Source organism: Pseudooceanicola sp. (assembly GCF_041987405.1).
Taxonomy (GTDB): Bacteria; Pseudomonadota; Alphaproteobacteria; order Rhodobacterales; family Rhodobacteraceae; genus Pseudooceanicola.
This window is the reverse complement of the sequence record NZ_JBHIWR010000004.1, coordinates 110,460-487,055: the sequence shown is the minus strand read 5'-3', so window position 1 is coordinate 487,055 and position 376,596 is coordinate 110,460. Positions and strand designations below refer to the sequence as shown.

Sequence of the window (376,596 nt, the reverse complement as noted above, 5' to 3'; positions counted from 1 at the left end):
GAACCGCTCAAAGAACGCCCACTCCTCGTCCGACATCAGGTCTCGTGCCAAGCTGGTCTCCATCGCAGATATCAGCTTGAATCACGATTAGTCCGCCCTGTGAATCCTTTTTGTCAACACTACCTAATAGTTCCGTTTGTATTGAAGCCGATTACCCCGTAAGTTGCGTGTTGGACCCAGGGGACCCGCACGGGGCAGCAAAACATGTTGAGGCGACAGAGCGCTGAGCGCACGCCAATGAGCTTTCTTTCCGGAGAAGGCGAAATGGCAAGACTTTTGCGGGATTTCCCGTGGAAAGACCATCCGTTCGGCACACCAGATCAATGGCCTCAATCCCTGCGATCAGCCCTGGGAATTTGCCTGAATTCGGCCTTTCCCACGGCCATCTACTGGGGCGCCGAGCTTCGGTTGCTTTACAACGACGCCTGGTCGCATATCCCCGGCCCGCGTCATCCCGCCTGCCTGGGCGCGCCTGCCAAGGACGTCTGGGCGGATATCTGGCATGTGATCGAACCGCAGTTCGCGCAGGTGATCGAAACGGGCGAAGGCCTGTTCGTCGAAGACCAGATGTTGCCGATGCGGCGGTTCGGTTTCGAGGAGGAAACCTACTGGTCCTACAGTTTCACCCCGATCCGGGGCGAGGATGGCGGGATCGAGGGGATCTTCAATTCCGGGTTCGAAACCACCGACAAGGTCCTGCGCGAAAGGCAGATGGCCTTCCTTCTGGAAACCGCGGACAGGATTCGCGTTCTGTCCGGCACCGACGAGGTGGTGGAGGCCACCTGTCGGATGCTGGGTGAATATCTGGGGGCGTTGAGGGTCGGCGTGCGCGAATATTCGCCGCTGGAAAATGCCTATCCGGTCAAGGCGGAATGGCTGGCGGAGGACCGCCCGAAGGCCGCGAACGTCGCGCAATGGACGGATTTCGGGGCGATGGCGGACCGCCTTGCCGCGGGACATGTGGTCCGGATCGACCGGACCGCTGACCTGCAGGACACACGCCTCAGCCGGATCTTCACCGAACTCGGCGCGGGGGCTGTCGTGAACACCCCCTGGTTCGGGTCGTCAGGGCTGGACACGGTGCTGTTCGTCCATATGAGCGCGGCTCATGCCTGGACCGACGCCGAGGTGGCCACGATCGAACAGGTCTTCGCGCAGGCGATGCACAAGATCGAACAGGAACGCGCGCAAGAGCGCGAAACGACCATGTTGCGCGAAATCGACCACCGGGCGCGCAATCTTCTGGGGATCTCTCAGGCGCTGGTCCGCATGACCAAGGCCGAGGACGTCGACAGCTTGAAACGGTCGCTTGCCGATCGCATGGGCGCGCTGAGCAAGACCCTGAACATCCTGTCCGAATCGGAGTGGACCGGGGCGACGTTCCGGGAATTGCTGGATCTGGAACTTCTGCCTTTTGGCGCGGCGGATTCGGAGCAGGTGACGCTGTCCGGCCCCGATGTCATCCTGCCGCCGAACATGGTTCAGCCGATTGCGATGGCCATTCACGAACTGACCACGAATGCCGTGAAATACGGGGGGCTTTCCGACAGCGACGGCAGCCTGGAGGTTTCATGGTGCGTGGACGAGACCGGAATGCTGCGCATCGCGTGGCGGGAACAGCGGCCCGAAAGCAGTGAAGAGGTCAACGTCGATACGCCGGGCTTCGGATCCCGACTGCTGACACTCACGGTTGAATCCCAGCTTGGTGGCCGGTTCGAGCGGCAGTTCCAGGATCATTCATTCGAATGCCTGATGGATATACCGCTGCCGCAGGCGCGCGAGTTGTCCGTCGCCTCGTAAAACCTGGAAAGACCGGGACCCGGCGCGGGCCGGGTCCTGCCTCAGATCGTGACTTCGCCTCAGACCGCCTTCAGCTTCGCCTTCTTCGGCGCGGGCTTGGCCGTCTTGGCGCCGCCTGCGTTGGCGTCGATGAACTCCAGCACCAGCGGGCGGATGTTGTTCCGCCAGGAGGAGCCGGCGAAGATGCCGTAGTGGCCGGCGCCCGGCTCGACATGGCTGGCCTTCATCTCCTCCGGCAAGCCGGTGCAGAGGTCCAGCGCGGCGATGCACTGGCCGGGGGCCGAAATATCGTCGTTCTCGCCTTCTACCGTCTTGACCGCGACATTGGTAATCTTGCCGATGTCCACCTTGTGGCCGTCCACGACGAATTCGTTGGCGGCGATTTCACCCGCCTTGAAGATGCGTTCGACGGTGGAGAGGTAGAATTCCGCGGTCATGTCCATCACGGCGAGGTATTCGTCATAGAACCGGTTGTGCGGGTCATGGTCGCTGGCCACGCCCTTCATCACGCGCATGATCTGGTCCTGGAAGGCCGAGGCATGGCGGTCGAGGTTCATCGAGATGAAGGAGGTCAGCTGCAGCAGCCCCGGATAGACCCGTCGGCCGATCCCATTGTAGGACGCGCCGACACGCTGGATCATCAGCTCTTCGAGCTGGCCCATGGTAACGGAATGGCCGAAATCGGTCACTTCGGTCGGGGTGGCGTCCGGGTCCACCGGGCCGCCGATCAGGGTCAGGGTGTTGGGCTGGGCCTCGGGGTCGATCTCGGCCAGGTAGGCGGTGGCGGCGAGGACGAGGGGCGCAGGCTGGCAGACGGCGATGACGTTGATGTCGGGGCCGAGCTCCTTCATGAAGTCGACGACGTAGAGGGTGTAATCCTCGATGTCGAACTTGCCTTCGGAGACGGGAATGTCCCGGGCGTTGTGCCAGTCGGTGATGTAGATATCCGCGTCCGGCAGCAGCGAGATGACGGTGGAGCGGAGCAGCGTCGCATAGTGGCCCGACATCGGCGCGACCAGCAGGATCTTGCGCTGTTTCGGCTCCCGTCCCTTGACGTGGAAGTGGATCAGATCGCCGAAGGGGCGTTCGACCACCTTCTCGATGGAGACGATATGATCGCGCCCGTCTTCGCAGGGAACGGAGTGGATGCCCCAGTCGGGCTTGGCCACCATGCGCTTGTACGACCGTTCCGCCACTTCGCCCCAGGCGGCCATGTATTGCAGGGCCGGATTGGGGATCATCTGGAAGGCGGGATAGGAGGCCATGGAGAGCGCGGTCGCCCCCAGCCATTGCTGGGTGTTGCGGATCGACTCCATTAGGTCGTAAGTTGCCATGTAGCGCATATGTGTCTCCCGGAGGAAGGTGTCGGGTCAGATCTGGACCGGCCCGTTACCCCTTCATCTTGTGCCTGAATATGGTTTTAGTGGCACGTTTTGATGTCGGGGCGGGGGCAGGCGTCGATGCTGCATAGCAGCAAATTACGGGGGAAACGCTGCCATGGCAACTCAAGATAACGAATCCGGTAAATCGGGTGAGGCGCCGACGGCGGATGCGGCCCTTGAAAGGTTGAACGAGAACCTCGAACGGGTCGACAAGTTGACGCAGCGTCTGACTGCCGCACTTGCCAAGCGGAACCCGACGAATTCCGCCCTGAATGCCCCCGATCCGGAGCTTTTCGCCAAGGCCTCCACCGCCTGGTGGTCGGAGATGATGCAGAACCCCGCACGCATCTTTGAACATCAGGCCAGTTTCTGGACCAAATCCGTCCAGCATTTCATGGAGGCGCAGCAGGCTCTGGCCTCCGGTGCGCTGAAGGCGCCCGAGGATCACACGCCGGACGATCCGCGCTTTTCCAACCCGATGTGGAAGACCCACCCCTGGTTCAACTTCATCAAGCAGCAGTACATGCTGAACGCCGAGGCGATGCGCCATGCGGTCGAAGACGCCGAGGGGCTGGACGAGACGGAGCGCAGGAAGCTGAAGTACTTCAGCCAGCAGATCGTCGACATGATGGCGCCGACCAATTTCCTCGCCACCAATCCCGATGCGCTGCAGCGCGCGGTGGAGACCGAGGGCGAGAGCCTGGTGAAGGGGCTGGAGAACCTGGTCGCGGATATCGAGGCGGGCAATGGCGAGATGGTGGTGCGCCTCTCCGATACCTCCGCCTTCACCGTGGGGGAAAATGTCGGTGCGAGCGAAGGGCAGGTGGTCTATCGCAATCGCATGATGGAGCTGATCCAGTACAGCCCCCGGACCGAAGAGGTCCATGCGATGCCGCTGGTGATCTTTCCGCCTTGGATCAACAAGTTCTACATCCTCGATCTGAAGGCGCAGAACAGCTTCATCAAATGGGTGACGGAGCAGGGGATCACGCTGTTTGTCGTGAGCTGGGTGAACCCCGACCGCAGTTACGCCGACACCGGGATGGAGGATTACATCGAGGAGGGCTATCTGACGGCCATCCGCGAGGTGAAGGCAATCACCGGGCAGAAGAAGGTCAACGCCATCGGCTATTGCATCGGCGGCACGACCCTGGCGCTGACCCTGGCGCTGATGAAGCATCGCGGCGACAAGTCGGTGAACACGGCCACCTTCTTTACCGCGCTGACGGATTTTTCCGACCAGGGGGATTTCACGCCCTTCCTGCAGGATGATTTCATCGACGGGATCGAGGCCGAGGTGGCCCAGACCGGCATCCTGCGCAGTCACATCATGTCGCGGACCTTCTCCTTCCTGCGGTCGAACGACCTGATCTACCGCCCGGCGATCCGCAGCTACATGATGGGTGAAACCCCGCCGGCCTTCGATCTGCTGTTCTGGAACGGCGATGGCACCAATCTGCCCGGCAAGATGGCCGTGGAATACCTGCGCGGGCTCTGCCAGCGCAACGAATTCACAACTGACGGCATCGAATTTTGCGGCGAGCGTCTGCATATCTCAGACGTGACCGTGCCGGTCTATTCGATCACCTGCGAGACCGATCATATCGCGGCCTGGAAGACGAGTTATCTGGGCTTTCAGAAGATGGCCTCGAAGGAGCGGACATTTGTCGTCTCGCAGTCCGGTCACATCGCCGGGATCGTCAACCCACCCAGCAAGAAGAAATACGGGCATTACACCAACGACGACCTCTCGCTCGGCCCGGACGAATGGATGCAAAACGCCCAGTTCACCGAGGGCAGCTGGTGGCCCAGATGGGGTGAATGGATCGCGTCGAAATCCGGCAAGATGGTCCCCGCGCGGGAGCCGGGAGATTCGACTCACCCCGCGCTCTCTCCGGCGCCGGGCACTTACGTAAAGGCACCTCTGCCCGTTTAGGCGGCAGGTATCCATCGGATCAGCCTGCATTTTCTGCGACGCAGCAAAAACTTCTTGATTTTCTGCAGTGCAGCATCCATATTCCTCTCAGAGATGCAATACGGACCCGAATGGACGCGGGACCGACACCGAGAGAGGACATACCAATGGCTACCACCCAAGATTTCACCACCATGATGAAAGACGTCATGGGCGCATTCCCGGTCGACACGAAGGCATTCGAAGAATCCTTCAAGTCCACCGCAACCCTGAACGAAAAGCTGTCCGGCATTGCCCTGGACGCAGCTGGCAAGTCGAACGAACTGTCCAGCAAATGGACCAAGGACAGCCTGTCCAAGATGGCTGAACTGTCTAAGGTCAAATCCGACCCGGCCGATTACGCCAAGGCGATGAGCGACTTCGCAACCTCCTCTGCCGAAATGGCAGCCGAGAACCTGGCCGCCTTCGCCGAGATCGCCAAGAAAGCCCAGACCGAAGCGGTCGAGCTGATGATGGCAGCTGGCAAGGACTTCGCCGAGGAAACCACCGCGGCCGTTCAGAAAGCCACCAAAGACACCACCGCAGCCGCCAAGAAGGCCGCCGCGAAGTAAGTCTTTACCGACACGTTCCACTCCTCCTCCCTAATTGGAACGTGGAAGACCGGGCGGGTCCCTTGCGGGCCCGCCCTTTTTTGTTGCGCGGTCGCCCCGGGGCCTTGCCGGGGGCGGGCGGTCTGAACATAGTGCGCGCGACAGACGGAGGGCGCAGGATGCAGACCATTACGGATACGGATCGACTGGCAGAGATTTATGGCGCGCCGGTGCCGCGCTCGATCGACAAGGTGGTGCCCCGGCTGACCCCGGCCTATGACCGGTGGATCCGGGCCGCGCGCTTTGTCATCCTGTCGACGGTCGGGCCGGAGGGAACCGATGCCAGCCCGCGCGGCGATATCGGCCCGGTGGTGCGGATCGCAGATCCCTCCACGCTTTTGCTGCCGGACTGGCTGGGCAACAACCGGATCGACAGCCTGCGTAACATCGTGCGCGATCCGCGGGTCAGCCTGATGTTCATGGTGCCGGGCTCGACCAATGTGGTGCGGGTCAACGGCCGCGCCGTGGTCAGCGATGATCCGGCGCTGCTGGCGGAATTCGAGCACAAGGGCAAACGTCCCCGCACGGTGGTCGTCACCACCGTGGAGGAGGCCTATTTCCAATGCGCCAAGGCGATCATCCGCTCCGACCTCTGGGGCGAGGGGGACCGCAGCGCGGAGGTGCCGAGCGCGGGGGATTTCGTGCGCGAGGTGGATGCGGGGTTCGATGGCGCGGCCTATGACGCGGGCTACCGGGCCTATGCGGAGGGGCGGCTCTGGTAGGGGTGCTTTGAGGCGATGTTGGGGGGGCGAGGGCGACACACAGCTGATTGAGCATTGCATAAAGTACCTATTGCTCCGACTTCGCTCCAATGTCCCGCCCGGCGGCAACGCCGGGCTGCGCCGACCCGCCCCCCTGGGGCGGCGCATTTGCGCCACCCCACGGGTCGGCGCAGCCCTCGGTCAACATTGGTGGCGTCTGGGCTTGTCCTCCCTCGGCGCGATCGACCTCCTGCACAAGCGAAAAACCTAACCCTGAGAATTCCTTTGCAATTTCATTATGCAGTCCTAAGCTGTGCTGCAGTGCTGCATAGGGAGGGATGACCTGTGGCTGAGACCGAAAAACCGCTTCTGATCAAACGCTACGCGTCCCGGCGACTGTATAACACCGAGACCAGCGATTACGTGACCCTCGAGGATATTGCCGGTTTCATCCGCGATGGCCGCGAGGTGCAGATCGTCGATCTGAAATCCGGGGATGACCTGACGCGGCAGTATCTTCTTCAGATCATTGCCGAACATGAAAGCCGGGGCGACAATGTCCTGCCGCTTGGCGTGCTGACGGATCTGGTGCGCAGCTATACCACACAGGCGCAATCCGTGGTGCCGCAGTTCCTGGCGCAAAGCTTCGAGATGCTGCGCGAGAGCCAGTCGAAAATGGTCGAGAACATGAATGCCATGAACCCGATGGCCAAGATGCCCGGGTTCGAGGCGCTGCAGGCGCAGCAGGAGGCGTTCCTCAAGGCGATGTCCGGCGGCATGTCGGCCTGGCCCAAGCCGGGCGGCGGCACCGGCACGGGCACCGGCGGCGAGACCCCGCAGGAGAAGAGCGGCGACGATCTGGATGCGATCAAGAAGCAGCTCGCCGAACTGCAGAGCAAGCTGAACAAGATGAGCTGACCGATGCAATCCAGCCCGGGACGGATCACGCTCTGGGGGATCGAGGTCTTCGTCGCCACCGCTGAAGAGAAGTCGATCACCGCGGCCGCGCGGCGGCTCGGGGCGAGCGCCTCGGCGGTGTCTCAGCAATTGACCAATCTGGAAAGTGCGCTTGGCGTGTCGCTGCTGGTGCGCAATGCGCGGCCCGTGGCACTGACCCCGGCGGGGGAGGCCTTTCGCCGCCGCGCCCAGTCGATCCTGAACGAGGCCGCCCAGGCCCGGGCGGAACTGGCCGTCGCGGGCGGACAGAGCCTGACCCGGCTACGCCTGGGCGCGATCGAGGATCTGGAGGCGGATGTGACGCCGCAGCTGCTGGTGCGGATGGCCGGTCAACTGGAGGGGTGCCAGTTCCTGCTGGAAACGGGGGCGTCGCATTTTCTGTATGACCAGCTGGAGGCGGAGGCGCTGGATGTCATCGTCGCGGCGGAGATGGGCGAGGCTCCGGACTGGGCGGAGGTGCATCCGATCCTCTCCGAAGGTTTTGTCGTCGCCGCCCCGCGCGGCATGCTCGACGGTGGCGGCGATGTGCTGCGTCAACTGAAGGCGCATCCGCTGGTGCATTACACGACGCGACATCACATGGGCCGGTTGATCGACACGCATCTGGCGCAGCAGAACCTCAAGCTGGCGCATCGGTTCGAGCTGGACAGCTATCACGCGATCCTTGCCCTGGTCGCGCGCGGCATCGGCTGGACCATACTGCCGCCGCTGGCCCTGATGCGCGCGCGGCGGTTGTTGGGGGAGCTGGAGCTCTTTGACCTGCCGGTGGCCCCGCTCTCCCGCCGGATCGTCCTGATGGCGCGCCAGGGGGTGCTGCAGGAGGTGCCGGGTGTGGTGGCCGCGGAACTGCGCGATCTGCTGCAGGAGGTTGTCGTCGCCCCCGCCGTCGCCGCCTATCCGCATCTGAGCGCGCGGTTGCAGCTGGCGTAAGTGGGGGAGGCTCCGGTGGATGTCCCGGCCCCCGCGCCGGGACCCCGCCGATATCTCTCTAAGTCCGGGAGGTCCCGGCGCGAGGCCGGGACAGGTCGGACCTCGACCGTCTCTTGCGAGAGCGTTTTTCCGCGGCGGGTCGGGCCATGATGCGGAGGTCATCCTCGGGCTTGATCCGAGGATCTTCATCCGCCGGGCACTCCATGACGGAGACCCTCAGGTCGAGCCCGTGGATGACGCAGACCTGCCAATCGCGCGAGGGAGAAATCATCGCGCCGTGTCGTTGATCTTCAGCGCCCGCTCGATGTTCGCCCGCCCTTGTCCCGGCCCCCGCGCCGGGACCCCGCCGATATCTCTCTCAGTCCGGAGGTCCTGGCGCGAGGCCGGGACAGGTCGGACGAAAAGCAGCTGTGGGCTCGAGGATGTTGTTCTGCGCGTTCGACTCGTAGGGCCGGTTTCATCCCGCCGTTTCGTCAATCACATGCGCCTCGCCGGATAGCTTCCTGGCCATGTCCCGGCCCGCGAGCCGGGACCCTGCAGGGCCGCATCCCCAGACCTGCCCAGTTACCCCCTGCGTACCATCAACCGTTCCAACCCGTGGAAATGGTAGGTGTCGCCGTAGCGCGGGGGCTCGGCCAGGGTCAGACCGGGGCAGCGGTCAAAAAGAACGGGCAGGGCGCTGCGCAATTCCAACCGGGCGAGCGGGGCGCCGATGCAGAAGTGCAGCCCGCCGCCGAAGCTGGCGTTGGTGCGGATCGGGCGGGTCGGGTCGAAGCGGTCGGGGTCGGGCCAGGCGGCGGGGTCGCGGTTCGCCGCGCCAAGCAACAGGGCCACCTGATCGCCGCGTGCGAAGCGGTGGCCGAAGAGCTCTATATCCTCATAGGCATAGCGGGTGAACATATGCAGGGGCGGGTCGTGGCGCAGCACCTCCTCCACGGTCTGGTCGACCTGTTCCGGCGTCATCAGCGGCGCGATGTCGAAACCGGAGGCCAGCAGCCCCGCGACGCCGTTGCCGATGGTGTGGACCGTGGCCTCATGCCCGGCATTCAGCAGCAGGACGCATGTGGCGATCATCTCCTCGGTGGACAGGCGCTCGCCGTCTTCTTCGGCTGCGATCAGTTCGGTGATCAGGTCGTCGCGCGGGGCGCGGCGGCGGGCGGTGATATAGTCGGACAGGTAGGCGGCGAAGTCCCCGGCGGCCTTGGCGGCGGCGTCCTCCACCGCGCGGTCACGGCGGGCCTGGTACATGGCGACCATGTCGTTGGACCACCGCAATAGCTGCGGCGCCATGTCCTCGGGCACGCCGAGGAGGCGGGCGATGATGATGACGGGCAGGGGGGCGGCGAAGGTCGGCAGCAGGTCGAACTCCCCCTCCGGCAGCGCCTCGGTCAGCTCCTGTGCCAGGGTGATGATGTCCAGCTCCAGCGCCTTGACCCGGCGCGACGTGAAGGCGCGCAGGACCAGACCGCGCAACCGCGTGTGGCGAGGCGGCTCCAGTTCCAGCATGGAATGGTCGTCGATGGCGTAGAAGGGGCGCAGGTGATCGGGCACGGGGCGGGCCAGTTCCGGCGGCACCTCGCGGCCGAAGCGGCGGTCGCGCAGGATGGTGTTTACCGCCTCGTAGGTGAAGGCGGCCATCATCCCGTAGTCGTCCCAATAGTGCAGCGGCCCCTCGGCGCGGGCGGCGGCGTAGAAGGGGTAGGGGTTCTGGACAAAGTCGGGGTCGGTCGGAGACTGGCGCAGCTGCATTTGCGCATCTAGGGGCGGGACGCTTCCCATGGCAAGGGGCGGGGCGCTATAGGGGAAGGATGAACCATGGTCTGAAACGGCATGCGAGTGTCGTCCTGCTGTATCTGCTGATCTCGCTCGCCCTGGTCTGGGGCGTGCATCGGGTCAGCTATCGTCAGGCGCTGACCCCGTTGAACGAGCGGGGGCAGGCGGATCTGACGCTGACCGTCGACCGGCTGACCAGTCAGATGCAGCGCTATCAGGATCTGGCCGTGCTGATGGCCGCGCATCCTTATCTGGAGGCCCTGTCGCGGCAACCGGCGCGCCGTGGGCTGCGCGATCAGGCGGCGGCGCTGTTTCTGGGGGCGGCGGACAGGACGACGGCGCTGAACCTGCTGTATTTCTCCCCGACGGGGGAGTTGCTGGCCGCGGCCCGCCCGGAAACGGCGGCGGAGGTGGCTGGGCAGGCCTTTCGCGACGGGCCGGTGTTTCGCCGGGCCCTGACCGGGGCGCTTGGCGCGGGGATAGGCCCCTCGGGCGAGGATCAGACGCGCAGCTACATTTTCGCCGCGCCCAGTTTCGAGGAGGGCGGCGGGGTGCGTGGCGTGCTGGCGGTGGCGGTGGATGTGGATCATCTGGAGCAGGCCTGGCGCGGCGACCGGCCCGCCGTCTGGTTCACCGATCCTCGCGACCGGGTCTTTATCACCAACCGGTCGGAGCTGCTGAACTGGACGATCGGCGACGGGGTGCTGACCCCGCCGGATGGCCGGGCGCTGAGTTTCTCGCGCACCATGATCGGCGGCAATGACATCTGGCGCGCGCCGCTTGGCAATTATGTGCCTGACCCGGCGCTGGTGCTGACGCGGGAGGTGCCGCAAGCCGGCATGCAGGCGACGGCGCTGATCGCGGTCGGCTCGGCGGCGCGGATCGCGGCGCTGCAGGCGGCGGTGGCGGGGTTGGTGTTGCTGGCCTTCGGCGCGGTTCTCTTCTGGACGATGGAACGGCGGCGGGTGCTGGCGCAGGCGAATGCGCAGCTGGAAAACCGCGTGGCGGTGCGCACGGCGGAGCTGTCGGGCGCCAACATGATGCTGCGCCGCGAGGTGGCGGAACGGCAGGAGGCGGAGGCGGCGCTGAAACGCGCGCAGGCGGAACTGGTGCAGGCAGGCAAGCTGTCGGCCCTGGGGCAGATGTCGGCGGGGTTGAGCCATGAGCTGAACCAGCCGCTGATGGCGATCCGTCAGTTTGCGGAGAACGGCGCGCTGTTGGTCGAGCGGGGCAAGGTGGAGCAGGCGCAGGGCAACCTTACCCGGATCGGAGAGCTTGCGGGGCGCATGGGCCGGATCATCCGCAACCTGCGCTCCTTTGCCCGGCAGGAGAGCGAACCGCCCCGGCGCGTCGATCTGGGTCAGGTGATCGCCTCGGCGCTGGAGATGACGGAGGCGCGGCTGGCGAAGGAGGGCGTCACGCTTGCCTGGGTGCCACCGGATCAGCCGGTGCTGGCCATGGCGGGCGAGGTGCGGCTGGCGCAGGTTCTGGTCAACCTGATCACCAATGCCGTCGATGCGATGGCCGGGCAGACACGGCGCGAATTGACCCTGACCCTCAGCGACAGCCCGCGCCCGACCATCCGCGTTGCCGACACCGGCACCGGGATCGCGCAGCCGGAACGGATCTTCGACCCGTTCTATTCCACCAAGGAGGTCGGCGCGGCCAAGGGCATGGGCCTGGGCCTGTCGATCTCCTACGGCATGGTGCAGAGCTTCGGCGGGGAGATCCGCGGTGCCAACCGGGCCGAGGGCGGGGCGGAGTTCGTGATCGAACTGCCGCCGGTGCCGGGGGCGATGGTGGCGGAGTAGCGGGGCGTCTTTGTCAGGTGTCGCGCTGTCAGAGAAACCTGTTGCGAAGGGCAGGGGCCGTCCGCGGGTGGCTGCGAAGCGGCCGCCCATGGGGGCGGACGGCCGCTGTCCGGCGTGCCGCCGGGCGAGTGATCAAATCTAAGGTTTGAGCCCCGGGCCAGGATGCGCGGTTGGATCGCCCTGCCGCCATGCGCCGGTCGCCCCCCTCAACCGCCCAAACCCTCAGCACGCCACTCCCCTCCAACCTCCCAAAACCCCACCCAAACCGACAGTCACAAAAGTTTCGCCAAACCGATACAATTCCTTAGCGCGCCGCCTCTAGCACCCGGGGCAACAAGACCGGGGGATGACCGTGCTGCGCATTGAGCGACTGACCAAGAAATTTGGCGCGAATACCGCCGTGGATGCGGCGACGATAGAGGTGGACCGCCCGATGATGATCGGCATCATCGGCCGTTCGGGCGCGGGGAAATCCACGCTGCTGAGAATGCTCAACCGGCTGACGGACCATACCTCCGGCGCGGTGCATTTCCAGGGGCGCGAGGTCACCGCATTGCGCGGTGCGGACAAGCGGGCCTGGCAGGCCGAATGCGCGATGATCTTTCAGCAGTTCAACCTGGTGCCGCGCATGGATGTGGTGTCGAACGTGCTGCACGGGACGCTGAACAAACGCTCCACCCTGGCGACGCTCTTCAACCTCTACCCGACCGCGGACATCCACCGCGCCATCGACATCCTGGACCGTCTGGGCATCGCCGAACATGCACCAAAACGGGCCGAGGCACTCTCGGGCGGCCAGCAGCAGCGTGTCGCCATCGCGCGCGCCCTGATGCAGGACCCCAAGATCATTCTCGCGGATGAGCCGATCGCCTCGCTCGACCCGATGAACGCGCAGATCGTGATGGACGCCCTGCGCCGCATTCACGAGGAAGACGGGCGCACCGTCATCGCCAACCTTCACACCCTCGACACCGCGCGTCGCTATTGCGACCGGGTGATCGGGATGCTGCACGGCCGGATCGTCTTTGACGGCACGCCGGAGCAACTCACCACCGGGGCCGCACGGGATATCTACGGTGCGGACGCCTCCTTCTCCGAAGAGGCGACCTCGACCGAAATCGGATCGCTCGACCGTGTCGCGCGCGCCGTGCAACCCGCCTGAGTTTCATCTGCCCCGCCGGAGCTGCCGCGCGGGGCTTATACCATGGGAGATACCAGATGAAAAAACTGATCGCCGCCGCACTGGCAACCACCGCCCTGATCACGCCCGCAATGGCGCAGGACATCACCGAGTTCCGCATCGGGATCCTCGGCGGTGAAAACGCCCAGGACCGGCTGACCAACCACGAGTGCCTGAAGACCTACACCGAAGAAGCGCTCGGCGTCGAAGCCAAGCTGTTTGCGCCCGCCGACTACGACGGCGTGATCCAGGGCCTGCTCGGCGGCACGATCGACATGGCCTGGCTGGGCGCCTCCGGCTATGCCAAGACCTACCTCGAAGACCCCGAAGCGGTCGAGCCGGTGCTGGTCAAGGTGAACCTCGACGGCTCCATCGGCTACTACTCCATCGGCTTCGCCCGCAAGGACGCCGGCATCGCGTCGCTGGAAGACATGCAGGGCAAGAAGTTCGGCTTCGGTGACCCGAACTCCACCTCCGGTTACCTGATCCCCTCCATCGAGATCCCGCAGCAGACCGGCGCGACCATGGAGAACGGCGACTACTTCGGCGAGGTCGTCTTTACCGGCGGTCACGAGCAGACCATCGTCGCGGTCAACAACGGCGATGTCGACGGCGGCGTAACCTGGGCCGACGGCCAGGGCGCCTGGGAAGATGGTTTCAACTCCGGCGCGCTGCGCAAGGCGGTTGACGCGGGCCTCGTCGACATGAACGACCTGGTTGAGATCTGGCGCTCCAAGGAAATCCCCGAAGGCCCGATCGTCCTGCGCAAGGCGCTGCCGCAGGAGGTCAAGACCAAGATGACCGACCTGGTCGCCGGCATGTACGAGATGGACAAGGAGTGCACCTACAACATCTCCGCCGGGGACTCCCTGGGCTTCCGTCCGGTGACCCACGACGCCTACACCTCGATCGTCGCGGCCCGCAAGTCGAAGTCCAACTGATCGTGACATGATACCGGGCGGGTCCTTCATCGGGCCCGCCCGACCTCTTTCAAAGGCCTTTCCGACATGACAGACCTCACCGGCCCGACGTCCGGCCCGGGCCAACCCGGCATCCGCGACGACTATATGGCGCTGACGCGTCGCAAACGCCTTTATTCCGGCATCCTGCTGGCCGTCTTCGTGGCCCTCATGGCTTCGGGCTTCATGCTGGCGGACGACCGCAATGCGGGCGGGTTCTGGGAGGGGCTGCACCGGATCTTCGATTTTCCCGCCTCCGTGATCGGCGAGGCGTCGGAAAAGGTGACAGAGCTGCCGGGCCATGTGGTGAAATATTTCCCCGCGCTGATCGAAACGCTGAACATCGCCGCCGTGTCGACCCTCGTGGGTGCGCTTGGCGGGGCGGTGCTGTCGATGCTCTCGACCCGGGGCATGGCGCGCTGGCCCGCGCTGATCCCGGTGTTCCGCCGGATCATGGACGTGATGCGCGCCGTGCCAGAGATCGTCATCGCCCTGGTTCTGATCTTCGTCCTTGGCGGCGGCCCGGTGCCCGCGATGATCGCGATTGCCTTCCACACCACAGGCGCGCTTGGCAAGCTCTTCTCCGAGGTGAATGAAAACGCCTCGCTCAAACCGGTGGAGGGGCTGGCCTCCGTCGGGTCGACCTGGACGCAGAAGATGGTGCTGGGGGTCGTTCCGCAGGTGGCGCCGAACTACCTCAGCTATGCGCTGCTGCGGTTCGAGATCAATATCCGCGCCTCCGCCATCCTCGGTTTCGTCGGCGCGGGCGGGATCGGGTATGAGCTCAAGAACGCCATGTCCTGGGGGCAGGGCAAATACGACGAAAGCGCCGCGATCTTCCTGATGCTCTTCGCCACCATCGTCGCCGTTGACCAGATCTCATCCTACTTCCGCGACCTGCTGACCCATGGCCGCCGTTCGGAGATGCTCGCATGACCATGACCGCCAATCCGGGCGAGATGAGCCTGAAAGATCAGGCCGACGCCCTCTTTCGCCGCAAGCGGATGATGTCCTTCGGGATGCCGCTGATCGTGCTGGCCTACCTGGTCTATGCCTTCTTCGCCTTCGACGTGCCGGGCCTCATCGCCTCGGCCAATCCGGAGAACGGCAAGACGCTGGTGCGCGACGCCTACAGCTACAAGACCCACGTGATGCGCGACAACCGCTCGGCCGAGGTCTCCATCGCGGTGGAGGGCGAACGCAAGGGCGCCTATCCCGAGGGGCAGTCCCCCGACTGGGTGACGCTTGGCGAGACGACGGTGATCACCCTGCCGCGCGGCGGCGTGGTGACCTTCGGGCCGGAGGAGGTGTCGTATGACATCCCGGGCTACGGCCTCGTCACCGCACGTCCGGGCCGTCAGGGCGCGCAGGCCAGCTTTCCGCCAGGCGACCTGCCGGACTGGATCAATGCGTCGAAGAACCGGGTGGCGATCACCACGGACGAGGGGCGGATGTCCATCACCCGCAACAAGACCGAGGTCTTCCGCTACAGCACGGGGTGGGAGCTCTTCTTCTTCACCCTCGACAGCCCCTATCACGGGCTGGGCCTGACCGAGGTGATCTCGCGCGCCTTGAACGGCGAGGCGGGGGCGATCTGGCATGACTTTTGGTACAATCCGATGTGGATGCATGCCTCCGTCGCCTGGGCGCTGTTCGAAACGGTTCTGATGGCTTTCCTCGGCACCTTCGGGGCGGCCATTGTCGCCCTGCCGCTGGCCTTCCTGGCGGCCAAGAACTTCACGCCTCTCATGGTGGTGCGCCAGGCCTTCCGCCGCCTTTTCGATTTCTTCCGGGGGGTGGATGCGCTGATCTGGACCATCGTGCTGGCGCGCGCCTTCGGTCCCGGCCCGCTGACCGGCGCGCTGGCGATCCTCGTCACCGACACCGGCAGCTTCGGCAAGATGTTCTCCGAGGCGCTGGAAAACGTCGACGGCAAACAGATCGAGGGGCTGCAGTCGACCGGGGCGAAACCGGTGCAGCGTTATCGCTTCGGGGTGATCCCGCAGGTGACGCCGGTGCTGCTGTCGCAGGTGCTCTACTTTTTCGAAAGCAACACCCGTTCGGCCACGGTCATCGGGGCGATCACCGGCGGCGGCATCGGCCTGCTGCTGACCCAGGCGATGATCACCCAGAAGGACTGGGAGGAGGTGTCCTACTACATCATCCTTGTGGTGCTCATGGTCTTCGCCATGGACTGGTTCTCCGGCTGGCTGCGGCGCAAGCTGATCGCGGCGGATGACAGCGGGCACTGATCCCTTCATCCTTCCCCAAATACTCCCGCCGGAGGCGCCATCGACCGCCTCCGGCTCCTCCGTTTCAAAAGCAGATGCCATGACCAGACTGTCCGCCACCCAGCCCGTAATTCACGACGCCTGTTCCATTACCGACAGCACCTTCGGCGCCTATGTCGAGATCGGGCAGGGCAGCCGCATCGCCTATTCCGAGTTCGGCGATTACTCCTACTGCGACCGCTTCGCCGACATCGCCAATGCGAGCATCGGCAAATTCGCCAATATCGCCAGCTACACCCGGATCGGCGCGACGGATCATCCGCTGGACACGGCGGCCTGCCATCATTTCCTCTACCGCTCCGCCGATTACTGGGAGGATGCGGAGGACGACGCCGCCTTCTTCGAACATCGCCGCGCGCGCCGGGCGCGGATCGGGCATGACACCTGGCTGGGGCACAACTGCATGATCAAGCCCGAGGTGACGGTCGGGGACGGGGCGGTCGTAGCCTCCGGCGCCATCGTCACCCGGAATGTCGCGCCCTATACGATTGTCGCGGGCACGCCCGCCAAGGTGATGCGGCGACGCCAGCCCGAGGCGATTGCAGAGCGGCTGATCGCCCTGGCGTGGTGGGACTGGGATCACGCCCGCCTGCGCGCGGCGCTGGAGGATTTCCGGGCGCTGTCGGCAGAGGCGTTTCTGGAGAGATACGGAGGGTAAGGCGCGCGTGGCGGTGCGTACGAGCACGCACCCTACATGCTGTCCCGGCCCCCGCGCCGGGACCCCGATCCCGATTGCGCCTTGCAAGTCCCGGCCTCGCGCCGGGACCCCGCCCCAATTTGCGATCTAGGTCCCGGCGCAAGGCCGGGACGGGTCCGAACATTTGGTTCTGGCTAGGTCCCGGCGCAAGGCCGGGACATGTCATAACCGGGGCGCGCTACTCCGCCGCCATCATAGGCGACATGCCGGCCCAGGCGAACCGATGCGCGGCCTCGCCCGCCAGATGGGTGATCCGGCCGCCGCATATCGTCGCCTCGATGGCCCGCGTCTCCTCGTTGACGATCACCAGATCGGCGCGGCGGCCCGGGGTCAGGTGGCCGCGGTCGGGCAGGCGCAGGATGCGCGCGGGCGTTTCGGAGATCATCGCCCAGGCCTGCGGCAGCGGCATGATGCCCAGATCGGCCAGGCGGAAGGCGGCGAGGTGCAAAGCGGGGTAGTAATAGTCCGACACCAGCGCGTCGCACAGGCCCATGCGGATCAGATCCTCGGCGGCGATATTGCCGGACTGCGACCCGCCGCGCACCATGTTGGGCGCGCCCATCAGGACCGGATCGCCCACGGCGCGGGACAGGGCGGCGGCGGAGCGTGAGGTTGGGAATTCGCAGATCTTGGCGCCGATCATCGAATAGGTCTCGCGCGTCTCGCCATCGGGGTCGTCGTGCGAGCCGTAGATCACGCCTAGTTCGTCAAAGCGATCCGCCAGGCGGCAGAGGTAGCGCGGCACCTGGGTCTTCTGCTCATGCGCCTTGCGGATCACGGCCAGATGCTCGTGCACGCTGCGCCCGGCGGATTTGGCCCAGCCCAGCATCTCGTCCGGGCGATGCGCCGCCATGTAGTCGGCCTGGTCGAGGTGGTTGTTGAAGACGACATAGTCGATGCCATAGCGCGCCACGGCCTCCAGCAGCCGGTCGGCGGTGTCCACCGTATGCGTCTCGCAGCGGATTTGCAGGCGCAGGTCGGTCAGGGCCTGGGGGCGGTAGTCCTCCAGCGCGCGCATCATGGCGAGGGCGTAATCGGGGCCGCGTTTGCCGCCCTCCCAGCTCCAGCTCTGGGCGAGCCAGGCGGTGGTGATGCCGTTGGCCGCGGCCTCGCGATCCGTGGCACGCAGGCCGACCTCGGGCGGGAAGGGGGCCGAGGGGCGCGGCGCGGTGTGGCGTTCAAAGGCATCGCCGTGCAGGTCGATAATCCCGGGCAGGATCAGATAGCCGCCGAGGTCGACCTCGGGCAGGGGGCCGCGGGTGATCCGCCCGTCGGCAATCGCCAGGGAACGGGACTGCATCTCGCCGTCCCTAAGGATCGTCGCGCCGGTGAAGCGCAGGGCTGGAAGGGCGGTCGGCATGGTCTGCGTCCGGGGGTCTGGCGTGATTGTCTGCTCGTATCGGCTGCGGGGATCATAGCCTGGATTTGTATCGTTGGTGTGACGTGACAGGGCGTCGCCGACGCCGGGTGCGTCAGGCCATTTCCTCATGATCGAGGGTGAGTGTGACGCGGTCGGCCGGATACCAGGTGTTGCCGAATTCCACGGGCGCGCCGTCCGGGTCGACACTCAACGACCGTGTGTAGAGCAGCGGATCGGATTCGCGGCAGCGCAGGTGCAGCGCATGCGAGGGCGTGGCTCGGGTCGCGGTGATCCGGGTCGAGGTGCGGGTGTAGTCCGGCACGCCACAGGTCGCGAGGGCCCGGGTGACGGAGTTCGTCTGTTCCAGCGCGGCGGCGATGCCGGGCAGACGGTCCACCGGAAAGATCGAGCGGAAGTAGGCCATGGGGGTTTCGTCGGCGAAGGAGAGCCCCTCGATCACATGGATCATCGCGCCAGGCGGCAGGGCGAGGGCAGTGGTTTCCTCCGCATCGCCAGCGCGGGTTTCGCGGGTCAGGATACGGCGGGCGGGCAGGCGGCCGGCGGCCTGGATGTTCTTGTGGAACCGGACCCGGCGGCCAAGCGGATAGTCGGTCGGCGCCTGGGTCACAAAGACCCCCGCGCCGCGCCGCGACAGGACCATCCCCTGATCCGACAGATCCTTCAGCGCATGGCGCACGGTATGGCGGTTGACCGCGAAACGGGCCGCCAATTGTGCCTCGGTCGGCAGTTTGTCCCCGGGCTGATAGCGCCCGGCGGCAATGTCGTCGGAAAGGCTGGAGGAGATGTGCTGCCAGAGCGGCGTGCGTTTGCCTGTCATGAAAGTTTCACCATCCGGGGCTTGTGTGTCTGGGTCCTGACGCGGTAGTGTTTGTCTAGTTGTATAGTTATATAGACAACATCGCAAGGTGTCGCATGAAAGATCTCTCAGAAACTTCACAGGCCGACCGCAGGGGCTGGATGAGCCTGATGGCCAAGGCCCCGGCGGAGGCGCTGCTGACGGCCTTCGATGCGGTGGATCTGGCGCAGGAGTTCACCTGGCTGCGCGCGCCGGAGACCGGCGGTGTCATGCTGCGCGGACGGGCCGGGGCGACCGGCGCGGCTTTCAACCTGGGCGAGATGACGGTGACACGCTGTGCGCTGAAGCTGGCGGATGGCCGGGTTGGCCACGCGGTGGTGCAGGGGCGCGACCGGCGCAAGGCCGAGGTGGCCGCGCTTTGCGATGCGCTGATGCAGGGGGCGGAGGCCGGGGCGGTGCGCGCCCAGGTGCTCGACCCGCTGGAGGCGGCGGCAGGCGAAAAGGCCCGGGCGCGGGCGGCCAAGGCCGCGGCGACCAAGGTGGATTTCTTCACGATGGTGCGGGGAGAGGGATGATGCAGACAGAGATGCTGGAGGGCGGTTTCGCGGATGCGCCGGTCGGATCGGCCCATGCCTTCCGCGCCGCGATGCAGGCGATGGCCCGCCCCGGTCGGATCGAGGCGATCTCGGGCGGGACCGGCCCCGCGCCCCTGTCGGAGGCGGCGGCGGCCCTGCTGCTGACACTCTGCGATCCCGAAACGCCAGTGCATCTGGCGGGCGCGCATGACCGGGACGATATCCGCGGCTGGATCACCTTTCACACCGGCGCACCGCTGGTCGGGGCTGGTCAGGCGGTCTTTGCCTTGGGGACATGGGAGGCGCTTTCGCCGCTCGATGACTTCGCCATCGGCACGCCGGAATACCCCGACCGCTCCGCCACTCTGATCGTGGAGATGGCAGAGCTGACGCCCTGCGGTGCGACCCTGCGCGGCCCTGGCATCCGCGAGACCTCCGCGCTGTCGCTACCCGAGCAGATGGCCTTTGCCCGCAATGCGGCGCTCTTCCCGCTCGGGCTGGATTTCTTCTTCACTTACGGGCGGTCGCTGGCCGCGCTGCCCCGAACGACAAAGGTGTCCTGATGTATGTGGCGGTGAAAGGTGGCGAACGGGCCATCGACAATGCGCATCAATGGCTGGCCGAGGAACGGCGCGGCGATCTTTCGGTGGCGGAACTGTCGGTGCCGCAGATCCGGGAACAGCTTTCCCTGGCCGTGAACCGGGTGATGGCGGAGGGGTCGCTCTACGATCCCGACCTGGCCGCGCTGGCGATCAAGCAGGCGCGGGGCGATCTGATCGAGGCGATCTTCCTGATCCGCGCCTATCGCACGACCCTGCCGCGCTTCGGCTATTCGGAACCGGTGGACACGGGCGCCATGGCCTGCGACCGGCGGATTTCCGCGACCTTCAAGGACGCGCCGGGGGGGCAGGTGCTGGGCCCGACCTTCGACTATACGCACCGCCTTTTGGATTTCGCCCTGGCGGCCGAGGGGCTGGAACCCGCCGCGGCGGCAGAGGCCGAACCGCAGGCGGCAGAGGTGCCGCATGTGACGGAGTTTCTGAACCGCGAGGGGCTGATCCAGGAGGAACATGCGCCCGCGGAGGACACGCCACGCGACCTGACGCGCGAGCCGCTGGAACTGCCTGCGGGCCGTCCTTTGCGGCTGCAGGCGCTGACCCGTGGGGACGAGGGGTTCGTTCTGGGCATGGCCTATTCGACGCAGCGCGGTTACGGGCGCAACCATCCCTTTGTGGGCGAGCTGCGGATCGGGACCGTGGCGGTCGAGATGGAGGTGTTGGAACTGGGCTTCTCCGTCGAGATCGGCGAGGTGGTGCTGACGGAATGCGAGACTGTGAACCAGTTCGTCGGCTCGAAAAGCGAGCCGCCGCAGTTCACGCGGGGCTACGGTCTGGTCTTTGGTCAGACGGAGCGGAAGGCGATTTCCATGGCGCTGGTAGACCGCGCGCTGAGGTGGGAAGAGCTGGGCGAGGACAACGTCGGCGTGCCCGCGCAGGACGAGGAATTCGTGCTCTATCACTCGGACAACATCCAGGCGACGGGCTTTCTGGAGCATATCAAGCTGCCGCATTACGTGGACTTCCAGTCGGAGCTGGAGCTGATCCGGAAGCTGCGGCGCGAGGCGATGGAAGGTGAGCGGCGGGAGGCGGCGGAATGAGGGTGGCGGCTACCCTCACCCCCTCCCTGGCCCTCCCCCTGGTAGGGGGAGGGGAATACCGCCGTGTGGTTAGGGAGTCCTTAACCACGGTTGGGGTTAGCTGGTCTCGTGCCGCCGGGCTATTCCCTCCCCCCGGCGGGGGGAGGGTCAGGGAGGGGGGCAACACCATAGGGGGGGTCATGTCCGGCTTCAGGTCCGCCCGGCAGAAGCAGTTCGCCAAAGCCCTCCGGTCGACCATGACCGAAGAGGAAAAAATCCTCTGGTATCACCTCCGTGCGCATCGCTTCATGGGCTTGTCCGTCAGGCGTCAGGCCCCGGTCGGACCCTATATCGTCGATTTCCTGATCCCGTCCCGCCGCCTCATCCTCGAGGCCGACGGCGCCCACCACACCACCACCCGCGACGCCACCCGCGACGCACATCTCGCGGCCCTCGGCTATCGCACCCTGCGCCTTTCCAACCACGACATTCGCACCAACCTGCCGGGCGTGCTCGCCCGGGTCGCCGAGGAGGCGCAGCGATGACGCCCCTACGCCACGCCGTCAGGTCCGCGCGCGCCTACTTCTTGCGGCGATTGCGCCAGACCGCGACCACGATCAGCACGACGATCGCGATCACGAAGAAAAACAACGGGTTGTCCATATCTGCCCTCTCAGCCTCCGGGATTTGAGCCTACCATGACACAGCATTACAACTTCGCCTATCTCGACGAACAGACCAAGCGGATGATCCGCCGGGCGATCCTCAAGGGGCTGGCGATCCCCGGCTATCAGGTGCCCTTCGCCAGCCGGGAGATGCCGATGCCCTATGGCTGGGGCACGGGCGGGGTCCAGGTCAGCGCGGCGACGCTGACGCCCGAGGACACCTTCAAGGTGATCGACCAGGGGGCGGATGACACGACCAACGCGGTCTCCATCCGCAAGTTCTTTGAAAAGACCGCCGGGGTCGCGACGACGGAAAAGACCGCCGAGGCCACGGTGATCCAGACCCGCCACCGCATCCCCGAAGAGGCGCTGAGCGAGGATCAGATCCTCGTCTACCAGGTGCCGATCCCGGAGCCTCTGCGCTTCCTTGAACCCTCCGAGGTCGAGACCCGCAAGATGCATGCTCTGGAAGAATACGGGCTGATGCACGTCAAGCTCTACGAAGACATCTCGCGCCACGGCCATATCGCCACCTCCTACGCCTATCCGGTGAAGGTGGAGGGGCGCTACGTCATGGACCCGTCCCCGATCCCCAAGTTCGACAATCCCAAGATGGAGATGGCGGGGATCCAGCTGTTCGGTGCAGGGCGGGAACAGCGGATCTATGCGCTGCCGCCCTATACCAAGGTCGTCAGTCTGGATTTCGAGGATCACCCCTTCGATCCCTCCAAGGCCGATCACCCCTGCGATATGTGCGGGGCGGAGGACAGCTATCTCGACGAGGTGATCATCGATGATCAGGGCGGGCGGATGTTCGTCTGTTCCGACACCGACTATTGCGCCACCCGCCAGGCGGCCGGGCATCGTGGGCGTCTCGCGGCGGAGGCGGCGGAATGATGCATGATACAGCGACCGATACCCCCGTTTCCGGCAAGGAGAGCCCGATGACCCCGCTTCTGTCCGTCCGCGATGTGGCGAAGTTCTATGGTGGCCGGATCGGCTGCACCGATGTCAGCTTTGACCTCTGGCCCGGTGAGGTCATGGGCATCGTCGGCGAAAGCGGGTCGGGGAAGACCACGCTGCTGAACTGTCTGGCCGGGCAGTTGGCGCCGGACCGGGGCGAGGTGCTGTTCGACACCCGCGCCGAGGGGATGCGCGACACGGTCACCATGTCCGAGCCCGAGCGACGGATGCTGCGGCGGACCGACTGGGCCTTCGTGCATCAGCATGCGCATGAAGGGCTGCGGATGAATGTCTCCGCCGGGGGCAACGTGGGCGAGCGGCTGATGGCCGTGGGCGCGCGCAACTATGGCGACATCCGCGACACGGCGCTGGACTGGCTGGGCCGGGTGGAGATTTCCGGCGACCGGATCGACGACCGGCCTTCCGCCTTTTCCGGCGGGATGCGGCAGCGGCTGCAGATCGCGCGGAACCTGGTGACCGGGCCTCGGCTGGTCTTCATGGACGAGCCTACGGGCGGGCTCGATGTCTCCGTCCAGGCGCGGCTGCTGGATCTGTTGCGCGGGCTGGTGCGGGAGATGGGGCTGTCGGCGGTGATCGTGACGCATGATTTGGCTGTGGTGCGGCTATTGGCCGACCGGCTGATGGTCATGAAGGGCGGGCATGTGGTCGAGGCCGGGCTGACCGACCAGGTTCTGGACGACCCGCAGCATGGCTATACGCAGCTGCTTGTGTCGAGCGTGTTGCGGGTATGAGGGTAGTGGCTACGGATACAGCAGCGCAAGCCGTCGATGTCTCGGCTCTGCCGGATGGAAACACGGGGCTCTGCCCCGCGCCTGCGGCGCCCCTCGAAGTATTTTTGACCAGAAGAAGGACCGCGTCGTGATCCGCATCGAAAACCTGTCCAAAACTTTCACCCTGCACAATCAGGGCAGCGCAGTGATCCCGGTGATGACCGGGGCAAACCTGAGCGTCGACAAGGGCGAATGCGTCGCCCTGACCGGCGTCTCGGGCGCGGGGAAATCCACGCTGATGCGGATGATCTACGGCAATTACCTGGCCGCCTCGGGTCATATCTGGGTTGGCGAGACGGATGTCGCCGCCGCCAACCCGCGCGAAATCCTGGAGTTGCGGCGCCACACGCTTGGCTATGTCAGCCAGTTCCTCCGGGTCGTGCCGCGCGTCCCGACGCTGGAGGTGGTGGCGGAACCGCTCCTTTCTGTCGGCACCCCGAGGGCAGAGGCCATCGCGCGGGCCGAGGAGCTGCTGGCGCGGCTGAACATTCCGCAGCGGCTCTGGTCGCTCAGCCCGACGACCTTTTCGGGCGGGGAACAGCAGCGGGTGAATATCGCGCGCGGCTTTGCCCATGTCTATCCGGCGATGCTGCTGGACGAACCGACCGCCAGCCTGGATGCGGTGAACCGGGAAACCGTGCTCTGCCTGGTCGAGGAGGCAAAGGCGCGGGGCGCGGCCATCGTCGGGATTTTCCATGACGAGGCGGCGCGCGACCGGGTCTGCGACCGCGTGGTGGACGTGACGGGCTTTGCCCCGGCGCAGGCGGCATGAGCGGGCGGCTGATCGGCGTTGTCGGCCCTTCGGGCGTCGGCAAGGACACGGTCATGGGGGCTGTGGCACGGGCCTGGCCGGGGCTGCATCTGGTGCGGCGGGTCATCACCCGGCCCGAGGATGCGGGGGGCGAGGCGTTCGACGGCGTGACGGAGGACCAGTTCCGCCGCCGTGTCGACGCCGGCGACTTTGCCCTGCACTGGCAGGCGCATGGTCTGCACTATGGTATCCCCCGACAGGTCGAGGCGGTGCTGGCCGAGGGGCGGGTGGCCATGGTCAACCTCTCGCGGTCGGTGCTGGGCGAGGCGCAGGACCGGTTTCCGGGCTTTGCTGTCCTGTCGCTGACCGCCGCGCCTGCCGTGCTGGCCGCGCGACTGGAAGGCCGGGGGCGCGAGCATGGCGCGGAGATCGAGCGGCGTCTTGCCCGGGCAGAGAACGCATTGCCCCCAGGGCTGGACCGGGTGGTGACAATCGACAACAGTGGGGCGCTTGAGGAGACGGTGGCCGCGGTGCTGGCCGCCTTCCGGGCGCGCGAAGAGGTGACGGAATGAAGGATATGATGGAATCGGGCGAAACCGTCCTGACCAATGCGCGGCTGGTTCTGGCGGATGACGTGATCGAGGGGCACCTGGTTTTTCGCGACGGTCTGATCGCCGAGATCGGGCAGGGGCCTGCCAAGGGGATCGACTGCGGCGGCGACTGGATCGCCCCGGGGCTGGTGGAGCTGCATACCGACAACCTGGAACGACACATGCAGCCGCGTCCCCGGGTCAACTGGCCGCATCACGCGGCGATTGTCGCCCATGACCGGGAGTTGGCGGGCTGCGGGATCACCACGGTGTTTGACGCGATCCGGGTCGGCTCCATCGTCTCGGACACGAACAAGCGGTACGGCAAATATGCCCGCGCCATGGCGGACGAGATCCTGTCGATGCGCGCCAAGGGGGCTCTGCGGATCAGCCACCACCTGCACCTGCGGGCCGAAACCTGTTCCGAAACCCTGCTGGAGGAACTGGCGGAGTTCGGCGCGGCGGACCGGGTCGGGATCGTCTCGCTGATGGATCACACGCCGGGGCAGCGACAGTTCCGCGACATCTCCAAGTTCGAGGATTACGTCTGCGGCAAGCACGGGCTCTCGAAAGAGGGGTTCGGCGAGTACTGCAACTTCCTCACCGGGCTGCACGACCGCCTAGGCGCGGCGCATGAGGCCGGCGCGGTGGAGGCCGCCCGGCGTTATGGCGCGGTGCTGGCCAGCCATGACGACACCACCGCCGAACAGGTCGCGACCTCGGCCGGCCACGGGATCGGCGTGGCGGAGTTCCCCACGACGGTGGAGGCCGCCCGCGCCTGCCATGCCCATAACATCAAGGTCATCATGGGCGCGCCCAACCTGATCCGCGGCGGCTCGCATTCCGGCAATGTCGCGGCGGCGGAGCTGGCGGATCTGGGCCTTCTGGACATCCTGTCGTCGGATTACGTCCCCTCCGCGCTGCTTTTCGCGGCGGTGCAACTGGGCGAGATCTGGGGCGACATGGCGCGCGGGATCGCCACCGTCACCTCCGGCCCGGCACGGGCGGCGGGGCTTCGGGATCGTGGCGTACTGGAGCCTGGACACCGCGCCGATGTCATCCGCTTCGGCATGGTGGCCGAGGTGCCGACCCTGCACGGCGTCTGGGTCCAGGGCGCGCGAGTGGCGTGAGGGGGGGCGAGCGGTCATTCACTGACCGCGTCGCCATTCCGCATCACACCGTCATCCCCACCTCACATGGTCATGCCCGGGCTCGACCCGGGGATCTCTGGCCTCTCGGACTCGCTTTGCCATGAGATCCTCGGATCGAGCCTGAGGATGACGGAGCGGGGTCGCAACCGGCCCGTTGACCCTGACCGCCCTGCACCTGCCGGTCCGGCGGCATCAGATGCCGAAACCTGACCGGAAAAAAGCTTGCCATTCGGCTATCCCTCTGTAGTTTTTCACTATCAACCGACCGGACAACTGGTCGGACCACGGGAGGAAATTATGAAAAAGTACCTGCAAGGTGCGGCGGTTGCCGCGCTCTCCATCGCCATTGCCGCACCGGTCTCCGCGCTGGAATGGAATGTCTCCGTCTGGGGCAAGCGCCGGGCGTTCACCGAACATGTGGAGAAACTGGCCGAACTCGTCTCGGAAAAGACGGGCGGCGATTTCACCATGAACATCTCCTACGGCGGCCTGTCGAAGAACACCGAGAACCTCGACGGCATCTCCATCGGCGCGTTTGAGATGGCACAGTTCTGCGCAGGTTATCACGAGGACAAGAACCCCTCGATCACCGTGCTGGAACTGCCGTTCCTGGGCGTGCGCAACCTGGAGGAGGAAGTGGCGCTGAGCCACGAGCTCTACAAGCATCCTGCGGTCCAGGAAGATCTGGCGCGCTGGAATGCCAAGCTGCTGATGACCTCGCCGATGCCGCAGTACAATATCGTCGGCACCGGCGAGCCGCGCAACGATCTGGCCAGCTTCGAAGGGATGCGCGTGCGTGCCACCGGCGGTCTGGGCGAGGCCTTCAAGGCTGTTGGCGCCGTGCCGACCTCCGTGACCGCGACCGAGGCCTATAACGCCATGGAATCCAACGTGGTCGACACGGTGGCCTTCGCGCAGCACGCGCACCTCAGCTACCGCACGATCGACGAGGCCGACTGGTGGACTGCCAACCTCAACCCCGGCACGGTGAACTGCCCGGTGGTGGTGAACACCGACGCCTACAACGCGCTGAGCCCCGAGCATAAGGAGGCGCTCGACAGTTCCATCGACGAGTCGATCGAACATTACCTGGCGAACTACCAGGGCGTTCTGGACAAATGGGACCAGATCCTGGCCGAAAAAAACGTGACCAAGGTCGAATATTCCGACGAGGAACTGGCCAAGTTCCGCGCGGCGACCAAGGGTATCGCCGACAAGTGGATCGAAGAGAAAACCGCGCAGGGCCTTCCGGCGCAGGAACTCTATGACCTGGTGCAAGCCAAGCTGAACGAACTGCACGGGATGTGATGCCCTCCAGGGGATGATCCTTGGGGCCCCGATCCAAACGGGGCCCCTTTTTCTCTTTTATGACAGGGGGCTGGCATGGCAGGCTCTTCCGCGGTGCTCGAGGATGGCAGTGTCCTCAGCCGGATCGAACGCAGGCTCTATCGGGTCGAGGGCGCCTTTGCGCTGATCTCCGGCGCGGCGGTGCTGGGGCTGATGGTCCTGGCGGTCGTTTCGGTCGGCGGACGCAACATGTTCAACACACCCCTGCCGGGCTATGTCGACTGGATCCAGATGGCCATGCCGCTGATCGCCTTTATGGGGATCTCCTATGCGCAGCGGGACGGGGTGCATATCCGCATGGACATCCTGATCGGACGGCTGCGCGGACGGCCACTGTGGATCGCGGAATTCCTGACCTGCCTTGCGACGCTGGTGCTGATCGGCCTGCTCATCTGGGGCAGCTGGGCGCATTTCCAGCGCAGCTTCGACTGGGGATCGCAGAACTGGAGCCGGGACAGCACGATCGACATCGGTCTGCCGATCTGGCCGGCCAAGATATTGGTGCCCGTAGCCTTTTCCGTGATGGGGCTGCGGTTGCTGCTGCAGCTCTGGGGCTATGCCAAAGGCATCGTGCAGGGGGGTGAGCCCGCGGGCGTGCCCCTGATGAAATCAGCCGCAGAGCTTGCGGCGGAAGAAGCCGAGCATGTCTCGGCCCTCGACAGGTAGGGGCGCGCCATGACCAGTACGGATATCGGGCTCTGGGTCACGGGCGGTTTGCTCGTCATGGTCATTCTGGGGATGCGCGTGGCCTTTGCCGCGGGCACGGCCGGTCTGGTCGGGCTGATCTGGATCTTCTGGGACAAGAAGCAATATGCGATGGACCAGTTCGGATGGGCCCTGGGCGTGGCGGTGAAGACCGCAGGCCAGGTGCCCCATTCCAAGATCGCCAGCCAGGAGCTTTCGCTGATCCCGGTCTTCATCCTGATCGGCTACATGGCCTATTACGCAGGGCTGACCAACGCGCTCTTCGATGCGGCCAAGAAATGGCTGGGCTGGCTGCCGGGCGGCATGGCGATCTCCACCGTTTTTGCGACGGCGGGGTTCGCGGCGGTCTCGGGCGCCTCTGTCGCCACGTCGGCCGTCTTCGCGCGGATCGCCATCCCGGAGATGCTGAAGGTCGGCTATGACAAACGCTTTGCCGCCGGCGTGGTGGCGGCGGCGGGGACTCTGGCCTCGCTCATCCCGCCCTCGGCGATCCTGGTGATCTATGCGATCATCGTCGAACAGGACGTGGGCAAGCTGCTGCTGGCGGGCTTTGTGCCGGGGGTCTTCTCCGCCTTCGTCTATGGCTCTCTCATCGTGGGGCTGGCGGTGACCATTCCCAACTTCGGCCCGCCGGTCGGAGGCTTTTCCTGGGGCGACCGGATCAAGTCGCTGTTGCCGGCCCTGCCGATCTTTGGCGTGGTCTTCATCATCATCTCCTTCATCTACAACCCCTTCGGCGGCGATCCCCTGGGCACCCCGACCGAAGGCGGCGCGCTTGGCGCGGCGCTGATCTTTGTCATGGCGCTGCTCAAGGGCATGAAATGGCACGAGTTGAAGGATGCGCTGCTGGAGACGGCAAAGCTGGCCACGATGATCTTCACCATCATCTGGGGCGTGCTGATCTACGTCCGCTTCCTCGGCTTCGCCAACCTGCCGCGCGCCTTTTCCGACTGGATCAGTGGGCTGGATCAGTCGCCGATGATGACGCTGGTCATGATCCTTCTGGCCTATGCGATCCTTGGCATGTTCATGGATGCGATCGGGATGCTGCTGCTGACCCTGCCGGTGGTCTATCCGGCGGTCATGGCGCTGAACGGGGGCGAGTTCGTCTCGGCCGCCGACAGCACCTTCGGCATGTCCGGGCCCATGTGCGCGATCTGGTTCGGCATTCTTGTGGTCAAGATGGCGGAGTTCTGTCTGATCACGCCGCCCATAGGCCTGAACTGCTTCGTGGTTGCGGGCGTGCGGCCCGAGGTCTCCGTCCAGGATGTCTTCCGTGGCGTCGCGCCCTTCTTCATCGCCGATGCGCTGACCATCGCAGGGCTGGTGGCCTTTCCGGGCATCGTACTCTGGCTGCCATCGCTGGCCTAGCGGGACCGTCGGACCGGGGGCTCTCTGCCCCCGGAGCCCCGAAGGTATTTCCGACCAGAAGAAGCCGCGCGGGCTTTCTTTTTGCTGAAAATATCCGGCCTTATGTATCAAACGCACCAGCCGGTGCGCGCTCAGCCGGAGGGTTGAGCGATGATTAAGGCCTTACGTTACCTCACGGTCGTAGTTGTATTCATCTGCGCCCCAAGTCTTCACTCGACCAGTCCGGTTTATGGGTTCCAACCCGAACCCCATGCGCCTTTTGACGTCAAGCTGATCAACATATTCAATCCATCCAAAGACTTTGGGGAGGTTGTCGAGAAAGGTGTCTCTGTTCTCTGCGGAGAGATGGAAGCCGCCAGCATGCGCCAAGTTTGCCCGCCCGAGCGAGATGCCGCTATCACCAAAGTGGCCAATGCTGTTGTTAAGGAAAATTCTCTTGCCTGGCGTGAGGCGAACATAGGCTTCCTGTTGCGGCCAGCCACCAAAGGAAATGTCTTTCCCGCCCGTAGTCCCAATGAAAAATTTTGTGATGGTTGCGGGGTGGTCACCAATATTTTCGACCTCGACAGACACCTCAATGTGTGTCCATCGGCTATCTTCGCCTTCGAGGATTTGTTTCAAGGGATATACGGACTCGTCAACGTAGGGGCCTCCCAGATGGAATACCAATTGCGGCTTGAAGCCCAATTTGAACTGGTTCGCCGCAACTTCATTGGCCACCTGTGCAGCGGCAACAGCGTCGCGGGACGCTTTAATCTGATCGCCCCCGATGCGGGCGGTTTCTCTGGCCATTTCCCGCGTGGCCTTAAGGGTCTGCCTGCTGGCCTTGAGAGTTTCCCAAAGCAGATAAACAGCAGCCAGGGAGAGCAAAGCCATTCCCCACTGAGCGAGCGTGTCATTGGGGGTGATAAAGGTAGTGACGATCCAGTCCCATGGTTCTACCCATGGGTGGCTTTGGGGTTCTTCTGGGCTTTGGGTTACGGCCTCTCTTGCCTTATCCGCTCTGTAGGCGCTCCAGAGGACTAGATTTAGAACAATTCCGCCGCCGACTGTTAATCCAAGCGCAAATGCTCCGTTCCGATAGCCGTCAGACATTGCAATAAAAACCCCGCCGTAAATTTTCCACGGCTAACCTTATTGCGCAAATTCCGCTCGTTGTCTTCGATTCCTATTTCGGCCAGGCGCTCGGCCAATCCCGCGTAGGTCACACCTTTACGAGCCATTTCGGCCCGTAGCAGCCCCTTTGCCTTCTCTTCCCAGTCTGTTCTTTCCGGCATTCTCACCGCCTATGGTGCTAGTGTCATCATTTTTGATGCTATAGCACTTGAAACGGTTATGCAACGTCACCACATCTGATGCACAAGCACTGGATATGATGACAATGGCTCAACACTTTCTCCTCTCCGCAGCATCCCGCACCCTTTCCCTGCGTTCTATCTACAAGGCAGGCGAAGCAGCGGCATACGAAACCTTCTGCAAGATGCGCTGGCCCGAGACTGATGGCGAGGCGGTTTGCCCGCGTTGCGGCCATGACGAAACCTACTCGATCACCACCCGTCGCAAGTTCAAGTGCAAGGGCTGTGCGCACCAGTTTTCCGTGACCTCCGGCACGATCTTTGCTTCCCGCAAGATGGACTTTGTGGACCTGCTGGCAGCGATTTGCATCATCGTGAACGCGTCCAAGGGTGTTTCCATGGTGCAGCTTTCCCGCGATCTGGATTGCCAGTGCAAAACCGCCTTCGTGCTGGCGCACAAGCTGCGCGAGGCGATGGCCCTTGAGGTCCAGACCGGCGAAGTGCTGAACGGCCATGTTGAGGTTGATGGCGCATACTTCGGCGGTCACGTCCGCCCCGAGAACCGCAAGGAAGACCGGAAAGACCGTCGCCTGAAAGAGAACCAGACCGGTAAGCGCCGCGTTGTCGTGGTCCTGCGTGAGCGCGATGGCCGCACCCTGCCATTTGTCGCCAAACAGGAAGCGGAAGGCGTGGAACTGGCGAAAGAGAACGTCAGCCGCACCGCCACCCTGTCCGCCGACGAAGCATCCCATTGGGACTTGCTCCACGCTGGCTGGTCCGTGGATCGCGTGAACCACTCGCAGATGTACAGCGACCACGGCAAGCACACCAACATGGCGGAAAGCTACTTCTCCCGCCTGCGCCGCATGGTTGTCGGGCAACATCACCACGTTTCGCCGCAATACCTCTATCAGTACGCGAACCACGCTGCATGGCTGGAAGACAACCGCCGCACGGACAACGGGACGCTGGCGCACATCATGGTGTCAAACGCGATGGACGCGCCTGTCAGCCGGAACTGGAAGGGGTATTGGCAGCGGGCGGCGTGACACAAATTGTGGTATTGTCTTAGGTGACACACTAGCGCTAGCCGAATCAGCCACCACAAAGTAAGATGGGCCGCAGGTGGTGAGACCTACGACCCGGAGGCCGGATCGGCCCTTGCTTACACAATCAGAATCTCACCAATGGCGCTTGCTGTCAACGGCAATGCCAAGCCGGTCTGAGCCTCTTAAGCAAGAGGTATGCCATGGCTATGTCCCTTGGTATCAGCAGTCTTGGCTTGAACTCTCACACACCGGCACCAGCCGTTGATGAGAAGGACAAGCCCAAGAAGCCGAAGAAGGAAAAGGACAAGTAACCCTTGTCTGGCTGGCCCTACGGGGCCAGCCTCCACACCGGCCCATCCCGATCAACCCATCCCATCTCTTTCAGCTTGGCCAACGTGACGCTGGTCCGCTTGTACGCGGTCTTGGGCGTCAACTCGGGACGAACTTGCGCAACACGCACCGACAGATCACGCAGCGACATAGGGGAAGCTCTGAGCGCGTCTATGATGACCTGCCGCGCCTGACCCCGCCTTGCCACGTCAGACCGCTTAGCAGGCAGCACACGGGGCATATCCACCCCACGCAGGGCTAACAGCGCCTCCACGTGGTCTAGCCCCTCACCACCCTCTCGAATGATCTGCTTTCGGAGCGCCAGCAGCGCGTTGTTTATCGTCTTGTCCTGCATGGGACAAAGGTGATTCACACCGGAATCTCAATCAAGTAGACTGTTGGTGCGCTTGATACATAAGGCCGAAAATATCCCGGGGTAGCGACAAAGCCTGCTTTGTCGCAGGGGCAGCGCACCTCAGTCCCGGCGTTCCATGAGGCGGAAACGCTCGGTCCGGTCGACCTCCTCATAGCCCACCTCGATAAAGGTCCGGAGTTCGGGGAACAGTGCCAGAAACTCGGCAGAGCTTTCGGGGCGGCCGGTGGCCCAGGGCGTGGCGTCGTGGTCCTGCACGACGATGTGTTTCGGCGGATCGGCGGCGAGGCGGCGCATCAGGTCGTCGGTATAGCGCCCGTCGTGGAAATCGACGACGAAGGGCCAGGCGTAGGGGTAGCGGTAGCGCGGCGGCTCTTGCGCCAGCAGGTAGAGCATCGTCTCGTAGCCCCAGAGAAACAGGCTGTCGCCGGCCTGGCGATGCGTGGCGAGGCGGGCGGCAAACTCCTGCGTCGCGACGACGTCGAAATCGGGCGGCATGGGCTGGAAATCGTGGATCGCCAGCCGGGGCGCGTCGTTCAGCAACAGGTTCAGGGTGCGCGCCGTCCGCGGCCAGAGCGGGGTTGAGACGAAGCACCAGGTCAGTGCGCCCAGGATGATCAGGCGCGCCAGGGTCGGACGCCCGGTGCGGCGGGTGAGGGCGGTCAGCAGGGCGGCGATGAAGAGGCCCCAGAGGATGGCATAGACCGGGATCAGCGGCATGAAGTGATAGGCAAACCCCTTGCCCTGGACATAGCCGGAGAGGAATCCGGTCAGCCCCCAGATCAGCGTGATGGCGACAAACAGGCTCTCGCCCCGCATCAGCGCCGCCAGCCAGGGCAGCAGCCCCGCGACGGTGATCCAGGCCATGACCGGGGAGGGGGTCAGGATCACCATGATCTGGGTGAGGATATCGGCGCGCTGGGGCCCGTAGGCGATATAGCCGCGGATGTAGTTCTGGATCGACAGGAAGGGGCCGAGCGCGCCTGCGGACCAGAGCGCGATCACGATGGCCCCCAGCACCAGTGCCCCGCCCAGGACATAGGCCCCGAGGTCCGACAGGCGGAAGCGTAGCTCCGACCCGCCCGCCACCAGCGGCACGAAGACCAGCAGGCCCGCAGCGGCAACGGTATATTTGAACCCGACCCCGACGCCAAGCGCGGCGCCCGCCGCCAGCATCCAGAGAAAACGGCGTGTGCCCTCGGTGCGCCATCCCGCCATGAGGCAGAGCAGCGAAGGGATCACGGTCATGCCCGCCCAGCCATCGGTCTGGGCATGTTCCCAATGGGTCAGCGCATAGTAGATGAGGGCAAAGCCGATGCCGGTGAACCCCGCCTCGGCCGGGCTGCGGTTCAGCCGCTGCATCACCCGTACGAGGCCCAGGACCGAGGCCAGGACGACGATCAGATCGGCGAGCCGGATCGCCTGCATGTTCAGGCCAAAGGCCATCTGGGACAGGCGGTGCATCAGCGTCGTCAGGGGCGGCTTGATATTGTAGACCTCGGAATAGGTCGTCAGCCCCTCGCCCCAGGCATAGGCGATGGTGGCATGGATGCCCTGATCGCGGCCGAAGGGCTCGAAAATCGTGTGCCAGCCCAGAAGGCCCACGGCCAGCGCGGCGGCAAGATAGGCGATCGGCCAGCTGTCGCGCGGCGCGGTCTCTGTCATGGGGGTCCCGGTTCCGTCGTCTTTTGCGCAATCTGCAACAATCACCCGCGCGACGCCATAAAATTACCATTTTGAACGGAAACAATCGGGAAAAGGTCGGTGATCGCATGCCCTTGGGACGGCGGCGTCGGTCGGATAAAGAGGTAGATCGAGATGAACGTTTCCCCCCAGCTGCAACAGGCGCTGCGCGACCGTGCGATGCGGCGTGGGCCGGTGCGGACCGTGTCGATCGTCGTGCCCTTCCTGAACGAAGCCGACACGCTGGAGGAGCTGCACCGCCGGATCAGCGACGTGATGGAGGCGCTGGAGCCGACGCATGAGATCATCCTGATCGACGACGGCTCCGACGATGGTGGCGAATTGATCGCGGAGGCGCTGGCGGATATCGATCCCCATGTCCGTGTTATCCGCTTCACCCGGAACTTCGGCAAGGCGGCGGCGCTCTCGGCCGGGTTTGCGGAGGCGCGGGGCGATGTGATCGTGACGATGGACGCGGATCTGCAGGACGACCCGCAGGAGATCCCTCGCTTCCTGGCGCGGCTGGAGCAGGGGTTCGACGTGGTGTCGGGCTGGAAACAGACCCGGCACGATCCGATCGGCAAGACGCTGCCCTCCAAGGTGTTCAATCGGATGACGGCCTGGCTCTTCGATGTGGACCTGCATGACATCAACTGTGGCTTCAAGGCCTACACCAAGCGCGCTGCGCGGCATCTGAACCTCTACGGAGAGCTGCATCGCTTCACGCCCGCGCTGCTGCATGCGGCGGGCTACCGGGTGGCCGAGATCGCGGTGGAGCATCATCCGCGCCAACACGGCCGGTCGAAATATGGCGCCAACCGCATGGTCAAGGGGCTGCTGGATATCATCACGGTCAAGCTGGTGACGCGCTATCAATCCCGGCCGCTGCATTTCTTTGCCATGCTGGGGCTGCCGTTGCTTCTGCTCGGACTGGGCTTCATCTCCTATCTCTCGACGCTCTGGCTGCTGGACATGGGGCCGATCGGGAACCGTCCGCTGCTGCTGATCGGCGTGCTCTTCACCGTCACCGGAACGCAGGTTCTGGGGGTCGGGCTGGTGGCCGAACTGCTGCAGGCGGCGGGGCTTCGGGAGCGGGACAAATATGTGGTGGACCAGCGGTTCGGGGGCGATATCGCCCCGGTCGCTGCAGAGGAGGTGAGACCATGATGCATCGGGTGATCCGGTCCAGCTACATGGGATTGATCCGCAGGCTGCGTACCGTCGCGGCCGAAACGGATGTTCTGGTGCCTGTGCGATCGGGGACCGATCTGGCGACGCGCTGGCGCCAGCCGCTGTCGGGTTTTGGAGGCCTGGACGACCCCGCCGCGACAAGCCCGGGGTGACGGACCAAACCATCAGGCGAAATCTTTTACAGAATATGCGGTCTGAGCCTTATCCGGTTCAGGCCGCAGTCTTTTTGCGCGACAGGTGTAGATTGTAGAGCATCAGCAGCAGCGTCGCGGACATCACAGCGAAGATCGAGAAGGAGCCGCTGCGGATCCCTTCGAGCGCGAGGAGCGCGGAGGCGAGGGCGCGGATCACGAAGAACCGGGGCGAGACCACGGAGGTGCCCGCGCGGCGGCTTTCCCAAGCCTGAAGAACCCAGGACCCGAAGAAGAGGGCACCGCCGGTCAGGCCGATAACCTCCTGCCGCCAGTCGATCTGGAAGAGTTGGATGAGCTGCTCCATGTGCCCTCGCTGTTTTGGGCGAGGGTAGCGGGGCGCCCTCAGCGGCGCAATCTCGGTCTGGGGGTGTCCCGGCCTTGTGCCGGGACCTCGGAGGCGTGAAAGCGGTTTGCGCGGGGTCCCGGCGCGGGGGCCGGGACGTGGTTGGGTGTGTGTTGGGAGCGGTGCAGGTGTCGTCCGTCATCGCGGGGCTTGACCCGAGGATCTTGCACGACAGGCGCGACCTTTGGCTGGAGGTCCTCGGGACGAGCCCGAGGATGAAACGGTGGCATCAGGCAGGTCCGGAGGGCTCGGTCTGTCCCGGCCTTGTGCCGGGACCTCGGAGATCGGGGAGAGGTCTGCGCGGGGGCCCGGCGCGGGGGCCGGGACGGGGTTGTGCCGGGGGGCGGCGGGGGTCCACCCCCAGAACCTCATGCATCCCGCCAGGCCCCCGGGGCCAGATCGCCCAGGTGCCAGTCCCCAATGGCCACACGGATCAGGCGCAGGGTCGGGTGGCCGACGTGGGCGGTCATGCGGCGGACCTGGCGGTTGCGGCCTTCGGTGATGGTCAGTTCGATCCAGCAATCCGGCACGGATTTGCGAAACCGCACCGGGGGCGTGCGCGGCCAGAGCCATGCGGGGTCGTCAACGCGGCGGACCTTGGCGTGGCGGGTCGGGCCGTCCTTGAGCGTCACACCCTGACGCAGCGCCTCCAGCGCGGCGTCGTCCGGCAGGCCCTCGACCTGCACGAGATAGGTCTTGGGCTTCTTGAACTTGGGCGATGAAACGCGGGCCTGCAGCTTACCGTCGTCGGTCAGCAGCATCAGCCCTTCGCTGTCGCGGTCCAGCCGACCGGCAGGGTAGACCCCGGGCAGGTCGATGAAGTCCGACAGGGTCTGGCGGGGCGAGCCCTGGGTGCCGCGGTCGGTGAACTGCGACAGGACATCAAAGGGTTTGTTGAAAAGGATCGTGCGGGCCATGGCATCCGGTTAGCACCGGGTCGTGGATCAGGCAATCTGAGGCACAAAATGAACGACCCGGCAGCCATCGGGCCAGATGGTGCTGCCGGATCGTCCGGACGGGGTGAAGCGCCCCGCCATCTCGGTGTGGCGTGTCAGGCGGCGGACTTCAGCGCCGCCCTCGGTTCTTCGATGAATTCGCCATGCAGCGCCTTGATGCAGGGCTTGAGGTCATCGCGCTCCATCACGAACTGCACGTCCACGTTGCGCGGGCCCTGGGTGGCGCCGATGCATTCGTGCCCCGCATCCGCCACGGCGCAGAGGCCGCGTTGCAGCACGCGCAGGGTGGACAGATCGCGCCCGATCACGCTGGCAAGGGCGAGCGTCCGGGAGCGGATCTCGGCCGAGGGATAGATCTCGGCGATGTCCTTTTCCACCCGGCGCATCGTCTTGAGCGAGCTGTCGACGTAGTGGGTGATCGTATTGGCGTTGGACAGTTTCGACACGATGCGCACGTCATGGCGTTTCAGCACGTCGAGGATCGCGGCGTCATAGCCCTTCACGCCGACCATGTCCTGTTCGAAGACCTCCAGCGCGATGATGTCGAGGCCGGTGACAATCTCCACCGCCGGGTCCTCGGCGGGTTGGTCGTCGATCAGCGTGCCGGGATCATGCGGCTCAAAGGCGTTGGTCACGCGCAGCGGTACTTCGGCCTGACGCAGGGTCTTGGCGGCCTTGGGGTGGATCGCCTCCATCCCCATGTTCGACAGCTGGTCGGCCACGTCATAGTTGGTCCGGCCCAGCTTGCGAACCGCGTCCTGGCCAACCAGGTTCGGGTCGGCAGAGCTCAGGTGGAATTCCTTGTGGATGATCGCCTCGCTCGCGCCGGTGAGGGCGGCAAGCTTGGAAAAGGTCACCTCGGAATAACCACGGTCGAACTCACGCATCAGGCCTTCGGCGCACTGGGCATAGCCCGTGACAATCGGCATTTCGGTCTGTGGATCGACCCGCTCCATCGCCTTGGTGATGCGGTCCTCCAGGCAGATGTCGCCCTCGTCGCGCCAGCCGGAGAGGTCGACGAGACGGGCGTTCACCCCGGCCCGCTGCAGCAGCATGGTGGTGACACAGGCCGAATGGCTTTCGCCCAGGCCCGACAGCAGTTCACGGACCTGCAGCATGTGCTCGGCCAGACGGAAGTGACCGTAGTTGCACAGGCGCTGGAGGTCGGTGAGGGCGTTGCGCGCATCCTCGATCCGGCTTTGCACCCAGTCCGTGGCCTGTTCGATGTCGGCCGGATGGTCGAGAACCGCCTCGTGGGCCTTGATCATCTCTTCGGCGACGCGGTCCAGCGCCTCGTGCCAGCCGCGGTCGTTGTCGGAATTGGCGAACCGGGCGTAAACCCCCGCTTCGCCGGATTTCTTGTGCTCCAGCAGGAGGTTGGTGATCCCCCCGAAGGCGGAGACGACGAAGACGCGGCCATAGAGATCGTCGCCTTCGCGGTCGCCGATAAAGAGCGTGTCGCGCAATTCATGCACGCGGGACATCGAGGTCCCGCCGATTTTTTCGACAGTATGGGTCATGGTGGCCTCTCAGGCGCTTTCCTTGGCCGGGGCGTAAGAGCCATCTGCCTGATGCACCTCGGTCCCGGTCACGGGCGGGTTGAAGCAGCAGGCCATGACAAGCTCCTCGTCGGCGACAAGGGTGTGCTTGTCGTGCTTGTCCAGCGCATACATCACGCCCGGGGTGATTTCATGCGTCTCGCCGGTGGCAAGGTCGGTGATCCGACCCTTGCCCTGAACGCAATAGACGCTCTCAAAGTGGTTCTTGTAGTGGAACGTGTGTTCCGAACCGGCCTCGAGAAAGGTGATGTGGAAGGAAAAGCCCATGTTGTCGTCGGCCAGCAGCATCCGGACGGATGTCCAGTTGGCATCGCTGACGACGCGGTCTTTTTCTTCTTTGACGATCTTGTTGAAGTCACGAACGATCATGGCGGTTACTCCGCTGCAATTTTGGTTGTTTCGGTCACGTCGCGCGCGGCCTCGATCAGGATCGACAGGCCCTTGCGGTAGGTGGCATCGGATGTGGTCAGCGGCGCGAGGACCTTGACCACTTCATCATCTGCGCCGGAGGTTTCGATCACCAGGCCTTTTTCGAAGGCGCGGGCGCAGATCTCTCCTGCCAGCTCGCCAGAGCCGACGTCGACACCCTGCATCAGGCCGCGGCCCTTCAGCGTGGCCCCGGGGATCAGATCCGCCAGTTCCTGCAGGCCGGTGGTCAGCAGGGTCGCCTTGGCCTGAAGCTCGGTCTCGAAGTCCTTGGTCGCCCAGAACTTCTCGATCGCGACGCGGCCGGTGACGAAGGCGTGGTTGTTGCCGCGGAAGGTGCCGTTGTGTTCGGCGGGCTTCCAGACGTCCAGCTCCGGCTTGATCAGCAGCGCGGCGAAGGGCAGGCCGTAGCCCGACAGCGATTTCGCTTGGGTGACCATGTCGGGCACAATGCCTGCACGTTCAAAGGCGAAGTAGGTGCCGGTACGGCCGCAGCCCGCCTGGATGTCATCGACGATCAGCAGTGCGCCCAGCTTCTTGGCCAGCTTGGCCACACCCTGCATCCATTCGTCGGAGGCGGCGTTCAGACCACCTTCGCCCTGCACGGGTTCAAAGATGAAGGCCGCCGGGGCGTCGATCCCCGAGGAGCCGTTCTCCAGCATGGATTCGATGAAGGCCAGCGTATCAACGCCGTCGCCCATGGCGCCCTCGAACGGCAGGTGCGTGACATCGCCCAGATGCGCGCCACCTGCGCCCGCCCGCTTGCCGGAGTTGCCGGTCAGCGCGAGGGAGCCGAGGGTCATGCCGTGGAAGCCGTTGGTGAAGGCCACGACATTGCGGCGGCCGGTGACCTTGCGGGCCAGCTTGATCGCCGCCTCGACGGCATTGGTGCCGGTCGGGCCGGTGAACATCACCTTGTAGTCCAGACCGCGCGGCTTGAGGATGTGCTCCTCGTAAGCCTCGAGGAAGGCGGTCTTGGCGTTGGTGTGCATGTCCAGACCATGGGTCACGCCGTCGCTGCTGATGTAGTCGATCAGCGCGGCTTTCATGTCCGGGTCGTTGTGGCCGTAGTTCAGCGAGGAACAGCCAGCCAGGAAATCAATGTAGGTCTTGCCGTCGGCATCTGTCAGCTCGCTGCCCTGCGCCTTGACAAAGGTCGTGGGGAAGGAGCGGCAGTAGGACCGCGCGGCGCTTTCGCGGCGGTCGTAAACGGATGTATCGGCTGTCATGTCTTTCGGCATCGGTCAGTCCTTTCGGGACAAATCTCGGGGTGGCGGACCGGTGGTCCGCCATGCATGGGATCGGGATATGGGGGAATACAGATCCGCAGGGATCAGGCGGCGCGCGCCAGTTCTTCTTCCGCGGAGGGCAGGGTGATCGTCACCATGTGCTCGGTGTCGTGCGCGCCGTCGAAATGCTCTTCCTCGTGGAAGTGCGGCTCGTCGGTCAGATCACCGCCGATGCGCTTGGCAAAGCTGCGGAACAGCCCCCAGGAGGCGTCGTTGTCCTCCGTGATGGTGGTCTTGAGTTCGCTGGCGTCCGCGCATTCGTCACGGTCGATCAGGTGGGACAGCATCTTGCCGCCCAGTCCCATCCCGCGCGCCTTGGGGCTGACAGCGACCTGCCAGACGAAAAAGGCGTTGTCATTCGGTATCATATGGCCGGAAATCCAGCCCACGATGTCGCCATCCAGTTCGGCCACGACACAGGTGTCGCGGAAGTGATCCGCCTGGATGAGGTTGCAATACATCGAATTTTCATCGAGCGGCTTGCAGTCCTTGATCAGCGCCCAGATGGCGGAGCCATCCGTGCTTTCGGGTTTGCGTAGCCGCGGGGTGCTACTTCGGGTCTCTTCAAGATCCTTCGGCATATCATCTGGCCCTTTTGTTGCTTCGACTATCTAACTAATAGATCCATCAGAAAGTTTCAACGGCCTAAGCATTTTTTCTCAAATTGTAGGCCTTCGGGGCCGAGGGGGGGCGTTTTTCCGCAATATATTGTGGGTTTAGTGGGTATGTCACGCTTTGATAGCCTATGGTATTTTGCTCTGATCTGTCTGCAGACTTTGCCGATTGAACGAAATTCACCGCGGTGCGATACTTTCTGACATGAGTGAAGCCGACCCCGACCGCGTGGACGAAAGCCTGATTGCCCTGCGCCGCATCCTGCGGGCGACGGAGCAGTATGAGCGGGATCTCGCCTCCGCTGCGGGGCTGACGCCGGCGCAGCTGCGGGTTCTGCAGATCATCGCGGGGCGACCGGACATGACGGTGACCCCGAAGGCGCTGGCGCAGCAGATGGGCGTGACCCAGGCGACCGTGACCTCGGTGGTGGACAAGCTGGTGGCGCGGGGCTTCGTGCGGCGGACGCCCTCCGAAACCGACCGGCGGCAGACCAATGTGATCCTCACGGTTACCGGCCGTTCCGCGCTGGAGGAGGCGCCGGACGCGCTGCAACAGCGCTATGTGCGGGAATTCGTGCAGCTGGCGGACTGGGAACAGGCGCAGCTCGTCGCCTCGCTGGAGCGGGTGGCGGCGATGATGGACGCCCATCTGATCGACGCCTCGCCGGTGCTGACCGTGGGCGAGATCGACCAGGCGGGCAAACGGAAGTAGGGTCCCGCCCAATCGCATAGCGTCATCCCCGGACGTGATCCGGGCACCTCCCGATGCGGGGGCACTTCGCCAGGAGGCCCTCGGGTCAAGCCCGCGGACGACGGCGGTCCACTGAGAGCGGGCCCCTTTTTTCGCCCAAACATCACGCCGGTATGCGATTGTATGCAGGAAATTGTCGCACCGGCCCCCGGGACAGTGGACCTGATCCGCGCCATGCGATAAGCGTCCGGCAAACGCAACGGAGGCTCTACCCAAATGGCTGACAGCAACACCCCTGACATCGTATATACAAAGGTCGACGAAGCACCGGAGCTGGCCTCTGCCTCGCTTCTGCCGATCATCCAGAAATTCGCCGCCGCGGCGGGTGTCTCGGTCGGGACCAAGGATATTTCCCTCGCGGGGCGCATCATCTCGACCTTCCCGGAGTATCTGCGCGAAGATCAGCGCATTCCCGACGATCTGGCCCTGCTTGGCGAGCTGGTGAAGACGCCCGAGGCCAATGTGATCAAGCTGCCGAACATCTCGGCTTCGGTGCCGCAACTGGTCGCCGCGATCAAGGAGTTGCAGGGGCAGGGCTATGCGCTGCCCGATTACCCCGAAACACCCGCCACCGACGAGGAAAAGGCGGTGCGCGCGAAATACGACGCAATCAAGGGCTCGGCCGTGAACCCGGTCCTGCGCGAAGGCAACTCCGACCGGCGCGCGGCGGCGGCGGTGAAGAGCTTTGCCCAGAACAACCCGCATCGCATGGGCGAATGGACCGCGGACAGCAAGACGCGCGTCGCCTCCATGGACGGCGGCGACTTCTTCTCCAACGAGGTTTCGGCGACGCTGGAGAAGGCCGTGACCGCCAAGATCGTGCTGGAAACCACCGCTGGCGAAACCGTGCTGAAAGAGGGCGTGAAATACCCCGCAGGCACCGTTGTCGACGCGACCTTCATGTCGGCGGCCAGGCTCGATGCCTTCCTCGCCGAGGAGATCGAGAAGACCAAGGCGGAGGGGGTTCTCTTCTCCCTGCACATGAAGGCGACGATGATGAAAGTCTCCGACCCGATCATCTTCGGCCATGCGGTCAAGGCCTGGCTCAAGCCGGTCTTCGACCAGTACGGCGACAAGCTGGCCGAATTGGGCGTCGATCCGAACGGCGGCATGGGTGCGCTGCTGGAAAAGGTCAAGGACGAGCCCGAGATCATGAAGGCGATCGAGGAGGTCCGCGCGACCCGTCCGCCGATGTACATGGTGAACTCCGACAAGGGCATCACCAACCTGCATGTGCCTTCGGACGTGATCATCGACGCCTCCATGCCCGCGCTGATCCGTGACGGCGGCAAGGGCTGGGGCCCGGACAACAAGCAGCATGATGCGGTCTGTGTCATCCCCGACAACTCCTACGCGCCGGTCTATGACGAGACGATCAAGTTCTTCAAAGCTAACGGGAAACTGAACCCGGCCACCGCCGGGACCGTGCAGAACATCGGCCTGATGGCGCAGAAGGCCGAAGAATACGGTTCGCATCCGACGACCTTCGAGATCCCCGAGGCCGGTACGGTCAAGATGATCCTCGACGATGGCAGCGTGCTGCATTCCCATTCGGTCGAGGCCGGGGATATCTGGCGCTCCGCCTCCGCCCGCAAGGCGCCGATCGAGGACTGGGTGACCCTGGCCATCGACCGCCAGAAGGCCACCGGCTATCGCGCGATCTTCTGGCTGGATGCCAACCGCGCCCATGACGCGGAGCTGATCGCCTACGTCAAGCCGATCCTCGAAGCCAAGGGCGTGGCCGACAAGTTCGAGATCATGTCGCCCGCCGAGGCCACCAAGGCCTCACTGGAGACGATCACCAAGGGCGAGAACACCATCGCCATCACCGGCAACGTGCTGCGTGACTACCTGACCGACCTCTTCCCGATCCTGGAACTGGCCACCTCGGCCAAGATGCTGTCGATCGTGAAGCTGATGAACGGTGGCGGCCTTTTCGAGACCGGTGCCGGCGGTTCCGCGCCCAAGCATGTGCAGCAGTTGGTGGAGGAGAACCACCTGCGTTGGGACAGCCTGGGCGAGTTCTGCGCGCTTGGCGAGTCGTTCAAGTTCCTGGCTGACGCCAAGGGGAACGAGAAGGCCCGCGTGTTGGGCAATGCGGTCGAGGCCGCGACGCAGGGCATCCTGGACAACGATCGCTCGCCCTCGCGAAAGGTCGGCGAGCCGGACAACCGTGACAGCCACTACTGGTTCGCCCGCTACTGGGCCGAGGCGTTGGCGGCACAGACCGAGGATGCGGAGCTGGCCGCCGAGTTCGGCCCGATCGCCCAGGCGCTGGCCGGCGGAGAGGCGGCGATTGTCGCGGAGCTGGCGGACGCACAGGGCAAATCGGTGGACCTGGGCGGCTACTATCACGCGGACGAGGCAAAGGTCTCGACCGTAATGCGCTCGTCCAAGACGCTGAACTCGATCATCGGGTGAGCCGGCAGTCCATCTCAATCCCGAAAGGCCCGCTCTCCAGCGGGCCTTTTTCCGTTCCGGTCCCTGCCGTAGGCCATCGGGCACGGCTCAGGTCGCCCCTTTCTTTTTGCTGAAAATATCCCGGGGGGTCCGGGGGGCAGCGTCCCCCGGTCCGACGACGGACTTACCGCGACAGGTCCGGCATGGGCTGGCGCAACTGCTCCTCCAGCGCGGCGTCCGTCATCGCTCCGGCCTTCTGGATCTGGCGCAGGATATAGTCCCGCTGGCTTTTGGTGCGGTCGCGGTTGGCGGGCTTCAGGGCGATCTCGGGTGATCCAGCGACGGCGGCCAGCCAGGCGGCCTCGGCGGGTGTCAGGGCTTTGGGGGCCTTGTCGAAATAGCGGTCTGCCGCTTCGGTCAGGCCGGTGGCCTCCGGGCCGAGCGGGATGAGGTTGAGGTAGATCGTCAGGATCACTTCCGGTGTGGCGGCGAGGGTCAGCGCCTCCACCGCGTCCTCCTTTTCCAGTGGCGAGGCCTGAGCCCAGGTGGTCGGCGTATCCTCGACCAGCAAGCGCACGGCTGTGGCCGTCAGGGTGCTGTCCTTGCCCGCGCGGGCGCGTTCCCAGAAGAAGCGGTCCTCCTGGGCGACGAAGGCGGCGATGGTGGCGGAGGGCAGGTCCGCGAGGGCGACGGGATAGGCGGCGGCGAGGCGGGAGATCTCGGCCTTGTCCGGCAACTGGATCGGCAGGGCCGTGGCCGGGGCGGCGAGGGCGAGGATCAGGGGCAGGGCGTAGAGGCGGGCGGTCATGGGCTGCTCCGGGATGGGCTTGGGGTCAGCATAGGGGAGGGGCGGGGGCTGATCCAGTGAGGGGGTGTTCGGGGCGGATGTCATCCTCGGGCTCGATCCGAGGATCTACTGGGTCCGGGGTGACGCGGTGGCCACGGAGGCCTTGCGTCGGGTCACACAGGCGGCGCGCAAAGTGGCGGGAGGCCCCGGATCAAGTCCGGGGTGGCGGCTCGCAAAGTGGCAGGAGACCCCGGATCAAGTCCGGGGCGACGGCGCGCAAAGTGGCAGGGGGCCCCGGATCAAGTCCGGGGTGATGGCGCGCGAAGGGGCGGGAGGCCCCGGATCAGGTCCGGGGGAGGGTGTGCGGACGGTCGGGTGGCCGCGCCGACAGATCCTCACTCCGCCGGTGTCGCCCGTTCTGTCGCGGCGTGCATTTCGCGGGCGAGACGCCGCTCTTCTTCCACCTTGGGTTTGGAGAAGCGGGCCAGCAGCAGGTAGGCCACCGGCGTCAGGTAGAGGGTCGAGACGGTGGCCAGACCCAGGCCGCCGACAATGACCCAGCCAAGCGCCTCGCGCGCCTCGGCCCCGGCGCCGGAGGAGAAGATCAGCGGCACGCCACCTAGGACGGTGGAGACCATGGTCATCATCACCGGGCGCAGGCGGATCGTGCTGGCGTCGAGGATCGCGGCATGGATCGTCGCGCCCTTGTCGCGCAGCTGGTTGGCAAACTCAACAATCAGGATGCCGTTCTTGGCCATGATGCCGATCAGCATCACCAGGCCGATCTGCGAATAGACGTTCAGTGTCAGCCCGGTCAGCACCAGCGCAATCGCCGCGCAGGCCAGGCCGAGCGGCACGGTGGACATGACGACGACGGCGGAGATGAAACTTTCGAACTGGGCCGACAGCACGAGGAAGACCACCACGATGGCAAAGCCGAAGGTCAGCAGCATGCCGGCGGAGGTCTGATCCAGTGTCGCGGCCTCGGCCAAGGGGACGATGCGGTTTTCGTCGTCCAGAATCTCCGCCGCCAGGCGTTCGACTTCCACCATGGCGGAACCGAGGGACATCTCGGGTGTCAGCCCGGCGGAGATCTCGACCGAGCGGTTCTGCCCCTCGCGGTTCAACTCGGGCGATACTGCGCGTTCGCTGAGGGTCACAAAGGTGGACATGGGGATCATCTGGCCGTCGCCCGCGCGAACAAAGACGTTTTCCAGATCGCCCGGGTCATCGACCGGCACGGCGGTGGAGACCATCTGGATCTCGAAGCTCCGATCGTTGATGAAGATCTCGCCGACCGGGCGGCCATCCAGCACGGCGCGCAGCGCGTCGCCCAGGCCGGTGATGTCCACACCCAGGTCGGAGGCGCGGCGGCGGTCGATCTCGATGAAGAGCTGGGGCAGGGTGGTCTCGAATTCCAGCCGGACCTGCCCGAGGGCGGGGTTTTCCTGCATCTTCGCCACCAGCGCCTCGGCCACCTCTGTGAGCTGGGCGTAGTTGTTGCCGGTGATCGCGAAACTCAGCCCCCGGCCCGCGCCGCGGATGCCCAGGGAATTGGGCTGGATGGCAAAGGCGCGCACCCCGATCACGCTGCGGAGCGAGCCGTTGATGTCGCCGACGATCTCGTCCTGGCTGCGGTCGCGCGCCTCCCATGGGGCCAGGGACATGACCATGAACCCGCGCGAGGTATTGCCGCCGAACCCCGCAATGGCAAAGACATTGGTGATCTCGCCGCTGTCGCGCAGGGGGGCGACCTTGTCCTCGATCTCCTGCATCTTGGACATGGTGTAGGAGAGCGAGACACCCTGCGGCGCGGTGACCAGCAGCAGGGCGATGGCGCGGTCCTCGCGCGGGGTCAGCTCCTGCTTGATGCCCTGGGACATGAAGGTCGCGGTGATTGCAAAGAGCACGGCGATCAGCACGACGACAAAGGGCGTGGCAAGCGCGCCGCGCAGGGTCAGCCGGTAGAACCCCGCCAACCGGTTGCCCAGCCAGGCCACCGGCCCCTTCGCCTCTTCCTCCATCGGGCGGGTCAGCAGGCGGGAGGCGAGCACCGGGCAAAGCGTCAGCGCCACGACCGACGACAGCATGACTGCCATGGCGAGGGTAAAGCCGAACTCGCGGAAGAGCCCGCCGACCTGGCCAGGCAGGAAGGACAGCGGGACGAAGACCGCCGCGAGGGTGGCGGTGGTGGTGACCACGGCGAAGAAGACCTCCTGCGTGCCCAGAACGGCGGCCGCGCGGGGCCCTGCGCCCAGGGTGCGGCGGCGCACGATGTTTTCCAGCACGACAATGGCGTCGTCGACGACCATGCCGGTGGCCAGCACCAGCGCCAGCAGCGTCAGGATGTTGACCGAGAAGCCGACGAGGTAGATCGCGGCGATGGAGCCTATCAGCGCCACGGGCATGGTCAGCGCGGGGATCAGCGTGGCGCGAAAATCCCGCAGAAAGAGGAAGATCACCGCGATCACGATCATCACGGCGAGGCCGAGGGTGATCATGACCTCGCGGATCGACCCGTTGATGAAGACCGCGTCGTCCGACGTGACGAAAATATTCACGTCCTCGGGCAGCAACTGGTCCAGTTCCGCCACCACTGCGCGCACATCGCGGGAGATATCCAGCGTGTTAGATGTGGCCTGCCGGATCACCCCGATGCCGACCCCGTTCTGCCCGTTGGCGCGCAGGATCGTCTCGTTCCCCTTGGGCCCGAGCGTGACGGAGGCCACGTCGCCCAGGATGACATTCTCCGCGATGCGCAAATCCTCGAAGGCGTCGGTGGTGGCGACCGTGGCGGTGGTGCGGACGTTGATCGATTGGCGGTTGCCGGACAGATCGCCTGCGGGCACGTCATAGGCGACGCTGGCCAGGGCGCTGCGCAGGTTTGCCAGGGTCAGGCCCCGGGCGGCCAGTTTGCGCAGGTCGATGTCGACGCGGAAGATCGGTTCACGGTCGCCGTATATCTGCAGGTCCGCCACCCCCTCGACCGAAATCAGCCGGTCCTCGACCCGGTCGGCGACGATCTGCGTCAGCTCCTGCGGGGAGCGGGTGGCAGAGGTCACGGCGACGCGCAGAACCGCCTGGGCATTGGCATCGGCCTTGATGATGCGGGGCAGGTCGGCGCCTTCGGGCAATTGGTTGGCGATGCGCGCCATGGCGTCCCGCGCATCGGTAGCGGCGACGTCCAGATCAACGTCATCGCCGAATTCCAGCGTCACCCGGCTGCGCCCGTAGCGCGACTGAGAGGAGATGGTGCGGATACCCGACACCCGCCCTACCGCGCCCTCGACCCGGGCCGTGATCTCCTGATCCACGGTTTCGGGGGAAGCGCCGGGATAGGTGGTCGTCACGGTCACGACGGGGCGGTCGACATCGGGCAGTTCGCGAATTTCCACGCCTGCGAGGCCTGCCAGACCGGCGATGACGATCAGCGCCGACAGGACGATGGCTAGGATCGGACGGCGGATGAACAGGGCCGTGCCACCGGAGGGCGTGGGCCCCATGTCCCGGGCCTGTCCCGGGACCTCGCCGGTCTCTGTGTCGCGGGGCCCCAGCGCGGGGGCCGGGGTGGGGTCGGACTTGGGGGCGGCGCTTGTGTCCCGGGCCTGCCCCGGGACCTCGCCGATGTCTGTGTCGCGGGGCCTCGGCGCGGGGGCCGGGGCGGGGTCGGTATTTTGGACGGGTGCCTTGCCACGCAAAAGCCCCAATACCCGGCGGATCATGATTTTTCGTCCTGTGTGGGGGCGTCATCCGCGGCGGATTGATCGCCGATCATCTCCACCTCCGCGCCGGGGCGCAGCGACTGGGTGCCCTCGGTCACCACCGGTTCGCCCTCGTCCAGCGCGGCTTCGATCAGCACGCTGTCGGCGTTGCGCTGGCGGATCTTGACCGGCACGGTCTGCGCCTTGCCCTCGCGCACCACCCAGACAAAGGCCCCTTCGGAGGACCATTGCACCGACAGCGGATCGACCAGCGGGAAGGGATCGCCCTGGAAGGCCACGGTAACGGACATGGCCATGCCGTCGCGCAGGCGGTCACCCTCGTTTGGGACCTCGCCCAGGATGCGGACGGTGCGGCTGTTGCGGTCGACCTTGTTGTCGATGGCCAGCACCTTGCCCTCGATCGTCTCGCCGGTCAGCGCCAGGGGTTCGGCGATCAGCGGCATGCCGGGCCTCAGCTTGGCCAGCACCCGTTCGGGCAGGGCGAAGTCGATCAGGATTTCGCTCCGGTCGGAGATCAGCGCCAGGTCCTCCTGCGCGCTGACACGGTCGCCGACCTCCACCTCGACCAGACCGATCCAGCCGGAGATGGGCGCGATGACCTCGCGCTGTGTCAGGTCGAACTCTGCCTGGCGGACGGCCAGTTCGGCGGTGCGCAGCTGCAATTCCGCCTCGCGCAGGGCCACGGCGGAGGCCGTGCCGGAGCGGCGAAGGCGGTCCAGTCGGTCGGTGTTGTCCCTGGCATCGGTCAGCATCAGCCGGGCGCGGTCGAGGGCGATCCGCTCCGCCTCGTCATCCAGGCGGAAGATGACCGCGCCTTCGGTGATCTCCTCTCCCGCGGCAAAGCCGACCTCGGTGATCCGGCCCGCGGCCTCGCTGCGCACGGCGACAGAGCGCGCGGCGCGGCCGTCGCCGATGGCGCTGATCCGGTCATTGAGCGTGCCGAGGGCCACGGGCTGGGTCACAACCTGCACCGCGCCGCCGCGCCGGAACGCCGGGGCGGCCGCCTCTTCGGGCTCGGGCGGGGTGAGGCCGAGTGTCTCGTAAACGCCGACCTCCTGCAGCCATGGGCGCGCCTCCGGCACATATTCGATCCAGAGCGCCACCGCCCCGCCCAGCACGATGGCGGCGAGGATGAGCTGGCTGATCAGTGACTTGAGCCACATGGGCGGTTCCCTTGCGATCTGGGGCTGGGGTTGGGCCGGGGGAGGGCCCGTCCGGCTTTTCCGCAAACTTACCAGCAGTTCAACAAATTACGCCAGCAGATGATTCACCCGTGCCGTCACTTTTCTGTAGGGCACCCAGAAGTTTGGCACAGGGCAACACCCGAGGCACGCTTGAGGGGCAGGGACGGGTTGGGGCCTTCATCGTCGTGCTTTCGAATGTCCGGGGAAGTCGGACGCCGTGAAAGGCTCCGCCAACGCGTTTTCCAAACGCTCAAAATAGTCTCGAATTGTCGAAAATCCGATCCTCCTTGTGCGCCCTAACGATTGTGCAGGGCGGGGCGTGAGGATAGAGCACAGCGCATACGCGTCATCGTGTCATATCCGGGTATCTTGCAATTCCGGTCGAAGAGTATACTACGGCATACAAATGCGGCATCCAGGTCCTGTCAGCCATGTCCGGAACGCTGCCCTCTAGCCCTGTTCAACGCACAACGTCGAGATCGCCATGAGCCTTTATGCAGACTATCTGAAAGAAATCGAAACCCGCAAAGAGCAGGGGCTGAAGCCCAAGCCGATCGACGACGGCGCCCTGACACGAGAGATCATCGACCTGATCAAGGACAGCGGGAATGACCACCGTGCCGATGCGCTGAATTTCTTCATTTACAACACGCTGCCCGGCACGACGAGCGCAGCGGGCGAAAAGGCGGCCTTCTTGAAGGAGATCATCCTGGGGGAGGCGAAGGTCGAAGAGATCACCCCCTCGTTCGCTTTTGAACTGCTGTCGCACATGAAGGGCGGGCCCTCGGTCGAGGTGCTGCTGGACCTGGCGCTTGGCGAGGACGCGGCGACGGCGGAACAGGCCGCCGAGGTGCTGAAGACCCAGGTCTTCCTTTACGAGGCGGATACGGACCGGCTGCAGGCGGCCTACAAGGCGGGCAATGCGGTGGCCAGGGACATTCTGGAAAGCTACGCCAACGCCGAGTTCTTCACCAAGCTTCCGGAGGTGGAAGACGAGGTGAAGGTCGTGACCTATGTCGCGGCGGAGGGCGATATCTCCACTGACCTCCTGTCACCCGGCAACCAGGCGCATTCGCGCTCGGACCGCGAGCTGCACGGCAAATGCATGATCTCCGAAGCCGCGCAGAAGGAGATCGAGGCGCTGAAGCTGCAGCACCCGGACAAGCGTGTGATGCTGATCGCCGAAAAGGGCACCATGGGCGTCGGCTCGTCGCGGATGTCGGGGGTGAACAACGTGGCGCTCTGGACCGGCAAGCAGGCCAGCCCCTATGTGCCCTTCGTCAACTACGCGCCGGTCGTGGCGGGCACAAACGGCATCTCGCCGATCTTCCTGACCACCGTGGGCGTGACCGGCGGCATCGGGCTGGACCTCAAGAACTGGGTCAAGAAGGTCGACGGCGAGGGCAAGCCGATCCTCAACAACGACGGCAACCCGGTGCTGGAACAGAAGTATTCGGTCGAGACCGGCACGGTTCTGCGGATCGACACCAAGGCCAAGGTGCTGCGCGACGAGGACGGGAAGGAACTGGTCGACGTCTCCTCCGCCTTCACGCCGCAGAAGGTCGAATTCATGAAGGCGGGCAGCTCCTACGCCATCGTCTTTGGCAAGAAGCTGCAGACGCTGGCCGCGGAAACCCTGGGCATCGAGGCGCCGCAGGTCTTTGCCGCCAACAAGGAAATCAGCCACGAGGGCCAGGGCCTGACCGCGGTCGAGAAGATCTTCAATCGCAACGCCGTCGGCTCCACCCCCGGCAAGGTGCTGCATGCCGGATCGGACGTGCGGGTCAAGGTGAACATCGTGGGCTCGCAGGACACCACCGGATTGATGACCAGCCAGGAACTGGAGGCGATGGCGGCCACCGTGATTTCCCCGACCGTGGATGGCGCCTATCAGTCGGGCTGTCACACGGCGTCGGTCTGGGACAAAAAGGCCCAGGCCAACATCCCGCGTCTGATGAAGTTCATGAACAACTTCGGCCTGATCACCGCGCGGGACCCCAAGGATGGCTATCACGCGATGACCGACGTGATCCACAAGGTGCTGAACGACATCACCGTGGATGACTGGGACATCATCATCGGCGGCGACAGCCACACCCGGATGTCCAAGGGCGTGGCATTTGGTGCGGACAGTGGCACCGTTGCGCTGGCCCTGGCGACGGGCGAGGCGACCATGCCGATCCCGGAGTCGGTCAAGGTGACCTTCAAGGGCAAGATGGCCGATCACATGGACTTCCGCGACGTGGTCCATGCGACGCAGCTGCAGATGCTGCAACAGCATGGCGACAACGTCTTTCAGGGTCGCGTGATCGAGGTGCATATCGGCACGCTTCTGGCCGACCAGGCCTTTACCTTCACCGACTGGACGGCGGAGATGAAGGCCAAGGCCTCCATCTGTATTTCCAATGACGAGACGCTGATCGGTTCGCTGGAACTGGCCAAGTCGCGCATCCAGGTGATGATCGACAAAGGCATGGACAATGCGGCCGGGACCCTGGCCGGTCTGATCGCCAAGGCGGACAGGCGCATCGCCGAGATCTCCTCGGGCGAGAAACCGGCGCTGACCCCGGATGAAAGCGCGAAATACTTCGCCGAGGTGGTGGTCGACCTCGACCAGATCAACGAGCCGATGATCGCCGACCCGGACGTCAACAACGCCGATGTCTCCAAACGCTATACCCACGACACGATCCGCCCTGTCTCCTTCTACAATGGCGACAAGAAGGTCGATCTGGGCTTCGTCGGCTCCTGCATGGTGCACAAGGGCGACATGAAGATCGTGGCCCAGATGCTGAAGAACGTGGAAAAGGTGAAGGGCAAGGTGGAATTCAAGGCCCCGCTGGTCGTCGCCGCACCGACCTACAACATCATTGACGAGCTGAAGGCCGAGGGCGACTGGGACATCCTGCAGAAATACTCCGGGTTCGAGTTCGACGACATGTTCCCCAAGGCCGAGGCGCGGACAGAGTACGAGAATATCCTCTATCTCGAACGCCCCGGCTGTAACCTCTGCATGGGCAACCAGGAAAAGGCCGCCAAGGGCGACACCGTGCTGGCCACTTCCACCCGCCTGTTCCAGGGCCGCGTGGTCGAGGACAGCGCCGAGAAGAAGGGCGAGTCGCTCCTGGCCTCCACTCCGGTGGTCGTGCTGTCGGCCATCCTGGGCCGCACCCCGACGGCGGAGGAATACAAGTCCGCCGTCGAGGGCATCGACCTGACCAAGTTCGCCCCGCCTCTGGCCGCACCTGCCACCACGCGCTCGGCCCATTTCTGAGGGCTGGCCGACCCGGGGTGTTCCCGGGCCGGGTCGCATATTGTGTTGCCATCATCCTCGGGCCTGGCCCGGGGATCGTTTTTCCGGCGCAGGCTTCGGGAGGATCCCGGATCAGGTCCGAGGACGACACCGGCACCGCCCGCGCCCCTGCGGCGTCGCCGGAACCTTGATCCCGGCGTGATCGTTGGTTCTCCAGACAAGATTGGAGGACCGCCATGAAGTATGGTTGGAGACTGATTTTCATTCCGCTCTGGGCGCTTTGCATCGCAGGCGCGGCGCTGACGGCATTCCTCGCACTGGGCTGGGTCGGCTGGCAGCCCTTTGCCGTGGCCGCGGTCATCGGGGCTGTGGCCGGAATTCCGGCCGGTCTGTGGAACACCTTCAAGGTGCGTCGCGACGACCCGGCGTGGTGATGAGTGGGGCGTGAGGTCCCGGGATCGCGTCCGGGGATGACGTTGAACGAGGGGCGCACGAGCGTCCAGCGCAGGGCGGGCGTCGCCCTGTCTCTACAGGATCCCGAACAACCTCACACCCCCGACAAAGCCCATGGCCCACAGCGCCTTCTTGCGTTAAACCAGAGACCCCGAAGCTGTGAGACCTGGTTGATGAGAAGCACTGTCAAACGCGCCGCCCGCCTCTCTGTCGCGCCCATGATGGACTGGACGGACCGGCATTGCCGGTATCTGCACCGGCTCATGTCGCGCGAGACCTTGCTGTATACCGAAATGGTCACGGCCCCCGCGCTGGTGCGCGGCGGGGCGATGCATCTGCTGGACTTCTCGCCCGAGGAACATCCCGTGGCGCTGCAACTGGGCGGCTCCGACCCGGCGGAGCTGGCCGAGGCCGCGCGCCTCGGGGCAGACGCGGGCTATGACGAGATCAATCTGAACTGCGGCTGCCCTTCGGACCGGGTGCAGTCGGGAACCTTCGGCGCGGTCCTGATGAAGGACCCGGGGCGAGTGGCGGAATGCGTCGCGGCGATGCAGGCTGCGGTGTCGGTCGAGGTGACGGTGAAATGCCGGATCGGGGTGGACGACCAGGAGCCGGAGGAGGTGCTGCCGGAGTTCCTCTCCCGCGTCGGCGCGGCGGGGTGCGAGCGGTTCATCATCCATGCGCGCAAGGCCTGGCTGGAGGGGCTATCCCCGAAAGAAAACCGGGATATCCCGCCGCTGGACTACGATCTGGTGCAGCGGATGCGGGGGATGTTCGGCGGGCTGCATCTGTCGGTGAACGGCGGGATCACCTCGCTCGATCAGGTGGAGCGGTTTCTGGAGGCGGGGCTCGACGGGGTGATGGTCGGCCGCGCCGCCTACCACGATCCCACGTCGATCCTGGCGGAGGCCGATCGGCGCATCTTCGGTCGTGGAGAAGTGGCGGACCCCGTCGCCGTGGCCCGCGCCATGCTGCCCTATATCGAGGTGCACCTCGCCGCGGGCGGCAAGCTGGGGCAGGTGACGCGGCATATGTTGGGCCTCTTCGCCGGACGCCCCGGGGCGCGGCAGTGGCGGCGTGTCCTGTCGGAGGGGGCGCATAAGCCCGGGGCCGGGCCGGAGCTGGTCGAAGCGGCGCTCGGTTCGGTGCTGGCGGCGGCGTAGCCTCGGGGGTTGGGCGATTGGCGGAGATGGGTGCGGAGCACCCATCCTACGGGTTACGCGCATCATCCCGACGGGCCAAGCGATGCGCCACGCGGCGTAGGATGGGTGCTCTGCACCCATCCCCACGTGTCAAACGGCGCACGAGACGGTGTGTAGGATGGGTGCTTTGCACCCATCTCCCATCCCCCAACCTAAGCCTCGCTTGCCACCCGGTCCTTGCCCAGAACCGCCCAGCACAGCCCCGCCGCCAGCATCCCGCACAATGCAATCGCCAGCAGCATCGGCGTCGCCGTGCCGTCGAAGAACGGACCCGTCGCGGTGATCATCACCCCGCCCGCCAGCATCTGCAGCATCCCGCCAAGCGAGGAGGCCAGACCGGCGATATCGCCGTGATCATCCAGCGCCAGCACCATGGTCGTCGGGATCACGAGGCCGAGGAAGGCATTGGCCACCAGCAGCCCCGCGACGATCACCGGTAGTGAGGCCAGCCCCGACAGGGCGATCCCCGCCAACAGCAGCGTCATCGCGGCAAAACCGGTCACGCCCAGGCGCACCACCCGGCCGATGCCGATGCGGGCGCCAAGCGGTGCGGCAACCTGGCTGGCGCCGAAGAACCCCACGGCATTGATCGCGAAGGCGATGGAAAAGCCGGTCGGGCTCAGCCCGAACTGGCCGGTATAGACGAAGCTGGCCGAGGCGATGAAAACAAAGAAGCTGGCCATGCCGAAGCCGCCGACAAAGGTCAGCGCCATAAAGATCGGGTCGGTCAACAGGCGGCGCACGCCCGACAGCATCGGGGCGAGGCGCGGGGCCTGACGCTTCTCCGGCAGCAGCGTTTCGGGCAGACCGAAGAGCAGCAGCGCCACCGAAAAGCCCGAGGCCACCAGCAGCGCGCCAAAGATCGCGCGCCAGCCGGAAAAGGCGATCACCCCGGAGCCCGCCAGCGGCGCCAGCATCGGCGAGACGGAGATCACCAGCATGATCATCGCCATGAGCTTGGTCGCCTCGGTCCCGGTATAGCGGTCGCGGATCACCGCGCGCGGCACCACCATCAGCGCCGCGCCGCCCAGACCCTGGACAAACCGCCAGGCCGAGAGCGCGCCGATGGAGCCCGCAAAGATCGACCCGACGGAGCCGATGGCAAAGATCACCAGACCGATCAGCAGCGGCGGCTTGCGCCCGATGGCATCGGCCATAGGGCCATAGATCAACTGCGCCAGCCCGAAGGCGATGAAATAGGCGGTCAGCGTGGCCTGAACGGCGGCCTCTGTCGCGCCGAGGTCGGCGGCGATGGTGGGCAGGGCGGGCAGATACATGTCGATGGCAAAGGGGCCAACGGCGGATAGCAGCCCCAGGATGAGGGCGAGACGCAACATGGGAGACTCCTGAACGAATGAGTTCAGTCTGCTATGCCGCGCCGGGCCGCAGGTCAACGACGGGCTTTGCAAGGGCGGGGTTTTCAAAGTCGTCTGGCGTTTCTGCGGCGCGGCGGCATCGCTTGCGGCGGCGCGGGAAACCTGCAATCTCTGTCAGGTTAGAAGGAGGACGGGGATGGAGATCACGGCAGTTCTGGGGATGATGCTCCTCGTCGCAGTGATCGGGGCCATCGGCGGGGTTCTGGCCGGGCTCTTAGGTGTCGGCGGCGGGATCGTTCTCGTGCCTGCCTTCTTCTATGCGTTTCAATCGCTTGGCTTTGACGGAGACAAGCTGATGCAGCTGTGTCTCGCGACCTCTCTGGCGACGATCATCGTGACCTCGCTGCGTTCGGTCCAGTCGCACAACAAGAAGGGTGCGGTAGATTGGGACATCCTGAAGGGCTGGGGGCCGGGGATCGCCATCGGTGCGGTGATCGGCGTGCTGGCGGCCTCGGCGCTGCGCTCGACCGCGCTGCAGGCGCTTTTCGGTGTGTTGGCCATGGTGATCGGGCTTTACCTCGCCATCGGGAAATCCTCCTGGACACTGCGCGATGAGATGCCGAAGGGGGTGCTCAGGGCGGTTCTGTCGCCGCTGGTCGGGTTTCTGTCGGTGCTCATGTGGATCGGCGGGGGAAGCTTCGGAGTGCCGATGATGACACTTTTCGGCCGTCCCATTCATCGCGCGGTGGCGACGGCGGCAGGGTTCGGGGTGATCATCGCCGTGCCCTCGGTCATCGGCTTCCTCTTTGTCCAGTTGCCGCCAGAGACGCGGCCGCCGCTGACCATCGGTGCGGTCAACCTGCCGACCTTTGCCATCGTCATCGCAATGACATTGATTACAGCACCTTACGGCGCGCGTTTGGCCCATGCGACGGATCCCGGACCGTTGAAACGGATCTTCGGGATCTTCCTGCTGCTGGTGGCGGCGAATATGCTGCGCAAGGCCTATTTCGGCTGATCCCGGCCGGGAATCGCCCCCCGCCAAGCCCTGTTTTCGGGCCGCCTACGGTTAAGAAACATGACCGGAATGGGGCAGACTCGCCCTAAACGGGTATTGAATTTCCCCGAACCCGCCAAAGAGGTGCCCCGGTGACGCCTCATTCGGTTGCGATTGTTTAATGGCGCGCAGACGAAAAGGGGGCCTGCCATGATCGAACTTCTGGTTGTCATCGCTATTGCGACCATCGGTGTCGTCTACACTTCCTCCACCGGCGAGGCGGAGAGCAAGGCCATGGCCGACAAATCCGCCCGGGACGCGCTCGACGATGCCGAAGGGCAGGGCGGGATCGGTATCCTTGGCATAGACGTCGTGGCGCGCAAGATGCGCCAGATGGTCGGTCTGCCCGACGGGGCGATCAGCGCCGAAACCCTTGCCGAATACCGTGGCGATGACGAATCCGACGCGGGGGCCGAGCTTGACGCGCTCTGGGAAGCGGCTGCGCAGCGGTCCGACCGGGGCGACGACGAGATGGACATGTCCGACGCGGATGACGACATCTGGACCTCGCCCCTGAGCGAGGAGGAAAGCCCCGACTGGGCCGACCCCGAGTTGCAGGAACAGGTGATCGAACGCGCCCGACTTGCCGCACAGCTGGACGACCCGGAGGAGGCCGAAGCGGCCCTGATGGCCGGTCAGGCGGAGGACGAGGCCGACGCGGATGTCACGGACGCCCCGCTGGACCTGCCGGAAGAGCTTCTGAACCTCGCGGCCATGGACGCCTATGCGGAGGAGCGTGAAAACGCCACCGGCGCCCCGGCGGAGAGCGGGGCCCGCGATGAGGAGCGCGCGACCGCATCCAAGGCCGCGAAGGCTGCTGCAGATGCGGGGATGGAGACGGAACATGCGCCGATCGTCGAGGGGTTCGATCCCGAACAGGACCAGATCCTGATCAGCTATCGCCCTGGAGAGGCCGGCAATGGCCGCATCGGCATCATGGAAGACCCGCTGCGGCCCGGCTCCGCCGCCGTGACTTTGGGCGGGCGCTGCGTGGCTGTGGTTCAGGATGGCTTCGGCGCCGTCATGGCGCATCACATCGAACTGGTTTGCGAAGAGGACGACGGCGACCTCGCCGCCGCCTGATCCCCCTAGGTTTCCCCCGAAGACCGGCGGTCGAGCCTTGCGGCGCGGCCGCCGCGTCTCTTTTTCAGCAGGGGCGCGCGGTCTGGCAGCTCTGCCATCACCGCCCGGCGCTCCTCGGGCGAGAGGCGCCCCCAGGCGGTGATTTCGTCAATCGTGCGCAGACAGCCGGTGCAGAGCCGCGTTTCCCGATGGATCACGCAGACCTTGATGCAGGGGCTTTCGGGTTCGTCGCGGCGCCAGTCCTCGGCCATCACGCCCCCCTCAGATGTCGCAGGCGATCCAGCGCCCCCTGCAGGATATAGCCCGCCGCCACATGGTCGATCACCTCCGCCCGGCGACGGCGGGAGGTGTCGGCCTCCAGCAGCGCGCGTTCGGCGGCGACGGTGGACAGGCGTTCGTCCCAGAAGGTGATCGGCAGATCGGCTAAGGCGGGCAGTCGGCTGAGGTTGCGCGCAAAGGCGCGGGTGGATTGGCAACGCGGCCCCTCCGTCCCGTCCATATTGCGCGGCAGGCCGAGGACGAGGCCGCGGATGCTGCGTGCCGTGACGATGGCGGCCAGGGCTTCCGCATCCGCGCCGAACTTCTTGCGGCGGATGGTTTCCAGCGGCGTCGCGACGCTCAGGAAGGTGTCGGAGACCGCGACACCGATGGTCTTGTCGCCAAAGTCCAGCCCGGCGATGGCCTGCATCGGGGGCAGGGCGGCGGCGAAGTCCTCTGCGGTCTCATGGATCATTCGATGGTGCCTCCGCCGGAATGCACGTCCCGGCCCTGCGCCGGGACCGCTGTGTCGGAAGTACCGCCACGCGCGTCGTATTGGATGGCGCTCGGCCCCGGCTCGGGGGCCGGGGCATGTCGAGTGGTGGCGACGAGGAGCTCTGTGGTTTCCCCGATCATTCGCCGTCCCCCCCCTCCGGTCGCCCTGTCCCGGCCTTGCGCCGGGACCTCTCCGTCAGTCGTACCACCATCGGCGTCCTGCGACGTGGCGCGCGGCCCCGGCTCGGGGGCCGGGGCGTGTTGCTTGGTGGCGACGAAGTACTCAGCGGTTTCCCCGATCATTCGCCGTCCCCCCCTCCGGTCGCCCTGTCCCGACCTTGCGCCGGGACCTCTCCGTCAGTCGCCCCACCATCCGCATCCTGCGATGTGGCGCGGGGCCCCGGCTCGGGGGCCGGGGCGGCGGGGGGCAGGGTGGCGGCGGCGGCCTCGATCTCGGCCAGCGCCTGTGGTGCCTCGGCAAAGACCTGGCGCGCTTCGGCGGCGACGGCGCGGGCGCGGGGGATGTCGCCCAGCACGCCGAAGGCGCGGATCAGGCGGGCCCATTCGGCTGCGCTGCCGCCCTGGGTGGCCAGCCGGTCCGACAGGCGCGAGACCATGCCCTGGATCATCTCCTGCCGGTCCTCGTCGCTCAGATCGCCCGCGTTGGCCATGTCTTCGGCCGTGGGGCCCGCCAGCGTCTCGCTCGGCTGCGGCTGCTCGTACCGGACCCCGGCGAGGGCGGCGACCTCGTCGATCTGGGCGCGGATCGGGGGGATCCAGGGGGCGTCCTCCGGCCCGTTGCGCAGCAGGCGGTCCCAGGTGCGGAAGGCGAGGTCCGGGCGGCCGTTCTGGCGCATCATCAGACCCATGTAATACAGCGTCGGCGCATGATGCGGATCGCGGGCGAGGGCGGCACGCAGCGCCACCTCGGCCTGGGGCGAGACATAGCCGCCCGCCGCCAGGATCAGCATATCGGCATAGGCCATGTAGTCATCGGCCGTGGCCGCATCGCCCTTGATCGACAGGACCTTTTCCTGCGCCTCATAGCCCGCGCGGAAATTGCCGAGCGCGGCCTCGTTGCGGGCCAGCAGCTCCTGCCCCTGCAGATCGTCGGGGCGTTCCGCCACGGCCTCGCGCAGGCGCTTGATCAGCACTTCGAAATCGGCGGGCGGCGTGTCCTGCGGGGCCATGGCGCCTGCGGGCACGGCGGCTTCGGCCTCGGCCTGGGCGGGGCGGTTTTCCAGCCGCTCCTGCGCGGCGCTCAGCCGGTCGCGCAGGCCCATGTCGGGATAGCCCGGCGCCCCGAGGTTGGCATAGACGGTGAGCGGCAGGGCGATCAGCACCACCAGGATCACCGCCACTAGCGCCGGGCGCATCCGGGCGGGTTCATGGGTCGTGGCGGCCGCGTCGCTGCGGCTGTCGGCCTCGATCAGGCGGCGGGCGATTTCGGCGCGCAGGCGCTCGGCCTCCTCCCCGGGGATGACGCCGCGGGCCTGGTCGCGCTCGACCTCATCCATTTGACGGCGGTAGATCCCCAGATCCTGTTCCGCATCCTCGCCGTCGCTGCCGGTGTCGCGGGCGCGCAGCACGGCCAGGCCGATCACGGCGGCAACAGCCAGGGACATGGCGGCGGGAATGATCCAGTCGAGCATCTCTTGGTCTCCTCCCGGCGGTGCGGGGCGTGGTCCTTTGACCCATCTAGCGATCCGTGAGGCCCGGAAAAAGGGCAAAAGCCCGTGAGCGACCCTTTGACCCGTGCCGCGCCGTGCGACAACCTGTCGGTTCCGGGTCCGGTGTCGAATTCTGACGGGAAAACGACGCATTGCGGCAGGGTTCGTGGCGGTGACTTGGTATGGCTCTGGGAGAATGCCGCCAGCCCGAAGGGAGTCGCCCATGACACGCTATTCCGCCTTTGCCATCGCCCGCGAAGCGATGCGCGGCCATTCCGGCTGGAAACGCGCCTGGGCCAAGGCCCAGCCCAAGGCCCATTACGACGTGATCATCATCGGCGCGGGCGGGCACGGGTTGGCGACGGCCTATTACCTGGGCAAGAACTTCGGCATCACCAATGTCGCGGTGCTGGAAAAGGGCTGGCTGGGCGGCGGCAACACGGGCCGGAACACGACGATCATCCGGTCGAACTACCTGCAGGATCCCTCGGCGGCGATCTATGAAAAGGCCCGGTCGCTCTACGAAACGATGAGCCAGGACCTGAACTACAACGTCATGTTCAGCCCGCGCGGCGTCATGATGCTGGCCCAGACCGAACATGAGGTGCGCGGTTATCGGCGCACCGCCCAGGCCAATGCGCTGCAGGGGGTTCAGACCGAGTTCATCAGCCCCGAACGGGTGCAGGAACTGGTGCCGATCATCCGCATCGACGGGCCGCGCTATCCGGTGCTTGGCGCGCTGTGGCAGGCGCGGGCCGGGACGGCGCGCCATGATGCGGTGGCCTGGGGCTATGCGCGGGCCTGTTCCCAGATGGGAATGGACATCATCCAGCAATGCGAGGTCACGGGCGTAAAGTCGGAAAATGGCAAGGTGACGGGCGTGGAGACGTCCAAGGGCGCCATCGGGTGTTCGAAATTGGGTATCGTTGTCGCGGGCCACTCCGGCGTCATGGCGGAAAAGTCCGGCTTCCGCCTGCCGATCGAGAGCGTCGCCCTGCAGGCGCTGGTGAGCGAGCCGATCAAGCCCTGCATGGACGTCGTCGTCATGGCCAACACGGTACATGGCTACATGTCCCAGTCCGACAAGGGCGAGATGGTGATCGGCGGCGGCGCGGACGGCTACAACAACTATACGCAGCGCGGCTCTTTCCATCATATCGAGGAAACGGTGCGCGCGCTGGTGGAAACCTTCCCGATGATCTCCCGGCTCAAGATGCTGCGTCAGTGGGGCGGGATCGTGGATATGACCGGCGACCGCTCGCCCATCATCTCCAAGACGCCGGTGGAGAATATCTTCATCAACTGTGGCTGGGGCACAGGCGGGTTCAAGGCGATCCCGGGCTCGGGCTGGGCCATGGCGGAACTGATGGCGAAGGGAGAGCCGGGGCCGCTCAGCGCGGAGTTCGGGCTGGACCGGTTCCGTCAGGGCCGCTTCGTGGACGAAAGCGTGGCCGCGGGGGTGGCGCACTGATGATGCGTCACCGGGCGCATATCACACGGGGGCGGGCGCTATTGCGCCGCGATCCGGCGTGCGGCGGCCTGGGCTTGCAGGGTGCTCTGCGCCTCCTCGATCTCGGCCAGGGCATGGGCGGCGGCATTGACCGGCGCGTCATAGGCCTGCGCCAGCGCGGTAACCAGCGCGGCCGGATCGTCGCCGCCCGGAAGGTAGGCGGAGGCGAAACCGATCAGACCCTGGCGTATGGCCTGGGCAAAGCCGGGGTCGTAGGGCACCTGATCGCGCATGGAGCGGTCGGAAAAGCCGAAGTAGAGCGGCACGTTCCGCTCACCGCCCCTGGTGCCGAGCAGGACAAAGAGCCCCGGACGGTCGGGCAGGGCGGTCACATTGGCGTGGGTGACGAAGGCGATCTTCCGCTCGGCCAGACCCGTCTTGGTGGAAAGAACAAACTTGTTACTCATGCCATTGCCTCTCTGGCTGGGGATCCCTTCTGGGTCTCTGTTTCCAAAGTACCACCAGATGTGGTGGGCACGTTAACGGAAACACACGATCCGAGGGTCAAATCCGGCAGTCTGCCTACATCTTCCTCAAAACGCGCGGACACTGACCGGAGTTCCCGCAATGAGGGTGGCCAGAATGTGACACAGGCGGACCCCCGCGACCGTTTTCGGAACTTTCCCGCGCCGATGCCCGTTTTCTCAGCAATCGAAACGAATTCGGAGTCTGAGATATGGCGCATCAACACTACGAATATCACACCACCGAGAAGCCGCGTTCCGACAGCGGCCTTGCCTTCCTCGTCGGCGCCCTCGTCGTGCTTGTGGGGGTCATCGCCTTCGTCGTTTTCGTCGGCGACTACGGCATTCCGCAATCGTCGTCCAACGCCCCGAGCGTCGAGATCAATGCTACGGCCGACAGTGCCGCAGGGGCCGAAGCGGCCGACGAGAGTACGGATGGCGCAGCCGGTGCCGCAGCCGAAGCCGACAATGGCGACGCGGCTGCAGCCGCAGGCGCTTCCAGCACCGATTGACGCGACATGCAGCGCGGCCTTCGGGCTGGCCCGGTCCCGGTGTGCAACCCGGGGCCGGGTTCTTTGTGTTCGGGGTGCTGCGGCATGGCCCACCCTCGCGACGGCACCTTTTCGCGGAGATCGTGACGCGGCGGGGAACTTTCACCGCGCGGCCCGCGTTTCGTCCGTACTGCCTGGGAGGATGGCCACTGCCGCCAACTCCCGTGTCCCTTACCTGTCACCCTGGCCGGGCGCTTCGCGCGTCCGGCCCTTTTTTGTGCGCGCGTGCCCTGCGCCCAAGGAGGCCCGATGCTGATCCTGACCTGTCCCTATTGCGGTGTCACCGCCGAGGAGACCGAATTCCACGGCGGCGGCGAGGCGCATCTGAAGCGGGAGGGGCCGGGCTCCGACGACGGGGCCTTCGAGGGCTACCTGTTCCACCGTGAAAACCCGCGCGGCGTGCATTTCGAACGCTGGCGGCATGTGTATGGCTGCGGCAAGTGGTTCCACGCCGCCCGCGACACCGCCACGCTGGAGGTCTTTGGTACCTACAGTGCCCAGACTGTCACCCCGCCCGAGGATCTGCTTGCCACGATCCGCGCCAAACGCCCCGGGTGGCGCTGGCGCGATCTTGCCTGACGACCCGTCCGTGATCCTCAAGACCAGGAGGCCCCATATATGAGCACCCGACTGACCACAGGCGGCCAACGCATCGACCGGACTGCGCCGGTGACATTCACCTTCAACGGCCAGAGCCTGAAGGGCTACCGGGGCGATACGCTCGCCTCCGCGCTGCTGGCAAATGACCGGATGATGCTGGGCCGGTCGTTCAAGTATCACCGGCCCCGCGGCCTTGTCGCCTCCGGCACCGAAGAGCCGAACGCCCTGCTCGGCATCGGCGAGGGCGGGCGGTTCGAACCGAACCAGCGCGCCACCATGCAGGAGATCTACGAGGGGCTGACGGCGGGGTCGCAGAACCACTGGCCTTCGCTGGAGTTCGATGTGGGCGAGATCAACGCCTACCTCAGCCGCTTCTTCCCGGCGGGCTTCTACTACAAGACCTTCATGTGGCCGCGCAGCTTCTGGAAGCATGTGTTCGAGCCGGTGATCCGCCAGTCCGCAGGTCTGGGCAAGGCGCCCAAGGATCGCGATGCTGACACCTATGAACATTACTACCACTTCTGCGACGTGCTAGTGATCGGCGGCGGGCTGTCGGGCCTTGTCGCGGCGCGCGCCGCAGCCTCCGGCGGGGCGAGGGTCACCCTGCTGGAGCAGGAGGCACAATTCGGCGGGCGCACCGGGACGGACGATCCGGAGGTCGGGGCCGCGACGGCGCAGGCGCTGGTGGACGAATTGTCGGGGATGGAGAATGTCACCCTCGTCACGCGCTGCATGGGGGCCGGGGTCTATGACCATGGCTATGTGCTGGGCTACGAGCGGCTGACTGACCATCAGGCGGCCAAGGACGGCCCGCGCCACCGGCTGTGGCGCATCCGGGCCGGGCAGGTCATCACCGCGACCGGCGCGATTGAACGCCCGCTGTCCTTCGCCGGGAACGATGTGCCGGGGGTCATGCTGGCCTCCGCCGTGCGGGATTATCTGGTGGCGTATGGTGTTTCGGTCGGTGACCGGACCGTTGTCGTGACGAACAACGACGATGCCTATCTTACCGCGATCCGGCTGGCGGAGGCGGGGCTGTCGGTGCCCGTGATCGTCGATGCCCGTGCTAATGGTGCGGGGGAGCTGGGGGCGCGGGCCGAGGGGCTGGGCATCCGGGTTCTCAAGGGCCACGGCGTGGCCAAGGTGAAGGGTCGCAAGCGGGTCACCGGCGTGGCGCTCTGCAAACAGGTTGGCGAGGGCGCGGTGGTGGAGGAGATCGCCTGCGACGCGGTGGCCATGTCCGGCGGCTGGTCCCCTGTGGTGCATCTCTGGTCGCATTGCGGTGGCAAGCTGATCTGGGACGAAGATCAGGCCATGTTCCGCCCCGATGCCGACCGCCCGCCGACCGGCGGGCAGGGCGAGGGGTTCGTCCGTGTCGCAGGGGTCGCCAATGGCGTGCTGGCGTTGGATGCTCTGCTGGCGGATGCCGCCGCGCAGGGCCTTGCCGCCGCCGAGGCGGTCGGCCAGGTCGGCCAGCCGGTGGACCTGCCCGAGGTGCCCGCACGGGCGGACAATGCGATCGAACCGGTCTGGCTCATGCCTGCCTCCGCCAAGCGGACGCTGCGGGCGAAGACCTGGCTCGATTACCAGAACGACGTGAAGGTCACCGACATCCAGCTCGCCGCGCAGGAGGGGTATGAGAGCGTTGAACATGCCAAGCGCTACACCACGCTCGGCATGGCGACGGATCAGGGGAAGCTGTCGAATATCAACGGGTTGGCGATTCTTTCGGGCGCTTTGGACAGCCCGATCCCGCAGGTCGGCACCACCACCTTCCGCCCGCCCTATACGCCCATTTCCATGGGCTCCATCGCGGGCGAGGCCCGGGCGGAGACTTTCCAGCCCCTGCGCCGCTCGCCCCTGCATGACTGGCACGAGGCCAACGGCGCGGATTGGGAGCCGGTCGGCCCCTGGCGCCGCCCCTTTACCTACCTGCGCACCGGGGAAACCCGCGCCCAGGCGGTGGAGCGGGAAATACTGCAGACGCGCGACAGCCTGGGCCTGCTGGATGCCTCGACCCTCGGCAAGCTGATCGTGAAGGGGCCGGATGCGGGCCGGTTTATGGACATGATGTACACCAACATGATGTCCAACCTGAAACCGGGCAAATGCCGCTACGGGCTGATGTGTTCGGAAAACGGGTTTCTGATGGACGACGGGGTTGTCGCCAGATGGGACGAAGACACCTGGTTGTGTCACACGACCACCGGCGGCGCGGATCGCATCCACGCCCATATGGAAGAATGGCTGCAGACAGAATGGTGGGACTGGAACGTCTGGGTGGTCAATGCGACCGAACAATACGCCCAGATCGGCGTGGTCGGCCCACAGGCCCGCCGCGTGCTGGAGAAGCTGGGCGCCGAAGGGATCGGCAACGAGGATTTCCCCTTCATGACCTTCCAGGATCACCGTCTGGCGGGGATCGAGGCGCGGGTCTACCGCATCTCCTTCTCGGGTGAGCTGTCCTATGAAATCGCCGTCACTGCGGGGCAGGGCCGCGCCCTCTGGGATGCGCTCATGGAGGCCGGGGCGGAGTTCGACGTCATGCCCTACGGGACCGAGGCGCTGCACGTCCTGCGGGCCGAGAAGGGCTTCATCATGATCGGGGACGAGACCGACGGAACGGTCATTCCGCAGGATCTCGGGCTCACCTGGGCGATCTCCAAGAAGAAGGAAGACTTCATCGGCAAGCGCGCGCAGCAGCGCGAGGATATGGCCCGCCCGGATCGTTGGAAACTGGTCGGTCTGCAAACCCTCGACGGGTCCGTCCTGCCCGATGGTGCCTATGCCGTGGCCGCCGGGGTGAATGCCAATGGCCAGCGCAATGTCGAAGGGCGGGTCACCTCGACCTACCGCTCGCCCACGCTGCAACGCGGGATCGCCATGGGGCTGGTGCTTAACGGGCCGAACCGGATGGGCGAAACCCTCCAGTTCAACCGCGTGGATGGCAGTACCATCCCGACCAGGATCGTCGACCCCGTCTTCTACGACAAGGAGGGCACCAAGAATGTCTGACCCCGTCACCGCCCTGTCCAACGCCGTGGCCGAAGGCCCGGTGCGCGTCGCCGAAACCGGCCCGCATGGCATGATCACCCTGCGCGGGGACCTTGCCGATGCGGCTGTCGCCAAGGCTCTGACCTCTGCCAGCGGCCTGGATACGCCCGCGCCGCGCCGCCTGACCTCCGACGGCGTGCGCACACTGGCGTGGATGAGCCCGGATGAGGCACTGCTGCTCTTGCCACGCGGCGATCTGGCCGCCGTGCAGGCGGCGCTGACCGAGGCGCTTGGCGGCGTTCATGCGCTGGTGGCCGATATGTCCGATGCCCGCGCGACCTTCCGCCTGTCAGGCGAGGATGCGCATCTGCGCGAGGTCCTGGCGCGGCTCGCCCCGGTCGACATGGACCGCTTCGAGATCGGCGAGGTCCGCCGCACCCGCCTGGCCCAGGTCGCCGCCGCGATCTGGATGCCGGAGGCGGGGGTGGCAGAACTGGTCTGCTTCCGCTCCGTCGCGCAGTATGTCTTTGATCTGCTGCGCACTGCGGCGGCCAGTCCGCGGGTTGTGCGGGTGTAGATCTGAACGCTTTCCGGTTCAGTCAACACAAACCCGCCTGACGCGTTGCCAAACGCTCTTAATTGAGAGCCCGCCCGGCGGCACTGCCGGGCTGCGCCGACCCGCCCCCACGGGGCGGCGCATTTGCGCCACCCCTCGGGTCGGCGCAGCCCTCTGTGATCCATTCGCAGCCACCCGCAGACGGCCGCTGCCCCCGCCCCTCGGTTCAGGCCGGCCGCCACGGCTCACCCGCCGTTCCGCCACCGATGATACGTCAGCGTCAGCGCAATACATTCCCGCAGCACATCTTCATCCAGCGGCCCCGTGACATCCAGCGGCAGGGCGCGGTCGCCCTCGATCCGCAGCGAAGGTCCGAAACGGGCGCGAAAGGTATCGGCCAGCGTCGTCCGGCAATTGACAAACAGCGCCACCTGATCCGTCCGCCCGCGCACCGGCCCGATCCGCAGGGTGGAACCGCTGCGGCTCGCCTCCGTCAGATAGGCGGGCTCCCCCCATTTCAGTGTCTCGGTCAGCGGGCCGACGCCCTCTGTCTCCGCCGCCGTCCGCAGGATCAGCGTCCGTAGCTCCCGCAGCCGGGCGGCCTGAGCCACAGGCAAGGCGGCAAGAACTTGCACGACGGCGTCGGGCGGGGGCGGCAGGGTCTGGGCGGTATCGGTCATGGCGGAACCCTGCCTCGGATCGCCCCGGCAAATCTTGCTATTTCGACCACTTGCGCGCTTTGCATGCCACTGCATACCGGACTTGCGCGATCGCAGGCTTGACCTTCGCCAGATTACAATACCATGTAAGGCCAACGACATTCCCTAGGAAAAGGAGCCTCACCATGGCCTTCGAACTCCCCGATCTCCCCTATGCCCACGACGCCCTCGCCGATCTGGGCATGTCCAAGGAAACGCTGGAATATCATCACGATATCCACCACAAGGCCTATGTCGACAACGGCAACAAGGCCATCGCCGGGACCGAGTGGGAAAACAAGTCCGTCGAAGAGATCATCAAGGGCACCTATGACCCCAATGCCGTCGCCCAGAACGGCATCTTCAACAACGCCTCGCAGTACTGGAACCACAACCAGTTCTGGGAAATGATGGGCCCGGGCGAAAAGAAAATGCCGGGTGAGCTGGAAAAGGCGCTGGTCGAGGCCTTCGGCTCCGTCGACAAGTTCAAGGAAGACTTCTCCGCCGCCGGTGCGGGCCAGTTCGGCTCCGGTTGGGCCTGGCTGGTCAAGGACGGCGATGGCTCGCTCAAGATCACCAAGACCGAGAACGGCGTGAACCCGCTGTGCTTCGGCCAGACGGCACTTCTGGGCTGCGACGTGTGGGAGCACTCCTACTACATCGACTTCCGCAACAAGCGTCCGGCCTACCTGTCGAACTTCCTCGACAAGCTGGTGAACTGGGAAAACGTCGCCTCGCGCATGTGATCCCGTCCCGGCCTCATGAGGGGCCGGATCCTGAAAAAAAGCCCCTCGCGCAACCGCGCGGGGGGCTTTTCTTTGCGCGGCCGGTGCGGGGCCACGCGCCGCCGGGGTCAGTCGGGGTGGATGTCACGCCTGGTACAGCCTGCGTCCCAGATCACGGCCAACCAATTTATCGCGATCTCGTCCCCGCGTTCGGCCAGCCACTCCTCCTGCGCCCGATAGGCCGCCGGTTCCCGTGCCGCGCCGCAGTAGAAGTGATGCGGGGCCTGTCGATGATGAACGAGTTCGTGCAACAGGACCGAAACGTCCCCGGTGTCCTCGGCCGACCAGGGCGTGACAAGATAGATCGTTTCGCTCTCCGCATCATAGAGACCGCGGGTCCGCCCATGCCCGCGGCCGGGATCGCCCTTCATTTGCGCGGCGCGCCGGGCGGTGACGTAGCGGATCTTCGGCGCGTCCCGCTTGGGCCATTCGATCCGGGTGTCCAGCCAGCGGTCCAGCTGCGCGATCAGCTCGGACGTGACGGCCACGTCGACCCCCGCGGGCTTCAGTGCGATCAGCATGGCCTCCTCCGCCTCGGCGGGCAGGGTGAAAAGCGCGCAGAGGGCAGACGCGGCCAGCCAGCGGCTGACGCGGGATTGGATAGACATCGGTCTCTCCTTCTCGGGTTTTCAGGGTGTGTTTTGGTCTGAACGTAAATCCATGCTAGGCTGGGCCCCGATCGCCTGCAAAAGACCCTTTTTCAGCAACGGTTGAACGGATTTCATCTGCCATGGGCCGCAAACTTCCGCCTTTTGCCGCAGTTCGGGCCTTTGAGGCCGCCGCCCGACACATGAGTTTCAAGGAGGCGGCGGAGGAGCTTTGCCTGTCGCCGTCGGCGATCAGTCACCAGATCCGCTCGCTTGAAGACTATCTCGACACCAAGCTCTTCGAACGGCAGGGGAATACCCTGTCCCTGACACTCACCGGAACCGGATATGCGGGAAAGCTGACAGGATTGCTTGACGGGATCGAGGCCTCGTCAAACGCCGCCCGCACCATGTCGGAGCTGCCGGTGCTGCGGGTGCTCTGCACGCCGGGGTTTGCGGCCCGGTGGATGGTCCCGCGCATGGCTCGCTTCGCACACGCTGACGCCCTGCGCCTGCGGGTGTCCGTCGGCGCGCCCTCGACCGATTTTGCCACCAACGATGCCGATGTGATCATCCATTGGGCGGACAGCCCCGTACCCGGCCTGGTGGTTGATCCGCTGATGCAGTCCGGGCGCTACCCGGTGGTCAGCCCGTTCCTCAAGCAACGGCTGGGCCTCAACCGGCCCGAAGATCTGGCCCGCGCCACGCTGATGCACGATGAAACGATGGATATGTGGGCCGAATGGTTCTCGATCGCCGGTGTCCAGCCCCCCAACTTTCCCATGGGGCCGGAGTTTCCGAACTGCGAACTTGCGACGACCGCGGCCGAACAGGGCGGCGGCGTTGCGCTGGCCTATGACATGATGGTGCGCGATACGCTGGCAAGCGGGCGGCTCGTGCGATTGTTCGATCATGTGACGATGCCGATTGTTGTCTATTCCTTCGCCTGTCCGGAAGCCCGCGTGGACGAGCCGATGATCCGCGCTTTCCGGGACTGGCTGCATGACGAGATGGCCATGGAAAGCCGAACGAGACCCCAGCTTGTCACCAACTGATCTGCGACGGAGCCCTGTCTGCATGTCGTCCGTTTCGGGAACCCGCGCCGCCCACTGACCGTTGGTCCTCTGAAACCAAAAGGAGGATACGACATGGCAGAGCGTCATAGATCGCAAGATGGCCGCCGCGAAACCGAAGAGATCCTCGGCGACAAGCCCGAGAACCTCGATGCGCCCGATCACCAGGGGGCCAAGGGGGGCAATATCCAGCGCAAGGTGGGCACGCGCGACGAACGCAAGCGTCTGGACGAAACATCGGCCGGGGCGACGCGCCCGCTTGGCCAGGACAAGAACAGCAGCGGCGACAAGGAAAAAGTGTGATGGCACGTTTGACCAATGACGCCTGGGTGCTGATCGCGGATGGCGAGAAGGCGCTGTTCCTGCGCAATATCACCGACTCCGAAAACCCCAATCTGGAGGTCGTGCGCAAGGAAGAGCAGGACAATCCGAAGGACATCGACCAATCCGCCAACCGGCCCGGTCGGATGCAGGACACCGGCGTCGGCCAGAGATCCGCGATGGACGACACCGACTGGCACGAGTTGGCCAAGGAACGGTTCGGGGACGAATTGGCCGCGTTGCTCTACCAGCAGGCGCATCAGGGCAAGTTTGACAAGATCGTACTCGTCGCCCCGCCCAAGACCCTGGGCGAGTTGCGGCACAAGATGCACAAGGAGGTGGCTGACCGTGTCATCGCCGAGGTGCCGAAGACCCTGACCAACCATCCGCTGGACGAAATCGAGGCCCAGTTGAGTGGCGAGATCGCCGGTTGATCCCTCCGGCTGGCCGGATGTGCATCGCCTGGTTCGGTGCCGTCAGGCCAGCCGGTCGCGCAGCAGCGCCATCGCCGCGTCCGGCGTATCGGCCAGATGGATCATCTCGCGCAGCGACGGCGCGGCGAACCCCCGCTCGATGGTGTGATCGACCAGCGCCACCAGCGGGTCCCAGAAGCCCCCGACATTCAGCAGAACAATCGGTTTGTCGTGCAGCCCCAGCTGGCTCCAGGTCAGCACCTCGAAAAACTCGTCCAGCGTCCCCGCGCCGCCGGGCAGCACGACCACCGCGTCGGAATTCATGAACATCACCTTCTTGCGCTCGTGCATGTTCTCGGTGACGACAAAGCGGGTGAGGTCGCGTTTGCCCACTTCGGCCTGCAACAGATGCACTGGGATCACGCCGAAGGTATCGCCCTCGGCCTCCTGCGTGGCGCGGGCGACGAGGCCCATCAACCCCACATCCCCGGCCCCATAGACCAGCCGCCAGGTCTCCGCCGCCAGCGCCGTGCCCAGTTGGGTCGCCGCCTCCGCATAGGCCGGATCGGCCCCGGGACGGGAGCCGCAGTAGACGCAGACGGAACGGGCAGGGGACTGTGGCATGGGAGATACCTTTCACGACATATGGTTAAGGGGTTTTGACCGCGATTTAACCAGTTGATATACCTGCGCAACCGCAGAGACCAGACGGGGACTCATGCGAATTTCGAAAGGATGACGGCGTGGCTGGGACTGGATCGGCGCCCTGGAAGGGGCTGACTGTCGGTGGGGTGGTAACGGCTGTGATTGTGGCCGTGGGTCTGTGGTTCGGTGGCGTCTTCGACCCGATGCGTGGGGTGGAGGAGGGTGCGCTTCCTGAGTCTGGTTCCGAGACTGGGGCGAAGCAGGCGGCGAGACCTGGCGGGGCGGTCACGGAACGTGCCTCGACGGATACCGGCGCGACCGGGGCTGAGACGTCGGCGGATGCCACTGCGTCCGAGCCGACCATTGAGCCGCAAGCCACTGATGCGACAGCCGAAACGGAGAAGAGCGAAGCGGAGGCCACAACCACCGCGACGGCCGAACCTGCGTCCGAGGAGAGCCCGGCGCAGCCCGCCACGCAGCAACCTGTCGAGGCGACGGAGGCCGTGGAACAGGCCGCTCAGGATCAGGCTCCCGTGGGCGATACGGCTGCTCAGGAGGCCGCCGAGGCCCCGGAGCCAACGTCTCAGACGGCAGAGGCAATGGTCGAGGCCAAGAAGCCAGCAACCGAGACGGCAGAGCCAACAGTCGAGGCCGTGACGACCACTGACCAGCCGGCTGGCAGCGCGGACCCGGCGGCCAACGCTCAGCCGCAGGTGGCTCAGGCCGCCGCTCCCGAAACCGCAAGGCCGACAGGCGAAGCCTCCGACACGGAGACCGCGCAGGCCGAGGTCAAAGAGCCGGAGGCGTCTGCAATCGCATCCGCTGATGACACTCGGGCCGCAGCCGATCAATCGGTGGAGGCCACGGAACAATCTGCGCCGCCGACCGATGAGGCCGCAAAAACTGAGATGGCCGCCGCGACAGTGGCCGAGGATCAGCCGGATGAGGCGGCGGAGACGGTGACGTCGCCTTCAACGGCTGATCCCGCGCAATCCGGCGCGCAGACCGAGGCGAAGACCGAAATGGCCGCGCCGACTGTGGACCAGCCCTCCGGCACCTCGGAATCCGCTGCTACGGATACCCAAAAAGCCTCAGAGCCTGGCACCTCAGACACCATCACGGCCACGGCGAGCGATGACACGACCGGCGCGCCCGAACAGTCCGAAGCGCAGCCCGTGACGACGGCCCAAGCCGATCCGGCCCCCGCAACAGCAGCCCCTGAAACCACCACTGACACCGCGCAGGAGCAACCCGCCACGCAACCCACCCCTGCCACAGCACAGGCACCACGTTTCGATGTCGTGCGGATGGATCCCGGTGGCGCGGCCCTCGTGGCCGGGGCGGCGGAGCCCGGAACGGTGGTGCAGATCCTCGTGGACGGCGCAGTCGTGGGCGAGGAAACCGTTGGCCGCGATGGCAAATTCGTCGCCTTCCTCGATCTGCCGGTCAGCGCGGACAGCCGCGTGGTGACCCTGCGCAGCGGGGACCAGCGGCTGAGCTCTGTCGAGGAGGTGATCCTGGGCCCGACGCCCGAGGCCGAGACAGGCGAGACGGCGGAGCAGACCCAGACCGCCCAAGCCGCACCGACGGTGCTGCTGTCGGACGAGGAGGGCGTGAAGGTGCTGCAATCCTCCGGCAACGCGTCCCGCGACGAGGTGGCGATCGGCGCGATCAGCTATGCCGCCAACGGGGCGGTGCGCGTCTCCGGCTTCGGGCTGGCGGGTGGCTTCGTGCGGGCCTATCTCGACGATGCCCCGGTGGCGGAGGCGAAGGTCGGCGCGGATGGCACCTGGTCCCTCGCTCTCGACAAGATCGGCGCGGGCGAGCAACGGCTGCGGATTGACGAACTGGCCGCCGACGGGGCGGTGCGGTCGCGGGTGGAAACCCCCCTCAGCCGCCCGGAGGCGGAGGTGTCGCCCGCCGTGGCCGAAGCCCCGGCTGCACCTGCGGAGCCAAGCGCCGCGCCCGCGACCCAGGTCGCCCAACAGGTCGAAGCCGGGCCCGCCGCGCCGCCTGTAGTGGAGCCCGCCGCACAGCCCGTCACAACAGGCACGGACAACGCCCCCCTGTCGGACACCACCTCCGCCGCGAGCGACAGCAGCGCGACCCCGGTCGCTGCCACGACCACGGCGGCGTCGGGGCAACCGGTGCCTAGTGTGAACCAGGTGACGGTGGAGCGAGGCACGACCCTCTGGGCCATCGCACGGGAGAAATATGGCGAGGGGTTGATGTACGTCCGCGTCTTCGAAGCCAACAAGGGCCTGATCCGCAACCCCGACCTGATCTACCCGGGCCAGGTGTTCAACCTGCCCGATTGACGTCGCCGCACCCCTCTCCTCTGTCCGGCGCGCCGCCCGCGCATGTCCCGGCCCCCGTGCCGGGACCCGGCGTTCAGGATAACCCTGACCGGACATCCTGAGGGCCCCGTGCCCCGAGGTCCCAACGCGGGGGCCGGGACAGGGGATGCCGACCCTGGAGTGTCGGCGTCAGCCCGGGCGTGGGATGTTCCGCCCGACCAGTCGCGCTACCCCCGGGGACCCCTGTCCCGGCCTCGCGCCGGGACCTCGTCTTTCAGGACAACCCTGACCGGTCATCCTGAGGGCCCCGTGCCCAGAGGTCCCGGCGCAGAGGCCGGGACACGAGCCGTCGATATTGGAGTGTCGGCGTCAGCCCGGGCGTGGGATGTTCCGCCCGACCAGCCGCGCTACCCCCGGGAGCCCTGTCCCGGCCTCGCGCCGGGACCTCGCCCCTCAACGTGCCCTTGAGAAGACTTCAGACCGCACCATTGCCAGAGGTCCCGCCACGGAGGCCGAAACGCGGGCCGCCGACCTCACCGCGCCCGAAACGATCCGGGGCTCACCCGCAGTGCGCTTCCGCCCGGCACATCTCTCCGACCGTGCGGTCGCCGGCGCAGCAGTCGTTCAGCAGGTAGTGGATCAGCCCGCCCATGTTGCGCCGACGGGCGGAATAGATCACACGGCGGCCATCGCGCCGTGCCTCGATCAGACCGGCCTGTTCCAGCGCGGACAGGTGGAACGACAGGCGCGAGGCGGAGCAGGCCACCGCCGCGCCGATTTCGCCTGCGGGCAGGCCCGACTGGCCGCAGGGCACCAGCAGGCGGACGATCTGCAGCCGGGTCTCATGCGCCAGGGCCGAGAGGGCGTCGAGGGCTTGTGTCTGGTCCATTGTTCAATTACTCATGAAGTGTTGAACTATCCAAGTCATACGCCAGCCGGCCCGATCCGGCAAGCCAATTGAGGACATCACCCATGATGGGACGGGGCCGCACCACCTTGACCACGACCGATATGCCCGAAAACGGGATGCAGATCATCCGCCGCGCCCTGGTCTACCTCTGGCCCCGGGGCAACACGCCGGTGCGCCAGCGCGTGGTACTGGCGCTCGTGGTGCTTTTCCTGGCCAAGCTGATCGCGGTCGGCACGCCCTTTCTCTACAAGGCGGCGGTGGACACGCTGACGGGCGAGGGGGCGCCGGAGGCCTGGATGCTGGCGGTCGGGGCGGTGTCGCTGACCGTGGCCTATGGCATGGCGCGGCTGATGACCGTGGGGTTCCAGCAGCTGCGCGATGTGATCTTCGCCCCCGTGGGCCAGCGCGCCCTGCGGCAGGTGGCCTTTGAAACCTTCGCGCATATGCATCGCCTTTCGATGCGCTATCACATCACACGCCGCACCGGCGGGTTGAGCCGGATCATCGAGCGCGGGGTGAAGGGCGTGGATTTCCTGCTGCGCTTTCTGCTGTTCTCGATCGGGCCGCTGATCCTGGAACTGGGGATGGTGGTCATCGTCCTCTGGATCGCCTTCGACATCTGGTACCTGGCCGTCGTCGTCGGGGTGATCGCCGCCTATACCTGGTTCACCCTGAAGGTCACGGAATGGCGGGTGAAGCTCCGTAAGGAGATGAACGATCAGGACACCGACGCCAATCAAAAGGCCATCGACAGCCTGCTGAACTTTGAAACGGTCAAATATTTCGGCGCCGAGGCGCGGGAGGCCGCGCGCTATGACCGCGCGATGGAGAAATACGAGCGCGCCGCCCTCAAGACCGCAAATTCGCTGGCCTTTCTGAACTTCGGGCAGAGCTTCCTGATCACCGGCGGTCTGGTGGCGGTCATGGTCATGGCGGCTCTTGGCGTGCAGGCGGGGACGCTGACCGTGGGCGATTTCGTCATGGTCAACGCTTACATGATCCAGATCACCATGCCGCTGAACTTCCTGGGCTCTGTCTACCGCGACATCCGGCAGGCGCTGGTGGATATGGCCGAGATGTTCACCCTGCTGGAGCACCCGGCAGAGATCACCGACAGGCCCGGCGCGGCCGAGATCAAGGTGACCGGCGGCCGGGTCGAACTGGATGAGGTGACCTTTGGCTACGAGGCTGAGCGCCCGATCCTCAAGGGTGTCAGCGTCACGGTGGAGCCGGGGCAGAAGGTCGCCATCGTCGGCCCCTCCGGTTCGGGCAAGTCTACCATCGGGCGGCTGCTCTTCCGGTTCTACGATGTGATGGGCGGCGCGATCCGGATCGACGGGCAGGACCTGCGCGATGTCACCCAGGACAGCCTGCACGCCCAGATCGGCGTGGTGCCGCAGGACACGGTCCTGTTCAACGACACCATCCGCTACAACATCGCCTATGGCCGCGACGGCGCCACCCAGGAGGAGATCGAGGCCGCCGCCCGCGCCGCGCAGATCCACGATTTCATCACCTCGCTGCCCGGCGGCTACGACACCACCGTCGGCGAACGCGGGCTGAAGCTGTCGGGCGGGGAGAAACAGCGGGTCGGCATCGCGCGGACGCTGCTCAAGAACCCGCCGATCCTGCTTCTGGACGAGGCGACCTCGGCGCTGGACACGGAAACCGAACGCGGCATCCAGACCGCGCTGGACCGCGCGGGCGAGGGGCGGACGGTGCTGGTCATCGCGCACCGACTGTCGACCATCGCCGACGCGGACCGGATCGTGGTGCTGGAGGATGGCCATATCGTGGAGACCGGCACCCACGCGGAGCTGCTGGCCCGCAACGGCCGCTACGCCGGCCTCTGGGCCCGGCAGGAGGCGGAGGCGGCGTGAGACACCCCATGCGTCCCGGCCCCGCGCCGGGACCTCGCGCGCCCTCGCACACTGCAGAACCACAAGACCCCCGGGGGCCCCGGCGCAAGGCCGGGACAGAGCCCCTCACCACCGCCCCGTCCCGGCCCCCGCGCCGGGACCTCGCACCGCTCCGGACACCGCAAAACCACAAGCCAACCAGAGGTCCCGGCGCAAGGCCGGGACAGAACCCCTCACCCCCGCCTCTGTCCCGGCCCCCGCGCCGGGACCTCGCGCCCCTCCATACTCCGCAGAACCACAAGCCACCCCTTACTCCCGGCACACAGCCGGGACTGGCGCCCCACACATCCCGGCGGCGCTCCCCCCGGGGCCAAGCGGGCTTGATCCCCGATCCCGCATGCATATATCCCCGCCGGACCGAATCCGTTTGCGTCCCTCGTTGCTTATGCTATTAGCGGCGCAGTCTGGCTGGATCGCGTTCGCGTGACCCGGTCCCTCGCATCCTGCGGGAGAACCGCCCTGTCATGGGCATCAGAGCACGACCCCAAGCGTGACCGATTGGGGAGTAGGGCAGAACCGGGCCGCGAGCCCAAGAGATATGAGGGGATAATCCCATGAGCGATGTCGCAGAGCGCGTGAAGAAGATCGTCGTTGAGCATCTGGGCGTGGAAGAGGACAAGGTGACCGAAAGCGCCTCGTTCATCGACGACCTTGGCGCGGACAGCCTTGACACTGTCGAGCTGGTGATGGCCTTCGAAGAAGAGTTTGGCATCGAGATCCCCGATGACGCCGCCGAGAACATCCAGACGTTCGGCGACGCCGTCAAATTCATCAAGGACGCCGCCTGATCGCCCAGGCACCCTTGAGGTGAATTTCAGGCCCCTGCGCATTGCGCGGGGGCCTTTTCGTTGCGGGGGACTGTTCGGCTCGGGTCGACCCGCACATAGCATTTGGCGATTTCGCGCCGCAGAGATACGCTCGGGCGGAATTGCCGGAGGCCCCCATGTCCGAGACCTATCTCCTCAAATCCGCCGATATCGCCGCGATGGAGGGCCTGTCCAAGGTCCATTTCCTCAACGATAACGCGCGGCGGGTGAACAAATCGCTGGGCGACCTGACCGGTCTGACGGGTCTGGGCGTTCACCTGATCGAGGTGCCGCCGGGCTGCGAGAGCACCGAAAAGCATGTGCATCACTTTGAGGATGAATGCGTCTACGTCCTGGAGGGGCACGCCACGGCGGTGATCGGCACGGAGGAGCACGCCATCGGACCGGGCGATTTCATCGGCTACCGTAAGGGCGGGCTGGCCCATACGATCCGCAACACCGGCGACGGGCCGCTCAAATGCCTCGTCGTGGGCGAACGGCTGGCGCATGACGTGGGCGACTATCCGGACAAGGGCAAACGCATCTACCGGAACGCGGGCCTGCCGTGGGATGTGGTCGATCACGGGAACATCGTGAACCCGCAGGGCGCGGGCAAGAAGTGACCGCCCCCCTTGCCATTGCGCCCGGAAAGGTCTGAGGTGGCGCAAACAGCAGGGGGCTTACATGGCAAAATCACTGGACGAATTGCGCGCGCTTTACGGCAATGACAAGGGCACGGCCTTCTATGACCCCCGGCTGAAATCCGTCGCCGACGGCCAGTTCGGCGAGGGCGGGCGGCGCGCCTGGCCCTTCGCCGGGGTCTCGACGCTGCTGGATGCGCCCTATCGGCCCGACATCGCGGCGACGCTGGAGGCGGGCGGCGCGGTCGCGGATCTTGACGTGGCGCTGATCGGCGTGCCGATGGACCTGGGCGTGACCAACCGGGCAGGGGCGCGGCGCGGCCCCAAGGCGGTGCGGGAGGTCGAACGCATCGGCCCCTGGAACCGGGTGATGGACGTGGCGCCGCTGCAGGTGAAACGCTTTGCCGATCTGGGCGATGTGCCGATGCGCTCGCGCTATGACCTGACCTCCTGTCACGAGGATATCGAGGCGTTTTACGACCGGGTGGTCGGCGCCGGGCTGCTGCCGCTCTCGGTCGGGGGGGATCATTCGATCTCGCGGCCCATCATCGCGGCGCTGGCCAAACGGCACGGGCCGGTCGGCATGGTGCATATCGACGCCCATGCCGATACCTCCGGCGTCTACGAGGGGGCGAAGTTCCACCACGGCGGCCCCTTCCGGCAGGCAGTGCTGGAGGGCGCGCTGGACCCGACCCGTACGATCCAGATCGGCATCCGGGGCGGAGGAGATTACCTGTGGGAGTTCTCCTATGAAAGCGGGATGACCGTGATCCATGCCGAGGAGGTGGGCGAGATGAGCCTGCCTGCCGTGATCGCAAAGGCGCTGGAGGTCGTGGGCGCGGGGCCGACCTATATCAGCTTCGACGTCGACAGCCTCGACCCCGCCTATGCGCCCGGCACCGGCACGCCGGAGGTCGGCGGGCTGGCGCCGCGCGAGGTCATGGCGATCCTGCGCGGACTCAGGGGGATCACCATGGTCGGCGGCGACGTGGTGGAGGTCGCGCCCTCTTACGATCCCACATCCAACACGGCGCAGGCGGGGGCGCAGATGCTCTTTGAACTGGCGTGTCTGGCGGCGGTGGCGGGGTAGGGGGCGCTGCCCCCGCCCTGCGGGCTCCCCCGGAGTATTTTCGGAAAGGTGAAGCAGGGCCGGGGTTCTTTTTGCCGGAAATATCCTCGGGGGGGCGACACTCCGCAGGCGTGTCGGGGGGGCAGACAGCCCCCCTGTTTCGCGCAAAGATTGCGCAGACTTGTGCCATGAGCGGGCCACGCCCCCTTGCCCCCTGCGGGCCACGCGGGGTATGAGCGTCTGACGGAAACTGAGGGGACGGGTATATGCGTCGTGTCGTTGTCACCGGGCTTGGGCTGGTCACGCCTCTGGCCAGCGGAGTTGAAGAAAGCTGGAGCCGGATCCTGGCGGGAAAATCCGGGGCCGGACCGATCACGCGGTTCAATCCGGAAAGGGTGACAACCAAATACGCCTGCGAAGTGCCGCTTGGCGACGGGTCCGACGGCACCTTCAACGCCGACGACTGGATGGAGCCGAAAGAGCGCCGCAAGGTCGATGATTTCATCCTCTACGGCATCGCCGCCGCCACCCAGGCCGTGCAGGACGCCGGCTGGACCCCCGAGGACGAAGAGAGCCGGCTGCGCACCGGTGTGCTGATCGGGTCGGGCATCGGCGGGTTGCAGTCGATCGAGGCGACCACGCTGATGATGGCCGAGAAGGGCCCGCGGCGGGTGTCGCCCTTCTTCATTCCCGGCGCGCTGATCAACCTGATCTCGGGCCAGGTGCAGATCAAGTTCGGCTTCAAGGGGCCGAACCATTCCGTCGTCACCGCCTGTTCCACCGGCGCCCATGCCATCGGCGATGCGGCGCGGCTGATCCAGTGGGGCGATGCGGATGTGATGATCGCCGGCGGGGCCGAGGCCGCGATCTGCGAGATCGGCATCGCGGGGTTCAACGCCTGCAAGGCGCTGTCGACGAAATATGCCGATGACCCGACCAAGGCCTCGCGCCCCTATGACACCGACCGTGACGGGTTCGTCATGGGCGAGGGCGCGGGCTGTGTCGTGCTGGAAGATTACGACCATGCCGTCGCGCGCGGGGCGAAGATCTATGGCGAATATCTGGGCTATGGGTTGTCGGGCGATGCCTATCATATCACCGCCCCGGACGAGACGATGGATGGCGGCTTCCGCTCCATGAAGGCCGCGCTGGAGCGTGCGGGGCTGGAGCCTGCGGACATCGACTACATCAACGCCCATGGCACCTCCACCATGGCCGACACGATGGAACTGGGCGCGGTGGAGCGACTGATGGGCGATGCGGCGTCGAAGGCGACGATGTCCTCCACCAAATCCGCCACCGGGCACCTGCTGGGCGCGGCCGGAGCGATCGAGGCGATCTTTTCGATCCTCGCGATCCGCGATCAGGTGGCGCCGCCGACGATCAACCTCGACAATCCGGCGGTGGAGAGCAAGCTCTCCCTCGCGCCGAACAAGGCCGAAAAGCGCGAGATCAATGTCGCCCTGTCGAACAGCTTCGGCTTCGGGGGCACCAATGCCTCCATCATCTTCGGCAAGGTGCGCGATTAAATGTGGAAGGCCGTCGCCTCCAATGCGCTGACCCTGCTGATCGTGGTGATCTTTCTGGCGGGGGGCGTGGTGATCTGGGGCAAATCCCAATACACCGCCGAAGGCCCCCTGGCGGAGGCCGTCTGCGTCCGCGTGCCCTCTGGCGCGCGGATGAGTGCCGTGTCGGAAGACCTGGAAGAGAAGGGCGCCGTGACTTCCGGCGCGATCTTCCGCATGGGCGCGGATTACACCAAGAAGACCAACCAGTTGAAGGCCGGATCCTTCCTGGTGCCGCCGGGCGCCTCGATGGAGGAGATCGTCGATATCGTCACCCGCGGCGGGGCCAATACCTGTGGCAGCCAGATCATCTACCGGATCGGCGTGACCTCCGCCGTGGCCGAGGTGCGCGAGTTCGACGCCGCCGCGGGCCGCTACGAGGAAAAGGCCGAGTTCGAGCTGGCCTCGGAAGAGCCGAAGCCCGAGGCGTTCACCGCGATGCGCGCGCGGGCCGACACCGTCTACCGCGTCGTCGTGGCCGAGGGGGTGACCTCCTGGCAGGTGGCGGATGCGCTGGCGCGGGTCGATGTGCTGGCGGGCGAGGTGGCGGAGGTGCCTGCCGAGGGCTCCCTCGCGCCGGACAGCTACGAGGTGCGCGAGGGCGCGGACCGGGTGGCACTGATCGACCGGATGCAGGCCGCCCAGGCGGAGATCCTGGCCGAGGCCTGGGCCAACCGCGCGGAGGATCTGCCTTATGACAGCCCGGAGGAGGCGCTGATCATGGCCTCCATCGTCGAAAAGGAAACCGGTGTGGCGGAGGAGCGCCGCCAGGTCGCCTCCGTCTTCGTGAACCGCCTGAACAAGGGGATGCGGCTGCAGACCGACCCGACGGTGATCTACGGCATCACCGGCGGCGAGGGGGTGCTGGGCCGCGGCTTGCGCCGGTCGGAACTGGACCGCGAAACGCCCTACAACACCTATCAGATCGACGGCCTGCCGCCGACGCCCATTGCCAACCCCGGCCGCGCCTCGATCGAGGCGGCGCTGGACCCGGCGGAGACGGAGTTCATCTTCTTCGTCGCGGACGGGACGGGCGGCCATGCCTTCGCGGTGACCCTGGACGAGCATAACGAGAACGTCGCGCGCTGGCGCCAGATCGAGGCGGAGCGTCAGGGGAACTGAGCGCGGAGGTCGGGGGCCTGGCGTCCCAGGCGTTCTGGTTTATGTGGAAGGGTTCTACGTAAGCTCTCGTGCACGAGGAGGATGTCTTATCGGCTATGTCTCCAAAGGCTTTCTCGGAACACCGATCTAAAGCCCCGCCCGGCGGAAACGCCGGGCAGCGCCGACCCGCCCCGTCGCACCAGAGGTGCTCCAGAATAGACTTGCACGCCTCTGGCGTGACGGGCGCCGCTAATGCGCCACCCGCGGGTCGGCGCTGCCCTCAGCATGAACCTGGATCCCGCCAGGAACCATACTGAACAAACCGGCTGGCCCTAGCGCCCCACAACCACCGGCGCGATCAGGCCCGCGATCCGCGCCGATCCCCGGGGCGAGGGGTGGACCCTGTCGCGGGCGAAGAGCGTCGGGTCGTCGGGGCGGAAGACATCGTCCATATCGACCAGCGTCACCCCCGCATCCCGCGCCGCCATCCGCTCCAGCCGCGTCTCCAGCTGCTCATAGGTCGCGGCACAGGCGGTGCCTGCGTAGCGCGGCGAGGTGTAGTAATCGGCCCAGATCACCCGGGCGCCACGGGCGCGCAGATCCGCCACCAGCGCGGGGATGGCACCCCCACGCCCGTCCTCCGAGATCAGCGTGTTGAGAACACCGTCGCAATTCGTGCAGTCACAGGTGCTCAGATCGTTCGCCCCGCCGTTCAGCACGACCCAATCGGTGCGCAGACCCTCCAGCTGCGCGGGGATGTTCAACGGCCCCCGCCCGCCCGTCACCCGCGCCAGGGGGAGGGAGACATCGCCCACCTCGACCCCGAGCCGCGCTTGTAGCTGATCGGCGACCGAGGCGCCCTGGCTGCGGTTCCAGGCCATGACGGAATCCCCCGCAACGACGACGGGCGCGCCCGTCGGGACACCCCGCCCGCAGGCGGCCAGCAGGCAGAGGGAGAGCATCAGAACGGAGAGGCGTCCGAAGGACAGGGGAGAGCGGTGTGACATCCGCAGGAGATAAGGCAGTCGGTGCGGCCGGCAAGCTGTGTCTGAGCGCCCACCGTACGCTCCCCCACCCCCCCGATTTGACCGACCGTACGGCTTAACGTATAAGTAACCCTATGCTGGACAGGCATGTCCGAAGGCCCCGTGGTGCACACCGCGCGGGCCTTTTTTCGTGCCTAACCGCCGGACGGGCCAACAAAAACAAGAACAGGGCAATCACAATGACTCTCATCAAAGCAGAGCAAACGACCAGCGAACTCTCCGGTCACATCGTGGAAATCCTCGAAGAGCTAAAACGGCTCAAGGAAGATCTCAACGCGACGCGGGGATATGTGCAGAGCGAGGAACCCGGCTTCACCCGGGAGGCGCTGCGCTGTGCGGGCGATGTCCGCTCTTTCATCAAACATGCATATGACGTGGAGGCACGGGTTCATGACGAACAGCGAAAACAGCTCGGCATCGCCGGGGACAGCGGCTTCGACCTCGATCAGGCACGGGCTGACATCGGGTGCAAGCTGGATAGCCTCCGTCGATGCTGTGGCGCAGGAGCTGTTTCTGGATGATCTGACGGAGGGAGAGCTCATGGCTCTCCCTTTCCTTTTCGAATTCTGGGCCATGCCGCATCAATTACCGCCCGAGGGCGACTGGCGCGCCTGGGTGATCCTGGGCGGGCGCGGCGCGGGCAAGACGCGGGCGGGCGCGGAATGGGTCCGCGCGCAGGTGGAGGGGGCGCGGCCGCTGGATGCGGGGCGCTGCGAACGCCTGGCGCTGGTCGGCGAGACGATCGACCAGGTGCGCGAGGTGATGATCTTTGGCGACAGCGGCATCCTCGCCTGTTCGCCCCCCGACCGCCGCCCGCAATGGGAGGCGGGGCGCAAGCGGCTCGTCTGGCCCAATGGCGCGCAGGCCCATGCCTTTTCCGCCCATGAGCCCGAGGGGCTGCGCGGGCCGCAGTTCGACGGTGCCTGGGTGGATGAACTGGCCAAGTGGAAGAAGGGGCAGGACGCCTGGGACATGCTGCAATTCGCGCTGCGCCTGGGCGAGGATCCCCGCGTCTGCGTCACCACCACGCCGCGCCCCACGGCCATCCTGCGCGATCTGCTGGCGCGGCCCTCCACCGTCACCACCCATGCCCCGACCGAGGCCAACCGCGCCAATCTGGCCGAGAGCTTCCTGGCCGAGGTGCGGGAGCGTTACGCAGGCACCTCCCTCGGGCGGCAGGAGCTCGACGGCGTCATGCTGGGGGCGAGCGAGGGCGCGCTCTGGACCCATCCCATGCTCGAGGAGGCGCAGCTGGCCGAGGCGCCGCCGCTGGACCGGATCGTCGTGGCGGTGGACCCGCCTGTGACGGGCCATGCGGGATCGGACGAATGCGGCATCGTGGTCGCCGGGGTGAAGATGGCCAGGGCGCCGGAGGACTGGCGCGCCTATGTGCTGGAGGATGCCTCCGTCGCCGCCGCCAGCCCGATGCAATGGGCGGAGGCGGCGGTTGCGGCGCTGGAACGTCACGGGGCCGACCGCATCGTGGCCGAGGTCAACCAGGGCGGCGATCTGGTGGAGGCGGTGATCCGGCAGGTCGACCCCCTCGTGCCGCTGACCAAGGTGCGCGCCGCCAAAGGCAAATCGGCCCGGGCCGAACCAGTCGCGGCGCTTTACGAACAGGGGCGGGTGCATCACCTGCGCGGTCTGGGCGCGCTGGAGGATCAGCTTTGTGCCATGACGACAAGGGGTTGGGAGGGCAAGGGCTCGCCCGACCGGCTGGATGCGCTGGTCTGGGCGCTGACGGATCTGATGATCTCCGCCCGGGTGTTGCGCGCCGAGCCGAAGGTGCGAACGGTCTAGGAAGTCTTGGTTAACCTTTTGTTGGCAAATTCTCTCCAACGCACATCGAGACACGCAAATCGAGCAGGCAAATGAGCGGGGCACATCGCGCCACGCACTTCCAACCGAGGAGAGGCCCATGGGCATGATCGACTATTTCCGGAAAGACAGCGCGCCCGAACAGAAGGCCAGCGCCGCCGGTCCGATCATCTCCTACCATTCCGCGGGCCGGGTGGTCTGGTCGCCGCGGGATGTGGCCTCGCTCACCCGGACGGGGTTTCAGGGCAATCCGGTCGGCTTTCGCGCGGTGAAGCTCATCGCCGAAGCCGCCGCCGCCCTGCCGCTGATCTGTCAGGACGACACGGCGCGCTACGAGGTGCATCCCGTGATCGACCTGCTGGCGCGCCCCAATGCCGCCCAGGGCCGTGCGGAACTGCTGGAGGCGCTTTACGGTCAGCTGGTCCTCACCGGCAATGGCTATCTGGAGGCCGTCGCGGCAGAGGAGGGCGCGCCGGTGGAACTGCACGTGTTGCGCTCCGACCGGATGTCGGTGGTGCCGGGGCCGGATGGCTGGCCGATGGCCTATGACTACACCGTCGGCGGGCGCAAACACCGGTTCGAGATGGGGCCGCGCGCGCCTGTGCTGCATGTGAAAACCTTCCATCCGCAGGATGATCACTACGGCCATTCCGCCATGCAGGCCGCCGCGCAGGCGGTGGATGTCCACAACTCCGCCTCCGGCTGGTCCAAGGCGCTTCTGGACAATGCGGCCCGGCCCTCCGGCGCGCTGGTCTATGACGGACCCGACGGCGCCTCGATGAGCGCGGAACAATTCTCGCGTCTTTCCAGCGAGTTGGAGGCGCATCACATGGGCGCGCGCAATGCCGGTCGGCCGATGCTGCTGGAAGGGGGGCTGGATTGGAAACCCATGGGGTTCTCGTCCTCCGACATGGAATTCCACCGCACCAAGGACGCCGCCGCGCGGGAAATCGCGCTGGCCTTCGGGGTGCCGCCGATGCTGCTCGGTATCCCGGGCGAGGCGACCTATGCGAATTATCAGGAGGCTCATCGCGCCTTCTTCCGCCTCACCGTGCTGCCCCTGGCGACCCGGGTGACGGCGGCAATATCGACCTGGCTGGAAGGCTTTACCGGCGAACGCGTGATGCTGCGCCCGGATCTCGACCAGGTGCCCGCGCTCTCGGCCGAACGCGATGCGCAATGGGCCCGTGTGGCGGGGGCGGAGTTTCTGACCCGGGCCGAAAAACGCGCGCTTCTGGGCCTGCCGGCGGAGGCGCGGGATGACTGATCAGCGGGACATCCGGCGCTATGGATTCGAACGGTTCGACTGCGCGCCCGCTTTGCGGCTGGAGGCGCATGAGAGGGTCTCGCGGCTCCAGGTGGAGGCGCTGAACGAAAGGATCGGACGACTGGAGGTTGTGATCGAGAGATTGGAGAAACGCCTCTGGCTCACCGTCTACGGGGTTGTTGCGGTGATACTTGCAGAAGGTTTCCAGTCGCTCTTAACCCGTTTGCCTTAAATCTGAGTTTACCTCTCATCTGATGTGAGAGTGGAGGTCTAAGATATGGAACTTGAACAGAAATTCTGCCCCTCTCAATCCGAGATCACGGTTGCGGATGATATGAGCATCGAAGGCTACGCCTCGCTCTTCGGGGCGGCAGATCGCGGCGGGGACCGGGTCGATCCCGGTGCCTATACGGGGTCTCTGGCCACGGGGCGCGCGGTCAAGATGCTGTGGCAGCATGATCCGGCACAACCTATCGGCGTGTGGTCGGAGCTGCGCGAGGATGCCCGGGGCCTCTACGTCAAGGGCCGTCTGCTGCGCGGCGTGGCCCGGGCCGAAGAGGCGGCGGCGCTGATCCGGGCGGGGGCAATCGACGGGCTGTCGATCGGCTATCGCACCCTGCGCGCGACCAAGAACGAGGGGGGCGGACGCACCCTGAAGGAACTGGAGCTCTGGGAGGTGTCGCTTGTCACTTTCCCGATGCTTCCCAGTGCGCGGGTGGCCGCGAAGGGCGAGGCCCTGGCGGACACGATGCGCGAATTGGCGGCGGTCTTTGAGGACGCGCGGCTGGAAATGGCGGGGCGCTAGGCCCGGCTCCAACCCTTCGACGGGGACATGATGATGGAAAGACCCGAGATCACTTCTCGGCCCGGAGAGGCTTTGTCCGAGCCACCCGCTCCGGCGACCGAGATCAAGACCGCAGTCGCGGGATTCGTGGCGGAATTCAAAAGCTTCCGCGACCAGATGACAGACCGCATGAAACAACAGGAAAGCCGTATGACCATGCTTGACCGCAAAACACTGGCGGGCGCCCGCCCGGCCCTGGCGCGCGAGGCAGATGCCGCCGCGCCGCATCAGAAGGCCTTCAACGCCTATCTCCGCTCCGGCGAGGACGAGGGGCTGCGTGGGCTGCACCTCGAAGGCAAGGCGATGAGCAGCGCCGTCGCCGCAGATGGGGGCTATCTCGTCGATCCGCAGACCTCGCAGGCGATCCAGGGCGTGCTGAACTCCGCCGCCTCGCTGCGCCAGGTGGCCAATGTGGTGGAGGTCGAGGCGACCTCCTACGACGTGCTGGTCGACACGACCGAGGTCGGCTCGGGCTGGGTGACGGAAACCGGCTCCCTGTCGGAGACCGACACCTCAACCATGGATAGAATCTCCATCCCGCTCTTCGAGTTGGCCGCGCTGCCCAAGGCCTCGCAGCGGCTGCTGGACGACAGCGCCTTCGACATCGAGGGCTGGCTGGCGGGCCGCATCGCCGACAAATTCGCCCGGTCCGAGGCCTCGGCCTTCATCACCGGCGATGGCAGCGACAAGCCGACGGGCATTCTGGATCATACCGCCGTGGCCAATGACAGCTGGAGCTGGGGCAACCTGGGCTATGTCGCGACCGGGGTCGGCGGCGACTTTGCCGCGACCGATCCGGCGGATGCGATTGTCGATCTGGTCTATGCCCTGGGCGCGCGCTACCGGGCGAACGGAACGTTCGTTATGAATTCCAAGACAGCCGGCGCCGTGCGCAAGCTGAAGGACAACGAGGGGCGCTTCCTGTGGACCGATGGCCTGGCCGCCGGGGAACCGGCGCGGCTGATGGGCTATCCGGTCCTGATGGCCGAAGACATGCCCGACATCGCCGCCGATGCCATGGCGATTGCCTTTGGCGATTTCCGCGCGGGCTACACCGTGGCCGAACGCCCGGACCTGCGCGTGTTGCGCGATCCGTTCAGCGCCAAACCGCACGTTCTGTTCTACGCGACCAAACGCGTCGGCGGGGACGTCACCGATTTTGCGGCGATCAAGCTGCTGAAATTCGCGGCCTCCTGAGGGTCGTGATCGGCGGGGGCCTGCGGGTCCCCGGCGGGCGCGTGGTCGCGATGCGCTGACCAGCTGCTCCCTCCGTCCGCATCAGCGTGGGCGGGCACGCGCCACACCGGCAAAGAGAAAAGGGTTCGGGGATGTTGATCGAAGATACCGAGGTTTTGGCGGCCGTCCTGCCGGTCGAGGATTTCAAGGCGCATCTGCGGCTTGGACGGGGGTTCACCGGAGATACGGTTCAGGACGCAGTGCTGGAAAGCTTTCTGCGCGCGGCCCTTTCGGCGGTGGAGGGGCGGACCGGCAAGGTGCTGCTTTCCCGCGACTTTACCTGGCGCATTCCAGAGTGGCACAACCGTGCCGGAGAGGAGCTGCCGGTCGGCCCGGTGACAGAGATCCTGGAGCTGGCCCTGCTGGACGCCGATGAGGTGGCCACCACCGTCGATCCGCTGCGCTACCGGCTGCACCGCGACACGCATTTCCCGATGATCTACGGCCGCAGCGCGGGCCTGCCGATGCCGCCCTCCGGCGGGTCGATCCGGGTGCGGTTCTCCGGCGGGTTCGGCCCGTCCTGGGACGACCTGCCGCCGGATCTGGCGCAGGCGGTGATGCTGCTGGCGGCGCATTTCTATGAAAACCGCGAGGCGACGGGCCTCGGCGCGGGCTGCATGCCCTTTGGCGTGACCTCGCTGCTGCAACGCTATCGCCCGATGCGCCTATTCAGGGGGGCGGAGCTATGAGCGCGCGTCTGGACCGGCTGCTTGTGCTGGAGGAGTCGCAGCGCCTGGCCGATGCGGCGGGCGGCTATGCCGAGACCTGGGTCCCCCTGGGCGAGGTCTGGGCAGAGGTGACCGCACGCACCGGGCGCGGGGCCGAGTTCGGCGCCGTGCCGACGGGCCGGGTCAACTGGCGCATCGTGGTGCGCGGGGCACCGGTCGGCGTGCCCTCACGCCCCGAAGCCGGGCAGAGATTTCGCGAGGGATCCCGGGTCTTCCGGATCGAGGCCGTGGCGGAAAAGGACCCGCAGGGCCGTTTCCTCACCTGTTTCGCAACCGAAGAGGTGGCGACATGACCTATGCGCTCTCCGCCGCCCTGCAGAAGGCCGTCTATGGCGCGCTGTCCGGGGATGCCGCGCTGACCGCGCTGGTCGGGGCGCATATCTTCGACGCGCCGCCCGTGGGGGCGATCCCCGCGCTCTATGTCTCGCTCGGCCCGGAACGGGCGCGGGACCGGTCGGACAAGACCGCCCGGGGCGCGCGGCATGATTTCGTGGTCTCCGTTGTGACGGATGCCGCAGGCTTCCAGCAGGCCAAGGATGTGGCGGGGGCGGTATCGGATGTGCTGGCACAGCCGCTCGCCCCGCTGGAGCGGGGACGGGTCGTGGCGCTGCGCTTTCTGCGTGCGCAGGCGAAACGGGACGAGGCGGGGCAGCAGCGCCGCATCGACCTGACCTTCCGCGCGCTTCTCGACGACGATTGACCTCTTGAGATTAACCTTTTGAAGGAGACGACCATGGCAGCCCAGAATGGCAAGGACCTGCTGATCAAGGTGGACATGTCCGATGACGGGCAGTTCCAGACGCTGGCGGGCCTGCGCGCCACCCGCGTCAGTTTCAACGCCGAGGCGGTGGATGTCACCTCTCTGGAAAGCCAGGGGGGCTGGCGGGAGTTGCTGGGCGGCGCGGGGGTCCGCTCCGCCGCGATCTCCGGCGCGGGGGTGTTCCGCGATGCGGGATCGGATGAACGCGCGCGACAGATCTTCTTTGACGGGGAGACGCCGGATTTTCAGGTCATCATCCCCGATTTCGGCGTGATCGTGGGGCCGTTCCAGGTGACCTCGGTTGAATATGCCGGGGCGCATGATGGCGAGGCCACCTATGAGCTGTCGCTGGCCTCCGCCGGGGCGCTGAGCTTCACGGCGATCTGATGGCGAACCCCTATGCAGGTGAGGTCACGCTGGTGATCGACGGGCAGGCGCAGGTGATGCGGCTGACCCTGGGCGCGCTGGCCGAACTGGAGGCGGCGCTGGAGGCCGGATCGCTGGTGGAACTGGTGGAACGGTTTGAAACCTCTGCCTTTTCCACGCGGGACCTGCTGGCGCTGATCCTGGCGGGGCTGCGCGGCGGCGGCTGGCAGGGGGGCGCGGAGGAGTTGCGCCGGGCCGAGATCGGGGGCGGGCCCCTGGCGGCCTCGCGGGCGGCGGCAGCGCTGCTGGCCCGGGCCTTCGCCCTGCCGGAGGAGGGGGCATGAGTTTCAACTGGCCCGCCCTGATGCGCGCCGGGATCACCGGGCTGCGCCTGACCCCGGCGGAGTTCTGGGCCCTGACGCCGGCCGAGCTGCGGCTGATGCTGGGCGAGGGCGGCGCGGCGCCGCTGCGGCGCGCGGGGTTGGAGGATCTGATGGCCAAATGGCCGGACATATCGGGAGGCGGCAATGATTGAGGACATCGACGGGCTGGGCGATCTGAAGACCCAGGTGGAGGCGCTGGAGGTCACCCTTGGCGGCGCGACCGGCATGGTGGCCGGGTTCGACAGCGAGTTGCGCCGGATGCGCGGGGCGCTGGCCGAGACGGGCAAGGATGTGCAGTCGCTGGAACGGGGGTTGTCGCGCGGGTTGCGCCGGGCGCTGGATGCGGCGGTGCTGGACGGGGCGAAGTTTTCCGATGTGCTGGGCATCGTCGGCAAATCCGTCGTCAACAGCGCCTATTCCGCCGCCGTGAAGCCGGTGACCTCGCATTTCGGCGGGTTGCTGGCGCAGGGGGTCGGGGGGCTCTTTCAGGGGCTGATGCCCTTTGCCCAGGGCGGCGCCTTTGCCCAGGGGCGGGTGATGCCCTTTGCCGATGGCGGTGTGGTGCGCGGGGCGACGATGTTCCCGATGCGCGGCGGTACGGGCCTGATGGGCGAGGCGGGGCCGGAGGCGATCATGCCACTGGCGCGCGGGGCGGATGGCAAGCTGGGTGTGCGCTCCGAAGGGGGGCGGCCGGTGACGGTGGTGATGAACATCCAGACCCGCGACGCGGAGAGTTTTCGTCGGTCACAGAGTCAGATCGCCGCTCAGATGGGGCGGGCGTTGAGCCGGGGGCAGAGGAACAGGTGAGGGGACCGGTTCCCGTGTACGCAAACAGGAACTCAGGCGGTCCATCGAATAAGTGTCCCGCCCGGCGGACCCGCCGGGCTGCGCCGATCCGCCCCCACGGGGCGGCGCATACGCGCCACCCCTCGGATCTGCGCAGCCCTCAGTCCTCAATGCAACCATTGGTGCCTGACGCGCTTGTCCATTGTTCGCGCCGCGCCTGAGTTCTCCCAACCAAAGGAGCAAACCCATGTCTTTCCACGAAATACGCTTCCCCGCCGCGCTCTCCTTCGGCTCGACCGGGGGGCCCGAGCGGCGGACGGAGATCGTCACCCTCGCCAACGGGTTCGAGGAACGCAACGCCCCTTGGTCGCAGTCGCGGCGGCGCTATGATGCTGGGGTGTCGATGCGCTCGCTGGATGACATCGCCGCGCTGCTGGCCTTCTTCGAGGCGCGGCAGGGGCAGCTTTACGGGTTCCGCTGGAAGGATTGGAGCGATTACAGCTCTGCCCGGCCAAGCGCCGAGGTCGCCTTCACCGATCAGCTGATCGGGCGGGGCGATGGCGTGCGAAAAACCTTCCAGCTGATCAAGCTCTACCGCTCCGGCGCGCAGCAGCACGAGCGGGTGATCACCAAGCCCGTGGCGGGCACGGTGCGGATCGGGGTCAACGGGGCGGAGTTGCAGGAGGGGCAGGGCTACTCCGTCGACGCGCATACCGGATCGGTCGTTCTGGATGAGGCCCCGGTGCCTGAGGCCGAGGTGACGGCGGGGTTCGAGTTCGACGTGCCGGTGCGGTTCGACACCGATCACATCGCCACGTCGGTCGCGTCCTTCCAGGCGGGCGACATGCCCTCGGTTCCGGTGGTGGAGCTGCGGGTCTGATGGCGTTTCACCAGGGGCTTTCCGAACATCTGGCCAGCGGCGCGACGCAGCTGGCCCATGCCTGGGCGATCACGCGAGGCGATGGCGTGATGCTGGGCTTTACCGATCATGACCGGGATCTGGCGTTTGAGGGGATCACCTTCCGCGCCGACACCGGGCTGTCGGCCCTGGCGCTGCAACAGGGCGTCGGCCTGGCGGTGGACAATTCCGAGGCGATCGGCGCGCTCAGCGACGCGGCCCTGCGAGAGGCGGACATCGACGCGGGCCGGTTCGACGGGGCGGAGGTGCGCTGCTGGATCGTCAACTGGGGGCAGGTGGAGCAGCGCCAGTTGCTGTTTCGCGGAACGATCGGTGAGATACGGCGCGCGGGCGGGGCCTTCACCGCCGAATTGCGCGGGCTGGCGGAGGTGCTGAACCGGCCCATGGGGCGGGTCTATCAGAAGCCCTGCGGCGCGGTGCTGGGGGACCGGGCCTGCGGGCTGGACCTGTCGCTGCCGGGCTATGCGGCGGAGGCGGAGGTTCTGGCAGTGGCGGAGGCGCGGGTGATCTTGCCCGCCTTGCCGGGGTATGAGCCGGGCTGGTTCGCGCGTGGCAGACTGCTGGTTCTGGATGGCGCGGCGGCGGGCCTGTCGGCCCCGATCAAGCGGGATGAGGGGGCGGGGGACCACCGGCAGCTGGACCTCTGGCAGGCGCTGCGCGCGACGCTGGTCCCGGGGGACCGGGTGCGGATCACCGCAGGCTGCGACAAGCGGCTGGAGACCTGCCGTTACAAGTTCAACAACCTGCTGAACTTCCAGGGGTTTCCCGACATCCCGGGCGAGGACTGGCTGGTCGCCCAGCCCGCCGCCACGGGCCAGACCACGGGGGGGAGCCGCCGATGACCCGGGTTCTTCAGGCCGCGCGCGGCTGGATCGGCACGCCCTATCTGCACCAGGCCTCGGTCCGGGGGGCGGGGACGGATTGCCTGGGCCTGATCCGGGGTGTCTGGCGCGAGACCTGCGGCGCGGAGCCGGAGGCGATCCCACCCTATTCCCGCGACTGGTCGGAACCGGAGGGGGAGGAGCTGCTGTGGCGCGCGGCCCTGCGGCATCTGGTAGGAAAACCGCTGGCACAGGCCGCGCCAGGCGATGTGATCCTCTTCCGCATGCGCGACAGGTCGGTGGCCAAGCATCTGGGGATACAGGGAAACCTGGCCCCTCATCCGACATTCATCCACGCCTATTCCGGGCATGGGGTCGTGGAATCCCCGCTCTCCGCCCCCTGGGCGCGGCGGGTGGTGGCGCGCTTTGCCTTTCCGCAGATGACAGGCCCCGAGGGGCAGGAGGACTGAGATGGCGACGGTATTACTTTCAGCGGCGGGGGCGGCGATTGGCGGCTCGCTCGGCGGGACGGTCCTGGGCCTCTCGTCGGTGGTGGCGGGGCGGTTTGTCGGCGCGGTCGTGGGCCGGGCGATCGACCAGCGCCTCATGGGCCAGGGGGCGGAGCCGGTGGAGACGGGCCGCGTCGACCGGCTGCGCATCATGGGCGCGGGCGAGGGCGATCCGGTGGCGCGGCTGCACGGGCGGATGCGCGTCGCGGGGCAGGTGATCTGGGCCACCCAGTTCGAGGAGGTCGTCACCGTCAGCGGCGGCGGCAAGGGCGCGCCGCGCCAGCCGGAGCGGCGGGAGTATTCCTATCGGGTCAGCCTGGCCGTGGCGCTCTGCGAGGGGGAGATCTCCGGCATCGGCCGCATCTGGGCCGACGGGGTGGAGATCGCGCCGTCGGAGCTGAATATCCGCGTCTATACCGGGGCCGGGGACCAGCTGCCCGATCCGAAGATGGAGGCGGTGGAGGGCGCGGGCGCCGTCCCCGCCTATCGCGGCACGGCCTATGTGGTGATCGAGGATCTGGCGCTTGGACCCTATGGCAACCGCGTGCCGCAGTTCGCCTTCGAAGTGCTGCGCCCCGCGCCCGAAGACATCGGGCCGGATGATCCGGCGCGGGCGATCCGGGGCGTGGCGATGCTGCCCGGATCGGGCGAATATGCGCTGGCGACCACGCCGGTAACCTTCGATTTCGGCGCGGGACGGGTCGAGGCGGCGAATGTGAACAGCCCCTCCGGCAAGGCGGATTTTCCGACCTCGCTGGACCAGATGGAGGCCGCGCTGCCGGGATGTCGAAATGTCTCGCTGATCGTCAGCTGGTTTGGTGACGACCTGCGCTGCGGCAGCTGTCAGGTCCGGCCCATGGTGGAATTTCCCGACCGCGACGGGGCGGAGATGCCCTGGACCGTCGCGGGCCTCACCCGGGCGGAGGCGATGCAGGTGCCGGAGGCGGAGGGCGCGGTGATCTATGGCGGCACACCCTGCGATGCCTCGGTGGTGGAGGCGCTGCGCGAGATGGCGGCGCGGGGGCAGGCGGTGACCTATTATCCCTTCATGCTGATGACGCAGCTTGAGGGGAATACGCTGCCCGATCCCTACACAGGCACCGGCGGGCAGGCGGCACTGCCCTGGCGCGGGCGGATCACGACCTCCCTCGCGCCGGGCGTGACGGGCGGCCCGGATGGCACGGCGGCGGCGGGGGCAGAGGTGGCGGCGTTTTTCGGCACCGCCTCTGCCACGGATTTCGCCCTGGGGGACGGGGTGGTCAGCTACAGCGGCCCGGCGGAATGGTCGTTTCGCCGCTTTATCCTGCATCAGGCGGCGCTTTGTGCCGCGGCGGGGGGCGTGGATGCCTTCTGCATCGGGTCGGAGATGCGCGGGCTGACACAGATCCGCGACGAACAGGGCTTTCCGGCGGTCGCCGCGCTGCGGGCGCTGGCGGCGGAGGTGCGGGCGCTGCTGCCCGGGGCGAAGATCGGCTATGCGGCGGATTGGTCGGAATATTCCGGGTATCAGCCCGGCAATGGCGATCGCTATTTCCACCTCGATCCGCTCTGGGCCGATGCGAATATCGACTTCATCGGGATCGACAATTACATGCCGCTGTCGGACTGGCGGGAGGGGGAGGATCACGCGGATGCCGATGCCGGTTCGATCTATGACCTCGACTATCTGAAAGGGAATATCGAGGGCGGCGAGGGGTATGACTGGTACTACCCCTCGGCGGAGGCGCGGGCGGCGCAGATCCGCACCCCGATCACCGATGGCGAGGCGGAGCGCTGGGTCTGGCGGGTCAAGGATATCCGCAACTGGTGGCAGAACGGTCATTACGAGAGGGTCGGCGGGGTGCGCTCGCTGACGCCCACAGCATGGGAGCCGCAGTCGAAACCGATCTGGTTTACCGAGCTGGGCTGCGCGGCGGTGGACAAGGGGACGAACCAGCCGAACAAGTTTCTGGACCCGAAATCCTCGGAATCCGCCTTACCCTATCATTCGACCGGGCGGCGCGACGATCTAATCGCGATGCAATATCTGCGGGCCATGCTCTCCTACTGGGGGGATCCGGCGAAGAACCCCGTCTCGGCGGTCTATGACGGGCCGATGGTGGATATGTCCCGCGCCCATGTCTGGGCCTGGGACGCGCGGCCCTTCCCCTGGTTCCCGCTGGAGGGCGGGCAATGGTCGGACGGGGCGAATTACGAGCGGGGGCATTGGATCACCGGGCGGGCGGCGGCGCGGTCGCTGTCAGGCGTGGTGGCGGAGATCTGTCTGCGCGCGGGGCTGGCGGAGTTCGACGTCTCCGGCCTGCACGGGCTGGTCTGGGGCTATCAGGAGACCGGAGAGACCGCGCGCGCCGCCCTGCAGCCGCTGATGCTGCGCTTCGGCTTCGATGCGGTGGATCGCGAGGGGGTGCTGCAGTTCATCATGCGCGACGGGGCGGTGGATGCGGAGATCGGGGCGGAGGTGCTGTGTGTCTCCGCCGAGACCGAGGGCACGCTGGAGGAGACCCGCGCCAGTGCGGCGGAGATGGCAGGCCGGGTACGCCTGCGCTTTGTCGAGGCGGAGGGGAATTTCGAGACAATCGCCGAGGAGGCCGTGCTGCCGCAGGAGGACAGCGATGTCGTGGCGGCGCAGGAGATGCCGCTTGCGCTCTTGCGCGGCGAGGGGCGGCAGGTGGTCGAACGCTGGCTGTCGGAGGCGCAGGTGGCGCGGGACACGCTGCGCTTTACCCTGCCGCCGTCGCTGATGGCGCTTGGGGCGGGGGATGTGGTGCGGGTCGGCGCGGCGCCGGGCCTCTACCGGATCGACCGGATGGAGCGCGGGGCGGGCCAGTTGGTGGAAGCCGTGCGGATCGAGGCGGAGAGCTATCGCCCGGTCGACATGGCGGATCAGGCGGCGCGGCTGGAGAGCTTCGTGCCGCCGGTGCCGGTCTTTCCGCTGTTCCTGGACCTGCCGCTGATGAGCGGGGCAGAGGTGCCCCATGCGCCGCATATCGCGGTGACCGCCCAGCCCTGGCCCGGCACGGTCGGGGTCTATTCGGGCGATCAGGATGCGGATTATGCGCTGGATCAGGTGGTGGACCGCCGCGCCGTCATCGGCGTGACCGAGGCCCCGCTGGAGGCCGCGCCCATGGGCCGGATCGACCACGGCCCGGCGCTGGCGGTGCGGCTGACGGGTGGGGCCCTGTCGTCGGTGTCGGAGGAGGCGCTGCTGGCCGGGCGGAACCTCATGGCCATCGGCGACGGCACGCCGGGGGGATGGGAGCTGTTCCAGTTCCTCGACGCGGTCCCGGCCGGGGATGGGGTCTGGCTGCTGAGCCACCGTCTGCGCGGGCAGTTGGGGACGGATGTGGCGATGCCCTCGACCTGGCCTGTGGGGTCTTTGGTGGTGCTGATGGACGGCACGCCGCGCCAGCTGGGTCTGAGCCTGGCGCAGCGCGGGGTGTCGCGGCATTACCGGATCGGGCCGGCGAGGCGCGATTATTCCGACGGCAGCTATCGGCATGAGGTGCATGCGTTCGATGGTATCGGGCTGCGGCCGCTGTCGCCGGTGCATCTGCGGGTGACGGATTTGGGGGGTGATCTGGGGGTCAGCTGGATCCGGCGCTCGCGGATTTCGGGGGATAGCTGGGACGGGCTGGACGTCCCCCTGGGCGAGGAGGCGGAGCGCTATCTGTTGCGTGTCATGGAGGGCAGTGCCGTGCGCCGCGAGGTGCTGCTGGAGGGGCCGGAGTGGGTCTATCCGGCGGCGGATCAGGCGGCGGATGGCGGGGCCGCAGGCAAGCGGGTGGAGGTGGCGCAGGTCTCGGCGGTGGTCGGGCCGGGGAGTTGGGCTGTGGTGGGGTTGTGATATCGAGCAGGTCTTGGGACATTGATCCAATGTCCCGCCCGGCGGCACGCCGGGCAGCGCCGACCCGCCCCGTCGCACCAAAGGTGCGCAGAGTTACGATGGCACGCCTTTGGCGTGACGGGGCGGCGCTGCCCCTGTCAAGGAGCGTTGCTATGTCGGAGATCGGTATTGCCGAAGCGATGGCAGGGCTGAACCCCGGTCTACGACTTGGAGCTTGTCATCCCCGGGCTTGACCCGGTGGCGTCCGGGGTTCCGCATCAGGCTGATCCAATGTCCGCCCGGCGGCACGCCGGGCTGCGCCGACCCGCCCCGTCGCACCAAAGGTGCGCCGATTCAAGATGGCACGCCTTTGGCGTGACGGGCGGCGCAAATGCGCCCCCCCTCGGGTCGGCGCAGCCCTCGTCTCTGACAGCCGACTGAATTCAATCCCGCCCCCCAACCCATTCCCAACCGCGATCCCGACCATCACGTCATTGCGTTTGGGCTCACAACCGCTATCTGGTAGGGTAGCGGCAAAGGGAAAGGATCCGCCATGGCCAGAAGCCAACCCCGAGTGACCCAGGTCGACCCTGTCTGGGAACGGATGACCACCGAAGCCGAACAGGCGATCCGGGACGAGCCGCTCCTGGGCGGACAGATCCATTCCGCCCTGTTGCACCACCCCTCGATCGAGAATGCGCTGGCCTACCGCGTGGCGATGAAGCTGTCGAATTCCGAGATGTCGGAGCAATTGCTGCGCGAAATCTGCGACGAGGCCTATGCCGCCGATCCGAGCCTGGCGCAGGCCGCCCGCGCCGATATCGTGGCGACCTATGAACGCGACCCGGCCTGCCACCGGTTCCTGCAGCCGCTGCTCTATTTCAAGGGGTTCCAGGCGGTGCAGGCCTATCGCATCTCGCATTGGCTCTATACCGAGGGGCGGCGCGATCTGGCCTATTTCTTCCAGATGCGCGCGTCGGAGATGTTCGGCGTCGACATCCACCCCGCCGCCCGGATCGGGCAGGGGATCATGATCGACCACGCCCATTCCATCGTGATCGGGGAAACGGCCGTGGTGGGCAACAATGTCTCCATGCTGCATTCGGTGACGCTCGGCGGGACCGGCAAGGAAGAGGAAGACCGCCACCCAAAGATCGACGATGGCGTGCTGATCGGCGCGGGGGCGAAGGTGCTGGGCAATATCCGCATCGGCCACTGCTCGCGCATCGCCGCCGGGTCGGTGGTGCTGGAGGAGGTGCCGCCCTGCAAGACCGTCGCCGGGGTGCCTGCCAAGATCGTCGGCGAGGCCGGGTGCGACCAGCCCTCGATGTCGATGGATCACCTGTTTGGCGGACCTGCGACGAAGGCGTGAGCGGGTTCGGCGGGGTCGAACCCCGCCCTACGGGGTTGAGAAGGGCGGTCCTTGGGGCCGCCTTCTGCAGTTATTGGGGGATTTGAGAGGCGCAGCGGGTTCGAAGTGCGATGACCGGTTTGAGGCTAGAGTGCCGGATGCTGCGCGTCGTTCGAACGTCTGCTCTTCGGAGCGCGACCAAAAACGCGCCAAAATCAAAGATGGTTTCGCCAAGGGTTTGTAGCGTATCATTTCCTTACGGCTGTGCCACGCGTTAAAAAAACAACCGTTTTCGCCGGTGTCAGAAACGTATGAATTTTCGAATTTTTTCATATGGAGAACCGCTCCGAGTTTTCCGGAGAGGCAGGGTAAGCCATTCCAGTACACAGGGCAGCTGCGCATCGGCGGCAGCCCTGTGTATTTAATTCCAATGAGCCTGTTCAGGCGGCTTTCTTGCGGCGGCGAGTTACGAAGGCGGACAGACCCAACGCGCCTGCAAGGAGCGGCAAGCTTGCGGGAACGGGGATCACGGCCCCGGCGTCCGTCTCGAAGTTATAAGTCACGGCATCCGCACCGCCAAAACCGATCGAGACGTTGTCTACGAAAGCAAAATAATCGTCTCCAACGCTACTGCCGGCTCCGACGCTAATAGCGGCGACATATGCTCCCGCTGAATACCGTGCGCCCGACGCCCAGTCAGAAATCGTTTCCGTCACGATGGCGCCGTTGGTGTCGTAGGTTATGCCGGGCCCCGTTTCCCAACGCCACATGACATCCGCATCCGTCCCGGTAAGCGAAGCGGTGTACCACGTATCAGAGGTTGTATTGCCGTAGGTGCCATTGTACGCGCCCTCCCAGATCAATTCCGACCGTTGGCTCCCGTCGAAGATGTGCAGGCGAAGCGCCGGCGTGTAATCTGATGCCAAGTTTGATACACTTGCTGAATCCAAACGCCAGTCGAAGCCGAAACTGGTGACATCCGACAATAGGCCGAGATTGCTGTTCGCATCGAAAGGGTTGCCAAGACCAAAAGTCCGCGTACGGTCGCCACTCACCTTCAAAGAACCATTGCCATCACGCGGTGCGTCGGACGAGATTTCACTATTCCCGTCGCCATTGGCCCAGCCTTCCGAACCGTCCAAAACCGTTACAGAGGTCGCATGGGCTGCACCGACGCTGATACCGCACAAAATGACCGCGGCCATCGCGGTCGAGTACTTAGAAATAGACATTTTTTTCCTCACTGTTTCCGACCGGTTCAAATCACGGGCACTATCGGCCGGGTTATAAAAAGTGCCCCGGCCGTTACCGTACGCTGCGCTCGATAAAGGTCAACGAATATCACAAAAGTTCAAACAAAGGTTGCACGAACTACCAGGGCAAACACTTGAACGTGTCTGCTAATTGCGAAATCCTTGCGATACGCTGCTTTTAATGCCGTTAAATGTGGGACAAATACGAGCGTTTTTAAAAAAGAGAAATCGTCAAAGGCGCCATTCGCGCAATCGCAGCGAACGTCCGCAAAGTCCGCTCAACCGACCTCCATCAAAACCAGGTTCCGAGGACGTCTTCGGCGTCCGGTTGCCTGCCATCGGGCTGCTCGGACCGGTTCCCGTCGCAGCACCGTACCAATCAACGAAACGGGCGGTTCCTGAAGCCGCCCCATTTGTCCCGGACCTCCCTCAGCCCCGCGTAACCCGGACTTCCTGCCACAGCAGCTCGGCCGGGGCCTGGCTTTCCATGAAGGCGATGTCATAGGCGTCGCGGCCGACGGCGATCACGGCGAGGTCCTCGGGCGTGCCCATGCCGGTGGCGTCGACGAGGTGCCAGGCCCCGTCGAGCCAGACCTGCGCCACGGCGTGGAAATCCGCGGGTGTCACGTCGGGGCCGTAGCAGGCGACGGCGCGGGCGGGGATCTGGGCGGCGCGGACCATGGCGCAGAGCAGATGGGCATAGTCGCGGCAGACCCCCTGACGGCTGGCGAAGGTCTCCAGCACATGGGTGTCGCTGTCGGAGGCGCCGGGCATGTAGGTCAGGCTGGCTTCGATCCAGTCGCGGATCGCGGCGACCTTGGCCCCGCCCTGCAGGTGACCGAAGCGCTTGCCGACGAAGGCCACGAACTTGTCCGACTGGCAATAGCGGGAGGGGCGGAGGTAGGGCGCGGCCTCGGCCGGGAGAAGGTGGACCGGGGTGGCGGGGATCGTGGGCAACAGGCGCGCGGTGCGGGTGATCTCGACCGTGGCGGCGTAGTCGACCACCATCTCGCAGCCCGGCACCACGGCCCAGAAGCGTTCGCCCACGCCCGCGTCCCCACTGATGCGGTACTGGGTGGCATTGCCGGTCAGGAGCGATTGGGAATGGACGGTCTGCCCCTCGGTCCGGGCGGCCTCGAGCGTCAGGAAGACGGTGTTCGGGACCGGAAAGCGGTAGTGCAGCTTGACGTCGATGTGGAGGTGCATGGCGTGTCCTCAACCAGTGTGAAACGGGGGCGTCGGTGGCGGGCCTCTCCGTTGCGCCCTGCCACAGAGCGGCGTTCGGGTCGAGGGGGGAGATGGGTGCGGAGCACCCATCCTACGTTATTGGCGGGCGAGGCGCTGGATCGGGGTTGTGCGGGGTGGGGGGGCGAGGCCCCGGCGCAAGTCCGGGGCAGGATGGGTGGTGTCCACCCATCTTTTTGTTCGGCGGCGTGTTCGCGTGTGGTCGGGTGATCGGTTGCGCGGGGGGAGCGGCCCCGGAGCGGGTCCGGGGCAGGGTGGTGTAGGATGGGTGGTGTTCACCCATCAATGCATCAATCGGAGGTAGATAGGTGCAGAGCGCCGATCCAACCTTTCTGGCTGAGGGAGGCCCCGGATCATGTCCGGGGCGGCCGATCACTCCGTCACGGTCACGGTCACCATGCGATCCGGCTCTCCGATCACGGCGCCGTTCTGGCCCTGGCCCCGCTTGATGGCGTCGACGACCTCCATGCCGGAGGTGACCTCTCCGACGACCGTGTATTGGCCGTTCAGGAAATGGCCTTCCTTGAACATGATGAAGAACTGCGAATTGGCGCTGTCGGGGTTCTGCGAGCGGGCCATGCCGACGACGCCCCGGTCGAAGGGCCGGTCGGAGAATTCGGCAGGCAGGTCGGGCAGTTGCGAGCCGCCCATGCCGGCGCGGCGTATGTCGCCGCCGACGCGGCCGAACTCCACGTCGCCGGTCTGGGCCATGAAGCCCTCGATCACGCGGTGGAAATAGACGCCGTCATAACCGCCCGCCTCGGCGATGGCGGTGATCTGGTCGACGTGTTTCGGCGCCACGTCCTCGAAGAGGTCGATGTGGATGGTGCCGCTGGCCTCGCCGCCGATCTTGATGTCGAGGCCGGTGGCCAGGGCGGGGGAGGCGGCGAGCACCGCCAGCAGGGTCAGGGCCTTACGCATCGGCGGCCACCTTGACGGAGATCATGCGGTCGGGGTTCGCGGGCGGCTCGCCCCGGGTGATCGCATCGACATGTTCCATGCCGGAGGTCACGCGCCCGTAGACGGTGTACTGACCGTTGAGGAAGTGGTTGTCGGAGAAGTTGATGAAGAACTGGGAGTTGGCCGAGTTCGGGTTCTGCGACCGTGCCGCGCCCAGGGTGCCCCGGTCATGCGGCAGCTTGGAGAATTCAGCAGGCAGGTCGGGCATGTCGGAGCCGCCGGTGCCGGCCATGCGGGGGTTGTAGTCCTTCTCCATGTTGGCGTGCTGCACATCGCCGGTCTGGGCCATGAAGCCGTCGATCACGCGGTGGAAGGCGACATTGTCATAGGCGCCGGCGCGGGCCAGTTCCTTCATCCGCTCGGCGTGTTTCGGGGCCACGTCGGGCAGCAGCTCGATGGTGACGGTGCCGCCCTTGAGTTCGACGAGGATGGTGTTTTCGGGGTCTTTGATCTCGGCCATGGATGCCTCCGGTTTGCGTTTGGGGGATGGTGTATGCGGGGTGGCGGGGAAATGGAAGGGTCGGGCGGTCCCGAGCGTGATTTGGGGGGCTTTGCGGAGAGCGCGATTTGCGGCCTGTCCCTTGGCGCGGGGCGGCCAGTCCCGGGCCGCGCCCGACCCTCCCAACGGGAGGGCCGCCTTGGTGACGTCATGCGTTGAAGAGACCAAGCTAGATGACGGCGACATAAAGTGCTTCGTTTCACCGTTGTATTGCCCCCTCCCAGGGTCGTGCGCGGCCCTCTGTGCCCTACATCGCTGTTGTTCGTTTCGAATGGCCGAGCCGCTGCCTGTCTTACGCCGCCAATCCCCGCCTCCCGCCCGCATTGTTTCCCGCACTCCCGCGGGAGCGCTACCACTGTTGACGCCAATTGCTGCACGGGCAACAAGGCGCTGCAATATGGATCGCGCCGGAGTGGGAGCAGGCTATGGGTTGGAAAACCATTGATGACATGGATCTTGGGGGCAAAAGGGTCCTGCTGCGCGTCGATATCAATGTGCCGGTCGAGGGCGGGCGCGTCACCGATGCCACCCGGATCGAACGGATCGTGCCGACGGTGGAGGATATTCTGGCCAAGGGCGGCACACCGATCCTGATCGCGCATTTCGGGCGGCCCAAGGGCAAGGTCGTGCTGGACATGTCGCTGCGCCAGGTGCTGCCGGTGCTGCGGGAGAAGCTGGGGCATCCGGTGGCCTTTGTCGAAACCCTGGACGCGGCGGAGCGGCATACGGAGGAGCAGGACACCGCCGAGGTCATGCTGCTGGAAAACATCCGCTTTCACCCGGGCGAGGAAAAGAACGATCCGGAGTTTGCCAAGCGGCTGGCGGGGCTGGGCGATGTCTATTGCAACGACGCCTTCAGCGCGGCGCATCGGGCCCATGCCTCGACCGAGGGCGTGGCGCATCATCTGCCCGCCTGCGCCGGTCGCCTGATGCAGGCGGAGCTGGAGGCGCTGGAGGCGGCGCTTGGCCAGCCGCAGCGGCCGGTGGTGGCCGTGGTGGGGGGCGCGAAGGTTTCGACCAAGCTGGACCTGCTGGGCAATCTGGTGGCCAGGGTGGATCACCTGGTGATCGGGGGCGGCATGGCCAATACCTTCCTCGCCGCGCAGGGTGTGGATGTGGGGAAATCCCTGTGTGAACATGACCTTGCCGACACCGCGCGGGAGATCCTGGGCAAGGCGGAGGCGGCGGGTTGCGAGATTGTGCTGCCCGAGGATGTGGTCGTCGCGCGGGAGTTCAAGGCGGGCGCGGAGAGCGAGACCGTGGCGGCCGATGCCTGCCCTGCGGATGCGATGATCCTGGATGCGGGGCCGCAGGCGGTGGCGCGGATCGCGGCGATTCTGGAGGGGGCGAAGACGCTGATCTGGAACGGCCCGCTCGGCGCCTTCGAGATTCCGCCCTTCGACGCGGCGACCAATGCGGCGGCGGCCAAGGCGGCGGAGCTGACGACGGCAGGGTCGCTGACCTCGGTCGCGGGGGGCGGCGACACGGTGGCCGCGCTCAACGGTGCGGGTGCGGCGGAGCGGTTCACCTATATCTCCACCGCCGGGGGCGCCTTCCTGGAATGGATGGAGGGCAAGGAACTGCCGGGGGTTGCAGCACTTGCCGGATGAGCCGGTGCAATTCAGCGCTTCGGACTAGCCAAGCAGGGGATGCGCGGCCTAAAACCGGGGCAAAAGGGCCAAGGCCCGAGGGATCAGTTAAGGACGGATTTGAGATGACGAAAGAGACACAGACGGCCCAGATTTCGGCCGGCAAGGGATTCATCGCGGCGCTGGACCAGTCGGGCGGCTCGACCCCCAAGGCGCTGAAGCTCTACGGGGTGGAGGAGGATGCCTATTCCAGCGATGAGGAGATGTTCGGCCTGATCCACGAGATGCGGGCACGGATCATCAAATCCCCCGCCTTTTCCGGCGAAAAGGTGGTCGGCGCGATCCTGTTCGAACGCACCATGGATGGCGAGATCGACGGCATCCCGACGGCGCAGTACCTGTGGGAAAAGCGGCAGGTGGTGCCCTTCCTCAAGGTCGACAAGGGGTTGGCGGAGGAGGCCGACGGCGTGCAGGTGATGAAGCCGATGCCCGACCTCGACGCGCTGCTGGAGAAGGGGGTGTCCAAGGGCATCTTCGGGACCAAGATGCGCTCGGTCATTAATACGGCGTCGGCGTCGGGTATCCGGTCCGTGGTGGCGCAACAGTTCGAGGTGGGCAAGCAGATCCTGGGCCATGGCCTTGTGCCGATCATCGAGCCGGAGGTGACGATCTCCATCGCCGACAAGGCGGCAGCGGAGGACCTGCTGCTGGCGGAGATTACCGCGCAGCTGGACGCGCTGGCCCCGGATCAGAACGTGATGCTGAAGCTGACCCTGCCTGAGGTGGCCAACCAGTACAAACCTCTGGTCGATCATCCGCGGGTGATCAAGGTCGTCGCGCTTTCGGGCGGCTATTCGCGGGAGGAGGCCAATGCACGGCTGGCACAACAGACCGGCATGATCGCCTCCTTCTCCCGCGCCTTGACGGAGGGGCTGTCGGCGCAACAGTCGGACGCGGAGTTCGACGCGGTTCTGGCGGCGACGGTCGAGGAGATCTACCAGGCGTCTGTTTCGGGGTGAGGACCGGTCCGCGCAGCGGCGATTGATCCGGGGGATCAATCGAGGTCCGAACGGGCGGAGCCCAGGGGTCGAGCCGCGTCTCGGAAACTCTCCAGTGGAGAGTTTCAGCGGCGAACGGGCGGAGCCCAGGGAGAGTCGCGCGTGTGTCGCGGTGGTGGGTGCGGAGCACCCACCCTACGCGTGGGTTGGGGGCGTTGGCTACCCGGACCAACACGGCCTCTTCGATTCGCGGGTCGTGTAACCGCGCAAGACCAGGACCAGCGACCGGGGCATCGGGGCTCTCCTTTACCTCTGCTTTAACCTCTTTGCGATTCACATACGGGTTCCTCTGTGCCATGATGCCTGCACCGCCCGTCAGAGGCGGAGTGAGGGCATGATGAGCAATATGGGGAAACCCGCGTTCACCGGGTTGATCTATTTCGCGGGCGTTTTCTGCGTCGGGCTGTATTTCACCTTTTCCGCCGTTCAGGGCGAGATGGGGTTGTTTCGCCGTGCGGAGATCGCGGCGGATCGGGATGCGCTGGCGCGGCAGCTGGTCGAACTGGAGGCCGAAGTGGCGCGGATGGAGAACCTGACGAAGCGGTTGTCGGACGATTTTCTGGACCTCGATCTGCTGGACCAGCAGGCGCGCGACGTGATGGGTGTGATGCGCTCGGACGAGATCGTTATTCGCTGATCCGGGTCAGTCGCAGCGGGCTGCCGGGCCCGCGTTTGAGCACGCCCTTGGCCTCCAGATCCAGCTGCACGCATTTGAGCCACCAGCCCGCCGTCGCCCCGCCGGGGAAGAGCGTCGGGTCGAGGTGCGGGTCCAGCGCGGCGCGGATGTCCTTGACCGTCATCGGCGTGTCCGGTGTCATGCCGGTGAGGATGGCGGTTTTCATCGCGCCGTATTTGGCGGCATTGACGCGGGTGGTGCGCCCGGGGGTGTTGATGTTCTCCACCTCGATCTTGTCGTCCTGCGGCTTGTCGTCTGTCATGGGCGCCTCCCAAGCGTAGCAAAGCCGATCTCTCCCCTTGCGTCAATTTCGCTCTCGCATGAGGCGGCGAAATGGTTTATGGAATAGTTCAACGTTAAACTATCGCATGGGAGGAGGTCCCCGATGGCGACCCGTAAATCCACAGCCGCGGCAAAGAGCAATGTCTCGGCCGATGCGCTGAAAGCCTATTACCGTGACATGTTGCTGATCCGACGGTTCGAGGAAAAGGCCGGCCAGCTCTATGGGATGGGTCTGATCGGCGGTTTCTGTCACCTCTATATCGGGCAGGAAGCGGTGGTCGTTGGGCTGGAGGCCGCGGCGGAGGAGGGCGACAAGCGCGTGACCTCCTACCGGGATCACGGGCATATGCTGGCCTGCGGGATGGACCCGGATGGCGTGATGGCGGAACTGACCGGGCGCGAGGGCGGCTATTCCAAGGGGAAGGGCGGCTCGATGCACATGTTCTCCAAGGAGAAGCATTTCTACGGCGGTCACGGGATCGTCGGTGCGCAGGTGCCGATCGGGGCCGGGCTGGCCTTTGCGGACAAGTATCTGGAGAACGACCGCGTGACCTTTGCCTATTTCGGCGACGGGGCGGCGAACCAGGGGCAGGTCTACGAGACGTTCAACATGGCGGCGTTGTGGAAGCTGCCGGTGATCTTCGTGATCGAGAACAACCAGTACGCTATGGGCACGGCGCAGCAGCGCTCGACCTCCTCGGCGGATATCTACACCCGGGGGGAGGCCTTCGGCATTCCGGGCCAGATGGTCGACGGAATGGACGTTCTGGCCGTCAAGGAGGCGGGCGAGACAGCCGTTGCGCACTGCCGTTCGGGCAAGGGGCCGTATATCCTGGAGGTGAAGACCTATCGCTATCGCGGCCACTCCATGTCGGATCCGGCGAAGTACCGGACCCGCGAGGAAGTGCAGAAGATGCGCGAGGAAAAGGATGCGATCGAACGGGTCCGCGCGATGCTGCTGGAGGGCAAGCATGCGAGCGAGGATGACCTCAAGGCGATCGACAAGGAGATCAAGGATATCGTGAACAAATCCGCCGAGTTCGCCAAGGAGAGCCCGGAGCCGTCTGTCGACGAACTCTACACCGATATCTATGCCGAGGTGCTGCCGCAGGGCGACGCCATCGAAGCGGAGGACGCGTGACATGCCGCATTTCGAGATCCATGTCACGGACGTGGGGCGCGCGAAAGCCTTTTACGGCGGGCTGTTCGGCTGGTCGTTCGAGCCGATGCCCGGCGGCGAGGAGGTCGATTACACTCTGGTCAGCGGCATCGGCGAGGCCACGACCATGACCGCGGCGCTGATGCGGCGGCAGGATGCCACGCCGAAGTCCGGATCGCCGATCCGGGGCGGCACGATGGTGTTCGAGGTCGACGACTGCGACAGCCGCTATGACTGGGCGATGAAGAATGGCGGGGCCGAAGCGCTGCCGCCGATGGATTATCCGGGCGTGGGCCGCTGTGCCTATGTCGAGGACGGCGAAGGCAATGTCGTCGGAATGATCAAACCGGAAGGGGGAGCCTGAGATGCCGACCGAAGTACTGATGCCCGCGCTCTCGCCGACCATGGAGGAAGGCACCCTGGCGAAATGGCTGGTGAAGGAGGGGGATACTGTGTCCTCCGGTGACATCATCGCAGAGATCGAGACCGACAAGGCGACGATGGAATTCGAAGCGGTCGATGAAGGTGTGATCGGGAAGATCCTGGTAGAGGCCGGGACCGAGGGTGTGAAGGTGAACACGCCGATCGCGGTGATGCTGGAAGAGGGCGAGTCGGCCGACGACATCGACACCGGCGGTGCCCCGGCCCCCGAGCCGGGGCCTGCGGCCAAGGACGATGGAGGTCCCGGCGCGGAGGCCGGGACAGGGTCAGCCAAGGCGTCGGGAGGTCCCGGATCGGGTCCGGCACAGGTAAGGTCAAAGGCGTCACCTGACTGGCCCGAGGGCACCGAGATGCGTCAGCAGACCGTGCGCGAGGCGCTGCGGGATGCAATGGCCGAGGAGATGCGCGCGGACCCGAACGTCTTTGTCATGGGCGAGGAAGTCGCGGAGTATCAGGGCGCCTACAAGGTGACCCAGGGGCTGCTGGACGAATTCGGCGGCAAGCGCGTGATCGACACGCCGATCACCGAGCATGGCTTTGCCGGGATCGGGGTTGGCGCGGCCTTTGGCGGGCTGCGCCCGATTGTCGAGTTCATGACCTTCAACTTCGCCATGCAGGCGATTGACCAGATCATCAACTCCGCCGCGAAAACGCTCTACATGTCCGGCGGTCAGATGGGCGCGCCCATGGTCTTCCGCGGTCCGAACGGGGCGGCGGCGCGCGTGGGGGCGCAGCACAGCCAGGATTACGGCGCCTGGTATGCGCATATCCCGGGCCTCAAGGTGGTGCAGCCCTATTCGGCGGCCGATGCCAAGGGCCTGCTGAAATCGGCGATCCGCGATCCGAACCCGGTGATCTTCCTGGAAAACGAGATCCTTTACGGCAAATCGTTCGATGTGCCGGTGCTGGAGGATTTTACCATCCCCTTCGGCAAGGCCCGGATCTGGCGCGAGGGCGAGGATGTGACCATCGTCAGCTGGGGCATCGGCATGACCTATGCGCTGGAGGCGGCGGACAAGTTGGCCGAGGAGGGCATCAGCGCCGAGGTCATCGACCTGCGGACCCTGCGCCCGATTGATTACGACACGGTGATCGCCTCCGTCATGAAGACCAACCGCTGCGTCACGGTGGAGGAGGGGTTCCCGGTGGCGTCGATCGGCAATCATCTGTCGGCCTACATCATGATGAACGCCTTCGATTATCTGGATGCCCCGGTGATCAACTGCATGGGCAAGGATGTTCCGATGCCCTACGCGGCGAACCTTGAAAAGCTGGCGCTGGTGACCACCGACGAGGTGATCGCGGCGGTCAAGCAAGTCACCTACCGCTGAGGGAGAGACGCGATGCCAACGGAAATCCTGATGCCCGCCCTGTCCCCCACCATGGAGGAGGGGACGCTGGCGAAATGGCTGGTCAAGGAGGGGGATACCGTCTCCTCCGGCGATCTGCTGGCCGAGATCGAGACGGACAAGGCGACGATGGAGTTCGAAGCCGTGGACGAAGGCGTTGTCGGCAAGATCCTTGTGGCCGAGGGGACCGAGGGGGTGAAGGTAAACTCGCCCATTGCGGTGCTTTTGGAAGAGGGCGAGTCGGCGGATGATATCGGCGACACGGGCAGTGCACCGGCCGAAGAGCCGGGGCCGCGTGAGGACAAGGCGGACGGTACGGCCAAGGCGGATGGTGCGGCCAAGGCGGATGGAGGCCCCGGCGCGGGGGCCGGGGCAGGCGCGGGGGCAGATGCCACACCGGCGCCTGCGGCGCCCAAGGGCGCGGATGGCGACCGGATCTTTGCCTCGCCTCTGGCGCGGCGGATCGCGGCGCAGAAGGGGCTGGATCTGACCGGGATCACGGGGTCCGGCCCGCATGGGCGGATCGTGAAGGCGGATGTCGAAGGGGCCAAGGCCGCCGAGGCACCGGCCAAGGCGGCTGCGGCTGCGGCAGGAGGCGCCGGCGCGGGGGCCGGGGCGGCGATGCCCGCGGGGCCGTCCACGGATGCGGTGCTCAAGATGTATGCGGATCGCGACTACGAAGAGGTCAAGCTGGACGGGATGCGCAAGACCATCGCCGCGCGGCTGACCGAGGCCAAGCAGACCATCCCGCATTTCTACCTGCGCCGCGACATCAAGCTGGATGCGCTGATGTCCTTCCGGGCGCAGCTGAACAAGCAGTTGGAGAGCCGGGGCGTGAAGCTGTCGGTCAATGACTTCATCATCAAGGCCTGCGCCCTTGCGCTGCAGCAGGTGCCCGATGCCAATGCCGTCTGGGCGGGCGACCGGGTGCTGAAGCTGAAGCCGTCGGATGTGGCGGTGGCCGTGGCGATCGAGGGCGGGCTGTTCACCCCGGTGCTGCGGGATGCGGACAGCAAATCGCTCTCCTCGCTCTCGGGCGAGATGAAGGACCTGGCGGGGCGTGCGCGCGACCGCAAGCTGGCGCCGCATGAGTATCAGGGCGGGTCCTTTGCGGTCTCCAACCTGGGTATGTTCGGCATCGACAATTTCGACGCGGTCATCAACCCGCCGCACGGGGCCATCCTGGCCGTCGGCGCGGGCGTGAAAAAGCCGGTCGTGGGCGCGGATGGCCAGGTCGAAGTGGCGACGGTGATGTCGGTCACCCTCTCGGTCGATCATCGAGTGATCGACGGCGCGCTTGGGGCGGAGTTGTTGCAGGCCATCGTGGACGGGCTGGAGAACCCGATGGCGATGCTGGCCTGACGGGCGCGCCGGTTCGGGACCCGAGCCGCGCACCGTATGACGCAAAAAGAAACGCGGTCGCTCACGCGGCCGCGTTTTGCTTTGCCCGGGCATGGTGAGGGTCAGTCCTCCTGCATCTCCTGTCGGCGCATCGGCATGGCGTCGATGGTCGCGAAGATCTCCTCCGGGCTCATCACGTCCTGCGTGCGCATCTTGATGCCGCCGTCCTTGCCGACCAGCAGCATGGTGAAGCCCTCGGGGTTGAGCTTTTCGCGCATGAGGCTGTCGGCCTCGGGGGAGGTGTCGGTCAGTACGACCACGTCCCGATCGTCCAGGCCCGGCTCGGCGAGGCGGAGCGCGGCCAGGGCCTGTTTCATCTTGGGATCGTCCAGCGAGGGGGCGAAGATGACCACCAGGCGCTCGGATCCGCGGTAGTCCGAAAGGTCTGCCGTGTCGGGGTCGAGGTCACGAAAGACGGTTCCGGTCGTCGCCTGAGCGACGGTTGCGGTCATCAGCAGGGCAAGGGCGGGCAGGCGGATCATGGGTCCTCCGATGATGGTTCACCGGACCAACGGCCTGATGCGCCCGGAAGTTCACCACCTCACGGCAAGGTGAGCGGGTTGCGCCAGCGGCGATTGCCATGCGGCGGGCGGTGCAAAGCGTGGCGAAGCGCCGCCCGCACCGCGCCCAGTTCCCGGTTCACCCCATGAACTGCCGCAGCATGTCGTCCACCTTGGCGCCGGAGACGGTTTTCTTCAGCATGGCGAAGCTGCCGTCCTCGATCATCTCGGAAAAGGCGTCCATCACCCGGCGCTGCGCGGCCCGGGCGAGGCCCCCGCCGAGGGACAGGCGGGCGGCGCCGATGCGGGCGAAATCCTCGCGCGTGTAGGAGGCGAAGGGACCGGCGACCAGGGCGTTGACCGGCTTCTCGGTCATGGCGCAGATCTTCGCGAGGTCGTCGAAACTGGGCGGGATGGGGGCGTAGAGGCAATCGGCCCCGGCGTCGTCGAAGGCCTGCAGGCGGGCCATGGCCTCCTCCATGCCGTAGTGTCCGTTGAGGATGCCGTCGGCGCGGGCCACCAGGACGAAATCACGCGGCAGGGCGCGGGCGGCGGCAGCGGCGGCCTTAATCCGTTCGGTGGCCAGGGCGCGGTCATAGGGGGCGGCCGGCGGGGCGGGGTTGTCCTCGATCGAGATGCCGGCCAGCCCGACCTCGGCGGCGAGGCGCACGGTTTCCGCCACGGTGTCGGGATCGGCGCCGAAGCCATCCTCGAAATCGCCGGAGACGGGCAGGGGCGTGGCGGCAACCATATCCTGTGCATGGGCCAGCGCCTGATCGCGGGTGATGCCGCCGTCGGGCACGCCCAGGGTAAATGCGAAGGCCGAGGAGGAGGTCGCCAGCGCCTGCGCCCCGAGAGCGGCCAGAAGCCGGGCGGAGCCGATGTCCCAGGCATTGGCCAGGATGAAGGGATTGCCGGGCTGGTGGAGGGCGCGGAAGGCGGGGCCGGGATCATGCATGGGGTGCTCCTGTCTGGTCCGGGGCAGAATTGGACGGGCCGGGCGGTTTGGCAACCGCGAAGTGGCACGCTTCGGGCGGGAGCGAAGGGTTGGGCCGGGGGCGGCGGCCCGTCGGCTGATTTTGTCGGCGGTGGTCGTGGTGATAGAGTGGCCGGGCAGGGGATGACTCGGGCGTGGCGCCGTGCGGTGCGTGGTTTGCGCATCGTTTCGCCAGATCGCGCGCAATTCCCGCAGATCGGGTTCCGCGAGGGCCAAGTTTGCGCACTCCCCGCGCGTGATGTCCGATATGACAGCCCTGACCCCGGAACCAAATCAGAGAGCCGCCCATGTACGTTTACCAATCCATTGCCCAATCCCTCGCCGATCATGGCACCGAGACGATGTTCGGGCTGATGGGCGATGCCAACCTCTTCATGGTGGATCACTTCGTGCGCGCGGATGGCGGCACCTTTGTCCCCGTCGCTTATGAGGGCAGCGCGGTGTTGATGGCGCTGGCCTATGGGCGGGTGGCGGGCCGGGTCGGCATTGCCACGGTCACCCATGGCCCGGCGCTGACCAACTGCGTCACCGCCCTGACCGAGGGCACCCGGGGTCGTGTTCCCATGGTGCTGCTGGCCGGGGATACCGCCGTGTCGAACCCGCAGAACCTGCAGAACATCGACCAGCGCGAAACGGTCAAGGTCACCGGGGCGGGGTTCGAGCAGATGCGCTCGCCCGAGACGGCGTCGTACGACGTGGCCCATGCGATCTATCGCGCGCAGGTGGAGAAGCGGCCGATCGTGCTGAACATGCCCGCCGATTTCATGTGGGAGGAGGTGGAGCACGTGGCCCATGTCTTCCCCGCCTTCACCGCGCCCGCCTATGTGCCCGGGGGGGATGATCTGGACGAGGCCGTGGGGATGATCGCCAGTGCGAAACGCCCGATCGTTCTGGCCGGCATCGGGGCCAAGGATTCGGTCGATCAGATCAAGAAACTGGCGGACCGGCTGGAGGCGCCGCTGGCCACGACGCTGAAGGCCAAGGGCATGTTCCGGGGCCATCCCTACAACATGGATATCTTCGGCACGCTCTCGACCCCCGCCGCCTATGACGCGATGGCCAAGGCGGATTGCATCATCGCCTTCGGCACCTCGCTGCATCACTTCACCACCGACAAGGGCGCGTTGATGAAGGGCAAGCGGGTGGTGCAGGTCAACGACACGGTGGAGGAGGTGGCCAAGAACTATCACCCCGACGCAGCGTTGGTGGCCGATGCGGGGCTGACGGCGGACAATATCGTCTGGTGGCTGGACGAGGCCGAGATCCCGGGCAGCGGCTTCACCGCCGAGCTGGACATGGCCGCGCTGACCGCCCATCCCAAGGGCGATCCGGAGAAGGCCAAGCCGGGCTTCGTGAACTTCGAGTACGTGTTGGACCGGCTGGAGGAGGTGCTGCCGCAGGACCGGTTTCTAACCACCGATGGCGGGCGCTTCATGACCGAGGTCTGGTGCCGTATCTCCTGCCCGGATGCCGAAAGCTTCATCGCCACGACGAATTTCGGCTCCATCGGGCTGGGGCTGCAGGTGGCGATCGGGGCGGGCTATGCGGTGCCGAAGCGGCCGGTGGTGCTGTTCACCGGCGATGGCGGTTTCATGATGGGGGGGATCAACGAGTTCAACACCGCCGTGCGGATGAACCAGGACCTGATCGTGATCGTCGCCAATGACAGCGCCTACGGGGCCGAGCATATCCAGTTCCTCGACCGCAAGATGGACCCCGGGCTGTCGATGTTCGACTGGCCATCCTTTGCCCAGATCGGCACGGCGCTTGGCGGGCAGGGGGTGCTGGTGGATTCGGTGGAAAGCCTCGACGCGGCGGTGAAAGCCATTGAGTCGCGGGACAAACCGCTGCTGATCGAACTGCGCCTGGACCCGAACGAAGTGCCGCGAATGCGGATGTGAGGGGCTACTCCGCCCGCGGCGCCAGGGCCGCCTGTGCCTTCTTGGTCAGCCCGGCGCGGACGATGTCATAGGAGATGATGATCCGGTCGCGCATCAGTGCTTCGTCGCTGCCCCAGGGCAGGAGGACCCAGCTCTTGTGGAAATAGGGGGCGCGGAGGGCGTCTCCGGCTTCGATCATCATCTGGGCGAAGTCGGTGTCCGCCGTCTTGACCGCCACGCCCTGATCCATCGCACCGATGCAGGCGAACATCTTGCCGCCGACCTTCCAGGCGTCATGGCCGCCGCCCCAGGGGTCGGAAACCTCCGCCCCGGGGAGCGGCTCGCAGACGGATTGCACAAAAGCGCGGCTCATGGCGCGAGGATGCGGTGCGGGCGGGGATTCGCGCAAGTGCCTCTTGGCGGGACGGAAATTTGCTGAGACAGTTCCCGCATGGATATGTCCCGCCCCTTTGCCGTCATCGCCGATATCCATGGCAATGCGCTCGCCCTTGCGGCGGTGCTGGCGGATATCGAGGGGCTGGGGATCGCGCAGGTGATCAACCTCGGCGATGTGTTCAGCGGGCCGATGGATCCGGCGGGGGTCTGGGATCTGCTGCGGGGGCGGGATTTCCTGACGGTGCGCGGCAATCACGACCGCTATCTGGTGGACCTGGCGCCGGAGGAGATGTGGCGCGTGGACCGGTTTACCCGTGCGGCCTTGCCCCCGGAGGCGCTGGACTGGATCGGTGAGTTGCCGGTCGAGCTGGAACTGGATCAGGTCTATGCCTGTCACGCCACGCCGCGCGACGACAACCTCTACTGGAGCGAGGAGGTGACCTACGGCGCGGTTCACCTCGCCCCGCGTGGCATGATCGAGGCGCGGGCGGAGGGGGTGAACGCCGGGCTGATCCTCTACGGACATACGCATCTGCCGCGCGTGCTGCAGCTGTCGGGCGGGCGGATGATGGTCAACCCCGGCTCGGTCGGCTGCCCGGGCTATTCGGACGAGCTGCCGGAGAGCCATATCGTGCAGACCGGCACGCCCATGGCCAGCTACGCCGTGGTTCGGCGGGTCACCGGGGGCTGGCAGGTGGAGCATCGGACCGTGCTTTACGACTGGGCCGCCGCGGCGGAGCAGGCGCGGCGCAACGGGTTCGAAAACTGGGCGCGGGTTGTCGGGACGGGGTGGTTGTGAGGGGGGTATTGGCATGTCTTGAGTGACGCCGATAAAAATGCCTGACTTGAGCAACACTGATTGAATGCACCGCCCGGCGGAAACGCCGGGCTGCGCCGACCCGCCCCCGTCGCACCAGAGGTGCGCCAGAATAGTCTGGCACGCCTTCGGCGTGACGGGCGGCGCATTGGCGCCACCCCTCGGGACGGCGCAGCCCTTGGTGAGGACTGGATGGCTTTGAGGCGCAGACTATCCAATGGCCGACCGTTACCGTCTGGCTGACCTTCAGTGCGCCGCCTGACCCTATCCCCTCAAACCCCTTGGCAGACCGTCCGTTCCGCGCTATGCCATTCCCCATGAAGACCCGCCGCATCATCATCTGCTGCATTTGCGCCTGCTGAGACATCTCGCGGGCCGCTTCTTCGTTTCCAAAGTTCAACGATCTTGCTAAGCCGCCCGCGGACCAACCGTGAGGGACCGCCATGGTCGAGATACGCCTGACCAATTCGAAGACCCGGAAGAAGGAGGTCTTTGCCCCGCTCGATCGAGAGAATGTGCGGATGTATGTCTGCGGTCCTACGGTCTATGACCGGGCGCATCTGGGCAATGCGCGGCCCGTGGTGGTCTTCGACGTGCTCTACCGGTTGCTGCGGCAGGTCTACGGCGAGGGGGCGGTCACCTACGTGCGCAACTTCACCGACGTGGACGACAAGATCAACGCCACCGCTCAGGCGCGCAAGGCGGCAGGGGCGGCAGGCACGCTGGAAGAGCTGATCCGCGAGCGGACCGAGGAGACCATCGGCTGGTATCACGCGGATATGGAGGCGCTCGGCACCCTGCGCCCGACCCATGAGCCGCGCGCGACGGAGTTCATTCCGCAGATGGTGGCGATGATCGAGGGGCTGGTGGCCTCCGGTCATGCTTATGCGGCGGAGGGGCATGTGCTGTTCCGCGTGCGCTCCTACGAGGGCTACGGCGCTTTGTCCGGGCGGTCGGTCGATGACATGATCGCGGGCGCGCGGGTCGAGGTGGCGCCCTTCAAGGAAGACCCGATGGATTTCGTTTTGTGGAAGCCCTCGTCGGATGACCTGCCGGGGTGGGACAGCCCCTGGGGTCGCGGGCGCCCGGGGTGGCATATCGAATGTTCTGCCATGGCAGATGAGTTGCTGGGCGCGGAGTTTGACATCCACGGCGGCGGCATCGACCTGCAGTTCCCGCACCACGAGAACGAGATCGCGCAGAGCTGCTGCGCGCATCCCGAGGGCGGCTTTGCGCGCTACTGGCTGCACAACGAGATGCTGCAGGTCGAGGGGAAGAAGATGTCCAAGTCCCTGGGCAATTTCTTCACTGTGCGGGATTTGTTGGATCAGGGTGTGCCGGGCGAGGTGATCCGGTTTGTCTTTCTGGGCACGCATTACCGGAAGCCGATGGATTGGACAGAGAAGAAGCGGGCGGAGGCGGAGGCGACGCTGAGGAAGTGGTATCGGCAGGTCGCGGAAGTGAGTAACTCTGGCGAGCCATACAATGCCGTGGTGTCCGCACTGGCTGACGACCTTAACACCGCTCAAGCAATTGCCGAATGCCATCAGCTTTCTATCGCGGGCGATCTAGTTACTCTTTATCGAACGCTGCAATTCCTCGGCCTAATGGGAGATACCATTCCCGAGTGGGCGGCAGGTGCCGACTTGGCAGCATACGAGACCCTGCTTTTTGAGGCGCGGGAGGCGGCCATGGCGTCCAAGGATTTCTCACGAGTGGATACCCTCAAGGCCGCCCTCATCGACGCCGGGGTCGAAGTGCGCATGTCCAAGGCCGGGGTCGAGTTGATCCCCGGCGCGGAATTCGATCCGGCGAAGCTGGAGGGGCTATTGTGACGGAGAGTGGGCAGAGCAAAGGGCTGCGCCGACCCGCGGGGGGGCGCATTTGCGCCGCCCCGGGGGGGCGGGTCGGCGCAGCCCGGCGTGCCGCCGGGCAGGTGAGTTGTTCAAAGCGGCACAATAGTGATGCGGCTCGAAATTTGCGTCTGTACGGTGGTTTTGGTCTTGGCGCCGAAGGCGGCCGCCGATCGCGGCAAGTCGGGTCGGCGCTAACCGGGTTGATTCCCGGGCGGTCCCTTGATCTTGAGCTAGGCGCGAAGGGGCGGATCGCCGGGGCGCTGCCCCGGACCCCGGGATATTTTCAGCAAAAAGAAACAGGGAGGCGGGGATGACAGAGAGGCTTTATCTCTACGACACGACCCTGCGGGACGGGCAGCAGACGCAGGGGGTGCAGTTCTCGGCCCCTGAAAAACAGCAGATCTGCGCCATGCTGGACCGGTTGGGCGTCGACTATATCGAGGGCGGCTGGCCCGGGGCGAACCCGACCGACAGTGCTTTTTTCGCTGAGGCGCCCAAGACGCGGGCGCGGATGGCGGCCTTTGGAATGACCAAGCGGGTCGGGCGGTCGGCGGAGAATGACGATGTGCTGGCGGCGGTGGTGAATGCGGGGACGGGCAGTGTCTGCCTGGTCGGCAAGACGCATGATTTCCACGTCACCACGGCGCTCGGCATCACGCTGGAGGAGAATGTGGAGAACATCCGCGCCTCCGTCGCGCATCTGGTGGCGCTCGGGCGGGAGGCGCTGTTCGATGCGGAGCATTTCTTTGACGGCTACAAGGCGAACCCCGGCTATGCGCTGGAGTGCCTGAGGGCGGCGCATGAGGCGGGGGCGCGGTGGACGGTGCTCTGCGATACCAATGGCGGCACGCTGCCGGTGGAGATCGGGCGGATCGTCGGCGAGGTGATCGCGGCGGGTATTCCGGGCGATCATCTGGGCATTCACACCCATAACGACACGGCAAATGCGGTGGCGGGCAGCCTGGCTGCGGTGGATGCGGGGGTGCGGCAGATCCAGGGAACGCTGAACGGGCTGGGCGAGCGCTGCGGCAATGCCAACCTGATCACGCTGATCCCGACGCTGCTGCTGAAGGAGCCGTACCGGTCGCTCTACGAGACCGGCGTGCAGGAGGAGGCGCTGGCGGGGCTGACGCAGGTCTCGCGGCAGCTGGACGATATCCTCAACCGCGTGCCGGTGAAACAGGCACCCTATGTCGGGGCCTCGGCCTTTGCGCACAAGGCGGGGCTGCATGCCAGCGCGATCCTCAAGGACCCCTCGACCTACGAGCATATCGACCCGGTGGTGGTTGGCAATGCACGGGTCATCCCGATGTCGAACCAGGCGGGGCAGTCGAACCTGCGGCGCCGTCTGGCGGAGGCGGGGATCGCCGTGCCTGCGGGCGATCCGGCGCTGGCGCGGATCCTCGACGAGGTCAAGGCGCGGGAGGACCGGGGCTATACCTACGACAGCGCCCAGGCCTCCTTCGAGGTGCTGGCGCGCGGTGTTTTGGGGCAGATGCCGGAGTTCTTCGAGGTCAAGCGCTACCGGGTGACGGTGGAGCGGCGCAAGAACAAGTACAACCAGATGGTCAGCCTGTCGGAGGCGGTCGTCGTGGTGAAGGTCGATGGCGAAAAGCGGCTGTCGGTGAGCGAGAGCATGGACGAAAGCGGCAATGACCGCGGCCCGGTGAACGCGCTGGCGACGGCGCTGGCCAAGGACCTGGGGCAGTATCAGGATGCGATTGCCGATATGAAGCTGGTCGATTTCAAGGTGCGCATCACCCAGGGCGGGACCGAGGCGGTGACGCGGGTCATCATCGACAGCGAGGACGGGGCCGGGCGGCGCTGGTCCACGGTTGGGGTCAGCCCGAACATCGTGGATGCCTCCTTCGAGGCGCTGCTGGATGCAATCAACTGGAAGCTCTTGCGCGAAACCCGGGCGGAGCTGGTCGCGGAATGACCGGTCGCATCGCGATCACGCTCGGGCTGTCGCTGGCGATCCCCTTTGGCATGGCTCTAGGGTTGATCTTGAGCCAGCGCCCGGGGCAGCTGCCGCCCGCGGAGGGCGGGCTGGATTTCAGTGGGCAACTGGCCCGGGAGGTCGCGCCATTGCCGGTCCGAGAGGCGGTGTTGCGCGATGTGTCAACAACGCTGATCCGGACGCTGGAGGGGCCGGAGGACGGGCCGCTGATCGTGCTGGTGCATGGATCGGGCTGGGACGGCGGACAGTTCGACGCGCTGGCGCGTGGGCTGGCCGAGGTCGGGGATGTTCTGGTGCCGGACCTGCGCGGCCATGGGGCGGAGCCTGAGCGGCGCGGCGATGTGGATTACGTCGGCCAGATGGAGGATGATCTGGCCGAACTGATTGCCTCACATGTTAAGCAAGATCAGAGAGTTGTGATGCTTGGTCATTCCTCTGGTGGAGGTCTGGTGATCCGGTTTGCCAACGGGCCTCATGGGGAATTGTTGGATCGCGCAGTGCTGCTGGCGCCCTTCGTGCAACATGATGCGCCGATGATGCGGGAAAATTCCGGCGGATGGGCGCGGCCGCTGACACGGCGGATTGTCGGGCTGTCGATGCTCAACATGGTTGGGATCACGGCGTTGGATCATCTGGTGGCGATCGAATTTGCCATGCCGGAGGCGGTGCTGCAGGGGCCGGAGAGGCATCGGGCCACCACGGCCTATAGCTGGCGGCTGAACAAGGGCTTCGCGCCGCGCCGCGACTGGCAGGCGGATGTGGCGGCCCTGCCGGAGTTCCTGCTGCTGGCGGGGGCGGAGGATGAGGCCTTTGTCGCCGAGGGCTATGCGCCGGAGTTCCGCAAGCTGACCGACCGGGGGCGCTATGAGGTGCTGCCGGGTGTCGGGCATCTGGGCATCGTGGACGATCCCCGGGTGTTGGCCCGGATAGGCGCGTTTCTGCAGGATGGCTGAGGCGCTGGATTTCACCGCCTGCGCGGCGCTGGTCGAAAAGGGCGACCCGGTGCGGTTCCGTGCCGCGATGGCGGCGCCGGTGGCGGCGCGGGGGGTGCTCTTTCCCCTCTACGCCTTCAACCTGGAGGTCGCGCGGGCGCCCTGGGTGACCAAGGAGCCGATGATCGCGCGGATGCGGCTGCAATGGTGGCGCGATGCGCTGGCGGAGATCGCGGCGGGCGGTGTCGTGCGGCGGCACGAGGTGGTGACGCCCTTGGCGCTAGCTGTGCGGGCGGAGGATGTGGCGGTGCTGGACCGGTTGATTGCCGCGCGGGACCGGGATGTTGAGGGCGAGGCCTTTGAGGACGAGGCCGCGCTCTGGTCCTATCTGGAGGCGACGGGCGGCGGGCTGATCGAGGTGGCGGCGCGGCGATTGGGCGGCGGTGAGAGGCTGGCCCCGGCGGCGGGTCGGGCGCTTGGGCTGGCGGCATGGCTGATGGCGGTGCCCGCGCTGGAGGCGGCTGGGCGACAGCCTCTGCCGGACGGGCGGGCGGAGACCGTGGCGCGGCTGGCGCGCGAGGCTCTGGAGGCTTGGGCCGAAGTGCGGGCGGGGTGGTCGGCAGTGCCCGCGGCGGCGCGGCCCGCGTTCTTTCCGATGGCCGGGGTTGGTGCGGTGCTGCGGCGCGCGGCGGCCAATCCGGCGCGCGTCAAGGACGACGCTTTGGAGCCAGGGCCCTTTGCGGCGCGGGTGCGGCTGGCGTTGATGGCGGGCACCGGGCGGGTCTGGTGATTGGCAGTGTGTCCCGGGCTTGCCCCGGGACCGCGTGGATCGGTGCGTAATTTCGGCGAGGTCCCGGCGCGGGGGCCGGGACGTGGCGACGCGCGGGAGGATGGCGATGATTGCCGGGTTTGTCGTGTCCCGGGCTTGTCCCGGGACCGCTAAGTGCTGTGCGCGATGTTGGCGGGGTCCCGGCGCGGAGGCCGGGACAGTGGTGTCATGTCATCCTCGGGCTTGACCCGAGGATCTCTTGCCCCGAGGCGCGCGAGGCCCCCCCGGTCTGTCCTCAACCCCTATTGCGCCACCTGTTCCCTCGGGCGCAGCACCATCCAGATCAGCGCGCCGCCGGCCAGCACGAGGAAGGGGGCCATGGCAAGGTTCACCGCGGTCCAGCCGGTCTGCGCATCCCCGCCGGAGCAGTTCATCAGCCCGCCCGAGGCGAAGGAGGCCACGGTCACGCCGCCAAAGACGATCAGGTCGTTGAGGCCCTGCATCCGGCCACGCTCATGCGGCTCATGCGCGCCCGCCAGCATGGTGGTCGCGCCGATGAAGCCGAAGTTCCAGCCGACCCCCAGAAGCACCAGGGCGATGAAGAAGTTCTCCAGCTGCACGCCCTGCAGGGCGACGGCGCCCGCGCCCGCCAGAATGACCAGACCGGCGGCGACGATCTTTTCCACGCCGAAGCGGGCGATCAGGTGGCCGGTGAAGAAGGAGGGGATGTACATGGCCAGCACGTGGAGCGAGACGACATCCGCCGCATTGCCCTTGTCGAAGCCGCAGCCGACCACGGCCAGCGGGGTCGAGGTCATCACCAGGTTCATCAGCGCGTAGGAGACCATGGCGCAGATCACCGCAACGGCGATGCGCGGGGTCTTTAGCAGCTCTGCCCGCGAGCGGCCCCGGGGCGCGTCCTGCGCCGGCACGGGCGGCTTGGGAATGTCGAGCAGGAAAAAGAGCAGCGCGCCGACCACGTTCACGGCGATGACGGCGAAATAGGTGCCCATGAAGGGCACGACCATCGCATCCGCCGTGACCTTGACCACCTGCGGCCCGATCAGCGCTGACAGAAGCCCGCCCGCCATGACATAGGAAATCGCCTTGGGGCGGTAGGCGTCGGAGGCGGTGTCGGCGGCGGCAAAGCGGTAGAAGCCATGCGCCGACATGTAGAGCCCGGTGAAGAAGGAGCCGAGCAGGAAGAGCGGGAAGGAGGCATAGTAGAGGCCGATCGCCCCGACGAGGCCCCCGAGGGTGCCGCCGAGCGCGCCGAGGAAGAACCCCGCGCGGCGGCCGTATTTCTGCATGATTGCCGAGACAGGCGTGGCCGAGAGCATGGAGCCCAGCACGATGAGCGAGATCGGCAGGGTGGCGAAACAGACGTTCGGCGCGAGCGACTGCCCCGCAAGACCGCCGATGGTGAAGATCATCGGCATCTGCGCCCCGAGGAAGGCCTGCGCGGCCACCAGAACCATCACATTGCGCTTCGCGCGGCTGTCGTCGGGGATATATTCAGAACTGCTCATGCGAATCCCGTAGCCCGGGGCGGGGCGCTGCGCAAGACGCGGCGCTGTGCACGGGCGCTTATGCGGGGTCGATCAGATGTGCAAAAGAGCCGGCCGCGCGGCCTTCGCGCAGGCCCAGGGGCGGGCGCGGCGTGCCGTCGGGATCGGTGGCGAGGAACAGGGGATCGCCGCTTTGGTAGAGGGTCGTCGCCTCGGAGATCTCATGCGCGTGGAAGCTGCCGGTCATCGGCCCCCGGGTGGCGGTGACGATGCGGTAGCCCTGCTGCGGCTGGCGCTTCTTGAAGGAGGTCGCGAGGTTCAGCAGCCCGGCCATCTGATGCGGCACGCCCTGGGCGTCGGTCAGCACGTCGCCCATGACCAGAAAGCCGCCGCCCTCGCCATAGACCCGCTTGCGTTCGCCATGGGTGCGCAGGGTGGTCATGAACCGCCCGTTGGCGGCGAGGCGGCCTGCGTGGATTTCGGGGTTGCCGCCGGGGAGGTAGAGGAATTCGGCCATCGGCACCGGCTCGTCCGCGAGGGGGGAGAAGAAGCGGATCTCGGCCCCGGCGGCGTGCCAGTCCTCGATCACATGGGTGTAGCCCGCGCCGAAGGCGGCGTCGCGGGCAATGGCGATGGTCTGCGCCGGGGGGGCGATGCGGGGAGTTTGCGTATGGTCGGGCGCGGCGGGCAGCGGCGCGGCGAGCGCGAGCAGCGTGGCGAGGTCCGGCGGCACGTCCCCGGGGATGCCCTCGGCCAGCAGGGCGGCGGCGCGGTCGAGATAGGAGTCGAGGTCGGGGCGGATGCCCGCCGGGACCAGCGCGCGCTGCGGATCGGGCAACCTCAGGTCGGGATGGTCGGGCAGGGCGGCCAGCACCGGCAGGCCAAGCGGCGCGAGGGCCTGGCGCAGAATGGCGGCATGGTCGGCACCCGCCACGCGGTTGAGGATCACCCCGCCGATCCGCACCTGTGGATCATGGGTCGCAAAGCCTGCGACCAGCGGCGCGACGGATTGCGCCATGCGGCTGCAGTCGATCACCAGCACCACCGGCAGGTCCAGCAGGCGGGCTAGGTCGGCTACGGCGGGGGCGTCGAAGAGGCCGCGCGCCCCTTCGATCAGCAGCAGGCTTTCGCCCGCGCTGAGTGCCCGGATGCGGTCGGGGGACATGGCGGTGCTGTCCAGGGTCAGGCCTGGGCGTTCACAGGCGGCCTCGTGCAGGCGCGGGGTGAGGAAGCCGGGGCCGGCCTTGGCGCCGCGCACCGGTTGCCCCATGAGGGTAAGGAGACGCATCAGGGCCAGGGCGAAGGTGGTCTGCCCCGCGCCGGCGGCGGGGGCGGAGAGGATCAGGCCCGGCATCGCTCAGCCCGTCTCGGCCGGGCGGCCACGGCCGAGCGGATCTAGGTTGCGGGGCGGAATGCCGGCCATCAGCCCCTGCCAGTCCAGCACCTGCCGCATCAGGACGGACCGCCCGATGCAAAGGATCGCGGGCGGCTCCAGCCGGGCGTTGGCGATATCCGCGACCATCTCGCCCAGGGTGGTTTCCAGCACCGTCTGCTGCGGCGTGGTGGCGGCACAAACGACGGCGACGGGTTCATCGGCGGGGCGTCCGGCCTCCAGCAGCGCGGTGGCGATATGCGGGGCGTGTTTCATCCCCATGTAGATCACCAGCACCTGCGCCCCGTCCGCGATGGCCTGCCAGTTCAGCGAGCTGGGGGCGTTGCCGGTCTGGTCATGGCCGGTGACGAAGGTCACGGCCTGGTTCACATCGCGATGCGTGACGGGGATGCCCGCATAGGCCAGCCCGCCGATCCCGGCGGAGATGCCGGGAATGATGCGGATCGGGATGGCGTGCTGGATGAGGGTCTGGGCCTCCTCCCCGCCGCGGCCGAAGACAAAGGGATCGCCGCCCTTGAGGCGCAGCACGCGTTTGCCCTGTTTCGCCAGGTCGACCAGATGCAGCGAAATGTCGGCCTGCCGGGCCGAGGGGCGGCCGCCGCGTTTGCCGGCATAGATATGGTCTGCCTGGGGCGCCCAGTCGAGGATCGTGTCCTCCACCAGCGCGTCATAGACGACGACATCGGCCTGTCGCAGCCCGTTGACCGCATGGAGCGTCAGCAACCCCGGATCCCCCGGCCCCGCACCGCAGAGCCAGACCCACCCCGCCTCCAGGGCGGGCCATTGGCCCATGGGACCTGCGGGAAGGGAGAGGGAGTCGCTCATGCGAGGTATATGGCGGTTTCGGCAGGTTGTGGAAAGGGGATGGGGGTTCGCGTTGGAGGGGTGGCGGTCTGGGGCTGGCGAGGCGTGACCGGCGGGGCGCGGTTTGATCGTCGTGCGGTATGGGGGGAGGCCCCGGCGTGGAAGCCGGGGCAGGTTGGCGAGGGGGCTGCGGCCTACGGGGCGCCGGTGTCCATTGGCGTCATCCTCCGGTTTGGTCGGGGGATATTTCGCCGGTCTGGCGCTATGGCGGGAGGTCCTCACCTCACCCGAAAGGATCGTCCGGATAGCCGACGCCTACGAGGTAGAGCCCCTGCGGCGGGCAGACCGGGCCGCAGGCGGCGCGGGCACGGGCCTCCAGCGCCTCGCGCACGCGCTCGGGCGGCCAGCTGCCCGCGCCGACGCGTTCCAGGGTGCCGACGATCGACCGCACCTGGTTGTGCAGGAACGACCGGGCGCGCAGGTGGAACCGCATCTCAGGGCCGGAGAGGCCCTCGTGGTCCTCGATCCGGATCTCGTCCAGCGTCTTCACGGGCGACTTGGCCTGACAGATCACCGAGCGGAAGGTGGTGAAATCATGGTTGCCGACGAGGTGCGTCGCGCCCTGCCGCATCAGGTCGGCGTCCAGCAGATGCGGCACCTGCCAGACCAGCCCGGCGTCATGCGTGGCAGGCGCACGGCGCATCAGCAGGCGGAACATGTAGCGGCGTTCATGGGCGGAGAAGCGAGCGTGCCAGTCGTCTGTGACGCGGGCGCAGGCGCGGATGGCGACGGGGGCGGGCTTCAGATGGTGGTTCAGCGCCTCGGACAGGCGGAAAGGATCCCAGTCCTTGGTCAGGTCGCAATGGGCCACCTGCGCGGTGGCATGGACCCCCGCATCGGTGCGGCCGGCGGCGGCGATGGTATGGGGACCGGGTTCGAGCTTGGCCAGAGCCGCCTCGATCGCGCCCTGGACGGAGGGCTGGTCGGCCTGACGCTGCCACCCCGCGAAGGGGGCGCCATGGTATTCGACCTGGAGGGCATAGCGGGGCATGGCGGCGGTGTTAGCGCGGCACCGGGAAAAGGGCCAGAGGGGTTCTTGGCGCGGTCAGGCGGCCGGGGGCTTGCGTGCGATACGGTAGAGCCAGAGGCCGAGGGCAGGGAAGAGCAGCAATTCGAACAGCAGAGAGCCGATCAGATCCGGCGAGACAAGCAGCCCAGGATCGCCCTGCGTGAAACGCAACAGCCCGCCGATGAAGATCAGACCGCAGAGAGTGATGATCACCTCGCCCAATCTGTCCGGCCTGAGCGCGGCGAGGCAGAAGACCAGCCCGATGGCCAGCCAGACACCGGAGATGAACCGGATATGGCTATCGCGTAAGGCGAAGGCCCGCTCCGAGGTGACCTGGAAGAAATCCGTCGGCCCCTGCCAGCCAAGCGTCGCCATGCCGCCAAAGGCGTTGTCGATCCCGAGGAAGGTGATGCCGAGGCCCGCGAGCAACAGGATCGCCCGTAGTAGGATGGGGTAATCGGACTGCATCTTGACCCTCCTGCATAAAGTGATACGCGTTACATATAAATATGCGAAACTTCAGGCAAGTGTTATTTGATACGCGTATCGGAATAAGGGGGTGACATGGCACGACCAGCGGGGCGACCGGTTCAGAGCGATGCACAGAAGGCGGCCTTCCGCGACAGGGTCGGGGCAGAGGCGCTGCGCCTCTATATGGCGGAAGGGCTGGAGGCACTGTCGATCCGGCGGCTGGCCAGGGAGGTCGGCTGCTCTCCGGCGACGATCTATGCGCATTTCACCGGCAAGCCGGACATCCTGCGCTTTCTTTGGGGCTTTGTCCTGGACGAGGTCGCGGGCCAGGTGCGGGCGGAGCAGGGGGGGCTGCGGGCGGCGGCGGTGTGTTTTACGCGCTACTGGCTTGATCATCCGGAGCGGTTCCGGCTGGTCTTCATGTCCTCCGGCGTGGTGCGGGCGGATGTGGCGGAGTTCGTGGGCGATCCTCGGGTTGCGGGGTATTTCGGCCTCTTCCGCGGGCTGCTGCGCCGGACGGCGCATGATCCGGATGGCCTGTCCGACACCGAGGTCGCGATACGGGCGGATACGCTTGTGGCGGGATTGATCGGGATTGCTCTGTGTCACCTGACCATTGCCGATCACGACTGGCCGGAGGTGGAGGAGATGGTGGATCGCCTCCTGCGCGGGGCCGGGACGGGGATGGTGTAGGCCGAAACGGGGAAAGCTCTGGCAACGTCCTGATCGCGCGCCTACATTCCCCTCATGAACAACCGGGGCAGTCAGCAGTGTTTATAGGTGACATCGCCGAGGGCGTGGTGCGGCAGGTGGAAACCGTGGGTCAGACGGTGACCGGCGTCTTTTCCGAACCGGTGATCCGGCTGGGTGTGACCGGGCTGGCAAGGGCGGGCAAGACGGTCTTCATCACCTCGCTGGTGGCGAACCTTCTGGACCGGGCGCGGATGACGGGGCTGGTGGCGCAGGCGGACGGTCGGATCGTCACCGCCTATCTGCAACCGCAGCCCGACGATACGGTGCCGCGCTTCGACTATGAAAACCACCTCGCCGCGCTGACCTCCGCCACGCCGCACTGGCCCGACAGCACCCGCGCGGTGAGCGAGCTGCGGCTGTCGCTGAAGGTGCGCCCCTCCGGCCTGCTGGCGGGGATGCAGGGGCCGCGCACGGTGCATCTGGATATCGTGGACTACCCGGGCGAATGGCTGCTGGACCTCGCACTGCTGGACCGCAGCTATGCCGACTGGTCGGCGGAGATGCTGGCGCGGATCGAGGGGCGGGCGCAGGCGGCGGCGTTTCTGGAGGCCGCCCGGGGTGCCACGGGCAAGGAGAGCTGGGAGGAGCCGGAGGCGCAGGCGCTGGCCAAGTCCTATACCGGTTATCTGGAGGCGGCGCGCAAGGCGGGCTATTCGGACCTGACGCCGGGGCGGTTCCTGCTGCCCGGTGAAATGGCCGGATCGCCTGCGCTGACCTTCGCGCCGCTGCCGCCGGAGGATCGGGCGCCACGGAAGGGGCTCTGGCGGGAGATGGAGCGGCGGTTCGAGGCCTACAAGTCCAAGGTCGCCAAGCCCTTCTTCCGCGATCATTTCGCCCGGATCGACCGGCAGGTGGTGCTGGTCGACGCGCTTGGAGCGATCCACAAGGGACCGCAAGCGGTAGAGGATCTGCGTCAGACCCTGTCGGATATTCTTGAGGCGTTTCAGCCGGGGCGGAACTCCTTCCTCTCGCGGCTGTTGCTGGGCCAGCGGGTCGAAAAGATCCTCTTTGCCGCGACCAAGGCGGACCATCTGCACCATTCGCAGCACGGGGCGCTGTCGGGGATCATGCAGGCGCTGGTGCGCGATGCGGTGGACCGGGCGAAATTCGCGGGGGCGGAGACGCAGGCCATGGCCATCGCCTCCCTCCGCGCGACGGTGGAGGAGACGCTGAGCCACGAGGGCAAGCCGCTCGACTGCGTGCGCGGCACGCTGATGGAGGGGGACGGGGCGCGGGGACGGATGGCGGCGATGTACCCGGGCGAATTGCCGGAGGACCCGGCGCGGCTGCTAAACCCGGCGCGGGCGGGGCAGGTGGCCTGGCTGGACGGGGAATATGCGTTGATGTCCTTCGCCCCCGCCGTGCTGCGCCTGAAACCGGGCGAGGGGCCGCCGCATATCCGGCTGGACCGGGCGGCGCAGTTCCTTCTGGGGGACCGGCTGTGAGCCTCGTGGTGCGCAGGGCCCATCCACTGGACGCGGGCAAGGCCGGGGCGATCCTGACACAGGCGGTGCGCGATCACCGCTGGATGCCGGAGCTGCACAGCGAGGCGGAGAACATCGCCTTCTGCGGGCAGCTGATCGAGAACGGGCTGGTCTGGGTCGCCGACGACGGTCATGTGCGCGGGTTCATGGCGCGGGAGGACGACTATATTCACGCGCTCTACGTGGCGCGGGGGGCGCGGGGGCACGGGATTGGCGCGCAGCTTCTGGCACATGCGCAGGACGCGCGCGCGCGGCTGGAGCTTTACACATTCGTCGCCAATGTCGGGGCGCGGCGGTTCTACGGGCGCCATGGATTCCGCGAGGTCGAACGCTCGGACGGGGCGGGCAACGAAGAAGGGCTGCCGGATGTGCTGCTGACATGGGAGGCCAAACCGCATGGCGGATGAAACACAGACACGGCGTGGCCCGGTCCTGATCGAGATGGAGGAGACGCGGGGCCCGGGCCCGGCAGAGGCGCCGCCGGTGCCCGACGTGGGCGGCGCGGCGGAGGCCCCGTCGGGCCGGGCGATGCAGATGGCGGCAACCCTGGCGGCCCGGCGTCCCTCGCGGCTGGCGCGCTGGTTCTGGGGGCTGCTGCTGGCGGTGATCGGCGTGGTGGTGACCACAGCCGCGTGGAATTTCGTCCTGGGCCTGATCGCGGCCAACCCGGTGCTGGGCTGGGCGGTGGCGGCGCTGATCGGGGCCTTCGTGCTGGTGGCGGTGGCCATCGTCGTGAAGGAATTGGCGGCGTTTTCGCGACTGGCGCGGATGGACCAGATGCACCGTCTGGCCGAGGAGGCGGTGGTCGAGGAAGACCTCGCCAAGGCGCGCGACTTCGCCGGGCGGCTGGCGGGGATGTATGCCGGGCGGGCGGAGCTGGAGTGGCATCACGCACGGTTCGCGGAGCGCAAGGACGAGCCCTTCGACGCCGCGGGCGTGCTGGCGCTGGCGGAGGCGGAGCTGCTGGCGCCGCTTGACGACATGGCCCTGCGCGAGGTCGAAGCGGCGGCGCGTCAGGTGGCGACGGTGACGGCGCTGGTGCCGCTGGCCTTTGCCGATGTGATCGCGGCGATGACCAGCAACATCCGGATGATCCGCCGGATTGCGGAGGTTTATGGCGGACGTTCGGGAACCCTGGGGTCGCTGCGGCTGACCCGGGCGGTGATGACGCATCTGGTGGCCACCGGCGCGGTGGCCGTGGGCGACGACATGATCGGTTCGGTCCTGGGGGGCAACGTGCTGGCCCGTCTGTCGCGGCGCTTCGGCGAGGGGGTGGTCAACGGCGCCCTGACCGCTCGGGTCGGCGTCGCGGCGATGGAGGTCTGCCGCCCGATGCCCTTCGGCGCGGGGCGGCGGCCAAGGGTGACCACGGTGCTGCGCCGGGCGCTGACGGGGCTTTTTGGGGAGGGCACCTCGACACCGCCAGCCGGTTGAGTTTGAAAATGTCCTCACGATCGTGTAATCAGGAAACAGTTTGAGTATTTTCTGGAGGATTTTTCATGATTGCATTTCGTGCGGCCATTGCCGGTGCTGTGTTCTTTGCTGGCGTTCAGGCGGCCGGGGCCACCGGCGTTACCTATTCGAGCATCTACTTCCCCGATGGTGATGTCTCCTTTGCGGATCAGGTGGTGAACTACAGCCCGTCCGCGGCGCTGGCTGGGACGTCCGGCGGCTGTATCGACAGTTCGTTGGCTCTTGGAGCGCCGGATCACACCTCTGGAGATTGTCAGGGCTACGTCTCGCTTGGCGAAGGTGGTTCGATCACGTTGAAATTTACCGACAACGCTCTGACAACCTCAGGTGACAATACGCCTGATTTGCACGTGTTTGAAATCGGCAGCGCCGTGGAGTCATTCCAGGTCGAAATTTCGACAAACGGGTCGTCCTGGATCGATTTCGGCTATTTGGATGGACAACCGACCAGCATCGACATCGACGCCAACCCATTCGTCACGGCTTTCGAGAAGTATTACTTCGTCCGGCTGACTGACAACGGGAATAGCGGGCCGCATTCCGGCGTGTTTGCCGGGGCGGATATTGATGCCGTTGGGGCGATCAGTTCGACCGCACCGGCCATTCCGCTGCCCGCGACGGGTATCCTGCTCGTGGCCGGACTGGCGGGGATCGGAGCCTTGAAACGGCGGCGGGCTGCCTGAGCTCTTTACCAGACCGGTGTCCGGTTTACGATGGGCGTCGCTGCAGGGCGGCGCCCATATCTGTTCGGGGGCAGGGACGTGTCACGGATGATGCGACTGATCACATGGTTGAGCATGCTGTTTTCGCGCCGACGTGCGAACCCGCTGCAATCGGCCGAGCCGGACCGCGTGGCCGATCCGGAGGATCCGGCGGTTGCGCTGGCCATGCGGATCATCGCCGAAGAGGGCGCGACGGGGGACGAACTGGCATTGGAGGCGGAACTGGAAGCCGCCAAGCTGGTCTACGATGCCGCGCCCGAGGGCGAGCGCGAGGCGGCGATGGCGCGATTGACCCGCGCCTCGGTCCGGGCGGCCCTGGCGCGGCAGATGCGGAAGAAGTTCGAAGGGTGAGGTGGGGGCCATGTCCCGGGCTTGCCCCGGGACCTCTGGATATGGTGCCTGTCGCGCCTGGGGTATTGTCGGGGCGAGGCCCCGGCGCGAGGGCCGGGGCATGGTGGTGTTGTGAGGGCGGCGAGCGTCTTTGGGGCGTCGGTCTTCGGCTTGACCGGGGGAACTGTTGGCGGGTGTCGCTGGCGCGACAGGTGCGGAAGTTTGAAGGGTGAGGTGGCAGCATGTCCCGGGCCTGCCCCGGGTCCTCTGGATATGGTGCCTGTGGCGCCTGGGGTTTTGTTGGGGCGAGGCCGCGGCGCGAGGGCCGGGGCATGGTGGTGTTGTGAGGGCGGCGAGCGTCTTTTGGAGCGTCTATCTCCGGATTGACCGGGGGAACTGTTGACGGGCGGCACTGGCGCGACAGGTGCGGAAGTTCGAAGGGTGAGGCGGCGGCATGTCCCGGGCCTGTCCCGGGACCTCTGGATACGGGGGATGTCGCGCCTGGGGTTTTGTGGCCGTGAGGCCCCGGGCGCGAGGCCGGGGCATGGTGGTGTTGTGAGGGCGGCGGGCGTCTTTTGGGGCGTCGATCTCCGGCTTGACCGGGGGAACTGTTGGCGGGTGTCGCTGGCGCGACAGGTGCGGAAGAAGTTCGAAGGGTGAGGCGGGGCGCATGTCCCGGGCTTGCCCCGGGACCTCTGGATATGGTGCCTGTGGCGCCTGGGGTTTTGTGGGGGCGAGGCCCCGGCGCGAGGCCGGGGCATGGCGGGCTTGTGTGGCGGAGGACCGGTCCGGGGAGGGCCGACCGGGGTGGGTGCGCTGCCCCCGTCGTCTGCCGCTTCCCCCGACGTATTTCCGACCAGACGAAGCCCGGGACCGGACCCGGGCGTTTCGTCGCTTTACCCTGTGAGAGGGCGGGCCTATAAGGCGGGCAAGATGTTTGGTTTTGCGATCATCATTCGAATTACATGCCCGGCGCTCTGACCAGAGACGCCGGGACAAGGCGTATGGATGCCCGCGCCGACCTCACCCCAGACATTTAGATTTGAGACGGATCACACGATATGTGCGCCGAGACGCCGAATACAGAACGCGACTACAAAGATACCCTGAACCTGCCGAAGACCGATTTCCCGATGCGGGCCGGGCTTCCCAATCGTGAGCCCAACTGGCTGAAAAGATGGGAGGACATCGGGGTCTATGACCGCCTGCGGGAGAAGGAGGGGCGCGAACCCTTCATCCTGCATGACGGCCCCCCGTATGCGAACGGCAACCTCCATATCGGCCATGCGCTGAACAAGATCCTCAAGGACATGATCGTCCGCTCGCACCAGATGATGGGGCGGGATGCGCGTTATGTGCCGGGCTGGGATTGCCACGGGTTGCCGATCGAATGGAAGATCGAGGAGCAGTACCGCAAGAAGGGCAAGAACAAGGACGAGGTTCCTGTTGTGGACTTCCGGCAGGAATGCCGGGCCTTTGCGGACAGCTGGATCGACGTGCAGCGGTCGGAGTTCAAGCGCCTGGGCGTGACCGGCAACTGGGCCGATCCCTACCTGACGATGGATTTCCACGCGGAGCGGGTGATCGCCGAGGAGTTCATGAAGTTCCTCATGAACGGGTCTTTGTATCAGGGCTCCAAGCCCGTGATGTGGTCGCCGATCGAGAAGACCGCGCTGGCCGAGGCGGAGGTGGAGTACCACGACAAGGAGAGCTTTACGGTCTGGGTGAAGTTCGCCGTCGCCTCAGGCGACGGCGACCCCGGCCCCAGCGCCGGGGTCCCGCGGGATCAGGCGGCAGAGGGGCGCGAGGTCCCGGGGCAGGCCCGGGACAGGCTGGCGGGGGCCTATGTGGTGATCTGGACGACGACGCCCTGGACGCTGCCGTCGAACAAGGCGGTCGTTTATGGCGAAGGCATCTCCTACGGCCTCTATGAAGTGACTGGACGGCCCGAGGAATGCTGGGCGCGGATCGGCGACCGCTACATCCTCGCGGATGACCGGGCGGCGGATGTGTTCGCGCGGGCACGGCTGGAGGACGGGATGTACCGTCGTCTGGGCGATGTCAGCGCGGATGAGCTGGCGGGGCTGGGTCTCCGGCACCCCCTCGCCGGGGCCGAAGGCTCCAATGGCGAATGGGACGATATCCGCGACTTCCGCGCGGCCGAGTTCGTGACCGATACCGAGGGCACCGGCTTTGTCCATTGCGCGCCGTCCCACGGGATGGAGGAATACGAGCTCTACCGCGATCTGGGGATGCTGGAGCAGGTCATCACCTACAACGTGATGGACGATGGCTCCTTCCGCGCGGACCTGCCGTTCTTTGGGGGCAAGTACATCCTCAACCGCAAGGGCGGGGAGGGCGATGCCAACAAGGCGGTGATCGACAAGCTGATCGAGGTCGGCGGGCTGCTGGCGCGCGGGAAGATCAAGCACTCCTACCCGCATTCGTGGCGGTCGAAGGCGCCGGTGATCTACCGCAATACGCCGCAGTGGTTTGCCGCCATCGACAAGCCGGTCGGCGGGGACGACACCTATGGCACGACGATCCGCGAGCGCGCATTGCGGTCGATCGACGAGCTGGTCACGTGGTGGCCGCGCACGGGCCGTAACCGTCTGTATTCTATGATCGAATCGCGGCCCGATTGGGTGCTGTCGCGGCAGCGGGCCTGGGGCGTGCCGCTGACCTGCTTCGTCAAGAAGGGGGCGCTGCCCACGGACGCGGATTACCTGCTGCGGAACGAGGCGGTGAATGCGCGGATCGCGGAGGCCTTCGAGACCGAGGGCGCGGATGCCTGGTACGCCGAGGGCGCGAAGGAGCGGTTTCTGGGCAATGACGCTGATCCGGAGGCCTATGAGCAGGTCTTCGATATCCTCGACGTGTGGTTTGACTCCGGGTCGACCCATGCCTTCGTGCTGCGCGACCGTGAGGACGGGGCGCCGGACGGGATCGCGGATGTTTATCTGGAGGGCACCGATCAGCATCGCGGGTGGTTCCATTCCTCGATGCTGCAGGCCTGCGGGACGAAGGGGCGTGCGCCCTATCGCAACGTGGTGACGCATGGGTTCACGCTGGACGAGAAGGGCAACAAGATGTCCAAATCGCTTGGCAATACCATCGTGCCGGAAGAGGTCGTCAAGCAGTACGGCGCGGATATCCTGCGTCTCTGGGTGGCGCAGGTGGATTATTCCGCCGATCAGCGGATCGGGCCGGAGATCCTCAAAGGCGTGGCGGACAGCTATCGCCGGTTGCGGAACACTTTGCGGTTCATGCTCGGCTCGCTTGGTGATTTCCGCGAGGAAGATCGCGTGGCCCCGGCGGATATGCCGGAGCTGGAGCGTTGGGTGCTGCACCGGTTGAGTGAGCTCGACGAGGTGGTGCGCAAGGGCTATGCGGAGTTCGATTTCCAGTCGATGTTCCAGGCGGTCTTCAACTTCGCCACGGTGGAGCTGTCGGCCTTCTACTTCGACATCCGCAAGGACGCGCTTTATTGCGACGGGGATACCGCGCGGGCCAAGGCGGCGCGGACGGTACTGGATCTGCTCTATCACCGGCTGGTGACATGGCTGGCGCCGATCCTGACCTTCACGATGGAAGAGGTCTGGCTGGAACGGTTCCCGGGCGATCAGTCCTCGGTCCACCTGGTCGACTTCCCCGAGACGCCGGCGGACTGGCGCGATGCGGCGCTGGCGGCCAAATGGGCCAAGGTGCGGCAGGCGCGGCGCGTTGTGACGGCGGCGCTGGAGGTGCAGCGGACCAACAAGGTGATCGGTGCCTCGCTGGAGGCCGCGCCGGTGGTGCACGTCGAGGATGCGGAGATGCTGGAGGCGCTGAAGGCAGTGGCCTTTGAGGATGTCTGCATCACCTCCGACATCCAACTGACCGGCGATCCCGCCCCGGCGGAGGCCTATCGCCTGCCGGAGGTGCCCGGTGTGGCCGTGGTCTTCGAAGAAGCGGAGGGCGAGAAATGCCAGCGCTGCTGGAAGATCCTGCCCGACGTGGGGACACATGCGCATCCGGGGGTTTGCGGGCGGTGTGACACGGCGCTTGGGTAGGTTCGGGGGCTAGACGCTCTCGCTGACCCTCCCGGGACATACTTTACCCTCCCCCTGGCAGGGGGAGGGGTTGCGTTGCGCGGGGTGGGCGCCGACCGGGGCGCTGCCCCGGACCCCGGAGTATTTCTGGAAAGATGAAGCAGGGGCGCGCGGTCAGAGGTCGCGCGACCTTTCCACATGGCGCAGGATTTCCGTGGCCAGCTCCAGCATGGGGCAGGGCACGCCGCGCGCCCTGGCGACGGAGACCGTGGCGGCGAAGATCGGTTCGATCTCCATCGGGCGGCCCTTTTCAAGGTCCTGCAGGGTGGAGGTCTTGAACTCTGCGTTGCGCATGGCCAGGGTGAGGCGTTTTTCGGTCGGCATGCCGATTTCCGCCCCTTCGGCGGTGGCGATGGCGCGGACCTCCTCCATGATGGCGCCGGTGAAATCGTAGAGCGGCTTGGACTTCAGGTTGGTGCCGTTCGGGCTGCGGGTGATGGCAGAGACGGAGTTCATTGCGCAATTGCCCATCATCTTGGCCCAGAGCGCGTTTTGGAAGGGCTCCGTCTGGCGGATCATCCAGCCTGCGCTTTCCAGCAGGGTGGCGATGCGGGTGACATCGGCGCGGTCTTCTTCGGGCAGGCGGCCGAGGTCGAGGTAGCCGTTGATGTCATAGGAGATCAGCCCGGGCTCCGGGACGGAGGCGCCGAGATAGGCGATGGCGCCGATGGCGCGCTCCGGCCCGATCTTTTCCCAAAGGTGACCGCCGGGGTCGACCTCCTCCGCGCCCTTGCTGCCGCCCTGGCCATCGGGGATCGGGTACCACCAGGGCACGCCGTTCACCACGGGCAGGATGCGGGCGTGCGGCGCCATCAGGGCGGCGAGCGTGTCGGCCAGCGGCGGGATCTGGTGGCCCTTGAGCGCGGTGATGACGACATCCTGCGGCGGCAGGGTCGTGGGATCGTCGGTGGCGGTGACGGTGATGGTTTCCATCTCGCCGTCGGGGGTGCGGAAGCGCAGGCCGTCGCGCTGCATCGCGGCCAGGTGCGGGCCGCGGGCCACCAGGGTGACGCGGCCGATGTCGCCAGTGCCGGCGGCCTTGGACAACAGCGCCCCGATCACCCCGCCGATGGCCCCCGCGCCGTAGATGCAGATATCGAGCGGGCGGTCGGGGAGCGGGGGCAGGGTCATGGGGCGGTCTTTCCTATGGGTCGGGTCCCGCGCAAGTTAGGCGAGAGGCTGGGCGGGGTCGAGGGGTGCCATGCGCCAAGCGGTCCCCATTTACATCGTCCCGGCCGCTTGCTAAGCGAATGGCGTTGAATGAGAGGGACGTGCCATGACCGGCATCCTGTGGCAGGGCAATCAGATCGAAGGGCGATGGCGCGGCGTTTACGCCTGCTAATTCCTTTCCTGTCATCGCGGCGGCATATTGGCCCGCCGCCCTTCAAAGACGAGACTGACATGACCGATCTGACCTACCAGACCGATGGCGGCCTGACGATCACCCGACGCGAGGTCCCGGCGGACTACCATGGCGATACCGACCGGTTGGCGGAACAGCTGGATCAGCATCGCGGGGCGCTGTTTTCTTCGAATTACGAATACCCCGGCCGTTATACGAGATGGGAATTCGGCTTTTCCGAACCGCCCGTGATGGTCGAAGCGCGGGGACGCCAGATGCGGATTGGCGCGCTCAATCCCCGGGGGCGCGTTCTGTTGAAGATGATGCAGCGGGCGGTATCGGCCATTCCCGAGGTTGCGGATGTCAGCGTTTCGGAGGAGGCGATCGATCTGCGTGTGCAGGAACCGGACCGGGTTTACAATGAGGAGGAGCGGTCGCGCGCGCCTTCGGTCTTTTCCGTTCTGCGCGCACTGGTGGCGCATTTCAAATCGGACGAGGATCATCACCTGGGGCTGTATGGCGCCTTTGGCTATGACCTGGCCTTTCAATTCGAGCCGATCGAATTTTCGCTGGAGCGGCCCGCGGATCAACGCGATCTGGTTCTGTTTCTGGCCGATGATCTGCTGGTGGCCGACCATTATTCCGTTGGTGCCATGCGCTATCAATACGAGTTCACCGATGGCGATCTGACCACCGTCGGATTGGCGGGGGGCGGCGTGGCGGAGCCCTTTGAACGCGGGCCGCAAGATGTGCCGCGTGGCGATCACAATCCGGGCGAATATGCCGAATTGGTGCGCGAGGCGAAGAAAAGCTTCATGCGGGGCGATCTGTTCGAAGTGGTGCCGGGCCAGGTTTTTTATGAACCCTGCAAGGACAGCCCCTCGGCGATTTTCAAACGGCTGAAGAAGATCAATCCCGCGCCCTTCGGGTTCATCATGAACCTGGGCGAGCGGGAATACCTCGTCGGCGCCAGCCCGGAGATGTTCGTGCGCGTCACGGGGCGACGGGTGGAGACCTGCCCGATCTCCGGCACCATCAAGCGCGGCGCGGACGCGATCGAGGACAGCGAACAGATCTTGAAACTGCTGCAGTCCAAGAAGGACGAGAGCGAGTTGACCATGTGTTCGGACGTCGACCGCAACGACAAGAGCCGGGTCTGCGATCCGGGCTCGGTGCGGGTCATCGGACGGCGGCAGATCGAGATGTATTCGCGCCTGATCCACACCGTCGACCATATCGAGGGGCGGCTGCGCGAGGGGATGGATGCCTTTGACGCCTTTCTCAGCCATGCCTGGGCGGTGACGGTCACTGGGGCGCCCAAGCTATGGGCGATGCGGTTCATCGAGAAACACGAGAAATCGACGCGATTCTGGTACGGTGGCGCGGTCGGGGCCATGGGCTTTGACGGTGACATGAACACCGGGCTGACCCTGCGCACGATCCGGATCAAGGATGGCGTGGCCGAGGTGCGGGCGGGGGCGACGCTGCTATATGACAGCGACCCGGACGAGGAAGAAGCGGAGACGGAGCTGAAGGCCAGCGCCATGCGCGCGGCGATCCGCGGCGATGTGAAAAGCAACGAGGGCGGCGGCGATGGCTGGCGTGTGGCCAGGGGCAAGGGGCGGCGCGTCCTGCTGGTGGATCACGAGGACAGCTTCGTGCATACGCTCGCGAACTACTTTCGCCAGACCGGGGCGGAGGTCTTCACCACCCGCTCGCCGGTGGCGGAGGAGGTGTTTGACCAATTCTCCCCCGATCTGGTTGTTCTCTCGCCCGGGCCGGGCAATCCGAAAGATTTCGATTGCAGCAACACCATTGAAAAGGCGCTCGCGCGCAATCTGCCGCTATTTGGCGTCTGCCTGGGATTGCAGGCGATTGCCGAATATTTCGGGGCGGAGCTGGGACAGCTGGATGTGCCGATGCACGGCAAGCCGACGCGGATCACCGTTTCCGAGCCCGGCATTGTCTTTGTCGGCCTGCCGGAGAGGGTGACCATCGGGCGCTATCACTCCCTGCACGCAAAAGCGGAAAGCCTGCCGGATACATTGAAAGTAACGGCGGATACTCCCGATAAGATTGTCATGGGGCTGGAGCATACAACCTTGCCGGTGGCGGCGGTACAATTTCATCCGGAATCAATCATGTCGCTCGGTCAGGATGCCGGTTTGCGCATGATCGAGAACGTGGTCAGCCTGTTGGGCCAGGGTCATCGTCCGGTGGGGTAGTCGGGCGGAATGATCGGCTGGATACCCCAGAAAAGGTACGGCTTTGGGCGGCGCGGGGAAACCTGCGCCGTTCTTCTGTGCTGTGGTCCTGGGAAACAGTTTTCCCGGATCAATTCCGGCTGCTGTGGTTAACCTATAGAACTCACGAAAGCGTTATTGGTGCCTTTCGAATAAATGTTTCGGCGGAAAGCTGACGATATTGCGCTGACACAAGTTGTGTCTTGTGAATGCGTCAATTCATTATTAGGTTTTTTATCGCTAGTTTGATTGGTGGCAATTGGTCGGTTTTCTCGGGAGAACCACAATGACTGCAAAACGGAATGGACCCCATGACAGACCTTAATTCAATGTCGCTCGATGATCTCAAGAAGCTGCGGAAAGACGTGGATGCCGCGATTCGCAACTATGAGGATCGCAAAAAGAAGGCGGCACTCGCCGAGCTGGAAGCAAAAGCAGCCGAGCTGGGATTTTCCCTGAATGACCTGACCGGCGGTGCCGGGCGTGGCCGCAAGGTCAACCCGCCGAAATACCGCCACCCCGAGGACCCCTCCCTGACGTGGAGCGGGCGTGGACGTCAGCCCGACTGGTTCAAGTCGATGGTCAGCTCCGGCACGGATCCGGAGACGCTGCTGATCGTCAAGGCGGGCTGAGGGCCCCGAGTCAGCTGTTATCATCATGGCCGGGCATCCCCAGGGGTGCCCGGTTTTTCATCGCCAGATCCGCTGCAGGACACGAATTTCGCAGCGGAAAAAATTTACCATTTGATAAAATTTCGATCCGTGGCACGCTGGAGGGGACAGAAATAGCCGGAGTCCCCGATGAGTATTTCGCCCCGTAAGGATGGTATCGCCGCCGGCCGCCTGGCCGCCGATCAGCTTGCCCAGAACTTCACCGACCTGCATCCGCCGCTGGAGCCGCATGAGGCCCACGTCGCCGCAGATCGCTGTTATTTCTGCCATGACGCCCCCTGTATGGAGGCCTGTCCGACCTCGATCGACATTCCGCTGTTCATCCGGCAGATCGCGACCGATACGCCCGAGGCGGCGGCAAAGACGATTTTTGAGCAGAATATCCTGGGCGGCATGTGCGCCCGGGTCTGCCCGACCGAAACGCTCTGCGAGGAGGTCTGCGTGCGCGAGGTTGCCGAGGGCAAGCCGGTGGAAATCGGGCGGCTGCAGCGCTACGCCACGGACCGGATGATGGCGAAGGATGTGCATCCCTTCGACCGGGCCGCACCGACGGGCAAGCGCGTGGCGGTCGTCGGGGCCGGGCCTGCGGGTCTCGCCTGTGCGCACCGCCTGGCGATGAAAGGTCATGACGTGGTGATCCACGATGCCCGTGCCAAGCCGGGCGGGCTGAACGAATACGGCATCGCCAGCTACAAGAGCACCGACAGTTTCGCCCAGGCGGAGGTCGACTGGCTGATGCGGATCGGCGGGATCACGATGAAAACGGGCTCCGTCCTGGGGCGCGATGTGACGTTGGAGGATCTGAGCGCAGGCTATGACGCGGTTTTCCTGGGCATGGGCCTGGCCGGGGTCAATGCGCTTGGCCTGGATGGCGACGGTCGCGAGGGCGTCGCGGATGCGGTGGATTTCATCGCGGAGCTGCGCCAGGCCGAAGACCTCGCCGCCCTGCCGATCGGGCGCGATGTCGTGGTGATCGGCGGCGGCATGACGGCGGTGGATGCGGCGGTGCAATCGCGGCTTCTGGGCGCGCAAAGCGTCACCATCGCCTATCGCCGGGGGCAGGATCGGATGGCGGCCTCCGTCTATGAGCAGGAGCTGGCGACGGCCAAGGGCGTGCGCATCCTGACCAATGTCCAGCCAAAGGCGCTGCATGGCAATGGTCGGCTGGAAGCGGTTGAGTTCGAATATACCGAGGACCGTGATGGCAAGCTGACCGGCACCGGAGAGACCGTCGTGATCGCGGCCGACCAGTGTTTCCGCGCCATCGGCCAGACCCTGTCGGGCGCGCCCGAGGGGCTGGAAATCGCGGGCGGCAAGATCGCGGTGACCGGGGCCGGGCGGACCTCGGTGCAGGGTGTCTGGGCGGGGGGCGATTGTGCCTCGGGCGGGGATGACTTGACAGTGACGGCGGTGGCCGAGGGGCGCGACGCGGCAGAGGATATTCATGCAACACTGACGGGGACGGCGGGCTGAGGCCCGCGCGACGGAGGACTTCGATATGGCTGATCTGACGACCGACTTCCTGGGCATCAAGAGCCCCAATCCCTTCTGGCTGGCCTCCGCGCCGCCGACGGACAAGGAATACAACGTCCGCCGCGCGTTCGAGGCGGGCTGGGGCGGTGTGGTCTGGAAGACCCTCGGCTCCGAAGGGCCGCCGGTGGTGAACGTCAACGGGCCGCGCTATGGCGCGATCTGGGGGGCGGACCGGCGCTTGCTGGGGCTGAACAACATCGAGCTGATCACCGACCGGCCGCTCGAGGTGAACCTGGAGGAGATGACCCGCGTCAAGAAGGACTATCCGGACCGGGCGCTCATCGCCTCGATCATGGTGCCCTGCGACGAGGCCAGCTGGAAGGCGATCCTGCCGCGGGTGGCCGAAACCGGCGCCGACGGGATCGAGCTGAACTTCGGCTGCCCGCATGGCATGTCCGAACGTGGCATGGGGGCGGCGGTCGGGCAGGTTCCCGAGTATATCCAGATGGTTACGGAGTGGTGCAAGAAATACTACGACCGCCCGGTGATCGTGAAGCTGACGCCCAACATCACCGACATCCGCAAACCGGCGGAGGCCGCGCGGGCGGGCGGCGCCGATGCGGTGTCGCTGATCAATACGATCAATTCGATCACCCATGTCGATCTGGACCTCATGGCGCCGGAGCCGACGATTGACGGCAAGGGGTCGCACGGCGGCTACTGCGGCCCGGCGGTGAAACCCATTGCCCTGTCCATGGTGTCGGAGATTGCCCGGCACCCGGCGACCCACGGCCTGCCGATCTCCGGTATCGGGGGGATCACGACATGGCGCGATGCGGCAGAGTTCATGGTGATGGGCTGCGGCAATGTGCAGGTCTGCACGGCGGCCATGACCTATGGCTTCAAGGTGGTGCAGGAGATGATCTCGGGCCTGAGCCAGTGGATGGACGAGAAGGGGTATACCTCCACCGATCAGTTCATCGGTCAGGCAGTGCCCAATGTGACGGACTGGCAGTATCTGAACCTGAATTACGTGACCAAGGCCAGGATCGACCAGGACGCCTGCATCAAATGCGGCCGTTGCTATGCGGCCTGCGAGGACACCTCGCACCAGGCCATCGCGATGAACGAGGGCCGCGTCTTCGAGGTGATCGACGAGGAATGCGTCGCCTGCAACCTCTGTGTCAATGTCTGCCCGGTGGAGGACTGCATCACCATGGTGCAGATGGACAAGGGCGCGGTGGATCCCCGGACGGGGCGCGAGGTTGGCGATTACGCCAACTGGACGACCCATCCCAACAACCCCATGGCGGCAAAGGCGGCGGAGTGAGTCAGGGGGGCGCTGCCCCCCGTCCTGCGGACGCCCCCCGGGATATTTCCAGCAAACAGAAAGGCTTTCTTTTTGCCCGAAATATCCCGGGGGCGTGCGGCGCAGCCGCGCGGGGGCAGAGCCCCCTATTCGATGCCCCTCCGCCGGGCATCCCAGATCGTCAGCGAAAAGAGCAGCAGACCGGCCAGCGCGAGGGCCGAGCCGACATAGCCGGTCGCCGGGAAGCCGTAACCGCCCGCCACGACCCGCGCCGCGAGGAAGGGGCCGAGGGCATTGGCAGTATTGAAGGCCGCATGGTGGAGCGAGGCGGCCAGCTGCTGCGCCTCGCCCGCGACATTCATCAGCCGCGTCTGCATCACCGTGGAGACGCCCCCCAGAACCCCCATCATCACGACGATGGAGGCCATCGGCCAGAGGCCGGAACTGGCCGCGAGCGGGTAGAGGCCCAGAATCAGAGCCCCGCCGCCAAAGGCCAGATAGGCGGTGGCGTTCATGTTGCGGTCGGCCAGGGCGCCCATGACCAGGTTGAAGACGGTCATGCCGATCCCGGCCACCATCAGCATGAGGGCCACGGCGGTCTCATCCCCGCCCAGGGTCGTCTGCACGGTGGAGGCGATATAGGTGTAGACGGCGAAGAATCCGCCAAAGCCTATGGCGCCGGTGCCGACGGTCAGCCAGACCTGACGATTGCCCAGGGCGCCCAACTCCTTCAGCGGGTTGGCGCCGGGATCGGCAGGGGTGCGCGGGGCCTTCATCAACACGGCGAGGGCGGTGGCCAGGGCGATGGCGGCGACCATGTAGAAGCCGGTGCGCCAGCCCAGGCCATCGCTCAGCACGCTGGCGGCGGGGACGCCGATGGTGGTGGCGATGGTCAGCCCCAGAAAGATCCGCGCGATGGCGGAGGCGCGTTTGTTGCGCGGCACGACGGAGGCGGCGACGAGGGCCGCGACCCCGAAATAGGCGCCATGCGGCAGGCCGGAAAGAAACCGGGCGGCGGTGAACATCCCGAAGGTCGGGGCGAACGCGGAGAGCGTGTTGAATACCGCGAAGGCCAGCATCAGCCAGACCAGCAACATCCGCTTGCGCATCCGCGCCGCCGCGACGGCCAGCACCGGCGCGCCGACGACCACGCCCAGGGCATAGGCGCTGATCGCGTCGGCCGCGCGGGCCTCGTTCACGCCCAGATCGGCGGCGAAATCGGGCAGCAGGGCCATGGAGGCAAATTCGCTCAGCCCGATGGCAAAGCCGCCGAGGGCCAGCGCCAGCAGGACCGCCGACGCGCGAGAGCGGGCGGGCAGGGCGGAGGGGGCGCCATCCTGCAGGCGTCCGGCTGTCTGGTCTGACATACGTCAATTCCACTCGTTCGGGGGACCGGGAGGTCCGTTCATCTCCTCCCGCGGGGACAGCTAGTCATTTGCCGCAGAAAGGCAACCGGCGGCGTTGCACGGCGCGGGATGCAGTTTTGCGGGGGCGAGGCCCGGGTGCGCTCAGGGTGCGACGCGCAGCATCCGGCCGAAGAGGGTCAGCAGATAGGTTTCGGCGGCGGGGAAGGGGTCCTTGATCTCCGGCCCCAGGACCGCATCGACCTGCACCTCGAAATCGGCGTAATGTTGCGTCAGCGACCAGATCGAGAAGATCAGGTGATGGGGATCGGCGGCCTTCAACTCCCCCCCGTCCATCCAGCCCTGAATCACCGCGGCCTTTTCATCCACCAGAGGTTTCAGATCATTGGCAAGCGCCGGCTTCATGTTGGGCGCGCCCTGCAGAACCTCGTTCGCGAAAAGGCGGCTTTCGCGGGGCATATCCCGGCTCATCGCCAGCTTGCGGCGGACATAGGTCAGGATTTCGTCCAGCGGATCGCCCTCCGGATCCAGTTGGTGCAGCGGGGCGAGCCAGATATCCAGCAGCGCAGAGAGGAGGTGCGTGTGAATCGCCTCCTTGCTGGGAAAGTAGTAAAGAAGGTTGGGTTTGGAGAGCTTGGCCGCCTTGGCGATCTGGTCCACCGTCGCGCCACGGAACCCGTATGTCGAAAAGACATCCAGCGCCGCTTCGGTGATCGTCGCGATCTTGTCGCGCTGTATCCGGGTCTGCCCTGCGGCGCTGTCCTTCATGCCTCTGTCCTGCGTTCCTTGCTTTGTGAAACAGTTTTTCGCAGATTGGGGGCAAGGTCCAGCCATGACCAAAAATTGGTCGCCCCATGGTGCCTATTTGCCCGGCAAACGGTGAAAATCTTGACTGGTCCGGGGCCTCTGATAGCTTCACCTTTGACCGAATGGTAAAAATACGTGCAACCCAGGAGACATCCGATGGCAGCCCCCGGCGAAAACCTCAGAATTAACGGTGACCGTTTGTGGGACAGTCTGATGGAGATGGCCAAGATCGGGCCGGGCGTCGCGGGAGGCAACAATCGCCAGACCCTGACGGATGAGGATGGCGAGGGGCGCGCACTGTTTCAGCAGTGGTGCGAGGCGGCGGGCTGCGAGATGGGCCTCGACAGCATGGGCAACATGTTCGCGATGCGTCCCGGCACGGATCCCGAGGCGTTGCCGGTCTATGTCGGCTCCCACCTTGATACGCAGCCGACGGGCGGGAAATACGACGGCGTGCTGGGGGTTCTCGGCGGGCTGGAGGTCGTGCGCACGCTGAACGATCTGGATGTGAAGACGAAGCACCCGATCGTGGTGACCAACTGGACCAACGAGGAGGGCACGCGCTATGCCCCCGCGATGCTGTCCTCGGGCGTCTTTGCCGGGGTGCATACCGAAGACTGGGCCAAGGATCGCGAGGATGCCAAGGGTCTGAAATTCGGGGCCGAGCTGAAGCGGATCGGTTGGGAAGGGGACGAACCCGTGGGCGCGCGCAAGATGCATGCCTTCTTCGAGCTGCATATCGAACAGGGCCCCATCCTGGAGGCAGAGGGCAAGGACATCGGCATCGTCACCCATGGTCAGGGGCTGAGCTGGACCCAGGTGACGATCACCGGCAAGGACAGCCATACCGGATCGACCCCGATGCCGATGCGCAAGAACGCGGGGCTGGGCATGGCCAAGGTGCTGCAACTCGTGGACGAGATCGCTTGGTCTCATGCGCCGCATGCCGTCGGCGCGGCGGGCCATATCGACGTCTATCCCAATTCGCGCAACGTGATCCCGGGCAAGGTCGTGTTTACCGTCGACTTCCGCTCGCCCGATCTGTCGGTGATCGAGGATATGGAGGCCCGCCTGCGCAAGGAGGGTCAGGCGATCTGCGACGAGATGGGGCTTGGGATCGCATTCGAGAAGGTCGGCGGCTTTGACCCGGTGGAGTTCGACACGGGCTGTGTCACCGCGCTGCGCGATGCGGCGGAGCGGCTCGGCTATTCGCATCAGGACATCATCTCGGGCGCGGGGCATGACGCCTGCTGGATCAACCGGGTGGCACCGACGGCCATGGTGATGTGCCCCTGTGTCGACGGTCTGTCGCACAACGAGGCGGAAGAGATATCCAAGGACTGGGCCACGGCGGGGACGGATGTCCTGCTGCACGCGGTGGTCGAGACGGCGGGGATCGTGGAGTGAGGGGCATCGCGCTGTCCCCGACATGTCCCGGCCTTGCGCCGGGACCCCGCGGAGGTTCGCACCCGGCGCGAGGCCCCGGCGCGAGGCCGGGGCAACTTGAGGTGCCCAGTCGCTGTCCCGGCCTTGCGCCGGGATCCCGCGGAGGTTCGCACCCGGCGCGAGGCCCCGGCGCGAGGCCGGGGCATAGGGAGCGTTTACGGCCGGTTAACCCGGCACAGGTTCAATCGACCCGTGCCAAGGTTCGTTTACATCCTCGCCTCACGTCCGCACGGTGCGATCTACATCGGCAGCGCGACCGATCTGCGGCGACGTGTGTCGCATCACCAATCCGGGGCCGTCAAAGCGCATACCCGGCGCTACGGCATCCATACGCTCGTCTGGTTCGAGCATCACGCCGACCCTGCCGAGGCGCGTCTGCGCGAACATCGGTTGAAACGTTGGCGGCGCGCGTGGAAAGAGGCCTTGATCGCGGAGTACAATCCGCAGTGGCAGGACATCACGGCCCATATCCCGGATTGAACGGGTTACATGCCCCGGCCTCGTGCCGGGGCCTCTTGGCAATCAGAAATTTCCGTGCGGGCCCGGCGCAAGGCCGGGACAGGGCGAGACCAAAGGGGAGCACAACATGAGCAAAGTGATCAAGGGCGGCACGGTCGTCACGGCGGATCGTCAGGTGAAGGCGGATGTGCTGATCGAGGGCGAGACCATCGTCGAGATCGGCGAGAACCTGAAGGGGGACGAGGTGATCGACGCCTCCGAGGCCTATGTGATCCCCGGCGGCATCGACCCGCATACGCATCTGGAGATGCCCTTCATGGGCACCACGGCGGCGGAGACCTTTGAAACCGGCACATGGGCAGCGGCCTGTGGCGGCACCACGATGCTGATCGACTTCTGCCTGCCGGGCGAGGATGGCTCGATCAAGAATGCGATCGAGGAATGGCACCGCAAGTCGGCGCCGCAGATCTGTTCCGACATCGGCTATCACATGGCGGTCACCGGCTGGAACGAGAAGATCTTTGACGAGATGAAGGATGCGGTGGACGCCGGGGTGAATTCCTTCAAGCATTTCATGGCCTACAAGGGTGCGCTGATGGTCGAGGATGACGAGATGTTCGCGTCGTTCTCGCGCTGCAAGGAGCTGGGCGCGCTGCCCATGGTGCATGCGGAGAACGGCGATCTGGTCGATTTGATGCAGAAGAAGTTCCTCGCCGAGGGCAAGACCGGGCCGGAATGGCACGCGCGCTCGCGTCCGCCGGAGTTCGAGGGCGAGGCGGCGAACCGGGCGATCACCATCGCCGATGCGGCGGGAACGCCGCTCTATATCGTGCATGTCAGCTGCGAACAGGCGCATGAGGCGATCCGCCGGGCGCGGCAAAAGGGGATGCGCGTCTATGGCGAGCCGCTGGCGCAGTTCCTGACGCTGAACGAGGAGGAATACCTTTCCGAGGACTGGTTGCATTCAGCCTGCCGGGTGATGTCGCCGCCCTTCCGCGGGAAGGAGCATCAGGACGGCCTCTGGGCCGGGTTGCAGGCGGGGTCGCTGCAGGTGGTGGCGACGGACCATGCGGCGTTCAACTCCGACCAGAAGAAGATGGGGCTGGAGGATTTCACCAAGATCCCGAACGGAACGAACGGTCTGGAAGAGCGCCTGGGCGTTCTGTGGACCCGTGGCGTGGAAACCGGGCGTCTGACGCCGGAGGAGTTCGTCGCCGTGACCTCCACCAATATCGCGAAGATCCTGAACATGTATCCGCAGAAGGGCGCCATCGTGCCCGGGGCGGATGCGGATGTGGTGGTCTGGGATCCGTCGATCAAGAAGACGATCAGCGCCTCGAACCACCATTCGATCCTGGATTACAACGTCTTCGAGGGCATGGAAGTGACCGCGCAGCCGCGTTACACCCTGTCGCGGGGCGAGGTGATCTGGGCCTGGGGGCAGAATTCGCAGCCGCAGCCGGGTCGGGGCCGCTTCGTTCCGCGCAAACCCTTCGCCTCCGCCTCCGTGGCGCTGTCGAAGTGGAAGGAGCTGAACTCGCCACGGTCGGTGCAGCGCGATCCGATGAATATTCCGGCGGGGATCTAAGTGACGCAAGAGCCAGTGATTTCGGCCAAATCTCTCGACCTGACATTCGAGACGAACGACGGCCCGGTCCATGCCCTCAAGGGCGTGGATCTGGATATCAACAAGGGGGATTTCGTTTCCTTCATCGGGCCGTCGGGCTGCGGGAAGACCACGTTCCTGCGGTGCATCGCGGCGCTGGAGACGCCGACGGGCGGGGCGCTCACTGTCAATGGCATGTCGCCGGAGGAGGCGCGGCTGGCCCGGGCCTATGGCTATGTCTTTCAGGCGGCGGGGCTCTATCCCTGGCGGACCATTGCGGGGAATATCAAGCTGCCGCTGGAGATCATGGGCTTTTCCAAGGCGGAACAGGCGGCGCGGGTCGAGAAGGTGCTGGAGCTGGTCGATCTGGCGGGCTTTGGCGGCAAGTTTCCCTGGCAGCTGTCGGGGGGGATGCAGCAGCGCGCGTCGATTGCGCGGGCGCTGAGTTTTGATGCGGATATTCTGCTGATGGACGAACCCTTTGGCGCGCTGGACGAGATCGTGCGCGACCACCTGAACGAGGAGCTGCTGAAGCTCTGGGCGCGGACGGGCAAGACCATCGGTTTCGTCACCCATTCGATCCCTGAGGCGGTCTATCTTTCGACCCGGATCGTGGTGATGTCGCCGCGCCCGGGGCGGATCACCGACGTGATCGAAAGCCCGCTGCCCGCGGAGCGCCCGCTGGACATCCGCGACACGCCGGAATTCCTGGAGATCGCGCATCGAGTGCGCGAGGGGCTGCGCGCGGGGCATGCCTATGACTGAGGTTCGCCGCGCCACGTCTGGTCGGTGTTCCGCACCTGTTCCGGCCTTGAGCGGGGACCTTGCGTGGGTTTCTTGTGACGTCGAGGCCCCGGCGCGAGGCCGGGGCATGGGACGTCCGGCTTCTGTCCCGGCCTTGGGCGGGGACCTTGCGCGGGTTTCTTGTGACGTCGGGGCCCCGGCGCGAGGCCGGGGCATGCGACGTCCGGCTTCCGTCCCGGCCCTGAGCCGGGACCTCGCGGTGGTTTTTTGTGACGTCGAGGCCCCGGCGCGGGGCCGGGGCAAGGGACGTCCGGCTTCCGTCCCGGCCCTGAGCCGGGACCTCGCGGGGGTTCTTGGTGACGTCGAGGCCCCGGCGCGAGGCCGGGGCATGCGACGTCCGGCTGTCGTCCCGGCCTTGCGCCGGGACCTCGCGGGGCTTTCTGGCGACACCGAGCCCCCCGCGCGTGGCCGGGGCTTGTGCGGCAGCGGTCCGGAGGGGCAGGCATGAGATCGCTGATCCCCGTGCTCACCGTTGTCGCCGCCATCATGGCCTTCTGGTACGCGGCCTGTGTGCCGATGAACATCCACACCGCCCTGACCGATGCGGAGCGGGCGGGCGTCGCGGTCAGCGTCGAGGGCGCGGCGGCGCGGCGGGATATGGGGGCGATCGGGCTGGCACTCTCCAACACCCATGTCTGGGGCGATACCTTCGCGCAGGACAAGCCGCGTCTGCCCGCACCGCATCAGGTGGTGGTGGAGCTGTGGGAGACCACGATTGAAAAGAAGATCACCTCGAAACGCAGCCTCGTCTTCCACGGCTGGATCACCCTCTCGGCGACGCTGGTCGGCTTTGGCATCGGCTCGGTCGCGGGGGTGCTGCTGGCCGTGGGGATCGTGCATTCCCGGGCGATGGACATGAGTGTCATGCCCTGGGCGATCGCCTCCCAAACCATTCCGATCCTCGCCATAGCGCCGATGATCATCGTGGTGCTGAATTCGGTCGGGGTGCAGGGGCTGCTGCCCAAGGCGATCATCTCGGCCTATCTGTCCTTCTTCCCGGTGGTCGTGGGGATGGTGAAGGGGTTGCGCTCTCCGGGTGCGATGCAGCTCGATCAGATGCGGACGTGGAATGCCTCCGGCAGCCAGACGTTCTGGAAACTGCGGATGCCGGCCTCGGTGCCCTATCTCTTTGCCTCGCTCAAGATCGGGATCGCGGCCTCGCTGGTCGGGGCCATCGTGGGCGAACTGCCGACCGGCGCCGTGAGGGGCCTTGGCGCGCGGTTGCTGACGGGGAGTTACTACGGCCAGACGATCCAGATCTGGTCCGCGCTCTTTGCAACGGCGATCCTGGCGGCGGCGCTGGTGGCGCTGATCGCGGGGATGGAGCGGGTGACCTTGAAGCGCATGGGGGTGGGGCGATGAGACCTTTTGTTCAGTTCCGTGCCAATGGCCTAGGCGTCCAAACGCGACTTAGAACTTGTGTCCCGCCCGGCGGCAACGCCGGGCAGCGCCGACCCGACCCCCTGGGCGGCGCTTATGCGCCACCCGCGGGACGGCGCGGCCCTCGGTCCTGCAGTGAAACCGGAGGTTCCATATGCCGCTGGTAATCGCCGCCCTCCTTCTCTGGCTCGCCGCCTGGTGGCTGAACGTGCGCATCGCCAACGGCCCCGGTTCCGACACGCGGGCGGCGCAGCTTGGTGTTCCGGCGATCTTCGGCCTCACCCTGCTGGTGATGTGGGAGCTGATCGTGCGGGGGCTAAGCGTGCCGCTGGTGATCCTGCCGCCGCCGACGATGATTGCCGATCGCTTTGCCGCCAGCCTGCCGATCCTCTGGCAGGACTTCGTGCAGACCGTGGTGAAGGGGGCGCTGTCGGGCTATGTCATCGGCTGCCTCGCGGCCTTCGGAACGGCCATTCTGGTGGACCGGTCGGAGTTCCTGAAGCGCGGGCTGATGCCCGTCGGCTCCTTCGTCGCGGCCCTTCCGATCGTGGGCACTGCGCCGATCCTCGTGATGTGGTACGGCTTCGACTGGCAGTCCAAGGCGGCGGTGGTCGTCGTCATGGTCTTCTTCCCGATGCTGGTGAACATCACCGCCGGGCTGCAGGAGACGACGCAGATGCAGCGCGACCAGATGAAGACCTGGGCGTCAAGTTACTGGCAGGGCCTGTGGAAACTGCGCCTGCCCGCCGCCATGCCCTTTGTCTTCAACGGGCTGAAAATTTCATCAACGCTGGCGCTTATCGGGGCGATCGTGGCCGAATTCTTCGGCTCACCGATTGTCGGGATGGGCTTCCGCATATCAACATCCGTGGGACAGCTGGCGCTGGACATGGTCTGGGCGGAAATCGTCGTGGCCGCCATCGCCGGGTCTGCCTTCTACGGTGTCGTGGCCCTCATCGAACGAAAGGTCACGTTCTGGCACCCCTCGCAACGGGGGCAATAACAGGGAGCTAAATGATGCAACAGTTTATCAAGGGTACGGCACTGGCCGCCGCCATGGCCATGGGCGCGGGTGCAGCCACCGCAGCGGATGAGGTCAAACTGCAGCTGCAGTGGGTCACCCAGGCGCAGTTCGCGGGCTACTACGTGGCGCTGGAGAAGGGCTTTTACGAGGAGGAGGACCTCGACGTGACGATCCTGCCGGGCGGCCCCGACATCGCGCCCCCGCAGGTTCTGGCCGGGGGCGGCGCGGATGCGATGCTGAACTGGATGCCCTCCGCGCTGGCCGCGCGCGAAAAGGGTCTGCCGGTGGTGAACATCGCGCAGCCGTTCAAATCCTCCGGCCTGATGCTGACCTGCTGGAAGGACACCGGGATCGAGGGCCCGCAGGATTTCAAGGGCAAGACCATCGGCGTCTGGTTCTTCGGCAACGAATATCCCTTCCTGTCCTGGATGAGCCAGGAGGGCATTTCCACAGATGGCGGCGATGACGGTGTGACGGTGCTCAAGCAGGGCTTCAACGTCGATCCGCTGATCCAGCGGCAGGCCGACTGTATCTCCACCATGACCTACAACGAATATGGTCAGGTGCTGGATGCGGGCGTCTCCGAGGATGAGCTGGTGACCTTCAAGTATGAAGACATGGGCGTCGCCACGCTGGAGGACGGCATCTACGTGCTGGAAGAGAACCTCGAGGATCCGGAGTTCAAGGACAAGATGGTCCGGTTTGTCCGCGCCTCCATGAAAGGCTGGAAATATGCCGAGGAGAACCCGGATGAAGCGGCGGAAATCGTTCTCGAAAATGACGAGACAGGCGCCCAGACCGAAGCGCATCAGAAGCGCATGATGGGCGAGATCGCCAAGCTGACGGCCGGATCGAACGGCGCGCTGGCGGAGGAAGACTTCCAGCGGACCGTCGACACGCTGCTGGCGGGAGGCTCCGACCCGGTGATCACCAAGCAGCCCGAGGGCGCCTGGACGAGCGAGATCACCGACGAAGCGCTGAACTGAGGCGTTCGGGAGCGTGCCCCGGCCCTGCGCCCGGGCCGCTTCGGACGGCTGGATGCGTCGGCCGTCTGCCTGTCCCGGACTCGAGCCCGGAGCCCGCGACCTCGCGCTAAGGGGCAGAGGTCCCGGCGCAAGGCCGGGACTTGGGGCGACGTGCCCCGGCCTTGAGCCGGGGCCTCGTGACAGAGTGAGAAACCGCGCGGTCCCGGCGCGAGGCCGGGGCTTGGGGTAACGTGCCCCGGCCTTGAGCCGGGGCCTCGTGACAGAGTGAGAAACCGCGCGGTCCCGGCGCAAGGCCGGGACTTGGGCGACGTGCCCCGGCCTTGAGCCGGGGCCTCGCTACAGGGTGCGAAACCGCGCGGTCCCGGCGCAGGGCCGGGACTTGGGGCGACGTGCCCCGGCCTTGAGCCGGGGCCTCGCTGCAGGGTGCGAAACCGCGCGGTCCCGGCGCGAGGCCGGGACAGGGCGCCCTTTAGCTGTCCGGAACCTCCCCCGGAAGTATTTTGGGCAAGATGAAGGGGCGGCGTGTCGTTTGGGCGATGCGCCGTTTCCGTTTTCGCACCGGATTTATCATGATGAATGTTCTTGCCCGATGCGGGGGCGGCGGGCTACCCCGGGTGGCAGGGTGAGCGAAGGGAGCAGTGCTCTGGCGGACGGAGACACATCAGACGGGCCGCGCCGGTCGCGGCCGGTGGCGGTGGCGGAGGCGATCAAGGACTGGGTGGTCGAACATGGGCTGCGCGGGGGCGACCGCCTGCCCGGCGAGGCCGAGTTGATGGAGACCTTCGGGCGCTCCAAGGGCACGGTCCGCGAGGCGATGCGCATTCTGGAGGCGCAGGGGCTGGTCAAGACGCGTACCGGCCCGGGCGGTGGCAGTTTCGTGCATGAGGTCAGTCGCGTGCGGGCCCAGGCGCTTCTGGGCAATTACTTCTACTTTCGCGATCTGACCTTGCAGGACATCTACCAGATGCGGCGGCTACTGGAACCGGAACTCGCGGCCTCGCTGGCAGGCACGCTGAGCGCGGAGCAGCTGGCGGCGCTGGAGGCGGTGACGGAGGTTTATCGTCATCCCGCCACCTCGTCCGAGGAAGAACGCATCCAGCATGTGGAGAGCCTGCGCTTTCACCGGCTGCTGGCCGAATATGCGGGCAATGAATTGCTGGGCTTCATGATCGGTTTCATGGCGCAGATCCTGACCGAGATGACCGTCTACCGGCGGCTCTACGATCCCCCGAATATTGAGCTCTGGTCCAAGGGCCGCGCCTTCCAGCTGGAGTTGATCGAGGCGCTCAGGGCCGGGGACGGGCCGCAGGCGCGGCGGATCATGGCGGATCACATGGCGACGGCCCAGGCGCTGATGGAGGCGCAGGAGGCCGAGGTGGTGAAGACCTTCATCACCGACTGAGGGCAGAGGCCAAGGGTAGGGACAGGCCTGGGGCCTCAGGTTTCCACGAACGGCGCCGGTGTGTCGTCTTCGGGATCAGCGGGGACCGAGAGGCGCGCGATATCCTCGGGTGTTGGCGCGCGTTCCGGGGTCTGCACGGTCGGCACGAGGTTCATCCATTCCGCATAGGCGCCGGTGGTGGCGCGGCTGTGCAGATCGCGCAGATCGGCCAGCGGGGTTTCGCTGTAATCCACGCGCAGGGTCAGCGGCGGCATGTCATGGCCGATCACCAGCATGGCGGCGGACATCAACCCCCGCGAATCGCCCCCCGCCGCATCCCCCGCTGTCAGGGCATTCAGGATGCGTTTGTGGAAGGAGCCGCTGGAGGCGAGAAAATTGTCGAGGATCGCGTCCAGCACCTCTTCGCCGGTCAGCATATTGCCCGACACGATGACATTTTCGGCCTGCCGATGCCCGCAGGCGGGCACGCTTTCGGTCCCGGTAAAGGCCGCCGTGCCGCCCCTTGGGCCGATCGCGGCCAGCTGCCGATAGGCCCGTCCGGCATCACCGCCGGTGGTCTGTGACACCGCTTCTGCGGCGCTCAACCCGTTGCGCATCCTTTCCAAAACGCCTTCGCCCCAAACGGTGGAGGGGGCGGTGCCCTGGCTGGCCGAGAGGCCCGAGGCCAGATCGCCCCGCAAGACCCATCCCCCCACACAGAGAGACCCGGTCGCCGCGCCGGAGCCCAGTCTGCCTGTTTCCGCGTCATATGCGAGAATGGAAAAGGTCATGGTGCGGCGCCTCCCTGTCGTGCCTCTTGAATTTATCATGAAAATTTGTCTGACTTCAATTTATCATGATTAATAACGTGGCCTGCAACAGGGAGAGGCTCATGACTGATCAAATTTTCAACTGGACCAGACGGGGTGTTCTGGCCGCCGGTGTGGCGATGTCGCTGGCGCTCGGGGCGGTGGCCCCGGCCGAGGCACAGACGCCGCCGGGCGTGCTGGTGGTGGGACAGATCGCGGAGCCCAAGGCACTGGACCCCGCGGCGGTGACCGCGGTGAACGACTTCCGCATCCTGATGAACGTCTACGACGGGCTGGTGCGCTACAAATCCGGCACGCTGGAGGTCGAGCCTTCGCTCGCCACCTCCTGGGAGATCAGCGAGGACGGAACGGAATACACGTTCTCCCTCCGCGAGGGCGTGACCTTCCACGACGGGACCGAATTCAACGCGGAGGCAGTCAAGTTCAACTTCGACCGCATGCTGAACGAGGACCATCCGTTCCATGACACCGGGCCCTTCCCGCTGGCCTTCTTCTTCTCCGCGGTGGAGGAGGTGACGGTCGTCGATCCGATGACGGTCAAATTCTCGCTCAACGCGCCCTATGCGCCCTTCCTGTCCAATCTGGCCTATCCGACAGGGCTGATCGTCTCGCCCGCGGCGGTGGAGGCCAACGGCGCGGACTTCGGGCGCAACCCGGTCGGCACCGGGCCGTTCAAGTTTGCCGAGTGGCGGTCGAACGAGGCCGTGGTGGTCGAGGCGAACCCCGACTACTGGGGCGGCGCGCCGGGAACGCAGGCGGTTGTCTTCCGCCCGATCACCGACGCCAACACCCGCACGGCAGAGATGCTGGCAGGCGGGATCGACGTGATGGTCGAAGTGCCGCCCGTCGCACTGTCGGAATTCCAGGGCGATGACTTCACCGTTCTGGAACAGGCCGGGCCGCATGTCTGGTTCCTGATCCTCAACGCGAAGGAGGGGCCCTTTGCCAACAAGAAGGTGCGTCAGGCGGCCAACTACGCGGTGAACAAGACCGCGCTGGTCGAAGAGGTACTGGAAGGCACGGCCGACGTGGCCGCAGGCCCGACCCCGCCCGCCTTCGCCTGGGCCTATAACGAGGCGCTGGAGCCCTATCCCTACGATCCGGAAAAGGCCAAGGCGCTGCTGGCCGAGGCCGGGGCAGAGGGGGCAGAACTGACGTTCTATGTCACCGAGGGTGGGTCCGGCATGCTGGATCCGATTGCCATGGGGACCGCCATTCAGGCCGATCTGGAGGCCGTGGGCTTTGACGTGAAGATCGAGACCTACGAGTGGAACACCTTCCTGGGCGAGGTGAACCCGGGGCTCGAGGGCAAGGCAGACATGGCCGAGATGGCCTGGATGACCAATGACCCGGACACGCTGCCCTATCTGGCGCTGCGCACGGATGCCTGGCCCGACAAGGGCGGCTTCAACTCGGGCTATTATTCCAACCCCGAGGTCGACAAGCTGCTGGAAAGCGCGCGGGTCGCGACGGATCAGGCGGAACGTGCGAAGCTCTATCAGCAGATGCAGGAGATCGTGCAGGAGGACGCGCCCTGGGTCTTCGTCGCGAACTGGAAGCAGAATGCGGTGACGAACGAGCGGGTGGAGAACTTCGCCCTCGAGCCGTCGTTCTTCCTGCTTCTGAAGGATGTGGTTAAGAACTGACCCTTGCGGGCCATGCCCCGGCCTCGCGCCGGGGCCTGGCCCGGAAAGAAACAGCGGGGTCCCGGCACAGGGCCGGGACAGGGCGCGCGGTGCCCCGGCCTCGCTCCGGGGCCTAGCACCGGAGAGAAACAGCGGGGTCCCGGCCCCCGCGCCGGGGCCTCGCGCCGGAGAGAAACGAGCGGGGCCCCGGCGCAGGGCCGGGACAGGGGGCATGATGCTCCGGCCTCGCGCCGGGGCCTGGCGTCGGAGAGAAACGAGCGGGGTCCCGGCACAGGGCCGGGTCAGGGAGACCGGCGCCCCGCAGCCAGCTTTCCGCGCATGAAGCGCGGGAAGGCCAGCCTGACAGGAGAGGGTCATGGGCGGATACATAGTGAAACGGCTGATCTCGGCCATCCCGGTGCTCTTCGGGATCACGGTGATCGTCTTCCTGATCATGGCGATGATCCCTGGCGATCCGGCCACCGCGATCCTCGGCTCCTACGCGACGCCGGAGAATGTCGCAAAGCTGAACCGCGACCTCGGCCTCGATCAGCCGCTGGTGGTGCGGTATTTCATCTGGCTGGGCAATATGCTGACCGGGGATTTCGGGCGGTCCTTTTCGCTCAACCGGCCCGTTCTGGACGAGGTGCTGGACAGGTTTTCCGCAACGCTCATTCTGGCTGGTACGTCCTTTGTGCTCTGCGCGCTCCTGGGGATCGCGGCAGGCGTGGTGTCGGCGGCGCGGCAATACGGGTTTGCGGACAAGGCGATCACATTCGCCGTGCTTCTGGGGATCTCGGTGCCGTCCTTCTTCCTCGGCATGATGATGATCCTGCTCTTCGCCGTGCGGTGGAAGATGCTGCCGGTTTCGGGGATGTATGCGATCTATGGCGGGGGGGACCTGCCGGACCTGATCAATCACCTGATCATGCCCGCGCTGGCGCTGTCGGTGGTGGCGACGGGCGTGGTGGCGCGATTGTCGCGCTCGGCCATGCTGGAGGTGCTCAGGCAGGATTTCATCCGCACGGCCCGGGCCAAGGGCGTGGGTGAGCGCAGGGTGATCTGGGGGCATGCGCTGCGCGCGGCCATGGTCAGCATCATCCCGGTGCTGGGGGTGCAGGCGGGTTTCGTGCTGTCCGGCGCGGTCTATATCGAGATGGTCTTCCAGTGGCCCGGCGTGGGCCGGATGCTGGTGGATGCCATCCTGAAGCGGGACATCCTGCTGGTGCAGGGAGGCGTGGTCTTTGTCGCCGCCTGCTATGTGCTGTTCAACATCGCGGTGGACGTGGCGCAGTCGCTGCTGGACCCGAGGATCAAGACATGAAGTTCCTGAAACTCCTCGCCCGCAATCGCCTGGCACTGGCCGGTGGCATCGTCATGGTGCTGGTGCTGTTTCTGGCCCTGATCACACCGATCCTGCCGCTGCCGGACCCGGATGTGACCAATACGTCGAACCGGTTTGTTAAGCCGTTCAGCGAAGGGACCGTTCTGGGAACGGACCATCTGGGCCGGGATCTGCTGTCGCGGCTGCTCTGGGGGACGCGGCTGTCGCTCGCGGTCGGGATTGCAGCCGCGATCTTTGCGGCCTTCTTCGGGGCGTCGATCGGGATCATCGCAGGGTATTTCGGCGGACGGACCGACAATGTGATCATGCGCGGCGTCGATATGCTCATGGCCTTTCCGTATATCCTGCTGGCGCTAGCGATTGTTGCGGCTCTGGGCCCCGGGCTGGTGAATGCGCTGGTGGCGGTGGCGGCAGTGAACATCCCCTTCTTTGCGCGGAACATCCGGGGGGTCACGGTCGGGATCGCGCACAAGGAGTTCGTCGACGCGGCCAAGCTGGCGGGCGAAAGCCACCTCCGGATCATCGTGTCGGAAATCCTGCCGAACGTGATCCCGGTCATCGTCATCGCCATGTCCACGACCATTGGCTGGATGATCCTGGAAACCGCGGGCCTGTCCTTCCTCGGCCTCGGCTCGCAGCCGCCACAGGCGGATCTCGGTTCCATGCTGGGCGAGGCGCGGTCGGCCCTGATCACCAATCCGCATACCTCGGTTGTGCCGGGGGTGATGATCCTGATCATCGTGATGGCGATCAACCTGCTGGGCGACGGGGTGCGCGACGCGCTGGACCCCCGGCTGCGCTCCGGCGCGCTGACCCGGCCACGACCCGCCACGCTGGTGGAACGGACGGGGCCGGTACCCGCACCGCAGGAAGACGGAACGCTGGTTCTGACCGATCTGCAGACGCAATTCCACGTCGGTCCAAGGGTCTACAAGGCGGTCAATCATGTCTCGCTGCATGTGGCGCCGGGCGAATGCCTCGGCGTGATCGGCGAGTCCGGGTCCGGCAAATCCGTCACCGCACTCAGCATTATGGGGCTGGTCGCCTCGCCGCCGGGGGTGATCGTTGGCGGGTCCGCGCGGTATGGGGGGGAGGAGTTGATCGGCGCCTCCTACAACAAGCTGCGGGCGTTCCGGGGCGACAAGGTGGCCTATATCTTCCAGGACCCGCTGGCGACGCTGCATCCGCTTTATTCTGTAGGCGATCAGCTGTGTGAGGCGATCCAGGTGCATCACAAGGTGTCGAAGGCCGAGGCCTGGTCGCGCGCGGTCGATCTGCTCAAGCAGGTGCGCATCCCGAATGCCGAGAGCCGGGCCAAGGTCTATCCGCACGAGATGTCGGGCGGGATGCGGCAGCGGGTCGGGATCGCCATGTCGCTGGCCAATGACCCGGACGTGATCATCGCGGATGAACCGACCACCGCACTGGACGTGACGGTGCAGGCGCAAATCCTTGCGCTGCTGGACGAGCTGCGGAAGGAGCGCGGGCTGTCGATCATCTTCATCACCCATGACTTCGGGGTGGTGGCGCAGCTTTGCGACCGGGTGGCGGTCATGTACGGCGGCCGGATCGTCGAACAGGGGCCGACGCAGGAGGTGCTGGAGGATGCGGCGCACCCCTATACGCGACGCTTGATCGCCTGTGTGCCCGAACTGGGCGAGGGGCGGCGCGAATTGCATGCCATCCCCGGCCTGCCGCCTGCGGTGGACGATCTGCCGCCGGGCTGCGCCTTCGCCCCGCGCTGCGACAAGGTGCAGGCGCTGTGCCAGGTCGGCACGGTGGAGTTGGAAGGCACTGCAAGCCGCAAGGTGCGTTGCCTCTACCCCGAGACGGAGATCGAGGGGCGCCCGCAGCCCGTGGCGCAGGTGCCGGAAGGCAAGGCCGCAAACACATCGGAGGGCCGGGCATGACCGTGGCGCTTAAGCTGGAAAACCTGAGCAAGACCTTCGAGATCGGCAAGCGGATGTTTCGCCCGCCCAAGGCCCAGGTGCACGCGGTGCGGCCCGTCACGCTGGATGTCGAGCAAGGGGAGACCCTGGGCATCGTGGGCGAGTCGGGCTGCGGAAAGTCCACCCTGGCGCGGATGCTGGTCGGGCTGCTGCCGCCCTCCGACGGCGTGATCGAGATCGAGGGCGCGGCGCTGGACAATGCGGATGCAGCGGAGTTCGGCAAGAAGATCCAGTATGTCTTTCAGGACCCGATCTCCTCGCTCAACCCGCGCAAGACGATCCGGCAGGTGATGGAAGCCCCGCTGAAGCATCTGCACCGCATGGACCGCGCGGCGCGGGACAGGCGGATTTCTGAAATCTTCGCCTCCGTGAACCTGCGCGAAGAATTCCTCGACCGCTATCCGCACGAGTTTTCTGGCGGGCAGGCGCAGCGGATCGGGATCGCCCGGGCGCTGGCGGCGGATGCGAGAATTCTCATTCTGGATGAACCTGTCTCGGCGCTGGATGTCTCCGTCCAGGCGCAGGTGCTGAACCTGCTGGAGGAACTGAAGGGCAAGCTGGGGCTGACTTATCTCTTCATCTCCCACGATCTGGCGGTGGTGGAGGCGATCTCGACCCGCGTTGCGGTGCTATATTTCGGGACGCTGGTGGAGCTGGGCCGGGCGGAGGACATCTTCCGCGCCCCGCGCCATCCTTATACGAAACTGCTGGCGTCCTCCGCGCCGGTGGTCGGGCGGCCTCTGACCAACCCGGAGGGCAAGGCGACCGATCTGCCCGACCCGATGAACCCGCCGCCGGGCTGCGCCTTCGCCGCGCGCTGCCCCAAGGCGACGGAGATCTGCCGCAAGGAACCACCCCCGCTGGAGGCGGTCGCGGGCAAAACGCAGCAGGCGGCCTGCTATCACCCCCTGTCGGAGGGGGAGAGGATTTTCGAGTAGGGTTTGCGGTCCCGGCACAAGGCCGGGACGCGGGAGAGACCACCATGCCCCGGCCCCCGCGCCGGGGCCGCCCCTATTGCGCGTAAACCGTCGGGGTCCCGGCACAAGGCCGGGACGCGGGGGGAGACCACCATGCCCTGGCCCCCGGGCCGGGGCCGCCCCCATTGCGCGGGAGCCGTCGGGGTCCCGGCGCAAGGCCGGGACGCGGGGGGACCGTCACGCCCCGGCCCCCGCGCCGGGGCCGCTGACCTGTGTGCGGGACGTCGGGGTCCCGGCGCAAGGCCGGGACGCGGGGGAGACCATCACGCCCCGGCCCCCGCGCCGGGGCCGCCAACCTGCGTGCGGGCCGCCAGAGCCCGCCTCGCGACCGACCCGACCTGCCGTCCCACTCAACGCTCCACAGATTTATGCACCGTTTTCCCCAATTCCACTGCATATCGTGCTTGTGGTCGGGGGACGTGGCGGTAACAGTAAAGAGAAGTGGTTGAATCCGTGAACAGGCACCCCAGATTCAATCTGCGTGAACAGGAAAGTCCGTGCGCTGCCGATGATGGGGCCGGGGGCTTTGCCCAAGATAAGGAATGAGCATGCAAGAGCCTCTGAACCCGTCCTATCCCGTCCTGCCGCTGCGCGACATCGTGGTCTTCCCCCACATGGTCGTGCCGCTTTTCGTGGGGCGCGACAAATCCGTCCGTGCGCTCGAGGAGGTCATGGCAGAGGACAAGCAGATCCTGCTGTCGTCCCAGATCGACCCGGCCGAGGACGATCCGCAGACCGACGGCATCTATGACGCCGGGGTGCTGGCCAATGTTCTGCAGCTGCTCAAACTGCCCGACGGCACGGTGAAGGTGTTGGTCGAAGGCACGAGCCGCGTGCAGATCCTCGAATTCATCGAGAACCCGAATTATTTCGAAGCCCGGGCCGAATACCTGCACGAGGTCATGGGCGACGCCGAGACGATCGAGGCGCTGACCGGCACCATCGGGGCGGAGTTCGAACGCTATGCCAAGGTCAAGAAGAACATCCCCGAAGAAGCCCTGACCGCCGTCTCCGAAGCGATGGAGCCGGAAAAGCTGGCCGATCTCGTGGCCGGTCATCTGGGCATCGAAGTGGAACAGAAGCAGGATCTTCTGGAGACGCTGAGCGTGAGCGAGCGGCTGGAGAAGGTCTATGGCCTGATGCAGGGCGAAATGTCCGTTCTGCAAGTCGAGAAGAAGATCAAGACCCGCGTGAAATCGCAGATGGAGCGGACGCAGCGCGAGTATTATCTGAATGAGCAGATGAAGGCCATTCAGAAGGAGCTGGGCGATGGCGAGGACGGCGAGGGCGAGATTGCCGAGCTGGAATCCAAGATCGCCGAGACGAAGCTCTCGAAGGAAGCCAAGGAAAAGGCCGAGGCGGAGCTGAAGAAGCTCAAGAACATGTCGCCCATGTCGGCCGAGGCCACGGTCGTGCGCAACTACCTCGACTGGATGCTGGCCATCCCGTGGGGCGTGAAGAGCCGCGTGAAGAAGAACCTGCACAACGCGCAGGAGGTTCTGGACGCGGATCACTACGGTCTGGAGAAGGTCAAGGAACGCATCGTCGAATACCTCGCCGTGCAGCAGCGCTCGAAGAAGCTGAAAGGCCCGATCATGTGCCTCGTCGGCCCTCCGGGCGTCGGCAAGACCTCCCTCGGCAAATCGGTCGCCAAGGCCACGGGGCGCGAGTTCATTCGCATCTCGCTCGGCGGCGTGCGCGACGAGTCCGAGATCCGCGGTCACCGCCGGACCTATATCGGCTCCATGCCCGGCAAGATCATCCAGGCGCTGAAGAAGGCCAAGACCACGAACCCGCTCATCCTGCTCGACGAGATCGACAAGATGGGGCAGGACTTCCGCGGCGACCCGGCCTCGGCCATGCTCGAAGTGCTTGATCCGGAACAGAACTCCACCTTCGTGGATCACTATATGGAGGTCGAATACGACCTGTCGAACGTGATGTTCCTGACCACGGCGAACTCCTACAACATGCCCGGGCCGCTGCTGGACCGGATGGAGATCATTCCGCTGGCGGGCTACACCGAGGAAGAGAAGATCGAGATCGCCAAGCGGCACCTGCTGCCGAAGCAGATCAAGAACCACGGCCTGCGCAAGGGCGAGTTCGAGATCAGCGATGACGCGATGACCGAGATGGTGCGCCGCTACACCCGCGAGGCTGGCGTGCGGAACCTGGAACGCGAGCTGGGCAAGATCGCCCGGAAAGCCGTCACCCGGATCATCAAGGGCGAGGAAAGCGCCGTGTCCGTCACGGCCGAGAACCTCGACGATTTCCTGGGCGTGAAGAAGTTCCGCTACGGCCTGGCCGAGAAGGAGGATCAGATCGGTGTCGTCACCGGGCTGGCCTATACCTCCGTCGGCGGTGACCTGCTTCAGATCGAGGCGCTGCGCCTGCCGGGCAAGGGCCGGATGAAGACCACCGGCAAGCTGGGCGACGTGATGAAGGAGTCGATCGACGCGGCCTCCTCCTACGTGCGCTCCGTCGCGCCGGAGATCGGGGTGAAGCCGACCAAGTTCGACATCATGGACATCCACGTCCACGTGCCGGACGGGGCCACGCCGAAGGACGGGCCCTCCGCGGGTCTGGCGATGGTCACGGCCATCGTCTCGGTCCTGACGCAGATCCCGGTTCGCAAGGATATCGCCATGACCGGCGAGGTGACGCTGCGCGGCAATGCGTCGGCCATCGGCGGGTTGAAGGAGAAACTTCTCGCGGCCCTGCGCGGCGGCATCAAGACGGTGCTGATCCCCGAGGAGAACGAGAAGGACCTGGCGGATATCCCGGACAACGTGAAGGAGGGGCTGGAGATCATCCCCGTCACCCATGTCCGCGATGTGCTCAAACTGGCGCTGGTGGAACAGCCCGAGGCCATCGAATGGGACCAGGAGGCCGAAGACGCAGCCGCCGCCGCCCGCGCCGCCGCCCAGGCGGATGCCGCAGGCGCCCCCCGCGCGCACTGAGCGTGGATTGATATGAGATGAAGGCGCGTCCCTTGGGGGCGCGCCTTTTGCGTGGGGGGGTGTGTTTGATCGAAGCGTGGGGAGTTGCGATTGTCTGTGTGGTAATACTTGCAGTGTAGCGAGCGGCCCGAAGCGAACGTTCGGAAATCCTTCGGCGGACGGCCGGAATTAACGCAATTCAATCACTTGTCAGTGACGTGATGCAAGACGGCTCTCCTGCACTCTGCTACTTAGCAGCGCCCCCGGGATGAAGACAAAGTGTGTGAGTTGACCTACTATTGCAAAACGATCGCATTGGGGGAATCAGTTTGCACCTTTTCTATTGTGACGAAACGAACCTCGAGGAACGGGCTGGTGACTTTCTGATCTACGGCGGGCTAATAATCGACGGTGCGACCGCTAAAGAATTCTCGGCGGCAATTGATGAAATGCGGACAAGGCGCGGCGTCCCGCGTGACTACCAATTGAAGTTTAACCCTGGCCCAGAAGCGTTCACGCATGAACAGTTCATCGCGTTGAAGCAAGAAGTGCTTCAGCTGACGGCTCATTTCGGGGCTCGCCTTGTTGTATATACGATCCTACACGATGTTGCCTCCAACCCGGACATTGCTCGCCGCAATGGTATCAATACCGTCTGTTATCACTTCGACTGTATTTTGAACCGGTTAGGTGGGGCCGGACTGGTGTTGATTGACCGCTTCAACGATGAAGGTAACGCAATAGACGCCCACCTTCGAGACAAGTTTACTGTTGGTATAACAGGCCTGCCATACAGCCCGGAGATGCGTCTCGCCAACATTTCTGGCTTCCACTATTCGGCGATTGGGCAGTCTCACTTTCCCAGCATTGTTGATGTCGCGTTGGGTTCACTTCGTTTGGCGATCAACGCCCACACCCGGCAGATGGCAGGTCTATTGGGAACCGCCAACACTTTGCTGGGCCTCCTGTCTCCCCTGTTCTGGCGACAGAATGATTCCGATCCGGTCCCCGAGCTGGGATTCCAGTTTAGCCCGAAGGTGATTAGGGCAACCAGATATCGAGAAAAATATCTTGGACTAAAGGATTTCTTGGCAAGAGCTGGAATTGTGACCTATCAGGAAATCACTGATCAACGCACGTATTGATGCGGAAACTTAGTCTGCGCAGAAGCCTCAGTTGGAGAAACGACCATAGGCTTCAGGCCCTTACTGAATGAATATTGTATTCCCCGTCGCAACTACGGTCGAGAGCCCGCGGCTAACGGTAATTCGGTCCACCCGACCACCACCCATCAAACCCATCCCCCGACGATGCCTTCGGTCTCCGGTTGCGCCTCATCGCGCTATCCCGAACTGCTCTTACACCTCAGCATTCCGTCACCATACGCAAAACCCTGCCCCCGGCGCACGTCATATACGTCCCGCCCCCCAAACCACCACCCGCCACACTCAATTATTGACCGCAGCGATCAGCGTCAGGAAAGCCAGAAACAGCGGCAGCGCTCCTCCGGCGGAAGAGCTGGTGGTCTCCGCGACGATCGTCGGGGCCTCGATCTTCGGCTCGCTGTAGGAGCCGGCCAGGGCGGGCTGGCTGATCATCAGGGCGGTGAGGGCGGCGTATGCAAATGTCTTCATCCGATATCTCCCAAAGGGCGTTCTGTCCTGTGGCGGTGGCAGGGCGGGCCTGCGCACCGGTGGCGCCCCGCTTTCCGGGGCCGCGCCATGATTCCCGCCTTCTGCCGTTACGTCAATTCATTCTGTCAGCGCAGTGGCCGGTTGCAGACCCGGTGTTCTGTGTCGGCAGCGCCCCGGTCGGCGGGCTGACACAGACCAATGCTGGAAATGACGGCATTGCCGCGATAGACCCGGGCAGCCCTCAGGAGGTGATCGTCATGGCCCGGAAACCCGTCCCCCCCTCAGCCCCCGAAGAGAGCGTGTCGCCCGCGCGTCTGGCCGCGCAGAAGGCCGCCAAGGCCGCGGCGATCGTGGATGCCTACACGACGCGGGCCAGATCCGAACCGGGCCAGGCCGCCCGACCTGCGACCCAGGCGGAGGACCTGCGTCTGCGGGAACTGGTCGATGCGGCGGTGGCGGCGCGGGGGCTGCGCAAGGCCCAGGCGAAACCGGCGATCGAGGCGTGCCTGGAGGTTCTGGGCGCCGCCCTGGCCGAGGGGCGGGAGGTCAATCTGCCGGGGCTGGGCCGGTTGAAAATCAAGCGCAGCAAAGAGACCGACGGGCGCCGCGTGATGGAGCTGCGGCTGCGCCAGACCCTCTCCGCCCAGAGTGTCACCAAGCGCGGAACAGAGAGGGTTGCAGAGGACGACGAGGAGAGCTAAAGAGCGGCCCTACGGGTGATTAGCTCAGTGGTAGAGCGCTTCGTTCACATCGAAGATGTCGGGGGTTCAAATCCCTCATCACCCACCATCCTCCCCCCCTTTGGTTCGTGGTTGGCGTTGAGCGGTGCGTGATACGTCTGCGCGTCTTGGTCTGTGGGGTTTGATGACCGTCCTAGGCTCCGTGTCGGACCCCGCTCTTTGGTGATGCGCTGAGTTTTCCTCGCCCCTCGCGCTGCGTCGTCCTCGGACTTGATCCGAGGATCTCCGACCATATGTCCCGATCGTGTCGTGAGGTCCTCGGGTCGGGCCCAAGGATGACGATGCGCAGCGGACGACGCCCGTCCGCAGTCTGTCGGGGAGAGGCGCGTGTACCACCGGGCCCCGGCTCAAGGCCGGGGCAGGGACCGGCGCTGCCCCGGGCTTGACCCGGGGCCTTTCCATTAGCGTGGCGCTGCCCCGGCCTTGCGCCGGGGCCTTTCGAAAAACTTGACGCGGTCCCGGCGCGGGGCCGGGACACACGGAAACCCAACCCTCACCCCAACTCCCGCGGCTCCTTCGCCACCAGGGTCAGCACGTCGTATTGCGCCACCACGGCCTCGCCGTCGCGCAGGACGGTGCAATCCCATCTGACCTCGCCGTGGGTCTCGTTCTCGCGCGGGGTGATCTCCTTCGCCGTCAGGATGACCGAGAGGCTGTCGCCCGCGCTGACCGGGGCCATGAAGCGCAGGGAATCCAGCCCGTAGTTCGCCAGAACCGGCCCCTCCGAGGGCTCCACGAAGAGCCCCGCGGCAAAGCTGACGATCAGGTAGCCATGGGCGACGCGGCCGGGGAAGAAGGGGTTCCGCTTGGCCGCCGCCTCATCCATGTGAGCGTAGAAGGTATCGCCGGTGAAATTGGCGAAATGCTCGATATCCTCCAGCGTGACAGTGCGCGAGGCGGTGCGGATCGTATCGCCGATCTCCAACTCCGACAGGGGCTTGAGGAAGGGATGGCGATCCTCCCGCGTGGCAGCCCCCGGCACCCAGACGCCGGTGATGGCGGCGATCTGATCGGGCGTGCCCTGCAGGGCGGTGCGGTGCATGTGGTGGAAAACGGCGCGGACACCGCCCAGCTCCTCGCCCCCGCCCGCGCGGCCCGGTCCCCCGTGGATCAGCATCGGCAGGGGGGAGCCATGGCCGGTGGAACTGGCAGCCGAGCTGCGGTTGCCGAAATACACACGGCCGTTCAGCCGGGCGATGCCCAGGGCGATCTCCTGCGCGACCCCGGTGTCATCGGTGAAGACGGAGGCGACCAGCGACCCCTGGCCGCGATTGGCGATCTCCACCGCCTCCTCGACGGTGGAGTAAGGCATCAGGGTGGCGACGGGGCCGAAGGCCTCCACCTCATGCGGCGCGCGCGCTTTCAGCGGCACGTCGCAGCGCAGCAGGGTCGGCGGGTGCCAGGTGCCCCGCGCCGCGCCGCCCACGACGATGCGGGCCTCGGGTTCCAGCTTGTCGACAGCCGCCCGCACGTCCTGCGCCTGCGCGGCAGAGACGAGGCGGCCCATGTCATCGGGTTTCGTCGTGTTGATCCGGTCGACCAGCGCGGTCTGTACGGCGTCGATGATCCCCTCCGGCACGATCACCCGTCGGATGGCGGTGCATTTCTGCCCGGCCTTCACGGTCATCTCGCGATGCACTTCGGTGACGAAGAGGTCGAACTCCGGATCCTCGGGGGTCACATCCGGCCCAAGGATCGCGGCGTTCAGGCTGTCGGCCTCGGCGTTGAAGGGCACGGAATGGGCGATCACGGCGGGATGGGCGCGCAGCTGCTGCGCCACGGCGGCGGACCCGGTGAAGGACAGCATGTCCTCCGGCCCCAGGTGATCCAGCAGATCCCCCGCACCGCCGCAGATCAGCTGGATCGCGCCCTCGGGCACCAGCCCGGTGTCCAGCATCAGCCGCACGCAATGTTCGGTGACATAGGCGGTCTGGCGCGCGGGTTTTACCACCACGGGCATCCCGGCGATCCAGGCGGGGGCGAGCTTTTCCAGCATCCCCCAGACCGGGAAGTTATAGGCGTTGATCATGACCACCGCGCCCTGGCGCGGGGTGCGGATGTGCTGCCCGACAAAGCTGCCGTCTTTCGCCAGCACCTCTGGCCCGCCGTCGCGCATGACGTTGGAATTGGGCAGTTCCCGCCGCGCGCGGGAGGCATAGGTCAGCAGCGTGCCGATGCCGCCGTCGATGTCGACCCAGCTGTCGGACCGCGTGGCGCCGGTGTGGTGGGAAAGGGCGTACAGCTCCTCCTTCTGCTCCATCAGCTTCTGGCCGATGGCCTTGAGCATCAGCGCCCGGGCATGGGGCGTCATGGCGCGCAGGGCGGGGCCGCCGGTCTGCCGGGCGTAGTCCAGCACGGGGGCCATGGCGGGCGTGTCGCCGGTTTCAAATACGGCCTCGCCGGTGAAGGCGTCGGTCAGGACGCTGCCTGCTCCCTCGGCAGGGGTCCAGGCCCCGGTGATAAAATGCTCCAGGCGGCGCATGGCGTCTCCTCGCTATCGGTAATGGGCCTGTCAGGCGTCGGGGGTTGCGGACCTCGGTTTTCCGATGCCCTTCAGTGACTTTCGTATTCCACGGTGATCCGGTCGGTCAACGGAATGGACTGGCAGGAGAGGACAAGGCCACGCTCGACCTCGTAATCTTCCAGCGCATAGTTCTGCATCATCTCGACCTCGCCCTCCTTCAGGCGGCACATGCAGGTCGAACAGACCCCCGCCTTGCAGGAATAGGGCGCATCCAGCCCGTTTTCTCGGGCGGCCTCCAGCACGGACTGGCCGCGGCGGGGCATGTCGAAGGTATGGGCGTGACCCTCGATGATGACGGTGGCGGTGACCATGTCGCCCGCCGCCTTGGCAGCCTCGGCCTCGGCCTTGCGTGCGGCGCGGCCGGGCTGGTCGCTGAGGAACAGCTCGAAGTGGATCTGCTCCTTGCTCAGGCCGGCAGAGGCGAGCGCGGCGGCCACCCCATCCATCATAGGCTTCGGCCCGCAGAGATAGGCGGCGGTGATGCCGTCGACCGGGACCCAGCCCTCGAACAGATCGCGCGCCTTTCCTTCCGTGATCTGGCCGGAGAAGAGGGGGATTTCCTGCCCTTCGCCGTCAAAGACATGGACGATGGAGAACCGGGTGAGGTAGCGGTCCTTCAGCTCCGCGATCTCAGCGCGGAACATGATCGAGGCCGTGTCGCGGTTGCCGTAGATCAGCGTCACCTTGGCGTCCGAGGACTGCAGCAGCGTCTTTGCGATCGACAGGACCGGGGTGATGCCCGATCCGCCAGCCACCAGCAGGTAATGGCCCGCGGGCGCCTCCGGCGCGGTGAAGCGGCCCTGCGGCGGCATCACATCGACCACATCCCCGATATTCAGCTCCTCCTTGGCGAAGGAAGAAAACGCGCCCCCCGCGACCCGCTTGATCCCGACGCGCAGCCCCTCGGCAGGCGTGGCGCAGATGGAATAGCTCCGGCGCAGCTCCTCCCCGCCGAAATCACGGCGGAAGGTGAGGTATTGACCGGGCCGATAGGCAAAGCGGTCGGCATCCTCCGGGCGCGGCTTTAGCGAAACGACCACGGCATCACGGGTGTCGTGGTGGATGTCGGTGACGGTGAGGGGGAAGAACTGGTCCATCAGATCGCCTTGAAATAGTCGAAGGGTTCCAGACAGGCGGCGCAACGGAATTGCGCCTTGCAGGGGGTCGAGCCCCGGCCTGCGATGAGGGTCGTGTCGGAGGAGCCGCAGTGCGGGCAATCCGGATGCTGCGCGCTGAGCATGCCCGCGCAGTTGGCGGCGGCCACGGCGGGCGGCGCGATGCCATAGGCGCGCAGCTTCTCGCGGCCATGATCGGTGATCCAGTCGGTGGTCCAGGCGGGGGCCATCTGTGTCTGGATGCGGACCTTCTCGGCGCCCTGTTTCAGCAGCACCGTCTCGATATCCAATGCGATCACCGCCGTGGCCGGGCAGCCGGTGTAGGTCGGCGTGACCGTGACGACCAGCGTGTCGTCGTCCATCGCCACCTCCCGCACGATGCCGAGGTCGACAAGCGAGACGGCCGGGATTTCCGGGTCCGGTATGGTGGCGACCAGCGCCTTCGCGTCCTCCAGCGTCAGCATCTTACCAGCGCGCATCCGGATAGGCGCGCGGCACCGACTGCATGACCGCCAGCAGATAGCCCATGTGTTCGGAATGGTTGCCCGTACGGCCCCCCGTCCGGCGCGGCCCCTCGGGGGCGGTCAGGGTAGCCCGGGCGAAGGTCTCCGCCGTTTCCCGCTCGAAGACGGCAGCGATGCCGTCGCCTTCGGGGATCACCCCCTCGGCCACCAGCGCGTCGTCCATGGCGTCCCGCGCCAGCAGGTCGGCGGTGAAGGGCCACAGCCAGCTGAGCGCCTCCTGCATCCGCTGGTGGCTCTCCGCCGACCCGTCGCCAAGCCGGATGATCAGGTCGCGCGACCGGTCGATATGATAGCGCACTTCCTTCACCGCCTTCTGGGCCAGCTCGGCGATGCCTCGATGGGACGAGGTGGAAAGCCCCTCCAGCATCGGCAGGTGCCAGGCGTCGAACAGATACTGCCGCATCAGCGCATGGGCGAAATCCGTGTTGGGCTGTTCGACCAGCAGGGTGTTCAGAAACTCCCGCTCGCCCCGGAAAAACGCCAATCTGTCAGGCGTTTGCCCCAGCTCCTCCGCCACCAGCCCGTACCACAGCTGCGTCTGGCCGATCAGGTCCAGCCCCATGTTGGCAAAGGCGATGTCCTCCTCCAGCACGGGCGCATGGCCGCACCATTCCCCGGTGCGCTGGCCCAGGATCAGGGCATTGTCGCCCATGCGCAGGCAGAAGGTCGCGAAGGGGCTCATCACATCGCCCCCACGTCTTCGGGAATGTCGAAGAAGGACGGATGACGATAGACCTTGCTCTCCGACGGCGCGAAATTCTGCTCCGCCTCCGAGGGGTCCATCGCGGCGATGGCCGACGACGGCACGACCCAGATCGACACGCCCTCGTTGCGGCGGGTGTAGACGTCGCGGGCGTTCTTCAGCGCCATCTCCGCGTCCGGCGCATGGAGCGAGCCGACATGACGATGTGCAAGGCCGTGCTGGCCGCGGATGAAGACCTCCCAGAGGGGAAATTCGGTAGACATGGGATTACTCCGCAGCGATTTTCTGTTTGTTTTTCTCGGCATGGGCCATCAGCCCCTCGCGGAACCAGGCGCCGTCGTCCCAGGCCTTGTTGCGCGCATCCAGCCGTTCGCGGTTGCAGATGCCATTGCCCTTGATGACGGCGAAAAACTCGTCCCAGTCCGGGGTGCCGAAATCGTAGCTCTGCCGCTCTTCGTTCCACTTGAGGTTGGCGTCCGGCACCTCCAGCCCCAGCCATTCGGCCTGCGGCACGGTCTGGTCGACGAACTTCTGGCGCAATTCGTCGTTTGAATTCAGCTTGATACCCCATTTCATCGACTGTTCGGAATGGACGGAATCCCCATCCGGCGGGCCGAACATCATGATCGCGGGCCACCACCAGCGGTTCAGCGCGTCCTGCGCCATGGCCTGCTGGTCCTCGGTGCCCTCGACCAGCGCACGGACGATGTCAAAGCCCTGCCGCTGGTGGAAGGACTCCTCCTTGCAGATGCGGATCATGGCGCGGCTGTACGGCCCGTAGGAGCAGCGTTGCAGCGGCACCTGGTTCATGATCGCCGCACCGTCGACCAGCCAGCCGATCATGCCGACATCGGCCCAGGTGAGGGTGGGATAATTGAAGATCGAGGAATACTTGGCTTTGCCCGCCAGCAGCTCCTCCGTCATCTCGTCCCGCGATTTGCCAAGCGTTTCGGCCGCGCAATAGAGGTAGAGCCCATGGCCCGCCTCGTCCTGCACCTTGGCCAGCAGGATCGCCTTGCGCTGCAGCGACGGCGCGCGGGTGATCCAGTTGCCCTCTGGCAGCTGGCCGACGATCTCGGAATGGGCGTGTTGGCCGATCTGGCGGATCAGCGTCTTGCGATAGCCCTCGGGCATCCAATCCCGGGGTTCGATCCGGACGTTGCGGTCGATCTTGTCCTGAAAGGCGCGGTCCTGGTCGGTTGTTCCGGCCTGACCGCTTTCTACCATCTGGGCATACATGGGCTGGGTCCTCCTGGCGTTGATGACTATACATCACGTTTTTAGGCCGAGGTCAATTGTTGTGTGATGCATTCAGGTTTGTCGGCTGTTGTTTGCGGACGGGGGTCGCAGGGGGATCAGACAGTCGAACCTCCGGATGCGCGGAAAAATACCGACGCAATACCGATGCAATACCGACGTGATACCGACGTCGTGCAGACCGCCTGGGGCGGGGCATGTGACCGGACCGGCGTCCGCCTCCGGCGGGGATATTTCTGGCAAAAAGAACTGAGGGGTCGGCGGGGGCGGCGTTACGCCTCGGCCAGATCGGCAATCCGCCGCGCCATCCGCGCCTGATCCGGAACGAGCGGTCCGTTCCGATCGACGAATCCCGCCGCCACCGCCGCATCTGCCGCGGGCGACAGGGCGAGGTAGAGCCGCGCGAAAAGCGCCCGTGCCTCCGGCGCAGGCCAGCCCGCGGGCAACATGCCGAGCGGCAGGGCCGGGTCGCGCAAGGCGATGCGGCGGAAGGCATGGACCAGCAGCAACCGCAGGCCAAGCGCATCGGTCTGCGAGGCATCAATCCCCGAGAAACCGGAGAGGAAGCGGGTCATCTCCTCCTGCAATCCCGGCAGGTCCCAGGCCTGGGCGGCCAGGGCCGTCAGGTCATCCTCGGTCGTGGCGCGGAAATGCGGGGCGCCGAGGGCGGACAGGGGTTCGCCCCGGTCGGGCCGGATCGCCAGATGCGGCAGGGCAAGACCAAAACGCATGGCGGTCAAGCGGTTAAGCAGGGCCTCGCGCTCCTCGCCCACAGGCAGAATGACCATATGCCAACCGCGCAGCGGTTCCGCCCGGGGCGGGGCATAGATCAACCGGGCGGCGCGCTGGAACTCCCGTTCTGCTTCGGGGGTGAGGCGGTAATAGCTGCGCCGCCCCTCCTTGATCCCGACCAGCTGCCCGCCGGAGACAAGGCGGCTGACGGCGGTGCGCACACGGCTCTCGCCGATGCCGATGCCTTCGCAAGCCTCGATGATATTGCCCATCCACAATTCACCGCCGCGCGGGGCGACCACATCGCCATAAAGCGTGACGATGAAGGCCCCGGCAGAGACGTGGAAATCGCGGAGAACCCGATCCGTTGCGGTGTCGCTTGGGGTGTTACCGTCTGGGACGTTCATCGAAGATACGCTTGGCCTTTCCTTCGGATCTGGGAAGTGTCCCCGGTTCGGTTACCTCGACACGGGCCGTGATGCCAAGCACCGACTTGACGAGATGGGACAATTCCCGGTCCAACCCGGCACTCCCGGGGGTCAGGGCCTCGCAGCGGATGGCCATGGTATCCATGCGCCCCTCGCGGCCCAGGTGGATCTCGTAATGCGGCGACAACCCCTTGATACGAAAGATCTGTTCTTCGATCTGGGTCGGAAAGATGTTCACCCCGCGCAGAATGATCATGTCGTCGGAGCGGCCGGTGACCTTTTCCATCCGCCGCATCGAACGCGCGGTGCCGGGCAGCAGCCGGGTCAGGTCGCGGGTGCGGTAGCGGATGATCGGGAAGGCTTCTTTCGTCAGCGAGGTGATGACCAGCTCACCCATCTCGCCGTCTGCCACCGGTTCGCCCGTCTCGGGGTTCACGATCTCGGGGTAGAAGTGATCCTCCCAGATGTGCAGCCCGTCCTTCGTCTCCACGCATTCCTGCGCGACACCGGGGCCGATGACTTCGGACAGGCCAAAAATATCAACGGCGTCGATGCCGAAGGCTTCCTCGATCTCGGTGCGCATGGAATTGGTCCAGGGCTCCGCGCCAAAGATGCCGACCTTCAGGTTGGTGCCGCGCGGGTCCTTTCCGGCGGCGCGGAAGGCATCGAGGATCGACAGCATGTAGGAGGGGGTGACCATGATGATCGAGGGGCGGAAATCCTCGATCAATGTGATCTGGCGTTCTGTCATGCCGCCCGATACCGGAACGACCGTGCAGCCCAGGCGTTCGGCCCCGTAGTGCGCGCCAAGGCCCCCGGTAAAGAGGCCGTAACCATAGGCCACATGGCAGACATCCCCGGGCGCGCCGCCAGCCGCGCGGATCGACCGGGCGACCACATCGGCCCACATGTCGATATCGTTTTTCGTATAGCCCACGACGGTCGGCTTCCCCGTGGTGCCGGAGGAGGCATGGACGCGCGCCAGCTGATCCTGCGGCACGGCGAACATGCCGAAGGGATAGTTGTCGCGCAGGTCTGTCTTGACGGTGAAGGGGAACTTTTTCAGATCCTCCAGCCCGGTCAGATCGTCGGGGTGGACGCCGGCGGCGTCGAACTTGGCACGGTAGACGGGCGAGCCCTCATAGGCGCGCATCAGCGTGCCTTTCAACCGGCTGAGCTGCAGGGCGGTGATCTCATCGCGGGAGGCGGTTTCGATCGGGTCGAGGGGGACACCCCGGGGGCTGAGAGCGGTCATTCTGTTTCCTCTTGGTAGTGCTGGCCCATGACGGTGCGGGAGTGGCCGCGAAAGCTGGCAATCAGATCGCCCGCGCCATTGCGCACCATGACATCGTAGAGACCGGAACGGCCCTGGCGGGTGACTTCTTCGGCCGTGGCGATCAGCCGGTCGCCCAGCCTGCCGGGGGCGTGAAAGGTCACGGCGCAGTGCTGGGCGAAGGTCAGCTGGTTGTAGCTATTGCAGGCGAAGGCAAAGGCGCTGTCGGCGAGGGTGAAAATATAGCCGCCGTGACAGACATCGAGGCCGTTCACCATGCTCTCGCCCACAGGCATCTGCAGCACCGCCCGACCCGGCCCGACCTCCAGGATTTCCATGCCCAGAAGCTGGCTCGCCCGATCATTCGCCCACATGGCCTGGGCCGACCGCTCGGCTGTGGATTGCGACATCTGCTCCTCCTCGATGTCAAAGCGGCACACAAAAATGGTGTGTCCGGGATTTTTGTTTTGCATATGGCGCGGCGCGGGTCAATCCACTGCGGGTGTGATCTGGCGCGTGGCCGTGATCACGCCGAGGGGAGCCTGCGCAAAGACGCGCTTTTTCACGGCATGCGGGGGCGGGAGAGGGGCCCAGGCCCGGAAAGCGGCGGACGGGCCTTGCCTCTGCCGGACCGACATGAAAACTAAGGAAAACACCAGAGGTTCCATGCCAGAGATCGACGCCACGTTCCGCGCCCGTCTGCTGACCCTCATCGGGCAGATCTATCCCGACGAGGCACAGGACCTCCTCGCCGATCGCATTGCGGAGGCCTTCTGGCCCGAGGGCACCACGCATCGCCGCCGCGGTCGCGTGCCCGGCAACCGGCAGTGGTCGGAACGTGATGCGCTGCTGATCACCTATGGCAATTCCATCGTGGACGGTCAGCACAAGCCGCTGGATCTGCTGCGCGATTTCCTGCACCGCGAAATGGCGGGGGTGGTGAACGGTGTGCATATCCTGCCGTTCTTCCCCTATACCTCGGACGACGGGTTTGCCGTGACAGATTATCGCGCGGTGAATCCGGTGCTGGGCGACTGGGCGGATATCCGGCGGATCGGGTCGGAGTTCCTGCTGATGTCGGACCTGGTGCTGAACCATGTCTCTTCGGCCTCCAAATGGTTTTCCGACTACCTTCAGGGCCATGACCCCTATGACAAATTCTTCTTCGAGGCCTCGCCAGAGGATGACCTGTCGGAGGTCGTGCGCCCCCGGACCCATCCCCTTCTGCGCGAGGTCGAGACAGCCAACGGCACGCGCCATGTCTGGTGTACCTTCAGTCACGACCAGATCGACCTGAACTTTGCCAACCCCGAGGTGTTGCTGGAATTCCTGCGGGTGATGCGGCTGCATATCGACAACGGGGTGCGGATCCTGCGGCTGGATGCGGTGGCCTTCATCTGGAAGGAGGTCGGGACCAAGTCGATCCATATGCCGCAGACCCATGCCATCGTGCGGCTGATGCGTCTGCTGGCGGATTATGCGACCGAACCGGTGATCCTGCTGACCGAGACGAATGTGCCGAATGCCGAGAACCTCTCGTACTTCGGCAACCGGAACGAGGCGCATGCGGTCTACAACTTTTCCCTGCCGCCGCTGGTGCTGCATGCGATGATGTCGGGGACGGCGCGGAACCTGATCCGCTGGCAGGGGGCAATGCCACCCGCGCAACTGGGCTGCGCCTATCTGAATTTCACCGCCAGCCACGACGGGATCGGGATGCGTCCGGCCGAGGGGACGCTGAAACCCGAGGAGATCGCCCAGGTCATCGCGACCGTCCGGTCTTTTGGCGGGCTGGTGTCGATGCGAACGTTGCCGGGCGGCGGGGAAAGCCCCTATGAGCTGAACATCACATGGTTCGAGGCGATGAAAGGCACCTTCGCGGGCGAGGATGCGCATCAGGTGGCACGCTTTCTGGCCTCGCAGACACTGGTCATGGCGCTGGAGGGGATCCCGGCCTTCTACATCCACGCGCTGCTGGCCACGGCCAACGACATCGAGGGGGTGGAGAAATCCGGGCACAACCGGGCCATCAACCGCCACAAGTGGGATTACGGAAACCTGCAGGCGCGGCTGGCCGACCCGACGACGCCGCAGCATGTCGTGCTGGACGCGCTGAAACGGCGGATCGACATCCGGCGGCGCCAGCGCGCGTTTCACCCCAATGCCACCCAGTTCACCCTGCAACTCGATGACAGGATCTTCGGGTTGTGGCGGCAGAGCCTCGACCGGGACCAGTCGATCTTTGCACTGCACAATGTCTCCGACCAGGAGGTGGAGATTGACCCCTTTGCCATCAACCTGATCGAGGGGGAGGACTGGGTCGACCTGCTGACCGGCGAGGCGATCGGCACGTCGGCGGAGGCGATCCGGTTCGCGCCCTATCAGTGCCGCTGGATCTCCAACCGGGGGTGACGACCATCGGGGGTGGTCGGCCGGCCTTGGCGTGCAGTGCGCGTGAGTGTCGGCCTCCGCATGATATCACCGCCCGCTGACGCAGACTATTAACAGATGCCCATTCCCCGATTAGCCTGCGCGGCTGAACGACCCGGTCAGATCCGGGACTGTCGGGGGGCTTGTCTTGACCAAACGTACGCAATCACCTGAGAAGAAAGTGCAGATCCTTGATGCGGCCGCCAGTCTTCTGGCGCGCGACGGGTTGCAGGCTTTGACCTTTGAGGCCGTCGCGCATGAGGCCGGGCTGTCGCGCCAGTTGCTGCGCTATTATTATTCGGACATGGATCTGCTTGTGGGAGATTTGTGCGACCACCTTGCGGGACAATATCAGCGGCTGCTGATCAGCGGCATTGTCGATATCCGGCAGGTGGAGCGGCTGGATTTCTTCCTCGATTTCTTCTTCGGGATGTCCAGCGACCATCCGATGCCTGTCGAGCTGGAGACTTATGACGCCTTGATCGCCTATTCCGTCGGCTCGCCATTGGTGCGGGATCGGATGTGCAACCAGTACCATATCCTGGGGCAGGTCATGATCCATGAACTGGCCATTGCCCATCCGGAGCTGAAGGGGGCCGCCTGCGAAGAGCTGTCGTTCATGTTCGTGTCGATGATGCATGCGCATTGGAGCTTTGTCGCCAGTCTTGGCCATTCGCCCGACCACAACCGGCTGGCGCGCAACGCCTTCGCCCGGTTGATCCGGTCATATCTCGACACTCCCGAAGTCGTGCCCGTGATGGAAAAACCCTGGGCGCGGCGCGACTGAAAACTAGGTCGGCTCCTTGCGTCGCAAGCCCGAATCATCCTCGGGTGGTCGTCCCCTTAATATGCTGAAAACAGGGGTTTCCTGTGCAGGCGGCCGGAAAAGATACATTTTCAAAGTGAAAAATCTTTTCGGTCCGGAGCCGAGTCCCCGCAGCGGAATCCGCAACTTTTCGGGACAAATGCTCGAACGTCGGTTGGCCTCCGTGAAGCCATGGTTTTTCAAAAAGAAAACCGGCCTACGAGACATTTGACCGGCGTGAATTTTCCCGCATCCATTGCCTGGGGATGGGCGCTTTGCGTCCGCTGGCTTCAGTTTGATTGTCACAAGGAGATATTTGAAATGATGAATAAAATCGCAACTTGCGCCCTGCTCACGCTCTTCGCGACCGGAGCCCAGGCTGCAACGCTCACAGGCTTTTCGACATGGGAGGACGGCCTCGTCCAGATCGACACCGCGACCGGGAACGTCACGGTGATCGGCGGGACCTATGATCCTGGCCTGACGAACTTTATCCAAGGTCTGGCCTATGATTCCAATGGCGTGCTCTGGGGCATTGCCGCGTCGGGCTCCGCCAACACCTCGATCGGGACGATCGACCCGTCTACGGGCGAGTACACGCTGATCGGGACCGACAACGTCGGAACCCTGTCGGGTGCCGCCTTTACCCCGGACGACAAGCTCTATTCGATCAACACGCTCGGCGGGCCTACGGATCGTATCGCCGAGATCAACAAGACGAACGCGGTTCCGACCGATCTTGTGAGTACCGGGGTGCGGGTCGCGAACGGCTTTGCGATCTCCGGGGACGGTCTGTTCGGCTACACTATAGATGTCGATGGCGACAACCTGTTGCGGTATGATTTCAACCTCAACACCGTCACCTCGATCGGACAAACCACAGCCGGGATCAGCGCGCTGACCTTCCACGGATCGACGCTTTACGCGACGACCGACAAGAATGACGGCTCTACCGACCTGCTGCTGACCATTGATCCGCTGACCGGACTGGAATTGTCCCGCGTGAACCTGTCGCTCGGTGTGTTTGCCAACATCAGCGCTCTGGCGGCGGTGCCGGATACCCCGGCAATACCTATTCCCGCCGGGGGGCTGCTGTTGTTGAGCGGGCTGGGGGGGCTGTGCATCTGGCGACGCAGGGTTATCCCCACATAACTCTCGTGCGCGTATCGCATGGATCCCGCAGGAAGGGGCGCCGCGCGGCGCCCTTTCTTTTTCCGACAGGGTCAGGCGTAGTCCTTCAGATCCGCCGCCACGGCCTTGAGCATATCCGTCATCAGCCCGGGATCGGCCGAATGGACGCGGTTCCAGGTCGGGATGAAGGGGGTTTCGGAGGGGTTGTCGAGGAAAACGCGCCCCGCCTCCATGATGTTTTCGGCAAAAAGCTCGGCGGTCATTTCCTCTGTATGGCGGTCCACGGTCAGCCCGTTCATCTGGGCGTCGTTGTAATAGGCCTCCAGCAGGTCGAGGGCGGAGCGGTAGTAGGTCGCCTTGAGGGTGCGGAAGACCTCTTCGTTGAAGACGGTGCCATCGGCGGCGAGCTTACGGAAGATCGCCTTGCAGATGTCGATGGACATGCGCGACAGGCCTGTCGTTTTGTCGTCGGCGGACAGGTCCTGGTGCTTGTGGTCGTAGTGATCCGCGATCTCGACCTGACAGACCGATTTCGGGGCGAGGTTGCGCCAGGCCTCTGACAGGACGCCGATTTCCAGGCCCCAGTCGGAGGGAATGCGCAGATCGGCGAGGATCGAGGTGCGCATGGCAAATTCACCCGACAGCGAATAGCGGAAGGCGCGCAGGTAGTCGATGTAGTCGCGATCCCCGATCACCTTCTTCAGGGCGATCAGCAGGGGAGAGACCAGCATCCGCGCGACTCGCCCGTTGATCTTGCCGCCGCCGACGCGGGCGTAATAGCCCTTGGCCACCTGATAGGGGAAGTTCGGGTTCACCACCGGATAGACCAGCCGCGCCAGCATGTCCTTTTCATAGGTGACGATATCGCAGTCGTGGATCGCCACCACGTCGCTGTCGGCGCAGGCCAGCAGGAAACCGAGGCAGCCCCAGACGTTCTTGCCCTTGCCCGGTTCGTTCGGGGCGAGTCCAAGCCGGTCGAGGCGGGCCTCGATTTCCTTCATCCGGGGGGAGGAATTCCAGATCACCACGTGATTCTGCGGCAGGACGGAGAAGAAATCCCGCGCGTGGCGGTACTGCGCCTCATCCGCGCGGTCGAGGCCGATGACGATGCGATGCAGATAGGGCACCTGCGCCAGTTCGTCGAGGATGCGGGGCAGGGCCTCTCCCTCCAGCTCGGAATAGAGCGAGGGCAGGATGAGGCTGATCTTTCGGTTGGCGGAGAAGCTGACCAGCTCGCTGGTCAGTTCCTCGGAGGTTCGGGTGCGCAGGTTGTGAATCGTGGCGATATTGCCGTTCTGATGAAAATCCGCCACCGGCTGTCACTCCTGTCCCGATAAACCCTTTTCGAAAAGTAGCTTGAGAATGCTGTCGTTCCAACCTGCGGGGCCGGGTTTTTGACTTCGGCTTATGCTACCGCCTGTTTCCCCGGCAAGTTTCGGCAGCGGGCGGCCTGCGGGGTTGGCGATGATGATGCCGTGATCGGCGGTCTCCAGCATCTCCACATCATTCGGGGCATCGCCCAGGGCGACGCTTTGCGGGCTGCCGTACTGCGCGGCGATCTCGGCCATGCGGTCGGCCTTGGTGCCCCCGAAGGAGAGGGTGAGGAACCGCCCGCCATCCCGGGCCGCGATGCCGTGGTCGCGCAGGGTCGCGATAAAAGCCTCACGCTGCGCGGCGTCGCCGTCGAAGAGGCCCGGTTCGGAGAAGGCGCGACGGCGGGCGAGGGTGGCGCTGTCTGAGGGCAGGCCGGTGATCCGGGCGACCTGTGCCTCGCTCATGTCGCCAAAGCCGGTGAAGCGGGAGCGCAGGTCGGCGGGCAGCGTCTCCAGCGTGTCGCGCAGGCGTGCGTAGCTTTCGCCCTCCGCCTCGGGCTCTGAATAGGCGGGCAGGACACCGGCACCGTTCTCGACAATGGCCGGACACCGGGCAAAGCCGATCTCCGCGCGCAGGGGGGCGATTTCGGCCGCGGTCTTGGAGGAGGCGATGATGACCGGCACGTGCAGCGCGCGCAGCCTCTCCAGCGCCGGGGCGGCGGGGTGCCAGCTGTAATCGTGGTGATCCAGCAGCGTGCCGTCGAGGTCGGTGAAGACGATGAGAGGGGGGCTTTGCATATCGCTCTTGCGGGGGGTGCCGAGGGTTTGCTAAAGGCAGCCGGACGGGTGATTAGCTCAGTTGGTAGAGCGCTTCGTTTACACCGAAGATGTCGGGAGTTCGAGTCTCTCATCACCCACCACCTTTCGCGCAGCGACTGTGGGCCGCCGAAAGAGTTTGCGCAGCAAATGCGCAGGTGTCCTCCTCGACCTCGCCGGTAACTGTCTGATCACGCGCCTTTCCCGGACCGGGCGCCGCCTGATCTCCAAACCCAACCTTGCTTCTTGCACCGCATCCATCACCTCTCCGGTCGCGCTGATTTCGGACAATCGTCACCGAAGCGTCAAAACGCGCTTGACGCGCCGGGCCTCCGGTCCTAGTACCACCGCCACGTCAGATGCGCGGTTGTAGCTCAGTTGGTTAGAGTGCCGGCCTGTCACGCCGGAGGTCGCGGGTTCGAGCCCCGTCAACCGCGCCACTGACGACAAAGAGCGTCGCCCCTCGGGGCGGCGCTTTTGTTTCCCGACCCTCCGAAGAGTTGCAATCCGCGCCCTGCGGCAGGGCGGTGCCATCGGGGCCGTTTTCGCACTTGACGGGTCCGGCGCCTTGGCCTATCCCGCCCCTCACGCGCGGTTGTAGCTCAGTTGGTTAGAGTGCCGGCCTGTCACGCCGGAGGTCGCGGGTTCGAGCCCCGTCAACCGCGCCATTTCCCCTCTTGGATACAGAGCTGATGCGCCCCTTTTCCGGGTGCCTGCGCTGGTCTTCGGCCGTGTCTGACAGCACCTTGCGACCGGGGCGTTGCCGCCCCGGCCGGTGATCCATCTGGTCCCAGTCCCGGGTCAGCTCACCGCATCGAGGATGCGCGCCCAGCTCCGGATGCCTTTGTGGAAAGACGTGAGGTCGTATTTCTCGTTCGGGGAATGGATCTGGTCGTCGTCCTTGCCAAAGCCAATCAGCATGGCGTCGGTGTCGAGGATCGTCTTGAAGTAGCCCGCAATCGGGATCGACCCGCCGCAGCCGACATAGGCGGCGGGGTTGGGCCATTCGGCGGAGAGCGCCACGCGCGCGGCCTCGAATGCCGGGTGGTCGATCTGCATCTGGCCTGCGGGGCTTGCTCCGTGCTCGTGCCAGTCGATGGTGCAATCCTCGGGCAGCTGGTTTTCGACATAGGCGCGGAAGTTCTTGCGGATCTCATGCGGGTCCTGCTGGCCGACAAGACGAAAGCTGATCTTGGCGCTGGCCTTGGAGGGCAGGACGGTCTTGAAGCCGTCGCCGGTGTAGCCACCCTTGATGCCGTTGACCTCGCAGGTCGGGCGCGACCAGATCATCTCCAGCGGCGTGCGGTCCTGTTCGCCGGCGGGCTGCGACAGGCCGACCTCGCCCAGGAACCCGGCGTGATCGAAGTTCAGCCCCTGCCACTGCGCGCGCATCTCGTCCGAGAGCTCCGGCACGCCGTCGTAGAAATGCGGCACGGTGATGCGGCCCTGATCGTCATGCAGGCCCGCGATGATTTTGGACAGCACCCGGATCGGGTTCATCGCCGGGCCGCCGTACATGCCGGAATGCAGGTCCTTGGAGGCGGCGGTGATGGTCAGCTCCTCCCCCAGTAGGCCGCGCAGCATGGTGACGATGGCGGGGGTGTCGTCGCCAAAGAGACCGGTGTCGCAGATCAGGGCGATGTCGGTGGTCAGCTCCTCGGCGTTTTCCTTCATGAAGGGTACGAGGGAGGGCGAGCCGCTCTCCTCCTCGCCCTCGAAGAAGAAGGTGATCTTGCAGGGCAGCTTGCCGTTGACCGCGATCCAGGCGCGGCAGGCCTCGACAAAGGTCATCAGCTGCCCCTTGTCGTCGGAGGCGCCGCGGCCGCGGATGACCTTGCCCTTCTCGGTCTCCTGCAGTTCGGGATCGAACGGATCGCGGTCCCAGAGCTCCAGCGGATCGACCGGCTGCACGTCATAGTGCCCGTAAAAGAGCAGATGCGGCGCGCCTTCGCCGATATGGCCGACCACCATGGGATGGCCGGGCGTGGGGCGTTTCTCGGCCTGGGCGCCAAGGGATTTCAGATCCGCGACCAGCCAGTCCGCCGCCCGGTCACAATCGGCCTTGTAGGCGGGGTCGGTGGAGATCGAGGGGATGCGCAGGAGATCAAGCAGGCGGTCGGTCGCCTGGGGCAGATCGGCATCGATTCGGGCGAGTGTGTCGTCGAGGGACATGGGCGGCTCCTTTATTTTGGGCGGAGCGTATCAGGGGCATGGGCCGTGTCCAGTGGCACCGGCGCAAAGGGGGCTCTGCCCTGGGTGCTGGTACGCCTGCGGACCGCTCAGGGTGGTCATGCCTGCCTCTCCGACTTCTGATCGCCGGTTGGTGCGGGCTGGGCGTCGGTCTCCGCAAGGGTCAGTCGCAGCAACAGCGGCAGGTGATCGGAGGCGATGCGCGCGGGTTGGGCCATATGGGCGTGTGGGCGCCCCTTGGCCTGCAGATGCGGGGACAGGGCGAACCGGTCGAGCGCGCCAAGGGGCCGGAGCGAGGGGTAGGTGCGTGGACTGTCGAGGAACCGCAGCTGTGGCAGGGCGTGCTGCAGCGGTGCGATCTGGCCCCATTCGTTGATGTCCCCGGCCAGCAGCGTCGGTCTGTCGTCCAGCCGGGCCAACATGCGCGAAATCGCGCCAAGCTGCCGCAGGCGGTCGCGCCGGATCAGGCCAAGATGGGTGCCGATGACCCGCAACGGCCCGAGCGGGGTCGTCAGATCGGCGCGGATGGCGCCCCGGGGCTCCAGCCCGGGCAAGTCCATGTGGTGCAGGCTGTCGACCTCGATGCCGGGGCGCGCCAGCATCGTATTGCCGTGCCAGCCGAGCGAGGGTCCGCCGGGCCCGAGGGGCGAGACGTCCAGAACCTGCCAGCCCGCGGCCTCCGCCATGGCGCGGGGCAGGGCGGCGGGACGGGGCGGCAGGCGCTTGTCGACCTCCTGGAGGACGGCCAGATCGGCCCCGGTGTCGCCCAACACATCCAGCGTGCGCCCGGGGTTGCGCCGCAGATCCATGCCGACACATTTTTGCAGATTCCAGGTTGCTATCGTCAGGTAGGGCGCTTTCATAAAGGGAAATCTCACCGCTAGAGAGGCGCTTGTCACCCCATGTTCCGCGAGCAGACCCTGTTGACCCGTCTGATCTGGTTGGCCCTGATCATTGCCGCGGCAGAAGCGATCTATACATGGCGGCTGTCGCTGGCCTTCATCGCCCTGATCACGCTTGGTCTGTCGATGGCCCCGGTTCTGGTGGCGAAATGGGCGCAGATCACGGTTCCGAAAAGCTTCATGCTGGCGGTGGTGATGTTCGTGGGCGGCACGATCTTCCTGGGCGAAGTGTTTGATTTCTATAACAGGTTCTGGTGGTGGGATGTGATCATGCACGGCGGCTCAGCCATCGGGTTCGGGCTGATCGGCTTCGTGCTGGTCTTCATGATGTTCCAGGGCGACAAATTCGCCGCCCCGCCCTCTGCCATCGCCTTCTTCGCCTTCTGTTTCGCGCTGGCCATCGGCGCGATGTGGGAGATTTTCGAGTTCGGCATGGATCAGCTTCTCGGTCTGAATATGCAGAAATCCGGGCTGGTCGACACCATGGGCGACCTGATCGTGAACTGTGTCGGGGCGCTGATCGGCGCGGGGTCGGGGTATGCATACCTACGGGGGCGCCAGTTGGGCGGCATGACCGGGGTGATCGAAGACTTCGTCCGGCGCAACCCCCGGTTCTTCCGAAAGTGGCGCAGATAGCGATTGACGGCAGCGTAGGGTCGCGCTCTGGATGCGCGCCATGAGAAAAGATGCGCTTGATCTGCCGGGGTTCTCCGGACTTCTGGTCTTTACCTTCATTCTGGCGGGCAACCAGCTGGTGATGAAGATGACCTCCACCGGGCTGTCGCCGGTGTTCCAGGCGGGGGTGCGCTCGCTCCTCGCCTGTCTGGTGATCCTGATCTGGATGATGGTGCGGCGGATCAGCTTTGGCTCCCTGCGGCGCGACCTCTGGCCGGGGCTGGCCATGGGGACGGCCTTCACGCTGGAATTCATCGGGCTTTTCAATGCGCTGGACATGACGACCGTGGCGCGGGCCTCGATCATCTTCTACACGATGCCGATGCACTTGAGCCTCGCGGCGCATTTCCTGATCCCCGGAGAGCGGCTGACGCGCGTCAAGGTGGTCGGGCTAATCCTGGCGTTTCTAGGCGTGGTCATCGTGCTGGCCGACCGGCCCGGGGGCGAGGCGAGCCTGACCGGCGATCTGCTGGCCTGGATGGGCGCGATTGGCTGGGCCGCGATTGCGCTGACCGTGCGGATCACGCGGATTTCGGAGGCCCCGCCCGAGGCGCAGCAGCTGTGGCAGCTGTCGTTCTCGGCCGTGGCGCTCTTGCTGGTGGCACCGCTCTTCGGTCCGCTGGTGCGGGATTTCGGGGCGGAACACGTGTGGCTGATGGGATACCAGGTGTTCCTCGTGGCCAGCTTCGGCTTTCTCGGCTGGTTCTACCTGATCAAGCGTTATCCGGCCTCGACCGTGGCGAGCTTTTCCTTCCTGACGCCGGTCCTGGCCGTTTTCATGGGCTGGGCGATCCTGGGGGAGGAGTTGCACCTGTCGGTGCTGCTGGCGCTGGCGTTTGTCTCGGCCGGAATCCTGCTGATCAATCGCAAGCCGCGGTGAGAGGCTGACGCACGTCATCCCCCGGGCTTGACCCGGGGTCTTGTGGCACAGGCGCGCGGGATGGGTGGGAGATCCTCGGGGCGAGCCCGAGGATGACGTTCTCCTGAATTGCTCAGGTTCCGCAGAAGGTTGCGGTGACGACCTCATCCTGTGCGGGAGGTTTGGTGAGGTCCGGGTCCGCGGGCTCTGCATAGGGCCGCGCCAGCGCCGACATCAGCCTTTCAAATGGGGCCATGTCGCCAGCGACGGCGGCGGTGATCATCTGTTCGATCCGGTGGTTGCGCGGGATGACGGCAGGGTTGCTGCGGGTCATCAGCGCGGCGGGGTCCGGTTCCTCGGCCAGCCGGTCGTGCCAGCGGGCGGTCCAGTCGAGGAAGGCCTCGCGGTCGGCCAGGTGATCCTTCGCGTCATTGGTGGGCAAGGCGCGGAAGGTATTGGTGAAATCCGAACCGCCCGCCTGCATGAGGGCTAGCAGATCGTCGATCAGCGCGGCATCCCCGTCGCGCGGGGTGGTGATGCCGATCTTGGCAGCAAAGACCTTTTGCCGCTGCGCCTCGATCAGCGCGGGCATGGCGTGGACGGCCTCGGTAAAGGGTTGGATGGCGGCGTCGGGGTCCGGCATCAGCAGAAGCAGGGCGGAGGCGAGTTTTGCCATGTTCCAGGGCAGGACCTGCACCTGGTTGTCGTAGGCATAGCGCCCATGCCGGTCGATGGAGCTGTAGACCGTCGTGGGGTGGTAATTGTCCATGAAGGCGCAGGGGCCATAGTCGATGGTTTCACCGCTGATCGTGGTGTTGTCGGTGTTCATCACACCGTGAATGAAGCCCACGCCAAGCCAGCGGGCCACGAGGGCGGACTGGCGGGTGATGACCCCTTGCAGGAAGGCCAGAGGGTCCTGAGCACCGGGGTCGTGACGCTCGACGGCGTGGTCGTAGAGGGCCTGGAGCGAGGCGCGGTCGTCCCGGGCGGCGAAATACTCGAAATGGCCGACGCGCAGGTGGCTGGCGGCGACCCGCGTCAACACCGCGCCGGGAAGGGCGGTTTCGCGGTAGATCTCCTCGCCCGTCAGGACGGCGGCGAGGGCGCGGGTGGTGGGAATGCCCATGGCGTGCATCGCCTCGCTCACCACATACTCGCGCAGGACCGGGCCCAGCCAGGCGCGGCCGTCGCCGCCCCGGGAATAGGGCGTGCGGCCGGAGCCCTTGAGCTGGATGTCGCGGCGCTGGCCCTGTCGGTCGATCACCTCGCCCAGCAACAGGGCGCGCCCGTCGCCGAGGGAGGGCGAGAAGCCGCCGAACTGGTGCCCGGCATAGGCCTGCGCCAGGGGGGTGGCGCCATCCGGCAGGGCATTGCCGGCAAAGATGGCGGCATCTGGCGTTCCGGTGATTCCCAACTCCTCCGCCAAGGCCTCGTTCCAGGCCAGCAGGCGCGGCTCCGGGACGGGGACGGGATCCTGCCGGGTGAAGAGGGCGGCGGGCAGCCGGGCGTAACTGTTGTCGAAGGGGATCGCGAGGGTCATGGGACAGAGGTAGGTGTCCGGACCGGCGAGGTCCAGAGGCTTACATGCGCCGGGTCATCAGCATGTAGTCGGCGCGCGGCTTGAATCCGGCGCGCTTGTAGGCCTCCTGGGTGCGGACGGCGACGCGGGAGACCTCCAGATGGATCGCGCGCAACCCGTTCTTGGCCAGTTGTTTCGGCAGGTTGATCAGAACGTCGGTGCCAATGCCCCGGCCGCGGACAGAGGGGCGGATGTAGAGCTCGTCGACAAAACCATCCATGCCGCCGAATTCCACCGACCAGCCAAAGCAGATCACGACATAGCCGATCGGCGCGCGCGGCGGCCCGACCAGCCAGACGCCGCCGTAGGGCGAGCCCTCGAGCAGCGGTTTCAGACCGGCCGTGCGTTCCTCCTCCAACACGTCCATGCCGCTTTCGGTGTGGAAGGCGCGGACGAGGGGCAGGAGGCGGTCGAGGTCTTCGGTCTTGGCAAGGGTCAGCGCGGTCACAGGCGGGCCAGCCTTTCGGTCAGGAGGTCAAAATATTCCTGCGCGTCGATCGTGCCCATGAACATCGCGTTCCGGGGCCGGTCCGTGACGCCCCACCAATCGGCGACGGTCATGCCGAGGGTCAGCTCGGAGGTCGTCTCGATCTCCACATTGATGTGGCGACCGGTGAAAAGGTCGGGCCGGATCAGGTAGGCGGTGACGCAGGGATCATGCAGCGGCGCCCCGTCGGAGCCGTATTTCTCCTTGTCGAAGCGTTCGAAGAAATCGGTCATCTCGGCCACGGCGATGCCGACCTTCGTGCCGAGGGCGCGGAAGGCGTTGTTGCGTTCGGGGGTGACCAGGGCCTTGTGGGTGACATCCAGCGACATCACCGTGATCGGCACGCCGGAGCGGAAGACGATCTGCGCCGCCTCGGGGTCGACGTAGATGTTGAACTCGGCCGCCGGGGTAATGTTGCCGACCTCGAAATAGGCACCGCCCATGAGGACGATTTCCTGAACTTTCTCAACGATATCGGGGGCGCGAGTGAAGGCCTGGGCGATATTGGTCAGGGGGCCGAGGGGGCAGAGCGTGACGGTGCCTGCGGGTTCGGCGCGCAGGGTGTCGATGATGAAATCGACGCCGTGCTGGTCCTGCAGCGGCATCACCGGATCGGGCAATTTGGGGCCGTTCAGCCCGGCCTGGCCGTGGACATGTTCGGCGGTGACGAGTTTGCGGCGGATCGGCGCGTCGCAGCCGGCAAAGACCTTGGTCTCGGGCTTGCCGGCCAGTTCGCAGATGATGCGCGCGTTCTTTTCGGTAAGCGCCAGGGGGACGTTGCCCGCCACGGCGGTGATGCCCAGCACCTCGATCTCTTCGGGGCTGGCAAGCGCCAGCAGAATGGCGACCGCGTCGTCCTGGCCGGGGTCTGTGTCGATGATGATGCGGCGGGGCATGCGGGGTCCTGCTGTGTCGGATGGTGCAGGGACAGTTAACCGATGCAGCGGGGATGTCTACAGGTCCCGTGGCGGAGGGCGTGCATTCCGCCAGTCGGGTGAAGGGGGAAGGCCCCCTTCCTGACCCTCCCCCCAGTGGGGGGAGGGGATTGGGTCGTGTCTTTGGCCTTATCAGCCGTCGAAATCGACGGACTGGATCAGTTGCAGCGCCTGCGGGCGCAGCTTGGCCAGTTCCATCAGGTTGGTGTCATCCGGGGTGAAATCGCCCCAGCTTTTCACCAGTTCGGCGGGCTCGGAACCGGGCGCGACGGGGTATTCGTAGTTCGCCTCGGCGTAGATTTCCTGCGCCTTGGGAGAGGAGAGGAATTCCATCATCTTCAGCGCGTTCTCCTTGTTCGGGGCCGCCTTGGTCATGGCCACGCCAGAGATGTTCATGTGTGCGCCCGCGTTCTCGAAGGTCGGGAAGACGATGCGGACCGAGTCGGCCCATTCCTTCTGTTCCTCGTCTTCCAGCATCTTGCCCATGTAGTAGGTGTTGCCGACGGAGATGTCGCATTCGCCCGCCCAAATCGCCTTGACCTGTGCGCGGTCGTTGCCCTGGGGCTTACGCGCAAGGTTGGCCTTCACGCCTTCGAGCCAGGTCTTGGTGGCCTCTTCGCCGTGGTGGTGGATCATCGCGGAGACGAGCGCCACGTTATAGGCGTTGGTGCCGGAGCGGATGCAGATACGGTCTTTCCACTTGGGGTCGGCGAGGTCCTCGTAGGTGGTGACTTCGCCGTCGGCGACGCGGTCCTTGGAGGCGTAGACGATGCGCGAGCGCGTCGTCAGGCCCCACCAATGCCCGTCCGGGTCATGGTAGGCGGCGGGGATGTTCGCGGTCAGCACGTCGGAGGTGACGGGCTGGGTCAGACCGGCCTCGACCACGGCGTTGAGGCGCGAGATGTCCACGGTGAAGACCAGATCGGCGGGAGAGCGGTCGCCCTCGGCCTGGAGCCGTTCGACCATGCCCTTGTCGAGATGGGCGACGTTGACCTTGATGCCGGTTTCTTCGGTGAAGGCCTCGGTCAGCGGGGCCAGCAGCTCAGGCTGGCGATAGGAATAGAGGTTCACCTCTTCCGCGATGGCGGGGAGGGAGATAAGCGCGATACCACCTGCCATGACGGCGGTGCGAAGAGTCGAGGGCATATGGGCCTCCTACTGTTGCAATCACCGCGCTTAAATCCAAGTGTTTTACTCAGGTCAATATCTGATTTCTTTACTCAAGATCTTTTGTGCGTTTCTCCGCCGCCTTGGCCGCGTCCCACAACGCGTCCATTTCTGCCAGATCGCTGTCGTCGGGCGTCCTGCCCTGTTGGGCCAGCGCGGCCTCGATTGCGCGGAAACGGCGGGTGAACTTGGCATTGGCGCGGCGCAAGGCGGCCTCCGGATCGACGCCCATATGGCGGGAGAGGTTGGCCATGACGAACAGCAGATCGCCCATCTCCTCCTCGATCTCGTCAGGGCCCAGGGTGTCGCGCGCCTCCACCAGTTCGGCGGATTCCTCGGCGATCTTGTCGAGGACCTCATCGGTGGAAGGCCAGTCAAATCCGACCCTTGCGGCGCGCTTTTGAAGCTTTAGCGCACGTAACAGCGCGGGCAGGCCCACGGCCACGTCATCCAGCACGCCGGAGGCCCCCTTGGCGGCGCGTTCGGCGGCCTTGACGGTTTCCCAGTCGACGGTCTGCTGTTCGGCGCTCTTGTCGCGGCTTTCGTCGCCGAAGACATGGGGGTGTCGGTCGATCATTTTCCGGGCGACATCGCGGGTGACGTCGTGGAAGGAGAAATGGCCCTCCTCCTCGGCCATGCGGGCGTGGAATACCACCTGGAACAGCAGGTCCCCCAGTTCGCCCCGCAACTCGGGCATCGACCCGCGTTCGATCGCATCGGCGACCTCATAGGCCTCTTCGATCGTGTAGGGGGCGATGGTGGCATAGGTCTGTTCCACGTCCCAGGGGCAGCCCGTCTGCGGATCGCGCAGGCGTTGCATGATGGTCAGAAGCTGCTCCAGCCCTTCGGGAAGGTCATGGATGGCGTCGCGGGGCATTGCGGCCCTCCGTTGTTTCGGATTTGGTGCCAAGGTGACGAGCGCGGCGCAAGGAGTCCAGAGATGCCGGTGATCAATCGAGTGGCGGGCTATGCCGAAGAGATGCGGGGCTGGCGGCAGTATCTGCACCAACACCCGGAACTGGGGTTCGACTGTCATGAGACGGCCGGATTTGTCGTCGCGCGGCTGCGGGAGTTCGGCGTGGACGAGATCCACGAGGGGATCGCGCAGACCGGGCTCGTGGCGCTGATCCACGGGCGTGGCGAGGGGCCGGTGATCGGGCTGCGCGCCGATATGGACGCCCTGCCGATCGACGAGGCGACGGGGGCGGATCATGCCAGTACCGTGGCTGGCAAAATGCATGCCTGCGGGCATGACGGCCATACGGTAATGCTGCTTGGCGCGGCGAAATACCTGGCGGAGACGCGGAATTTCACCGGCACCGTCGCGCTGATCTTTCAGCCCGCCGAAGAGGAAGGCGGCGGTGGCGGCGTCATGGTCGAGGAGGGGATCATGGACCGCTTCGGCATCGGGCAGGTCTATGCGATCCACAATGCGCCGGGACTTCCCTTTGGCAGTTTCGTCACCGGGCCGGGGCCGGTCTTGGCGGCGGTGGATACCTTCCACATCCATGTGAAGGGCGTCGGCGGTCATGCCGCGAACCCGCACGAGACGAAGGACCCGATCCCCTGTGCCGTGTCAATCGTGCAGGCGATCCAGACCATCGTCTCGCGCAATCACTATGCGCAGGACGATCTAGTTGTCTCGGTCACGCAGATCCATGCGGGGTCGGCCGAAAACGTGGTGCCGGACAAGGTCTATGTGAACGGCACGGTGCGGACCTTTGATCCGAAAGTGCAGGACATGGTGGAGCGCCGGATGGGCGAGATCGTGGCGGGGCAGGCGGCCTCCTTCGGGATCGAGGCGCGGCTGGACTATGACCGCCATTACCCGGCCACCGTGAATGATGTGGAGAAGAGCGAATTTGCCGCCGATGTGGCGCGGGGCATCTCCGATCAGGTGGTCTATAGGGAGGCGCGGGAAATGGGGGCGGAGGATTTCTCCTACATGCTTCAGGCGCGGCCCGGGGCTTTTATGTTCCTTGGTGCGGGCGAGGGGCGCGCGGGGCTGCATCAGCCCGACTATGATTTCAACGACGAGATCGCGCCGCTTGGCGCGTCCTACTTCGTGCGCCTCGTCGAGGCTGCGCAGCCGGTGAAAGGATAAGACATGGCGCTGGAAGATGCGAAAACCCAGATCGACGATGCCTTCACGCGGAAGGATGCGCGGGGGCTGTCCTACGAGAATGCCTTTGCCGGGGCGACCTCGTTTCTGCGGCGGCGCTATACCAAGGATCTGACGGGGGTCGACCTGGCAGTGACCGGCGTGCCCTTCGATCAGGCGGTGACGAACCGAACAGGCACGCGGTTCGGGCCGCGGGCGATCCGCGAGGCCTCGACCCTGCAGCCCTATGATCCGCCCTATGGCTGGGGCTATGACCCGCTGACGGAATTCGCGGTGGCGGACTACGGCGATCTGGCCTTCGACTATGCCAAGGTCTGGGAGTTTCCCGAGGCGCTGCAGACCCATATTGCTGGGATTCTGGCGCAGGATGTGGGGACGCTGGTGCTGGGCGGGGATCACTTCGTCACCCTGCCGATCCTGAAGGCCCATGCGGAGAAATACGGGCCGCTGGCCTTGATCCAGTTCGATGCCCATTCGGACACATGGCAAGACGACGACATGGAACGGATCGACCATGGCACCTTTGTCTACAAGGCGGCCAAGCTGGGGCTGATTGACGTGGACCGATCGGTCCAGATCGGCATCCGCACCACCTGCGACGATCATTGCGGCATCCATGTCATCGACGCGGCAGAGGTGCATCGCACCGGGCCGGAAGCCGTGGCGGAGAAGGTGCGCGGGGTCGTCGGTGAGGCGCAGGCCTATCTGACCTTCGATATCGACTGCCTCGATCCCGCCTTCGCGCCGGGCACGGGCACCCCGGTCTGGGGCGGGCTGAGCTCCGCCCAGGCGGCGGCCATCCTGCGTGGGATCGCCGGGGTGCGCCTGACCGGGGGGGATGTGGTGGAGGTCTCCCCGCCCTTCGACCCTGCGGGGATCACGGCCGTGGCAGGGGCGCATGTGGCGACGGAGATCCTGTGCCTCTGGGGCTGGACGCGGCGCTAGGGCGCGGTTCAGATTCCGGCCGTTCTGTTTCGTGTGGTTCTCGACGGGTTCAAGTCCTTGCCGAGGGCAGCGACCGACCCGAGGGTGGCGCGAAAGCGCCGCCCGTCACGCCAGCGGCGTGCCAGCCTGTTTGGCGCACCTCCGGTGCGACGGGGCGGGTCGGCGCTGCCCGGCGTTGCCGCCGGGCGGTGCGTTTGATCAGTGGTGCGACAAAATCTTCGAAGATTGAACCCGATAGACGTCCGACTGCACACGAGCTTGCGTAGGAACCTTCCACATTAGTCAGAACGGCTGGGGCTCAGATCCCGGCGCGCTGCATGGCCAGGGCGCGTCGGTGGTTGAAGGTGGCAAGGATCGCGGCGGTGAAGACGCCAAGCGAGACGAGCGCCACCATGATCGACAGGAAGGTGCCGCCGATTCCGGAGGTGATTGCCGGCACCAGATCGAGCTCGACACTGGCCATGGCGGTGAAATGCAGGGCGCAGATGCCGATGACAAGGCTCACCCCGCTGGCCAGGCTGCTGCCACCGTCGGCGGAATCCTCCCGCAGGGCATTGGCGCAGCCACCCACGCCAAGCAGTACGCCAAGCGTCAGGACGACGGGGTTGTAGGTGGCCAGGCAATTTTCAATCGCGCTCATCCCCGTCATGTGCATGGCGGCGACGCCCAGCCCGGCCAGCGCGCCGAGGGTGGTGCGCAGGGGGCGGTCGTCGAAGAAGATGCTGGCGGCGATTGGCAGGCCGACACAGGCGATGCCGACAAAGATCGACAGGCTGGTGAGGCCGAAGTCATAGGTCAGCGCCGCGTCGGGGCGATAGCCGATCATGGCAACGAAATGCGTCGTCCAGACGCCGACCCCGGCAACGACAGCCACCCAGATGGCAGCGAAGCGGCGCTGTGCGTCGCTGGCGATTTCCGCATTCCGCATCAGCAGAATCAGCGTCGCCGCGGTCAGGGCGCAGACCCCGGCGGCGGCGATGATGAAATTGATCCTCGTCTCGAGGATGCTCTGTAGAAGTAGTCCGGCCACTGATTCTGCTCCGTTTTTTCTTGGCCGATACTGTGGAGGGAGTCGTAAGGTAAAGGTTAAATACAGCTTTTTAGTCGTTGGCGTCGCGTCACCTGTTGCTGCGGCGCGGCGTGAGGGCAAATTTTCGGCTCATAGGGCACACATGCGGGGGGCGGCGCGCACCCCGGGGCCCGCCCGATGGCCTGCGGTTCCCTTGCGACAGCGCCCGACATAGTCTTGCAATCCCCGTGCCCCGCTCATAGGTTCCGCCAAACCCTGCGGGACGCCCGCCAGACAAAAGGAATCCGCCCATGGAAGGTGGCGCAATCGCCCAGTTTCTCCCGCTCATCCTGATCTTCGCGATCATGTATTTCCTGCTGATCCGGCCGCAGCAGAAAAAGCTGAAGGACCATCAGGCGATGGTCAATGCCGTGCGGCGCGGCGACCAGGTGGTGACCCAGGGCGGCATCGTCGGCAAGGTCGTCAAGGTGCGCGAGGATGGCGAGGTCGAGGTCGAGATCGCCGATGGCGTGAAAGTGCGTGTCATCAAGTCCACGTTGGCGGATGTGAAATCCAAGACCGAACCGGCTGACGCCAGCTGAGCCTGACCGCAAAGGGGCCTCGCGATGCTGCAGATCTCGCTGTGGAAACGTATTCTCATCTGGTGCACGGTGGCGCTTGGCCTTTTGCTGGCCGCGCCGAACCTGTTTTATGGTCAGGTCGAGCGCTACAATGACGCACAGACCGTCGGTCAGCCCGGCGAGGGCTGGGTCGACTTCCTGCCCTCCGGCCTGGTGAACCTGGGTCTCGACTTGCGGGGCGGGGCGCATCTGCTGGCCGAGGTCAAGGTGGACGAGGTCTACGCCACGCGGATGAAGGGCCTCTGGCCCGATGTGCGGACGCGGCTGCGCGATGCCCGCGACACCGTGGGCACGATCCGGCTGCAACAGGGGCCGGCGGATGAGCTGCGGGTCAGGATCTCCAACCCCGAGGCGATGTCCGAGGCGATGAGCATCGTGCGCGAGATCTCGCGCCCCGTCGTCAGCCTGACCGGCGCGGGGCAGTCGGACCTGGACGTGCGCAGCGAAGACGACGTGCTGATCGTCTCGCTGTCGGAGGCGGAACGCATAGCAACGGATGACCGCACGGTGCGGCAATCGCTGGAAATCATCCGCCGCCGGATTGACGAGGTCGGCACGCGCGAACCCACGATCCAGCGCCAGGGCGCGGACAGGATCCTGATCCAGGTGCCCGGCGTCGGTTCGGCTGAGGAACTGAAGGCGATCATCGGCACCACGGCGCAGCTGACCTTCCAGCCGGTGATCCGGCGCACCTCCGACGATCAGACGGTCGCCCGGGCGGGGGAGGAAGTGCTGCCCTCGATGGACGAGGAGGGCCAGTTCTACGTGCTGGAGGACACCCCCGTCGTCACCGGCGAGGAGCTGGTGGATGCGGAGCCGTCGTTTGACCAGAACGGCCGCCCGGCGGTGAGCTTCCGGTTCAACCCCGGAGGGGCGCGCAAGTTCGGCGACTATACCGCCAACAACATCGGCAACCCCTTCGCCATCGTGCTGGATGACGAGGTCATCTCCGCCCCCGTGATCCAGAGCCATATCGCGGGCGGGTCCGGGATCATCACCGGGAATTTCACGGTCGAGGAATCGACCAACCTGGCGGTCTTGCTGCGTGCTGGCGCCCTGCCTGCGGGGCTGGATTTCCTCGAAGAGCGGACGATCGGGCCGGAACTGGGCGCGGACAGCATCCAGGCGGGCAAGATCGCCTGTATCGTGGCCGGTGTCGCGGTGCTGGTCTTCATGTTCGCCTCCTACGGGCTGTTCGGGATTTTCGCCAATATCGCGCTGGTGCTGAACGTCGGGCTGATCTTCGGCCTGCTCAGCCTCGTAGGCGCAACGCTCACCCTGCCGGGGATCGCGGGGATCGTGCTGACCATCGGTATGGCGGTGGATGCCAACGTGCTGGTCTTCGAACGCATCCGCGAGGAACTGCGCAGTGCCAAGGGGCCTGCGCGGGCCATCGAACAGGGCTATGAACGTGCGCTGAGCGCCATCATCGACGCCAATATCACGACCTTCATCATCGCGGTGATCCTCTTCGTTCTGGGCTCCGGCCCGGTGCGGGGCTTCTCGGTGACGCTTGGCATCGGGATCATGACGTCGGTCTTCACGGCCATCTGGGTGACGCGGCTGCTGATCGTGACCTGGTTCGAACGGGCACGGCCCAAGCAGATCGAGGTGTGACATGCGGCTGAGACTGGTTCCCCAGAATACCGACTGGGATTTCTTCAAGTACCGGAAGATCACCTTCGGCTTTTCCGTCGTTCTGATGATCGCCTCGCTGGCGCTGTGGCTGAGCGTGGGCCTGAACTTCGGCATCGACTTCCGCGGCGGCACGACCCTTCGGACACAGTCGGAACAACCGGTGGATGTGGGCGCCTATCGCGACGCCATCGCGCCGCTCGGGCTGGGGGATGTTTCGATCTCCGAGGTCTTCGATCCCTCCTTCGGGGCCGACCAACATGTGGCGATGATCCGGATTCAGGCGCAGGACGGTGAAGAAAGCGTGAGTGCCCAGACGACCTCCCAGGTGGAGGCGGCGCTGCAGGCGCTGGATGAGAGCATTCATTTCACCTCTGTCGAATCCGTCGGGCCCAAGGTCTCGGGCGAGTTGATCCAGACGGCGGTGCTGGCTGTCGCGGCGGCGCTGGCGGCGATCCTCTTCTACATCTGGCTGCGGTTCGAATGGCAGTTCTCGGTCGGCGCGGTTGCGGCGCTCTTCCACGATGTGCTGGTGACGATCGGGGTCTTCTCGCTGCTGCAGATCAGGTTCGATCTGGCGACCATCGCGGCGCTGCTGACGATCATCGGATATTCGATCAACGATACGGTGGTGATCTTCGACCGGCTGCGGGAAAACCTGCGCAAGTACAAGACCAAGGCGCTGCAGGATGTGATGAACCTCTCGGTCAATGAAACGCTGAGCCGGACGTTGATGACCTCCGGCACGACACTGATCGCCCTGATCGCCCTGCTGGTGCTGGGCGGGGACGTGATCCGGGGCTTTGTCTTTGCCATCACCTGGGGCGTCGTGATCGGGACCTATTCCTCGGTCTATGTCGCCAAGAACGTGGTGCTCTGGCTGGGCGTCAAACGCGATTGGTCCAAGCCGACGGATACCACCGGCAACCAGTTCGCCAATATCGATGCCTGACTGGCTGCCCGAGGGCGTCAGCGCGCTCGGGCTGGCGGTGCTGCTCTTTACGGTCTTCGTTTCGGGCGTGGTCTATGGCTTTGCCGGGTTCGGCGCGGCGCTGATCTTTGTTCCGGTCGCCGCGCGGGTCGTCCCGCTGGAGATCGCCATAGCCGCCTTTACCGTGTCCGCCGTGTCCTCCTTGGTCACCGTGGTGCCCAAGGCCTGGCGGGATGTGGACCGGGCGGCGGTGACCTGGCAGATCCTCTGCGCCTGCATATCGGCCTCTCTGGGCATCCTGGTGCTGCGGACGGTGGATGTGACCTGGCTGAAATGGGCCATGGTGGCGCTGATCGCGCTGACGCTGGTGGCCCTGGTGGCGGGGTGGCGGTTGCGGGCGGCGCCGACACGGGTGACACAGGGAGTGGTCGGCTTGCTGGCGGGGTTCTGTGGCGGAGCCCTCGGGCTGCTCGGCCCGCCGGTGGTGATCTTTCAGCTGGCCGGGCCGGACGGGGCCGCGCGCAGCCGGGCGATGACGCTGGTGTTTCTGACGGTGACCTCCGTGCTGATCCTGCCGCTGATGGCGCTGCAGGGGGTGGTGACCTGGGCGGTGCTGCCGCTTGGTCTGTTGCTGACCCTGCCTTATGGCGCGGGGACCTGGGTGGGGCATTTGCTCTTCCGGCCGGAGTTTGAGAGGCTCTACCGGGGGGCGGCCTATTCGCTGATCGCGCTGGCGGTGGTGCTGGGGCTGCCCGTCTTCGACTAGGGCCCACCTTCAAAGGGGACGACATGCAACTGAACGAGTTCGACTATGGCAAGGCGCGTCCGATTGACGGCTATGGCCCCGGCTTCTTTCGTATCGGGGGCGAGGTGACCGAGGGGCCGGTGCTGGTCACGGCTGACAAGGTGAGCCCCTGGGGCGGGTACGAGGACCTGACGGCGCTGCTGCCGCTGGCCGGTCAGATCGACGTGCTGTTCATCGGAACGGGGGCGGAGATGGCCTATCTGCCGCCTGCCTTTCGCACCGCGCTGGACGAGGCGGGGATCGGGGTGGAGCCGATGGCATCCCCCGCCGCCTGCCGGACCTACAACGTCCTGCTGAGCGAGGGGCGGCGTGTGGCGGCGGCGTTGCTGCCTGTCTGAGGCGCTCGAGAGATTGACGGGACCTCTAAATGGCGTTGCTATAGACCTTTCGGCGTCAGGTCCCGCGTAATCTCACAACCGGAACCCCTTGCTCACCGGAAGAACCGTCCCCGTCATCCCCGAGGACGCCGGTGACAGCAGGAACCGCACGGCGGCCGCGACCTCCTCTGGTTCCGCCAACCGGTCCAGCGCGGTTTCCTCCAGGAAAGCCTTTTGCAGCGCCTCCGGCCTTGGCGCGTGGTCGCGTTCGACCGCGCCGGGGGCGACGGCGTTGACCCGGATGCCGCGCGGGCCGAGGGCCTTGGCCATGCCGATGGTGGCGTTCTCCAACGCGGCCTTGGAGGCGGAATAGGCCAGGGCACCGGCGGCGGGAAAGCGGGCGTTGATGCTGGTGATCGTGACGATGCTGGCGCCGGGGGCGAGGTGGGGTAGGGCGGCGGAGACGAGCGCCACGGGCGCCAGGGCGTTGACGCGCATGATTGCCTCGGCCTTGCCCATGTCGAAGGTCTCCAGCGGGCCTTCCGCGATGGCCCCGGCGTTGAGGACAAGGCCGGAAAGGGGGCCGAGGGCGCTGGTGGCCTCAGCGATAACGCGGGCCGGGGCGGCGGGGTCGGTGAAATCGGCGGGGATGGCGAGTTGCCCCTGGCCGGTCAGATCATCTGCGTCGGGCGGCGGGCTGCGCCAGGTGAGGGCGAGGCGATGGTCGGGGGCCAGCGCTATGGCAATGGCGCGGCCGATACCCCGGGCGGCGCCGGTCACGAGGATGGCTGGACGGTCGGTCATGGGGCAATTTCCCTGCTGGACCCGGAAAAGAAAAGGGGCTCCGGAGAGCCCCTTTCGGTCATCTGTCAGGCGCGGTCAGGAGGCCTTGGCCAGGTCGCGCAGCACGTAGTGCAGCACGCCGCCATGTTCGATGTATTCCTTCTCGATCGCGGTATCGATCCGGCATTTCAGGGTGATCTCCTTCACCGTGCCGTCGCCCATGGTGATCGTGCAGGGCACCTCCTGCAGCGGCTTCACGCTGTCGAGGCCGGAGATGGAGACCGTTTCGTCCCCCTTCAGGCCGAGCGTCTTGCGGGTGTCGCCGCCGGTGAATTCGAACGGGATTACCCCCATGCCAACGAGGTTTGAGCGGTGGATGCGTTCGAAATTCTCCGCAATCACCGCCTTCACGCCAAGCAGTGCCGTGCCCTTGGCCGCCCAGTCGCGGGACGACCCGGCGCCATATTGCTCACCCCCGAAGACGACGAGGGGCACGTCCTTGTCCTGCCAGGCCATGGCGGCGTCGTAGATCGAGGTCTGTTCCCCGTCCGGGCCCAGGGTGTAGCCGCCCTCGACCCCGTCCAGCATCTCGTTCTTGATGCGGATGTTGGCGAAGGTGCCGCGCATCATCACCTCATGGTTGCCGCGGCGCGAGCCGTAGGAATTGAACTCCCGCACCGGCACCTGGTGATCCAGCAGATACTGGCCCGCGGGGGTCGTGTCCTTGAACGACCCGGCGGGGGAGATGTGGTCGGTCGTCACCATGTCGCCGAGGATGGCCAGCACCTTCGCCCCTTCGATATTGGTGATGACGCCCGGGTCCTTGGACATGCCCTGGAAGTAGGGCGGGTTCTGGACGTAGGTCGAGGCCGCGGGCCAGTCGTAGGTTTCGCTGTCGGTCGTCTCGACCGAGCGCCACTTGTCGTCGCCCTTGAAGACATCGGCGTATTTCGACTGGAAGGCCTCCTTGGTCACGGTCTTCTCGACCAGATCGGCGATCTCCTTCTGCGACGGCCAGATGTCCTTGAGGTAGACGTCGTTCCCGTCCTGATCCTGGCCAAGCGGGCTGTTGGCGATGTCGATGTTCATGTCACCGATCAGCGCATAGGCCACGACCAGCGGCGGCGAGGCGAGGTAGTTGGCGCGCACGTCCGGGCTGATCCGCCCCTCGAAGTTGCGGTTGCCCGACAGGACGGAGACGCCGATGAGGTCATTGTCGTTGATGCATTCGCTGATCGGCGGGGCCAGCGGGCCGGAATTGCCGATGCACGTGGTGCAGCCATAGCCGACGAGGTTGAAACCGATGGCATCGAGATCGTCCTGAAGCCCTGCGGCTTCGAGGTAGTGGGAGACGACCTGCGAGCCGGGGGCGAGCGAGGTCTTGACCCAGGGTTTCCGGGTCAGGCCCTTCTCGCGTGCTTTCTTGGCCACCAGACCCGCACCGATCATCACATAGGGGTTGGAGGTGTTGGTGCAGGAGGTGATCGAGGAGATGACGATGGAGCCGTCGTGCAACTGGTGCACCGAACCGTTTTCGTCCTTGTACCAGCCGCGTTTGTGGTGGCCTTCGTTGCCGGGGATCTCACGCGGCTCGGGGGCGCCGCCTTCGCCTTCCCAACGGGCCTCGGTGCTTTCGCTGGCGTCTTTCCCTTCGCGCAGACCCTTGATGTACTTGCCGAACTCCGACGCGGCCTTGTCCAGCGCGATGTAATCCTGCGGACGCTTGGGGCCCGAGATCGCGGGGACGATGGTGCCCATGTCGAGCGCCAGCGTATCGGTGTAGATCGGCTCGTAACCCGGTTCACGCCAGAAGCCGTTTTCCTTGGCATAGGCCTCGACCAGGGCGATGGTGTCTTCGTCGCGGCCGGAATTGCGCAGGTAGCGCAGGGTTTCGCCGTCGATCGGGAAGAAGCCGCAGGTGGCGCCGTATTCGGGGGCCATGTTGGCGATGGTGGCGCGGTCCGCGAGCGGCAGGCTGTCCAGCCCCTCGCCGTAGAATTCGACGAATTTGCCGACCACGCCCTTTTCGCGCAGCATTTCCACGACCTTGAGCACGAGGTCGGTGCCGGTGGTGCCTTCGACCATTTTGCCGGTCAGTTTGAAGCCCACGACCTCCGGAATCAGCATTGAGATCGGTTGGCCCAGCATGGCCGCCTCGGCTTCGATCCCGCCGACGCCCCAGCCCAGAACGGCCAGGCCGTTGACCATGGTGGTGTGGCTGTCGGTGCCGACCAGCGTGTCGGGATAGGCGACCATTTCGCCGTTCTGGTCGGTGTCGGACCAGACGGCCTTGGCGAGGTATTCGAGGTTCACCTGGTGACAGATGCCGGTGCCCGGGGGCACGACGCGGAAGTTTTCGAACGCGCCCTGACCCCATTTCAGGAACTGGTAGCGCTCCATGTTCCGCTCATATTCGCGGTCCACGTTCATCTGGAAGGCGCGGGGGTTGCCGAATTCGTCGATCATGACGGAGTGGTCGATGACCAGATCGACGGGGTTCAGCGGGTTGATCTTCTGGACATCGCCGCCCAGGCCCTTGATCCCGTCTCGCATGGCGGCCAGGTCGACCACGGCCGGAACACCGGTGAAATCCTGCATCAGCACGCGGGCCGGGCGATAGGCGATCTCGTCCGGGTTCTTGCCACCCTTCTTGCCCCAGTCGGAGAAGGCCTTGATGTCGTCGGTGGTGACGGTCTTGCCGTCCTCGAACCGCAGCATGTTTTCCAGAACCACCTTCAGCGCGGCGGGAAGGTTGGCGAAATCCCCCAGGCCGGCCTCTTCGGCGGCGGGGATGGAGTAGTAGGCATAGCTCTTGTCACCGACCTTGAGCGTGCGACGCGTCTTGGCGGTGTCCTGTCCGACGGTGATGGGCATGGTGGCTCCCTTCCTGAGGTGCGAGGGTCATGGCTCTCTTGGTTCTGCCTGATTGTCGGAAGGCGATCAAGTGGATCGCCGGAATGATGTATGCGACGGTATGCAAATCTGCGTGAGGCCTTGGGTCCGAAGTTGCAAAAGGTCGCGAAACCTTGATTGGCTGTTTCAGGCCGGTGCCTCTAGCAATAGTGGCATAGAAACGAACAGAGGTAGAGATGCTCGCTCGGATCGGGATTGCCGCATTGATTTCACTGGGGTTTCTGGGGCAGGCCCCGGTGGCCCTGGCCGAGCAGGACCACCCGGTCGTGGTGGAGCTCTATACGTCGCAGGGCTGTTCCTCCTGTCCGCCGGCCGATGCCTTTCTGGGGGTTCTGGCGGAACATGAGGATGTGATCGCCCTCGGGTTTCATGTCGATTACTGGGATTACATCGGCTGGCGCGATGTCTTCGGCTCGCCCGCCTTTTCGGCGCGTCAGAAGGGCTATGCCCGGGCTGCGGGCCGCCGGTCCGTCTACACCCCGCAGATGATCGTTCAGGGCGACCGCGATGTCGTCGGCAACCATCCCATGGATGTGACGGATCTGATCCAGACCTACCGGGATCTGCCGCGCGACGTGACCCTGACCCTGCAGCGGTCGGAGGGCGGCATCGTGAGGATCCGGGCGGAGGCGCTGCGCGATCCGGGCGGGCCGCTGATGGTGCAGGTGATCCGGTATCAGCCCGAAGCCAGCGTGGAGATCACGCGGGGCGAAAACGCGGGCAACAAGCTGACCTATACCAATATCGTGACGGACTGGCAGGTGCTGGGCGAATGGGACGCGCGCGCGCCCTTCGCGGCGGAGGTTCCGGCGAAGGGCGAGAAACCGGTCGTCGTGCTGATCCAGCACAAGGGGCCCGGCCCGATCGAGGCGGCGGCGCGGTTGCGCTAGGTCTCGGCTCCCGAACGGTCTTGCAATGACAGCCCCGGTCCCGCGCCGGGGCTTTTGCATCAGGCCTCCGACCGGCCCTGTTCATCCTTCCAGCGCCGATGCAGCCAGAGCCAGAGGCCGGGATGCTGCCGCACCATGGCCTCCAGCGAGTCGTTCAGGCGCTGGCCCATTTCCTCCGGCGTGCTGTGGCGCACGGGTTCGTCGAACCACAGCCGGAAGGACAGGCCGTCCGCCTGCCGGATGCCATAGCAGGGCAGGATCAGCACATCGTATTTCAGCGCGATGTCCGGCACCGAGAGGGCGGTATAGGCGGTCTTGCCAAAGAAGGTGAGCGGCGCGCCATGGCCGAAGTGCTGATCCGACAGCATGGCCATGATATTGCCCTGACGCACGAATTTCATCATCTCGGCCAGGCCCCGGCGGCCGCGTTCAAAGACCGGTTGTGAGGTCTGAAGGATGGCGCGGACGTAGTGGCGGTTGAAATAGACATTGTTCAGCGGCCGGTAGAGGCCGCCGACATCGCCGTACTGCATCGCCACGAAGGCGCGCACCGCATCGTAATTGCCGAAGTGGCCGGAGATGAGGAAGACCGGACGCCCCGCGGCGCGGGCCTCTTCCAGCGCAGACCAGCCCGGGCCTTCGGGGGTGATGTCCTTCAGCCGCGCCTTGAATTCGGCGCCGGAATAGATCTCGATCAGGGTGCGGGCGGCGTTGTCGGGCACCTGGCGCACGATCTTCTCGACCTCCTCGGTCGGGAGGTCGGGCCAGGCGTGGGCAAGGTTGGCGCGGATGCGTTTGGGCCAGCCCGCGAGGGGCGAGAGGATGCGCGAGGCGAAGCCGCCGATCAAAGGCAGGCGCAGCCTGTAGGGCAGGGCCAGCGCCAGTCTGACCATGCCGCCCAGGATGAGGTTCACCAGATACTGACCGGCGCGGGTCAGCGGGGGTAGGTCCTTTGGCTCCATGCCCATTATCCGCTCAGCGTGTGTCGGGGACCTTCGCCGCCGCCACCTTGGGCGCGGCGCGGGTTTCGCGATGCCAGACATAGAGGCCCGCGCCGACAACGACAACCGCGCCGACAGCGGTCCAGAAATCCGGCAGCTCGCCGAAAACGGTGACGCCCCAGAAGGTGGCGAAGATCAGTGAGGAATAGGCGAAGGGGGCCAGCATCGCGGCCTCCCCGGCGCTGAAAGCCTTGATGAACAGCAGTTGCCCGATCGTGCCGATCATGGCCAGACAGGCCATCAAAATAAGGGTCACCGCATCCGGTGTCTGCCAGTTCCACAGCACCATGCCGCTGGTGACGAAGGAGCCGAGCAGCGCCGCATAGAGCAGTGAGGTCCAGGGGTCCTCGCGATTGCCGATATGGCGCGTGGCCAGGGAATAGGAGGAATAGAAGACCGCCGCGACCAACGGGAAGATCGCCGGCCAGGAAAACACGCCGGAGCCGGGGCGGATGATGATCAGCGCGCCGGCCAGGGCCTCCGCGATGGCGATCACGCGACGGGGGCCGAGCGCCTCGCCCAGGAAGATCGCAGCGCCGAGCGTGATCAGCACCGGGTTGATATTCATGATCGCCGTCGTTTCAGCGAGACCGAGGTAGGTGAGGCCGGTGAAGAAGGTCGCCGTGGCGCAGAAGAGGAAGAGCGAGCGCAGGAACTGGAATCCGGGGAACTTTGTCTTGGCCACGGTCCTCAAGCGCGGGGCGACGAGGATCAGGACAAAGATCATCTGCCCCGTGTACCGCGCCCAGAGCGCCATCAGTGGCCCTTCCCGCAGCGAGACGGCCTTGGCGAGGGCATCCATCGTGGTGAAACAGAAGATGGCGCCAATCATGAGGAGGATCGCGCGGTTTTGCAGCGAAAGGCGGGACCACATCAGAGGAGTGTCCTCGGGTGTGGTGTAAACGAAGGCGGGCTTTGCGTCATGGGGCGGAGCATTAGGAGCCGCACGACGGACTGTCCAGCCTCGGAATTGTCTGGTGCGGGTGTGTCTCGGGGGCCGGATTTGGCGGGCTTTGGGGAGTGCGTGCCCGTCCTATCTGTGCGGCGTGAATGGTGAATTTTCGAGGTTTGGAGGCGTCTTGTTGCGAAATTTGTTCAATATTATAGGGCTTTGCATTGCAAATCTTACCTTAAATGTCAGCTCACTTTTCCTGACCTCTCACCCGTCCTGATCTTCCTCGCCCGCGATCAGCAACAGTTCCCCGGCCGCCTCCATCTCCCGGATGGCAGCGACAACGGCGTTCATCGCCGCTTCGGCATCCTTGGGCTTCACCTTGCCCAGATCCGCGACCTCATCGCGGATCGAGTCGGCCAGGCGGGCGGACATGTTGCCCAGCACATACTCCGCCGCGCGCTTCTCCTGCTCCGACACGGCGCCGCCGATGGCGGTGACCAGATCGGCCTGCTCCAGCTCGCGCACGACCTTGGGAATGTCGCGGGGGGCGATGCGGTCGGGAATGTTGACGAAGGTGAAGATGGCTTTGCGCACCTCGTCGGCGAAGTCGCGGTCGGTTTCGTCCAGCCCGGTCAGCACCTCATCCCGGGCGGAGGCGGTGGAGAAGTTCAGGATCGCGCCGACGCGCGCGGCGGGCCCTTGCTCGAAAACACTGTCGGGGACCGACTCCAGCTGCGCGGCGAGGGAGATGCCGATCCGGTCCAGCGCGTCGGCGGTGACGCTGCTGGTCTGGCTGACGGCATAGGCAATGCGCCGGGCCTTGTCCCCGGGCAGCAGGCCAAGCAGTTCCGCCGCCTTGGAAATATCCAGCTTGGACAATATGATGGCGGAAACCTCCAGGCTTTCGCTTTCGATCACGGGCAGCAGTTTCTGGGGATCCAGCGCGGCGATCCGTTCCCAGGGATCACCAGTCTGGCGCACCCCGGCCTCCTTGCGCAGGCGGGCGGCGGTATGGGGGCTGATGCGGCCGTCCAGCACCGACAGGGCGCCCGCCACTCCGCGGGGGAAGGTCAGGCCCAGGCCCTCCAGCTCAACCGCGAATTCCTCCACCACCTCGTGGAGCGTGTCGCGGGTGATCGGGCGCATATCGCCCAGGATGCGGGTGAGATCGACCTGCAGGTCATCCGGCAGGTCCTGCAAGGACATCTCCGCCCCATGCGAGACCGCGAGGCGGATGATGATCGCCGCCTTCTGACGCCGCGTCAGCGCGGTCTGGTTCTGTGCCGAGGGCGCGATCTGCGCCAGCGGGGTAAGTGTGCCCATGAAACGCCCGGGGTTGCTGCCCAATCACGCGACAGGGTTACCCCAGAGAGGTGAACAAAGGCTGAAATGCCGGAGGATCAGCTGGAGACGATCTGTTCACAGCTGCCGGTTTCGGCGTTCCACTGAGAGCCTTCGGCGCAATTGCTGGCCTGGTGTTTGTCCTGGCAGGAGGATTGCGCCGCAGCCAGGCTCGGCAGGGTCAGTAGGGCAGTCACGAGTATCGTCCGGATCATGTCGGTCTCCCTCATTGCAGGGACAGGATAGCATGATCCGGGCGATTCCCGAACGGTCTTGCGTCAGTCCTCGTGAAAGACCCGGGCGAAGATCGTGTCGACGTGCTTGGTGTGGTAGCCAAGGTCGAACTTCTCGTTGATCTCGTCCTCGCTCAGCGCCGCGCGGACCTCTTCGTCGGCCAGCAGTTCCTCGCGGAAATCGGTGCGGTGATCCCAGACTTTCATCGCGTTGCGCTGGACCAGCCGATAGGCATCCTCGCGGCTGACACCGGCCTGGGTCAGGGCCAGCAGCACCCGCTGCGACATGACGAGGCCGGGGAATTTGTTCATGTTGTCCAGCATGTTCTGCGGATAGACCAGCAGATTTTCGATGACGGAGGTCATCCGGGCCAGGGCGAAATCCAGCGTCACGGTGGTGTCGGGGCCGATGTTGCGCTCGACCGAGGAGTGGCTGATATCGCGCTCGTGCCACAGCGCCACGTTTTCCATCGCCGGGATGACGGCCATGCGGACCAGCCGGGCGAGGCCGGTCAGGTTCTCGGTCAGCACCGGGTTCTTCTTGTGCGGCATGGCCGAAGATCCCTTCTGTCCCATGGAGAAGAATTCCGCCGCCTCCAGTACCTCGGTCCGCTGCATGTGGCGGATTTCCACCGCGATATTCTCGATCGAGGAGGCGATGACGCCGAGGGTCGCGAAGAAGGCCGCGTGTCGGTCGCGCGGGATCACCTGGGTGGAGATCGGCTCGGGCACGAGGCCCATCTTCTCGCAGACATGGTCTTCGACGGCCGGGTCGATATTGGCAAAGGTGCCGACCGCGCCGGAAATCGCGCCGGTGGCGATCTCCGCTCTTGCATCGCGCATGCGGGACAGGTTGCGGTCCATTTCCGCATAGAAGCGAGCGAAGGTCAGGCCCATGGTGGTGGGTTCGGCGTGGATCCCGTGGGAGCGGCCGATGCGCACCGTGTCCTTATGCTCATAGGCGCGTTTCTTCAGCGCGGCGAGCAGGCCTTCGAGATCGGCGATCAGGATATCGGCGGCGCGGGTCAGCTGCACGTTGAAACAGGTGTCCAGCACGTCCGACGAAGTCATGCCCTGATGGACGAACCGCGCCTCGTCGCTGCCGACATGTTCGGCGAGATGGGTGAGAAAGGCGATGACATCATGCTTGGTCTCGCGCTCGATCTCGTCGATGCGATCGATGTCGAACTCCACATCCTTGGCTTTCCAGACCGCCTCGGCGTTTTCACGCGGGATGACGCCCAGATCGGCCATGGCATCGCAGGCATGGGCTTCGATCTCGAACCAGATGCGGAACTTGGTCTCGGGCGACCAGATGGCAACCATCTCGGGGCGGGAATAGCGGGGGATCATCGGATGCTCCTGTCGTCTCGGGTTGCGCGCCTCTTACCGCCGGGGCATCAGGGGGGCAAGGGAGAGCATGGCGGCCCGGTGTCGCGGTGACCGCAGGTGCCTGATCGGAGGGCGGATGGAGCTGAAAGATTTCCTCGGACGCTGGCGCGTCGACCGGCGGATCGCCAATGCCATCGGGGCGGATGCGCAGTTCTCCGGGGTGGCAGAGTTCACCGGCACTGCGGCGCGGCTGGTGCTGGAGGAACGGGGCGAGATGCGGCTGGAGGGGCAGGGCGCGGATGCCCCGGCAATGCAGGCGACGCGGCGCTACCACTGGCAGCAGGGAATGCAGGGGATCGAGGTCTTTTTCGACGACGGCCGGTTCTTTCACCTGATCGGCCCGGACGCAGAGGTAAGTGCACGCCACGACTGCGCCCCGGATCTCTACCAGGTGGCCTATGATTTCCGGACCTGGCCACAGTGGTCCTCGGTCTGGAGTGTCGCCGGCCCGCGCAAGGATTACCGGATGGAGACGCGTTATGCGCCCATGGGCGCAGGGGATTGATGGGTTTGCAAAGTCGTCTGCTTTGCAAAGAACGACTTTGCAACTTGCTGTGCCCAAGGGGTGTCGTGACGCTTGCGCTTTCGGGCGACCTCGGGCATCACCATGGAAACAAGTTGAGGGAACGGAGGGAATAGCATGTCCCAGACAACGACTGCACGCGTTTTGACCGACGCATTCGGACCGACAGAAGGCGCGGCCCTGCGGCTGAAACAGGCCGCCCTGGTGATCGCCGGGATCGCACTGCTGACCATCTGCGCCAAGATCAAGGTGCCGGTGCCCGGCTCGCCGGTCGCGGTCGGCATGGGGACCTTCGCGGTTCTGGGCATCGGCGCGGCCTATGGCGCGCGGCTCGGCCTCGTCACCATCATGGGCTACATGCTGATCGGCATGATCGGCTTTGACATCTTCCAGTCCTCCACGGCGGAGCTCAACGGCATCGAGTACATGATGGGCGGCACGGGCGGCTATCTGCTCGGCTACATCATGGCGACGGTGCTTCTGGGCGTTCTGGCGCAACGGGGCTGGGATCGTTCGGTTCTCTGGATGGCGCTGGCGATGCTTCTGGGCAATATCCTGCTCTACATCCCCGGTCTGCTCTGGCTCGGCACGCTCTATGGCTGGGACAAGCCGATCCTCGCCTGGGGCCTGACGCCCTTCATCCTGGGTGATGCGCTGAAGCTGGCCCTGGCGGCTCTGGTGCTGCCCCTGGCCTGGAAATTGGTCGGCCGCGCCCGCGGCTGATCGGGATTACATCCTGACAATCAAGCTGACAATCAAGGCGCGTCCCTCGGGGCGCGCTTTTTCTTTGCCAGAACCGCCGGGGCGCTGCCCCGGACCCCGGGATATTTCCAGCAAAAAGAAAGACATGGGTCTCTGATTTCTTTTTGCCCCAAATATCCCAGGGGTGAATTGAGCCCCTGGGCTCAAGAGGGGGCAGCGCCCCCTTGCCCGGAGCGCAGTATGTACTGGCTTTGCGGGCCTCAGATCCGGGTCAGCGGGCGGATCTTCAGCCGGGTGACGCGGTTGTCCTTGCGGGCCACGACCTCGAAACGGAAGCCGTGGAAGGAAAAGACCTGGCCCTGGTTCGGGATGGTCTGCGCCTCGTGGATGACGAGGCCGGCGATGGTGTTGGCCTCCTCGTCCGGCAGGTTCCAGTCCATGGCACGGTTGAGATCGCGGATTGTCATGGCGCCGTCGACCAGATACTGGCCGTCCTCGGTCGGGTGGACGTCATGTTCGGCGGCGGGGTCGAACTCGTCGGTGATCTCACCGACGATCTCCTCCAGAATGTCTTCCAGCGTCAGCAACCCGCGCAGGGCGCCGTATTCGTCGACCACCAGCGCGAAATGGGTCCGCTGGCTGAGGAACTGGCGCATCTGTTCGTCCAGCGTCGTGGTGTCGGGGACGAAGTAGGGTTTCATCATCACGTCGGCGATCTTGAAATCTGCCAGGGCTTCGTCCAGCGGGCGGTTGGCCTGGAGCGACATCTTGTGGATCGCGCGCAGCATGTCCTTGGCGTGGATCACGCCGATGATGTTTTCCGGATCGCCGCGGTAGACCGGCAGGCGGGTGTGGGAGGACTGGAGGCTCTGGCTCAGGATTTCCTCGATCGGGATGTCGGCGTCGATCATCTCGATCCGCGAGCGGTGGAGCATGATTTCCTCGACAAAGCGGTCGGAGAGATCGAGGGCGCCAAGGATGCGGTCGCGGTCCTCCTTTTCCACCACGCCTTCGGAATGGCCCAGTTGCAGAGCGCCGGCGATTTCCTCGCGCACGGCAAGGATGTGGCTGTCGGGATCGGTCTGAACACCAAAGATGCGCAGGACGGCGCGGACCAGGACCCGGATCGCGCTGACCAGCGGGGCGAAGACGGTGACCACCATCTGGATCGGGCCGGAGACGCCGGCGGCGGCTTTTTCGGCGTTGGTGATTGCATAGGTCTTGGGCAGCACTTCGGCGAAGATCAGCACAAGCGCCGTCATCACGAGGGTCGCAAGCGCCACGCCGCCGTCCCCGAAGGCACGGGTGAAGAGGGCCGTGGCCAGGGATGTCGCCAGGATATTCACCAGGTTGTTGCCCAGAAGGACCGACCCGATCAGCCGTTCATTGTCCTCGGTGATTTGCAATGCGCGGCGGGCGCCGTTCGACCCCTTGTCCGCCTGGGCGCGCAGCTTGCCGCGCGAGGCCGCGGTCAGCGCGGTTTCCGAGCCGGAGAAGAAGGCAGAGAGCACCAGTAGCAGGAGGATGGCGGCGGCGGTCAGCCAGAAGGCTGTGTCGAAGGCAGTGGTCATGTGTGATGTCGCTGGTTTGGGTCTCAGCAGGTTATGGGCATGTCATAGAGGGCGTTCAAGCACCGTGACCCGCGTCGGAGAGGTTTATTCGCTGCGGTTCAGCGGATGATGGGTTTCCACCAGGTCGCGGAGGCGGTGCTCCAGGACGTGCGTGTAGATCTCGGTCGTGGCGAGGTCCGCATGACCGAGCAGCGTCTGGATCGCCCGCAGGTCCGCGCCGTTTTCCAGCAGATGCGTGGCGAAGGCATGGCGCAGGGTATGCGGGGTGACCTTGGAGGGTGTGACCCCGGCGGCGAGGGCGATTTCCTTGACCAGGATGTAGAAGCGGTGTCGTGTCAGGTGGCCCTGGGCGGAGCTTGTCGGGAAGAGGAAGCGGGAGGGCTGCGCGCCGCGGGGGCGGGCGTCCTCCTGCGTCTCGCGTTCGGCCAGCCAGAGGGCGAGGGCATCGCGGGCGGGGGGCGACAGGGGCACCATGCGTTCCTTGCCGCCCTTGCCCCGGATCAGCAGCATGCGGGGATCGCCCCTGGCGGCGGCAAGCGGCAGGGACACCAGTTCGCTGACCCGCATGCCCGTGGCGTAGAGCAGTTCCATCAGGCAGGTGTTGCGCAGGCGGTCGGCCTCGGTCCGGCCCTGATCGCGGGCGGCTTCCAGCAGGCGGGTCACCTCCTCAACGGTGAGGGTCTTGGGCAGGCGTTTGGCCCGGCCCGGCCCGCGGATTTCGATGGCGGGGTTGTCGGCGCGCCAGCCCTCCTCGAAGGCGAAGCGGTAGAGTTGCCGGATCGAGGCGAGGCGCCGGGCGCGGGTGGCGGCGCTGAGGCCCTGGGCGTCGCAAAAGGTCAGATAGGCCTCGACATCGGCGCGGGCGGCCTTGTCCGGGGTCAGACCCTTGCGCTCCAGCCATTGGGTGAAATCCTTCAGGTCGCGGCCGTAGCCCAGCAGGGTGTTGCGCGCCGCACCTGCCTCGGCGGATTGCGCTTCGAGGAAGGTGGAGATCCAGGTTTCGGCGCTCATAGGCGGCGGTCCAGGATCATCAGTTGCAGGGCGGAGCGGCGGGCCAGATCCTCTAGCCCGACGGCGCGGAAAGCGGCGAGGGCCGGGGGGATGTCCTTGGTTTCGCCCTGCACGCCCGAGAGGAAGTGCGCCATGGCCACCAGCACCGCCTCGCCCAGCTGATCCTGGCGCAGGTTCAGGCGGAGGGAGGGCGGCAGGTCGACCTCGCCGGAGAAGCCGCGGGTGATCGCCTGGGCCTTCGTGTCCGGGGCAAGGGTTGCGTCAGGCGTGCCCGCGGCGAGCGTCAGCAGGAAGCGGTCGCGATCGGTGCGGGGGGTGAGGTCGCGGGCGAGGGTTTCGTACTCCGGCGACAGAAGCGCCAGCTCGAAGGCCGCGCGCCGCGCCGGGGCCGACAGGGTGGCGATGTCAAAGCGGCCGCCCCAGAGGCGGGCGAAGGGCAGCTCCAGCCGGGCAGCGCGGATGGCGGCCCAGGCGTCGGGCAACGTGGCGGAGATGTCGTCCGCCGAATTCGCGGCGATGGCGCTGTCGAGCTGCTGGATCAGTTCGACCCGGTCCCAGATCCCGCCGGAAGCGGCGGGTTCGCGCGCGGTGTAGATGCCGATCAGCCGATTTTCCGCCAGTGCCCCGCTGCGGGCCAGGCGTTCGGCCGCCTCGACCTCGGCCTTCCAGCCCGCCAGGCCGCGCAGGTCCGACACGGCATAGGCGCGGGGCAAGCCGGTGGTCGGGACGGGCTGGCCGATGGATTCGGCCAGGCGGAAGGCCAGGGGCGTCATCTGTGCGGGGGGCGGCAGCGGCGGGGCCTCGTCCGCCAGATCCGGATCGAGGTAGAGGCGCAGCAGGCGTTCCTCGGGCTTTGGCAGCGACCCCAGGGCGGAGGCGCTGGCAAAGGTCAGCGCGGCGGTATCCCAGTCGCCCAGGCGGGCCCGGCAGAAGGACAGGGACGTGACCGAGGGCGCAAGGGTCGGCGCGGCAATCATCGCCTCGCAGGCGCGGTTCTCCTCGCCCGAAAGCAGGGCCAGGTCGAACCACAGGGCAAAGAGATCGCGGTGGCTGGTCGGATCGGCGCGGTCGGCCAGGGCCAGTGCCGGATCGACGGCGCCCATGCGGGTCAGCATCTCGATCCGCGCGCTCAGGAACCCGACGCCGCCGGGATCGTCGAGCGGCGGCTCGGCCTCGGCCAGAAGCAGGGTGTAGAGCAGCGATTGCATCGCGGGCGAGGCGCTGGCGTCCAGCGTGGTCAGCAGACGGATCAGCCGCCGTCCCTGGGAGGCCTGCCAGAGCGTATCCGGCAACCCGGTGACCGAGCGGGGCAAGAGCCCGACCGCACCGACCTGGGGCGCGTCCAGCGGGCGGGTCGTGACCGTGGGCACGGTGATCGCATCGGCCACCGCGGGCTCATCCAGCGGGACGGACAGCGGATAGGGCGGCGCGGCCATGGTGAGCCCGCCGGGCAGATCGGAGATGCCGTTCCCGGACTCCAGCCAGTCGATGGCCGACATCGGCTGCTGCGCCTGAACCGCGTGGGGTGTCAGGACCAGCAACAGACAGGCCAGGTATCGGTGGAATGATGCCGATCTATTGCGCATCCAGGACCATGGGTTCGCGAATCTCGACCTTGTCGGGGGTGAAATCAACCCCGAAGTAGGGGCCGACGTAAGCATAGCCCGTCAATCCGATTGCCCCAAGAACAATCAGAAAGAACAACCACTTCAGAATTCTAAGCATAGTGCGACTGCCTCTTTCGCCCGGTCTTTTTCCGGCAATATAGCTGGCCTTTTGCCCAAGATCACGTCATTCAACTGTGAACTGCGGAAATTGACGCGGAATATGGGCAGGAGGCACCAAGCGGTCATGGCGTGGCGGCTGAAAAAGACGATCGTGATGGTTGGTATGATGGGGGCGGGAAAGACGGCCGTGGGCCGCGCGCTGGCCTCCGCGCTGCGCGTGCCCTTTCTGGACAGCGACCACGAAATCGAGGAAGCCGCCGCGATGAGTATCGCGGAGATTTTCGAGCGCGACGGAGAGGCGTTTTTCCGGGCGCGGGAGACCGAGGTGATCCAACGCTTACTGGATGGCGCACCCTGTGTCCTGTCGACCGGCGGCGGCGCTTACCTGGCCGAGCGGAACCGGGCGGCGATCACGGCGCGGGGGACAGCGGTCTGGCTGGATGCCGACCTCGACCTGCTGTGGAGCCGGGTGAAACACCGCGACACCCGTCCGTTGCTCAAGACGCCCGATCCGTTCGGGACGCTCAAGTCGCTTTATGAGGCGCGGGTGCCGATCTATGCCAAGGCCGATATCGCGGTGAAATCGCAGCCCGGGCTGACGGTGCAGAATATGGCTGACCGGGTCATCGCGGCACTGGCGGAACGTGACGACCTGCTGGAGAAAACATGACCACACCTGTCGCCGAAACCGACACCGAAACCGTCCATGTTGCCCTGGGCGACCGGTCCTATGACATCCTGATCGGAGAGGGGCTGCTGGCCGAGGCCGGGGCGCATATCGGCCCGCTGCTGCCGCGTGCACGGGTGGCGATCGTCACGGATGAAACCGTGGCGCGGGTCCAGCTTCCGGCGCTGGAGGCCGGGTTGGCGGCGGCGGGGATCGAGGCGGTCTCGCTGGCCCTGCCGGCGGGCGAGGCGACGAAGGCCTGGCCGCAGTTCTCGCGCACCGTGGAATGGCTGCTGGAGCAGAAGGTAGAGCGGCGCGACGTGGTTGTCGCGCTTGGCGGCGGGGTGATCGGGGATCTGGTCGGCTTTGCGGCGGCGGTGCTGCGGCGCGGGGTGCGGTTCGTTCAGGTGCCGACCACGCTGCTGGCACAGGTCGACAGTTCCGTGGGCGGCAAAACCGGGATCAATGCACCGCAGGGCAAGAACTTGATCGGCGCCTTTCATCAGCCGTCCTTGGTGCTGGCTGATACGGGGGTGCTGGCGACCCTGCCGACGCGCGATTTCCTGGCGGGTTACGGCGAGGTGGTGAAATACGGGTTGCTGGGCGATCTGTCCTTCTTCAACTGGCTGGAGGAACATGCCCCGGCGATGGTGGATGGCGATATCACCGCGCGCATTCATGCGGTCAGACGTTCCTGCGAGATGAAGGCCGATATCGTCGCGCGGGACGAGACCGAGCAGGGGGATCGCGCGCTTCTGAACCTAGGCCATACCTTCTGCCACGCGCTGGAGGCGGCGACGGGCTACTCCGACCGGTTGCTGCATGGCGAGGGGGTGGCGATCGGCTGTGCCCTGGCGTTCGAACTGTCGTCGCAGCTTGGGCTGTGTTCGCAGGAGGACCCGAGCCGCGTGCGGGCGCACCTGCGGGAGATGGGCATGAAGGTGGACCTGGCCGATATCCCCGGCGAGCTGCCGTCGGCCGAGGCGCTTTATGATCTCATGGGCCAGGACAAGAAGGTGGTGGACGGGCAGATCCGGTTCATCCTGGCGCGCGGCATCGGCGAGGCCTTTGTCAGCACCGAAGCGCCGCGCGAGACGGTGGTCAGGATGCTGGACGAAGCATTGGACGCGCGCGGTTAGGCCTTGATTTCGGTGTGATTTCTTCGGCAGAGTGTCCGCGAAAGGGCTTCTGGCATGACGATGATCACCACCGAATGGGTCCGGATGATGGCCCGCTACAACCGCTGGCAAAACGAACGGATGGAGCGCGCGATGGCGGGGCTGTCGCTGGCGGCGCTGACCAAGGACCGGGGGGCTTTCTTCGGGTCGATCCTGGCCACGGCCAATCACCTCGTCTGGGGCGATCTGATGTGGCTGTCGCGGCTGGACGGCGGGGCCGGGCCTGGCTGCGGCATGAAGGAGGGCCTGACGCTGACACCGACCCACGGCGCGTGGTCGGCGGAACGGTTTCGCACTGACGGGCGGCTGACGGCATGGGCGGAGGGGCTGAGCCAGGTGGACCTTGCGGGCAACCTGACGTGGATTCCCAGCTCCACCGGGCAGGAACGGACGCGGCCCATGGGGTTGATCGTGACGCATGTGTTCAATCACCAGACCCATCACCGGGGCCAGATCCATGCGATGCTGACCGCTGCTGGGGCGCAGGTCGAGGATACGGACCTTCCCTTTATGGAAGAGTAAAGGGCCCATTTTCAGATGGTTCCGATGTACCTTTAAGGTGATTGCTTGAGGGATTTCACCCGGTTTTCCCCCCGCTGATCGCGGCAATCCGACGGTTCCTGCGCGACAGGTCCATGTCGCATTTCCCACGCTTTTGGCCGTTCGTGCCTGTATTTTCAGCAAAAATGCGGCTAGGCTTTTCCTATCGGACGAGGCGCAGGTGCCTCATGTCCCAGGTGACGTGCGATGACCCGACCGCAGAGTCGGGCCGCACGAGTACACGCAAGGAGGGAGTGAACATGTTCAACAAGATCATGGTCCCGGTCGATCTGAGCCATGCGGGCAAGCTGACCAAGGCGCTGGACTGCGCCGGTCGTCTGGCCAAGCAGTTCGGGGCCGAGGCCGTCTATGTGGGTGTCAGTGCCGCCGCGCCAAGTTCCGTGGCCCACTCGCCCGAGGAATACGCGGAGAAGCTGGACGCCTTCGCGGCAGAGCAGGCCAAGGCGCACGGGATATCGGCGAGCGGCCATTCGGTCATCAGCCACGATCCGTCGGCAGACCTCGACCCCGCGCTTCTGAAGGCGGTCGAGGAGACGGGCGCGGACCTCGTGGTGATGGCGAGCCATGTGCCCAATATCACCGACTATATCTGGCCGTCCAACGGCGGGACGATTGCGACACATGCGAAGGCCTCGGTCTTCGTGGTGCGTGGGTAAGGGAGCGGGCGCAGACCCGGAGTGAACAGGGAATGAACTATGACAGATGAAAACGAAATCCCGGATCAGGGTATTCCGGCCCCGGAAGGGGCGTCGGATATCATTGATACCGAATACGAAATCGGACAGGACAATATCGACGGAAATGTCGGGCCCTTCGGCTTTGACATCCACAACCCGGTGTTCCTGGTCTCCGGCCTGTGTGTCGTGGCCTTTGTGATCTATGCCTTCCTCGCGCCGACACAGGCGGCGGATTTCTTTGGCTGGCTGCGGCCCTATCTGACCTCGACCTTCGACTGGTTCTTCCTGTCGGCGGCCAACATCTTTGTCGTCTTCTGCCTGGCGCTGGTCGTCCTGCCCGTGGGCAGCGTGCGACTGGGGGGTGCGGATGCCACGCCGGACTATGGCTATCCCGGCTGGTTCGCCATGCTCTTTGCGGCCGGTATGGGCATCGGTCTGATGTTCTTCGGTGTTCTGGAGCCGGCCTATTACTTCGGCACCCCCTGGGGGGATGAGCCGCTTGGCGTCGTCCGGCCCTTTACCGAAGATGGCGCACTGATCCCCGAAGCGGTGGACGAGGCGCGCCGCATGGCGCTGGCCGCGACCTCCTATCACTGGGCGCTGCATCCCTGGGCGATCTATGCTGTGGTGGCGCTGGCGCTGGCCTTGTTCAGCTATAACAAGGGTCTGCCCCTCTCGATCCGCTCCGCCTTCTATCCGATCCTGGGTGACCGGATCTGGGGGTGGTGGGGCCATGTCATCGACATCCTGGCGGTCTTCGCGACGCTCTTCGGTCTGGCGACATCGCTTGGTATCGGGGCGCAGCAGGCGAATGCCGGTCTGGGCTTTGTTTACGGCGTGCCGGTGAATACCACCGTGCAGGTGATCCTGATCTGTTTCATCACCGCCATCGCCCTTGTGTCGGTCCTTCGGGGCCTCGACGGCGGGGTGAAGGTGCTGTCGGAGATCAACATGGTCATCGCCGTGCTGCTCCTGCTCTTCGTGCTCTTCGCGGGCGGGGCCATGCGGATCCTGGGCGATTTCGGGACGGCGATCACGGGCTATTTCGCCGAACTTCTGCCCCTGTCGAACCCCGTCGGACGGACGGACGACGGCTATCGCCAGGGCTGGACGGCGTTCTACTGGGCCTGGTGGATCTCCTGGTCACCCTTCGTCGGCATGTTCATCGCGCGAGTGTCCCGCGGGCGGACCGTGCGGGAGTTCGTGACATGTGTCCTGATCATCCCGAGCCTCGTCTGCGTCTTCTGGATGGCCGTCTTCGGTGGCACCGCAATCCAGGACATGATCACCAACCCCGAGGCCTCGCTGGTCAAGGCCAACGTGATCGACGCCTACAAGCCGGAACTGTCGCTCTTCGCGATGCTGGAAAGCCTGCCTCTGGCCTCGATTACCTCGACCATCGGGATCATCCTGGTCATCGTGTTCTTCGTGACATCGTCGGACTCCGGCTCGCTGGTGATCGATACGATCACGGCGGGCGGCAAGGTGGATGCGCCGGTGCCGCAGCGGGTCTTCTGGTGCACCTTCGAAGGGGCCGTGGCCATCGCGCTGCTGATCGGCGGCGGGTTGTCCTCGCTGCAGGCCATGGTGATCTCCACCGGGTTGCCGTTCACCATCATCCTGCTGCTGATGTGCTGGGCGATCTGGAAGGGGCTCGTGGCCGAAAGGAAGATCTGACGGGACGGCCGGGGGCGCTGCTCCCGGACCCCCGGAGTATTTCTGGCAAGATGAAGCAGGGGGCGCGTGTCGCCCCCTGTTTTTGTTGATCTGCCGGGGCCTGGGCTACGTATCGGGTTAAAGACGGAGTTTTCATGGCCCCCACGATCCTCTGGTTCCGGCGCGACCTGCGCCTGCATGACCATCCCGCACTGACCGCGGCGGCGGCGCGCGGGTCGGTGATCCCGGTGTTCATCCATGATGACAGCGTCGCATCCCTCGGCGCCGCGCCGCGTTGGCGCATGGGTGAGGGGCTGAGGGTCTTTGGCGAGGCGCTGGAGGCGGCGGGATCGCGGCTGATCCTGCGTCGGGGGCCAGCGCGGGAGGTGCTGGAGGAGCTGGTGGCGGAGACGGGGGCGGAGGCGGTCTATTGGTCGCGGCTCTATGATCCGCAGGCGATCGAGCGCGACAGCCGGGTGAAGGCGGCGTTGAAGGAGCGTGGGCTGGAAGCGCGCAGTTTCCCCGGGCATCTGATCTTCGAGCCCTGGGAGGTGGAGACGCAGCAGGGCGGCATGTACAAGGTTTATTCGCCCTACTGGCGGGCGGTGAAAGACCGGGAGGTGGCGGAGGTGCTGTCCGCGCCGGACCTCACGGCGCCCGGGACGTGGCCGGAGAGCGAGCGGCTGGACGACTGGGCCATGGGCAAGGCGATGCGGCGCGGCGCGTCGGTTGTGGCAGAGCATAGCGCGCCGGGCGAGGCGTCGGCGCGCGCGAAGCTGGCGGCGTTTTCGGCGCATCGGATGGAGGATTACAAGGCGCGTCGTGATTTTCCGGCGGAAGAGGCCACCTCCGAGATGTCGGAATACCTGACCTATGGCGAGATCTCGCCCCGGCAGCTCTGGCACTCGGCGCTGCGGGGCGCGGCAGAGGGCAAGGCGGGGGCGGAGCATTTCCGCAAGGAGGTCGTCTGGCGCGAGTTTGCCTATCACCTGATGTATCACACGCCGCGCCTGCTTGATGCGAACTGGCGCGAGGACTGGGACGGGTTTGCCTGGCGCGACGACCGGCGGCTGGCGGAAGTGCGGGCGTGGGAACAGGGGCGGACCGGGATGGCCTTTGTGGATGCGGCCCTGCGGGAGATGTATGTGACGGGGCGGATGCACAACCGCGCGCGGATGGTGGTGGCGTCCTATCTGACCAAGCATCTGATGGTGCACTGGCGCATCGGGCAGGCCTGGTTCGAGGAGTGCCTGACGGATTGGGACCCGGCGTCGAATGCCATGGGATGGCAATGGGTTGCGGGCAGCGGGCCGGATGCGGCGCCCTATTTCCGCGTGTTCAACCCCGAGACGCAGCTGGAGAAATTCGACCCCGACGGCACCTATCGGCGGCGCTGGATCGCCGAAGGACAGGCGCGGCCGACAAAAACGGCGCTGAGCTATTTCGAGGCGGTGCCGGAAAGCTGGGGGCTGAGCCCTGACATGGCCTATCCGGAGCCGGTCGTGGGGCTGTCGGAGGGTCGGGAGAGGGCGCTTGCGGCCTATGAAAGCTTCAAGCAGGAGCAGGGGTGACGGGGCAAGGTTCACGAATCCTTCACCAAACACTTGCCCGGACGCCGGTTCAGGGTAAACTTTTGTGCAAATTCAGGGAGTGATGGCCATGATCCTGACGGAAACGACCGGGCAGAAGAACCTGCCACGCTATTTCGCGCAGGTCTTTGCGCTTGCCTCGCAGATGCCTGTGGGGCGGCTGGATTTCTACCTTCCCGACGGGCGGATCTTCCGGGCCGAAGGCACGCGCCCCGGCCCTGTGGCGGAGCTGCATGTCAAACATCCCGATACATTCGCCCGTCTGGTGCGTGAGGGGGATCTGGGATTTTGTGACGCCTATCTGGAAGAATGGTGGAATACGCCGGGCTTGCAGGCCTTTCTTGATCTTCTGCATTCGGGGAATGACGAGCTTTATGACGGCTTCCCGGGCATGGGGCTGGTGCGGGCCTATGAGCGGCTGCGCCACTGGATGAACTCCAACACCCGTAGGCAGGCGAAGAAGAACATCTCGTATCACTACGATCTGGGGAATGATTTTTACGGCATGTGGCTGGACGATACGATGACCTATTCGTCGGCCCTGTTCAGCACCGGACAGGAGAGTCTGGAGGCCGCGCAGATCGCGAAATACAAGAGCATGGTGGACCAGATGGGCGTCGAGCCGGGCGACCATGTGCTGGAGATCGGCTGTGGATGGGGCGGGTTTGCCGAATATGCCGCCAAGGAGCGGGGGCTGAAGGTCACCGGGTTGACCCTGTCAAGGGAACAGTTGGAGTATGCACGGCAACGGATTGAAAAGGCAGGTCTTTCCGATCTCGTCGAGTTCAAGCTGCAGGATTATCGCGACGAGCGCGGCACCTATGACGGGATTGCCAGCATCGAGATGTTCGAGGCCGTGGGCGAGAAATACTGGCCCGTCTACTTTGAAACCGTGCGCGACAGGCTGCGGCCCGGGCGATCCGCGACACTTCAGATCATCACCCTGCAGGACAAGAGGTGGGAGACCTATCGCAGGGGGGTCGATTTCATCCAGAAGTACATCTTCCCCGGCGGGATGCTGCCCAGTCCGACCGCGCTGAAGGCAGAGGTGGAAAAAGCCGGGATGCAACTGGTCAAGTCGATCGAGTTCGGACCGAGTTACAGTCAGACCCTGCGGCGCTGGCATGACACCTTCAACCAGAAGTGGGATGCGATCCAGGGACTTGGCTTTGACGACAGGTTCCGGCGGATGTGGAATTTCTACCTCACCTCTTGCGCGGCGGCCTTTGAGGGCGGTAATTGTGATGTCACACAAATAACCATAACGCGCCCCGCCTGACCGACCGGATCGAGCACCGCGGTCGGGCTTTCAAGACGGAGAAAAAGGTATGCCAACGGCCGCCCGTATTGTCGCCGCTGCCTGCATCGGCTTTATTGCTTGGGTCGTGAGCGGGCTGATCAAGCTTCAGATGCCGGATCAGGCGAATTTCGGGTATTTCGTTCCGATCTGCGTCGTGGTCGGGATCTTATGTGGCTGGGTGATCCTGGGCCGCCGTGCCGATCGCGGGCGGCTTGGCTACAGCAGCGCCATCGGGGTTGGGTTGAGCGCCATGGCGATGACCGTCTTCTGGGTGCTGCTCATGGTGTCCGCCTGGGAATCCTTCGATGTCGCTATGTCGCGGCGGTTCCATGATCCGATGAAGGTGATCTACAACCTGTATCCGATCGGGTCCGAACATCTGATGACGATGAAGGATACGGCGATCATCGTCTGGCTGGTTGCGGGTGGCGCGATCACCGGAATTCTGGCGCATATGGCGGGGCAGAAATGGCCGGGCCGGTAACGGTCTTTCTCTTCGGCACGCTGCGCTATCGCCCCCTGCTGGGCTGTGTCGCTGGGCAGGCGATTGAGCCAGTTGCGGCAGAGCTGCCGGGCTGGCAGGTCCATGGGGTCGCGGGTCAGGTCTTTCCCATCCTGATTGAAGCGGCGGGCGAGGTGGCCTTGGGCGAGGCTGTCACGCTGGAACGTCAGGCGCTGGACCGATTGGTCCACTATGAGGATGCCTTCGGCTATGTCCTGCGCGAGGTCACGCTGCGGATCCACGGGGCAGACGTGCAGGGATGTGTCTTTGTGCCTGAACAGCCGGTCTGGCAGCCCGCAGGCGATTGGTCGTTGGACCATTGGGCCGAGAGAGCCGGGCCGCGCAGTCTGATCGCGGCGCAGGAGATCATGAGCTATCAAGGGCGCTTTTCGGGGGCAGAGCTGCAATTCCGGCGCGGCCAGACAGAGGCGCGGGCGCAGCAGCGGGTGGTGGCGCAACAGATGCCGCCCCCGCAGGTCGGCGCGGCGATCCCTGCGGATCGGGTGGAGATGCTGGATATCCGCGCCGACCACGCGGGATATTTCAGGACGGAAACCCTGCGCCTGCGTCATCCCACATTTCAGGGCCAAATGTCCGCAGAGATCACGCGAGAGGTTTTCGTCGCGGCGGATGCTGCGATTGTCCTGCCCTACGATCCGGTGCGCGACCGGGTGCTTCTGGTGGAACAGTTCCGCATGGGCCCCTGGCGGCGCGGGGCTACCTATCCCTGGATCCTGGAGCCGGTGGCGGGGCGGATCGACCCGGGGGAGAGTGCCGAGACCTGCGTGCGCCGCGAGGCGCAGGAGGAGGCCGGGCTGGTGCTGCGCGAGGTGCTGGAGATCGGGTCCGGCTATCCGACGCCCGGGTATTCCACGGAATATTTCCACATCTTCTGCGGGCTGTGCGACTTGCCGGATGGCACCGAGGGGCATCACGGACAGGCGGACGAACATGAGGATATCCGGACTCATGTTCTGTCCTGGGCGCAGGCAGAGGATCTTCTGTCCTCCGGAGAGGCGAATAACATCCCTCTCGTTCTCGCCCTGACATGGCTTTCACGCGAACGTTCCCGTTTGCGCGCATCGGGTTGAGTTGCCCTATCTGTCCGTCTAAGTCATCTTGCAACTGATCTGGAAAGGACACCCAATGCAGTTTGCCGAGGATCTTGCGCAGGCGGTCGGTAACACCCCGCTCATCAAGTTGCGCCGCGTCAGCGAGGAGACGGGCTGTACCATTCTGGGCAAGGCGGAGTTCCTCAACCCCGGCCAGTCGGTCAAGGACCGGGCGGCGCTGTGGATCATCCGCGACGCGATTGCAAAGGGGCAGCTGGAACCGGGCGGCACGATTGTCGAGGGGACGGCGGGGAATACCGGGATCGGCCTGGCGCTGGTCGGGGCCTCCATGGGGTTCAAGACGGTGATCGTCATCCCCGAGACGCAGAGTCAGGAAAAGAAGGAAATGATCCGCCTGGCCGGTGCGCAGCTGGTTCAGGTGCCCGCGGTGCCGTACAAGAACCCCAACAATTACGTGCGCTATTCCGACCGTCTGGCGGCCGAATTGGCCAAGACGGAACCCCATGGTGCGATCTGGGCGAACCAGTTCGACAACGTGGCGAACCGACAGGCCCATGTCGAGGGCACCGGGCCGGAGATCTGGGCACAGACCGACGGCAAGGTCGACGGCTTTGTCGCCTCCGTCGGGTCAGGCGGTACGCTGGCGGGCGTCGGCATGGCGCTGCAGCCCAAGGGCGTAAAGGTGGCGCTGGCCGATCCCATGGGGTCAGGGGTCTATTCGCTTTACAAGGATGGTGAGGCCAAGCCCGAGGGCGGCTCGATCACCGAAGGCATCGGGCAGGGGCGGATCACCAGGAACCTCGAAGGGTTCCGTCCCGACATGATGTACCAGATCCCGGATGAGGAGGCGCTGCCCTATGTCTTCGACCTGCTGGCCGAAGAGGGTCTGTGCGTTGGCGGATCGTCGGGGATCAATATCGCGGGCGCCGTGCGACTGGCGCGGGAGCTTGGCCCGGGGCATACGATCGTCACGGTGCTGTGCGACTATGGCACGCGCTACCAGTCCAAACTGTTCAACCCCGACTTCCTGCGCGAGAAGAACCTGCCCCTGCCGGGGTGGCTCAGCGAAGCTCCGAAATCAATTCCGGGTGTGTTTTCTGAATGATGCAATATCTCTTCCGTCCCTTCCTAGCCCTTGTCACCCTGATGTTCCTGGCCGGGGCCGCCCTGGCCCAGGTCCTGCCGGATTACGAGGGGTGGGAAGATGTTGCGACCCGCGCCGAAAATGCGGTGGAGGATGCGGAAGCCTCGGACGAGGCCTTTGGCTCCCTGCGGGCGGAACTGGATGAGTGGCGGGAGGAGTTTCAGGCCGCGCAATCGGTGAACTCGGCCCAGATTGCCGCCGTCGAGGCGCAGCTGGAGGCCCTGGGGCCGAAGCCGGAGGATGGAAACGAGGCCGACGACACGGCGCGGCAGCGGTCGGAGCTGAATACGCGGCTGAATGAATTGCGGGCGCCGGTGCAAAGGGCGGATGTTGCCTATAGCCGGGCGGATGCGCTGATCCTGCAGATCGACCGGATCTTGCGGGCCCGACAGACTGATGCGCTGTTCGAGATCGGGCCGTCGCCGATCAACCCGGTGAACTGGCCGCCGTCGCTGGCGGCGCTTGTCGAATACGTCACCCGCATGTCCGAGGACATCGCGAACAACTGGTCGAAAGAGGCCAGCAGGGTGCAGTTGCGTCAGAACCTGCCGGCGGTCATCGGTCTTCTCGTCCTAGCCTTGGTCCTGGTCGTACGGGGACGCAACTGGGTCGAAATTTTCGCCTTGCGGGTGCAGACCCGTCGCCGCACGGCAGAACGCTGGATCGCCGGTCTGATCATGTCGCTTGGTCAGATCATCGTCCCGGTGGTCGGGCTGCTGTTGCTGGCGCTGGCGGCGCAGCTGACCGGGATGTTGGGTCCGCGCGGCGAGGCGGTGGTGCAGACCTTGCCGGGGGCGGGGTTCGCCTTCTTTGCCGCGCACTGGCTGGGCGGGCGGATGTTCCCGCGCGGCGACGACATCGAAGCGCCGCTGGCGGTGGACGCGGCGGGCCGGGCCGAGGGGCGGTTCCATGCCTCCATGCTGGGGCTGGTGCTGTTTCTGGTCGCGCCGATGCGGGCGGTGGCTGAACAAGCCGCTTGGCCGCCCGAGGTGGTCAATGTCCTGACCTTCCCCTTCACCGTGGTTGCGGCCCTGGCGCTGGTGCGGCTGGCGTCGCTGCTGCTGCGCCATGCCCGGGCCGATGGCGGTGAGGGCGAGGAGATCGATTTCCGCAGTCGTGTGCTCTCGCTGGTGTCGCGGCTGGTAATCTTCCTGGCCATCGCCGGGCCGGTCCTGGCCGGTGTCGGTTATGTCAATGCGGGCGAGGCGCTGGTCTATCCGACGATTTCCACCCTGATGCTGCTGGCACTGCTGGCCGTGCTGCAGAAGCTGGTGATCGAGCTCTACGTCCTGATCACCCGCAACCGGGAAGGGGTGTCGGAGGCCCTGACGCCGATCCTGGCGGGCTTCGTTCTGGTGATCGCCTCGCTGCCGATCTTCGCCTTGATCTGGGGCGCGCGGCCGAACGACCTGATCGAGTTGTGGAGCCGGTTCACCGAAGGTTTCACCATCGGCGAGACTCAGATCAGCCCCTCCGATTTCCTGACCTTCGTCATCGTCTTCGCCATCGGCTATGTCGCCACGCGCCTGCTTCAAAGCGCGCTGCGCACCACGGTGCTGCCCAAGACGCGGCTGGATGCAGGCGGGCAGAATGCGGTGGTCTCGGGCACCGCCTACATCGGGATCTTTGTCGCGGCGCTGGTCGCGATCACCAGTGCGGGACTGGACCTGTCGGCGCTGGCCTATGTGGCCGGTGCGCTGTCGGTCGGGATCGGCTTTGGCCTGCAGAACATCGTGTCCAACTTCGTGTCGGGGATCATCCTGCTGATCGAACGGCCGATCGCCACCGGCGACTGGATCGAGGTCGGCGGGCAGATGGGCTATGTGCGCGATATCTCGGTCCGGTCGACGCGGATCGAGACTTTCGACCGGACGGATGTGATCGTGCCCAATGCCGATCTGATTTCCGGTACGGTGACGAACTGGACCCGGGGCAACCTGATCGGCCGGATCATCGTGCCCGTCGGCGTGGCCTATGGCGTCGATACCCGCCGCGTGGAAGAAATCCTGCGCGAGGTGGCCGAGGCGCAGCCGCAGGTGATGCTGACCCCGCCGCCCTTCGTGCTGTTCAAGGGCTTCGGCGCCTCCAGCCTGGATTTCGAGGTGCGGGCAATCCTGCGGGACGTGACTTCGATGCTTGTCGTGCAGACGGAGATGAACCACCAGATCAACCAGCGCTTTGCCGAAGAGGGGATCGAGATTCCCTTCGCACAGCAGGATATCTGGCTGCGCAACCCCGAGACCCTGCGCGCGGCGCCCGTCACACCGCCGACGCCGGAGGGCCCTGCGCAGGGCGCGGCGCCGAAACAGGACGACGGGCGGGAACACATCGATGTCTCCGACATGTCCCAGTCCGGCGAGGCGGACGGGGACGGCGACCGCTAGGCGGCTTTCGGCAAACCTCCGCCGGTCCGCGCCCCGGACAGGGCGCGGCGTGGAACCGGTGGCGAGGGTTCAGGGTTCTCTCCGCAGATGCCGAGGCAGGTGCTTCGGCGCCGGTACCCCATGGTGCCGGTGAGACATCTGAAGGAGACGAGCTATGTATTCCAAGATTGCCGGCCTGAGCGCCGTAGCCATTCTGAGTGCAACCACAGCCATGGCGACCACGGACGCCACGGCGACAACCGACCTGAACCTGCGCAATCTGCCTGACCCGCGCGGCGAGATCCTGAACGTGATCCCGGCCGAAGCTGTGGTCACCGTAGCAGAATGCGCCACGTCCTGGTGCAAGGTGACCTATGACGGCACGGAAGGCTGGGCCTACAGCCCCTACCTGACTGCGTCGCTCGACAATCAGGAGCCGGTGGTCCTCTACGACAACGTCGATCGCTTCGAGGTGAAGCAGGTTGACGTCAATGAAGACGACCGTGGCCGTGCCGCAGCCGTGGGTGGCTTGACCGGCGGTGCCCTGGCGATGTCGGTGCTTGGTGGTCCCGCAGCCGTTGCGGGTGGCCTTGCCGCCGGTGCGATCCTGGGCGGTGGCTCGGTTCCCGAGAAAACCGTGACCTACGTCGTGTCGAACCCGTCGCCGCCCGTCTATGTGGAAGGCGAGGTTGTCGTCGGTGCCGGTATCCCGCAAGAGGTCGAACTGGTGCAGGTGCCGGACAGCGACTTCCGCTATGTCTACCTGAATGGCAACCCGGTCCTCGTTGACCAGGACCGCCAGATCGTCCGCGTCATCCGCTGATACGGCACGAAAACCGCCTTCGGGTCGGTCGGGGCCTGTCCTTCGGGGCAGGCCCTTTTCATGTGCATCCCATATTTTTGTCATAAAGCGCCCGTCGGGGCGAAAATCGGGTTGAACCCCCCGTCCAGCTTTGTGTAAGAGCGGCGTCGGAGAGGTGGCCGAGTGGTCGAAGGCGCACGCCTGGAAAGTGTGTAGGCGGGGAACCGTCTCGAGGGTTCGAATCCCTTCCTCTCCGCCACAACCCCCTGATTTCCGAACCATCGTCCGTCCTGGAGGGCTGGCCCGGTCTGGCCCTGCTCAGATCTTGGACAGGGCCTCGATCGCGTCGTTCAGCGGGTAGTGGTGGTTGCCGACAAACAGGCCGTTGGCGTCGATGTAGTCGGCGTTCTTGAGCGTGCCGTGGATTTCGTAGTCGAAATAACGCAGCACCTCGTTCTTGGCGAAATTGCCCGCGACAATGGGGCGGCATTCGAAGCCGGCCTCGGTGAGATCGCGGACCAGATCGGCGCGGGCGAGGCCGGTGTCGGGGCGGATGACGAGGGAGAAGCCGAACCAGCTGGATTTGCCGATCTCGCGCTGGATCATGAACTTGGGATGGTTGCCCAGGGCGTTCTGCGCCAGGGTTCCATTGTCGCGGCGGCCGCGGATCAGCTCCGGCAGCTTGTCCAGTTGCGCCTGGCCGAGGGCGCCGGACATCTCCAGCGGGCGCAGGTTGTAGCCGGGCAGGACGAAGCGGAAGCTTTCCTCGAAGGGGTCGTCGGATTTCTCGCCCGTGACATGGTTGAACTTGGGCAGGTTTCGCGTCCAGCCATGGGCACGGAGCGCCAGCATGACGTGGTAGAGCTCTTCGTTGTCGGTGACGACCATGCCGCCTTCCATGGTCGAGATGTGGTGCGAGAAGAAGCAGGAGAAGCTGCCCATGACCCCGAAGGTCCCGCATTGCCGCCCCGTGTAGGTGGCGCCCATGGATTCGCAGTTGTCCTCGATCACCACGATGTCGCGGCCGTCGATGATGCGGGTGATCGCGTCGAAGTCGTTCGGGTTGCCGAGGAGGTTCACCACCATAATCGCGCGCGTGCTGTCGGTGACGGCCTCGTCCAGCGCGGCGAGGTCGTAGTTCAGCGTCTCCAGGTCGATGTCGACGAATTTCAGGCGCAGACCGTATTGTTGCAGCGGTGTGTAGGTGGTGGACCAGCTGACGGCCGGGACGATGATTTCGTCGCCTCGCTCCAGCTTCAGCCCGGCGGTCTTGGTGTAGAAGAGCGCGGCGGTCATCAGCAGATTGGCGGAGGAGCCGGAGTTGACCATGACCGCGTGTTTTGACCCGAAGAACTCCGCGAAGCGGCGTTCGAATTCTGCCACCTCACTGCCCATGGAATAGCGGTCGGAGGCGATGACCCGCTGGATGGCGTCCTGTTCCGCCTGATCCCAGGAGGAGGTGGCGAGGGGGTAGCGGTAATTCATGTCGTGGCCTCGGTCAGGTAGAAGTCATAGGTGCGGGCGATGGCATCGGTCAACGATGTGGGCGCCGACCAGCCCCAGTCGCTCTGGCGGGTGGTGTCGCAGAGCTTCTGCTTCATCCCGACGGGGCGGGACAGGTCATGGGTGAAGCGGCCCTGCCAGCCGATGACCTCCGCCACCGTATGGTAATAGTCGTTGATCGCGTGGTCATGGCCGAGGCCGATGTTCATCAGCTCCGGGATCGTCTCGATCTCGGCCGCGGCGCGCAGCACGGCATCGGCCAGATCCCCGGCATACATGAATTCGCGGCGCGCGGTTCCATCGCCCCAAATCTCGACCTCGCCGGTGCCCTGTTCGCGCGCATCATGCACCTTGTGGATGATCGCAGGCAGGAGGTGGGAGTGTTTCGGATCGAACTTGTCGTGGCGGCCGAAGAGGTTGCAGGGGATCAGGGTCTTGTAATGTGCGCCTGCGTCCTCTCGCCGGATGTATTGGCAGAGCCGTGTCGCCATGATCTTGGCCAGGGCATAGCCCTCGTTCGTCGGCTCCAGCTCTCCTGTCAGGATCATGTCCTCGCGCAGCGGGTTGGGCGCGGCGCGGGGGTACATGCAGGTGGAGGCGAGGTTGAGGAAGCGGCGCACACCAGCGCCATGGGCGGCCATGATGATATTGCGCCCCATGGCAGTGTTGCGGTCGAGGAAGGCCACGGGGTTGGCCATATTCGCCTGGATGCCGCCGACTTGGCCTGCGGAATGGACCACGATGTCGGGTTTGGTCCGCGCCAGGTAGGCTTCGGTCGTGCGGGCATCGGTCAGGTCCAGCTCGGAGGAGGAGGGGGCGAGGATATCCCAGTCGGCAGCGCGGGGGTGTTCGAGGATATTGCGCCCGACCATGCCGGAGCCGCCGGTCAGAAGAAGCGTGCCGTTTCTGGACATGGGCGTTCCCCGGTTCTGGTGATGGCTCTGATAGTGGCTTGGTCCAAACCCTTAAGCGGCGGGTCGGTGCGATACAAGGGCGGGCCGCGCGCGGGGGGAGGTTTCGCTTGTTTCGATGCGGGTTTGCCCTGACAGTTTACCCGTAGGCAAGGCGAGGAGGCGCGGTGCGATGGATGGGGTTATGCCTGCGGGCAATGCGCTGGAGGAGTTGAGCGCGCTGCGCGGGCGCGGTTTTTCCGGGCCGGTCACGGTCACGGGGACGGAGCCCTGGGCGCCGACACGGTTTCGCGTGGCACAGGTGGTCGCGGCGGTTCAGGCGGCGACGGCGGGCATCGTGGCGGATGTGATGGCCGGGCGGGACGGCGTCACGCGGGCGGCCTCCTGCGATGCGCTCGGCGCGATTGCGGCTCTGGCGGCGGTGCATTTCGCGCAGGAGGGCGACGGCACGGGGGGCTGGGCCACGCCTGCGCCCGATCCCGATACAACGGCGTCGCGCGCCGTGACCCGGCCCTGGCCGACGCGGGACGGGCGGCATGTGTTGCCGCACTTCAGCCTGCCGGGATTGCAGGCGCGGATGCTGGCGATGCTGGGCTGCGATCTGACGCCCGCCTCGGTCGGCGCGGCCGTGGCGGCGCGGGACGCGGCGGAGCTGGAGGAGGCCATCGCCGCCGCCCGGGTTTGTGGCGCCATGGTGCGCAGCGCGGCGGAGTGGCGGGCGCATCCCCATGGGGCGCTGCTGGCGTCGCGCCCTGTGATCTCGATCGCGCGGATCGGCGATGCCCCGGTGGAGCCTGTGCCGGGGGGCGCACGTCCGCTCTCCGGTCTGCGGGTGCTGGATCTGACGCGCATCCTCGCCGGGCCGGTGGCGGCGCGGACCTTGGCGGAATACGGGGCCGATGCGCTGATGATCGCGGGGCGGGATGTGCCGCAGATCCCGGCCTTCGTGCGGGAGACAAGCCACGGGAAACGCTCGGCCTTCCTTGATCTGGACCGGGCGGAGGAGGTGGCTGCGCTGCGTGAATTGGTACGTGGGGCGGATGTGTTTTCCCAGGGCTATCGCCCCGGCGTGCTGGAGGCGCGGGGCTTCGGACCGGAGGCGCTGGCCGAGATGCGACCGGGCATCGTGGCGCTGTCGGTCAGTTGCTACGGCCACGGCGGGCCGCTCTCGGATCGGGCGGGATGGGAACAGGTGGCCCAGGCGGTCACAGGCATCTGCGCCGAACAGGGCGCCCCCGGCGTGCCGGAACTGATCCCCCTGCCGGCCTGCGATTATCTGACCGGCTATCTCGGCGCGCTTGGCGTGTTGATGGCACTGGAGCGGCGCGCGCAGGAGGGGGGAAGCTGGCATGTGCAGGTCTCGCTCTGCCGTTCGGCGATGTTCCTGCAGGATCACGGGCGGCATGCCAGCCCCAAGGCCTTCCCGACGGCCCAGGATGTGGCGGGCTATATGGTCGAGAATGACGGGCAACGCGGGCCGATGCGCTTTGTCGGCCCGATTGCCCGGCTGAAAGGGCTGGAGTTGCGCTATGATCGACAGAGCCCGGTTCTGGGTGGGGATGCGGCGCAATGGCTGTAGCGCACGGATTTCCGGCAGCATTTCAGTTGGTTCGAACCCGGTCAGCGGTATATTGGTGAGTGAGCAGCCGGGAAAGGGCAGCCGTTGAGCGCGAAGAAGATCACCATCCGCGACGTGGCGCGTCATGCAGGCGTGTCGGTCGGCACGGCCAGCCGGGCGATGAACGCCGCGCCGGGGGTGATGGAGCAGACCCGCAAGACGGTTCAGGCGGCGGCGCAGGACCTGGGCTATCGGCCGAATGCGGCGGCGCGGGCGCTCCGCTCGCGGTCCTCGCGTCTGATCGGGTGCCTGTTTTCGGATCTGGAGAACCCGCTCTACATGCGGCTCTTCAACTCGCTGCAGGACAGATGGGCGGAGGCGGGGTTCGTCACGCTGATGACCTCCTCCTCCGGTCGGCTGGAGCGGGAACACCGCGCCATCGCCACCTTTGCCGAACGTGGGCTGGATGCCATCGTGATCGCCCCGGGGCATGAGGCAGACCCGGAACTGGTGCGCCTGTTGACCGCCTTTCCCGGTCCGATCTTCGTCGTGGACCGCGATACGCCGGTGGAGGCCGACCGGTTGCTCTTCGATCACGCGGGGGCGATGCGTCTGGCGGTGAATCATCTGGCCGGGCTGGGTCATCGACGGATCCTGCCGGTGTTTTCTCATGTCACGACGCGGCCCGGGCTGATGCGCCATGCGGGATTCGACGCGGCGATGCGGGCGGCGGACCTGCCGCTCGGGCCTCGGGTGGAGCCGGAGACGCCGAACAGCCCGGTGTTCGACGAGGTGCGCGCGGCGCTGTCGGCGCCGGATCGGCCGACGGCCATGGTGGTGCAGGGGACGCGGGTCCTGTCATCTGCGCTCAACGCGCTGGCCAATCTGGGGCTGCGGGTGCCGGAGGACGTGTCACTGGTCGCCATCGGCGACAGCGCGCTGACCGAGGATCACGTGCCGCCGATCACCTCGCTGCGGCTGGATCGGGAGGCGATGGTCGATGTGATCGTGAACCGCGTGCTGATGCAGATCCGCGATGGCCGCAGCGACGTCCAGGACAGCCTGCTGGAGTACGAGTTGATTGAGCGGGCTTCCTGCGCAAGATTAACTTAGGCGTTTAACGCGCTGCCTGTGATGGTTTTCTTGGTCGTCTCGGCCGCGCCTCGAAGCCGATGATGCCCTCGACCAGAAGGCTGTCGAACTCCGCATCGCTCAGGCCCAACTCCCCCTGCAGCACCTCGCGGTTGTGCTGGCCCACGGTCGGCGAAGGCCAGCGGATCGGGTAGCCCGTGGGATTGTCCCCCTCGACGTAGGCCGGGCGCGGTTGCAGGTGCCCGCCGATGAAGGGCCGGTCGAGGGTTTCGAAACGTCCGGTGGCGATGATGTGCGGGTCGATGCCCATCTCCAGCGGTTGGCGCACCGTGCCGGCGGGGACGCCGCGCGCCTGCAGGTCGGTCATGGCGCCAAAGCCGCGCACCAGCACGGCCCATTCGGTGATTGCGGTGTCGATTCGGTCGGCCTCCGCCCGGCGCCCTTCGACCGTGGCAAGGGCGGGGTCGGCGGCCAGATCGGGGCGGCGCATCACCTCGCACAGCGCCTGCCATTCGTCATCGCTCCGCACCGCGAGGGTCAGCCAGATGTCATCCCCCATGAGGCGATAGCAGCCGTGCGGCGCATAGCGCGGGTGGCGGTTGCCCAGGCGGTCGGGCACCTTGCCCGTGACCTGATAGGCGATGATCTGTTCGGCGAAGAGGGGCAGCAGGCATTGCGCCTGCGCCAGGTCGATATGTTGCCCCTTGCCGGTTTCCTGTTTCGCGAGCAGGCCGATCAGGATCGCACTGGCGGCGGTCATGCCGCCGATCGGGTCGCCCATGACGGCATGGCTCATCGCGGGGGGATCTTCGAGGCGGCCGTTGACCGAGGGCAGGCCGGAGGCGTGTTCGAGGGTGGAGCCATAGGCCCGGCCCATGCGCCAGTCGGTCTTCATACCGAAGGCGGGCATGGTCAGGGCGACGATGCCGGGGTTCACCTTGAGAAACTCTTCGGAGGCGAGGCGGAATTTCGGCATGACATCGGCAGCATAGCTGTCGATCACCACATCCGCCGTCCTGGCCAGCTCCAGCACCAGCGCGCGCCCCTTGTCGGAGGAGATGTCCAGCGTGATGCCCCGCTTGTTGCGGTTCATGTACTGCCAGCCCATGTGGCGCTCGAAGTATTTCTCCTCGTAGTAAGGCCAGCGCGTGTCGATGCCGCGGAACCAGTCGGGGTTTTCGCAGCTTTCGACCTTGACCACATCGGCCCCCAGATCGGCCAGCTGCCGCACCGCCAGCGGCCCGGCCCAGCCCATGGAGAGATCGAGGATGCGCAGATTGCGCAGGGGCAGCCCCTCGGCCACCTTGGCTGGCGCGCGTCGGGTATGGGGGGCGAGGCTGGACCGATCGGTCGAACCGGGCAGGGGCGCGATACCGTTCCGGATCGGGGGCGTGCCGGTCAGCTGCTGCGGCAGGATCGGGCAGGTGAACTCTGCCTCACCGATGCGCAGGGTGCCAAAGCTTTGCCGTTCCTTGTGGAATTTCAGCCCGGTCAACTCGTCCAGGGCGGGAAGGATGGCCAGGGGCACCTTGTTGGCGATCCCCATCTCGAACCATTCCTGCGCGGTCTTCTGCAACAACAGCGGACGCAGGATCCTGTCCAGGTCGGGCGCTACGGCCTGCCGCTTGGGCGCGGTGTCGTATTTCGGATCGGTGCCGAGTTGCGGCTGGCCCAGCATCTCGCAGAAGGAGACCCATTGCGCGGGCGACATGATGGTCACGCCCAGCCAGCCATGGGCGGTCGGGTAGGGGCCGGCGGGATACGTGCGGCCAAAGACGTTGACGCCGACCCGGCCCCGCTTGCCCATGTCCATCTGCAGCCCGATGTCATATTCGGTGATATGGCTGATCGCCGCGTGGATCGACGAGGTAAACCGCCGCCCGCCGCTCTCGCCGTCCCAGAGGGTCGCGGCGGCGGGAAGAAAGGCCGTGAGGGCACCAATGACCGCCGCCTGACCTTCGGTGGCCAGCATGGGCGGGCCTTCGGCGGGCCCGGCCTCGTAAACAACCCCGGCGAGGGAACGGACGACCGCATCGGTCGCCTCGTAATCGCGGTAGGGGCCGGTGTTGCCGAACCAGCTGATGCCGAGGATCGTGAGGCCGGGATCGGCGGCCTGCAACTCCTCATGGCGGAGCGGGGAGGCGTCGATCTCCTTCGGTGCGCGGCCATCGATCAGCACATCGCAGGAGGGCAGCAGATCGCGTATGATCTGCGCGCCCTCGGGCGTTGCGGGATCAGCGGTGATCGAGTGCTTGTTGGAGTTCAGCCAGGCGAAGAAGGCACTTGTCGGCCCCTCCCTCGTGGCGACCTGAACCCCTTCGGCGCGGCGTGGATCGCCGCCCCGGGTTTCGCATTTGATGACCTCGGCGCCGAAGTCGGCGAAGAGCTTGCCGCAATACGCCACCGTATCGCCGCCGCCGATTTCAAGGATGCGGTAACGGGAGAGGGGGCCGGTCGCCTCGGTCATCTTGTGCCTCTTCGTCAGTCTTCGTCAGGGAAGAATATCTGATCTTCGCGATCCGCGATATCCTGGGCCGAATAGGCATAGTCAGGTTCCCAACCGCCGGAGCGCATGACCTTCAATTCCGCAATGCCGGGGCGACCGACGTGCATGACCTTGCCGGACTTATCCATCCCGCAGAGGTCGGAGCACATATAGACCATGGACTGTGCGATCGTGTCGGGCTGGCCCGCCACGGGGAAACCGTCGTCGCTTTCCATCAGCTCGCGGTAGCGTGGCAGGTCCTCGGTCATCCGGGTCAGGGCAGAGGGGCTCATACACATGACCTTGATGCCGTATTTGCGCCCCTCGATAGCCAGTACGCGGGTCAGCCCGTAAATGCCGCCCTTGGCCGCGCCATAGTTCGACTGGCCGAAGTTGCCCAGAAGGCCGGATGTGGAGGAGGTGTTGACGATGGTGCCGCCGCCGTTGTCGCGCATCCATTGGTAAACCGGTTTGGTGCAGCAATAGGTGCCCTTGAGGTGGACCTTCATCACCAGGTCCCAGTTGGCCTCCGACCCTTTGTGGAACGTTTCGTCCCGCAGGATGCCGGCGTTGTTCACCAGGATGTCGACCTTGCCCCATTCCTTGATGGCCTGGTCAAAGATCGCCTGTCCGCCCTCCATGGTGGAGACGTCGTTGCCGTTCGCCACGGCCTCTCCGCCCGCCGCGATGATGTCGTCGACGACCTGTTGCGCCGGGCCGATCGACCCGCCCGATCCGTCGCGTGCGCCGCCCAGGTCATTGACCAGGACCTTGGCCCCCTCGGCCCCGAAGGCGCGCGCATATGCGGCGCCCAGGCCGTTGCCCGCGCCGGTGATGATGGCAACCTTGCCCTCCAGCAAACCCATGAGGTTCCTCCCTATTTCAGTTCCGTCAATCCGTTTTTCACACAGGTCACGCCGCGCTCGGCGATCCGGGCCTCGAACTGCACGATATTGCCTTCGCGCCAGAGGTCCACGGTCACCGTCTCGCCCGGGTAGACCGGGGAGGAGAAACGGCAGGCGTGGCGTTTGATGGCGCTCGGATCCCAGTCGGCAAAGGTCGACAGGACCGCGCGGCAGGTCAGGCCGTAGGTGCACATGCCATGCAGGATCGGCGCCTTGAACCCGGCCTTCGCCGCGAACTCCGGGTCGGAGTGGAGCGGGTTGCGGTCGCCGGAGAGGCGGTAAAGAAGGGCCTGCCCGGGGCGCGTCACGATGTCGACGCTGAGGTCAGGGGCACGATCCGGCACGCCGGGCGTTTCGGGCTGTCCGCTGGCGGGGCCGCCAAAGTTGCCGTCACCCCGGGCAAAGGTGGTGCCCTGAAGGGTGTAGAGCAGATCGCCCGCCTCGTCCCGCACCTCTGTCTCGCGCACAAGGATTGCGCCCTTGTCGCCCTTGTCCCAGGCGCCGAGCCAGCGGCTGTCGGCGGTCACCGTGGCGCTGACGGGCAGGGGTTTGTGAAAGGTGATATCGCGTTGCGCGTCCACCACCATCACCCGGTTGAGGTCCAGCGCGGGCGGGCGGGCGTTCCATGTGGCGACGGAGGCAAAGGTCGGCACGACCTTCAGCGCAGGCTCGCGCGGGGTGATCCAGCCCTCGTTGACGAAGGCCAGTTCGTTGTCGTCCATCGGGTCGTCGCCCATGCCGATGCCCAGGGCATAGAGCATCACCTCGCGGTCGCCCCAGCTGGCCGTGACGGGATCGGCGCGGAGGTCTGTCAGGTTCTCGGGGATGGTCATGTCAGTATCCGTGTAGTTGGGCGAAGCGTGCGTTGTGCCAGGCGGTGGTGCCGAAAAGCGCCTCCAGCGCGCGAGCGCGTTTGAGATAGAGACCCGCATCATGCAGATCGGTCATACCGATTCCACCATGCAGTTGCACCATCTGGCGGGTCATCAGATTGGCGAAGTCGTTGGCCATGCTCTTGGCCAGGATCGCAGCTTCGGCGGCGTCGTCGGCCCCGGCATCCACGGCGCGGGCGGCATGTTCGACCGTCGAGCGGACCAATTCCATATTGCAGAAGAGGTCGGCCATACGGTGCTGGATGGCCTGAAACTGCGCCAGGACCGTGTCGAACTGCTTGCGCTGTTTGAGGTAATCGAGCGTGGTGTCGAAGGCCTGGTTGCAGAGGCCCAGCATCTCGGCGGCGAGGCCGATGCGTGCCATGTCCAAGGCCTGTTCCATCGGGGCATATGCGCCGCCGACCTCTCCGATCACCGCGTCCGCCAGGACTTCGACCGCGTCAAGCGTGATCCGGGCGTAGTCGCGTTTGTCGAGTGTGATCAGCTGCTTGCGGTCAGTCTGGTCGGCGGGGACGAGGAAGAGGGTCAGCCCGTCCGCGTCGCCCGGGGTGCCGGAGGTTCGGGCGAGGACGAGAAGCTGATCCGCGCCCATCCCCTCCACCACATGGGTCTTGGTTCCGGTCAGGGTGTATCCTCCGGCGGAGGGTGTTGCGGTCATGGCGGTGTCGCGGATGTCGTGATGGGCGCCTTCGTCCAGGGCCAGGGTCATCACGCAGCTGCCATCGGCGATCTTGGGCAGCCAGGTGGACTGTTGATCCTGCGTACCCAAGCTACGCAGGGCGGTGGCGGAGGCGAGGGCGGAGGCCCAGAGCGGTGAGGCGACCAGCTGCCGGCCCATCTCCTCCAGCACCAAGCACATCTCGGTCAGGCCCATGCCGACGCCGCCCTGCTCCTCGGCGATCATGATGCCGGTCCAGCCCATCTGCGCCATGTCCGCATATTGTGCGGGGGTGCCGGTCTCGCCCGCATCACGCAGCTTGCGAAAGGCGCTGACGGGGGCGTATTCCGCGACCCAGCCCCGGGCCGCGTCCTTCAGCATTGTCTGTTCTTCGCTCAAGACTGCCATCGGGGCCTCACTGGTGGTCGAGCATCCCGAGGATGCGTTTCGCGATGATGTTGTTCTGGATCTCGTAGGTGCCGCCGTAGATCGAATGCGCCTTGTTCTGGAGCGTCACGCGCAGCGTCTCCTGCTCCGTCTCGCCATAGGCGTCGCCTTCCCAGCCCAGGCCGTCCATCCCCATGATCTCCAACAGCAATTCGCCGCGGGTCTGAAGCATGATGGAGCCCGCGTTCTTCAGCACGGAGGTGGCGGCGGAGGGGCCGGCCTTGCTTTCCTCCGCGACGCGTTCGACGGTCAGGCGATGCGCGCGTTCCCACATGCGGTGGCGGGTGATGCGGGACCGCAGGTCGTAGTCCGCGATACGGCCCTCGGCGTCGGTGCCGACGTAGTCCTTGGCCACGACATCCACCGGGCGTAGCTCCCCATGGGTCTGTTTGCGCGCGCCGATGCCGGAGCGTTCGAACTGCATCAAGCGCTTGGCGATGGTCCAGCCTTCGGTCAGCCCGCCGACGAGGTTTTCCTTGGGCACCTTCACATCGGTGAAGAAGACCTCGCCAAAGGTGGAATTGCCGGACATGAGCAGCAGAGGCCGCACCTCGATTCCGGGCGAGGACATGTCGATCAGCAGGAAGGAGATACCCTCGTGTTTCTTCGTCGTGTCGGTACGGACCAGGCAGAAACACCAATGCGCGTGGACGGATCCGGAGGTCCAGATCTTCTGCCCGTTCACCAGGTAATGGTCGCCCTTGTCTTCCGCCCGGGTCTTGAGGCCCGCAAGGTCCGATCCCGCGCCCGGTTCGGAATAGCCCTGACACCAGCGGATATCGCCGCGCACGACGGGGGGCAGGTGTTTCTGCTTTTGCTCTTCGGTGCCGAATTCCAGCAGGGTCGGGCCGAACATGTTCTGCGACATGCCGCCAATGGGGGAGAAGGCGCCGATGGCCTCCATCTCCTCCTTCAGGATCTTCGCCTCCTCCTGGGTCAGCCCGCCACCGCCGTAGTCCGTGGGCCAGGTCGGCACGGCCCAGCCCTTGTCGGCCATAGCGGTCTTCCAAGCGGCCCAATCCTCGCCCTCGGGGTAGAGCGGCTGATGGATCACCCACTCCTCCTGCCGTCCGGCGAGGGAGGGCGGGAAGTTCTGTGCCAGCCAGTCACGGGCCACGGCGCGAAACCCGGTGGCGGCCGGGGCAGTGCGGATATTCATCTGGTCCTCCCTGTTGCGGCCTATCCGATCTCACGGTTCAGGCAGGATGCAACCGGGATATCTTGCGTGACGGAAACGTTTCCAGCAAGGGGTGGCGGTGGATAAATGTCGGATTGGTGTGGGGGTGTTTGAGCTAAGGTTGGTGAATGAAAATGCAATAATTTCAGACTTTTGCTGTCTAAACGTCAAGTAAAAGGTGAGCGGATATTATCCGGTCTGGGAGGATATCGACACCCCCGGGATTACCCTATTCCCGCCTCCTGAGACCGGTTTACTAACCGCGCGGTCGAATCGCTCATCACCGTGTGGCGACAGCCGCGCGAATCCAGATCAGGGCCAGGGCGAAAGCGATGACCGCGTTCCAGCTGGCCATGGATAGGCCCATCATCGACCAGGCGACCTCGTCACAGCGGATAAGCGGGGCGTTGATCACCTTGTCAAAGAAGTCATCCGCCGACATGCCCGCAGGGCTGGTCGAGGTGCAGGTCGAGGGGCCGTCCCACCACCCTTTCTCAACGCCGGCATGGTAGATGCCGAACCCGCCCGTGGTCGCCGCGGCCAGCGCGCCGAGCCAGGCCAGGGCACGGTTGCCCAGGGTGAGGGCTGCGGCGCCGACAAGGACGGCGATCACATGTGGCCAGCGCTGCCAGATGCAGAGTTTGCAGGGCGCGAGGCCCATCACATACTGAAAGAAGAACGCGCCAAGCAGCAGGGCGAGGGAGCCGCCGGCAGCCAGCAGAACAAGGGTACGGAAGCGTGTCATAGGAACCGTATCAGGACGAAGCCGCCGATGAGGGCAACAAAAAACAATGTGAACATCAGGCCCAGGCGCTTCTCGATGAAGGTGCGGATCGGCGGGCCGAAGTACCACAGCAGCGCCGCCACGACGTAGAACCGCAGCCCGCGCGCGAGGATCGAGGTGACGATGAAGGTCAGGAAGGGCATGGAGGTCCAGCCCGCCATGATCGTGATGACCTTGTAGGGGAAGGGCGTCACGCCCGCGCCCAGCACCGCCCAGAAGCCCGCGTCGACGAAGGTCTGGTTGAACTCCTCCATGGCGTGCGCCTTGCCCATGGCGGTCAGGATCGGCTGCCCGATCGACTCGTAGGCGAAGGCGCCGATGGCATAACCCAGCATCCCGCCCAGCACCGAAGAGACGGTCGCGACAGTGGCGATCAGCCAGGCGCGGCGGGGATTGGCGAGGATCATGGGGAGCATGATCACGTCCGGCGGGATCGGAAAGACCGACGATTCCGCGAAGGCGATCAGCGCCAGCAGCCACAGGGCATGCGGATGATCGGCCAGGCGGAGCGTCCAGTCATAGAGTTTTCGCATGATTTCCCGATCCTTGCCCTGTGACGGCAAGAAACACGATGCGCCGCGGGGGTCAAGATTTCCGACGGTCTGCGAGGGCCGGGGCAGATCGTGGTGACGGATTTCCGGCAAAGTTGCATCTGGACCTGCGCGATCTGGCGCAGTAGGAGGTGCCACAGGGCCCAAGTGGCGGAATGGTAGACGCAGGGGATTCAAAATCCCCCGCCTTCGGGCGTGCCGGTTCGAGTCCGGCCTTGGGTACCAGCCCTATCTCATCCGATGATCCGATTCTATGAACCGGTATGCTCCCCGGCCCGCGGGGACTGGTGCGCGATTTGGTGTGCCTCAGGTTTACGATTCGGATATTTCTGGGGCGTTTCGGTCGCGATCCGCGAACCAATCTTCGCGCCTCCCCCCGTATTGGTGCCCGGACTTGGACAAGAATGGGGCGAACGGGCAAGGATTGTGAACAAATTTGGGCGCACTTCGGCGGGCGGATGTTGTTTCCGAACGCGAAACCGAAATGTGGCAAATGACCTGAACGGGATGGGGGCAAAACGTAAAGAATTCGTTAAAATACAAGTGCCGCAACGCGGCGCCACCTGCATGGAACGGGAAACAATCCGGCGGTTTTGCCCTTCACGTCGGGGAAAGGCCGGGTGAAATGCGGCGGCGGGGTGGGACCGGAACACCAATTTACCGCGGTTTTTTCCTTTGTTCGACGTGTTCACACGATTAAAACCGAGCGTGCCCGACTGGGGGGCGCAAGACATATGGCCAGGGGCGGCCACCGAAATGTCATGCATCCGGAAGGATGTGTAGCTCGCGTACGTCGGGGCTCGGCCTGTTAAAGGGCCGGGGCGGCCGCCAATAGCCGTGGGAGCCGGATTGCGGTTCTCCGGAGTGGCTGGCCTTACACAGACCTTCGGAACATGGCGCAGGATTTGGATGACGGTGTCGCGGCGCGCGCACCGGCCGCAACACCGGACGGACCCCGATGGTCCCGAAGGATCAAGAGGGTAGATACATGACTGGTTTTTACTTCTGGGATTGGCTCAAGCACGATCAAACCGGCGGTTCCACCCCGGCGCAAGATGCGCGTGATGGATACGTGAAAGGCACAGACGGGAACGATGTCATCGGCCCTGGCTATACAGATGCCGACGGTGACAAGATCGACGCGAACGACGCGCTGCTTCCCGGGGAAACCGGCGACGACGACATCGTCATTGCGGGCCGTGGGGATGACACGGTCAACGCCGCCAATGGCGATGACGAGATCTACGGCAATTCCGGCGACGACTACATCAAAGGCGGCAAGGGCGACGACCTGATCTATGGCGACCACGGTTACGACGGCGGCACCGGCGGCGGTTCGGGCGAGCGTGAGAGTTTTGAATGGGACAAGGCGCCCGATCCGAACGGCCACGGTGCGATCGACAATCAGGACGACCTGTCCGGCGGCTTCACCCAGAACACCGGCTCCGTCGATGTGACCTTCTCGGTCAAGGCGACGAACGAGAAGCCGGAAACCAATTTCGAGACGGACCAGCAGAAGGTCCATTCGATCACCACCGACGGCACCGGGGCGGACAAGTATTCCTCCATGGCGTCGCGCACCAATTCCGATGACGAAAGCGCGACCTACCAGTGGAGCTTCTCCTCCGCCGTGGGCAATGTGTCGTTCCGCATCAATGACATCGACGCCGACAGCAAGGTGACGATCAAGGCCTATGATGCCAATGGCAACCTGGTCGATATCGACGTGCGCGCCGAACATGGCACGCATCTGACCCTGACCGACGCGGACAGCGCCGGCGGTAAGGAGATCATCAGCCACCACAAGGACGACACCGGCCCGGATACCGATCCCGACCACTCCGTCCTGGTGAACATCGCCGGGCCGATCACCCGGTTCGAGATCAAGCACGAACAGGATGGTCACGACACCTCCGAAGTGAATATCACCGACATCTACTTCGACGCGCTCGAAGGGACCGATGGCGGCTTTGGCGGCTCCGGCTCCGGGGATGACACGATCCTGGCCGGATCCGGTGACGATACCGTCTTCGGCAATGGCGGAGACGATAGCATCGAAGGCGGCAAGGGCGATGATCTGATCTATGGCGACAATGCCGAGGATACGGATGGCACCGGCGGCGGTGTCGGCCCGCGTGAAAGCTTCAACTGGCAGGGTATGAGCGACAGCCAGGCCGACACGACCGTCACCCAGGACACCGGCACGGTCAATGTGACCTACAGCCGGATCAAGGACACGGGCAATCACGAGTCGACCGTTGACGACAAGACCGAACTGAACACCTCTGGCATCGACGGTGGCGGTGAAACGGTCGACGGCAACAGCGGCTTGCGGTCCGAGACCAAGGGCAACGGGAACGAGGGCGATTTCCAGTGGGAATTCTCCGAAGCCGTCACCAATGTCGAATTCAATATCAACGACCTGGACACCGATGCGGTTGTCCGCGTGACAGCCTATGGCCCCGACGGCACTGCCACCACGGTGGATCTGAGCGCGGGCTACGGCATTGATCTGGTCGGCGGCGGCGTGGCCCGCTCCAACAAGGATGTGGACCGCGACGAAGAAGCGGATGCCAACAACCTCCAGGTCTCGATCGACGGCCCGGTGTCGAAGATCGTGGTGGAACACAGCCAGGACGGCGGAACCAACTCCGGCATCTGGATCACCGACCTCTACTTCAATGCGCCCGCCGACGGTGGCCATGACGGGATGAACGGTGAAGGCGGCAACGACACCATCGCCGGTGGCGAGGGTTCGGACAGCATCTTTGGCGAAGGCGGCGACGATGTCTTCAAGGTGGGCAGCGCGGCGGAAGGCGCGGGTGACGTGATCACCGGCGGCAACGGTCCGGACGACACCTCCGACAACGACGTGCTCGACCTGCGCGGTGCGGGCAAGGTCACCATCAACCAGGTGGCCGACGACACCGATGCCGGTGCCACCAAGGGGACCGTGACCTTCGGGGACGGCAGCTCGCTCGAGTTCAGCCAGATCGAGAAGATCCTGACCGATCCCGTGAACAACGCACCCATTGCGGAGGATGATGCCGTCAGCGTGGATGAGGATAATTCCATCTCCATCAACGTGTTGGCCAATGACATTGACCCGGACCGTGACTCGCTGACGATCAGCAATGTCTCCGATCCGGCCAACGGAACTGCGACCATCGTGGGCGGGCAGATCCTCTACACGCCGGATCCCGATTTCAACGGGACCGACACGATCACCTATACCGTGACCGATCCGGACGGCCTGACCGATACCGCGACTGTCACCGTCACCGTCAACCCGGTGAACGATGCTCCGGTGGCCGCAGACGACACCGCCACGACCGACGAGGACACGGCGATCACCATCGACGTCCTTGGCAACGACACGGATGTCGACGGCGATACGCTGACGATCACCAATGTCTCCGACCCGGCGAACGGCACGGCGGAGATCGTGGGTGGAAAGGTCGTCTACACGCCCAATGCGGACTTCAACGGCACCGACACGCTGACCTACACGGTGAGCGACGGGAATGGCGGGACCGATACGGCGACCGTGACCGTGACCGTTGGTGACGCGAACGATGCCCCGGTGGCCGCAGACGACACCGCCACCACCGACGAGGACACGGCGATCACCATCGACGTCCTTGGCAATGACACGGATGTGGACGGCGATACGCTGACGATCACCAATGTCTCCGACCCGGCGAACGGCACGGCGGAGATCGTGGGGGGCAAGGTCGTCTACACGCCGAACCAGGACTTCAACGGCACCGACACGCTGACCTATACGGTGAGCGACGGCAACGGCGGGACCGATACGGCGACCGTGACCGTCAACGTTGGCGCGGTGAACGATGCCCCGGTCGCTGTGGATGACACCGCCACCACCGACGAAGACACGGCGATCACCATCGACGTGCTGGCCAATGACACGGATGTGGATGGCGATACGCTGACCATCTCCTCGGTCGCGGATCCTGCAAATGGGACGGCGGAAATCGTCAACGGCAAGATCGTCTATACACCGAATGCCGGATACTACGGGACCGAGACCTTCGAATACACCGTGACCGACCCGGACGGGCTGACCGATACGGCGACCGTGACCGTGACGATCGAGGAGGACGACGATCCGGTCAACAAGTCTCCGGTGGCCGTGGATGATGCCGTGACCACGCCCGAGGACAGCACGATCACCCTGGATCCGCTGGCGAACGACAGCGATCCCGATGGCGATCCGCTGAGCCTGGTCGGCACCCCGACCTCGGCCGAGGGTGGCACGGTTACGGTGAACCCGGACGGGACCATCGACTATACCCCGCCCGCGGACTTCAACGGCACGGATACGATCTCCTACACGGTGACCGACCCGGACGGTGCGACCGATACGGCGACGATCACCGTCACGGTGACCCCGGTCAATGACGCGCCGGTGGCTGTGGATGACGCGGATACCACCGACGAGGATACGGCGATCACCATCGACGTGCTGGCCAATGACACGGATGTGGATGGCGATACGCTGACCATCTCCTCGGTCGCGGATCCTGCAAACGGGACGGCGGAAATCGTCAACGGCAAGATCGTCTACACGCCGAATGCCGGTTACTTCGGGACCGAGACCTTCGAATATACCGTGACCGATCCGGACGGGCTGACCGATACGGCGACCGTGACCGTAACGATCGAGGAAGAGGACGATCCGGCCAACAAGCCTCCGGTTGCCGTGGATGATGCCATCACCACGCCCGAGGACACGGTAGTGACCTTTGATCCGGTGGCCAATGACACCGATCCGGACGGCGATGCGCTGGACCTCTCCGAAGTCGATCCCACCTCCGCCCAGGGCGGCACGGTGACGGTCAACCTCGACGGGACGGTCAACTACACGCCGCCCGCCGACTTCTACGGTGAGGATACGATCAGCTACGTTGTCGAAGACAGCGAGGGCAACAAGGACACCGGGACGATCACCGTCACCGTGACCCCGGTCAATGACGCGCCGGTGGCCGTGGATGACGCGGATACCACCGACGAGGACACGGCGGTGACCATCGACGTGCTGGCCAATGACACCGATGTGGACGGTGACACGCTGACCCTGTCGGCGGTCGGCACCCCGGCGAATGGCACCGCAGAGATCGTGAACGGCAAGATCGTCTATACGCCGAATGCCGGTTTCGACGGTACCGACAGCTTTACCTATACCGTGACCGATCCCGACGGGCTGACCGATACGGCGACGGTGACCGTGACGGTGAGCGATACGATCCAGCCTGACGGTATCGTGGAAGGCACATCCGGCGACGATCTGATCGACGATGACTATGACGGCGATCCGAACGGCGATTTCGTCGACAACGAGGACAGCCTCGACGATCAGGACGACGATGACGTCATCCGCGCCTATAGCGGGGACGACACGGTCATCGCGGGATCCGGCGACGATACGGTCGACGGTGGCGACGGCAGCGACTCGATCAACGGCAACTCCGGCGATGACAGCATCACCTCCGGCGCCGATGGCACCCCTGACAAGGCCGCTGCGATCCCCGGTGTGGACGACGACGCGGATCCGGAAAACGATCGCGACATCGTCTATGGCGACACCGGAAACGACACGATCTCGACCGGCGACGATGCGGACACCGTCTATGGTGGTCAGGGCGATGACCTGCTCCGGCCCGGCATCGACGACGACGAAGTTTATGGCGGCTCCGGCGATGACCTGATCGAAGACATCCAGGGCTCGGACGAGATCTATGGCGGTGACGGCAATGACACGATCAAGGCCGGGATCGACACCTTCTCCGACTACGAGGGCGACGATCCGAACCTGCCGAACCCGCTGTACCCCGGCGCGCTGAGCGATCCGGACAAGACCGATGGCATGGACACGGTCTATGGCGGTGCAGGTCATGACGTGATCGAGACCGGCGATGATGCGGATCGCATCTTTGGCGGCTCGGGCGACGATACGATCAATGCCGGAATCGACGACGATTATGTCGAAGGTGGCGAAGGCAACGACTCGATCATCGGCGGCCATGGCTCCGACACCATCTGGGGCCAGACGGGCGACGACTACATCAACGCCGGTGACAGCTCGCTGCTCTGGGGTCAGTCCCCGGACGACGATCCGGTCAACCCCGATCCGGTGCCCGAGAACGGCCGCGATCTGGTCTATGGCGGTGACGGCAACGACACCATCCTCGGCCAGGACGATGACGACACCATCTATGGTGGCGAAGGCAACGACCTGATCGACGCGGGCATCGACGATGACCTGGTGGAGGGTGACTCGGGCGACGACACCATCATGGGTGGCCAGGGCGCTGACACCATCAACGGTGAGCAGGGCAACGACAGCATCGACGGTGGCTCCGGTGATGACGAGCTGCGCGGCGGATCGGGCAACGACATCGTCAACGGCGGTATCGGCGACGACACGATCTTCGGCGGCACCGGTACGGATGAGCTCTATGGCGACTCCGGTGACGACAGCATCGAGGGCGGTCAGGAATTCGACACGATCTACGGTGGCGAAGGCGACGACACCCTGCGGGGCAACCTGGGTGATGACGTCCTCGAAGGCGGCTCCGGCGATGACAGCATCGACGGTGGTGCCGGGAACGACACGATCACCGGTGGCGCGGGTGCGGACACGATGTTCGGGGCCAACGACCGTGACGTCTTCCTCGGCTCGACCGTGGGTGACGACATCGACGGTGGCTCTGGCGGGGACGATTACGACATCCTCGACCTGCGCGGCTCCGCGCCGACGGGTGGCCGGATCAACGTGATCTACGACAGCAACCCCGAAAACGGGACGGTCGAGTTCTACGACGCGGACGACAAGCTGCTCGGCACCTCGCAGTTTGAGGAAATCGAGAAGGTCATCCCCTGCTTCACGCCGGGGACCCTGATCGCGACGCCGCGTGGCGAGGTTCCTGTCGAGACGCTGAAGGAAGGCGACCGGATCATCACCCGTGACAACGGCATCCAGGAAATTCGCTGGATGGGGTCCAAGGGTCTGACCGGCCGCGAGCTGCTGCAGAAAGAGCACCTCAAGCCGGTGCTGATCCAGAAAGGCTCGCTCGGCTACGGGCTGCCGGAACGGGATATGCTGGTCTCGCCGAACCACCGCGTGCTGGTGAACAACGACAAGACCGCGCTCTACTTCGAAGAGCGTGAGGTCCTGGTCGCCGCCAAGCACCTGACCGGTCTGGCGGGTGTGAGCCGGGTGGATACGATGAAGACCACGTATATCCACTTCATGTTCGACCAGCACGAAGTCATCCTGTCGGATGGATCCTGGACCGAAAGCTTCCAGCCGGGTCACCAGACCCTGGACGGGTTGGGCAATGCTCAGCGTCAGGAGATCCTGGAGCTCTTCCCGGAGCTGGCCACGGATCAGGGCCGCGAGGATTACCACGCGGCACGCCGGACCCTGAAGCGCCATGAAGCCAAGCTTCTGACCAAGTGATGCAGCGCACGCCGGGCCTTCGGGTCCGGCGTACACCCCGACCAGGCGGGGGCGCTGGTCGGCACCTCAGGGTGCGGGCCGTGTCTGCCATGGCATGGGCCGCACCCTGGTCAGGGTGTGCGTGTGGGGTTTACAGGGTGTTGAATGCCGGGCAATTTTGGCCCGTGGAGTGGGGGTATTGATATGGATTTCGTATTTGGCCTGTTTCGGTGGAGCCTGATTGTCACCGTGACACTGATGTGCATGGCCCTGTCGGGCATCGGCATCGCGGGTTTCTGAGGCGCTTGGCGTAGCCGGGTAACGGCGCTAGACTCCGGTGAGCGGAGGTGACCCATGGCTGGTGGCTGGGCGCGCGACGGCGCGGTAAGCGAACAGATCGAAGCATCCATAGAGGATGAGCTGACCCGGATGCGATCCCGGTCGGGGCCGCAGGGCGAGAGCCTGACCCATTGCGCGGAATGCGAGGAAGAGATCCCCGAAAAGCGGCGGCTGGCGATACCGGGAATAAAGCTCTGCATCGACTGTCAGCAGGAGCGGGACGGGCGCCAGATGGCGCGGGGCGGGATCAACCGGCGCGGGTCCAAGGACAGCCAGTTGAAGTGAGCGCCCGGGCGGGCGCTGCCTCCGGCGGGAGTATTTTTGGCAAGATGAAGTCAGGGGCGCGGGCCTTGGCGGTTGCGCCAGGCAGCCCATTCTTCGGGCGTGTCCAGGTCGGTCAGGGCGTGTCGGGCGGGCAGGGCGACATGGCGGACCGGGTTGGATTTGAGCAGGGCCCTGGCGCCGGTGTCGCCGGAGAGCTGCTTGAGGGCGCCGAAGAGGTCTTTCGGAAAAATGACGGGATGACCCGGCGTGCCGTCTGCGGCGGTGGCGCGGTGGATCGTGTCCGGGTCGGATTGCCAGGTCTGGGCGAGGGTGGCGAGGTCCTCTGCGGTCAGCTCCGGCATGTCGGCGGGCAGGATCATCACGCCGGTGGCCCGATCGGGCAGGGCGGCGGTGCCCCGGCGTAGGGAGGCGGCCATACCCTCGGCCGCGTCGGGCACGGGGATGACGGTCAGATCCATATCCTGCAGGGCCTCGGCGCGGGGGTGATCCAGCGAGGGCAGGGTGACGAGAGTGGGTGCCAGGGCGGAGGCGCGCCGGGCCATGGTGGCGATCAGGGGGCTGCCGCCGACCTCCTCCAACAGCTTGTCGGCACCGCGCATGCGCGAGGAGGCGCCGGCGGCGAGGAGGAGGATCATCAGGCTCATGGCGGCAGATTAGCCGCGCATACGCCCCCCGTCAGCATCGAAGAGCGGCGTGTCGATCCGTTTCGCCTTACGGCGCACGCCCAGCACCTCGATCTCCGCCTCCAGTCCGGGGGCGATCAGCGGCGTGGGCACAAATGCATGGGCCATAGATTTGCCGAGGTGGTGGGAATAGCCGCCGGAGGTGCAGAAACCGACGACCTCGCCGTTTATCCAGAGCGGTTCGTAGCCTTTCACATCGGCATCCTCCGCCGCGATCTCGAACATGCAGAGCTGGCGGACGGGGCCATCTTCGCGGGCCTTTTCAGCGGCGGCGCGGCCGATGAAATCGACGGGTTTTTTCCAGGCGATGAAGCGGTCCAGGCCGGTTTCGGCCGGGGTGTAATCAGGTGAATATTCCCGCAGCCAGGAGCCGAAGTGCCGGTCAAGCCGCAGGGACATCATCGCGCGCATGCCGAAGGGTTTCATCCCGTGCGGTTGGCCTGCGGCCCAGAGCTGGTCCCAGAGGGTGCGCTGTTCCAGCGGATCGCAATAGATCTCGTATCCCAGGTCGCCGGTGTAGCTGACGCGCTGGACGATGACGGTGAGCAGGCCAAGGGTCAGGGTGCGGACGTCGAGGAACCGCATGTCCGAGATATCTTCGCGCGTGACGGTCTGGAGAACCTCTCTCGCCTTCGGGCCGGCAATCTGAAAACCACTTGTTCTGTCAGATATATTAATGACTTGCACCTCTCTCATGATGTTCTGGTCGAACCATCTTGAGTGATAGGCCTGTGCGCCGTAGGAGGCGGTGAGGCGGAAGTCCTGCTCGCCAAGGCAGGAGACCGTGAAGTCGCCGATGATGCGGCCCGAGGGGGAGAGCATCGGGGTCAGGGTGATCCGTCCCGGCGCGGGAATGCGGCCTGCCATGATGCGGTCCAGCCAGTCGCGGGCGTTCGGGCCGGTGACGCTGTATTTGCCGAAGTTGTGGATCTCGTTGATGCCAACGCCCTCGCGCACGGCGCGGCATTCGCGACCCGTGGCCTCATGCGCGTTGGAGCGGCGGAAGGAGGGCGTTTCGTAGCGCGGTTCGTCCCCTTCGGCGAAGTAGTTGGGGACTTCCAGACCGTAGTAGTGCCCCCAGACCGCGCCCATGCCGTCGAAGACGTCGTACATCGGGGTGCGCAGCAGAGGCCGGGCGGCGGGCTTTTCCTCGTTCGGATAGGGGACGGAGAAACGGGTGGAGTAGTTCTCCATCACCTTGGGCAGGGTATAGCCCTTCTGAATCCAGGGCCCGTAGCGCGCGATGTCGAAGGAAGAGGTATCGCGTTCGCATTCGCCCGTTGTCATCCACTGCGCCAGCATCAGGCCGACGCCGCCACCCTGGCTGAAGCCCGCCATGACGCCGCAGGCGGACCAGTAGTTGCGCAGTCCCGGCACCGGGCCGACCAGCGGGTTGCCGTCGGGGGCGAAGGTGAAGGGGCCGTGGATCACGCGTTTGACGCCCGCGGTGGCGAGGACGGGAAAGCGGTGCCAGCTCATCTCGATACTGTCGGAGATCTTGTCGAGGTCGTCGGGCAGCAGTTCCGCCGCAAAATCCCAGGGCGAGCCGTCGACGGCCCAGGCGCGGGGCTTTTTCTCATAATATCCGATGCATAGCCCGCGCCCCTCCTGCCTCAGGTAGGATTCGCCTGCGGGGTCGACGACGTGGGGGTGTTCGGTGTCGCGCTCGTAGACCTCCGGTATGTCGTCGGTGACGAGGTAGTGGTGTTCCATCGGGTGAAGCGGCACATAATGGCCCGCCATCGCCGCGACCTCCCGCGCCCAGAGGCCGCCGGCGTTGACCACGTGTTCGGCGTGGATGGTGCCCTGTTCGGTGACAACGTCCCATGTGCCGTCCGCACGCGGGTTGGTTTCCAGCACACGGCAATGGGTGACGATCTCCGCCCCGGCCATGCGGGCGGCGCGGGCATAGGCATGGGTGGTGCCCGAAGGGTCGAGGTGGCCGTCGAGCGGATCGTAGAGGGCGCCGACCACGCCGTCGATATTGGTGATCGGCGCGATCTTCTTGATCTCGTCCGGGGTCATGATGTGGGTGTCGAGGCCCATGTGCCGGTGCTTCGCGCGTTCGGCCAGCAGGTGGTCGAAGCGGTCCTGCGTGGTGGCGAGGGTGAAACCGCCCGAATGGTGCAGCCCGCAGGAGAGGCCGGTGATCTCCTCCAACTCCTTGTAGAGCTTGATCGTATAGCCCTGCAGGGCCGCCATGTTGGTGTCGCCGTTGATCGTGTGGAACCCGCCCGCCGCATGCCAGGTGGAGCCTGCGGTCAGCTCCGACCGTTCCAGCAGCATGACGTCCGACCAGCCCAGCTTGGTCAGGTGATAGAGGACGGAGCAGCCGACAACGCCGCCTCCGATGACGACAACACGGGTGGTGGTTTTCATCTGGTCCTCCGGGCTTTCCCCTGATCCTCGGGGCGCGGGGACGGCTTGGCTTGCGCGTTTGCGACAGATCGTGTCGCTTCTGTTCCTGCTGCGGGCTGTGGCGTCCGGCGGGAATTCCGGGCATGGTCCGGTAAGGATCAGAGGATCGGAGGGCGGATGCTTCCCACCATTTTGCGCAGATTGCACGAGTTTTCGCGGCGCCTGGTCGTCCGCGTCCTGCTGATCGCGTTTTGCGCCGTGCTGGCCATCGTGCTGGCCAAGGTGTTCGGAGGGGCCATTCCTCTCGGGCTGAGTGACCGGATCGGGGCGGATGCGGTGGATCGCATCCTGTCGATCATCGCCAATTCCATGCTGGCGGTCACAACCTTTTCGCTGACGATCATGGCGGCCTCGCACCGGATCGCGCAGACACAGTGGACCCCGCGCGCGCATCAGGTGTTGCTGCAGGACACGACGACCCATACCGTGCTGGCCACCTTTGTCGGGGCCTATCTCTATGCCATCGCTGTCATCGTCCTGCGCGAGACGGCCGTGTTTCAGGGCGAGGAGCTGGTCGTGCTGTTCTTCGTGACGCTGGCGGTGGTGGCGCTGGTGATCATCGCGATGATCCGCTGGATTTCCTACATGGAGGTTCTGGGCAGCCTGATCGAGACCGCAGGGAGGATCGAGAAACAGGCGGACATGGCCTATCGGATGCGCTGTGAACATCCCGCGCTTGGCGGGGTGCCCCTTACCGGCGCCCCGCCGGAGGATACGGTGGCGGTGCTGGCGGAGCAGACCGGTTATATTCAACAGGTCTATCAGGATCGCCTGCAGGAGGATGCGGAGGAGGCCGGGGTGCATGTCTACCTCGACCGGAGCGTGGGCGCCTTCGTGCATCGGGGCGAGGTCTTGGCGCGGGTCGGAGGAACGGATGCGGACTGTGCGGATATGGTCCGGCGACATATCTCGATCGGCACCCTGCGGAACTACACCCAGGATCCGGAGTTCGGTCTTCAGAACCTGACGGAAATCGGCCAGCGCGCCCTGTCGCCCGGGATCAACGATCCGGGGACGGCGGTGGACATGATTCGCCGTGTCACGCGAATTCTGCTCGGCGCCTCTGTGGTGCGCGAGGCCGATGAGAATATCCTTTATGACCGGGTCCATGTACCGCCGCTGCCGCGCGATGTTCTGGTGATCGCGAGTATCGGGGCGATCCTGCGCGATGGACTTTCTCATCCAGAGGTGGTGGCGGCGGCGCGTGGGTCCCTTGCCGCGCTGGCGCGTCAGGGCGATCCGGCGATTGCCGGGGCGGCGCGCAACCTCACCGCTGAACTGGATGAGCGTGAAGAAGAGGTCGCATTCATCGGCGGGCGGGCGCAGGCTTGAGGGGCGGCGGGGTCCCTTTGGCCCTCATGGCGTGTGAGGGGTCGCCAGCCTTATGACACCGATCCTGCATTCGCATATCCCCCACGACATGTCCGAGGTGCGCCTGCCCGGTGTCGCGCCGCTCGATCCCGACGACTGGCTGATCCGGGACGAGGTCTTTGCCGCGCAGATGGCATTGCGGGACGAACTGATCGCGACCCGGCGGGACGCGGTCGTCGCGCTGACTGCGGCGGGCGAAGCGGCGGCGGCGGAGCTGCTGTCGCTGGTTCTGTCGCATCTGGCGCGGGATGACGGCTATCGGATCCGGGCGGAGTCGGTGCTGCGGCCCGATGGCGTGGAGGTGCCACTTGATTGGCGCGATCCCATGGGAACGGTCGGGCGGCTGGTGCAGCAGGACATGTGCCTGATGGAGAAAGCGTCCGGCGCGGCGGAGCATGTGATGACCGGCGCGGTTCTGTGTTTTCCGGCGGGCTGGACGCTGTCGGAGAAGATGGGCAGGCCCTTGATCCGCATCCACAAGCCCGTGGCGAGTTACGACGATGACCTGGCCCGACGGGTGCAGCGCCTGTTTGATGGCGTGCGCGACGGACGGCCGCTCTGGCGGTTCAATGCGCTTGGCTATGTCGATCCGGCCCTGTTCCAGCCCCGGCGCGAAGGGGTGGAAAAGTACGGAACGCCGGAGGAGCAGCGCTATCTCCGCTCCGAACGCCAGTCGATCCTCCGCCTACCGGATAGCGGGGCGGTTGTCTTTGGAATTCACACCTATGTTGTGCGCAAACCCGATCAGGACCCGGCTCAGAAGAAGCTGAGGTGACCGTAGGTCGATCCGATCACGCCGGAGAGGGTGGCGGTCAGCGCGAAGGCATGGGTGCGGACGCGCAGATCGGCGCCTTTGACGATGGTATAGGCTGCCAGGGGTACGCCCACCATGGGGTTCAGCGCCCCGACAGACGCGGTCGCGGCCCAGGTGCTGACGCTCGCCAGGCGGGTCTCTTTGCCCGTCTCGGCACTGTCATCGTCGGCAAAGATGTCGCGGAAGGCGTCGCAGGTTTCCTCTGCCATCATCTTGGGCGCGGGCTTGGGCGTGGGTTCGGCAAAGGTGATCGGGGTGCCGCAGGTTTCGCCCGGGCGGACGCGGCGCGGGCTGACCCGCTGACAGCCACCACGGCGGCGCAGCGGGGTAAAGGCGGCGAGGAACCGGGGCAGGGCGATGGTGATCCCCGCCTCGGCCCAATGCACGGTATCGCCGCCGATGCGTTCGGCGAGGATGGAGATGACCTCCGCCAGGATCGCGGTTTCAGCTTCTGGATGTAGAGACTCACTTTCGCGAAGGCGGGTGACCTCGATTTCTAGATCATGACAGGCGTCGGCGCTGCCGGACATGGCGAGGGTGAGGGAGATCGGGCCGGCGGTGACGGTGACCTTGGCTCCGGACTGCACGACCTTGTAGGGAGAGGGCAGATTGGCTGCCTCCAGAGCTTCCTGTGCTGCGCCCTGCAAGGCATTGAATTCACATTCAAATAAAGTTTCTGATGCGAGTGTCGCGCGATGTTCCGACGGCGTGTGATAGACGAATTCGTCGGTGTAGACGGCGGCGTTGCGGATCGCTTCTTGCGTGGTTCCCAAGGTCATTTTCTTCCCTCTTTTTTTGTCCTTGGCCTCCATACTGCTGCGCGATTGGGGAGAATCTTTGCCCGTATGACGTGTGTTTGAGGCAGGATTGCCAACATTGGTGCTCGGCGGCCCAGATTATGTCTCAATGGTTGCTGAATATGACGAGGGACCGGGATTCTGCATAGAAGTCGATGGAAACCGGCCCCTTGGACGGGGAAAATGCCGACAGTTTTGTGCAATCAGGGCCTTGGCGGATGGATCGAATTCGAACATCACGACAAAGAAAAACGGGCGCTCAAGAGCGCCCGTTTCCATGGTAACTGACTGAATTAGCAGGAGTAGTAGAGCGCGAATTCGACCGGGTGCGGGGTCATTTCGTAGCTCTCGATCTCTTCCATCTTCAGGTCGATGTAGCCACCGATCTGATCCTTGGTGAAGACATCACCAGCCAGCAGGAAGTCCATATCCGCTTCCAGTTCCGCCATGGCTTCGCGCAGCGAGCCGCAGACGGTCGGGATATCGGCCAGCTCTTCGGGCGGCAGATCGTAGAGGTTCTTGTCCATGGCTTCGCCCGGGTCGATCTTGTTCTTGATCCCGTCGAGACCGGCCATCAGCAGGGCCGAGAAGCAGAGGTACGGGTTCGCCGAAGGATCGGGGAAGCGGGCTTCGACACGCTTTGCCTTGGGGGATTCGGTCCACGGAATACGGACACATCCCGAGCGGTTGCGCGCGGAATAGGCGCGCAGAACGGGGGCCTCGAAGCCGGGAACCAGACGCTTGTAGGAGTTGGTCGCGGGGTTGGTGAAGGCGTTCAGGGCCTTGGCGTGCTTCAGGATGCCGCCGATGTAGTAGAGCGCCTCCTGGCTGAGGTCGGCGTATTTGTCGCCAGCAAACAGCGGCTTGCCGTCTTTCCAGATGGACATGTTCACATGCATGCCCGACCCGTTGTCGCCCTTGAGCGGCTTCGGCATGAAGGTCGCGGAGCGGCCATAGGCATGGGCGACGTTGTGGATTACGTACTTGTACTTCTGCAGTTCATCCGCCTGTTTGGTCAGGCTGTCGAAGATCAGGCCCAGCTCGTGCTGCGAGGTCGCAACTTCGTGGTGGTGCTTGTCGACCTTCATGCCCAGACGCTTCATGGTCGAAAGCATCTCGGAGCGGATGTCCTGGCCGTCGTCCATCGGGTTCACCGGGAAATAGCCGCCCTTGTAGGTCGGACGGTGGCCCAGGTTGCCCATTTCGAAATCGGCGTCGGTGTTCCATGCGGCGTGGTCGGCATCGACCTCGAAGGAGACCTTGTTCGGCGCGACAGAGTATTTCACGTCGTCGAACAGGAAGAATTCGGCCTCGGGGCCGAAGAAGGCCGCGTCGCCGATGCCGGAGGACTTGAGGTAGGCCTCGGCTTTCTGGGCGGTGCCGCGCGGGTCACGCTCGTAGGCTTCGCCGGTGTCGGGTTCGACGACCGAGCAATGGATCGCGACGGTCTTCTCGGCATAGAAGGGGTCGATATAGGCGCTGTCGAGGTCCGGCATCAGCTTCATGTCGGAGGCTTCGATCGACTTCCAGCCCGCGATGGAGGAGCCGTCGAACATGAAACCTTCTTCGAGGAAATCTTCGTCGACCTGATCTTCGATGACCGTCACGTGCTGCAGTTTGCCGCGCGGGTCGGTGAAGCGGATGTCAACGTAGGCCGCCTCCTCGTCCTTGATGAGTTTGAGAACCTTGTTGCTCATTCCCTTTTCCCTTCCTTGGAATTGAATATTGTCAGAGCGCGTCCGAGCCGGACTCGCCGGTCCGGATGCGGATCGCCTGTTCGATCGGAGAGACGAAGATCTTGCCATCGCCGATCTTCTCGGTCTTGGCCGCATCGGTGATGGCCTCGATCGCGCCATCCACCTGATCGTCGTCCAGGACGACCTCGATCTTCACCTTGGGCAGGAAGTCGACGACATATTCGGCGCCGCGGTACAGCTCCGTATGCCCTTTCTGCCGGCCGAAGCCCTTGACCTCGATGACGGACAGGCCCTGAACACCAAATTCCTGTAGGGCCTCCTTGACCTCATCAAGCTTGAACGGCTTGATGATTGCCTCGATCTTTTTCATGTCATGGAACTCCTCACGTATCCCTCGCCCGGTGTAAGATCATGAAGACCTCCGGGCCTCAATTGATGGGCGTCAAACTGCGCCAAATGCGGGCAGGAGGAAAGAGGCCGGTGCTGAAAAATAGGCGATGCGCTCAAAATATGAGCAGTGTGAGAAAAAAGGGTAAATCATGTTGACCAGTTCCCAGATGCGCGACCTCGAAGCGCGGGCCATTGCCTCGGGCGAGGTGAGCGGGGCGGAGCTGATGGAGCGGGCCGGGGCGGGTGTGGTCGCTGCGATGCTGGATCGCTGGCCGGGGTGGGACGGGGTGTCAAAGGCGCCCTGGGCGGGGCAGCTGGTCGCCGTGCTGGCGGGGCCGGGGAACAATGGCGGCGATGGTTATGTCATCACGCGGTTGCTGGCGGAGGCCGGAGCGGAGCCAAGAGTGTTCGCCATGGGGGAGGCGGATCGCCTGCCGCCCGATGCGGCGCGGGCGCGCAACCTCTGGTCCGGGCCGGTTGTGGCGTTCGAGGATGCGGAGGTGAAGGCGTTAGCCGATGAGGTCGCGGATCGCGGTCAGGGTTGCCTGGTGGTGGTCGATGCGCTCTTCGGGATCGGGCAACGGGCGCCACTCGATGAGGTGACAGGCCGAGTCTGGCGCTTGTTCGATCGCCTCGCAGGTCTGAATGTGCGGCTCTGGGTCGTGGCGGTGGATCTGCCGACCGGCTATGACGCCGACAGCGGCGAGGCGCTGGCGGCGCGCCCCTTGCCCGCGGATCTGACCGTGACATTCCACCAGCCGAAGCCCATCCACGGGATGCCGCAGTTTCTGGACAGGGAGCTTGTCGTTCATGACATCGGAATCTGAGCCGCGCCTACGCAGCATTGCCATGGGACCTGCGCGGATTGACTTGCTGCGCAAACTGCCGTCGCAGCACAAATACGATCACGGGCACGCGCTGGTGATGTCGGGCAGCGCGGGGCGGACCGGCGCCGCGCGATTGGCGGCCCGGGCGGCGCTGCGGATTGGTGCGGGGCTGGTGACGATCGGCGTGCCGTCCGAGGCGCTTGGCGAGGTGGCGGCGCAGGTGACGGCGGTGATGGTGCGTGTGGCGGAGCCGCTGGAGGATGTTCTGGCGGATCGGCGCATCAACGCGCTTTGCATCGGGCCGGGCTATGGTCCGGGCGCGGCCTGTCGCGCGGCGGTGGCGCAGTGCCTCACGGCAGAGCGGGCCGTGGTGCTGGATGCGGATGCGCTGACGTCCTTTGCCGACGATCCCGAGGCGCTCTTTGCCATGACGCGCGGGCGCGCGGTGGTGATGACGCCGCATGGTGGCGAGTTTCGGCGGTTGTTTCCGGATCTGTCAGGAGATGCTGCCGGGGTGGCCGAGGCTGCGGCGCGTGCGGGATGCGTGGTTCTGCTCAAGGGCGATTGCACCATGGTCGGGCGCGACGGCGTGGTGGCGCGCCATAATGCGGATGGCCGACGGGCGGCGCCCTGGCTGGCCACGGCGGGCAGCGGCGATGTGCTGGCCGGGTTGATCACCGGGTTGCTGGCACGTGGGCTCGACGCCGCGGAGGCGGCGGAGTGCGCGGTCTGGCTGCATGCGGAGGCCGCGCGGTGCTTTGGCCCGGGGCTGATTGCGGAGGATCTGGCGGAGGAGATCCCGGCGGTTTTTCGGACCCTGGGTGTTTGAGGGTGGTGCGGGGGTACGCGGGGCCCCGGCTCGGGGGCCGGGGCAGGGCAGCGGGAAACTGAAGTGGTAGCGCGGAACGGAAACGGGGTCCGCCTTTCAGCGAACCCCGGTGCAGTCGGTGTGGAAACAGGTGGATGGGTCAGCTTGCCGCGGCGAGCGCCTCGTCGGATTTGGCGGCGACCTCGAGGCCGCCCGCATAGATGATGTGATCGCGGTCGAAGACCATTTCGTAAACGGTCATCACGCCCTTGCCCAGGTCGCGGACGAATTCGCCGTCAACCAGGCGCTCGGCGGAGACGAGGGCGGTTTTCTTGCCGAAGAGGGCTTCGGCGCGCCAGTCACGGATCAGGACTTCCTGACCGGAAGGCACCGTAATGTCAGCTTCGGGTTTGTTGTGGCCAAGGGACCCGCCGGAGATATGGACGAGATCGCAGGCGACCTTGCGGGCGCGGATGCCTTTCAGCACGGCCATGCCGGTGTCGCGGGTGATGACGCGGTCGCCGGCCGTCAGGAATTCAACGGGCATTTCACCATCCAGGGTCATGACCTTGGTGCCAGCAGCGATACCGCAAACCAGGTCCGCCTTGGGCTTGTTGTGCTTGGTGATGGTGACTTCGATGGATTTCATGGGACTGTTCCCTTTCCTGACTGCCTCATTGTTTTTGCATCAGATTAGGGCGAAATTTCGCCTTGTTCCAGAAATCTGTGCGGCAATGAGGCACTTAGCGTCCGGTTTTCGCCACATTTGAAACCCGGTCTTAACGGGTGTTAACGCGGCAAGTGTTTGATCCGACTATCCGGGGAATATCCGAAGAAAGTGTTAAAGGTAGGGCACGAATTTCCCTCTCGCATCGCGCGGGGGCTTTTGCTATCCAGCGCCTCACTGCGGGTGTGGCGGAATTGGTAGACGCACCAGATTTAGGTTCTGGCGCCTTTGGCGTGGGGGTTCGAGTCCCTTCACCCGCACCAAGACACTTTCCTGCGGAAAGTGGCAGAGTTCTGAACAGCAGACCGGGGCGGCAGGTGTTTCGCAGAAACACCGGGAGCCTGCACCCACTCCGCACCCCTCCACCGGGAGCCTGCGTCGCCCAAGCGGCCAAAAACCCGCTTCGCTTAGCTGAAAACCGCCTGATCCGCCTTGCGTCGCGCCATATCAGTGCATAGAAGAGCGCCTGATTTGGCCCCCGCACGACGGGAGGCCCGTGCACGTTATGGAAGGACGAAAACCCATGCAGGTCACCGAGACCCTGAACGAAGGCCTCAAGCGCGGCTACCAGATCACGCTGCCCGCCTCCGAACTGGATGCGAAGGTCAACGAAAAGCTGGCCGAGGCGCAGCCGGAGGTCGAGATGAAGGGCTTCCGCAAGGGCAAGGTGCCCATGGCGCTGCTGAAAAAGCAGTTCGGGCCCCGGATCATGGGCGAAGCGATGCAGGAAGCCATCGACGGCGCGATGAGCGATCACTTTGACGCCACCGGTGACAAGCCCGCGATGCAGCCGCAGGTCGAGATGGTCGACGGCGAAGACTGGAAAGAGGGCGACGATGTTGTCGTCACCATGTCCTACGAGGCGCTGCCCGAAATCCCCGAGGTCGACCTTTCGGGAGTGAAACTGGAACGTCTGGTCGTCAAGGCCGAGGACGAGGCGGTGGACGAGGCGCTGAAGAACCTGGCGGAGAGCGCGCAGAACTTCGACACCAAGAAGGGCAAGGCGGCTGACGGCGATCAGGTCGTCATCGACTTTGTCGGCAAGGTCGACGGCGAGGCTTTTGAAGGCGGGTCGGCCGAGGATTATCCGCTGGTGCTGGGCTCCAACTCCTTCATCCCGGGCTTCGAAGAGCAGCTGATCGGCACCAAGGCCGGTGAGGAGAAGGCCGTCGAGGTCAACTTCCCCGAGGAATACGGTGCGGAGCATCTGGCCGGGAAGGCCGCCGTCTTTGACTGCACCATCAAGGAAGTGAAGAAGCCGGTCCCGGCGGAAATCAACGACGAACTGGCCACCAAATACGGGGCCGAGAACCTGGACGCGCTGAAAGCCCAGGTCGTCGAGCGTCTGGAAGCGGAATACGCCGGTGCGGCCCGGGCCGTGATGAAGCGCAGCCTGCTGGACGAGCTGGACAAGCTGGTTTCTTTCGACCTGCCGCCGAGCCTGCTGGACGCCGAGGCCAAGCAGATCGCGCATCAGCTGTGGCATGAGGACAACCCCGAGGTTCACGATCACAACCACGGTGAGATCGAGACCACCGAGGAGCACATCAAGCTGGCGGAGCGCCGCGTGCGCCTTGGCCTGCTGCTGGCCGAACTGGGTCAGAAGGCCGAGGTCGAGGTCTCCGATGCCGAGATGACCCAGGCGATCATGGAACAGGCCCGTCAGTACCCGGGACAGGAGCGCGCCTTCTTTGAATTCGTGCAACAGAACCAGCAGATGCAGCAGCAGCTGCGCGCGCCGATCTTCGAGGACAAGGTTGTCGATCATGTCATCGCGCAGGCCACGGTGACCGAGAAGGAAGTCTCTAAAGAGGACCTTCAGAAAGCCGTCGAGGCGTTGGAAGACGAATAAACCCCGCAATCGGGTGTCAGGGGCCGTCCTTCGGGGCGGCCTTTTTCGTTTGTGGTCTTGCCAAAGGGACTCAAAGGGCCCATGTGGCGGAGAGAGGACGACCTCCCCCCAATGGGCCAATCGCCGGGACGACCCGGCCGACCAACGGAGGTCATCATCATGCGTTCTTTCCCCGACCGGCTGCGCCACGCCATCAGTTTCGAACTTCTCGCCCTGGCCATTGTCATCCCGCTCGGCGCGCTCTTCTTTGACGTGCCGATGAAACATTTCGGGGTGGTCGGCGTGGTCAGTGCCACGCTCGCGACCCTGTGGAACATGGTCTACAACACGCTCTTCGATCTGGTCCTGCGCCGTCGCACGGGGTCGACCCTCAAATCGCCGCGCGTGCGGCTGCTGCATGCGGCGCTCTTCGAGGTCGGGCTGCTGATGGTCCTGCTGCCTTTCATCGCCTGGTATCTTGGCGTCACGCTCTGGGAGGCCTTCGTGATGGATGTGGCGCTGGCGGCCTTCTATTTCGCCTATGCCTACATCTTCAACTGGGGCTACGACCGGCTGTTCCCCTTGCCGGAATGGTCGACAGAGGGTGGGGCGGGCCCCGCGAAAACCTAGGGGTTTTCTCTGCAAGCCGCGCTGGTTAGCCTGACCCCGATATAGGGGGGCGGCATGGCGCGGGTGATCGTCATCATGGTTCTGATACTGTCCTGCGGCGCGGCGACGGCGGAGGACATGCGGCGGCGTGTGATCCAGGGCGACCGGATCGTCGTCAAGGGCGTCGAAATCCAGCTGCGCGACACCTATTGCCCGCCGCTCTCGACCGAGGAGGGGCGGGAGGCGAAGCGGATCATGGGGATCATGCTATTCGCGCGGAAGCTGGAATGCACCTATCAGGAGGAGCCGGAGGGCTTCGTCGGGGATTGCATCTACGGCCCCCGGGCGGGCAGCCGCCTTGGCCGCTCCATGGCGGAGGAATTGAAACGCCGGAACCTGTGTCAGAAGTTCGGGCGTACCTGAGAGAGGGGGGACCATGCATATCGGGTTCGACAAGGAAAGCTTCGAGGCCTTCAAGGGGATCGCGCGGGAGGGACCGATCCATATGCTCAACCTCGTGCGTCTGCGCGACAAGGCCGAGTATGCGGACGGACGCGAGGCCACCGGGGCGGAGGCCTATGCCGCATATGGACGGGAGAGTGAACCGGTTCTGAAACGGCTCGGCGGGCGGATCGTCTGGCGGGGCCGGATGGAACACATGCTGATCGGGCCGCAGGACGAGGCGTGGGACCTGTGTTTCATCGCCGAATATCCGTCGGGTCAGGCCTTTGTGGAGATGATCTATGACCCGGACTACCGCAAGGCGATGGTCCATCGTCAGGCGGGGTGCATCGACAGCAGGCTGATCCGGATGGCGCCGCAGGATCCGGGCGGGAACTTTGCCGAATAGGCGGGGCTCCGCAGTGGTGCCCAAACAAAAACGCCGCGCTGATGCGCGGCGTTTTCACTGTCCGGTCCGGATGGATCAGGACTGTTCTTCGTCACCCTCGTCCGCGGCGTCTGCGGCCGGTGCGGGCTGATCGTCGTCATCGTCCGATGCGGCAGAGCCGATGTCGTCGAAGAGTTCGGAAATCTCGAATTCCGCGGCGGCTTCTTCCTCGGCGGCGAGTTCCTGGATGGATTTGCCGGAGGCCTGAAGCTCGGCCTCTTCGGGCGAGCGGGCGACGTTCAGGGTGATCTCGATGTCGACCTCGGGGTGCAGGGTCACGTTGACCTTGTGCAGGCCCAGTTCCTTGATCGGCATCGGAATGATGACCTGCTTGCGCTCAACCGTGTAGCCGTTTTCGGCGGCGACGGCGGCGACGTCACGCGGGGTGACGGAGCCATAGAGGTTGCCGCCATCGGAGGCGGAGCGAATCACGACGAAGGTTTCGCCGTCCAGACGCTGACCCAGGGCCTCGGCCTCTTTCTTGGTTTCGAGGTTGCGGGCTTCGAGCTGGGCCTTCTGCTCGTCGAACATCGCGATGTTCTCTTTCGAGGCAGTCAGGGCCTTGCCTTGCAGCAGCAGGTAGTTGCGCGCATAGCCCGGCTTGACGGTGACGACGTCACCCATCTGGCCCAGCTTGGCGACACGTTCGAGAAGAATGACTTCCATGTGCTTGGCTCCTTACTTCACGGCGTAGGGAAGCAGGGCGAGGAAGCGGGCGCGCTTGATGGCGCGGGCCAGTTCACGCTGCTTCTTGGCAGAGACGGCGGTGATGCGCGAGGGCACGATCTTGCCGCGCTCGGAAATGTAGCGCTGCAGCAGACGGGTGTCCTTGTAGTCGATCTTCGGCGCATTGTCGCCGGAGAAGGGGCAGACCTTGCGGCGGCGGAAAAACGGTTTTGCGGCCATGGTTTAGGTTCCTTTCCTCAGGCTCTGGATCAGCGGCGTTCGCGGCGACGGTCGTCGCGCTCTTCGCGCTTCTGCATCTGGATGGACGGACCTTCGGCGTGTTCGTCGACCTTGATGGTCAGCACGCGCATCACGTCATCATGCAGCCGCATCAGGCGCTCCATCTCCTGAACGGCCGATGCGGGTGCGTCGGATTTCAGGAAGGCGTAGTGGCCCTTGCGGTTCTTGTTGATCTTGTAGGCCATCGTCTTGACGCCCCAGTATTCGGATTCGACGACCTTGCCGCCGTTGTCCGAAAGGACGGTGCCAAAATGTTCGACAAGGCCTTCGGCCTGCGCGTTGGAAAGATCCTGGCGCGCAATAAATACATGCTCATACAGCGGCATGTGTGCTCCACTTCTGTCAAGGCGCGTTTCAAAGGAGGGCCATAGCCTTCCGCGGCACCTCCACGAGAGTCCGCGCGGGTCAATCGAAGTGCGGAAGGAAGCGCCCATCTATCCCGGAATGCCCCATGTGACAAGGGCGTGAGGCGGGGAATGGGGCATCTGTCGGCCAAAAAGTGCAAATCCGCCTTTGTGCGGCGGACATTATCCCAAATCACCAAATCACGGTTTTCTGCTTTGTGCACCTCAGGGTTGTTGGTTAACATCTTAACCAAATTTGTGACGGCCGGTAAGAGAGCCGAATATGAGAGACGAGCAGATGTCCCAACCGACGATATGCTGTGACGGCCCCGGTGGCCGGAACTATGTTCCGGTGTACGCTGCGAAGCGTGAAAAACCGTCGCGTTTCAATGATAGGCTCTATGTCGCAATGCTAGGCGGTGCGCTGGCGTTCGTGGTGATCGGCGCGATCGTCTTTCCCAAATTCGCCATGGGCCTCGGCGGTCTGACTGTCGCTCTTGCGGGTTTCTTTTTGATCCGTCGGATTTGGCGGGCGCAAAAGGGTTGACCGCGCGCGCTATCTTCTGGGTTGTGTGCCTCGGGGCGTGGGACATTCCCTGACCTGCAGGACCGGCCGGACGCCTCTACCCCTTGCCAATCCTCGCTCCTGGCGCACCGGTGCGTCATCCCCGCGGTCCGGACGGATTGCCTTGCGGGGCGGCACAGGCTATCCCGGCCCGAGACGCATCAGGGAGTGAGCAATGAGCCGCGCATTCGTGTTTCCGGGGCAGGGCGCCCAGACGATCGGCATGGGCAAGGCCCTGGCCGAGGCCTATCCGGCGGCGAAAGCCGTGTTCGACGAGGTGGACGAGGCGCTAGGCGAAAGCCTGTCGCAGCTGATCTGGGAGGGCGAGCAGGACGCGCTGACCCTGACCCAGAACGCGCAGCCCGCATTGATGGCCACCTCTCTGGCGGCGATGCGTGCGCTGGAGGCGGAGGGGGTGAAGATCACCGATGCCGCCTTTGTCGCCGGGCATTCCCTGGGTGAATATTCCGCATTGGCCGCGGCGGGCGCGCTGAGTGTCGCGGATGCTGCACGTCTGCTGCGTACCCGTGGCCGCGCCATGCAGGAGGCCGTGCCGGTCGGCGTGGGTGCGATGGCGGCGCTTCTGGGGCTGGATTTCGATACCGCCCGCGCGGTGGCCGAGGAGGCCGCACAGGGGGACGTCTGCCAGGCGGCGAACGACAATGATCCGGCACAGGTCGTGGTCTCGGGCCACAAGGCCGCCGTGGAACGCGCGGTCGAGATCGCGAAGGAGAAAGGCGCCAAGCGCGCGGTGCTGCTGCCCGTCTCCGCGCCCTTCCATTGTGCCTTGATGGAGCCCGCGGCGCAGGTGATGGCGGAGGCTCTGGCAAGGGCGGAGCTGAATGCGCCCGCGGTGCCTCTGGTGGCCAATGTGCGCGCCGAGGCGGTGAGCGATGCGGCAACGATCCGGTCGTTGCTGGTGGAGCAGGTGACAGGCTCGGTCCGCTGGCGCGAAAGCGTGGCCTATATGGCCGGTGAGGGCGTGACCGAGATCTGGGAGATCGGCGCGGGCAAGGCCCTGTCGGGCATGGTGCGCCGGATCGACAAGAGCATCTCCTGCACGGCCGTTGGCTCGCCCGAGGATGTGGCCGCGGCAGCGGAAAGCCTCAAGGGCTGAACGGGTTGAGATCGGGGAGGGGGCGCTGCCCCCGCGTCCTGCGGACGCCCCCCGGAGTATTTTTGGCAAGATGAAGGGGACGGGCGGATGTTCGATCTGACGGGAAAGACGGCGCTGGTGACCGGCGCTTCGGGCGGTATCGGCGGGGCGATTGCCAAGGCGCTGCACGGCGCGGGCGCGACCGTGGGGCTTTCGGGCACCCGGGTCGAGCCGCTGGAGGCGCTGGCGGCGGAACTGGGCGAGCGTGCGCATGTGCTGCCCTGCAACCTGGGCGATGCGGCGGCGGTGGATGCCCTGCCCAAACAGGCGATCGAGGTGATGGGCGGCCTGGATATCCTGGTGAACAACGCCGGGATCACCCGCGATCAGCTGTTCATGCGCATGTCGGATGAGGACTGGGCCCAGGTGATCGAGGTGAACCTGACCTCGACCATGCGCCTGTGCCGGGCGGTGATGCGGCCGATGATGAAGGCGAGATGGGGGCGGATCGTCAATATCTCCTCCATCGTCGGGGCGACGGGGAACCCGGGTCAGGTGAACTATGCGGCGTCCAAGGCGGGGATGGTCGGGATGACCAAGAGCATCGCTTATGAGGTCGCCTCGCGCGGGATCACGGCAAACTGTGTCGCGCCCGGGTTCATTGCCACGGCGATGACCGACAAGCTGACGGACGAGCAGAAGGCCAAGATCGACGGGCAGATCCCGGCGGCGCGCATGGGCACGCCCGAGGAGATCGCGGCGGCGGTTCTGTATCTCTCCTCGCCCGAGGCGGGCTATGTCACCGGTGCGACCCTGCATGTGAACGGCGGGATGGCCATGCTCTGATGCGGCCCGAATGGGTTCTGGTCGGGGTCACCTTCCTGTGGGGCGGGACATTCCTGGCGGTGCAGACGGCTCTGACCTGGTCAGGGCCGTTGTTCTTCGTGGGTCTGCGCTTTGCGCTGGCGGCGGGGATCATGCTGCTGCTGGCGGGGCGGCGGCTGTTGCGGATGACGCGGCAGGATGTCTGGGCCGGGATCTGGATCGGGCTGACCATCGCGCTCGGCTACGGCATGCAGACCGTCGGGTTGCAAAGCATCGCCTCGTCGAAGTCCGCTTTCATCACCGCGCTTTACGTGCCGCTGGTGCCGATCCTGCAATGGATCGTGCTGGGGCGACCACCGGGCAAGCTGACCTGGGTCGGCGTAGGGCTGGCGACCCTGGGGCTGATGCTGATCGCGGGGCCGGAGAATGGCGGGATCGGCTTTTCCTTTGGCGAGCTGATCACCATCCTGTCGGTCCTGGCTATCGCGGGGGAGGTGATCCTGATTTCGCGCTTCGCGCGGTCCGTGGATGCGGCGCGGGTGACGGTGGTGCAACTGGCGGCGGCCTCTGTCTTCTGTTTCATGGCCATGGGCGCGCAGGGCGAGTCGGTTCCGGCCTGGGACTGGCGCATCCTGGCCTTTGCGGGCGGGCTGGGTCTGGCGAGCGCCTTGATCCAGCTTGCGATGAACTGGGCGCAGCGGAGCGTCTCGGCCACGCGGTCGACACTGATCTATGCGGGGGAGCCGGTCTGGGCGGCGATCATCGGGCGGATCGCGGGGGAGGTCTTGCCGCTGACAGCACTGATTGGCGGGGCGATGATCGTCATGGGCATGATCCTGGGCGAATGGCCCGCGCGGCGGCGGCCGGGGCGGTTGGTGGATTGAGGGGGGGGTGCCCCGGGCTCGACCGGGGGGCGCGTCCGTTCTGTTTTGCCGTTGAAATCACGTGGCGGGGTCCCGGCGCGGGGGCCGGGACGTGGTGAGTGGCGTGCCCCGGGCTTGACCCGGGGCCGCGTGGACCTTGTTCAGCCAGTCGATATCGCGTGGCGGGGTCCCGGCGCGGGGACCGGGACTTGGCAGGGTCACCGGTCCGGCGCTTGGCCGGGACAGGTCATTCCGCGGCGCGCAGGGCTGCGGGTGATCCGGCGGTGTCGTCTTCCTCGATCGGCCAGATCAGCTCCGGATGGCGGGTGCGGCGGGCGGCGCGGCGCAGGGCCCAGTCCCGGGCGGCGCGCGATCCGCGACCGAAGGACAGCCGCGCGAGGAGCTGTGCGAACCAGTGGACATAGGTCCAGAACCAGACGCGCAGCGCCAGAAGCGAGGGGGTGACGACCAGCGTCAGCACCGTCGCGATACCCAGACCGAAGACGACCGCCGTCGCCAGCTGTTTCCACCAGAGTGCCGTGGGGCTGTTGATGGAATAGCCGCCGCCCCAGAAGTCGAGCGAGAGGGCGAACATCATCGGCGCGAGGCCCGCCATGGTGGTGATCGTGGTCAGCAGCACAGGCCGTATCCGGGCCTCTGCGGTGCGGATGATCGCCTCGATCCGGGGCATGTACTGGCTGTATTCCTGATAGGTGTCGATCAGAACGATATTGTTGTTCACCACGATCCCCGCCAACGCCACGATGCCGGTGCCGGTCATGATGATCGAGAAGGTCTGATCCATCACCAGCATGCCGATCAGCACGCCAGTGGTCGAGAGGACCACGGCCAACAGCACCAGCACGGAGTTGTAGATCGAGTTGAACTGCGCAAGCAGGATGATGAACATCAGGCCGAGCGCCCCGGCAAAGGCCTGGACGAGGAAGGCGGAGCTCTCCTCCTGATCCGCTTGATCGCCGGTCCATTCATAGCTGACACCCGGGGGTAGTACGCCGCTATCGAGCCATTCGGTCAGGGTTTCGATCCGTTCGGTTGGGTTGATGTGTGTCGGCGTCAATTTTGCCGTCTCTTCAGAGAGCGACTTGGCAATCTGATCAAATGACACGTCGCCGCCGTAGTTCGACATGTAAAAGTAGTGCATCCTCGGACCCAGAATTGAGTCCAACCAGGAGAACAGCCAAATTCGGGATTCGTGATATTGCAGGTTGTAGGTGTTCCCTTCCGCGACCTGTTCGCTGGTGAGCTTGTAGCCGTAGCCGAGGTTGATCGCACCGTCTTCATTTGTCTCGCCATCTTCATCCAAGGGCGCGACTTTCCACAAGATGATGCCGTCGTAGACACCAGCCTTGACGTCATAGAACCGTTTCTGGTCCACCCGGTCGATCTTGGCCAGCTTGGCCACCGGCTCGCGGGTGATGAAGTTGGATAGGGGAACAAGACCGTCGGAGGTGCGGACCTTGAGCGTGTCGAGGGTCGACAGCACGCGGTCCTCCTCGGGAAGGCGGACGCGGATCTCGATCTCCTCGTCAGAGCTGTCGACGCGCATGGTGTCTAGAAGCAGGCCACGGGTGACCAGCTGCACCATGGCGCCCACGGTGGCGACATCGGCGCCGTAGCGGCCGGCCTTTTCCACATCAACGTCAATCTGCCAGTCGATGCCGGGCAGGGGGAGCGTGTCCTCGACCAGGCGCAGGCCGTCCGTCTCTTCGAATTTGGTGCGGGCCATGGCGGTGGCCTCGCGCAGCGGGCCCCAGTCGTCGCCCTTGAGGCGCAGGTGCACGGGTTTGGCCGAGGCGGGGCCCATGTTGGGGGCGATGACCTCGATCTTGATGCCGGGGATGTCCTGGATCGAAGTGGTGAGTTCTTCCATGACGACATCGCCGTCCAGCTCGGGCTGGTCCTTGCGGTCCTCCCAGGGGACGATTTCCAGCTGGACCTGGCCGATGGTGTCGAGCGGGGGCTGCGCGCCGCCGGTGTTGGAGTTGAGCCCGCCGTCACCCGCAAAGGCAAAGGCGTTCAGCACACCTGGGTGTTGCAGCACGATCTCCTCGACCTGGGCGACGAGGTCGTCCTTCTGTTCGAGGCTGAGGTTGCCGCGGGCACGGACATAGACGATGGCCTGCTCCGGTTCGGTTTCGACGAAGAATTCGGTGCCGTTGTTGTTCTCGGCAAAGATCTGGAAGACGGTGAGGACAAAGACGACAACGGCGGCGATGACAACCAGCGGCATGACCGGGTTGCCCGCGAGCGCCTTGATGAACCAACCGAAGGGGGTTCGGTTGTGGCCGCCCTTGATACGCGGGCGGCGCCAGGTGACCTTGGCGGCCCCGATGGTGATCGAGGCGGCAACAGCGCCCAGGCAGAAGATGAGCGCCCCCGGGATCAGCGAGACGACACCGGAGCCGATCGGTGCGCCGGTCAGGTAGGATGGGTTGATCGTCTGCATGGCGCCGATGAAGATCGAATAAAGCGCAACGGGCACCAGCGCGGCGCGCAGCAGCCAGGGGGTGCGCCGGCGCAGCCCGTCGGACATCTGGTTGAGCGCGCGGGAGAAGCGGCCCGTCACACCGCCCATGACCGGCAGGTAGATCAGCGCCACGATCAGCGAGGCGGAGAGGACGAAGATCAGGGTGACGGGCAGCATCCCCATGAATTCGCCGGGCACACCGGGCCAGAAGAGCATGGGCAGGAAGGCGCAGAGCGTCGTCGCAGTGGAAGAGACGACGGGCCAGAACATGCGCTGTGCCGCCTCGACATAGGCGTGCATCGGGCCGGAGCCTTCGGAGATGCGCTTGTCGGCATATTCCACGATGACGATGGCCCCGTCGACCAGCATGCCGACCGCGAGGATCAGGCCGAACATCACGATGTTCGAGATCGAGACGCCCATGAGGCCGAGCAGCACGAAGCAGAGCAGGAAGGAGGTCGGGATCGCAAAGCCGACCAGCAGCGCCGGGCGGGGGCCAAGCGCGGCGAGCACGACGATCATCACCAGGGCGATGGCGGTCAGGACCGAGCCTTCGAGCTGCGAGACCATGGAGCCGACCACGCGGCTCTGGTCGTTCGAGGTGCCGACATTGACGGCGGCCTTGAGTTCCGGCGGCCAGGCCTTCTGCGCCTCTTCCACCACGGCCTTCACCTGGTCGGCGGTGTCGATGATGTTGAAGCCCTTGCGTTTCACAACCTGCAGAGCGGTGGTCTTTTCGCCGTTGAACCGCGCCGTGCCGGTCCGATCCACGAAGGTCAGGCGAATGTCGGCGAGATCGCCAAGTGTGACGATCCGGTCACCGTTGCGTTTGACCGGGAGGGAGTAGATGTCGCGCGGCTCGTCGAAGGAGCCGGGGATCTTGACCGAAAAGGCACCGGTGGCGGTTTCGATCTCGCCGGCTGCGATCAGCTGGTTGTTGTTGACCACGACGTTGATCAGTTCTGCGGCGGTGACGTTGTAGCTTTCCAGGCGCAGCGGGTCGATCACCACCTCGACCATTTCGTCGCGATTGCCCGCGATCCCGGCCTCCAGAACCGAATCTATCCCTTCAACTTCTTCCTGCAGGTCCTTGATGACCCGCGCCATTGTCCGCTCCGGCACATCGCCGGTCAGGTTGACGATGATGATCGGAAACTCGGAGAAGTTGATCTCCGTGATGGTGTATTTCTCCGCCCCCTCGGGGAACTGGCTTTCGGCGGTCGACATGGCGTCGCGGACATCGGCCATGACCTTGGTCTTGTCCCAGCCGAACTCGAACTCCAGCGCCACACCGGCATAGCCTTCGGCGGCGGTGCCGGTCATCTTCTTCAGCCCGTCGAGGTCGGAAAGCTCCGTCTCCATCGGTTTGACCAGCAGGGTTTCGCTGTCCACGGCGGAGATGCCGGGGAACTGGAGCGAGACGAAGAGCGCCGGGATTTCGATGTCCGGCTCACCTTCCTTGGGCAGTGTCGCATAGGCCAGTCCGCCCGCCACCAGCGACAGGACGATGAAGGCCATAACCATCCGGGCGCGGGAGGCGGCCCAGTCGACCATTCCGATCATTGTTCGGCCTCCTGCAGGGTGGGCACCACGGGAACGCCGTCGATCACATAGTCCTGGCCGATGACAATCACCTGGGCCTGTTCCGGCAGGCCCGTCAGCCAGACACCTTCGGCGGTGTCACGCAGGATGGTGACGGGCGAGAACCCGGCATCATTGTTTTCGCTGACGGTGCGGACGCCGAGGGTGCCGTCATCATTCAGTGTCAGGGCAGACTGGGGCAGCAGGTGCGCCTTGGCCCCGGCGGCGGCGATCAATATTTCGGCGGTCTGGCCGTCGCGGATGGCCAGATCGGGGTTGGGCACCTCGATCTCCACGCGGAAGGTGCGGGTCTGCGGATCGGCGGAGCGCGAGAGAAAGGTCACGGTTCCGGAGACCTCCGCGTCGGAGGCGGTCAGACGCGCGCCGGCGCGCGCGCCGGTTTCCACGCGGGAAATCTCGGTTTCGGGGATGAAGCCGACCAGCTTGATCGGATCAAGCTGGATGATCGTGGCGCAGGTCCCCCCGGTCTGCAGCAGCGAGCCGAGTTCGGCCGTGTCATGTTCCAGCAGCCCGGCGAAGGGGGCGTGAATCTCGGTCCGGTCGATTTCGCGGGTGGCGGAGGCGACGGCGGCCTCGGCCGACCGGATGGCGGCCTGGGCGGTGGCCAGCCCGCTTTCCGCCTGGGCCAGCGCGGCCTCGGCCGAGCGAGTGGAGGCCTCGGAGGAGGCGAGGCGCGTGTCGGAGGCAAAGCCGCTTTGTTTCAGCTTGTCTGAGGCGTTCAGGTTGATCTGCGCCTCGGCCAGCCGGGCCTTGGCCTCTTCGACGCGGGCCTCGGCAGAGGGGACGGAGGCTTTGGCCTCGGCCAGGCGCGCCTCGGCCTCGGCCAGCGAATCCTCGCGCGTGCCGGGATCGATCTGGCACAGCAGATCGCCTTCCTGCACCTCGGCACCCTTGCGGATCGGGGTGGAGACGACGGTGCCGGTGGTTTCGGCGCGCAGTTCCACGCTGCGGGCGGCTTCGGTCTGGCCCCGCAGGACCACCGCGCTGTCGACCTCGCGGGCTTCGGACATGCGCGTGACAACACGGACGGCGGAGGGGGCGGGCGCTGTGTCTGCGGAGGTGGTGTTTTCAGGCGCGGGGGCCTCGGTCGCGACGGCGTCGCTGCGCGCCTCGCTGTCGACGGCGGCGGTCCGGATGGTTTCGGGCTCTGCCTCGCCACGGGCGATGGCGAGGCTTTGCTCCAGACCCTCGCCCCGGGCGAAGGCCGTGATCGCGTCGCGCTGGATGATCATGCCGTATAGAAAGGCGGTCACGAGGATCGCGGTCAGAATGGGAATTAAACGCATGGAACCCGGGTCCCCGTCACTATCATATATCTAGTTGCCCCGACGTAGAGAGCCCTGTGGGAAATACAAGGGCATCGGGCGGTATTTCTGAACTGTATAGTTTAGATTTAACTTTCTGCAATGCCGCATTGCCTCGAAAGGCTTGTCTTCTGCGGGTGCTCTTGGCAGGCCTCGGGTGACAGGGTAAGAGGGGCGGACCAAGACCGGGGAGTATGCGGTGAGCCAGGCGGATTCATTCATTGACGAAGTGACCGAAGAGGTCCGACGCGACAAGCTGTTTGCGAATTTCCGCAAATACGGCTGGATCGCCGCGATCGCGGTGGTTCTGATCGTCGGCGGCGCGGCCTACTACGAATACAGCCGCGCACAGCAGGAAGCCCAGGCCCAGGCCTTTGGCGATGCCATCCTGTCGGCTTTGGAACAAAACGATACGGATCAGCGGGTTGCGGCATTGGAGGCCATCACGGCGGAAAATGCAGGCGGCCGCGCCGTTCTGGGGCTGACCGAAGCGGCAGAGCTGGCACAGATCGGCGATACCGACGCTGCGGTCGCGATCCTTGAGGGGATCGCGGCGGATCAGGAACTTCCGGTCGTCTACCGTTCTCTGGCCAAGTTCCGCTCCCTCGCGCTTCAGTCCGGCACCCTGTCGGCCGAGGAGCGTCGCGCGGGTTACGAGGATCTGGCCGGGGCCGGGTCGCCCATCCGCCTGCTGGCGATGGAGCAGATCGCCATGACCTATGTCGAGGAAGGCCAGGAGGCCGAGGCGCTGGCGCGACTGGAGGAGATGCAGGAGGAGGCCGGTCTGACGCCGGACTTGCTTCGTCGGATTTCTCAGTTGATTGTGGTGCTTGGGGGCACGCCCGGCGGGGCGTCTGCCGCCCAGGACGGCTGAGGCGCCGTCAGGACGACCAGAAAGAGGCGGGAACGCGGGTATGATTTTGAACGCGAAGGCAACGGGGCAGGTGGCCCTTGACCGGACAGTCCGTCTTGCGGTGGCCTGCGGGCTGCTTGCATTGGCAGGCTGCGCCGAGCCGGAAACCTTCCTGCCGGGCAAGCGGGAAAGCCTGGATGCGGTGCTGACCGATGCCCCGGCCGCCGATGCGGAGCTGGTGAACCGGAGCGAGCCTGTCGCGCTGCCCGCCGTGCGGGCGAACTCCGACTGGCCGCAGCGCCCGGGTTCGCCCGCGACACGCGTGGACAACGCAGCGCTTGGCGCCAACCTGGCGCTGGCCTGGTCGGTGAACATCGGCGATGGCGATGGCCGCAAGGCGCGCATCGCCGGGGATCCGGTGGTGGCCGACGGCCGTATCTTCGCCCTGGACAGCGGTGCACGGGTCACGGCGGTGACGACGGGCGGCGCCACGGCCTGGGTTCAGGACCTCACCCCGCCCCGGGATCAGCGCGGTCAGGCGTCGGGCGGCGGGCTGGCCTATGGCGGCGGCAAGCTCTTTGTTTCCACCGGCTACGGCATTCTCTCGGCCCTCGATCCGGCGACCGGCGCGATCCTGTGGGAGCAGGACCTCGATTCCTCGGGAACCGGCACGCCGACGGTGGCGGGCGACCTGGTCTATGTGATCTCCGGCGATGCGACGGCCTGGGCAATTGATGTGAACAACGGCCGCGTGCGCTGGCAGATGACGGCCACGCCGGATCGCAACACCCTGCTTGGCGGACCGGCCCCGGCGATTTCCGAGGATCTGGTGATCTTCGGCCATTCCTCGGGCGAAGTGCAGGCGGTCAACCGGAGCGGCGGATTGCAGACCTGGGGCGCATTGGTGGCGGGGCGTCGGCCCGGCTTTGCGAAATCGGTGGTCGGCGATATCTCCGGCGATCCGGTGGTGTCGGGCGGTCAGGTCTATGTCGGTGTGCAGTCGGGAACGACCGTGGCGCTGGATGCCGCGACGGGCGAACAGCTGTGGTCCGTGAAAGAAGGCGCGATGTCGCCGGTCTGGGCTGTGGGCAATGACGTCTTCATGGTTTCGGATCTGAACCAGATCATCCGCGTCTCGGCCCAGACGGGCGAACGGATCTGGGCGCATGACCTGCCGCTTTTCGTCAAGGATCGTCCGCGCCGCCAGCGCGAGGTCTTCGCCCAGTACGGTCCGGTGGTTGCGGGCAACCGTCTGATCGTGGCCGGCGGGGACGGACTTCTGCGCTCCTTCGATCCGGCTTCGGGCGATTTGGTCAGCCAGGTGGCCTTGCAGGGCGGGGCGGCGTCGAACCCGGTGATCGCGGGACGCACGCTTTATGTTCTGTCGGCGCGCGGGCAATTGCTGGCTTTCCGTTGATCCTGGAATAGGGTATCGGGGCGCTTTACCCCCTCCCTGACCCTTGCCTGACCGGGCGGGGGATCGTGTTTCGCAGGGCGGGACTCCTGATCGAGGTCACTGATGTCCTTTACGCTCGCCATTGTCGGACGTCCCAATGTGGGCAAATCGACGCTGTTCAACCGTCTGGTCGGCAAGAAGCTGGCGCTGGTGGACAACCAGCCCGGCGTCACCCGTGACCTGCGGGAGGGCGACGCGCGTCTGGGCCATCTGCGGTTCACCGTCATCGACACCGCCGGGTTGGAAGAGGCCACGGATGAAAGCCTGCAGGGCCGCATGCGCAAGCTGACGGAGCGGGCGGTGGACATGGCCGATGTCTGCCTCTTCGTCATCGACGCGCGGACGGGGGTGACCCCGGCGGATCATGTCTTTGCCGATATCCTGCGCAAACGCTCCGCCCATGTGATCCTGGCCGCCAACAAGGCCGAGGGGCGCGCAGGCGAAGCGGGGCTCTTCGAGGCCTATGAGCTGGGCCTGGGCGAGCCGCTGCGCCTGTCCGCCGAACATGGCGAGGGGATGGGCGAACTGGCCGAGGTGCTGGGCCCGATCGCAAAGGAGTTTGCCGAAAGGGACCGGGCGGCCGCCGCGCGGTTGGAGGCAGAGGGCCTGACGCCGGAGACCGATACCGACGTGGATGAGGAACCGGAGGAGGACGAAAGCTGGCGCCCCTCCGACGCGCGCCCGCTGCAGGTGGCTGTCGTGGGGCGGCCCAATGCGGGCAAGTCGACGCTGATCAACCGGATCCTGGGCGAGGAACGACTGCTGACCGGGCCGGAGGCCGGGATCACGCGGGATTCGATCTCGCTGCGGCTGGACTGGGACGGGGTGCCGGTGCGGCTCTTCGATACGGCGGGGATGCGCAAACGGGCCAAGGTGCAGGACAAGCTGGAAAAGCTCTCGGTCTCGGACGGGCTGCGGGCGGTGAAATTTGCCGAGGTGGTCGTGGTGCTTCTGGATGCCGCCATCCCCTTCGAACAGCAGGACCTGCGGATCGCCGACCTAGCCGAACGCGAGGGGCGCGCGGTGGTCGTGGCGGTTAACAAGTGGGATCTGGAAGACGACAAGCAGGGCAAGTTGCGTGATCTGAAAGAAGCCTTCGAACGTCTTCTGCCGCAGCTCAAGGGCGCGCCTCTGGTCACCGTCTCGGCCCGGACGGGGCGCGGGCTGGACCGGTTGCAGGCGGCGATCCTGCGCGCGCATGAGGTCTGGAACAGTCGGATTTCCACCGCGAAACTGAACCGCTGGCTGACAGGCATGCTGGAACAACACCCGCCGCCCGCGCCCGGCGGCAAGCGGATCAAGCTGCGTTACATGACGCAGGCCAAGACCCGGCCGCCGGCCTTCGTGGTGATGTGTTCGCACCCCGAGGCGCTGCCGGACAGCTATTCGCGCTACCTCGTCAACGGGTTGCGCGGCGATTTCGAGATGCCGGGCACGCCGATCCGCCTCTATATGCGGTCGCAGGCGGACCGGAACCCCTACAAGGGACGGAAGAAATCCACGCCGTCGCGGTTGCGCAAGCATCTGGGCAAGGGGGAGCGCGGCTGACAGGCGCCTCCGGCGGGAGTATTTCCGGAAAGATGAAGGTCAGAGGTTGCGCGCGACCGGCACGGCCAGCAAAACGATCCCGATGAGCGGCAGGACGATCATCAGCGGCGTCCCGGTACTGATGTTCGACGCCAGGATCCCGATCAGCGCCCAGATCACCGCCGCCGCATAGGCCGGTGAGGGCAGGCGGCGCAGCACCAGCGATGCCAGCGCGAGGGCCAGCAGCAGGAAGGCCGCGTGAATCGTCAGGACCGGTGTGGCGCCGTAGCCCGTGACCAGAACGCCCGTGGCCACGCAGGAGGCCGCCGTGAGCCACCCCGCATAGAGGCCGACCGGCACGCGCAGCCACCAGACATCCTGCATCGGTGTGCGCAACAGGGCCAGCACCGCGCCGCCCCACATGATCCAGATGAGCACCATCGCCCAGAAGGCAGAGATATTGGCCACCGGGATCCAGGCGACCCCGATGGTCAGCGAGACAAGGAGGGGCCAGCGTGTCTGGTCCCAGGCGGGGTCCACATCGCGTTTCAGCAGCCCGAACCCGGCCGAGACGATGAGCCAGAGGTAGATCAGCCCCCAGATCGAAAAGGCCCAGCCCGCGGGCTGGATCGGCGGATCGGTCTGCGGCACCGGAAACTGGTTCGGGTCAAAGCCGTTGAAGCCCATGGTCATATAGGGGGAGAGCGCAAAGCCGAGCGCGGCGACGAGAATGAGGATGGCCTTCATGCGTGTCATGTTCTTCTAACGTCCGACGGCGCGGTTCGGTTCATTTTTCGCAGGCGGGGGATTGCCGGTTTTGGCGTTCAGCGACTCGGGCCGTTTGGTCGGGCGGTCCGGCGCGCATGCGCTGGCGGAGGCCCGCCAGAAAGCGCAATGGGGCGCGAATTTGCGGCGAGGGTGCCAAGCGCCTTTCTGCCGGAGGCCTCAGGTTTTGAGCGCCCTTCCGCGCAGGGCGGTCATCGGGATTTTCGGACGTATTTCAGTATCTTGAAAGTCCACTGGAGGAGGCGCAGCTATTCGGAGGCGGCAGGTGGTGCCGCCATATGAGCCTTCATATGTAACCAATGGAGACAGAAATGACCAAGACACTGACAGCTACGATCGCCCTGCTCGGCCTGGCCGCGACCCCGCTTCTTGCCGAAGTGATGGTTGAGGACACCGACGGGAACGGAAGCTACTCGATGGAAGAACTGGCCGTGGCCTATCCCGATCTGACCGAAGCCCTCTTCCTGGAGATCGACGCCGATGCCAGCGGCGAGGTCACCAAGGAAGAGCTGACCGCCGCCGTCGACGCAGGTGTCATCGCGCAGGACAGCTGACGCGCGATCTGGGCCGCGCTCCGGGGAACCGGGGCGCGGCCTTTCCCTCAGATGAGGGTGCCTTCGGCGGTGAGGGTGGACTTGCCTCCCAGCCAGGGATGCAGCGCCTCGGGCAGCAGGACAGAGCCGTCCTCCTGCTGGCCGTTTTCCAGCACCGCGATCAGGCCGCGCCCCACGGCCAGACCCGAACCGTTGAGCGTGTGCACATACTCCGGCTTGCCGCCGCCTGGACGATAGCGCGCATTCATGCGCCGCGCCTGGTAATCCCCGCAGACGGAGCAGGACGAAATCTCGCGATAGGCGTTCTGACCGGGCAGCCAGACCTCGATGTCATGGGTGCGGCGGGCGCCGGCGCCCATGTCGCCGGTGCAGAGCACGACGGTGCGGAAGGGGATGCCCAGTTTGCGCAGGATGTTCTCGGCACAATCGGTCATGCGGTCCAATTCGGCGCGGCTGTCTTCGGGTTTGGTGATCGAGACCATCTCGACCTTTTCGAACTGGTGCTGGCGCAGCATGCCGGATGTGTCGCGCCCCGCGCTGCCGGCCTCGGAGCGGAAGCACTGGGTATGGGCGACGTAGCGGCGGGGCAGGTAGCTCTCGCCGATGATCACATCGTTGACGATATTTGTCAGCGTCACCTCGGCCGTCGGAACCAGCCACCAACCCTCGCGGGTTTGATAGCTGTCTTCACCGAACTTGGGCAGCTGGCCGGTGCCGACCATCATTTCTTCCTTCACCAGCACGGGGGTCCAGGTTTCGGTCAGGCCGTGTTCGGTGGTGTGGGTGTCCAGCATGAACTGGGCCAGCGCGCGGTGAATCCGGGCGACGCCGCCGGACATCACCACAAAGCGCGAGCCCGAGAGTTTCGCGGCCGTCTCGAAATCCATGCCCTCCTGGACGCCCTTGATCTCGAAGTGTTCGACGGGCTTGAAGGTGAAATCGCGCGGGGTGCCCTCGCGGCGGATCTCGACATTGTCGTCCTCGTCCGTGCCGTCGGGCGTGTCGTCGTAGGGCAGGTTGGGGATGCCGAGCAGCAGGTCGGTCAGTTGCTGATCCAATTCCTTCGCCTCCGCCTGCATCTTCGACACTTCGTCCTTCTTGGCCGCGACCAGCGCGCGCAGGCGTTCGAATTCGGCCTCGTCGCCGCTGGCCTTGGCCTTGCCGATCTCCTTCGAGGATGCGTTCTGCTCCGCCTGGGCGGTTTCCGCGGCATGGATGCAGGCGCGGCGCTTTTCGTCGAGTGCGAGGATCTCGGAAGACACCGGGGACACGCCCCGACGGGCCAAGGCGGCGTCGAAGGCGGCGGGGGTCTCGCGGATGGCGCGGATGTCGTGCATGTCTGTCGTCCCGGAATCGGTATGGATGATGAAGGTGCTTATGGCGGATTTTTCGCCATTGCAAAACCGGGAGGCCAGCGGGGGCCCAGTGGGAGGTGCGCCAGGGCCACGTGCGGGGGACCCGGACAGAAAAACGGGGCCGCTTGATAGCGGCCCCGTGGCAGTCCCTTCAGGGATATCTTACTGTTCGAAACGCGGCATGGCTTCGAGATCTGCTTCCGCCATTTCGGTATAGATGCGGACCTCTTCACCGTCGTCCTGACGCAGGATCTGCAGTTCGGAAATCTTCAGGGCAACCGGCTTTTCGCCAATGCCGAGGAAACCGCCCACGTCAACGATCGCTTCGGTGATCTCACCGTCGCCTGCGACGATCAGTTCGGAAATCTCGCCGACCCATTCGTCGTTCGAGTCGTAGACACGTGCACCGTCAAGGTTTTCGGCGGTCAGATAGTCGTCACCGATCGGGGTCCCCATGGGATTGGGTTCCGCACCTTGGTCGGTCTCGGCGGTCATGTTGTCGTTACGGTTTTCGGCGTCGACTGCATTCTCGGCAGTGCGTTCGACGTCTTCAGCACCTTCGGACATTTCCTGACCTGCGTTCTCGGCAGTGCGTTCGACCTCTTCAGCACCTTCGGACATCTCTTGACCTGCGTTTTCGGCAGTGCGTTCGAGCTCCTCAGCACCTTCGGACATCTCTTGACCGGCATTTTCTGCAGTCTGTTCCATCTCCTCACCGGCTTCGGACATTTCCTGACCGGCTTCATTGGCTGCCTGAGCGACGTCTTCACCGGCCTCTTCGGCGTTTTCTTCAACGCTTTCGGCCGCGGTGTCATAGTTTTCGTCGTCGGCGTTGGTCATGCCGTCGGTATCAGCTGCAGCGGTGTCACGGTCCTGTTCGGACTGGTCACCCATGGAACCGGCATCGGCCGAGGCGTTGACGTTGGTCTGGAATTCGGGGGCATCTTCGAGCGTCGCCGGATCGGCGTTCAGCACGAGATAGAAATCTTCGGCGTTTTCGGTCGCGCCTTCAGAGACGAAGTTCAGCTTGTCGAGGGTCACTGCGACCTGGCGCTCGCCCATGCCGAGGAAACCGCCGATGTCGACCAAGACGGCCTGGATCTGACCGTCGCGGGACATGATCACGTCGTTGATCTCGCCGATGTCTTCCCAGTTCTCCTGAGCGCCTTCGACTTCGGTCGTCTCGCCGCTCTCTGCGGCGGCATAGACCGTCATGCCGAGGAAATCGGATGCGCGGATCTGACCTTCGGCGCGCTGGCTCATGTATGCGGAATGTGCGGCGTTGGAATTGGCTTCGGCGTTGGAGCCGGACATGGACGTGTCGGCCAGCGCCGGTGCTGCCGCGCCAACGGCAATGAGGGCTGTAGTCATCAGAAGATGTTTCATGGATCGCTCTCCTCTTTCAGGTTGCTCGCGGTGTGCCGCGTCATGTCCAGCCAACACCCGCATCACGACAAGAGTTCCAGACTAGCTTGTGAATTTTTGTCAAACAGCTGAAATCGGGTCTTTTTTCTGAGGCGACTTTGGATAGACTCGGATCATGACCTTCGACTCATCCCGCTTGCCCCTTGCTGTCACACTTGGCGATCCCGCCGGGATCGGCCCCGAGGTCGCGCTGCGTGCGGTGACCCGTCCCGGCGCGCCGAAATGCATCCTGATCGGTCCGCCCGTGGCGGCCGGGCGCGCGCGGGATCTGGTGGCGCCGGACTGGCAGATCGAAACGGTCGATGGCCCCGAAGGCGTGGTGGACAAGCCCAAGGTCATTCCGCTGATCCCGAGCAGTCATTCCAAATCGCACCCCTATGGCAAGATCTCGGCCGAGGCGGGGCAAATGTCCTATCACGCGATTCTGGTCGCCATTGCCCTGGCCAAGGCCGAACGGGTCTCCGGCATGGTCACAGCCCCGATCCAGAAGGAGGCGCTGTCGCTGGCGGGGGTGAACTATCCCGGCCATACGGAGATCCTCGAATATCACAGCGGCATTCTGGAGCGCGGCGGGCGCGTCGCGATGATGCTGGCGAACGAGGACCTGCGGATCGTTCTGGTGACGATCCACGTGTCCCTGCGCGAGGCGTTGGAGCAGGGGGATATCCAGGCGCAGTTGCGGGCGATCCGACTTGCACACAAGGGATGCATGGCCTTTGGCATCGGATCGCCACGGGTCGCGGTGGCCGGGCTCAACCCCCATGCCGGCGAAGGCGGGCTTTTCGGGCGGGAAGAGATCGACATCATCGCCCCGGCCATCGCCAAGGCACGGGAGGAAGGGATTGATGCGCGCGGGCCCTTCCCGGGCGATACGGTCTTCATGCAGGCCCGCAAAGGGGCGTTTGACGTGGTTGTGGCGCAGTACCACGATCAGGGGCTTATTCCGATCAAATACATGGGGTTGGAGAAGGGTGTTAATATAACGCTTGGACTTCCCTTCGTCCGCACCTCGCCCGATCACGGCACGGCATTCGATATTGCGGGCAAGGGGATCGCCGATCCCTCGTCGATGATCCAGGCGATCCAGATGGCTTATCGTCTGGCCGAAGCGCGCAAGCTGCGCCGGGACTAGTTCGGGAAAAGATCAGACCTTGCGCAGGGCCAGCACCGCGTTGAGCCCGCCGAAGGCAAAGGCGTTCGACAGCGCGACCTCGACCTTGGCCTCGCGCGCCTCGTTCGGCACGACGTCCAGGGCGCATTCCGGGTCCGGTTCCTCGTAGCCGATGGTCGGGGCGATCACACCGTCGCGCAGCGCCATGATACAGGCCAGAAGCTCCACTGCGCCGGTGCCGCCGATCAGGTGGCCATGCATGGATTTCGTCGAGGAAATCATCACCTTGTCCGCATGGGGGCCAAGCGCATCGGCCACGGCGGCGCATTCGGTCTTGTCATTGGCTGCGGTGCCGGTGCCATGGGCGTTGATATAGCCGACATCCTCCGGCGCGACCTTGGCGTCGCGGATGGCACCGGAGATCGCCCGCGCCGCGCCCTGTTTCGACGGCATGACGATGTCGGCGGCGTCGGAGGTCATGGCAAAGCCGATCACCTCGGCCAGGATTTCGGCCCCGCGTTTCTTGGCGTGGTCGTAATCCTCGAACACAAAGACGCCCGCGCCTTCGCCCTGCACCATGCCGTTGCGGTTGGCCGAGAAGGGGCGGCAGGCGTCCTTGGACATCACGCGCAGCCCTTCCCAGGCCTTCACCCCGCCAAAGCACAGCATGGATTCGGACCCGCCGGTGACCATGACCGGCGCCATGCCGGTGCGCACCATCTGAAAGGCCTGGGCCATGGCGTGGTTGGAGGACGCGCAGGCGGAGGCAACGGTGAAGGTCGGGCCCTTGAGGTTGAACTCCATCGACACATGCGATGCCGCGGCGTTGTTCATCAGCTTGGGCACGACGAAGGGGTGCACCCGGTTCTTGCCGTCCTCGTAGACGTGGCGGTAGTTCTCATCCAGCGTGGTCATGCCGCCGCCGGAATTGCCCAGCACGACCCCGGCCTTGGCGGCGAGGTCGCCGATGAACTCCAGCCCGGCCTGGGCGATGGCTTCGCGGGCGGCGATCAGGGTGAACTGGGTGAACCGGTCATAGAGCGACATTTGCTGCCGGTTGAACAGGCCCTCGGCCTCGAAGCCACTGATCTGACCGCCGATATTGATCGCCAGACGCTCGACATCGCGGAAGTCGAGCGGGCCGATTCCGCAGCGTCCCTCGCGGAAGGCTTCGAGCGTTTCGGGCACCGAATGGCCAAGCGCGTTGATCGTGCCCGCCCCGGTAATGACGACGCGTTTCACGACTTCTGTTCCGCCACCAGCTTTTCGATCCCCGCCACGATGGCCGCGACAGAGGAGATGTCGAAATCGCTTTCGGTCGGTTCGTTGGCGTTGAACGGCACCTGGATGTCGAAGGCTTCCTCGATGGCAAAGATCGATTCGACCAGGCCCAGGCTGTCGATGCCGAGGTCGTCGAGCGTGGCGTCCATCGTCACGTCGGATGGTTCGATCATGGCCTGGTCGGCGATGATTTGGATCACCTGTTCGCGGATTTCCATGGCGTCCCCCTCAAGGCAGCGTCCCCGGTGATCTACTCATTCTCACCCGACTTGAAAACCGCTTTCTGCAGGGCTGCGACCTGTTGGAACAGGCGGGGCAGGCGGCGCTGGAGTTTGTAGATCTCCAGGTTCTGATCCATCTTGGTCGCGGGATAGCCCAGCATGACGCGCCCGGCGGGCACCTTGGACAGCAGTTTGGAGCCGCCCCCGACCACCACATTGTCGCCCACGGTGATATTGTCCGACACGCCGACCTGGCCGCCGAGGATCACGTTGTTGCCAATCACCGTCGACCCGGCGACGCCGGTCTGGGCGGAGAAGAGGCAATCCTGGCCGATGCGGACGTTGTGGCCGATCTGGCAGAGGTTGTCGATCTTGCAGCCGTTGCCGATCTCCGTCGGCCGGATCGTGCCGGCATCGACGGTGGTATTTGCGCCCAGCTCGACATCATCGCCGATCCGCACCGCGCCAAGCGAATGGATGCGCTGCCACGACTGGCCCTGCGCCGTGACCTCGCCACCCAATGTGGCGCGGGCCTGTTCGACGCTGCTTTCCTCTCGCGTGACGAAACTGTGCCCATCCGCGCCGACCACAACCCCGGGGCTGGCGCGAAACCGGTCGCCGATGTGCGAGCGGGCCAGGATGCGCACCCCGGCATGGACCACGGCGTCACTGCCGATCTGCACGTCCTGGCCGATGTAGCATTGCGGGCCGATCTGGCTGTTGTCCCCGATCTCCGCCCCGGCGGCGACATAGGTCAGCGCGCCGATGGTGACATTGCGTCCCAGCCTGGCCGAGGGGTCGATCATGGCGGAGGGGTCGAGGCCAAGCGGATAGCCCTGGCCCGGATCAAGCCGCGCGGTGAGCCCGGCCATGGCCAACCGCGGCCGGTCGACCAGGATCGCCGCCTCGAGGCCATAGCTTTGCCAGTCCGCCTGGGCCCAGAGGATCGCGGTGCGGGCCTTGCCGTCCTTGAGGGTTGCCGCAAAGGCGGGTTTGAGCGCGAGAGCGATGTCGGTGGCCTCGGCCTGTGCAGGTTCGGCCGCGCCGGTGATGGTCAGATCGGTGGCGCCGACGGCCCTGCCGCCGACGGCCTCCGCCATCTCTTGGATCGTATATGCCATGAGACCCTCCCGGCGCCTGTCCGGGATCGGGTTACCCCTGAACGCCCGCCAGTTCCACCCCTTCACGCGCGAGCGCGTTCCAGATCGCCGCGTCGCGGCCGTAGACATCCCGACGATAGCTCATGTGGCCCTTGGGCTGGCCGACGGCGGTGCGGTAGATCAGGTGGACGGGCAGGGGGTTGGCCAGATCGACCTGGGTTTCACGCCCGGTGTTGAGGTGCTTCTTGAACAGGCCTTCGGGATCGTCGGTCTGCCAGGCCAGCAGCGCATAGGCAAAATCGAACGGGTCGTTCAGACGGATGCAGCCGTGGCTGAAGGCGCGGACATCGCGGGCAAAGAGGCTCTTCGCCGGGGTGTCATGCAGGTAGATGTTGTTGGAGTTGGGGAACATGAACTTCACCAGCCCCAGGGCATTGCGCGACGAGGGCGGCTGCTTCAGGTCGAAGGGGAAGTTGGTCGCGGTATAGCCGGAGAAATCGGCCTCGGCCCGGTTCACGACGCGGCCGCGGGCGTCGATGATCCGCAGGTGGCCGTTGGCATGCGGGTTCCGCTTGAGGGCGGGCAGGTATTCGCTGACCGCGATGGAGCGGGGCACGTTCCAGGTAGGGTTGATGATCATGTGTTCCATGACATCGGAAAATTCCGGCGTGCGATGCGTGACGAGGTTCTTGCCGACGACAGCCCGGGTTTCGAAATAGACCTTGCCCTGATCCATGATCCGGGCGCGGAAGTCGGTCAGGTTCACAACCACGTGCCGGTCGCCCAGATCGCGGTTGATCCAGCGCTCACGCTCCATCGCGACGATCACCGATTTCAGGCGGTCTTCGGCCGGCACGTTGAGCTCCGTCAGCGTGGTGGCGCCTGCGACGCCGTCATCGGGCAACCCGTGATCGCGCTGGAACTCCTGTACTGCGGCCTCGATCGCCGCGTCGTAGGTCGTGGTGACGGAGCGCGGCAGATACCCCATGGTCATCAGCCGGTTGCGCAGGGCGACAACATCCGCCCCGCTGTCGCCCGGCTCCATCGTGCCGCCCCGGACGGAGGCCCCGAAGCCGCCGCGGAGGATCAGCGCTTCAAGCCGCAGTTTCTCCCGCATCAGCCGGGTGTATTCCGCGCTCTGCGGCGGCAGGGATTTCAGGAAGGCAGCCGGGTCGCCCTGGGTCAGCCCGATGAGGTACCCGTTCCGGTCGCGAAGCGGCACCTCGCGCACGATGGAGGAATCGACCCGGGAGGGGGTCAGGCGTCCCGTTTGGATGTCGGCGGCATAGTCGAGGAACAGGCGGGAGAGGCGCACGTCAAGCGCCGCACGCTCCGCGTCTGTGCGGGCGCTGCGCATGGCCTGCATCAGCCCAGGCAGATCATAGGCGGAGCCGGGCAACCCGTGGCTGTCGGCCTCGGACAGGGCGGCGATCAGGGCGCGGCGGCGGTCTGCATGGGCCTCGTCCGCGCCGGTCCAGATCGGGGCGAAGTTCTGACCGCGGTAGAAGGCGGCCAGCACGCGGTCGTCCGCCGCGGTTTCCGCGATGGTCTGCTGGAACTGGGTGATCTGGATGACAGGAGCCTCGAGCGCGGCGGCCGGTGCGGCTGTCAGGGCAAAGGCGGACAGGGCCAGTGCGGTGAACAGGCGGGATGTGGCAACGCGGGGCATGCAAATTCCTTCCAGATATCTGAACTGACAATAAATTGGCGGCATACCGCCGGGACTGTCCATTCACAAAAGTCTCATGTGTTGAACAACTTTGGAACTGATGCAACCGGGTGACGACGGCGAATGGTTCCCTGAAAAAACCGCAATTGGCAGATTCTCGCCGAAATGCGCCGTGTTGTTAAAAGGCTAGACAAATTGACCTTGGTTGGCACCGTCAAATATGCGATAAGAAGCATGCATCTGGGGATGAGGTGCAACACGCCGCGTAACATCGCGGCACAGGTAGCGACGGGACAGGCGCGAAACAAATATGGCAAACGACAGCTCGGCGAGCATTTCGCGGCGCGCACTGCTTGGTGCATTTGCCGCAACGGCGGTCACAGCCGCCCCGACTTTCTCAAAAGCAGCGGGTCTTCTCAAGAACTCCGGTGATATCAGGCGGTTGCGGATGTACTCCGCACGGACCGGTGAACGGATCGACATGATCTACTGGGTCGACGGCACCTATATCAAGGACGCGGTGAAGGAGATCGCCTATTTCATGCGCGACTGGCGGACCGACTCCGTCAGGGACATGGATACCCGGACGATCGACATCCTGGCCGCATCGCACAACATGCTGGATGTGTCCGAACCCTATCTGCTGCTCTCCGGCTACCGCACATCGCAGACCAATTCGATGCTGCGCTCCAAATCCCGCAATGTCGCGCGCAATTCCCTGCATATGACAGGGCAGGCGGCGGATGTGCGACTGTCCTCGCGCTCCGTCAACCAGATGGCCCGTGCGGCCTCGGCCTGCCATGCCGGCGGTGTCGGGCGCTACAGCGGGTCCAACTTCGTCCACATGGATTGCGGCCCGATTCGGGAATGGGGTGCCTGAGGCGCCCCAAACCAACGGCCAGACATGAAAACGCCCGCCAATTTGGCGGGCGTTTCATTTTGTTTGACGTCTTCGGCCGCGGCGGCCGCAGCAGTTACTGCTGCGGGGGCTGGGCGGGCCGTGTGGCTTCGTATCCGGCGGTGAAGCCCGACAGAGACATCTTCAGCTCAACCGGCTGATCCTGCGCCTCGTAGGGGAAGAGCACGACATTGGCCGCGTTGCCCTTCTTGAAGGCAGCGATATCCGCCTCCAGCAGGCCGATGCGCGCGTAGCAGCTGTTGGAGTCGCAGAAGGCATAGCGATAGACCTTGCCCTTGCCGCCATCGACGGCGATCCGCAGATCCTTGGACAGGGCGGTGCCCAGGGGCACGGCGATGGTTGCGCCGGCGGCGACCTGACCTCCGTCGGGCAGCTTCTCGATGATGACTTCGGCGACGGGGTTGTTCTCGGCCCCGCGCAGCAGTTGGTACATCTGACAGGGCTCCGTGGCCGGATCTTCCTGCTTGACGCATTGCAGCTGCCAGTCGCCGATTTCCTCGCGCACATACCCCTGGCCGACTTGCGGCTCGTCAGGCGTGCCGGTGTCGAGGGTCGGATCCGCGGCGGGGGCGGCCGTCGTTTCGTCGGTGGTCTGCTCCGCGTCGGTGGCGGGGGTCGTCGTTTCGGACTGCGCCATCGCGGTGCCGGTGACGGCAGCAAGGGCGAGGGCGGACAATAGGGTCGTGGTCTTGAGCATATCTGTCCCGTTTCGAGATTGTGTCAGGCGGGGGTTATCACTTTGCCCCGGAAATGTCAGGCCCAATCCTGTCTGGCGGGTGATCACATGCCGGTGTCGGCGGGTGATCGCGGGCTGGACGGTCGGCCATTAGAAAAGGGACCCGAAGGTCCCCTTTCCGTTCTCCCTGTCGGACTAGGCCGACTTATCTTTGGCCTGACGCTAGGCGGTTTGAATTTGCCCGTCAACAGGCAATTTTCCGAAAATCTGGTGTGGTTTCACGGGGCTAGCGACCAGACCCGGGGCTGACGCGGAACCGACGCGAAGGGGCGTCAGAAAATTGCACGCGGAAAAGTGGGCGCGGAAAAGTGGCCGTGCCACGAAGGCACGGCCCAGTCAGACAGGGAGGAAGTATATCGCCGCACGAGGACATGTGGCGGCGACGGATTTGATACTGGCACAGAGAGGTTAAGAATGTATGGTCAGGTCTGATGACGTTTCGGGAACGGGGGACGGCATGGACGGACATGTCTTCATTGGCGGCGGTGGCGAGAATTACGCTGAAAAGCAGGGCCTTGCGCTGAAGTACGCCAATCGTCACGGTCTGGTGGCCGGGGCGACCGGCACGGGCAAGACCGTGACGCTGCAGATCATGGCCGAAGGATTTTCCGCGGCGGGTGTTCCTGTCTTTCTATCGGATGTGAAGGGCGATCTGTCGGGGCTCTCGGCTGCGGGCAGCGAAGGGTTCAAGCTCCACGGCGCCTTCATGGAGCGGGTCGAGACCATGGGGTTCGACAGTTTCCGCTATGAAAAGTTCCCGGTCCTCTTCTGGGATCTCTTCGGCGATCAGGGCCATCCGATCCGCACCACGGTCACGGAAATGGGACCGCTTTTGATCTCGCGGCTGCTGGAATTGTCCGAGGCGCAGGAGGGCGTTCTGAACATCGCCTTCCGCGTTGCCGATGAGGAGGGGATGGCGCTGCTGGATCTAAAGGACCTGCAGGCGCTGCTGGTACATGTGGGCGAAAACGCCAAGGAACTGGGGCTGCGCTATGGCAATGTCTCGCCCGCCTCGGTCGGGGCGATCCAGCGGCGGTTGCTGGTGTTGGAGAACCAGGGCGGCGCGAAGCTCTTTGGCGAGCCCGCGCTGGAGCTGTCGGACATGATGCGGACGGATGTGGACGGGCGCGGCATGATCTCGATCCTGGCCTCCGATACGCTGATGTCCTCACCCCGGCTTTACGCGACCTTCCTGCTGTGGTTGCTGTCGGAGCTTTTCGAGGAATTGCCGGAGGTCGGTGATCCGGACAAGCCCAAACTGGTCTTCTTCTTCGACGAGGCGCATCTGCTCTTCGACGACGCGCCCAAGGCTCTGGTCGACAAGGTGGAACAGGTGGCGCGGCTGATCCGGTCCAAGGGGGTCGGCGTCTATTTCATCACCCAGAACCCGGCGGATGTGCCCGAGGATATCCTGGGCCAGCTTGGCAACCGCGTGCAGCATGCGCTGCGTGCCTTCACCGCGAAGGACCGCAAGGAGCTGCGGCAGGCGGCCGAAACCTACCGCGAGAACCCGCGCTTCAACACCGAGGACGCAATCCGCGAAGTCGGCGTGGGAGAGGCGGTGACCTCGTTCCTGCAGGCCAAGGGCGTGCCGGGTATTGTCGAACGGACATTGATCCGCCCGCCGTCTTCGCGCCTGGGCCCCGTGGATCGGGCGGAACGTCAGGCGGTGATCGACGGCTCGCCGATCGCCGGGAAGTACGAGACAGTCGTGGACCGCGAAAGCGCCTATGAGATCCTGACCCGCCGCGCGGCCGAGGCCGCACGCGTGGCGGAGGCGGCCGAAGCCAAGGTTGAGGCGGATGAGGAAGCCGAGCGCGAGTTCCAGTCAGCAAGGCGCTATTCCCCCGGTGGCGCGCGGCGCACCAGCAGTCGGTCCCGCAGCGACGACACGCTTGGCGGGGCGATCAGCAAGGCGGTGATCAAGGAGTTGGGCGGCACGACCGGACGGCGCATCGTGCGGGGGATTTTGGGCGGGCTCTTCAAGTCGCGGTAGGTCGCGTCGTGTGCCGGTCCCGGGCCTGCCCCGGGACCTCTTCGGATTAAACTATTCAGGAGATCATAGTGGCGTGCGTGTCGGGCAAGGCCCCGGCGCGTAGGCCGGGGCACGGCGACGACACGCTTGGCGGTGCGATCAGCCCTGTCCCGGGCCTGCCCCGGGACCTCGTCGGACCGGGCGATGCAGCAGACCATCGCAATGTGCAAACCGGGCGATGCAGCAGACCATCGAGATGTGCGAACCAGGAGTGGCCCCGCGCAGGGGCCGGGGCATGACGGTGTGGGCCGGATCAATCCTCGCCGCGATACGGCTTCACATATTGCATCGCCATGTCCCAGGGGAAGAAAATCCAGGTGTCCTGAGAGACTTCGGTGATGAAGGTATCCACCTGCGCGCGGCCCTTGGGCTTGGCATAGACCGTGGCGAAATGCGCGTTCGGGTACATCTCGCGCACCAGTTCCAGCGTCTTGCCGCTGTCGACCAGGTCATCGACCACCAGGACGCCGGTGCCGTCGCCCATCATGGTGTCGTCGGGGCGGTTCAGAACCTCGGCCTCGCCCTGGGACTGGTGGTGGTAGCTGCGGACGGAGATCGTGTCGACCATGCGGATGTCCAGCTCGCGTGCGACGATCATAGCGGGGGCCATGCCGCCACGGGTGATGGCGACCACGGCCTTCCAAGACCCGTCCTCGCCCGGACCATGCTTGTCCAGACGCCAGGCCAGCGCGCGGCTGTCACGGTGGATCTGGTCCCAGCTGACGTGGAAACCTTTCTCATGGGGCAGAAGGTCGGACATGGCAGGGTCTCCGGTCAGCTCTTTTCGATATCGGGGGCGTCGACGGCCTTCATGCCGACGATGTGATAGCCCGCATCCACATGCAGGTTTTCACCGGTCACGCCCGAGCCCAGATCGGACAGCAGGTAGAGCGCGGATTTGCCCACGTCGTCGGTGGTCACGTTGCGGCGCAGGGGCGAGTTGTATTCGTTCCACTTCAGGATGTAGCGGAAATCTCCGATGCCGGAGGCGGCGAGCGTCTTGATCGGTCCGGCACTGATGGCGTTGACGCGGATGCCGTCCTTGCCCAGATCCTCGGCCAGGTATTTGACGGAGGCCTCCAGCGCGGCCTTGGCGACGCCCATGACGTTGTAATGCGGCATGACCTGTTCTGCGCCGTAATACGTCAGCGTCAGCATGGAGCCGCCAGCATCCATCATCTTCTCCGCGCGCTGTGCGACGGCGGTGAAGGAATAGACGGAGATGTCCATCGTCATGGCGAAGTTGTTGCGGCTGGTGTCGACGTAGCGGCCGCGCAGCTCGCTCTTGTCGGAAAAGCCGATGGCGTGGACGAGGAAATCCAGCTTGCCCCATTTCTCCTCGATCTCGGCAAAGGCCGCGTCGATGGAGCCCTCGTCGGAGACGTCGCAGTCGATCAGGGTGGTGACCCCGATCTGGTCCGCCAGCGGCACCACCCGTTTGCGGAACTGGTCCCCCATGTAGGAGAAGGCGAGCTCGGCCCCGGCATCGGCGCAGGCCTTGGCGATCCCCCATGCGATGGATTTGTCGTTCGCCACGCCCATGATCAGGCCGCGCTTGCCGGCCAGAAGCTGATTTGACATTTGGCCAATCCCGCCCATTGATTTCCCTCAGGTTGCTTTAGGCGATCACCACTGGCGCATCAAGCCCGACCCCGGTCGGAGGCGTCGCAAAACTCGGAGGTGAGACATGACGGACCGCAGCGGCCTCTTTGCCGGGGATGATCCTTTCGCCGTTGCGCGCGCCTGGCTGGCGGAGGCGGAGGCGTCGGAACCCAATGATCCGACCGCCATGGCGCTGTCGACCGTGGATGCTTCGGGGCTGCCGAACTGCCGGATGGTGCTGCTGAAGGAGATCGAGGCGGGGGCCTTTGTCTTCTACACCAATTACGGGAGCGCCAAGGCACAGGAAATCGACGCAACCGGCAAAGCGGCCTTTGTGATACACTGGAAGAGCCTGCGGCGTCAGATCCGGGTCCGGGGTATCGTCAGCCGCGAGGAGGGGCCGCAGGCGGATGCCTACTACCGGTCCCGCTCGCTCAAGTCGCGGCTCGGGGCCTGGGCCTCGGATCAGTCGCAACCGCTGTCGTCGCGCGGGGCGCTGATGGCGGAGGTGGCGAAGGTCACCGCGCGCCTCGGCGCCGACCCGGATCGCCCGCCGTTCTGGGGCGGATATCGGATCACGCCGCTGGAAATCGAGTTCTGGGCCGACGGCGCGTTCCGCCTGCACGATCGGTTCCGATGGACACGTGAAGCCGTTGACAATGCTTGGGAAGTGACACGATTGAACCCTTGACCCTGACCTTGGGTCAATTGTTAAGTAACTGGAAACTTGTTGTTTTCTATACTTTTGGGTGGGGTGCGCTCAGCCTGTGTAGGCTGTAGCTCTGTGGGGAATACATGTGGGGACCAAAGTGACTGCAATCGATAGTGATACTTGCAGGATGGATGGCGTTGTTAAGTGGTTCGATCCGGGGCGTGGCTTCGGTTTCGTGGTCGCTGACGAAGGGGGGCCGGACATCCTGCTTCATGCAAACGTTTTGCGCAATTTTGGACAAAGCTCTGTCGCCGATGGCGCGCGTGTGTCGATCCTGGTTCAGGAAACACAACGCGGCGTTCAGGCGACCGAGGTGCTGTCCATCGAAACCGTTGCCATTGGGGAGGCGCCGGGGCTCGAGGATTTCAAGTCACTCACGGCCGATGAAATCCGCGCGATGCCGCTGGAACCCGCCCGGGTCAAATGGTTCAACAAAGACAAGGGATTCGGTTTTGCCAATGTCTTTGGGCGCGACGAGGATGTGTTCATCCATATAGAGGTGCTGCGCGCCTCCGGCCTGTCCGATCTCCAGCCCGGCGAGGCGGTCGCGATACGCGTGATCGACGGACGTCGCGGGCGTATGGCGTCGGAGGTGAGCACATGGGAAGTCGCGTTGAAGCAGGATTGATCGCCCGTATTTTCGGGGCGATCTGTCTTTCGCTGCTGGCGACCAGCGTCGCGGCGACCTGCCGCGACGATCAGGTGCATCTGCGCGGCGACTGGGGCGAGGCCCGGTTCCGGGTCGAGGTGGCCGATACCGGCGCCTCCCGGGCCACGGGGCTGATGCATCGCGACAGCCTGCCTCAGGGGGCGGGGATGCTCTTTGTCTATCCGCGGCCGCAGGTTGCCGTGGCCTTCTGGATGAAGAACACGCGCATTCCGCTGGACATCATCTATATGGACAGTGCCGGCCGGGTGCAGCGCATCGCGCACAAGGCCATCCCCTATGACGAGACCGCGCTGCCGGGCGGGCGGGGCATCCAGTATGTCCTGGAAATCAACGGGGGCCTGGCGCGTTCGCTCGGCATCGGGCCGGGCACGGAGCTGCGACACCCGGCGATCGGGGAAGATGCCGCCTGGCCCTGTGAATAGGGCGCCGAATAGCGGACGTTCACCAAGCTTCGCTCTTTTCATCGCCATCCACGCAGGGTAAGGAGCACGGCACGGTCCGGGGCGTAGCGCAGTCTGGTAGCGCACCTGTTTTGGGTACAGGGGGTCGTGAGTTCGAATCTCGCCGCCCCGACCACTTTCTTCTCATCTTCGTTTGGCAGAGCGTCGTTCACCCGTAACAGGTGTCTGTGGCGCTTTCCGTGTGCGCCCATGCACCCAGGCCCAGGTCCTCGCGACACCGGCCGACCCCCAACAGGTGGTAGGTCGTGAACTTAACGCCCTACATGTGGTGTGTTTCACCGGGGCGATTCTCTGATTCCACCCCCGCACAACCGCGAAGAGAGCCGAAGGTTAACGCCGGGTTATTATCCACGGGCTGTGGGCAAAAAAGAGGCTCCGGGGGGAAATCCGTCGAAAACCAAGCGCTTGTTGGCCGCATCTTCGATCCTTCGTGCGACGTGATTCTGTGAAGAAGCAAGTCAAGCGAATTTAGCTGTAAAATGCCGTTGACGATGTGGTGAAACTTACCGCAGATTGTGGAGGCCGGAAGGATCACCCACCACATATAGATGCGGGATTTCGGCAAGGGACAGAGACAATCCAAGCCATTCAATTTGGCACTGGCGGAGGCATGACTTCCGACTGGCACTCCCTTGCTGCGGGTACTTCCGGCACGAACCACGCCCCGGGCAGGGGCCAGAAACGTCAGGGGCTGTTTCAAATGAAGATCGAGCGCAAGTTCACCAAGGCTGGTCAGGATGCATACGCCGGCGTCGAGTTCGTCACGACCTCCTCCGAGATCCGGAACCCGGACGGGACGATCGTGTTCAAGCTGGACGATTGCGAAGTCCCGGCAAGCTGGAGCCAGGTCGCGAGCGACGTGATCGCGCAGAAATACTTCCGCAAGGCTGGCGTGCCTTCTGCGTTGAAGAAAGTCCGTGAAAAGGACGTTCCCGAATTCCTCTGGCGCTCTGTCGCCGACGGTGATGCGGAGATCGGCGGGGAAACCTCCGCCCGCCAGGTCTTCGACCGTCTGGCCGGCGCCTGGGCCTACTGGGGCTGGAAGGGCGGCTACTTCTCCACCGAGGAGGACGCCTCCGCCTATTATGACGAGATGCGGTACATGCTCGCCACTCAGCGTGCGGCCCCCAACTCGCCCCAGTGGTTCAACACCGGTCTGCACTGGGCCTATGGCATCGACGGTCCCAGCCAGGGCCACTACTACGTCGATCACAAGACGGCCAAGCTGACCAAATCCAAATCCGCCTATGAACATCCGCAGCCCCACGCCTGCTTCATCCAGTCGGTCGGCGACGACCTGGTTGGCGACGGCGGCATCATGGACCTCTGGGTTCGCGAGGCGCGGCTCTTCAAATACGGCTCCGGCACCGGCACCAACTTCTCTTCCCTGCGTGCAGAGGGCGAGAAACTGTCGGGCGGCGGCAAATCCTCCGGTCTCATGGGCTTCCTCAAGATCGGCGACCGGGCGGCCGGTGCGATCAAATCCGGTGGCACCACGCGCCGCGCGGCCAAGATGGTCATTGTCGATGCCGATCACCCGGATATCGAGGAATACATCAACTGGAAGGTAAAGGAGGAGCAGAAGGTCGCCTCCATCGTCGCCGGGTCCAAGATGCACGAAAAGTGCCTGAACGCGATCTTTGCCGCGATCCGCACCTGGGATGGCACCGAAGAGGGCGCCTATGACCCGAACGAAAACGATGCACTGAAACAGGCGGTGCGCGAGGCGAAAAAGTCCGCGATCCCCGAGACCTACATCAAGCGCGTGCTCGATTATGCAAAGCAGGGCTATGCCTCGATCGAGTTCCCGACATACGACACCGACTGGGACAGCGAGGCCTACGCCTCCGTCTCCGGCCAGAACTCCAACAATTCCGTTCGCGTCACCGATGCCTTCCTGAAGGCGGTCGAGGATGACGGCGACTGGGAGCTGATCCGCCGCACCGACGGTTCCGTCGCCAAGACCATCAAAGCGCGCGATCTGTGGGAAACCATTGGCCACGCCGCCTGGGCCTGCGCCGATCCGGGCATCCAGTACCACGACACCGTCAACGCCTGGCACACCTGCCCGGAAGATGGCGCGATCCGGGGCTCCAACCCCTGCTCGGAATACATGTTCCTGGACGATACGGCCTGCAACCTGGCCTCCATGAACCTGCTGACCTTCCTCAAGGATGGCGAGTTCCAGGCAGAGGATTACGTCCACGCCACCCGTCTCTGGACCCTGACGCTGGAAATCTCCGTGCTGATGGCGCAGTTCCCGTCGAAGGAAATCGCGCAGCTGTCCTATGACTTCCGCACACTCGGCCTGGGTTACGCCAATATCGGCGGCCTGCTGATGAACATGGGTCTGGGCTACGACAGCGACGAGGGCCGGGCGCTGGCCGGGTCGCTCACCGCGATCATGACCGGTGTGGCCTATGCCACCTCGGCCGAAATCGCGGGCGAGCTGGGGCCGTTCCCGGGGTATGAGCGCAACGCCAAGCACATGCTGCGCGTCATCCGCAACCACCGCGCGGCGGCCTATGCCAACGGCGAATACGAGGAACTGCCGATCAAGCCGGTCGCGCTGGATCACGCCAACTGCCCGGACCAAAAGCTTGTTGCCCTTGCCAAATCCTCCTGGGACGAGGCGCTGCGCCTGGGCGAGAAGCACGGCTACCGCAACGCCCAGACCTCTGTCATCGCGCCGACCGGAACGATCGGTCTGGTCATGGATTGCGACACCACCGGGATCGAGCCGGACTTCGCCCTGGTAAAGTTCAAGAAGCTGGCCGGCGGTGGCTACTTCAAGATCATCAACCGCTCGGTTCCCGCCGCGCTGGAGAAACTCGGCTACGGCTCCGCCCAGATCGAGGAGATCATCTCCTACGCGGTTGGCCACGGCTCTATCGGCAATGCGCCGGGGATCAACCACACCGCGCTGATCGGCCACGGCTTTGGCCAGCGCGAACTGGACAAGATCGACGCCTCGCTGGCTTCGGCCTTCGACATCCGCTTCGTCTTCAACCAGTGGACCCTGGGCGAGGAGTTCTGCCGCAAGACCCTCGGCATCCCGGCGGAAAAGCTGAACGATCCGGGCTTCGATCTGCTGCGCCACCTCGGCTACTCCCGCAAGGAGATCGAGGCCGCCAACGATCACGTCTGCGGAACCATGACGCTGGAAGGCGCGCCACACCTCGACCCCGAACACCTCGTGGTCTTCGACTGTGCCAACCCCTGCGGCAAGAAGGGCAAGCGCTTCCTGTCGACGGAAAGCCACATCACCATGATGGCGGCGGCGCAGAGCTTCATCTCCGGTGCGATCTCCAAGACGATCAATATGCCGAATGACGCGACGATCGAGGACTGCCAGAAGGCCTACGAGCTCTCCTGGTCCCTCGGGATCAAGGCGAACGCCCTCTACCGCGACGGCTCCAAACTGTCGCAACCGCTGGCGTCGGCCCTGGTCGAGGATGACGACGAGGCGGCCGAGGTGCTGGAGTCGGGCTCGACCCACGAAAAGGCCGCCGTGCTGGCCGAGAAGATCGTCGAAAAGATCGTCATCAAGGAAGTTGCCCGCGCCGGTCGCGAGAAGCTTCCCGAGCGTCGGAAGGGCTACACCCAGAAGGCGATGGTCGGCGGTCACAAGGTCTATCTGCGGACCGGTGAATACCAGGACGGCTCGCTTGGCGAGATCTTCATCGACATGCACAAGGAAGGCGCAGGGTTCCGGGCGATGATGAACAACTTCGCCATCGCGGTCTCCGTCGGTCTGCAGTACGGGGTGCCGCTGGAGGAATTCGTCGACGCCTTCACCTTCACCAAGTTCGAACCGGCCGGCATGGTTCAGGGCAACGACTCGATCAAGAACGCAACGTCCATTCTGGATTACATCTTCCGCGAACTGGCCGTGTCCTACCTCGATCGGACCGACCTGGCGCACGTGAAGCCCGAGGGCGAAACCTTTGACAGCATTGGACAAGGTGCGGCGCAAGAAGGGATCTCCAACGTCGAAGAGCTGAGCGAAAGCGCGGCCTCCAAGTCGCTGGAAGTGCTCAAGCAGATCTCCTCCACCGGCTATCTGCGCAAGCGGCTCCCGTCGGAACTGGTCGTTCTGCAAGGCGGGATGATGACGGGCACAGATCCGGTCAGCGCCCTGAACACCCTGGTGCCGGAAACCGGGACCAGCACGCTGACGGTCGAAAGCACAACCGCCGTCTCCTCCGGCACCGTGTCTATGGATGCGCGGACCAAGGCCAAGATGCAGGGCTACGAGGGCGAGGCCTGTGGCGACTGTGGAAATTACACGCTGGTGCGCAACGGCACCTGCATGAAGTGCAACACCTGCGGGGCGACCTCGGGATGTAGCTAAACGAGATAGCGCGGCGACTGGTTCGTTTGCCGCGCTTGTAGGATCAGGCCGCAGGCAGAAATTTTCGGGCGGTACTACTACTGAGCCTGATCCGATCACTAAAGGGGCCTCCTCGGAGGCCCCTCTTTTCTTTGCGGAATGATCGGTTTTATCTGTGGGTACAGAGGGTTAAGAGCGGGTCTTAAATCACCGCCTCGATCAGGAAGGGGCCCGTGGTCTTCATCGCCCGCTCGAAGAGATCGGTGAACCCCTCGGCCGTCTCGGCCCGCGCGGCATCGACCCCCATTCCCTTGGCAATCTGCACGAAGTCCAGCGCCGGCTTGTCCAGATCCAGCATCCGCTGCGCATTGCGCCCCGGTTCGCCCGCGCCGACGCCCTTCAACTCGCCCTGCAGGATGGCGTAGCGGCGGTTGGCGAAGATGACGACGCAGATATCCAATTCCTCCCGCGCCATGGTCCAGAGCGCCTGGTTGGTGTACATCGCACTGCCATCTGCCTGAAGATTAATGACTTTTCGGTCCGGACAGGCCAGCGCCGCGCCGGTGGCCAGGGGCATACCACCACCGATCGCGCCGCCGGTGACCTGCAGCCAGTCATGCGGCGCGCTGCCAAAAGTGAAGCGGAAGAAATCGCGGCCCGAGGTCACGGATTCATCGCAGACGATCGCATTCTCGGGCAGCTTGTGTCCCAAGGTGATCGCGATGGCTTCCGGCGTCAGCTTGCCCGTCGTCAAATCCGGGATCGCCGGGGCGGTGGTGAGGGTCGGGCGGCCTGCACCGACCTCTGAGGCCAAGGCCTCCAGCGCGCCCGGCAGATCGTCAGAGGGATCGGCCAGGGTGATCCGCTCGCATCCCTCGGGCACGGGGGTGGAAGGTTTTCCCGGGTAACCGAAGAATATCACAGGAAATTTCGCGCCAACCAGAATGATCTGTTCGAAACCTTCCAGCGCCTTGATCGCCTGATCGACGGGATAGGGCACGCGGTTGATCTGGACCCGACCCGCGCCACGCTCCATCCGGCCGTTGGATTGCTGGGCCATCAGGGTGGCGCCGGTGGCATCTGCGATGGCCTGCGCGGTTTCCAGCGCGGTGGCGCGCAGCGCGGTGCCCGAAAGCAGAACGACGGTTTTCTTACCGTTTTTCAGCGCTTTGCTGGCCGCTGCTACACGACCTGGATCTGCCGCGGCGGGGGCTCGAACCTCCGCCTTGACCGGCGCGACCTGCGGGGCGCTGCCCCAGGCGTAGTCCGCTGGCAGGATAAGGGTCGACACGCAACCGGGCGCGCGAGAGGCAGCGGCGATGGATTCGGCGGTGGCGGCGCTGACATCGGCGGCGCTGCCGATGCGACGCACATGGCCGGACATGGGCCGCGCCAAGCTCTCGATGTCGGAGGTCAGCGGGGCGTCATAGGGCAGGTGATAGCTGGCATGATCGCCGACGACATTGACCATGGGCGTGTTGGCGCGGCGGGCATTATGCATATTTGCCAATGCGTTGGCCAATCCGGGTCCGGTGTGCAGCAGCGTCGCGGCCGGTTTCCCGGCCATGCGGGCATAGCCGTCGGCGGCGCCGGTCACGACCCCTTCGAACAGGCCCAGAACGCAGCGCATCTGCTGCTTGCGGTCCAGCGCGGCCACGAAATGCATTTCCGATGTACCGGGGTTTGCGAAACACACGTCCACACCGTTCGCCAGCAAGGTATCACACAGCGCATCCGCGCCCGTTTCTCCGGGTTTTCCAGCCTGTTGGGTCATCCTGTCCTCCTACTTCGTCGGGCGGAGTGTTTCGCCAGACGCGTCGAAGGTCCAGAGGGAATTGACCGCAGGGTCAAATCGGAGGTCGTCATTCGGTCGGAAAGACCGTCCCGGGAGGGCGAGAGAGGGAGTGTGCCCCCTCTCTCCGATTGATCAGGGGATGATCCGCGTATATTTCAGCCCTTCCAGCGTCGCGCCAAACCGTGCACCGGCCTGGGCAAAGACATAGGCGACAACCGGCGACAGACCGGCGTTGGTGTCGGTGCGCAGGTTCTCTCCGTCGTCGGAGAAGGCGTATTCGATATCCGCGCCGACAGCCCAGCCCTCGGTCCGGCGGAAGCGTTCCAGGGCGTTCTGGGTCATGAAGAACAGCACATGCGCATATTGCTGCGCGCCGATCTGCAACCCGATATTGGCGGCGGCGGCGGAATAGTAGTCCACCGTCACGCCGTCGATCCGCAGGGCGCCTTGTCCGTAGGACCCGCCGAAGCCGAAGCCCGCTTCGGTGATGACGGGCATGACCAGCGTGGCGACGGATTTAGAGGCCACTTCGCGCGCTTCGGGATGTAGATTGAAGAGATGGCCAAGGGTCGCATCGGCGCGGGCGTCGATCTTCTGGCCGTTCATGTTGCCGACACCGTTGCCACAGGCGGCGGTGAGGCCAAGGGCCGCAAAGGCGGAGAGCGCCAGGGCGCGACGGGTGAGTTTCAACATAGCTTCTGCCTGTCTGGGGGCGCGTCTGCGCCGTTGCTCGATCTGCCCGTTTTCCGGGTCTGTCGCAAATATAGAGGGAAGAGGCGGCGGAGTCACCACCCCTTGTCGATCTTTAGCCTGTCTGGGCGGTCCGTTGCCGCTCAATGCCCTAGGGCGCGGGCCATGGCGGGGGCGAAATAGGTCAGGATGCCGTCGCAGCCCGCCCGTTTGAAACAGAGCAGGCTTTCGGCCATCGCGCGGTCGCCGTCGATCCAGCCGTTCTGCGCCGCGCCGGTGATCATCGCGTATTCACCCGAAACCTGGTAGGCGAAGGTCGGCACCTGCAGTTCGCGTTTCACCCGCGTGCAGATGTCCAGATAGGGCATGCCCGGCTTCACCATGACCCAGTCCGCGCCCTCGGTGATGTCGCGGGTGACAAGGCGCAGGGCCTCGTCGGAATTGCCCGCGTTCATCTGGTAGGTCGCCTTGTCGCCCTTCAGCGCGCCGGTGGCGCCGACCGCGTCGCGGAAAGGGCCGTAAAAGGCCGAAGAATACTTGGCGGCGTAAGAGAGGATCAGGACATTGGTATGCCCCCCGGCCTCCAGCGCGCTGCGCATGGCGCCGATGCGGCCGTCCATCATGTCCGACGGGCCGATGATATCCGCGCCTGCCTCGGCCTGGCTGAGGGTCTGTTTGACCAGCGCCTCGACGGTTTCATCGTTCAGGATCTCGCCATCCACCACAAAGCCGTCGTGCCCGTCGATATTGTAGGGGTCGAGCGCGACATCGGTCATGATCGCCAGCTCGGGCCGGACCGCCTTGATCGCGCGGATGGCGCGGTTGGTCAGGTTTTCGGGGTTCCAGGCCTCCGCGCAGTCCTTGGTGCGCTTCTCCATCGGGGTGTAGGGGAAGAGGCAGATGCAGGGGATGCCCAGATCGGCGGCCTCCTTCGCGGCCTCGACCACCTGATCGACCGAATGCCGCACCACGCCGGGCATCGAGGGGATCGGTTCGCGGATATTCTCGCCCTCGGTCAGGAAGACGGGCCAGATCAGATCGCTCACCGAGACCTCGTTTTCCTGCATCAATGCCCGGATCGCGGGCGATTTGCGGGCGCGGCGGAACCGGGCGGCGGGGAAGGGGGCAAAGAGAGCTGCGGCGGGGGCTTTCATGGCGCGTCCTTGTAGTGATCTGCTTGATCCGACCGCCATTGGGTGGCATGGAATGTTCCACACCACAAGTGGGCCAATCCCGGCGGGTCTGTTCCGGGCTGAGGGTCCCCGGGCCCAAGGGCGGATATGAGGACAGCGGGTTGGACCTGACACAGACCATTTTCGAAGTCATCGACATGCGCAGTTTCTCCAACCTCTGGTTCTGGATTGCGCTCGCCGTGTTGTGGTCGACCGCCTCGCACTGGGTGCTGGGGGTGCCCTGGGACATGATCACCCGCGCCCGGCGCAAGGGCGGCAAGTTCGAGGATGACGTGGCTGTGCTGGTGCGGGTCTACGTCGACCGGATCCTGCATGTGGCCGAGGTTTCGGGCCTGGTGCTGATCGTGCTGGTCTGCTTTCTGCTGACGTCGCTGGCGGTGCTGGGTTTCGGCTATGCGGTCGAATTCGCACAGGCCCTGTTTTTGCTGGCCCTGCCGATGACGGTGGTGGGATTGCTCTCGATCCGCTCCGCCCGGATCATCGACGCCACGCATCCCGAGGGCGAGGAACTTTATCGTCGGCTGCATGCGCATCGGATGACGGTGCAGTTGATCGGCATGGCGTCGATCTTTGTCACCACGATGTGGGGCATGTTCCAGAACTTCTCTTTCGGCGCTCTGGGAGGCTGAGATGTCAGAGACCGGTGACAAGATCACCCTCGGGGGCGCCCCTGAAGGGTACGATGCCTCTCTCATTCTGGCGGAGGTCGCCAAGCGCGGGGCGCCGGTGATGCATGTGGCGCTGGATGACCGGCGCATGGCGTCGATGGCGGATGCGCTGCGGTTTTTTGACCCAGCCATGCCGGTGGTGCAGTTCCCGGCCTGGGATTGCCTGGCCTATGACCGTGTCTCGCCCAATGCCGATGTCTCCGCCACGCGGATGGCGACGCTGGCGGCGCTGGTGCACGGGATGCCGGAACGGTTCGTGTTGTTGACAACTGTCAACTCGTTAACGCAGCGGGTGCCCGCGCGCGAGGTGCTGAAGGAGGCGGCCTTTACCGCCCGGGTCGGATCGCGGATCGACGAGGCGGCGCTGCGCAATTTTCTGGTGCGCATGGGGTTCTCGCAATCCCATTCGGTGACAGAGCCGGGCGATTACGCGGTGCGTGGCGGCATTATCGACATCTATCCGCCCGGCGAGGGCGGGCCGGTGCGGCTGGATCTCTTCGGGGACGTGCTGGACGGGGCGCGACGGTTCGATGCGGGTACGCAACGCACGACGGAAAAGCTGGATGTGGTGGAACTGGCCCCGGTGTCGGAGGTCATCCTGGACGAGGCGGCAATCACGCGCTTCCGGCAGAACTACCGGATCGAGTTTGGCGCGGCCGGCACGGATGATCCGCTGTATGAGGCGGTGAGCGCGGGGCGGAAGCATCAGGGGGTGGAGCATTGGCTGCCCTTTTTCCACGAGCGGCTGGAGACGCTTTTCGATTACCTTCCCCATGCCTCTGTCATGATGGACGATCAGGTAACGGCGGCGCGTCTGGCGAGATGGGAGGCGGTGAAGGATCAGTATGAGACCCGCCGCCTGGCGCTGGAAAAACGCGACCGAATGGATTCCGTCTACAAGCCGGTGCCGCCCGGGTTGCTCTACCTCGACGAGGCCGCCTGGGATGCGGCGAGTGCCGGTCACCGGCGGGTGCAGATGTCGCCGCTACCCCGCGCCTCCGGCCCCGGTGTGGTGGATGCGGGCGGGCGTGTCGGGCGCAATTTCTCGCCCGAGCGGCAGTTGGAGAATGTCAGTCTTTTCGGGGCTCTGGCCGCGCATGTGAAGACCAAGATGGCCGAGGGGCCGGTGGTCATCGCCTCCTATTCCGAGGGCGCGCGGGAGCGTCTGGACGGGTTAATCGAGGATGAGGGGCTGAAAGGCGCGGTGCATATCCGCAATGCCGAGGGGATCGGCAAGACCGGGCTGCATCTGGCAGTCTGGGCGCTGGAGGCCGGGTTCGAAGGGCCCTGGCGGGACCGGCGTGTGACGGTGATTTCGGAACAGGATGTGCTGGGTGACCGGTTGATCCGGGGCGCGCGCAAGAAGCGGCGGGCGGAGAATTTCCTGACCGAGGCGCAGTCGCTCAGCCCCGGCGATCTGGTGGTGCATGTGGACCACGGGATCGGCCGCTACCACGGGATGGAGGTCATTACCGCGGCGGGCGCGGCGCATGAATGTCTCGTGCTGGAATATGCGGACGACGCAAGGCTTTACCTTCCGGTCGAGAATATCGAGCTGTTGTCGAAATACGGCCATGAGGAAGGGTTGCTGGATCGTCTGGGCGGCGGTGCCTGGCAGGCCAAGAAGGCCAAGCTCAAGGAACGCATCCGCGAGATGGCGGATCGGCTGATCCGGGTCGCGGCGGAACGGGCGCTGCGTAAAGCGCCGATTCTGGATCCGCCGGACGGGGCCTGGGATGCGTTTCAGGCGCGCTTTCCCTATCAGGAAACGGATGATCAGCTGTCGGCCATCGACGATGTGCTGACCGATCTGGATTCGGGCCATCCGATGGACCGGCTGATCTGCGGCGACGTGGGTTTCGGCAAGACCGAGGTGGCGCTGCGCGCGGCCTTTGTCGCCGCCATGTCGGGCGTTCAGGTCGCGGTGATCGCACCGACGACCCTGCTGGCGCGCCAGCATTATCAAGGGTTTGCGGAGAGGTTCCGGGGCTTCCCCTTGCAGGTCTCGCCTTTGTCGCGCTTCGTCTCGCACAAGGATGCGGAGCGCACGCGGGAGGGGCTGGCCAAGGGCACGGTGGATATCGTGATCGGGACCCACGCGCTGCTGGCCAAGAACGTGCGGTTCAAGAACCTCGGCCTGCTGATCGTGGACGAGGAGCAGCGGTTCGGGGTGAACCACAAAGAACGGCTCAAGCAGCTGAAATCCGATGTGCATGTGCTGACCCTCACCGCGACGCCGATCCCGCGGACGCTGCAGCTGTCGCTGTCGGGGGTGCGGGATCTGTCGATCATCGGCACGCCGCCGATCGACCGCCTGGCGATCCGCACCTATGTGTCGGAGTTCGACGCGGTCACCATCCGCGAGGCGCTGCTGCGCGAACGCTATCGCGGGGGGCAGTCCTTCTATGTGGTGCCACGCATTTCCGATCTGGCGGAGGTCGAGGCGTTCCTGAAGAACGAAGTTCCGGAGGTAAGCTATGTCACCGCCCATGGCCAGATGGCCGCGGGCGAGTTGGACAAGCGGATGAATGCCTTCTACGACGGCAAGTTTGACGTGCTGCTGGCGACGACAATCGTGGAATCGGGGCTGGATATTCCGACCGCCAACACGATGATCGTCCATCGGGCGGATATGTTCGGCCTGTCACAGCTCTATCAGATCCGGGGGCGTGTGGGGCGGGCCAAGACCCGCGCCTATGCCTATCTGACGACGAAACCCCGGGTGCGGCTGACGGACAGCGCGGAGAAGCGGCTGAAGGTTCTGGGCTCGCTCGATACGCTCGGCGCCGGGTTCACGCTGGCCTCGCAGGATCTGGATATCCGCGGGGCGGGGAACCTTCTGGGCGAGGAACAGTCGGGCAATATGCGCGACGTGGGGTACGAGTTGTACCAGACCATGCTGGAAGAGGCGATTGCCAAGATCAAGGCGGGCGAACTGGAGGGGCTGACCGAGGCGGACGACCAATGGGCGCCGCAGATCAACCTGGGCGTGCCGGTGCTGATCCCCGAGGACTATGTGCCCGACCTGGACCTGCGTCTGGGCCTCTACCGGCGTCTGTCGTCGCTCTCGACCAAGGTGGAGCTGGAGGGCTTCGCCGCCGAACTGATCGACCGCTTCGGCAAGCTGCCGAAGGAGGTCAACACGCTGCTGCTGGTCGTGCGGATCAAGGCGATGTGCAAGCGGGCGGGGATTGCCAAGCTGGATGGTGGGCCCAAGGGTGCGACTGTTCAATTCCACAACGACAAGTTTGCAAACCCGCAGGGCCTGGTGGATTTCATCAAGGCGCAGAAGGGGTTGGCCAAGGTCAAGGACAACAAGATCGTGGTGCGGCGCGATTGGACATCCAACGCCGACAAGATCAAGGGGGCGTTTGCGATAGCCCAGGACCTGGCGAAATATGCCGAGGCGGTGAAGACGGGCTGAGCGATTGCTCAGACCCCGGGGCGCTGCCCCGGACCCCGGAGTATTTCTGGCAAGATGAAGGGTGGAATCAGCCGCAGCACGAGGCCATTGCGGCCTGGGCACAGAAACAGGATGCGGCCACCTCCGTATCCGCGCGGGCGAGGGCGAAATCCAGCCGCTGGCGGACTTGGGCGATCTCGACCGTTTCGCCGCGCGCGGCCAGACAATCGTGCAGACCTTTCAGGGCCCAGACATTGTCGGGATGCACGCAGGCGCGCGGAAGTCCGGCCACGAGGCCAAGGTCCTGACGATAGACCTCCTCCGCCTCGGCCACACGGCCCTGTTCGTATAGCAGCGCGCCCAGGGCGTGGCGGGTTGGCTGCATCCAGCCCCAAGGTTCGTCATAGTTCAGGGCGTCCTCCAACGCGACGGAACGGCGCAGGGCGGCATAGGCTTCCTCGTATTGTTCCTCGCGGTAGAGGATTTCCCCCCGCAGCATCTCCCTCGCGACGGCCAGGACATCCGTGACGGTGTTGTTGTGGATGCGTCGGGTTTCGGGGACATGGGCGGCGAGGAAATTCTGCTCCATTTCCAGCGCCTCGGGCACCTGTCCAAGGGCGGCGTGGGCCAGGCCCTTCGCATAGAGGAGCGTGGCGTTGAGCGTGGCATAGGTGGCCGGATCTTCGGGCAGCTCCATCTGGAGAATGTCGTTCCATCGGCCGAAGCGGATGAGGACATGCGGCTCCATCGCGAGGTAGGCTTCCCAGAAGTCGGCATAGGGCGGGGACTGGATCTTGAGCGCTTCCGCCGGGGTGGTTTCGGCAAGGCCGCGCACGGCGCGAAGGGCGGGCTCGATCTGACCCAGGAACATCGCGCCGTAGATGGCGAAATGATAATTGTGTTGGCGGTAGCCGGTGTAGAACTTCACGCCGCCCTCGCGGTCATAATACTTCAGATCGGCCTCGATGGCGCGTTCGTTCCAGAAAAGCACATCGGCGTAGTTGCCGCAGAGCATGTCGATATGGGTCGGCATATGGACAAGATGGCCCGCGTCGGGGACGCGGCGGCGCAGGACATCGGCAGCCTTCAGGGCCTTTTCCGGGGTCGGCGACATCTCCATCAGGTGGACGTAGAGGTGGGTTAGGCCCGGGTGATCGGCACCACCGGGCAAACCCATGGCGCGTTCCAGAAGGGCCATGCATTCCAGCGTATCCGCACCCGGCATCGGGTCTCCACTGGGCAGGTCCCACATCAGCCAGGGCGTTCGGGTCATCATGGCTTCGGCGAGGATGCAGGCGATTTCCAGCTGGTCCGGCATGGCGGCATGTTCGGCGCGCATCGCATCCGCGAAGGCATCGTCCCAGGGTGACATGTTTTCGACCGGGGTCTCGGACTGGTAGCGGGACGAGAGGGCGCGGATCAGGGCCTGTTCAACGGGGCCTGTTCTGTCGGCCAGGGCAAGGGCGGATTGCAGTGCAGGCCAGGCGAGCGAGAGCGCCCCGGCCTTCATGTGATCGTCCATCAGGCGCCAGGGCAGGTTGTAGTTCGGCCCGGCGGCGTAGGCGATACCCCAATGGGCCATGGCGCAATCCGGGTCATGCTCCAGCGCGCGGTGAAAGCAGACGATGGCCTCCTCGTGGTTGAAACCGAAGGTCCAGAGAAGACCGCGATCAAACCAGAGCTGGGCCTGGGGCGAGGAGGTGGTGACGGGAAAGCTGTAGGTTCCCAGATCATAATATGTGTCCAAAGTGCCACCTCCGATAGTTCGGTCGAAGGCTAGCAGGCGATCCGGTTGGCGCAAGATGTCAATGGGAGCCCAGCACGGCGCGGATTTTCGGGGCGATCCAGTCCCAGAGGGCCGGGGCGCCGCGTCGGACCGGTTTTCCCACGCGCTGGTCGAGCACGTCGAAGGTGACGTTGTAGGTCGTCCAGGAGCCACCGCCGACCGCGAGGTTCAGGTTGGGCGGCTGGAAGCGGTCGAGTGACTTGGCGAAGACGGCGTCGGGGCTCTCGGCTGCTTCGAATTCCTGCCAGAGAGTGATGAGGTCGCGGGCCTGATCCTGCGGAAGCAGGCCGAAGATCCGTTCCGCGGCGCGCTGCTCCTTGGCCTCGGTTTCGGCCTGTCCCTCGGCGGTCTGGGCGTAGATCGGCACGTCGCCCGCGTCGATTTCCACGATGTCATGGATCAGCAGCATGCGGATCACCCGGTCGATCTGCACGCCCTCGGGCGCGTGTTCGGCGAGGATCAGCGCATAGAGGGCGATGTGCCAGCTGTGCTCGCCCGAGTTTTCCTGCCGGGAATTGTCGCCGATCGGCGTGGCGCGCAGGATGGTGCGCAGCTTTTCGGCCTCGGCCAGGAAGGCCATCTGGGCGTCGAGGCGGCTCATGCGCCGGGTTGCTTGTGTTTCTTGATGAAGGTCATGGCCTTGCGCGCGGCGAGGCGCACGCGGACCTCGGTCAGGAAGGCCTCTTCGAGGGTCTGCGAGGCCGCGCCGATGAGTTGCGCGACCTCGACATAGAACCGTTCATTGCCGGTCTGGTTCATCACCTCGATGGCTTCATCGGCCAGCTTGGCCGCGATCCGTTCCGTGCTGGCAGACATCAGCGGGAGGACTCGGTCAGGCGGCGTTTGACGTAGTCGGTGACCGTCTCGATCATCGGGTCCATGTAGGGATCCTCGAAGAAATGGCCGGCGCCGCTGACCTCTTCGTGGGTGACGGTGATGCCCTTCTGCTCCTGCAACTTGCCGACCAGCGTGGTGGTGTCCGCCGGCGGGGCGACCCGGTCGGAGGAGCCGTTGATGATCAGCCCTGAGGAGGGGCAGGGCGCGAGGAAAGAGAAATCGTACATGTTCGCGGGCGGGGAGACGGAGATGAAGCCCGTGATCTCCGGCCGGCGCATGAGCAATTGCATGCCGATCCAGGCCCCGAAGGAGAACCCCGCGACCCAGCAGTGCTTGGAATTGGAGTTCATCGATTGCAGGTAATCCAGTGCGGAGGCGGCATCGGACAGCTCGCCCACGCCCTGATCATATTCGCCCTGGCTGCGTCCGACGCCGCGGAAGTTGAAGCGCAGCACGGTGAAGCCCATGCGATGGAAGGCATAGTGGAGGTTGTAGACCACCTTGTTGTTCATCGTGCCGCCGAACTGCGGATGCGGGTGCAGGATGATGGCAATCGGTGCGTCGCGTTCCTTCTGCGGGTGATAACGGCCTTCTAGGCGGCCTTCGGGGCCGGGGAAAATCACCTCGGGCATCAATGTCTCCTGTGTGGCGCCCGGTTTCTTGACGAAATAACTCGGACACCTTAGAAAGATTCTAAAGCGGGGCTGACCCCCTGCTTGACGGCTTGAAGCGAGATAAGCTCTTGTTCCGGCAACGTCAATGAATTCGCGAATCGTAAAGGGTCTTGGGCCATGAAACTCAGCACCAAGGGACGTTATGCCATGGTCGCGCTTGCGGATATCGCGTTGCAATCGGGCGAGGGGCTGGTGACGCTGGCCGAGGTGTCCAAGCGGCAGAATATCTCTCTGCCCTATCTGGAGCAGCTGTTTGTCAAGCTGCGCCGGGGCGGGCTGGTCTCATCCGTGCGGGGGCCCGGTGGCGGGTACAAGCTGGCCCGGCCGGCGTCGGAGATCCGGGTGATCGAGGTTCTCGCGGCGGTGGATGAATCCATCGACGCGATGCAGACGGGCGCGGGGGCCAGCGGGGGCCTGTCGGGGACCAAGGCGCAATCGGTGACCAACCGGTTGTGGCAGAGCCTGTCGGCGCATGTCTATGTGTTCCTGCATCAGGCGCGGCTGTCGGATGTGATCGGCAATGGCCTGGCGCCTTGCCCGGCGGTGCCGAACCTCTTTGCCGTGGTGGATGAGGAAGAGGCATGAGCGCGTTTGTCCGGCATATGGGCCTGCGGGTCTGGGGGCTTTGCCCCCCGTCCGGGCCTGCGGCCCGGCCTTCCCCCCAGGATACTTGTGGCAAAAAGAAACCCGGGCGGGTTGGCTGATGACGCGGGTCTATCTGGATCACAACGCGACAATGCCGTTGCGGGAGGAGGCGCGGGCCGCGATGGTCCGCGCGATGGATGTGCTGGGCAATCCGTCGTCGGTGCATGCGGAGGGGCGGGCGGCCAAGGCGCTGATCGAAAAGACGCGGGCGCAGGTCGCGGCGGCCTTTGGGGCGGAGGGGGCGGATATCGTCTTTACCTCCGGCGCGACGGAGGCGGCGGATCTGGCCCTGGCGGGGCGCGAGGTGCTGGGCGCCGAGATCGAACATGATGCGGTTCGCAGCAGGATTTCGGCGGAATGGGCGGTGGATCGTGACGGGCGCGTGCAGGTGCAGGATGCGGCGCGCGGGACGCTGCAGCTGGCGAATTCGGAGACCGGGGTGCTGCAGGATCTGCCTCAGGGGCTGTCGGTCTGCGATGCGACGCAGGGTTTTGGTAAAATTCCCGTGGCCTTCAACTGGCTGGGCTGCGACATGGCGCTTATATCCGCCCATAAGATCGGCGGTCCCAAGGGCATCGGCGCGCTGGTGCTGAAGCGGGGCACGGATGTGGTGGCGCGGATGACCGGGGGCGGGCAGGAAATGGGCCGCCGGGCGGGGACCGAGAATGTCATCGGCATCGCCGGGTTCGGGGCCGCGGCAGAGGCCGCGTTGGCCGAGCTAGACAGCGGGGCCTGGGACCGGGTTCGCGCGTTGCGCGACGGTTTCGAGGCGCGGGTTCTGGACGCCGCCGCGGATGTGGCTATAGCGGGGGCCGGGGCGGAACGCCTGCCCAATACCAGCTGCCTGATCGCGCCGGGCTGGAAGGGCGAGACGCAGGTGATGCAGATGGACCTCAAGGGGTTCGCGGTGTCGGCCGGATCGGCCTGTTCCTCGGGCAAGGTCCGGGCGAGCCGCGTGCTGCGGGCCATGGGATATGACGAGGGGGCGGCGGCCAGCGCAATTCGCGTGTCGCTTGGCCCCCGGACGACGGAAGACGAGATGACGCGCTTTGCCGATGCCTGGCTGGCGCAACTGGAGAAACACCGCGCACGGGCCGCCTGAGGCCGCGCGGAGGAAGGACGCGAGATGAGCACGATTGACGACACGCAGGTGAAAGAGGGCGTCGACCAGGAGACGGTGGATGCGGTCAAGGCGATCGGCACCTACAAGTACGGCTGGGACACCGAGATCGAGACGGAATATGCCCCCATGGGGCTGAACGAAGATATCGTTCGCCTGATTTCGGAGAAGAACGAAGAGCCGGAATGGATGCTGCAATGGCGTCTGGAGGCCTTCGAGCGCTGGAAGACCAAGGAAGAGCCGGACTGGGCGATGATCGACTACCCGGAAATCGACTTCCAGAAACAGTATTACTACGCCCGCCCGAAGAGCATGGAGGTGAAGCCCAAGTCGCTGGACGAGGTCGATCCGAAGTTGTTGGCGACCTATGAGAAGCTGGGCATTCCGCTGAAAGAGCAGATGATCCTGGCGGGGGTCGAAGGGGCGGACGAGGTCCCGGCGCAGGGCCGGGACACGGGCCGCAAGGTCGCCGTGGATGCGGTGTTCGACTCCGTCTCCGTGGGCACGACCTTTCAGGCGGAGCTGAAGAAGGCGGGTGTGATCTTCTGTTCGATTTCGGAGGCGATCCGGGAACATCCGGAGTTGGTGAAGAAATACCTCGGGTCCGTCGTGCCGGTCAGCGACAACTTCTACGCGACGCTGAATTCCGCCGTGTTTTCTGATGGTTCTTTCGTCTATGTGCCGCCGGGCGTGCGCTGCCCGATGGAGCTGTCGACCTATTTCCGGATCAATGCGGAAAACACCGGCCAGTTCGAGCGCACGCTGATCATCGCGGACAAGGGCTCTTACGTGTCCTACCTCGAAGGGTGCACCGCGCCGCAGCGCGATACCTCGCAGTTGCATGCGGCGGTGGTGGAGATCATCGCGGAGGAAGACGCCGAGGTGAAGTATTCGACCGTGCAGAACTGGTTCCCGGGCGACGAGAACGGCAAGGGTGGCATCTACAACTTCGTCACCAAGCGTGCCGATTGTCGGGGTGACCGGTCGAAGGTGATGTGGACGCAGGTGGAGACCGGATCGGCGGTGACCTGGAAGTATCCGTCCTGCATCCTGCGCGGCGACGATAGCCAGGGTGAGTTCTATTCGATCGCGATCACCAACAACTGGCAGCAGGCCGATACGGGCACCAAGATGGTGCATCTGGGCAAGAACACGAAGTCCCGGATCGTGTCCAAGGGCATCAGCGCGGGTCAGGCGCAGAACACCTATCGCGGGCTGGTGTCGATGCACCCGAAGGCCAAGGACAGCCGGAACTACACACAGTGTGACAGCCTGCTGATCGGCGACAAATGCGGGGCGCATACGGTTCCTTACATCGAGGTGAAGAACAACTCTTCCCGCGTGGAGCACGAGGCGACGACATCGAAGGTCGATGACGATCAACTCTTCTACTGCCGCCAGCGCGGCATGGACGAGGAAGAGGCGGTCGCGCTGGTGGTGAACGGCTTCTGCCGCGAGGTGCTGCAGGCCCTGCCGATGGAATTTGCCATGGAAGCGCAACAGCTTGTGGCGATTTCGCTGGAAGGGTCCGTGGGGTGAGTTATGGCGCGGCGTTCAAGGCGACGGCCCGAGGGGCGGCGCTTTTCGCCGTTGTCTATTTCGCCGCGACCGCGCTGATCGACCTCTGGCTGATCGGCAGGGTCATGTGGGGCCAGCAGGTGCTCTCCACTATCATAGTTGTCCCCTGTTACTGGGCGGTCACAGCCTGGCTGGCAAAAAGGAAATCGGAATGATCATCACGACGACCAACACCATCGAAGGCAAGCGCATCATCGACTATCGCGGGATCGTCGTGGGCGAGGCGATCATGGGCGCGAACGTGGTGCGCGATTTCTTTGCCGGGATCACCGATATCGTGGGCGGCCGGTCGGGCGCCTATGAGGCCAAGCTGCAGGATGCGCGCGACACGGCGATGCAGGAGCTGGAGGCGCGGGCGCGGGCCATGGGTGGCAATGCCGTTGTCGGGGTCGATCTGGATTACGAGGTGGTGGGCGACAGTATGCTGATGGTCTCCGTCTCCGGCACGGCGGTGGTGGTCGAGTAAATGTCCGCCGCCCCCCGGATAGAGGGCGTCACGCGCCCCGAACTTATGCTGCCGGAGGCCGAGGCCGCCGTGCTGCGTCAGGCCTATGCGGGGGCGGGGTGCATTCTGGAATACGGGTCCGGCGGATCGACGGTCCTGGCCTCGGAACTGCCGGGCAAGCGGGTGGTCAGCGTGGAAAGCGACCCGGACTGGGCGCAGATGATGCGCGACTGGTTTGCCGAAAACCCCGGCCAGAGCGCGGTTGAGGTGGTGCATGCGGATATCGGGCCGACGCGGGACTGGGGCCATCCGCAGGATGAAAGCCAGTGGCGGCGGTTTCCTGGCTATCCACTGAAGATCTGGGACAGCGGTGTCGCGCCGGATGTGGTGCTGATCGACGGGCGGTTCCGGGTCGGCTGCGCGCTGGCCACGGCGTTCCGCACGCAAAAACCGGTGACGGTGCTGTTCGACGATTACGCGGACCGCAAGGCCTATCACCGGGTTGAAGAGTTTCTCGGCACCCCCGAGATGACGGGCCGGATGGCCCATTTCGACGTTTCCCCCATGGCGGTTCCGCAGGACCGGCTGTTGCGGGTGATTGAACTGATCTGCGCGTCCCTGTGAGGGCGAGACAAAAGGAAAAGACGATGCTGGAAATCAAGAACCTGAACGTGAAACTCGAAGAAGAGGACAAGCAGATCCTCAAGGGTGTCGACCTGACCGTCGAGGCGGGCAAGGTGCATGCGATCATGGGTCCGAACGGCTCGGGCAAGTCGACGCTCTCCTATGTGCTGTCGGGCAAGGACGGATACGAGGTGACCGAGGGCTCCGCCACGCTGGACGGCGATGACCTGCTGGACATGGAGCCCGAAGAACGCGCGGCGGCGGGCCTGTTTCTGGCGTTCCAGTATCCGGTGGAGATCCCCGGTGTCGGCAACATGACCTTCCTGCGCACCGCGCTGAACGCACAGCGCAAGGCGCGCGGCGAGGAGGAGATGTCGGCGACCGATTTCCTGAAATTCGTGCGCGAGAAGGCCAAGGCGCTGAAAATCGACGCGGATATGCTGAAGCGTCCGGTCAACGTCGGCTTCTCCGGTGGTGAGAAGAAGCGGAACGAGATCCTGCAGATGGCCGTTCTGGCCCCGCGGATGTGCATCCTGGACGAAACGGACTCGGGCCTTGATGTGGATGCGATGCGCCTGGTTTCCGAAGGGGTGAACGCGCTGCGGGACGCGGGGCGTGGGTTCCTGGTCATCACGCATTATCAGCGCCTTCTGGACCACATCAAACCCGACGTCGTGCATATCATGGCCGATGGCCGCATCATCAAGACCGGCGGTCCCGAGCTGGCGCTGGAAGTCGAGCAGAACGGTTATGCCGATCTGATGGCGGAGGTGCAGTAATGGCCGCGCGAGCAGGTATCGTAGAACAACGCCAGGACAGGACCAGCGCGCGTCTGGCCGTGCTGGGCACGGTGGCGAGCGGAGGCTGGTCCGCCGCGGCACGCCAGTCCGCTGCCGACCGTGTTGTGGCCCAGGGTCTGCCTCATGGGCGCGACGAGTATTGGAAGTTCACCCGGCCTGACGGGCTGACCTCCGCCCAGGCGGAACCGGCGCAGGTGTTCGACGGCGGCGATGACGTGCCGCTTTTTGACGCGGTGGACCGGGTGAAGGTGGTTTTCGTGGATGGTGTCTTTGACGCCGAGGCCTCCGACGATCTGGAGCTGGCGGGGGTGCGGATCGACCGGCTGGCCGATGTGGCCGCCGCCGACATTCACTGGGCGCGGGACCTTTACGGTGTGCTGGAGGCGCGGGGTCAGTCCCCTGTCGTGCGTCCGCTGGCGGCTCTGAACACCGCCTATGCGACCGACGGGTTGCTGATCCATGTGACCGACAAGGTGACCAAGCCGATCGCGCTGAGCTATGAACACAGCAGCGAGACCTCCGACGCTATCTTGCACCATGTGGTGAAGCTGGACGCCGGGGCGGAACTGACGCTGCTGGAAAACGGGCCGGCCGCGGCGCGGTTCAACAAGGTGCTGGAGGTCGATGTGGCCGACAAGGCGACCTTCCACCATGTCCGGGCGCAGGGCCGGGATCATGAGCGGCAGGCGGCCACGCATATCTTTGCCCGTCTGGGAACCGAGAGCGTTTTCAAGAGCTTCACCCTGACCGCCAATGGCCGGATGACGCGCAACGAATGCGTGCTGGAGCTGACCGGCGACGATGCGGTGGCGCATGTGGCCGGGGCCTGCATGGGCGACGGTGACTTCCACCATGACGATACGGTCTTCGTCACCCATGACGCGGTGAACTGCGAAAGCCGTCAGGTGTTCAAGAAGGTGCTGCGGAACGGGGCGACCGGTGTTTTCCAGGGCAAGATCCTGGTGAAGGAAGGCGCTCAGAAGACGGATGGCTATCAGATCAGCCAGTCGCTTCTGCTGGACGGGGACAGTCAGTTCCTCGCCAAGCCGGAGTTGGAGATCTATGCCGATGACGTGGCCTGTTCGCACGGCTCCACCTCCGGTGCGATTGACGAGCAGGCGCTGTTCTACCTGCGGTCGCGCGGGGTGCCGGAAGGGCGGGCGACCGACCTGCTGACGCTGGCGTTCCTGGCCGAAGCGGTGCAGGAGATCGAGGACGAGGGGCTGGGCGAGGAAATCCTCACCCGCGTCGAAGCCTGGCTGGAGCGCCGCCGCGGCTGATGTCGATCATGCGCGATATTGCGGCCACCTATCGCGGGCCGGTCGCCGTCTTGCGGCGCAGGCTGGCGGCGGGGGATCGTGAGGACCGGGCGCTGGCCGTGGTCATGGCGGGCTGTGTGCTGCTGTTCGTGGCGCAATGGCCCCGTCTGGCGCGGCAGGCGCACGAGACGGGGGCGGAGCTGGAGATGCTCATGGGTGGTTCGCTCATGGCGCTGGTCTTCATCCTGCCGCTGATCCTTTATGCGCTGGCCGGGCTGAGCCGTCTGGTCGCCCGCGTGCTGGGCGGACAGGGCGGTGCCTATGCGACGCGGATGGCGCTGTTCTGGGCCTTGCTGGCGGCTTCGCCTGTCTTTCTGCTCAACGGGTTGACGCAAGGGTTCGTCGGGCCGGGCGTGCAATCCGCGCTGACGGGTCTGCTGGCGCTCGGCGTGTTTCTGTGGTTCTGGTTGGCCGGGCTGGTCGCGGTTGAGAGGGGACGGGCATGACAATGGATCGCGTGAAATCGCTGGCGATTGAAACAGTACTGTCCCCGGCCAAGGCGGCGGGGCAGGTCCTGGCGACCCCGGTGCCGAGCCAGGCGGTTTGGCTGGGCCTGGCACTGATCGCCGTGCTCAACGGGTTGTATTATTCCCTGCTGCTGCCGGGACTGGCGGATGCCGGATTGATCTCGGCCCAACTGGCGGGCGCGCCGGTGATGGTGACGCTGTTCATCCTGGTGGTCTTCTTCGGGATGGTGGCGCTGACCACGGTCTGCGGCCGGGTGCTGGGCGGAACGGGCGATTTGGATCACGTTGCGAAGATGACCGTCTGGTTGCAGGCACTGCGCTTTGCAGCGCAGGTGGCGATTTCGCTGATTTCCATCGTGGTGCCGTTTCTGGGCTGGATCGCCTCGACCGCCCTGGGGCTCTGGGGGTTGTGGATCATCTTCAACTTCGTGGCTGTGGCGCATGCCTTCACGATCCCCAAGTCCATCGCCACGCTGGTGATGACCTTCATCGGCATGGTGCTTGTCCTGTCGATCCTGTCGGCCGTCTTCGGCCTGACCCCGCCTGTCCCTAACGGAGAGATCTGATGTTTGATGTGGAGGCCATCCGGAAGGATTTTCCGATCCTGTCGCGTGAGGTGAACGGCAAGCCGCTGGTCTATCTCGACAACGGGGCCTCGGCGCAGAAGCCGCAGGTGGTGATCGACGCGATCTCCAAGGCCTATTCGGAGGAATACTCCAACGTTCACCGTGGCTTGCACTATCTGTCGAACCTCGCGACCGAGAAATACGAAAGCGTCCGGGCCAAGGTCGCGCGGTTCCTCAATGCCGGGTCGGAGGATGAGATCATCTTTACCTCCGGCACGACGGAGGGGCTGAACCTCGTCTCCTATGGCTGGGCTGCGCCGCATCTGCAGCCGGGCGATGAAATCGTGCTGAGCGTGATGGAGCATCACGCCAATATCGTGCCCTGGCATTTCCTGCGCGAACGCCAGGGCGTCGTGCTGAAATGGGTCGATACGGAACCGGATGGATCGCTGGACCCGCAAAAGGTGATCGACGCCTTCGGGCCGCGCACGCGGATGGTCTGCGTCACCCATATGTCGAACGTGCTGGGCACGGTCGTCGATGTGAAGACGATCTGCCATGCCGCGCGGGAGCGGGGGATCGTCTCGGTCATCGACGGGTCGCAGGCAGCGGTGCACAGGCCGGTGGATGTTCAGGACCTGGGCTGTGATTTCTATCCGATCACCGGGCACAAGCTCTATGGTCCCTCCGGGTCTGGCGCGATGTACGCGCGGGCGGAGCGGCAGGCGGAGATGCGGCCTTTCATGGGCGGTGGCGACATGATCCGCGAGGTCACCAAGGACACGGTGAGCTGGAACGACCCGCCGATGAAGTTCGAGGCCGGCACGCCGGGCATCGTGCAGACGATCGGCATGGGCGTGGCGCTGGATTACCTGATGGAGATCGGCATGGACCGGATCGCCGCCCATGAGGCGGAGATTGCCGGCTATGCGATGGAACGGTTCAAGGGGTTGAACTGGCTGCAAATTCAGGGGGCGGCGCCGGGCAAGGGGGCGATCTTCTCGTTCACGCTGGACGGGGCGGCCCATGCGCATGACATCTCCACCATCCTCGACAAGAAGGGGGTGGCGGTGCGCGCCGGGCAGCATTGCACCGGGCCGCTGATGGAGCATCTGGGCCTCAATGCCACCTGCCGCGCGAGCTTTGGCATGTACAACACCAAGGCCGAGGTCGATGTGCTGATCGAGGCGCTGGAACTGGCGCACGAGTTGTTCGCCTGAGCCAGACCCAGGCCGCGGGTCAGGCGCGTTTCGCAACCTCCGCCATCATCTCGCCGCAGCGGTGCAGGCTGGCGGTGGAGCGTTGTGCGCGCGCGCGGGCGATGGCCCCGTCGAGCGTTGAAAGCACCGTGATCGCCAGATCCTCCGGCCGGGCCGCGCCACCGGCCTCCAACGCTTGGGACAGCTGGGTCGTGGCATCGCGATAGACCTGGGCGATGCGGCTGCGCAGCTCTGTCTCGTTCGGCTCCACCTCCTGCGCCAATAGGGCAAGCAGCGCGCCCTGGGTATAGTCGTGCCCCTCCAGCCAGGCGGCGGTGTCGGTGAAGAGGCGCAGGATCTGTTTGCCCGCCGGAATGCTGCCCGTCGCGGCGCGGTCGAAGCGATCCGCCATTTCCCGGGCCAGCCAATCGACCACGGCCATGGTCAGCTGCAGTTTGCCACCGGGAAAATGATGATAGAGCGAGCCCTTGGGTACCCCGGCATGGGACAGGATCGCCGCGACGCCCGTCGCGTGATAGCCCTGCGACTGATAGAGCGACAGCGCGGCGCGGATCAGCCGCTGGCGGGTTTCCTGGCCCTGCCGGGTCATGCGGCCTCGGGCTGTCTGGCGGGCAGCACGGCGATGGAGGCCATGCCGGCGGCGACTTTCTTGGGCTCCTTGCCCTCGGCCTCCGCCCAGACCTCGGATTCCACAGTGACCAGCGTGCGGCCGGAGCGGATGACGCGGCCCTTGGCACGCAGAACCTCGCCGACGGCGGGGGCCAGGAAGTGCAGCGTGTAGTTTGCCGTGACCACATCCGCGCCAGAGGCCGCAGCCCCGGCCCAGGCGCAGGCGGCATCGGCCAGCGCGCCGACAACGCCGCCGTGGACATAGCCGTGGTGCTGGCAGATCTCGGGTTTGACGGCGACGGTCATCTCCACCCGGCCATTGCCGACGGCGACCGGCGTCATGCCGAGCCAGGCGTTGAACCCTTGTGCGGCGGAGTGGGCTTTCAACCGGGCGAGCAGGTCGGGGTCATTCCAGTCGTGCATGGTCACCTCCTATTAGACCGTTTGGTCTAGTGTGCCGGAATACGCGCGCAGGTCAAGCTTTTGCTGAGGGCGCTGCTTGTCGTTGCGTCATTCGGGGGTGACGGGACGGCTGTCTGCCAACTGACGTCTTGCCTCGGGCCAGGTGTCGATGGCTGCGCGGATGGACTGGCTGACAGCGTCTTCGTCTCCGGCCCGCGCAGCGGTTTCCCCGCTGACGAAGAGGTCGTGGAGCGCTGTGGCGCCAAAGCTGGCACAGGCGCCGGCGAGGTCATGCAGCCGTGCGGCCAGGTCGGGCAGCGGGGGCAAGGCGCCTTGTGAGAGCTGATCTGCGAGGGTGGCCAGCTCCGCGTCAGTCTCCCGGAGGAACCTGTCGGTCAGCCGTGCTGCGGTCGCCGGATCCAGCCCGGTCAGGGGCGGTTCGCGCTGGCCCGCTTCGGCGGGAACGAGGCCGTCCAGCGCGATCTGAACGTCCCGACGCAGGGCGCGGCGGTCCAGCGGTTTCTGCAAGACCGCGTCCATGACCGACCGGGTGCGGCGTTCGTCCAGCCCGCCGGTGACATGGGCCGTGAGGGCGGTGATCCTGGTGTTGCGGTTCGGCCCCTCGCTGTCCCGGATCCGTTGCGCGGCGGTGATGCCGTCGAGGACCGGCATGGAGATATCCATCAGGATCAGATCGAACCGCTCCGCCCCGGCGGCGTGGAGCGCGGCTTCGCCGTTTTCGGCTTCCACCACCGAATGGCCGTCGTTTTCCAGCAAACGCCGCGCGATGAAGCGGTTGGTGGCATTGTCCTCGACCAGCAGCACCCGGGCAGAGCGGGTCATGATGGCCTCGGGGCGCTGATCGGGTGGGGGCGAGGGTAACGTCGCGGAGGGTAGGGGCAGACGCAGCCAGAAGAGCGTACCCTCGCCGGGTACGCTTTCCAGCCCGATCTCGCCCCGCATGGCGTGGGTCAGCGATCGCGCGATGCCGAGGCCCAGGCCAGTGCCCTGCACCTGTTCATTGACGGAGCGTTCGGTGCGGAAGAAATCGTCAAAGGCGCGCGCCTGTTCGACCTCGGTCATGCCAAAGCCGGTGTCGCTGACCTGGATCTCGACGGTTGCGGGATCAAGCCGCACCGCCTCTAGCGTCACGCGTCCGTTGCGGGTGAATTTGACCGCGTTGCCCAAAAGATTGGCCAGCACCTGGCGCAGACGGTCCGCATCGCCCAGCACAACGCCCACGGGATCCGTGCCGAGGATTTCCAGCGTATTGCCAAAGCTCTGCGCGCGGGCCTTTTCGGCCAGCATCAGGTCACCGAGCATCCGGTCGAGGTCGAAGGGGCGCGGGTTTAGGCGGATCCCACCCTCGATCTGGGTGATGTCCAGCACGTCGTTGACCAGTGCCAGCATTGCCTCGGCAGAGTTGCGCAGCACGGGCAGGTAGGTGTCGCGCAGGTCGTCAGGGCCGTAGCGGGCGGGGGCGGTTTCCTCCTCGATCAGGTCGAGGGTGCCGAGGATGCCGTTGAGCGGCGTGCGCATCTCGTGGCTGACAATGCCCAGGAACCGGGCCTTGGCGCGTTCTCCGGCGCGGGCACGGTCGCGGGATGTTTTCAACTCCGCCTCGATGGCGGTCTGATGGGAAATGTCGCGGATGATGCAGACACAGATCGGCCTGCGTTCCAGCGGCGAGGTATCGACGGAGATTTCCACCGGGAAACTGGCGCCGCCCGGACGCAGGGCCTTCAGGCGGATGCCGGTGTGGCGGTCGGATGCGGCCATGTCAAAGAGCGCTCTGCCGGTCAGCGCTTCGGCCCCGGTGTCGACCTGCCGGGTCAGCACCTTGCCGATATCCGCGCCGTGCATGTCCTCCGCCGTGCGTTCGAACAGATCGAGCGCGGCGCGGTTCAACCCGGCGATGCGGCCGTCCTGCTCCACAACGACGATGCCATCGCGGGAGGTGTTGAAGATCGCCTCCAGCCGGGCGGAGGTGGCGAGGTTTTCGCGCAGGTTGCGATCGGAGGTGGTCGCCAGCCGCCTAAACTGGACGACCATTGTCGTCAGGACGATCAGGAGGAAGGCCGTCGCCACGGTCAGGCGCATCAGAACGTCGGAAACCTCCCGCCGCGAGGCGTCGGAATGGTGGACGAGCGCGCGGTTGCCTTCGGTCATGATGGCCCGGATGGCAGGCCGCATTGCGGCAAGGCGGGCGGCGATGTCGGGCAGGGCGGCGATCAGGGCGGGATTTTCGCTGTCGATCAGGGGGGCGAGGCCATAGACCTCTTCGGCGATCGTCTCGAACCCCTGGGTCAGCTGGGAGTCCGCGAAGGCCTGACGATAGATGTCGCTCTGGCTCAGCGTGCGGGTGCGGGAGTAGAGGATATCGTAGCGGCGGCGCAGGTCTGTCAGGTCAGCGGCTGTGTCGGTCTGGGCACGCTCCACCTCCAGTGCGAAAGCGAGCGATTCCACCTCGAATTGCGAGAGCGTCCATTGGACATTGTCCTGCGGGGAAGATGCCAGCTCCGCCAGTTTGGACCGCACATCAATCAGCAGAGACCCGACCAGAACGATTGTGGCCAGCAGCAGCAGGCCGAGCCCGATCCGGTAGAGCGGGATGCGACCGGAGGGCACATCGGCGGGATCGGCAGCGGGAAGAAAGCCCTTAGTCTGGCCGGTTTCTCCGGCTTGGTTTTCGCGTGGTGGCGTCATCCCGAAGGCTCCGGCGGCGTGCAGGGCACGGTCCGGGCAGTCTTACTCGTCGAACACGATCCGGTCGAGTTGCCAGATCGAATTGGCATAGATGATTTCGGTGCGGAACCTGGCGTCGGCGTCATAGGGATAGACCAGCCAGACCGGTCCCTTGTCGCGCAGGGTCATCGGGGCGCCGTTGCGTTCATAGGCCAGAAGGGCGCCGTCGGGGGTGAAATCTTCTACATCTATGCGGATCTGATAGTCGTTCGCGGCGACCAGGGTGATCTGCCCGCTGTGGATGTCGAGCCGGTTCAGAAGTTCCGTCATCCGCACGCCGGTGAACGCTTGTTCGCCCTCGGTCCAGATGGTTTCGGTGACAAAGCTGTCGGCGGGCAGGGCGCGCAGAGCCGTGGCATCGAGGGCATGTTCGGCCCCATGGGCGCGGATGGTCAGCACCGTCGGCCCCTCGCCCTGCGGGAGGCGATCCAGCGCCCAGGTTGCCAATGGGGCAAGGCATATGGCAAGGGCGAGGGGCAGGCGTGCGAACATGAAGAGGCTCCGTCTTGGGCGGGAATGGCCGGATAAGGATACGGGCACATCCTTGCTTCCTCGTAAACGGTTCCGCAAGTTTTCCGGACTTACTCTGTCCATTCGTATAGGTTGTGAGTCGGATCGCGTTAAGGGGGAGGACAATGGGGACCATCCTGCTCGCCGATGATCATGAGCTGGTAAGAGATACGATTGCCGCCTATCTCATGCAGAACGGCCGCCATAACGTGCGCGCTGTCGCCAACCTGGCGGAGGCAGAAATTGCATTGGAATCTGGTGCTTACGACCTGGTGCTGCTGGACTACAGGATGCCGGGGATGGAGGCGCTGGACGGGCTGCGAAGGCTGGCCGAACGCCATCCCGACCTGCCGATTGCCCTGATCTCCGGCGCCGCAGGCGGAGAGGTCGCCCGGCAGGCGGTCGATCTGGGCGCGGCCGGTTTCCTGCCCAAGACCCTGACGGCGGAGGACATGATCCATGCGGTGGATGTCCTGATGGCCGGGGCGGTCTACCTGCCCGACGGCGCACTGTCCGACGCGACCCATGGGCTCACCCCGCGGGAGGTCGAGGTGGTGCGCGGCATCGCGGGGGGCAAATCCAACAAGGAAATCGCCCGCGATCTCGGGGTGCAGGAGGTCACGATCAAGCTGCACGTCAAGACGCTGTCGCGAAAACTGGGCGCCCGGAACCGCACCCACGCGGCGATGCGGGCCCGCGATCTGGGCCTCGTGTGAAAAAGGCCGCGCGACCGCTCTCCGATTAAGCGTATCTTCACGCACAATTCGCATAAGAGCCCCCGAACCGGCGCGGAATGCGTCGATGCCCGGGGGTCCGTTCATGCCGTTTCCACGTATCGGCCTTGCTGCCAAGCTCGTCCTGTCTCTGGTGGTTCTCAGCTGCCTGGCGCTCGGCATCATGGGGGTGCTGACCCATCATGAAGCGCGCGAAAGCCTGATCGAGGATGGGCGCGACGCCTTGAGCACCGTGGTCGAGACCCGGGTGGCGGAACTGTCGGAATGGGCCGGACGGGTGGCCTCGGACCTGACATTCCAAAGCGGCTCTCCGCTCGTCCAGTCCGCGCTGCGCAGTTATGGACGCGGCATCGAGGATATGGACCTGACCGGGCCGGGGGCGCCCGACCTCTCCGCGACCTATCAGCGTGCCGATAACAAATATCGCAGCTATTTCGAGGATTTCGCGCTGCGCGGCGGGTTTGCCGATGTACTCGTCTTCGGGCCACAGGGGCAATTGATTTTCGCCACGGCGCGGCGGGATATGATCGGGGAGCATGTGGCCGACATCGCCCCGTCTTTGGCCGACCTGCAGTCGGATCTGGCTGCGAGCCAGGCGAAAGAGCCACGGATGTCGGACATCCTGCAAACGGATTCGCGGCACGGGGCCTTTGCCGCCGTGCCGATTCCCGGGCGTCGGGGGGACATTCAGGGCTATCTCGCCGTGGAAATCGCCGCCACCCGACTGGAGCATTACCTGACCCGGACGGGCGACCCCAACGGACCGATTTCCAGCTATCTTCTTGGCGCGGACGGTCGGCCGCGCATCTTCCTCGATAGCGTTCCGTCCGGCTGGTCGATCGCTCCGGAGGATCCGCGTGCGGGTGCTGTGCTGGGCGAACGGGGGGTCTTTCTGGACGACGGGGAGGCGGCGAAACTGGTCGCCTTCGCGCCCCTGCGGATCATGGGGCGAAGCTGGGGCGTCATCACCGAACAGGATCACGACGATCTGGTTGCGGTGGCGCATCAGCTTGGCCACTCGACCCTGATCCGTGGCCTCTGGGTGACCGGCGGCGCGGCACTGGCGGCCTATCTCATCGCCCTTGGTATGATCCGGCGGATCGGCGAACTGACGGGCGCCCTGGGCCGCCTGCGAAAGGGGCAGTTGTCGGACGCCGTTCCACTGACCGCGCGGCGGGATGAGTTGGGCCACACGGCCCGGGCCATAGACGCCTTGCGCCATACGCTGCTGCAGGCCCGCGTTGTCGAGGAAGAGAACCGCCGGAAAAGCGCCGCTCTGGGCACGACATCGGCCGCGCTGATGATGACGGATACGGATTTCAACATCCATTATGTCAACGCATCGGTCGTGAAGCTCATGTCCCGCCGTTCCGCCGATTTTGCCACCGTGGATCCGGAGTTCGACGCCCATAATCTGGTCGGCCTCAACATGGATCGCTTCCACCGAGTGCCCGAACGGGTCCGGGCCTTGATGTCTGATCCGAAAAACCTGCCGTTCCATACAGATATCACTGTCGGGGAGGCCGCGGTTCAGCTGCATGTCGATGCCATCACGGACGACGAGGGCGCGGTGATCGGCATGGTCTTGGAGTGGATCGACGTGACGGATACGCGTCGGGAGCAGGCCACGCTCTCCGCGATCGAGACAAGCATGCTCAAGGCCGAATTTTCCGGCGAGGGCGTGCTGGAGCGTTCGAACGACAATTTCGCCGCCTGTTTTCCCGGGCGGACGACCGGCGATGCAACCCTGATCGACGGGATCCTCGACCTGGCTACGCAGGAGGGCGGTCGAACCATCGTTGAGGAGGTCACCAGAGGCGGGATGCGGACCGGGCGATTCCTCGCGCGAGCCCCGGGCGGCGCAGTCTATCTGGACGGTGGTTTCTATCCGATCCGCGATCTGCGCGGTCGGCCGTCGGGGGTGGTCTTCATCGCCAGTGATGTGACCGAAGCCCACCAGGCGATGGAAGAGGCGGACCGTGTCCGCCTTGCCATGGCGGAGGAACAGAAACAGGTGGTCGAGGCGTTGCGCGTCGGGTTGAATGCCATCGCCTCGGGCGACCTTTCGGTGCGCCTGCGGACGCCCTTTGCTGCGGATCACGATCAACTGAGGTTGGATTTCAACCAGTCGACGGAGCATCTGTCACGCGCCCTGCAATCGGTGTCGATGGAAACCGGCGCGATGCAGCAGGAGACCGATGAAATCGTCAACGCCTCGGATGATCTGGCAAAGCGCACTGAAAAACAGGCCATGACGCTGCAGGAAACGGCGAGCAGCCTGGATGAGCTGACCCAGAATGTCGCCGCCACCGCGCAGGGGGCCGCCCGGGCCAACCGGCTGGTGGAGGAGGCGCGGCAGGGCGCGGAGTCCTCCGGCGCCGTTGTCGTCTCCGCCGAACATGCCATGTCGGAGATCGCCGCCTCTTCCAGCGAAGTGGTCAAGGTCATCTCGGTGATCGACGACATCGCGTTTCAGACCAATCTGCTGGCGTTGAACGCGGGGGTGGAAGCCGCCCGCGCGGGCGAGGCCGGACGTGGGTTCGCCGTGGTCGCGACCGAGGTGCGCGCCCTGGCACAACGATGCAGCGATGCGGCCGCTGAAATCGGGGGGCTGATTTCGCGCTCCGGTCAGCATGTCTCGCAGGGTGTGGACCTGGTTGGACAGACCGGGGCAGCCCTGACAGGGATCGTCGCGTCAATTCAGGAGGTTGCGGATTTCATTGGCGAAATCGCCCGTGCCGGTGATGAGCAGAGCCGCGCGCTGACCCAGATCAATGGCGCGGTGAACCAGATCGATCACGCCACACAGCAAAGCGCTGCCATGTTCGAGCAAACCTCGGCCGCCGCCCACGGACTGGCGCAACGGGCGCAGAGCCTGGCGGGGGCCATTGGCCAGTTCTCCTTTGATGACAGTGCGATGCGGGACACCTTAGAGGGCTATTCTGGCGGACCATCCATCCTTCCCACAGCGGCCGTGGCCAATGGCGCGCTTGAGCAGGGGGCAACACCTCAGGACGGCTGGAGGGCGTCCTGATGGTGACTCGCAAAATGCCGTCCCCCTGTCGCGTTCTGATCGTCGATGACTCCCCCGCCATCGTCAACATTCTGCGCATCGGCCTGTCGGCCCATCCCGCGATCGAAGTGGTGGGGACAGCGGCCGACGCCTATGACGCCCGCGAGAAGATCAAGGCCCTCGATCCGCATGTGATCACCCTGGACGTGGAGATGCCCCGCATGAACGGGCTGGATTTCCTGGAACGGATCATGCGGCTCAGGCCGATGCCGGTGGTGATGTTCTCCAGCGTCACCCCGGAAGGCAGCGAGGCCGCGGTGCGCGCACTGGCCCTTGGTGCGGTGGATGTGATGGTCAAACCGCTCGCCGGGTTTGATCCGGCCTTCCTGTCTGACATGGCGGACCGGGTGGTGACGGCCGCGCGCAGCCGACGCCGTGTGGCCCCGGGCTTCGACGGTTTGCGGCCGCAGGAGGCGGAAACAACCGCCGGTGTCATCAAACGCTGGAACGGTCGAATTCTGCTGATCGGCGCCTCTACCGGCGGGGTCGCCGCGATCGAGGCGGTGTTGCGAGGCCTGCCTGTCAATTGTCCGCCGACCGTCATCTCGCAGCATATGCCGGAAAGTTTTCTGAAAAGCTTCGTCGCCCGGCTGGATCAGCGCAACGTGCAACGCGTCCGGGTCGCCGAGGAGGGCGCGCGGTTGGAACAGGGCCTGGTCTATCTCGCGCCCGGAGGGGACATCCATACCGGGGTCGACCGACACGTCGGTCACTTCGTCTGTACCGAAATACGGGGCCCAAAAACGAACGGCCACTACCCGTCCGTGGATGAGCTGTTTCGTTCGGCCCTCGGGTTTGCGGAAAGCGTGATTGGCGTGATCCTCACGGGCCTCGGCCGGGATGGCGCGGCAGGGCTGGCCGAGTTGCACGAGCGCGGAGCCAGGACTATCGGACAGGACCGCGACAGCAGCGTCGTCTACGGCATGCCCAGGGCGGCCCATGACCTCGGCGCGCTGGATCGGCAATGTCCCCTCGACGAAATCCCGGCCGAGATCTGCCGCATGGCGGATCGGGTTTCGTCCGGTGGCGTGGGATCAGGTCAGGCAAAGGCAGGCAAAATATGACGGTCAGCATTTCACAGGGCGAATTTGCTGTTTCTTCCGCGCCGGGGGAGGTCATTTCGACGATCCTCGGCTCCTGTGTGGCGGCCTGTCTGTGGGACGACACAGCCGGGATCGGCGGCATGAACCATATCCTCGTGGCGCAGAAAACCGTGGGGGGTGTGGCCTGCGACTTCGCCGGTGTGAATGCTATGGAATTGCTGATCAACGCGCTGGTCCGGAAGGGGGCGGTGCGCGGCAACCTCAAGGCCAAGGTTTTTGGCGGCGCGCGCATGGTCGAGGGCCTGTCTGATATCGGCCGGGCGAACGGCGCCTTCGCCCTGGATTTTCTGGAACAGGAGGGCATTCCCTGCCTGGGGCATTCACTCGGCGGCACCTCTGCACGGCACATTCGGTTCTATCCCGCCGAGGGACGCGTGATGCAAAAGACCGTCACTGGCGCACGGGTGGAAGAGCCCAAAGCGCCGGCGCAACCGGATCGCAATGGCGTGGAGCTGTTTTGATGCAGGAGTGCGCGGGACGTGACCGATCGGACGGGGCCAAGCGCGTCTCTAGGAGGAATGAGGACGAGGGCTTCGCGTGAATTGCTGCGGTGCAGTTGGTGTGTCACAGCCAGATGTCGTGAACCTGTTGAGGACCGACATGGACCTCATGCAGGCTGCCGAGGCTTTCGCGCATGTCCACGATCTCTTGTAGAGTATCCAGATGGATCTCATGACCCTCGGTCCAGCGCAGATCCTCGCCCACGTGGGTGAGGATGGCGCCGATATCCTTCAGCGACTGGCGCAGGTAATCCACGCGCTGAATCGTTCTGAAGGCCTCAGTCGAGAGCTTGTCCGACGCGCTGAGGGTATCCGAAAGGGACGCCTCCAGGTCTCGCGTCAGTTCATGGAGCATCGAGACCTGTTCACCGAGGACCGCCATGAGGACATCTGCCGGTATTTCGGGGCCTCGAAGGTCCGTTGACGGTTCCGTGGTCGATGTCACAGGCGCCCCACAACCGCTTCGATGCAGGCCTGGAGGTCCTTCGGCTCAAAAGGTTTCTTCAGAAAGTTATTCATGCCGAGTTGTCGGCCTTGGTCGATGATGGTTTTGTCGGCCTTGCCGGTGATCAGGATAAAACCGACGCCCTTGGTCTTGGCCCCCGTGCGCAACCGGTGCAGTAATTGCAGCCCATCCATACCCGGCATGTTGTAGTCGGAAATGACCAGGTGGACAGGCTGACTTTCCAGTGTTTTCAGGGCAGTGGCGCCGTCTGCCGTGCTGGCGACGTTGCGCACGCCGAAGGCGTCCAGTGCTTGGGTGATCAGGCCCCGGCTGGTCGACATGTCATCGACCACCATGATGCGTATCTGGTCACGCAACGCCATATCAGGCCTCCTTTCTGGAAACGGATGCCGCCTCTGCCGCGGGGCGGGTGCGATAGGCTGTCATGCCGACGGAGTGGAACCGCAATGCGCTGGCATCCGAGACCCGTTCCGAATGACCGAGAAAGAACCAGCCTTCCGGGATGAGAGCCTGTTCGAACCGCGGCCAAAGCGCGTTCTGGGTGTCTGCATCGAAATAGATCACCACGTTGCGGCAGAAGATGACGTCCAGCCGCGTTCGCATCGGCCAGTCGTGCAGCAGGTTGAGTTCCCGAAACCGGATCATGCGTTTGAGCGCCGGTGTGACGGCATGGCCTTCGCGGTCGGGGTTAAGGTATTTTTTGCGCATCTCTGGAGGAATGCCGGCTATCTGTTGGTCCGAGTAAATGCCGGCCTCCGCCTTGGCGAGGATGTTGGGATCAATGTCGGTCGCCAGGATCAGCGTGTTCAGGGCGGCCAGTTCCGGGGCATGTTCCTGGATCGACATGGCGATGGAGTAGGGTTCCTGGCCGCTGGAACAGCCAGCCGACCAGATGCGGACCGGTTGGCCGCTGCGGGCCTTGGCCAGGAGGCTGGGCAGGGTTTGCGTGCGGAAGATCTCGAAATGGTGGTTCTCGCGGAAGAAGTGGGAGACGTTCGTCGTCAGGGCCGAAATCATGTGCCGCCGCTCTTCGATGCCGGTCTGCCCCGCGACGAATTTCGCGTAGTCGTCGTAGGATGTGAGCCCAAGCGCCGACATGCGGTGGCGCAGGCGGGACTGGACCATGGTTTGCTTGCTCTTCGGCAGGACGAGGCCCGCCTCCTCCTTGGCCAGAGCGGAGATCCGGGCAAAGGCGGTGTCGGACAATCCCGAACCTGCGCTGGCGTTCGGAGCGTGGGTCATGCGGCCTCATCCGATGTATCGGGGACGACGGCGGAGAGGTCGAGAACGCGGATCATGCGATCCTCGATGACCGTCAGGGCGCGGACCACCGCCATCTGGGGATCGGAGGAGAGGTCCGGCGGTGGCTGAAGATCGTCTTCGGTCATGGCAACGATGTCCGACACCGCATCGACGAGCAGCCCGGTGAGAGTGTTGTTGATCACGACGACGATGATGACATTGCGGTCGGTGGTTTCGCGGGATGGCAGATTCAGTCGGCGGGCAAGGTCCATGACCGGCAGCACTGTGCCGCGCAGGTTGATCACGCCGCGCATGTAGTCCGGCGCGTGGGGCATGGGGGTCGTGCGGGTCCAGCCGCGGATTTCGCGCACCGACATGATGTCGAGTGAATATTCCTGTTCCGCGACGCGGAAGGTGAGGAGTTCGAGACTGCTGTTGGCGGCAGGGTCATTCATTTGCGACCTTCCTTTCCGGGTAAGAGATGTCGGCATGGCGCGTGGGCCCGGAGGCCGCGATGACGTCTGCGGGATCGAGGATCAGGGCGATGCGGCCGTCGCCAAGAATCGTGGCTGCGGCGATACCTGGCGCGCGATAAAAACTGTCGTCGAGGCCCTTGATCACCACTTGCCGCTGGTCCTGGATGCCGTCGATGATCAGGGCGGCGCGGGTGCCATCCTCGAGCGAGATGAGCAGGACGATCACGTCCTCCAGCGACTCGCGGGGGCCGCGATAGCCGAGCATGACACCGAGGTCGTAGAGGGGCACGAAACCGCCCCGGACGCGGATGACATGCGCGCCCGGGCGCAGCATCTGGACGTCTTCCGGACCGAGGGAAAGGGTTTCGACCACGACATTGAGGGGTAGGACAAGGGTTTCGCCAGCGACATGCACGACCATGCCGTCGAGGACGGCGAGGGTGAGCGGCAGGCTGATGGAGAAGGTGGTGCCCTTGCCCTTTTCCGAAGTGATGGCGATGCGCCCGCCGAGTTGCTGGATCGAGGTGCGCACGACATCCATTCCGACACCGCGACCGGAGAGGTCGGAGACCTCGTCGGCGGTGGAGAAACCCGGCAGAAACAAGAGGTTGTCGATTTCGCTGTCACTGAGCGTTGCGTCGGCAGGGATCAAGCCCTTGGACTTGGCGATGCCCAGGACGCGGGGGCGGTTGATGCCGCCGCCGTCATCGGCGACCTCTATGATCACGCGGCCGGAGCGATGCGCGGCGGAGAGGCGGACCTGTCCGATCGTGCTTTTGCCTGCGGTGCTTCGCTCTTCGGTTGTTTCCAGACCATGATCCACGGCATTGCGGATCATATGGGTCAAGGGATCGGCGAGGCGTTCTATCACGGTCTTGTCGACCTCGGTCGCTTCGCCGTCGGTGACGAAGCGCACCTCCTTCTGCACGGCGGCGGAGGCCTCTCGGACGATGCGGGACATGCGCTGGAAGAGGGATTTGACCGGTTGGGCCCGGATCATCATGACGCTGTCCTGGATGTCGCGGGTGAGGCGCTGAAATTCTTCCAGCCCGTTCATCGCGTCGGAATGGGGGGACAATCCGGCCTGGTCGAGGCTCTGGGCCAGCATGGCCTGGTTGATCACCAGTTCGCCGACGAGGTTAACCAGCCGCTCGATCCGTTCGAGATCAACGCGGACGACGGATTTCTGGCCTGGGGCAGCTGCGGGTTTGCCGGGTTGCGGCCTTGCGGGATCGCTTGGGGCCAGTGGCGTGATTTCCGCGGACGGACGGGCGGTCGGCTCTGCGTCTGGCGTGGGGCCAGGGGTGGAAGGTGCCGAAACGCTGGATGTGGCAGGTGGTGCGATCTGAGTAAGTGACGGCTCGGCGGTTGGTTCGGCCGCGTGGCCGGATTCTTCGGTTTGATCGTCTGGCTCAACGGCCGCATCAGGAGGCGACTCTGTCAGGGCAGACGTGATCTCCAGCTCGCAGAGACCATCGACGAATTCGAAGACATCGCGGATTTCAGCTTCTGAGACCTTCCCCTGGAGGGTGATTGTCCAATAGATATAGGGCGTTTCCGGGGCAAGTTGATCCAACGGCGGCAGGGCGTCGTGATGGCAGGTGACGGTCGCCTCGCCCAGGGCGCAGAGGTTGCGGAGAAGGATCTGAGGTTCGTTGCCGGTGGCAAAGAGATCCTGTCCGGGCTTGAAGAGGATGCGAAATTCCGGCTCCGGCGTCGGCTCCTCCTCCGTGGGCAGGTCGAGGGATATGGCCACGCCGAGAGGTTGGAAATCCTCGGCCGCAATTTCCTCCTCCTCTTCCTCGTCGCCGATCAGGCTGTTGAGGGCGGCAATCAATTCGTCACTGGCTGTGTCGCCAATCTCCTCTGCGTCGCGGGACATGCGGACGAGATCGGAGAGGTGGTCGGCGGCCTGAAAAAAGATCTTCTGGGCTTCGTGATCGGCGGTGAGTTTGCCGGAGCGGACCTCGTCCAGGACGGTTTCGTAACGGTGCGCGAAACGGACCAGGCGTTCCAGGCCGAAGGCCCCGGCGCCGCCCTTGATGGAATGGACCGCGCGGAAGACGATGTTGATGGTTTCGGGATCATCGGCGCCGTCTTCGAGTTGCTGCAGGCCGTCCTGCAGCGCCTCGAGCAATTCGTCGCATTCGATAAAGAAGGAGGCCCGGATTTCGGCCATCGGGTCGTTCGACTCAGTCATTCCCGCGCCTCCTATCCGGTGACCATGGTGAGGGCCTTGACCAGTTTTTCCGGGTCGAAGGGTTTGACGATCCAGCCGGTGGCCCCGGCGTTGCGGGCGCGTTGCTTGAGTTCCGGCGCGCTTTCCGTGGTGAGAACGAGGATCGGGGTGGCGCGGTGATCTTCCTGCCCGCGCACGGCATCTATGAAGCCGAAGCCGTCCATCCGGGGCATGTTGATGTCGGTGATGATCGCGTCGGGGGAGAGGCCATCCAGCACCTCGACCCCGTGTACGCCGTCTTCGGCCAGGTGGACCTCGAACCCGGCGGGGGCGAGGCACATGCGGATCATGTCGCGCATGGTGCGGCTGTCGTCGACGGCGAGGACTGTCACGGTCATGACCGCACCTCCGTCAGGCTTTCGGGCGTGAAACCAAGGTGTTGGAGTTGTTCCACAACACGGTCGGGCATGTTCGTGATGGTGAGGCGGTGCCCGGCGGCGGCGAGGCTGATCGCGGCGGAGCCGATGACCTGGGTGCACAGGGCGCCGATCTGCGTGACCTGAGCGGCGTCGAGGGTCAGATCCCCGTCGAGATGTTTCAAGAGTTCCGTCGTCAACGGCCCTGCGGCGGGCAGGTCGAGTTTCGGTGGAAGGCAGACTGTTTCAGGCATGGGGTCGGCCTTTTTGCATGCGGGGCAAGGATGTCACGCTCGGACTCCCTTCTGTCGAGGTTCCGGCATGGTGATAGGCGCATGCAAGTTAAGGCGGCGTTACGCGGGCGTACTAAATCCGTCGAAAATCTGCGCGACGAAACGCAAACACCCCCGCCCGGGGGCAGGGGTGTCAGATCGTGTCGGTGATGAGCGCTCAGCGGCGGCGGCGGCGTCCGCCCCGGCCGGAGCCTGCTTCGGCGGCGGCTTTGGAGGCCTCGGCGAAGGTGGCGCCCTCGTTCACCGCGTCGATCACGCGGGAGAAGCCGATCCACTGTCCGCCGTTCGGATCGTGGTTCATCAGCATGTTGGCGGCCTTGATTGCCTCCATCTCGACCTGGCGGACGGGGTTCATGATGGCGGAGGTCATGCCCGCGCCGATAGCCATGGGCAGGAAAGCGGCGTTGATGCCGTGGCGGTGCGGCAGGCCGAAGGACACGTTGGAGGCGCCGCAGGTGGTGTTCACGCCCAGCTCGTCGCGCAGGCGGCGGACGAGGGAGAAGACCTGCTGGCCGGCGGTCGCCATGGCGCCGATCGGCATGACCAGCGGGTCAACGACGATGTCATGGGCCGGGATGCCGAAGTCGGCAGCGCGTTCGACGATTTTTTTCGCGACGGCAAAGCGGACGTCGGGGTCTTCGGAGATGCCGGTGTCGTCGTTGGAGATCGCGACGACGGGCACGTTGTACTTCTTGACCAGCGGCAAGACGATTTCCAGACGCTCTTCCTCGCCGGTGACGGAATTGAGGAGGGGGCGGCCCTCGGCGGCCTCAAGCCCTGCCTCCAGCGCGCCGGGGACGGAGCTGTCGATGCAGAGCGGGACGTCCACAAGGGATTGAACACGCTTGACTAGTTCCGGCATCAGCATCGGCTCGACAAAGTTGTTGTCGGCGTAGCGCGGGTCCTGGGCCATCTTGTTGGTGAAGACGGCGCCAGAGTTGATGTCCAGCACCATCGCGCCACAGGCTACCTGTTCGATGGCATCTTTTTCGACGGTGGAGAAGTCGTCCATTTCCAGCTCGGCGGCCAGTTTCTTGCGGCCGGTCGGGTTGATCCGTTCGCCGATAACACAGAAGGGTTCATCAAATCCTATGACAACGGTCTTGGATTTGCTTTCGAGAACGGTGCGGGTCATGGGCGTCTTTCTGATCTGGTTTTGGGACGTCGGTATTACGTCGGTATTACGTCGGTGCGACGTCGGTAAGCTGGCGGTCGGGTGATTTTGCGACTCAGGCAGAGGCTGCGGCGGGTCGTCCCGCGTCACCGGTGTTGTCGGTGACCCATTTGGCCGCGGTCTTGATGCCGCCGAGCGGGAAGATATGCGCCTGTTCGATCAGGCTGTCGGGGTTTTCCAGCTTGTGCTGGGCGAGGTCGGCCAGCAATTCGGTCGGCTCGTAGGGCAGAACCAGCTTGGTCACGTCCATGGCGCGTTTTTGCAGAACCTTGAGCGAGGGGCCGACGCCGCATGCGATGGCGAACTTGATCAGGGTCTGCAATTTGGCTGGGCCCGCGACGCCGATGTGGATCGGCAGGTCGATGCCTTCGGACTTCAGGCGGTTGGCCCAGGCGATGATCGGCTGTGCCTCAAACGCGAACTGGGTGGCCATGGCCATCTTGGCATCCGTCCGCCCGGCAAAGGCCTGTTTCCAGCGCAGCGCCTCCAGCACCATGGCGTCGCCGCCGTTCGGGTCGATGTCGCGGTTGCCCTCGGGGTGGCCGGCGACATGCAGGCGTTTGAAGCCCGCGCGGTCGAAGAGGCCGGTTTCCAGCAACTGCATGGAGGAGTGGAAGTCGCCCACGGGCTCGGAGACGCCACCGGCGAGGATGAGGCCCTGGGTGATGCCGGCCTCGCCCTGATAGCGGTTGATCCAGTCTTCCAGCGTCGCGGCATCGCGAATGATGCGCGCGGGGAAGTGGGGCATGACGTCAAAGCCCTCGGCGGAGAGACGCGCGGCGGTGGCGACCATATCCTCGATCGGTGTGCCGTCGATATGGGCGATGTAGACGCGGGTGCCCTGGGGCAGGAGGGCGCGGAAATCCTCGACCTTTTCTGCGGTGCGGGGCATGACCTCGATGGAATAGCCTTTCAGGAAGGCGTCGAGGCGGTCATCGGCCGGCGTCGGTTCGCTGCGGCGGGCGAAGTTCAGAATTGCCATCAGGCGCTCCCTCCAGTTCGGGCGTATCATGCCCATCCATCATTTGCGATCAGGGCCTTGATGCGCTCCTGATCATATTCAGCGTCGATACGCGCCACTTCGCGCGCAGCGATGTCGGAGGGATCGCCCTCCTGAGGCGGCAGGGGTAGTTTGCGCCATTCCGCAAGATAGGCATCGGTGTCCGATGCGCCCACCTTCATCGCCGCCCGGTCGATGGCCTGCTCGAAGCGTTCGGGCAGGACCCTCTTGGCGGCTTTGCGGCCTTTGCCGACGATCACCTGAGCGGGGATATCCCGCCAGCAGACAAGGGTGATTTCCGGTGCGGGCATTGGCGTTCCTCTGTCGTCCTGATGCCGTTCATACGAGAGCGTCGCAGGGCAGGCGGGGTCGTTTTCGACATCCTGTACCCCGCACGCGACGCGGCGTAGGTTCCGCGCCCCTGTGGCAGGGTCCCCCTGGGTCATGGGGGCGGCATCATTGGGCGAATCGAGATAATTACCGGGTTCCGGCGGGTTGCTTGAAGCGCGGGGTAGGGGCGAGATAAATATCTGCAGGGGTGCATATGTTGTGTCAGCCCCCCCGGTGCCATCTTGCGCGAACATCCGCCGTGCCATAGGTTGAGAACAACACGTAATGGAGGGCGCGACGATGGCGCCCAGGCGTCCCAAAGGTGCGGGCGCTTTCCCGAAACCGGTCGAGAGCCCCGTACCCTCTACACCGGATCCAGCCGAACTCTATGCGGCGCTGGATCTGGGCACAAATTCGTGCCGCATGCTGATTGCCCAGCCGAAGGGCAGCCAGTTTCATGTGGTCGACAGTTTTTCGAAATCGGTGCAGCTGGGCGCCGGGCTGGAGAGGTCCGGGCAGTTGTCCCGTTCCTCCATGGGGCGGACGATCCAGGCGCTGCGGGTCTGTCAGCAGAAGCTGAAGCGCCACGAGGTCCGGCATATGCGGCTGGTGGCGACGGAGGCCTGTCGTCGGGCCGGAAACGCGCGGGCCTTCATCACGCAGGTCGAACGGGAAACCGGCCTGACGCTGGAGATCATCGAGCCGGAGGAGGAAGCCCGGCTGGCGGTGATTTCCTGTGCGCCGCTGGTCTCGACCAAGACGGATCAATTGCTGGTCGTGGATATCGGCGGCGGCTCGACCGAACTGGTGTGGATCGACCTGACGGCCGTGCCACGCCGGGAGCGCCCGCATTCGATCATGCGGCTGCATTCCGGGTTTCATCCCCCCGAAAGCCCGTTTCCGGCAGCGAAGGTCGTTGACTGGATCTCTGTCCCGCTTGGCGTGGCGACGCTGCGCGACCAGTTCCGGGATGTGCGGGACGATACGGCGCGGTTCGCGCTGATGTCCTGGTTCTTCGAGGAGAACCTGGCGGAGTTCGCGCCCTATCGCGACGAACAGGTGCGGGAGGGGTTCCAGATCATCGGCACCTCCGGCACGGTCACGACGGTGGCGGCCTCGCACTTGGGGCTGAAGCGCTACGACCGGACCAAGGTGGACGGGCTGCGCATGACCTCCGACCAGATCGACACGGTGATCCGCGATTACCTGGCGCTTGGCCCCGAAGGGCGACGACGCGACCCGCGGATCGGGCAGGACCGGCAGGCGCTGATCATGTCGGGCTCGGCCATCCTTCAGGCGCTGCTGCGGTGCTGGCCGACGGATCGGCTGTCGGTGGCGGACCGGGGGCTAAGGGAAGGGTTGCTCTATGCCCAGATGTCGGCGCATGGGGTTCTGGAGGACGGTGTGTATTAACACTTGTGGCCACGACCTATGCGATTGTGCCCGAACAGGAACAGATGGGCCGCGAGTTTGGGCGACTGTTTCCTGATGTTTGGTAACTTACCGGAATCTTGCCGATTTTAGACAATAATGTGGCGGGCCAGGCGAATCTGCGCTAGCTACAGGCACAACCCCAAGGGGTTCACTGTTTTCCAATCTGTTCGAGGCGCAACATATGAAAGCACTACGTTTTATCGTTCCGGTTCTTGCGGCTCTGATTTTCAGCGGCGAGAAGGCGGATGCCCTGTCCGTTTCTCCCAACCTGACGATTCTGGGCGCGGAATGTGCGACCGATGTCAGCAATTCCATCCCGGGTCTTGGCGCGATTTCGCTGAACTGCGGCACCACGGCGTCGCGTCAGCTGGCGGGCAATATCAACTCGGGCTCCGGGTTCTATTCGCTCGGTCTTGCGTCGGATTCGACCTTTACCACCGGCGGCGTGATCGCGTTCGAAATCACGAAACCCTTCGCGGGCATCGTCAATGTCACCGAGGTGACCAATCCTTCCAACCACCACGAGGCGGCGGATGTCTTTGTGTCCAACACGCTGAACTGGGGTGACAGGATCTACATGGGCACCTTCGACAACGGTCGGGCCTACAAGGAGCCCGCGACCAGCGTCGTCGATATCGACGCGGGGCCGTGGAAGTATCTGTTCATCGCGGATTCGACCCGCCGGGTCTACGGCACGGACACTGCGTCGACCGACGGGTTCGACATCGCCTCGCTGGAGCTTATCTCGGCGGTTCCTCTGCCGGCCGGTGCGGTTCTGCTGCTGAGCGGGCTGGGCGCGCTGGCGCTGCGGCGTCGCAAGGGCTGAGCCACAGCCACACAGTATCGGGAACGGGCGGGTCCTTGCCGGGGCGCGCCCGTTTCGCTATGCGGACGTAGGAGAGCTGCGCATGGCAAAGAAACCCACTGGAAAGAACACATCTGGCCGGGGCCAGCGCGATCTGACGGTCAAGGTCAAGACGGCGCGCGGGCGCAAGCTGTCCTCCACCCGATGGTTGCAGCGCCAGCTGAATGACCCCTATGTGCAGCGCGCCCAGGCCGAAGGCTATCGTGGCCGCGCGGCGTTCAAGATCATGGAGATCGACGACAAGTACCGGTTCCTCGTGCCGGGGGCGCGGGTGGTCGATCTGGGCTGTGCGCCGGGCGGGTGGTTGCAGGTGGCTGTGCCGCGGATCAATGCGCTTGGCGAAAAATCGGGCAAGGCCGTGGGACGGATCATCGGGGTGGACCTACAGGAGGTCGATCCGTTGCCGGGGGCCGAAGTGCATCAGCTCGACTTCATGGAAGACGGTGCCGACGAGAAGGTGAAGGGCTGGCTGGGCGGTGAGGCCGATGTGGTCATGTCCGACATGGCGGCGGCGTCGTCGGGCCACAAGCAGACCGATCACCTGCGCATCATCTCGCTGTGCGAAACGGCGGCCTATTTCGCGTTTGACGTGCTGGCGCCCGGGGGCACCTTTGTCGCCAAGGTTCTGGCCGGCGGGGCGGAGGGCGAGTTGCAGAAACTGCTGAAACAGAAGTTCGAGAAGGTCGCGAATTTCAAGCCGCCCTCGTCGCGCAAGGACAGTTCGGAAAAATTCGTCGTGGCCACGGGGTTCCGCGGCTAGACCGGGTCAGCGGCGGGAGGCCAGGAGCGATTCCACGGCGCGGCGCTGCAGGTCCGACAGATCGGCGGCCGGGTCCGGCAGGGATTGGGGATGCGTCGGGCGCGGCGGCTCCGCCTCGCGGTCCGAGGTCAGCAGATTGGCCGAAATCTCGCCCGAACGGAGCAGATCGAAAAGCCGACGGTGGCGATCCGCGGCCTCTTCCTGCGCGCGTTTGATGTGTTGCATGGTCAGGACCTTCGTGACTGGGCGTATCCCAGTGCGTAGAGGGCAGCTATGGCAAAATTGCCGTCCTTTTGGGGCACCAAAATGACTTTATCGCAGTGTGTAGGACAGGTTTGTTTCGAAACCTGAAACGACTGTGCCACGGGCCGGAGCGCCGCGCCAAGCTCAAATTCAGTTATACCAATTTCATTTTTGTCCAAATTTACCCGTCTTTGCACTTATTGACACGGCCCCGGACGTTGGCGTGCCCCCGGGACAGCACTAACGTTTTGAAAAAGGGCCCGGGTCAGCCTCAAGCCGCCGGGCATCGTGATTTTGGTGCGAGTTAGGTCAATGAATTCCGTGGATTACATAGGTCATACATTTGCCAGTAGAAATGTGACGCTTGACGTTACGGAAGGCCGCGGGCCGTGCGACCGCCTGCCATGTCGGGGTGTCGGGGGCCGGTCCCCCGAGAGTATCGGAGCTTTGACGGGGAGGCACCGCAGAGCGTAACGATGCATCACAGACAAGGCATGAAGGGGCGAAACGGCGTTGACGCCGACGGGGCGGCTGCCGAACTCAGCAGTTTCGCGAATCGACTGAACCATCTGATCCATCTGACCGAGGATGAGTTGGGGTATCTGCACCACATGGAGGCCCGGGAACGGCCGGTCCAGCGGGGCGAGATCCTGGTTCATGAGGGGGCGCCGGTTGATGAGCTCTATGTGGTGAAGGATGGCTGGGCGATTGCGACCGCAGGGCCGCTTAAGGAGCGCAGCCAGACCCTGCGCATTTTCCTGCCAGGTGACGTGATCGGCCTGCCGGGCCTGGGCGTGCGTGTCGCGCCGCATCAGGCGCGGATGGTGACCGATGGCGTGCTTTGCCCCTTTCCCAAATCGCATATGACCGAGGTGTTTCGCGAGGCCCCGCGCCTGGCCGCGCTTTTCATGGCGATTGCCGGGCTGGATCAGGTCACCGTGCGCGACCGGCTGGCGATGATGGGGGCCGGGGATGCGCGCCAGCGTATGGCGCATTTCCTGCTGGATATTCATGAACGTCTGCTGATCGCCAACCCGACCCTCGGGAAACGGTTCCGTCTGCCGTTGCGCCAGGTCGATATCGCCGAGGTGCTGGGCCTGACCAAGGTCTATGTAAACCGGTTGCTGCGGGCCTTTTCCGACGAGGGGCTGATCGAGATCGAGCGGCCCTATATCCGCATCCTGCGCCGCGACGCGATGATCGACATGTCGGATTACGTGAACCGGTATGCGCAGTTGGACATCGGCTGGTTTCCGACGCCGATGGACCGGCCCTAGCGGCCCGTGGCTCCTGGCGCTTAACCGGGCAGGGCCTCGGGCGCGATGCTCATCTGCGGGGCGGCGTCGGAGTTGAGGCACCCCTCGCTCAATTCACGCCACATCGGCACATTCAGCGACATCTGGCATTGCGCGGTGAACATGCGGCCGTTGACCTGCAGGCAGATGACCTCGCCCATTTCCTTGCGCGCGCCGGAGCTGTCGGTGCAATAGCAGTCGACCGTCTTGCCGCCGATCGTGGCATCGGCCAGCGCCGGGCCTGTGAGGAGCCCGGTGATCAAAGCCATGTGCAGGCCGGAGAGGAGGCGCGGTGTCATAGGCCCAGAATAGCATGGGGGTCGGCCTTGACCAAGTCTGGCGAATAGGGAATGGAAGGCCATGATTTCGCTCGACCGCCTGTCCCAGATCACGCAACGATTTGAATACCTCGAGGCCCGGATGGCCGAGGGGAGCGGGGATTTTGCCGCCCTGTCGCGCGAGTATTCGGAACTGCGCCCGGTGGTGGGCGCCATCACCGCCTGGCAGGAGGCGCGGCAGGCATTGGACGAGGCCGAAGCGCTGGCCGCCGACCCCGAGATGCGGGAGCTGGCGCGGGAGGAGATTGCGCGTCTGTCGGGCGATCTGCCGGAGCTGGAGCATGCGGTGCAATTGGCCCTGCTGCCGCGCGATGCCGCCGATGCCCGACCCGCCATGATCGAGATCCGGCCGGGGACCGGGGGCGACGAGGCCGCGCTGTTCGCCGGGGATCTGCTGCGCATGTACCAGCGCTATGCGGAGGCGCGGGGCTGGCGGTTCCAGATCGTCGAGATGACCGAGACGGAGCTGGGCGGGATCAAGGAGGTCGTGGGCAATATTCAGGGCGAGAACGTCTTTGCCCGGTTGAAATACGAAAGCGGCGTGCATCGGGTGCAACGGGTGCCGGAGACCGAAAGCGGCGGGCGCATTCATACCTCCGCCGCCACGGTGGCTGTCTTGCCGGAGGCGGAGGATGTGGATATCCACATTGATCCCAATGACTTGCGGATCGACACGATGCGGTCCTCAGGCGCCGGGGGCCAGCATGTGAACACGACGGATTCCGCCGTGCGGATCACCCATGTGCCAAGCGGGATCGTCGTGACCTCGTCGGAGAAGTCGCAGCATCAGAACCGCGCGATCGCGATGCAGGTGTTGCGGAACCGGCTGTTCGACATGGAGCGTCAGAGGGCGGCGGAGGAACGTGCCGCGGATCGCAAAGCGCAGGTCGGCTCCGGTGACCGGAGCGAGCGGATCCGGACCTATAATTTCCCCCAGGGGCGGGTCACCGATCACCGGATCAACCTGACGCTCTACCGGCTGGATCAGGTGATGCAGGGCGATCTGGACGAGGTGATCGACGCGCTGGTCGCCGATCATCAGGCGGCGCTCCTGGCGGAGATGGAGGGGTGATCCAGCAGCGTGTTGCGCGGACCCTGGCCGAGGCCGGGATCCCGGATGCGGCGCGGGATGCGCGGCGACTATACGACTGGGCCTATGCTTTGGGGGCCGAGGCGCCGGAGCCGCAGGATCGCGACCACCCCAATGAGATGACGTTGCATTTTCTGGAGATCGGGGTGGCGCAGCGGCTGAAACGGCAGCCGGTCAGCCAGATCGTAGGCAAACGGGCGTTCTGGCGGCATGAATTCGATGTCACACCGGATGTTCTGGACCCGAGGCCGGATACGGAAACGCTGGTGGATCAGGCGCTTGGCGGACGCTTCTCACGCGTTCTGGATCTGGGGACCGGCACGGGGTGTATCGTGATTTCCCTCCTGGCCGAACGCGCCACGGCGCGCGGCGTTGCGGTGGATCTGTCGGAGGCGGCTCTGACGGTGGCGCGGAGGAATGCCCGTCGGATCGGGGTCTCGGATCGGCTGGAGCTGACCCGGTCGGACTGGTTTTCCGCCGTGGAGGGGAGCTTTGACCTGATCGTGTCGAACCCGCCTTATATCGCCGCCGAGGAGATGCCTGACCTCGCGCCCGAGGTGCGGGACTGGGAGCCGCGTCTGGCGCTGACGGATGAGGGCGACGGGCTGACCGCCTATCGGATCATTGCGCGGGAGGCCGCCGGGTATCTCAACCCGGAAGGGCTTGTGATGGTCGAGATCGGACCGAGCCAGGGGGCGGCTGTCAGCGGGTTGTTCCGCGCCGCAGGCTATACGCAGGTAGAGGTGATCCCGGACCTCGACGGGCGCGATCGGGTGGTCCTGGCGCGCGATTTGGGGTGAGGATCGCGGGGGACAGGTGCGCGACTTGACCGAATCTTGTGGTATTTTCGCTTGTAATCGAGGTTACGACGTGTTTATTCGGGATACAGTCAAGGCCGGGACGCCGTGTTGCGTCCCCCTCGACGGCAGTTAAGCCCACAGTGTCTACCGCCGCCTCCGCGCAATTCAGCGCAGGCAGGGGCAAACGACAGCCCAATCAGCAAGGCTCATCACAGGCTCATGAGATCTTCTAAATCACGTTCGCGCAACAAGTCGAACCGCAACCGGAATATCGGCAATATCGTCAACCGGGTGTTCGACAGCTCCGGTCCCGAGGGCAAGGTGCGCGGGACCCCGCAGCAGATCATCGACAAGTACAACCAGCTGGCGCGCGACGCACAGCTGGCCGGTGACCGCGTTGCCACCGAGAACTTTCAACAACATGCGGAACATTACCTGCGCATGCTGGGCACCGCCCAGAAAGAGCAGGACAAACAACGCGAACAGCAGGAATCGGAAAACCGCAAGCGGCAGTCCGAGCGCGACCGCGCGCGGCAGGATCAGGATGGCAACGATGGCGCGCAGGGCGGCAAGCCCGATCCTTCGACCACCGACCAGCCAGATGTCCTGGATGTGGACGCGGGCGAGGCCGACACTGGCCTGGTCGAGACGCCGGAAAGCCAGTCGAGCGAAGAGCCGAAGTCCAAGCCCAAACGCAGCTACAACCGCAAGCCCCGCGCCAAGCGGAGCGAGGGTGAGGGCGGTGGTTCGGACAGCGGGTCGTCGGATGGCGGGTCTTCGGACGGCAACGCAACCGCAGCTGAATAATCATCCACGGTAACGGGTCAGGATATAGACCCGTATGGCCGAGGCCAGGCCGGCATCCGTGCCGCGCGCCTCGTCGATCTCTGCCGCCAGGGCATTGATCGGCTTGCCTTCTTCTTTCGCGATATCGCGGAAGGCATCCCAGAATTCCGCTTCCAGTGATACGCTGGTGCGATGTCCGCGCAGCGTGAGAGAGCGTTTCTGCGGGCGGGCGGACATCACTCTTCGTCTTGGTCCCGCTTGTGCCCGTCCAGGGCGCGTTCCGCCTTCTTCCGCTCGGCCTCAGTCAGCCGACGCTCGGCCTTGGTGCGGCCGAATTTCGCCGCGTTGGCATCCGCCGCCGCGCGTTTTTCAGCGCGGGCGCGGTCCTTTCGGAAGCGGTTGAGGTTGACGATCTTGTCGGACATGGGGGCAGCCTATCCGCGGATGTGGCCAAAGGGGAAGGGGTCAGTTGCGGTGTGTCCGCCCGGGGGCAAGACAAAGGCCCGCTGCGGGAACAGCGGGCCCTTCCTTCGCGTGGTTCCGGGACGATCAGGCCTTGGGGCCGATCATGTCCTCGGGGCGCACGACCTTGTCGAAGGTTTCCTCGTCCACGAAGCCAAGCGCGATGGCCTCTTCCTTCAGCGTGGTGCCGTTCTTGTGCGCGGTCTTGGCGACCTTGGTGGCATTGTCATAGCCGATGGTCGGGGCCAGGGCGGTGACCAGCATCAGGCTTTCCTGCATCAGCTTCTGGATGCGCGGCTTGTTGGCCTCGATGCCCGAAAGCATCCGCTCGGTGAAGCTGTCGGCGACGTCGCCGATCAGCTGCATGGATTGCAGAAGATTGTAGGACATCATGGGGTTGTAGACGTTCAGTTCGAAATGGCCCTGGGACCCGGCGAACTTCATCGCCGCGTCATTGCCCATGACGTGGGCCGCGACCTGGGTCATCGCCTCGGCCTGGGTCGGGTTGACCTTGCCGGGCATGATCGAGGAGCCGGGTTCGTTTTCCGGAAGGATCAACTCGCCCAGACCGGAGCGGGGGCCGGAGCCGAGGAAGCGGATGTCGTTGGCGATCTTGTACATGGCACCGGCCACGGTCGCGAGGGCGCCGGACATGAAGACCATGGCGTCATGGGCGGCGAGCGCCTCGAACTTGTTGGGGGCGGTGACAAAGGGCAGGCCGGTGATGTCGGCCATGTGACCGGCGACGGTTTCGCCCCAGCCCTGTTTCGTGTTCAGGCCGGTGCCGACGGCGGTGCCGCCCTGCGCCAGTTCGTAGATGCCGGGCAGGGCCATCTCGATCCGTTTGATCCCATTGCGAATCTGCATGGCGTAGCCGGAGAATTCCTGGCCAAGGGTCAGCGGGGTCGCATCCTGCGTGTGGGTCCGGCCGATCTTGATGATGTCCTTGAATTCCTCGGACTTGGCTTCCAGCGCCTCGGCCAGTTTGGTCAGGCCGGGCAGCAGCACGTCGCGGGCGGTGGTCGCCGCGGCGATATGCATGGCCGTCGGGAAGGTGTCGTTGGAGGACTGGCCCATGTTGCAGTGGTCGTTCGGGTGCACCGGGTCCTTGGAGCCGATCTCGCCGCCGAGGATTTCGATCGCGCGGTTGGCGATGACCTCGTTGGCGTTCATGTTCGACTGGGTGCCGGAGCCGGTCTGCCAGACAACCAGCGGGAAGTTGTCGTCGAATTTGCCGTCCACGACCTCGCCCGCGGCCTGGATGATCGCCTCGGCCAGTTTGCCGTCCAGCGCGCCGCTGTCGCGGTTGGCGATGGCGCAGGCCTTCTTGATGACGCCGAGGGCGCGCACGATGGCGACGGGCTGCTTTTCCCAACCAATGGGGAAGTTCATGATCGAGCGCTGCGTCTGCGCGCCCCAATACTTGTCTGCGGGAACTTCAAGCGGGCCGAAACTGTCGCTTTCGGTGCGGGTCTGGGTCATCGTGGTCTACTCCGATCGTGCAGGTTGGGCAGGCTATACGCGCTTGGCCCCGGGCACGCAATCGCGCGAAGAATCTTGTGGCCCTATCCATTTGGGATCTTGTGTCAGAATATGTGTTCCGACATAGTTCAACTATGCCACGTAAACCCTCCCACACACCCGAAAGTCTCGCCGATGGCGCTCTCGCGCAGTTTTGGTGGGGCGGATATGAAGCGACCTCCATGGACAAGCTGGTCAAGAAGACCGGTGTCAGCCGTCATGGGATCTATTCCGACTACGGGGGGAAAAAGGCGCTCTACCTCGCCTGTTTCCCGCGGTACCACGAGCATGTGGTGGCGCCGATCCTCAACCCGGTGACGGGGTCGGGGGACGGGCTGGCGGCGATCGTGGGCTATTTCGGCCGCATGGTGGAGATGGCCGAGGGGATCGGCCTGCCGGGACCAGGCTGTTTCGTGGTCAATGCGGCGACGGAAACCGCACCGCATGACCCTGAGATTGCCGTGAAAGTGGCCGAGCATAACCTGCGGATGGAAAACGCCTTTGCTACCGCGCTGGAGCGGGAGCAGGCGACGCGGCTGCCCGTGGCGCATCGGCGGGCGCTGGCGCGGACGACGACGATCTTTGCCAACGGGCTGTGGACGGCCTCGCGCAGCGTCGACAAGGTCGAGGTGCTGCGGGAACATGCGGCGGTCTACCTGGATTTGCTGGAATACCGTTTGAAGTAAACCGGTTGTAGGGTGGAGTTAAACCCCACCCTACTGGGCGCGGCGGCGGAATTCGAACACGCGCGCGGGCGGCAGGTTGGCCCAGACCGTGGCGCGTTTGCGGGCGGTGATGCCCATCTGCGCCTGTACCTCGGCCGGGATCGGGGCGTTCGGGGAATAGGTGATCTGGACAAAGACGCCCTCGGCGGAGAGCACGTTGAACGCGCGGCCGACGACCTCGCGCTGGATCTGGGGGCGGGCCAGGACCGGCACGCCGGAGATCACGCAGCCGAGGTTTGTGACGCCGATCTGTTCGATCTCCTGCGCCGGGCGGTTGAGGACGGTCACCCCGGGGAATTTCTGGCGCAACTCCTCGCAGAAGCGCGGGTTCAACTCCATCAGGATCAGCCGGTCGGGCGCGACGCCGCGGTTCAGGATGGCGCGAGTGAAGCTGCCCGTGCCGGGGCCGATTTCGACGATCGGGCCGGTCACCTCTTCCACGCCTTCGGTCATGCGCCGTGCCACGGCGGCTGAGGAGGGGGCGATGGCGGACACTTCTCTCGGGTTGCGCATCATCTCCGACAGAAAGACGGTGAAATCACTGGCCATGACCTTGGTTCCTCCTGGCTGCTTGGCTGGCAGAACAGAACGCCGGTCACGCGGAGCTGGCAAGCAGCTCCTTCGTGTTTTTACAAAAATTTCATGATGTTACGGATTACTTCCGAAACTTGTCCAGTTGAACCACTTCGGCGTCATGGGCCGGGGACTCGCCGCCCGGTTCGTCCGTGGGCGCGGGCTTTTCCTCGCGTAGGGGGCGGGCAGGGTCGGCTTCGTCGATCTCGTCGTCCTCGGCGCTGTCGTCCTGGGTTTCGAACCGCAGGCCGAACTCCACCGAGGGGTCGACGAAGGTCAGGATGGCGTCGAAGGGGATGCGCAGCCGTTCCGGCGAATCGCCGAAGTTCAGCGTGATGGCAAAGCCCTCGTCATCGACTTCCAGCGCGTCGAACCAGTGTTGCAGGACGACCGTCATCTCGGACGGGTAGCGGTCCTTCAGCCAGTCGGCCAGACGTGCGTCTTCGTGGCGGGTGTCGAAGGTGATGAAGAAATGATGGCTGCCCGGCAGACCGTTTTCGGCGACATCTGCCAGCACTTCCTGAATCAGGCCCCGCATGGCGCGGTGCATCAGGTTTCCATAGTCAATTGAACGCGACATCTAGTGTTCCAACACTCTTCCAGACCAAGCATAGGAGATTCGTCCCGAAACGAAAGCTCTGTCTCGGTCATAATCCGAAGAAATGCCCAAGCACCATGGCCAGCAGAGCCATCACGCCGATGGCGGGCAAAATCGTCAGCCGGAGGAGGGCGAGGGCGGCAGTAGCGGTCAATATTGCGGCAAGCGGTGAGAGGGGGCCGAGGGACCGAGGCAGACCGGCGGGGGCGTCGATTTCGGGAAAGAGCACGTGGAGGCTGAACCAGATCGACAGGTTGAGAATCACGCCAACCACGGCGGCGGTGATCGCCGACAGCGCCCCGCTCAGGCGCGGGTTGGACAACAGGCGGTCGACATGCGGGGCGAAGGTGAAAATCCACAGGAAACAGGGCACAAAGGTCATCCAGAGGGTCAGGAGGCCGGCCAGCAGGCCAAGCGTCCAACCACCCTGGAGGATCCCCGCGAGATGGCCGGTGAACTGGGTGACAAGGATCAGCGGGCCGGGCGTGGTTTCGGCGAGGCCAAGCGCGTCGATCATCTGTGGCGCGGTGAGCCAGCCATGGGTCTGCACGACCTCCTGCGTCATATAGGCGAGCACGGCATAGGCGCCGCCAAAGGTCACGACGGCGAGTTTGGCGAAGAAAAGCGCCAGCGCGGTAAGGAAGGGCGCGTCGAAGAGGGAGAGCAAGACCAGCGGCGCGGCCCAGAGCAGGCCCCAGACGAGCGCGGTACGCAGGGTGGCGGGCCAATCGGCCGGGAGGCTTGCGCTGTTTCGGTCCGTAGGCCTTGTCGTCACCAGTCCCCAAAGCGTGGCGCAGAGGATGATCAGCGGGAAAGGCAGGTTGAAAAGGAAAAGCGCGAGAAACGACAGCCCCGCCAGCACCCAGTGATCGCGGCCCTTCAACGCCTTGCGCGACAGACGCCAGAGGGCCTGAAAGACGATCACGATGACCAGCGCCTTGATGCCGAGAAAGGCGGACTGAACCAGCGGGACATCCCCATAGGCCGCATAGGCGAAGGCAAGGGCGGCGATGACCAGTGCCCCCGGCAAGACAAAGAGCAGCCCGGCGAGCAGCCCGCCCAGGGTGCCGCGCAGCCGCCATCCGGTGTAGGTGGCCAGCTGCATCGCCTCTGGCCCCGGGAGCAACATGCAGAAGGACAGGGCGCCCAGGAAATCCTTTTCCGTCAGCCACTTGTGTCGGTCGACGAGGGCCTCGTGCATCAAGGCGATCTGCGCCGCCGGCCCGCCAAAGGACAGCAGGCCGATACGCCCGAAGGTGCGGGTCATGTCGGACCAGGAGGGGGTCATTTTCCGCCCCCCGGCCAGTCGTGGGTTTCGTCACGCCCGTCGCGCGCCCATCTGTAGAGCGCGTCGTAGAGGGTCAGCCCGGCCTCCATCTGTGCGATGTCGTCGCGGTGGAGGCGCGACAGGCCGACGGAGATGGCCAGAAGACCCGCGGCTTCGGGCGCAAGGTCGTGACGGTCGGTATCGGCCGCGCGGATGACACGGGCGATGTGGTCGAGCGGGTCACTGTGCAGGCCGAATTCAGATAGCATGGTGTCAAAGGTGCAGAGGTCATCGCGGTGGCTGAACCTGACGTTTTCCACGTCGAAAGGGGTTGCGTCGAATTTCTCGGCAACGGCCATGACTTCGGACGGGGCGACGAAGAGGACCCGCGCGGTCGGGTCGACAAATCTCCGGATCAGCCAGGGGCAGGCGATGCGGTCTATCTTGGGCCGATGGCGCGTGACCCAGAGGGTTCCGCCACGTGTCAGACCGGGCAGGGCGGTGGCATCGACGGTCGGGGCCTGAGCCTCGGTCCAGCCGAGCATGCCGCCCGCAAGGGTTTCCGCCGACGTTCCGGACGCGCGCAGAAGGGCGGCGGCCCCCTGAGACAGCTTCTGCCCCCTGTGGCAGACGATCACGGCCGGGCGGTCCCGGGCAGTGGTCTGAATGGCGAGGTGATCGTCGAACCGGATGCGCCGCGCGCCGGGAATGAGGCGCGGGACGGCGTCGAAGTCTTCGTCGGTGCGTACGTCGATGAGGACCGGGGCCTGCGATGTGCCGATCAGGCGGAGGAGTTGCTGAGAGGTAATTTCAGTAGGGCCAGGCATGGGCATGAGTCCTTCGGAAAGGTGCACATGCGAACCTTGGGCTGGCGCCTCACGGGGCGTTCGCGTTGATCCCCATGCCCCATGGGTGCGGGCAGGGGGACGATTCGTCAAGGTTTGTCGGGAGGGTCAGCCCTGATCGACGCGGGCGAGCCAGGTGCGGTCCTCCTTCAGGATGAACTTTTCGCTCATGGCGAAGTCGTAGTTCTGTTTGCCAAGCGGATCTGCTGCGAGGCGGGCGCGGTAGGCCTCATAGGCGGCGAGGCTTTCGATATTGTAGATCCCGTAGGCGAGGGTCGAGGAGCCTTCGCGCGGGGAGAAATAGCCGATGAGGTCCGCCCCGTTGCGGGGAATGCACTGACCCCAGGTGCGGGCGTATTCCTCAAACTGTGCGCGTTTTGTGGGGTCGATGTCGTAGCGGATGATACAGGTCAGCATGGGGGCTCCGTCAGTTGTCATGCCGGCGGTCTAGCAAGCCGGGAGTGCCAAATGGTTCGGAAGGGGCCGAAGCATTCCGATGCGGGATGTGCTAGGGTGGCGGGTATGAAGGACGGACCGGATATCGCTTTGCTGGCGGCGCTGATCGGCGATCCGGGGCGGGCCAATATGCTGGTCGCCCTGTCGGATGGTCGCGCGCTGACGGCGGGGGAGTTGGCCGGCGTGGCGGGGGTGAGCTTGCCGACCGCCAGTGAACACCTGTCGCGCATGGTTGGTGCGGGGCTGCTGAGTGTCGCGAAACAGGGGCGGCACCGGTATTTTCGCCTCGCGGGCGAGGATGTCGGCCAGGCGTTGGAGGCGCTGATGTCGCTGGCGGAAGCGCGGGGGCATCACCGAGTGCGGACCGGGCCGCGTGACGCGGCGATGCGCGAGGCGCGAAGCTGTTACAAGCATCTGGCGGGCGGCATGGCCGTGCGCATGTACGACAGCCTACGGGAACGCGGGATGCTGGTGCTGGCGGAGGACGGATTGGTGCTGAGCGCGCAAGGACGCGCGGCGCTCGAGGATATGGGGGTTGCAGTGCCGCAGTTGAGGCGCGGGCCGATCTGTCGGGAATGCCTGGACTGGTCGGAACGGCGCATGCATCTGGCGGGGCCGCTCGGCACCGCGCTGCTGGATCATGTCCTGTCTGTCGGATGGGCCGATCGCGTTCCGGGCAGCCGGGTGATCCGGTTCCGCCCTGCCGGGCGTGCGGCCCTGGCGGCGGCGTTTCCGTTGCGCGAAGGGGTGTCTGTCGGGGAATGACCTGCAGGCTTCTGTTGCCAGGTGCCCGAAGGATGTAAGTGCCGGATTCTGTTGCCAGGCTCCGGCGGGCCCCGCCTTACGCTGCTAGGCGCAAGGACTTAGATTTCGATTCCTCGAACTGCTTACGCAGCCAGAGCAACCGGAGCACGATTGTCGTTTGCAATTGTACTGTTCGCACCGATAACGGTGGTAGCTCACCGGGACAAAGCAAACCCCTTTAGACGTTCGTCGATCCTATTTCGGCCCCATGACCCCGATGACTTCCCCAAACGAAGGATGCCGCCGGATGGTGGTTGGTGGAGCCGCCGGGTACCGCCCCCGGGTCCGATCCGCTTATTACGAGCGCGTTTATGTCCATAGTCGGTTGCCCGACGGGATAGATATAGGACCGCCCGGCGCGGATTTCAAAGGGTTTCGGTTGTGATTTTGCGCGTGTCGGTGAACCATTCGCCCCAGCAAGGGAGGCAGGCATGGCAGAGGCAAAGCATCGCCCGGTGATCGTCGGCGTGGGGCAGGTGAACGACCGGCCTGAGGTGGCGGAAGAGGGTCGCGATTCACTGGAGCTGATGGAGGCCGGGTTGCGTCTGGCCGACCGGGATGCCGGGGGTGGCTGGCTGGCGGGGCTGGACCGGGTGGCGACGGTGGATCAGATCTCCTTTCCGGATCTCGACGGGATCGCGGGGACGCTGGCGGAGCGTCTTGGTGCGACGGGGGCGGTCTGTGAGACGACGGAGCTGCCGCATGGAGACAGCCCCGTCCGGCTGCTGAACGAGGCGGTGAACCGGATCGCGGCGGGCGAGGAGCGCGTCGTGGCGATTGTCGGGGCGGAGGCGCTGCGGACAGCGGCGGCCCGGGCGCGGGCCAATGGCACACGGCCCGGCGATATCCTGCGTGGCAATCCGAAGCGGTCGGTGGCACCTTATCGCGCGGCCTTCGGGCTGACGGCACCGGTGGACCTTTACCCGATTTATGAAAACGCCTGCCGCCATGCCTGGGGGCAAAGCCTGGCGGAGGGGCAGGCGGAAACCGGGGTGATCTGGTCGGACATGGCGGCGGTCGCGGCGCGGACGGAGGCGGCCTGGCTGCGCGGCGGGGCAACGGCAGAGGAGGTGGTGACGCCTGGGCCGTCCAACCGCCCGATCGCCCATCCCTACACCAAGCTCATGGTGGCCAATGCCAGCGTCAACCAGGGCGCCGGGTTCCTCGTGACCTCCGAGGCGGAGGCCCTGCGCCGGGGCGTGGCGCTGGACCGATTGGTCCATGTCGGCTACGGCGCCGGGGCCAAGGAACCGGCGGAGTTTCTGGAGAGGGAGGGGTACTGGCGCTCCGTCTCCATGGAGGAGGTGCTGCGCGCAACGTTGGACTTCAACGGTGTGAGCGCGGGTGATCTGAACCATGTGGAGCTATATTCCTGCTTTCCCTGCGTGCCGAAACTGGCGCGGCGGGTGCTGGACTGGCCGCTGGAGCGTCCGGTGACGGTCTTTGGCGGGCTGACCTTCGGCGGCGCGCCGGTGGCCAATTACATGTCCCATGCGCTGGCCTGCATGGTTGAGCAGCTGCGGGGGACCGGGGACAAGGGGCTGCTATACGGCAATGGTGGAATCGTCACGACGAACCATGCGATTTTGCTTTCGGGTCAGCGGCTTGACGGTTTTGATGGCCCGCGGTCCTCGGACGTTCAGACCCGGGCGGATGCGCGGCGGCGATCTGCGCCGGGGGTCGATGAGGCATATGAGGGCGCGGTGACGGTGGAGAGCTGGACGGTGCGTTATGACCGGGAGGGACAGCCCGCGCGGGCCGTCATCGTGGCGCGCACCGAAGCGGACGCGCGGACGCTGGCGGAGGTGCCCGTGTCGGAGAGTGCGCTGGTCGAGCGGCTGACGGACGGGACGCTTGATCCGATTGGGATGGCGGGGCGGATAGAGGTGTGTGAAGGGGCGAGACTCTTCGCCTTTACCTGATATCGAAAGGAACAAAAAACGCCGCCATCGCGGGATGGCGGCGTTTGATTCCGTGTCTGGCGGCAATTACCCCGCCAGCTTCACCAGCGCGTGCCGCTTCTTGCCCGCCGAGAGCTTGACCGGGGAGGCCAGCGCCGTGGCGTCAAGCACCAGCCCCGCATCGGTCAACGGCGCGTCGTCGATCCGCGCGCCATTGTCGGCGATCAGGCGTTTCGCTTCCTTCCCGGTCTTGGCGAGGCCCGAGCGGACGAGTAGCTGGACCACGGAGATGCCGTCGCCGACCTCTTCTGCCGTCAGGTCCAGGGTCGGGAGGTCGTCACCCACGCCGCCTTTTTCAAAGACCTCGCGCGCGGTCGCCTCGGCGGCGGCAGCGGCCTCCGCCCCGTGGCAGAGCGTCGTGACGGCGTTGGCGAGAACGATCTTCGCATCATTGATCTCCGACCCGCCGAGCGCGGCAAGACGGTCGCATTCCTCCACCGGCAGTTCGGTATAGAGCTTGAGGAACCGGCCCACATCGGCATCGGTGGTGTTGCGCCAGAACTGCCAGAATTCGTAGGGGCTGAGCATGTCGGCATTGAGCCACATGGCGCCACCCTGGCTCTTGCCCATCTTCTTGCCGTCCGAGGTGGTCAACAGCGGCGAGGTGAGGCCGAAGATCTGGTGATCCAGCACGCGCCGGGTCAGGTCGATGCCGTTGACGATATTGCCCCACTGGTCCGAGCCGCCCATCTGGAGCAGGCAGCCGTAGCGGCGGTTGAGCTCCAGAAAATCATAGGCCTGCAGGATCATGTAGTTGAATTCGAGAAAGCTGAGCGACTGTTCGCGGTCCAGCCGGGATTTCACCGACTCGAAGCTGAGCATCCGGTTGACCGAAAAATGCCGACCGATATCGCGCAGGAAATCGAGGTAGTTCAGCCCGTCCAGCCATTCGGCATTGTTGAGCATCAGCGCATCGGTCGGCCCGTCGCCATAGGTCAGGTACTTGGCGAAGACCTGCTTCATGCCGTCGATATTGGCGTCGATCGCTTCGGGCGTCAGCAGGGGGCGTTCATCGGCGCGAAAGCTGGGATCGCCGACCTTGGTCGTGCCGCCGCCCATCAGGGTGATCGGCTTGTGCCCGGTTTTCTGCAGCCAGCGCAGCATCATGATGTTCAGCAGATGCCCGACATGCAGCGATTTGGCCGTGGCGTCATAGCCGATATAGGTGGGCACCACCCCCGCGCAGAGTGCATCATCGAGCGCCTGATAGTCGGTGCAGTCGGCGAGAAAGCCGCGCTCGATCATCACGCTCATGAAGTCCGACTTGGGATGGTATGTCATGTCTCTTGTCCCGGGTTGAGGTGCAGGGCACTCTATAGGCGGCAGGCAGGCGAAGGAAAAGACCGTGTCGAAGGCAGTTGCAAAGAAAGGCCCGGTGCGGGCGCTTGGCGCCATGTCGGGCACCTCGCTCGACGGGGTGGATGCGGCGGTGGTCGTGACCGATGGGGTGGATATCCTGGGCTTTGCCGAATGCGAGTATCGTAGCTACACGCCCGAAGATCGCACGGTGCTGCACCGGGCGCTTGGGCAATGGCCCAACGATCCGGATGTGGCGGAGGCCAAGCGCGTTGTCATGGCCGCGCATCAGGAACTGCTGGAGCGGTTTCGCGATGTGGAGATCGTGGGCTTTCACGGTCAGACCCTGGCGCATGACCCGCGCGGGCGGGGGACGCATCAGGTTGGGGATGGCGATATCCTGGCCGCGGATCTGGGCGTGCCGGTGGTCTGGGATTTCCGCTCGGCCGATGTGGATCTGGGGGGCGAGGGGGCGCCGCTGGTGCCTTTTTTCCACCACGCCTGCGCGCGCTGGATCGGGGCGGAGGCGCCGCTGGCCTTTCTCAACCTCGGCGGTGTGGGGAACCTGACCTGGGTCGACCCACGTATCGCACGGCCGGAGGCGGAAGGCGCGGTGCTGGCTTTTGACACCGGGCCCGCGAATGCGCCGATCAACGATCTGATGCTGGACCGGCGCGGGCTGGACTATGACGAGGACGGCAAGCTGGCGATGACCGGGCAAGTGGAAACCGGGGCGCTGGAGCTGTTTCTGGATGACCCCTATTTTTCGCGCATTCCGCCGAAGTCCCTGGATCGCAATGCCTTTCCGGAGATGATGTCCCTGGTCCGCGAGCTGGCGGATGCGGACGCGGCGGCGACGCTGACCGGGATGGCCGCGGCGGCCGTGCTGCGCGGGATGGAGCATTGTCCGGTCATGCCGGAGCAGCTGCTGGTCACCGGGGGCGGGCGGCGCAACCCGGTGATGATGGAGATGCTTTCCGTCGCGCTGGATTGTCCGGTGCTGCCGGTCGAGGAGGTCGGGCTGGACGGCGATATGCTGGAGGCGCAGGCCTTCGGCTATCTCGCAGTGCGGGTGGCGCGGGGGATGCCGACCTCCTGCCCCTCGACCACCGGTGTGAAGATGGCCGTGGGCGGCGGGCAGGTGTCGCGGCCGTAGAGGGCGCTGCCCCCGTCCTGCGGACTCCCCCGGAGTATTTTTGGAAAGGTGAAGGGGGGGGGTCCACCTCGGGGTCGGCGGGGAGGCTCCGATCCACGATGACGTGACCGATGGCACAGGAACCTTGCGGAGGCGGGACAGTTGATTCCGCGAATGGCCCGAGGGGCCTTTTTCGTATCAAGGAGGGAACAATGCCCGATATCACATCATCCCGCATCATCGTGCTGGCCACCGACGGTTTTGAACAGAGCGAGCTGGAAGTGCCGCGCGACAAGTTGTCCGCCGCAGGGGCCGAGGTTCATGTCGTGTCGCCGGACGGGAAGGCCATCCGGGGTTGGGACAAGAGCGACTGGGGCCGCGAGGCCGAGGTCCACAAGGCGCTAAGCGAGGTCAAACCGGAAGACTATGACGCCATCGTGCTGCCGGGCGGCCAGATCAACCCGGATATCCTGCGCACGAAGCCGGAGGCGGTGAGCTTCGTGAAGGCGATGCATGACCAGGGCAGGGTGGTCGCCGCGATCTGTCACGGTCCCTGGATGCTGGTCGAGGCCGGTGTCGTGAAGGGGCGGAAGGTGACCTCCTATCCGTCGATCCAGACCGACGTAAAGAATGCCGGCGGTCACTGGGAAGACAGCGAAGTGGTGACGGACAAGGGGATCATCACCTCACGCAAGCCCGACGACCTGGAGGCCTTCGTGGCCAAGATCATCGAAGAGGTCGAAGAAGGCAAACACGATCGCGCGGCTGCGTGAAATTAGGCTGGTGGTAGGAGTTAGCCACCAGCCAATGACGTCATATGCGGATCCGGCCGTAAGCACACTCCAGACGACGAGAGCACCTGGTAAACTTGACGCTACGGCACCTCGTCGCTTAGCATTCCCTGCGTTTGATGCATAGATTTGGGGGATGCTAATGCTTTATTCACGACTGCGAACTTTCGCGATTTTCCTTGTTTGTAGCCTGCCCGGAGCGCTCATTGCAGCCCCAGTCAGCCTCAACTTTATGGTCGAAGAATACTGCGAAGTAGATCACTACGATTTTTGTAACCCGGGCGGGGGGATGATCGGCACGAGTTTGACCGCACCGCCTCCGGCGGCGGGGGACGGAACGTTGGTGATCCGGGCGCGTGGCGATTTCGATGGTGCGTTGGAGGCGGTTGCGATCCTTCTGGACGGGGCGGTTTTCGGGGTTCTGTTCAACAATGATCCGTCCGACGACCCCTTCAGCGGGATCTCGGGCGATGTCGGCAATCAATATGCCAGTGTACTCGAGGCGACAGCGACTGTGGATGCCGCGTTGCTGAGTACCCTACTGGCCGACGGTATGGTCGATTTGGCGTTCTCGACCCGGCTCGCGGATACAGGGTTGGGGTACAATGAGGTGGGCAACAATCGAAACTCATACGATTTTCTAAGCGCGTCTCTTACCTATGACGCGACGCCGGCTGTTCCGCTTCCCGCCTCGGCGCTTTTGCTTATGGGCGGTTTGGCGGGTCTGTCGGTGCTGTCTCGGCGGCGACGTCAAAGATAGCAGAACGATTGCCAGCCGGTTGTTCCGGCTGGCTTTCTTTTTACAGAACGAATTATCCAGTCAGCGCCTTGTTGAGGTTCTCGTCCACCTTTTCGAGGAAACCCATTGTGGTCAGCCAGCCCTGATCCGGCCCGACCAGCAATGCGAGATCCTTGGTCATGTGGCCATCCTCCACCGTTTCGACGATGACCTTTTCCAGCGTCGTGGCAAAGGCCATGAGCGCGGTGTTTTCGTCCAGCTTGGCGCGGTGCTTCAGCCCGCCGGTCCAGGCGTAGATCGAGGCAATGGAATTGGTCGAGGTCGCTTCGCCAGCCTGGTGCTGGCGATAGTGGCGGGTGACGGTGCCATGGGCGGCCTCTGCCTCCACAATCTTGCCATCGGGGGTCATCAGCTGCGAGGTCATCAGCCCGAGGGAGCCGTAGCCCTGCGCCACGGTGTCGGATTGGACATCGCCGTCGTAGTTCTTGCAGGCCCAGACAAAACCGCCGTTCCACTTCATGGCGCAGGCGACCATGTCGTCGATCAGCCGGTGCTCGTACCAGATTTTCTTCTCCTTGAACCGCTCTTCGAATTCCTCCTCGAAGATCTGCTGGAACAGGTCTTTGAAGCGGCCGTCATAGGCCTTGAGGATCGTGTTCTTGGTGGAGAGATAGACCGGCCAGCCCATCATCAGCCCGTAGTTGAACGAGGCGCGGGCGAAGTCGATGATGGAGCTGTCGAGGTTGTACATCGACTGGAACACCCCGGCGGAGGGGGCGTCGAAGACCTCTTTCTCGATCACCGTGCCGTCCTCGCCTACGAATTTCATCGAGAGCTTGCCGGCGCAGGGGAAGGTGAAATCGGTGGCCTTGTACTGATCGCCAAACGCATGACGGCCGATAACGATCGGGCGGGTCCAGCCGGGGACGAGGCGGGGGACATTGCGGCAAATGATGGGCTGGCGGAAGACGACGCCGCCAAGGATGTTGCGGATCGTGCCGTTCGGGGATTTCCACATCTTCTTTAGGCCGAATTCCTCCACACGCGCTTCATCGGGCGTGATCGTGGCGCATTTGACCGCGACACCGATTTCCTTCGTCTTTTCAGCGGCGTCGATGGTGATCTGATCGTCCGTTCTGTCACGCTCCTCCATCCCGAGGTCGTAATAGAGCAGGTCGATGTCGAGATAGGGCAGGATCAGCTTGTCCTTGATGAACTGCCACATGATCCGGGTCATTTCGTCCCCGTCCATTTCGACTATCGGGTTGTCCACCTTGATCTTGGCCATCGGTCGCTCCTTCGCGATGCGGGTTCGGCTCCACACCTACCGCATCGCGGAATAGGGGGAAAGGAACGGAACAGAGCTAAGTCGGAAATGGTTACCAGCGGCTTAATCCGTGCGCGCCACGACCCCGGTCGGCCGGTCGAGGCGGCGCATCCAGAGCAATACGGGGATCGCGAGGACCAGCAGCGCTAGGGTGCCGATGATTTGGGGCAGGGTGGTGCCGTCGAAGGTCTGGGCGATGACGGTGGCGATGATGCCGCCGGTGACCGTGGCGATGGCCCCCATGACGCTGGCGCCGAGGCCCGCGATATGGCCGATCGGCTCCATCGCGAGGGCGTTCAGGTTTCCGACCGTCAGGCCCATCTGGTAGAAGACGACGGTCTGCCAGACAACGAAGCACCAGAAATAGACCTCCCCCTCCACGCCGAGCAGGGTGAGGGCGAGGATGAGGGCCGTGGCCAGGGTGGTGACGGCAAGTGCCAGGGTGCAGATGGCGCGCATGCCGTAGCGGATGACAAAGGCCGCGTTAACCATGGAGGAAGTGGCGCAAAAAATGCCGATCACGAAGAAGAAGATCGCGAATTGGGCGGCGCGGCCGAAGATCAGGTCGAAGGTTGGCTGAATCAGCGAGATCGAGGTGAACATGAGCGAGAAGATGATCACCTGGACAAAGATGGACCCGCGCACCATCGGCAGGGCCATCATCTCTTTCAGCGCGAGCCAGAGCGCGGCGAGGCGGAAGGGGCGTCTGTCCGCGCGGGGCAGGGATTCGTCCAGCCGCCCGTTCATCCAGAGGTTCGAGACGGTCGCGAAGACGATGAAACTGATGAAGATGCTGCGCCAGCCGCCGATGCCGATCACCAGTTCGCCCAGAAAGGGGGCCAGGGCGGGGACGATGGTGAAGACGACCATGACGAAGCTCATGATCCGGGCCATTTCGCGCCCGGCGTAGAGGTCCCGCACGATGGCGAGCGAGACGACGCGCGGCCCGGCGGCACCGATCCCCTGCATGACGCGGGCGACGACCATCAGCTCCATCGTCGGGGCGGCCCAGGCGAGGGTGGCGCCCAGGATATAGAGCGCCGCGCCGAGGTTGATGATCGTCTTGCGCCCGAAGGTGTCCGACAGCGGCCCGGTGAAGAGCGTGCCGACGCCCATGCCGATGATGAAGGCGGTGAGGATGAGTTGCGCCCGGTTTGGCGCATCGGGGGTCAGATCCGCCGCGATTTCCGGCATGGCGGGCAGCATGGAATCGATGGAGAAGGCGACGGTGGCCACCATCATGGCCATGATGGCGACAAACTCGGATTGGGATATCTTGGATGACATGGGGGCCTTTGGCGCGGAACGCCCCCTGCTATCACGATCCCCAGGCAAGGGCCACGCCGCCCGGGGTGCAAAAACACGGCAAGTGCCCTGCAAAAACGCAGGGGCAGGTTGGCCTATTCCGCCTGCGGCGCCGCGCCCAACATTTCGTCGATGACCTTGAGCCAGAGGTCGGGCGGCTGTGCACCGGGCACGGCGTGTTGGCTGGCCACGATGAAGGTCGGCACGGCGTTCACACCCATCTCGCGGGAATGCGCGTCGCGGTCGCGGATCGCCTGTTCGTCGGCGTCGCTTTCCAGCAGGCGCAGGATCACGGCGGCATCCATGCCGACGCTGTCGGCGATGTCGGCCAGCGTTTCGCGATCGCCGATATCGCGGCCTTCGACAAAGTTGGCCTTGAAGAGGGCGTCGACCATGGCGTTCTGCTTGTTCTCGATACCGGCCCAGTGGATCAGCCGGTGCGCGTTCAGCGTGTTGGGCGTGCGGGAGATGGCGTCGAGATTGGCCTCCACTTCGATGCTGTCGAAATGTTGCGCGATCTGGCCGTAGATCTGGTCGGCGCGGTCGCCGAACTTGGAGGTCAGGTAGGCTTTCCGGTCCACGCCCTCGCGCGGCATGTCGGGGTTGAGCTGGAAGGGGTGCCATTCGATGACGAAGGGATGATCGGGCCGCTTGGCCAGGGCGCGTTCCAGCTGCACCTTGCCGATATAGCACCAGGGGCAGATCGGGTCGGAGAGGATGTCGAGTTTGACGGCGTTTCCGGTTTCCATATTTAGTCTCACTTTCCGGTCAGGGGTCTGGTGCCGGGACGTTGGTGCGCCCGTGCGGCCCAGATGTCGCGCAGGGCCCGGCGCAGCAGTTTGCCGTTCGGGTTCTTCGGCATCTCGGGGATATGCACGAAGGCGCGGGGTTGTTTATAGCGGGCAAGGCGGTCGGCGGCGATGGCTTTCAACTGCGCCTCGTCCAGGGGTTCGGGGCCGGTGTAGAAGGCGATGATGAGGCGGGCGTCGGCCTTGACCTCGCAATCCGTCACGCCGATTTCGGTGACGCCGGGCAGGTCATGCAGGGCCGATTCCACCTCGATCGGCGAGACGCGGTAGCCGCCGGCATTCATCATGTCGTCGGCGCGGGCCATATAGGTGATCTGCCCGTCCTCATCCATGCGGCCGTGATCGCCGGTGAGGAACCAGTCGCCCTGCATCCGGTCCTGCGCCTCCTGTTCCGCGCCAAGGTAGCCCAGCATCAGGCCGGGGTCTTCGCGGTGCACCGCGATGACGCCCTCCTCACCCAAAGGGACGGGACCGTCGGGGCCGAGGATGGCGACGCGGCGCCCCTCCTGCGGTTTGCCCAGGGCGCCGGGTTTGGCGGGGGTGGTGGGCGAGCCGGAAATGAAGGTGGAACATTCGGACATGCCGAAGGCCTCATAAAGCTCGCCCGCACCGGCCTGGCGCCAGGCGTCGCGGATATGGTCGGAGACCTTCTCGCCCGCGGTAAGACCGTGCCGGAGTTTTGGCAGAACGATATGTTCGTTCTGGTTCATGATCTTCCTGTAAACACCTGGTGCAGCGGCGAATATCGTGGTTTCGTGGCGTTTCAAGAGCAGCGGCAGAGCCTCCGCCGGGACCTCTTCGGCCGGGATCAGGGCGGTGGCGCCGACGCTCCAGGGGTCCATCAGCCCGGTGCCCAAGGTATAAGTCCAGTTGAAGGCCCCGGCGTGTAGCAGCCGGTCGCTTTCGGTCAGCCCGTACCAGTCCCGGTGCATCATCTGACGCGCCCAGATGGCCCGGTGCGCATGCATGACGGCGCGGGGTTTTCCAGATGTTCCAGAGGTATAGACGATGTAGCCAAGGCGTTCTGGATCACCCATATGATAGTCTGCGGGCGGCAGATCACGCATCTCGCGCAGGGCGGGCGTTTCGATCAGCGGGACCTTGGTGGCGGGGCACGCAACCTGCGGATCGCGCAGGATGCCCGCGGGGGTCAGCCCCTCGATCATCTTGACCACTTCTCGTTCGGTCAGTTGCGATGAGGTCGGGACCGGCACCATTCCAGCGGCAATCGCGGCCAGGTAGACGATCGGGAAGTCTACCGAATTGCCGATACGCATCAACAGGATATCGCCCGGGGCGAATCCGTTCTGCATCAGGCCGGTGGCGGTGCCACGCACGGCATTGGCGAGGCGGCTGTAGGACCAGCGCTCCGCCCCCGACAGGCCTAGGATGGAAAGGGCGACCTTGTCCGGCAGCCGTTCCGCATGACCCAGGACATGGGCGGCCATGTTGAAGGGGGCCGGACAGGGCGCGAAGGGCCCGTGATCGAAGACAGACAGCATGGCACAGGGTTAGCACCAGTGCGCCCGGGTGCAAGGGGGAACGGCGGGCCCTGATAGACCTGGACCGAAACTTGTATTGAGCGTCAGGTGCGTCCGACGGGCGGTTCGGCCTCATTGTCGTCGCCAAAGAGATCGTCCCGGTCCGAGGTTTCCTCGCCAGGACCGAGATGCCGATCGCTTTGCGCGATATTGGCATTGTCGCGCTTTGGGTCGATTGCCACGTCGGTCGGGATGTGCCCCATGCGCCACTCCTCGATCTGGGTGAGGGTTTCGCGCGGGGACTCGCCGGTGATGTCCGACAGATAGACAGCGAAGGCGTCCCGATTGCCGTCGAGCGCGAGGACCGAGTCTTCCTCCGCGTCGGGCCAGTGATCCAGGATCGCGGGGGTAAAGGCCTCCCAGTTGGCTTGGATTTCGTCCCACTGCATCGCTCTCTCCTTGGTCTCTTGTGTCACAAGAAGAATGTTCGACGCCGCGGGACAGTTCCATCCAGGGCGATTGAAAGATCGTGAGTCAGTGGGGCTCGCGCCACCAGACCTCGGGCAGGAAGTACACGCTGTCGCCGTACAGTGGGAGGTTGTCAGCGTTATATGCCAGTGCGGCGTCATGCGCGATGCGCCCGACGTCGAAACTGTGGATCGGGACGACATAGCGCCCGGCGGTCAGCAGCCGGTCCAGCGCGCGGGTGGCGGCGGTGAAATCCTCGGCGCTTCGGGCATTGACCATGGCATCGATCATCGCGTCGATCGCGGGGCTGGACACCCCCATGAGGTTGCGCGAGCCCTTGGCATCTGCGGCGGCGGACCCCCAGTAGAGCCGTTGGTCATTGCCGGGAGAGAGCGAGAACTGCCGCCGGATGTCGGTCATGTCGAAATTGAAATCGGTGATCCGCAGCTGATAAGCGGCGTTGTCGACCGTTTCCAGCTGCACCTGCATGCCAAGCCGCTCCAGCGCCTTGAGATAGATGTCGGCCATGGTCTGCAGCTCGTTCGCGCCCAGACGCAGCAGCAGGGTGAAGCGAAAGGGCGCGCCCTCGGCATTGCGCAGGACACCGTCGGCCCCGGCCTGCCAGCCGGCCTCCTCCAGCAGGGCGACGGCCTTGCGCAGGTTGCGGCGGTTGCGCTGTGTGCCGTCGGAGACGGGCAGGGCATAGCCCTCCAACGCGCCCTCGGGAATTTCCCCGGCGAAGGGGGCAAGCAGCGCCTTCACCCGGCCTTTGGCGGGCCCGTCGCGCATGCCGAGCTCGGAGCGGGAGAAATAGGAGGTGATGCGCGGCTGGCGGCCGCCGGTCATGGTTTCGTTGATGTATTCGAAATTGAACGCGTGGATCATCGCGTCGCGCACGCGGATGTCGTCAAAGGGCGGGCGCCGGATGTTCATGACGTAGCCGGTGATGCCGGAGGGGCGGCCGGAGGGAATTTCGCTCAGCACGATTTCGCCGCTCTGCACGGCGGGGAAGTTGTAATCGCGCGCCCATTTTTCCGCATTGAATTCGCGGATATAGCTGATCTCCCCGCCCTTGAACCCTTCGAACAGCACGGCGCTGTCGCCATAGAATTCGATCCGGATCTCGTCGAAATTGTTGGTGCCCCGCCGGATCGGCAGATCCTTGCCCCAATAGTCCTCGTTCCGCGTCAGGGTGACGGAGCGGGCGGGTTCATAGGCGCTGACATAGTATGGCGCGCTGCCGATCGGGGCTTCTTCGAGGCTGAGCGAGGTGAAGGCGCGGTCGGCGAACTGGGCTTTCTTGAGGATCGGCTGCAAGCCGGTCAGCAGGGGAAGTTCGCGGTCTATCTTCTTGAATGTAAAACGAAGGGAGCGCGGACCGGTCTGGTCCATCGTCTCGATCTGGGACCAAAGGCCGCGATATCGCGCATTGCCCTGGGTGCCGAGGGTCTCGTAGCTCCACATGACATCCTCGACCGTGACCGGGCTGCCATCGGAGAACCGGGCGTCCTCGTGCAGAGTGAATTCCACCCAGGATCGGTCGTCTGGCGTGTTGATCGATTCGGCCAGTAAACCGTAGACGGTGAAGGGTTCGTCCTGGGACCGGTACATCAGCCCTTCGGAGATCAGAAAGCGCAGCTGCCAGGGCGGGTTGCCGGTGATGACAAAGGGGTTGAGACTGTCAAAGCTGCCCTCATTGCCGCTGATCAGGCGGCCGCCCTTGGGGGCGTCGGGATGGACGTAGGGCAGGGACACAAAATCAGGTGGAAGCGCGGGATCGCCGTACATAGCTATGCCATGGCGCGGCTCTGCCCGGGTGACGCCGGGAAGCATCACAAGGGCGCTGAGGGCCGCCGCGGTTGTCAGTGTCACGAAATAGTGTGGCCTCATTTTGGCAACAATCCCTGCTCAGCCTTGTCTGTTTGACCGAGACGCTATCCGCGGTTTCGCGCGTTTTCAAACTTTTAGCTTGGAAGACGCTGAGGGAAGGCCTATAAAGGGGGCACTGCTCGATAGGTTTCTTGCCTGTATGAAACCTGCCTCAATAACTAGACCCCGGCTTCGTGCCGGGGTTTTTTTTGTTCATATGCTGGCCGCGCCCGGCGTTCGAATTTTGGCAAAGGACGGGCGGGAAGGTGGCGATTTTGGCGAATCGTCCGCGGTTTTCCGCGCGGGTCCTGACGTCGAAAGATTATGATCCCGCAGGCGATCTTCACGGTTTTCTTTGCAAGTGCAGCATCTATGTTGGGGGGAGTGAGGCCGAAAAAGGCCAGTGATGCCGAAAAAGGATCGTGTCATGTCTCTGAACGGAAAAACCGCTGTCATCACCGGATCGAATTCCGGCATCGGGCTGGGCGTCGCCCGGGCGCTGGCCGGGGCCGGGGCGAATGTCGTGCTGAACTCCTTCACCGACCGGGAAGAGGACCATGCCCTCGCCGCCGGCATCGCAGAAGAATTCGGCGTTGAGGCGCGGTATATCCAGGCCGACATGTCCAAGGGCGACCAATGCCGCGCGCTGATCGAAAAGGCCGGGGCCTGCGATATCCTTGTGAACAACGCGGGGATCCAGCACGTGGCGCCGATTGACGAATTTCCCGTCGAGAAATGGGATGCGATCATCGCGATCAACATGACCTCCGCCTTCCACACCACCGCTGCCGCGCTGCCGCTGATGCGCAAGGCGGGATGGGGGCGGGTCATCAATGTGGCCTCCGCCCATGGGTTGCGCGCCTCGCCCTACAAGGCGGCCTATGTGACCGCGAAACATGGCGTTGTCGGCATGACCAAGACGGTCGCGCTGGAAACCGCGAAGGAGCCGATCACGGTCAATGCGATCTGCCCCGGCTATGTTCTGACCCCGCTGGTGGAGGCGCAGATCCCCGATACGGCCAAGGAATACGACATGTCCGAGGATGAGGTGGTCGAGAAGGTCATCCTGGCCAAGCAGCCCTCGAAGGAGTTCGCCACGGTCGAACAGATTGGCGGGCTGGCGGTGTTCCTGTGTTCCGACGCGGCGGCGCAGCTGACCGGGCAGCCGATTGCTGTCGACGGGGGCTGGACCGCCGCCTGATATGGTCACGCGGATCAATCTCGCATTGCAGGGCGGGGGCGCGCATGGCGCCTTCACATGGGGGGTGCTCGACCGCTTGCTGGACGAGGAGGAGATCGAGGTTGCGGGCATCTCCGGCACCTCGGCCGGGGCGCTGAACGGTGCGGCCTACAAGGCCGGTTGGGTGCGCGGCGGGCGCGAGGGCGCGCGCGACACGCTCAACGCGCTCTGGGCCAGGATGGGGGCGGTCAGCGACATGCGCCTGCCGGCCTGGATGACCCCCGCGGCGACGGCCTTTCAGAGCCTGTTCACCCCGGCCGCGGCTGATGTGGCCCGAGCGATGGCGTTTTCGCCGCCCAAACTGGCTGCGGACATGATGAAGGGGATCACCTCTCCCTACACCTACGGGCCGTTCTATCAGAACCCGCTGGAGCCCGTGGTGCGTCAGTTCGATTATGACAGCGTCTGCGCGCAGGAGGGGCCGCGGCTGTTCATCTGTGCCACCAATGTGCGCACGGGCAAGGTGCGTATCTTCACCCGCCGCGAAATCAGCACGGAGTCGATCCTGGCCTCCGCCTGTCTGCCGACGCTGTTTCAGGCGGTGGAGATCGACGACCCCGCCACCGGGCGGCGCGAGGCCTATTGGGACGGTGGCTATTCCGGCAATCCCGCGCTCTTTCCGCTGTTTGATCCGGAGCTGCCGGACGACGTGGTGATCGTGAATATCAACCCGCTGGAGCGGGACGAGATCCCGATGACGCCGCAGCAGATCGAGAACCGGATGAACGAGATCAGCTTCAACTCCTCTCTGCTGCGGGAGTTGCGGGCGATTGCCTTTGTTCAGCGTCTACTGGAACGGCATCAGGTGCCGCAGGGCACGATGAAACACGTTCTGGTCCACATGATCGCGGATGATGCCATGATGCGGGATCTGTCGGTGGTGACGAAGTCCCTGCCCAACCCGATCCTTCTGGGGCAGCTGAAAGTGGCCGGGCGGCAGGCGGCGGATCAGTTCCTGACCGCGCATCGCGATCAGATCGGACAGGCCTCGTCCATGGATCTTACTTCGCTGCTGAACTGAGCTGTTTCGCAGCCTTTTCCAGGGGTTTCGACGGGTCCTTGGCGTTCGGATAGACAAGGCCGGCGGAGATCACGAGCTTCGCCGCGTCCTCGATCGTCATGTCCAGTTCGATCACGTCTTCCTTGGGGAAGAACAGGAGGAACCCGGAGGTCGGGTTGGGTGTCGTCGGGACGAAGACCGACAGCAGTTCGGAGCCCGTTTCGGCCTTCTGCGCCACCTCGCCCCGCGCCGCGATGGAGACAAAGCCGATGGCCCAGATTCCCTTGCGCGGGTACTGGATCAGGCAGGCTCGTTCAAAGCTGCGCTCGGACTGCGCAAAGACGGTTTCGGCCAGCTGTTTCGCCCCGGAATAGATCGACCGGACAAAGGGCATCCGTTCGACCAGCGTCTCCGCATAGCGGATCAGCGACCGGCCGATCAGCCCCTTGGCGATCCAACCGATGATGATGGTGAACAGCAGGAAGAAGATGATCCCGACACCGCGCAGGTTGATGCCGATGTATTTTTCGGGCTGGAAGGTCGCGGGCACCAGCGGAAGGACAAAGCCGTCGATCCAGCCGGCCAGCGTCCAGAGCAGCCAGATGGTCAGCGCAACGGGCAGGATGACAACGATCCCGGTCAGGAATGACGAGCGCAGCCGAGCAAAGATGCCGGGGCGGTGATGGTGTTCGCTCAGCGGGTCGTTCATGTGGCCTGGTCCAAGAGGTTCGATGGAAACCTAGGCATTGGCGTTAAGGGCGGCAATGGGACATCGCGTTTATTTTGAGGGTTTTGCGGGCAGGGCGGCCAATTCTTGTGCAATTTTCGCGGCCAGCCGGGCGTTGTTGCGCACAAGAGCGATATTGGTGGCCAGCGACCGGCCGGAGGTGAGGGCGAAAATGCGGTCCAGCAGGAAGGGGGTGACGGATTTGGCGGCGATGCCCTTGTCACCGGCTTCCTCCAGTGCGCGCTGGATGATCGGTTCGATCTCTTCCATCGGGATCTGATCCTCGGCGGGGACGGGGTTGGCGACCAGTTGCCCGCCGGGCAGGCCAAGCGCGGCGCGCATCCGGTGCGCCCGGGCCAGCTGGACCGGTTGGTCCAGCCGCAGCGGCGCGGGGATGTCGGAAGTGGCGGACCAGAAGGCGGGCAGGCTGTCCTGACCGACCGCGATCACCGGAGCGCCCAGGGTTTCCAGAACTTCCAGGGTCAGCGGAATGTCGAGGATGGCCTTCGGCCCGGCGCAAACAACCGTGACCGGCGTCTGGGCAAGCTCCTGCAGATCTGCGGAAATATCCATGCTGGCCTCGGCCCCGCGATGGACGCCGCCGATGCCGCCGGTGGCAAAGACCTCGATCCCCGCGATCCGGGCCGCGATCATGGTGGCCGCCACTGTCGTCGCGCCGGTTCCACCGCGCGCCATGCAGACGGCCATATCCGCACGGGACAATTTCGCGACGTCCTTGGCCTGCGCCAGCGCCTCCAGCTGCGCCTCTTCCAACCCGATGTGCAACTGTCCGTCGATCACCGCGATGGTGGCCGGGATCGCCCCCTCGGCCCGCACATCGGCCTCGACCTGGCGGGCGGTCTCCAGGTTCTGGGGGTAGGGCATGCCATGGGTGATGATCGTGCTTTCCAGCGCGACGATCGGTTTGCCCTGGGACTGGGCGGCAATGACTTCGGCAGATGCGGTATAGAGGGTCATGATATCCTACAGGGCTGTATCGCCGGACACGTAACGCGCGGCGGCGGTCAGGGCGCGGTCGAGGGCGGCGGAGCGGTCCGCGCCCCCGGCCTCGGCGGCGATATGGGCCGCCATGAAGGTGTCGCCGGCACCGGTCACGCGGGTCACCAGCACTTCGGGCGGGGTGCCGGTGATGACACCCTCCGCGCTGGCCTCCGCGGCGGAGCGGCCACCGTCGGTCACGACCACACGCGCCGCGCCGCGCGCCACCAGCGTCTCGGCGGCCACGGCGGCGCTGTCGAAGGTGGTCTGGCACAGCAGCCCGGCCTCTTCGAGATTGACGTAGAGCATGGCGCGGCGGTGCGTCAGAAAGGGCCGCAGGCGTTCGGCCTTGCCGGGCGAGGCCGGGGCGACGCGCAGATCGGCCCGGGCAAAGGCCGGCGAGACGGCGATGGTTTCCAGCAGCGCCCGTGTCAGGTTGCCGTCCAGGGCGATCCGCCCCTCGTAGGGCGCGCTGTCGGAGCCGAGGGACCCGTTCAGCAGCGGCCGCAGGATCTTGTCGCCCGCCGCCTCCAGCGAATGGGCGTCGGCAATGGCGGCGATCAGCCCGTTGGCCCCCTCGACCGCCATGTAGCGATCGGTCGGCAGGTCGTCGGAGCGATAGATATGCGCGACCTCGGTGCCGAGGCTGCGGCAGGCGTCGATCAGTTCGTCCCCCTCGGGGTCGCGTCCGACGGAGGTCAGCAGAACCGGGCGCAGGCCGAACCGGGCGGCGGCCATGGCGATATTCATGGCGACACCGCCGGGCAGGCGGGTGATCCGCCCGGGCACATCCGACCCCTGCCGCATGACCGAGGCGGAGCGGCCGATGATGTCCCAGAGGACAGAGCCGATGCAGAGGATGTCGGAGGTCTGTGTCATCCCGTCTTCTTGCCCGCACGGGCAGGGGAGGTCCAGCTATTCCGGTACGGCATATGTGAGATTGGCCCAGAGGCTTTCCCACATGACACCTGCTTCGCGGGCTCGGTCGGATGCGGGCTCCCGCAGTATCACCGCATCGACCATGTAGACGGAACCGGGTCGCAGTGGCAGGGTGACATGCCCCGCGTCATCCGTGCGATGCAGGGTCTTCGAAACGTCGCCTGCGCGCTTCTCCCACATCTCCACCTGCGCATCGGGGCGGCGCGCACCCTGATAGATCAGCTGCAGGCGGATACTGTCGGCGCCGGGGGCATAGGGATCGCTGAGGGCGATGAACTCCGTCTCCATCCCCGTATCGCTGCCCGTGCCGTCCGCGCCGCCGCTGAGCAGGGTCTTGGAAAACCGCCAGTAGCCTTCGGTCACGCCCTCCTGCGGGAACCCGCGCGCGGCGTGGCGGGCGGCGAAATCCGCGATGTCCTTTTCGGTGGTGAAAGACATCACCTTCTCCCAACTGTCATAGGTCAGCCGGGACATGCGAGAGGCATAGGCGACCTCGGTCAGCCCGTTCCCCAGCTCCACCGTCATGCCGGGCAGATCGCCGGGACGCCCCTGATAGTCCTCGGACTTTCCGTCGCGCACGACCTGCGCCCGGGCGATGCGGGGGTCATACCAGCTCATCTCCTGGCCGCGAAAATCCTGTCCGTTGCGCAGGTCTATTTCGACAGTCTCGCCCGGACTGCCTTGAAAGTTTTTCGGTTCAAGCCAAAACTCATGCGCATTGCTCTGCGTAGCTAGAGCAACAAGAAGGGGAATGGTGATGCGCAACAGGGATTTCATGAAGACCAAGCTGAAGGTACGCGCGATACTGTCAAGACTGGGTGTGGCCGGTGCCGTCCTTGTGACCGGGGCTGTGGCCATGGCGCATGAGGTCCTGCCGACCATCGGCCAATTCTCCCTCGAGGGGGAGAGCGCGCGGCTGGAGCTGCGCCTGAATGCGGAGGCCTTTGTTGCCGGGATTGACCTGGACGGGCTGGAGAATACCAATACCTCTGATAAATCCGCCGATTACGATGCCTTGCGCGTGCTGCCGCCAGAAGATCTCTCCGACGAAATCCGCGAGGCCTGGCCGCGCCTGTCCGAGGGCATTGAGCTGCGCTCGGGCGATACGACCGTGCCGCTCTCCCTCGACAGTGTCGATGTTAGCGAGATCGGCGATGTGGAGATGGCGCGCCCCTCGCGTCTGATCCTGACCGGCAACCTCAGCGCAGAGTTGCAGGACGGCCCCTTCACCCTCAGCTGGCCGGAGGGGTATGGCACCCTGGCCCTGCGACAGACGGGCGTCGAGGAAGGCTATGCCGCCTATCTTCAGGGCGGCGAAACCAGCCCGCCGATCGCCCGGGAGGGTGGCGCACAAAGCGGCTGGCAGGCCTTTGCGTCCTATATCCCCGTCGGCTTCGATCATATTCTTCCCAAGGGGTTGGACCACATACTGTTCGTTCTGGGACTGTTTTTCCTCACCCCGAAACTGGTCCCGCTGCTCTGGCAGGTGTCGGCCTTCACCCTGGCGCATACGGTGACGCTGGCGCTTGGTGCGCTCGGGCTGGTCAGCATTTCTCCGGCAATTGTGGAGCCGCTGATCGCGGCCTCCATCGCATTTGTTGCCATCGAGAACATCTTTTCGACCAATCTGCACCGATGGCGGCCTGTGGTGATCTTCGGCTTCGGCCTGTTGCACGGGCTTGGCTTTGCCTCCGTGCTGCAGGAGTTTGGCCTGCCGCAGGGGCAGTTCATTCCCGCGCTCATCGGCTTCAATGTCGGGGTCGAACTGGGGCAGCTTACGGTGATCGCGCTGGCCTTCCTGGCGGTCGGGGCCTGGTTCGGGCGCAAGAGCTGGTACCGGGCGGCGATATCCATTCCGGCCTCGGCGGCAATCGCCTGTGTCGGCATATACTGGGCCGTGGAGCGGACATTCCTTTGACATAACGCCCGGGAACTGCCGATTGCGTGTTGCCAAAGGGCAGGGGGGCGTGTAATGCACCGCCACTCAATCCCGCAGGCGGGGTCGGGCCCCTGGACAGACATCCCCATGGGTCCACCGGTTGAAGCATCCGCTTCTCACCCCCGCCGAGGCGTAAACCGGAAAGGATATAGGACATGGCTCTTCCCGAGTTCACCATGCGCCAGCTGCTTGAAGCCGGCGTTCACTTTGGTCACCAGACGCAGCGTTGGAACCCCCGTATGGGCGAGTTCATCTATGGTGCGCGCAACGGCATCCACATCATGGACCTGACGCAGACCGTCCCGATGCTGGACGCCGCGCTGAACGTCATTCGCGAAACCGTTGCAAAGAACGGCCGCATCCTCTTTGTCGGCACCAAGCGTCAGGCCTCCGCGCCGATCGCCGAAGCCGCTGAAAAGTGCGCGCAGTATTACATGAACCACCGTTGGCTCGGTGGTACGCTGACCAACTGGAAAACCGTGTCCCAGTCGATCAACCGTCTGAAGGAGATCGACGAGAAGCTGGGCGCCGGTGCCGAAGGCCTGACCAAGAAAGAGCGCCTGGGCATGGAGCGTGACCAGGAGAAGCTGACCGCCTCCCTCGGTGGTATCCGCGAAATGGGCGGCGTGCCGGATCTGCTCTTCGTCATCGATGTGAAGAAAGAGCAGCTGGCGATTGCCGAAGCCAACAAGCTGGGCATCCCGGTTGTCGCCGTTGTCGACACCAACTGCTCGCCCGATGGCATCGACTACATCATCCCGGGCAACGACGACGCGGCCCGCGCGATCTCGCTCTACTGCGATCTGGCGTCGCGCGCTGCGCTGGACGGCATGACCGCACAGCTGGGCGCCGCAGGCGTCGACGTGGGCGAAATGGAAGAAGCCCCGGTTGAAGAGGCTGTCGAGGAAACCGCAGAGGCGTAAGCCCGCGGCCCTCACGGGCTTTACAAGACTGTCATGGGTCGCGGGTACGCCCGCGGCCACGACCCTTTTCCAAGACTGAGGAGAGCCGATATGGCTATCACTGCTGCACAGGTGAAAGAACTGCGCGAAATGACCGCCGCAGGCATGATGGACGCCAAGAAGGCGCTGACCGAAACCAATGGCGACATGGACGCCGCGGTGGACTGGCTGCGTACTAAGGGTCTGGCCAAAGCCGCCAAGAAAGCGGACCGGACCGCCGCAGAGGGCCTCGTCGCCGTTGCGGTCGACGGTGGCACGGGCGTTGCGGTCGAGGTGAACTCCGAAACCGACTTCGTTGGCAAGAACGCCGAGTTCCAGGGGATGGTGAAGCAGATCGCCGGGGCCGCGCTGTCGGTTGACGACGTCGAAGCGTTGAAGACGGCCGAAATCGGCGGCAAGAGCGTCGAGACGATGATCACCGACAAGATCGCCACCATCGGCGAGAACATGACCCTGCGCCGGATGGCCAAGGTTTCCGGTGAGTCGGTGGTCAGCTATGTGCACAATGCGGCCGCTGAGGGCATGGGCAAGATCGGTGTGCTGGTCGCGCTGAACGGTTCCAACGATGATTTCGGCCGCCAGGTCGCCATGCACGTCGCCGCCGCCGATCCGCGCCCCCAGGCGCTGAACGAAGCGGAGGTCGATCCGGCCCTGGTCGAGAAAGAACGTTCGATCCAGATCGAAATCGCCCGCGAATCCGGCAAGCCGGAGCAGGTGATCGAGAAGATGATCGAAGGCCGGATGAAGAAGTTCCTGTCGGAAATCACCCTGCTGAATCAGGCGTTTGTGGTGAACCCCGATCTGACCGTTGGCCAGGCGGCCAAGGAAGCCGGGGTCGAGATCGTCGGCTTTGTCCGTCTCGAGGTCGGTGAAGGCATCGAGAAGAAGGAAGAGGATTTCGCAGCCGAGGTTGCCGCCGCCGCCCGCGGTTGATCCACTTTCGAACCAATTGGAAAGGGCCGGGATTTTCCCGGCCTTTTTTCATGCCGGGCGGGTGAATTCCGCGCGTGCCTCTTCGACCGCGGGACGTAGGCAGCAGCCCTCCGCATGGTCGTTGAGCAGGCCCATGGACTGCATGAAGGCAAAGACCGTCGTCGGCCCGACGAACTTCCACCCGCGTTTCTTCAGATCCTTCGACATGGCGATGGCGGAGGGGCAGGTGGTCTGGCTTTGCGGCGCGCCCAGTTCCTCGGGCTTGGGTTCCCAGGACCAGACATAGGCGGCGAGGGTGCCTGTCTCGGCCAGCAGCTCCCGGGCGCGCTGCGCGTTGTTGATCACGGCCTCGATCTTGCCCCGGTGACGGATGATCCCGGCGTCGTGTAACAGGGCCTCGACATCGCGTTCCGTCATCTCAGCGACGCGGTGCAAGTCGAAGTTATGAAACGCAGAACGAAAATTCTCACGCTTTGACAGAATGGTTCGCCAGCTGAGCCCGGACTGGAAGCTTTCCAGGCAGATCTTTTCGAACAGATGGCGATCGTCACTGATGGGCCAGCCCCATTCGTCGTCGTGATAGGGGATGAAATCCGGCGTCTGCGCCACCCAGGCGCAGCGCGGCTTGTCATCGGGGCCATGAAAGAGCGTCATCTCACCTGCCAAAGTTCCGTCAGTCGGAAGCACAGCGTGATGCAGCGCGCGCCCGGGGTCAACAGACGGAAAAGCGGTGCCGATCTTGCGACCGACACCGCGTTTACCGGCCCGGGAAGGGGATGGAAGGGCCGGGATGGCCGGATCGAGGGCGGATCAATACGCCCCCGTCCGACCCCGGATAAACCGGCCGAACCGCCTAGCTTCGAAATCACGAAGGGTGCAGGTCCGAATGTTCCATGGCCGTGAAGGCCACCACTCACGGAACAGCTGCACTTTGCACTTTGACCCGGCGTCACGAAAGTAAGGGAATCCCTACCTTGATCACATTTTCGAGGTATAGTGGTTTGTTTTCAATTATTTACCGCCTGAAGCGCATCACGTTTCCAGAACGAACATTTGGTTCAGGAAAGCGGCTTTCAACACCGCCTGGGCAGTGGTTTCCACGTTCAGCGCCTCCCGCGCGAGGCGCAGGTGTTTCTCCACGGTCGCCGAGGTCAGGCCCATCAGAAGCGCGATATCGGCCGTGGTCTTGCCGTCGCCGACCCATTGCAGCGCCTCGCGCTGACGCTTGGTCAGACCGCGCGCGGGACCGGCATAGGGCAGGGTGAGGATCTTGAGATGCGCGACGTTGTTCATCACCACGATGTCGCGCCCGTTCTTGGCCCAGACGGCATCGACCTCCGCCTGGGTCATGTCGGGCCTCGCGGTCAGTGCGATGGCGCCCTTGGTCCGCGGAGAGATGGATTTGAAACTGATCGAATAGCCCGCAGAAACGCCAAGCCGCTGATTGAATTCGACAACTTTCTTCTCACTCTCGGTCAGCGTGCCCGAGGCAATCATGTCTTGCAGAATGCTCCAGGAGCTCGCGCCTTCATGCTCCAGCGCCCATCTGACCATAGGCGCGTGGAAGTAGAGGCCTTTGCCGAGGAACCCTTCGACATACTCCGGCGAATGATTGGTGAGGATCACGAAATCCTCAGGGTCGCCCAGAGAGGTCGCGGTGCGATACCGGGTGAAGCCGTAGATCAGACGATCGAACCCGTAGTCCGCCATCTTCGCGCAATGCAGTTGCCAGAGTTCCTCGATCGATTGCGCGTTGGTCAGCCGTTCGAGGTAATCCCGGCGGGCCACGAGCCGCTCCGGCTCAGTTGTTCCATTGATCGAAGTAACTGTGTTCTCTGGCATATCACGTCTCTGATTGCGCAGAAGTTAGGCTTTGAGCAGGCTGGAGTCGAGAGAAGATGCTGTCGGGGGCGCTATGGTGCCTGCCAGGGCCGTCTGTTTATTTTACATAATACCAATTATGCGCCTTCGACAACTCTAGTCTGAAAGGCTTCTCTCATGTCTAAACGTAAGCCGGTAAACGGCAAGAAACTGATCGGAGGCCGTCGCCTGTGACGCGCCTCCTGTCTTTACTGCGACTGGTTCCCGCTTCCAAGCGTCTCCTTGTCGCCTCTGTCGGTGTGGTGATCGCCATCGTGCTTCACTACACCGGCTTCCTCACTGCTGATGACGTCCTCCAGATGTGCACTGCACTAGGAGGTGTGCGTTGAATGGTCTCGCCTTCTTTCGCCCGTCTGAAACGCAATGCAAATGCGGTTGCGGTCACGATATCGATCCTCGTCTGTTGGATCGGCTAAATCGTCTCCGCTACCGCTGCAACTTCCCTCTGATCCTCCATTCTGGTGCGCGTTGTATCAAACACAACGCTGCTGTTGGTGGTGCCAAAGCCTCTACGCATCTTGCTGGCCTTGCTGCTGATATTCGTTGGCCTGTCGCTCCATGGGATCGCGTCAAACTGCTTCGTGAGGCCGTCGAACTCGGGTTCTCTGGCTTCGGCTTCTACACAACGTTCCTTCACCTCGACATTCGCCACATTCAAGGCAGGTCGGATAGTGCCTGGACAGGTGTCTGATGAACGCCGTTCAAGAAATACTACAACGAGCGGTTGCATCGTCTCCGCTCGTTACCCGTTCTTCAATCGCTACTGCATCTTTCGAAAATGCTAAGCGTGTCAAACTCTTAACCGTCTATCAGAAAATTTCTGACATGTCCCGCGATGCCCTTCGCAATGATGACGTGTCTGACCTTCACGATATCCAACTCCATGCTGCCGCTCGTGTCGCCCGTTCCCGTCTCCCTGCTCTACTTGATTATAAGGAAATAATAGGACGCCTCCCGGAACTCAATGACTGGTACAAGCAAGTCGCAGATCGGGAAAAAATCGAGGAATGGATAGGCTGCGAATACAAGCGCCCCTCCTCTGACAACAAAAACGTTGTCTATGATCGCGTCGAAAAACGTGGTCGCCTTGTCCGCGCTTCTGGTCTCGTCTTCCGCTGTATCGAGGAAATGACCTCCGGAGGCTTCCCCGTCTTCAATACCCTCACCCTCGACCCTGCCCATGAATACGTCATTGGCCGTCGTCGTGAGGAATTCAAACTCTGGACCCGCAAAATGCGCCGCCAATTCGGCGAATTTACCTACTGCGGTGTCACTGAACGTGGTGAGGAAGGTCGCCTGCACATGCACGTTCTAATGGTCTTCGAGAATGGATCCCAATTCTCTGACCCTAATTTCGGGAAACCCGATGGTGATAACCAACTGGTCCCCGAACTTCGTGGGTGCTGGCCCTATGGCTTTGACACCCCGATTGCTGCCCGGTTCTCCCCTCTCGACATGTGGGGACGTATCGGCTGGCGCTGGCCCAAAGGCCTTACCACCAACCCCGAGGAAGCATTGGCTCTCTATATGGCCAAATACCTCACAAAAGAAACGGAGATGATTGAAGGATGTCGGACGAAAACGAGCCGGAACTTCGGCCTGCAAAGCCTGATGGCGATGACAAACGCGCAAGCTCTCATGGTGGTGAACGGCCACCCAAACCTGATCCTGCCCCAACTCAAGCTGAAATCGACGCCGCCCGAGAAGCTGCTGAGATACGTGGCAGAGAAGAAAATCTTCGGCAAAGCGCCCCTCCTGCCTTTGCCCAAAACAAAAGCTGGCTCAGTGCAGCTAGCCGCAGAAAGCCTGGGGATACATCGATCCTCCCGGATGAATGCTGGCGACTGCCTCAACCCCGTGGCCGACTTTAATTCGAAGGAATTCGACCAATACAGGCAAACAAACCACCCAGTTCAGATCGGAAGAATCTGAGCGTCAAACTAGAGCGCCTCGATCGTGCTCTATCGCATATCTCGACTGTTCGTCTCGCTGTCGCGATTGCCTTGGAAACGGCAGATCACATGCCGGTTCTTGAGACAACGGAAATAACCGAGCTTCAAAAGATCGTCTCGGACCTGATTCAACAAGCGGATTTAGAAAATCTCGCGCACCTACTGGAAAGGCTCCTACAGTGAATAAACAGTTCTACCTGTCGAGCATGCAACATCTGCTCGTCCCTGAGTTTCAACGCACGCTGCGCAATGCTGGTGTCTCTCAGGCTCACATCGATGTGCTTCGTCAACCCGGCCTCTGGACCTCTGACCAACGTGTCGCTGTTCGTCAAACGCTCGATTCGGTGATCTATGCTTGCACCGATATGGCCGGTCTCCCCCGTGTCGATATCCCTGCGGAGTATGTCGCCGCTGTCGTCGCAACCCTCGTGTCTCCCGTGAACTTCCTTGTTCTCGCCTCTTGGGTCGCTGACCACAAACCCGCGCGTGACCTCGCTCAAGCTGAGGAAAACGTGCAAATCCAACGTGTCCACGCTGGCAAAATGGCCTCGCTGATTATCATGGCTCACGCGGCTATCCACGGTGAGGATGGTGTACCCGAAATCGCCTCCCAGATCCGTAACGGCTTCTCCGTCCAGAAGGAAAAAGCCTAATGGAACGTCAACCGGTCGAACTTCAATTCAACACGCTGATGCCCATGAATATTGGGCGCATGGCGTGCCTGTCTCGCTTCCCTGTCGTCCCCGGCGATAGCATGGGCGCACAGATCAACAGCTTCTTCCGGTTGGCGCAACTGCGCCGACCTCTCACCGCTGATGTGAAAGTCGATATTTTCGCTTTCTTCTGCCCCTACCGCTTCACCTACCCCGAATGGGTCCAGTTCATTGAACAAGGTGGAAGTTACACCCCGACTTGGCCGGAGGCCTCTGGCAACCGTCCTGAATTCATGCAGGTTGCTGAAACGCCTTACCCCAAACACCTGTGGTCGGACCTCGCGAACATCTACAATCAATGGTTCCGGGATCCATCGTTCACAGAACTTAGCCTGGACACTCCGACCACTGACGCGACTACCCTGATCTATGGTCCGCGTGTCTCGCAACTCAAAGGCTGGGGTACCTCTCAATCCCAACTCGCTGACCTCGCTGATACTGCCTTCGACATTGACACGTCGAATGCCTCTATCTCGATGTACGATATTCAGGCTCAACAGGCCAAAGGCCGCAACGCTGCCTATCGTATGTTCATCGGCTCCCGGTATCAGGAGATTATCTCGAACATGGCTGAGGCTCCCTTGCACGGCTATGCTGATGATGTTCCCGAACTGCTGTGGCGCGAGAGCTCATGGTTCTCTGGATACGATATCAACGGCACCGCCGGCGCTGATCTTGGCAACTCCGTTGGCAAGGCCGTTTGCTCTGTGAACTTCAATATGCCCCGTCGCCTCTTTGTCGAACATGGCACTGTCTATGTAATGTGCGTGGCTCGAATGCCCCCGCAATACATTCAGACAAAGCAATATCTCGATGAGTTCAATCGTCCTTATGAAACCCTCGTTCCTGTGGGTGATACGGACATGCCGCCCGTCGAGCTTACCCTCAACGATCTGTTTACCAACGGCTCGTCTACCCCTGTGGGCTATGTCCCTGCCTATGAATGGCTCCGTCAACATCCCTCGCACGTCGCTGAGCGGTTCCATGTGCAGGATGCTGGCTGGCAATACCTGGTCAAACCGACCACGGCTCAAGGTCTCACTGAAACTGGTGATTACTCCGGTTTCTTTTTCTCAACCCCTGTCGGTCAAATGCAGGCGTCGTCTTCGGTTCGTCTCGAAGGTTTCCGTCCCCTGCCCCACCCGATGGGTTCTGTCATGGCGGATCAAAATGCGTAAACCGACCTATTCCGAAATCCCCCGCGGCTTCAAAGCTGGTCTCAATGTCGCCAATCTGACGTCAGTAACGCCGACTGTGTTCACGAATAGCACCGTTATTACGTTCTTGGCTCCCGGTGCCGGTGAGGATGGCGCCAACTTCATTACCACCAATTCTGTCGCTATCCCTGACGGCTCTGTCGTCGCTTTCGGCCTTCATTGCGCTGTAGATCGTGAGCTGCAGGAGGCCTATTTCGTCTCGATGAACTGTGTCGTTGATAAAGACTTCAAGGTCATCCCGTTCGTCGGCTCTAAGGAAACTGATAGCTTAGGCCAGACCAACTACGTCGCTATGCTCGGTGGTCCTCGTCTCGGCGGAAATGAGTTCTCCGGCGCTCTTCGGTATACCCCGACCTCGTTGCCTTACCTCAACGCCAATCCTACCCATAGCCTCGTGTTCGGAATGCTCGTCTATAATGCGTCTGGTAGTTCGCTCACTCTTGGTGCTGCTCGGTGTTCCATTGATGTAACGCGCTTCGATGGCGTCAAAGATATCAAGGTGGCTTACTGATGTTCTGGCAATTCCTCGGCAATGTCCTCTCGGCCGCTGCGCCCGGTCTACTCAATAAAGGAGCGTCCCCTCAGGGGGGCGCTTCCTCTGGCCCTCAAATGGCCTCCCTTGCCCCTCCGCCCCCTACCCCGTCCCCGGCTATGCAACCCAATCCCCCGGTTACTGGTGGCTTCTATCAGCGTCTCTCCAAAACCCATCCCGGTACCGCTGATCTTCTGAAGGATCTCGGACAAACTGCGGTGAAATCCGCTACCCTTCCTTGGCTGGCAAAAATCCAAGGTGAGGCTACCAAAAACTTCAATGACGCCGCCTACCCGGGCACTTCTGTTATGGATCAAATGGGCGCAAACTCTGCTGGCCCTATGCTCGATGCTGCCAATAAATCGGATGAGATGCGTCAACGTGAAAAGGAAAGTCGTCGTGCTTCGTCTACTGCTCTTCAAACTGCTCGTATCGGTGCTGGTGAACGTGTCGCGGGTCTTCTCCTTGCCAACAATCCGCAGAATGCCCCCCAGGCGATCAAAATTCTGGCTGCCACCGGAGGCTTCCCGCCGGAATTCGGCTTCGACCCCAAATCGCTGGTAAACGGCAAACTTGAGGCCGAGCTGGGCGTCTTAAATGCTCAAAAAG

The 376,596-nt window shown here is 65.0% G+C and carries 350 protein-coding genes, 8 tRNA genes and 1 other RNA gene (1 of these 359 cut by a window edge); 210 read left to right on the top strand and 149 right to left on the bottom strand.

Annotation, left to right across the window (positions count from 1 at the left end):
* Positions 1 to 264: 264 nt before the first annotated feature.
* Positions 265 to 1,800: a sensor histidine kinase gene (locus ACFC2Y_RS13390; RefSeq protein WP_375172574.1), complete on the top strand. Its 1,536-nt coding sequence runs from the start codon at positions 265 to 267 to the stop codon at positions 1,798 to 1,800.
* Between the two features lie 59 nt (positions 1,801 to 1,859).
* Here ACFC2Y_RS13390 and phaZ read toward each other — a convergent pair whose 3' ends face one another.
* On the bottom strand, positions 1,860 to 3,143 hold the full coding sequence (gene phaZ / locus ACFC2Y_RS13385) for a polyhydroxyalkanoate depolymerase (RefSeq protein WP_375172575.1): 1,284 nt from the start codon (positions 3,141 to 3,143) through the stop codon (positions 1,860 to 1,862).
* A 154-nt stretch (positions 3,144 to 3,297) separates the two neighbouring features.
* On the opposite strand from phaZ, the gene ACFC2Y_RS13380 reads away from it, so the two are divergent.
* From ACFC2Y_RS13380 to ACFC2Y_RS13360, 5 genes are all read left to right on the top strand, one after another.
* The gene (locus tag ACFC2Y_RS13380; RefSeq protein WP_375172576.1) at positions 3,298 to 5,118 is read left to right on the top strand and encodes a PHA/PHB synthase family protein; all 1,821 of its coding nucleotides are present in this window, start codon (positions 3,298 to 3,300) and stop codon (positions 5,116 to 5,118) included.
* A 146-nt stretch (positions 5,119 to 5,264) separates the two neighbouring features.
* Positions 5,265 to 5,708 carry a phasin family protein gene (locus ACFC2Y_RS13375; RefSeq protein WP_375172577.1) on the top strand — a complete coding sequence of 148 codons (444 nt, stop codon included), beginning with the start codon at positions 5,265 to 5,267 and terminating at the stop codon, positions 5,706 to 5,708.
* Positions 5,709 to 5,866: 158 nt separating this feature from the next.
* The gene (locus ACFC2Y_RS13370) at positions 5,867 to 6,469 is read left to right on the top strand and encodes a pyridoxamine 5'-phosphate oxidase family protein (RefSeq protein ID WP_375172578.1); all 603 of its coding nucleotides are present in this window, start codon (positions 5,867 to 5,869) and stop codon (positions 6,467 to 6,469) included.
* A gap of 324 nt (positions 6,470 to 6,793) precedes the next feature.
* Positions 6,794 to 7,366 carry a polyhydroxyalkanoate synthesis repressor PhaR gene (gene phaR / locus ACFC2Y_RS13365; RefSeq protein WP_375172579.1) on the top strand — a complete coding sequence of 191 codons (573 nt, stop codon included), beginning with the start codon at positions 6,794 to 6,796 and terminating at the stop codon, positions 7,364 to 7,366.
* Positions 7,367 to 7,369: 3 nt separating this feature from the next.
* Positions 7,370 to 8,335 carry a LysR family transcriptional regulator gene (locus ACFC2Y_RS13360; protein WP_375172580.1) on the top strand — a complete coding sequence of 322 codons (966 nt, stop codon included), beginning with the start codon at positions 7,370 to 7,372 and terminating at the stop codon, positions 8,333 to 8,335.
* Positions 8,336 to 8,899: 564 nt separating this feature from the next.
* On the opposite strand, the gene ACFC2Y_RS13355 is transcribed toward ACFC2Y_RS13360, so the two are convergent.
* Positions 8,900 to 10,084 carry a cytochrome P450 gene (locus ACFC2Y_RS13355; protein ID WP_375172581.1) on the bottom strand — a complete coding sequence of 395 codons (1,185 nt, stop codon included), beginning with the start codon at positions 10,082 to 10,084 and terminating at the stop codon, positions 8,900 to 8,902.
* A gap of 59 nt (positions 10,085 to 10,143) precedes the next feature.
* On the opposite strand from ACFC2Y_RS13355, the gene ACFC2Y_RS13350 reads away from it, so the two are divergent.
* From ACFC2Y_RS13350 to ACFC2Y_RS13325, 6 genes are all read left to right on the top strand, one after another.
* Positions 10,144 to 11,919, top strand: coding sequence for an ATP-binding protein (locus ACFC2Y_RS13350; protein WP_375172582.1), 1,776 nt, complete (start codon positions 10,144 to 10,146; stop codon positions 11,917 to 11,919).
* A 352-nt stretch (positions 11,920 to 12,271) separates the two neighbouring features.
* Positions 12,272 to 13,081, top strand: a complete 810-nt coding sequence (gene phnC, locus ACFC2Y_RS13345) for a phosphonate ABC transporter ATP-binding protein (protein WP_375173710.1) — start codon at positions 12,272 to 12,274, stop codon at positions 13,079 to 13,081.
* 56 nt (positions 13,082 to 13,137) lie between these two features.
* Positions 13,138 to 14,040 carry a phosphonate ABC transporter substrate-binding protein gene (gene phnD / locus ACFC2Y_RS13340; RefSeq protein WP_375172583.1) on the top strand — a complete coding sequence of 301 codons (903 nt, stop codon included), beginning with the start codon at positions 13,138 to 13,140 and terminating at the stop codon, positions 14,038 to 14,040.
* Between the two features lie 66 nt (positions 14,041 to 14,106).
* Positions 14,107 to 14,994: a phosphonate ABC transporter, permease protein PhnE gene (phnE, locus tag ACFC2Y_RS13335; RefSeq protein WP_375172584.1), complete on the top strand. Its 888-nt coding sequence runs from the start codon at positions 14,107 to 14,109 to the stop codon at positions 14,992 to 14,994.
* Positions 14,991 to 16,310 (top strand): phosphonate ABC transporter, permease protein PhnE, encoded by a 1,320-nt coding sequence (phnE, locus tag ACFC2Y_RS13330; protein WP_375172585.1) that lies wholly within the window; start codon positions 14,991 to 14,993, stop codon positions 16,308 to 16,310. The genes phnE (ACFC2Y_RS13335) and phnE (ACFC2Y_RS13330) overlap by 4 nt, the downstream gene beginning before the upstream one ends.
* Before the next feature lie 79 nt (positions 16,311 to 16,389).
* The gene (locus ACFC2Y_RS13325; RefSeq protein WP_375172586.1) at positions 16,390 to 17,007 is read left to right on the top strand and encodes a chloramphenicol acetyltransferase; all 618 of its coding nucleotides are present in this window, start codon (positions 16,390 to 16,392) and stop codon (positions 17,005 to 17,007) included.
* Between the two features lie 217 nt (positions 17,008 to 17,224).
* On the opposite strand, the gene ACFC2Y_RS13320 is transcribed toward ACFC2Y_RS13325, so the two are convergent.
* Positions 17,225 to 18,406 carry an alpha-D-ribose 1-methylphosphonate 5-triphosphate diphosphatase gene (locus ACFC2Y_RS13320; protein ID WP_375172587.1) on the bottom strand — a complete coding sequence of 394 codons (1,182 nt, stop codon included), beginning with the start codon at positions 18,404 to 18,406 and terminating at the stop codon, positions 17,225 to 17,227.
* Between the two features lie 112 nt (positions 18,407 to 18,518).
* Entirely contained in the window at positions 18,519 to 19,244 is a 726-nt protein-coding gene (gene phnF, locus ACFC2Y_RS13315; protein WP_375172588.1) for a phosphonate metabolism transcriptional regulator PhnF, read from the bottom strand.
* Between the two features lie 95 nt (positions 19,245 to 19,339).
* Here phnF and phnG point away from each other — a divergent pair, with 95 nt between their 5' ends.
* From phnG to ACFC2Y_RS13255, 12 genes are all read left to right on the top strand, one after another.
* A complete protein-coding gene (gene phnG / locus ACFC2Y_RS13310; RefSeq protein WP_375172589.1) occupies positions 19,340 to 19,798 on the top strand; it encodes a phosphonate C-P lyase system protein PhnG in 459 nt (152 codons plus the stop codon).
* Positions 19,798 to 20,361 (top strand): phosphonate C-P lyase system protein PhnH, encoded by a 564-nt coding sequence (gene phnH / locus ACFC2Y_RS13305; RefSeq protein WP_375173711.1) that lies wholly within the window; start codon positions 19,798 to 19,800, stop codon positions 20,359 to 20,361. Before phnG ends, phnH begins: the two co-directional genes overlap by 1 nt.
* On the top strand, positions 20,361 to 21,455 hold the full coding sequence (locus tag ACFC2Y_RS13300) for a carbon-phosphorus lyase complex subunit PhnI (protein ID WP_375172590.1): 1,095 nt from the start codon (positions 20,361 to 20,363) through the stop codon (positions 21,453 to 21,455). Before phnH ends, ACFC2Y_RS13300 begins: the two co-directional genes overlap by 1 nt.
* A gap of 179 nt (positions 21,456 to 21,634) precedes the next feature.
* Positions 21,635 to 21,979 (top strand): endonuclease domain-containing protein, encoded by a 345-nt coding sequence (locus ACFC2Y_RS13295; RefSeq protein ID WP_375172591.1) that lies wholly within the window; start codon positions 21,635 to 21,637, stop codon positions 21,977 to 21,979.
* A gap of 153 nt (positions 21,980 to 22,132) precedes the next feature.
* Positions 22,133 to 22,996: an alpha-D-ribose 1-methylphosphonate 5-phosphate C-P-lyase PhnJ gene (locus ACFC2Y_RS13290; protein ID WP_375172592.1), complete on the top strand. Its 864-nt coding sequence runs from the start codon at positions 22,133 to 22,135 to the stop codon at positions 22,994 to 22,996.
* A 47-nt stretch (positions 22,997 to 23,043) separates the two neighbouring features.
* Positions 23,044 to 23,814, top strand: coding sequence for a phosphonate C-P lyase system protein PhnK (gene phnK / locus ACFC2Y_RS13285; RefSeq protein WP_375173712.1), 771 nt, complete (start codon positions 23,044 to 23,046; stop codon positions 23,812 to 23,814).
* 127 nt (positions 23,815 to 23,941) lie between these two features.
* The gene (gene phnL, locus ACFC2Y_RS13280) at positions 23,942 to 24,625 is read left to right on the top strand and encodes a phosphonate C-P lyase system protein PhnL (protein WP_375172593.1); all 684 of its coding nucleotides are present in this window, start codon (positions 23,942 to 23,944) and stop codon (positions 24,623 to 24,625) included.
* A complete protein-coding gene (phnN, locus tag ACFC2Y_RS13275; protein ID WP_375172594.1) occupies positions 24,622 to 25,176 on the top strand; it encodes a phosphonate metabolism protein/1,5-bisphosphokinase (PRPP-forming) PhnN in 555 nt (184 codons plus the stop codon). Before phnL ends, phnN begins: the two co-directional genes overlap by 4 nt.
* A complete protein-coding gene (locus ACFC2Y_RS13270) occupies positions 25,173 to 26,324 on the top strand; it encodes an alpha-D-ribose 1-methylphosphonate 5-triphosphate diphosphatase (RefSeq protein WP_375172595.1) in 1,152 nt (383 codons plus the stop codon). Before phnN ends, ACFC2Y_RS13270 begins: the two co-directional genes overlap by 4 nt.
* Positions 26,325 to 26,642: 318 nt before the next feature.
* A complete protein-coding gene (locus ACFC2Y_RS13265; protein WP_375172596.1) occupies positions 26,643 to 27,653 on the top strand; it encodes a C4-dicarboxylate TRAP transporter substrate-binding protein in 1,011 nt (336 codons plus the stop codon).
* A 75-nt stretch (positions 27,654 to 27,728) separates the two neighbouring features.
* Positions 27,729 to 28,358 carry a TRAP transporter small permease subunit gene (locus tag ACFC2Y_RS13260; protein ID WP_375172597.1) on the top strand — a complete coding sequence of 210 codons (630 nt, stop codon included), beginning with the start codon at positions 27,729 to 27,731 and terminating at the stop codon, positions 28,356 to 28,358.
* 9 nt (positions 28,359 to 28,367) lie between these two features.
* Positions 28,368 to 29,768, top strand: coding sequence for a TRAP transporter large permease (locus tag ACFC2Y_RS13255; RefSeq protein WP_375172598.1), 1,401 nt, complete (start codon positions 28,368 to 28,370; stop codon positions 29,766 to 29,768).
* Positions 29,769 to 29,930: 162 nt separating this feature from the next.
* Here ACFC2Y_RS13255 and ACFC2Y_RS13250 read toward each other — a convergent pair whose 3' ends face one another.
* Positions 29,931 to 30,863: a hypothetical protein gene (locus ACFC2Y_RS13250; RefSeq protein WP_375172599.1), complete on the bottom strand. Its 933-nt coding sequence runs from the start codon at positions 30,861 to 30,863 to the stop codon at positions 29,931 to 29,933.
* Positions 30,821 to 31,045, bottom strand: a complete 225-nt coding sequence (locus tag ACFC2Y_RS13245) for a DUF6471 domain-containing protein (protein WP_375172600.1) — start codon at positions 31,043 to 31,045, stop codon at positions 30,821 to 30,823. The genes ACFC2Y_RS13250 and ACFC2Y_RS13245 overlap by 43 nt, the downstream gene beginning before the upstream one ends.
* 104 nt (positions 31,046 to 31,149) lie before the next feature.
* Here ACFC2Y_RS13245 and ACFC2Y_RS13240 point away from each other — a divergent pair, with 104 nt between their 5' ends.
* Positions 31,150 to 32,112: an IS1595 family transposase gene (locus ACFC2Y_RS13240; protein ID WP_375173713.1), complete on the top strand. Its 963-nt coding sequence runs from the start codon at positions 31,150 to 31,152 to the stop codon at positions 32,110 to 32,112.
* 805 nt (positions 32,113 to 32,917) lie between these two features.
* Here the strand turns inward: ACFC2Y_RS13240 and ACFC2Y_RS13235 are convergent.
* Positions 32,918 to 34,480: an ArnT family glycosyltransferase gene (locus ACFC2Y_RS13235; protein WP_375172602.1), complete on the bottom strand. Its 1,563-nt coding sequence runs from the start codon at positions 34,478 to 34,480 to the stop codon at positions 32,918 to 32,920.
* Between the two features lie 153 nt (positions 34,481 to 34,633).
* Here ACFC2Y_RS13235 and ACFC2Y_RS13230 point away from each other — a divergent pair, with 153 nt between their 5' ends.
* Both ACFC2Y_RS13230 and ACFC2Y_RS13225 read left to right on the top strand, forming a co-directional pair.
* Positions 34,634 to 35,665 (top strand): glycosyltransferase family 2 protein, encoded by a 1,032-nt coding sequence (locus tag ACFC2Y_RS13230; RefSeq protein WP_375172603.1) that lies wholly within the window; start codon positions 34,634 to 34,636, stop codon positions 35,663 to 35,665.
* The gene (locus ACFC2Y_RS13225) at positions 35,662 to 35,841 is read left to right on the top strand and encodes a hypothetical protein (protein WP_375172604.1); all 180 of its coding nucleotides are present in this window, start codon (positions 35,662 to 35,664) and stop codon (positions 35,839 to 35,841) included. The genes ACFC2Y_RS13230 and ACFC2Y_RS13225 overlap by 4 nt, the downstream gene beginning before the upstream one ends.
* Positions 35,842 to 35,899: 58 nt before the next feature.
* Here the strand turns inward: ACFC2Y_RS13225 and ACFC2Y_RS13220 are convergent, their stop codons facing one another.
* The 6 genes from ACFC2Y_RS13220 to ectA all read right to left on the bottom strand — a co-directional run bounded on the left by ACFC2Y_RS13220 (position 35,900) and on the right by ectA (position 41,037).
* Entirely contained in the window at positions 35,900 to 36,187 is a 288-nt protein-coding gene (locus ACFC2Y_RS13220) for a lipid-A-disaccharide synthase N-terminal domain-containing protein (protein WP_375172605.1), read from the bottom strand.
* Between the two features lie 407 nt (positions 36,188 to 36,594).
* Positions 36,595 to 37,143, bottom strand: coding sequence for an rRNA large subunit pseudouridine synthase E (locus ACFC2Y_RS13215; RefSeq protein WP_375172606.1), 549 nt, complete (start codon positions 37,141 to 37,143; stop codon positions 36,595 to 36,597).
* 134 nt (positions 37,144 to 37,277) lie between these two features.
* On the bottom strand, positions 37,278 to 38,702 hold the full coding sequence (locus ACFC2Y_RS13210) for an aspartate kinase (RefSeq protein WP_375172607.1): 1,425 nt from the start codon (positions 38,700 to 38,702) through the stop codon (positions 37,278 to 37,280).
* A 9-nt stretch (positions 38,703 to 38,711) separates the two neighbouring features.
* On the bottom strand, positions 38,712 to 39,110 hold the full coding sequence (locus ACFC2Y_RS13205; RefSeq protein ID WP_375172608.1) for an ectoine synthase: 399 nt from the start codon (positions 39,108 to 39,110) through the stop codon (positions 38,712 to 38,714).
* Between the two features lie 5 nt (positions 39,111 to 39,115).
* Entirely contained in the window at positions 39,116 to 40,408 is a 1,293-nt protein-coding gene (gene ectB / locus ACFC2Y_RS13200; protein WP_375186446.1) for a diaminobutyrate--2-oxoglutarate transaminase, read from the bottom strand.
* 92 nt (positions 40,409 to 40,500) lie between these two features.
* Complete coding sequence (gene ectA / locus ACFC2Y_RS13195) at positions 40,501 to 41,037, bottom strand: diaminobutyrate acetyltransferase (protein WP_375172610.1); 537 nt, start codon at positions 41,035 to 41,037, stop codon at positions 40,501 to 40,503.
* Between the two features lie 238 nt (positions 41,038 to 41,275).
* On the opposite strand from ectA, the gene ACFC2Y_RS13190 reads away from it, so the two are divergent.
* Positions 41,276 to 41,782 (top strand): MarR family winged helix-turn-helix transcriptional regulator, encoded by a 507-nt coding sequence (locus ACFC2Y_RS13190; RefSeq protein WP_375172611.1) that lies wholly within the window; start codon positions 41,276 to 41,278, stop codon positions 41,780 to 41,782.
* A gap of 255 nt (positions 41,783 to 42,037) precedes the next feature.
* Positions 42,038 to 44,242, top strand: a complete 2,205-nt coding sequence (locus tag ACFC2Y_RS13185) for an NADP-dependent isocitrate dehydrogenase (protein WP_375172612.1) — start codon at positions 42,038 to 42,040, stop codon at positions 44,240 to 44,242.
* A 163-nt stretch (positions 44,243 to 44,405) separates the two neighbouring features.
* On the opposite strand, the gene ACFC2Y_RS13180 is transcribed toward ACFC2Y_RS13185, so the two are convergent.
* From ACFC2Y_RS13180 to ACFC2Y_RS13170, 3 genes are all read right to left on the bottom strand, one after another.
* Complete coding sequence (locus tag ACFC2Y_RS13180) at positions 44,406 to 45,029, bottom strand: transglycosylase domain-containing protein (protein WP_375172613.1); 624 nt, start codon at positions 45,027 to 45,029, stop codon at positions 44,406 to 44,408.
* Positions 45,030 to 45,403: 374 nt separating this feature from the next.
* Positions 45,404 to 48,511 (bottom strand): efflux RND transporter permease subunit, encoded by a 3,108-nt coding sequence (locus ACFC2Y_RS13175; protein ID WP_375172614.1) that lies wholly within the window; start codon positions 48,509 to 48,511, stop codon positions 45,404 to 45,406.
* Between the two features lie 215 nt (positions 48,512 to 48,726).
* Entirely contained in the window at positions 48,727 to 49,893 is a 1,167-nt protein-coding gene (locus tag ACFC2Y_RS13170; protein ID WP_375172615.1) for an efflux RND transporter periplasmic adaptor subunit, read from the bottom strand.
* 505 nt (positions 49,894 to 50,398) lie between these two features.
* Here ACFC2Y_RS13170 and ACFC2Y_RS13165 point away from each other — a divergent pair.
* The 3 genes from ACFC2Y_RS13165 to dusA all read left to right on the top strand — a co-directional run bounded on the left by ACFC2Y_RS13165 (position 50,399) and on the right by dusA (position 54,783).
* Positions 50,399 to 53,188 (top strand): bifunctional aconitate hydratase 2/2-methylisocitrate dehydratase, encoded by a 2,790-nt coding sequence (locus ACFC2Y_RS13165; protein ID WP_375172616.1) that lies wholly within the window; start codon positions 50,399 to 50,401, stop codon positions 53,186 to 53,188.
* Between the two features lie 215 nt (positions 53,189 to 53,403).
* Complete coding sequence (locus tag ACFC2Y_RS13160; protein WP_375172617.1) at positions 53,404 to 53,601, top strand: hypothetical protein; 198 nt, start codon at positions 53,404 to 53,406, stop codon at positions 53,599 to 53,601.
* Between the two features lie 192 nt (positions 53,602 to 53,793).
* Positions 53,794 to 54,783 carry a tRNA dihydrouridine(20/20a) synthase DusA gene (gene dusA, locus ACFC2Y_RS13155; protein ID WP_375172618.1) on the top strand — a complete coding sequence of 330 codons (990 nt, stop codon included), beginning with the start codon at positions 53,794 to 53,796 and terminating at the stop codon, positions 54,781 to 54,783.
* Between the two features lie 191 nt (positions 54,784 to 54,974).
* On the opposite strand, the gene ACFC2Y_RS13150 is transcribed toward dusA, so the two are convergent.
* Positions 54,975 to 56,159 carry a multidrug effflux MFS transporter gene (locus ACFC2Y_RS13150; RefSeq protein ID WP_375172619.1) on the bottom strand — a complete coding sequence of 395 codons (1,185 nt, stop codon included), beginning with the start codon at positions 56,157 to 56,159 and terminating at the stop codon, positions 54,975 to 54,977.
* Positions 56,160 to 56,334: 175 nt separating this feature from the next.
* Here ACFC2Y_RS13150 and ACFC2Y_RS13145 point away from each other — a divergent pair, with 175 nt between their 5' ends.
* A complete protein-coding gene (locus ACFC2Y_RS13145) occupies positions 56,335 to 57,156 on the top strand; it encodes a sulfite exporter TauE/SafE family protein (protein WP_375172620.1) in 822 nt (273 codons plus the stop codon).
* A 189-nt stretch (positions 57,157 to 57,345) separates the two neighbouring features.
* Positions 57,346 to 58,278 (top strand): hypothetical protein, encoded by a 933-nt coding sequence (locus ACFC2Y_RS13140; RefSeq protein ID WP_375172621.1) that lies wholly within the window; start codon positions 57,346 to 57,348, stop codon positions 58,276 to 58,278.
* 5 nt (positions 58,279 to 58,283) lie between these two features.
* On the opposite strand, the gene ACFC2Y_RS13135 is transcribed toward ACFC2Y_RS13140, so the two are convergent.
* The 3 genes from ACFC2Y_RS13135 to ccmI form a co-directional block, all read right to left on the bottom strand.
* Positions 58,284 to 58,529: a DUF1289 domain-containing protein gene (locus ACFC2Y_RS13135; protein ID WP_375172622.1), complete on the bottom strand. Its 246-nt coding sequence runs from the start codon at positions 58,527 to 58,529 to the stop codon at positions 58,284 to 58,286.
* Positions 58,529 to 59,011, bottom strand: a complete 483-nt coding sequence (ruvX, locus tag ACFC2Y_RS13130; RefSeq protein ID WP_375172623.1) for a Holliday junction resolvase RuvX — start codon at positions 59,009 to 59,011, stop codon at positions 58,529 to 58,531. The genes ACFC2Y_RS13135 and ruvX overlap by 1 nt, the downstream gene beginning before the upstream one ends.
* A 319-nt stretch (positions 59,012 to 59,330) precedes the next feature.
* Positions 59,331 to 60,683 carry a c-type cytochrome biogenesis protein CcmI gene (gene ccmI, locus ACFC2Y_RS13125; RefSeq protein ID WP_375172625.1) on the bottom strand — a complete coding sequence of 451 codons (1,353 nt, stop codon included), beginning with the start codon at positions 60,681 to 60,683 and terminating at the stop codon, positions 59,331 to 59,333.
* Between the two features lie 241 nt (positions 60,684 to 60,924).
* On the opposite strand from ccmI, the gene ACFC2Y_RS13120 reads away from it, so the two are divergent.
* Entirely contained in the window at positions 60,925 to 62,172 is a 1,248-nt protein-coding gene (locus ACFC2Y_RS13120) for a sarcosine oxidase subunit beta family protein (RefSeq protein ID WP_375172626.1), read from the top strand.
* A 38-nt stretch (positions 62,173 to 62,210) separates the two neighbouring features.
* Here the strand turns inward: ACFC2Y_RS13120 and ACFC2Y_RS13115 are convergent, their stop codons facing one another.
* Positions 62,211 to 62,618, bottom strand: coding sequence for a hypothetical protein (locus ACFC2Y_RS13115; RefSeq protein WP_375172627.1), 408 nt, complete (start codon positions 62,616 to 62,618; stop codon positions 62,211 to 62,213).
* Between the two features lie 269 nt (positions 62,619 to 62,887).
* Between ACFC2Y_RS13115 and ACFC2Y_RS13110 the strand changes: the two genes are divergently transcribed.
* The 4 genes from ACFC2Y_RS13110 (at position 62,888) to ACFC2Y_RS13095 (ending at position 67,397) form a co-directional block, all read left to right on the top strand.
* Positions 62,888 to 63,187, top strand: coding sequence for a hypothetical protein (locus tag ACFC2Y_RS13110; protein WP_375172628.1), 300 nt, complete (start codon positions 62,888 to 62,890; stop codon positions 63,185 to 63,187).
* A gap of 288 nt (positions 63,188 to 63,475) precedes the next feature.
* Positions 63,476 to 63,805 (top strand): sarcosine oxidase subunit delta, encoded by a 330-nt coding sequence (locus ACFC2Y_RS13105; RefSeq protein WP_375172629.1) that lies wholly within the window; start codon positions 63,476 to 63,478, stop codon positions 63,803 to 63,805.
* A gap of 39 nt (positions 63,806 to 63,844) precedes the next feature.
* Positions 63,845 to 66,841 (top strand): sarcosine oxidase subunit alpha family protein, encoded by a 2,997-nt coding sequence (locus ACFC2Y_RS13100; protein ID WP_375172630.1) that lies wholly within the window; start codon positions 63,845 to 63,847, stop codon positions 66,839 to 66,841.
* A complete protein-coding gene (locus ACFC2Y_RS13095) occupies positions 66,834 to 67,397 on the top strand; it encodes a sarcosine oxidase subunit gamma (RefSeq protein ID WP_375172631.1) in 564 nt (187 codons plus the stop codon). The genes ACFC2Y_RS13100 and ACFC2Y_RS13095 overlap by 8 nt, the downstream gene beginning before the upstream one ends.
* A 224-nt stretch (positions 67,398 to 67,621) precedes the next feature.
* Here the strand turns inward: ACFC2Y_RS13095 and ACFC2Y_RS13090 are convergent, their stop codons facing one another.
* Entirely contained in the window at positions 67,622 to 68,056 is a 435-nt protein-coding gene (locus tag ACFC2Y_RS13090) for a DUF1801 domain-containing protein (protein WP_375172632.1), read from the bottom strand.
* A 164-nt stretch (positions 68,057 to 68,220) separates the two neighbouring features.
* On the opposite strand from ACFC2Y_RS13090, the gene ACFC2Y_RS13085 reads away from it, so the two are divergent.
* Entirely contained in the window at positions 68,221 to 68,820 is a 600-nt protein-coding gene (locus ACFC2Y_RS13085; protein ID WP_375172633.1) for a superoxide dismutase, read from the top strand.
* Between the two features lie 107 nt (positions 68,821 to 68,927).
* On the opposite strand, the gene ACFC2Y_RS13080 is transcribed toward ACFC2Y_RS13085, so the two are convergent.
* Positions 68,928 to 69,467, bottom strand: coding sequence for a DUF6647 family protein (locus ACFC2Y_RS13080; protein WP_375172634.1), 540 nt, complete (start codon positions 69,465 to 69,467; stop codon positions 68,928 to 68,930).
* A 122-nt stretch (positions 69,468 to 69,589) separates the two neighbouring features.
* Here ACFC2Y_RS13080 and ACFC2Y_RS13075 point away from each other — a divergent pair, with 122 nt between their 5' ends.
* From ACFC2Y_RS13075 to ACFC2Y_RS13065, 3 genes are all read left to right on the top strand, one after another.
* Positions 69,590 to 70,501 (top strand): LysR substrate-binding domain-containing protein, encoded by a 912-nt coding sequence (locus ACFC2Y_RS13075; RefSeq protein ID WP_375172635.1) that lies wholly within the window; start codon positions 69,590 to 69,592, stop codon positions 70,499 to 70,501.
* Between the two features lie 93 nt (positions 70,502 to 70,594).
* A complete protein-coding gene (locus ACFC2Y_RS13070; protein WP_375172636.1) occupies positions 70,595 to 70,822 on the top strand; it encodes a hypothetical protein in 228 nt (75 codons plus the stop codon).
* Positions 70,822 to 71,274 (top strand): host attachment family protein, encoded by a 453-nt coding sequence (locus tag ACFC2Y_RS13065; RefSeq protein ID WP_375172637.1) that lies wholly within the window; start codon positions 70,822 to 70,824, stop codon positions 71,272 to 71,274. Before ACFC2Y_RS13070 ends, ACFC2Y_RS13065 begins: the two co-directional genes overlap by 1 nt.
* A 42-nt stretch (positions 71,275 to 71,316) precedes the next feature.
* On the opposite strand, the gene ACFC2Y_RS13060 is transcribed toward ACFC2Y_RS13065, so the two are convergent.
* Positions 71,317 to 71,877 carry a TIGR00730 family Rossman fold protein gene (locus ACFC2Y_RS13060; RefSeq protein WP_375172638.1) on the bottom strand — a complete coding sequence of 187 codons (561 nt, stop codon included), beginning with the start codon at positions 71,875 to 71,877 and terminating at the stop codon, positions 71,317 to 71,319.
* Positions 71,878 to 71,996: 119 nt separating this feature from the next.
* Here ACFC2Y_RS13060 and ACFC2Y_RS13055 point away from each other — a divergent pair, with 119 nt between their 5' ends.
* A complete protein-coding gene (locus tag ACFC2Y_RS13055) occupies positions 71,997 to 74,216 on the top strand; it encodes a hypothetical protein (protein ID WP_375172639.1) in 2,220 nt (739 codons plus the stop codon).
* 538 nt (positions 74,217 to 74,754) lie between these two features.
* Here ACFC2Y_RS13055 and ACFC2Y_RS13050 read toward each other — a convergent pair.
* On the bottom strand, positions 74,755 to 75,084 hold the full coding sequence (locus ACFC2Y_RS13050) for an ArsR/SmtB family transcription factor (RefSeq protein WP_375172640.1): 330 nt from the start codon (positions 75,082 to 75,084) through the stop codon (positions 74,755 to 74,757).
* 122 nt (positions 75,085 to 75,206) lie between these two features.
* On the opposite strand from ACFC2Y_RS13050, the gene ACFC2Y_RS13045 reads away from it, so the two are divergent.
* From ACFC2Y_RS13045 to mltG, 6 genes are all read left to right on the top strand, one after another.
* Positions 75,207 to 76,985: an ABCB family ABC transporter ATP-binding protein/permease gene (locus tag ACFC2Y_RS13045; RefSeq protein WP_375173714.1), complete on the top strand. Its 1,779-nt coding sequence runs from the start codon at positions 75,207 to 75,209 to the stop codon at positions 76,983 to 76,985.
* Positions 76,986 to 77,578: 593 nt separating this feature from the next.
* Positions 77,579 to 77,812 carry an acyl carrier protein gene (locus ACFC2Y_RS13040; protein ID WP_375172641.1) on the top strand — a complete coding sequence of 78 codons (234 nt, stop codon included), beginning with the start codon at positions 77,579 to 77,581 and terminating at the stop codon, positions 77,810 to 77,812.
* 155 nt (positions 77,813 to 77,967) lie between these two features.
* Positions 77,968 to 78,453, top strand: coding sequence for a cupin domain-containing protein (locus ACFC2Y_RS13035; RefSeq protein WP_375172642.1), 486 nt, complete (start codon positions 77,968 to 77,970; stop codon positions 78,451 to 78,453).
* Between the two features lie 61 nt (positions 78,454 to 78,514).
* Positions 78,515 to 79,561, top strand: a complete 1,047-nt coding sequence (gene speB / locus ACFC2Y_RS13030; protein ID WP_375172643.1) for an agmatinase — start codon at positions 78,515 to 78,517, stop codon at positions 79,559 to 79,561.
* 245 nt (positions 79,562 to 79,806) lie between these two features.
* A complete protein-coding gene (fabF, locus tag ACFC2Y_RS13025) occupies positions 79,807 to 81,069 on the top strand; it encodes a beta-ketoacyl-ACP synthase II (protein ID WP_375172644.1) in 1,263 nt (420 codons plus the stop codon).
* On the top strand, positions 81,070 to 82,227 hold the full coding sequence (gene mltG / locus ACFC2Y_RS13020; RefSeq protein WP_375172645.1) for an endolytic transglycosylase MltG: 1,158 nt from the start codon (positions 81,070 to 81,072) through the stop codon (positions 82,225 to 82,227).
* 311 nt (positions 82,228 to 82,538) lie between these two features.
* Here mltG and ACFC2Y_RS13015 read toward each other — a convergent pair whose 3' ends face one another.
* Positions 82,539 to 83,168 (bottom strand): SGNH/GDSL hydrolase family protein, encoded by a 630-nt coding sequence (locus ACFC2Y_RS13015; RefSeq protein WP_375186445.1) that lies wholly within the window; start codon positions 83,166 to 83,168, stop codon positions 82,539 to 82,541.
* A gap of 263 nt (positions 83,169 to 83,431) precedes the next feature.
* Between ACFC2Y_RS13015 and ACFC2Y_RS13010 the strand changes: the two genes are divergently transcribed.
* The 18 genes from ACFC2Y_RS13010 to cysE all read left to right on the top strand — a co-directional run bounded on the left by ACFC2Y_RS13010 (position 83,432) and on the right by cysE (position 98,884).
* The gene (locus tag ACFC2Y_RS13010) at positions 83,432 to 83,773 is read left to right on the top strand and encodes a hypothetical protein (RefSeq protein ID WP_375172647.1); all 342 of its coding nucleotides are present in this window, start codon (positions 83,432 to 83,434) and stop codon (positions 83,771 to 83,773) included.
* Positions 83,774 to 83,792: 19 nt separating this feature from the next.
* The gene (locus tag ACFC2Y_RS13005) at positions 83,793 to 85,052 is read left to right on the top strand and encodes a DNA-packaging protein (RefSeq protein ID WP_375172648.1); all 1,260 of its coding nucleotides are present in this window, start codon (positions 83,793 to 83,795) and stop codon (positions 85,050 to 85,052) included.
* Between the two features lie 118 nt (positions 85,053 to 85,170).
* On the top strand, positions 85,171 to 86,337 hold the full coding sequence (locus tag ACFC2Y_RS13000) for a phage portal protein (RefSeq protein ID WP_375172649.1): 1,167 nt from the start codon (positions 85,171 to 85,173) through the stop codon (positions 86,335 to 86,337).
* Positions 86,330 to 86,569, top strand: coding sequence for a hypothetical protein (locus ACFC2Y_RS12995; RefSeq protein ID WP_375172650.1), 240 nt, complete (start codon positions 86,330 to 86,332; stop codon positions 86,567 to 86,569). Before ACFC2Y_RS13000 ends, ACFC2Y_RS12995 begins: the two co-directional genes overlap by 8 nt.
* A gap of 45 nt (positions 86,570 to 86,614) precedes the next feature.
* Positions 86,615 to 87,142, top strand: coding sequence for an HK97 family phage prohead protease (locus tag ACFC2Y_RS12990; protein WP_375172651.1), 528 nt, complete (start codon positions 86,615 to 86,617; stop codon positions 87,140 to 87,142).
* 33 nt (positions 87,143 to 87,175) lie between these two features.
* Positions 87,176 to 88,378 carry a phage major capsid protein gene (locus ACFC2Y_RS12985; RefSeq protein ID WP_375172652.1) on the top strand — a complete coding sequence of 401 codons (1,203 nt, stop codon included), beginning with the start codon at positions 87,176 to 87,178 and terminating at the stop codon, positions 88,376 to 88,378.
* A gap of 131 nt (positions 88,379 to 88,509) precedes the next feature.
* Positions 88,510 to 89,106, top strand: a complete 597-nt coding sequence (locus tag ACFC2Y_RS12980; RefSeq protein ID WP_375172653.1) for a head-tail connector protein — start codon at positions 88,510 to 88,512, stop codon at positions 89,104 to 89,106.
* A complete protein-coding gene (locus ACFC2Y_RS12975) occupies positions 89,103 to 89,438 on the top strand; it encodes a head-tail adaptor protein (protein WP_375172654.1) in 336 nt (111 codons plus the stop codon). Before ACFC2Y_RS12980 ends, ACFC2Y_RS12975 begins: the two co-directional genes overlap by 4 nt.
* Positions 89,435 to 89,845 carry a DUF3168 domain-containing protein gene (locus ACFC2Y_RS12970; protein WP_375172655.1) on the top strand — a complete coding sequence of 137 codons (411 nt, stop codon included), beginning with the start codon at positions 89,435 to 89,437 and terminating at the stop codon, positions 89,843 to 89,845. The genes ACFC2Y_RS12975 and ACFC2Y_RS12970 overlap by 4 nt, the downstream gene beginning before the upstream one ends.
* Before the next feature lie 33 nt (positions 89,846 to 89,878).
* Entirely contained in the window at positions 89,879 to 90,292 is a 414-nt protein-coding gene (locus tag ACFC2Y_RS12965) for a phage major tail protein, TP901-1 family (RefSeq protein ID WP_375172656.1), read from the top strand.
* On the top strand, positions 90,292 to 90,615 hold the full coding sequence (locus ACFC2Y_RS12960) for a GTA-gp10 family protein (protein WP_375172657.1): 324 nt from the start codon (positions 90,292 to 90,294) through the stop codon (positions 90,613 to 90,615). Before ACFC2Y_RS12965 ends, ACFC2Y_RS12960 begins: the two co-directional genes overlap by 1 nt.
* A complete protein-coding gene (locus ACFC2Y_RS12955; protein WP_375172658.1) occupies positions 90,612 to 90,806 on the top strand; it encodes a rcc01693 family protein in 195 nt (64 codons plus the stop codon). The genes ACFC2Y_RS12960 and ACFC2Y_RS12955 overlap by 4 nt, the downstream gene beginning before the upstream one ends.
* Complete coding sequence (locus tag ACFC2Y_RS12950) at positions 90,799 to 91,461, top strand: phage tail tape measure protein (RefSeq protein ID WP_375172659.1); 663 nt, start codon at positions 90,799 to 90,801, stop codon at positions 91,459 to 91,461. Before ACFC2Y_RS12955 ends, ACFC2Y_RS12950 begins: the two co-directional genes overlap by 8 nt.
* Before the next feature lie 226 nt (positions 91,462 to 91,687).
* A complete protein-coding gene (locus ACFC2Y_RS12945) occupies positions 91,688 to 92,320 on the top strand; it encodes a TIGR02217 family protein (protein ID WP_375172660.1) in 633 nt (210 codons plus the stop codon).
* Positions 92,320 to 93,201: a DUF2163 domain-containing protein gene (locus ACFC2Y_RS12940; protein WP_375172661.1), complete on the top strand. Its 882-nt coding sequence runs from the start codon at positions 92,320 to 92,322 to the stop codon at positions 93,199 to 93,201. The genes ACFC2Y_RS12945 and ACFC2Y_RS12940 overlap by 1 nt, the downstream gene beginning before the upstream one ends.
* Complete coding sequence (locus ACFC2Y_RS12935; protein ID WP_375172662.1) at positions 93,198 to 93,650, top strand: NlpC/P60 family protein; 453 nt, start codon at positions 93,198 to 93,200, stop codon at positions 93,648 to 93,650. Before ACFC2Y_RS12940 ends, ACFC2Y_RS12935 begins: the two co-directional genes overlap by 4 nt.
* A 1-nt stretch (position 93,651) precedes the next feature.
* Positions 93,652 to 97,533 carry a glycoside hydrolase/phage tail family protein gene (locus ACFC2Y_RS12930; RefSeq protein ID WP_375172663.1) on the top strand — a complete coding sequence of 1,294 codons (3,882 nt, stop codon included), beginning with the start codon at positions 93,652 to 93,654 and terminating at the stop codon, positions 97,531 to 97,533.
* Between the two features lie 532 nt (positions 97,534 to 98,065).
* Positions 98,066 to 98,884 (top strand): serine O-acetyltransferase, encoded by an 819-nt coding sequence (gene cysE / locus ACFC2Y_RS12925; protein WP_375172664.1) that lies wholly within the window; start codon positions 98,066 to 98,068, stop codon positions 98,882 to 98,884.
* Between the two features lie 419 nt (positions 98,885 to 99,303).
* Here the strand turns inward: cysE and ACFC2Y_RS12920 are convergent, their stop codons facing one another.
* From ACFC2Y_RS12920 to ACFC2Y_RS12905, 4 genes are all read right to left on the bottom strand, one after another.
* Entirely contained in the window at positions 99,304 to 100,095 is a 792-nt protein-coding gene (locus ACFC2Y_RS12920; protein WP_375172665.1) for a PEP-CTERM sorting domain-containing protein, read from the bottom strand.
* Between the two features lie 450 nt (positions 100,096 to 100,545).
* The gene (locus ACFC2Y_RS12915) at positions 100,546 to 101,322 is read right to left on the bottom strand and encodes a transglutaminase family protein (protein ID WP_375172666.1); all 777 of its coding nucleotides are present in this window, start codon (positions 101,320 to 101,322) and stop codon (positions 100,546 to 100,548) included.
* 411 nt (positions 101,323 to 101,733) lie between these two features.
* The gene (locus tag ACFC2Y_RS12910) at positions 101,734 to 102,282 is read right to left on the bottom strand and encodes a peptidylprolyl isomerase (protein ID WP_375172667.1); all 549 of its coding nucleotides are present in this window, start codon (positions 102,280 to 102,282) and stop codon (positions 101,734 to 101,736) included.
* Entirely contained in the window at positions 102,275 to 102,781 is a 507-nt protein-coding gene (locus tag ACFC2Y_RS12905; protein WP_375172668.1) for a peptidylprolyl isomerase, read from the bottom strand. Before ACFC2Y_RS12905 ends, ACFC2Y_RS12910 begins: the two co-directional genes overlap by 8 nt.
* 464 nt (positions 102,782 to 103,245) lie before the next feature.
* On the opposite strand from ACFC2Y_RS12905, the gene ACFC2Y_RS12900 reads away from it, so the two are divergent.
* The 3 genes from ACFC2Y_RS12900 (at position 103,246) to ACFC2Y_RS12890 (ending at position 106,104) form a co-directional block, all read left to right on the top strand.
* Positions 103,246 to 104,430, top strand: coding sequence for a phosphoglycerate kinase (locus tag ACFC2Y_RS12900; RefSeq protein WP_375172669.1), 1,185 nt, complete (start codon positions 103,246 to 103,248; stop codon positions 104,428 to 104,430).
* Positions 104,431 to 104,534: 104 nt separating this feature from the next.
* Entirely contained in the window at positions 104,535 to 105,428 is an 894-nt protein-coding gene (locus ACFC2Y_RS12895) for a fructose bisphosphate aldolase (RefSeq protein WP_375172670.1), read from the top strand.
* 376 nt (positions 105,429 to 105,804) lie between these two features.
* Positions 105,805 to 106,104 carry a septum formation initiator family protein gene (locus tag ACFC2Y_RS12890; protein WP_375173715.1) on the top strand — a complete coding sequence of 100 codons (300 nt, stop codon included), beginning with the start codon at positions 105,805 to 105,807 and terminating at the stop codon, positions 106,102 to 106,104.
* Here ACFC2Y_RS12890 and ACFC2Y_RS12885 read toward each other — a convergent pair.
* Positions 106,094 to 106,405, bottom strand: a complete 312-nt coding sequence (locus ACFC2Y_RS12885) for a hypothetical protein (protein WP_375172671.1) — start codon at positions 106,403 to 106,405, stop codon at positions 106,094 to 106,096. The two genes, ACFC2Y_RS12890 and ACFC2Y_RS12885, sit on opposite strands and share 11 nt — an antisense overlap.
* 123 nt (positions 106,406 to 106,528) lie before the next feature.
* Between ACFC2Y_RS12885 and pdhA the strand changes: the two genes are divergently transcribed.
* The 4 genes from pdhA to ACFC2Y_RS12865 are packed head-to-tail and all read left to right on the top strand — an operon-like array spanning position 106,529 to position 110,736.
* The gene (pdhA, locus tag ACFC2Y_RS12880) at positions 106,529 to 107,566 is read left to right on the top strand and encodes a pyruvate dehydrogenase (acetyl-transferring) E1 component subunit alpha (RefSeq protein ID WP_375172672.1); all 1,038 of its coding nucleotides are present in this window, start codon (positions 106,529 to 106,531) and stop codon (positions 107,564 to 107,566) included.
* A 1-nt stretch (position 107,567) separates the two neighbouring features.
* Positions 107,568 to 107,948, top strand: a complete 381-nt coding sequence (locus tag ACFC2Y_RS12875) for a VOC family protein (protein ID WP_375172673.1) — start codon at positions 107,568 to 107,570, stop codon at positions 107,946 to 107,948.
* A 1-nt stretch (position 107,949) separates the two neighbouring features.
* Positions 107,950 to 109,356 carry a pyruvate dehydrogenase complex E1 component subunit beta gene (locus tag ACFC2Y_RS12870; protein WP_375172674.1) on the top strand — a complete coding sequence of 469 codons (1,407 nt, stop codon included), beginning with the start codon at positions 107,950 to 107,952 and terminating at the stop codon, positions 109,354 to 109,356.
* Positions 109,357 to 109,368: 12 nt separating this feature from the next.
* The gene (locus ACFC2Y_RS12865) at positions 109,369 to 110,736 is read left to right on the top strand and encodes a pyruvate dehydrogenase complex dihydrolipoamide acetyltransferase (protein ID WP_375172675.1); all 1,368 of its coding nucleotides are present in this window, start codon (positions 109,369 to 109,371) and stop codon (positions 110,734 to 110,736) included.
* A gap of 101 nt (positions 110,737 to 110,837) precedes the next feature.
* Here ACFC2Y_RS12865 and ACFC2Y_RS12860 read toward each other — a convergent pair whose 3' ends face one another.
* A complete protein-coding gene (locus tag ACFC2Y_RS12860; RefSeq protein WP_375172676.1) occupies positions 110,838 to 111,257 on the bottom strand; it encodes a DUF4174 domain-containing protein in 420 nt (139 codons plus the stop codon).
* A gap of 157 nt (positions 111,258 to 111,414) precedes the next feature.
* Entirely contained in the window at positions 111,415 to 112,233 is an 819-nt protein-coding gene (locus ACFC2Y_RS12855; protein WP_375172677.1) for an isocitrate lyase/phosphoenolpyruvate mutase family protein, read from the bottom strand.
* Between the two features lie 326 nt (positions 112,234 to 112,559).
* On the opposite strand from ACFC2Y_RS12855, the gene ACFC2Y_RS12850 reads away from it, so the two are divergent.
* Positions 112,560 to 114,173, top strand: coding sequence for a thiamine pyrophosphate-binding protein (locus ACFC2Y_RS12850; protein ID WP_375172678.1), 1,614 nt, complete (start codon positions 112,560 to 112,562; stop codon positions 114,171 to 114,173).
* Between the two features lie 4 nt (positions 114,174 to 114,177).
* On the opposite strand, the gene ACFC2Y_RS12845 is transcribed toward ACFC2Y_RS12850, so the two are convergent.
* A complete protein-coding gene (locus tag ACFC2Y_RS12845; protein ID WP_375172679.1) occupies positions 114,178 to 114,525 on the bottom strand; it encodes an MmcQ/YjbR family DNA-binding protein in 348 nt (115 codons plus the stop codon).
* Between the two features lie 78 nt (positions 114,526 to 114,603).
* Between ACFC2Y_RS12845 and ACFC2Y_RS12840 the strand changes: the two genes are divergently transcribed.
* The 5 genes from ACFC2Y_RS12840 (at position 114,604) to ACFC2Y_RS12820 (ending at position 120,903) form a co-directional block, all read left to right on the top strand.
* Positions 114,604 to 115,347, top strand: a complete 744-nt coding sequence (locus ACFC2Y_RS12840) for a metallophosphoesterase family protein (RefSeq protein WP_375172680.1) — start codon at positions 114,604 to 114,606, stop codon at positions 115,345 to 115,347.
* 461 nt (positions 115,348 to 115,808) lie between these two features.
* The gene (cysS, locus tag ACFC2Y_RS12835) at positions 115,809 to 117,200 is read left to right on the top strand and encodes a cysteine--tRNA ligase (protein ID WP_375172681.1); all 1,392 of its coding nucleotides are present in this window, start codon (positions 115,809 to 115,811) and stop codon (positions 117,198 to 117,200) included.
* A gap of 331 nt (positions 117,201 to 117,531) precedes the next feature.
* Complete coding sequence (gene cimA, locus ACFC2Y_RS12830; protein ID WP_375172682.1) at positions 117,532 to 119,160, top strand: citramalate synthase; 1,629 nt, start codon at positions 117,532 to 117,534, stop codon at positions 119,158 to 119,160.
* Complete coding sequence (locus ACFC2Y_RS12825) at positions 119,157 to 120,134, top strand: alpha/beta hydrolase (protein WP_375172683.1); 978 nt, start codon at positions 119,157 to 119,159, stop codon at positions 120,132 to 120,134. The genes cimA and ACFC2Y_RS12825 overlap by 4 nt, the downstream gene beginning before the upstream one ends.
* Positions 120,127 to 120,903, top strand: coding sequence for a squalene/phytoene synthase family protein (locus tag ACFC2Y_RS12820; RefSeq protein WP_375172684.1), 777 nt, complete (start codon positions 120,127 to 120,129; stop codon positions 120,901 to 120,903). Before ACFC2Y_RS12825 ends, ACFC2Y_RS12820 begins: the two co-directional genes overlap by 8 nt.
* Positions 120,904 to 121,184: 281 nt before the next feature.
* On the opposite strand, the gene ACFC2Y_RS12815 is transcribed toward ACFC2Y_RS12820, so the two are convergent.
* From ACFC2Y_RS12815 to ACFC2Y_RS12795, 5 genes are all read right to left on the bottom strand, one after another.
* Positions 121,185 to 122,411, bottom strand: coding sequence for an MFS transporter (locus tag ACFC2Y_RS12815; RefSeq protein ID WP_375172685.1), 1,227 nt, complete (start codon positions 122,409 to 122,411; stop codon positions 121,185 to 121,187).
* A gap of 58 nt (positions 122,412 to 122,469) precedes the next feature.
* Positions 122,470 to 123,744: a cobyrinate a,c-diamide synthase gene (locus tag ACFC2Y_RS12810; RefSeq protein ID WP_375172686.1), complete on the bottom strand. Its 1,275-nt coding sequence runs from the start codon at positions 123,742 to 123,744 to the stop codon at positions 122,470 to 122,472.
* Positions 123,745 to 123,747: 3 nt separating this feature from the next.
* On the bottom strand, positions 123,748 to 124,608 hold the full coding sequence (gene cobA, locus ACFC2Y_RS12805; protein WP_375172687.1) for a uroporphyrinogen-III C-methyltransferase: 861 nt from the start codon (positions 124,606 to 124,608) through the stop codon (positions 123,748 to 123,750).
* Positions 124,609 to 124,870: 262 nt separating this feature from the next.
* Positions 124,871 to 125,638, bottom strand: a complete 768-nt coding sequence (gene truA, locus ACFC2Y_RS12800; protein WP_375172688.1) for a tRNA pseudouridine(38-40) synthase TruA — start codon at positions 125,636 to 125,638, stop codon at positions 124,871 to 124,873.
* A gap of 54 nt (positions 125,639 to 125,692) precedes the next feature.
* Positions 125,693 to 126,124, bottom strand: a complete 432-nt coding sequence (locus tag ACFC2Y_RS12795) for a DUF4345 domain-containing protein (RefSeq protein WP_375172689.1) — start codon at positions 126,122 to 126,124, stop codon at positions 125,693 to 125,695.
* A 96-nt stretch (positions 126,125 to 126,220) separates the two neighbouring features.
* On the opposite strand from ACFC2Y_RS12795, the gene ACFC2Y_RS12790 reads away from it, so the two are divergent.
* From ACFC2Y_RS12790 to ileS, 7 genes are all read left to right on the top strand, one after another.
* Entirely contained in the window at positions 126,221 to 126,820 is a 600-nt protein-coding gene (locus ACFC2Y_RS12790) for a TetR/AcrR family transcriptional regulator (RefSeq protein ID WP_375172690.1), read from the top strand.
* Positions 126,821 to 126,897: 77 nt separating this feature from the next.
* Positions 126,898 to 128,325, top strand: a complete 1,428-nt coding sequence (locus tag ACFC2Y_RS12785; RefSeq protein ID WP_375172691.1) for a YcjX family protein — start codon at positions 126,898 to 126,900, stop codon at positions 128,323 to 128,325.
* A complete protein-coding gene (locus tag ACFC2Y_RS12780; protein WP_375172692.1) occupies positions 128,322 to 128,771 on the top strand; it encodes a GNAT family N-acetyltransferase in 450 nt (149 codons plus the stop codon). The genes ACFC2Y_RS12785 and ACFC2Y_RS12780 overlap by 4 nt, the downstream gene beginning before the upstream one ends.
* Positions 128,761 to 129,798, top strand: coding sequence for a YcjF family protein (locus tag ACFC2Y_RS12775; protein ID WP_375172693.1), 1,038 nt, complete (start codon positions 128,761 to 128,763; stop codon positions 129,796 to 129,798). The genes ACFC2Y_RS12780 and ACFC2Y_RS12775 overlap by 11 nt, the downstream gene beginning before the upstream one ends.
* Positions 129,799 to 129,863: 65 nt before the next feature.
* A complete protein-coding gene (locus tag ACFC2Y_RS12770) occupies positions 129,864 to 130,520 on the top strand; it encodes a VPLPA-CTERM sorting domain-containing protein (protein ID WP_375172694.1) in 657 nt (218 codons plus the stop codon).
* Positions 130,521 to 130,607: 87 nt separating this feature from the next.
* A complete protein-coding gene (locus tag ACFC2Y_RS12765) occupies positions 130,608 to 130,910 on the top strand; it encodes a hypothetical protein (protein WP_375172695.1) in 303 nt (100 codons plus the stop codon).
* 1,040 nt (positions 130,911 to 131,950) lie between these two features.
* Positions 131,951 to 134,941 (top strand): isoleucine--tRNA ligase, encoded by a 2,991-nt coding sequence (gene ileS / locus ACFC2Y_RS12760; protein WP_375172696.1) that lies wholly within the window; start codon positions 131,951 to 131,953, stop codon positions 134,939 to 134,941.
* Between the two features lie 153 nt (positions 134,942 to 135,094).
* On the opposite strand, the gene ACFC2Y_RS12755 is transcribed toward ileS, so the two are convergent.
* On the bottom strand, positions 135,095 to 136,111 hold the full coding sequence (locus ACFC2Y_RS12755) for a ketopantoate reductase family protein (protein ID WP_375172697.1): 1,017 nt from the start codon (positions 136,109 to 136,111) through the stop codon (positions 135,095 to 135,097).
* 270 nt (positions 136,112 to 136,381) lie between these two features.
* On the opposite strand from ACFC2Y_RS12755, the gene ACFC2Y_RS12750 reads away from it, so the two are divergent.
* The 4 genes from ACFC2Y_RS12750 to preA all read left to right on the top strand — a co-directional run bounded on the left by ACFC2Y_RS12750 (position 136,382) and on the right by preA (position 142,039).
* Complete coding sequence (locus tag ACFC2Y_RS12750; RefSeq protein WP_375172698.1) at positions 136,382 to 138,547, top strand: anthranilate synthase component I; 2,166 nt, start codon at positions 136,382 to 136,384, stop codon at positions 138,545 to 138,547.
* Positions 138,548 to 138,894: 347 nt separating this feature from the next.
* A complete protein-coding gene (locus ACFC2Y_RS12745) occupies positions 138,895 to 139,197 on the top strand; it encodes an H-NS family nucleoid-associated regulatory protein (RefSeq protein WP_375172699.1) in 303 nt (100 codons plus the stop codon).
* A 168-nt stretch (positions 139,198 to 139,365) separates the two neighbouring features.
* Positions 139,366 to 140,709: an NAD(P)-dependent oxidoreductase gene (locus ACFC2Y_RS12740; RefSeq protein WP_375172700.1), complete on the top strand. Its 1,344-nt coding sequence runs from the start codon at positions 139,366 to 139,368 to the stop codon at positions 140,707 to 140,709.
* A gap of 25 nt (positions 140,710 to 140,734) precedes the next feature.
* Positions 140,735 to 142,039 (top strand): NAD-dependent dihydropyrimidine dehydrogenase subunit PreA, encoded by a 1,305-nt coding sequence (preA, locus tag ACFC2Y_RS12735; RefSeq protein ID WP_375172701.1) that lies wholly within the window; start codon positions 140,735 to 140,737, stop codon positions 142,037 to 142,039.
* A gap of 125 nt (positions 142,040 to 142,164) precedes the next feature.
* Here the strand turns inward: preA and ACFC2Y_RS12730 are convergent, their stop codons facing one another.
* Together ACFC2Y_RS12730 and ACFC2Y_RS12725 are read right to left on the bottom strand one after the other, a co-directional pair.
* Positions 142,165 to 143,385: an MFS transporter gene (locus tag ACFC2Y_RS12730; protein WP_375172702.1), complete on the bottom strand. Its 1,221-nt coding sequence runs from the start codon at positions 143,383 to 143,385 to the stop codon at positions 142,165 to 142,167.
* Positions 143,386 to 143,526: 141 nt separating this feature from the next.
* Positions 143,527 to 144,150, bottom strand: a complete 624-nt coding sequence (locus tag ACFC2Y_RS12725; RefSeq protein WP_375172703.1) for a TetR family transcriptional regulator C-terminal domain-containing protein — start codon at positions 144,148 to 144,150, stop codon at positions 143,527 to 143,529.
* A gap of 195 nt (positions 144,151 to 144,345) precedes the next feature.
* On the opposite strand from ACFC2Y_RS12725, the gene ACFC2Y_RS12720 reads away from it, so the two are divergent.
* The 8 genes from ACFC2Y_RS12720 to ACFC2Y_RS12685 all read left to right on the top strand — a co-directional run bounded on the left by ACFC2Y_RS12720 (position 144,346) and on the right by ACFC2Y_RS12685 (position 153,296).
* Entirely contained in the window at positions 144,346 to 145,596 is a 1,251-nt protein-coding gene (locus tag ACFC2Y_RS12720) for a Zn-dependent hydrolase (RefSeq protein WP_375172704.1), read from the top strand.
* Between the two features lie 231 nt (positions 145,597 to 145,827).
* The gene (locus ACFC2Y_RS12715) at positions 145,828 to 146,115 is read left to right on the top strand and encodes a GIY-YIG nuclease family protein (RefSeq protein ID WP_375172705.1); all 288 of its coding nucleotides are present in this window, start codon (positions 145,828 to 145,830) and stop codon (positions 146,113 to 146,115) included.
* 106 nt (positions 146,116 to 146,221) lie between these two features.
* Positions 146,222 to 147,682 carry a dihydropyrimidinase gene (hydA, locus tag ACFC2Y_RS12710; protein ID WP_375172706.1) on the top strand — a complete coding sequence of 487 codons (1,461 nt, stop codon included), beginning with the start codon at positions 146,222 to 146,224 and terminating at the stop codon, positions 147,680 to 147,682.
* Positions 147,683 to 148,465, top strand: a complete 783-nt coding sequence (locus ACFC2Y_RS12705; protein WP_375172707.1) for an ABC transporter ATP-binding protein — start codon at positions 147,683 to 147,685, stop codon at positions 148,463 to 148,465.
* A 483-nt stretch (positions 148,466 to 148,948) separates the two neighbouring features.
* A complete protein-coding gene (locus ACFC2Y_RS12700) occupies positions 148,949 to 149,866 on the top strand; it encodes an ABC transporter permease (protein ID WP_375172708.1) in 918 nt (305 codons plus the stop codon).
* A gap of 172 nt (positions 149,867 to 150,038) precedes the next feature.
* Positions 150,039 to 150,887 (top strand): ABC transporter permease, encoded by an 849-nt coding sequence (locus ACFC2Y_RS12695; RefSeq protein ID WP_375172709.1) that lies wholly within the window; start codon positions 150,039 to 150,041, stop codon positions 150,885 to 150,887.
* 14 nt (positions 150,888 to 150,901) lie between these two features.
* Complete coding sequence (locus ACFC2Y_RS12690) at positions 150,902 to 151,894, top strand: ABC transporter substrate-binding protein (protein WP_375172710.1); 993 nt, start codon at positions 150,902 to 150,904, stop codon at positions 151,892 to 151,894.
* A 688-nt stretch (positions 151,895 to 152,582) separates the two neighbouring features.
* Positions 152,583 to 153,296 (top strand): FadR/GntR family transcriptional regulator, encoded by a 714-nt coding sequence (locus ACFC2Y_RS12685; protein ID WP_375173716.1) that lies wholly within the window; start codon positions 152,583 to 152,585, stop codon positions 153,294 to 153,296.
* Positions 153,297 to 153,331: 35 nt separating this feature from the next.
* On the opposite strand, the gene ACFC2Y_RS12680 is transcribed toward ACFC2Y_RS12685, so the two are convergent.
* Positions 153,332 to 154,066 carry a DUF1028 domain-containing protein gene (locus ACFC2Y_RS12680; protein WP_375172711.1) on the bottom strand — a complete coding sequence of 245 codons (735 nt, stop codon included), beginning with the start codon at positions 154,064 to 154,066 and terminating at the stop codon, positions 153,332 to 153,334.
* 101 nt (positions 154,067 to 154,167) lie between these two features.
* On the opposite strand from ACFC2Y_RS12680, the gene ACFC2Y_RS12675 reads away from it, so the two are divergent.
* The 6 genes from ACFC2Y_RS12675 to ACFC2Y_RS12650 all read left to right on the top strand — a co-directional run bounded on the left by ACFC2Y_RS12675 (position 154,168) and on the right by ACFC2Y_RS12650 (position 164,085).
* Positions 154,168 to 155,751, top strand: a complete 1,584-nt coding sequence (locus ACFC2Y_RS12675; RefSeq protein WP_375172712.1) for an ABC transporter substrate-binding protein — start codon at positions 154,168 to 154,170, stop codon at positions 155,749 to 155,751.
* Between the two features lie 355 nt (positions 155,752 to 156,106).
* The gene (locus ACFC2Y_RS12670; RefSeq protein WP_375172713.1) at positions 156,107 to 157,054 is read left to right on the top strand and encodes an ABC transporter permease; all 948 of its coding nucleotides are present in this window, start codon (positions 156,107 to 156,109) and stop codon (positions 157,052 to 157,054) included.
* Positions 157,051 to 158,985, top strand: a complete 1,935-nt coding sequence (locus ACFC2Y_RS12665) for a dipeptide/oligopeptide/nickel ABC transporter permease/ATP-binding protein (protein ID WP_375172714.1) — start codon at positions 157,051 to 157,053, stop codon at positions 158,983 to 158,985. The genes ACFC2Y_RS12670 and ACFC2Y_RS12665 overlap by 4 nt, the downstream gene beginning before the upstream one ends.
* Entirely contained in the window at positions 158,982 to 159,962 is a 981-nt protein-coding gene (locus ACFC2Y_RS12660; protein ID WP_375172715.1) for an ABC transporter ATP-binding protein, read from the top strand. The genes ACFC2Y_RS12665 and ACFC2Y_RS12660 overlap by 4 nt, the downstream gene beginning before the upstream one ends.
* 587 nt (positions 159,963 to 160,549) lie before the next feature.
* Positions 160,550 to 162,961 (top strand): endopeptidase La, encoded by a 2,412-nt coding sequence (gene lon, locus ACFC2Y_RS12655; protein WP_375172716.1) that lies wholly within the window; start codon positions 160,550 to 160,552, stop codon positions 162,959 to 162,961.
* Between the two features lie 308 nt (positions 162,962 to 163,269).
* Positions 163,270 to 164,085, top strand: coding sequence for a hypothetical protein (locus tag ACFC2Y_RS12650; protein WP_375172717.1), 816 nt, complete (start codon positions 163,270 to 163,272; stop codon positions 164,083 to 164,085).
* Between the two features lie 303 nt (positions 164,086 to 164,388).
* On the opposite strand, the gene ACFC2Y_RS12645 is transcribed toward ACFC2Y_RS12650, so the two are convergent.
* Positions 164,389 to 164,574 carry a hypothetical protein gene (locus ACFC2Y_RS12645; RefSeq protein WP_375172718.1) on the bottom strand — a complete coding sequence of 62 codons (186 nt, stop codon included), beginning with the start codon at positions 164,572 to 164,574 and terminating at the stop codon, positions 164,389 to 164,391.
* Positions 164,575 to 164,831: 257 nt separating this feature from the next.
* On the opposite strand from ACFC2Y_RS12645, the gene ACFC2Y_RS12640 reads away from it, so the two are divergent.
* Both ACFC2Y_RS12640 and ACFC2Y_RS12635 read left to right on the top strand, forming a co-directional pair.
* Positions 164,832 to 165,275 (top strand): HU family DNA-binding protein, encoded by a 444-nt coding sequence (locus ACFC2Y_RS12640; protein ID WP_375172719.1) that lies wholly within the window; start codon positions 164,832 to 164,834, stop codon positions 165,273 to 165,275.
* Between the two features lie 13 nt (positions 165,276 to 165,288).
* Positions 165,289 to 165,363: transfer RNA gene (locus ACFC2Y_RS12635), tRNA-Val, on the top strand.
* A 444-nt stretch (positions 165,364 to 165,807) separates the two neighbouring features.
* Here ACFC2Y_RS12635 and paaZ read toward each other — a convergent pair.
* The 9 genes from paaZ to paaI all read right to left on the bottom strand — a co-directional run bounded on the left by paaZ (position 165,808) and on the right by paaI (position 174,280).
* On the bottom strand, positions 165,808 to 167,796 hold the full coding sequence (paaZ, locus tag ACFC2Y_RS12630; protein WP_375172720.1) for a phenylacetic acid degradation bifunctional protein PaaZ: 1,989 nt from the start codon (positions 167,794 to 167,796) through the stop codon (positions 165,808 to 165,810).
* Positions 167,797 to 167,867: 71 nt separating this feature from the next.
* Entirely contained in the window at positions 167,868 to 168,935 is a 1,068-nt protein-coding gene (locus tag ACFC2Y_RS12625) for a 2Fe-2S iron-sulfur cluster-binding protein (RefSeq protein ID WP_375172721.1), read from the bottom strand.
* Positions 168,935 to 169,417, bottom strand: a complete 483-nt coding sequence (gene paaD, locus ACFC2Y_RS12620; RefSeq protein WP_375186444.1) for a 1,2-phenylacetyl-CoA epoxidase subunit PaaD — start codon at positions 169,415 to 169,417, stop codon at positions 168,935 to 168,937. Before paaD ends, ACFC2Y_RS12625 begins: the two co-directional genes overlap by 1 nt.
* Before the next feature lies 1 nt (position 169,418).
* Complete coding sequence (gene paaC / locus ACFC2Y_RS12615) at positions 169,419 to 170,159, bottom strand: 1,2-phenylacetyl-CoA epoxidase subunit PaaC (protein ID WP_375172723.1); 741 nt, start codon at positions 170,157 to 170,159, stop codon at positions 169,419 to 169,421.
* Positions 170,159 to 170,443: a 1,2-phenylacetyl-CoA epoxidase subunit PaaB gene (gene paaB / locus ACFC2Y_RS12610; RefSeq protein ID WP_375172724.1), complete on the bottom strand. Its 285-nt coding sequence runs from the start codon at positions 170,441 to 170,443 to the stop codon at positions 170,159 to 170,161. Before paaB ends, paaC begins: the two co-directional genes overlap by 1 nt.
* Positions 170,444 to 170,447: 4 nt before the next feature.
* Positions 170,448 to 171,419 carry a 1,2-phenylacetyl-CoA epoxidase subunit PaaA gene (paaA, locus tag ACFC2Y_RS12605; RefSeq protein ID WP_375172725.1) on the bottom strand — a complete coding sequence of 324 codons (972 nt, stop codon included), beginning with the start codon at positions 171,417 to 171,419 and terminating at the stop codon, positions 170,448 to 170,450.
* A 290-nt stretch (positions 171,420 to 171,709) separates the two neighbouring features.
* On the bottom strand, positions 171,710 to 172,576 hold the full coding sequence (locus ACFC2Y_RS12600; RefSeq protein ID WP_375172726.1) for a PaaX family transcriptional regulator C-terminal domain-containing protein: 867 nt from the start codon (positions 172,574 to 172,576) through the stop codon (positions 171,710 to 171,712).
* The gene (gene paaK / locus ACFC2Y_RS12595; protein WP_375172727.1) at positions 172,557 to 173,852 is read right to left on the bottom strand and encodes a phenylacetate--CoA ligase PaaK; all 1,296 of its coding nucleotides are present in this window, start codon (positions 173,850 to 173,852) and stop codon (positions 172,557 to 172,559) included. The genes ACFC2Y_RS12600 and paaK overlap by 20 nt, the downstream gene beginning before the upstream one ends.
* The gene (paaI, locus tag ACFC2Y_RS12590) at positions 173,849 to 174,280 is read right to left on the bottom strand and encodes a hydroxyphenylacetyl-CoA thioesterase PaaI (protein WP_375172728.1); all 432 of its coding nucleotides are present in this window, start codon (positions 174,278 to 174,280) and stop codon (positions 173,849 to 173,851) included. Before paaI ends, paaK begins: the two co-directional genes overlap by 4 nt.
* Before the next feature lie 256 nt (positions 174,281 to 174,536).
* Between paaI and ACFC2Y_RS12585 the strand changes: the two genes are divergently transcribed.
* The 3 genes from ACFC2Y_RS12585 (at position 174,537) to ACFC2Y_RS12575 (ending at position 178,257) form a co-directional block, all read left to right on the top strand.
* Entirely contained in the window at positions 174,537 to 176,282 is a 1,746-nt protein-coding gene (locus ACFC2Y_RS12585) for a sugar phosphorylase (protein ID WP_375172729.1), read from the top strand.
* Between the two features lie 166 nt (positions 176,283 to 176,448).
* A complete protein-coding gene (locus ACFC2Y_RS12580; protein ID WP_375172730.1) occupies positions 176,449 to 177,087 on the top strand; it encodes a TetR/AcrR family transcriptional regulator in 639 nt (212 codons plus the stop codon).
* Positions 177,088 to 177,426: 339 nt separating this feature from the next.
* On the top strand, positions 177,427 to 178,257 hold the full coding sequence (locus tag ACFC2Y_RS12575) for a VPLPA-CTERM sorting domain-containing protein (protein ID WP_375172731.1): 831 nt from the start codon (positions 177,427 to 177,429) through the stop codon (positions 178,255 to 178,257).
* A 71-nt stretch (positions 178,258 to 178,328) separates the two neighbouring features.
* On the opposite strand, the gene ACFC2Y_RS12570 is transcribed toward ACFC2Y_RS12575, so the two are convergent.
* The gene (locus ACFC2Y_RS12570; protein ID WP_375172732.1) at positions 178,329 to 179,549 is read right to left on the bottom strand and encodes a glycosyl transferase; all 1,221 of its coding nucleotides are present in this window, start codon (positions 179,547 to 179,549) and stop codon (positions 178,329 to 178,331) included.
* Positions 179,550 to 179,555: 6 nt separating this feature from the next.
* Entirely contained in the window at positions 179,556 to 180,347 is a 792-nt protein-coding gene (locus tag ACFC2Y_RS12565; protein ID WP_375172733.1) for an HAD-IIB family hydrolase, read from the bottom strand.
* A 46-nt stretch (positions 180,348 to 180,393) separates the two neighbouring features.
* Here ACFC2Y_RS12565 and ACFC2Y_RS12560 point away from each other — a divergent pair.
* From ACFC2Y_RS12560 to ACFC2Y_RS12550, 3 genes are all read left to right on the top strand, one after another.
* Positions 180,394 to 180,469 (top strand) — tRNA-Val (locus ACFC2Y_RS12560).
* A 259-nt stretch (positions 180,470 to 180,728) separates the two neighbouring features.
* Positions 180,729 to 180,805, top strand: a tRNA-Asp gene (locus tag ACFC2Y_RS12555).
* A gap of 151 nt (positions 180,806 to 180,956) precedes the next feature.
* A tRNA-Asp gene (locus ACFC2Y_RS12550) sits at positions 180,957 to 181,033 on the top strand.
* Between the two features lie 133 nt (positions 181,034 to 181,166).
* On the opposite strand, the gene ACFC2Y_RS12545 is transcribed toward ACFC2Y_RS12550, so the two are convergent.
* Both ACFC2Y_RS12545 and ACFC2Y_RS12540 read right to left on the bottom strand, forming a co-directional pair.
* Entirely contained in the window at positions 181,167 to 182,537 is a 1,371-nt protein-coding gene (locus ACFC2Y_RS12545; protein WP_375172734.1) for a M20/M25/M40 family metallo-hydrolase, read from the bottom strand.
* A 116-nt stretch (positions 182,538 to 182,653) separates the two neighbouring features.
* Positions 182,654 to 183,418: an endonuclease/exonuclease/phosphatase family protein gene (locus tag ACFC2Y_RS12540; RefSeq protein ID WP_375172735.1), complete on the bottom strand. Its 765-nt coding sequence runs from the start codon at positions 183,416 to 183,418 to the stop codon at positions 182,654 to 182,656.
* A 60-nt stretch (positions 183,419 to 183,478) separates the two neighbouring features.
* Here ACFC2Y_RS12540 and ACFC2Y_RS12535 point away from each other — a divergent pair, with 60 nt between their 5' ends.
* The gene (locus tag ACFC2Y_RS12535) at positions 183,479 to 184,093 is read left to right on the top strand and encodes a hypothetical protein (protein ID WP_375186443.1); all 615 of its coding nucleotides are present in this window, start codon (positions 183,479 to 183,481) and stop codon (positions 184,091 to 184,093) included.
* A 40-nt stretch (positions 184,094 to 184,133) separates the two neighbouring features.
* A complete protein-coding gene (locus ACFC2Y_RS12530) occupies positions 184,134 to 185,012 on the top strand; it encodes a DMT family transporter (protein WP_375172737.1) in 879 nt (292 codons plus the stop codon).
* A gap of 112 nt (positions 185,013 to 185,124) precedes the next feature.
* On the opposite strand, the gene ACFC2Y_RS12525 is transcribed toward ACFC2Y_RS12530, so the two are convergent.
* The 5 genes from ACFC2Y_RS12525 to mazG form a co-directional block, all read right to left on the bottom strand.
* On the bottom strand, positions 185,125 to 186,531 hold the full coding sequence (locus ACFC2Y_RS12525) for a YdiU family protein (RefSeq protein WP_375172738.1): 1,407 nt from the start codon (positions 186,529 to 186,531) through the stop codon (positions 185,125 to 185,127).
* 40 nt (positions 186,532 to 186,571) lie between these two features.
* Positions 186,572 to 187,018 carry a GNAT family N-acetyltransferase gene (locus tag ACFC2Y_RS12520; protein WP_375172739.1) on the bottom strand — a complete coding sequence of 149 codons (447 nt, stop codon included), beginning with the start codon at positions 187,016 to 187,018 and terminating at the stop codon, positions 186,572 to 186,574.
* Entirely contained in the window at positions 187,015 to 187,953 is a 939-nt protein-coding gene (locus ACFC2Y_RS12515; protein ID WP_375172740.1) for a nucleoside hydrolase, read from the bottom strand. Before ACFC2Y_RS12515 ends, ACFC2Y_RS12520 begins: the two co-directional genes overlap by 4 nt.
* A 171-nt stretch (positions 187,954 to 188,124) precedes the next feature.
* On the bottom strand, positions 188,125 to 189,138 hold the full coding sequence (locus ACFC2Y_RS12510) for a Fe(3+) ABC transporter substrate-binding protein (RefSeq protein WP_375172741.1): 1,014 nt from the start codon (positions 189,136 to 189,138) through the stop codon (positions 188,125 to 188,127).
* Positions 189,139 to 189,208: 70 nt separating this feature from the next.
* Positions 189,209 to 190,036: a nucleoside triphosphate pyrophosphohydrolase gene (gene mazG / locus ACFC2Y_RS12505; protein ID WP_375172742.1), complete on the bottom strand. Its 828-nt coding sequence runs from the start codon at positions 190,034 to 190,036 to the stop codon at positions 189,209 to 189,211.
* Positions 190,037 to 190,099: 63 nt separating this feature from the next.
* On the opposite strand from mazG, the gene ACFC2Y_RS12500 reads away from it, so the two are divergent.
* Entirely contained in the window at positions 190,100 to 191,263 is a 1,164-nt protein-coding gene (locus ACFC2Y_RS12500) for a M20 aminoacylase family protein (RefSeq protein WP_375172743.1), read from the top strand.
* A gap of 3 nt (positions 191,264 to 191,266) precedes the next feature.
* Positions 191,267 to 192,226, top strand: coding sequence for an agmatinase (speB, locus tag ACFC2Y_RS12495; RefSeq protein WP_375172744.1), 960 nt, complete (start codon positions 191,267 to 191,269; stop codon positions 192,224 to 192,226).
* Between the two features lie 298 nt (positions 192,227 to 192,524).
* Here speB (ACFC2Y_RS12495) and ACFC2Y_RS12490 read toward each other — a convergent pair whose 3' ends face one another.
* On the bottom strand, positions 192,525 to 193,256 hold the full coding sequence (locus ACFC2Y_RS12490) for an MHYT domain-containing protein (RefSeq protein ID WP_375172745.1): 732 nt from the start codon (positions 193,254 to 193,256) through the stop codon (positions 192,525 to 192,527).
* A 290-nt stretch (positions 193,257 to 193,546) separates the two neighbouring features.
* On the opposite strand from ACFC2Y_RS12490, the gene yajC reads away from it, so the two are divergent.
* The 5 genes from yajC to ACFC2Y_RS12465 are packed head-to-tail and all read left to right on the top strand — an operon-like array spanning position 193,547 to position 197,585.
* Positions 193,547 to 193,837: a preprotein translocase subunit YajC gene (gene yajC, locus ACFC2Y_RS12485; protein WP_375172746.1), complete on the top strand. Its 291-nt coding sequence runs from the start codon at positions 193,547 to 193,549 to the stop codon at positions 193,835 to 193,837.
* Between the two features lie 24 nt (positions 193,838 to 193,861).
* Positions 193,862 to 195,493, top strand: a complete 1,632-nt coding sequence (gene secD, locus ACFC2Y_RS12480) for a protein translocase subunit SecD (RefSeq protein ID WP_375172747.1) — start codon at positions 193,862 to 193,864, stop codon at positions 195,491 to 195,493.
* A 1-nt stretch (position 195,494) separates the two neighbouring features.
* Positions 195,495 to 196,463 carry a protein translocase subunit SecF gene (gene secF / locus ACFC2Y_RS12475; RefSeq protein ID WP_375172748.1) on the top strand — a complete coding sequence of 323 codons (969 nt, stop codon included), beginning with the start codon at positions 195,495 to 195,497 and terminating at the stop codon, positions 196,461 to 196,463.
* A complete protein-coding gene (locus tag ACFC2Y_RS12470) occupies positions 196,456 to 197,208 on the top strand; it encodes a sulfite exporter TauE/SafE family protein (RefSeq protein ID WP_375172749.1) in 753 nt (250 codons plus the stop codon). Before secF ends, ACFC2Y_RS12470 begins: the two co-directional genes overlap by 8 nt.
* Before the next feature lie 23 nt (positions 197,209 to 197,231).
* Entirely contained in the window at positions 197,232 to 197,585 is a 354-nt protein-coding gene (locus tag ACFC2Y_RS12465; protein ID WP_375172750.1) for an Mth938-like domain-containing protein, read from the top strand.
* Between the two features lie 72 nt (positions 197,586 to 197,657).
* Here ACFC2Y_RS12465 and ACFC2Y_RS12460 read toward each other — a convergent pair whose 3' ends face one another.
* Positions 197,658 to 198,368, bottom strand: coding sequence for an SDR family NAD(P)-dependent oxidoreductase (locus tag ACFC2Y_RS12460; RefSeq protein WP_375172751.1), 711 nt, complete (start codon positions 198,366 to 198,368; stop codon positions 197,658 to 197,660).
* A 75-nt stretch (positions 198,369 to 198,443) separates the two neighbouring features.
* Complete coding sequence (gene acnA / locus ACFC2Y_RS12455; protein WP_375172752.1) at positions 198,444 to 201,221, bottom strand: aconitate hydratase AcnA; 2,778 nt, start codon at positions 201,219 to 201,221, stop codon at positions 198,444 to 198,446.
* Positions 201,222 to 201,436: 215 nt separating this feature from the next.
* Here acnA and ACFC2Y_RS12450 point away from each other — a divergent pair, with 215 nt between their 5' ends.
* Positions 201,437 to 202,150, top strand: coding sequence for a DUF1223 domain-containing protein (locus ACFC2Y_RS12450; RefSeq protein WP_375172753.1), 714 nt, complete (start codon positions 201,437 to 201,439; stop codon positions 202,148 to 202,150).
* 59 nt (positions 202,151 to 202,209) lie between these two features.
* Here ACFC2Y_RS12450 and ACFC2Y_RS12445 read toward each other — a convergent pair whose 3' ends face one another.
* The 5 genes from ACFC2Y_RS12445 to purB form a co-directional block, all read right to left on the bottom strand.
* Positions 202,210 to 203,112 (bottom strand): lysophospholipid acyltransferase family protein, encoded by a 903-nt coding sequence (locus tag ACFC2Y_RS12445; RefSeq protein WP_375172754.1) that lies wholly within the window; start codon positions 203,110 to 203,112, stop codon positions 202,210 to 202,212.
* A 13-nt stretch (positions 203,113 to 203,125) separates the two neighbouring features.
* Positions 203,126 to 204,025, bottom strand: coding sequence for a DMT family transporter (locus ACFC2Y_RS12440; protein WP_375172755.1), 900 nt, complete (start codon positions 204,023 to 204,025; stop codon positions 203,126 to 203,128).
* Between the two features lie 285 nt (positions 204,026 to 204,310).
* On the bottom strand, positions 204,311 to 205,369 hold the full coding sequence (locus ACFC2Y_RS12435) for a flagellar motor switch protein FliG (RefSeq protein ID WP_375172756.1): 1,059 nt from the start codon (positions 205,367 to 205,369) through the stop codon (positions 204,311 to 204,313).
* 77 nt (positions 205,370 to 205,446) lie between these two features.
* On the bottom strand, positions 205,447 to 205,602 hold the full coding sequence (locus ACFC2Y_RS12430; protein WP_375172757.1) for a hypothetical protein: 156 nt from the start codon (positions 205,600 to 205,602) through the stop codon (positions 205,447 to 205,449).
* Between the two features lie 63 nt (positions 205,603 to 205,665).
* Positions 205,666 to 206,973, bottom strand: a complete 1,308-nt coding sequence (gene purB / locus ACFC2Y_RS12425; protein WP_375172758.1) for an adenylosuccinate lyase — start codon at positions 206,971 to 206,973, stop codon at positions 205,666 to 205,668.
* A 115-nt stretch (positions 206,974 to 207,088) separates the two neighbouring features.
* Here purB and ACFC2Y_RS12420 point away from each other — a divergent pair, with 115 nt between their 5' ends.
* Positions 207,089 to 207,517, top strand: a complete 429-nt coding sequence (locus ACFC2Y_RS12420) for a DUF6314 family protein (RefSeq protein ID WP_375172759.1) — start codon at positions 207,089 to 207,091, stop codon at positions 207,515 to 207,517.
* A gap of 135 nt (positions 207,518 to 207,652) precedes the next feature.
* Positions 207,653 to 208,258, top strand: a complete 606-nt coding sequence (locus ACFC2Y_RS12415) for a biotin transporter BioY (RefSeq protein WP_375172760.1) — start codon at positions 207,653 to 207,655, stop codon at positions 208,256 to 208,258.
* 239 nt (positions 208,259 to 208,497) lie between these two features.
* Here ACFC2Y_RS12415 and ACFC2Y_RS12410 read toward each other — a convergent pair whose 3' ends face one another.
* The 4 genes from ACFC2Y_RS12410 to ACFC2Y_RS12395 form a co-directional block, all read right to left on the bottom strand.
* Complete coding sequence (locus ACFC2Y_RS12410; RefSeq protein WP_375172761.1) at positions 208,498 to 209,808, bottom strand: HlyC/CorC family transporter; 1,311 nt, start codon at positions 209,806 to 209,808, stop codon at positions 208,498 to 208,500.
* An 84-nt stretch (positions 209,809 to 209,892) separates the two neighbouring features.
* Entirely contained in the window at positions 209,893 to 210,819 is a 927-nt protein-coding gene (locus tag ACFC2Y_RS12405) for a site-specific tyrosine recombinase XerD (protein ID WP_375172762.1), read from the bottom strand.
* A complete protein-coding gene (locus tag ACFC2Y_RS12400) occupies positions 210,816 to 212,405 on the bottom strand; it encodes a hypothetical protein (RefSeq protein WP_375172763.1) in 1,590 nt (529 codons plus the stop codon). The genes ACFC2Y_RS12405 and ACFC2Y_RS12400 overlap by 4 nt, the downstream gene beginning before the upstream one ends.
* Positions 212,395 to 212,544, bottom strand: a complete 150-nt coding sequence (locus ACFC2Y_RS12395) for a hypothetical protein (protein WP_375172764.1) — start codon at positions 212,542 to 212,544, stop codon at positions 212,395 to 212,397. The genes ACFC2Y_RS12400 and ACFC2Y_RS12395 overlap by 11 nt, the downstream gene beginning before the upstream one ends.
* Before the next feature lie 102 nt (positions 212,545 to 212,646).
* On the opposite strand from ACFC2Y_RS12395, the gene ACFC2Y_RS12390 reads away from it, so the two are divergent.
* The 13 genes from ACFC2Y_RS12390 to ACFC2Y_RS12330 all read left to right on the top strand — a co-directional run bounded on the left by ACFC2Y_RS12390 (position 212,647) and on the right by ACFC2Y_RS12330 (position 226,317).
* Positions 212,647 to 213,216 (top strand): shikimate kinase, encoded by a 570-nt coding sequence (locus tag ACFC2Y_RS12390; RefSeq protein WP_375172765.1) that lies wholly within the window; start codon positions 212,647 to 212,649, stop codon positions 213,214 to 213,216.
* Positions 213,213 to 214,352, top strand: a complete 1,140-nt coding sequence (gene aroB / locus ACFC2Y_RS12385) for a 3-dehydroquinate synthase (protein ID WP_375172766.1) — start codon at positions 213,213 to 213,215, stop codon at positions 214,350 to 214,352. Before ACFC2Y_RS12390 ends, aroB begins: the two co-directional genes overlap by 4 nt.
* Before the next feature lie 54 nt (positions 214,353 to 214,406).
* Positions 214,407 to 214,913 carry a DinB family protein gene (locus tag ACFC2Y_RS12380; RefSeq protein WP_375172767.1) on the top strand — a complete coding sequence of 169 codons (507 nt, stop codon included), beginning with the start codon at positions 214,407 to 214,409 and terminating at the stop codon, positions 214,911 to 214,913.
* A gap of 278 nt (positions 214,914 to 215,191) precedes the next feature.
* On the top strand, positions 215,192 to 215,608 hold the full coding sequence (locus tag ACFC2Y_RS12375) for a universal stress protein (protein WP_375172768.1): 417 nt from the start codon (positions 215,192 to 215,194) through the stop codon (positions 215,606 to 215,608).
* 39 nt (positions 215,609 to 215,647) lie between these two features.
* Complete coding sequence (locus ACFC2Y_RS12370; protein WP_375172769.1) at positions 215,648 to 217,306, top strand: BCCT family transporter; 1,659 nt, start codon at positions 215,648 to 215,650, stop codon at positions 217,304 to 217,306.
* Positions 217,307 to 217,440: 134 nt separating this feature from the next.
* Positions 217,441 to 218,856 carry a cryptochrome/photolyase family protein gene (locus ACFC2Y_RS12365; RefSeq protein ID WP_375172770.1) on the top strand — a complete coding sequence of 472 codons (1,416 nt, stop codon included), beginning with the start codon at positions 217,441 to 217,443 and terminating at the stop codon, positions 218,854 to 218,856.
* A gap of 88 nt (positions 218,857 to 218,944) precedes the next feature.
* Positions 218,945 to 220,153: a class I SAM-dependent methyltransferase gene (locus ACFC2Y_RS12360; RefSeq protein WP_375172771.1), complete on the top strand. Its 1,209-nt coding sequence runs from the start codon at positions 218,945 to 218,947 to the stop codon at positions 220,151 to 220,153.
* Positions 220,154 to 220,202: 49 nt separating this feature from the next.
* The gene (locus tag ACFC2Y_RS12355) at positions 220,203 to 220,658 is read left to right on the top strand and encodes a TrgA family protein (protein WP_375172772.1); all 456 of its coding nucleotides are present in this window, start codon (positions 220,203 to 220,205) and stop codon (positions 220,656 to 220,658) included.
* Positions 220,643 to 221,767, top strand: a complete 1,125-nt coding sequence (locus tag ACFC2Y_RS12350) for an NUDIX domain-containing protein (RefSeq protein ID WP_375172773.1) — start codon at positions 220,643 to 220,645, stop codon at positions 221,765 to 221,767. Before ACFC2Y_RS12355 ends, ACFC2Y_RS12350 begins: the two co-directional genes overlap by 16 nt.
* A 55-nt stretch (positions 221,768 to 221,822) precedes the next feature.
* The gene (locus tag ACFC2Y_RS12345) at positions 221,823 to 222,854 is read left to right on the top strand and encodes a cysteine synthase A (protein WP_375172774.1); all 1,032 of its coding nucleotides are present in this window, start codon (positions 221,823 to 221,825) and stop codon (positions 222,852 to 222,854) included.
* On the top strand, positions 222,851 to 225,277 hold the full coding sequence (locus tag ACFC2Y_RS12340) for a DUF3772 domain-containing protein (RefSeq protein ID WP_375172775.1): 2,427 nt from the start codon (positions 222,851 to 222,853) through the stop codon (positions 225,275 to 225,277). The genes ACFC2Y_RS12345 and ACFC2Y_RS12340 overlap by 4 nt, the downstream gene beginning before the upstream one ends.
* 154 nt (positions 225,278 to 225,431) lie before the next feature.
* Positions 225,432 to 226,079, top strand: a complete 648-nt coding sequence (locus ACFC2Y_RS12335) for a DUF1236 domain-containing protein (RefSeq protein WP_375186442.1) — start codon at positions 225,432 to 225,434, stop codon at positions 226,077 to 226,079.
* Positions 226,080 to 226,227: 148 nt separating this feature from the next.
* Positions 226,228 to 226,317: transfer RNA gene (locus tag ACFC2Y_RS12330), tRNA-Ser, on the top strand.
* A 59-nt stretch (positions 226,318 to 226,376) separates the two neighbouring features.
* Here ACFC2Y_RS12330 and ACFC2Y_RS12325 read toward each other — a convergent pair.
* Entirely contained in the window at positions 226,377 to 227,543 is a 1,167-nt protein-coding gene (locus ACFC2Y_RS12325) for a DegT/DnrJ/EryC1/StrS family aminotransferase (protein ID WP_375172777.1), read from the bottom strand.
* Positions 227,540 to 228,475 (bottom strand): GDP-L-fucose synthase family protein, encoded by a 936-nt coding sequence (locus tag ACFC2Y_RS12320; protein ID WP_375172778.1) that lies wholly within the window; start codon positions 228,473 to 228,475, stop codon positions 227,540 to 227,542. Before ACFC2Y_RS12320 ends, ACFC2Y_RS12325 begins: the two co-directional genes overlap by 4 nt.
* Before the next feature lie 169 nt (positions 228,476 to 228,644).
* Here ACFC2Y_RS12320 and ACFC2Y_RS12315 point away from each other — a divergent pair, with 169 nt between their 5' ends.
* Positions 228,645 to 230,051, top strand: coding sequence for a CoA transferase (locus ACFC2Y_RS12315; RefSeq protein ID WP_375172779.1), 1,407 nt, complete (start codon positions 228,645 to 228,647; stop codon positions 230,049 to 230,051).
* 84 nt (positions 230,052 to 230,135) lie between these two features.
* The gene (locus tag ACFC2Y_RS12310) at positions 230,136 to 231,143 is read left to right on the top strand and encodes a LacI family DNA-binding transcriptional regulator (RefSeq protein ID WP_375172780.1); all 1,008 of its coding nucleotides are present in this window, start codon (positions 230,136 to 230,138) and stop codon (positions 231,141 to 231,143) included.
* Between the two features lie 4 nt (positions 231,144 to 231,147).
* Here the strand turns inward: ACFC2Y_RS12310 and ACFC2Y_RS12305 are convergent, their stop codons facing one another.
* The 7 genes from ACFC2Y_RS12305 to ACFC2Y_RS12275 form a co-directional block, all read right to left on the bottom strand.
* Positions 231,148 to 233,589 (bottom strand): CoA transferase, encoded by a 2,442-nt coding sequence (locus ACFC2Y_RS12305; RefSeq protein WP_375172781.1) that lies wholly within the window; start codon positions 233,587 to 233,589, stop codon positions 231,148 to 231,150.
* Positions 233,590 to 233,603: 14 nt separating this feature from the next.
* The gene (locus ACFC2Y_RS12300; RefSeq protein ID WP_375172782.1) at positions 233,604 to 234,473 is read right to left on the bottom strand and encodes an SDR family NAD(P)-dependent oxidoreductase; all 870 of its coding nucleotides are present in this window, start codon (positions 234,471 to 234,473) and stop codon (positions 233,604 to 233,606) included.
* A gap of 11 nt (positions 234,474 to 234,484) precedes the next feature.
* A complete protein-coding gene (locus ACFC2Y_RS12295) occupies positions 234,485 to 235,345 on the bottom strand; it encodes a MaoC/PaaZ C-terminal domain-containing protein (protein WP_375172783.1) in 861 nt (286 codons plus the stop codon).
* Between the two features lies 1 nt (position 235,346).
* Positions 235,347 to 236,471: an acyl-CoA dehydrogenase family protein gene (locus ACFC2Y_RS12290; RefSeq protein ID WP_375172784.1), complete on the bottom strand. Its 1,125-nt coding sequence runs from the start codon at positions 236,469 to 236,471 to the stop codon at positions 235,347 to 235,349.
* Positions 236,472 to 236,478: 7 nt separating this feature from the next.
* Positions 236,479 to 237,669 carry an acyl-CoA dehydrogenase family protein gene (locus ACFC2Y_RS12285; protein ID WP_375172785.1) on the bottom strand — a complete coding sequence of 397 codons (1,191 nt, stop codon included), beginning with the start codon at positions 237,667 to 237,669 and terminating at the stop codon, positions 236,479 to 236,481.
* Positions 237,670 to 237,967: 298 nt separating this feature from the next.
* The gene (locus ACFC2Y_RS12280) at positions 237,968 to 238,432 is read right to left on the bottom strand and encodes a disulfide bond formation protein B (protein ID WP_375172786.1); all 465 of its coding nucleotides are present in this window, start codon (positions 238,430 to 238,432) and stop codon (positions 237,968 to 237,970) included.
* Positions 238,429 to 239,007 (bottom strand): YqaA family protein, encoded by a 579-nt coding sequence (locus ACFC2Y_RS12275; RefSeq protein WP_375173717.1) that lies wholly within the window; start codon positions 239,005 to 239,007, stop codon positions 238,429 to 238,431. Before ACFC2Y_RS12275 ends, ACFC2Y_RS12280 begins: the two co-directional genes overlap by 4 nt.
* A 156-nt stretch (positions 239,008 to 239,163) precedes the next feature.
* On the opposite strand from ACFC2Y_RS12275, the gene ACFC2Y_RS12270 reads away from it, so the two are divergent.
* The 3 genes from ACFC2Y_RS12270 to ACFC2Y_RS12260 all read left to right on the top strand — a co-directional run bounded on the left by ACFC2Y_RS12270 (position 239,164) and on the right by ACFC2Y_RS12260 (position 247,108).
* Positions 239,164 to 239,247, top strand: a tRNA-Leu gene (locus ACFC2Y_RS12270).
* Positions 239,248 to 240,010: 763 nt separating this feature from the next.
* Entirely contained in the window at positions 240,011 to 246,505 is a 6,495-nt protein-coding gene (locus ACFC2Y_RS12265) for an Ig-like domain-containing protein (RefSeq protein ID WP_375172787.1), read from the top strand.
* A gap of 333 nt (positions 246,506 to 246,838) precedes the next feature.
* A complete protein-coding gene (locus ACFC2Y_RS12260; RefSeq protein ID WP_375172788.1) occupies positions 246,839 to 247,108 on the top strand; it encodes a DksA/TraR family C4-type zinc finger protein in 270 nt (89 codons plus the stop codon).
* 50 nt (positions 247,109 to 247,158) lie between these two features.
* Here ACFC2Y_RS12260 and ACFC2Y_RS12255 read toward each other — a convergent pair whose 3' ends face one another.
* Both ACFC2Y_RS12255 and ACFC2Y_RS12250 read right to left on the bottom strand, forming a co-directional pair.
* Entirely contained in the window at positions 247,159 to 247,752 is a 594-nt protein-coding gene (locus ACFC2Y_RS12255; protein ID WP_375172789.1) for an NTP transferase domain-containing protein, read from the bottom strand.
* Positions 247,753 to 247,761: 9 nt separating this feature from the next.
* Positions 247,762 to 250,170 (bottom strand): FAD-dependent oxidoreductase, encoded by a 2,409-nt coding sequence (locus tag ACFC2Y_RS12250; RefSeq protein ID WP_375172790.1) that lies wholly within the window; start codon positions 250,168 to 250,170, stop codon positions 247,762 to 247,764.
* A 156-nt stretch (positions 250,171 to 250,326) separates the two neighbouring features.
* On the opposite strand from ACFC2Y_RS12250, the gene ACFC2Y_RS12245 reads away from it, so the two are divergent.
* Both ACFC2Y_RS12245 and ACFC2Y_RS12240 read left to right on the top strand, forming a co-directional pair.
* A complete protein-coding gene (locus ACFC2Y_RS12245) occupies positions 250,327 to 251,541 on the top strand; it encodes a DUF2254 domain-containing protein (RefSeq protein ID WP_375172791.1) in 1,215 nt (404 codons plus the stop codon).
* Between the two features lie 52 nt (positions 251,542 to 251,593).
* Positions 251,594 to 252,355, top strand: coding sequence for a DUF3445 domain-containing protein (locus tag ACFC2Y_RS12240; protein ID WP_375172792.1), 762 nt, complete (start codon positions 251,594 to 251,596; stop codon positions 252,353 to 252,355).
* Here ACFC2Y_RS12240 and ACFC2Y_RS12235 read toward each other — a convergent pair.
* The 3 genes from ACFC2Y_RS12235 to ACFC2Y_RS12225 all read right to left on the bottom strand — a co-directional run bounded on the left by ACFC2Y_RS12235 (position 252,337) and on the right by ACFC2Y_RS12225 (position 255,258).
* Positions 252,337 to 253,173, bottom strand: coding sequence for a hypothetical protein (locus ACFC2Y_RS12235; RefSeq protein WP_375172793.1), 837 nt, complete (start codon positions 253,171 to 253,173; stop codon positions 252,337 to 252,339). The genes ACFC2Y_RS12240 and ACFC2Y_RS12235 overlap by 19 nt on opposite strands.
* Before the next feature lie 311 nt (positions 253,174 to 253,484).
* Entirely contained in the window at positions 253,485 to 254,888 is a 1,404-nt protein-coding gene (gene glnA / locus ACFC2Y_RS12230; protein WP_375172794.1) for a type I glutamate--ammonia ligase, read from the bottom strand.
* A 31-nt stretch (positions 254,889 to 254,919) separates the two neighbouring features.
* Positions 254,920 to 255,258: a P-II family nitrogen regulator gene (locus tag ACFC2Y_RS12225; protein ID WP_375172795.1), complete on the bottom strand. Its 339-nt coding sequence runs from the start codon at positions 255,256 to 255,258 to the stop codon at positions 254,920 to 254,922.
* 169 nt (positions 255,259 to 255,427) lie between these two features.
* Between ACFC2Y_RS12225 and ACFC2Y_RS12220 the strand changes: the two genes are divergently transcribed.
* Both ACFC2Y_RS12220 and ACFC2Y_RS12215 read left to right on the top strand, forming a co-directional pair.
* Complete coding sequence (locus tag ACFC2Y_RS12220) at positions 255,428 to 256,105, top strand: NAD(P)H-hydrate epimerase (RefSeq protein WP_375172796.1); 678 nt, start codon at positions 255,428 to 255,430, stop codon at positions 256,103 to 256,105.
* Positions 256,089 to 256,934: an NAD(P)H-hydrate dehydratase gene (locus tag ACFC2Y_RS12215; RefSeq protein WP_375172797.1), complete on the top strand. Its 846-nt coding sequence runs from the start codon at positions 256,089 to 256,091 to the stop codon at positions 256,932 to 256,934. The genes ACFC2Y_RS12220 and ACFC2Y_RS12215 overlap by 17 nt, the downstream gene beginning before the upstream one ends.
* 139 nt (positions 256,935 to 257,073) lie before the next feature.
* On the opposite strand, the gene ACFC2Y_RS12210 is transcribed toward ACFC2Y_RS12215, so the two are convergent.
* Positions 257,074 to 257,562, bottom strand: coding sequence for a Hint domain-containing protein (locus ACFC2Y_RS12210; protein ID WP_375172798.1), 489 nt, complete (start codon positions 257,560 to 257,562; stop codon positions 257,074 to 257,076).
* A 257-nt stretch (positions 257,563 to 257,819) separates the two neighbouring features.
* Here ACFC2Y_RS12210 and ACFC2Y_RS12205 point away from each other — a divergent pair.
* From ACFC2Y_RS12205 to ACFC2Y_RS12185, 5 genes are all read left to right on the top strand, one after another.
* Positions 257,820 to 257,903, top strand: a tRNA-Leu gene (locus tag ACFC2Y_RS12205).
* 260 nt (positions 257,904 to 258,163) lie between these two features.
* Positions 258,164 to 259,492: a trigger factor gene (gene tig, locus ACFC2Y_RS12200; protein WP_375172799.1), complete on the top strand. Its 1,329-nt coding sequence runs from the start codon at positions 258,164 to 258,166 to the stop codon at positions 259,490 to 259,492.
* Between the two features lie 159 nt (positions 259,493 to 259,651).
* Positions 259,652 to 260,101, top strand: a complete 450-nt coding sequence (locus tag ACFC2Y_RS12195; RefSeq protein ID WP_375172800.1) for a PACE efflux transporter — start codon at positions 259,652 to 259,654, stop codon at positions 260,099 to 260,101.
* A 54-nt stretch (positions 260,102 to 260,155) separates the two neighbouring features.
* Positions 260,156 to 260,503: a hypothetical protein gene (locus ACFC2Y_RS12190; RefSeq protein ID WP_375172801.1), complete on the top strand. Its 348-nt coding sequence runs from the start codon at positions 260,156 to 260,158 to the stop codon at positions 260,501 to 260,503.
* A gap of 13 nt (positions 260,504 to 260,516) precedes the next feature.
* On the top strand, positions 260,517 to 260,930 hold the full coding sequence (locus ACFC2Y_RS12185) for a DUF1330 domain-containing protein (protein ID WP_375172802.1): 414 nt from the start codon (positions 260,517 to 260,519) through the stop codon (positions 260,928 to 260,930).
* A gap of 75 nt (positions 260,931 to 261,005) precedes the next feature.
* Here the strand turns inward: ACFC2Y_RS12185 and rplI are convergent, their stop codons facing one another.
* The 3 genes from rplI to rpsF are packed head-to-tail and all read right to left on the bottom strand — an operon-like array spanning position 261,006 to position 262,261.
* On the bottom strand, positions 261,006 to 261,635 hold the full coding sequence (gene rplI / locus ACFC2Y_RS12180) for a 50S ribosomal protein L9 (RefSeq protein WP_375172803.1): 630 nt from the start codon (positions 261,633 to 261,635) through the stop codon (positions 261,006 to 261,008).
* A 12-nt stretch (positions 261,636 to 261,647) separates the two neighbouring features.
* A complete protein-coding gene (gene rpsR, locus ACFC2Y_RS12175) occupies positions 261,648 to 261,875 on the bottom strand; it encodes a 30S ribosomal protein S18 (protein WP_005982441.1) in 228 nt (75 codons plus the stop codon).
* 29 nt (positions 261,876 to 261,904) lie between these two features.
* Positions 261,905 to 262,261: a 30S ribosomal protein S6 gene (rpsF, locus tag ACFC2Y_RS12170; RefSeq protein WP_375172804.1), complete on the bottom strand. Its 357-nt coding sequence runs from the start codon at positions 262,259 to 262,261 to the stop codon at positions 261,905 to 261,907.
* Positions 262,262 to 262,562: 301 nt separating this feature from the next.
* On the opposite strand from rpsF, the gene ACFC2Y_RS12165 reads away from it, so the two are divergent.
* From ACFC2Y_RS12165 to ACFC2Y_RS12150, 4 genes are all read left to right on the top strand, one after another.
* Entirely contained in the window at positions 262,563 to 262,826 is a 264-nt protein-coding gene (locus ACFC2Y_RS12165) for a hypothetical protein (protein ID WP_375172805.1), read from the top strand.
* A 193-nt stretch (positions 262,827 to 263,019) separates the two neighbouring features.
* Complete coding sequence (fabD, locus tag ACFC2Y_RS12160; protein ID WP_375172806.1) at positions 263,020 to 263,961, top strand: ACP S-malonyltransferase; 942 nt, start codon at positions 263,020 to 263,022, stop codon at positions 263,959 to 263,961.
* A gap of 87 nt (positions 263,962 to 264,048) precedes the next feature.
* Positions 264,049 to 264,786, top strand: a complete 738-nt coding sequence (gene fabG / locus ACFC2Y_RS12155) for a 3-oxoacyl-[acyl-carrier-protein] reductase (protein WP_375172807.1) — start codon at positions 264,049 to 264,051, stop codon at positions 264,784 to 264,786.
* Positions 264,786 to 265,649, top strand: a complete 864-nt coding sequence (locus ACFC2Y_RS12150; RefSeq protein WP_375172808.1) for a DMT family transporter — start codon at positions 264,786 to 264,788, stop codon at positions 265,647 to 265,649. Before fabG ends, ACFC2Y_RS12150 begins: the two co-directional genes overlap by 1 nt.
* A 226-nt stretch (positions 265,650 to 265,875) precedes the next feature.
* Here the strand turns inward: ACFC2Y_RS12150 and ACFC2Y_RS12145 are convergent, their stop codons facing one another.
* Complete coding sequence (locus tag ACFC2Y_RS12145; RefSeq protein ID WP_375172809.1) at positions 265,876 to 269,679, bottom strand: efflux RND transporter permease subunit; 3,804 nt, start codon at positions 269,677 to 269,679, stop codon at positions 265,876 to 265,878.
* The gene (locus ACFC2Y_RS12140) at positions 269,676 to 271,004 is read right to left on the bottom strand and encodes an efflux RND transporter periplasmic adaptor subunit (protein ID WP_375172810.1); all 1,329 of its coding nucleotides are present in this window, start codon (positions 271,002 to 271,004) and stop codon (positions 269,676 to 269,678) included. Before ACFC2Y_RS12140 ends, ACFC2Y_RS12145 begins: the two co-directional genes overlap by 4 nt.
* Before the next feature lie 217 nt (positions 271,005 to 271,221).
* Between ACFC2Y_RS12140 and ACFC2Y_RS12135 the strand changes: the two genes are divergently transcribed.
* The 3 genes from ACFC2Y_RS12135 (at position 271,222) to der (ending at position 274,879) form a co-directional block, all read left to right on the top strand.
* The gene (locus ACFC2Y_RS12135; protein WP_375172811.1) at positions 271,222 to 271,896 is read left to right on the top strand and encodes a hypothetical protein; all 675 of its coding nucleotides are present in this window, start codon (positions 271,222 to 271,224) and stop codon (positions 271,894 to 271,896) included.
* A gap of 40 nt (positions 271,897 to 271,936) precedes the next feature.
* Entirely contained in the window at positions 271,937 to 273,292 is a 1,356-nt protein-coding gene (locus tag ACFC2Y_RS12130; protein WP_375172812.1) for a PQQ-binding-like beta-propeller repeat protein, read from the top strand.
* A gap of 102 nt (positions 273,293 to 273,394) precedes the next feature.
* Positions 273,395 to 274,879, top strand: coding sequence for a ribosome biogenesis GTPase Der (gene der / locus ACFC2Y_RS12125; protein ID WP_375172813.1), 1,485 nt, complete (start codon positions 273,395 to 273,397; stop codon positions 274,877 to 274,879).
* A 39-nt stretch (positions 274,880 to 274,918) separates the two neighbouring features.
* Here the strand turns inward: der and ACFC2Y_RS12120 are convergent, their stop codons facing one another.
* Complete coding sequence (locus ACFC2Y_RS12120; RefSeq protein ID WP_375172814.1) at positions 274,919 to 275,614, bottom strand: hypothetical protein; 696 nt, start codon at positions 275,612 to 275,614, stop codon at positions 274,919 to 274,921.
* A gap of 341 nt (positions 275,615 to 275,955) precedes the next feature.
* On the opposite strand from ACFC2Y_RS12120, the gene ACFC2Y_RS12115 reads away from it, so the two are divergent.
* Positions 275,956 to 276,198, top strand: coding sequence for an EF-hand domain-containing protein (locus tag ACFC2Y_RS12115; RefSeq protein ID WP_375172815.1), 243 nt, complete (start codon positions 275,956 to 275,958; stop codon positions 276,196 to 276,198).
* A 47-nt stretch (positions 276,199 to 276,245) separates the two neighbouring features.
* On the opposite strand, the gene serS is transcribed toward ACFC2Y_RS12115, so the two are convergent.
* Both serS and ACFC2Y_RS12105 read right to left on the bottom strand, forming a co-directional pair.
* Positions 276,246 to 277,535 (bottom strand): serine--tRNA ligase, encoded by a 1,290-nt coding sequence (serS, locus tag ACFC2Y_RS12110; RefSeq protein ID WP_375172816.1) that lies wholly within the window; start codon positions 277,533 to 277,535, stop codon positions 276,246 to 276,248.
* A 180-nt stretch (positions 277,536 to 277,715) separates the two neighbouring features.
* Positions 277,716 to 279,002, bottom strand: coding sequence for a PRC-barrel domain-containing protein (locus ACFC2Y_RS12105; RefSeq protein WP_375173718.1), 1,287 nt, complete (start codon positions 279,000 to 279,002; stop codon positions 277,716 to 277,718).
* A gap of 91 nt (positions 279,003 to 279,093) precedes the next feature.
* Here ACFC2Y_RS12105 and pdxA point away from each other — a divergent pair, with 91 nt between their 5' ends.
* Positions 279,094 to 280,110, top strand: a complete 1,017-nt coding sequence (gene pdxA / locus ACFC2Y_RS12100; protein ID WP_375172817.1) for a 4-hydroxythreonine-4-phosphate dehydrogenase PdxA — start codon at positions 279,094 to 279,096, stop codon at positions 280,108 to 280,110.
* A 12-nt stretch (positions 280,111 to 280,122) separates the two neighbouring features.
* Here the strand turns inward: pdxA and ACFC2Y_RS12095 are convergent, their stop codons facing one another.
* Genes ACFC2Y_RS12095 through ACFC2Y_RS12080 form a run of 4 tightly spaced genes read right to left on the bottom strand, consistent with a single transcriptional unit; the run spans position 280,123 to position 284,360 of the window.
* Positions 280,123 to 281,331 (bottom strand): beta-ketoacyl-[acyl-carrier-protein] synthase family protein, encoded by a 1,209-nt coding sequence (locus ACFC2Y_RS12095; RefSeq protein WP_375172818.1) that lies wholly within the window; start codon positions 281,329 to 281,331, stop codon positions 280,123 to 280,125.
* Positions 281,328 to 281,588 carry an acyl carrier protein gene (locus ACFC2Y_RS12090; RefSeq protein WP_375172819.1) on the bottom strand — a complete coding sequence of 87 codons (261 nt, stop codon included), beginning with the start codon at positions 281,586 to 281,588 and terminating at the stop codon, positions 281,328 to 281,330. The genes ACFC2Y_RS12095 and ACFC2Y_RS12090 overlap by 4 nt, the downstream gene beginning before the upstream one ends.
* A 32-nt stretch (positions 281,589 to 281,620) precedes the next feature.
* Positions 281,621 to 282,712, bottom strand: a complete 1,092-nt coding sequence (gene lpxD, locus ACFC2Y_RS12085; RefSeq protein WP_375172820.1) for a UDP-3-O-(3-hydroxymyristoyl)glucosamine N-acyltransferase — start codon at positions 282,710 to 282,712, stop codon at positions 281,621 to 281,623.
* Between the two features lie 31 nt (positions 282,713 to 282,743).
* Positions 282,744 to 284,360, bottom strand: a complete 1,617-nt coding sequence (locus tag ACFC2Y_RS12080) for a murein L,D-transpeptidase (RefSeq protein WP_375172821.1) — start codon at positions 284,358 to 284,360, stop codon at positions 282,744 to 282,746.
* 310 nt (positions 284,361 to 284,670) lie between these two features.
* Between ACFC2Y_RS12080 and ACFC2Y_RS12075 the strand changes: the two genes are divergently transcribed.
* Positions 284,671 to 285,240: a YcbK family protein gene (locus ACFC2Y_RS12075; protein WP_375172822.1), complete on the top strand. Its 570-nt coding sequence runs from the start codon at positions 284,671 to 284,673 to the stop codon at positions 285,238 to 285,240.
* A 94-nt stretch (positions 285,241 to 285,334) separates the two neighbouring features.
* On the opposite strand, the gene ACFC2Y_RS12070 is transcribed toward ACFC2Y_RS12075, so the two are convergent.
* Positions 285,335 to 285,976 carry an invasion associated locus B family protein gene (locus ACFC2Y_RS12070; RefSeq protein WP_375172823.1) on the bottom strand — a complete coding sequence of 214 codons (642 nt, stop codon included), beginning with the start codon at positions 285,974 to 285,976 and terminating at the stop codon, positions 285,335 to 285,337.
* A gap of 496 nt (positions 285,977 to 286,472) precedes the next feature.
* On the opposite strand from ACFC2Y_RS12070, the gene ACFC2Y_RS12065 reads away from it, so the two are divergent.
* Positions 286,473 to 288,011 (top strand): helicase HerA-like domain-containing protein, encoded by a 1,539-nt coding sequence (locus ACFC2Y_RS12065; RefSeq protein WP_375172824.1) that lies wholly within the window; start codon positions 286,473 to 286,475, stop codon positions 288,009 to 288,011.
* Between the two features lie 292 nt (positions 288,012 to 288,303).
* On the opposite strand, the gene gpt is transcribed toward ACFC2Y_RS12065, so the two are convergent.
* Together gpt and fabI are read right to left on the bottom strand one after the other, a co-directional pair.
* Positions 288,304 to 288,810, bottom strand: coding sequence for a xanthine phosphoribosyltransferase (gpt, locus tag ACFC2Y_RS12060; protein ID WP_375172825.1), 507 nt, complete (start codon positions 288,808 to 288,810; stop codon positions 288,304 to 288,306).
* A gap of 14 nt (positions 288,811 to 288,824) precedes the next feature.
* Positions 288,825 to 289,631, bottom strand: coding sequence for an enoyl-ACP reductase FabI (fabI, locus tag ACFC2Y_RS12055; protein WP_375172826.1), 807 nt, complete (start codon positions 289,629 to 289,631; stop codon positions 288,825 to 288,827).
* 106 nt (positions 289,632 to 289,737) lie between these two features.
* Here fabI and pdxH point away from each other — a divergent pair, with 106 nt between their 5' ends.
* The 5 genes from pdxH (at position 289,738) to ACFC2Y_RS12030 (ending at position 295,849) form a co-directional block, all read left to right on the top strand.
* Complete coding sequence (gene pdxH, locus ACFC2Y_RS12050; RefSeq protein ID WP_375172827.1) at positions 289,738 to 290,343, top strand: pyridoxamine 5'-phosphate oxidase; 606 nt, start codon at positions 289,738 to 289,740, stop codon at positions 290,341 to 290,343.
* Positions 290,344 to 290,491: 148 nt separating this feature from the next.
* Positions 290,492 to 290,992, top strand: a complete 501-nt coding sequence (locus ACFC2Y_RS12045; protein WP_375173719.1) for a cold-shock protein — start codon at positions 290,492 to 290,494, stop codon at positions 290,990 to 290,992.
* Complete coding sequence (locus ACFC2Y_RS12040; RefSeq protein WP_375172828.1) at positions 290,965 to 291,456, top strand: DUF192 domain-containing protein; 492 nt, start codon at positions 290,965 to 290,967, stop codon at positions 291,454 to 291,456. The genes ACFC2Y_RS12045 and ACFC2Y_RS12040 overlap by 28 nt, the downstream gene beginning before the upstream one ends.
* A 77-nt stretch (positions 291,457 to 291,533) precedes the next feature.
* Positions 291,534 to 291,610, top strand: a tRNA-Pro gene (locus ACFC2Y_RS12035).
* Positions 291,611 to 292,195: 585 nt separating this feature from the next.
* On the top strand, positions 292,196 to 295,849 hold the full coding sequence (locus tag ACFC2Y_RS12030) for a vitamin B12-dependent ribonucleotide reductase (RefSeq protein WP_375173720.1): 3,654 nt from the start codon (positions 292,196 to 292,198) through the stop codon (positions 295,847 to 295,849).
* A 181-nt stretch (positions 295,850 to 296,030) separates the two neighbouring features.
* Here the strand turns inward: ACFC2Y_RS12030 and ACFC2Y_RS12025 are convergent, their stop codons facing one another.
* The 3 genes from ACFC2Y_RS12025 to hemB all read right to left on the bottom strand — a co-directional run bounded on the left by ACFC2Y_RS12025 (position 296,031) and on the right by hemB (position 299,467).
* Positions 296,031 to 297,602 carry an acetolactate synthase large subunit gene (locus ACFC2Y_RS12025; protein ID WP_375172829.1) on the bottom strand — a complete coding sequence of 524 codons (1,572 nt, stop codon included), beginning with the start codon at positions 297,600 to 297,602 and terminating at the stop codon, positions 296,031 to 296,033.
* A gap of 153 nt (positions 297,603 to 297,755) precedes the next feature.
* On the bottom strand, positions 297,756 to 298,316 hold the full coding sequence (locus ACFC2Y_RS12020) for a YSC84-related protein (RefSeq protein ID WP_375172830.1): 561 nt from the start codon (positions 298,314 to 298,316) through the stop codon (positions 297,756 to 297,758).
* 140 nt (positions 298,317 to 298,456) lie between these two features.
* A complete protein-coding gene (gene hemB, locus ACFC2Y_RS12015) occupies positions 298,457 to 299,467 on the bottom strand; it encodes a porphobilinogen synthase (protein ID WP_375172831.1) in 1,011 nt (336 codons plus the stop codon).
* A 140-nt stretch (positions 299,468 to 299,607) separates the two neighbouring features.
* Between hemB and ACFC2Y_RS12010 the strand changes: the two genes are divergently transcribed.
* Entirely contained in the window at positions 299,608 to 300,135 is a 528-nt protein-coding gene (locus ACFC2Y_RS12010) for a component of SufBCD complex (RefSeq protein WP_375172832.1), read from the top strand.
* A gap of 1 nt (position 300,136) precedes the next feature.
* Positions 300,137 to 303,598: a transcription-repair coupling factor gene (gene mfd / locus ACFC2Y_RS12005; RefSeq protein WP_375172833.1), complete on the top strand. Its 3,462-nt coding sequence runs from the start codon at positions 300,137 to 300,139 to the stop codon at positions 303,596 to 303,598.
* Positions 303,599 to 303,665: 67 nt separating this feature from the next.
* Here mfd and ACFC2Y_RS12000 read toward each other — a convergent pair whose 3' ends face one another.
* From ACFC2Y_RS12000 to ACFC2Y_RS11985, 4 genes are read right to left on the bottom strand one after another with little or no spacing between them, the layout of a single operon-like run.
* Entirely contained in the window at positions 303,666 to 305,324 is a 1,659-nt protein-coding gene (locus ACFC2Y_RS12000) for a hypothetical protein (RefSeq protein ID WP_375172834.1), read from the bottom strand.
* A 58-nt stretch (positions 305,325 to 305,382) separates the two neighbouring features.
* Entirely contained in the window at positions 305,383 to 305,964 is a 582-nt protein-coding gene (locus ACFC2Y_RS11995) for an HD family hydrolase (RefSeq protein WP_375172835.1), read from the bottom strand.
* Positions 305,961 to 306,179 (bottom strand): hypothetical protein, encoded by a 219-nt coding sequence (locus tag ACFC2Y_RS11990; protein ID WP_375172836.1) that lies wholly within the window; start codon positions 306,177 to 306,179, stop codon positions 305,961 to 305,963. The genes ACFC2Y_RS11995 and ACFC2Y_RS11990 overlap by 4 nt, the downstream gene beginning before the upstream one ends.
* On the bottom strand, positions 306,179 to 306,832 hold the full coding sequence (locus tag ACFC2Y_RS11985; protein ID WP_375172837.1) for an alpha/beta hydrolase: 654 nt from the start codon (positions 306,830 to 306,832) through the stop codon (positions 306,179 to 306,181). Before ACFC2Y_RS11985 ends, ACFC2Y_RS11990 begins: the two co-directional genes overlap by 1 nt.
* 159 nt (positions 306,833 to 306,991) lie before the next feature.
* Here ACFC2Y_RS11985 and ACFC2Y_RS11980 point away from each other — a divergent pair, with 159 nt between their 5' ends.
* The 11 genes from ACFC2Y_RS11980 to ACFC2Y_RS11930 all read left to right on the top strand — a co-directional run bounded on the left by ACFC2Y_RS11980 (position 306,992) and on the right by ACFC2Y_RS11930 (position 315,658).
* Positions 306,992 to 307,459: an Rrf2 family transcriptional regulator gene (locus tag ACFC2Y_RS11980; RefSeq protein WP_375172838.1), complete on the top strand. Its 468-nt coding sequence runs from the start codon at positions 306,992 to 306,994 to the stop codon at positions 307,457 to 307,459.
* Positions 307,460 to 307,577: 118 nt separating this feature from the next.
* A complete protein-coding gene (locus ACFC2Y_RS11975; protein WP_375172839.1) occupies positions 307,578 to 308,621 on the top strand; it encodes a cysteine desulfurase family protein in 1,044 nt (347 codons plus the stop codon).
* Between the two features lie 24 nt (positions 308,622 to 308,645).
* Positions 308,646 to 310,178 carry a Fe-S cluster assembly protein SufB gene (gene sufB / locus ACFC2Y_RS11970; RefSeq protein ID WP_375172840.1) on the top strand — a complete coding sequence of 511 codons (1,533 nt, stop codon included), beginning with the start codon at positions 308,646 to 308,648 and terminating at the stop codon, positions 310,176 to 310,178.
* A complete protein-coding gene (locus tag ACFC2Y_RS11965) occupies positions 310,175 to 310,372 on the top strand; it encodes a hypothetical protein (RefSeq protein ID WP_375172841.1) in 198 nt (65 codons plus the stop codon). The genes sufB and ACFC2Y_RS11965 overlap by 4 nt, the downstream gene beginning before the upstream one ends.
* Positions 310,369 to 310,683, top strand: a complete 315-nt coding sequence (locus ACFC2Y_RS11960; RefSeq protein WP_375172842.1) for a heavy metal-binding domain-containing protein — start codon at positions 310,369 to 310,371, stop codon at positions 310,681 to 310,683. Before ACFC2Y_RS11965 ends, ACFC2Y_RS11960 begins: the two co-directional genes overlap by 4 nt.
* Entirely contained in the window at positions 310,684 to 311,286 is a 603-nt protein-coding gene (locus tag ACFC2Y_RS11955) for a hypothetical protein (RefSeq protein ID WP_375172843.1), read from the top strand. It begins immediately after the preceding gene.
* Positions 311,287 to 311,309: 23 nt separating this feature from the next.
* Positions 311,310 to 312,065: a Fe-S cluster assembly ATPase SufC gene (sufC, locus tag ACFC2Y_RS11950; RefSeq protein ID WP_375172844.1), complete on the top strand. Its 756-nt coding sequence runs from the start codon at positions 311,310 to 311,312 to the stop codon at positions 312,063 to 312,065.
* The gene (locus ACFC2Y_RS11945; RefSeq protein WP_375172845.1) at positions 312,065 to 313,366 is read left to right on the top strand and encodes a SufD family Fe-S cluster assembly protein; all 1,302 of its coding nucleotides are present in this window, start codon (positions 312,065 to 312,067) and stop codon (positions 313,364 to 313,366) included. Before sufC ends, ACFC2Y_RS11945 begins: the two co-directional genes overlap by 1 nt.
* The gene (locus ACFC2Y_RS11940; RefSeq protein ID WP_375172846.1) at positions 313,366 to 313,851 is read left to right on the top strand and encodes a YIP1 family protein; all 486 of its coding nucleotides are present in this window, start codon (positions 313,366 to 313,368) and stop codon (positions 313,849 to 313,851) included. Before ACFC2Y_RS11945 ends, ACFC2Y_RS11940 begins: the two co-directional genes overlap by 1 nt.
* A complete protein-coding gene (locus ACFC2Y_RS11935; RefSeq protein WP_375172847.1) occupies positions 313,848 to 314,438 on the top strand; it encodes a YIP1 family protein in 591 nt (196 codons plus the stop codon). The genes ACFC2Y_RS11940 and ACFC2Y_RS11935 overlap by 4 nt, the downstream gene beginning before the upstream one ends.
* The gene (locus ACFC2Y_RS11930) at positions 314,438 to 315,658 is read left to right on the top strand and encodes an aminotransferase class V-fold PLP-dependent enzyme (RefSeq protein ID WP_375172848.1); all 1,221 of its coding nucleotides are present in this window, start codon (positions 314,438 to 314,440) and stop codon (positions 315,656 to 315,658) included. The genes ACFC2Y_RS11935 and ACFC2Y_RS11930 overlap by 1 nt, the downstream gene beginning before the upstream one ends.
* A 19-nt stretch (positions 315,659 to 315,677) precedes the next feature.
* On the opposite strand, the gene ACFC2Y_RS11925 is transcribed toward ACFC2Y_RS11930, so the two are convergent.
* From ACFC2Y_RS11925 to ACFC2Y_RS11910, 4 genes are all read right to left on the bottom strand, one after another.
* A complete protein-coding gene (locus ACFC2Y_RS11925) occupies positions 315,678 to 316,247 on the bottom strand; it encodes a TetR/AcrR family transcriptional regulator (RefSeq protein WP_375172849.1) in 570 nt (189 codons plus the stop codon).
* A complete protein-coding gene (locus ACFC2Y_RS11920; protein ID WP_375172850.1) occupies positions 316,244 to 316,690 on the bottom strand; it encodes a PaaI family thioesterase in 447 nt (148 codons plus the stop codon). The genes ACFC2Y_RS11925 and ACFC2Y_RS11920 overlap by 4 nt, the downstream gene beginning before the upstream one ends.
* Positions 316,691 to 316,777: 87 nt before the next feature.
* Positions 316,778 to 319,375, bottom strand: coding sequence for an ATP-binding protein (locus tag ACFC2Y_RS11915; protein ID WP_375172851.1), 2,598 nt, complete (start codon positions 319,373 to 319,375; stop codon positions 316,778 to 316,780).
* A gap of 42 nt (positions 319,376 to 319,417) precedes the next feature.
* Positions 319,418 to 319,906 carry a molybdopterin-dependent oxidoreductase gene (locus tag ACFC2Y_RS11910; protein WP_375172852.1) on the bottom strand — a complete coding sequence of 163 codons (489 nt, stop codon included), beginning with the start codon at positions 319,904 to 319,906 and terminating at the stop codon, positions 319,418 to 319,420.
* Positions 319,907 to 320,049: 143 nt separating this feature from the next.
* Between ACFC2Y_RS11910 and ACFC2Y_RS11905 the strand changes: the two genes are divergently transcribed.
* The 4 genes from ACFC2Y_RS11905 to ACFC2Y_RS11890 all read left to right on the top strand — a co-directional run bounded on the left by ACFC2Y_RS11905 (position 320,050) and on the right by ACFC2Y_RS11890 (position 325,295).
* Positions 320,050 to 320,640 carry a response regulator transcription factor gene (locus ACFC2Y_RS11905; RefSeq protein WP_375172853.1) on the top strand — a complete coding sequence of 197 codons (591 nt, stop codon included), beginning with the start codon at positions 320,050 to 320,052 and terminating at the stop codon, positions 320,638 to 320,640.
* A gap of 103 nt (positions 320,641 to 320,743) precedes the next feature.
* A complete protein-coding gene (locus ACFC2Y_RS11900) occupies positions 320,744 to 323,692 on the top strand; it encodes a methyl-accepting chemotaxis protein (RefSeq protein WP_375172854.1) in 2,949 nt (982 codons plus the stop codon).
* Positions 323,692 to 324,795, top strand: a complete 1,104-nt coding sequence (locus ACFC2Y_RS11895; RefSeq protein WP_375172855.1) for a chemotaxis response regulator protein-glutamate methylesterase — start codon at positions 323,692 to 323,694, stop codon at positions 324,793 to 324,795. The genes ACFC2Y_RS11900 and ACFC2Y_RS11895 overlap by 1 nt, the downstream gene beginning before the upstream one ends.
* Positions 324,792 to 325,295 (top strand): chemotaxis protein CheD, encoded by a 504-nt coding sequence (locus ACFC2Y_RS11890; protein WP_375172856.1) that lies wholly within the window; start codon positions 324,792 to 324,794, stop codon positions 325,293 to 325,295. The genes ACFC2Y_RS11895 and ACFC2Y_RS11890 overlap by 4 nt, the downstream gene beginning before the upstream one ends.
* 103 nt (positions 325,296 to 325,398) lie before the next feature.
* Here ACFC2Y_RS11890 and ACFC2Y_RS11885 read toward each other — a convergent pair whose 3' ends face one another.
* From ACFC2Y_RS11885 to ACFC2Y_RS11840, 10 genes are all read right to left on the bottom strand, one after another.
* On the bottom strand, positions 325,399 to 325,716 hold the full coding sequence (locus ACFC2Y_RS11885) for a hypothetical protein (RefSeq protein WP_375172857.1): 318 nt from the start codon (positions 325,714 to 325,716) through the stop codon (positions 325,399 to 325,401).
* Positions 325,717 to 325,775: 59 nt separating this feature from the next.
* Positions 325,776 to 326,162 carry a response regulator gene (locus ACFC2Y_RS11880; protein WP_375172858.1) on the bottom strand — a complete coding sequence of 129 codons (387 nt, stop codon included), beginning with the start codon at positions 326,160 to 326,162 and terminating at the stop codon, positions 325,776 to 325,778.
* Between the two features lies 1 nt (position 326,163).
* Positions 326,164 to 327,042 (bottom strand): CheR family methyltransferase, encoded by an 879-nt coding sequence (locus tag ACFC2Y_RS11875; RefSeq protein WP_375172859.1) that lies wholly within the window; start codon positions 327,040 to 327,042, stop codon positions 326,164 to 326,166.
* Positions 327,039 to 327,497, bottom strand: a complete 459-nt coding sequence (locus ACFC2Y_RS11870) for a chemotaxis protein CheW (protein WP_375172860.1) — start codon at positions 327,495 to 327,497, stop codon at positions 327,039 to 327,041. Before ACFC2Y_RS11870 ends, ACFC2Y_RS11875 begins: the two co-directional genes overlap by 4 nt.
* On the bottom strand, positions 327,490 to 329,718 hold the full coding sequence (locus ACFC2Y_RS11865; RefSeq protein WP_375172861.1) for a chemotaxis protein CheA: 2,229 nt from the start codon (positions 329,716 to 329,718) through the stop codon (positions 327,490 to 327,492). Before ACFC2Y_RS11865 ends, ACFC2Y_RS11870 begins: the two co-directional genes overlap by 8 nt.
* A gap of 11 nt (positions 329,719 to 329,729) precedes the next feature.
* On the bottom strand, positions 329,730 to 330,095 hold the full coding sequence (locus ACFC2Y_RS11860) for a response regulator (protein WP_375172862.1): 366 nt from the start codon (positions 330,093 to 330,095) through the stop codon (positions 329,730 to 329,732).
* Positions 330,092 to 330,367 (bottom strand): STAS domain-containing protein, encoded by a 276-nt coding sequence (locus tag ACFC2Y_RS11855; protein ID WP_375172863.1) that lies wholly within the window; start codon positions 330,365 to 330,367, stop codon positions 330,092 to 330,094. The genes ACFC2Y_RS11860 and ACFC2Y_RS11855 overlap by 4 nt, the downstream gene beginning before the upstream one ends.
* 196 nt (positions 330,368 to 330,563) lie before the next feature.
* Positions 330,564 to 331,541, bottom strand: a complete 978-nt coding sequence (locus ACFC2Y_RS11850) for a methyltetrahydrofolate cobalamin methyltransferase (RefSeq protein WP_375172864.1) — start codon at positions 331,539 to 331,541, stop codon at positions 330,564 to 330,566.
* A 94-nt stretch (positions 331,542 to 331,635) separates the two neighbouring features.
* Complete coding sequence (locus ACFC2Y_RS11845; RefSeq protein WP_375172865.1) at positions 331,636 to 332,562, bottom strand: methylenetetrahydrofolate reductase; 927 nt, start codon at positions 332,560 to 332,562, stop codon at positions 331,636 to 331,638.
* 26 nt (positions 332,563 to 332,588) lie between these two features.
* The gene (locus ACFC2Y_RS11840) at positions 332,589 to 332,891 is read right to left on the bottom strand and encodes a virulence factor (protein WP_375172866.1); all 303 of its coding nucleotides are present in this window, start codon (positions 332,889 to 332,891) and stop codon (positions 332,589 to 332,591) included.
* Between the two features lie 319 nt (positions 332,892 to 333,210).
* Here ACFC2Y_RS11840 and ACFC2Y_RS11835 point away from each other — a divergent pair, with 319 nt between their 5' ends.
* From ACFC2Y_RS11835 to ACFC2Y_RS11825, 3 genes are all read left to right on the top strand, one after another.
* Positions 333,211 to 334,323, top strand: a complete 1,113-nt coding sequence (locus tag ACFC2Y_RS11835; protein ID WP_375172867.1) for a Ppx/GppA phosphatase family protein — start codon at positions 333,211 to 333,213, stop codon at positions 334,321 to 334,323.
* Between the two features lie 202 nt (positions 334,324 to 334,525).
* A complete protein-coding gene (locus tag ACFC2Y_RS11830) occupies positions 334,526 to 335,170 on the top strand; it encodes a VPLPA-CTERM sorting domain-containing protein (protein WP_375172868.1) in 645 nt (214 codons plus the stop codon).
* Positions 335,171 to 335,252: 82 nt separating this feature from the next.
* Positions 335,253 to 335,969 (top strand): RlmE family RNA methyltransferase, encoded by a 717-nt coding sequence (locus ACFC2Y_RS11825; protein WP_375172869.1) that lies wholly within the window; start codon positions 335,253 to 335,255, stop codon positions 335,967 to 335,969.
* 6 nt (positions 335,970 to 335,975) lie between these two features.
* On the opposite strand, the gene ACFC2Y_RS11820 is transcribed toward ACFC2Y_RS11825, so the two are convergent.
* On the bottom strand, positions 335,976 to 336,194 hold the full coding sequence (locus tag ACFC2Y_RS11820) for a hypothetical protein (protein WP_375172870.1): 219 nt from the start codon (positions 336,192 to 336,194) through the stop codon (positions 335,976 to 335,978).
* Positions 336,195 to 336,688: 494 nt separating this feature from the next.
* Here ACFC2Y_RS11820 and ACFC2Y_RS11815 point away from each other — a divergent pair, with 494 nt between their 5' ends.
* Positions 336,689 to 337,489, top strand: coding sequence for a Crp/Fnr family transcriptional regulator (locus ACFC2Y_RS11815; protein ID WP_375172871.1), 801 nt, complete (start codon positions 336,689 to 336,691; stop codon positions 337,487 to 337,489).
* Positions 337,490 to 337,509: 20 nt separating this feature from the next.
* On the opposite strand, the gene ACFC2Y_RS11810 is transcribed toward ACFC2Y_RS11815, so the two are convergent.
* Entirely contained in the window at positions 337,510 to 337,776 is a 267-nt protein-coding gene (locus ACFC2Y_RS11810) for a hypothetical protein (RefSeq protein WP_375186441.1), read from the bottom strand.
* Positions 337,777 to 337,867: 91 nt separating this feature from the next.
* Between ACFC2Y_RS11810 and prfA the strand changes: the two genes are divergently transcribed.
* From prfA to ACFC2Y_RS11795, 3 genes are all read left to right on the top strand, one after another.
* Positions 337,868 to 338,917, top strand: a complete 1,050-nt coding sequence (gene prfA, locus ACFC2Y_RS11805; RefSeq protein ID WP_375172873.1) for a peptide chain release factor 1 — start codon at positions 337,868 to 337,870, stop codon at positions 338,915 to 338,917.
* Positions 338,914 to 339,735: a peptide chain release factor N(5)-glutamine methyltransferase gene (gene prmC / locus ACFC2Y_RS11800; RefSeq protein ID WP_375172874.1), complete on the top strand. Its 822-nt coding sequence runs from the start codon at positions 338,914 to 338,916 to the stop codon at positions 339,733 to 339,735. Before prfA ends, prmC begins: the two co-directional genes overlap by 4 nt.
* Positions 339,736 to 339,954: 219 nt before the next feature.
* A complete protein-coding gene (locus ACFC2Y_RS11795) occupies positions 339,955 to 340,542 on the top strand; it encodes a DUF4167 domain-containing protein (protein ID WP_375172875.1) in 588 nt (195 codons plus the stop codon).
* Here the strand turns inward: ACFC2Y_RS11795 and ACFC2Y_RS11790 are convergent, their stop codons facing one another.
* From ACFC2Y_RS11790 to fumC, 3 genes are all read right to left on the bottom strand, one after another.
* Positions 340,543 to 340,758 (bottom strand): ribbon-helix-helix domain-containing protein, encoded by a 216-nt coding sequence (locus ACFC2Y_RS11790; protein WP_375172876.1) that lies wholly within the window; start codon positions 340,756 to 340,758, stop codon positions 340,543 to 340,545.
* Positions 340,758 to 340,946, bottom strand: coding sequence for a DUF4169 family protein (locus tag ACFC2Y_RS11785; RefSeq protein ID WP_375172877.1), 189 nt, complete (start codon positions 340,944 to 340,946; stop codon positions 340,758 to 340,760). The genes ACFC2Y_RS11790 and ACFC2Y_RS11785 overlap by 1 nt, the downstream gene beginning before the upstream one ends.
* Before the next feature lie 124 nt (positions 340,947 to 341,070).
* Positions 341,071 to 342,465, bottom strand: coding sequence for a class II fumarate hydratase (fumC, locus tag ACFC2Y_RS11780; protein WP_375172878.1), 1,395 nt, complete (start codon positions 342,463 to 342,465; stop codon positions 341,071 to 341,073).
* Between the two features lie 134 nt (positions 342,466 to 342,599).
* Here fumC and ACFC2Y_RS11775 point away from each other — a divergent pair, with 134 nt between their 5' ends.
* Positions 342,600 to 343,190 (top strand): TetR/AcrR family transcriptional regulator, encoded by a 591-nt coding sequence (locus tag ACFC2Y_RS11775; protein WP_375172879.1) that lies wholly within the window; start codon positions 342,600 to 342,602, stop codon positions 343,188 to 343,190.
* Positions 343,191 to 343,220: 30 nt separating this feature from the next.
* On the opposite strand, the gene ACFC2Y_RS11770 is transcribed toward ACFC2Y_RS11775, so the two are convergent.
* The 5 genes from ACFC2Y_RS11770 to ACFC2Y_RS11750 form a co-directional block, all read right to left on the bottom strand.
* Complete coding sequence (locus ACFC2Y_RS11770; RefSeq protein ID WP_375172880.1) at positions 343,221 to 343,778, bottom strand: class I SAM-dependent methyltransferase; 558 nt, start codon at positions 343,776 to 343,778, stop codon at positions 343,221 to 343,223.
* A gap of 106 nt (positions 343,779 to 343,884) precedes the next feature.
* On the bottom strand, positions 343,885 to 344,382 hold the full coding sequence (locus ACFC2Y_RS11765; RefSeq protein WP_375172881.1) for an SspB family protein: 498 nt from the start codon (positions 344,380 to 344,382) through the stop codon (positions 343,885 to 343,887).
* Positions 344,383 to 344,449: 67 nt separating this feature from the next.
* Positions 344,450 to 345,688, bottom strand: coding sequence for a chromate efflux transporter (chrA, locus tag ACFC2Y_RS11760; RefSeq protein WP_375172882.1), 1,239 nt, complete (start codon positions 345,686 to 345,688; stop codon positions 344,450 to 344,452).
* Complete coding sequence (locus ACFC2Y_RS11755) at positions 345,685 to 346,494, bottom strand: chromate resistance protein ChrB domain-containing protein (protein ID WP_375172883.1); 810 nt, start codon at positions 346,492 to 346,494, stop codon at positions 345,685 to 345,687. The genes chrA and ACFC2Y_RS11755 overlap by 4 nt, the downstream gene beginning before the upstream one ends.
* A gap of 126 nt (positions 346,495 to 346,620) precedes the next feature.
* Positions 346,621 to 346,929: an NIPSNAP family protein gene (locus ACFC2Y_RS11750; RefSeq protein ID WP_375172884.1), complete on the bottom strand. Its 309-nt coding sequence runs from the start codon at positions 346,927 to 346,929 to the stop codon at positions 346,621 to 346,623.
* Positions 346,930 to 347,034: 105 nt separating this feature from the next.
* Here ACFC2Y_RS11750 and ACFC2Y_RS11745 point away from each other — a divergent pair, with 105 nt between their 5' ends.
* Positions 347,035 to 347,733 (top strand): ArsR/SmtB family transcription factor, encoded by a 699-nt coding sequence (locus tag ACFC2Y_RS11745; RefSeq protein ID WP_375172885.1) that lies wholly within the window; start codon positions 347,035 to 347,037, stop codon positions 347,731 to 347,733.
* Between the two features lie 37 nt (positions 347,734 to 347,770).
* Here ACFC2Y_RS11745 and ssrA read toward each other — a convergent pair.
* Positions 347,771 to 348,145, bottom strand: a transfer-messenger RNA (tmRNA) gene (ssrA, locus tag ACFC2Y_RS11740).
* Positions 348,146 to 348,203: 58 nt separating this feature from the next.
* On the opposite strand from ssrA, the gene ACFC2Y_RS11735 reads away from it, so the two are divergent.
* Positions 348,204 to 349,694, top strand: coding sequence for a hypothetical protein (locus ACFC2Y_RS11735; protein ID WP_375172886.1), 1,491 nt, complete (start codon positions 348,204 to 348,206; stop codon positions 349,692 to 349,694).
* Positions 349,695 to 349,760: 66 nt separating this feature from the next.
* On the opposite strand, the gene tyrS is transcribed toward ACFC2Y_RS11735, so the two are convergent.
* Positions 349,761 to 351,014: a tyrosine--tRNA ligase gene (gene tyrS, locus ACFC2Y_RS11730; protein ID WP_375172887.1), complete on the bottom strand. Its 1,254-nt coding sequence runs from the start codon at positions 351,012 to 351,014 to the stop codon at positions 349,761 to 349,763.
* Positions 351,015 to 351,126: 112 nt separating this feature from the next.
* Here tyrS and ACFC2Y_RS11725 point away from each other — a divergent pair, with 112 nt between their 5' ends.
* From ACFC2Y_RS11725 to ACFC2Y_RS11715, 3 genes are all read left to right on the top strand, one after another.
* On the top strand, positions 351,127 to 352,185 hold the full coding sequence (locus ACFC2Y_RS11725; protein ID WP_375173721.1) for an anhydro-N-acetylmuramic acid kinase: 1,059 nt from the start codon (positions 351,127 to 351,129) through the stop codon (positions 352,183 to 352,185).
* 191 nt (positions 352,186 to 352,376) lie between these two features.
* Complete coding sequence (locus ACFC2Y_RS11720) at positions 352,377 to 352,937, top strand: type 1 glutamine amidotransferase domain-containing protein (protein WP_375172888.1); 561 nt, start codon at positions 352,377 to 352,379, stop codon at positions 352,935 to 352,937.
* Positions 352,938 to 353,097: 160 nt separating this feature from the next.
* Positions 353,098 to 353,715 (top strand): VPLPA-CTERM sorting domain-containing protein, encoded by a 618-nt coding sequence (locus tag ACFC2Y_RS11715; RefSeq protein WP_375172889.1) that lies wholly within the window; start codon positions 353,098 to 353,100, stop codon positions 353,713 to 353,715.
* 52 nt (positions 353,716 to 353,767) lie between these two features.
* Here ACFC2Y_RS11715 and ACFC2Y_RS11710 read toward each other — a convergent pair whose 3' ends face one another.
* From ACFC2Y_RS11710 to ACFC2Y_RS11685, 6 genes are all read right to left on the bottom strand, one after another.
* Positions 353,768 to 354,982, bottom strand: a complete 1,215-nt coding sequence (locus ACFC2Y_RS11710; RefSeq protein ID WP_375172890.1) for an NADP-dependent isocitrate dehydrogenase — start codon at positions 354,980 to 354,982, stop codon at positions 353,768 to 353,770.
* Positions 354,983 to 355,084: 102 nt separating this feature from the next.
* Positions 355,085 to 356,308 carry an MFS transporter gene (locus ACFC2Y_RS11705; RefSeq protein ID WP_375172891.1) on the bottom strand — a complete coding sequence of 408 codons (1,224 nt, stop codon included), beginning with the start codon at positions 356,306 to 356,308 and terminating at the stop codon, positions 355,085 to 355,087.
* Positions 356,309 to 356,421: 113 nt separating this feature from the next.
* Positions 356,422 to 357,075, bottom strand: coding sequence for a DsbA family oxidoreductase (locus ACFC2Y_RS11700; protein ID WP_375172892.1), 654 nt, complete (start codon positions 357,073 to 357,075; stop codon positions 356,422 to 356,424).
* A gap of 8 nt (positions 357,076 to 357,083) precedes the next feature.
* The gene (locus ACFC2Y_RS11695; protein ID WP_375172893.1) at positions 357,084 to 358,637 is read right to left on the bottom strand and encodes a class I adenylate-forming enzyme family protein; all 1,554 of its coding nucleotides are present in this window, start codon (positions 358,635 to 358,637) and stop codon (positions 357,084 to 357,086) included.
* Positions 358,638 to 358,720: 83 nt separating this feature from the next.
* On the bottom strand, positions 358,721 to 359,065 hold the full coding sequence (locus tag ACFC2Y_RS11690; RefSeq protein WP_375172894.1) for a hypothetical protein: 345 nt from the start codon (positions 359,063 to 359,065) through the stop codon (positions 358,721 to 358,723).
* Between the two features lie 85 nt (positions 359,066 to 359,150).
* A complete protein-coding gene (locus ACFC2Y_RS11685) occupies positions 359,151 to 360,974 on the bottom strand; it encodes an extracellular solute-binding protein (RefSeq protein WP_375172895.1) in 1,824 nt (607 codons plus the stop codon).
* Positions 360,975 to 361,380: 406 nt separating this feature from the next.
* Between ACFC2Y_RS11685 and ACFC2Y_RS11680 the strand changes: the two genes are divergently transcribed.
* On the top strand, positions 361,381 to 362,154 hold the full coding sequence (locus ACFC2Y_RS11680) for a 3-hydroxybutyrate dehydrogenase (RefSeq protein ID WP_375172896.1): 774 nt from the start codon (positions 361,381 to 361,383) through the stop codon (positions 362,152 to 362,154).
* 1 nt (position 362,155) lies between these two features.
* Positions 362,156 to 363,214, top strand: a complete 1,059-nt coding sequence (locus ACFC2Y_RS11675) for a patatin-like phospholipase family protein (RefSeq protein WP_375172897.1) — start codon at positions 362,156 to 362,158, stop codon at positions 363,212 to 363,214.
* Here the strand turns inward: ACFC2Y_RS11675 and ACFC2Y_RS11670 are convergent.
* The 4 genes from ACFC2Y_RS11670 to ACFC2Y_RS11655 all read right to left on the bottom strand — a co-directional run bounded on the left by ACFC2Y_RS11670 (position 363,195) and on the right by ACFC2Y_RS11655 (position 366,635).
* Positions 363,195 to 363,902, bottom strand: coding sequence for a DUF502 domain-containing protein (locus ACFC2Y_RS11670; RefSeq protein ID WP_375172898.1), 708 nt, complete (start codon positions 363,900 to 363,902; stop codon positions 363,195 to 363,197). The two genes, ACFC2Y_RS11675 and ACFC2Y_RS11670, sit on opposite strands and share 20 nt — an antisense overlap.
* 69 nt (positions 363,903 to 363,971) lie before the next feature.
* A complete protein-coding gene (locus ACFC2Y_RS11665) occupies positions 363,972 to 364,898 on the bottom strand; it encodes a pseudouridine-5'-phosphate glycosidase (protein ID WP_375172899.1) in 927 nt (308 codons plus the stop codon).
* 6 nt (positions 364,899 to 364,904) lie between these two features.
* Positions 364,905 to 365,798 (bottom strand): PfkB family carbohydrate kinase, encoded by an 894-nt coding sequence (locus ACFC2Y_RS11660; protein WP_375172900.1) that lies wholly within the window; start codon positions 365,796 to 365,798, stop codon positions 364,905 to 364,907.
* A 36-nt stretch (positions 365,799 to 365,834) separates the two neighbouring features.
* Positions 365,835 to 366,635, bottom strand: a complete 801-nt coding sequence (locus ACFC2Y_RS11655; protein ID WP_375186141.1) for a DUF4198 domain-containing protein — start codon at positions 366,633 to 366,635, stop codon at positions 365,835 to 365,837.
* Here ACFC2Y_RS11655 and ACFC2Y_RS11650 point away from each other — a divergent pair.
* The 3 genes from ACFC2Y_RS11650 (at position 366,616) to tsf (ending at position 369,692) form a co-directional block, all read left to right on the top strand.
* Positions 366,616 to 367,776, top strand: coding sequence for a HupE/UreJ family protein (locus ACFC2Y_RS11650; protein WP_375172902.1), 1,161 nt, complete (start codon positions 366,616 to 366,618; stop codon positions 367,774 to 367,776). The two genes, ACFC2Y_RS11655 and ACFC2Y_RS11650, sit on opposite strands and share 20 nt — an antisense overlap.
* Before the next feature lie 176 nt (positions 367,777 to 367,952).
* On the top strand, positions 367,953 to 368,720 hold the full coding sequence (rpsB, locus tag ACFC2Y_RS11645; protein WP_375172903.1) for a 30S ribosomal protein S2: 768 nt from the start codon (positions 367,953 to 367,955) through the stop codon (positions 368,718 to 368,720).
* 90 nt (positions 368,721 to 368,810) lie between these two features.
* Positions 368,811 to 369,692 carry a translation elongation factor Ts gene (gene tsf / locus ACFC2Y_RS11640; protein ID WP_375172904.1) on the top strand — a complete coding sequence of 294 codons (882 nt, stop codon included), beginning with the start codon at positions 368,811 to 368,813 and terminating at the stop codon, positions 369,690 to 369,692.
* Positions 369,693 to 369,740: 48 nt separating this feature from the next.
* Here the strand turns inward: tsf and ACFC2Y_RS11635 are convergent, their stop codons facing one another.
* Entirely contained in the window at positions 369,741 to 370,346 is a 606-nt protein-coding gene (locus tag ACFC2Y_RS11635; RefSeq protein ID WP_375172905.1) for a DNA-3-methyladenine glycosylase I, read from the bottom strand.
* Positions 370,347 to 370,724: 378 nt separating this feature from the next.
* Entirely contained in the window at positions 370,725 to 371,534 is an 810-nt protein-coding gene (locus ACFC2Y_RS11630) for an autoinducer binding domain-containing protein (RefSeq protein WP_375172906.1), read from the bottom strand.
* Positions 371,535 to 371,898: 364 nt separating this feature from the next.
* Here ACFC2Y_RS11630 and ACFC2Y_RS11625 point away from each other — a divergent pair, with 364 nt between their 5' ends.
* The 6 genes from ACFC2Y_RS11625 to ACFC2Y_RS11600 form a co-directional block, all read left to right on the top strand.
* Positions 371,899 to 372,264, top strand: coding sequence for a D-Ala-D-Ala carboxypeptidase family metallohydrolase (locus tag ACFC2Y_RS11625; protein ID WP_375172907.1), 366 nt, complete (start codon positions 371,899 to 371,901; stop codon positions 372,262 to 372,264).
* A complete protein-coding gene (locus ACFC2Y_RS11620) occupies positions 372,264 to 373,505 on the top strand; it encodes a hypothetical protein (protein WP_375172908.1) in 1,242 nt (413 codons plus the stop codon). Before ACFC2Y_RS11625 ends, ACFC2Y_RS11620 begins: the two co-directional genes overlap by 1 nt.
* Before the next feature lie 199 nt (positions 373,506 to 373,704).
* The gene (locus ACFC2Y_RS11615) at positions 373,705 to 374,178 is read left to right on the top strand and encodes a hypothetical protein (RefSeq protein ID WP_375186440.1); all 474 of its coding nucleotides are present in this window, start codon (positions 373,705 to 373,707) and stop codon (positions 374,176 to 374,178) included.
* Positions 374,178 to 375,416 carry a major capsid protein gene (locus tag ACFC2Y_RS11610; protein ID WP_375172910.1) on the top strand — a complete coding sequence of 413 codons (1,239 nt, stop codon included), beginning with the start codon at positions 374,178 to 374,180 and terminating at the stop codon, positions 375,414 to 375,416. The genes ACFC2Y_RS11615 and ACFC2Y_RS11610 overlap by 1 nt, the downstream gene beginning before the upstream one ends.
* Positions 375,409 to 375,966, top strand: a complete 558-nt coding sequence (locus tag ACFC2Y_RS11605) for a hypothetical protein (protein WP_375172911.1) — start codon at positions 375,409 to 375,411, stop codon at positions 375,964 to 375,966. The genes ACFC2Y_RS11610 and ACFC2Y_RS11605 overlap by 8 nt, the downstream gene beginning before the upstream one ends.
* A protein-coding gene (locus ACFC2Y_RS11600) for a hypothetical protein (protein ID WP_375186439.1) crosses the window boundary here: on the top strand, positions 375,966 to 376,596 show its 5' portion. 344 nt of this gene lie beyond the right edge of the window; 631 of the gene's 975 nt are visible here — the first part of the coding sequence; it begins with the start codon at positions 375,966 to 375,968; its stop codon lies beyond the right edge, outside the window. The genes ACFC2Y_RS11605 and ACFC2Y_RS11600 overlap by 1 nt, the downstream gene beginning before the upstream one ends.

Excerpts from the sequence above, each read along its gene's own strand:
- ACFC2Y_RS13390 (WP_375172574.1), top strand. The coding sequence starts at position 265 with ATGGCAAGACTTTTGCGGGATTTCCCGTGGAAAGACCATCCGTTCGGC.
- phaZ (WP_375172575.1), bottom strand. The coding sequence starts at position 3,143 with ATGCGCTACATGGCAACTTACGACCTAATGGAGTCGATCCGCAACACC.
- ACFC2Y_RS13380 (WP_375172576.1), top strand. The coding sequence starts at position 3,298 with ATGGCAACTCAAGATAACGAATCCGGTAAATCGGGTGAGGCGCCGACG.
- ACFC2Y_RS13375 (WP_375172577.1), top strand. The coding sequence starts at position 5,265 with ATGGCTACCACCCAAGATTTCACCACCATGATGAAAGACGTCATGGGC.
- ACFC2Y_RS13370 (WP_375172578.1), top strand. The coding sequence starts at position 5,867 with ATGCAGACCATTACGGATACGGATCGACTGGCAGAGATTTATGGCGCG.
- ACFC2Y_RS13360 (WP_375172580.1), top strand. The coding sequence starts at position 7,370 with ATGCAATCCAGCCCGGGACGGATCACGCTCTGGGGGATCGAGGTCTTC.
- ACFC2Y_RS13355 (WP_375172581.1), bottom strand. The coding sequence starts at position 10,084 with ATGCAGCTGCGCCAGTCTCCGACCGACCCCGACTTTGTCCAGAACCCC.
- ACFC2Y_RS13350 (WP_375172582.1), top strand. The coding sequence starts at position 10,144 with ATGAACCATGGTCTGAAACGGCATGCGAGTGTCGTCCTGCTGTATCTG.
- phnD (WP_375172583.1), top strand. The coding sequence starts at position 13,138 with ATGAAAAAACTGATCGCCGCCGCACTGGCAACCACCGCCCTGATCACG.
- phnE (WP_375172584.1), top strand. The coding sequence starts at position 14,107 with ATGACAGACCTCACCGGCCCGACGTCCGGCCCGGGCCAACCCGGCATC.
- phnE (WP_375172585.1), top strand. The coding sequence starts at position 14,991 with ATGACCATGACCGCCAATCCGGGCGAGATGAGCCTGAAAGATCAGGCC.
- ACFC2Y_RS13325 (WP_375172586.1), top strand. The coding sequence starts at position 16,390 with ATGACCAGACTGTCCGCCACCCAGCCCGTAATTCACGACGCCTGTTCC.
- ACFC2Y_RS13320 (WP_375172587.1), bottom strand. The coding sequence starts at position 18,406 with ATGCCGACCGCCCTTCCAGCCCTGCGCTTCACCGGCGCGACGATCCTT.
- phnF (WP_375172588.1), bottom strand. The coding sequence starts at position 19,244 with ATGACAGGCAAACGCACGCCGCTCTGGCAGCACATCTCCTCCAGCCTT.
- phnG (WP_375172589.1), top strand. The coding sequence starts at position 19,340 with ATGAAAGATCTCTCAGAAACTTCACAGGCCGACCGCAGGGGCTGGATG.
- phnH (WP_375173711.1), top strand. The coding sequence starts at position 19,798 with ATGCAGACAGAGATGCTGGAGGGCGGTTTCGCGGATGCGCCGGTCGGA.
- ACFC2Y_RS13300 (WP_375172590.1), top strand. The coding sequence starts at position 20,361 with ATGTATGTGGCGGTGAAAGGTGGCGAACGGGCCATCGACAATGCGCAT.
- ACFC2Y_RS13295 (WP_375172591.1), top strand. The coding sequence starts at position 21,635 with ATGTCCGGCTTCAGGTCCGCCCGGCAGAAGCAGTTCGCCAAAGCCCTC.
- ACFC2Y_RS13290 (WP_375172592.1), top strand. The coding sequence starts at position 22,133 with ATGACACAGCATTACAACTTCGCCTATCTCGACGAACAGACCAAGCGG.
- phnK (WP_375173712.1), top strand. The coding sequence starts at position 23,044 with ATGACCCCGCTTCTGTCCGTCCGCGATGTGGCGAAGTTCTATGGTGGC.
- phnN (WP_375172594.1), top strand. The coding sequence starts at position 24,622 with ATGAGCGGGCGGCTGATCGGCGTTGTCGGCCCTTCGGGCGTCGGCAAG.
- ACFC2Y_RS13270 (WP_375172595.1), top strand. The coding sequence starts at position 25,173 with ATGAAGGATATGATGGAATCGGGCGAAACCGTCCTGACCAATGCGCGG.
- ACFC2Y_RS13265 (WP_375172596.1), top strand. The coding sequence starts at position 26,643 with ATGAAAAAGTACCTGCAAGGTGCGGCGGTTGCCGCGCTCTCCATCGCC.
- ACFC2Y_RS13260 (WP_375172597.1), top strand. The coding sequence starts at position 27,729 with ATGGCAGGCTCTTCCGCGGTGCTCGAGGATGGCAGTGTCCTCAGCCGG.
- ACFC2Y_RS13255 (WP_375172598.1), top strand. The coding sequence starts at position 28,368 with ATGACCAGTACGGATATCGGGCTCTGGGTCACGGGCGGTTTGCTCGTC.
- ACFC2Y_RS13250 (WP_375172599.1), bottom strand. The coding sequence starts at position 30,863 with ATGTCTGACGGCTATCGGAACGGAGCATTTGCGCTTGGATTAACAGTC.
- ACFC2Y_RS13245 (WP_375172600.1), bottom strand. The coding sequence starts at position 31,045 with ATGCCGGAAAGAACAGACTGGGAAGAGAAGGCAAAGGGGCTGCTACGG.
- ACFC2Y_RS13240 (WP_375173713.1), top strand. The coding sequence starts at position 31,150 with ATGGCTCAACACTTTCTCCTCTCCGCAGCATCCCGCACCCTTTCCCTG.
- ACFC2Y_RS13235 (WP_375172602.1), bottom strand. The coding sequence starts at position 34,480 with ATGACAGAGACCGCGCCGCGCGACAGCTGGCCGATCGCCTATCTTGCC.
- ACFC2Y_RS13230 (WP_375172603.1), top strand. The coding sequence starts at position 34,634 with ATGAACGTTTCCCCCCAGCTGCAACAGGCGCTGCGCGACCGTGCGATG.
- ACFC2Y_RS13225 (WP_375172604.1), top strand. The coding sequence starts at position 35,662 with ATGATGCATCGGGTGATCCGGTCCAGCTACATGGGATTGATCCGCAGG.
- ACFC2Y_RS13220 (WP_375172605.1), bottom strand. The coding sequence starts at position 36,187 with ATGGAGCAGCTCATCCAACTCTTCCAGATCGACTGGCGGCAGGAGGTT.
- ACFC2Y_RS13215 (WP_375172606.1), bottom strand. The coding sequence starts at position 37,143 with ATGGCCCGCACGATCCTTTTCAACAAACCCTTTGATGTCCTGTCGCAG.
- ACFC2Y_RS13210 (WP_375172607.1), bottom strand. The coding sequence starts at position 38,702 with ATGACCCATACTGTCGAAAAAATCGGCGGGACCTCGATGTCCCGCGTG.
- ACFC2Y_RS13205 (WP_375172608.1), bottom strand. The coding sequence starts at position 39,110 with ATGATCGTTCGTGACTTCAACAAGATCGTCAAAGAAGAAAAAGACCGC.
- ectB (WP_375186446.1), bottom strand. The coding sequence starts at position 40,408 with ATGCCGAAAGACATGACAGCCGATACATCCGTTTACGACCGCCGCGAA.
- ectA (WP_375172610.1), bottom strand. The coding sequence starts at position 41,037 with ATGCCGAAGGATCTTGAAGAGACCCGAAGTAGCACCCCGCGGCTACGC.
- ACFC2Y_RS13190 (WP_375172611.1), top strand. The coding sequence starts at position 41,276 with ATGAGTGAAGCCGACCCCGACCGCGTGGACGAAAGCCTGATTGCCCTG.
- ACFC2Y_RS13185 (WP_375172612.1), top strand. The coding sequence starts at position 42,038 with ATGGCTGACAGCAACACCCCTGACATCGTATATACAAAGGTCGACGAA.
- ACFC2Y_RS13180 (WP_375172613.1), bottom strand. The coding sequence starts at position 45,029 with ATGACCGCCCGCCTCTACGCCCTGCCCCTGATCCTCGCCCTCGCCGCC.
- ACFC2Y_RS13175 (WP_375172614.1), bottom strand. The coding sequence starts at position 48,511 with ATGGGGCCCACGCCCTCCGGTGGCACGGCCCTGTTCATCCGCCGTCCG.
- ACFC2Y_RS13170 (WP_375172615.1), bottom strand. The coding sequence starts at position 49,893 with ATGTGGCTCAAGTCACTGATCAGCCAGCTCATCCTCGCCGCCATCGTG.
- ACFC2Y_RS13165 (WP_375172616.1), top strand. The coding sequence starts at position 50,399 with ATGAGCCTTTATGCAGACTATCTGAAAGAAATCGAAACCCGCAAAGAG.
- ACFC2Y_RS13160 (WP_375172617.1), top strand. The coding sequence starts at position 53,404 with ATGAAGTATGGTTGGAGACTGATTTTCATTCCGCTCTGGGCGCTTTGC.
- dusA (WP_375172618.1), top strand. The coding sequence starts at position 53,794 with ATGAGAAGCACTGTCAAACGCGCCGCCCGCCTCTCTGTCGCGCCCATG.
- ACFC2Y_RS13150 (WP_375172619.1), bottom strand. The coding sequence starts at position 56,159 with ATGTTGCGTCTCGCCCTCATCCTGGGGCTGCTATCCGCCGTTGGCCCC.
- ACFC2Y_RS13145 (WP_375172620.1), top strand. The coding sequence starts at position 56,335 with ATGGAGATCACGGCAGTTCTGGGGATGATGCTCCTCGTCGCAGTGATC.
- ACFC2Y_RS13140 (WP_375172621.1), top strand. The coding sequence starts at position 57,346 with ATGATCGAACTTCTGGTTGTCATCGCTATTGCGACCATCGGTGTCGTC.
- ACFC2Y_RS13135 (WP_375172622.1), bottom strand. The coding sequence starts at position 58,529 with ATGGCCGAGGACTGGCGCCGCGACGAACCCGAAAGCCCCTGCATCAAG.
- ruvX (WP_375172623.1), bottom strand. The coding sequence starts at position 59,011 with ATGATCCATGAGACCGCAGAGGACTTCGCCGCCGCCCTGCCCCCGATG.
- ccmI (WP_375172625.1), bottom strand. The coding sequence starts at position 60,683 with ATGCTCGACTGGATCATTCCCGCCGCCATGTCCCTGGCTGTTGCCGCC.
- ACFC2Y_RS13120 (WP_375172626.1), top strand. The coding sequence starts at position 60,925 with ATGACACGCTATTCCGCCTTTGCCATCGCCCGCGAAGCGATGCGCGGC.
- ACFC2Y_RS13115 (WP_375172627.1), bottom strand. The coding sequence starts at position 62,618 with ATGAGTAACAAGTTTGTTCTTTCCACCAAGACGGGTCTGGCCGAGCGG.
- ACFC2Y_RS13110 (WP_375172628.1), top strand. The coding sequence starts at position 62,888 with ATGGCGCATCAACACTACGAATATCACACCACCGAGAAGCCGCGTTCC.
- ACFC2Y_RS13105 (WP_375172629.1), top strand. The coding sequence starts at position 63,476 with ATGCTGATCCTGACCTGTCCCTATTGCGGTGTCACCGCCGAGGAGACC.
- ACFC2Y_RS13100 (WP_375172630.1), top strand. The coding sequence starts at position 63,845 with ATGAGCACCCGACTGACCACAGGCGGCCAACGCATCGACCGGACTGCG.
- ACFC2Y_RS13095 (WP_375172631.1), top strand. The coding sequence starts at position 66,834 with ATGTCTGACCCCGTCACCGCCCTGTCCAACGCCGTGGCCGAAGGCCCG.
- ACFC2Y_RS13090 (WP_375172632.1), bottom strand. The coding sequence starts at position 68,056 with ATGACCGATACCGCCCAGACCCTGCCGCCCCCGCCCGACGCCGTCGTG.
- ACFC2Y_RS13085 (WP_375172633.1), top strand. The coding sequence starts at position 68,221 with ATGGCCTTCGAACTCCCCGATCTCCCCTATGCCCACGACGCCCTCGCC.
- ACFC2Y_RS13080 (WP_375172634.1), bottom strand. The coding sequence starts at position 69,467 with ATGTCTATCCAATCCCGCGTCAGCCGCTGGCTGGCCGCGTCTGCCCTC.
- ACFC2Y_RS13075 (WP_375172635.1), top strand. The coding sequence starts at position 69,590 with ATGGGCCGCAAACTTCCGCCTTTTGCCGCAGTTCGGGCCTTTGAGGCC.
- ACFC2Y_RS13070 (WP_375172636.1), top strand. The coding sequence starts at position 70,595 with ATGGCAGAGCGTCATAGATCGCAAGATGGCCGCCGCGAAACCGAAGAG.
- ACFC2Y_RS13065 (WP_375172637.1), top strand. The coding sequence starts at position 70,822 with ATGGCACGTTTGACCAATGACGCCTGGGTGCTGATCGCGGATGGCGAG.
- ACFC2Y_RS13060 (WP_375172638.1), bottom strand. The coding sequence starts at position 71,877 with ATGCCACAGTCCCCTGCCCGTTCCGTCTGCGTCTACTGCGGCTCCCGT.
- ACFC2Y_RS13050 (WP_375172640.1), bottom strand. The coding sequence starts at position 75,084 with ATGGACCAGACACAAGCCCTCGACGCCCTCTCGGCCCTGGCGCATGAG.
- ACFC2Y_RS13045 (WP_375173714.1), top strand. The coding sequence starts at position 75,207 with ATGCCCGAAAACGGGATGCAGATCATCCGCCGCGCCCTGGTCTACCTC.
- ACFC2Y_RS13040 (WP_375172641.1), top strand. The coding sequence starts at position 77,579 with ATGAGCGATGTCGCAGAGCGCGTGAAGAAGATCGTCGTTGAGCATCTG.
- ACFC2Y_RS13035 (WP_375172642.1), top strand. The coding sequence starts at position 77,968 with ATGTCCGAGACCTATCTCCTCAAATCCGCCGATATCGCCGCGATGGAG.
- speB (WP_375172643.1), top strand. The coding sequence starts at position 78,515 with ATGGCAAAATCACTGGACGAATTGCGCGCGCTTTACGGCAATGACAAG.
- fabF (WP_375172644.1), top strand. The coding sequence starts at position 79,807 with ATGCGTCGTGTCGTTGTCACCGGGCTTGGGCTGGTCACGCCTCTGGCC.
- mltG (WP_375172645.1), top strand. The coding sequence starts at position 81,070 with ATGTGGAAGGCCGTCGCCTCCAATGCGCTGACCCTGCTGATCGTGGTG.
- ACFC2Y_RS13015 (WP_375186445.1), bottom strand. The coding sequence starts at position 83,168 with ATGCTCTCCCTCTGCCTGCTGGCCGCCTGCGGGCGGGGTGTCCCGACG.
- ACFC2Y_RS13010 (WP_375172647.1), top strand. The coding sequence starts at position 83,432 with ATGACTCTCATCAAAGCAGAGCAAACGACCAGCGAACTCTCCGGTCAC.
- ACFC2Y_RS13005 (WP_375172648.1), top strand. The coding sequence starts at position 83,793 with ATGGCTCTCCCTTTCCTTTTCGAATTCTGGGCCATGCCGCATCAATTA.
- ACFC2Y_RS13000 (WP_375172649.1), top strand. The coding sequence starts at position 85,171 with ATGGGCATGATCGACTATTTCCGGAAAGACAGCGCGCCCGAACAGAAG.
- ACFC2Y_RS12995 (WP_375172650.1), top strand. The coding sequence starts at position 86,330 with ATGACTGATCAGCGGGACATCCGGCGCTATGGATTCGAACGGTTCGAC.
- ACFC2Y_RS12990 (WP_375172651.1), top strand. The coding sequence starts at position 86,615 with ATGGAACTTGAACAGAAATTCTGCCCCTCTCAATCCGAGATCACGGTT.
- ACFC2Y_RS12985 (WP_375172652.1), top strand. The coding sequence starts at position 87,176 with ATGGAAAGACCCGAGATCACTTCTCGGCCCGGAGAGGCTTTGTCCGAG.
- ACFC2Y_RS12980 (WP_375172653.1), top strand. The coding sequence starts at position 88,510 with ATGTTGATCGAAGATACCGAGGTTTTGGCGGCCGTCCTGCCGGTCGAG.
- ACFC2Y_RS12975 (WP_375172654.1), top strand. The coding sequence starts at position 89,103 with ATGAGCGCGCGTCTGGACCGGCTGCTTGTGCTGGAGGAGTCGCAGCGC.
- ACFC2Y_RS12970 (WP_375172655.1), top strand. The coding sequence starts at position 89,435 with ATGACCTATGCGCTCTCCGCCGCCCTGCAGAAGGCCGTCTATGGCGCG.
- ACFC2Y_RS12965 (WP_375172656.1), top strand. The coding sequence starts at position 89,879 with ATGGCAGCCCAGAATGGCAAGGACCTGCTGATCAAGGTGGACATGTCC.
- ACFC2Y_RS12960 (WP_375172657.1), top strand. The coding sequence starts at position 90,292 with ATGGCGAACCCCTATGCAGGTGAGGTCACGCTGGTGATCGACGGGCAG.
- ACFC2Y_RS12955 (WP_375172658.1), top strand. The coding sequence starts at position 90,612 with ATGAGTTTCAACTGGCCCGCCCTGATGCGCGCCGGGATCACCGGGCTG.
- ACFC2Y_RS12950 (WP_375172659.1), top strand. The coding sequence starts at position 90,799 with ATGATTGAGGACATCGACGGGCTGGGCGATCTGAAGACCCAGGTGGAG.
- ACFC2Y_RS12945 (WP_375172660.1), top strand. The coding sequence starts at position 91,688 with ATGTCTTTCCACGAAATACGCTTCCCCGCCGCGCTCTCCTTCGGCTCG.
- ACFC2Y_RS12940 (WP_375172661.1), top strand. The coding sequence starts at position 92,320 with ATGGCGTTTCACCAGGGGCTTTCCGAACATCTGGCCAGCGGCGCGACG.
- ACFC2Y_RS12935 (WP_375172662.1), top strand. The coding sequence starts at position 93,198 with ATGACCCGGGTTCTTCAGGCCGCGCGCGGCTGGATCGGCACGCCCTAT.
- ACFC2Y_RS12930 (WP_375172663.1), top strand. The coding sequence starts at position 93,652 with ATGGCGACGGTATTACTTTCAGCGGCGGGGGCGGCGATTGGCGGCTCG.
- cysE (WP_375172664.1), top strand. The coding sequence starts at position 98,066 with ATGGCCAGAAGCCAACCCCGAGTGACCCAGGTCGACCCTGTCTGGGAA.
- ACFC2Y_RS12920 (WP_375172665.1), bottom strand. The coding sequence starts at position 100,095 with ATGTCTATTTCTAAGTACTCGACCGCGATGGCCGCGGTCATTTTGTGC.
- ACFC2Y_RS12915 (WP_375172666.1), bottom strand. The coding sequence starts at position 101,322 with ATGCACCTCCACATCGACGTCAAGCTGCACTACCGCTTTCCGGTCCCG.
- ACFC2Y_RS12910 (WP_375172667.1), bottom strand. The coding sequence starts at position 102,282 with ATGCGTAAGGCCCTGACCCTGCTGGCGGTGCTCGCCGCCTCCCCCGCC.
- ACFC2Y_RS12905 (WP_375172668.1), bottom strand. The coding sequence starts at position 102,781 with ATGGCCGAGATCAAAGACCCCGAAAACACCATCCTCGTCGAACTCAAG.
- ACFC2Y_RS12900 (WP_375172669.1), top strand. The coding sequence starts at position 103,246 with ATGGGTTGGAAAACCATTGATGACATGGATCTTGGGGGCAAAAGGGTC.
- ACFC2Y_RS12895 (WP_375172670.1), top strand. The coding sequence starts at position 104,535 with ATGACGAAAGAGACACAGACGGCCCAGATTTCGGCCGGCAAGGGATTC.
- ACFC2Y_RS12890 (WP_375173715.1), top strand. The coding sequence starts at position 105,805 with ATGAGCAATATGGGGAAACCCGCGTTCACCGGGTTGATCTATTTCGCG.
- ACFC2Y_RS12885 (WP_375172671.1), bottom strand. The coding sequence starts at position 106,405 with ATGACAGACGACAAGCCGCAGGACGACAAGATCGAGGTGGAGAACATC.
- pdhA (WP_375172672.1), top strand. The coding sequence starts at position 106,529 with ATGGCGACCCGTAAATCCACAGCCGCGGCAAAGAGCAATGTCTCGGCC.
- ACFC2Y_RS12875 (WP_375172673.1), top strand. The coding sequence starts at position 107,568 with ATGCCGCATTTCGAGATCCATGTCACGGACGTGGGGCGCGCGAAAGCC.
- ACFC2Y_RS12870 (WP_375172674.1), top strand. The coding sequence starts at position 107,950 with ATGCCGACCGAAGTACTGATGCCCGCGCTCTCGCCGACCATGGAGGAA.
- ACFC2Y_RS12865 (WP_375172675.1), top strand. The coding sequence starts at position 109,369 with ATGCCAACGGAAATCCTGATGCCCGCCCTGTCCCCCACCATGGAGGAG.
- ACFC2Y_RS12860 (WP_375172676.1), bottom strand. The coding sequence starts at position 111,257 with ATGATCCGCCTGCCCGCCCTTGCCCTGCTGATGACCGCAACCGTCGCT.
- ACFC2Y_RS12855 (WP_375172677.1), bottom strand. The coding sequence starts at position 112,233 with ATGCATGATCCCGGCCCCGCCTTCCGCGCCCTCCACCAGCCCGGCAAT.
- ACFC2Y_RS12850 (WP_375172678.1), top strand. The coding sequence starts at position 112,560 with ATGTACGTTTACCAATCCATTGCCCAATCCCTCGCCGATCATGGCACC.
- ACFC2Y_RS12845 (WP_375172679.1), bottom strand. The coding sequence starts at position 114,525 with ATGAGCCGCGCTTTTGTGCAATCCGTCTGCGAGCCGCTCCCCGGGGCG.
- ACFC2Y_RS12840 (WP_375172680.1), top strand. The coding sequence starts at position 114,604 with ATGGATATGTCCCGCCCCTTTGCCGTCATCGCCGATATCCATGGCAAT.
- cysS (WP_375172681.1), top strand. The coding sequence starts at position 115,809 with ATGGTCGAGATACGCCTGACCAATTCGAAGACCCGGAAGAAGGAGGTC.
- cimA (WP_375172682.1), top strand. The coding sequence starts at position 117,532 with ATGACAGAGAGGCTTTATCTCTACGACACGACCCTGCGGGACGGGCAG.
- ACFC2Y_RS12825 (WP_375172683.1), top strand. The coding sequence starts at position 119,157 with ATGACCGGTCGCATCGCGATCACGCTCGGGCTGTCGCTGGCGATCCCC.
- ACFC2Y_RS12820 (WP_375172684.1), top strand. The coding sequence starts at position 120,127 with ATGGCTGAGGCGCTGGATTTCACCGCCTGCGCGGCGCTGGTCGAAAAG.
- ACFC2Y_RS12815 (WP_375172685.1), bottom strand. The coding sequence starts at position 122,411 with ATGAGCAGTTCTGAATATATCCCCGACGACAGCCGCGCGAAGCGCAAT.
- ACFC2Y_RS12810 (WP_375172686.1), bottom strand. The coding sequence starts at position 123,744 with ATGCCGGGCCTGATCCTCTCCGCCCCCGCCGCCGGCGCGGGGCAGACC.
- cobA (WP_375172687.1), bottom strand. The coding sequence starts at position 124,608 with ATGAGCGACTCCCTCTCCCTTCCCGCAGGTCCCATGGGCCAATGGCCC.
- truA (WP_375172688.1), bottom strand. The coding sequence starts at position 125,638 with ATGCCCCGCTATGCCCTCCAGGTCGAATACCATGGCGCCCCCTTCGCG.
- ACFC2Y_RS12795 (WP_375172689.1), bottom strand. The coding sequence starts at position 126,124 with ATGCAGTCCGATTACCCCATCCTACTACGGGCGATCCTGTTGCTCGCG.
- ACFC2Y_RS12790 (WP_375172690.1), top strand. The coding sequence starts at position 126,221 with ATGGCACGACCAGCGGGGCGACCGGTTCAGAGCGATGCACAGAAGGCG.
- ACFC2Y_RS12775 (WP_375172693.1), top strand. The coding sequence starts at position 128,761 with ATGGCGGATGAAACACAGACACGGCGTGGCCCGGTCCTGATCGAGATG.
- ACFC2Y_RS12770 (WP_375172694.1), top strand. The coding sequence starts at position 129,864 with ATGATTGCATTTCGTGCGGCCATTGCCGGTGCTGTGTTCTTTGCTGGC.
- ACFC2Y_RS12765 (WP_375172695.1), top strand. The coding sequence starts at position 130,608 with ATGATGCGACTGATCACATGGTTGAGCATGCTGTTTTCGCGCCGACGT.
- ileS (WP_375172696.1), top strand. The coding sequence starts at position 131,951 with ATGTGCGCCGAGACGCCGAATACAGAACGCGACTACAAAGATACCCTG.
- ACFC2Y_RS12755 (WP_375172697.1), bottom strand. The coding sequence starts at position 136,111 with ATGACCCTGCCCCCGCTCCCCGACCGCCCGCTCGATATCTGCATCTAC.
- ACFC2Y_RS12750 (WP_375172698.1), top strand. The coding sequence starts at position 136,382 with ATGACCGATCTGACCTACCAGACCGATGGCGGCCTGACGATCACCCGA.
- ACFC2Y_RS12745 (WP_375172699.1), top strand. The coding sequence starts at position 138,895 with ATGTCGCTCGATGATCTCAAGAAGCTGCGGAAAGACGTGGATGCCGCG.
- ACFC2Y_RS12740 (WP_375172700.1), top strand. The coding sequence starts at position 139,366 with ATGAGTATTTCGCCCCGTAAGGATGGTATCGCCGCCGGCCGCCTGGCC.
- preA (WP_375172701.1), top strand. The coding sequence starts at position 140,735 with ATGGCTGATCTGACGACCGACTTCCTGGGCATCAAGAGCCCCAATCCC.
- ACFC2Y_RS12730 (WP_375172702.1), bottom strand. The coding sequence starts at position 143,385 with ATGTCAGACCAGACAGCCGGACGCCTGCAGGATGGCGCCCCCTCCGCC.
- ACFC2Y_RS12725 (WP_375172703.1), bottom strand. The coding sequence starts at position 144,150 with ATGAAGGACAGCGCCGCAGGGCAGACCCGGATACAGCGCGACAAGATC.
- ACFC2Y_RS12720 (WP_375172704.1), top strand. The coding sequence starts at position 144,346 with ATGGCAGCCCCCGGCGAAAACCTCAGAATTAACGGTGACCGTTTGTGG.
- hydA (WP_375172706.1), top strand. The coding sequence starts at position 146,222 with ATGAGCAAAGTGATCAAGGGCGGCACGGTCGTCACGGCGGATCGTCAG.
- ACFC2Y_RS12700 (WP_375172708.1), top strand. The coding sequence starts at position 148,949 with ATGAGATCGCTGATCCCCGTGCTCACCGTTGTCGCCGCCATCATGGCC.
- ACFC2Y_RS12695 (WP_375172709.1), top strand. The coding sequence starts at position 150,039 with ATGCCGCTGGTAATCGCCGCCCTCCTTCTCTGGCTCGCCGCCTGGTGG.
- ACFC2Y_RS12690 (WP_375172710.1), top strand. The coding sequence starts at position 150,902 with ATGCAACAGTTTATCAAGGGTACGGCACTGGCCGCCGCCATGGCCATG.
- ACFC2Y_RS12680 (WP_375172711.1), bottom strand. The coding sequence starts at position 154,066 with ATGACCTTTTCCATTCTCGCATATGACGCGGAAACAGGCAGACTGGGC.
- ACFC2Y_RS12675 (WP_375172712.1), top strand. The coding sequence starts at position 154,168 with ATGACTGATCAAATTTTCAACTGGACCAGACGGGGTGTTCTGGCCGCC.
- ACFC2Y_RS12670 (WP_375172713.1), top strand. The coding sequence starts at position 156,107 with ATGGGCGGATACATAGTGAAACGGCTGATCTCGGCCATCCCGGTGCTC.
- ACFC2Y_RS12665 (WP_375172714.1), top strand. The coding sequence starts at position 157,051 with ATGAAGTTCCTGAAACTCCTCGCCCGCAATCGCCTGGCACTGGCCGGT.
- ACFC2Y_RS12660 (WP_375172715.1), top strand. The coding sequence starts at position 158,982 with ATGACCGTGGCGCTTAAGCTGGAAAACCTGAGCAAGACCTTCGAGATC.
- lon (WP_375172716.1), top strand. The coding sequence starts at position 160,550 with ATGCAAGAGCCTCTGAACCCGTCCTATCCCGTCCTGCCGCTGCGCGAC.
- ACFC2Y_RS12645 (WP_375172718.1), bottom strand. The coding sequence starts at position 164,574 with ATGAAGACATTTGCATACGCCGCCCTCACCGCCCTGATGATCAGCCAG.
- ACFC2Y_RS12640 (WP_375172719.1), top strand. The coding sequence starts at position 164,832 with ATGGCCCGGAAACCCGTCCCCCCCTCAGCCCCCGAAGAGAGCGTGTCG.
- paaZ (WP_375172720.1), bottom strand. The coding sequence starts at position 167,796 with ATGCGCCGCCTGGAGCATTTTATCACCGGGGCCTGGACCCCTGCCGAG.
- ACFC2Y_RS12625 (WP_375172721.1), bottom strand. The coding sequence starts at position 168,935 with ATGGACCAGTTCTTCCCCCTCACCGTCACCGACATCCACCACGACACC.
- paaD (WP_375186444.1), bottom strand. The coding sequence starts at position 169,417 with ATGCTGACGCTGGAGGACGCGAAGGCGCTGGTCGCCACCATACCGGAC.
- paaC (WP_375172723.1), bottom strand. The coding sequence starts at position 170,159 with ATGAGCCCCTTCGCGACCTTCTGCCTGCGCATGGGCGACAATGCCCTG.
- paaB (WP_375172724.1), bottom strand. The coding sequence starts at position 170,443 with ATGTCTACCGAATTTCCCCTCTGGGAGGTCTTCATCCGCGGCCAGCAC.
- paaA (WP_375172725.1), bottom strand. The coding sequence starts at position 171,419 with ATGTATGCCCAGATGGTAGAAAGCGGTCAGGCCGGAACAACCGACCAG.
- ACFC2Y_RS12600 (WP_375172726.1), bottom strand. The coding sequence starts at position 172,576 with ATGAACGTCCCAGACGGTAACACCCCAAGCGACACCGCAACGGATCGG.
- paaK (WP_375172727.1), bottom strand. The coding sequence starts at position 173,852 with ATGACCGCTCTCAGCCCCCGGGGTGTCCCCCTCGACCCGATCGAAACC.
- paaI (WP_375172728.1), bottom strand. The coding sequence starts at position 174,280 with ATGTCGCAATCCACAGCCGAGCGGTCGGCCCAGGCCATGTGGGCGAAT.
- ACFC2Y_RS12585 (WP_375172729.1), top strand. The coding sequence starts at position 174,537 with ATGCCAGAGATCGACGCCACGTTCCGCGCCCGTCTGCTGACCCTCATC.
- ACFC2Y_RS12575 (WP_375172731.1), top strand. The coding sequence starts at position 177,427 with ATGATGAATAAAATCGCAACTTGCGCCCTGCTCACGCTCTTCGCGACC.
- ACFC2Y_RS12565 (WP_375172733.1), bottom strand. The coding sequence starts at position 180,347 with ATGCAAAGCCCCCCTCTCATCGTCTTCACCGACCTCGACGGCACGCTG.
- ACFC2Y_RS12545 (WP_375172734.1), bottom strand. The coding sequence starts at position 182,537 with ATGTCCCTCGACGACACACTCGCCCGAATCGATGCCGATCTGCCCCAG.
- ACFC2Y_RS12540 (WP_375172735.1), bottom strand. The coding sequence starts at position 183,418 with ATGAAAGCGCCCTACCTGACGATAGCAACCTGGAATCTGCAAAAATGT.
- ACFC2Y_RS12530 (WP_375172737.1), top strand. The coding sequence starts at position 184,134 with ATGAGAAAAGATGCGCTTGATCTGCCGGGGTTCTCCGGACTTCTGGTC.
- ACFC2Y_RS12525 (WP_375172738.1), bottom strand. The coding sequence starts at position 186,531 with ATGACCCTCGCGATCCCCTTCGACAACAGTTACGCCCGGCTGCCCGCC.
- ACFC2Y_RS12515 (WP_375172740.1), bottom strand. The coding sequence starts at position 187,953 with ATGCCCCGCCGCATCATCATCGACACAGACCCCGGCCAGGACGACGCG.
- ACFC2Y_RS12510 (WP_375172741.1), bottom strand. The coding sequence starts at position 189,138 with ATGCCCTCGACTCTTCGCACCGCCGTCATGGCAGGTGGTATCGCGCTT.
- mazG (WP_375172742.1), bottom strand. The coding sequence starts at position 190,036 with ATGCCCCGCGACGCCATCCATGACCTTCCCGAAGGGCTGGAGCAGCTT.
- ACFC2Y_RS12500 (WP_375172743.1), top strand. The coding sequence starts at position 190,100 with ATGCCGGTGATCAATCGAGTGGCGGGCTATGCCGAAGAGATGCGGGGC.
- speB (WP_375172744.1), top strand. The coding sequence starts at position 191,267 with ATGGCGCTGGAAGATGCGAAAACCCAGATCGACGATGCCTTCACGCGG.
- yajC (WP_375172746.1), top strand. The coding sequence starts at position 193,547 with ATGGAAGGTGGCGCAATCGCCCAGTTTCTCCCGCTCATCCTGATCTTC.
- secD (WP_375172747.1), top strand. The coding sequence starts at position 193,862 with ATGCTGCAGATCTCGCTGTGGAAACGTATTCTCATCTGGTGCACGGTG.
- secF (WP_375172748.1), top strand. The coding sequence starts at position 195,495 with ATGCGGCTGAGACTGGTTCCCCAGAATACCGACTGGGATTTCTTCAAG.
- ACFC2Y_RS12470 (WP_375172749.1), top strand. The coding sequence starts at position 196,456 with ATGCCTGACTGGCTGCCCGAGGGCGTCAGCGCGCTCGGGCTGGCGGTG.
- ACFC2Y_RS12465 (WP_375172750.1), top strand. The coding sequence starts at position 197,232 with ATGCAACTGAACGAGTTCGACTATGGCAAGGCGCGTCCGATTGACGGC.
- ACFC2Y_RS12460 (WP_375172751.1), bottom strand. The coding sequence starts at position 198,368 with ATGACCGACCGTCCAGCCATCCTCGTGACCGGCGCCGCCCGGGGTATC.
- acnA (WP_375172752.1), bottom strand. The coding sequence starts at position 201,221 with ATGCCCATCACCGTCGGACAGGACACCGCCAAGACGCGTCGCACGCTC.
- ACFC2Y_RS12450 (WP_375172753.1), top strand. The coding sequence starts at position 201,437 with ATGCTCGCTCGGATCGGGATTGCCGCATTGATTTCACTGGGGTTTCTG.
- ACFC2Y_RS12445 (WP_375172754.1), bottom strand. The coding sequence starts at position 203,112 with ATGGAGCCAAAGGACCTACCCCCGCTGACCCGCGCCGGTCAGTATCTG.
- ACFC2Y_RS12440 (WP_375172755.1), bottom strand. The coding sequence starts at position 204,025 with ATGTGGTCCCGCCTTTCGCTGCAAAACCGCGCGATCCTCCTCATGATT.
- ACFC2Y_RS12435 (WP_375172756.1), bottom strand. The coding sequence starts at position 205,369 with ATGGGCACACTTACCCCGCTGGCGCAGATCGCGCCCTCGGCACAGAAC.
- ACFC2Y_RS12430 (WP_375172757.1), bottom strand. The coding sequence starts at position 205,602 with ATGATCCGGACGATACTCGTGACTGCCCTACTGACCCTGCCGAGCCTG.
- purB (WP_375172758.1), bottom strand. The coding sequence starts at position 206,973 with ATGATCCCCCGCTATTCCCGCCCCGAGATGGTTGCCATCTGGTCGCCC.
- ACFC2Y_RS12420 (WP_375172759.1), top strand. The coding sequence starts at position 207,089 with ATGGAGCTGAAAGATTTCCTCGGACGCTGGCGCGTCGACCGGCGGATC.
- ACFC2Y_RS12415 (WP_375172760.1), top strand. The coding sequence starts at position 207,653 with ATGTCCCAGACAACGACTGCACGCGTTTTGACCGACGCATTCGGACCG.
- ACFC2Y_RS12410 (WP_375172761.1), bottom strand. The coding sequence starts at position 209,808 with ATGACCACTGCCTTCGACACAGCCTTCTGGCTGACCGCCGCCGCCATC.
- ACFC2Y_RS12405 (WP_375172762.1), bottom strand. The coding sequence starts at position 210,819 with ATGAGCGCCGAAACCTGGATCTCCACCTTCCTCGAAGCGCAATCCGCC.
- ACFC2Y_RS12400 (WP_375172763.1), bottom strand. The coding sequence starts at position 212,405 with ATGCGCAATAGATCGGCATCATTCCACCGATACCTGGCCTGTCTGTTG.
- ACFC2Y_RS12395 (WP_375172764.1), bottom strand. The coding sequence starts at position 212,544 with ATGCTTAGAATTCTGAAGTGGTTGTTCTTTCTGATTGTTCTTGGGGCA.
- ACFC2Y_RS12390 (WP_375172765.1), top strand. The coding sequence starts at position 212,647 with ATGGGCAGGAGGCACCAAGCGGTCATGGCGTGGCGGCTGAAAAAGACG.
- aroB (WP_375172766.1), top strand. The coding sequence starts at position 213,213 with ATGACCACACCTGTCGCCGAAACCGACACCGAAACCGTCCATGTTGCC.
- ACFC2Y_RS12380 (WP_375172767.1), top strand. The coding sequence starts at position 214,407 with ATGACGATGATCACCACCGAATGGGTCCGGATGATGGCCCGCTACAAC.
- ACFC2Y_RS12375 (WP_375172768.1), top strand. The coding sequence starts at position 215,192 with ATGTTCAACAAGATCATGGTCCCGGTCGATCTGAGCCATGCGGGCAAG.
- ACFC2Y_RS12370 (WP_375172769.1), top strand. The coding sequence starts at position 215,648 with ATGACAGATGAAAACGAAATCCCGGATCAGGGTATTCCGGCCCCGGAA.
- ACFC2Y_RS12365 (WP_375172770.1), top strand. The coding sequence starts at position 217,441 with ATGGCCCCCACGATCCTCTGGTTCCGGCGCGACCTGCGCCTGCATGAC.
- ACFC2Y_RS12360 (WP_375172771.1), top strand. The coding sequence starts at position 218,945 with ATGATCCTGACGGAAACGACCGGGCAGAAGAACCTGCCACGCTATTTC.
- ACFC2Y_RS12355 (WP_375172772.1), top strand. The coding sequence starts at position 220,203 with ATGCCAACGGCCGCCCGTATTGTCGCCGCTGCCTGCATCGGCTTTATT.
- ACFC2Y_RS12350 (WP_375172773.1), top strand. The coding sequence starts at position 220,643 with ATGGCCGGGCCGGTAACGGTCTTTCTCTTCGGCACGCTGCGCTATCGC.
- ACFC2Y_RS12345 (WP_375172774.1), top strand. The coding sequence starts at position 221,823 with ATGCAGTTTGCCGAGGATCTTGCGCAGGCGGTCGGTAACACCCCGCTC.
- ACFC2Y_RS12340 (WP_375172775.1), top strand. The coding sequence starts at position 222,851 with ATGATGCAATATCTCTTCCGTCCCTTCCTAGCCCTTGTCACCCTGATG.
- ACFC2Y_RS12335 (WP_375186442.1), top strand. The coding sequence starts at position 225,432 with ATGTATTCCAAGATTGCCGGCCTGAGCGCCGTAGCCATTCTGAGTGCA.
- ACFC2Y_RS12325 (WP_375172777.1), bottom strand. The coding sequence starts at position 227,543 with ATGAATTACCGCTACCCCCTCGCCACCTCCTCCTGGGATCAGGCGGAA.
- ACFC2Y_RS12320 (WP_375172778.1), bottom strand. The coding sequence starts at position 228,475 with ATGTCCAGAAACGGCACGCTTCTTCTGACCGGCGGCTCCGGCATGGTC.
- ACFC2Y_RS12315 (WP_375172779.1), top strand. The coding sequence starts at position 228,645 with ATGGATGGGGTTATGCCTGCGGGCAATGCGCTGGAGGAGTTGAGCGCG.
- ACFC2Y_RS12305 (WP_375172781.1), bottom strand. The coding sequence starts at position 233,589 with ATGACCGAGGCGACCGGCCCCCTCTCCCGTTACCGCATCCTTGAAATC.
- ACFC2Y_RS12300 (WP_375172782.1), bottom strand. The coding sequence starts at position 234,473 with ATGGGTTTGCTGGAGGGCAAGGTTGCCATCATCACCGGCGCGGGCAAC.
- ACFC2Y_RS12295 (WP_375172783.1), bottom strand. The coding sequence starts at position 235,345 with ATGACCATCCCCGAGAACCTGACAGACCTCCGCGCCGATCCCGTCACG.
- ACFC2Y_RS12290 (WP_375172784.1), bottom strand. The coding sequence starts at position 236,471 with ATGGCAGTCTTGAGCGAAGAACAGACAATGCTGAAGGACGCGGCCCGG.
- ACFC2Y_RS12285 (WP_375172785.1), bottom strand. The coding sequence starts at position 237,669 with ATGAATATCCGCACTGCCCCGGCCGCCACCGGGTTTCGCGCCGTGGCC.
- ACFC2Y_RS12280 (WP_375172786.1), bottom strand. The coding sequence starts at position 238,432 with ATGACACGCTTCCGTACCCTTGTTCTGCTGGCTGCCGGCGGCTCCCTC.
- ACFC2Y_RS12265 (WP_375172787.1), top strand. The coding sequence starts at position 240,011 with ATGACTGGTTTTTACTTCTGGGATTGGCTCAAGCACGATCAAACCGGC.
- ACFC2Y_RS12260 (WP_375172788.1), top strand. The coding sequence starts at position 246,839 with ATGGCTGGTGGCTGGGCGCGCGACGGCGCGGTAAGCGAACAGATCGAA.
- ACFC2Y_RS12255 (WP_375172789.1), bottom strand. The coding sequence starts at position 247,752 with ATGAGCCTGATGATCCTCCTCCTCGCCGCCGGCGCCTCCTCGCGCATG.
- ACFC2Y_RS12250 (WP_375172790.1), bottom strand. The coding sequence starts at position 250,170 with ATGAAAACCACCACCCGTGTTGTCGTCATCGGAGGCGGCGTTGTCGGC.
- ACFC2Y_RS12245 (WP_375172791.1), top strand. The coding sequence starts at position 250,327 with ATGCTTCCCACCATTTTGCGCAGATTGCACGAGTTTTCGCGGCGCCTG.
- ACFC2Y_RS12240 (WP_375172792.1), top strand. The coding sequence starts at position 251,594 with ATGACACCGATCCTGCATTCGCATATCCCCCACGACATGTCCGAGGTG.
- ACFC2Y_RS12235 (WP_375172793.1), bottom strand. The coding sequence starts at position 253,173 with ATGACCTTGGGAACCACGCAAGAAGCGATCCGCAACGCCGCCGTCTAC.
- glnA (WP_375172794.1), bottom strand. The coding sequence starts at position 254,888 with ATGAGCAACAAGGTTCTCAAACTCATCAAGGACGAGGAGGCGGCCTAC.
- ACFC2Y_RS12225 (WP_375172795.1), bottom strand. The coding sequence starts at position 255,258 with ATGAAAAAGATCGAGGCAATCATCAAGCCGTTCAAGCTTGATGAGGTC.
- ACFC2Y_RS12220 (WP_375172796.1), top strand. The coding sequence starts at position 255,428 with ATGTTGACCAGTTCCCAGATGCGCGACCTCGAAGCGCGGGCCATTGCC.
- ACFC2Y_RS12215 (WP_375172797.1), top strand. The coding sequence starts at position 256,089 with ATGACATCGGAATCTGAGCCGCGCCTACGCAGCATTGCCATGGGACCT.
- ACFC2Y_RS12210 (WP_375172798.1), bottom strand. The coding sequence starts at position 257,562 with ATGAAATCCATCGAAGTCACCATCACCAAGCACAACAAGCCCAAGGCG.
- tig (WP_375172799.1), top strand. The coding sequence starts at position 258,164 with ATGCAGGTCACCGAGACCCTGAACGAAGGCCTCAAGCGCGGCTACCAG.
- ACFC2Y_RS12195 (WP_375172800.1), top strand. The coding sequence starts at position 259,652 with ATGCGTTCTTTCCCCGACCGGCTGCGCCACGCCATCAGTTTCGAACTT.
- ACFC2Y_RS12190 (WP_375172801.1), top strand. The coding sequence starts at position 260,156 with ATGGCGCGGGTGATCGTCATCATGGTTCTGATACTGTCCTGCGGCGCG.
- ACFC2Y_RS12185 (WP_375172802.1), top strand. The coding sequence starts at position 260,517 with ATGCATATCGGGTTCGACAAGGAAAGCTTCGAGGCCTTCAAGGGGATC.
- rplI (WP_375172803.1), bottom strand. The coding sequence starts at position 261,635 with ATGGAAGTCATTCTTCTCGAACGTGTCGCCAAGCTGGGCCAGATGGGT.
- rpsR (WP_005982441.1), bottom strand. The coding sequence starts at position 261,875 with ATGGCCGCAAAACCGTTTTTCCGCCGCCGCAAGGTCTGCCCCTTCTCC.
- rpsF (WP_375172804.1), bottom strand. The coding sequence starts at position 262,261 with ATGCCGCTGTATGAGCATGTATTTATTGCGCGCCAGGATCTTTCCAAC.
- ACFC2Y_RS12165 (WP_375172805.1), top strand. The coding sequence starts at position 262,563 with ATGAGAGACGAGCAGATGTCCCAACCGACGATATGCTGTGACGGCCCC.
- fabD (WP_375172806.1), top strand. The coding sequence starts at position 263,020 with ATGAGCCGCGCATTCGTGTTTCCGGGGCAGGGCGCCCAGACGATCGGC.
- fabG (WP_375172807.1), top strand. The coding sequence starts at position 264,049 with ATGTTCGATCTGACGGGAAAGACGGCGCTGGTGACCGGCGCTTCGGGC.
- ACFC2Y_RS12150 (WP_375172808.1), top strand. The coding sequence starts at position 264,786 with ATGCGGCCCGAATGGGTTCTGGTCGGGGTCACCTTCCTGTGGGGCGGG.
- ACFC2Y_RS12145 (WP_375172809.1), bottom strand. The coding sequence starts at position 269,679 with ATGATCGGAATGGTCGACTGGGCCGCCTCCCGCGCCCGGATGGTTATG.
- ACFC2Y_RS12140 (WP_375172810.1), bottom strand. The coding sequence starts at position 271,004 with ATGCGTTTAATTCCCATTCTGACCGCGATCCTCGTGACCGCCTTTCTA.
- ACFC2Y_RS12130 (WP_375172812.1), top strand. The coding sequence starts at position 271,937 with ATGATTTTGAACGCGAAGGCAACGGGGCAGGTGGCCCTTGACCGGACA.
- der (WP_375172813.1), top strand. The coding sequence starts at position 273,395 with ATGTCCTTTACGCTCGCCATTGTCGGACGTCCCAATGTGGGCAAATCG.
- ACFC2Y_RS12120 (WP_375172814.1), bottom strand. The coding sequence starts at position 275,614 with ATGACACGCATGAAGGCCATCCTCATTCTCGTCGCCGCGCTCGGCTTT.
- ACFC2Y_RS12115 (WP_375172815.1), top strand. The coding sequence starts at position 275,956 with ATGACCAAGACACTGACAGCTACGATCGCCCTGCTCGGCCTGGCCGCG.
- serS (WP_375172816.1), bottom strand. The coding sequence starts at position 277,535 with ATGCACGACATCCGCGCCATCCGCGAGACCCCCGCCGCCTTCGACGCC.
- ACFC2Y_RS12105 (WP_375173718.1), bottom strand. The coding sequence starts at position 279,002 with ATGCGGGTGTTGGCTGGACATGACGCGGCACACCGCGAGCAACCTGAA.
- pdxA (WP_375172817.1), top strand. The coding sequence starts at position 279,094 with ATGACCTTCGACTCATCCCGCTTGCCCCTTGCTGTCACACTTGGCGAT.
- ACFC2Y_RS12090 (WP_375172819.1), bottom strand. The coding sequence starts at position 281,588 with ATGGAAATCCGCGAACAGGTGATCCAAATCATCGCCGACCAGGCCATG.
- lpxD (WP_375172820.1), bottom strand. The coding sequence starts at position 282,712 with ATGGCATATACGATCCAAGAGATGGCGGAGGCCGTCGGCGGCAGGGCC.
- ACFC2Y_RS12080 (WP_375172821.1), bottom strand. The coding sequence starts at position 284,360 with ATGCCCCGCGTTGCCACATCCCGCCTGTTCACCGCACTGGCCCTGTCC.
- ACFC2Y_RS12075 (WP_375172822.1), top strand. The coding sequence starts at position 284,671 with ATGGCAAACGACAGCTCGGCGAGCATTTCGCGGCGCGCACTGCTTGGT.
- ACFC2Y_RS12070 (WP_375172823.1), bottom strand. The coding sequence starts at position 285,976 with ATGCTCAAGACCACGACCCTATTGTCCGCCCTCGCCCTTGCTGCCGTC.
- ACFC2Y_RS12065 (WP_375172824.1), top strand. The coding sequence starts at position 286,473 with ATGGACGGACATGTCTTCATTGGCGGCGGTGGCGAGAATTACGCTGAA.
- gpt (WP_375172825.1), bottom strand. The coding sequence starts at position 288,810 with ATGTCCGACCTTCTGCCCCATGAGAAAGGTTTCCACGTCAGCTGGGAC.
- fabI (WP_375172826.1), bottom strand. The coding sequence starts at position 289,631 with ATGTCAAATCAGCTTCTGGCCGGCAAGCGCGGCCTGATCATGGGCGTG.
- pdxH (WP_375172827.1), top strand. The coding sequence starts at position 289,738 with ATGACGGACCGCAGCGGCCTCTTTGCCGGGGATGATCCTTTCGCCGTT.
- ACFC2Y_RS12045 (WP_375173719.1), top strand. The coding sequence starts at position 290,492 with ATGGATGGCGTTGTTAAGTGGTTCGATCCGGGGCGTGGCTTCGGTTTC.
- ACFC2Y_RS12040 (WP_375172828.1), top strand. The coding sequence starts at position 290,965 with ATGGGAAGTCGCGTTGAAGCAGGATTGATCGCCCGTATTTTCGGGGCG.
- ACFC2Y_RS12030 (WP_375173720.1), top strand. The coding sequence starts at position 292,196 with ATGAAGATCGAGCGCAAGTTCACCAAGGCTGGTCAGGATGCATACGCC.
- ACFC2Y_RS12025 (WP_375172829.1), bottom strand. The coding sequence starts at position 297,602 with ATGACCCAACAGGCTGGAAAACCCGGAGAAACGGGCGCGGATGCGCTG.
- ACFC2Y_RS12020 (WP_375172830.1), bottom strand. The coding sequence starts at position 298,316 with ATGTTGAAACTCACCCGTCGCGCCCTGGCGCTCTCCGCCTTTGCGGCC.
- hemB (WP_375172831.1), bottom strand. The coding sequence starts at position 299,467 with ATGAAAGCCCCCGCCGCAGCTCTCTTTGCCCCCTTCCCCGCCGCCCGG.
- mfd (WP_375172833.1), top strand. The coding sequence starts at position 300,137 with ATGTCAGAGACCGGTGACAAGATCACCCTCGGGGGCGCCCCTGAAGGG.
- ACFC2Y_RS11995 (WP_375172835.1), bottom strand. The coding sequence starts at position 305,964 with ATGAGCCGCCTCGACGCCCAGATGGCCTTCCTGGCCGAGGCCGAAAAG.
- ACFC2Y_RS11990 (WP_375172836.1), bottom strand. The coding sequence starts at position 306,179 with ATGTCTGCCAGCACGGAACGGATCGCGGCCAAGCTGGCCGATGAAGCC.
- ACFC2Y_RS11985 (WP_375172837.1), bottom strand. The coding sequence starts at position 306,832 with ATGCCCGAGGTGATTTTCCCCGGCCCCGAAGGCCGCCTAGAAGGCCGT.
- ACFC2Y_RS11980 (WP_375172838.1), top strand. The coding sequence starts at position 306,992 with ATGAAACTCAGCACCAAGGGACGTTATGCCATGGTCGCGCTTGCGGAT.
- ACFC2Y_RS11975 (WP_375172839.1), top strand. The coding sequence starts at position 307,578 with ATGACGCGGGTCTATCTGGATCACAACGCGACAATGCCGTTGCGGGAG.
- sufB (WP_375172840.1), top strand. The coding sequence starts at position 308,646 with ATGAGCACGATTGACGACACGCAGGTGAAAGAGGGCGTCGACCAGGAG.
- ACFC2Y_RS11960 (WP_375172842.1), top strand. The coding sequence starts at position 310,369 with ATGATCATCACGACGACCAACACCATCGAAGGCAAGCGCATCATCGAC.
- ACFC2Y_RS11955 (WP_375172843.1), top strand. The coding sequence starts at position 310,684 with ATGTCCGCCGCCCCCCGGATAGAGGGCGTCACGCGCCCCGAACTTATG.
- sufC (WP_375172844.1), top strand. The coding sequence starts at position 311,310 with ATGCTGGAAATCAAGAACCTGAACGTGAAACTCGAAGAAGAGGACAAG.
- ACFC2Y_RS11945 (WP_375172845.1), top strand. The coding sequence starts at position 312,065 with ATGGCCGCGCGAGCAGGTATCGTAGAACAACGCCAGGACAGGACCAGC.
- ACFC2Y_RS11940 (WP_375172846.1), top strand. The coding sequence starts at position 313,366 with ATGTCGATCATGCGCGATATTGCGGCCACCTATCGCGGGCCGGTCGCC.
- ACFC2Y_RS11935 (WP_375172847.1), top strand. The coding sequence starts at position 313,848 with ATGACAATGGATCGCGTGAAATCGCTGGCGATTGAAACAGTACTGTCC.
- ACFC2Y_RS11930 (WP_375172848.1), top strand. The coding sequence starts at position 314,438 with ATGTTTGATGTGGAGGCCATCCGGAAGGATTTTCCGATCCTGTCGCGT.
- ACFC2Y_RS11925 (WP_375172849.1), bottom strand. The coding sequence starts at position 316,247 with ATGACCCGGCAGGGCCAGGAAACCCGCCAGCGGCTGATCCGCGCCGCG.
- ACFC2Y_RS11920 (WP_375172850.1), bottom strand. The coding sequence starts at position 316,690 with ATGCACGACTGGAATGACCCCGACCTGCTCGCCCGGTTGAAAGCCCAC.
- ACFC2Y_RS11915 (WP_375172851.1), bottom strand. The coding sequence starts at position 319,375 with ATGACGCCACCACGCGAAAACCAAGCCGGAGAAACCGGCCAGACTAAG.
- ACFC2Y_RS11910 (WP_375172852.1), bottom strand. The coding sequence starts at position 319,906 with ATGTTCGCACGCCTGCCCCTCGCCCTTGCCATATGCCTTGCCCCATTG.
- ACFC2Y_RS11905 (WP_375172853.1), top strand. The coding sequence starts at position 320,050 with ATGGGGACCATCCTGCTCGCCGATGATCATGAGCTGGTAAGAGATACG.
- ACFC2Y_RS11900 (WP_375172854.1), top strand. The coding sequence starts at position 320,744 with ATGCCGTTTCCACGTATCGGCCTTGCTGCCAAGCTCGTCCTGTCTCTG.
- ACFC2Y_RS11895 (WP_375172855.1), top strand. The coding sequence starts at position 323,692 with ATGGTGACTCGCAAAATGCCGTCCCCCTGTCGCGTTCTGATCGTCGAT.
- ACFC2Y_RS11890 (WP_375172856.1), top strand. The coding sequence starts at position 324,792 with ATGACGGTCAGCATTTCACAGGGCGAATTTGCTGTTTCTTCCGCGCCG.
- ACFC2Y_RS11885 (WP_375172857.1), bottom strand. The coding sequence starts at position 325,716 with ATGGCGGTCCTCGGTGAACAGGTCTCGATGCTCCATGAACTGACGCGA.
- ACFC2Y_RS11880 (WP_375172858.1), bottom strand. The coding sequence starts at position 326,162 with ATGGCGTTGCGTGACCAGATACGCATCATGGTGGTCGATGACATGTCG.
- ACFC2Y_RS11875 (WP_375172859.1), bottom strand. The coding sequence starts at position 327,042 with ATGACCCACGCTCCGAACGCCAGCGCAGGTTCGGGATTGTCCGACACC.
- ACFC2Y_RS11870 (WP_375172860.1), bottom strand. The coding sequence starts at position 327,497 with ATGAATGACCCTGCCGCCAACAGCAGTCTCGAACTCCTCACCTTCCGC.
- ACFC2Y_RS11865 (WP_375172861.1), bottom strand. The coding sequence starts at position 329,718 with ATGACTGAGTCGAACGACCCGATGGCCGAAATCCGGGCCTCCTTCTTT.
- ACFC2Y_RS11860 (WP_375172862.1), bottom strand. The coding sequence starts at position 330,095 with ATGACCGTGACAGTCCTCGCCGTCGACGACAGCCGCACCATGCGCGAC.
- ACFC2Y_RS11855 (WP_375172863.1), bottom strand. The coding sequence starts at position 330,367 with ATGCCTGAAACAGTCTGCCTTCCACCGAAACTCGACCTGCCCGCCGCA.
- ACFC2Y_RS11850 (WP_375172864.1), bottom strand. The coding sequence starts at position 331,541 with ATGACCCGCACCGTTCTCGAAAGCAAATCCAAGACCGTTGTCATAGGA.
- ACFC2Y_RS11845 (WP_375172865.1), bottom strand. The coding sequence starts at position 332,562 with ATGGCAATTCTGAACTTCGCCCGCCGCAGCGAACCGACGCCGGCCGAT.
- ACFC2Y_RS11840 (WP_375172866.1), bottom strand. The coding sequence starts at position 332,891 with ATGCCCGCACCGGAAATCACCCTTGTCTGCTGGCGGGATATCCCCGCT.
- ACFC2Y_RS11835 (WP_375172867.1), top strand. The coding sequence starts at position 333,211 with ATGGCGCCCAGGCGTCCCAAAGGTGCGGGCGCTTTCCCGAAACCGGTC.
- ACFC2Y_RS11830 (WP_375172868.1), top strand. The coding sequence starts at position 334,526 with ATGAAAGCACTACGTTTTATCGTTCCGGTTCTTGCGGCTCTGATTTTC.
- ACFC2Y_RS11825 (WP_375172869.1), top strand. The coding sequence starts at position 335,253 with ATGGCAAAGAAACCCACTGGAAAGAACACATCTGGCCGGGGCCAGCGC.
- ACFC2Y_RS11820 (WP_375172870.1), bottom strand. The coding sequence starts at position 336,194 with ATGCAACACATCAAACGCGCGCAGGAAGAGGCCGCGGATCGCCACCGT.
- ACFC2Y_RS11815 (WP_375172871.1), top strand. The coding sequence starts at position 336,689 with ATGCATCACAGACAAGGCATGAAGGGGCGAAACGGCGTTGACGCCGAC.
- ACFC2Y_RS11810 (WP_375186441.1), bottom strand. The coding sequence starts at position 337,776 with ATGGCTTTGATCACCGGGCTCCTCACAGGCCCGGCGCTGGCCGATGCC.
- prfA (WP_375172873.1), top strand. The coding sequence starts at position 337,868 with ATGATTTCGCTCGACCGCCTGTCCCAGATCACGCAACGATTTGAATAC.
- ACFC2Y_RS11795 (WP_375172875.1), top strand. The coding sequence starts at position 339,955 with ATGAGATCTTCTAAATCACGTTCGCGCAACAAGTCGAACCGCAACCGG.
- ACFC2Y_RS11790 (WP_375172876.1), bottom strand. The coding sequence starts at position 340,758 with ATGTCCGCCCGCCCGCAGAAACGCTCTCTCACGCTGCGCGGACATCGC.
- ACFC2Y_RS11785 (WP_375172877.1), bottom strand. The coding sequence starts at position 340,946 with ATGTCCGACAAGATCGTCAACCTCAACCGCTTCCGAAAGGACCGCGCC.
- fumC (WP_375172878.1), bottom strand. The coding sequence starts at position 342,465 with ATGACCCAGACCCGCACCGAAAGCGACAGTTTCGGCCCGCTTGAAGTT.
- ACFC2Y_RS11775 (WP_375172879.1), top strand. The coding sequence starts at position 342,600 with ATGCCACGTAAACCCTCCCACACACCCGAAAGTCTCGCCGATGGCGCT.
- ACFC2Y_RS11770 (WP_375172880.1), bottom strand. The coding sequence starts at position 343,778 with ATGGCCAGTGATTTCACCGTCTTTCTGTCGGAGATGATGCGCAACCCG.
- ACFC2Y_RS11765 (WP_375172881.1), bottom strand. The coding sequence starts at position 344,382 with ATGTCGCGTTCAATTGACTATGGAAACCTGATGCACCGCGCCATGCGG.
- chrA (WP_375172882.1), bottom strand. The coding sequence starts at position 345,688 with ATGACCCCCTCCTGGTCCGACATGACCCGCACCTTCGGGCGTATCGGC.
- ACFC2Y_RS11755 (WP_375172883.1), bottom strand. The coding sequence starts at position 346,494 with ATGCCTGGCCCTACTGAAATTACCTCTCAGCAACTCCTCCGCCTGATC.
- ACFC2Y_RS11750 (WP_375172884.1), bottom strand. The coding sequence starts at position 346,929 with ATGCTGACCTGTATCATCCGCTACGACATCGACCCCACAAAACGCGCA.
- ACFC2Y_RS11745 (WP_375172885.1), top strand. The coding sequence starts at position 347,035 with ATGAAGGACGGACCGGATATCGCTTTGCTGGCGGCGCTGATCGGCGAT.
- ACFC2Y_RS11735 (WP_375172886.1), top strand. The coding sequence starts at position 348,204 with ATGGCAGAGGCAAAGCATCGCCCGGTGATCGTCGGCGTGGGGCAGGTG.
- tyrS (WP_375172887.1), bottom strand. The coding sequence starts at position 351,014 with ATGACATACCATCCCAAGTCGGACTTCATGAGCGTGATGATCGAGCGC.
- ACFC2Y_RS11725 (WP_375173721.1), top strand. The coding sequence starts at position 351,127 with ATGTCGGGCACCTCGCTCGACGGGGTGGATGCGGCGGTGGTCGTGACC.
- ACFC2Y_RS11720 (WP_375172888.1), top strand. The coding sequence starts at position 352,377 with ATGCCCGATATCACATCATCCCGCATCATCGTGCTGGCCACCGACGGT.
- ACFC2Y_RS11715 (WP_375172889.1), top strand. The coding sequence starts at position 353,098 with ATGCTTTATTCACGACTGCGAACTTTCGCGATTTTCCTTGTTTGTAGC.
- ACFC2Y_RS11710 (WP_375172890.1), bottom strand. The coding sequence starts at position 354,982 with ATGGCCAAGATCAAGGTGGACAACCCGATAGTCGAAATGGACGGGGAC.
- ACFC2Y_RS11705 (WP_375172891.1), bottom strand. The coding sequence starts at position 356,308 with ATGTCATCCAAGATATCCCAATCCGAGTTTGTCGCCATCATGGCCATG.
- ACFC2Y_RS11700 (WP_375172892.1), bottom strand. The coding sequence starts at position 357,075 with ATGGAAACCGGAAACGCCGTCAAACTCGACATCCTCTCCGACCCGATC.
- ACFC2Y_RS11695 (WP_375172893.1), bottom strand. The coding sequence starts at position 358,637 with ATGCTGTCTGTCTTCGATCACGGGCCCTTCGCGCCCTGTCCGGCCCCC.
- ACFC2Y_RS11690 (WP_375172894.1), bottom strand. The coding sequence starts at position 359,065 with ATGCAGTGGGACGAAATCCAAGCCAACTGGGAGGCCTTTACCCCCGCG.
- ACFC2Y_RS11685 (WP_375172895.1), bottom strand. The coding sequence starts at position 360,974 with ATGAGGCCACACTATTTCGTGACACTGACAACCGCGGCGGCCCTCAGC.
- ACFC2Y_RS11680 (WP_375172896.1), top strand. The coding sequence starts at position 361,381 with ATGTCTCTGAACGGAAAAACCGCTGTCATCACCGGATCGAATTCCGGC.
- ACFC2Y_RS11675 (WP_375172897.1), top strand. The coding sequence starts at position 362,156 with ATGGTCACGCGGATCAATCTCGCATTGCAGGGCGGGGGCGCGCATGGC.
- ACFC2Y_RS11670 (WP_375172898.1), bottom strand. The coding sequence starts at position 363,902 with ATGAACGACCCGCTGAGCGAACACCATCACCGCCCCGGCATCTTTGCT.
- ACFC2Y_RS11665 (WP_375172899.1), bottom strand. The coding sequence starts at position 364,898 with ATGACCCTCTATACCGCATCTGCCGAAGTCATTGCCGCCCAGTCCCAG.
- ACFC2Y_RS11660 (WP_375172900.1), bottom strand. The coding sequence starts at position 365,798 with ATGACACAGACCTCCGACATCCTCTGCATCGGCTCTGTCCTCTGGGAC.
- ACFC2Y_RS11650 (WP_375172902.1), top strand. The coding sequence starts at position 366,616 with ATGCGCAACAGGGATTTCATGAAGACCAAGCTGAAGGTACGCGCGATA.
- ACFC2Y_RS11655 (WP_375186141.1), bottom strand. The coding sequence starts at position 366,635 with ATGAAATCCCTGTTGCGCATCACCATTCCCCTTCTTGTTGCTCTAGCT.
- rpsB (WP_375172903.1), top strand. The coding sequence starts at position 367,953 with ATGGCTCTTCCCGAGTTCACCATGCGCCAGCTGCTTGAAGCCGGCGTT.
- tsf (WP_375172904.1), top strand. The coding sequence starts at position 368,811 with ATGGCTATCACTGCTGCACAGGTGAAAGAACTGCGCGAAATGACCGCC.
- ACFC2Y_RS11635 (WP_375172905.1), bottom strand. The coding sequence starts at position 370,346 with ATGACGCTCTTTCATGGCCCCGATGACAAGCCGCGCTGCGCCTGGGTG.
- ACFC2Y_RS11630 (WP_375172906.1), bottom strand. The coding sequence starts at position 371,534 with ATGCCAGAGAACACAGTTACTTCGATCAATGGAACAACTGAGCCGGAG.
- ACFC2Y_RS11620 (WP_375172908.1), top strand. The coding sequence starts at position 372,264 with ATGAACGCCGTTCAAGAAATACTACAACGAGCGGTTGCATCGTCTCCG.
- ACFC2Y_RS11610 (WP_375172910.1), top strand. The coding sequence starts at position 374,178 with ATGGAACGTCAACCGGTCGAACTTCAATTCAACACGCTGATGCCCATG.
- ACFC2Y_RS11605 (WP_375172911.1), top strand. The coding sequence starts at position 375,409 with ATGCGTAAACCGACCTATTCCGAAATCCCCCGCGGCTTCAAAGCTGGT.